Origin of the sequence: Lactobacillus crispatus (assembly GCF_018987235.1) — a bacterium.
Taxonomy (GTDB): Bacteria; Bacillota; Bacilli; order Lactobacillales; family Lactobacillaceae; genus Lactobacillus; species Lactobacillus crispatus.
Map to the genome: position 1 here is coordinate 173,014 of NZ_CP072197.1, position 461,373 is coordinate 634,386.

At 37.9% G+C, this 461,373-nt stretch carries 421 protein-coding genes, 39 tRNA genes, 6 rRNA genes, 1 other RNA gene, 14 pseudogenes, 3 riboswitches and 4 other annotated features (2 of these 488 cut by a window edge); of the genes and pseudogenes, 395 read left to right on the plus strand and 86 right to left on the minus strand.

Going from position 1 to position 461,373, the window contains the following annotated elements; genetic code table 11:
• A protein-coding gene (locus J6L97_RS00850; RefSeq protein WP_005721703.1) for a nucleoside 2-deoxyribosyltransferase crosses the window boundary here: on the minus strand, positions 1–235 show its start. 242 nt of this gene lie to the left of the window's left edge; only the first 235 of its 477 coding nucleotides appear in the window; its start codon is at positions 233–235; the stop codon falls past the left edge of the window.
• Between the two features lie 114 nt (positions 236–349).
• Here J6L97_RS00850 and J6L97_RS00855 point away from each other — a divergent pair, with 114 nt between their 5' ends.
• Positions 350–847 (plus strand): PTS sugar transporter subunit IIA, encoded by a 498-nt coding sequence (locus tag J6L97_RS00855; protein ID WP_013085693.1) that lies wholly within the window; start codon positions 350–352, stop codon positions 845–847.
• Between the two features lie 17 nt (positions 848–864).
• Here J6L97_RS00855 and J6L97_RS00860 read toward each other — a convergent pair whose 3' ends face one another.
• Positions 865–1,668, minus strand: a complete 804-nt coding sequence (locus J6L97_RS00860) for a tyrosine-protein phosphatase (protein WP_057726812.1) — start codon at positions 1,666–1,668, stop codon at positions 865–867.
• A gap of 149 nt (positions 1,669–1,817) precedes the next feature.
• Between J6L97_RS00860 and J6L97_RS00865 the strand changes: the two genes are divergently transcribed.
• The 6 genes from J6L97_RS00865 to phnE (J6L97_RS00890) all read left to right on the plus strand — a co-directional run bounded on the left by J6L97_RS00865 (position 1,818) and on the right by phnE (J6L97_RS00890) (position 6,003).
• Positions 1,818–2,312 carry a universal stress protein gene (locus J6L97_RS00865; RefSeq protein ID WP_005727469.1) on the plus strand — a complete coding sequence of 165 codons (495 nt, stop codon included), beginning with the start codon at positions 1,818–1,820 and terminating at the stop codon, positions 2,310–2,312.
• Positions 2,313–2,434: 122 nt separating this feature from the next.
• On the plus strand, positions 2,435–2,575 hold the full coding sequence (locus J6L97_RS00870; protein ID WP_164477103.1) for a hypothetical protein: 141 nt from the start codon (positions 2,435–2,437) through the stop codon (positions 2,573–2,575).
• An 87-nt stretch (positions 2,576–2,662) separates the two neighbouring features.
• Positions 2,663–3,592, plus strand: coding sequence for a phosphate/phosphite/phosphonate ABC transporter substrate-binding protein (locus J6L97_RS00875; protein WP_005727468.1), 930 nt, complete (start codon positions 2,663–2,665; stop codon positions 3,590–3,592).
• A 28-nt stretch (positions 3,593–3,620) separates the two neighbouring features.
• On the plus strand, positions 3,621–4,394 hold the full coding sequence (gene phnC / locus J6L97_RS00880) for a phosphonate ABC transporter ATP-binding protein (RefSeq protein WP_005727467.1): 774 nt from the start codon (positions 3,621–3,623) through the stop codon (positions 4,392–4,394).
• Positions 4,394–5,191, plus strand: coding sequence for a phosphonate ABC transporter, permease protein PhnE (phnE, locus tag J6L97_RS00885; protein WP_023487961.1), 798 nt, complete (start codon positions 4,394–4,396; stop codon positions 5,189–5,191). Before phnC ends, phnE (J6L97_RS00885) begins: the two co-directional genes overlap by 1 nt.
• Positions 5,191–6,003 carry a phosphonate ABC transporter, permease protein PhnE gene (phnE, locus tag J6L97_RS00890; protein ID WP_013085700.1) on the plus strand — a complete coding sequence of 271 codons (813 nt, stop codon included), beginning with the start codon at positions 5,191–5,193 and terminating at the stop codon, positions 6,001–6,003. Before phnE (J6L97_RS00885) ends, phnE (J6L97_RS00890) begins: the two co-directional genes overlap by 1 nt.
• Positions 6,004–6,057: 54 nt before the next feature.
• Here the strand turns inward: phnE (J6L97_RS00890) and J6L97_RS00895 are convergent, their stop codons facing one another.
• Positions 6,058–6,627, minus strand: a complete 570-nt coding sequence (locus J6L97_RS00895; protein ID WP_005727464.1) for a DNA-3-methyladenine glycosylase I — start codon at positions 6,625–6,627, stop codon at positions 6,058–6,060.
• 159 nt (positions 6,628–6,786) lie between these two features.
• Here J6L97_RS00895 and J6L97_RS00900 point away from each other — a divergent pair, with 159 nt between their 5' ends.
• The 8 genes from J6L97_RS00900 to J6L97_RS00935 all read left to right on the plus strand — a co-directional run bounded on the left by J6L97_RS00900 (position 6,787) and on the right by J6L97_RS00935 (position 17,021).
• Positions 6,787–7,272, plus strand: a complete 486-nt coding sequence (locus J6L97_RS00900; RefSeq protein WP_023487962.1) for a hypothetical protein — start codon at positions 6,787–6,789, stop codon at positions 7,270–7,272.
• Positions 7,273–7,328: 56 nt separating this feature from the next.
• A complete protein-coding gene (locus tag J6L97_RS00905; RefSeq protein ID WP_023487963.1) occupies positions 7,329–8,726 on the plus strand; it encodes a metallophosphoesterase family protein in 1,398 nt (465 codons plus the stop codon).
• Positions 8,727–8,853: 127 nt separating this feature from the next.
• Positions 8,854–10,803 (plus strand): asparagine synthase (glutamine-hydrolyzing), encoded by a 1,950-nt coding sequence (gene asnB, locus J6L97_RS00910; RefSeq protein WP_054832784.1) that lies wholly within the window; start codon positions 8,854–8,856, stop codon positions 10,801–10,803.
• 21 nt (positions 10,804–10,824) lie between these two features.
• On the plus strand, positions 10,825–12,108 hold the full coding sequence (locus tag J6L97_RS00915) for a carboxylate--amine ligase (protein ID WP_005718381.1): 1,284 nt from the start codon (positions 10,825–10,827) through the stop codon (positions 12,106–12,108).
• Positions 12,109–12,281: 173 nt separating this feature from the next.
• The gene (gene nrdD, locus J6L97_RS00920; protein ID WP_057726811.1) at positions 12,282–14,489 is read left to right on the plus strand and encodes an anaerobic ribonucleoside-triphosphate reductase; all 2,208 of its coding nucleotides are present in this window, start codon (positions 12,282–12,284) and stop codon (positions 14,487–14,489) included.
• Positions 14,489–15,202 (plus strand): anaerobic ribonucleoside-triphosphate reductase activating protein, encoded by a 714-nt coding sequence (gene nrdG / locus J6L97_RS00925; RefSeq protein WP_005718384.1) that lies wholly within the window; start codon positions 14,489–14,491, stop codon positions 15,200–15,202. Before nrdD ends, nrdG begins: the two co-directional genes overlap by 1 nt.
• A gap of 51 nt (positions 15,203–15,253) precedes the next feature.
• Positions 15,254–15,832 (plus strand): iron-sulfur cluster assembly protein, encoded by a 579-nt coding sequence (locus J6L97_RS00930; protein ID WP_057726810.1) that lies wholly within the window; start codon positions 15,254–15,256, stop codon positions 15,830–15,832.
• Positions 15,825–17,021: a DUF438 domain-containing protein gene (locus J6L97_RS00935; RefSeq protein ID WP_005718386.1), complete on the plus strand. Its 1,197-nt coding sequence runs from the start codon at positions 15,825–15,827 to the stop codon at positions 17,019–17,021. The genes J6L97_RS00930 and J6L97_RS00935 overlap by 8 nt, the downstream gene beginning before the upstream one ends.
• Before the next feature lie 223 nt (positions 17,022–17,244).
• Here the strand turns inward: J6L97_RS00935 and J6L97_RS00940 are convergent, their stop codons facing one another.
• Entirely contained in the window at positions 17,245–18,474 is a 1,230-nt protein-coding gene (locus J6L97_RS00940; protein ID WP_080668519.1) for an IS110 family RNA-guided transposase, read from the minus strand.
• Between the two features lie 332 nt (positions 18,475–18,806).
• On the opposite strand from J6L97_RS00940, the gene J6L97_RS00945 reads away from it, so the two are divergent.
• Together J6L97_RS00945 and J6L97_RS00950 are read left to right on the plus strand one after the other, a co-directional pair.
• Positions 18,807–20,024 carry an MDR family MFS transporter gene (locus J6L97_RS00945; protein WP_013085707.1) on the plus strand — a complete coding sequence of 406 codons (1,218 nt, stop codon included), beginning with the start codon at positions 18,807–18,809 and terminating at the stop codon, positions 20,022–20,024.
• Between the two features lie 80 nt (positions 20,025–20,104).
• Positions 20,105–22,051, plus strand: a complete 1,947-nt coding sequence (locus J6L97_RS00950; protein ID WP_054832988.1) for a M13 family metallopeptidase — start codon at positions 20,105–20,107, stop codon at positions 22,049–22,051.
• 168 nt (positions 22,052–22,219) lie between these two features.
• Here J6L97_RS00950 and J6L97_RS00955 read toward each other — a convergent pair whose 3' ends face one another.
• Both J6L97_RS00955 and J6L97_RS00960 read right to left on the minus strand, forming a co-directional pair.
• On the minus strand, positions 22,220–24,241 hold the full coding sequence (locus J6L97_RS00955) for a KUP/HAK/KT family potassium transporter (protein WP_057726953.1): 2,022 nt from the start codon (positions 24,239–24,241) through the stop codon (positions 22,220–22,222).
• Positions 24,242–24,462: 221 nt separating this feature from the next.
• Positions 24,463–24,891: a hypothetical protein gene (locus J6L97_RS00960; RefSeq protein ID WP_054832987.1), complete on the minus strand. Its 429-nt coding sequence runs from the start codon at positions 24,889–24,891 to the stop codon at positions 24,463–24,465.
• Between the two features lie 511 nt (positions 24,892–25,402).
• On the opposite strand from J6L97_RS00960, the gene J6L97_RS00965 reads away from it, so the two are divergent.
• Positions 25,403–26,284, plus strand: a complete 882-nt coding sequence (locus J6L97_RS00965; protein ID WP_054832986.1) for an Rpn family recombination-promoting nuclease/putative transposase — start codon at positions 25,403–25,405, stop codon at positions 26,282–26,284.
• Positions 26,285–26,428: 144 nt separating this feature from the next.
• On the opposite strand, the gene J6L97_RS00970 is transcribed toward J6L97_RS00965, so the two are convergent.
• The 3 genes from J6L97_RS00970 to J6L97_RS00980 all read right to left on the minus strand — a co-directional run bounded on the left by J6L97_RS00970 (position 26,429) and on the right by J6L97_RS00980 (position 27,586).
• Entirely contained in the window at positions 26,429–26,767 is a 339-nt protein-coding gene (locus tag J6L97_RS00970) for a type II toxin-antitoxin system PemK/MazF family toxin (protein WP_005721690.1), read from the minus strand.
• Between the two features lie 22 nt (positions 26,768–26,789).
• Complete coding sequence (locus J6L97_RS00975; RefSeq protein ID WP_054832985.1) at positions 26,790–27,065, minus strand: hypothetical protein; 276 nt, start codon at positions 27,063–27,065, stop codon at positions 26,790–26,792.
• A 104-nt stretch (positions 27,066–27,169) separates the two neighbouring features.
• Positions 27,170–27,586: a hypothetical protein gene (locus J6L97_RS00980; RefSeq protein WP_005718396.1), complete on the minus strand. Its 417-nt coding sequence runs from the start codon at positions 27,584–27,586 to the stop codon at positions 27,170–27,172.
• Positions 27,587–27,739: 153 nt separating this feature from the next.
• Here J6L97_RS00980 and J6L97_RS00985 point away from each other — a divergent pair, with 153 nt between their 5' ends.
• The 7 genes from J6L97_RS00985 (at position 27,740) to J6L97_RS01015 (ending at position 33,655) form a co-directional block, all read left to right on the plus strand.
• Positions 27,740–27,955: a DUF1659 domain-containing protein gene (locus J6L97_RS00985; RefSeq protein WP_005718397.1), complete on the plus strand. Its 216-nt coding sequence runs from the start codon at positions 27,740–27,742 to the stop codon at positions 27,953–27,955.
• Positions 27,956–27,989: 34 nt separating this feature from the next.
• Complete coding sequence (locus J6L97_RS00990; RefSeq protein ID WP_054832984.1) at positions 27,990–28,262, plus strand: DUF2922 domain-containing protein; 273 nt, start codon at positions 27,990–27,992, stop codon at positions 28,260–28,262.
• 526 nt (positions 28,263–28,788) lie between these two features.
• Positions 28,789–30,186, plus strand: a complete 1,398-nt coding sequence (locus tag J6L97_RS00995) for an SLAP domain-containing protein (RefSeq protein ID WP_216786110.1) — start codon at positions 28,789–28,791, stop codon at positions 30,184–30,186.
• Positions 30,187–30,371: 185 nt separating this feature from the next.
• Positions 30,372–30,638 carry an AlbA family DNA-binding domain-containing protein gene (locus tag J6L97_RS01000; RefSeq protein ID WP_057727071.1) on the plus strand — a complete coding sequence of 89 codons (267 nt, stop codon included), beginning with the start codon at positions 30,372–30,374 and terminating at the stop codon, positions 30,636–30,638.
• Between the two features lie 90 nt (positions 30,639–30,728).
• Positions 30,729–31,886: an ATP-binding protein gene (locus J6L97_RS01005; protein ID WP_216786111.1), complete on the plus strand. Its 1,158-nt coding sequence runs from the start codon at positions 30,729–30,731 to the stop codon at positions 31,884–31,886.
• A 194-nt stretch (positions 31,887–32,080) separates the two neighbouring features.
• Positions 32,081–32,950 carry a hypothetical protein gene (locus J6L97_RS01010; protein WP_057727065.1) on the plus strand — a complete coding sequence of 290 codons (870 nt, stop codon included), beginning with the start codon at positions 32,081–32,083 and terminating at the stop codon, positions 32,948–32,950.
• A gap of 186 nt (positions 32,951–33,136) precedes the next feature.
• Positions 33,137–33,655: a sigma-70 RNA polymerase sigma factor region 4 domain-containing protein gene (locus J6L97_RS01015; RefSeq protein WP_225907790.1), complete on the plus strand. Its 519-nt coding sequence runs from the start codon at positions 33,137–33,139 to the stop codon at positions 33,653–33,655.
• Between the two features lie 562 nt (positions 33,656–34,217).
• Here the strand turns inward: J6L97_RS01015 and J6L97_RS01020 are convergent.
• Positions 34,218–35,396 carry an IS256 family transposase gene (locus J6L97_RS01020; RefSeq protein ID WP_005728142.1) on the minus strand — a complete coding sequence of 393 codons (1,179 nt, stop codon included), beginning with the start codon at positions 35,394–35,396 and terminating at the stop codon, positions 34,218–34,220.
• A gap of 180 nt (positions 35,397–35,576) precedes the next feature.
• On the opposite strand from J6L97_RS01020, the gene J6L97_RS01025 reads away from it, so the two are divergent.
• Positions 35,577–35,996 (plus strand): hypothetical protein, encoded by a 420-nt coding sequence (locus tag J6L97_RS01025; RefSeq protein ID WP_013085720.1) that lies wholly within the window; start codon positions 35,577–35,579, stop codon positions 35,994–35,996.
• Between the two features lie 156 nt (positions 35,997–36,152).
• On the opposite strand, the gene J6L97_RS01030 is transcribed toward J6L97_RS01025, so the two are convergent.
• The 3 genes from J6L97_RS01030 to J6L97_RS01040 form a co-directional block, all read right to left on the minus strand.
• Positions 36,153–37,310 (minus strand): ATP-binding protein, encoded by a 1,158-nt coding sequence (locus J6L97_RS01030; RefSeq protein ID WP_216786112.1) that lies wholly within the window; start codon positions 37,308–37,310, stop codon positions 36,153–36,155.
• A gap of 90 nt (positions 37,311–37,400) precedes the next feature.
• Complete coding sequence (locus J6L97_RS01035; RefSeq protein WP_057727071.1) at positions 37,401–37,667, minus strand: AlbA family DNA-binding domain-containing protein; 267 nt, start codon at positions 37,665–37,667, stop codon at positions 37,401–37,403.
• Positions 37,668–37,852: 185 nt separating this feature from the next.
• Positions 37,853–39,196 (minus strand): SLAP domain-containing protein, encoded by a 1,344-nt coding sequence (locus tag J6L97_RS01040; RefSeq protein WP_216786113.1) that lies wholly within the window; start codon positions 39,194–39,196, stop codon positions 37,853–37,855.
• Positions 39,197–39,649: 453 nt separating this feature from the next.
• On the opposite strand from J6L97_RS01040, the gene J6L97_RS01045 reads away from it, so the two are divergent.
• From J6L97_RS01045 to J6L97_RS01060, 4 genes are all read left to right on the plus strand, one after another.
• Positions 39,650–39,952 (plus strand): hypothetical protein, encoded by a 303-nt coding sequence (locus J6L97_RS01045; protein WP_054832668.1) that lies wholly within the window; start codon positions 39,650–39,652, stop codon positions 39,950–39,952.
• A 289-nt stretch (positions 39,953–40,241) separates the two neighbouring features.
• Entirely contained in the window at positions 40,242–41,468 is a 1,227-nt protein-coding gene (locus tag J6L97_RS01050; RefSeq protein ID WP_005724055.1) for a glucosaminidase domain-containing protein, read from the plus strand.
• 19 nt (positions 41,469–41,487) lie between these two features.
• Positions 41,488–42,579, plus strand: a complete 1,092-nt coding sequence (locus tag J6L97_RS01055) for an SLAP domain-containing protein (RefSeq protein ID WP_054832669.1) — start codon at positions 41,488–41,490, stop codon at positions 42,577–42,579.
• Positions 42,580–42,666: 87 nt separating this feature from the next.
• A complete protein-coding gene (locus J6L97_RS01060) occupies positions 42,667–44,505 on the plus strand; it encodes a monovalent cation:proton antiporter family protein (protein ID WP_057726240.1) in 1,839 nt (612 codons plus the stop codon).
• 55 nt (positions 44,506–44,560) lie between these two features.
• Here J6L97_RS01060 and pcp read toward each other — a convergent pair whose 3' ends face one another.
• From pcp to J6L97_RS01080, 4 genes are all read right to left on the minus strand, one after another.
• The gene (gene pcp, locus J6L97_RS01065) at positions 44,561–45,208 is read right to left on the minus strand and encodes a pyroglutamyl-peptidase I (RefSeq protein WP_057726237.1); all 648 of its coding nucleotides are present in this window, start codon (positions 45,206–45,208) and stop codon (positions 44,561–44,563) included.
• A 17-nt stretch (positions 45,209–45,225) separates the two neighbouring features.
• On the minus strand, positions 45,226–46,191 hold the full coding sequence (locus J6L97_RS01070) for a Gfo/Idh/MocA family protein (RefSeq protein WP_057726235.1): 966 nt from the start codon (positions 46,189–46,191) through the stop codon (positions 45,226–45,228).
• An 8-nt stretch (positions 46,192–46,199) separates the two neighbouring features.
• On the minus strand, positions 46,200–47,006 hold the full coding sequence (locus J6L97_RS01075; protein WP_023488453.1) for a hypothetical protein: 807 nt from the start codon (positions 47,004–47,006) through the stop codon (positions 46,200–46,202).
• Positions 47,007–47,087: 81 nt separating this feature from the next.
• Entirely contained in the window at positions 47,088–47,843 is a 756-nt protein-coding gene (locus J6L97_RS01080; protein WP_057726234.1) for a DUF6612 family protein, read from the minus strand.
• Between the two features lie 155 nt (positions 47,844–47,998).
• Here J6L97_RS01080 and J6L97_RS01085 point away from each other — a divergent pair, with 155 nt between their 5' ends.
• The 18 genes from J6L97_RS01085 to J6L97_RS01170 all read left to right on the plus strand — a co-directional run bounded on the left by J6L97_RS01085 (position 47,999) and on the right by J6L97_RS01170 (position 69,451).
• On the plus strand, positions 47,999–48,691 hold the full coding sequence (locus J6L97_RS01085) for a 2,3-diphosphoglycerate-dependent phosphoglycerate mutase (RefSeq protein ID WP_054832670.1): 693 nt from the start codon (positions 47,999–48,001) through the stop codon (positions 48,689–48,691).
• Between the two features lie 277 nt (positions 48,692–48,968).
• Entirely contained in the window at positions 48,969–49,529 is a 561-nt protein-coding gene (locus tag J6L97_RS01090; protein WP_023488455.1) for an aldose epimerase family protein, read from the plus strand.
• A gap of 105 nt (positions 49,530–49,634) precedes the next feature.
• A complete protein-coding gene (locus J6L97_RS01095; RefSeq protein ID WP_023488456.1) occupies positions 49,635–50,735 on the plus strand; it encodes an LCP family glycopolymer transferase in 1,101 nt (366 codons plus the stop codon).
• Positions 50,735–51,349 (plus strand): glycerol-3-phosphate acyltransferase, encoded by a 615-nt coding sequence (locus tag J6L97_RS01100; RefSeq protein WP_013085739.1) that lies wholly within the window; start codon positions 50,735–50,737, stop codon positions 51,347–51,349. Before J6L97_RS01095 ends, J6L97_RS01100 begins: the two co-directional genes overlap by 1 nt.
• Before the next feature lie 37 nt (positions 51,350–51,386).
• A complete protein-coding gene (locus J6L97_RS01105; protein ID WP_057726231.1) occupies positions 51,387–54,377 on the plus strand; it encodes an LTA synthase family protein in 2,991 nt (996 codons plus the stop codon).
• 101 nt (positions 54,378–54,478) lie between these two features.
• Entirely contained in the window at positions 54,479–55,873 is a 1,395-nt protein-coding gene (locus tag J6L97_RS01110) for a fibronectin type III domain-containing protein (RefSeq protein WP_057726229.1), read from the plus strand.
• 253 nt (positions 55,874–56,126) lie between these two features.
• Entirely contained in the window at positions 56,127–57,389 is a 1,263-nt protein-coding gene (gene tyrS, locus J6L97_RS01115; RefSeq protein ID WP_057726227.1) for a tyrosine--tRNA ligase, read from the plus strand.
• Positions 57,390–57,807: 418 nt separating this feature from the next.
• Positions 57,808–58,164 (plus strand): hypothetical protein, encoded by a 357-nt coding sequence (locus tag J6L97_RS01120; protein ID WP_057726225.1) that lies wholly within the window; start codon positions 57,808–57,810, stop codon positions 58,162–58,164.
• A gap of 117 nt (positions 58,165–58,281) precedes the next feature.
• Positions 58,282–58,354, plus strand: a tRNA-Thr gene (locus J6L97_RS01125).
• Positions 58,355–58,388: 34 nt separating this feature from the next.
• Positions 58,389–59,702: a C1 family peptidase gene (locus tag J6L97_RS01130; RefSeq protein WP_013085743.1), complete on the plus strand. Its 1,314-nt coding sequence runs from the start codon at positions 58,389–58,391 to the stop codon at positions 59,700–59,702.
• Entirely contained in the window at positions 59,702–60,355 is a 654-nt protein-coding gene (locus J6L97_RS01135) for an HD domain-containing protein (protein WP_023488458.1), read from the plus strand. The genes J6L97_RS01130 and J6L97_RS01135 overlap by 1 nt, the downstream gene beginning before the upstream one ends.
• A gap of 168 nt (positions 60,356–60,523) precedes the next feature.
• Positions 60,524–62,143: a peptide ABC transporter substrate-binding protein gene (locus J6L97_RS01140; RefSeq protein WP_005724070.1), complete on the plus strand. Its 1,620-nt coding sequence runs from the start codon at positions 60,524–60,526 to the stop codon at positions 62,141–62,143.
• 188 nt (positions 62,144–62,331) lie between these two features.
• Entirely contained in the window at positions 62,332–63,960 is a 1,629-nt protein-coding gene (locus J6L97_RS01145; RefSeq protein WP_057726223.1) for a peptide ABC transporter substrate-binding protein, read from the plus strand.
• A gap of 172 nt (positions 63,961–64,132) precedes the next feature.
• On the plus strand, positions 64,133–65,275 hold the full coding sequence (guaB, locus tag J6L97_RS01150) for an IMP dehydrogenase (RefSeq protein WP_005725391.1): 1,143 nt from the start codon (positions 64,133–64,135) through the stop codon (positions 65,273–65,275).
• Positions 65,276–65,442: 167 nt separating this feature from the next.
• A complete protein-coding gene (opp3b, locus tag J6L97_RS01155; protein ID WP_005718454.1) occupies positions 65,443–66,372 on the plus strand; it encodes an oligopeptide ABC transporter permease in 930 nt (309 codons plus the stop codon).
• Between the two features lie 8 nt (positions 66,373–66,380).
• Entirely contained in the window at positions 66,381–67,412 is a 1,032-nt protein-coding gene (locus tag J6L97_RS01160; protein ID WP_005729325.1) for an ABC transporter permease, read from the plus strand.
• Positions 67,413–67,427: 15 nt separating this feature from the next.
• Positions 67,428–68,486 (plus strand): ABC transporter ATP-binding protein, encoded by a 1,059-nt coding sequence (locus J6L97_RS01165; protein ID WP_057726220.1) that lies wholly within the window; start codon positions 67,428–67,430, stop codon positions 68,484–68,486.
• A 20-nt stretch (positions 68,487–68,506) separates the two neighbouring features.
• Entirely contained in the window at positions 68,507–69,451 is a 945-nt protein-coding gene (locus J6L97_RS01170) for an ABC transporter ATP-binding protein (protein WP_005718459.1), read from the plus strand.
• A gap of 93 nt (positions 69,452–69,544) precedes the next feature.
• Here J6L97_RS01170 and J6L97_RS01175 read toward each other — a convergent pair whose 3' ends face one another.
• The gene (locus J6L97_RS01175) at positions 69,545–70,861 is read right to left on the minus strand and encodes a C1 family peptidase (protein WP_057726219.1); all 1,317 of its coding nucleotides are present in this window, start codon (positions 70,859–70,861) and stop codon (positions 69,545–69,547) included.
• 142 nt (positions 70,862–71,003) lie between these two features.
• Positions 71,004–71,429, minus strand: coding sequence for an Hsp20/alpha crystallin family protein (locus tag J6L97_RS01180; RefSeq protein ID WP_054832673.1), 426 nt, complete (start codon positions 71,427–71,429; stop codon positions 71,004–71,006).
• Positions 71,430–71,670: 241 nt separating this feature from the next.
• On the opposite strand from J6L97_RS01180, the gene greA (J6L97_RS01185) reads away from it, so the two are divergent.
• Positions 71,671–72,132 (plus strand): transcription elongation factor GreA, encoded by a 462-nt coding sequence (greA, locus tag J6L97_RS01185; RefSeq protein ID WP_057726218.1) that lies wholly within the window; start codon positions 71,671–71,673, stop codon positions 72,130–72,132.
• A 79-nt stretch (positions 72,133–72,211) separates the two neighbouring features.
• Positions 72,212–72,874, plus strand: a complete 663-nt coding sequence (locus tag J6L97_RS01190) for a CPBP family intramembrane glutamic endopeptidase (protein ID WP_005725384.1) — start codon at positions 72,212–72,214, stop codon at positions 72,872–72,874.
• Positions 72,875–72,921: 47 nt separating this feature from the next.
• On the opposite strand, the gene J6L97_RS01195 is transcribed toward J6L97_RS01190, so the two are convergent.
• A tRNA-Gly gene (locus J6L97_RS01195) sits at positions 72,922–72,992 on the minus strand.
• 9 nt (positions 72,993–73,001) lie between these two features.
• Complete coding sequence (locus tag J6L97_RS01200; protein ID WP_057726217.1) at positions 73,002–73,595, minus strand: SOS response-associated peptidase; 594 nt, start codon at positions 73,593–73,595, stop codon at positions 73,002–73,004.
• Positions 73,596–73,712: 117 nt separating this feature from the next.
• Here J6L97_RS01200 and trpS point away from each other — a divergent pair, with 117 nt between their 5' ends.
• The 15 genes from trpS to J6L97_RS01275 all read left to right on the plus strand — a co-directional run bounded on the left by trpS (position 73,713) and on the right by J6L97_RS01275 (position 90,817).
• Positions 73,713–74,735: a tryptophan--tRNA ligase gene (trpS, locus tag J6L97_RS01205; protein ID WP_057726215.1), complete on the plus strand. Its 1,023-nt coding sequence runs from the start codon at positions 73,713–73,715 to the stop codon at positions 74,733–74,735.
• A gap of 15 nt (positions 74,736–74,750) precedes the next feature.
• Positions 74,751–75,230 (plus strand): ComE operon protein 2, encoded by a 480-nt coding sequence (locus tag J6L97_RS01210; RefSeq protein ID WP_057726212.1) that lies wholly within the window; start codon positions 74,751–74,753, stop codon positions 75,228–75,230.
• A 13-nt stretch (positions 75,231–75,243) separates the two neighbouring features.
• Entirely contained in the window at positions 75,244–75,828 is a 585-nt protein-coding gene (locus tag J6L97_RS01215; RefSeq protein WP_023488465.1) for a TPM domain-containing protein, read from the plus strand.
• 51 nt (positions 75,829–75,879) lie between these two features.
• Positions 75,880–76,043: riboswitch (M-box (ykoK) riboswitch) on the plus strand.
• Positions 76,044–76,126: 83 nt separating this feature from the next.
• The gene (mgtA, locus tag J6L97_RS01220; protein WP_057726210.1) at positions 76,127–78,793 is read left to right on the plus strand and encodes a magnesium-translocating P-type ATPase; all 2,667 of its coding nucleotides are present in this window, start codon (positions 76,127–76,129) and stop codon (positions 78,791–78,793) included.
• A gap of 98 nt (positions 78,794–78,891) precedes the next feature.
• A complete protein-coding gene (metG, locus tag J6L97_RS01225; protein WP_057726208.1) occupies positions 78,892–80,868 on the plus strand; it encodes a methionine--tRNA ligase in 1,977 nt (658 codons plus the stop codon).
• Complete coding sequence (locus J6L97_RS01230; protein WP_054832674.1) at positions 80,868–81,635, plus strand: TatD family hydrolase; 768 nt, start codon at positions 80,868–80,870, stop codon at positions 81,633–81,635. The genes metG and J6L97_RS01230 overlap by 1 nt, the downstream gene beginning before the upstream one ends.
• A complete protein-coding gene (rnmV, locus tag J6L97_RS01235) occupies positions 81,622–82,188 on the plus strand; it encodes a ribonuclease M5 (protein ID WP_005718476.1) in 567 nt (188 codons plus the stop codon). Before J6L97_RS01230 ends, rnmV begins: the two co-directional genes overlap by 14 nt.
• Positions 82,178–83,062, plus strand: a complete 885-nt coding sequence (gene rsmA, locus J6L97_RS01240; protein ID WP_057726206.1) for a 16S rRNA (adenine(1518)-N(6)/adenine(1519)-N(6))-dimethyltransferase RsmA — start codon at positions 82,178–82,180, stop codon at positions 83,060–83,062. Before rnmV ends, rsmA begins: the two co-directional genes overlap by 11 nt.
• Positions 83,063–83,123: 61 nt before the next feature.
• Positions 83,124–83,381, plus strand: a complete 258-nt coding sequence (locus J6L97_RS01245) for a Veg family protein (protein WP_013085757.1) — start codon at positions 83,124–83,126, stop codon at positions 83,379–83,381.
• A gap of 108 nt (positions 83,382–83,489) precedes the next feature.
• The gene (gene purR, locus J6L97_RS01250; RefSeq protein ID WP_023488471.1) at positions 83,490–84,320 is read left to right on the plus strand and encodes a pur operon repressor; all 831 of its coding nucleotides are present in this window, start codon (positions 83,490–83,492) and stop codon (positions 84,318–84,320) included.
• A gap of 46 nt (positions 84,321–84,366) precedes the next feature.
• Positions 84,367–85,752 carry a bifunctional UDP-N-acetylglucosamine diphosphorylase/glucosamine-1-phosphate N-acetyltransferase GlmU gene (gene glmU, locus J6L97_RS01255; protein ID WP_057726204.1) on the plus strand — a complete coding sequence of 462 codons (1,386 nt, stop codon included), beginning with the start codon at positions 84,367–84,369 and terminating at the stop codon, positions 85,750–85,752.
• Between the two features lie 128 nt (positions 85,753–85,880).
• Entirely contained in the window at positions 85,881–86,633 is a 753-nt protein-coding gene (locus J6L97_RS01260; RefSeq protein WP_005718484.1) for an SLAP domain-containing protein, read from the plus strand.
• A 130-nt stretch (positions 86,634–86,763) separates the two neighbouring features.
• Positions 86,764–88,533 carry an SLAP domain-containing protein gene (locus J6L97_RS01265; RefSeq protein ID WP_057726202.1) on the plus strand — a complete coding sequence of 590 codons (1,770 nt, stop codon included), beginning with the start codon at positions 86,764–86,766 and terminating at the stop codon, positions 88,531–88,533.
• Positions 88,534–88,760: 227 nt separating this feature from the next.
• Positions 88,761–89,735 carry a ribose-phosphate diphosphokinase gene (locus tag J6L97_RS01270; RefSeq protein WP_054832675.1) on the plus strand — a complete coding sequence of 325 codons (975 nt, stop codon included), beginning with the start codon at positions 88,761–88,763 and terminating at the stop codon, positions 89,733–89,735.
• A gap of 161 nt (positions 89,736–89,896) precedes the next feature.
• The gene (locus tag J6L97_RS01275; RefSeq protein ID WP_057726199.1) at positions 89,897–90,817 is read left to right on the plus strand and encodes an ROK family protein; all 921 of its coding nucleotides are present in this window, start codon (positions 89,897–89,899) and stop codon (positions 90,815–90,817) included.
• A 60-nt stretch (positions 90,818–90,877) separates the two neighbouring features.
• Here the strand turns inward: J6L97_RS01275 and J6L97_RS01280 are convergent, their stop codons facing one another.
• Both J6L97_RS01280 and J6L97_RS01285 read right to left on the minus strand, forming a co-directional pair.
• Complete coding sequence (locus J6L97_RS01280; protein WP_054832678.1) at positions 90,878–91,153, minus strand: hypothetical protein; 276 nt, start codon at positions 91,151–91,153, stop codon at positions 90,878–90,880.
• A gap of 34 nt (positions 91,154–91,187) precedes the next feature.
• A complete protein-coding gene (locus J6L97_RS01285; RefSeq protein ID WP_057726197.1) occupies positions 91,188–92,561 on the minus strand; it encodes an HD domain-containing protein in 1,374 nt (457 codons plus the stop codon).
• A 114-nt stretch (positions 92,562–92,675) separates the two neighbouring features.
• Here J6L97_RS01285 and J6L97_RS01290 point away from each other — a divergent pair, with 114 nt between their 5' ends.
• From J6L97_RS01290 to J6L97_RS01315, 6 genes are all read left to right on the plus strand, one after another.
• Positions 92,676–93,080, plus strand: coding sequence for a YwiB family protein (locus J6L97_RS01290; protein ID WP_035443525.1), 405 nt, complete (start codon positions 92,676–92,678; stop codon positions 93,078–93,080).
• Positions 93,081–93,126: 46 nt separating this feature from the next.
• Positions 93,127–93,582, plus strand: coding sequence for a DNA-directed RNA polymerase subunit delta (gene rpoE / locus J6L97_RS01295; protein ID WP_057726194.1), 456 nt, complete (start codon positions 93,127–93,129; stop codon positions 93,580–93,582).
• Positions 93,583–93,698: 116 nt separating this feature from the next.
• On the plus strand, positions 93,699–95,318 hold the full coding sequence (locus J6L97_RS01300; protein ID WP_005725368.1) for a CTP synthase: 1,620 nt from the start codon (positions 93,699–93,701) through the stop codon (positions 95,316–95,318).
• Positions 95,319–95,449: 131 nt separating this feature from the next.
• The gene (locus J6L97_RS01305; protein ID WP_054832676.1) at positions 95,450–96,745 is read left to right on the plus strand and encodes a UDP-N-acetylglucosamine 1-carboxyvinyltransferase; all 1,296 of its coding nucleotides are present in this window, start codon (positions 95,450–95,452) and stop codon (positions 96,743–96,745) included.
• 68 nt (positions 96,746–96,813) lie between these two features.
• Positions 96,814–97,332, plus strand: coding sequence for a GNAT family N-acetyltransferase (locus J6L97_RS01310; RefSeq protein WP_057726192.1), 519 nt, complete (start codon positions 96,814–96,816; stop codon positions 97,330–97,332).
• Complete coding sequence (locus J6L97_RS01315) at positions 97,329–97,820, plus strand: P-loop NTPase family protein (RefSeq protein ID WP_005718497.1); 492 nt, start codon at positions 97,329–97,331, stop codon at positions 97,818–97,820. The genes J6L97_RS01310 and J6L97_RS01315 overlap by 4 nt, the downstream gene beginning before the upstream one ends.
• Before the next feature lie 54 nt (positions 97,821–97,874).
• On the opposite strand, the gene J6L97_RS01320 is transcribed toward J6L97_RS01315, so the two are convergent.
• The 6 genes and pseudogenes from J6L97_RS01320 to J6L97_RS11320 all read right to left on the minus strand — a co-directional run bounded on the left by J6L97_RS01320 (position 97,875) and on the right by J6L97_RS11320 (position 102,754).
• Positions 97,875–99,299, minus strand: coding sequence for a C69 family dipeptidase (locus J6L97_RS01320; protein WP_057726190.1), 1,425 nt, complete (start codon positions 99,297–99,299; stop codon positions 97,875–97,877).
• A gap of 86 nt (positions 99,300–99,385) precedes the next feature.
• A complete protein-coding gene (locus tag J6L97_RS01325; protein ID WP_057726188.1) occupies positions 99,386–100,198 on the minus strand; it encodes an AraC family transcriptional regulator in 813 nt (270 codons plus the stop codon).
• A gap of 149 nt (positions 100,199–100,347) precedes the next feature.
• Positions 100,348–101,634: a nucleobase:cation symporter-2 family protein gene (locus J6L97_RS01330; protein ID WP_057726185.1), complete on the minus strand. Its 1,287-nt coding sequence runs from the start codon at positions 101,632–101,634 to the stop codon at positions 100,348–100,350.
• Between the two features lie 6 nt (positions 101,635–101,640).
• On the minus strand, positions 101,641–102,219 hold the full coding sequence (locus J6L97_RS01335; protein ID WP_054832677.1) for a xanthine phosphoribosyltransferase: 579 nt from the start codon (positions 102,217–102,219) through the stop codon (positions 101,641–101,643).
• Positions 102,220–102,290: 71 nt separating this feature from the next.
• A riboswitch (purine riboswitch) is annotated at positions 102,291–102,388 on the minus strand.
• A gap of 64 nt (positions 102,389–102,452) precedes the next feature.
• Positions 102,453–102,638: pseudogene (locus tag J6L97_RS01340) on the minus strand (helix-turn-helix domain-containing protein); the annotation flags it as partial.
• The gene (locus tag J6L97_RS11320) at positions 102,623–102,754 is read right to left on the minus strand and encodes a hypothetical protein (protein ID WP_425256083.1); all 132 of its coding nucleotides are present in this window, start codon (positions 102,752–102,754) and stop codon (positions 102,623–102,625) included. The gene J6L97_RS11320 and the pseudogene J6L97_RS01340, both read right to left, overlap by 16 nt.
• A gap of 294 nt (positions 102,755–103,048) precedes the next feature.
• Between J6L97_RS11320 and guaA the strand changes: the two genes are divergently transcribed.
• The 7 genes and pseudogenes from guaA (at position 103,049) to J6L97_RS01375 (ending at position 113,440) form a co-directional block, all read left to right on the plus strand.
• Positions 103,049–104,602: a glutamine-hydrolyzing GMP synthase gene (gene guaA, locus J6L97_RS01350; protein ID WP_201782104.1), complete on the plus strand. Its 1,554-nt coding sequence runs from the start codon at positions 103,049–103,051 to the stop codon at positions 104,600–104,602.
• A 480-nt stretch (positions 104,603–105,082) separates the two neighbouring features.
• Positions 105,083–105,243 (plus strand): annotated as a pseudogene (locus J6L97_RS01355) (IS30 family transposase); the annotation flags it as partial.
• A gap of 195 nt (positions 105,244–105,438) precedes the next feature.
• A complete protein-coding gene (locus J6L97_RS01360; protein ID WP_083554556.1) occupies positions 105,439–105,519 on the plus strand; it encodes a YSIRK-type signal peptide-containing protein in 81 nt (26 codons plus the stop codon).
• A gap of 149 nt (positions 105,520–105,668) precedes the next feature.
• Positions 105,669–109,655 (plus strand): annotated as a pseudogene (locus J6L97_RS01365) (LEA family epithelial adhesin); the annotation flags it as partial.
• A 219-nt stretch (positions 109,656–109,874) separates the two neighbouring features.
• Positions 109,875–110,003 carry a hypothetical protein gene (locus J6L97_RS11195; RefSeq protein ID WP_005728161.1) on the plus strand — a complete coding sequence of 43 codons (129 nt, stop codon included), beginning with the start codon at positions 109,875–109,877 and terminating at the stop codon, positions 110,001–110,003.
• Between the two features lie 648 nt (positions 110,004–110,651).
• Complete coding sequence (locus tag J6L97_RS01370; protein ID WP_054833058.1) at positions 110,652–111,047, plus strand: YSIRK-type signal peptide-containing protein; 396 nt, start codon at positions 110,652–110,654, stop codon at positions 111,045–111,047.
• A 14-nt stretch (positions 111,048–111,061) separates the two neighbouring features.
• A complete protein-coding gene (locus tag J6L97_RS01375; protein ID WP_083554558.1) occupies positions 111,062–113,440 on the plus strand; it encodes a mucin-binding protein in 2,379 nt (792 codons plus the stop codon).
• A 111-nt stretch (positions 113,441–113,551) separates the two neighbouring features.
• Here J6L97_RS01375 and J6L97_RS01380 read toward each other — a convergent pair whose 3' ends face one another.
• Positions 113,552–114,952: an IS3 family transposase gene (locus tag J6L97_RS01380; protein WP_013436946.1), complete on the minus strand. Its 1,401-nt coding sequence runs from the start codon at positions 114,950–114,952 to the stop codon at positions 113,552–113,554.
• A 165-nt stretch (positions 114,953–115,117) separates the two neighbouring features.
• On the opposite strand from J6L97_RS01380, the pseudogene J6L97_RS01385 reads away from it, so the two are divergent.
• A pseudogene (locus J6L97_RS01385) lies at positions 115,118–116,104 on the plus strand (IS30 family transposase).
• Positions 116,105–117,246: 1,142 nt separating this feature from the next.
• Here J6L97_RS01385 and J6L97_RS01390 read toward each other — a convergent pair.
• Together J6L97_RS01390 and J6L97_RS01395 are read right to left on the minus strand one after the other, a co-directional pair.
• Complete coding sequence (locus tag J6L97_RS01390; protein ID WP_054832654.1) at positions 117,247–117,897, minus strand: HI_0552 family protein; 651 nt, start codon at positions 117,895–117,897, stop codon at positions 117,247–117,249.
• Between the two features lie 120 nt (positions 117,898–118,017).
• On the minus strand, positions 118,018–118,353 hold the full coding sequence (locus tag J6L97_RS01395) for a winged helix-turn-helix transcriptional regulator (protein WP_013085779.1): 336 nt from the start codon (positions 118,351–118,353) through the stop codon (positions 118,018–118,020).
• 149 nt (positions 118,354–118,502) lie between these two features.
• On the opposite strand from J6L97_RS01395, the gene J6L97_RS01400 reads away from it, so the two are divergent.
• Positions 118,503–119,525: a zinc-binding alcohol dehydrogenase family protein gene (locus J6L97_RS01400; protein WP_057726280.1), complete on the plus strand. Its 1,023-nt coding sequence runs from the start codon at positions 118,503–118,505 to the stop codon at positions 119,523–119,525.
• Between the two features lie 188 nt (positions 119,526–119,713).
• On the opposite strand, the gene J6L97_RS01405 is transcribed toward J6L97_RS01400, so the two are convergent.
• The 3 genes from J6L97_RS01405 to J6L97_RS01415 all read right to left on the minus strand — a co-directional run bounded on the left by J6L97_RS01405 (position 119,714) and on the right by J6L97_RS01415 (position 121,065).
• Positions 119,714–119,809 carry a putative holin-like toxin gene (locus J6L97_RS01405; protein ID WP_080514199.1) on the minus strand — a complete coding sequence of 32 codons (96 nt, stop codon included), beginning with the start codon at positions 119,807–119,809 and terminating at the stop codon, positions 119,714–119,716.
• A gap of 161 nt (positions 119,810–119,970) precedes the next feature.
• A complete protein-coding gene (locus J6L97_RS01410) occupies positions 119,971–120,480 on the minus strand; it encodes a methylated-DNA--[protein]-cysteine S-methyltransferase (protein WP_057726278.1) in 510 nt (169 codons plus the stop codon).
• A gap of 69 nt (positions 120,481–120,549) precedes the next feature.
• Complete coding sequence (locus tag J6L97_RS01415; RefSeq protein ID WP_005718512.1) at positions 120,550–121,065, minus strand: hypothetical protein; 516 nt, start codon at positions 121,063–121,065, stop codon at positions 120,550–120,552.
• Positions 121,066–121,210: 145 nt separating this feature from the next.
• Between J6L97_RS01415 and J6L97_RS01420 the strand changes: the two genes are divergently transcribed.
• From J6L97_RS01420 to J6L97_RS01445, 6 genes are all read left to right on the plus strand, one after another.
• Positions 121,211–122,410, plus strand: coding sequence for a chloride channel protein (locus J6L97_RS01420; protein ID WP_057726276.1), 1,200 nt, complete (start codon positions 121,211–121,213; stop codon positions 122,408–122,410).
• A 12-nt stretch (positions 122,411–122,422) separates the two neighbouring features.
• The gene (locus J6L97_RS01425) at positions 122,423–123,424 is read left to right on the plus strand and encodes an alpha-hydroxy-acid oxidizing protein (protein ID WP_057726274.1); all 1,002 of its coding nucleotides are present in this window, start codon (positions 122,423–122,425) and stop codon (positions 123,422–123,424) included.
• Between the two features lie 313 nt (positions 123,425–123,737).
• Positions 123,738–124,082 (plus strand): hypothetical protein, encoded by a 345-nt coding sequence (locus J6L97_RS01430; protein ID WP_057726272.1) that lies wholly within the window; start codon positions 123,738–123,740, stop codon positions 124,080–124,082.
• A complete protein-coding gene (locus J6L97_RS01435; protein ID WP_023488497.1) occupies positions 124,063–124,338 on the plus strand; it encodes a hypothetical protein in 276 nt (91 codons plus the stop codon). The genes J6L97_RS01430 and J6L97_RS01435 overlap by 20 nt, the downstream gene beginning before the upstream one ends.
• A 58-nt stretch (positions 124,339–124,396) precedes the next feature.
• Positions 124,397–125,632 carry a serine hydroxymethyltransferase gene (glyA, locus tag J6L97_RS01440; protein ID WP_013085793.1) on the plus strand — a complete coding sequence of 412 codons (1,236 nt, stop codon included), beginning with the start codon at positions 124,397–124,399 and terminating at the stop codon, positions 125,630–125,632.
• A gap of 103 nt (positions 125,633–125,735) precedes the next feature.
• Positions 125,736–127,328 (plus strand): APC family permease, encoded by a 1,593-nt coding sequence (locus J6L97_RS01445; protein ID WP_057726270.1) that lies wholly within the window; start codon positions 125,736–125,738, stop codon positions 127,326–127,328.
• 45 nt (positions 127,329–127,373) lie between these two features.
• On the opposite strand, the gene J6L97_RS01450 is transcribed toward J6L97_RS01445, so the two are convergent.
• A complete protein-coding gene (locus J6L97_RS01450) occupies positions 127,374–128,201 on the minus strand; it encodes a Cof-type HAD-IIB family hydrolase (RefSeq protein WP_005721088.1) in 828 nt (275 codons plus the stop codon).
• 115 nt (positions 128,202–128,316) lie between these two features.
• Here J6L97_RS01450 and J6L97_RS01455 point away from each other — a divergent pair, with 115 nt between their 5' ends.
• The 6 genes from J6L97_RS01455 (at position 128,317) to alr (ending at position 134,850) form a co-directional block, all read left to right on the plus strand.
• Positions 128,317–129,936, plus strand: a complete 1,620-nt coding sequence (locus J6L97_RS01455; protein WP_057726268.1) for a glycoside hydrolase family 13 protein — start codon at positions 128,317–128,319, stop codon at positions 129,934–129,936.
• Positions 129,937–130,045: 109 nt separating this feature from the next.
• Positions 130,046–130,291 (plus strand): type B 50S ribosomal protein L31, encoded by a 246-nt coding sequence (locus J6L97_RS01460; RefSeq protein WP_005721090.1) that lies wholly within the window; start codon positions 130,046–130,048, stop codon positions 130,289–130,291.
• Positions 130,292–130,416: 125 nt separating this feature from the next.
• Entirely contained in the window at positions 130,417–131,784 is a 1,368-nt protein-coding gene (locus tag J6L97_RS01465) for a UDP-N-acetylmuramoyl-tripeptide--D-alanyl-D-alanine ligase (protein ID WP_057726265.1), read from the plus strand.
• A 12-nt stretch (positions 131,785–131,796) separates the two neighbouring features.
• Positions 131,797–133,281, plus strand: coding sequence for a degradosome RNA helicase CshA (gene cshA / locus J6L97_RS01470; protein WP_057726263.1), 1,485 nt, complete (start codon positions 131,797–131,799; stop codon positions 133,279–133,281).
• An 80-nt stretch (positions 133,282–133,361) separates the two neighbouring features.
• On the plus strand, positions 133,362–133,718 hold the full coding sequence (gene acpS, locus J6L97_RS01475) for a holo-ACP synthase (protein ID WP_057726261.1): 357 nt from the start codon (positions 133,362–133,364) through the stop codon (positions 133,716–133,718).
• A 1-nt stretch (position 133,719) separates the two neighbouring features.
• Complete coding sequence (gene alr, locus J6L97_RS01480) at positions 133,720–134,850, plus strand: alanine racemase (RefSeq protein ID WP_057726259.1); 1,131 nt, start codon at positions 133,720–133,722, stop codon at positions 134,848–134,850.
• A 64-nt stretch (positions 134,851–134,914) separates the two neighbouring features.
• Here alr and cbpA read toward each other — a convergent pair whose 3' ends face one another.
• Entirely contained in the window at positions 134,915–135,622 is a 708-nt protein-coding gene (gene cbpA, locus J6L97_RS01485) for a cyclic di-AMP binding protein CbpA (RefSeq protein WP_005721098.1), read from the minus strand.
• Positions 135,623–135,793: 171 nt separating this feature from the next.
• Complete coding sequence (locus J6L97_RS01490; protein ID WP_005721100.1) at positions 135,794–136,765, minus strand: L-lactate dehydrogenase; 972 nt, start codon at positions 136,763–136,765, stop codon at positions 135,794–135,796.
• Between the two features lie 136 nt (positions 136,766–136,901).
• Here J6L97_RS01490 and pth point away from each other — a divergent pair, with 136 nt between their 5' ends.
• From pth to rpoC, 18 genes are all read left to right on the plus strand, one after another.
• Complete coding sequence (pth, locus tag J6L97_RS01495; RefSeq protein WP_023488504.1) at positions 136,902–137,459, plus strand: aminoacyl-tRNA hydrolase; 558 nt, start codon at positions 136,902–136,904, stop codon at positions 137,457–137,459.
• Between the two features lies 1 nt (position 137,460).
• A complete protein-coding gene (mfd, locus tag J6L97_RS01500; RefSeq protein WP_057726257.1) occupies positions 137,461–140,955 on the plus strand; it encodes a transcription-repair coupling factor in 3,495 nt (1,164 codons plus the stop codon).
• A 15-nt stretch (positions 140,956–140,970) separates the two neighbouring features.
• Entirely contained in the window at positions 140,971–141,213 is a 243-nt protein-coding gene (locus tag J6L97_RS01505; protein ID WP_005721105.1) for an RNA-binding S4 domain-containing protein, read from the plus strand.
• A gap of 67 nt (positions 141,214–141,280) precedes the next feature.
• Positions 141,281–141,658 (plus strand): septum formation initiator family protein, encoded by a 378-nt coding sequence (locus J6L97_RS11200; protein ID WP_005721106.1) that lies wholly within the window; start codon positions 141,281–141,283, stop codon positions 141,656–141,658.
• Positions 141,658–142,020, plus strand: a complete 363-nt coding sequence (locus tag J6L97_RS01515) for a S1 RNA-binding domain-containing protein (RefSeq protein WP_005724146.1) — start codon at positions 141,658–141,660, stop codon at positions 142,018–142,020. Before J6L97_RS11200 ends, J6L97_RS01515 begins: the two co-directional genes overlap by 1 nt.
• A gap of 38 nt (positions 142,021–142,058) precedes the next feature.
• Positions 142,059–143,312 (plus strand): tRNA lysidine(34) synthetase TilS, encoded by a 1,254-nt coding sequence (gene tilS / locus J6L97_RS01520; RefSeq protein ID WP_057726254.1) that lies wholly within the window; start codon positions 142,059–142,061, stop codon positions 143,310–143,312.
• 94 nt (positions 143,313–143,406) lie between these two features.
• Complete coding sequence (gene ftsH / locus J6L97_RS01525; protein WP_057726252.1) at positions 143,407–145,575, plus strand: ATP-dependent zinc metalloprotease FtsH; 2,169 nt, start codon at positions 143,407–143,409, stop codon at positions 145,573–145,575.
• A 52-nt stretch (positions 145,576–145,627) separates the two neighbouring features.
• Positions 145,628–146,518: an Hsp33 family molecular chaperone HslO gene (gene hslO, locus J6L97_RS01530; RefSeq protein WP_054832657.1), complete on the plus strand. Its 891-nt coding sequence runs from the start codon at positions 145,628–145,630 to the stop codon at positions 146,516–146,518.
• Between the two features lie 77 nt (positions 146,519–146,595).
• The gene (gene dusB / locus J6L97_RS01535) at positions 146,596–147,621 is read left to right on the plus strand and encodes a tRNA dihydrouridine synthase DusB (protein WP_057726250.1); all 1,026 of its coding nucleotides are present in this window, start codon (positions 146,596–146,598) and stop codon (positions 147,619–147,621) included.
• Positions 147,622–147,636: 15 nt separating this feature from the next.
• The gene (gene lysS, locus J6L97_RS01540; protein ID WP_054832658.1) at positions 147,637–149,187 is read left to right on the plus strand and encodes a lysine--tRNA ligase; all 1,551 of its coding nucleotides are present in this window, start codon (positions 147,637–147,639) and stop codon (positions 149,185–149,187) included.
• Between the two features lie 142 nt (positions 149,188–149,329).
• Positions 149,330–150,259 (plus strand): hypothetical protein, encoded by a 930-nt coding sequence (locus J6L97_RS01545; RefSeq protein WP_057726248.1) that lies wholly within the window; start codon positions 149,330–149,332, stop codon positions 150,257–150,259.
• A gap of 63 nt (positions 150,260–150,322) precedes the next feature.
• Positions 150,323–150,397 (plus strand) — tRNA-Gly (locus J6L97_RS01550).
• Between the two features lie 133 nt (positions 150,398–150,530).
• Positions 150,531–150,605, plus strand: a tRNA-Gly gene (locus tag J6L97_RS01555).
• Between the two features lie 36 nt (positions 150,606–150,641).
• Positions 150,642–150,715, plus strand: a tRNA-Pro gene (locus J6L97_RS01560).
• Between the two features lie 74 nt (positions 150,716–150,789).
• Positions 150,790–151,245, plus strand: coding sequence for a GAF domain-containing protein (locus J6L97_RS01565; RefSeq protein ID WP_023488511.1), 456 nt, complete (start codon positions 150,790–150,792; stop codon positions 151,243–151,245).
• A gap of 104 nt (positions 151,246–151,349) precedes the next feature.
• Positions 151,350–153,830 carry an ATP-dependent Clp protease ATP-binding subunit gene (locus J6L97_RS01570; RefSeq protein WP_057726246.1) on the plus strand — a complete coding sequence of 827 codons (2,481 nt, stop codon included), beginning with the start codon at positions 151,350–151,352 and terminating at the stop codon, positions 153,828–153,830.
• Between the two features lie 221 nt (positions 153,831–154,051).
• The gene (gene rpoB, locus J6L97_RS01575; protein WP_054832660.1) at positions 154,052–157,690 is read left to right on the plus strand and encodes a DNA-directed RNA polymerase subunit beta; all 3,639 of its coding nucleotides are present in this window, start codon (positions 154,052–154,054) and stop codon (positions 157,688–157,690) included.
• A 15-nt stretch (positions 157,691–157,705) separates the two neighbouring features.
• Positions 157,706–161,365 (plus strand): DNA-directed RNA polymerase subunit beta', encoded by a 3,660-nt coding sequence (rpoC, locus tag J6L97_RS01580; RefSeq protein WP_013085813.1) that lies wholly within the window; start codon positions 157,706–157,708, stop codon positions 161,363–161,365.
• A gap of 61 nt (positions 161,366–161,426) precedes the next feature.
• Here rpoC and J6L97_RS01585 read toward each other — a convergent pair whose 3' ends face one another.
• Positions 161,427–162,110: a prepilin peptidase gene (locus J6L97_RS01585; protein WP_005720326.1), complete on the minus strand. Its 684-nt coding sequence runs from the start codon at positions 162,108–162,110 to the stop codon at positions 161,427–161,429.
• Between the two features lie 181 nt (positions 162,111–162,291).
• Between J6L97_RS01585 and rpsL the strand changes: the two genes are divergently transcribed.
• From rpsL to rpsI, 38 genes are all read left to right on the plus strand, one after another.
• Complete coding sequence (gene rpsL, locus J6L97_RS01590; protein ID WP_005720327.1) at positions 162,292–162,699, plus strand: 30S ribosomal protein S12; 408 nt, start codon at positions 162,292–162,294, stop codon at positions 162,697–162,699.
• 15 nt (positions 162,700–162,714) lie between these two features.
• A complete protein-coding gene (gene rpsG, locus J6L97_RS01595) occupies positions 162,715–163,185 on the plus strand; it encodes a 30S ribosomal protein S7 (protein ID WP_005720329.1) in 471 nt (156 codons plus the stop codon).
• 33 nt (positions 163,186–163,218) lie between these two features.
• The gene (gene fusA / locus J6L97_RS01600) at positions 163,219–165,312 is read left to right on the plus strand and encodes an elongation factor G (protein ID WP_054832661.1); all 2,094 of its coding nucleotides are present in this window, start codon (positions 163,219–163,221) and stop codon (positions 165,310–165,312) included.
• A gap of 315 nt (positions 165,313–165,627) precedes the next feature.
• Positions 165,628–165,936 carry a 30S ribosomal protein S10 gene (rpsJ, locus tag J6L97_RS01605; RefSeq protein ID WP_003549023.1) on the plus strand — a complete coding sequence of 103 codons (309 nt, stop codon included), beginning with the start codon at positions 165,628–165,630 and terminating at the stop codon, positions 165,934–165,936.
• Between the two features lie 23 nt (positions 165,937–165,959).
• A complete protein-coding gene (gene rplC, locus J6L97_RS01610; protein WP_005720335.1) occupies positions 165,960–166,598 on the plus strand; it encodes a 50S ribosomal protein L3 in 639 nt (212 codons plus the stop codon).
• Positions 166,599–166,612: 14 nt separating this feature from the next.
• The gene (gene rplD / locus J6L97_RS01615) at positions 166,613–167,230 is read left to right on the plus strand and encodes a 50S ribosomal protein L4 (protein ID WP_005720336.1); all 618 of its coding nucleotides are present in this window, start codon (positions 166,613–166,615) and stop codon (positions 167,228–167,230) included.
• Positions 167,230–167,535 carry a 50S ribosomal protein L23 gene (gene rplW / locus J6L97_RS01620; protein WP_005720338.1) on the plus strand — a complete coding sequence of 102 codons (306 nt, stop codon included), beginning with the start codon at positions 167,230–167,232 and terminating at the stop codon, positions 167,533–167,535. Before rplD ends, rplW begins: the two co-directional genes overlap by 1 nt.
• 15 nt (positions 167,536–167,550) lie before the next feature.
• Complete coding sequence (gene rplB, locus J6L97_RS01625) at positions 167,551–168,387, plus strand: 50S ribosomal protein L2 (protein ID WP_005721628.1); 837 nt, start codon at positions 167,551–167,553, stop codon at positions 168,385–168,387.
• Between the two features lie 18 nt (positions 168,388–168,405).
• Positions 168,406–168,690 (plus strand): 30S ribosomal protein S19, encoded by a 285-nt coding sequence (gene rpsS, locus J6L97_RS01630; RefSeq protein WP_005720340.1) that lies wholly within the window; start codon positions 168,406–168,408, stop codon positions 168,688–168,690.
• 19 nt (positions 168,691–168,709) lie between these two features.
• Positions 168,710–169,063 (plus strand): 50S ribosomal protein L22, encoded by a 354-nt coding sequence (gene rplV / locus J6L97_RS01635; protein WP_003625788.1) that lies wholly within the window; start codon positions 168,710–168,712, stop codon positions 169,061–169,063.
• Between the two features lie 13 nt (positions 169,064–169,076).
• Entirely contained in the window at positions 169,077–169,751 is a 675-nt protein-coding gene (gene rpsC / locus J6L97_RS01640; protein ID WP_005720341.1) for a 30S ribosomal protein S3, read from the plus strand.
• A complete protein-coding gene (gene rplP / locus J6L97_RS01645) occupies positions 169,751–170,191 on the plus strand; it encodes a 50S ribosomal protein L16 (protein ID WP_003625792.1) in 441 nt (146 codons plus the stop codon). Before rpsC ends, rplP begins: the two co-directional genes overlap by 1 nt.
• Entirely contained in the window at positions 170,181–170,378 is a 198-nt protein-coding gene (gene rpmC / locus J6L97_RS01650) for a 50S ribosomal protein L29 (RefSeq protein ID WP_003549032.1), read from the plus strand. The genes rplP and rpmC overlap by 11 nt, the downstream gene beginning before the upstream one ends.
• Before the next feature lie 18 nt (positions 170,379–170,396).
• On the plus strand, positions 170,397–170,663 hold the full coding sequence (rpsQ, locus tag J6L97_RS01655) for a 30S ribosomal protein S17 (RefSeq protein WP_005721626.1): 267 nt from the start codon (positions 170,397–170,399) through the stop codon (positions 170,661–170,663).
• A 31-nt stretch (positions 170,664–170,694) separates the two neighbouring features.
• Positions 170,695–171,063 carry a 50S ribosomal protein L14 gene (gene rplN, locus J6L97_RS01660; protein ID WP_003549034.1) on the plus strand — a complete coding sequence of 123 codons (369 nt, stop codon included), beginning with the start codon at positions 170,695–170,697 and terminating at the stop codon, positions 171,061–171,063.
• A 19-nt stretch (positions 171,064–171,082) separates the two neighbouring features.
• On the plus strand, positions 171,083–171,319 hold the full coding sequence (gene rplX / locus J6L97_RS01665) for a 50S ribosomal protein L24 (RefSeq protein ID WP_005720345.1): 237 nt from the start codon (positions 171,083–171,085) through the stop codon (positions 171,317–171,319).
• Between the two features lie 14 nt (positions 171,320–171,333).
• The gene (gene rplE, locus J6L97_RS01670) at positions 171,334–171,876 is read left to right on the plus strand and encodes a 50S ribosomal protein L5 (RefSeq protein WP_005720346.1); all 543 of its coding nucleotides are present in this window, start codon (positions 171,334–171,336) and stop codon (positions 171,874–171,876) included.
• 12 nt (positions 171,877–171,888) lie between these two features.
• Positions 171,889–172,074: a type Z 30S ribosomal protein S14 gene (locus J6L97_RS01675; RefSeq protein ID WP_013085815.1), complete on the plus strand. Its 186-nt coding sequence runs from the start codon at positions 171,889–171,891 to the stop codon at positions 172,072–172,074.
• 24 nt (positions 172,075–172,098) lie between these two features.
• Positions 172,099–172,497 (plus strand): 30S ribosomal protein S8, encoded by a 399-nt coding sequence (gene rpsH / locus J6L97_RS01680; protein WP_005720347.1) that lies wholly within the window; start codon positions 172,099–172,101, stop codon positions 172,495–172,497.
• Between the two features lie 24 nt (positions 172,498–172,521).
• Entirely contained in the window at positions 172,522–173,052 is a 531-nt protein-coding gene (rplF, locus tag J6L97_RS01685) for a 50S ribosomal protein L6 (protein WP_005720348.1), read from the plus strand.
• 26 nt (positions 173,053–173,078) lie between these two features.
• Positions 173,079–173,435, plus strand: a complete 357-nt coding sequence (rplR, locus tag J6L97_RS01690; protein WP_005724156.1) for a 50S ribosomal protein L18 — start codon at positions 173,079–173,081, stop codon at positions 173,433–173,435.
• A gap of 17 nt (positions 173,436–173,452) precedes the next feature.
• Complete coding sequence (gene rpsE, locus J6L97_RS01695; protein WP_054832666.1) at positions 173,453–173,959, plus strand: 30S ribosomal protein S5; 507 nt, start codon at positions 173,453–173,455, stop codon at positions 173,957–173,959.
• Positions 173,960–173,976: 17 nt separating this feature from the next.
• Positions 173,977–174,162, plus strand: a complete 186-nt coding sequence (rpmD, locus tag J6L97_RS01700; protein WP_005720351.1) for a 50S ribosomal protein L30 — start codon at positions 173,977–173,979, stop codon at positions 174,160–174,162.
• Between the two features lie 23 nt (positions 174,163–174,185).
• A complete protein-coding gene (gene rplO / locus J6L97_RS01705) occupies positions 174,186–174,626 on the plus strand; it encodes a 50S ribosomal protein L15 (protein ID WP_005720352.1) in 441 nt (146 codons plus the stop codon).
• Positions 174,626–175,921 carry a preprotein translocase subunit SecY gene (gene secY, locus J6L97_RS01710; protein ID WP_005724159.1) on the plus strand — a complete coding sequence of 432 codons (1,296 nt, stop codon included), beginning with the start codon at positions 174,626–174,628 and terminating at the stop codon, positions 175,919–175,921. Before rplO ends, secY begins: the two co-directional genes overlap by 1 nt.
• Before the next feature lie 10 nt (positions 175,922–175,931).
• Positions 175,932–176,588, plus strand: coding sequence for an adenylate kinase (locus tag J6L97_RS01715; RefSeq protein WP_005720355.1), 657 nt, complete (start codon positions 175,932–175,934; stop codon positions 176,586–176,588).
• A 75-nt stretch (positions 176,589–176,663) separates the two neighbouring features.
• Complete coding sequence (infA, locus tag J6L97_RS01720) at positions 176,664–176,885, plus strand: translation initiation factor IF-1 (RefSeq protein ID WP_002878178.1); 222 nt, start codon at positions 176,664–176,666, stop codon at positions 176,883–176,885.
• Positions 176,886–176,901: 16 nt separating this feature from the next.
• Positions 176,902–177,018 (plus strand): 50S ribosomal protein L36, encoded by a 117-nt coding sequence (gene rpmJ / locus J6L97_RS01725; protein WP_005721621.1) that lies wholly within the window; start codon positions 176,902–176,904, stop codon positions 177,016–177,018.
• Positions 177,019–177,038: 20 nt separating this feature from the next.
• Positions 177,039–177,389, plus strand: a complete 351-nt coding sequence (gene rpsM / locus J6L97_RS01730; protein WP_005724162.1) for a 30S ribosomal protein S13 — start codon at positions 177,039–177,041, stop codon at positions 177,387–177,389.
• 24 nt (positions 177,390–177,413) lie between these two features.
• The gene (rpsK, locus tag J6L97_RS01735) at positions 177,414–177,803 is read left to right on the plus strand and encodes a 30S ribosomal protein S11 (protein WP_003625817.1); all 390 of its coding nucleotides are present in this window, start codon (positions 177,414–177,416) and stop codon (positions 177,801–177,803) included.
• Positions 177,804–177,848: 45 nt separating this feature from the next.
• Entirely contained in the window at positions 177,849–178,787 is a 939-nt protein-coding gene (locus tag J6L97_RS01740) for a DNA-directed RNA polymerase subunit alpha (protein WP_005720363.1), read from the plus strand.
• 27 nt (positions 178,788–178,814) lie between these two features.
• The gene (rplQ, locus tag J6L97_RS01745) at positions 178,815–179,198 is read left to right on the plus strand and encodes a 50S ribosomal protein L17 (protein ID WP_005721620.1); all 384 of its coding nucleotides are present in this window, start codon (positions 178,815–178,817) and stop codon (positions 179,196–179,198) included.
• Between the two features lie 184 nt (positions 179,199–179,382).
• Entirely contained in the window at positions 179,383–180,234 is an 852-nt protein-coding gene (locus J6L97_RS01750) for an energy-coupling factor ABC transporter ATP-binding protein (protein WP_057726244.1), read from the plus strand.
• The gene (locus J6L97_RS01755; protein ID WP_054832667.1) at positions 180,210–181,055 is read left to right on the plus strand and encodes an energy-coupling factor transporter ATPase; all 846 of its coding nucleotides are present in this window, start codon (positions 180,210–180,212) and stop codon (positions 181,053–181,055) included. Before J6L97_RS01750 ends, J6L97_RS01755 begins: the two co-directional genes overlap by 25 nt.
• Before the next feature lie 3 nt (positions 181,056–181,058).
• Positions 181,059–181,856: an energy-coupling factor transporter transmembrane component T family protein gene (locus J6L97_RS01760; RefSeq protein WP_023488520.1), complete on the plus strand. Its 798-nt coding sequence runs from the start codon at positions 181,059–181,061 to the stop codon at positions 181,854–181,856.
• Between the two features lie 4 nt (positions 181,857–181,860).
• A complete protein-coding gene (gene truA, locus J6L97_RS01765; RefSeq protein ID WP_023488521.1) occupies positions 181,861–182,649 on the plus strand; it encodes a tRNA pseudouridine(38-40) synthase TruA in 789 nt (262 codons plus the stop codon).
• Between the two features lie 104 nt (positions 182,650–182,753).
• Positions 182,754–183,197, plus strand: a complete 444-nt coding sequence (gene rplM / locus J6L97_RS01770; RefSeq protein ID WP_005720369.1) for a 50S ribosomal protein L13 — start codon at positions 182,754–182,756, stop codon at positions 183,195–183,197.
• A gap of 11 nt (positions 183,198–183,208) precedes the next feature.
• The gene (rpsI, locus tag J6L97_RS01775) at positions 183,209–183,604 is read left to right on the plus strand and encodes a 30S ribosomal protein S9 (RefSeq protein WP_005724173.1); all 396 of its coding nucleotides are present in this window, start codon (positions 183,209–183,211) and stop codon (positions 183,602–183,604) included.
• 198 nt (positions 183,605–183,802) lie between these two features.
• On the opposite strand, the gene J6L97_RS01780 is transcribed toward rpsI, so the two are convergent.
• On the minus strand, positions 183,803–184,837 hold the full coding sequence (locus J6L97_RS01780; RefSeq protein WP_123811765.1) for an IS30 family transposase: 1,035 nt from the start codon (positions 184,835–184,837) through the stop codon (positions 183,803–183,805).
• Positions 184,838–185,031: 194 nt separating this feature from the next.
• Between J6L97_RS01780 and J6L97_RS01785 the strand changes: the two genes are divergently transcribed.
• Together J6L97_RS01785 and J6L97_RS01790 are read left to right on the plus strand one after the other, a co-directional pair.
• A complete protein-coding gene (locus J6L97_RS01785) occupies positions 185,032–186,510 on the plus strand; it encodes a hypothetical protein (protein WP_223876344.1) in 1,479 nt (492 codons plus the stop codon).
• A gap of 221 nt (positions 186,511–186,731) precedes the next feature.
• Positions 186,732–187,181 (plus strand): GNAT family N-acetyltransferase, encoded by a 450-nt coding sequence (locus J6L97_RS01790; protein ID WP_057726698.1) that lies wholly within the window; start codon positions 186,732–186,734, stop codon positions 187,179–187,181.
• Positions 187,182–187,209: 28 nt separating this feature from the next.
• On the opposite strand, the gene J6L97_RS01795 is transcribed toward J6L97_RS01790, so the two are convergent.
• Both J6L97_RS01795 and J6L97_RS01800 read right to left on the minus strand, forming a co-directional pair.
• Positions 187,210–187,794, minus strand: coding sequence for a DJ-1 family glyoxalase III (locus J6L97_RS01795; RefSeq protein ID WP_054832811.1), 585 nt, complete (start codon positions 187,792–187,794; stop codon positions 187,210–187,212).
• 36 nt (positions 187,795–187,830) lie between these two features.
• On the minus strand, positions 187,831–188,490 hold the full coding sequence (locus J6L97_RS01800) for an HAD family hydrolase (RefSeq protein ID WP_057726697.1): 660 nt from the start codon (positions 188,488–188,490) through the stop codon (positions 187,831–187,833).
• Positions 188,491–188,563: 73 nt separating this feature from the next.
• Here J6L97_RS01800 and J6L97_RS01805 point away from each other — a divergent pair, with 73 nt between their 5' ends.
• From J6L97_RS01805 to J6L97_RS01830, 6 genes are all read left to right on the plus strand, one after another.
• Complete coding sequence (locus tag J6L97_RS01805) at positions 188,564–189,322, plus strand: sulfite exporter TauE/SafE family protein (protein ID WP_057726696.1); 759 nt, start codon at positions 188,564–188,566, stop codon at positions 189,320–189,322.
• Between the two features lie 43 nt (positions 189,323–189,365).
• Positions 189,366–190,046: a histidine phosphatase family protein gene (locus J6L97_RS01810; RefSeq protein WP_057726695.1), complete on the plus strand. Its 681-nt coding sequence runs from the start codon at positions 189,366–189,368 to the stop codon at positions 190,044–190,046.
• A gap of 60 nt (positions 190,047–190,106) precedes the next feature.
• Positions 190,107–191,006: a cation diffusion facilitator family transporter gene (locus tag J6L97_RS01815; protein ID WP_057726694.1), complete on the plus strand. Its 900-nt coding sequence runs from the start codon at positions 190,107–190,109 to the stop codon at positions 191,004–191,006.
• An 8-nt stretch (positions 191,007–191,014) separates the two neighbouring features.
• Positions 191,015–191,197, plus strand: a complete 183-nt coding sequence (locus tag J6L97_RS01820) for a DUF308 domain-containing protein (protein WP_005720404.1) — start codon at positions 191,015–191,017, stop codon at positions 191,195–191,197.
• Positions 191,198–191,208: 11 nt separating this feature from the next.
• Positions 191,209–191,889: a 2,3-bisphosphoglycerate-dependent phosphoglycerate mutase gene (locus J6L97_RS01825; protein ID WP_005724199.1), complete on the plus strand. Its 681-nt coding sequence runs from the start codon at positions 191,209–191,211 to the stop codon at positions 191,887–191,889.
• A 110-nt stretch (positions 191,890–191,999) separates the two neighbouring features.
• Positions 192,000–192,935, plus strand: a complete 936-nt coding sequence (locus J6L97_RS01830) for an AAA family ATPase (protein WP_023488529.1) — start codon at positions 192,000–192,002, stop codon at positions 192,933–192,935.
• 63 nt (positions 192,936–192,998) lie between these two features.
• Here the strand turns inward: J6L97_RS01830 and J6L97_RS01835 are convergent, their stop codons facing one another.
• The 3 genes from J6L97_RS01835 to J6L97_RS01845 form a co-directional block, all read right to left on the minus strand.
• A complete protein-coding gene (locus J6L97_RS01835) occupies positions 192,999–193,403 on the minus strand; it encodes a hypothetical protein (protein WP_054832812.1) in 405 nt (134 codons plus the stop codon).
• Between the two features lie 139 nt (positions 193,404–193,542).
• Complete coding sequence (gene pepC, locus J6L97_RS01840) at positions 193,543–194,892, minus strand: aminopeptidase C (RefSeq protein WP_054832813.1); 1,350 nt, start codon at positions 194,890–194,892, stop codon at positions 193,543–193,545.
• A 68-nt stretch (positions 194,893–194,960) separates the two neighbouring features.
• Positions 194,961–195,260, minus strand: coding sequence for a hypothetical protein (locus J6L97_RS01845; RefSeq protein ID WP_057726693.1), 300 nt, complete (start codon positions 195,258–195,260; stop codon positions 194,961–194,963).
• Positions 195,261–195,391: 131 nt separating this feature from the next.
• Between J6L97_RS01845 and J6L97_RS01850 the strand changes: the two genes are divergently transcribed.
• The 9 genes from J6L97_RS01850 to J6L97_RS01890 all read left to right on the plus strand — a co-directional run bounded on the left by J6L97_RS01850 (position 195,392) and on the right by J6L97_RS01890 (position 204,184).
• Positions 195,392–195,943, plus strand: coding sequence for a dCTP deaminase/dUTPase family protein (locus J6L97_RS01850; RefSeq protein WP_005720412.1), 552 nt, complete (start codon positions 195,392–195,394; stop codon positions 195,941–195,943).
• Entirely contained in the window at positions 195,943–197,319 is a 1,377-nt protein-coding gene (gene radA, locus J6L97_RS01855; RefSeq protein ID WP_057726692.1) for a DNA repair protein RadA, read from the plus strand. The genes J6L97_RS01850 and radA overlap by 1 nt, the downstream gene beginning before the upstream one ends.
• A 77-nt stretch (positions 197,320–197,396) precedes the next feature.
• Positions 197,397–198,896, plus strand: coding sequence for a glutamate--tRNA ligase (gltX, locus tag J6L97_RS01860; protein ID WP_005720415.1), 1,500 nt, complete (start codon positions 197,397–197,399; stop codon positions 198,894–198,896).
• Positions 198,897–198,995: 99 nt separating this feature from the next.
• On the plus strand, positions 198,996–200,420 hold the full coding sequence (gene cysS / locus J6L97_RS01865; protein ID WP_425255971.1) for a cysteine--tRNA ligase: 1,425 nt from the start codon (positions 198,996–198,998) through the stop codon (positions 200,418–200,420).
• Entirely contained in the window at positions 200,413–200,856 is a 444-nt protein-coding gene (locus tag J6L97_RS01870) for a mini-ribonuclease III (RefSeq protein ID WP_035443487.1), read from the plus strand. The genes cysS and J6L97_RS01870 overlap by 8 nt, the downstream gene beginning before the upstream one ends.
• Positions 200,843–201,598, plus strand: a complete 756-nt coding sequence (gene rlmB / locus J6L97_RS01875; protein WP_005720418.1) for a 23S rRNA (guanosine(2251)-2'-O)-methyltransferase RlmB — start codon at positions 200,843–200,845, stop codon at positions 201,596–201,598. Before J6L97_RS01870 ends, rlmB begins: the two co-directional genes overlap by 14 nt.
• Before the next feature lie 133 nt (positions 201,599–201,731).
• Positions 201,732–202,277 carry a DNA-directed RNA polymerase subunit sigma gene (locus J6L97_RS01880; protein WP_005720419.1) on the plus strand — a complete coding sequence of 182 codons (546 nt, stop codon included), beginning with the start codon at positions 201,732–201,734 and terminating at the stop codon, positions 202,275–202,277.
• A gap of 63 nt (positions 202,278–202,340) precedes the next feature.
• Positions 202,341–202,559 carry a P8 family protein gene (locus tag J6L97_RS01885; protein WP_005720420.1) on the plus strand — a complete coding sequence of 73 codons (219 nt, stop codon included), beginning with the start codon at positions 202,341–202,343 and terminating at the stop codon, positions 202,557–202,559.
• Between the two features lie 116 nt (positions 202,560–202,675).
• On the plus strand, positions 202,676–204,184 hold the full coding sequence (locus tag J6L97_RS01890; protein ID WP_057726690.1) for a gluconokinase: 1,509 nt from the start codon (positions 202,676–202,678) through the stop codon (positions 204,182–204,184).
• Between the two features lie 46 nt (positions 204,185–204,230).
• On the opposite strand, the gene J6L97_RS01895 is transcribed toward J6L97_RS01890, so the two are convergent.
• On the minus strand, positions 204,231–205,976 hold the full coding sequence (locus J6L97_RS01895) for a 1-deoxy-D-xylulose-5-phosphate synthase (RefSeq protein ID WP_057726689.1): 1,746 nt from the start codon (positions 205,974–205,976) through the stop codon (positions 204,231–204,233).
• A gap of 185 nt (positions 205,977–206,161) precedes the next feature.
• Between J6L97_RS01895 and rpmG the strand changes: the two genes are divergently transcribed.
• The 11 genes from rpmG to phoU all read left to right on the plus strand — a co-directional run bounded on the left by rpmG (position 206,162) and on the right by phoU (position 213,612).
• Entirely contained in the window at positions 206,162–206,311 is a 150-nt protein-coding gene (gene rpmG, locus J6L97_RS01900) for a 50S ribosomal protein L33 (protein ID WP_005720427.1), read from the plus strand.
• A 9-nt stretch (positions 206,312–206,320) separates the two neighbouring features.
• Positions 206,321–206,491, plus strand: a complete 171-nt coding sequence (gene secE / locus J6L97_RS01905; RefSeq protein WP_005720429.1) for a preprotein translocase subunit SecE — start codon at positions 206,321–206,323, stop codon at positions 206,489–206,491.
• A gap of 108 nt (positions 206,492–206,599) precedes the next feature.
• On the plus strand, positions 206,600–207,157 hold the full coding sequence (gene nusG, locus J6L97_RS01910; RefSeq protein ID WP_013085841.1) for a transcription termination/antitermination protein NusG: 558 nt from the start codon (positions 206,600–206,602) through the stop codon (positions 207,155–207,157).
• 130 nt (positions 207,158–207,287) lie between these two features.
• The gene (rplK, locus tag J6L97_RS01915) at positions 207,288–207,713 is read left to right on the plus strand and encodes a 50S ribosomal protein L11 (protein ID WP_054832817.1); all 426 of its coding nucleotides are present in this window, start codon (positions 207,288–207,290) and stop codon (positions 207,711–207,713) included.
• 77 nt (positions 207,714–207,790) lie between these two features.
• On the plus strand, positions 207,791–208,483 hold the full coding sequence (rplA, locus tag J6L97_RS01920) for a 50S ribosomal protein L1 (protein ID WP_005720434.1): 693 nt from the start codon (positions 207,791–207,793) through the stop codon (positions 208,481–208,483).
• Between the two features lie 119 nt (positions 208,484–208,602).
• Positions 208,603–209,469: a phosphate ABC transporter substrate-binding protein gene (locus J6L97_RS01925; protein WP_005720435.1), complete on the plus strand. Its 867-nt coding sequence runs from the start codon at positions 208,603–208,605 to the stop codon at positions 209,467–209,469.
• Between the two features lie 3 nt (positions 209,470–209,472).
• The gene (pstC, locus tag J6L97_RS01930) at positions 209,473–210,468 is read left to right on the plus strand and encodes a phosphate ABC transporter permease subunit PstC (protein WP_013085843.1); all 996 of its coding nucleotides are present in this window, start codon (positions 209,473–209,475) and stop codon (positions 210,466–210,468) included.
• A gap of 1 nt (position 210,469) precedes the next feature.
• Positions 210,470–211,357 (plus strand): phosphate ABC transporter permease PstA, encoded by an 888-nt coding sequence (gene pstA / locus J6L97_RS01935; RefSeq protein ID WP_013085844.1) that lies wholly within the window; start codon positions 210,470–210,472, stop codon positions 211,355–211,357.
• Positions 211,358–211,365: 8 nt separating this feature from the next.
• Positions 211,366–212,160: a phosphate ABC transporter ATP-binding protein PstB gene (pstB, locus tag J6L97_RS01940; protein WP_005720438.1), complete on the plus strand. Its 795-nt coding sequence runs from the start codon at positions 211,366–211,368 to the stop codon at positions 212,158–212,160.
• A gap of 1 nt (position 212,161) precedes the next feature.
• The gene (pstB, locus tag J6L97_RS01945; RefSeq protein ID WP_005724216.1) at positions 212,162–212,917 is read left to right on the plus strand and encodes a phosphate ABC transporter ATP-binding protein PstB; all 756 of its coding nucleotides are present in this window, start codon (positions 212,162–212,164) and stop codon (positions 212,915–212,917) included.
• Between the two features lie 17 nt (positions 212,918–212,934).
• On the plus strand, positions 212,935–213,612 hold the full coding sequence (gene phoU, locus J6L97_RS01950) for a phosphate signaling complex protein PhoU (RefSeq protein WP_013085845.1): 678 nt from the start codon (positions 212,935–212,937) through the stop codon (positions 213,610–213,612).
• Between the two features lie 60 nt (positions 213,613–213,672).
• Here the strand turns inward: phoU and J6L97_RS01955 are convergent.
• Positions 213,673–214,306 (minus strand): annotated as a pseudogene (locus tag J6L97_RS01955) (transposase).
• A gap of 81 nt (positions 214,307–214,387) precedes the next feature.
• Between J6L97_RS01955 and J6L97_RS01960 the strand changes: the two are divergent.
• The 29 genes and pseudogenes from J6L97_RS01960 to J6L97_RS02105 all read left to right on the plus strand — a co-directional run bounded on the left by J6L97_RS01960 (position 214,388) and on the right by J6L97_RS02105 (position 238,893).
• Positions 214,388–214,666: a hypothetical protein gene (locus J6L97_RS01960; RefSeq protein ID WP_054833018.1), complete on the plus strand. Its 279-nt coding sequence runs from the start codon at positions 214,388–214,390 to the stop codon at positions 214,664–214,666.
• 38 nt (positions 214,667–214,704) lie between these two features.
• Positions 214,705–214,827 (plus strand) — a sequence feature (ribosomal protein L10 leader region).
• 42 nt (positions 214,828–214,869) lie between these two features.
• Positions 214,870–215,382 carry a 50S ribosomal protein L10 gene (gene rplJ / locus J6L97_RS01965; protein ID WP_005720444.1) on the plus strand — a complete coding sequence of 171 codons (513 nt, stop codon included), beginning with the start codon at positions 214,870–214,872 and terminating at the stop codon, positions 215,380–215,382.
• Between the two features lie 52 nt (positions 215,383–215,434).
• On the plus strand, positions 215,435–215,797 hold the full coding sequence (gene rplL, locus J6L97_RS01970) for a 50S ribosomal protein L7/L12 (RefSeq protein ID WP_005720445.1): 363 nt from the start codon (positions 215,435–215,437) through the stop codon (positions 215,795–215,797).
• Between the two features lie 76 nt (positions 215,798–215,873).
• Positions 215,874–216,716, plus strand: coding sequence for an ion transporter (locus tag J6L97_RS01975; protein ID WP_035443785.1), 843 nt, complete (start codon positions 215,874–215,876; stop codon positions 216,714–216,716).
• 5 nt (positions 216,717–216,721) lie between these two features.
• Complete coding sequence (locus J6L97_RS01980; RefSeq protein WP_005720447.1) at positions 216,722–217,342, plus strand: class I SAM-dependent methyltransferase; 621 nt, start codon at positions 216,722–216,724, stop codon at positions 217,340–217,342.
• A 127-nt stretch (positions 217,343–217,469) separates the two neighbouring features.
• Complete coding sequence (locus J6L97_RS01985) at positions 217,470–217,652, plus strand: hypothetical protein (RefSeq protein ID WP_005720449.1); 183 nt, start codon at positions 217,470–217,472, stop codon at positions 217,650–217,652.
• Between the two features lie 74 nt (positions 217,653–217,726).
• A complete protein-coding gene (tadA, locus tag J6L97_RS01990) occupies positions 217,727–218,227 on the plus strand; it encodes a tRNA adenosine(34) deaminase TadA (protein WP_005728621.1) in 501 nt (166 codons plus the stop codon).
• A 51-nt stretch (positions 218,228–218,278) separates the two neighbouring features.
• An RNA gene (gene ffs, locus J6L97_RS01995) (signal recognition particle sRNA small type) lies at positions 218,279–218,376 on the plus strand.
• Between the two features lie 56 nt (positions 218,377–218,432).
• A complete protein-coding gene (gene dnaX, locus J6L97_RS02000) occupies positions 218,433–220,238 on the plus strand; it encodes a DNA polymerase III subunit gamma/tau (protein ID WP_023488833.1) in 1,806 nt (601 codons plus the stop codon).
• Between the two features lie 103 nt (positions 220,239–220,341).
• Positions 220,342–220,997 (plus strand): annotated as a pseudogene (locus J6L97_RS11000) (GT-D fold domain-containing glycosyltransferase).
• A 15-nt stretch (positions 220,998–221,012) separates the two neighbouring features.
• Positions 221,013–221,348: a YbaB/EbfC family nucleoid-associated protein gene (locus tag J6L97_RS02015; protein ID WP_054833019.1), complete on the plus strand. Its 336-nt coding sequence runs from the start codon at positions 221,013–221,015 to the stop codon at positions 221,346–221,348.
• Entirely contained in the window at positions 221,349–221,948 is a 600-nt protein-coding gene (recR, locus tag J6L97_RS02020) for a recombination mediator RecR (protein WP_005728617.1), read from the plus strand. It begins immediately after the preceding gene.
• On the plus strand, positions 221,948–222,187 hold the full coding sequence (locus J6L97_RS02025) for a YaaL family protein (RefSeq protein WP_005720594.1): 240 nt from the start codon (positions 221,948–221,950) through the stop codon (positions 222,185–222,187). The genes recR and J6L97_RS02025 overlap by 1 nt, the downstream gene beginning before the upstream one ends.
• A 59-nt stretch (positions 222,188–222,246) precedes the next feature.
• Entirely contained in the window at positions 222,247–223,647 is a 1,401-nt protein-coding gene (locus J6L97_RS02030; protein ID WP_013436946.1) for an IS3 family transposase, read from the plus strand.
• A gap of 127 nt (positions 223,648–223,774) precedes the next feature.
• Entirely contained in the window at positions 223,775–224,413 is a 639-nt protein-coding gene (gene tmk / locus J6L97_RS02035; RefSeq protein WP_005728616.1) for a dTMP kinase, read from the plus strand.
• Between the two features lie 12 nt (positions 224,414–224,425).
• Positions 224,426–224,746, plus strand: coding sequence for a cyclic-di-AMP receptor (locus J6L97_RS02040; RefSeq protein WP_005728615.1), 321 nt, complete (start codon positions 224,426–224,428; stop codon positions 224,744–224,746).
• Positions 224,746–225,603, plus strand: a complete 858-nt coding sequence (locus J6L97_RS02045; RefSeq protein WP_057726767.1) for a DNA polymerase III subunit delta — start codon at positions 224,746–224,748, stop codon at positions 225,601–225,603. The genes J6L97_RS02040 and J6L97_RS02045 overlap by 1 nt, the downstream gene beginning before the upstream one ends.
• 9 nt (positions 225,604–225,612) lie before the next feature.
• Positions 225,613–225,963 carry a DNA replication initiation control protein YabA gene (gene yabA, locus J6L97_RS02050; protein ID WP_005721578.1) on the plus strand — a complete coding sequence of 117 codons (351 nt, stop codon included), beginning with the start codon at positions 225,613–225,615 and terminating at the stop codon, positions 225,961–225,963.
• Entirely contained in the window at positions 225,963–226,814 is an 852-nt protein-coding gene (rsmI, locus tag J6L97_RS02055) for a 16S rRNA (cytidine(1402)-2'-O)-methyltransferase (RefSeq protein WP_005720587.1), read from the plus strand. Before yabA ends, rsmI begins: the two co-directional genes overlap by 1 nt.
• 2 nt (positions 226,815–226,816) lie before the next feature.
• Positions 226,817–227,551: an acyl-[acyl-carrier-protein] thioesterase gene (locus tag J6L97_RS02060; RefSeq protein ID WP_057726768.1), complete on the plus strand. Its 735-nt coding sequence runs from the start codon at positions 226,817–226,819 to the stop codon at positions 227,549–227,551.
• A 50-nt stretch (positions 227,552–227,601) separates the two neighbouring features.
• Positions 227,602–228,120: a folate family ECF transporter S component gene (locus tag J6L97_RS02065; RefSeq protein WP_057726769.1), complete on the plus strand. Its 519-nt coding sequence runs from the start codon at positions 227,602–227,604 to the stop codon at positions 228,118–228,120.
• 29 nt (positions 228,121–228,149) lie between these two features.
• Positions 228,150–228,884: a tRNA (adenosine(37)-N6)-threonylcarbamoyltransferase complex dimerization subunit type 1 TsaB gene (gene tsaB / locus J6L97_RS02070; RefSeq protein WP_054832851.1), complete on the plus strand. Its 735-nt coding sequence runs from the start codon at positions 228,150–228,152 to the stop codon at positions 228,882–228,884.
• Positions 228,868–229,440 carry a ribosomal protein S18-alanine N-acetyltransferase gene (gene rimI, locus J6L97_RS02075; RefSeq protein WP_054832852.1) on the plus strand — a complete coding sequence of 191 codons (573 nt, stop codon included), beginning with the start codon at positions 228,868–228,870 and terminating at the stop codon, positions 229,438–229,440. The genes tsaB and rimI overlap by 17 nt, the downstream gene beginning before the upstream one ends.
• Positions 229,441–230,484 (plus strand): tRNA (adenosine(37)-N6)-threonylcarbamoyltransferase complex transferase subunit TsaD, encoded by a 1,044-nt coding sequence (gene tsaD, locus J6L97_RS02080; protein ID WP_057726770.1) that lies wholly within the window; start codon positions 229,441–229,443, stop codon positions 230,482–230,484.
• 150 nt (positions 230,485–230,634) lie between these two features.
• A complete protein-coding gene (deoC, locus tag J6L97_RS02085) occupies positions 230,635–231,348 on the plus strand; it encodes a deoxyribose-phosphate aldolase (RefSeq protein ID WP_023488855.1) in 714 nt (237 codons plus the stop codon).
• Positions 231,349–231,356: 8 nt separating this feature from the next.
• Positions 231,357–232,331 carry a Gfo/Idh/MocA family protein gene (locus tag J6L97_RS02090; RefSeq protein ID WP_054832854.1) on the plus strand — a complete coding sequence of 325 codons (975 nt, stop codon included), beginning with the start codon at positions 231,357–231,359 and terminating at the stop codon, positions 232,329–232,331.
• Positions 232,324–233,034: a GntR family transcriptional regulator gene (locus J6L97_RS02095; RefSeq protein WP_023488857.1), complete on the plus strand. Its 711-nt coding sequence runs from the start codon at positions 232,324–232,326 to the stop codon at positions 233,032–233,034. The genes J6L97_RS02090 and J6L97_RS02095 overlap by 8 nt, the downstream gene beginning before the upstream one ends.
• Positions 233,035–233,377: 343 nt before the next feature.
• Positions 233,378–233,548 carry an LPXTG cell wall anchor domain-containing protein gene (locus J6L97_RS02100; RefSeq protein WP_081036416.1) on the plus strand — a complete coding sequence of 57 codons (171 nt, stop codon included), beginning with the start codon at positions 233,378–233,380 and terminating at the stop codon, positions 233,546–233,548.
• 224 nt (positions 233,549–233,772) lie between these two features.
• The gene (locus tag J6L97_RS02105; protein ID WP_057726771.1) at positions 233,773–238,893 is read left to right on the plus strand and encodes a mucin-binding protein; all 5,121 of its coding nucleotides are present in this window, start codon (positions 233,773–233,775) and stop codon (positions 238,891–238,893) included.
• 255 nt (positions 238,894–239,148) lie between these two features.
• On the opposite strand, the pseudogene J6L97_RS02110 reads toward J6L97_RS02105, so the two are convergent.
• The 4 genes and pseudogenes from J6L97_RS02110 to J6L97_RS02125 form a co-directional block, all read right to left on the minus strand.
• Positions 239,149–239,700: pseudogene (locus J6L97_RS02110) on the minus strand (CaiB/BaiF CoA transferase family protein); the annotation flags it as partial.
• A 71-nt stretch (positions 239,701–239,771) separates the two neighbouring features.
• Positions 239,772–240,665 (minus strand): annotated as a pseudogene (locus J6L97_RS02115) (CoA transferase); the annotation flags it as partial.
• Position 240,666: 1 nt separating this feature from the next.
• Positions 240,667–241,812 (minus strand): annotated as a pseudogene (locus J6L97_RS02120) (thiamine pyrophosphate-binding protein); the annotation flags it as partial.
• 172 nt (positions 241,813–241,984) lie between these two features.
• The gene (locus tag J6L97_RS02125) at positions 241,985–243,907 is read right to left on the minus strand and encodes an ABC-F family ATP-binding cassette domain-containing protein (RefSeq protein WP_023488864.1); all 1,923 of its coding nucleotides are present in this window, start codon (positions 243,905–243,907) and stop codon (positions 241,985–241,987) included.
• Between the two features lie 174 nt (positions 243,908–244,081).
• Between J6L97_RS02125 and J6L97_RS02130 the strand changes: the two genes are divergently transcribed.
• The 6 genes from J6L97_RS02130 (at position 244,082) to J6L97_RS02155 (ending at position 249,203) form a co-directional block, all read left to right on the plus strand.
• Entirely contained in the window at positions 244,082–244,726 is a 645-nt protein-coding gene (locus J6L97_RS02130) for a redox-sensing transcriptional repressor Rex (protein ID WP_023488865.1), read from the plus strand.
• Between the two features lie 91 nt (positions 244,727–244,817).
• On the plus strand, positions 244,818–245,639 hold the full coding sequence (locus J6L97_RS02135) for a helix-turn-helix domain-containing protein (RefSeq protein WP_057726772.1): 822 nt from the start codon (positions 244,818–244,820) through the stop codon (positions 245,637–245,639).
• Between the two features lie 317 nt (positions 245,640–245,956).
• Complete coding sequence (locus J6L97_RS02140; RefSeq protein WP_057726773.1) at positions 245,957–246,598, plus strand: ThiF family adenylyltransferase; 642 nt, start codon at positions 245,957–245,959, stop codon at positions 246,596–246,598.
• The gene (locus J6L97_RS02145; RefSeq protein WP_057726774.1) at positions 246,564–247,547 is read left to right on the plus strand and encodes a hypothetical protein; all 984 of its coding nucleotides are present in this window, start codon (positions 246,564–246,566) and stop codon (positions 247,545–247,547) included. Before J6L97_RS02140 ends, J6L97_RS02145 begins: the two co-directional genes overlap by 35 nt.
• Positions 247,548–247,668: 121 nt before the next feature.
• Positions 247,669–248,847 carry an IS256 family transposase gene (locus J6L97_RS02150; RefSeq protein ID WP_005728142.1) on the plus strand — a complete coding sequence of 393 codons (1,179 nt, stop codon included), beginning with the start codon at positions 247,669–247,671 and terminating at the stop codon, positions 248,845–248,847.
• A gap of 122 nt (positions 248,848–248,969) precedes the next feature.
• A complete protein-coding gene (locus J6L97_RS02155; protein ID WP_216786114.1) occupies positions 248,970–249,203 on the plus strand; it encodes a hypothetical protein in 234 nt (77 codons plus the stop codon).
• Here J6L97_RS02155 and J6L97_RS02160 read toward each other — a convergent pair.
• The gene (locus tag J6L97_RS02160) at positions 249,200–250,057 is read right to left on the minus strand and encodes an IS982 family transposase (RefSeq protein ID WP_118992340.1); all 858 of its coding nucleotides are present in this window, start codon (positions 250,055–250,057) and stop codon (positions 249,200–249,202) included. The genes J6L97_RS02155 and J6L97_RS02160 overlap by 4 nt on opposite strands.
• A gap of 227 nt (positions 250,058–250,284) precedes the next feature.
• Here J6L97_RS02160 and J6L97_RS02165 point away from each other — a divergent pair, with 227 nt between their 5' ends.
• The 3 genes and pseudogenes from J6L97_RS02165 to ltrA all read left to right on the plus strand — a co-directional run bounded on the left by J6L97_RS02165 (position 250,285) and on the right by ltrA (position 254,070).
• Positions 250,285–250,602 (plus strand): hypothetical protein, encoded by a 318-nt coding sequence (locus J6L97_RS02165; RefSeq protein WP_057726657.1) that lies wholly within the window; start codon positions 250,285–250,287, stop codon positions 250,600–250,602.
• Positions 250,592–252,166 (plus strand): ATP-binding cassette domain-containing protein, encoded by a 1,575-nt coding sequence (locus tag J6L97_RS02170; RefSeq protein ID WP_035443811.1) that lies wholly within the window; start codon positions 250,592–250,594, stop codon positions 252,164–252,166. The genes J6L97_RS02165 and J6L97_RS02170 overlap by 11 nt, the downstream gene beginning before the upstream one ends.
• A 606-nt stretch (positions 252,167–252,772) precedes the next feature.
• Positions 252,773–254,070, plus strand: a pseudogene (gene ltrA / locus J6L97_RS02175) (group II intron reverse transcriptase/maturase).
• A 71-nt stretch (positions 254,071–254,141) separates the two neighbouring features.
• On the opposite strand, the gene J6L97_RS02180 reads toward ltrA, so the two are convergent.
• Positions 254,142–255,128 carry a LacI family DNA-binding transcriptional regulator gene (locus J6L97_RS02180; protein ID WP_057726656.1) on the minus strand — a complete coding sequence of 329 codons (987 nt, stop codon included), beginning with the start codon at positions 255,126–255,128 and terminating at the stop codon, positions 254,142–254,144.
• A 15-nt stretch (positions 255,129–255,143) separates the two neighbouring features.
• Positions 255,144–256,601 carry a sucrose-6-phosphate hydrolase gene (locus J6L97_RS02185; protein ID WP_057726655.1) on the minus strand — a complete coding sequence of 486 codons (1,458 nt, stop codon included), beginning with the start codon at positions 256,599–256,601 and terminating at the stop codon, positions 255,144–255,146.
• 211 nt (positions 256,602–256,812) lie between these two features.
• On the opposite strand from J6L97_RS02185, the gene J6L97_RS02190 reads away from it, so the two are divergent.
• The 20 genes from J6L97_RS02190 to trxA all read left to right on the plus strand — a co-directional run bounded on the left by J6L97_RS02190 (position 256,813) and on the right by trxA (position 281,240).
• The gene (locus J6L97_RS02190; protein ID WP_054832806.1) at positions 256,813–258,762 is read left to right on the plus strand and encodes a sucrose-specific PTS transporter subunit IIBC; all 1,950 of its coding nucleotides are present in this window, start codon (positions 256,813–256,815) and stop codon (positions 258,760–258,762) included.
• A 155-nt stretch (positions 258,763–258,917) separates the two neighbouring features.
• Positions 258,918–259,886, plus strand: a complete 969-nt coding sequence (locus J6L97_RS02195; protein ID WP_005728606.1) for an NlpC/P60 family protein — start codon at positions 258,918–258,920, stop codon at positions 259,884–259,886.
• Between the two features lie 45 nt (positions 259,887–259,931).
• Positions 259,932–260,447 (plus strand): hypothetical protein, encoded by a 516-nt coding sequence (locus tag J6L97_RS02200; RefSeq protein ID WP_005720562.1) that lies wholly within the window; start codon positions 259,932–259,934, stop codon positions 260,445–260,447.
• A gap of 181 nt (positions 260,448–260,628) precedes the next feature.
• Entirely contained in the window at positions 260,629–260,913 is a 285-nt protein-coding gene (gene groES, locus J6L97_RS02205; RefSeq protein ID WP_005720560.1) for a co-chaperone GroES, read from the plus strand.
• Between the two features lie 53 nt (positions 260,914–260,966).
• Entirely contained in the window at positions 260,967–262,592 is a 1,626-nt protein-coding gene (gene groL, locus J6L97_RS02210) for a chaperonin GroEL (RefSeq protein WP_005720558.1), read from the plus strand.
• 258 nt (positions 262,593–262,850) lie between these two features.
• Positions 262,851–265,427: a DNA mismatch repair protein MutS gene (gene mutS / locus J6L97_RS02215; protein WP_101887311.1), complete on the plus strand. Its 2,577-nt coding sequence runs from the start codon at positions 262,851–262,853 to the stop codon at positions 265,425–265,427.
• Positions 265,427–267,352 (plus strand): DNA mismatch repair endonuclease MutL, encoded by a 1,926-nt coding sequence (mutL, locus tag J6L97_RS02220; protein ID WP_057726653.1) that lies wholly within the window; start codon positions 265,427–265,429, stop codon positions 267,350–267,352. Before mutS ends, mutL begins: the two co-directional genes overlap by 1 nt.
• Positions 267,352–267,939: a Holliday junction branch migration protein RuvA gene (ruvA, locus tag J6L97_RS02225; protein WP_013085870.1), complete on the plus strand. Its 588-nt coding sequence runs from the start codon at positions 267,352–267,354 to the stop codon at positions 267,937–267,939. Before mutL ends, ruvA begins: the two co-directional genes overlap by 1 nt.
• Positions 267,940–267,978: 39 nt before the next feature.
• Positions 267,979–268,998 carry a Holliday junction branch migration DNA helicase RuvB gene (gene ruvB, locus J6L97_RS02230; RefSeq protein ID WP_013085871.1) on the plus strand — a complete coding sequence of 340 codons (1,020 nt, stop codon included), beginning with the start codon at positions 267,979–267,981 and terminating at the stop codon, positions 268,996–268,998.
• Positions 268,999–269,057: 59 nt separating this feature from the next.
• Positions 269,058–269,450, plus strand: a complete 393-nt coding sequence (gene yajC, locus J6L97_RS02235; RefSeq protein ID WP_013085872.1) for a preprotein translocase subunit YajC — start codon at positions 269,058–269,060, stop codon at positions 269,448–269,450.
• 103 nt (positions 269,451–269,553) lie between these two features.
• Complete coding sequence (gene zwf / locus J6L97_RS02240) at positions 269,554–271,005, plus strand: glucose-6-phosphate dehydrogenase (RefSeq protein ID WP_023488879.1); 1,452 nt, start codon at positions 269,554–269,556, stop codon at positions 271,003–271,005.
• Complete coding sequence (gene dinB / locus J6L97_RS02245; RefSeq protein WP_173636644.1) at positions 270,998–272,116, plus strand: DNA polymerase IV; 1,119 nt, start codon at positions 270,998–271,000, stop codon at positions 272,114–272,116. The genes zwf and dinB overlap by 8 nt, the downstream gene beginning before the upstream one ends.
• A 63-nt stretch (positions 272,117–272,179) precedes the next feature.
• On the plus strand, positions 272,180–273,136 hold the full coding sequence (locus J6L97_RS02250; RefSeq protein ID WP_054832807.1) for a DHH family phosphoesterase: 957 nt from the start codon (positions 272,180–272,182) through the stop codon (positions 273,134–273,136).
• On the plus strand, positions 273,129–274,490 hold the full coding sequence (locus J6L97_RS02255; RefSeq protein ID WP_057726651.1) for a DEAD/DEAH box helicase: 1,362 nt from the start codon (positions 273,129–273,131) through the stop codon (positions 274,488–274,490). Before J6L97_RS02250 ends, J6L97_RS02255 begins: the two co-directional genes overlap by 8 nt.
• 242 nt (positions 274,491–274,732) lie before the next feature.
• Entirely contained in the window at positions 274,733–277,372 is a 2,640-nt protein-coding gene (alaS, locus tag J6L97_RS02260; protein ID WP_057726650.1) for an alanine--tRNA ligase, read from the plus strand.
• A 60-nt stretch (positions 277,373–277,432) separates the two neighbouring features.
• Positions 277,433–277,690 (plus strand): IreB family regulatory phosphoprotein, encoded by a 258-nt coding sequence (locus tag J6L97_RS02265; protein WP_003549189.1) that lies wholly within the window; start codon positions 277,433–277,435, stop codon positions 277,688–277,690.
• Entirely contained in the window at positions 277,690–278,118 is a 429-nt protein-coding gene (gene ruvX, locus J6L97_RS02270) for a Holliday junction resolvase RuvX (RefSeq protein WP_005720532.1), read from the plus strand. The genes J6L97_RS02265 and ruvX overlap by 1 nt, the downstream gene beginning before the upstream one ends.
• Position 278,119: 1 nt before the next feature.
• Complete coding sequence (locus J6L97_RS02275) at positions 278,120–278,431, plus strand: DUF1292 domain-containing protein (protein ID WP_005720531.1); 312 nt, start codon at positions 278,120–278,122, stop codon at positions 278,429–278,431.
• 57 nt (positions 278,432–278,488) lie between these two features.
• A complete protein-coding gene (locus J6L97_RS02280) occupies positions 278,489–280,846 on the plus strand; it encodes an endonuclease MutS2 (protein ID WP_057726649.1) in 2,358 nt (785 codons plus the stop codon).
• A gap of 82 nt (positions 280,847–280,928) precedes the next feature.
• Positions 280,929–281,240 carry a thioredoxin gene (trxA, locus tag J6L97_RS02285; RefSeq protein WP_005720529.1) on the plus strand — a complete coding sequence of 104 codons (312 nt, stop codon included), beginning with the start codon at positions 280,929–280,931 and terminating at the stop codon, positions 281,238–281,240.
• A 53-nt stretch (positions 281,241–281,293) separates the two neighbouring features.
• Here trxA and mscL read toward each other — a convergent pair whose 3' ends face one another.
• From mscL to J6L97_RS02300, 3 genes are all read right to left on the minus strand, one after another.
• The gene (gene mscL, locus J6L97_RS02290) at positions 281,294–281,668 is read right to left on the minus strand and encodes a large-conductance mechanosensitive channel protein MscL (protein WP_005720528.1); all 375 of its coding nucleotides are present in this window, start codon (positions 281,666–281,668) and stop codon (positions 281,294–281,296) included.
• A gap of 38 nt (positions 281,669–281,706) precedes the next feature.
• Positions 281,707–282,564, minus strand: coding sequence for an IS982 family transposase (locus tag J6L97_RS02295; protein ID WP_118992340.1), 858 nt, complete (start codon positions 282,562–282,564; stop codon positions 281,707–281,709).
• Positions 282,565–282,729: 165 nt separating this feature from the next.
• Positions 282,730–283,161, minus strand: a complete 432-nt coding sequence (locus tag J6L97_RS02300) for a YslB family protein (protein WP_054833039.1) — start codon at positions 283,159–283,161, stop codon at positions 282,730–282,732.
• 76 nt (positions 283,162–283,237) lie between these two features.
• On the opposite strand from J6L97_RS02300, the gene murI reads away from it, so the two are divergent.
• The 10 genes from murI to J6L97_RS02350 all read left to right on the plus strand — a co-directional run bounded on the left by murI (position 283,238) and on the right by J6L97_RS02350 (position 292,953).
• A complete protein-coding gene (gene murI, locus J6L97_RS02305; RefSeq protein ID WP_057727034.1) occupies positions 283,238–284,044 on the plus strand; it encodes a glutamate racemase in 807 nt (268 codons plus the stop codon).
• Entirely contained in the window at positions 284,044–284,664 is a 621-nt protein-coding gene (locus tag J6L97_RS02310; RefSeq protein ID WP_057727035.1) for an XTP/dITP diphosphatase, read from the plus strand. The genes murI and J6L97_RS02310 overlap by 1 nt, the downstream gene beginning before the upstream one ends.
• A 77-nt stretch (positions 284,665–284,741) precedes the next feature.
• Positions 284,742–285,557 carry a helix-turn-helix domain-containing protein gene (locus tag J6L97_RS02315; RefSeq protein ID WP_057727036.1) on the plus strand — a complete coding sequence of 272 codons (816 nt, stop codon included), beginning with the start codon at positions 284,742–284,744 and terminating at the stop codon, positions 285,555–285,557.
• Between the two features lie 141 nt (positions 285,558–285,698).
• A complete protein-coding gene (locus J6L97_RS02320; RefSeq protein WP_054833038.1) occupies positions 285,699–286,814 on the plus strand; it encodes an ABC transporter permease in 1,116 nt (371 codons plus the stop codon).
• Positions 286,811–288,052 (plus strand): ABC transporter permease subunit, encoded by a 1,242-nt coding sequence (locus J6L97_RS02325; RefSeq protein ID WP_057727037.1) that lies wholly within the window; start codon positions 286,811–286,813, stop codon positions 288,050–288,052. Before J6L97_RS02320 ends, J6L97_RS02325 begins: the two co-directional genes overlap by 4 nt.
• Before the next feature lie 8 nt (positions 288,053–288,060).
• Positions 288,061–288,927, plus strand: coding sequence for an ABC transporter ATP-binding protein (locus J6L97_RS02330; RefSeq protein WP_057727038.1), 867 nt, complete (start codon positions 288,061–288,063; stop codon positions 288,925–288,927).
• A 180-nt stretch (positions 288,928–289,107) separates the two neighbouring features.
• Entirely contained in the window at positions 289,108–290,142 is a 1,035-nt protein-coding gene (locus J6L97_RS02335; RefSeq protein ID WP_123811765.1) for an IS30 family transposase, read from the plus strand.
• Between the two features lie 142 nt (positions 290,143–290,284).
• A complete protein-coding gene (locus J6L97_RS02340; protein WP_143436835.1) occupies positions 290,285–290,968 on the plus strand; it encodes a helix-turn-helix domain-containing protein in 684 nt (227 codons plus the stop codon).
• 121 nt (positions 290,969–291,089) lie between these two features.
• Positions 291,090–292,268, plus strand: a complete 1,179-nt coding sequence (locus J6L97_RS02345; RefSeq protein ID WP_005728142.1) for an IS256 family transposase — start codon at positions 291,090–291,092, stop codon at positions 292,266–292,268.
• A 511-nt stretch (positions 292,269–292,779) separates the two neighbouring features.
• Entirely contained in the window at positions 292,780–292,953 is a 174-nt protein-coding gene (locus J6L97_RS02350) for a hypothetical protein (RefSeq protein ID WP_216786115.1), read from the plus strand.
• A 33-nt stretch (positions 292,954–292,986) separates the two neighbouring features.
• Here the strand turns inward: J6L97_RS02350 and J6L97_RS02355 are convergent, their stop codons facing one another.
• Positions 292,987–293,838 carry a mechanosensitive ion channel family protein gene (locus J6L97_RS02355; RefSeq protein ID WP_057726950.1) on the minus strand — a complete coding sequence of 284 codons (852 nt, stop codon included), beginning with the start codon at positions 293,836–293,838 and terminating at the stop codon, positions 292,987–292,989.
• A gap of 108 nt (positions 293,839–293,946) precedes the next feature.
• On the opposite strand from J6L97_RS02355, the gene J6L97_RS02360 reads away from it, so the two are divergent.
• The gene (locus J6L97_RS02360; RefSeq protein ID WP_005720512.1) at positions 293,947–294,372 is read left to right on the plus strand and encodes a DUF948 domain-containing protein; all 426 of its coding nucleotides are present in this window, start codon (positions 293,947–293,949) and stop codon (positions 294,370–294,372) included.
• Between the two features lie 17 nt (positions 294,373–294,389).
• A complete protein-coding gene (locus J6L97_RS02365) occupies positions 294,390–294,758 on the plus strand; it encodes a hypothetical protein (protein ID WP_005720511.1) in 369 nt (122 codons plus the stop codon).
• Between the two features lie 59 nt (positions 294,759–294,817).
• Here the strand turns inward: J6L97_RS02365 and J6L97_RS02370 are convergent, their stop codons facing one another.
• Positions 294,818–295,924, minus strand: a complete 1,107-nt coding sequence (locus tag J6L97_RS02370; protein WP_005725547.1) for a M24 family metallopeptidase — start codon at positions 295,922–295,924, stop codon at positions 294,818–294,820.
• Between the two features lie 150 nt (positions 295,925–296,074).
• On the opposite strand from J6L97_RS02370, the gene J6L97_RS02375 reads away from it, so the two are divergent.
• Positions 296,075–297,076, plus strand: a complete 1,002-nt coding sequence (locus J6L97_RS02375) for a substrate-binding domain-containing protein (RefSeq protein ID WP_054832976.1) — start codon at positions 296,075–296,077, stop codon at positions 297,074–297,076.
• 41 nt (positions 297,077–297,117) lie between these two features.
• Here J6L97_RS02375 and J6L97_RS02380 read toward each other — a convergent pair whose 3' ends face one another.
• Positions 297,118–298,488 carry a glycerophosphodiester phosphodiesterase gene (locus tag J6L97_RS02380; RefSeq protein WP_005720508.1) on the minus strand — a complete coding sequence of 457 codons (1,371 nt, stop codon included), beginning with the start codon at positions 298,486–298,488 and terminating at the stop codon, positions 297,118–297,120.
• Positions 298,489–298,601: 113 nt separating this feature from the next.
• Between J6L97_RS02380 and J6L97_RS02385 the strand changes: the two genes are divergently transcribed.
• From J6L97_RS02385 to J6L97_RS02405, 5 genes are read left to right on the plus strand one after another with little or no spacing between them, the layout of a single operon-like run.
• The gene (locus J6L97_RS02385) at positions 298,602–298,922 is read left to right on the plus strand and encodes a hypothetical protein (RefSeq protein ID WP_005720507.1); all 321 of its coding nucleotides are present in this window, start codon (positions 298,602–298,604) and stop codon (positions 298,920–298,922) included.
• Between the two features lie 15 nt (positions 298,923–298,937).
• Complete coding sequence (locus J6L97_RS02390; RefSeq protein WP_005726619.1) at positions 298,938–300,320, plus strand: bifunctional metallophosphatase/5'-nucleotidase; 1,383 nt, start codon at positions 298,938–298,940, stop codon at positions 300,318–300,320.
• Complete coding sequence (locus J6L97_RS02395) at positions 300,313–300,903, plus strand: YutD family protein (RefSeq protein WP_005720505.1); 591 nt, start codon at positions 300,313–300,315, stop codon at positions 300,901–300,903. Before J6L97_RS02390 ends, J6L97_RS02395 begins: the two co-directional genes overlap by 8 nt.
• The gene (locus J6L97_RS02400) at positions 300,903–301,673 is read left to right on the plus strand and encodes a TIGR01457 family HAD-type hydrolase (RefSeq protein ID WP_054832975.1); all 771 of its coding nucleotides are present in this window, start codon (positions 300,903–300,905) and stop codon (positions 301,671–301,673) included. Before J6L97_RS02395 ends, J6L97_RS02400 begins: the two co-directional genes overlap by 1 nt.
• On the plus strand, positions 301,670–302,278 hold the full coding sequence (locus tag J6L97_RS02405) for a TIGR01906 family membrane protein (protein ID WP_005721551.1): 609 nt from the start codon (positions 301,670–301,672) through the stop codon (positions 302,276–302,278). Before J6L97_RS02400 ends, J6L97_RS02405 begins: the two co-directional genes overlap by 4 nt.
• Positions 302,279–302,289: 11 nt before the next feature.
• Here J6L97_RS02405 and J6L97_RS02410 read toward each other — a convergent pair whose 3' ends face one another.
• Positions 302,290–302,940, minus strand: coding sequence for a VTT domain-containing protein (locus J6L97_RS02410; protein ID WP_005724245.1), 651 nt, complete (start codon positions 302,938–302,940; stop codon positions 302,290–302,292).
• Between the two features lie 9 nt (positions 302,941–302,949).
• Positions 302,950–303,942, minus strand: a complete 993-nt coding sequence (locus tag J6L97_RS02415; protein ID WP_013085889.1) for an NAD(P)/FAD-dependent oxidoreductase — start codon at positions 303,940–303,942, stop codon at positions 302,950–302,952.
• A gap of 520 nt (positions 303,943–304,462) precedes the next feature.
• On the opposite strand from J6L97_RS02415, the gene J6L97_RS02420 reads away from it, so the two are divergent.
• From J6L97_RS02420 to ubiE, 60 genes and pseudogenes are all read left to right on the plus strand, one after another.
• A 16S ribosomal RNA gene (locus J6L97_RS02420) occupies positions 304,463–306,026 on the plus strand.
• A 131-nt stretch (positions 306,027–306,157) separates the two neighbouring features.
• Positions 306,158–306,232, plus strand: a tRNA-Ile gene (locus tag J6L97_RS02425).
• 56 nt (positions 306,233–306,288) lie between these two features.
• Positions 306,289–306,361: transfer RNA gene (locus tag J6L97_RS02430), tRNA-Ala, on the plus strand.
• Between the two features lie 120 nt (positions 306,362–306,481).
• Positions 306,482–309,389: ribosomal RNA gene (locus J6L97_RS02435) — 23S ribosomal RNA — on the plus strand.
• Between the two features lie 70 nt (positions 309,390–309,459).
• Positions 309,460–309,576 (plus strand): 5S ribosomal RNA (rrf, locus tag J6L97_RS02440).
• Together the 16S, 23S and 5S rRNA genes with 18 tRNA genes alongside form the textbook arrangement of a ribosomal RNA operon.
• Positions 309,577–309,583: 7 nt before the next feature.
• A tRNA-Val gene (locus J6L97_RS02445) sits at positions 309,584–309,656 on the plus strand.
• Between the two features lie 4 nt (positions 309,657–309,660).
• Positions 309,661–309,733, plus strand: a tRNA-Lys gene (locus J6L97_RS02450).
• Between the two features lie 13 nt (positions 309,734–309,746).
• Positions 309,747–309,828 (plus strand) — tRNA-Leu (locus tag J6L97_RS02455).
• 24 nt (positions 309,829–309,852) lie between these two features.
• A tRNA-Thr gene (locus tag J6L97_RS02460) sits at positions 309,853–309,925 on the plus strand.
• Positions 309,926–309,935: 10 nt separating this feature from the next.
• Positions 309,936–310,007 (plus strand) — tRNA-Gly (locus J6L97_RS02465).
• Positions 310,008–310,018: 11 nt separating this feature from the next.
• A tRNA-Leu gene (locus tag J6L97_RS02470) sits at positions 310,019–310,104 on the plus strand.
• Between the two features lie 8 nt (positions 310,105–310,112).
• A tRNA-Arg gene (locus J6L97_RS02475) sits at positions 310,113–310,186 on the plus strand.
• Positions 310,187–310,191: 5 nt separating this feature from the next.
• Positions 310,192–310,265: transfer RNA gene (locus J6L97_RS02480), tRNA-Pro, on the plus strand.
• A gap of 30 nt (positions 310,266–310,295) precedes the next feature.
• Positions 310,296–310,369, plus strand: a tRNA-Met gene (locus J6L97_RS02485).
• A gap of 13 nt (positions 310,370–310,382) precedes the next feature.
• Positions 310,383–310,456: transfer RNA gene (locus tag J6L97_RS02490), tRNA-Ile, on the plus strand.
• A 23-nt stretch (positions 310,457–310,479) separates the two neighbouring features.
• Positions 310,480–310,553, plus strand: a tRNA-Met gene (locus J6L97_RS02495).
• Between the two features lie 3 nt (positions 310,554–310,556).
• A tRNA-Asp gene (locus J6L97_RS02500) sits at positions 310,557–310,630 on the plus strand.
• A 6-nt stretch (positions 310,631–310,636) separates the two neighbouring features.
• Positions 310,637–310,709, plus strand: a tRNA-Phe gene (locus tag J6L97_RS02505).
• A gap of 18 nt (positions 310,710–310,727) precedes the next feature.
• Positions 310,728–310,798, plus strand: a tRNA-Gly gene (locus J6L97_RS02510).
• Between the two features lie 6 nt (positions 310,799–310,804).
• Positions 310,805–310,879: transfer RNA gene (locus tag J6L97_RS02515), tRNA-Ile, on the plus strand.
• A gap of 2 nt (positions 310,880–310,881) precedes the next feature.
• Positions 310,882–310,971: transfer RNA gene (locus J6L97_RS02520), tRNA-Ser, on the plus strand.
• A 754-nt stretch (positions 310,972–311,725) separates the two neighbouring features.
• A tRNA-Glu gene (locus J6L97_RS02525) sits at positions 311,726–311,797 on the plus strand.
• 33 nt (positions 311,798–311,830) lie between these two features.
• Positions 311,831–311,917: transfer RNA gene (locus J6L97_RS02530), tRNA-Ser, on the plus strand.
• Positions 311,918–311,928: 11 nt separating this feature from the next.
• Positions 311,929–312,002 (plus strand) — tRNA-Met (locus J6L97_RS02535).
• A 3-nt stretch (positions 312,003–312,005) separates the two neighbouring features.
• Positions 312,006–312,079, plus strand: a tRNA-Asp gene (locus J6L97_RS02540).
• Positions 312,080–312,085: 6 nt separating this feature from the next.
• Positions 312,086–312,158 (plus strand) — tRNA-Phe (locus J6L97_RS02545).
• A 6-nt stretch (positions 312,159–312,164) separates the two neighbouring features.
• Positions 312,165–312,246: transfer RNA gene (locus J6L97_RS02550), tRNA-Tyr, on the plus strand.
• A 4-nt stretch (positions 312,247–312,250) separates the two neighbouring features.
• A tRNA-Trp gene (locus tag J6L97_RS02555) sits at positions 312,251–312,321 on the plus strand.
• 12 nt (positions 312,322–312,333) lie between these two features.
• A tRNA-His gene (locus J6L97_RS02560) sits at positions 312,334–312,406 on the plus strand.
• Positions 312,407–312,413: 7 nt separating this feature from the next.
• Positions 312,414–312,485 (plus strand) — tRNA-Gln (locus J6L97_RS02565).
• 23 nt (positions 312,486–312,508) lie between these two features.
• A tRNA-Cys gene (locus J6L97_RS02570) sits at positions 312,509–312,579 on the plus strand.
• Positions 312,580–312,620: 41 nt separating this feature from the next.
• Positions 312,621–312,705: transfer RNA gene (locus J6L97_RS02575), tRNA-Leu, on the plus strand.
• Between the two features lie 120 nt (positions 312,706–312,825).
• Positions 312,826–314,004, plus strand: coding sequence for a glycosyltransferase family 4 protein (locus J6L97_RS02580; RefSeq protein WP_057726956.1), 1,179 nt, complete (start codon positions 312,826–312,828; stop codon positions 314,002–314,004).
• On the plus strand, positions 314,005–315,048 hold the full coding sequence (locus J6L97_RS02585; RefSeq protein WP_005721128.1) for a glycosyltransferase family 4 protein: 1,044 nt from the start codon (positions 314,005–314,007) through the stop codon (positions 315,046–315,048).
• Positions 315,048–316,073, plus strand: coding sequence for a lysylphosphatidylglycerol synthase transmembrane domain-containing protein (locus tag J6L97_RS02590; RefSeq protein ID WP_057726955.1), 1,026 nt, complete (start codon positions 315,048–315,050; stop codon positions 316,071–316,073). The genes J6L97_RS02585 and J6L97_RS02590 overlap by 1 nt, the downstream gene beginning before the upstream one ends.
• A 74-nt stretch (positions 316,074–316,147) precedes the next feature.
• The gene (locus tag J6L97_RS02595; protein WP_057726954.1) at positions 316,148–318,208 is read left to right on the plus strand and encodes an LTA synthase family protein; all 2,061 of its coding nucleotides are present in this window, start codon (positions 316,148–316,150) and stop codon (positions 318,206–318,208) included.
• Positions 318,209–318,275: 67 nt separating this feature from the next.
• Positions 318,276–318,509 (plus strand): preprotein translocase subunit SecG, encoded by a 234-nt coding sequence (gene secG, locus J6L97_RS02600; RefSeq protein WP_005722499.1) that lies wholly within the window; start codon positions 318,276–318,278, stop codon positions 318,507–318,509.
• 72 nt (positions 318,510–318,581) lie between these two features.
• Positions 318,582–320,921, plus strand: a complete 2,340-nt coding sequence (gene rnr / locus J6L97_RS02605; protein WP_013085895.1) for a ribonuclease R — start codon at positions 318,582–318,584, stop codon at positions 320,919–320,921.
• A 12-nt stretch (positions 320,922–320,933) separates the two neighbouring features.
• Complete coding sequence (smpB, locus tag J6L97_RS02610) at positions 320,934–321,392, plus strand: SsrA-binding protein SmpB (protein WP_005721136.1); 459 nt, start codon at positions 320,934–320,936, stop codon at positions 321,390–321,392.
• A 616-nt stretch (positions 321,393–322,008) separates the two neighbouring features.
• A 16S ribosomal RNA gene (locus J6L97_RS02615) occupies positions 322,009–323,572 on the plus strand.
• A 206-nt stretch (positions 323,573–323,778) separates the two neighbouring features.
• Positions 323,779–326,687 (plus strand): 23S ribosomal RNA (locus J6L97_RS02620).
• 70 nt (positions 326,688–326,757) lie between these two features.
• A 5S ribosomal RNA gene (gene rrf / locus J6L97_RS02625) occupies positions 326,758–326,874 on the plus strand.
• Between the two features lie 13 nt (positions 326,875–326,887).
• Positions 326,888–326,960, plus strand: a tRNA-Asn gene (locus J6L97_RS02630).
• Between the two features lie 10 nt (positions 326,961–326,970).
• A tRNA-Ser gene (locus J6L97_RS02635) sits at positions 326,971–327,061 on the plus strand.
• A gap of 88 nt (positions 327,062–327,149) precedes the next feature.
• Positions 327,150–328,037, plus strand: a complete 888-nt coding sequence (locus tag J6L97_RS02640) for a metal ABC transporter solute-binding protein, Zn/Mn family (RefSeq protein ID WP_013086793.1) — start codon at positions 327,150–327,152, stop codon at positions 328,035–328,037.
• A 151-nt stretch (positions 328,038–328,188) separates the two neighbouring features.
• A tRNA-Glu gene (locus J6L97_RS02645) sits at positions 328,189–328,260 on the plus strand.
• 5 nt (positions 328,261–328,265) lie between these two features.
• Positions 328,266–328,338, plus strand: a tRNA-Val gene (locus tag J6L97_RS02650).
• Positions 328,339–328,409: 71 nt separating this feature from the next.
• A riboswitch (SMK box riboswitch) is annotated at positions 328,410–328,498 on the plus strand.
• Positions 328,496–329,701 (plus strand): methionine adenosyltransferase, encoded by a 1,206-nt coding sequence (metK, locus tag J6L97_RS02655; protein WP_057726968.1) that lies wholly within the window; start codon positions 328,496–328,498, stop codon positions 329,699–329,701. It overlaps the preceding riboswitch by 3 nt.
• Before the next feature lie 6 nt (positions 329,702–329,707).
• Positions 329,708–331,168: an MDR family MFS transporter gene (locus tag J6L97_RS02660; RefSeq protein ID WP_057726967.1), complete on the plus strand. Its 1,461-nt coding sequence runs from the start codon at positions 329,708–329,710 to the stop codon at positions 331,166–331,168.
• Between the two features lie 134 nt (positions 331,169–331,302).
• Positions 331,303–332,157 (plus strand): MurR/RpiR family transcriptional regulator, encoded by an 855-nt coding sequence (locus tag J6L97_RS02665; RefSeq protein WP_005725753.1) that lies wholly within the window; start codon positions 331,303–331,305, stop codon positions 332,155–332,157.
• Position 332,158: 1 nt separating this feature from the next.
• A complete protein-coding gene (gene murQ, locus J6L97_RS02670; protein ID WP_057726966.1) occupies positions 332,159–333,052 on the plus strand; it encodes an N-acetylmuramic acid 6-phosphate etherase in 894 nt (297 codons plus the stop codon).
• Positions 333,053–333,260: 208 nt separating this feature from the next.
• Positions 333,261–334,160: an alpha/beta hydrolase gene (locus tag J6L97_RS02675; RefSeq protein ID WP_057726965.1), complete on the plus strand. Its 900-nt coding sequence runs from the start codon at positions 333,261–333,263 to the stop codon at positions 334,158–334,160.
• A gap of 12 nt (positions 334,161–334,172) precedes the next feature.
• Positions 334,173–335,615, plus strand: coding sequence for a PTS transporter subunit EIIC (locus J6L97_RS02680; protein WP_005725654.1), 1,443 nt, complete (start codon positions 334,173–334,175; stop codon positions 335,613–335,615).
• A gap of 70 nt (positions 335,616–335,685) precedes the next feature.
• Positions 335,686–336,709: pseudogene (locus J6L97_RS02685) on the plus strand (MupG family TIM beta-alpha barrel fold protein).
• A gap of 140 nt (positions 336,710–336,849) precedes the next feature.
• Entirely contained in the window at positions 336,850–338,250 is a 1,401-nt protein-coding gene (locus tag J6L97_RS02690) for an IS3 family transposase (protein WP_013436946.1), read from the plus strand.
• Positions 338,251–338,515: 265 nt separating this feature from the next.
• Positions 338,516–339,946: a cytochrome ubiquinol oxidase subunit I gene (locus J6L97_RS02695; protein WP_054832933.1), complete on the plus strand. Its 1,431-nt coding sequence runs from the start codon at positions 338,516–338,518 to the stop codon at positions 339,944–339,946.
• A gap of 1 nt (position 339,947) precedes the next feature.
• A complete protein-coding gene (gene cydB, locus J6L97_RS02700) occupies positions 339,948–340,964 on the plus strand; it encodes a cytochrome d ubiquinol oxidase subunit II (RefSeq protein ID WP_013086785.1) in 1,017 nt (338 codons plus the stop codon).
• A complete protein-coding gene (cydD, locus tag J6L97_RS02705; RefSeq protein WP_057726872.1) occupies positions 340,964–342,682 on the plus strand; it encodes a thiol reductant ABC exporter subunit CydD in 1,719 nt (572 codons plus the stop codon). Before cydB ends, cydD begins: the two co-directional genes overlap by 1 nt.
• Positions 342,672–344,420: a thiol reductant ABC exporter subunit CydC gene (gene cydC / locus J6L97_RS02710; RefSeq protein ID WP_057726871.1), complete on the plus strand. Its 1,749-nt coding sequence runs from the start codon at positions 342,672–342,674 to the stop codon at positions 344,418–344,420. The genes cydD and cydC overlap by 11 nt, the downstream gene beginning before the upstream one ends.
• A 9-nt stretch (positions 344,421–344,429) precedes the next feature.
• Entirely contained in the window at positions 344,430–345,131 is a 702-nt protein-coding gene (gene ubiE, locus J6L97_RS02715; RefSeq protein WP_057726870.1) for a bifunctional demethylmenaquinone methyltransferase/2-methoxy-6-polyprenyl-1,4-benzoquinol methylase UbiE, read from the plus strand.
• Here the strand turns inward: ubiE and J6L97_RS02720 are convergent.
• The gene (locus J6L97_RS02720) at positions 345,128–346,117 is read right to left on the minus strand and encodes a polyprenyl synthetase family protein (RefSeq protein ID WP_005729410.1); all 990 of its coding nucleotides are present in this window, start codon (positions 346,115–346,117) and stop codon (positions 345,128–345,130) included. The genes ubiE and J6L97_RS02720 overlap by 4 nt on opposite strands.
• 59 nt (positions 346,118–346,176) lie before the next feature.
• On the opposite strand from J6L97_RS02720, the gene J6L97_RS02725 reads away from it, so the two are divergent.
• Together J6L97_RS02725 and J6L97_RS02730 are read left to right on the plus strand one after the other, a co-directional pair.
• The gene (locus J6L97_RS02725) at positions 346,177–347,076 is read left to right on the plus strand and encodes a prenyltransferase (RefSeq protein WP_013086780.1); all 900 of its coding nucleotides are present in this window, start codon (positions 346,177–346,179) and stop codon (positions 347,074–347,076) included.
• A 14-nt stretch (positions 347,077–347,090) separates the two neighbouring features.
• Positions 347,091–348,311 carry an NAD(P)/FAD-dependent oxidoreductase gene (locus J6L97_RS02730; RefSeq protein WP_013086779.1) on the plus strand — a complete coding sequence of 407 codons (1,221 nt, stop codon included), beginning with the start codon at positions 347,091–347,093 and terminating at the stop codon, positions 348,309–348,311.
• A 70-nt stretch (positions 348,312–348,381) separates the two neighbouring features.
• On the opposite strand, the gene J6L97_RS11325 is transcribed toward J6L97_RS02730, so the two are convergent.
• Positions 348,382–348,477, minus strand: coding sequence for an IS3 family transposase (locus J6L97_RS11325; protein ID WP_216786119.1), 96 nt, complete (start codon positions 348,475–348,477; stop codon positions 348,382–348,384).
• Positions 348,478–348,511: 34 nt separating this feature from the next.
• On the opposite strand from J6L97_RS11325, the gene J6L97_RS02740 reads away from it, so the two are divergent.
• Both J6L97_RS02740 and J6L97_RS02745 read left to right on the plus strand, forming a co-directional pair.
• Positions 348,512–349,186, plus strand: a complete 675-nt coding sequence (locus J6L97_RS02740) for an Rpn family recombination-promoting nuclease/putative transposase (protein WP_057726873.1) — start codon at positions 348,512–348,514, stop codon at positions 349,184–349,186.
• A 59-nt stretch (positions 349,187–349,245) separates the two neighbouring features.
• On the plus strand, positions 349,246–350,169 hold the full coding sequence (locus J6L97_RS02745) for a LysR family transcriptional regulator (RefSeq protein WP_057726869.1): 924 nt from the start codon (positions 349,246–349,248) through the stop codon (positions 350,167–350,169).
• A gap of 42 nt (positions 350,170–350,211) precedes the next feature.
• Here the strand turns inward: J6L97_RS02745 and J6L97_RS02750 are convergent, their stop codons facing one another.
• Positions 350,212–350,877, minus strand: a complete 666-nt coding sequence (locus tag J6L97_RS02750) for a phosphatase PAP2 family protein (protein WP_054832932.1) — start codon at positions 350,875–350,877, stop codon at positions 350,212–350,214.
• Positions 350,878–350,942: 65 nt separating this feature from the next.
• Positions 350,943–351,125, plus strand: a binding site (T-box leader).
• A 41-nt stretch (positions 351,126–351,166) separates the two neighbouring features.
• Between J6L97_RS02750 and leuS the strand changes: the two genes are divergently transcribed.
• Both leuS and J6L97_RS02760 read left to right on the plus strand, forming a co-directional pair.
• Entirely contained in the window at positions 351,167–353,581 is a 2,415-nt protein-coding gene (leuS, locus tag J6L97_RS02755; protein ID WP_057726868.1) for a leucine--tRNA ligase, read from the plus strand.
• Positions 353,582–353,674: 93 nt separating this feature from the next.
• Positions 353,675–355,321 carry a putative polysaccharide biosynthesis protein gene (locus tag J6L97_RS02760; protein WP_005723525.1) on the plus strand — a complete coding sequence of 549 codons (1,647 nt, stop codon included), beginning with the start codon at positions 353,675–353,677 and terminating at the stop codon, positions 355,319–355,321.
• A 355-nt stretch (positions 355,322–355,676) separates the two neighbouring features.
• On the opposite strand, the gene J6L97_RS02765 is transcribed toward J6L97_RS02760, so the two are convergent.
• The gene (locus tag J6L97_RS02765; RefSeq protein ID WP_123811765.1) at positions 355,677–356,711 is read right to left on the minus strand and encodes an IS30 family transposase; all 1,035 of its coding nucleotides are present in this window, start codon (positions 356,709–356,711) and stop codon (positions 355,677–355,679) included.
• A 108-nt stretch (positions 356,712–356,819) separates the two neighbouring features.
• Between J6L97_RS02765 and J6L97_RS02770 the strand changes: the two genes are divergently transcribed.
• Complete coding sequence (locus tag J6L97_RS02770; RefSeq protein WP_057726951.1) at positions 356,820–367,265, plus strand: mucin-binding protein; 10,446 nt, start codon at positions 356,820–356,822, stop codon at positions 367,263–367,265.
• A 354-nt stretch (positions 367,266–367,619) separates the two neighbouring features.
• Positions 367,620–367,742 (plus strand): hypothetical protein, encoded by a 123-nt coding sequence (locus J6L97_RS11205; protein ID WP_256121954.1) that lies wholly within the window; start codon positions 367,620–367,622, stop codon positions 367,740–367,742.
• Positions 367,743–367,976: 234 nt separating this feature from the next.
• On the opposite strand, the gene J6L97_RS02775 is transcribed toward J6L97_RS11205, so the two are convergent.
• The gene (locus J6L97_RS02775; protein WP_005728142.1) at positions 367,977–369,155 is read right to left on the minus strand and encodes an IS256 family transposase; all 1,179 of its coding nucleotides are present in this window, start codon (positions 369,153–369,155) and stop codon (positions 367,977–367,979) included.
• Positions 369,156–369,353: 198 nt separating this feature from the next.
• On the opposite strand from J6L97_RS02775, the gene J6L97_RS02780 reads away from it, so the two are divergent.
• Positions 369,354–371,054, plus strand: coding sequence for a mucin-binding protein (locus J6L97_RS02780; RefSeq protein WP_057727050.1), 1,701 nt, complete (start codon positions 369,354–369,356; stop codon positions 371,052–371,054).
• A gap of 376 nt (positions 371,055–371,430) precedes the next feature.
• On the opposite strand, the gene J6L97_RS02785 is transcribed toward J6L97_RS02780, so the two are convergent.
• Both J6L97_RS02785 and J6L97_RS02790 read right to left on the minus strand, forming a co-directional pair.
• Complete coding sequence (locus J6L97_RS02785; protein WP_005723521.1) at positions 371,431–371,751, minus strand: PspC domain-containing protein; 321 nt, start codon at positions 371,749–371,751, stop codon at positions 371,431–371,433.
• A gap of 101 nt (positions 371,752–371,852) precedes the next feature.
• Positions 371,853–371,936: transfer RNA gene (locus J6L97_RS02790), tRNA-Leu, on the minus strand.
• An 88-nt stretch (positions 371,937–372,024) separates the two neighbouring features.
• Here J6L97_RS02790 and J6L97_RS02795 point away from each other — a divergent pair.
• The 10 genes from J6L97_RS02795 to J6L97_RS02840 all read left to right on the plus strand — a co-directional run bounded on the left by J6L97_RS02795 (position 372,025) and on the right by J6L97_RS02840 (position 381,983).
• A complete protein-coding gene (locus tag J6L97_RS02795) occupies positions 372,025–373,326 on the plus strand; it encodes a serine hydrolase (protein ID WP_057727051.1) in 1,302 nt (433 codons plus the stop codon).
• Between the two features lie 2 nt (positions 373,327–373,328).
• A complete protein-coding gene (locus J6L97_RS02800; protein ID WP_054833050.1) occupies positions 373,329–374,177 on the plus strand; it encodes an NAD(P)H-hydrate dehydratase in 849 nt (282 codons plus the stop codon).
• 187 nt (positions 374,178–374,364) lie between these two features.
• Positions 374,365–375,543 (plus strand): IS256 family transposase, encoded by a 1,179-nt coding sequence (locus J6L97_RS02805; RefSeq protein ID WP_005728142.1) that lies wholly within the window; start codon positions 374,365–374,367, stop codon positions 375,541–375,543.
• Positions 375,544–375,682: 139 nt separating this feature from the next.
• Positions 375,683–376,369, plus strand: a complete 687-nt coding sequence (locus J6L97_RS02810) for a L,D-transpeptidase (RefSeq protein WP_057727033.1) — start codon at positions 375,683–375,685, stop codon at positions 376,367–376,369.
• Between the two features lie 362 nt (positions 376,370–376,731).
• Positions 376,732–378,417, plus strand: a complete 1,686-nt coding sequence (argS, locus tag J6L97_RS02815) for an arginine--tRNA ligase (protein ID WP_057727032.1) — start codon at positions 376,732–376,734, stop codon at positions 378,415–378,417.
• 110 nt (positions 378,418–378,527) lie between these two features.
• Positions 378,528–379,439, plus strand: a complete 912-nt coding sequence (locus J6L97_RS02820) for a ketose-bisphosphate aldolase (RefSeq protein WP_005720809.1) — start codon at positions 378,528–378,530, stop codon at positions 379,437–379,439.
• Between the two features lie 63 nt (positions 379,440–379,502).
• Positions 379,503–380,039 carry an NUDIX domain-containing protein gene (locus tag J6L97_RS02825; protein ID WP_054833037.1) on the plus strand — a complete coding sequence of 179 codons (537 nt, stop codon included), beginning with the start codon at positions 379,503–379,505 and terminating at the stop codon, positions 380,037–380,039.
• A 278-nt stretch (positions 380,040–380,317) separates the two neighbouring features.
• Entirely contained in the window at positions 380,318–381,229 is a 912-nt protein-coding gene (locus tag J6L97_RS02830) for a prenyltransferase (protein WP_057727031.1), read from the plus strand.
• A gap of 158 nt (positions 381,230–381,387) precedes the next feature.
• Entirely contained in the window at positions 381,388–381,663 is a 276-nt protein-coding gene (locus J6L97_RS02835) for a hypothetical protein (RefSeq protein WP_191088335.1), read from the plus strand.
• Between the two features lie 2 nt (positions 381,664–381,665).
• Positions 381,666–381,983 (plus strand): hypothetical protein, encoded by a 318-nt coding sequence (locus J6L97_RS02840; RefSeq protein ID WP_057727030.1) that lies wholly within the window; start codon positions 381,666–381,668, stop codon positions 381,981–381,983.
• Between the two features lie 38 nt (positions 381,984–382,021).
• Here the strand turns inward: J6L97_RS02840 and J6L97_RS02845 are convergent, their stop codons facing one another.
• Positions 382,022–383,200 carry an IS256 family transposase gene (locus J6L97_RS02845; protein WP_216786116.1) on the minus strand — a complete coding sequence of 393 codons (1,179 nt, stop codon included), beginning with the start codon at positions 383,198–383,200 and terminating at the stop codon, positions 382,022–382,024.
• A gap of 168 nt (positions 383,201–383,368) precedes the next feature.
• Here J6L97_RS02845 and J6L97_RS02850 point away from each other — a divergent pair, with 168 nt between their 5' ends.
• From J6L97_RS02850 to J6L97_RS02860, 3 genes are all read left to right on the plus strand, one after another.
• Positions 383,369–383,794, plus strand: a complete 426-nt coding sequence (locus tag J6L97_RS02850; protein ID WP_223876409.1) for an ATP-binding protein — start codon at positions 383,369–383,371, stop codon at positions 383,792–383,794.
• 455 nt (positions 383,795–384,249) lie between these two features.
• The gene (locus J6L97_RS02855) at positions 384,250–385,428 is read left to right on the plus strand and encodes an IS256 family transposase (RefSeq protein ID WP_005728142.1); all 1,179 of its coding nucleotides are present in this window, start codon (positions 384,250–384,252) and stop codon (positions 385,426–385,428) included.
• A 128-nt stretch (positions 385,429–385,556) separates the two neighbouring features.
• The gene (locus tag J6L97_RS02860; protein WP_225907792.1) at positions 385,557–386,438 is read left to right on the plus strand and encodes an ATP-binding protein; all 882 of its coding nucleotides are present in this window, start codon (positions 385,557–385,559) and stop codon (positions 386,436–386,438) included.
• On the opposite strand, the gene J6L97_RS02865 is transcribed toward J6L97_RS02860, so the two are convergent.
• A complete protein-coding gene (locus J6L97_RS02865) occupies positions 386,435–387,553 on the minus strand; it encodes an acyltransferase family protein (RefSeq protein ID WP_057727061.1) in 1,119 nt (372 codons plus the stop codon). The genes J6L97_RS02860 and J6L97_RS02865 overlap by 4 nt on opposite strands.
• 105 nt (positions 387,554–387,658) lie before the next feature.
• Here J6L97_RS02865 and J6L97_RS02870 point away from each other — a divergent pair, with 105 nt between their 5' ends.
• Positions 387,659–388,477, plus strand: coding sequence for a triphosphoribosyl-dephospho-CoA synthase (locus J6L97_RS02870; RefSeq protein WP_057727060.1), 819 nt, complete (start codon positions 387,659–387,661; stop codon positions 388,475–388,477).
• 225 nt (positions 388,478–388,702) lie between these two features.
• Positions 388,703–389,737, plus strand: coding sequence for an IS30 family transposase (locus tag J6L97_RS02875; protein WP_123811765.1), 1,035 nt, complete (start codon positions 388,703–388,705; stop codon positions 389,735–389,737).
• Between the two features lie 161 nt (positions 389,738–389,898).
• On the opposite strand, the gene J6L97_RS02880 is transcribed toward J6L97_RS02875, so the two are convergent.
• Entirely contained in the window at positions 389,899–390,651 is a 753-nt protein-coding gene (locus J6L97_RS02880) for an MIP/aquaporin family protein (protein WP_054832836.1), read from the minus strand.
• 431 nt (positions 390,652–391,082) lie between these two features.
• On the opposite strand from J6L97_RS02880, the gene J6L97_RS02885 reads away from it, so the two are divergent.
• Both J6L97_RS02885 and ppsA read left to right on the plus strand, forming a co-directional pair.
• Entirely contained in the window at positions 391,083–391,688 is a 606-nt protein-coding gene (locus J6L97_RS02885; RefSeq protein WP_005723483.1) for a histidine phosphatase family protein, read from the plus strand.
• A gap of 16 nt (positions 391,689–391,704) precedes the next feature.
• Positions 391,705–394,077 (plus strand): phosphoenolpyruvate synthase, encoded by a 2,373-nt coding sequence (gene ppsA / locus J6L97_RS02890; RefSeq protein WP_081036414.1) that lies wholly within the window; start codon positions 391,705–391,707, stop codon positions 394,075–394,077.
• 54 nt (positions 394,078–394,131) lie between these two features.
• Here the strand turns inward: ppsA and J6L97_RS02895 are convergent, their stop codons facing one another.
• Positions 394,132–394,989 carry an RluA family pseudouridine synthase gene (locus J6L97_RS02895; protein ID WP_005718094.1) on the minus strand — a complete coding sequence of 286 codons (858 nt, stop codon included), beginning with the start codon at positions 394,987–394,989 and terminating at the stop codon, positions 394,132–394,134.
• Positions 394,990–395,076: 87 nt separating this feature from the next.
• On the opposite strand from J6L97_RS02895, the gene J6L97_RS02900 reads away from it, so the two are divergent.
• The 7 genes from J6L97_RS02900 (at position 395,077) to J6L97_RS02930 (ending at position 404,504) form a co-directional block, all read left to right on the plus strand.
• Positions 395,077–397,134 (plus strand): PBP1A family penicillin-binding protein, encoded by a 2,058-nt coding sequence (locus J6L97_RS02900; protein ID WP_057726724.1) that lies wholly within the window; start codon positions 395,077–395,079, stop codon positions 397,132–397,134.
• A gap of 16 nt (positions 397,135–397,150) precedes the next feature.
• Positions 397,151–397,501, plus strand: a complete 351-nt coding sequence (locus tag J6L97_RS02905; RefSeq protein ID WP_005718098.1) for a YlbF/YmcA family competence regulator — start codon at positions 397,151–397,153, stop codon at positions 397,499–397,501.
• A gap of 8 nt (positions 397,502–397,509) precedes the next feature.
• Positions 397,510–398,727, plus strand: coding sequence for a metallophosphoesterase family protein (locus tag J6L97_RS02910; protein ID WP_057726725.1), 1,218 nt, complete (start codon positions 397,510–397,512; stop codon positions 398,725–398,727).
• Complete coding sequence (locus J6L97_RS02915) at positions 398,708–401,203, plus strand: ATP-binding protein (RefSeq protein ID WP_057726726.1); 2,496 nt, start codon at positions 398,708–398,710, stop codon at positions 401,201–401,203. Before J6L97_RS02910 ends, J6L97_RS02915 begins: the two co-directional genes overlap by 20 nt.
• Complete coding sequence (locus J6L97_RS02920; protein ID WP_054832835.1) at positions 401,196–402,173, plus strand: 3'-5' exoribonuclease YhaM family protein; 978 nt, start codon at positions 401,196–401,198, stop codon at positions 402,171–402,173. Before J6L97_RS02915 ends, J6L97_RS02920 begins: the two co-directional genes overlap by 8 nt.
• 282 nt (positions 402,174–402,455) lie before the next feature.
• Positions 402,456–403,934, plus strand: coding sequence for an SLAP domain-containing protein (locus tag J6L97_RS02925; RefSeq protein WP_057726727.1), 1,479 nt, complete (start codon positions 402,456–402,458; stop codon positions 403,932–403,934).
• A 108-nt stretch (positions 403,935–404,042) separates the two neighbouring features.
• Positions 404,043–404,504 carry a beta/alpha barrel domain-containing protein gene (locus tag J6L97_RS02930; protein ID WP_005718106.1) on the plus strand — a complete coding sequence of 154 codons (462 nt, stop codon included), beginning with the start codon at positions 404,043–404,045 and terminating at the stop codon, positions 404,502–404,504.
• A gap of 108 nt (positions 404,505–404,612) precedes the next feature.
• Here J6L97_RS02930 and J6L97_RS02935 read toward each other — a convergent pair whose 3' ends face one another.
• From J6L97_RS02935 to J6L97_RS02945, 3 genes are all read right to left on the minus strand, one after another.
• A complete protein-coding gene (locus tag J6L97_RS02935; protein ID WP_005718107.1) occupies positions 404,613–405,509 on the minus strand; it encodes a peptidylprolyl isomerase PrsA in 897 nt (298 codons plus the stop codon).
• A gap of 118 nt (positions 405,510–405,627) precedes the next feature.
• Positions 405,628–405,984, minus strand: coding sequence for a hypothetical protein (locus tag J6L97_RS02940; protein ID WP_005718108.1), 357 nt, complete (start codon positions 405,982–405,984; stop codon positions 405,628–405,630).
• A 9-nt stretch (positions 405,985–405,993) separates the two neighbouring features.
• Complete coding sequence (locus J6L97_RS02945) at positions 405,994–406,425, minus strand: HIT family protein (protein WP_013086704.1); 432 nt, start codon at positions 406,423–406,425, stop codon at positions 405,994–405,996.
• Positions 406,426–406,515: 90 nt separating this feature from the next.
• Between J6L97_RS02945 and J6L97_RS02950 the strand changes: the two genes are divergently transcribed.
• The 8 genes from J6L97_RS02950 to murC all read left to right on the plus strand — a co-directional run bounded on the left by J6L97_RS02950 (position 406,516) and on the right by murC (position 412,428).
• Positions 406,516–407,259, plus strand: coding sequence for an ABC transporter ATP-binding protein (locus tag J6L97_RS02950; RefSeq protein WP_013086703.1), 744 nt, complete (start codon positions 406,516–406,518; stop codon positions 407,257–407,259).
• The gene (locus tag J6L97_RS02955) at positions 407,252–408,463 is read left to right on the plus strand and encodes an ABC transporter permease (protein ID WP_041811034.1); all 1,212 of its coding nucleotides are present in this window, start codon (positions 407,252–407,254) and stop codon (positions 408,461–408,463) included. The genes J6L97_RS02950 and J6L97_RS02955 overlap by 8 nt, the downstream gene beginning before the upstream one ends.
• Before the next feature lie 9 nt (positions 408,464–408,472).
• Positions 408,473–409,129, plus strand: coding sequence for a tRNA (guanosine(46)-N7)-methyltransferase TrmB (gene trmB / locus J6L97_RS02960; RefSeq protein WP_005718114.1), 657 nt, complete (start codon positions 408,473–408,475; stop codon positions 409,127–409,129).
• Positions 409,130–409,261: 132 nt separating this feature from the next.
• Complete coding sequence (locus tag J6L97_RS11010; RefSeq protein WP_223876361.1) at positions 409,262–409,489, plus strand: hypothetical protein; 228 nt, start codon at positions 409,262–409,264, stop codon at positions 409,487–409,489.
• Positions 409,490–409,570: 81 nt separating this feature from the next.
• Positions 409,571–409,750, plus strand: a complete 180-nt coding sequence (locus J6L97_RS11015) for a DUF805 domain-containing protein (protein WP_233186504.1) — start codon at positions 409,571–409,573, stop codon at positions 409,748–409,750.
• An 89-nt stretch (positions 409,751–409,839) separates the two neighbouring features.
• Positions 409,840–410,160: a thioredoxin family protein gene (locus tag J6L97_RS02970; RefSeq protein WP_005718117.1), complete on the plus strand. Its 321-nt coding sequence runs from the start codon at positions 409,840–409,842 to the stop codon at positions 410,158–410,160.
• Between the two features lie 19 nt (positions 410,161–410,179).
• The gene (gene ytpR, locus J6L97_RS02975) at positions 410,180–410,827 is read left to right on the plus strand and encodes a YtpR family tRNA-binding protein (RefSeq protein ID WP_005723469.1); all 648 of its coding nucleotides are present in this window, start codon (positions 410,180–410,182) and stop codon (positions 410,825–410,827) included.
• 287 nt (positions 410,828–411,114) lie between these two features.
• A complete protein-coding gene (gene murC / locus J6L97_RS02980; protein ID WP_057726730.1) occupies positions 411,115–412,428 on the plus strand; it encodes a UDP-N-acetylmuramate--L-alanine ligase in 1,314 nt (437 codons plus the stop codon).
• 56 nt (positions 412,429–412,484) lie between these two features.
• Here the strand turns inward: murC and J6L97_RS02985 are convergent, their stop codons facing one another.
• The 4 genes from J6L97_RS02985 to J6L97_RS03000 all read right to left on the minus strand — a co-directional run bounded on the left by J6L97_RS02985 (position 412,485) and on the right by J6L97_RS03000 (position 417,464).
• The gene (locus tag J6L97_RS02985; RefSeq protein WP_057726731.1) at positions 412,485–413,819 is read right to left on the minus strand and encodes an MATE family efflux transporter; all 1,335 of its coding nucleotides are present in this window, start codon (positions 413,817–413,819) and stop codon (positions 412,485–412,487) included.
• 107 nt (positions 413,820–413,926) lie between these two features.
• Positions 413,927–414,904 (minus strand): SLAP domain-containing protein, encoded by a 978-nt coding sequence (locus tag J6L97_RS02990; RefSeq protein ID WP_057726732.1) that lies wholly within the window; start codon positions 414,902–414,904, stop codon positions 413,927–413,929.
• A 98-nt stretch (positions 414,905–415,002) separates the two neighbouring features.
• Positions 415,003–416,517 carry a M1 family metallopeptidase gene (locus tag J6L97_RS02995; protein ID WP_057726733.1) on the minus strand — a complete coding sequence of 505 codons (1,515 nt, stop codon included), beginning with the start codon at positions 416,515–416,517 and terminating at the stop codon, positions 415,003–415,005.
• 89 nt (positions 416,518–416,606) lie between these two features.
• Positions 416,607–417,464: an IS982 family transposase gene (locus J6L97_RS03000; protein ID WP_118992340.1), complete on the minus strand. Its 858-nt coding sequence runs from the start codon at positions 417,462–417,464 to the stop codon at positions 416,607–416,609.
• A gap of 187 nt (positions 417,465–417,651) precedes the next feature.
• Between J6L97_RS03000 and J6L97_RS03005 the strand changes: the two genes are divergently transcribed.
• Positions 417,652–418,044, plus strand: a complete 393-nt coding sequence (locus J6L97_RS03005; protein WP_057727089.1) for a hypothetical protein — start codon at positions 417,652–417,654, stop codon at positions 418,042–418,044.
• A 147-nt stretch (positions 418,045–418,191) separates the two neighbouring features.
• Here the strand turns inward: J6L97_RS03005 and J6L97_RS03010 are convergent.
• Positions 418,192–419,418, minus strand: a pseudogene (locus tag J6L97_RS03010) (IS110 family RNA-guided transposase); the annotation flags it as partial.
• 348 nt (positions 419,419–419,766) lie between these two features.
• Between J6L97_RS03010 and polA the strand changes: the two are divergent.
• From polA to rplT, 19 genes and pseudogenes are all read left to right on the plus strand, one after another.
• The gene (gene polA / locus J6L97_RS03015) at positions 419,767–422,430 is read left to right on the plus strand and encodes a DNA polymerase I (protein WP_057726957.1); all 2,664 of its coding nucleotides are present in this window, start codon (positions 419,767–419,769) and stop codon (positions 422,428–422,430) included.
• An 8-nt stretch (positions 422,431–422,438) separates the two neighbouring features.
• Positions 422,439–423,266: a bifunctional DNA-formamidopyrimidine glycosylase/DNA-(apurinic or apyrimidinic site) lyase gene (gene mutM, locus J6L97_RS03020; RefSeq protein WP_057726958.1), complete on the plus strand. Its 828-nt coding sequence runs from the start codon at positions 422,439–422,441 to the stop codon at positions 423,264–423,266.
• Positions 423,266–423,868 carry a dephospho-CoA kinase gene (gene coaE, locus J6L97_RS03025; protein WP_005721156.1) on the plus strand — a complete coding sequence of 201 codons (603 nt, stop codon included), beginning with the start codon at positions 423,266–423,268 and terminating at the stop codon, positions 423,866–423,868. Before mutM ends, coaE begins: the two co-directional genes overlap by 1 nt.
• A 2-nt stretch (positions 423,869–423,870) precedes the next feature.
• Positions 423,871–424,338 carry a transcriptional regulator NrdR gene (nrdR, locus tag J6L97_RS03030; protein WP_005728264.1) on the plus strand — a complete coding sequence of 156 codons (468 nt, stop codon included), beginning with the start codon at positions 423,871–423,873 and terminating at the stop codon, positions 424,336–424,338.
• A gap of 2 nt (positions 424,339–424,340) precedes the next feature.
• Positions 424,341–425,675, plus strand: coding sequence for a replication initiation and membrane attachment family protein (locus tag J6L97_RS03035; RefSeq protein ID WP_023488425.1), 1,335 nt, complete (start codon positions 424,341–424,343; stop codon positions 425,673–425,675).
• Between the two features lie 19 nt (positions 425,676–425,694).
• A complete protein-coding gene (gene dnaI / locus J6L97_RS03040) occupies positions 425,695–426,603 on the plus strand; it encodes a primosomal protein DnaI (protein ID WP_005728262.1) in 909 nt (302 codons plus the stop codon).
• A 286-nt stretch (positions 426,604–426,889) separates the two neighbouring features.
• Entirely contained in the window at positions 426,890–428,827 is a 1,938-nt protein-coding gene (gene thrS / locus J6L97_RS03045) for a threonine--tRNA ligase (protein ID WP_054832991.1), read from the plus strand.
• Between the two features lie 129 nt (positions 428,828–428,956).
• Positions 428,957–429,886, plus strand: a complete 930-nt coding sequence (locus J6L97_RS03050; RefSeq protein WP_013086685.1) for an Abi family protein — start codon at positions 428,957–428,959, stop codon at positions 429,884–429,886.
• Between the two features lie 231 nt (positions 429,887–430,117).
• Positions 430,118–430,975 (plus strand): IS982 family transposase, encoded by an 858-nt coding sequence (locus J6L97_RS03055; RefSeq protein ID WP_118992340.1) that lies wholly within the window; start codon positions 430,118–430,120, stop codon positions 430,973–430,975.
• Between the two features lie 42 nt (positions 430,976–431,017).
• Positions 431,018–431,637: pseudogene (locus tag J6L97_RS03060) on the plus strand (transposase family protein).
• Positions 431,638–431,728: 91 nt separating this feature from the next.
• Positions 431,729–432,250, plus strand: coding sequence for a hypothetical protein (locus tag J6L97_RS03065; RefSeq protein ID WP_013086684.1), 522 nt, complete (start codon positions 431,729–431,731; stop codon positions 432,248–432,250).
• A 163-nt stretch (positions 432,251–432,413) separates the two neighbouring features.
• Positions 432,414–432,848 carry a LytTR family DNA-binding domain-containing protein gene (locus J6L97_RS03070; RefSeq protein WP_054832913.1) on the plus strand — a complete coding sequence of 145 codons (435 nt, stop codon included), beginning with the start codon at positions 432,414–432,416 and terminating at the stop codon, positions 432,846–432,848.
• Positions 432,845–433,276: a DUF3021 domain-containing protein gene (locus tag J6L97_RS03075; RefSeq protein WP_013086682.1), complete on the plus strand. Its 432-nt coding sequence runs from the start codon at positions 432,845–432,847 to the stop codon at positions 433,274–433,276. The genes J6L97_RS03070 and J6L97_RS03075 overlap by 4 nt, the downstream gene beginning before the upstream one ends.
• Positions 433,277–433,281: 5 nt before the next feature.
• The gene (locus J6L97_RS03080) at positions 433,282–434,205 is read left to right on the plus strand and encodes an ABC transporter ATP-binding protein (protein ID WP_057726829.1); all 924 of its coding nucleotides are present in this window, start codon (positions 433,282–433,284) and stop codon (positions 434,203–434,205) included.
• On the plus strand, positions 434,205–434,969 hold the full coding sequence (locus tag J6L97_RS03085; RefSeq protein ID WP_005728254.1) for an ABC transporter permease: 765 nt from the start codon (positions 434,205–434,207) through the stop codon (positions 434,967–434,969). Before J6L97_RS03080 ends, J6L97_RS03085 begins: the two co-directional genes overlap by 1 nt.
• A 30-nt stretch (positions 434,970–434,999) precedes the next feature.
• Positions 435,000–435,335, plus strand: coding sequence for a GNAT family N-acetyltransferase (locus J6L97_RS11270; RefSeq protein WP_309550475.1), 336 nt, complete (start codon positions 435,000–435,002; stop codon positions 435,333–435,335).
• Between the two features lie 260 nt (positions 435,336–435,595).
• Positions 435,596–435,711 (plus strand) — a sequence feature (ribosomal protein L20 leader region).
• Positions 435,712–435,736: 25 nt separating this feature from the next.
• A complete protein-coding gene (infC, locus tag J6L97_RS03095; RefSeq protein ID WP_081036422.1) occupies positions 435,737–436,270 on the plus strand; it encodes a translation initiation factor IF-3 in 534 nt (177 codons plus the stop codon).
• A gap of 21 nt (positions 436,271–436,291) precedes the next feature.
• On the plus strand, positions 436,292–436,492 hold the full coding sequence (gene rpmI / locus J6L97_RS03100; RefSeq protein WP_005719899.1) for a 50S ribosomal protein L35: 201 nt from the start codon (positions 436,292–436,294) through the stop codon (positions 436,490–436,492).
• Positions 436,493–436,536: 44 nt separating this feature from the next.
• Positions 436,537–436,893: a 50S ribosomal protein L20 gene (gene rplT / locus J6L97_RS03105; RefSeq protein ID WP_005719897.1), complete on the plus strand. Its 357-nt coding sequence runs from the start codon at positions 436,537–436,539 to the stop codon at positions 436,891–436,893.
• A 47-nt stretch (positions 436,894–436,940) separates the two neighbouring features.
• Here rplT and add read toward each other — a convergent pair whose 3' ends face one another.
• Positions 436,941–437,930, minus strand: a complete 990-nt coding sequence (add, locus tag J6L97_RS03110; protein ID WP_057726821.1) for an adenosine deaminase — start codon at positions 437,928–437,930, stop codon at positions 436,941–436,943.
• 136 nt (positions 437,931–438,066) lie between these two features.
• On the opposite strand from add, the gene J6L97_RS03115 reads away from it, so the two are divergent.
• The 11 genes from J6L97_RS03115 (at position 438,067) to J6L97_RS03165 (ending at position 447,676) form a co-directional block, all read left to right on the plus strand.
• Positions 438,067–438,591 (plus strand): YqeG family HAD IIIA-type phosphatase, encoded by a 525-nt coding sequence (locus tag J6L97_RS03115; protein ID WP_057726822.1) that lies wholly within the window; start codon positions 438,067–438,069, stop codon positions 438,589–438,591.
• Entirely contained in the window at positions 438,584–439,693 is a 1,110-nt protein-coding gene (gene yqeH, locus J6L97_RS03120) for a ribosome biogenesis GTPase YqeH (RefSeq protein WP_054832914.1), read from the plus strand. The genes J6L97_RS03115 and yqeH overlap by 8 nt, the downstream gene beginning before the upstream one ends.
• Positions 439,694–439,703: 10 nt before the next feature.
• Complete coding sequence (locus J6L97_RS03125; protein WP_013086668.1) at positions 439,704–440,357, plus strand: nicotinate-nucleotide adenylyltransferase; 654 nt, start codon at positions 439,704–439,706, stop codon at positions 440,355–440,357.
• Complete coding sequence (gene yqeK, locus J6L97_RS03130; protein WP_057726823.1) at positions 440,338–440,931, plus strand: bis(5'-nucleosyl)-tetraphosphatase (symmetrical) YqeK; 594 nt, start codon at positions 440,338–440,340, stop codon at positions 440,929–440,931. Before J6L97_RS03125 ends, yqeK begins: the two co-directional genes overlap by 20 nt.
• A gap of 17 nt (positions 440,932–440,948) precedes the next feature.
• Entirely contained in the window at positions 440,949–441,296 is a 348-nt protein-coding gene (gene rsfS / locus J6L97_RS03135) for a ribosome silencing factor (protein ID WP_005719884.1), read from the plus strand.
• Between the two features lie 3 nt (positions 441,297–441,299).
• Complete coding sequence (locus tag J6L97_RS03140; protein ID WP_057726824.1) at positions 441,300–442,451, plus strand: nucleotidyltransferase; 1,152 nt, start codon at positions 441,300–441,302, stop codon at positions 442,449–442,451.
• 2 nt (positions 442,452–442,453) lie between these two features.
• Entirely contained in the window at positions 442,454–443,017 is a 564-nt protein-coding gene (locus tag J6L97_RS03145) for a DUF177 domain-containing protein (protein WP_057726825.1), read from the plus strand.
• A gap of 168 nt (positions 443,018–443,185) precedes the next feature.
• Positions 443,186–443,902, plus strand: a complete 717-nt coding sequence (locus J6L97_RS03150) for a response regulator transcription factor (RefSeq protein ID WP_054832915.1) — start codon at positions 443,186–443,188, stop codon at positions 443,900–443,902.
• Positions 443,880–445,457 carry a HAMP domain-containing sensor histidine kinase gene (locus J6L97_RS03155; RefSeq protein ID WP_143436826.1) on the plus strand — a complete coding sequence of 526 codons (1,578 nt, stop codon included), beginning with the start codon at positions 443,880–443,882 and terminating at the stop codon, positions 445,455–445,457. Before J6L97_RS03150 ends, J6L97_RS03155 begins: the two co-directional genes overlap by 23 nt.
• A 438-nt stretch (positions 445,458–445,895) precedes the next feature.
• Positions 445,896–446,426, plus strand: a complete 531-nt coding sequence (locus J6L97_RS03160) for a CPBP family intramembrane glutamic endopeptidase (RefSeq protein ID WP_223875948.1) — start codon at positions 445,896–445,898, stop codon at positions 446,424–446,426.
• A gap of 68 nt (positions 446,427–446,494) precedes the next feature.
• Positions 446,495–447,676, plus strand: coding sequence for an SLAP domain-containing protein (locus tag J6L97_RS03165; RefSeq protein ID WP_054832916.1), 1,182 nt, complete (start codon positions 446,495–446,497; stop codon positions 447,674–447,676).
• A gap of 207 nt (positions 447,677–447,883) precedes the next feature.
• Here the strand turns inward: J6L97_RS03165 and J6L97_RS03170 are convergent, their stop codons facing one another.
• Genes J6L97_RS03170 through J6L97_RS03180 form a run of 3 tightly spaced genes read right to left on the minus strand, consistent with a single transcriptional unit; the run spans position 447,884 to position 449,700 of the window.
• Positions 447,884–448,372, minus strand: coding sequence for a prolyl-tRNA synthetase associated domain-containing protein (locus J6L97_RS03170; protein WP_057726827.1), 489 nt, complete (start codon positions 448,370–448,372; stop codon positions 447,884–447,886).
• A 46-nt stretch (positions 448,373–448,418) separates the two neighbouring features.
• Positions 448,419–449,384 (minus strand): membrane protein insertase YidC, encoded by a 966-nt coding sequence (yidC, locus tag J6L97_RS03175; RefSeq protein WP_057726828.1) that lies wholly within the window; start codon positions 449,382–449,384, stop codon positions 448,419–448,421.
• A gap of 43 nt (positions 449,385–449,427) precedes the next feature.
• Positions 449,428–449,700 (minus strand): acylphosphatase, encoded by a 273-nt coding sequence (locus J6L97_RS03180; protein WP_005723409.1) that lies wholly within the window; start codon positions 449,698–449,700, stop codon positions 449,428–449,430.
• 99 nt (positions 449,701–449,799) lie between these two features.
• Between J6L97_RS03180 and J6L97_RS03185 the strand changes: the two genes are divergently transcribed.
• From J6L97_RS03185 to J6L97_RS03235, 11 genes and pseudogenes are all read left to right on the plus strand, one after another.
• Positions 449,800–450,567 carry a TrmH family RNA methyltransferase gene (locus J6L97_RS03185; protein WP_013086657.1) on the plus strand — a complete coding sequence of 256 codons (768 nt, stop codon included), beginning with the start codon at positions 449,800–449,802 and terminating at the stop codon, positions 450,565–450,567.
• Between the two features lie 107 nt (positions 450,568–450,674).
• The gene (locus tag J6L97_RS03190) at positions 450,675–451,025 is read left to right on the plus strand and encodes a winged helix-turn-helix transcriptional regulator (RefSeq protein WP_013086656.1); all 351 of its coding nucleotides are present in this window, start codon (positions 450,675–450,677) and stop codon (positions 451,023–451,025) included.
• A 221-nt stretch (positions 451,026–451,246) separates the two neighbouring features.
• Positions 451,247–452,425, plus strand: coding sequence for an IS256 family transposase (locus J6L97_RS03195; protein ID WP_005728142.1), 1,179 nt, complete (start codon positions 451,247–451,249; stop codon positions 452,423–452,425).
• 280 nt (positions 452,426–452,705) lie between these two features.
• Complete coding sequence (locus tag J6L97_RS03200) at positions 452,706–453,365, plus strand: amino acid ABC transporter permease (protein WP_023488242.1); 660 nt, start codon at positions 452,706–452,708, stop codon at positions 453,363–453,365.
• Positions 453,346–454,017, plus strand: a complete 672-nt coding sequence (locus tag J6L97_RS03205; RefSeq protein ID WP_013086654.1) for an amino acid ABC transporter permease — start codon at positions 453,346–453,348, stop codon at positions 454,015–454,017. The genes J6L97_RS03200 and J6L97_RS03205 overlap by 20 nt, the downstream gene beginning before the upstream one ends.
• A 9-nt stretch (positions 454,018–454,026) precedes the next feature.
• Positions 454,027–454,762, plus strand: a pseudogene (locus J6L97_RS03210) (amino acid ABC transporter ATP-binding protein).
• 6 nt (positions 454,763–454,768) lie between these two features.
• Positions 454,769–455,638, plus strand: a complete 870-nt coding sequence (locus J6L97_RS03215; protein WP_023488240.1) for a transporter substrate-binding domain-containing protein — start codon at positions 454,769–454,771, stop codon at positions 455,636–455,638.
• A 39-nt stretch (positions 455,639–455,677) separates the two neighbouring features.
• Positions 455,678–455,885: a binding site (T-box leader), on the plus strand.
• Positions 455,886–455,925: 40 nt separating this feature from the next.
• Positions 455,926–456,975, plus strand: a complete 1,050-nt coding sequence (gene pheS, locus J6L97_RS03220; protein WP_023488239.1) for a phenylalanine--tRNA ligase subunit alpha — start codon at positions 455,926–455,928, stop codon at positions 456,973–456,975.
• A gap of 3 nt (positions 456,976–456,978) precedes the next feature.
• Positions 456,979–459,399: a phenylalanine--tRNA ligase subunit beta gene (pheT, locus tag J6L97_RS03225; RefSeq protein WP_057726796.1), complete on the plus strand. Its 2,421-nt coding sequence runs from the start codon at positions 456,979–456,981 to the stop codon at positions 459,397–459,399.
• 78 nt (positions 459,400–459,477) lie between these two features.
• Positions 459,478–459,954, plus strand: a complete 477-nt coding sequence (greA, locus tag J6L97_RS03230) for a transcription elongation factor GreA (protein WP_005719856.1) — start codon at positions 459,478–459,480, stop codon at positions 459,952–459,954.
• A gap of 61 nt (positions 459,955–460,015) precedes the next feature.
• Complete coding sequence (locus J6L97_RS03235) at positions 460,016–460,927, plus strand: L-lactate dehydrogenase (protein ID WP_005727148.1); 912 nt, start codon at positions 460,016–460,018, stop codon at positions 460,925–460,927.
• A 64-nt stretch (positions 460,928–460,991) separates the two neighbouring features.
• On the opposite strand, the gene J6L97_RS03240 is transcribed toward J6L97_RS03235, so the two are convergent.
• Positions 460,992–461,373: the 3' portion of a lipoprotein gene (locus J6L97_RS03240; protein WP_023488236.1), read on the minus strand. It continues 470 nt past the right edge of the window; only the last 382 of its 852 coding nucleotides appear in the window; its start codon lies off the right edge, out of view; it ends in the stop codon at positions 460,992–460,994.

Sequence of the window (461,373 nt, forward strand, 5' to 3'; positions counted from 1 at the left end):
ACTTAATCCCTACTAAGTCGTTATGGTAGGTAGCTGATGCCCATTCAATGTCGTGCAAGTATTCAGGGTGTTCATCAACGCGGATACCCTTATATTGATTATCAAGAGGTACGTAGCTGTTTTCTAAGTCAACGGTAGGATTTTGCTTTAGAGCTTCCATTGCTTCTTTGTAAGCCTTATTTTGCTTTTCGTTGAACCAACCGGCACCAAAGTATAAAGTTTTTGTCTTTGCCATATTTTTCTCCCTTTAAAAATGATTTACCTTAACTTTACCATCTTTTGGGTTGAAAAAAACGTCTTGTTAACTTATGGTGAAAATGTTAATTCCACATTAGGAAGGAAAAATCCAATGACTAATCAAAATCTTTTTGCACCTGATGCAGTATTTATTTCTAATCAAACTAAGCAAGATTTGGTTTTTAAAGAAGTTTACGAGCATTTACGCGAAAGTGGCTATGTTAAGGGAAACTTTTTAAACCATATTGTCGAAAGAGAGCATAATTTTCCAACGGGATTGGATACTGCAACACTAGGTAAAAATATTCCTAATATTGCGATTCCGCACACCGAGGGCGAGTTTGTTAACACGAGACTGATTGTTCCGGTTGCGCTGAAAACGTCAGTCACTTTTCATAATATGATTAATCCTAGCCAAGCAATTGAAGTTAAATTTTTATTCATGCTTTTAGATAATGACCCAGATGGGCAAGCTACATTATTAGCTCAAGTGATGGATTTTTTGGCTAATACGCCAGCCAACGAATTGCGCGAAGTTTTTAATTTTACTGATCCTAGCGCGATTTATGCCTTTTTAGAGCAAAAATTTAGCAAGAAAAAAGAAGACTAGTTTTTAGCCTTCTTTTTCTAATCTTCAAGATAAATATTACGCAACTTCATGATGTCTGCACTTGAGAGCTTCATTACATCGCGTAGGTAGTTATTAATACCGCCATATTCATCGTTTAGTACTTTAACAGCATGGTCAAGGTATTCACTGCGGACACTCTGAATGTCACGAATTGATTGCAGCACATTTTCATTTTTACCATTTTGACGGGCATGTTCAACCATACTGTCGACGAAATCCTTGGTAGTGATGTTGGTTAAAAGATAGTCTTTCTTAATCGTATTTAGTGGTACGCCAAGAGCAGATAATGCAAGTAATGCACCGAAGCCGGTTCTATCCTTGCCTGCAGTACAGTGGAAAATAACACTTTCGCTATCCACCGTATTTTCAAGCAAGACATCGAAGAACTTGCGATATGCCTTTTGTGCAGGTTCACTTTCGATCATGTCTTCGTAAGCATAATGCATGTGATTGAAGCCAAAATCAGCGTCGTCGTGTGCTTGTGTATCTAAGTCAGTGATACTCTTGGATGAATTGGTTAAGTCCTCACTGAAGACGGGATCATAGATATATTCAACACCATCTGGCACGCGATCGGGTTGATTATCAACTTCTTCTTTACTTCTGAAGTCCACGTCATATTTAACGCCGTAATCAGTTAAAAACTGCTTATCAAATGGTGAAAGATCAGCTAAGTTACCGGTTCTGAGCAACTTGTGCATCTTGATTTTTTTACCGGATAAAGTTTCATAACCTCCAAGTTCACGGAAGTTGCGTCCACTAGTTACGCCGATTAATTGATTAGTTAATTTTTTAGTCAAAAAAATTCTCCCCTTTCTGTTAATGAATGTCATGAATATTATTTTAGCAACAAATCTTCAAGCAAACAATCAATTAAAAAGTAACGGCTTTCAAAATTATGCTAAAATAAAGAGTAAGTACTAGTGCAATTTATAGGAGATGAATTAACGTGACAGATAAAAGAAAAGAAAGCATTTTAGTTCCAGTTGATGGCTCAGAATCAGCTGAAAGAGCCTTTGACAAGGCTGTAAAAGTTGGTTTGCGTGATGGTGCTCATGTTGATGTATTGAACGTAATCGATACGCGTCAATTTATGGGTGAAATGCAAGACACTTTGATTTCAGGAGATACCATTTACCAAATGACTCAAGATTCTGAAGAATACTTGAAGAGTTTGAAGAAATGGGCTCACGATAACTTCGGTTTTGACGATGTTGATTATCACATTCGTTATGGCAGTCCTAAGCGGATTATTTCTTACGACTTCATTAAGGACCACCATAACAATTTGATCGTAATGGGTGCAACTGGTTTGAATGCCGTTGAAAGAATGCTTATGGGTTCAGTTACTGAATATGTTAACCAACATGCGTTGGCTGATGTTTTGATTGTTAAGACAGATATGGCTAACAACCCAGTAAAACCAACGATGAAGAAGAACTAATTCCTATAAGAATGGACGTTAGATGTGAATATACTCATTTAACGTTTTTTTTTATAAAAATTAGTCAAAAAGCTTGATAGAATACGAATGCTTTTGGTATCATTTTATAAAATGAACGTGGAATGACTGAAGGAGAGTGGGATAAATTGCTTGCACAAGCTGAAAGAATTGAAAACGTTTTTCTTACTGTGGCAAAGTCTTCCTCCCGTGAAGATGTTTTTTCTGTTCGTTTATTTAATAATAACGTTCTTAAAAAGGCTTAATTATTGGTCGTCTTTGAGCGACTCGTAATTAAGCCTTTTTTAGCGTCAAGTTTGTTTTTGTTTATTTTGTGTTTTATGGAGGAATCAATGAAAAGATTTCGTAAAATCTTGGTAGCCGTTGTGGCAATTCTTGTTGCAGTTGTTGCAACTGCATGTTCAAGTAAGAGCAGTAGTTCAAAGGAAAACTACACTCCTAAGTCATTAACTATTCAATTTGTACCAAGTCAAGCTGCAACTAAGTTGCAAGCTCGTGCTAAGCCTCTTGAAAAGATGCTTTCAAAGAGATTAGGTATTCCTGTTCACGTTTCAATGTCAACTGACTACAACACTGTTGTAGAAGCTATGAAGTCAAAGAAGGTTGATGTTGGTTTCCTTCCACCAGATGGTTATGTATTGGCTCACAAGCAAGGCGCTGCTGATTTGCTTTTGCAAGCTGAACGTTGGGGCGTTAAACAACCAGGCGGTAAGGCAACTAAGGATTTAGTTAAGAACTATCGTGCCGAAATCCTTGTTAAGAAGGGTTCAAAGATTAAGTCATGGAAGGACTTGAAGGGTAAGTCAATCTCAGTTCAAAACCCAACTTCATCTGCAGGTTACGTTTTCCCAGTTGCTGAACTTAAGGAAAAGGGCTTGGATGTAACCAAGGACTCTAAGTTAGTTACTGTAACTGGTCATGACCAAGCTGTTTTGAACGTATTGAACGGTGACACCGATGCAGCATTTGTCTTTGAAGATGCACGTAACACTGTTTTGAAGGACAACCCAAAGATTATGAGTCAAGTTGTTCCAATTTACTTCACTAAGCCAATTCCAAACGATACTATTTCAGTAATTCCAAGCATGTCTAAGTCATTCCGCAAGAAGCTTGCTAAGGCATTTATCGCTGTTGGTAAGTCTAAGGAAGGCCGTAAGGTTATTGAAAGTGTCTACAGCCACGAAGGCTATGATTACGCTAAGGACAGTGACTTCAACATTGTTCGTAAGTATGACAAGATGGTTGAATCCACTAAGAAATAATAATTCAAATTAAGGGAGCTGCGATTAAATGGCAGATAAGCCAATGATCCAATTAAAAGATGTTTCTAAGATCTATGACAATGGGACTGTCGGTTTAAAGGACATCAATTTAACAATTAATAAGGGCGAATTCGTTGTAGTAGTTGGTCTATCAGGTGCAGGTAAATCAACTCTGCTTCGCTCCATCAATCGTTTACACAATATCAGTTCGGGCGATATTTTGATTGACGGCAAGTCAATTACTCAGGCAAAAGGTAAGAACTTGCGTAACTTGCGCCGTGATATCGGAATGATTTTCCAGAGCTTTAACTTAGTTAAGCGTTCCAGCGTTTTACGTAATGTATTAGTTGGCCGCGTTGCTTATTACCCAACTTGGAAGACCACGTTTAATTTATTTAGCAAAGAAGATAAACAAAAGGCCTATGAGGCATTGCAAAAAGTTGACTTGGCTGACAAGGTTTATGCTCGTGCCGATGAGTTATCTGGTGGTCAACAACAACGTGTTGCGATTGCTCGTGTTTTGATGCAAAATCCTAAAATTATTTTGGCCGATGAACCAACTGCATCACTTGACCCACAAACATCAGTCAGAGTCATGAATGACTTAAAGATGTTGAACGAAAAATACGGCATGACTGTTGTTGCCAACTTGCACAGTATCGAATTGGCTCAACAATTTGGTGAACGTGTAATTGGTATTCGCGCTGGTCAAGTTGTTTATGATGGTAAGATGAAGGATACTCCTAAGTCTGTCTTCACTGATATTTATAATGGTGGCGACGGCAGCGAGGAGGCAGAATAATGCCTAAAACAAAAGATGCAATGAATTTGCCTAAGCGTAAATTCAAGATTATGAATTTGGTTTGGACCATCATCATGGTCGCTGGCTTGTTCATTTCAATTGATGTAACCAATACGCACATTTCTGTTTTATTCCAAAACTGGGATCAATTTGCGGATATTTTTGTGCAAATGTCTCACCCAGATTGGGGCTATATGAGTGTTATTTGGCCTAAGTTGATTGAAACGATTAAAATGGCTGTTTTGGGAACCGTCATTGGGTCAGTAATCGCATTTATTTATTCATTATTAATTGCACGTAATATTGTTAAAAACAAGGCAGTGACTGGTGTGCTTCGTTTTATCATGAACATCATCAGAACTATTCCTGACTTGCTTTTGGGCGCGATTTTCGTAGCTATTGTTGGTATCGGTCCTGTTGCCGGTGTCATGGCTTTGGCAGTTTTCACCTTTGGTGTGGTTGTTAAGCTGTTCTACGAAGCGATTGAAACTATTGATCCAGGTCCAATTGAAGCTTTAACTGCAGTAGGTGCTAATAAATTACAAATTATTCACCAAGCAGTTTTGCCACAAATCATGACTTACTTCATCTCATATGTTTTATATGCATTCGAAATCAATGTCAGAGCATCAACAGTCCTTGGTTATATCGGTGCCGGTGGTATTGGTTTGAACTTGCAACAGACTTTGCAGGTCTTCAACTATGCTCAAACTGGTACGATCATCATCGTTATTATCGTAGTTGTTGTCTTAATCGACTATGTTTCATCTAAGTCACGGGAGGCGTTAATGAGATAATGGATACTACTATGAAAAAATTACCTGCTAAACCCGTTGACCGTAAAAAGCAAGTAGTGCATTGGCTGATTGCGATCGTGACAATCATCATTATTGTTTGGTCATTCACTGGCATTAACTTTGGTGGGATCAAGGCAACTGCTGGCCAGATTGCAGGAGCGATTTTCTCAGGGATTTTCCATCCGGATTGGAAATACGTTTACAATGGCTCTGGTGAAGATCTGATCTCGCAATTATGGCAAACCATTTGTATCGCATTCTTAGGTACATTTATTTCTGCAATTATTTCATTGCCATTTGCCTTTTGGGCAGCACACACTAAGCATAAGCACTGGTACACTTCAAGAATTGGTAAAATTGTTTTGGCAATTATCCGTTCTTTCCCAGAAATTGTTTTAGCCTTGATGTTCATTAAAGCTGTGGGTCCAGGCTCTGCAGCCGGTGTTTTGGCATTGGGTTTCCACTCGGTGGGGATGCTTGCCAAGCTGTTTTCAGAGGCAATTGAAAACTTGGATGACGGACCAAATGAAGCTGTTGTTGCAGCCGGTGGTTCTAAGTTTCATGTGGTCATGTTCTCAACTTTGCCTAACTTGATGCCAGCACTTATTTCAAATACGCTTTATCGTTTTGATGTTTCCATTCGTTCCGCATCTATCCTTGGTTTGGTAGGTGCCGGTGGTATCGGTTATCCATTGATTATAGCTTTGCAATATCGTCAATGGGACCGTGTTGGTATCATTTTGCTAGGGATCATCATTATGGTGGTGATCATCGACTGGATTTCTGGTTGGATCAGAAAGAAGTTAGTCTAATTCCCAAAATTTGAATATTAAAGAAAGCGAAGACGAAAAGTCCCCGCTTTTTTGTTAGCCGTGAAATTTAAATTGGCATTGATTAAGATGATCATTAATTAATCCGATTCCCTGCAAGTAGGAATAAATGACTACAGGTCCCACAAAGGAAAAACCATCTTTTTTCATTTGTTTGGATATCTTCTGCGATAGGTCATTAGAAGCGGGAACGTCATCAAAGCTGGCAATATCATGCACAATTGGAGTAGGTACAAAATTTTGTAAATATTTGGCGACTGAACAATATTTTTGTTCAATTGCCAAAAATGCCCGAGCATTTTTAACAGCAGCATTAATTTTCATTCGATTACGGATAATGCCCTTGTTTTGCATTAATGACTCGATATCTTTATCGGTCATCTTTGCGACTTCAGAGATCTGCCAATTTTTGAATGCAGCTTTAAAATTGTCGCGTTTATGCAAAACTGTGGACCAGCTTAAACCTGATTGGAAAAGTTCGAGCACAAGCATTTCATACAAATGTGACTCATCTAGATTAAGTTTGCACCATTCATGATCGTGATACTCCTGTACTGCTTCGTCTTTTGTATCGCCCCATGGACAGCGAATAATTTCTTGATTCATATTTTTCTCTCTTTCTATGTAAGTAATGTTTTACCCCCTCTATTATTTATTACGCAAAAAAATGCGATTATTTTTTGAGAAATTATATTTTTATGTGCGAAATAAGGGTTTTAACAGCTTTTTTTGCTATAATTAGGTGTGAATTTCGAGGAGGATCCTATGGAAAAATTAGATACCATGATGTTGGCTGATGATTTAGCCTTATCACAAGATAAAATTTTAAATGGCGAACAAGACTTTGGCGCTGAAGCTGTTTACAAAGTAATCGATAACTTGGGCGTTTTAAATAACCCAATCAAGGATTACTTCGACATGACTGAAGAACAATATTATGAAACTGAAAGCGATCACAAACTAACTTTGATCAAGATGGACAGTAAGTTGACTGATTTGCATGATCGCATTTTAACTAACCATGTTGATGGTTTTGTTGATAAGGACGAGATCAACTTAACCTACAATCATGAGAATCCATATGAAGATGATTTATACGATCCAACTACTGATTATCGTGAAATTGTTTACAGCTTGAAAGTTATTGGTGCGGTTCAAGCAATTGCAGCTAAGGACTTGCAAGAAGTATTGTCTAAAGATGCTGTATTATCAATTGGACTTGCCGCATATGCTTTAGCACACAACGCATAAATTATTTGAGTCGGCTGGTAAGCGGCCGGCTTTTTTTGCTTTTTTGAGGCGAAAAGATGAATTTGTTTAAACACACAAAGGGAATAGTTGATCGAATCGTTGGCGCCAAAAAACGCTCTGCAATGGATAAAGATAGTGAATTGCTTGATCCGATGCAAAAATATACTACTGTTGGAGAATATCATGTTGGTGCCGTTGATGGTACGCCGCATGGTAAGGACTATGTTTTAACCGTTTATCAAGACGAAGACGGCGTGTTGCGACAAGCACTTAGTCCAGAGAGTACAACGAAATTAGCACCGGAATATTTACGCAAGTATAATGCGAAACTAGGTCATTTTCGTGCCTTTCATAATAAGAAGACAGGGCGCCGTTATTGGGTGGAAAATTACTTGGATAATTTCACTACGGAAGTGAAAAAGCATATTCGCCCAGGCACTAATTCGGTCAATATCGGTGTAATTACAGATACTCACTTTAAAGATAAAGATAGCAGCGATTTTTATGGCTTTAATGGGCTGCAACATGTGCAAGAATTTTCTTATTTAGATCAATCTGGCTTGGTAGATTTAAAAGTCCACTTAGGTGACTGGATCGATGGCTCCGATGCTGGCCTGGTCAGTGAAAGTGAATTGGTCAAGCTGAACAAGTCTTTTAAGTCGGATCAGGTGCCATATTTGAGTATCAAGGGTAATCATGATGAAAATGATAAGTTTGATGAACATCATGATTTAAAAGCCTCATTTCCAGAAAATGAATTCGAAAATATTATGTGGCCCGATATGTACCGGCAACGAGGAATTCATTATGTTTCGCGCCAGCACGGGGTGGCATACTTTGATTTAGATGACGTGCGGGTGATTTCAGTTAATACGTCAGATGTTCCATATGAATTAAATAACCGCGGGCAAAAGCGCTATGACAATAAGATTGTATTGGCTGTGCGTGAAGATCAAATTGAGGAAATTATCGAAATTTTGGCTAATTCTTCCAACAAAAAGATCATCTTCATGTCCCATGCCAACCCGATTAATCGAAAGGGGTCTAATGCACTTAAGTATAATGGCCGCTCTTTGCACGAACTGCTAGTTGCCTTTAATCAACGTGAAAAAGGTCGAATGCACGCTAGCAATGGTGTTCCAACAGAATTTCGTTTATCAAATGATTTTGATTTTACTAATATCAAGAATGCGAGAATTATTGCCTACTTCTGCGGACATCGGCATCGTGAAGACCAGTATCGGATCAACGGGATTCAATATATTTTGTTTAACTGTTCTGCCTTGATGGGGCCAAATCATTCGCTAACAACTAAATACAACAAAAACTTAGACCGAAGAATTGATCAAAATAATGAATTTGCGGGTTATATTGTGAACGTCGATTTAAAAAGACACCGCATTCAATCCTTTGGCTATGGTGCAGCTTCTAGACGCCGGGTGTATTTCATTTAGTTAAGGAATAGTAAAGGTATTTGGCTATTACAAGTGTTTAGCTTATAATAAAAAAGTTAAAGTAAAAAATAGTGAATATTATAGCAAATATTAAGATTTAGAGATTTGACTTAGGGGAATTTAAATTATGTGCGGAATTGTCGCGTTTTATGATCCAAAGATAAATGAAAAACAAGCTGTTATTGGTAAAATGATGGCTGCAATTAAACACCGTGGACCTAATTCTGACGGTTATTATACTAACGATGAAGTTGCCCTTGGCTTTAGAAGATTGTCAATTATTGACCTTCGTGGGGGCAGTCAACCTATTTATAACGAAGATAAAACTCGAGCAATTATTTTTAATGGGGAAATTTATAACTTTAAACCATTAAGAGAAGAATTAATTAAGGCAGGTCACGTCTTTTCTACTAAGGCCGATACTGAAGTATTATTGCACGGCTATGAAGAATGGGGCATGGATGGCTTACTTAAACGTGTTCGCGGGATGTTTGCCTTCCTTATTTGGGATGACAACAATAAGACCCTTTATGGTGCCCGTGACTTCTTTGGGATTAAGCCAATGTACTACAGTAACCAAAATGGGCACTTGCTTGTTGGTTCAGAACTTAAGAGTTTCTTGGAATTTCCAAAGTTTAAGCGCGAATTAAACGTTGAAGCAGTTAAGCCATACTTGATGAATCAATACAATGACCTAGAAGAAACCTTCTTTAAGGGCGTTTACCGCTTCCCAGCGGGCCACTGGTTTGAATACAAAGATGGTGAAATGAAGACCCATCAATATTGGGATGCTGAATATAAAGAAAATAGCCTTTCCTTTGAAGAAACTTTGCAAAAGATCAACGAAGATTTGAAAGAAACGGTTGATTTGTATAGAAACGCTGATGTTAAGGTTGGTGCTTTCTTATCAGAAGGAATCGACTCTTCATACTTGACTAGTTTGCTTAACCCAGATGACGTTTTCTCAGTAAGTTTTGATGATTCAACTTATGATGAAGCTTCTAAGGCTAAGGCATTAGCAGATATTAATCACTGGAAGTTCTTCAGCGATAAGGTTGATGCTGATGAAGCAATGCGTGACTTCCCAGAAATGCAATACCACATGGATGAACCAGATGCTAATCCGTCAATCATTCCACTCTGGTACTTGTGTAAACTTGCTCGTAAGCATGTTACTGTTGCTCTTTCAGGTGAAGGCGCTGATGAATTGTTTGCTGGTTATGTGAACTACGGGATGCATACGCATAACGACATTATTAAGGTCTTTACTTCAGAATTGAAAAAGTTGCCTGAGAAGAAGCGGGTTAAATTGGCACACAAGATTAAGAGAATGCCTAATTTCCCAGGTAAAGTTCACATGTACACCAATTTAGCTGAACCGAGTGAATTTTATGTCGGTCAATCGGTTATCTATGACATGGATTACCCAACTATCTTTACTTCTAAAGATGCTAATAGCATTTTACAGCCAACGTATCGCAATAAATTGACTGTTAACGGCATTTACCAAAAAGACTTTAAGAAAGTAAAGGGAGTCGATAATGTTAAGCAGATGCAATACATTGACTTGCACCACTTTATGCTTAACGATATTGAACAAAAAGCTGATAAGATTTCGATGGCCCATTCACTTGAAGTTCGTGTTCCTTACCTCGACAAGAAGATTGCGGAATTGGCTAACTCTATCCCAACTAAGTACTTGGTTAACCGTCATGATACCAAGTATGCTTTGCGTAAGGCTTCAGAAAAAGTTTTACCAGATGAGTGGGCTAAGAGACCTAAGCTTGGCTTCCCAACTCCAATTAAGCAATGGTTGAAGGAACCACGTTTTTACAAACAAGTTCATGCTCTTTTTGAAGAAGAATTTGTCAACGATATTTTTGACCAAAAGAAGATTATCAAGTTACTTGACGACAACTATGAAGGTGATGGCTCACATAGACGTCAAATCTGGACTATCTACACCTTCCTTGTTTGGTACAAGTTGTTCTTTGTTGATTACGAAAACACAGTTAAGAAATATCAACACGTGCAACCTGAAGTTGCTAAGCTAATTTCACAAGGCAAATTACTATAATTCTAGGGAGATTTTTTGAGGATGAGTAAAAAATTTACGCCGATCTTACTCGGTAGTGATATCAACGTGTATGGTATGGCACGTTCATTTAATGAAGCATATGGCATTAAAGTGAAGGCCTTAGCTGACGTTCAACTTGCTGCTACTCGTTATTCAAGCATTGTGGACGTTGAATTGCATCATGGCTTTAGTAGCGATCCTACTTTTATGGACGTGATGCACAAAAAGATGGAAGAATACAAGAATCACGAGGAGCCAGTTATCTTGATTGCTTGTGGTGATGGCTATGCTGAGTTGCTTTCTAAGCACCAAGATGAATTGAAAAAGGTCTTTATCGTTCCTTACATAAAATATGACTTACTTGAAAAATTAATCTCTAAGGAAGGCTTTTATGAAATTGCGGAAGAATATGGCTTGCCTTACCCTAAGACTAAGATCATTACGATGGATGACTACAAGTCAGGTAAGTACGAGGATGTCCCATTTGATTTCCCAGTGGAATTAAAGCCGGAAGATCCAGTTTCATGGTTGAAGTGTCAATTTGAAGGTCGGAAGAAGACTTTTGCCATTCAAGATAAGGCTGAATTTAAGGATATCGTAACTAAGATTTATACTCATGGCTACAACGCTGACCTTATTTTGCAAGACTTTATTCCTGGTGATGATTCTAACATGCGGACCTTGAATGCTTATGTTGATAAGAACCACCAAGTAAAAATGATGTGTTTAGGGCACCCATTATTGGAAGACCCAACTCCACAATCAATTGGTAATTACATGGCGATTTTGCCTGAGTACAATGAAAAATTGTACGAAGAAGTACAACAATTCCTTGAAAAGTTGAACTACACTGGTATGGCCAACTTTGATATCAAATATGATCCACGTGATGGTGAATTCAAGTTCTTCGAAATCAACTTACGTCAGGGACGTTCTAGCTTCTACGTAACTTTGAACGGTTACAACTTGGCTAAATGGTACATTGATGACTATGTTGAAGATGCCTTGAAAGATAAGGAAACAGTTTATGGTAATAAGCTTGAATCTAAATACAAGCTTTGGTTAGGCGTGCCTAAGAAGATCTTCAATAATTATGCTTATGACAACGACTATAAGACGACTGCTGACGAACTTATTCGTGAGGGCCGCTATGGTACTACTGTCTTTTATGACAAGGATAGAAACTTCAAGCGCTGGTTATTGATGAAGTACATGTTCCATAACTACTTCAAACGTTACAAGACTTACTATGAAGTTAATAAGGGTAAGATCTTTGACGAAGAAAATAAAAAATTAAACAAATAGTTTAAATTGAGAGGTAAAAAATGCCTCTCTTTTTTTCTAAAAAATTTTAGCTGAATCATTTCCCAATTTAATGGTCTTTTGGTTAATACAAGATATATTCATCTATATTTGAACATAATACAAGATGTTGTGTTTTGTGCTATGATAAAGACACGATATTTGGAGTGATTGAAATGCTAAAAGAAGAATTTAACCAACAAAATGTAACAAAATTAAATACGCCTAAAACTTTTGTTAAACGTGATGGGTCAAAGTATCCGTTCGCAATTTTTAAACTCAACATGGTTTTGCATAACCTAGATTTAGATAATGTAGCACCTGCTGTAATTGAAAAAATTGTGGCTAAACTAGATGCTGCTGATGAAGTAAATGCACAAGATGTAGCAGTTGCTTTTAGAGATAGCCTAAATGAGTTGGGTTATTTGGATGAAGCTAAAGCTTATGTGCAATACCGCAAGCACGATGAAGAGGAATGGATTAAACAAACCGATACTCGTGCACGGTTAAAGCGAATGGTTAATGGTGACCCAACGATTGTTAACGAGAATGCCAACAAAGATAGTGAGGTCTTCAGTACTCAACGTGATTTAACTGCCGGGACCGTTGGTAAAACAGTTGGTTTGACCATGATGCCTGAGCACATTGCTAAAGCCCACTTGCGCGGTGATATTCACTGGCATGACTTGGATTACACACCACTTTCACCAATGACTAACTGCTGTTTGATTGACTTTAAGGATATGCTAACTAATGGCTTCAAGATTGGAAATGCCTATATGACTAGTCCTAACTCAATCAATGTGGCTACACATCAAGTTACGCAAATTATTACTAATGTAGCTTCTAGTCAATATGGTGGCTGTTCTTTTGATCGAGCTGATGAAGTGTTGGCTCCTTTTGCAGAGAAAAACTACCAAAAGCATTTAAAGGATGCTGGCAAGTTCATTGATGATCCTGAAAAGCTGGAAGAATATGCTAAGAGTCAAACTAAGAAGGACATTTACGATGCCATGCAAGGCTTGGAATATGAGATTAATACCATGTTCTCTAGCCAAGGGCAAACGCCATTTACTACTTTAGGTTTTGGTTTAGGTACTTCTTGGATTGAAAAAGAAATTCAAAAAGATATCTTGCGTATCAGAATTAAAGGATTGGGTAGAGAACGCAGAACCGCAATTTTCCCTAAATTAGTTTTCACCATTAAGAAGGGCTTGAACTTACATCCAGGGGACCCTAACTACGATGTTAAACAACTGGCTATTCAATGTTCAACTAAGCGGATGTATCCAGACGTTTTAATGTATGATACGATCAAGAAAATTACAGGTTCTTTCAAGGCTCCAATGGGCTGTCGTTCATTCTTACAAGGCTGGAAGGATGAAAATGGTAAGGAAGTTAACTCGGGCAGAATGAACTTGGGTGTTGTAACTGTTAACTTGCCAAGAATTGCCATGGAGAGTCATGGCGATAAGAAGTTATTCTGGGAAATCTTCAATACTAGAATGCGGACTTGCCACCAAGCTTTAGCCTTTAAGGGTAGACGTGCAATTCAAGCTAAGCCCGAAAATGCGCCAATTATGTATCAATATGGCGTCTTTGGTAAACGACTTAAGCCAGGTGATGATGTTAACGAGCTTTTCAAAAATGGTCGAGCTACGATTTCGTTAGGCTACATCGGTTTGTACGAAGTAGGGACAGTCTTTTATGGTCCTGATTGGGAACACAATGAAGAAGCACATGATTTTACAATTGAGATCGTGAAGAAAATGCATGACTTGTGTGCTAAGTGGGAAAAAGAGGACCCATATCATTGGCATTACAGTTTGTACTCAACTCCTAGTGAAAGTCTAACTGATCGCTTCTGCCGGCTCGATACGGCAAAGTTTGGCAAGGTGAAGGACATCACTGATAAGGAATACTACACTAATTCGTTCCACTATGATGTTCGTAAGCACCCAACCCCATTTGAAAAGTTGACTTTTGAAGCACCATATCCATATTATGCTGCAGGTGGTTTTATCCATTATTGTGAGTACCCTAACTTGAAGCAAAATCCAGCAGCCCTTGAAGCAGTTTGGGATTGGGCTTATGACAAGGTAGGCTATCTAGGAACTAATACGCCAATTGATAAATGTTATAAGTGCGGTTTTGCTGGTGAATTCAAGTCTACTGCCAAGGGTTTTGAATGTCCTAAGTGTGGTAATCATGATCCTGCTACTTGTGATTGTGTCAAGCGAACTTGTGGCTACTTGGGCAACCCATTGAAGCGGCCAATGGTTCACGGTCGTCATGAAGAAATCGTGCACCGGGTTAAGCATATGGACTTTGGCATGGAAGATAGTTTAGCTACCGAAGAAGAAGTAAAAAACGGTGAGTACTAATGCCTGAAAAAGATAAAAACACTCAAGAAGGACCAGATATCCGGAGTAATTTGATCAAGGTTAATATGGGTGGGGATACCATGTTTGTGGATCCTGACCAATATAAGCCACAGTTAGATCACCAACGTGAGTTAAAAAGAATGCACCGCAAGCCGAAAAATCCAAAACCACAAGAGTGGAAGACGGAGGATTATTCTAAACATAAAATTGCGGATTATAAGCCATTTAACTTTGTTGATGGTGAAGGCGTTAGATGTAGTCTTTATGTTTCAGGCTGTTTGTTCGATTGCCCTGGTTGCTATAATTTAGCAGCCCAAAACTTTAATTATGGTTTTCCATATACGCAAGAATTGGAAGACCGCATTATTAAAGACTTGGGCCAGCCATACGTGCAGGGATTAACCTTACTAGGCGGAGAGCCATTTTTGAATACTTGGGTTTGTTTAAGAATTATTAACCGAATTCGAAAAGAATTTGGCCACAGTAAGGACATCTGGTCCTGGTCTGGATATACTTGGGATGAATTGCAAAAAGAAACACCTGATAAAAAGGAAATGTTGTCTAAGATAGATATTCTAGTTGATGGCCGCTTTATGAATGATTTAAAGGATTTAACCCTGCAATTCAGAGGTTCTAGTAACCAACGAATTATTGATGTGCCAAAGTCGATGAAGGCAGGCAAGGTTGTCATCTGGGATAAATTGCAAAAATAAGATAAACTAAAGTCCGGAATGATTTTCTGGACTTTTTTGCTAGGTGAAAAAATGGAAGAAAAAAATATTAAACAAATTGATCAAATCATGACGGCCTTGACCCAAGTGATTGATCCAGAATTACAAGTTGATGTAGTAAATCTTGGTCTGATTTATGGTATCGATATCGAAGGAGATAAGGCAACCATTAAGATGACTTTGACAATTATGGGTTGCCCTTTATCTGATTATTTGGAACAACATATTCAAAAAGCTGTTCTTTCAGTTGCTGGAATTAAGTCTTGTGACATTAAGTTGGTCTGGTATCCCGTCTGGACGACAGAGCGTCTTTCTAGTGCAGCTAAAAAGCAATTAGGTGTAACTAACCATGATGATCAAATTAAGCAGGAGAAAGCCACCAAAGAGAAGATTATCGACTTTTCAGTACCGATCAAGAAAATGGCAGATGAATACCCTGACTTTGTTCAAATTATGTACGATTGTGGTTTTACTAGAATTAAAATTCCTGGATTGCTTAAAACGGTGGGGCGTGTGATGACCATCCCATTGGGAGCTCAGGCAATGAAACTTGATTTGGCTAAAGTGAAAAAAGCATTTGAAGATAAAGGATACAAGGTAATCAATGACTGATAAAAAAAGACAGGACGCAATCCTGAAAATTTTGCATTATATTCAAAACGGCGGCGATTTTGCGACCGCAAAGAAGATGTTTCAAGAAGAATTCGATCAGGTTGATGTGGCCGAAATCACAGCGGCAGAGCGCGAATTAATCAAGCAGGGGTTAAACCCAGCAGAGATTCAATACCTGTGTAATGTGCATGCCGATGTCTTTAAGGGTAATATCAAGGAGAATGCGGTAAATCCTGATTTTGCTACTCCGGGGCACCCGGTGCATACGATTAAGCTGGAAAATATGGTACTGAAATCATTGGTTAATGACGCACTCTTGCCAGATTTGAAAAAGTATCAAGCAGGTCAAGATACACTGGATAAAATCAGAAAAGAATTGAGTGATTTGGCAACAATCGATAAGCATTACCGACGTAAGGAGACCTCGCTTTTTCCATTAATGAATAAATATGGCATTACAGCTCCGCCCGAAGTGATGTGGGGCGTTGATGATGATATTCGCGATTTAATTGGGGATGCAAGCAAGATTGCTGGTGAGGAGCATCCAGATAAAGATCAGTTGGCTGAGGCAATTAAAAAGGCGAGTCATGAAGTGCTTGAGATGATCTTTAAAGAGGAGAGCATTATGATTCCGATGATTGACGAGGTAGCTGATCAAGATGATTGGTACAACGTTAAACGCGAAGAGAGTCAGATTGGCTATACCCTGATTCGCAAGCCAATGAATTGGAAGCCAAAGGAAGCTAAAAAAGAAGCAGGGCCTATTTCTGTTAGCAATCTTTCATCCTTCCTCATTAATTTTGAAGAAGGAAGGTTAAATTTAGAGCAGTTAAATGCAATTTTGGATATGTTGCCATTTGCATTGACCTTTATTGATGAACACGATAAGGTAGCTTATTTTGGCGGCGGTGCTGAGATTTATCCGCACTCGCGCAATGCTATTGGCAATGATGTATTCTCGTGTCACACTGCTAAAAGTAGACCGTTAATTAAAAAGATTTTTGCGCAATTTCATTCAGGTGAAGTTGACAAGTATGAGTTTCACTTTACTCCACACAAGATGAAGCGCTGCTTATACCTACGCTATTATGCAGTACGTGATAAAAATGGAAAGTATCTGGGTTGTCTTGAGGTAGCACAAGATGTGACGGAAATTAGAAGCTGGACTGAAGAAAAGAAAAAAATTTAACTTGTTGGGCTGTGTTCTAGTAAGGGATGCAGCTTTTTTCTACCCAAAGTCAAGTATTATCAATGATTTAAGAAAATAAATTTACTTGTTTTAATGATGCGAATAAGGTTAAAGCAAATAAGAGTTTAAATTTAAGAAAAAGCGAAAGTACCACAAATAAGCCTATGAATACTTGTAGTTTTTCCATAGGTTGCTTATACTTAAGTTGATTATTTGATTTCAGCTAAAGTCTTTTATTTTCGGTGGCTATGTTGTAATCATATAATTGATCATGTTTGATAAGAGCAAACATTGTGCGTATCAGTTTATGGACTGATGCAATGGCGATTTTCTTATAGCCTTGGCTATTTGAAGATCGTTTTTTCTTGTCATAATAATCAGTTATATGGCAAGGCTGCGTAGCCTTTACCGTCTCCATTTGAGTAATAACTCGATAAAGTATTTTTCTGGCAATATGATTGCCATGCTTGGTAATGCCAAGAGAACTGTCTTTTTCACCAGATTGGTACCTTCCTGGATCAATGCCAACAAACGCATCAATTTGAGCTGAAGTGCTAAACCGTCTTAGATCACCGAGCTCTGCTACTAATCTCACTGCTGTAATTCTAGCAACCCCTGGGATACTCAAATAGATGGATAAAGCACGAGCGTTTACTGCTTTAGCCAGCTTTTCCATGTAGTTAATTACATAGTCGCGTTCTTGCTGGAGTGAAAATAAATTAGAAATGTTCCTTTGAATAGCTCTAACGATAATACTATCTTTGGAATCATAAGGATAAGCTTCTCTAGCAAAAGCGTATAATCTTGTGGTTAAGTACCGTGCCCTTTGTTGTCCTATTCCAGAAATAGAATTAAGCATTTGAGTTACCTGTGTCTCATTCTTTTCTAGAACATATCCAGCATGTGGGAAAAGACTAACAAGCGCCCAATAAATTCTGCCAGATGGATGAGACAGTATTTCTTCAATTTGTGGGAAAGTGGATTGGAGGTTGCGGTGCAATTGATTTTTAGTAGTAACTATACTCCTAGTAAGTTCTTCATAATAGCGACTGGCATTCTGAAGTTCATGATACTCTCTGGGCTGTGGATCACGCAGCTTTTGCGGGGCATTAAATTGAATTAAAGCCAGGCGATAAGCATCTACCTTATCAGTTTTATTATGGCGTAAATTATTGTCCATTAGCTTTTTCGCTTTAAGCGGATTAAGCTTCAAATACTTAATATGATAATCCTCTAAGAAAGCTTGCAGGCTTAGAGAATAAACACCAGTAGCTTCGAAAACAACTAAAGGAGTTATCAAATATTGGTTCAGTTGCTCATAAAGTTTTTGATAGCCAAAGGAATCATTAGAGATTCTAAAAGATTCGCCTTGTTTGATCCGGTCATTAACCACACAAACTGTGGAAGATTTACTGCTAACATCAATACCGAAAATAATTTGTGATTCCATAATATAACCTCCGCTGTGAAGATAAACCTCTTTATCAACCTATTAATTCTAATTTTCTAAACACGGCATCTAAGTGCCCACAGACTTCGAAGAGACTTAAGAATAGGTGGTAAAGCAGTCCGTTTCTTTTACGACATCAAGTGTCTAAAAAGCTGAAGACTTGATTTGCTTTATCTTCACTTTCTATTTTAGACAAAATAAAAAGTGCCAGATCGTGAATCCGTCGATTCATGATCCAACACTAGGTTAGTATGTTTCTTTTGCCTTCGTGCAAAAAATCACAATTCTTGCTAGACTAGATTGAGAGAATGATTAAAAAGAAGGGAAGAGAGAAAATGCGCACAGCACATGGAAAACAACCAGCTGATGAAATCAAATTGCATTGGCTTCTTCTAGGCCAATTACTAACGTGGCTGGGTTCCAGCTTCATTTGGCCATTGACTTCAGTTTACCTGCACGACCATCTTGGCGTTTCACTAGCTTTAGTGGGTGTCGTTTTGCTGTTCAACTGTGTTGCAAATATGATTGGGTCATTTATTTCAGGCTGGTGCTATGACCATATGGATCCATATGTCTTGCTGATTGTGGGGGCTGCTTTAGATGCGGCTGTCTTATTTGGCATGGCTTTGAATCATAGTTGGCCGTTATATTGGCTCTGGATGACTTTAACTGGCTTTTTGGGCGGCTGGAATGGAGCATTGATTAACTCGATTGCTACTAGTATTAAGTCTAAGCCAGGTCGTTATGTCTTCAATATGATCTACTTTGCTCAAAATGTTGGGGTCGTTTGTGGGACATTAGCAGTAGGTTATCTTTATGATTATTCAGTGACTTTATTATTTGTCATTGCTGGTCTTTTATTCGTTGGCGTTTGCGTTAACGCAATTATTAATTATCGGCCAATGATTCAGTTCCACAAGGAGCGTTTGGCTAACAAGGGCGAATCAAAGAAGCAGGCCTTTGAGCCGATGCCTAAATACAATCTGATTATGTCAATTGGCTTTTTTGTTACGATCGCTGTAATTTGGTTGATGTACATGAACTGGGAATCAAACTTGTCTGTATACATGGTTTCTTTGGGCATTCCTTTTCATCTGTATAGTTTGTTATGGACCATCAATGCCGGAATTATTGTCATCGTGCAAGCTATCTTAAGTCGTTTTACTATCTTTAAGAGCTTATTTAGACAAATTTTATTTGGCACTTTGATGTTTGCAATTTCTTTTGTTACTTTGATTTTTGCCAAAGATTTTGCACACTTTGCCTTATCCATGGTTATCTTAACTTTAGGTGAAGCAACTGCAATGCCGTCGATACCAACTTATGTCAATGATCTGTCGCCCGATTCTAGTAAGGGCAAGTATCAAGGCTTAACCTTGTCTGCATCGTCAATTGGTCGAGCTCTAGGTCCATTATTTGGTGGTTTAATCATTGAAGATTTCGGCTATATTCAATTCTTTGCTGTTGCTGCAATTGGTATCTTTTTGCTTTTAGTCATGCTTATTCCAATGCATGCGAAACTACAGAAAAAACTAAAATTATTTGTAAAATAAAAACAACATGATAGCGTTAATTTTTTTATAATGCTATCATGTCTTTATATGAAAAATTTTTCCACTAGGGAGGTAATTTAATGTATTTTAACGTACGCGGCGGTGCTGGTGACATTACTAAGGCTAATACTTCAGCGCGTCTACAAGATAATTTATATTTGGCTGTTAACTCAGAATGGTTGGAAAAGGCTAAAATTCCATCTGATCGTTCAAGAACCAGTTCATTTGATGGGATCGATCTTAATATTGAAAAGAACTTGATGCAAGATTTTGCAGATTTTGCTGCTGGTAAGAAGGAACTGCCTACTGTGCCTAACTTCAAGAAGGCAGTTGAGCTTTACAAGGTTGCTAAAAACTTTGACAAGCGAAATGCGGATGGTGCCGCACCTATTCAGGCAGATTTGCACGAAATTTTAGACTTGCGCAACTTCGCTGACTTTAACTTGAAGGCAGCAGATTTTTACAAGAATGGTTTTGCCGTTCCATTTGCTTTCAGTGTTGAAGCAGATATGAAGAATACTAAGATTCACTCATTGAATTTTGGTGGTCCAAGTACTTTCTTGCCAGATACGACTACTTACAAGACTCCAGCTGCTGAGAAGTTATTGGATGTTTTGAAAAAGCAATCTATTAAGTTGTTAACAATGGCCGGACTTGATGAAAAGGACGCAGAAGATTACGCTGGCTTGGCAATTAAGTATGACGCTAAGATTGCTAAGGTAGTTAAGTCAACTGAAGAATGGGCTGATTATCCAGCAACTTATAATCCAGTTTCATTGACTGACTTTGAAGCAAAATTCGATTCCTTCAAGATGGATTACTTCTTGGGCGGATTATTTACCAAGAAGCCAGAACGGGTAATTTCAACTGAACCACGTTACTTAGATCACGCGGAAGAATTGTTGAATGAAGAAAACTTTGCTGAAATTAAGGCTTGGATGCTGGTTAAGTTTATTAATGGCGTAGCTTACAGCTTGTCACAAGATTTCCGTGAAGCTGCCTTTCCATTTAGTCAAGCTTTGTCAGGCCAACCTGAGCTTTCAAGTGGCGTTAAGCAGGCATATCATATTACTAATGGTGACTTCGGCGAAGTAGTAGGTGTCTACTATGGTCAAACTTACTTTGGCGCAGAAGCTAAAGCAGACGTGACTGATATGATTCACAAGATGCTTGATGTTTATGAAAAGAGAATTCGTGAAAATTCATGGCTTTCTCAAGCAACTAAGGATAAGGCAATCGTTAAGTTGCGCGCTTTGATCTTAAAGATCGGTTATCCAGACAAGATTGAAGAAATCTATGACCGTTTACAAGTTGATCCAACTGCTAGCCTTTATGAAAATGAAGTGCAATTTGGTCGGGAACAAATTAAGTACAATCTTGAGAAATTGTACCAAGATGTTGACCGTACGGTATGGTTGATGCCAGGTGATATGGTTAATGCATGTTACGACCCACAAAGAAATGATTTAACTTTCCCAGCTGCAATTTTGCAAAAACCATTCTATGACTTGAAACAAAGTCGTGCTACTAATTATGGTGGAATCGGCGTTGTTATTGCACACGAAGTATCACATGCCTTTGACAATAACGGTGCTCAATTCGATGAGTTTGGTAACATGAAGAATTGGTGGACTGATGAAGATTTTGCTGAATTCAAGAAGAGAACGCAAGCTGAAATCGACTTGTTTGATGGTATTGAATATGGCCCTGTAACCTTGAACGGTAAGCAAATCGTGTCTGAAAATATTGCCGACCAAGGTGGTTTAACTGCTGCTGTTGAAGCTAATAAGGGTGAAGGTGCTGATAAGAAGGCAATGCAAGAGTTGTTTGAAAACTTTGCTCGCGTTTGGGCAACTAAACAATTGCCAGAGTCAATCAAGACACAAGTATCTATTGATGTTCATGCACCTGGTCCAGAGCGTGCCAACGTTCAATCACAATGCCAAGAAGAATTCTATAAGGCTTTTGATGTGACTGAAAATGATGGTATGTGGCTTGCTCCTGAAAAGAGAGTAGTAATTTGGTAAGTAACTTTTCTTAATATCGAGTATGAAAAATTAGCTAAATTACATATAAGCTCCTATAATAAGAATGACTACAGTGCTGCTACTACACTGCAGCCCTTTATAACTTATTACCCATTAATAAATTTTTTGCACTAAAAAAGGCTCCTGTTCGGAGTCTTTTTTTGATGGTTATTTTGTTTTAGCGTTGGAATAATCTTTTGGTTTAATCCGTTTAATATAGGATGGATTTGGTCGACCAAGGATTAATGGAATCCGCTCGATGATTGTGTCAGCGTATTCCAATCCGAACCAGGAAGCAGGATTGGAAGAAAGGTTCTGCAAACGAACACGAGCTTCGACTAACCATTTTTCATATCCTACTAATTGCGTTTGCGGACTAATTACGTCTTGAACAATTACGAAGGCAAAGTCACCAACGTCCCGTCCTGGGGTAGTGGTGTATTCCTGTGGTTGTGCCTCGATCGTTCCGTCAGCAATCAAGTCGTGAACAATCTGACGAATGTAGACGTTCACACTGGTCTGCTTCTTGAATCCAAGATAAAGCTGAATGTTAATCACGTTCTTAGTACCGTAAGTGTTAACAGCATATTCAGCGGTAAATGGCTCGTTAGTAACATTGACAGTGACAAACCAGTAAGCCTTTGCTCGTTTAGGTCTTTTATCCAAAATTGAGTACAGGATTTCACGTTTGATGAACTTATTGTACTTAACGTTGGCCATGTAAACCAAGTTGGTAGCATAAGTTGGGTAATTTTCATCGTGACTTAAGTTCGTTAACATGTCGGTATATTCATCTAAGCGAACGTAAGCATTGCGAGCTTCACGCTTGTCACGAACCTTGTTGCCGTAATACCAAACATACATTACGAAGCCGATAGCACCAGCGATGAAGAGTGAAACGTAACCACCATGAGTAAATTTAGTCAAACTTGAAATCATAAACATGATGTCAAGGACACCGAAGAAGATCAAGAAGATCCAGTTCCAAACAGTGTTGACTTTCTTCATTACTAACCATTCATAAAGCAGGATGGTAGTCATTAACATTGAAATTGTAATGGACAGACCATAAGCTGCTTCCATGTGAGCTGAAGTTTGGAAGTATAAGACGATTGCGATAGTAGCAACACAGATACCCTTGTTAATGGAAGGAATATAAATTTGTCCTTTTTCGTTAGATGGGTAGTTGATGTTCATTCTTGGCAAGAACTTCAAGCCTGAAGCTTCTGCAACTAAAGTGAATGAACCGGTAATTAGGGCCTGAGAAGCAATAACAGCAGCAATAGTAGCCAAAATGATGGCAAACAATCTGATGTTAGCTGGGATCATTTCAAAGAATGGATTGAGCACACCGCCGTCTGCAGGACGGTAAGTTGGGTTGTTCAAAATCCAAACGCCTTGACCAAAGTAGTTGAGTGACAAGCAAACAAAAACAAATGGCCAAGAACCAATAATATTGCTTTTACCAACGTGACCCACATCTGAATATAGGGCCTCAGCACCAGTAGTAGCCAGGAAGATTGATCCTAAAATAAAGAGACCTGCCTTGTTATATGGACTAACTAATAACCTAATAGCGTAGATGGGATTGATTGCTTGCAAGATTGACCAGTCACCAGCCATGTTCATTACACCCATTACGCCCAAAAAAGTGAACCAAAGGAACATGATTGGGCCGAAGGCTTTACCAATGATACTAGTTCCCATTTTTTGGATAGAAAACAGAACTAGCAGAATGACTACAGTGATGGCAATAACCATGTTTTGAGTAGAAACGGGTACATTGCCGCCAAAGTTCAGTCCTTTCAGTCCTTCAATCGCAGTTGTAACTGTAACTGCTGGAGTTAAAGTACCATCGGCCAAAATAGCGGCTCCACCAATTAGCGCTGGTAGAACTAACCATTTAGCTCGTTTTCTAACCAATGTGTATAAGGCAAAAATCCCACCTTCTCCGTGGTTAGTTGCCTTGAGGGCAATAATTACGGTTTGTAAGGTAGTTAGTAGCGTTACAGTCCAAAGAACCAATGAAATTGATCCAATGATAAAGTCACGATTTACATTACCAATGCCGCCATTGCCTTCGACAATTGATTTCATAACATAAAGCGGACTAGTACCGATATCGCCATAAACAATACCGATGGCGATCAGTAAGCCAGCCGCGCTCATGCGTTTAGCTTTATTATTCATCATCTCGTTATCTCCCACAACAAAATTGTAGTTTTACTAAAAAAAGAAAATGCCACGATGACATTTTCCCTTGTTGTACCTATTTTCGTCTATTTCGCTGGACAATGCAAGTGAGATTTGTCAGAAATTGAATCTAGAATTTGGTGATGATAAAGTTAGTGCATTATAATAAAAAATATGCAGTAAAAAAGCCCCCATACAGGGAGCCTTTTTGATATAAATTATGAAAGTGATGAAGGAATCTTAGTACGTTGGTCTTCGTCCCATTTTTCCCATGCTTCATAAGTAAGCATTTCTTCTGGCTTAACACCAGTCTTTTCTTCCATGGTCTTAAGCAAGTCCTTAAAGTTGTAGTCGTGGTATTGTAACACATGATCAACCAACTTCTTGCGTGGGAAGTGGATGTTGTTTAAAACATAGCGATTGATATCAACCATGTTGTGATTTTCATCGTAAAGGTTGATAACTTCAAGATCGTCTTCATCGAATTCAGCGATGTAGAAGTTAGCGAAGACCTTTAAGTAATCAGGTTGTTCTTTGAATTCTTCCTGTGGCATAGTAGTCCTGTTAGCTTCTGGCATTACGACTTTAAAGTCGTCGTTTTCTTCATTTTCTTTATCAGCTTGAGCTTTCTTTTCTTCTTCAGTCAAAGTTGTTACCCCTTTATTTATAAATAAATAGATACAAAGTCAATAATAATTTTACAGACTTCTACAAATAAAAGCAAATAGAAGTGGTTGAGAGATGCAAGAGGAAAAAACACCGCAAACGTCACTAGCCTATAGCCAATGCATTTAGTTTTAGCGCTATAAAATTTGGTTGAATGAAAAAATCGTTACTCATTTGTGCATTTAGAGTAGCGATTTTTTGCGTCTTATTTTCCTTGCATATGCAAAGTTGCTTTTTTATCTGTAGTTGTATGGTATCACGTTTTTCTGATTTTAGCTAGTTTAGCAAAAAAATAGAAGTGGCTGAGAGAAGCAAAAGGATGGAGTCAGTTTTAATTAGTAAAATGAAGTAATTAGAGATTTCATTCAAACAAAGTATGACGAACTTAACTGGGGCTAGAATTATTGAAAAATAAAAAAGAAAAAATGTACTTTTTTGCGTAATAAATAGTGGAGGGCTTTTGTCCTACTATTTGCTAAAGCGAGGTGCGCTATGGAAGAAACGCACGGAAAAGGACGACAATGGTATGGGTTCACTGAAGATCAAGTCGTTGGTGAAGTTATGAGTGATAGGGAGATCTGTAAGTATATCTTGCAAATGCTTTTGCCAGATCGAGTGATTGATGAAATCTATTATCCTTTGAAACAAAAGGAAATTAAAGATCCAAGTCATCGGCATGAAAAAGACGTACGATTGGATATTTTAGTTGAAGACAATCATCATAATTTGTATGACTTGGAAATGCAGACAACTGATAAGAGAGATCTAGGTAAAAGGTTGCGCTACTATGGTTCGCAATTAGACCAAAGGTATACCTTGAAGAAAGGAGATACATACAAAAATTTACAAAATCTGACGTTGATCACATTTTGTACTTTTGATCTCAAAGAACAGGACTACGGTGTAGAACCAGTAAAACGATGGTATCGATCATATGGTGTGAAGGATCGAATGGATGAGTTGAACGATGGAAAGGAAGAAATTATAATTAATTCAAAGGGTAATATAGTCACTGCAGAAGAGGCATTGGTACCGCTAGTAAATCTAATGGAAGATAGATATTACCTGTTAAATAATCTTGCTGATGATACACAGCAGAGAATCTATAACAAAATTCGGCAGAAAATCACAGAAATGAACGCAGATCCAATTTGGAGGGATACTATTATGGACTATGAGACTAAGCTAGCTGAAGAGCGTGAATACGGTGAAGAAAAAGGAATTTTAAGTGCAACAGTGAATGCAATTAAGAAGATCATTCGTCGTAACCGAAGCTATGGTGTATCAGATTCCAAAACTTTGGAGGATCTGACAGAAGACTACCATGATTCTGTTTCCCGGGATCAAATTGAACAAATGATGAAAGAAGCCTAGGTCTAATGAAAATAGCCGCTACTCAATGTGAGTAACGGCTATTTTTTACTTCTCGTCATCAGCGGAGCTAGAACTTGCGGCAGATGATTGATCGTTGCTTGAGGAAGCCGCGCTGGATTGGTTGATGGATGATAATTTAAGTAATTATTCTTTTGAAAAAATATTTCTTACTTGTTGGAGTAAATTATCGAATTCTGTTGATTCTTTTATGTGGCCGATTATTTTTCCATGACGGGCAATGAAATCATACGATAGCATTTGAAATAATAATGCATCTCCATTTGTGTGACTAGCATAATCTAGCACATAGAATCTAAATGGATCATCTGTAATATGGTTATGAGTAATTGCTAGTCCTATTACTAATCCAGACTTTTTAGTGTAAGCATGTCTGCTCACTACTAAATAGCGTCTACGAATATTTCCTTTTTCAGAATCATGTCCACCCATTTCGTGACCAGCATGTGGTTCAGCATCGATCATTATTATGTCACCTTGATGGACATCAATCCTTCTCATTTGATAGTTCCTTTCCGACAGGTTTGACTTCTCTAGGATTGTATCCTAATTCTTGGTATTCTCGTTTTATTTCAGTATCATAATCATAATCGTCATAAGCGGGGTCTGACCATAAATCATAATTGTTTTTAGCAATTCTTTTGTATACAATATCACCGTTTTTATTTACATCAACAGAGAATTCTGTATTAAGTGGAACTTTGATAGTACTTGGAATGGTAAGCACTATTGAATTTCCTTGTTTTCTAGCCTTGACTACCATAATAAGCCCTCCTTATGCTAAAAATATTTTATTATTTAAGTATATACTGTGAATACAGTGAGCACAAACAAAAGGAGCAACAAATTGGCTCCTTTTTCGTTTGCTTACTTGTTATCATCAGCAGCAGAGCTGGAACTTACGGCAGATGATTGATCGTTGCTTGAGGAAGCCGCGCTGGATTGGCTGCTGGATGATTGTTCCTGCTGGTGATCGCTTGAAGAAGATGAAGAACTTGATTGATCATCTGACTTCTTGTTTGATGAGCTGGACTTCTTGGACTGCTCTTTATCCTTATCAGATGAGGATTTTGCAGAATCATCCTGACTAGAATTATCTTTGTTAGAATCTGCATCAGAATTATTAGATTTTTGCTGGTCAGGATCAGCGTTCTTTTTATTGGAATTATTATAGGAAGTATTATTGTGCGTTTGAGTGTTGGCATGGCTAATGTAAGCACCGGCGCCACCTCCACCTAAGATGAACATCGCAGCAATAACACCCCAAAAGACTAATTTCTTCATATTAAGACAACTCTCCCTTATCTTAGAAAAAATATTAACGAATTTGAGCCAATTGGTGACTTTGAATCGTTAGTTATAGTGTAAGACATCTGGCCGGCAGGTTGATTACAAAATACTCAATTTTAACTAATTATTAAGAGGTAGAAGAAAAATATGAATTACGAATTAACTGAACAATCAATCCAATATGTATTTGGCAACAAGAAGTATAAGAATGGGCAAAAGACCCGTAACTTGAAGAACGTAAAGACTGGCGCTAAGGCAGATGAGTTGCAAAAGGTGGGTCAAGCAATTGCTAGTTTGCAAGAAGACTCACTTGATGAAGCATACTTAGTGCAGAAGTCACGTCTTGTACCAGCAGCTGAATAAATTAACGAACATATTTAGGAAATAAGGAGAAAAAATGATGGCTAAAACTACTAAGACTATGAAGTTAACTTTCTTGAACGGAGAAAAGAAGAAAATTAGTATTACGTTGGGGGATGCAATCGAAAATCTTACTGCGGACCAAGTGCGTGGTGCGATGAATACGATTGTGGAAGCCAATGCATTTGAGAAAGACGGTGTTGCATATTACCACACTCCTCAATCTGCTGCATATATTGAACGTACTGTTACTGACATCTTTAATGATTCAGCAGAATCTGCGGCTGAACCTGCAGCTGAGCAAGACTAATCTTGACTTGCTTGATCAGCTAATCAGTTTGGTCAAAAGGCTCAGGAGAAAATATCGCAAGATGTAGAGTTCACACTTAGACCTTTAACAGAAATCGTATAGTAATATTACTTTTTCAATTGATTTTGTTACATCGTTGTAAAATTTAAGAAAAAGTAAAGAAACAGTAAAGCGGGCGTATGCTCGCTTTTTCTTGTTGTGTCTAGGATTACGGCATTTTGTTATTTTAGATTTGTGTGAATGGTATTGGGATAGGGAATAGGTGAATTATTACAAAAGCAAGATTGTAGTCAATTTAACTTGCTATTTTTTCAAGAGGTTAGTACAATATGAATCGTGGTAAGTAATAGGACGTGCTTCAGGCGTGTCGCCTGTACGCATGCTGATCCTTCAGCAATGACTACTACCTCATGAGAGTTATAAACTCATGGATCTTGCTTTGAAGAATTTTGTACATTATAGGCTCCCTACATGCTGAACCTATGGCCTATTACATTTTTTTATATTTCAAGGAGGAAAAGACCACATGAAGAAAAATTTAAGAATTGTTAGCGCTGCTGCTGCTTTATTAGCTGTTGCTCCTGTCGCTGCTTCTGCTGTATCTACTGTTTCAGCTGCTGCTGCTGCAACTACTACTGCAACTACTAACAGCAATGTTACTCTTAACTTAAACGGTGCAGGTAGTACTGCAACCGATGCTGCTAACACTGTTAATGTATCATCAAACTTTAGCTTAAACGCACCAGTTAAGGCTAATAACGCTGTAACTGCTGATGCTACTCTTGGTGGTGAATTAACTGCTACTCTTAACGGTACTAGTGTATCATCAAGCTTAGCTGACGCTGCTCAAGACGTGACTGTTTCTGATGGTAAGACTAACCTTTATAGCTACAACAAGGAAACTAAGAAAGTTGAAAATAACTTGAACAACGTTGTTGCTGGTCAATCATACACTCTTACTCTTACTAACGTTGGCTTCAGCTTTGGCTCAGCAATGAAGAACAAGACTGTTACTGTTAAGCTTGCTAATGGTGAACTTTCAGGTAAGAATGTAACTAAGAATACTGATGGTTCTTACAAGTTAACTTTGGACCAATATGGTAACGCTACTGAATTGACTTACACTCAATCACTTAAGGCTTACAACCAAGGTAACACTAATTCTGTATTCTTTATTAACCAAAACAGTGGTACTACTGAAACCAAAGGTTTATACCTTACCCTTGCTAATGGCAATGGTGAATTAAATGTTGCTGATGTTTTAGCTAATATTGAAAAGCAATACACTGCTGTTCAATACAATGATTCAAAATTCATGAGTAGTACTGAAAAGGATAGCCCAGTAACTATTACTACTAACAAGGATGCTGTAATTGCTGAACTTAAGAAGCAAAACATCCCTGTTAATGCTGCTGGTAACTTCACTGCTCCTGACACCTTCACTGTGACTTTGAACGCTAAGTCAAGCATCAACGGCAAGACTGGTCAATTAGTAGTAACTGTTTCAGTTCCAAACGGTAAGAAGACTACTGTTGCTAGCCAAGAAAAGACTATTATGCACAACGCATTCTTCTATGACAAGAACGGCAAGCGTGTTGGTTCTGACAAGGTAACTCGTTACAACAAGGTAACTGTTGCAACTTCAACTACTAAGATCGGTGACAAGACTTACTACGAAGTAATCGAAAACGGCAAGGCTACTGGCAAGTACATCAACGCCGACAACATCGACGGTACTAAGCGTACTTTGAAGCACAACGCATACGTTTACGCAACTTCAAAGAAGCGTGCTAACAAGGTTGTTCTTAAGAAGGGTGAAGAAGTAACTACTTACGGTGGTACTTACACATTCAAGAACGGCAAGCAATACTACAAGATCGGCAACGATACTAAGAAGACTTACGTAAAGGCTTCAAACTTTTAATTAAGTCTATGTAGTAGATAAAGATAAAACGAGGCATTCGCCTCGTTTTTCTTTTGCTCTAGTTTTCATTATTCTTACACTTCATTTGTAGTCACACATATTAGTTAAGGCGAACAGTAAGTAGCTAATCTACTGTATTTTCCATGATATAATTAAGCAAGTATATAATACGAGGAAGTGTATTAATGAAACTAGATGACATTAAAAATATGGAAGCTACTTATCTTGATTACAAGGAATCATTAGAAACTACTAAACCTGTAAGCTGGCTTAAATCTGTTGTAGCTTTTGCAAATACAAAAGGCGGACACATTATCTTTGGCGTGACTGATGAAGAGCATAAGTTTATCGGAATAGATAATTTACAACAAACTTCTTCTAAAATCTCTGAACTTATTTCTACCCGAGTTTCACCTTGGCCTAGATTTACATTAGCTCCTATTGATAGTTAATATTCAGATAAGAAATGCATTGATCTAGAAGTCGCTCCTGGTCCAGATTATCCATATTATTATATCAATACGCAAGAACATGCTATTTTTATGCGGCATGGAGATCGTTCAGAAAAAGCAACACCGATAGAGCAAAATAATTTACTGCTAAAAGGAATGAACAAAACATTTGATGCACTTCCGACTAGCTATAAATTACCAGATGTAAGTTTCACCTTATTAGCTGCTACCTTTAAGAAAGAAACTGGTGAAGACTTTGATATTTCACGCGATTTAATTTCGATGGGATTTGTAACACAAGATAATATCGTGACTAACGCAGGGCTATTACTGTGTGATCAAGGTTATTTACGCCAGTCTAAGATTGTCTGTACTCGGTGGAAAGGAATCGAAAAAGGCAGTGTTGATGGAGATGCCTTAGATGATGAAGAATTTACAGATGCAAGTTTGATTACTCTGCTATCTAATGCAGAAGCATTTATTAGAACCAATTCTAAGAATCCTTGGACAATTCGTGGAATGCGACGAGAAGAAAATAGCGACTATCCATTCAAGGCTGTTCGAGAAGTTTTAGTTAATGCATTAATTCACCGTGATTATCAGATTCAGGGTTCTGAAGTACATGTTGATATGTTTGATGATCGGATGGAAATTGTGTCGCCTGGTGGCATGATTAATGGGAGTAGAATTCAAGATCTTAATCTAAAGCATGTTCCTTCTATGAGAAGAAATGAAATTATCTCTGACATTTTTGGTAGATTACATTACATGGATCGCCGTGGTAGTGGTATCCAACGAATCTTAAGTGCGTATACTAATTTTGTAGAGCAACCATCATTCTATTCAGATGATACAGTATTCTTAGTAACCTTGCCTAACAGAGGAATTGCTACGCCAAAGAGTCCACTTCAAAGTGAGAAGAGTCCACTTCAAAGTGAAAAGAGTCCACTTCAAAGTGAAAAGAGTCCACTTCAAAGTGAAAAGAGTCCACTTCAGGGTGAAGAAAACAATATAATTAAAAAATGGAAAGAAAAAGGCATAGATAAAATTTTTAGAGAGCAAACTATTGAGAAATTACTAGAATTTTATATGAGATATAGCTCTGAATATTCGTTTAATCGAAATTTACTTGCTAATTTTTTAGAGATAGCACCAAATTCTGCGTCAAAAATCATTCAAAAATGCAGAGAGATTGGAATTATGCGAATGGAAAAACGCGGAGTCTATTTCTTTACTGATCTAAATTAATTAGATATGAAGCAATGCCAAATCTAATTAATTTTTCTGCCCCTTTGCTGGCAACTTCAAGCTTAAGCCGATGATCTAAGTGATCATCGGCTTTTTCAGCATAATAATTTCTAGCTATACAATCAATGCTTCATCCTGTATAATACTATTCAATATTCAAAACAATATAGATATATTCAAACATAGGGAGTGTGATGGATGTGTCAGCCTACAAGCAACGTAACTTGGGGATTATTAGCTTGCCCACTGACATAGAATATCGTAATTGGTCCAAGGACTTAACTAAGCGGAGAATTGAGAATGACTCGCAATTAGCGCAATACATCAAGTATGACAATAAATATCGACTCAATAAGAACACATTGGCAGTCTATGAGTTCAAGCAAAATCCTATCTTAGGCAAATATAAGGCAGTAGCCTTCGACCTGAATCGTGGAATTGTGCTTAGTCAGAAGTCAACACATGCCATGATGCAAGGATTGATGCGGCATGCCGTACATTGCGATATGATTTGGCAAAGAATGCTAGCTCGCGAAGCTGGAGTTGATACCTATCAAGGGATTGTCATGTACAATGTGCTTTATTTTTCAATGCATGCATTTAGTGGAAATTTCTTCACGGATTGGATTTGCTTGCACTGGGTTAAAGACTTCCACGTCAAACGCCATGATCAAGCTATTTTCAACAGTATTGCACTTAATGAAAATGGCTTGGTCTATAATTTTGCCTTTGATTCGCCTAAGCCTAATCTTACTAAGATAATTGGTCAGTATCTGTTTCATAATCATTATTATTCTGACTTGTATTATCAGCATATGTTACAAGAGAATAATCTCCGCGTAACAGTCATTAATTCTGACTCAATCCTGCATAATTCCAACTATTATGTGCAACTGGACTTGTATGCTGTTGATAGTTTCAAAAAGCTAGCTGACAAATTCTATAATCATGTTTTAAACTTGCATCTACTTACAATTGTGAAAGAATTTAAGCCATTAGATTATTTGCACCGTGAACACCACTTTTTTACTAAGCAGATTATTAAGATCAGATATAATCGTTAACAGCTCTCATGAGCTGTATTTTTTTGCACTTTTTTGACTATCATCTGTTCTTCGTCAGGTACTATCTGACTTGGCTTTGCTTATCGTAGAAATTAACAAACACATGCAACACTTGGGATTAAAGCATCTCACCACTAAGTTTTTCTGCGGATTCAATCTTGCTAATCTAATAGTGCACAAGCGCTTGTGACATCACTTAAGGAGAATGTCACAATGACAAGTCAAAAATATTTCGAAGAAGCATGGAACAATCGTAAGTTAGTTGGTGGTGCCCTCAAGGCGGCGCACGTTCGACCTGACTATCACCTCTATGAGGACTTATTGCAAGATGGAGTGATTCTGTACGCCGATATGTTGCATAAGCTAGATGGACAAAAGCCGCGCACCGAGATTGATAAATTAAGTTTCAAGAAAGTACTCTGGCAAACAGTCGATGCCTTACGCCGCGAGCAACGAGTGTGCGAGCACAATACGACCATCGACGAAGTCTATAACCTTGGTGAAGCTGCAGCTTGGAACAACCTTGTTGCATTAAAGAATGAAGCTAAGAAGCTTAGTCAGCTTGAACAAGTAATTCTGTTTGAACATTTGCTTGAGAAGAAGACGATCACGCAATTAGTCGAAGAATGTGGCGTGCCACGCATTACATTGAAACGATTAAAAAAGCAGTTATTAGGTAAATTACGTGCTGTAATGGAACAATAGTAAACAATGAACCAGGTGCTAGACTATACAGAGAAAAAAATTATGTTATACTAGGTGTAGGTTATATTAAGAAAACTGCATTATATTCAAAAAAGTGCAAACAAAAACCATTACTCGAATTCCGGTTGAGCAATGGTTTTTATTTTCGCTAAATTATTGAAAGCACTACAAAAGCCTTCTCATAGCTAACTATCGGTGCCTGTGCTGTCTTCTTTTATTGCGCTTATGCTTTCGCTTCTTGCAGCGATGACTCTCTAGCCAATCGTCATAGGCTTCGTTAAGTGCATGAACGGAAACGCTCACCACAATCGGCGCAATTACAGCCGTAATAGTTATATTAAGAATGTCCCGCATTATACTCACCTCCTTTAATGGACTGGACATTAGGAGGTACAAGCACCGAATAAAATTATAACAAAATCAAAATAAAAGTAATATGCAACTTTATATAACAATTAAGAAAGAAAAGTTACTATTTTTCACGATATCACGGAACTTTTGAAACTGTCAAATCTTTTGTGTAAATAGATCTTTCTCGTAAATTGATTTTTTAATTATTTATTTAATCAAAGTAGGATTCTAAGGTGTCCTGAACCTGACCAAAGCCTTTATGAATTCGATTGAAATAACGGTCATTGTAGCTCATTGCCTGGATGCCAATAAATGCATCAAGCGACTGTTCAGTTGGAAATTCTGCCTTAGGCTTAGCTTTACGCTTGATGACGTTGTTAAAGGATTCAATCATATTGGTTGAATAAATTGAAGCTCTGATTTGTTTGGGATAATTGTAGAAGACTAGCAGATCGGGCTCAATTTCCTTCAAACCTTTGATGACATGGCTATAAGCTTTATTCCATTTGGCATAGAATTTGTGCAAGACAGCTGCAGCTTCTTTTTTGCTTGTCTGTTGATGTATCTGCTTGAATTCGTTCATGATCTTTTCACGATCGTCGACGCGTACTTTAGCGCAGATATTGCGCATGACATGAACCAGGCAGCGTTGAAAATGAGCTTTAGGATAAGTCCTGGCCAAGGCTGTTTTCATGCCAACAACACCATCAGAAAGAAAAAGCTCAACTTGCTTCAAGCCTCTGGACTTCATGTTTTGAAGCATCTCTGTCCAAACTTCAATGTTCTCACTAGGAGCAATGCAGTAGTCAATGACTTCCTTATGTCCATTAGGTTTAATGCCAATGGCAATATATACTGCTTCACGCTCAAACGTTTCTCGGCGCAAAGGAAGGTATGTCGCATCCAAATAGACACAGAAAAACTTGTCGCTTAGCTTGCGCTTGTGATAAGCCTCAATCTTGGGGAGCATCTGCTTGGAAATATTTGATACTTGAGCTGGACTATAATGACTGCCATACATTTTCTCAATCAAGTCAGCGATTTCTCTGGTAGTTACGCCTTTGGAGTATAGCTTGATAATCGTGCTTTCCAAAACATCAGAGTGCTGCTTGTAGTCAGGCAGCGTGTGCTGATGAAACTGACCGTTGCGGTCTCGAGGCACTTGCACTTCAATTGGTCCAAACTGGGTATCAACCTTGCGGAAATAAGCACCATTTCTAGAATTGCCAGTATTCCAGCCATTTCTGGCATAGGGATCATAGCCTAGAAAGGCAGTCAACTCAGCTTCTAGCAAGTTATTAACAGCCTGTTGTAGCTCTTTGCGCAATAAATCATTTATTTTGTCTGGATTGAATAGAGCTTGAGCAAAATCTTTGGTAAAATCATTCATGAAGGAGTTCTTCTTTCTGTATGTGTTTTTTTGTTCAAACCAATCATACGAGAAAGGAACTCCTTTTTCTAATGTTTAAAGAAATAAATTTAAGGAATCATTCATCCTTACACAAACTATTTTACAGTCTCGAACTTTTAGATAAATTACGTGCTGTAATGGAATCAAATGAAGTAAAATATGTTTAAACTAAAAGTCGATATCCGAGAATTCAAGACTGGTACGCACGTTAAGGTTTTCAATTCCAAGGGCAATAATCATGATCTAAACCAAAAGATGGTTGATTTCCTAGATTACATGAACGGAATCATCAACCATCCGGAAGGCTATATCGCCAGCTTGCAAAAGGATGTCGACCATTACGTGAACAGCGGAAAGTGGGTCGAAGACATGGACAAGCTAGAATACGAAATGAATGAGGTTGCTAAAAAAGCAACTAAAAAAGCAAAAGTAGAAGATGCTAAAAAGCTAGTCCTAACTATTAAGCGAATGGATGGAACTAAAGATACAGTCCTACAAGAACTCACAAATAATTATGGCGATATGCTTAGCCACGATAAAATTATCAAACTAGTACATGAAGTTTATAGTAAACAATAATCAATAGTTCACAGCAGAATTATCTTCCAAGGTGTCGCAACAGCGACGCCTTTTTTAGAGCAAAAGAAAAAACGATACTCTATTTGTTTTGATGTATCGTTTTGAAAATATAATTATAGTGATTTATTTGATATCTTTAACATTATTTTGCATTTATCAACCTAAATCAGTAAAGAAGTAAACTCCGCGTTTTTCCATTCGCATAATTCCAATCTCTCTACATTTTTGAATAATTTTCGATGCAGAATTTGGTGCTATCTCTAAAAAATTAGCAAGTAAATTTCGATTAAACGAATATTCAGAGCTATATCTCATATAAAATTCTAGTAATTTCTCAATAGTTTGCTCTCTAAAAATTTTATCTATGCCTTTTTCTTTCCATTTTTTAATTATATTGTTTTCTTCACCCTGAAGTGGACTCTTTTCACTTTGAAGTGGACTCTTTTCACTTTGAAGTGGACTCTTTTCACTTTGAAGTGGACTCTTCTCACTTTGAAGTGGACTCTTTGGCGTAGCAATTCCTCTGTTAGGCAAGGTTACTAAGAATACTGTATCATCTGAATAGAATGATGGTTGCTCTACAAAATTAGTATACGCACTTAAGATTCGTTGGATACCACTACCACGGCGATCCATGTAATGTAATCTACCAAAAATGTCAGAGATAATTTCATTTCTTCTCATAGAAGGAACATGCTTTAGATTAAGATCTTGAATTCTACTCCCATTAATCATGCCACCAGGCGACACAATTTCCATCCGATCATCAAACATATCAACATGTACTTCAGAACCCTGAATCTGATAATCACGGTGAATTAATGCATTAACTAAAACTTCTCGAACAGCCTTGAATGGATAGTCGCTATTTTCTTCTCGTCGCATTCCACGAATTGTCCAAGGATTCTTAGAATTGGTTCTAATAAATGCTTCTGCATTAGATAGCAGAGTAATCAAACTTGCATCTGTAAATTCTTCATCATCTAAGGCATCTCCATCAACACTGCCTTTTTCGATTCCTTTCCACCGAGTACAGACAATCTTAGACTGGCGTAAATAACCTTGATCACACAGTAATAGCCCTGCGTTAGTCACGATATTATCTTGTGTTACAAATCCCATCGAAATTAAATCGCGTGAAATATCAAAGTCTTCACCAGTTTCTTTCTTAAAGGTAGCAGCTAATAAGGTGAAACTTACATCTGGTAATTTATAGCTAGTCGGAAGTGCATCAAATGTTTTGTTCATTCCTTTTAGCAGTAAATTATTTTGCTCTATCGGTGTTGCTTTTTCTGAACGATCTCCATGCCGCATAAAAATAGCATGTTCTTGCGTATTGATATAATAATATGGATAATCTGGACCAGGAGCGACTTCTAGATCAATGCATTTCTTATCTGAATATTAACTATCAATAGGAGCTAATGTAAATCTAGGCCAAGGTGAAACTCGGGTAGAAATAAGTTCAGAGATTTTAGAAGAAGTTTGTTGTAAATTATCTATTCCGATAAACTTATGCTCTTCATCAGTCACGCCAAAGATAATGTGTCCGCCTTTTGTATTTGCAAAAGCTACAACAGATTTAAGCCAGCTTACAGGTTTAGTAGTTTCTAATGATTCCTTGTAATCAAGATAAGTAGCTTCCATATTTTTAATGTCATCTAGTTTCATTAATACACTTCCTCGTATTATATACTTGCTTAATTATATCATGGAAAATACAGTAGATTAGCTACTTACTGTTCGCCTTAACTAATATGTGTGACTACAAATGAAGTGTAAGAATAATGAAAACTAGAGCAAAAGAAAAACGAGGCGAATGCCTCGTTTTATCTTTATCTACTACATAGACTTAATTAAAAGTTTGAAGCCTTTACGTAAGTCTTCTTAGTATCGTTGCCGATCTTGTAGTATTGCTTGCCGTTCTTGAATGTGTAAGTACCACCGTAAGTAGTTACTTCTTCACCCTTCTTAAGAACAACCTTGTTAGCACGCTTCTTTGAAGTTGCGTAAACGTATGCGTTGTGCTTCAAAGTACGCTTAGTACCGTCGATGTTGTCGGCGTTGATGTACTTGCCAGTAGCCTTGCCGTTTTCGATTACTTCGTAGTAAGTCTTGTCACCGATCTTAGTAGTTGAAGTTGCAACAGTTACCTTGTTGTAACGAGTTACCTTGTCAGAACCAACACGCTTGCCGTTCTTGTCATAGAAGAATGCGTTGTGCATAACAGTCTTGCTTTGGCTTGGTACAGTAGTTACCTTGCCACCCTTAACGTTTACAGTTACAGTCATAGTTGTAGTAGCACCGTTAGCTGCTGAACGAGCACCAAAGCTTAAACTAAAGTTATCGTTAGGAGTGAAGTCACCATTTGCATCAACACTCATACCTTCTTTAGTCAATTGATCCTTAATGTCATTTGCAGTAGTAGTTAATGAAGCGCCACTGTTAGTGTTACCTTCAAGTTGGTGTGCTTCATACTTAGCTTTGAATGCACCAAGAATTTGGTTTACATTAAGGGTTTGGTTAGGACCAACAGTAAAGTCAAGTGAGCCTGAATTTACAACATTACCAGTTGACTTTTCAAAGAATGATACGCTTCTTGAGTTAGTCATATCAGTTGGTACAACCTTAACCATCATATCAAATGTATTGCCTAAGTTAGCATTACCTGATGCATCAGTGCGGTATACACCACCATTAATGTTAGTTGCGACATCAAGAGTATCAACTGAATCATTACCCTTAAAGAAAGTTACATCGCCATTGCTACCTAATACTTCCTTAGTAAGGTTAGCATTAGCAGTAGTCATGTTGATTGAAGCACCTACAACGTAAACGTAGTAAGGCTTGCCAGGTTCTAAGCGATAAATAGTCTTACCGTTTTCAACATCAGTTGGAGCTAACTTGTAACTGTTAGTTGCCTTATCGATGTAGTAAATACCCTTTACAGAGTCGCTACCCAAGTTAACAGTAAATGATTGGCCTTTGTAAGAAGCAGTAACATTACCACTTAAGCTACCATCCCATAAATGATTTTCAACTTGACCAGTTACATTATTAGTAGTGGTCTTTCTTGGAAAAGTAACAGCCTTAACGTTTGAGTTAAGAGTAATAGTACCCTTAGTATCCTTATTGCTGTTAGCTGGTAAAGTAATTTGGGTATTAGCAGCAGCGCTAACAATTCTTAAATTTTTCTTCATGTGGTCTTTTCCTCCTTGAAATATAAAAAAATGTAATAGGCCATAGGTTCAGCATGTAGGGAGCCTATAATGTACAAAATTCTTCAAAGCAAGATCCATGAGTTTATAACTCTCATGAGGTAGTAGTCATTGCTGAAGGATCAGCATGCGTACAGGCGACACGCCTGAAGCACGTATATTGTGTACTCGATTTTTGCCAAGCAATGAAAGGGTGGTTTTTGTCCTCTTATTTGCTTGGGGTCGGTTGGGTGGGTTTTGTCCGCTGCGCAGATACTTTTGTGAAAAAAGAGTACGATGCGATTTGATGATTTAGAGTGTCGTTTTTGGTTTTGTTAAGGGATGCTTGTAAAATAATACGGTAAAGAAAATCTAAAGAAGTAATTTTGTGAAAAAGAAATCGACATTTTTTGCGTACTTATATATTGTCAAAATTAAGATATGTAGGTGATAATTATGTTAAATAAAAAGGATAAAACTAAAATTCAAGAATTAACTGATAAAACAGTGGACTTGATCGTAGAAAATATGGGGAAATCGCGTAAAGAAGCGGAACAAGATTTTCAAAAGTCAGATACATATGCGTTCTTATTGCTAGCGAAGCGTAATATTGAAAATGAGCACCCTATTATTTTGTACAGAATGTTTAATTCTGAGTTAAAAGCTAAACCAATAGATGAAGAACAACAAAGTTTTATTGACTTTATGACTGATAACACAATCGAGTTAATTACACAGAATACTAATTGGGGAAGATAAAAGGCAACTAAAGTTTTCAAATCTACAAAGGTATATTGGATACTAGTTCACTCAGGACATAATTTAGATGAATCTTCTCCCGAAGAGCTGTTTTATATGTTTAGAAATAAACCTAGTATAGGTAATCCACTACCTTCATCTACGCTGAAGTTAACTTATTAAAAAATTTATATAAGTTAAATAATATTATTACAAATGTTACTTTTTTACAATAAATCTGTTGAAACGCTTGTCTAGACCTAATTTGCTAGATACAATGGAGGTGTTATATTAAGGAGGATAATTTTTTATGAAGAAGAGACTTTTGACCAGTTTTGCTGCTGCCGCAATGCTTACTTCTGTAGCTGTGCCAGCAGTAAATACTACGATGATGAATCAAGCCTCAAGCCAACGAGTTTCTGCCGCTACCGCTGATCAAACTGCATTTTTAAACAAGGCTGCCAAGCAAGCAGTTAAAGCAGCTAAAAAATATGGAACTTTGCCATCAGTGATGATTGCCCAGGCAATAACTGAGTCAGGCTGGGGAAAGTCAGGATTAGCCGTGAATGCTAATAACCTTTTTGGGATGAAGGCTGATGATTCTTGGACAGGTGAGACTTATACTGCCAAGACTAGAGAAGAAGATAAAAACGGTAAGAGCTACTATATTACTGCTAAGTTTAGAAAATACCCATCTTTTGAACAATCATTTGAAGATAATGGTAGTAAATTAAGAAATGGTGTTTCTTGGGATCCGTTGCGTTATAAGGGCACTTGGATTGAAAATGCATCAACTTATGCAGCTGCAACCAAGGCTTTGACCGGTACGTATGCTACAGACTCTAAGTATGATAAGGCATTAAATAGTCATATTACTAGTTCTAATTTGACTAAGTATGATCCAGTAACCGTTAATACTACTAGAACTTATACTGCTGGCAAGGATAGTTCAACTTATAATTGGCCAACTGCTCCATCTGTTGCCAGTGCTATTGGCTCTGTTAAAGCTGGTGAAAAAGTAGTAGTTACCAAGACTATTACTTTCCATGATGGTTCAAGCAGAATGTATATTGATGGTCGCGGTTGGGTTAATGGCTCAGTTTTGGACAAGAGCAGTTCTGCAACTAAGGAACCAGTAACTCAGGCACCTAAGAATGTGCCAGCTGTTTCTAAGAACTTGATGCATAATGCCTATGTTTATGACCAAAACGGTAAGAAACTAAAGGGCAAGATGTACAAGACCAGTGATGAAAACGGTGGTAAGTGGATCAATACTTATGGTACCAAGACCATCAAGGGTAAGACCTACTACCGTGTCGGTGAAAATGAATACATTGCAGCTGGTAATATTGATGGTAGCCTCAGATTCTTGAAGAAGAATGCTTATGTTTACAATCAATATGGCAATCGCGATAACAATTTGAAGCACAAGAAGAATAGCCAAATTGCTACTTACGGCAGTGCTATAACTATCAATGGTAAGAAATACTATAAGGTAGGTATTCGTCAATACGTTAAGAAATCGAACTTCATGTAATTAAGGAAAGGGCTTTGTTGTGAAGATACGCAAATTTTTAATTGCCTTAATTGCGCTTTTGGGGTTAGTCGGCGTATCATCGGTCAGTAACCAGGTCAAAGCCGCTTCGATTAATACTTTAGCGAAGAAATATCAATATAGTGGTGTCACCTATTTATACAAGATGCTCAAACTAGAGGGGATTAAGTACAATAAATTCCCTGGTATTGAGTATCAAAATGGCAAGCCAGAAGGAATTGTCGTTCATGAGACTGACGATCCCGGAGCTACTGCTCACGATGAAGCAATCTACTTTAACCGCGAGTGGAAAAATATCAACGCTTACGTCAATGCTTTTGTAGATAGTAAGCAAGTCATCCAAATGTATTCACCTAATAATGGTACTTGGGGCGCAGGACCGAATGCCAACAATCGCTTTATTCAAATTGAGCTTTGTGAAGAAGATAGTCGTGATGCCTTTGCTAAGTCAGTTAATAATGATGCAATTTATATTGCCAAGTTGCTTCATCGTTACAATTTAAAGCCAGACAATGCTTGCGATGATGGTGAAGGCACAATTTGGTCACACAAGGCGGTTAGCACCTTCTTAGGTGGAACAGACCACGTTGACCCTGATAGTTATTTTGCCAAGTGGGATTACGACATGGATCAGTTTTATTCTTTGATCGAGTATTACTATGACTTGCAAAAGAAGAATGAAAATACTGATACTAAGGATCCAAATAAGATTAAGGACGAAGTACCAGCAGAAGTTCAAGGTGCGGTAACTTTAGGTCACGATGCTTATGTTTATGACAAGAACGGCAAGAAGACCAAGACCTTGAAGTTAGCTGGTAGTCCGGTAACCGTTTTAGGCTACAAGATAATCAGTAATAAGAAGTACTATCAAATTTGCAAGAACCAATACGTAGTAGCTACTAATATTGATGCTACTGCTAGAACTGTTAAGAAGAATACATATTTGCGGACTCGTTCAGGTCAAATTGAAAAAGGCAATTTGGTCAAGAAGGGTAGTCGGGTCATGACATATGGCAGCAAGATTACAATTAAAGGTCAAAAGTATTATGCTTTAAATGCTACACAATATGTTTTAGTTAGCGATATTAATTAGAAAAATACGTCTTAAACCATAAATAATGGGAATTAAGACGTATTTTTTGTATAATTCTTGTGTTGAATGTGAAAAGAGGAGAATTTAATGGCGCAATTATCATTATTTTTGGTCGTCTTATTAGCGCTCGTAATTCCAATATTTATGGCGCGTTTCAAAATAAGCACTGTACCAACGGCGATTGCTGAAATTATCGTCGGAATTATTGTAGGTTCGAGCGGATTTAATATCGTGGTTTCGATACATGATTTAACATTTTTATCGAACCTCGGCGTAATTTTGCTGATGTTTTTATCAGGAATGGAAATTAATTTTGACCTGCTACAGCGCAAGAATAATCCTAAGGCTAAATCACAGGCGGGAAAAACTGTCGATCCGTTGCCAACAGCTTTAACAGCTTTCGCTGGAATTGTGGTAATGGCCTTTGTTTTGGCTTATATTTTAAAGCTGATAGGGCTATTTAGCAATGTTATCTTGGCAGCGATTATTTTTATGACCATTGCATTGGGTGTAGTTATTGCTACCTTGAAGGAAAAGGATATTCTTGGCCGACCGATTGGTCAGACAATTTTGTTAACTGCGGTTTTGGGCGAAGTAATACCGTTGCTCTTATTAACGATTTATGCCTCAGTTAATGGAGGGAATGCTGGCCAGCTTTGGTTGATTATCTTACTGTTTATCGCTGCGATTATTCTTTTGCGGCGGTTTAAGCAACCGTATTTATGGTTTAGCAAAGTAACTAAGGCAACGACTCAATTGGATATTCGGTTAGCCTTCTTCTTGATTTTTGCTTTAGTTACTGTAGCTGAGCGAGTTGGTGCTGAAAATATTTTGGGAGCATTCTTGGCCGGGATGGTAATGAAATTATTGGAACCAAGCGAGGCAACTAAAGATAAGCTAACTTCAATCGGTTATGGATTCTTTATCCCAATCTTTTTCATTATGACTGGCGTGGGCTTGAATCTAAAGTCACTATTTGCTCATCCATCATCATTGATGTTGTTGCCAGTTTTGGTCATTTTCTTGTTCTTAGCTAAAGCTCCTGTAGTTTTTCTTTATATGCGCTATTTTGAAAAGAAAAATGCCTTTGCTGGTGGCTTTTTAACTGCTACTACAATTACGATTGTTTTGCCAACTCTACAAGTTGCTAGAAAATTGCATGCAATTACTTCAACACAATCAGATGCCTTTATCTTAGCTGCGGTTATTGTTTGTATCGTGAGTCCGATTGTCTTTAATTCAAACTTTGTTTTATCACCTGAGGATCGGATGAAAGAAACTGTTACTATTGTGGGTGCCAATACTTTTACGGTACCAGTTGCACATGATTTGCACGATAATTGGTATACGATCAAGATGTTTACCGATCAGCAGGACCAATACGAAACTTATGATAGTAGGGTTAAAGGTTTAACATTACTTGATAATTTGGATAATCAAAGCTTAGAGCGTAGTGGTGCCTTTGATTGCGACATTTTCGTAGCTGCAGGGCATCATGATCAAGAAAATGCACGAATGGCGGAATATGCCAAAGACTTGGGAGTCAAACGAGCAATTGCCCGAATGAATGAAGTCGATAGCGATACGATGGCTCGATGCCAGGAGGCAGGAGTAGAGTTGTTCAACTTTACTAATGTACGTTCTGCTCTGATGCGAGCTTTGATTGAGTCTCCAACGGTCTACAAGATTATGACTGATACTAACAATGTGTTGTACTCAGTTAAGGTGAGAAGTACTTCCTATACTGGACGACCACTTAGGGATCTGGAATTTGTGGACAAGATTACGGTTAGTCGAATTCGGCGTGGTGATGAGTGGTTAATACCACACGGTTGGACTGTTATTGAGCCGAATGATATCTTGATCTTTTCTGGAGAATTTAAGGTTGCTGATCGAGTAAAGAAGTTACTTAGTCATCAAAATTAGAGATAAAAAGAGGCTAAATGCAAAAATCCTGCATTTAACCTCTTTTTTTAAGTAATTAATGATTTTGTCCTTCAACTGCTTCAATGTCGCCTTGTCCATCGCGTTCAACAATAGCCCCAATTGCAGCGATTAAGCCTTTAACAATATCGGCTAATGCCATTGATGGAGTGCTTGGTCTTTTGACAACTTGTTCTGGCAAAAATGGGATGTGAATGAAGCCAGCTTTAAGGCTAGGGAATTCTTTAGCTCGCATGTATTGCACTTGATAAAAGATGTGGTTGCAGACGTAAGTACCGGCAGTGTTGGAAACTGTAGCAGGTAGACCAACAGCGCGAATCGCCTTAGCAATTGCCTTGATTGGTAGTTGGGTGAAGTAAGCCGTGTCGCCATCGGCTTGGATAGGTTCACCGAGCGGTTGATAACCATCGTTATCGGGGATGCGACCATCGTTAATATTAATAGCTACTCGTTCTGGGGTTAAAGCAGCACGCCCGCCAGCTTGACCAACATTAAGTACATAATCTGGTTGTTCTTGCACGATGGCATCATGAACAACTTGGGCAGATTTATTGAAAACCGTAGGAATTTCTAATTTGATAATTTTTGCACCCTTGATTGAGTCAGGTAGTTTTTTGACTGCTTCAATGGCGGGGTTGATCTTGTCGCCACCAAAAGGATCAAAACCAGTTACTAAAATTTTCAATGGCTTTTCCTCCAAATTTAAATCATAGAATTTTTTGCTTTAGTCAAAATTTGCATAGTTTCTAAAGTATTAACAAATGCTTCATCCGCTTTTTGCGTATCGTGTTGATCAATCATCTGGGCAAAAGTATTAAATTCAGCTGCCATTCGGTGCGGATATTTATTTAAATTATAACGCTTAGGTTGTTCATTTCTCATTTCAACTGTGAAATTATCAAGTGTTCCCGTTGAGCCGTCAAAATAGATACTACCTTTTTCGCCTTCGATAAAAGAACGTGGCGTTACATAGCTATCTTTTGATGCCGTGAGGGAGGCTTGTTTGTCAGGATAAGAGAGGTGAAGAATACCAGAAGTATCAACGCCTTTTTGCATGTTGGCATAATATTGCACTTGATCAGGCAAGCCAAACAATGCCGAGACAAGATGAATGTTGTAGATATTTAAATCCATCAAAGCACCGCCATCTTTTTTAGGATCAAAAACCGGCGCAATTTTGCCTTCAAGAAAGGCGTCATAGCGGCTAGAATATTGCGTATAATTTAGGTTAACAATATGAATTGGTGCGATCTTGTTCAATTCTTTTTGGATTTGTTTGAAGTTTTCTAAATAAAGGTTAGTAATTGCTTCAACGATGATCAAACCCTTTTCGTCAGCTAACTTTTTTAATTCTTTTGCTTGAGTGGTGCTCTGAACAAATGGCTTTTCACAGATTACATTTTTATCGTATTCTAGAGCGGCTTTAGCAATCTCATAATGCAAGAAGTTTGGCACCGCTACATAAACTGTATCGACTTCAGAATCAGCCATTAATTCTTCATTGTCCGTATAAGTACGTTTGATGTTGTACTTTTTAGCTAATTCCCGGGCAATATTTTCACTGCGCTTAGTTGAGGAAATAGCCGTTACAGTCATATTCGCAACTTGATCAGCGGTTGTTAAAAAGTCATGGACGATCATGCCGCTGCCAATAATTCCTAATTTCATTTTTTTGCCTACTTCTTTTTAGTATTAGTGGTTGGTAAATCTTTAGCGTTAGTTGCAGAGTCTGGCACTCTTAAGAAGTCATGGCTGCCGAAGTTGCCATAACTTTGACCAACTTTAACGTGCATTAATTTACCTAGTTTCATATTAACAAAGACATTAAAGGTAGATAATTTATTACCTTTAATTACAGCCTTAACATTCATTGATTGGTACTTGCCTAATTTTTTGATTTGGCTGAAAATTTTAGCTTGATTTGTACTTTGAGCAGTAGTGTCAAAAATTGGTGCTGCTGCCTCTTTCATCAAAGCTTGGTCAGTACTTTTAGCAGTTAAAGTATAAGTGTAAACACCATCTTTTTTGCTTTTTTTCATTTTATAAGCAGAAACCAACTTATCACTTGGATTGGTGATCATGTGGTTATTCATGATGGCATCGGTTAAGTCGGCATAATTATGGCCGGTTAGTTTTTCAAGGTCAGCCTTGTACCAAGTATCTTGTCCATTAATGTAGACATTGTTAAGGTTGACCCATTCCTCAGTAGAACTAGTTTTACCTTTGCTAGTGGTTTGATTGGTGATGTGGTAAACAGTGGTTTTACCACCAAAGGTAGTGTTAGCTAAGGCAACTTGATTAGAAGTGTCGGTACCCAGAGTAACAGATTGAATAACCTGTCCCGACTTGAAGCTACTTTTAGCTTTTTGAACAACTTGAGTCTTAGTCAGAGCTGAAGTAGCCTTCTTTTCTTGTTTACTGCAGCCGCCTAATAAAAAGAGGGCAGCAAAGGATAAACCGATAATCGTTTTCTTAAGTTTCATTTTTTTCTCCTCTATGATTCAATAAGTCTATTATAACTAAAAAGTCCGTTGCTCGTTGGAGTTACGGACTATTCTTTTACTTTATTTTGTATTAATTTTGCCTAAATCTACGGCCGATTTCTTGATAGAAGCAGGTACCGTCAACTTTTTGACTTGATTAATTTGATCAATCTGCATGGTGAAATTCTTTTTGTGTCCTTCATCCTTATAAGTAGAAGTCACATTAACATTTTTGATGTCGTAATTCTGATCTACGTTAATTTTGATTTCGTTGCTAATTGGTTTAACATCATCAAGATCGATGCCGATTAAAGCAGTAAAGGCAGAATCAGATACAATTGCGTTCCAAATTTTTTTGTTATTTCCTTTATAAGTAAGCAGATAATCATTGCCGTTTTGCTTTACCTTAAAATATTTTGCGTTAGGAATGAAAGGCATGAGTAATGTGCCGTTCAAATTGTAGGTAATGGCACCATAGGCACTAGCCTTAGACAACTTTGTCTTAAACCAACGCTGAGAATTGGTACCTTTCATTTGGATATAGTTGCTTTTACCCTCAATCCACATTTTATAGTGATTAGAGCTGCTAGAAACATTAGCATAAATAATCGTTGGCTTTTTAGTATATTGGGCTTCGGCTTTTTGCAAAGACTTGCCATTGCTTAATTCATTCCAAGTAGCGTGCATTGAACTGAATTTCGTTTTTTCCGCACTGGTTAAAATCGTCTTGGCAGTAGGTAAATTAGCTGTCTTTTTTGAACCTGTCTTAGAGCAGGCCGTTAAAAAGAGTAATGCTAATAAAACGGTAATGATAATATTTTGATGTTTAAATTTCATACATAACTTTCTTTCATTAAATTTTTTCTTCTAGTATAGCAAGAATAACGTTACAAAATTGAAAAAACACGATTTTTTTAGTCTTAACTCTATGAAAAAATTTGTGAAATGTGTAAAATATGGATGAAACATTGAATTTTAAAAGGAGATATTTCATGTCAAAATTAGTTTTAATCCGTCACGGTCAAAGTGAATGGAACCTTTCAAACCAATTTACTGGTTGGGTTGACGTTAACCTTTCAGAAAAAGGTGTTGAAGAAGCTAAGAAGGCTGGCCGTTTAATCAAGGAACACGGTCTTGATTTTGACCAAGCTTACACTTCATTATTAACTCGTGCTATCAAGACTTTGCACTTTGCACTTGAAGAAAGTGGCCAACTTTGGATTCCAGAAACTAAGACCTGGAGACTTAACGAACGTCACTACGGTGCTTTACAAGGCTTGAACAAGAAGGCTACTGCTGAAAAGTACGGCGATGAACAAGTTCACATTTGGCGTCGTTCATACGATGTTTTGCCACCAGCTATTGATGATGACAACGAATTCAGTCAAGCACATGACCGTCGTTACGCAAACTTGGACCCACACATCGTTCCTAAGGCTGAAAACTTACACGTATGTCTTGATCGTGTAATGCCATTCTGGGAAGACCACATTGCTCCAGATTTACTTGACGGCAAGAACGTAATTATCGCAGCTCACGGTAACTCACTTCGTGCTTTGACTAAGTACATCGAAAACATTTCTGATGAAGACATTATGAACTTGGAAATGAAGACCGGTGAACCAGTTGTTTACACATTCGACGAAAACTTGGATGTTGTTAACAAGGAAAAGTTGGACGACTAATTTATTAAGTAGTTATTCACACAAATAGAACTTCGGCGTAAGTCGGAGTTTTTTTATGCACCAAAAAAGGCATCACCGTTAAGGGATGCCTTCTTTGTATCAACTTGCTCCAAAAACTATAATTATTTCTTTGATTTCATAATTTTTTTGGAACAACTTCATTATATTATAAATAAAGAAAGATCGCCATTTTTTTCTAAGAAAGTGGTGAAAATTGACAGTTGTATATGATAAGTGCTATTTTGAGTTACAGGAGTGTAGAAATTGGGAGAAAAATATGCAAACAATCGATAATTCTCTCTTTCAAGTCTCTGTCGATGAGAATGGGGCCCGGATGGCACATCTGGTGTCTTTAACAGATCAATTTAATTATCTCGGCGAGCAAGAAAGTGAAGAAGGTATGGCACTTGCTTTTCCAGTAATGGATCAAGCCGATAATTTGGCTAACAAGTTGCCTTGGACCGTTGTTGACAAAGGTGATACTCGCGTAAGTCTAACTTTAATTGATACGCCGGAGAGCTATAAGAGTTTTCCATATCATTTTGAAGTAATGACTACTTATGCTTTGGAGGGTAATCAAGTCAACATATCCTTTTATTTGAAAAATTCTTCAAATAAGGAACTGCCATTTTCTTTGGGCTTTATCTTACCAACTTCTTGGCAAAGTGAAAGCCAGGTCAATAAGATTAGTTTGACTGGCAAAGAACATGGCATTGATCTTACTTCAACTGATTTTAAGTTGAGTGCAAAAGAAGGAAGCGTTACAGCTTTTACGGATAAAATTGAATTAGAGGCAAAAAGTAGCCATAATTTTGCGTTAAGCTTGACTTTGAAGTAAAAATTAGTAACGATTTTAATAAGATATACTAAGCAAGTCAGCGATGATTTGCTTTTTTTGTTATAATACATTCAATGTGAATTTACATCATAATAGGTATATTTTATGAAAGATAGAAAACAAAGATCTAATCACCCGCATAATAGTCGGGTAGACACACACAGTTATAAAAATCGTCATATTTGGGTCTGGGTTATTAGTATCGTAGCCTTGCTTGCGGTTGCTGGAGCGGCGTACTTTGCCTCAGTTTATTTCCGTACTAAGTCAGCGGTTGATAAGACCTATGATCCTAAGACCGCAGTGAAAACTACAGGTGAATTTGATGGAAAGAAGAAGTTCGCTGTTTTACTGATGGGGACTGATACAGGTGCCCTTGATCGAACTGAAAAGCGCGGCCGGACTGATACCATGATTTTAGCTGTAGTTAACCCTGCTAGGAAGCGTTACACATTGGTCTCAATACCGCGTGATACGATGGCACAGATGGTTGGAAGCGAGAGCTTCAAGACAGAAAAGATTAACGCCGCTTATGAATTAGGCGGGGCTAAGATGTCAATGGATTCAATTTCTAAGTTAATCAATGTGCCAATCAAGTATTATGCCGTGGTTAACATGGGTGGAATCATGAAGATGATTCGCTATGTTGGCGGAATTAATATTAGACCAACGCTTAGCTTTGAATATGGCGGTTATATTTTTAAAAAGGGCAAGCTGACCCATATGGGTGGTGCAGGTGCGCTAGCATATTCTAGAATGCGTTATGATGATCCGCGTGGAGATTATGGTCGTCAAGAACGACAACGACAGGTAATTACCACTTTGATCAAGAAGGCAGTTTCAATTAGTTCATTATCAAATCTGGATTCAATTTTGACTTCTGTGTCAAGCAATGTTCGGACTAACTTGCCATTTAGTGCGATGCAGCAGATTGCGATGAATTATCGTAGTTGTGCCAATTCGTCATCTAGTGATTATCTACATGGTTACAATGCAATGATCGACGATGCGGCTTATCAAGTACAGCCAACTAGTGAATTGCAACGGATTTCTAACCTGGTGCGCAAAGAATTAGGTTTACCTAAGGAAACGATTTCAAATAATGAAACTTTCCAAAACGAAAAGAATATTGCAAATGGCTTTAGCTTTAAGAGCGAAAAAACGCAGCACTATCATATCTATGATTACACCGAAGAAGGTGATAATTAATGGCGCGCATTTGGGCTACTCTGATTGGCTACGTTTTTGGAAATTTCTTAACGGCGATGATCGTTGGCAAAATCTTTTTAAAAATAAATCCTACTGAATACGGTTCACATAATCCGGGAACGGCTAACATGGGTGCTGTTTTTGGTAAAAAATGGGGTATTTTAACCTGTTTAGGCGATTTGCTTAAAAGTTTAATTGCCTTGTTTATTGTATATTTTGCTTTTCCAGCTCATATTAATATTGCTTATACAGGGCTAGGCCTGATCTTAGGACATTGTTTTCCAATCTGGGATCATTTTCGAGGTGGCAAAGGAGTTGCGGTTGCAGCTCAGGTAGCAGTTTTTTATAATTGGAAAGTTGGCTTTGCTACTTTATTAGTGGCTTTGGTATTAACAGCAATTATGCAAAATTTGACGATTCCGCCTTTAGTGTTTATGCTTTTATTCAGTATAAATACATTCTTGCATAATCAAGAAGCAGGATTTGTTTTTATCGTGATTACTTTGATCATGTGCTTTAAGTTCTGGCATGATATCGTAGACTTTTTCACCGGTCATGGTAAAAAGGTGGATATTCTGCTTTCAATTAAAAAGAAGCTAGGGATCATTAAGTAATGACAGAAATTTTTAGTGAGGACACAGACTAGAGAAAATGAGTGAGATTAACAAGAAAAAATCACTAAATGCTCTTCAAATCATTTGTTTGATTGTCGCAGCATTCTTTATGCTAGTGCAGATGTATTCTTGGGGGAGCACTTTTGGTAGATTACCATTAAGTACCCTAATGAGATTTATTCCAGGACTACTTGGTCACAGTACGATGGTACTAGTACCAATGGTCTTTGGTGCTGTTTATAGCAAAAGAAAGGTTCATCCAACTGAAGCTTTTAAGTTTTGGATTATAGCGGTTGTTACACTAGTGCTTTTATACTTGGTGAACTTCTTTAAACGACCAGGTACCTTTAATATGTGGAAGCTCTGGGGAGTATTTTTCCCAGTTTTGACTAGTACATCAGTATTGTTGGCTGGCTTGATTTTTAGTATGCTAGTTCAACCATACTTGTATGAATTACAACATCGCATTACTACTAAGCAAAATGTATTATTGCTTAGCACATTAACTTTGACTGGTTTTGCGACTAGTGCAGGTACAATGATCTTTAACAAGTCAATTTATGGCATTTATTTGATCTTGTACTTTGCTTGGGGGATGTTTTTAGCTAACGTTAAAATTCCTAAAAAGGTCTTTGGCTGGTCAATTGCAGCTGGAGTAATGTCTTTCTTCGTAATGTTTATCGGTGTTCCCGGATTTAATGGGGTTTACTGGTACCAACGATTATCTGGTCGAAGTGGCGCTTATTCCTGGAATCCTAAATTTTTAAGTAATATTGCTTCACCATTTTTGTTCTTAATGGTTTTAGCAGCCTTCTTAATCTTTAGAAAAGTGATTGTTAGCTATAGTGCTAAGCAGATGCACTTCTTTATTCCAGTAATTATTTTTATGGACGCTCCAATTATTGGTGGTTTTGTTAAATCGTTCCGCTTTACCAATAGCGCTGGATTTAACAAGTTCTTGATGATTGTCATCATGATGCTAGCTGCCTGGGGCTTAAGCTGGCTATATGAGCGCTATTTATTCAAGGTGAAGCCGGTTAAACGGACGGTTGCTTTTTTCAAGCAACATAATAACTTAGCAGAAATTGTTGAAGATGCTTGGACTAACTTCACTGCTTGGATAGTTGAAAATCGAGTACGACTACTTACATGGGGCTGGTTCTATGTATTAAGTTTTGCTTCATTCTTAATTGAATCAGATAATCTGCGGATCCAAATTACGACTGCAACTGATATCAATGCCGTAATTTTCTTGCTCGGGACTAGATTCTTCGCTATTATTTTGACAGCAATCTTCCTTGATGCAATGTTTGCAATTTTCTACTTCATTACTACGCGTTACTGGACTTCAACATTTTTAGTAACTGTAATTACAATTGGTTGGGCTATTGCCAACAAGATTAAATTAGATCTTCGTGGGGAACCAATTTATCCAACTGAATTAGACGAAATTGTTAACTGGAAGACCTTGATGCCAATGGTCGGCCAACAAAAGATAATTATGATCGCTATTGCCTTAGTAATCATTATTGCATTGTGTGTCTTCCTTGAAATCAAGTTTCCAATTAAGAAAAAGGGTTCATGGAAACGTCGTGGTATTTGGGCACTGCTCAGCTTGCTCTTATTCATGACTCCAATACGTTTCAACCACGATGGCAGTATGATTTACCACATTAACCGTGGTTTTGACAACAAGCAATCATTCAGAAACCCTGAACGTGATATTCAAATTAACGGTCCATTATTGAACTTCTTGAACTACTTCGACTTGCAAATCATGAACAAGCCGGCCAACTATTCACAAGCTACAATTAATCATTTGAACCAAAAGTACAGCAAACTTGCTGATAAAATTAACAAGACAAGAAAGAATACTTTAAAGGATCAAACTATTGTCTACAACTTGAGTGAAAGTTTTGTTGATCCATATACTTTCCCAACAATTAAGATTGATCCAAAAACTCCAAACCCAGTTAAGTTTATCCAATCAATGAAGAAACGTGCCACATACGGTAGCATGCTTAGTGCCGGTTACGGTGGTGGTACTGCAAACATGGAATGGGAAACTTTGACCGGATTCAACATGGGTATGTTCAAGTCAACCTTGACTCCATATGTACAAATCGTACCAAACTACGACTTCTACCCAACCATTGGTATGGACTTCAACTACAAGTCAGCTGTTCACCCATTCATTGGTACTTACTACTCAAGAGTAGAAGACTACAAGAGATTTAAGTTTAACAAGTTCGTTTACCTTGGTTCTAAATACAAGATCATTGATCAAAAGAAACTTGGTAAGAGTACTTACAACTCTGACTTCACTGCTTATGCTAACGGTTTGAGACAAATCAACAGCATGAAGGGTGGTCAATTTATTAACTTGATCTCAATTCAAAACCACATGCCTTACAACAACTGGTATCCAAACAATGAATACATGGGCAAGGTATCTGGTGAACTCTTCAACACTGCCGCTGTTCGTGAGCAAATGGCAACTTACATCAAGGGTACGCAATACACCGACCAAGCTGTTAAGAAGTTTATTGGTCAAATTGATAAGATCAAGAAGCCAATTACCATTGTCTTCTACGGTGACCACTACCCAAGTATCTTGTCACAAAACTACACTGGCAAATATCCTGTTCAAATGCACTCAACTCGCTACTTCATTTACTCAAACAAGTACGCAAGACAACACGGTGCTAAGAACAAGTTGACTCACAACACTAACTTCGTCAACACTAGTGACTTCACTGCTATGATGCTTGAACAAACTAACACTAAGGTAACTCCTTACCAAGCACTTTTGACTGAAGTTCACGAGAAGCTTCCTGCAATTACCATTAACTTTAATGGTGACAAAGGCTTCCAATTGGTTGACCAAAAGGGTCACTTTGTAGATCCTAAGAAGTTGACTTCAGAACAACAAGCTATATTGAACGATTACGAAATGGTTCAATATGATATGACCGCTGGTCAAGCTTATGGCTTAAAAGCTAAGGGCTTTTACAAGATCGGTGACTAAATAAAAGAGATCGAACGTAAAGTTCGGTCTTTTTTGTATCCAATGATAAAATAAGGGCTAAGAGGAATAACTGATAATTAGCTGATTTAAAGGTGATTAGAATGAAAAAGATAATAACAATGGCACTAGCCGGTGCTGCACTATTTGGATCTTCTGCAACAACTGTTCAAGCTGGGACATATAATCCTAAGAACACTACCAGTTTTAATATTAATAGGCGTAACTATGTAGCTAAGGGAAAGATTTATAAACTCCATTTACCCGCAGCTGGTAGATTAGTTACTAATGGCAATGTTACTTTAAAAAATAGTATGGAATGGACCTGTATTCCTTATGGTAAGGACAAAAATACGTATTATCTGCGTAAAGGCACATATTATTTAACTAGTTCAAAGAATATTAGTGTGAAGACTACTTATACTCGTTTAACTAAGATCCGTAAGAATTTAGAAACTTACGTTGAAACAAAGAAGAATAATGACAACAGTAGTCTTAAAGCTAGAAAGATTGAAATTGGTCAAGATATTAAAGCAATGGGTGAAATGTACGATTACGATAGTGTCGACTACTACACCTTTACTATTGACTCACCTCAAATGGTTACGATGAGGATGATCAATAATCCGATTTATCAGCTTGGAAAAGGTAACATTTTCAGCAAGATGAATGTAATCATGTTCAGTGAAAATAATCCAGTTGGCGGTAGTACGATGCTTTACCCAGAGAGTTTCGAAATTAATGGCAATAAGATTGCTAGTCAAAGCTGGTACTTGTCTAAAGGAAATTATACTTTTAGTGTAAATACTCGTGGACTTTATAATTTTCAATTAACGGCTGTTCCTGATACGCGTGTGGTACCGGCAGATACTGAGATAGAATCTTTACAAAACACTAAGGATGGTGTGGTTGCTAACTTAAGGGATGCACGTCATGCGAAGACTTATGAACTTGCATGGCGTGAAAAAGGCTCAAAGGCAGCTCCATTCACTTCTAGTAGCAATACTACAGAAGTAAGTACTGCACCTGCTACACGTTACATAGACAAAAATGATCGTAAAATCCCAGTTTCAATTGGTAAAAAATTAGTTAATGGTCAAAGCTACTATTTTGTAGCTCGCGGTGTAAGCAATCCTGATTACATTCGTTACGGCAATCCGGAAAAAGATAATTATTTTGGTGCTTGGAGTAATTCAGTAGAACACACTTACTATGCACCTTCAGATGCAACACCAGGTGCAGTTGATTTAACCACTGCTAAAGCTGACAGTACTTATCACAACATTCATGTGGCTTGGAATAAAATTGCTAGTGCACAAAGTTATCGCATTGCCTACCGCCAAAAAGGTACAAATAAGTGGTACTATGAAGTAACTGATCAGGCTACTAACGCGATTACTGGTATTACTAGAAATAGAAATTATGAAGTGAAATTGCAAGCATTGAATGGTGAAAAAACTGGTCCATGGTCCGCAATTAAAACAATTTTTGTAAAATAGCGGTTGACTAAAACTATTTTTCTCGTTAATATCATAACTAACAAATGAGTAGCGAGTCGGCTCAGCGTTCAGAGAACTAGCGGTTGGTGTGAGCTAGACAGGCCGATTTCAGCGAAGTACTTAATAGGGTTGCTCCTTTACCGGCTTGAATAAGGCGCAGCAGCGCAAACGTGGGTGGTACCACGGCTAATAATGTAATTTAGTCGTCCCTTGGTCTTTTGACCAGGGGACGTTTTTTATTGGAGGAAAAACTATGGCAAAATTTGATATTTTGGAAGATTTAAAATGGCGTGGTGCCATTAATCAAGAAACTGATGAGGAAGGTTTGAGAAAGTACTTAGCAGAACATGACGATTTGGCATTGTACTGTGGTACTGACCCAACTGGTGATTCCCTTCACATTGGACACCTTATTCCATTCATGATCTTGAAGAGATTCCAAATGGCGGGCTACCATCCAGTAATTTTAATTGGTGGTGGTACTGGTGCGATTGGTGACCCATCAGGCCGTAAGACTGAACGTACTTTACAAACTGCAGAACAAGTTAAGCACAATGAAGAAAGCTTAACTAATCAAATGAAGAAGTTATTTGGTACTGAAAATTTTGAAATTAGAAACAATGCTGAATGGCTAAGCAAGCTTAACTTGATCGACTTCTTGCGTGATTATGGCAAGTTCTTCCAAGTTAACAATATGATTAACAAGGATGTTGTAGCTAGCCGTCTTGAAAATGGTATTTCATTTACTGAATTTACTTATCAAATTTTGCAAGCAATTGACTTCTACCACTTGAATAAAGATGATGGTGTTCAACTTCAAATTGGTGGTAGTGATCAATGGGGCAACATTACTGCTGGTATTGATTTGATCCATAAGCTTGAAGGCGCAGATCGTCCAGCCTTTGGTTTAACTATTCCATTGATGCTTAAGTCTGATGGTACTAAGTTTGGTAAATCTGCTGGTGGTGCTGTTTGGCTTGATCCAGAAAAGACTAGTCCTTATGAATTTTACCAATTCTGGATTAATCAAGATGACCGTGATGTGGTTAAATACTTGAAGTACTTCACTTTCCTTAGCCGTGAAGAAATCGAAGATTTAGCTGAAAAGACTGAGAAAGAACCTTGGAAACGTGCTGCACAAAAGAAGCTAGCTGAAGAAGTTACCAAGTTTGTTCATGGCGAAGCAGGTCTTGAAGAAGCTAAAATGATTACTGATGCCTTGTTCTCGGGCAATATCAAGAACTTATCAGTTGCTCAAATTGAACAAGGTTTGAAGAATGCTCCAAGTGCGGAAGCTGGCAATGAAAAGAAGAATATTGTTGATTTCTTAGTTGACACTAAGATTGAACCTTCTAAACGTCAAGCTCGTGAAGATGTAAAGAATGGTGCCATTTATGTTAATGGCGATCGTGAGCAAAGTACTGATTTCGAAGTTGATCCATCAAGTGACTTTGATGGTAAGTACGTTATTATTCGTAAAGGAAAGAGAAAGTATACTTTAGTTACAATTAAATAATTAAATATATAATTTTAACATTTTATATATAAAAATAGAGGGATTTTTTCCTCTATTTTTTTAGCTAATAATCGGAGATATTTACTACCAACTAATATTTGTAAAAGATAATGATTTGTGTAAAATAATATTTTACTTCTTAAATTGTTATTTTATTTTCTAAAATCAATTGCTACAATCTATTTATTAAGTTATTCACAAATTCACATTATTACTATACGATTTACTGCTTCAAGTGCAATACCAACATAAAATAGCTGCGTATACCTTTTGCAAATGCTGATGCAAAGCACCTGATTAAAAAACTGACTTTTAATAAAAATATGTGAAAAGCACCACTATCTACTTTACTTATAATCAAACAGTGTTATAGTAATAGTGTAAAGAGAAAGTAAGTAAATAGAAAGAGGTTATTAAAATGTTAGAATCTAAAAAAGCTATTAAGATTATTTCAAGTTTGGTAATCGGTTTGAGTTTAGGCTGTGTTCTTACTCCTATTGCTCAAGCTACTTCATTTGCTGCTCCTAAATTGGGTACTGCAACACAAGCTCCAACCAATCCTGCTATTAAAAAGGGTGATAAGATCTTTGTTGTTATTAAAGACACCAAAAATCAAAAAGTAGCTGTTTACAATAAAAATGCTGAAAAAACTAGCAAAAAAGTTGCAATGGGTTCTACTTATACCGTAAAAGACGTTAAGAAAGTTAATAAAAAGAAGATTGTCAGAATCAACAAGAGTCAATGGTTGAATATTAAAGACGTCGTTAAGAACTAAATAAAAGCAAATTTAATAACCGTTTTGAATACTTATTTTCTAAAAATACTTGGAGAGAATAAATAAGGACGAGGATGTTCAAATGAATGTCTTCGCCTTTTTTGGTACAATGAAGACGCCGCTTTAGCTCAATAGGTAGAGCACCGCCGTGGTAAGGAGGAGGTCCCCAGTTCAAACCTGGGAAGCGGCTTAGTTGTTGTTTTGGGCAAGAAAGGAAAAATTTTATGAAGCATGAACTTACAATGAATGAAATTGCTAAATTTCAAAAAGAATATGAGCAAAAACCACAAAATCGGGTTGCGGAATTGGCTGTTGTTAATAATGGTGTGGCTAAGGCTAGTTTGGATTCAGAAAAGGTTAGGAAATTGAACCGCACTTTTTCAATTGAAATCCCAACTGATAATGTTACTGATCAAAAGCAATCGGGTCGCTGCTGGCTATTTGCGGCCTTGAATACATTGCGTCATGGTTTTGCTAAGAAGTATAATGCTAAAAACTTTACTTTTTCACAAAATTATTTATTCTTCTGGGATCGAATTGAACGAGCAAATATTTTCTTTGATAATATTTTGAATACCGCAGATCGTCCACTTAGTGACAGAACAGTGCATACTTATATGCAGGGACCTGATACTGATGGTGGCCAATGGGCTATGGCTGTTTCTTTGATTAGGAAGTACGGCTTAGTGCCAACCTATGCTCAAGATGAAAGTTTCACTGCCAACAATACTGCTTTCTTCAATCGTATTTTGAATAATAAGTTGCGAGAAGATGGACTTGTGTTGCGTAAGTTAGCTCAAGCAGGTAAAAATGATGAAATTGAAGCTAAACGTCAAGAATTTTTGAGTGAGGTTTACCGTATGGCAGTAATTGCTTTCGGTCAACCAGTACAAAAATTTGACCTTGAGTTTAAGGATGATGAAGGTAAGTATCATTTTGATGGTGATCTTACTCCACTTGATTTCTTTCACGACTACTTTACTGATGACTTGGATGACTATATTGTTTTGTTCAATGCACCAGATCATGAATTTGATAAGCTGTATGCTTTGCCATTTGAAGACAATGTAGAGGGCGGAAGTCCAGTTCATTTCTTAAACACTAAAATTGAAAATCTTAAAGAAGCTGCGATTAAGCAACTTGAAGCAGGCGAAACTTTTTGGTTTGGTTGTGATGTAGGTAAAGATAGCGATCGTCAAAAGGGAATTTTAGCTCATAACCTCTATCAAACTGATACTATTTTTAATATTGAAACTAAGTTAAGCAAAAAAGAGAGACTGGAAACTGGTGCTTCGGGTTCAACTCATGCCATGACGATGGTTGGTGTGGATGTTGTTAATGGAAAGCCACGTCAATGGAAAATTGAAAACTCATGGGGAAGCAAGGTCGGTGAAAAAGGCTACTTTGTGATGGATGATAACTGGTTTGATGAATATCTCTTCAAAGTAGTTGTTAAAAAACAATATGTACCGGAAAAACTGGTTAAGATTTGGGAAGGCAAAGCAACGCCGGTAGAAGCATGGGACTCAATGGCATAATGGAAATTAAACAAGTTATCGATTTTACTCAAACACACTTAAAGAATGAAAAAACGGGTCATGATTTTTATCATGGCGAACGTGTAGCTAATTTGGCTAGTCAAATGTATTTAGTAGATCATGCTGATGCTCATGAAGATAGCCGGGTAGTTGCTATTATTAAAACAGCAGGTTATTTGCATGACACGATTGATGAAAAAATCTGTGCTGACCCACAAAAGGTGATTGATGAAATTGAAGAGTTATTGCCGCAAGTAGGGTTTAATGAACTAGAGGCATGGGATATTTTATTCACCATTCAACACATGTCATTTTCAGCTAATATTGAGCATCACTATCATTTGCCTTTATCTGGACAATATGTGCAAGATGCTGATCGTCTAGAAAGTTTGGGTGCGATTGGAATTGCCCGTGCCTTTACGTATGGTGGTAAACATGGCAATAAGATTTACGATCCAGAGATTAAGCCAGCCGTTTTAACTAGTCATGATCAATATCGTAACCATGTCGAAACCACAATCAACCACTTTTATGAGAAACTTTTTCATTTAGAAGATTTAATGAATACTCCTGCTGCTAAAAAAGAAGCGGAAAGACGAACTGCATACATGCGCGACTTTGTACGTGAATTTATGCAAGAATGGAATGTTTAGAATAATTTAATTTTGAATAAGCCTTGATACATCAGCATTGAGGCTTATTTTTTAAATAAATTAAAAATAATATTAAAAAAAACTTGCAAAGCAAAAAATATTTAGCTATACTTATAAACAACTTAAAGAGTTCTATTATTTTTCTCATAAATGAGAGGAGCAATATGTATGAAGTTTACCAAATTATTTGCTGCAGGAGCAACCGTTTTAATTGCCGGTTCAACGCTGGCAGCATGTGGTAGTAATTCTAATTCGTCAAGTTCATCAGCTAAGAAAACAATTAATTGGATGGATTCGGCTGAAATTCCAACGATGGACATTTCTAAGGCAACAGACGTTACCAGTTTTAACCAATTGGGTAACGTTGAAGAAGGTTTATACCGTTTAGGTAAGAATTCTAAAGTTGAGAATGCTTTGGCAACAGATACCAAGGTTTCAAAAGATGGTAAGACCTGGACTTTCACCTTGCGTGATTCTAAGTGGTCTAATGGTGATAAGTTAACGGCTAAAGACTTTGTTTACTCATGGCGCAGAACCGTTAATCCAAAGACGGCTTCACAATATGCTTACCTCTTCGAAGGAATTCATAATGCCACTCAAATTTCTGCAGGTAAGGCACCAGTTAATAGTTTGGGAGTAAAAGCTGAAGGCGATAATAAATTAGTTGTTACTTTGGACAAACGAATTCCATACTTTAAATTATTGATGGGATTCCCATTGTTCTTCCCACAAAACCAAAAGGTAGTTGAAGCTAATGGCTCTAAGTATGGTACTTCATCTAAGACTACAGCCTTCAACGGACCTTTTGTACAAAAGGGCTGGACTGGTTCTAACCTTTCTTGGAAGCTTGTGAAAAACAAGAATTACTGGGACAAGAAGAATGTTAAGCTTGATGCTATTAATTACAGCGTGCAAAAGACACCATCAACAGCTTACAACTTGTACCAATCAAATAAGCTTGATGCTACTATTTTAGATTCACAACAAACTAAGAACTTAAAACATCAAAAGGGTTACACTTTGCGTGATACTGCAGCAACCTTCTATTTGCAATTTAACCAAAAGAAGAAGATTTTCCAAAATGCTGACTTGCGTAGAGCAATCTCAATGTCAATCAATAGAAAGGCACTGGGAAGTGCTTTAGGTGGTGCTAATACCCCAGCAACCAGTTTAACTTCAAAGGGTGTAGTTAACCATGATGGTAAGGACTGGTCAGAAGTTGTTGGTGATAAGAAGAACGCCGCATATAACCCAACTGAAGCTAAGAAACTTTACAAGAAGGCTTTGAAGGAATTAGGCGTTAAGAACGTTTCATTTACAATCCTGTCTGATGATACTGATTCAGGTCAAAAGACGACTGAAACACTTCAAAGTCAATTAGAAGAAAACTTGAAGGGTATGAAGGTTTCAGTAGCTAACGTACCATTCAAGACTCGTTTGAACCGTTCAACTAGTGGTAACTTCGATGTTGTTGTTTCAGGTTGGTCAGCTGACTTTGCCGATCCAATTTCATTCGTTGACTTGTTTACTAGCAAGAATGCACAAAATAACGGTAAGTGGAGTAACTCCCAATACGACAAGTTGATCGCTGATTCTAAGACTACAGCAGATACAACTAAGCGTTGGGATGACCTTGAAAAAGCAGAAAAGATCTTACTTAGCGATGAAGGAATCGCCCCACTTTACTACAAGACTGAAGCTTGGTTAGTTCGTCCAGACATTAAGGGCATTGTCTACAATGGCGCTGGCTTGAACTACAACTTCAAGAATACTTATGTAGCAAATTAATTAAAAATTAGGAGGACATAGTAATGATTATTATTTCAGCAATTATTATTTTACAAACAAGACATAAAAATAATCTCTCTTCACTTGTAATTGCGTAATAATAGTCTAGCTATGATTTGATGAATAGATAGAAGGAGCAACCATGTGAAGGTTGCTCCTTTTTGTAATAAAAAAGAATGAGGATCAAAATGAAAAAGTGGAAAAAGTATTTTAGTGCAAGTTTATTAACCGTCGTATCAGCTGCAACTTTGGCAGCCTGTTCAAATAAAAGTTCGACATCTGGTACCAAGCAAACCTTGAATTGGATGACTAAATCAGAATTACAAACTTTAGATTTGTCCAAGGTGACTGATGCAACTAGTTTAGATCAAATTAATAATTCGATGGAAGGACTCTATCGTTTAGGTAAAAATTCTAAGGTAGAAAATGCTTTAGCAACCAAGACTGAAGTTTCAAAAGATGGTAAAGTGTGGCATTTTACTTTGAGAAAGAATGCCAATTGGTCTAACGGTGATCCAGTTACTGCTAAAGATTTCGTCTATTCATGGCGTAGGACTGTTGATCCAAAGACTGCCTCACAATATGCTTATCTTTTCTCAGGAGTAAAGAATGCAGATGATGTTGTGGCAGGAAAGAAGAAGGTTGAAACACTCGGTGTTAAAGCAGATGATAACCAACATTTAACCGTTACTTTGGATAGAAGAATTCCATACTTTAAGTTATTGATGGGCTTCGGAGTTTTCTTCCCACAAAATGAACATGCTGTTGAAAAATATGGCAAAAACTATGGTACCTCATCTAAAACAATGGTTTATAACGGACCATTTGTCTCAAAAGGCTGGACCGGTTCAAACTTGTCTTGGAAGCTAGTTAAGAATAAGGACTACTGGGACAAGAGCAAGGTAAAACTAAGCAAGATTAATTACAGCGTGCAAAAGACACCATCAACCGACTACAACTTGTATCAATCTGGAAAATTAGATGTAGCATTATTGGCACCACAAGCTACAAAACAATTGAAGAACCAGAGTGGTTATACAATTAGACCAGCTTCTTCAACACAATATTTACAATTAAACGAAAAGAACAAGCTTTTCCAAAATACTGACTTCCGCCGTGCACTTTCATTATCAGTTAATCGTAAAGCATTAGCTTCAGCTGTAGGTGGTGCTAACAAGCCAGTCACTACCTTTTCACCAAATAGTATGACTGAAGTAAATGGCAAAGATTATACTGAATTAGTCAAAACTGCTGAAACTGATAAGTTAATGACATATAACCCTACTTTAGCTAAAAGTTATTGGAAAAAGGCACAAAAAGCTTTAGGCAAGAACAAGGTTAACTTCACTTTGCTAACCTATGACGATGATGATGCCAAAAAAGCAGGTGAATACTTGCAAAGTACTATTGAGTCAAACTTGAAAGGCGTTAATGTCAGAGTAAATAGTTTACCTAAAAAGACTGCCTTAGTTCGTGGTCAAAATGGTAACTTTGATGCTTTACTGATGGGTTGGCAAGCTGACTTTACTGATCCAATCTCATTCCTTGACTTGAACACCTCAAATGCTTCATACAACTGGGGTAAGTGGGCTAATAAGGAATATGATAAGTATGTAGCAGCTTCTAAAACTACTGGAAACGAAAATACTCGTTTTGAAGATTTAGCTAAAGCTGAACGTGTTTTGCTAACTGAGCAAGGTGTAGTACCACTTTACCAGCCAGCAGAAGCTTGGATGGTTCGTCCAACTGTCAAGGGCGTTGTATATAATGGTGCTGGAGCTAACTATAACTTCAAATATGCTTATGTTGAAAAGTAGACTAAAATCCTAAATATCTAAATAATAGAACTTATAACAATAAACAACTCCTCTATGTAATTAAAAAGTAGACCGAAAAAATCGGTCTGCTTTTTGATTTTTGCTTGAAAAAAGCAAGTTAGGCTAGTAAAGTAAAACTAATAATTTTTTGAATGAGAAAAGGAGAGCTTAAATGTCAAATTGGGATACAAAATTCGCTAAAAAAGGTTTAACGTTTGATGATGTTTTATTAATTCCAGCAGAAAGTCATGTTTTGCCAAACGAAGTTGATTTGAGTACGACTTTGGCGGACAACATTAAATTAAATATTCCATTGATCAGTGCAGGGATGGATACTGTAACTGAAGGTGCAATGGCAATTGCAATGGCTCTCCAAGGTGGGCTAGGCGTTGTGCACAAGAATATGTCAATTCAAGCGCAAGCTGGTGAAGTAGCCAACGTAAAGAGCGTAGTTGTGCCAACTAGTGCTGCAAAGGCCGCAACTGATGATCAAAACCATCTGCTCTGTGCTGCAGCAGTTGGTGTAACCAGTGATACTTTTGAAAGAGCAGAAGCATTGCTTGAAGCTGGTGCTGATGCGATCGTTATCGATACTGCTCATGGTCACTCAGCTGGGGTATTGCGCAAGATCAAAGAAATCCGCGATCATTTTCCAGAAGCAACTTTGATTGCTGGTAATGTTGCGACTGGGGATGCAACTAGAGCACTGTTTGATGCTGGTGTTGATGTCGTCAAAGTTGGTATTGGCCCTGGATCAATTTGTACTACGAGAGTTGTTGCTGGTGTTGGTGTGCCACAAATCACGGCTATTTATGATGCTGCTACAGCTGCACGTGAATATCACAAGCCAATCATTGCAGATGGTGGAATTAAATATTCAGGTGATGTTGTTAAAGCTTTAGCAGCGGGTGGCAATGCTGTCATGCTTGGCTCAATGCTATCAGGTACTACTGAAGCACCTGGCGAAATTTTTGAAGATAATGGCAAGAAGTATAAGCGCTATCGCGGAATGGGGTCTGTTGGTGCGATGGCCCAAGCACACGGTTCAAGTGACCGTTACTTCCAAGGTGGCGTAAACGAAGCTAATAAACTTGTTCCAGAAGGCGTTGAAGCTCGAGTAGAATATAAGGGCGATGTTTCTGATGTAGTCTTTCAAATTGATGGCGGATTACGTTCAGGTATGGGATATTGTGGTGCTGCAAATATTCCGGAATTAATTGATAAAGCTCAATTTGTTCAAATTACTAATGCAGGTTTACGTGAGTCACATCCACATGATGTTCAAATGACCAAAGCTGCTCCAAACTATAAGTAAAGCAAAATAGATATAATAAAAGTTAAAAATAAGAGAGAAAGCAAAATTTCTCTCTTATTTTTTTAATTTTTGGACATTTTCACTAGATATATTTATTTCTTTTGGTATAATTAAAACAACATTAAAAAGTAAATGAAAGCATAAAATAAAATGAGGGAGCAATTAATATGGCTAGATACCTATTAAAACGTATATTTTATATGATCCTCACTTTGCTTATCGTGGCTACGGTAACTTTTTTCTTAATGAAATTGATGCCGGGTTCACCTTATGCTAATGAAGCAAAGATGACGCTAACTCAGCGGCAAATTATGGATCAACAGTATGGTTTAAATAAACCTATCTGGCAACAATATTTGATTTATATTGCGGGGATGCTTCACGGTGATTTTGGGACATCCTTCCAATATAGTAACCAACCGGTAGCTTCATTAATTGGGGCGCGTTTGGGTGCGTCAGTACAATTAGGTTTACAAGCATTAATTTTGGGAGTTGTCCTTGGTGTAATCGCTGGGGCAATTGCTGCTATGAGACAGGGTACTTGGGTTGACTCAACTGCTACTGTAATTTCTATTTTGGGTAAATCAGTTCCTAACTTTGTTTTAGCAGTGCTTTTGCAATACTACATCGGTTTAAAGTTAGGCTGGTTCCCAATTGCTGGTTGGGGGCAATTTTCTCAAACGATTATGCCAACGATTGCTTTGGCAGTTGGACCATTTGCGGAAACAGCTCGGTTTATCCGAACCAGTATGGTTGATACCTTAAGTAGTGACTATATTGAGTTAGGTAAGGCCAAGGGCTTAAGTAGAATGGAAGTCATTAGAAAACATGCAATGCGTAATTCAATGATTCCATTAGTAACTCTGATTGGTCCTTATGCTGTAGCCTTGATGACTGGTTCAATGGTTATTGAAAATATCTTTAACGTTCCTGGGATTGGTGAACAATTTGTTAAGTCGATTTTGACTAACGACTATCCAACAATCATGGGAATTACGATGGTTTACTGTATTGGATTAGTAGTAATTCTGTTGATTACTGATATTGTTTATGGATTAATTGATCCAAGAATTAGATTAGATGAAAGCGAGGCCTAGAAGACAATATGACTGAAGAAAAATTAAACCTTCCTGCAGATGCCTTTGAACCCTTACCAAAAGATGAAGCACAGGATAACGAAAACATTGCAGGTCCATCTTTATCGTTTGCACAAAATGTTTGGCTTCGCTTCAAGCAGAGAAAAGCAGCTATTATTTCTGCAATTATTGTTATTTTGATGATTGTAGTAGCTTTTGGTTCAACCCCATTCATCAATAAATCTACTTTAGTTAAATCGCACCCACAATATGCTAACTTACCTGCTAAAGTGCCAGGAATGAGCGCAATTAATGGTTTGAACGGTAAGATTAAACAAAATGGCAAGTGGGTTGATGCTTATGCTCAAAATGGTGTGCCTAAAGATAAGTACTTCATCGCAGGTACCGATTATTTAGGCAGATCTTTGGGGCAGAGAATCATCTATGGTACTAAAATTTCATTAATTGTTGCTTTAGTGGCTGCCTTCTTCGATTTAACTATCGGAGTCGCGTACGGAATAGTGTCCGGCTGGAAAGGCGGGGGAGTCGATAACGTGATGCAGCGGATAATCGAAATTATTTCCTCCGTACCCAATTTGATCATTGTAGTTTTGATGTTGGTGGTATTAAAACCAGGTATTAAGTCAATTATCTTGGCAATTGCTATTTCAAGTTGGACGACAATGGCGCGGCAGGTCCGGGCTGAAACGTTGAGTTTGAAGAATGAAGAATATGTTTTGGCAGCTAGATCATTAGGTGAATCACCTTGGAAAATTGCTTGGAAACACTTAGTGCCTAACCTTTCAAGTATCATCATTATTCAAACGATGTATACTATTCCAACTGCTATCTTCTTCGAAGCCTTCTTAAGTTTCATCGGAATCGGTATTTCAGCCCCAGAAACTTCACTAGGTGTACTTTTGAACGAAGGACAAAAGAATTTTCAATTCTTGCCATATCAGATGTGGTATCCAGCAATCGTATTGTGTGTGTTGATGATTGCCTTTAACTTATTAGGTGATGGTTTGCGTGATGCCTTCGATCCACGGGGACAAAGATAGAAAGGATTAACCTAAATGCCAGAAGAAAGAGTTTTAGATGTTAAAAATTTAAAAATTGATTTCCACACTTATGCTGGTGAGGTTAAAGCTATTCGTAACGTTTCCTTTCACCTAAATAAGGGAGAGACGCTCGCAATTGTAGGAGAATCAGGTTCAGGTAAGTCGGTTACTACCAGAAGTATTATCGGTCTGTTAGCACGAAATGCTCAGATTGAGGGCGGCGAGATTGATTTCCACGGCAAAAATTTGTTAGAGTTATCTGAAAAAGAAATGCAAAAAATTCGTGGGAATGAAATTTCAATGATTTTCCAAGATCCTATGACTTCGCTTGACCCAACTATGAAGATTGGGCAGCAAATTGCGGAGCCATTAATCAAACATAAGGGTGCCTCTAAGAAAGAAGCTTGGGCTAAAGCCTTGGAAATGATGAAGGCCGTGGGAATCCCAAATGCAGAAGAACGAATTAATCAATATCCTCACCAGTTTTCAGGTGGGATGAGACAAAGAATCGTAATTGCGATTGCTTTAATTTGTGAGCCAGAGATTTTGCTGGCTGATGAACCAACTACAGCTCTAGACGTGACTGTCCAAGCTGAAATCTTGGACTTGATGAAAGACTTGCAAAAGCGGGTTAAGACCTCAATTATTTTCATTACGCACGACTTGGGCGTGGTGGCCGGTATGGCAGATAGAGTAGCTGTAATGTACGCTGGTGAATTCTTAGAATTCGGTGGTGTTGATGAAATTTTTTATGATCCACGGCATCCATATACTTGGGGCTTAATCAATTCAATGCCTACTTTAAACAGTGATACTTTGGAGTCGATTCCAGGTACGCCTCCTAACTTGCTTGATCCGCCTAAGGGTGATCCTTTTGCACCAAGAAATAAGTATGCCATGAAGATTGATGTGGAAAGAAAGCCACCATTTTTCAAGGTAACTGATACTCACTATGCTGCAACCTGGCTTTTAGCACCAGATGCACCTAAAGTGGAACCACCAGCTGAAATTACACGTCGCTGGAAAAAATATAACTTGATGAAACAAGAAGATAAACTGCCAGAGGTTAACTAGTCGCGGTAAAGGAGATTTTTATGCCAGAAAAAAAGAAAATTTTGGAAGTAAAACATCTAAAACAATACTTTAAAAATGGTCGTAATGTCACCAAGGCTGTTGACGATGTAAGCTTTAATATCTATGAAGGTGAAACTTTCGGCTTGGTAGGTGAATCTGGTTCTGGTAAGACAACTACTGGGCGCTCAATTTTGCAATTGTATAAGCCAACTAGTGGCGAAGTGATTTTTGAAGGCAAAAATGTAGCAGATTTAAAAAGTCGTGCAGACAAACTAGCTTTTACACGGGATGCACAAATGATCTTTCAAGATCCTTATGCTTCACTTAATCCTAGAATGACTGTTGAGGACATTATTGCTGAAGGATTAGATATTCACCATTTGGTTAAAAATAAAGATGAACGAACTGAGAGAGTAGAGGAATTATTGGAAACTGTTGGCTTAAATGCAAGTCATGCTAGCCGTTTTCCACATGAATTCTCAGGTGGTCAGCGTCAAAGAATCGGGATTGCTCGCGCCTTAGCCGTAGAGCCCAAATTTATTGTTGCAGACGAACCTATTTCAGCTCTAGACGTATCAATTCAAGCTCAAGTAGTTAACTTGATGATTGAATTACAGAAAAAGCGTGGTTTAACTTACTTGTTCATTGCCCACGATTTATCAATGGTTAAGTTTATTTCTGACCGAATTGGTGTAATGCACTACGGTAAACTACTGGAAGTAGGTCCAGCCGATGACGTCTATGATCGACCACTTCATGATTACACGAAGAGTTTGATTTCTGCAGTGCCAATTCCTGATCCAGAAGTTGAGCGGAGCCGGACAAGGATTCCTTATGACGCTCAAAAAGAAGAAATGGACGGAAAGCAACGCTCAATGCATGAAATTCGTCCAGGACACTTCGTACGCTGCTCTGACGATGAAGTCAAGCATTACGAAGAAGTAGCGGCAAGCTACGAAAATTAGATACCAAATCTAATGCAACTCTCTATATTAATATTATATTTATGCTAAAAAGGCGATCCGATATGGATCGCCTTTTTATATGATCATTGCTCGTTAAGCTAATGAATCCCATGCTGGTAGGTCAGTGATTGGACCTTCAGCGAGCTTCTTTTGGTTTTCAGTTAAGTACTTCTTGTGGACTACAACTTCGTAAACATAGTCCTTAAACCATTCATTATTCATGACGTAGAAGCCTTTAACACCAGATTTATCGCCCCATGAGTTCTCAACTTTCCATTGACGAACTTCGCCGTTGTCTTCATCAACACCAACTAAAGTCATGGCATGTGACACTTGACCGACGCCGGTCTTTAATCTGTCTGCTTTAGACATTTTAAGGTCAACGCCGAATAAGTCATCTAACTTGTACAAATTAGTGTCAAGGTAACCAGTCTTACGGTCCATTTGACGTAAAACATCGTTACCAAACCAAACAGCTTCGCCGTCTTTTAATTGAGCGATAGCAGCGCTGGACAAATATTCCATTGGTACATTCAAAAGCTTAATTCTCAGTGAACCTTCGATGTTGTCTTCAGATGGTAGACCATAAAGCTTGTTATAGTCATGGTCTGGAGCATTGGTTAAAACAACATAGTCATCAAAATCGACATCGCCCATGTACTTATGCAAGAATTCAAGTGGAGTAAGGTTCTTTTCTAAATGATATTTCTTATCATCATCACGATATTCAAGATCGAAAGTCTTAGGTGGTTCACCTACTGCGATAGCAGTCATTTGGTAAACTTCGCTTAAAAATTTTTCGCGAACCTTTTTAATTTCATCATCTTTGCCGTATTGCTTCAAGTGGCGCAATACTAAAGCATCCTTCTTTAACTTATCGCCCAAAGCAGTAGCAAAACCAGTTGTATCGTTGGTGTTAAAAGTTTCTGGCATAGCATATGAAGGAACAACACCATATTTTTCAACTAAAGCGGCAGCCATTTGGAATTGTCCACCATCACTACCAGCAAAGTCTAAGTCAGCCTTAACTTGACGTGAATCAAGTGGCATATCAGCACTGTCTAAGATTCTGTTGTAGAACATGTTGGCACGTTCAATCTTGTCCCAGAAAAAGTTGTAAGCTTGTGAGAAGGTGAAGTCCTTAGCCTTATATTTCTTACCAAAAGCGTGGCGCAAAACGTTCAAAGTCGCAAACAACCAGCAACGACCTGAATGCTTTTGATTAGTAACGTTGTTGGTGTCAAGTTCGGTTGAGAATACTCTGGTTAATTGTCCTTGAACACGGTCGTTATAAGATGCTTCAAGCACACCACTGCGTTGAGCTGCACGAGCAACGACTTTATTTTCAGGTTTTTTATTAAATTCGGCAGAGAACTTTTCTAGTTCTTGCACAGTTAATTCATGAGCCATAAAAAATCTCCTTTTTAATTTTATAATTTTTTTCTAAACTAACTCTATTTTAAAGCAAAATACAAGCGGGTTCAATTAGAACTCGCTTGTAGAGAATTATTAATCCGTTAACTTATTAGACCTCTTGCATAAACCTAATAAATTAATCAATTTTTATAGAATTGCCATCATCGCCGGCAGTTTCCTTAGGCAAAGTGATGGTCAATACACCATTATCATACTTTGCATGAATCTCACTTGCAACTACATTTGGTAATCTATAGCTTCTAGAAATACTGCCCTCACTTCTTTCCTTATGAATGATATTTCTATTTTTATCGCTAGTGTCCTTAAATGATTTTCTTGTGCCGCTGACATTTAACGTACCGTCATTATAGTTAACGTTGATATCCTGCTTATCCATGCCAGGCATGTCAATCTTAACTAGATAGTCCTTATCAGTTTCTGCAACATCAGATTGCATAATGTTTTCAATTTCATTATCGTCAAAGAAGTTTCTTGGAAAACCAAACCAATCATTCATTGCATCCATCATGTCGTTGCGCCGATTCATCATATTGTTTGCCATAAATAAAACTTCCTTTCATTTTTGTATTTGCTTAATTAGAATATAAGGAAAAGATCAACTCATTTCTTGATCTCTTTTCTCCTTACACTGTTTATTGTAGTCGCTTTTTATAGAAATGACACAAATTAGCACTCAAAAATATATAGTGCTAATTTTAGACTGATAACGCTGCTACAATAACATTCTGAGATTGTGGATAATTATTACGTATAGAAAAATAAAGAAAGTTTGTGAAATAGAAATGGTATATTTTCAGAAAATGACTCCAGAAGGCTATCAACAAATTGAGGATGAAATTGCTCGATTAAAAAAAGATCGGCCACGTAGAATTAAAATTTTGCAGGCTGCACGAGCTTTAGGTGATCTTTCGGAAAATACTGAATATACTGAAGCAAAACGTGATCTAGGTCACTTACAAAGTCGTCTGCGTTACCTAGGCAAACAATTAAAGTATGCCGAAATTGTTAAAACTGAAGATGATGGTAAGGTTGATCTAGGAAAGACCGTTGTGCTTAAGTTTGATGACGATGATGAAACAGAAGAATACAAAGTAGTTGGGCGAATGGAAGCGGATCTTGCTGCTGGCAAGGTTTCTTTTGATTCTCCATTGGGTCAAGCAATCATGAAAAAGGAGGCTGGTACAACAGCAACGGTGGCGGCACCAGCAGGTGAATATCAAGTAACGATTGTGGAAGTTAAATAAGTTGAGAACTATAATAAACTGTCTTTTTCTGGTATAATATGGGTTTTGTAGGATACAATTCAGAGTAGGAGTGAAGAATTTGAATACGCCACAATCAAGAGAGGGTAATGTGATCCGCTATGCCGTTTATTTAGCTGGCTATGTCGCTGTGTTTGCAGTAGTAAAGCTAGTTACTAGAAAATCTCCGGTTCATATTTGGGATTTGATTTTATTCGGCTTAGTTGCAGCCATGATTCTGTTGTTTTATGTTTATCGTTTCAATCGAGAGCAACGCTTTTTTGCCCGTGATTTTAAACTTCCATGGTTGGGCAGTTTGTCAACTGTTGTTCTATTAACATTAGTGATTACAGTTACACAGATTTCGATTTCATACTTACAATCATATGGCAGGATTAGTCATTATGATTTCCAATTGATATATGCCAAAAGTGAATCAGTTAACATGTTTTGGTTTTTAATCGTTGTCCAAGGAATTGTATTACCAATCCTACAAGAATTTTTGGCGACTGGCTTTTTGTTCAATTATGCTTTTCGGCGAAATACTAAGCAAGTTGCAATTATGGGAATCATTGTTTCAGGTCTGATTTATAGCTTACTGAACTTTCAAAATTCAGTAGTACTCTTTATTATTGATGCAATTTATGGCATGGTGTTTGCTTGGAGCTATATGTACACACAAACATTATTGATGCCAATTTACTTAGCTGTAGTTAGTGGCGTACTTACAGTGATTATGATTTAAAAACAAAAGGATGAGAAAAATTCTCATCCTTATTTTTGTATAAAAAAAGCGGATAGCGTGAATCGAACCCGCATCTACAGCTTGGGAAGCTGTCGTTCTACCATTTAACTATACCCGCAATATATTTTTATTTTAGCATTTTTTCTATTTGAAGATCAACACTTTTACGATCAATTAAGCTGGTAAAATTTTGAAAAAGCCAGCGGCGTAGTTCGTTGGGCATAACAACTAGAGGCATTCTATTATGGATTGGCGCCATATCTTTGTTAGGCACGGTAGTAACCATTGAAAAATAATCCTGATCATAAATACCTGCAATTAAGGTAAGTGGTTGATTAGTGCGGAAGGCGTAGCGATCATGGTATTTACGACCGTTTTCAGCAATATGGGTAGTTTTAGCGTATTCAAAGAATTTTTCGGTTAAGATTAAGCAACGTTGCTTGGCAAAGGATTTGTCCCACATTGAAGGCGCTGAATCATAAAATCGCTCAATTCTAGCGTTAAATAAAGGCTTTTTTGGATCAACGGGACTTGGATAGCCCCATTTTTTGTTGCTTAATTGCAATTGACCATTTTGATAAAGCAAAACAGGTGCTACTTGGTTAGGAAAAATATCTTGTGCTTGAATGTCAAAATTTGGTGTAACTAAGGGCAGGTCAAGATCGCTTTTGAGATATTGTTGAATTTGTTTTAAATTAGGTAAACGAAACTGGTTGCACATACGCATTTCCTTTCTTTAGGGCTAGTTTAATCATAGCCTATTTTTTGTTAAAATTAGGTAATTAAACAATTAATATTAATAAAAAAATAAACTTAAAAATTAGAAAAGAGCAAAAAGATGGCGAAAGAAATTTTATTAACTGGTGACCGTCCTACTGGTAAGCTGCACATTGGTCACTATATCGGTTCATTAAAGAATAGAGTAAAATTACAAAATTCAGGTAAATATGATCCATATATTATGATTGCGGATACACAGGCTTTGACCGACAATGCTCGTAATCCGGAAAAAATTCGCAATAGTTTGATCCAAGTAGCTTTAGATTACTTAGCTGTTGGTATTGATCCAGCTAAATCAACTATTTATGTTCAATCACAAATTCCTGCTCTATTTGAATTGACTGCTTACTACATGGATTTAGTAACTGTGGCTCGGCTTGAAAGAAATCCAACTGTTAAGACAGAAATTAAGCAAAAAGATTTCAAAGACTCTATTCCAATTGGCTTTTTAAACTATCCAGTTTCTCAAGCTGCTGATATCACCGCTTTTAAAGCAACCGTTATTCCTGTTGGAGATGACCAGGAACCAATGTTGGAACAAACACGTGAAATCGTTAGGACTTTTAACCGTGTTTATAATTGTGATGTTTTGGTTGAACCTAAAGGTTATTTCCCACCTAAAGGTCAAGGACGTTTGCCAGGACTTGATGGTAATGCGAAGATGTCGAAGTCACTTGGCAATGCGATTTATCTTGCTGATGATGCAAAGACAGTTCAAAAGAAAGTTATGTCAATGTACACGGATCCTAACCATATTCACGTTGAAGACCCTGGTAGGGTTGAAGGTAACACTGTCTTTACATATCTTGATGTCTTCGATCCAGATAAGGACAAGGTGGCAGAACTTAAGGCAGAATACCAAAAGGGTGGCTTAGGTGACGTTAAGATTAAGCGTTACTTAAACAAGGTCCTTGAAGCAGAGCTTGCACCAATTCGTGAACGTCGCGAAAAGTTTGCTCAAGATGAAGATGCGGTTTATGAAATGCTTCTGGAAGGTTCAAAAAAGGCTAATAAAGTGGCTAATGCAACACTTGAACAAGTCCGTGACGCAATTGGTTTGAACTATTTCAAGAATAGATAAGGCTGAGGTAAAGTTATGCACGATCGAATTCCTTGGAAACAATATTTTATGATGCAGGCGCTAGTAATTGCGCAACGCTCTACTTGTAATCGCGCATTAGTTGGTAGTGTCTTAGTAAAAGATAATCGGATTATTGGCACTGGTTATAATGGTTCCGTTTCAGGACAACCGCATTGTGACGATGTGGGTCATCAAATGGTTGATGGTCACTGCGTTAGAACTATTCATTCAGAAATGAATGCGATCATTCAGTGTGCTAAGTTTGGTGTTTCTACAGAAAATACTGAGATTTATGTGACACATTTTCCTTGCTATAATTGCTGCAAATCCTTGTTGCAGGCAGGCGTGAAAAAAATTAACTATTATTTTGACTATCGCGATAATCCATTGGCGATGCAACTACTTCATGATAGCGAGGTGCCTTATGAACAGATTAAGATTAATCGCAAATACGTGGAAAGCTTGGCCCATAAACTTGAAGAAGACGAGAATTAATTTAATTTGGTTAATGGGACTAGTAACTGTATTTTTAATAACGACAGGATTTGTCCAGCCAAATATTGAAGATCATGCTCATATTTTAGATAAAGAAACTCGCACTTTGGTTACGGAAAAAAATAATCGCTATTTTCAGACTAAAGAACAACCGCAAATTGTCGTTATAACGGTTAAAAGGCTGAATAAGTTAACACCTAAGATGCTAGATCATTCTAAGCGAACGGTCTTTATTGTGGTAGGACAGAAAGGTAAAAAGCGTAATGTGCAAATTTATTCAACTAAAGATTTGCATAGTGCCTTCACCGAGGTCGCTCGGGGCAATATCTTGCGTGCTGAAGTAGATAAATTGCGTAGTCAAAATAATGCAACTTTTAACAAGGGAATTCGCTTCGTCTTTCGGGCATGTGCGACTAGAGTTGATCAACAATATCAATATGCACTTGATAAATATGATTTGACGCAAGCAGAACAAAATAAAGTCGCGCGTCCACATAGTGTAGCTTTACCAATCGCACTGGCACTGGCATTTTTAATTACGGGAATTACTTATTTCTTGCGTAGATTTAGTCATCGTGATCCAATTTCTAAGAAATAGTCGGCTTGACTTATTTGCATTTTGTCCTTACACTTTTTGTAGACATAATTAGCGAAAAACTGTTAGGTGAGACTCCTACGTGAACACACGCTATCGCCCAGAAACATCCAGAGATGCCAACGGGTTAAATAGGTGTCGTCGACTTAAGGCGAGATCCAGATAGCTAGCATGTGCTTACGTCACGTAGTGTTAAAACTGAACGACGAGTATGACAGAGCCTTGTTTGGCAAAAGTCACCTGCAGAAATTACAGGTGGCTTTTTTGTTTTGCTTGTCCCAATTAAAGAAGGGAGCAAATGATGTTAAAAGCAGCTAGCAAGAAGCGATCGAATATTGATATTCAGAGTATTCAACGTATTGCGCGTGAGTCACGTAGCGAGACGCTGGCGCGTTTACAGGCGAGTGCTGAAGGGCTTTCGACTAATAAGGCTGAAGAAAACCGTAAAGAATATGGTCAAAACGAGATTATCACTAATACCAATGCTTCTAAATGGCGTTTGCTTTGGGAATCGGTTGCGACACCATTTACGGTAGTGTTATTAGTATTAACTTTGCTAACGCTTTTTACCAGTTATATTTTGATACCACAAGGCAATAGTGACTCAATCACAATTATTGTGATGGTTATTATGTTAATTGTGTCAGTGCTGGTTAATTTTATTCAAAAGATTAAGATTGCTAGAGTAACAGATCAGTTGCTCAATCGGGTATCGGTTACTACGAATATTCGGCGTGATGGACACAATGTCGAGCTACCCACAGATGAAGTAGTGATTGGGGATGTAATTAATTTATCGGCCGGCGACATGATTCCAGCGGATATGAAATTGCTAACTAGCAAGGACCTCTTTTGTTCATCAAGTTACTTAGATGGTGACCCTGAACCAGCTGAAAAAGTAGCGAATGTAATAATTAAGCCGAGCATGAGCAATGATTATTTAAACTATCCTAACATCTTGTATGAAGGGACGACGATTGTGTCTGGCTCTGGAACCGGAATTGTTTTTGCTATCGGTAATCACACCGTTTTTGGTAAAGAAGTCCAAGCCATTTCACGTAAAAAAGTAAAAACTACATTGTTTGATCGTGAAATGAAACAACTAGCTAAGATCTTGATTGTCGCTACTGCAATTATCATCCCACTACTGTTTGTCATTAATGGCTTGACTAAAGGCGATTGGGGAGAAAGCTTAATTTTTGCTTTAGCTGCGGCTGTTGGCCTGACACCAGAGGTGCTGCCGATTATTGTTAACTCTAATTTGACTAAAGGCGCACTGGAAATGTCAAAAAGTGGTGCTGTAGTTAAGCAGATGAATGCAATTCAGAATTTAGGTTCTACCGATGTTTTTTGTATTGATAAAACAGGCACCTTAACGCAAAACCAAGTTGTGTTAGAGCGCCACTACGATTTAGATATGCAAGAAACGCCACAGATTCTGAAATTTTCATATCTGAATGCTTACTATCAAACTGGGGTCAAAGATTTAATTGACAAGGCAGTAATTGATGCCGCTGGTGATGAATTAGACGTAAATGAAATTCAACGTGACTACAACAAAATTGATGAAATTCCATTCGACTACACTAGAAAAAGAATGAGCGTTGTGGTCGTTGATAATGATGAACACCATGGACAGCACTTATTAGTAACTAAAGGCGCAGCAGAAGGGATGCTGGCTATTTCTAATAAGGTTGAACTCAACGGCAAAGTTGAAGATTTAACTTCTGAATGGAAAGAAAGAATTTTAAATCAGATCAATGAATTAAATGATGATGGCTTGCGAGTCCTGCTTGTCGGCTATAAGCTTAATCCTGCTCCAGTAGGTGAGTTTTCTGCCAAAGATGAGCATGATTTGACGATCATTGGCTATCTAGCATACTTGGATCCGCCTAAAGAGACTACCAAGGAAGCCTTAGAGGATTTAAAGAACGATAATGTCGACGTGAAAATTTTTACTGGTGATAACGAAGCAGTTACACGTGCGATCGCATTGCAGGTGGGTTTAAACGTCGATACGGTTTATGATGGAAAACAGATCGATGAAGCCAGTCCGGAAGAATTAAAAGAAATCGTGGAAAAATGTGATATTTTTGTTCATTTGACGCCAGAACTGCGGGTAAAGATTATTAACGCATTGAAGACCAACGGTCATACTGTCGGTTATATGGGCGATGGCAATAAAGACGCTTTAGCGATGAAAGTGGCGGATGTGACGGTAACTTCGAATAGCTCGGTTGATATCACTAAAGAATCTGCTGATATTGTATTTGAACAAAAAGATTTGCAGCTGCTTGAAGAAATGATCATGGTCGGCAGAAAAGTCTTTTCTAATACGATGAAGTATATTAAAACATTCTTGGTTACCAATATGGGCAGTATTATCGCAATGGCTGTTTCTTCCTTACTGTTGCCGTTTTTGCCACTTTTACCATTGCAGGTTCTAATTTTAAATTTGCTTTTTAGTCTAAGTTGTTTAGTTATCCCCTTTGACAGTGTTTCAGAAAATTATGTCAAAAAACCCCAAAAGTGGTCAATCAGGATGTGGCCAAAATTTGTCTTAAACTTTGGTCCAATTCCGGCAATTGTTGACTTTATTGCGATGGCGTTAATGTTTTACGTAATTTGTCCTTACTTGGTTGGCTCTAATTACCACCACTGGGTCTTCATTTCTTTGTTCTATTCTGGAATTTTTGTGGAATCTCTGTGGACTAGGGTAATGATTATTCATACTTTAAGAGATGAGCGTTTCCCATTTCTTAAACAACATGCAACGCCAATTGTCTTTTTGGTAACTTTTGGTTTGGCAATTTTAGGGACTATGTTGCCTTCATCTAGTATTGCTCCAAGTTTAGGGTTAACTCAATTACCATTTAGTTATTGGGCTGTAGTCCTTTTGTTAGAAGTAATTTATATTTTATTGACAACTTTGGTAAAACATTTATATTTGAGAAAAGAAAAATTTTAGTTGATATTAAAAGGAATTCGTGGTTTTAGCCCAATTCCTTTTTTTGCATGTTAAAATAAAATAGATATTTTAGACGATTAAAGGAGTTTGATTAATCAATGGCTGATAAAGATACTTTTTATATTACAACCCCAATTTATTATCCATCTGGTCGTTTAACGATCGGAAATGCTTATACTACTATCGCAGCTGATACAATGGCTCGCTATAAGCGTAGTCAAGGCTATGATACTTTCTTTTTAACTGGTACTGATGAACATGGCTTGAAGATCGAACAAAAGGCTGAAGCACAAGGAATCAAGCCACAAGAGTTTGTTGATAAGATGGCTGCTTCTTACAAAAAATTATGGAAGAGCCTTAACATTTCTTATGACAAGTTTATTAGAACTACTGATGAACAACATGTTCAAGCTGTCCAAAAGATTTTTGAAAAGCTGTTAAAGAAAGGCGACATTTATTTAGGCGAATATACTGGTTGGTATTCAGTTGAAGATGAAGAATATTTCACTGAATCACAATTAGCTGAAGTCTATAAAGATGATGATGGTAATGTGATCGGCGGTAAGGCACCTAGTGGTCATGAAGTACGCCTAGTTAAAGAACCATCTTATTTCTTCAAGATGAGTAAGTACGCAGACCGCTTAGTAGAATACTACAAGGAACATCCTGACTTCATTTTGCCTCATTCACGTGAAAAGGAAATGCTTAATAACTTCATTAAGCCAGGTTTGGAAGATTTATCAGTTACCCGGACTACTGTTAACTGGGGAATTCCTGTTCCAAGTGATCCTAAACACGTGGTTTACGTTTGGATCGATGCACTTTCAAACTATATTACCGCTTTGGGCTATGGCTCAGATGATGATTCATTGTTTAAGAAATATTGGCCAGCAGATGTTCATTTGGTAGGTAAGGAAATCGTTCGTTTCCACACTATTTATTGGCCAATTATGTTAATGGCTCTTGATTTGCCACTTCCTAAGCACATTATCGGCCATGGTTGGGTATTAATGAAAAATGGCAAGATGTCTAAGTCAAAGGGGAATGCTGTTTATCCAGAATCATTGACTAGTCGTTATGGTGTTGATCCACTTCGCTATTACTTGATGCGTGCTCTTCCATTTGGCGATGACGGTATTTTTACACCAGAAGACTTTGTTGAAAGAATTAATTATGACTTGGCCAACGATTTGGGTAACTTACTTAACAGAACCGTGTCAATGATTAATCAATATCAAGCTGGTCATGTTGATGCAGTTCCTGTTGCTCAAGCTGAATTTGGCAAAGACTTGCAAGATACAGCTGCTAGTGTCATTAATGATTACAGAGAAAATATGAATTCACTTCACTTCTCTAAGGCATTAGACAATATTTGGAAGTTGGTTTCTCGTGCTAACAAGTATATTGATGAAACTACTCCATGGGCTTTGAACAAAGAAGGTAAAAAGGAAGAACTTAGCAAGGTCATGAGCAACTTGGCTGAAAGCTTGCATTTAATTGCTATTATGATTGAACCAGTAATGACCGAAACTGCACCAATTATGTTCAAGCAACTTGGTTTAAATTGGGACAATGAAGACGCTAAGCATTTGGCCTTTGGTGACTTTGATTGGGATGTTAAAGTAATTGAAAAACCACAACCAATTTTCCCAAGACTTAAGATGGACGAAGAAGTTAAGTACATCAAGGATGAAATGGCTAAAGCTAAGCCAAAGAAGACCACTAGAAGTGAACAAAAGAAGGGTGACGAAATCACCATTGACGATTTTGACAAGGTTAAGATCCAAGTAGGCCAAATTTTGTCAGTTGAACCAGTTAAAGGCTCAAGCAAGTTGCTCATGTTCAAGCTGGACTTTGGTAATGGCAAGGAAACCCAAATTTTGAGTGGTATCCGCAAGTTTTATCCAGATGCAAGTGAGCTATTAGACAAAAAGGTTTTAGCTGTTACTAACTTAAAGCCACGTAAGATGCTGGGTCACCTTAGTGAAGGGATGCTCTTATCAAGTGAAAAGCATGGCAAAATTAAGTTAGCTCTTGTTGGTGATGAACATGCAGTTGGGGCTGAACTCGGCTAATGGAGATCATTGATAATCATACTCATTTGAATGACGAGCCGTTTCGCGGCAAGGAACAATATTATTTAGAACGAGCAAAAGCACTTGATGTAACCAAGGTTATTTGTGCGGGGCAAGATCCTGACTTTAATCAAAGAGCGGTTGACTTAGCACAAAAGTTTGATAATGTCTATGCGATGGTCGGTTACTGTCCCGATGTGGCTAAAGACTATGATCAACAGGCTGAAGATAAACTAATTGAACAATTGAAGCAGCCTAAGGTAGTTGCAATGGGCGAAATCGGGCTAGATTATTATTGGGATGAATCGCCGCGCGACGTACAGCGCAATGTTTTTGCGCGGCAAATTGAAGTAGCACATGACTTGAAGATGCCGGTTGATATCCATACTAGGGATGCATTTGGAGATTGTTATAACATCTTGAAAAATAGCAATCTGGAATATGGTGCTGTTTTGCATAGTTTTAACGGTGGTGTTGACTGGTTAAATAAGTTTTTGGATTTGAATGTTTACTTTTCATATTCAGGTGTTGTTTCTTTCACTAAGGCTACGGAAGTACACGAGAGTGCAAAAGCTGCGCCACTTGACCGAATTTTAGTTGAAACCGACGCGCCATATTTAACGCCTAAGCCATATCGTGGTCATCAAAATGAAACTGGCTACGTACGTTATGTGGCAGAAGCAATTGCTAAGTTGAAGGATATTCCACTAGAGAAAGCGGCGGATGCTACTTATAAGAACACAGTGAGAGTTTATGGGCTTAAATAAAAAGAATTTTGATGCGGTAATCGTTGTTGAGGGGAAAGACGATACCATCCGTTTAAAACAATTTTTCCCAGGAATCGAGACAATTGAGACTAATGGATCAGCCGTTTCAGATGAAGTATTGAAGCAAATCCAAAAATTAAGTGAGAGTCGGCAAATTATTGTCTTTACTGATCCTGACTTTAATGGCGAAAGAATCCGGCGCATTGTAACTAAAGCTGTTCCTGATGCAAAGCAAGCTTTTATTACCCGTAAGGAAGGCGAACCTCATAAAAAGGGGAGTCTAGGTGTAGAACATGCTTCAAAAGAAGCACTTGAGCATGCACTAAGTGATTTGCATGAGGTTGAACCGCAAAAAAGTGATTTAACTCCAGCAATTTATCGGCAATTAGGTTTAGCTGGTGGTAGCGGCTCACGAAAATTACGTGAACAAGTAGGCATTAAATTACGAGTTGGCTATGGCAATTCCAAGCAGTTTTATAATCGCTTGCATACTTTTGGCGTTTCATTAGCTGAATTAAAGGCAGCTGTCAAGGAGGTAGAAAATGACAAATAATATTCCAATTGGCTCTCCAGTTAGAACACAAGCAATTGTTAACCGTTACTTTGTCAAAGCTAAAAAGAACTTAGGGCAAAATTTCTTAGTTGATCAGACTGCTATTTTAGGTATTGTTGAAGCTGCTGGGATAAAAAAAGATGATCAAGTCATTGAAATTGGACCAGGTATTGGCTCTTTGACTGAGCAACTACTGTTGGCAGGCGCTAAAATTTTTGCTTATGAAGTTGATGATAGCTTACCTACGATTTTACAGAATGAACTGCCTAAGAAAATTGATGATCAGCCTTTGGCTAGTCGCTTTAAGATTTTGCTTAAGGATGTATTAAAGGCTAATTTTAAAGAAGATATTGGTGACTTTTTTGACTTCACTAAACCGATCAAAGTTGTAGCCAATTTACCATACTACATTACGACACCGATTATTTTTGCTTTAGCTGAATCTGACTTGCACTTTACTTCGCTGACCTTGATGATGCAAAAAGAAGTGGCAGAGCGATTAGAAGCTCAATCAGGTAGCAAGGATTATGGCCCATTAACGATTTCTGTTCAAACAGAAATGAAAGTTAAGCTTGCTTTACAAGTGGGGCGTAATTCCTTTATGCCACGACCTAAAGTTGATTCTAGTGTAGTTGTTTTGACTCCGCTAAAAGAAAAGCCTGCTATTGAAGATCGCAAGCACTTTATTTGGGTTGTGAAAATGTGCTTTTCACAAAGAAGAAAGACACTGAACAATAACTTAAAGTCATTATTGCCAGATAAAACCAAACGAGATGAATTGATTACAGAATTAGGTGTAGAACCACGAATTCGGCCTGAAGACCTAACAATTGAACAATTCATTAAGATTGCTAAATTTATTCCTGCAAAGTAATGCCTAATATTGAATTTATTATATATTTGTGATATAATTTACATAAAGGAGCTGTTGTTTAGTGCCAACATCAATTATCACAATTAAACATAAGTTGGATTCTCACTTAGGTGATGCTTTAACAGTAGTAGCTCAAGCGGGTCGTAAGAAAGTTACTAAGAGACGGGGGATTCTAAGAGAGACTTTCCCTGCAGTGTTTGTGGTTGATTTAGACCAACATCAAAATAATTTTAAACATGTTTCTTACAGTTATACCGATTTACTAACTAAGAATATTGCATTAGAGTTTGATGATGAAGCTGAAGAGGCTGAAGCTTAAACACAATTTTTGAAATTGTCACTAGCATTTATTTAAAATGTTAGTGCTTTTTTTTGCCCTTTAGAGTATATTAATTAAGTATAAACCAAACATTAGAAAGGAAATTTCATGAAACGTTCAGAAAGATTGGTGGACATGACCAAATATTTAATGGAGCGTCCCCATACTTTAATTGCACTACCATTCTTTGCTAAGCGTTACGGCGCTGCTAAGTCATCTATTTCAGAAGATTTAGCTATTTTGAAGCACACTCTTGCCAGCAATCAAGATGGTATTTTGGAGACTGTAGCCGGTGCAGCTGGTGGCGTGCGCTATATTCCATTTTTAGGTAAAAAACACGCGGAAGTATATTTGTCAGATTTATCAACTAGGATTGAGGATCCAAGTAGAATTTTAGCCGGTGGTTTTGTGTATCTGTCAGATATTTTAGGCAATACGCAAGATTTACGTAAAATTGGTGAATTAGTAGCTACTCATTATGCTTATGAAGAAATCGATGCTGTCATGACAGTTGAAACAAAAGGGATTGCTTTAGCCCAAGCAGTTGCTCGTTTTTTAGATGTACCATTTGTTACAGCTAGAAAGCGATCAAAGGTAACAGAAGGTGCTACTGTTTCTGTTAACTATATTTCTTCATCGTTGTCTCGAGTATCGAAGATGGAATTACCGACTCGTGCTCTTAAAAAAGAAGCTAAAGTTTTAATTGTCGATGATTTTATGAAGGGTGGCGGTACCCTAACCGGAATGGAAGAATTAGTTAAGGAATTCGATGGTACTATTGCCGGCGTTTGTGTACTCTGTGAAGCCGATTTTGACAAAGAAAAGCTGATTAAGAACTATCTTTCATTAGTAAAAATTAGTGAAATTGATACTGCCCAAAAGCTGATTGTAGCAGAACCTGGTAACTTCTTAACTGAAACTGATTTTGACCGTTTCTAAAATGGTATACTAGAATCAAGTTTTGATTATTAAGAGGTTAATATTAATGGAAAAATATGTAGTCGTTCTTGCCGCAGGTAAGGGCACACGAATGAAGTCAAAGTTGTACAAGGTTTTACACAAAGTTTGTGGTAAAACCATGGTTGAGCATGTTGTTGATACAGCTCAAGGCGTTAATCCTGCAGAAATCGTTACAATCGTTGGTACAGGTGCTGGCGATGTAGAAAAAGTACTGGCAGACAAGTCTAAGTTTGCTTTCCAAGAAAAGCAATTAGGTACTGGTGACGCCGTAATGACTGCGCGTGAAGAATTGTGTGACAAAGATGGTGCTACTTTAGTAGTTACTGGTGATACACCACTTTTCACAACTGATACATTTAATGAACTATTCAAGTATCATGCAGAAAAAGGCAATGCTGCAACTGTATTGACCGCGAAAGCTCCAAATCCATTTGGCTATGGTCGAATTATTCGTGATGATCAAGGCAATGTTTTACGAATTGTAGAACAAAAAGATGGTAAACCAGAAGAATTAAAAGTAAAAGAAATCAATACTGGTGTATTTTGCTTTGACAATAAAAAATTATTTGAAGCATTGAAGCACGTTAATAATGACAATGCTCAAGGTGAATATTACTTAACTGATGTTTTAGAAATCTTGCGCAATAGTGGTGAACGCGTTGGTGCTTACAAGATGCCTGACTTTAGTGAAAGCCTTGGCGTTAATGACCGTATTGCATTAGCTCAAGCTACTAAGACTATGCAAAGAAGAATTAATGAACAGCATATGCGTGATGGTGTTTCATTTATCGACCCTGATACTGCTTATATTGATGCAGATGTTAAGATTGGCAACGACACTGTAATTGAAGGTAATGTTGTGATTAAAGGAAACACAGAAATCGGTAGTGATTGCTACATTACTAGTGGTTCAAGAATCGTTGATTCTAAGATTGGTAATAATGTCACTGTTACTTCTTCAACTGTTGAAGAAGCTGAAATGGACGATAATACTGACATCGGTCCTAATTCACACCTTCGTCCTAAGGCAATTATTCGCAAAGGTGCACATATTGGTAACTTTGTGGAAATTAAGAAGGCTGAGATTGGTGAAAATACTAAAGTAGGTCACTTGACTTATGTTGGAGACGCTACCTTAGGTAAAGACATTAACATTGGCTGTGGTACGATCTTCTCTAATTACGATGGTGTAAAGAAGTTCCATACTAATGTTGGTGATCATGCCTTTATTGGCGCTGGCTCAACATTGATTGCTCCAATTAATGTTGCGGATCACGCCTTTATTGCAGCTGATACCACTGTTACTAAGGACGTTAATAAATATGACATGGCAATTGGCCGTGGCCGTCAAGTTAATAAGCCAGATTATTGGCATAAGCTTCCTCTTTCTCAAGATAAAGAATGGGATTAAGAATAAGGCACTAGTGTATCAAGCTAGTGCTTTTTTGTTAAGAATTGCTAAATACTTATTGCAAAATAATAATTGAGACCTACAATAAGGTGTACTAATAATAATTTTTACATGAGGTAGGTAATACTATGAAATTAAGTCATAAGTTAGTTATGGTTTCAGCAGCTGTTTTGATGGGTGTTAGCCCAGTATTAGGCATGGCAGAAAATACTGTATCTGTTCAAGCTGCTACTAAGAGTACTAATGGTGTACATAATACTTACGGTAAAAACAGCAAAGTTAAAGTAACTAAGACTATGAAGTTTGTCGACCGTAATGGTAAGAAAACTTCTAAGACTGCTCCTAAGGGTGGTAGCTACACTATTTGGAACGTCAAGAATATCGACGGTCAAGTTTACTACAGTATTCAAACTGATTTGAAGTACTGGATTCCTGCAACTGCAACTGAAGGTACAGTAACTTATAAGTCAGGCAATACTACTTATACTTTAAAGAGTGATGGCAAGAAGGTAACAACTTCTACTTCAACTAAGAAGGCTGTTAAGAAGACTAATTCAAATAAAAACACTAAAAAAGTAGTTAAAGAATCAACTAAGAAAACTGCCACTAAGACTACTAAAAAAAGCAACTCAGAAAAGACTACTAAGAAAACTTCATCAAAGAAGACGCCAGTGGCTAAGGCAGTTAAGATAACTACTAAGAATAAGGCTTACGTTTACGACAAGAATGGTAAGCGTGTAAAAAACTATTTAGGCACTAGTTACATTGGTAAAAAGATCACTGTTAAAGGTTTAGGTACTAAGACCATTAATGGTGTTAAGTATTATGCTTTGCAACCAAATCATTATTACATTAAAGCTTCAGATGTAACTGTTAAGTAATAATTGATAGGAAAAAGACACTTTTTCGTTATGAAAAGATGTCTTTTTCGTTTCTAAATTGGCAAAAAAATATTTTAGATCTACAATATATAAATGAACTTTAAGTTTAGTAAGAATGAGGTATTTATCGATGAAATTAAGTCATAAATTAGTTATGGTCTCAGCAGCTGCATTGATGAGTGTTGCTCCACTTTTGGGTACTGCAGAAAACGTCAACACTGTTCAAGCTGCTCCTAAGAAGACTACTTCAAAGAAGACAGCAAGCAACAAGATCACTTTGGTACGTAATGCTTATGTGTACGATAAGAATGGTAAGCGTCTTGATAAGTACATGGGCAGTGCAAAATACACTACTATTGCTAAAGGCGTAACTGTTACTTCAACTGGCACTAAGACTATCAATGGTGTAAAGTACTACGATCTTGGCGGTGGTGCTTATATCAAGGCTGTTAACGTAGATGGTAAAGCTGCGTCATCAACTTCATCACTGTCAAAGGGTACTAAGGCTAAGTTTGTTTCTAACTCATACATTTATGACAAGAACGGTAAACGTATCAGCAAGTACCAAGGCAAATCTAAGTTTGTTAAGGGTGATTCAGTCACTACTTACGGTATTCAAACCATTAACGGTAAGAAGTATTACCAACTTGACAAGAAGGGTACTGCTTTTGTACGAACTGTTAACATTGATGGTAAAACCACTTCAAACCAAGAATCATCTGTTTCAAATGATGCAGAATCAACTAAAAAATATGACTACTCATTAAAGAAGAATGCTTATATTTATGATAATAATGGTAAGCGCATCAACAAGTACCAAGGTAAGTCTAAGCTTTTAAAGGGTGCCGCAATTGATGTTTATGGCATTGAAACCATTAAGGGTAAGGATTACTACCAACTTGACAAGAAAGGCACTGCTTTTGTTAAGGCAAGTAATGTAACTAGAACCGTTAAGGCAACTTCAATTACCATGAAGAAGAATGCTTACATCTACAATGGTAACGGTGACACCAAGAAGAAGACAGTTAAGAAGGGTAAGACTGTTAAAGCTACTGAAGCAAGATACATTGGTACTAAGCTTTACTACAAGATTAGTGATAATCAATTCGTTAAGGCTGCTAATGTAGGTAAAATTTCAGGCCCAGAACTAGAACCAGTTAACGAACCAGATGGTGCTGCTACTGTTGATACTGGTGATAATACTGTAGATCCAAACGTAACCAAGGTAACTACGATTAATGTTGCTCCACTTTACAATATTAAGGGACAACCAGATAACGTTAGAGCATTTGGCGAAGGTCAAAGTCAACAAGTTTCAGAATTGAGATATATTGCAACTTCTGCAACTGCTACTCCAGAATTATTCTATAAATTATCAAGCGGTAGAGGCTATTTAAAGGATTCAGACGTTGCTGTAAGTGGTAAGACATTAACTCCTGTTAACACTCCGGAACAAGCTAGAGAAGACGTTACTGTTGCCACAGCAGCTAACAAGGCTAAGTTGCTCCAAGACATTAATGAAGCAACTAGCGTTAAGGGTTCAGAAGCTTACAAGCTCGCTTCAAGTGATGTAAAGGCTGCATATGACAAGGCAATCAGTGATGGTACAACTGTTAACAACGATGCTACAGCTACTATTGCTCAAGTTAACGAAGCAGATGCTGCTATTGTTAGTGCAAAGGCTAAACTTGATGGCAAGAGAGTTGCTGTTGCTAACATGACCAATTTAACTTCAGATGAAATGGCAGCTATTATTAAGGTTGTAGCTAATGCTAATAATGTAGCAGAAAGTTCTGTTCAATTAACTACTAACGGTAGTTTATCAATTAGTGTTAACGGAGCTGCACAAATTTTGAACTTAGGCGATTATGTAACACAAGCTGCAGTTGCAAACAACTAAAAATATATAAAATAAGACGTAGTATCTAAAATGACACTACGTCTTATTTTTTAGGATATTTTCGTTGTACTAGAAAGTACAAATATATTCTAACTTTTTTAGCGATTAATAGTTAGTGCTTTTTTATGGTTGCGGCAAAATTCTTGCTATAATTAAGGAGAATGTGGTTCTTTTTAGAGCAACTTTTGCTAAAATAGAGCTGGTTAAATATTTTTACGGAGGAAATTATGTCCTATAAAGACGATATGATGATCTTCGCCCTTAACTCAAATGTACCATTAGCACAAAAGATTGCGGATCGTGTGGGTGTTCCACTTTCCAAGTCTAGTGTTGAACGTTTCAGTGATGGCGAAATTCAAATTAATATTGATGAAACTGTGCGTGGTAAAGATGTCTACCTTGTACAATCAACCAGTAAGCCAGTTAATGACAATTTAATGGAATTGTTGATTATGATTGACGCTGTACGTCGTGCAAGTGCTCGTACAATTAACATTGTGATGCCTTACTACGGTTATGCTCGTCAAGATCGTAAGACTCGTGCTCGTGAACCAATTACTGCTAAATTGGTTGCAGACATGCTTCAAGCTGCAGGTGCTGATCGCATTCTTTCACTTGACTTACATGCACCACAAATTCAAGGTTTCTTTGATATTCCAGTTGATAACTTAATGGGTGCTCCACTTTTGGCAGACTACTTCTTGCGTAACGGCTTAGAGAAGGACGCTGTTGTAGTTTCACCAGATCACGGTGGTGTTACTCGTGCTAGAAAGCTTGCTGAATTCTTAGGTTGCCCAATTGCCATCGTTGATAAGCGTCGTCCAAAGGCTAATGTTGCTGAAGTTATGAACATTATCGGTGACGTTAAGGGTAAGCGTGCTATCATCATTGATGACATGATTGATACTGCTGGTACTATTACTTTAGCTGCTCAAGCCTTAATTGATGCAGGTGCTACTGAAGTTTATGCTAGTGCAACTCATGCTGTTCTATCTGGTCCAGCTATTAAGAGATTGAACGATTCACCAATTAAGAATTTGGTTTTGACTGATTCAATCAATCAACCAGCAGAGAAGAAGCTTGACAAGATGCTTTTGGTATCAGTTGGTCCATTGATGGGTGATGCTATTAAGTGTATCCAAAACCATGAAGCACTTAGCCCATTGTTCAACACCAGATACGAAGCTGACAAGAACAAGTAAGATAAAATTTGATAATAAAAAATGGCTAGCCGAGAGGTTAGTCATTTTATTTTTTTTGGAAAAAATCATCACCATTTATAATAAATAAGAGTGTATAAAAATACACATGAGAAACATCTATAATTAGAGATAGATGTTTTTCATTTAAAGAGGACAAAATTATGACACAATATTTATCATTCGATATTGGCGGGACTAACTTGAAATATGCATTAATTGATCAAGAAGGGCATATTCTTGAAAAAGACCGGGTAAAGACTAATACTGAAAACCTAGATGCATTCATGCAGACGATGTATGAAGTCGCCGACAAGTATCAAGGAAAGTTCGCTGGCATTGCAGTCTGTGCTCCTGGTAAGATTGATACCAAGAATAAAATTATCTATTTTGGTGGAGCCTTGCCATTCTTAGATGGCTTGAATTTAGAAGAGACTTTAGGTAAAAAATATAATGTACCAGTTGGCGTAGAAAATGATGGTAAAGCAGCTGCTTTGTCAGAGCAATGGCTAGGCGAATTGCATGACGTCAATACTGGGATCGCAATTACCTTAGGCACTGGTGTTGGCGGCGGTGTCATAGTTGATAATCGTATTTTACATGGCTGGACTTTTCAAGCTGGCGAATTGAGTTGGATGATTACGAATTCAAGTATTGGTACTAGGAATATGGCTGCTTATGCTGGCTTTAGTTGTTCTGCGGTTAATATGATCAAAAAAGTTAACCTGGCTTTGGGGAATATCGATCTTGATAACGGCTTGACCGCGTTTGAGGCAATTAACAATGGCGATTTAAGAGCACTAGCCGTTTTTAAACGCTATTGCCGCAATGTAGCAATCATGATCCTCAATATTCAGGCAGTAATCAATGGCTCTAAAGTAATTATTGGTGGCGGGATTAGTGCACAGCCAATTTTGATTGAAGAAATTAACAATCAATTTGATAAAATTTTGCAGAATAATCCAATGTTGAATAATCAAGTGATTAAGCCGGTGATTGTGGCTGCTAAGCATGGCAATGATTCTAACTTATATGGTGCACTTTATGCATTACTGTTGGAATTAAATGACGAAGAAGTTAGGTAAATATTGCAACACAAAAAAGGGATGCGTCGCATCCCTTTTTTACATGAGCTAAATAATAATTTAATCTTTGCCAGAAACAATCTTGGCAATCGCAATGCTGGCACTAGCAACGCAAGCTACCATGGCGGTTTTACAACTAATCTTGACTACGTCTTTTACCAAATCCTTATTTTCATGAATGAAGTCAAAAGACATTTTAGTATAGTCCATGCAATAACCATGAACTGTGTCCATCAAGTCTTTAACTTGAGTATAGCCGCTCTTAGGTTCTGCCTTTACTTCATCTTCTGGATTAATTTGAGTTCTTACATCTGTATTTAAATCATGTCTGTTCATCATAAATACCTCGATTCTAGGATTTACCTTAATTTTACTTCTTTTGCTCACGTTTTGGTCTTCTCAAATATCTTAAGGCACCATTCTTAATATATTTTTGAAATTGCTCATAAAGTGGATCGAAAATTTGCGGCTGATCTTCATCGTGACTGAGCATAGTTTTAGGGAAGAAGAAGCGTTCATCTCCTTGGAAAGTACCATTTAATGCGCGAACCAATGGGCTGAGTTGGGATAACTCAATCATGCTGCCGTCGTCTTGCATAATTTCAATTTGACTATTAGCATTTTTCCCCGTTGGCTTATAAGCATCATATGGTTCATCGAATGCGGAATTGGTAGCGGTATAGTAATCAGGATTAAAGCCAGCTTGCTTGATTAGGCTCTTGAGCTTAGGTAAAAGATTTTTGGTTTCTTCATCGATTCGGACACTAGCTAGCGGTTCTCTGTACAAGTAACGCTTGGCTATGTCAGATAAGATTGGATCTTGTGCCTGGGTCCACATAGAAAAATTAGTTTCCATTACTCCATCATCAAGCTTTAAATAATCGTCTAAAGTCCAATTGCCTTCAAGGAATTTAGCCAAGCTAGGTGTAACTTGCAGATTTCCCTTTTTATAAACAGCTTGAGCGCGCTCTAAAAGGTGATGCAAGATGACTTCCATTGAGCGTCCTACGCGGTGGAAGTAGACCTGTTGGTACATCTGATAGCGTGACACGATATAGTCTTCAACGGCATGCATCCCATTGTTGGTAAAACAAATACCATTTTGATAAGGACGGATTACCCGTAAAATTCTTGATAAATCGAACCTACCATAGTTAACTCCGGTGAAATAAGCATCCCGCTGCAAATAATCCATCCGGTCAGCGTCAGCTTGACTTGAGATCATTTTAACCACTTGCGGATTAGGATAAGTCTTAGCGATTACGCTGGCGACTAATTCAGGAAAGTTAGGTGCAACTTGTTTTAATGCATGGTTAATTTCTGTATTAGGGTCAGTAATGATCTTTTGTCCAATTTTTTCATGATTGGTGCCAAAAAGGTGCTCGAATGTGTGCGAATAGGGCCCGTGACCGATGTCATGAAGCAATCCGGCACATTCTACCAGTAATCGATTATCATCGTTCCAGAGACCGTCTCCTGGCGTAATTGAGGGATATTTTTTGCTAAAGATATCGCAAATTCTTCTCGTTAATTCATAAACGCCTAAGTTGTGCTCAAATCTAGTGTGAGTTGCACCTGGAAAAACATAGCTAACAGGACCTAACTGTTTAATGCGACGCATGCGTTGAAATTCTTTAGACTTCAGTATGTCCAAAACAACTTTATCTTCAATATGAATATAGCCGTGAACCGGATCACGGAGAACAACCTCTTGTTTTAATTTTTCGCTTTGAAATCTTGCCATAAAAATCCACCAAGTTTAATTTATTAATTTTTTGAACTATATATAATAAAATAGATTATATCTAACTAAAATTATATCAGAGATATAGTAATAATGTTTAAAGGGGGCGCTTGTTTGACAGCAATTACGATTGATTTGACTAGTAAAATTACTCAAGACAATGAGACAGAGACTTTTACGCGACATGCGCAAGGGCAATTGACTGAGGAAGGCGACGTCACACGAATTTCTTATGCCGAAGAAGGGCAAATTCCAGTGAAGATGCTTCTAAAGGAGAATGAATTGTTGATTCGCCGCGGCGTTGACAGCAATAATTATTCTTTAATGAAATTTATTCCGGGTGAAAAAGGCAACTGCCGCTATGTAGTTGAAGGGCGCCGCATGGACATGACCAGCGTGACTAACTTGCTTGAATATCAGAGTCAAGATGATGGTTCACGTAAACTTCGGGTTGAATATGACCTCTTTAATGGACTATACTTAATAGGTAACTATGCAGTCACGTTGATTTTTACTTAAAGGCCTAGTAGAATAGTAAAGATTGTATAAGAGAGGACGTACAGCTGTGGGATTAGACAAATTTAAAGACAAAAATCGCGATGAATTGTCAATGATCGAAGTTGCTCGTGCAATTTTGGAAGACAATGGCAAGAGAATGGCATTTGCCGATATTGTTAATGCCGTACAAAAATACTTGAATAAGAGTGACGAAGAAATTCGTGAGCGTTTACCACAATTCTATACTAATATGAACACTGATGGTGAATTTATCTCAATGGGTGAAAATGTTTGGGCACTTCGTTCATGGTTCCCATATGAATCAGTTGATGAAGAAGTTAACCACCCTGAGGATGAAGAAGAAGACGATTCACGTAAGCACCATAAGAAGGTTAATGCCTTCTTAGCTAGTGCAACTGGTGATGATGACATTATCGACTACGATAACGATGATCCAGAAGATGACGACTTAGACGCCACAGACGATGATACTGATGACGATTATGGCGACGAAGATAATTAATTTGCTTGACTTAAGAAGAAAAAGCAGATAATATTTTTGTTGGGCACCCTATGTGCGTTTAGCTCCCCGTTAGTGGGAGCTTTTTTGTTTAAAGGATAAGTTAAAAGGAGCAGAACATGACAAAATACATCTTCGTAACTGGCGGTGTCGTATCTTCACTTGGTAAAGGGATTACTGCATCAAGTTTAGGTCGACTTCTTAAGAATCGTGGCTTGAAGGTCACTATGCAAAAGTTTGACCCATATATTAATATTGACCCAGGTACAATGAATCCATACCAACACGGTGAAGTTTATGTTACCGACGATGGTACAGAAGCTGACCTTGACTTAGGTCACTATGAAAGAATCGTAGATGTTAGAACTAGCAAGTATTCTAACGTAACTACTGGTAAGATTTACCAAGAAGTTTTGGAAAAAGAACGTCGTGGTGACTACCATGGTGCTACTGTACAAGTAATTCCTCATATTACTGACATGATCAAAAAGAAGATCATGCGTGCAGCTTTGACTACTGATTCAGATGTAATTATTTCTGAAATTGGTGGTACTGTTGGGGATATCGAATCAACTCCATTCATGGAAGCTATTCGTCAAATGCGCCGTGAAGTTGGTCCAGAAAATGTAATGTACATTCACTGTACTTTGGTTCCACTTCTTCACGCTGCTCATGAAATGAAGACTAAGCCAACACAACACTCAGTTGCTGAGCTTCGTAGTATTGGTATTCAACCAAATATGTTAGTGCTTCGTGCTGAACAACCAATTGACCAAGAACACAAAGACAAGATTTCTACTTTTACAGACGTGCCTGTTGATCGAATTATTGAATCAATTGATGCTCCTTCATTATTCGATGTGCCTTTGAACTTCCAAAAGCAAGGCATGGATCAAAAAGTCTGTGATTTCTTACACTTAGAGAGTCCAAAGCCAGAAGCTGACATGGAAGCTTGGAAGAAGCTTGATGAGCGTGCTAAGACCTTGAAGCATCACACTAAGATTACCTTGGTTGGTAAGTATGTAGAGCTTGAAGACGCTTATATTTCAGTTACTGATGCTTTGCAACATGCTGGTTATCTTTACAACACTAAGATTGATGTTGATAAGGTACAAGCTGAAGACGTAACTGAAGATAATATTGCAGAAATCATGAAGGATTCAGATGGTTTGATTGTCCCTGGTGGTTTTGGTACTCGTGGTCTTGAAGGAATGATTACTGCAATTAAGTATGCTCGTGAACATGACATCCCATTCTTAGGTATTTGTTTGGGGATGCAGATGGCTAGTGTTGAATTTGCACGCGATGTATTAAACCTTGAGGATGCTAATTCTGCAGAAGCAGAGCCAAACTGCAAGAATAATATTATCGACATTATGGCTGATAAGCGTGATGAAGAAAATATTGGTGGTACTTTGCGGTTAGGTATTTACCCAGCCACTCTTAAGAAGGGAACTAAGACTCGTGCGGCTTACGATGATCAAGATGTTATTCAAGAACGTCACCGTCACCGTTTTGAATTCAATAATGAATACCGTGAAGCCTTTGAAAAGGCTGGTATGGTCTTCTCAGGCGTTTCACCAGATAACCGCTTAGTTGAAATTATCGAATTACCAAAGAAAAAATTCTTTATTGCAGCACAATATCACCCAGAATTTTTGAGTCGTCCACAACGTCCAGAAGGCTTATTTAAGTCATTTATTGGTGCAGCTAGTGGTCTTCCAGCACAAGAATTTTAAAGTGATTAAAGTTTGATTATACAAAATCTTAAGAAAACAAGAACTGAGAGACCTCAGCTCTTGTTTTTTTTGTAAATATCCTTTAACATTATTATGATTAATTGAAAGTAGAAAAGGATTTGTTTTCGCCAATGAAGCAGATGATAATTCATGGTGGAAAGCCCCTGCAGGGTGATGTTTGGATTGGTGGAGCTAAGAACTCAACAGTTGCTCTTATTCCGGCATCAATTTTATCAAGAACACCAGTGACCTTGGAAGGCGTCCCAAGAATAGCTGATGTGGTTAACTTGATGGACTTGTTAAGTGAGATGGATGTACATTGTGATTTCGGTGAAACCACTTTAAGAATAGATCCAACTGATATCAAAATGAGTCCGTTGCCAGCTGGTAAGATTAAGAGTTTGCGCGCTTCATATTACTTTATGGGTGCGCTACTTGGTCGCTTTGGCAAGGCAGTAGTGGGCTTCCCTGGTGGTGACGATATTGGGCCACGTCCGATTGACCAACATATTAAGGGCTTTGAAGCCTTAGGCGCTAGCGTAAAAAATGAAAATGATCAAATTATAATTACTGCACCAGAAGATGGTTTGCATGGAGCAAAAATCCATTTAAAGATGCCATCAGTTGGGGCAACGATGAATATTATTATGGCTAGTGTGACGGCACAGGGCCAGACTATAATCGAAAATGCCGCAAAGGAACCGGAAATTATTGATTTAGCTACCTTCTTGAACAATATGGGGGCAGTTATTCGTGGTGCTGGTACTGACTCTATTCGAATTGAAGGGGTGGAGCAGCTTAAAGCACAAATTCCTCATACGATTATTCCAGACAGAATTGAAGCAGGGACTTATGTTGCTTTAGCTGCCTGTATTGGTAATGGCATTCGCATTCATAATATTATCGAAGAACACCTTGATTCATACCTGGCTAAAGTTGAAGAAATGGGTGTAGTAATCGATTCAGATGAAGATTCTTTGTATGTTTACCCAGCGGGCGACCTAAAAATGGTCCAGGTGAAGACAGATGTTTATCCTGGTTTTGCGACAGATTTACAGCAACCAATTACACCACTTTTATTAACTGCTAAAAGCGGTGAAGGTGTAGTAATCGATAATATTTATCCTAAACGGATTGGTCATATTGCTCAGTTGCAAAAGATGGGAGCCAATATTAAAGTTGAAGATAATATTATTTTGGCCCATCCAACTAAGCAGTTTCATGGTGAGGAAGTAACTGCAGGTGAGATTCGGGCAGGTGCCTGTCTGATGATTGCAGGCCTGATGGCTGATGGTACAACAACGATCGACAAGGCTGGTAATATCTTGCGTGGTTATGATCGGGTCCAAGAAAAGCTGCGTCAACTTGGAGCTGATGTAACTATCAAGGATGATCCTGCTGTACCGGGTATTTTAGATAATATTTAGTAAATAAAAACCACATGGAAAATCTCCGTGTGGTTTTTGTAATGATATGTCGATTTGTAGGTGAACAAATGAGTTTAATTTTTACAAGACGTGCACAAAATTCAGATGTGGATAAAATTGTGCAAATTTTGCAGGATGCGATTTCTTTTTTAAAGGAAAGTGGCTCATCGCAGTGGCAAAGTGGCTATCCTAACCGAGAAACGGTGGAGGAAGACATCGAAAAGCAAGTTGCTTGGGTATTAACTGTGGATAATGAAGTGGCTGGCTATGCGGCAGTGGTGATTGGAAAAGATCCAAATTATGCCAAAATTGATGGTGAGTGGAAAAATAATGTGGATACCTATGCGACGATCCATAGAATTGCGGTTGCTAGCCAATTTAGAGGGATGCATTTGACTCAATTGTTCTTAAGTAATATTATTTCGCTGACTTATGCACAGGGGATTCACAACTTTAGAATTGATACTGGCGCAAAAAATAAGATCGTCCAGCATATTGCATTGAGTCACAGTTTTGTTCAACGAGGGATAATTCAAGTAGATGATCCGATTAATCCTGATCGTTTAGCATATGAGTTGAATTTATGATGAAACGCGTATTAATTTTAGGTTCACCAGGAGCGGGCAAAAGTACATTTGCACGGAAATTGCAATCAAAAACGAAATTGCCATTGGTGTATATGGATCAACTTTTTTGGCATGCAAATAAAACTACGGTCTCCAAGCATGAATTAGATGAAAAAGTAAAGCGCATAGTAGCTAAACCAGCATGGATTATGGATGGAAACTATCAACGTACCTTGAAATATCGTTTACCCAAATGTGATACGATTTTTTGGTTAGATTATCCAACTGAAGTTTGTCTAGCTGGCGTAAAAGCTAGAAAAGGAAAACCACGTCCTGATTTGCCATGGATTGAAGAAGATGAAGATCCGGAATTTATGAGTTATATTGCCAAGTTTCGGACAGTTCAAAGACCGATTTTAGTCAAAGAATTGCAAAAATATCCAAATAAGCAGATCATTGTATTTCATTCTCGCCAAGAAGCAAATCTGTTCTTGCACAAAATAAGGTAAACGAAAAACCACATGGTTGAAAATTCCGTGTGGTTTTTGTATGCGATTAATTTTTTAATCAAGCAAGTCGTATTTCAAAGTCATTAAACCATGACCTTCGTCAACCATTTGACCAAGCAGTTCAACAGTGTTGTTATAAACTGTATCAGACATCTTTTGGTTAGCAGCAATTAACTTGTCTTGTAATTCCTTACCTGAAAGGTTCTTTGCTTCTTTGTCAGTATCATGTTGGATCTTGTGACATTGTGCTAAACTCTTTTGTTCAAAGGCATCTTCAAGTTCACCGTAAACACGGTAGTTGGTATCGCCTAATTGAGCAGTTAACTTGTTAAGCCAGAAAATCTTGCTCAAGTTAAATTTAGGAGTGGTTTGCCAAGCTTCAGGGGTAGTAGTGACATTAGTATAGAATGGCACCATTGAGTTAAAGGTGTTAGGACCAAAGGCTAACCATTGTACACCTGCAATTTCTGCAGGAACATCATTACGAATTTGCAAAATATGGGTTTCAAAGTTTCTGTTAATACCGATAGGACGGAAGGTCTTCTTTTGTTCAGGAGTACCTTGATCGCCATAAGCATCGTAAGGAGTGTCTTGGTAGTGTGAACTTTCAGCCCACTTAATATCTTCAATTGAGATTAAACGGTTGGCATGGCAGATGAAAGGTTGATCTTGATCTGCTGGAGTGCCACCGAAGTCAGGATCGAAGTAGTTGTGGATGTACCAAGCACGTGGATTATTGTAGTGAGCATCCTTGATTGTTGATGAACCAAAGATGTGACGCATGTTGTAGCCTTCACGGTCAGGATTCAAGTGATATTCGGCAATTAAGTCCTTCAAGTCGCTTGCTGCAGCGAAGTTGTCAGTATCGTTAAAGTCAAATTCATCAATGTTCAAACGGTTTGGTGCAATGACATAAGCATCATCTGGAATACGGCGTGCGATCCAGTGGTGGCCACCGATAGTTTCGAGGTACCAAATATTGTCCTTGTCAGAAAAGGCCATACCGTTCATTTCATAAGTACCGTATTTTTCAACTAAATAGCCGACACGTTTAACGCCATCAAGGGCTGAATGCAAATATGGCAAGGTTAAGGTAACAAAGTCTTCTTCACCAAGACCACCTTCACTTGGATCAAGTAATGGGTCAACACCTTGGATACGTGAATTAGTGGTAATAGTTTCAGTAGCAGTCATAGCTACGTTTTCAGCGTTAATTCCGGCTGCGCCCCAGATACCATTTTTACCTGAAACGTCAGGTGCTGAAGTATAGCGTAATGGTGTTTCTGCTAAATCAGCGTCGTCAATCTTTTGTTTAGAAATTACACTAGTGTAGTGCTTAGGTTGGTCAGCTGGGTTAACAGCTTTAAAGCCTTCAGGGATGATGACGCGACCACCGTCTTCACTACGAGCGATCATCGTAGAGCCATCAATAGTTGCTTTTTTACCAACTAAAATAGTAGTACATTCTGTTTGTTTCATTGGATCAGTCCTTTACTTTTATTATGTTTAAATTATTTCCTAATAATATTGTATGCAAAAATAATCCGATAAGCCAAAGAATATAATTAATTTCCCCGAAAGGCATTTGGACTAACACCGCTATAGCGTTTAAATGCCTTGGAGAAGGTAAATTCATCGCCGTAGCCGACTTTTTTGGCAATTTGCTTTAGATTGTGTGTGGTATTAATTAATTCTTTCTTAGCGGCTTCCATGCGCAATTGCATGAGGTACTTTTGAGGTGATAATTTAGTGTTTTTTCTGAATAAAGCATATAGAAAGCTGCGTGATACGCCTAATCTATGACAGAGTTCGACAATATTGCAGGTAGGATCGGTATAATTTTGCTTGAGATAGTTAATGGCAATTTGATACTGATCATTTTTCGGTGTTTTGCGGACCGGTGGGTGGTTAGGAAAGTCTTTTACTAGATGATAAAAAAGTTGATAAGTTAAAGCTGAAATTTTTAAATTGTTTAATAAGGTCTTTTTCTTCGCCAAACATTGATAAAGGTCATCTAGGGTTTGATAAAAGGCAGTTTTTTGAATTTGACGCAAGAAATTTTTATTAGGTAAATTTGATGCCTTGATGCTTTCATTAACGCCGTTGCCAGCTAGGCCAATCCAGAAGTATTCCCAGGGTTCATTGTGGTCAGCTTGAAAGGAACAAGTTTGACTGCGTGGAACGTAAAAAAGATCGCCAGCTTTTAATTTAACTGCGTGGTGTCTACTAGAAGTAAAGGTACCAGTTCCGCTAATGATGTAATAAAAAATATCGTTTTTACGAAGATTGTCACCTTGAAAGAATTCATCGGGCTGACATTTTTGTCGACCATAAAACATGATGTAGCTATCAAGATTTTGGTTATTTAAGTTAGGCATAGACTTCCTCACTGTTGAAAAATTATGTTACTTCTATTATAGAAGAGATTTTGCTTAAAAGGTGAAGAATGAAAAACGACCACATTAAGCGGTCGCTCGTGAATATTTATAGAAAATTATGATATGGAATTATGAAATGAAAAGGTATTTTACTTATTGGCACCACTTCTTCCATTGAATAATAGGTTAAGCAGAGTTGCACAAATGCTGGCAACTACGATCCCGTTACCCAAGAATAATTGAATAGTTTGAGGTAAATCTTGGAAGATTTGTGGGTAAACAGTTACGCCTAAGCCCATACCGATAGAAATTGCGACAATTAAAATGTTGCGATTATTTTCAAAATCAACTTTAGTTAACATTTTGATTCCTTGAACGGCAATCATGGTAAACATGACTAACATAGCGCCGCCTAAGACTGAATCAGGAATGATAGTTACTAAAGCGCCGATTTTAGGAAGAAGGCCCATTCCCATTAATAAACCAGCAGCCCAATAGATAGGGCGCTTGGTTTTAATACCGGATAATTGAAGTAAGCCAACGTTTTGTGAGAATGTGGTGTAAGGGAAGGTGTTGAAAAGCCCACCGAAGATTTGTGCTAATCCTTCTGCACGATAACCTTTTTTTAGGTCTTCTTCGGTAATATCTTTGTGGAGCAGGTCACCAATGGCAAAGAAGACGCCAGTGGATTCGACCAAGGAAACTAAGGCAATGATGATCATGGTCAAACAAGATGACCATTCGAATTCAGGAACGCCGAAGTAGAAAAATTGAGGTAAGTGGAACCAAGAGGCTTGTGTTACGGGTGTAAGTGAAACTAATCCCATGCAACCAGCAATGATAGTCCCAGCAATTAATCCAATTAAAACAGAGATGGAGCGGAGAAATCCCTTAGCCCAGACTTCAATGACAACGATGATGAGGATGGTAATAAAGGCAGCGATTAAATTTTTCGCATCACCGAAGTCTTTGGCTTGTGCGTTTCCGCCGCCCATATTTTGGAAAGCGACCGGAATTAAAGTTAGCCCAATTACTGTAATTAAGGTCCCAGTAACTACCGGCGGGAAGAGTTTTTTGATTTTTGAAAACCAGCCAGCAATTAGAAAGACGAAGATTCCAGCAATGATAATCGCACCGTACATGGTGTTAATTGAAAATTTTTGCCCAATCATTTCTAGAGGAGCAACAGCCTGAATTGCACAGCCTAAAACGACTGGCAAGCCAATTCCGAAGTATTTGTTGCGGAATAATTGGATTAATGTGGCTAAACCACACATAAAAATATCAATGGAAACTAGATAGGTCATATGCGTGCTGTTAAAGTGCAGCGCGGTTCCGATTAACAAAGGGACGGCAACCGCACCTGAGTACATTGCAAGCAAATGTTGCAAACCTAGGACAGCAGCTTTTTTGTGACTAACTTCTTTTTGTGCCATTTTTAATTATTCTTCTCCCTCGAAGTGTACTTGATCATTTTCAAAGCTATCGATTTTTGCTAGGGCTTCAAAACGTAGACCTTCTTTTTCTACCCATTCGCTTCCGCCTTGGAAGGTTTTTGCAACAACAGCGCCAACGCCAACAATGTTACAGCCGGCTTGCTTGGCGATGTTAACCATGCCTTTGACTGCTTCACCGTGGGCAACGAAGTCATCGATGATTAAGATATGTTCGCCTGGGTGCAAAAATTTTTCTTCAACGCAGATCTTATTGTTGACCTTCTTGGTGTAAGAAAAGACGTCAGCCCAATAAACTGCATCATTCAAAGTAGATGGCTTTTTCTTTCGGGCAAAGATCATTGGCACGTGCAGTTGGTAGGCTGCCATGACACCAGGAGCAATCCCAGACGCTTCACAAGTTAAGACCTTATCGACTTTTTCATCTTTAAAAAGGCGGGCAAATTCTTCACCAACATGCATCATTAGTTGCGGATCAACTTGGTGATTCAAAAATGAATTAATTTTAAGCACATTTCCAGGTAAAACTTCACCATCTTGTTTAATTCGATCTACTAATTCCTTCAATATTATTCTCCTCAAGAAAGAAATAAGGACTTCTTCTACCTAAAACAGGTAAAAGAAGTCCTTAAGATTATTCTTAACTTTCATTCACCTATAGTCCGGTATTTACGGTACCGGGTAGAGACTGTCGACCTTATTTCGACGATATATAGATATTTGTGTTGGCTTAATCTTAACAGAATATATTGCCGAACACAAGTGGAAAATTAAGGATTAATGTTCGATTATAGTAAAAATTATTCAGCTGCGATATCGTTATGGCACAGACTGATGATCTTTTCGATAATGCCATATAAGATCCCCGCGATTGGCCAGATGATCCAGCTGCGTTCCCAATCATTGGTAATGAAGCTATATCCTAGATAAAGTAAGACTGCTATTAACCAATAGAGTGTGGCGTATTTGTTCATAATTTTGCGACCAAGTTTTTCTTAAGAGTGTAATCATCTGTTTGTAATAAAATGTTGTAGCTGTCCATAATGATATTGCTTTTGACAAAGAAGAACACACCGATTGGATACAGCTTGCCGACTGACATTCATCTTTTCAGCTAGTGCTTCTTGAAAAAGATGATTTTTCTTGTGTAATGCCGCAATTTTTGACCTAATCTCATGATTGATCGTCCTTTCGTTTTGAAATAATTTGATTTAACGAAAATTTGCGGTTGCAGACCACCACTTTTTAATTGCATTTAGCACAACTAGTAGTTGCAACTGATGGTTGCTCAAGATAAAAGCCGAACAATGAATGGCTATTTTTAACTTTTTGATTGACCTTTTTAATTTTTCCTAGTAGAGTTAGTTAAAAATGCGTAATTGAAAAGAGGGAGTAAATAGTGGCTAAGAATCTAGACGATTTTGATAAAATTATTGTGCTTGACTTCGGTAGTCAATATAACCAATTAATTACCCGCCGTATTCGTGACTTCGGCATCTATTCTGAACTTTTACCACACGATCTTTCCATGGAGAAGATTAAACAGATCAATCCTAAGGGAATCATTTTCTCAGGTGGTCCTAACAGTGTTTACGATAATGGTGCATTAAAGGTTGATCCTGCAATCTTTAAGTTGGGTATTCCAATTTTGGGTATTTGTTACGGGATGCAATTAATGTCTCATGACTTAGGCGGTAAAGTTGAACAAGCTGAAAACAAGGAATATGGCCGCGCCAACATTACGGTTGAAGATCCAGACAGTATTTTGTTCAAGGGCTTGCCTTCAAAGCAATACGTTTGGATGAGTCACGGTGATTTGGTAACTCAAGCTCCAAAGGGCTTCGAAGTAACTGCCTCAAGCAAAAACTGTCCAATTGCTGCAATTGCTAATCCAGATAAAAAGTTTTATGGCATTCAATTCCACGCAGAAGTGCGCAATTCAGAATACGGTTTAGACATCTTGAAGCACTTTGCTTTTGAGGTTTGTGGTGCTGAGGCTAACTGGACCATGAACGACTTCATCGACATGAAGGTTGATGATATTCGTAAGGAAGTTGGCGACAAGAAAGTCATCTTAGGTCTTTCGGGTGGTGTAGATTCTAGCGTTACTGCTACTCTTTTACACAAAGCAATCGGCGATCAATTAACTGCAATTTTTGTTGATCACGGAATGCTGCGTAAAGACGAAGGCAATCAAGTAATGCAAGCCTTGAACAAGGATCTTGGTGTTAACATCATTCGGGTTAATGCCCAAAAGAGATTCTTAGACAAGTTGAAAGGTGTAACTGATCCTGAAAAGAAGCGTAAGATTATCGGTAAGGAATTCATCGAGGTCTTTAACGAAGAAGCTAAGAAGTTAAAGGATGTAGATTTCTTAGCTCAAGGTACGCTTTATACTGATGTTATCGAGTCAGGTACCAACACTGCCCAAACGATTAAGTCCCATCACAACGTTGGTGGTCTTCCTAAGGACATGCATTTCAAGCTGATTGAACCACTGCGTAAGTTGTTCAAGGACGAAGTACGTGAACTTGGTGAAAAGCTGGGCATTCCACATGACTTAGTATGGCGTCAGCCATTCCCAGGCCCTGGTCTTGGTATCCGTGTTCTTGGTGAAGTGACTGAAGACAAGCTTAAGATTGTGCGTGATTCTGATGCGATTTTACGAGAAGAAATCAAGAAGGCAGGTTTACAAGAAAAGATCTGGCAATACTTCACTGTTCTTCCAGGTATTCGCTCCGTTGGAGTAATGGGCGATGGACGTACTTATGACTATACGATTGGTATTCGTGCCGTAACCTCAATTGATGGGATGACTGCAGATTTTGCCCAAATTCCATGGGATGTACTTGGTCACATTTCAGATAGAATCGTCAATGAAGTAGATAACGTTAACCGCGTAGTTTACGATGTAACCAGTAAGCCACCTTCAACGATTGAATGGGAGTAATTTAATATATTAACATGAAGAGGGAACCCCAATATGACAGCATTTGAAGAGGGTCAATATTAGTAAAAAACACGGGTTAAAAGTAAGTTGTCTACCGAAAATTGAATATTTTGCTTACTTTTGTTGAAAAGTAAGTGACTGTTGTCCTACTTATCGTCAGTGATAAGTGGGGCATTTTTTGTTTCTGTTTGTTGCCACAAAAGAAATGCTGAAATCCAAACGGAGCAGTCTGTTTGATCGTTGTTGTTACTTATGACGAAAACATAAGTAAATCAGATATGAAATCTCGAAATGACCTTGAATGAAATCTCAAGGTACTCATTCTCGAATGCAATATCTGATCGGTCGCTAGGGTAAAGGGAAGACTATCAGGCCGCCCTTTCAAGCAGTATATAATATAATCAACAAATTAGTATATACCAATTAATACTGAGCAGAAACTAACCCGACGATTCATAAATTTAGTCAGCCGTTGTCGGTCGCAACCGAGTACTACGACGCTTTATCCCAAAGGTCAACCGATTGAGAAAATCACTGATGATGAGTTAATTCAAATTAACTGGTATTTGAACTCCAGGCCACTCAAATGTTTAAACTGGCGCACACTAATTGAGATCTTTTTGCGTAATCTGCGTCACTAACTTTGTTCAAGTTATTTCTTGCAATCTGCCGTTTGAAAAGAGATTAGCCTTGGCGGTTAGTCTCTTTTACTATCTGGTAAGTTGACTGCAAACAGAAAAAAGAGCCAAGCCGTCGTCAAAGTCGCTAAACCGTGCTATAATGTTATCGGATCTAAAAATACCACTAGTTATTAAATTTGGGAGGCAAGAATAACGATGAAGCGACTTAAATTTTTAGAAACTAAACGGACACCGCGTTATAGTTTGCGTAAGTTTAGCGTTGGTGTGGCTTCGTAACCATTTTTGGAATTAACTTTACAAATCATTCTGTAAAGGCAGCAACCACAGAAAGCGTTGGAACTAATACTCAGAAAGCAACTAATGCAACAGAAAAACAAAATGGTGCAAGTAACGATGTAACAGAAAAAGTTCAACAAAATGGTGCAAGTAACGATGTAACAGAAAAAGTTCAACAAAATGGTGCAAGTAACGATGTAACAGAAAAAGTTCAACAAAATGGTGCAAGTAACGATGTAACAGAAAAAGTTCAACAAAATGGTGCAAGTAACGATGTAACAGAAAAAGTTCAACAAAATGGTGCAAGTAACGATGTAACAGAAAAAGTTCAACAAAATAGTGCAAGTAACGATGTAACAGCTAATAATTCTGCAGAAGCTGCGACAACCTCACAATCTTTACCAAAGACGAAAGGTAGCGCTCACACTTATATTAGATCATTAGCAGCTAAATCAGCAGCGAAATTAGCAACTATGAATTTAATGCAAACTAATGGTATTAATGGTACTGATACTGACGGAAATGAAGCAGGTACTCCTGGTACTGATACTGGTACTGGTACTGACAGAAATGCAGGAGATACAGTAGATCAAAATAACATTAATGATCAGCCAGCTAAAGAAAATCAAAAATTGGCCAATGAGAATAATCTAACTTCTTCAGATAACTACAGTTCTAATATCTATAAAGGTACAGATGGAAAGTATTACAAGGTTGTAACTATTTATGGTAATGACTACGTTTACCATGCTGCTGATATTCAAGCTAATGGTGGGCAGACAGCTGCAGATACTAAAAATAATATCGATATTTCTAAAGAAGATTTAGGAAATGGTCAGACCCGTTGGACTGTTACTTTCTTTCCTAATAAGGGATTACAAAATGTTGGCGGTTCATTACATGGGTTAATTTCCGCAAAATTTGGTATTGCTCTCACTAAAGACTACCAAATCGTTGGTAATGTTGATATGAAAGTAATTAATGATCCTAATCAAAAATATACATATTATAAATTTGAGGACGGTAGCAATAGCCCTACTAGCATTACAGTACAAAATCCACAAAGTGAAGTAGACTTTTCATTTAATCCTAACACAGATGTTGATCCATATACTGGTTTAATTAATAATAGTAATACCTTGCCAGCTTATAACAATAAATATTTGCAACCCTCATACTATTTCACTACTGCTACTAATGCTGGTATTCAGAACTTATGGCAGACTTACTTTAAAGATGCTGATGAACGTAATAATGCATATGATAATTCCCCTTATCTAGGTGGCAATCATGACTTTCATTTTAGTACTGGTCAAATTGCAAATGAAACTGGAGTTGACGGTGCAAAACAAGGAGACCCAATCATTTATGACACACTGGGGGCTAGGAAGTTTAACAGTGAAGCTAATTCTAAGGGCGTATTTAGCAGTGATAACTTTAACCAAGCAATGGAATTTAAGTCACAAGGTAAATCAACAGGTAGCGTTTTTTATAGTCGATCACAATATTCTTCTTATGTTATTTCCTTTACTACGCAACACACAGACTCTCATGAAACAGAATTATCTACAGGTTCGAAAAATCAACAATTCTCAGGAATCTCAGCTAATATTTATTCTTATCAGAATGGTACCACTAATATGTTTTCTAGATTATATGGTGAGCAGAGAGTACTGGATTCAGCTGGTGAAGTAGTAAAACCTAACGATGTTATTTCTGGTTGGGTTGATGCCACTAGAGCTATGGCTAAGATTAATACTGACTATTTAAATAATGCTCAAATTTATGCTTTGCGTTATAAAATTCAAAATAACGTTACAGACTCTAATGCTTTAAATAACATTATTAAAGAAGGAAATGCCTTAAACGATGCTATGAAAAAGCTTGGTAATAGTATCGGACAGTATGATTCTGATGGCAGTTTTGCTGATCATAAGGAAGATACAACAAAGGCATCTGATCGCTATAAATACGCAAATCCAGATAAAAAGGCAGCTTATGACAATGCAACTGAAGCAACTAAAGCTTTGATTAACAAAGATACAGGTGCCTATGCAGATCAAGCGACGGTAGAAAAGCTTACTGAAGCTGAAAATAAGGCTTGGAACGAACTTAAAGTTGTCCTAGCAAATAAGATCACACCAAAATTTCCAAAAACCAAAGTACCAGTAACGGATCCAAGTCACTTAACTGATGGTGAAAAGGCTCAAGTTCAGAAGAATGTGGAAGACGCTAATAAGGATAACTTCCCAGAAGGCACTACAGTTACAGTAGGTGATAGTGGTGCAGCAACGATTACCTACCCAGATCAGTCAACTGATACAATGGGATATTTGGTACGTCCAAAAACTGACGCTGAGAAGACCACACCAAATGTTCCAGCAACCCCTGTACCAGTAGCAAATACCAGCAGCTTAACTGAAACTGAAAAAGATAAAGTTAAGAAGAATGTGGAAGACGCTAACAAGGATAAGTTCCCAGCTGACACAGTTGTGACAGTAGGTGATGATGGTACAGCAACGATTACCTACCCAGATAAGACTAAGTCAACTGATACAATCCCAGGTAGCCAGTTGGTACGTCCAACGGAAGATAAAGATAGCTACGATCCACATGGACCAAAGAATCCAGATGACAGAGTTCCAGTAAAAGATCCAGATCATTTGACTGATGGTGAAAAGAACGATGTTAAGGACGAAATAGGGAAAGAAAACCCAGATCTACCAAAGGGTACAGAAGTTGACGTAGATGATAAGGGTAACGCAACAATAAAATACCCAGATGGTTCAAAGGACACCATTCCAGGTGATCAATTAGTTCAAGGCCAAAAGGGCGACACAACTGATGCTGGTAAGATCACACCAACTGTTCCAGGTGGCAAGGTTACTGTTAAGGATCCAAGTCACTTAACTGATGATGAAAAGAATCAAGTTAAGAACAACGTCGATAATGCTAACAAGGATAAGTTCCCAGATGGCACTACAGTTACAGTAGGTGATGACGGTACAGCTACAGTAACTTACCCAGATGGTTCAAAGGACACTATTCCAGGTGACCAATTAGTTCAAGGCCAAAAGGGCGACACAACTGATGCTGGTAAGATCACACCAACTGTTCCAGGCGACAAGGTAACTGTTAAGGATCCAAGTCACTTAACTGATGATGAAAAGAATCAAGTTAAGAACAACGTCGATAATGCTAACAAGGATAAGTTCCCAGATGGCACTACAGTTACAGTAGGTGATGACGGTACAGCTACAGTAACTTACCCAGATGGTTCAAAGGACACTATTCCAGGTGACCAATTAGTTCAAGGCCAAAAGGGCGACACAACTGATGCTGGTAAGATCACACCAACTGTTCCAGGCGACAAGGTAACTGTTAAGGATCCAAGTCACTTAACTGATGATGAAAAGAATCAAGTTAAGAACAACGTCGATAATGCTAACAAGGATAAGTTCCCAGATGGCACTACAGTTACAGTAGGTGATGACGGTACAGCTACAGTAACTTACCCAGATGGTTCAAAGGACACTATTCCAGGTGACCAATTAGTTCAAGGCCAAAAGGGCGACACAACTGATGCTGGTAACATTACGCCAACTGTTCCAGGCGACAAGGTAACTGTTAAAGATCCAAGTCACTTAACAGATTCTGAAAAAGATCAAGTTAAGAAGAATGTGGAAGACGCTAATAAGGATAAGTTCCCAGATGGCACTACAGTTACAGTAGGTGATGACGGTACAGCTGCAGTAACTTACCCAGATGGTTCAAAGGATGTCATTGCTGGTACTGATTTAATCATCGCTGCTAAAGGCGAAGATGTTCTTGGAAGCAAGTATCATTCACACAAGAATGGTTCAAACTCCAGTCAAGCTGATAGAGTTAAGGGAGCTTCTACTGCTAATGGCAGCATCGCAAACGCTGGTAACAACCTAGCTGTTAAGGCTGAAACTGATAATGCCATTGTAGGTGTTAAGGGTGAAAGTGATAATGCCATTGGTAATAACAAGGCTACTAGCTTAAAGACATTACCACAAACAGGCACTAAAGATACTTCAATTTTGGGTGTGCTTGGTATGCTTTTAGCTTCACTTGGTCTATTCGGATTTAAGAAGAAGCGCGATAAAGAATAATTTATAATAGTTTTTTATAAATTCTATTGGTAAAAGTATCTAGAGAAAGTTAATTCTCAGATTTAAAAAGACGATCGAAAACTTTTGAAAAATTGTTTTTGATCGCCTTTTTGTGTGAAATGAAAACAAGATTCTACGTAAGCGTAAAATAACCGAGTATCTAGATTAGTTTTAGATTTCAATTATGATTAATTTATCAATATTTTGGAGGTTATTCATATGTCAGAAAAAAAGCTAATCGTCCCTCTTGCTCGTGAGCCAAAAGCTAAAAAGTCTAAGCCAGCTCGTAATCATTTACTGCTTTCTTTAAAGAAAAATGACCTAGAATTAGACTTCCAATGTCATTAAGTTAAGCTATTGACTTTTGAAAACTGATCTTTTTAGGAATCGAATCATTTGGATTCGATTCTTTTTTTTGCAAAAATAAAGGCGAAAAGACAAACGAAATTTAAAAGCCAAGTCTGCAGTATATTACATGTATCGCGTGGCCTAATAAAAAAGAAATACAAACTACGCTTATTTGGCGTACACAAAAAAGCATCAAATTGGCTATCTAAAGCCAAATGATGCTTTAATTGTTTTTTTCTCCAATGTCAATAGCTTAACTTAATGACATTGATTAAAGACCTTGATGGGTTTTTCTGTCCACTTAAATATTCAACTTAAATTTTACAATCTGCCTTTTTAATAATTTTTTTCAAGATTTTACGGTATTCTAGAGATTAAAAATAATATTTTCAAGGTACAGTTTTATAATTTTGTCCAAAAAGCGAACCATTTCACATTCTTATTATATATAAGTCAACCGTTTTATAGATTGACACTCCTCACCTCAATTTGATAAACTTTTGCGTAAAGGAAAGTAAACAAGATTAACTTTTATATCGAAAGATTATGGGTTAATCAAGTTTATTTTTTTTTGTGTGTAAACAAAGAAAATGCGAGGTAGACGCTTAACGTCCCAAAAAATTCTATTAACATGGCGAAAATATAAAAATGGTTGGTAAAAATAATAAATTTTTGAAAGAAAACAAGAATAATCAAAGATTTTTGCGTTTTTCATTACGAAAACTTAGCGTTGGAGTTGTTTCAGTAGCAATTGCTGCTGGTTTTTACATTGGCGGAAGCCAGAGCGTACTGGCCGATACCACTTCCAACGATAATTTGGCAGAGAATACTGACAAGAACACGGTTAACCCGCAGAATTTAAGTACTTCTGCTGACCCATCAGCAGTTGCTAGTGCCGCTGACATGCCGCTGACAGCACAGCTGCGGAAGCGGAGTGCTGCCCCAGTAAAGAGTGCCGCCCCAGCTGCTGAGAAACAGAAGACGGCTCCGCTTAACGTTGCTGATGCAAAGCCAGCATCAAATACGGCCGACCTGCAGCAGTAAACGAAGATTATTTATTGAAGAACATTAAAATCAGTAATCCAACTGATCCAAATTTTGTTCAATATCAGGATTTAGTGGATAGCTATATGAGCGATTATCATGGCGAGAAAAAGCCTTCGCAGTATGTATTTAGTGTCATTAGTGACAGTCGAATTTATACTGACTTTATTTGGACAGTTGATCAAGATACTGGGGAAAAGGTATCCGCCTACTTTAACAAGTGGAATAGTGGAATTACTGGCTATCACCAATTTAGCGATGCCGATTTTGATGACAATCATAATGATTACAGATACTCAAAGCGCGGAGTCACTCTAAGCTATGACAAGCCTAAAGGATCATCTGGTTCAATCAGTGTTGTTGATGATAATCATAATATATTGGATCTAGGTGACGCTAATTTACAGGATGTTTATGAAATAAATGGGAGTACTGACAATTCTCGTTCTGACTCATTTGCTGTTACATTGCCAGAGAAGGGACAACCGATTATTAAGTTCCTGTATAGAAATCCAGACACTGGAAAACTGATGGATTTGAGAGCCCCAATTTATTATTCAAATGGATTGACCGGTCAAAAGTTTGAGCTTGATATTGGCGATTCTTATAAACAAGAACTTAAAGATATGTTCGCTGGGTTCAAGCTTGTGGGTAGTAGTAAGGCAAGTGGAACATTTACCCAATTTGCTCAAGGGAAGACCTACGTTGAACATATTGCGTCTGATGATTCCGAAGTTATTTATCAGCAGATTGATGCTGAGGGAACAATGAAGGTTTTTTACAGAGAAAAAGATGGTGAGAAACAACCTCTTTTAGATAAGCATGGCAATCCATATCAGCTTGAAGCAGGAAGTTCTGTAAATATTGATACAGGGAATGGTATTATAACGGCTTACAACCCGTTTGTTACTGGCGATCATGCTTATGAACTAATCTATGAGCCTGAAGATCAATCCGCTAATATTGTCTATGTTGACAAGGATGGCAACAAGATCAAGACAGATACGGTCAATGGTAAGACAACTCAAACTGTTGATGTTAAATCCAATGTTCCAGCTGGTTGGAAGATCATCGATGGCCAGGTTCCAGAAATGATTCACTTTACGGGTGAAGGAACCCCAGACACGACGATCACGATTGAGCATGATACGACCAGCGTTGACCACACTAAGCCAATTAAGCCGGGCGATAAGACGCCATCTGGTAAGGAAATCAAGGGGGCTCACGAGAGTGACCTGAACCAGACAATCACGCGGACAATCAACGTGACGACGCCAGATGGTCAGACGACCACGACGAAGCAAGTAGCGAAGATCTACCGTGACGCCACGATCGATGACGTTACTGGTGAAGTAACTTACGGTGACTGGTCCGAAGGTACCTGGGTGGACTTCAAGCCAGGCCAAGTCGCCGGTTACACGGCTTCCCCAGCTGATGTACCAGCGGTAACGGTTAAGGATGGTCAAAAGGATCAAACCGTCAACATTAGCTACACGGCTAATGAGGGGACGGTTCTGATCAAGTACGTCGACCGCGATGGCAACGAGATCGGCCAGCAAGTGATCACCGGCCATGTTGGCGACACGATCAAGGTAACGCCGCAATTTCCAGAAAACTGGGTACCGGTAGATCCAGATACGGTTCCAGCCGAGGTTCAGATCAAGGAAGAGAACGGCCAAATCATCATCGTGGTTGTTCGCCACGCTGAGAAGGATCCGGTTCAAACCAAGAAAGTTACCCGGACGATCAAGGTAACTACGCCTGATGGTCAGACGAAGACCATCAAGCAAGTCGTCACGATCAGCCGTCACGGTGACCTGGACCTGGTTACCGGTCAAATTGCTTGGCAGCCATGGACAACCGCGCAATGGGATGTCTTCAAGCCGGCAGCAATTGCGGGCTACACCCCAAGTCTGGCGGAAGTACCAGCGGTAACGGTTGATGGTGAAACGACTGATCAGACGGTCGACATCACTTATGCGGCAGTTGCCACGCCTGCTCAACCAGAGCACCAGGCACCGACGGTTTCAGATACGACTGACGCCCAGCAAGCAACGAACCAGAAGGCGGACAGCAATGCCCAGCCAGCGGTTACTGTTGTAACTAGCCAACAGACGGCAACTGCTCAACCAGAGCACCAAGCACCGACGGCTTCAGATACGACTGACGCCCAGCAAGCAACGAACCAGAAGGCGGACAACAATGCCCAGCCAGCGGTTACTGTTGTAACTAGCCAACAGACGGCAACTGCTCAACAGGCAGAATCCACTACTAACAACCGCCGCTTGCCACAAACTGGTAATAGCCATGATGCTAGTGCCTTGGCAGGTCTGGGTCTGGCTTCCCTGATGGGACTGTTCGGCCTGGGCGGTAAGCGCCGCAAGCGTGACTAAGCACTAAAAATTGAAGATTCTTCCATAAATGAAGAAAACTTGAAGAACTAGACTAATCAGCCTTAGGCATTAGTCTGTAGTGACCCGCATTTTTCGGACACTTTATTGATATTATGCGACTAAGGACTTATTCCGATATTCTATCGGAGTAAGTTCTTTTAGTTTATCCTTAGTTCTTTCCGTATTGTAATAGTCTATATATTTTCTGATAGCTTGCTCTAATTCGTCAAGTGAAGCATATTTCTTCTCCTGACCATAGAACATTTCACGTTTGAGAATGCCAAAGAAGCCCTCCATTAAGCCATCATCTGGAGAACAGCCTTTTCTAGACATGCTTTGTTCAATACCGCGAATAGCTAGTTCATGTTGATAAGCCTTGTGTTGGTATTGCCAGCCTCGATCTGTATGAAAGATTAAACCATTTAGTGCCTGATTAGTTTTAAAAGCATCATCCAACATTGACATCACTTGTTTCAGATTAGGATGACGAGAAATATTATAAGCAACGATATCACGTCCGCAGCCATCAATGATAGGTGATAAATAGAGTTTCTTACCCCTTAGATTGAATTCGGTAATATCGGTATACCATTTCATATTCGGTCTTAAAGCAAAGAATTTGCGTTTAATTAAGTCTGGTTTGATTCTGCCTTTAATATCTCCTTGATAGCTGCTATATGGATGTCTACGCTTCATCACATAACCGTACAAATCCATTTTGCGCATTAAACGATTAACAGTTTTACGATTAATCTGATAGCCTTCACGATGCAAAATATGTGTAATACGACGATAACCTGGGGCAACATAACGATTCTTAATCTCATCATAGATCTCCCGAATGCGCATCATCACATCACTATGATGAACTTGATCCTTATCCTCACGAGTATAAACGTCATAGTAGTTACTGCGCGAGATGTGCGGCAGATCTTCATTAGCGTTAATAATTTCAATGATCTTCTTTACTGCGAGCCCCAGTTCATGCCTCAATTCGGTAACAGCTTGTGCTATTTCTGTTTTGGTTGGCTCTTTCTTTTTTGAACCAAGGCATCCAATTTTTTTATATATGCGTTTTCGACAGTAAGCTTTAAATTCTGGCGACGCAACTTGGCGTTTTCTTGCTTGAGCCGTTCTAATTCGTTTAACTCTTTCTTGCTCATGGATTCGTCGTCCTTTCTTCTTGATAACGACATTATATCCATTTTCTTTGTAAGAGCGAATCCAATTGCTTAACATACCATTACCAGGCAAACCTAGATCAAGTGCTACTGCATTAATCGATTCATTTCCTAAAAGCACTCTTTTTATGGCATGTTCTTTATACTCTTTTGAGTAATGCGTATAAGATTTATCAAGTACTGATAAGCCATGAATTTTAATTAAATTTATTAGATAATTTACCTTTTCTCTTCTGATACCATATTTCTTACTTAAGTACGTTCCACGTTTATTTTCTAAAGTCCATTCTTCAAAAATATGAATTTTATCCTTTTTAGTTAGTTTAGACATAGTAAAACCCTCGAGATTCATGTCCGAATTTCGAGGGTCACTACAGTCTGGTTCTTTTTTGTTGGTGGCGAATTTACAATTGAAATGCAACACAAAGTAAAAAAATAAACCCATACCGGGTAGAATATGTTTAACGACCAAATCAAACAATTCGAAGTATCCGGTATGAGCTATAAACATCTTACTATAAAAGAACGTGAAATGCTTATGTTTTTACAAGCTAAGGGGTTATCTATCTGGGCTGTTGCGTTACGGCTAGGGCGAAATCCAAGCACTATTTCACGAGAATTAAAACGTTGTGCAGGTCATTATTCCCCAAGTAAAGCAGAAAATGACTATCATCAAAAGCGAAAGAATTGTCACAAGAAGCGGCTATTAGACAGCCATCCACAACTACGCCGTCAAATTATTCATTACATCTTAGATCTGCACTGGTCACCAGAGCAGATTACCGCTCGCTTTAATAAGGAACATCAATAGTGTGTTAGCTACAACACAATCTACTGTCATATCTATCAACACAATTTAGGTGAGAAGTACTCCTCACATGGCGATACCAGTATTCAGCGCCATCTCAGACATAAACATCGGACGCGGCATTCAAAGAATACTAGACGACATCGAGAAGTACAGACGGACTACATCTCAATTCATGAGCGCCCTGGTTTTATCAACCAGCGTCAACGTATTGGTGACTGGGAAATCGATACTGTGATTGGGCGAACGGGTCATTCCATCCTTTTAACGGTTGTCGATCGGCTTAGTCGGCTTACTCTTATCAAAAAGGTTGCGCGAAAGGACTCGCAGGAGATAAATAAAGGCTTAGTTGAACTGTTAGGGGCCATTCCTAAAGAATTTGTTCATTCTATTACACCAGATCATGGGACCGAATTTCTTCATCTTGATGAAATCAGCGAAAGATTAGGTGTTACTGTCTATTGGCCCGATCCATATTCCCCTGAACAGCGTGGAACAAATGAGAATACAAATGGATTAATCCGGGAATATTTTCCCAAGCGAACAGATATTGATAATTATACAGAACAGGACGTTGAACACTGCCAAAAGCAGTTAAATCAACGTCCGCGCAAAGTGTTAAATTATGAAACCCCATATGAAGTATTTTTTGATAAACCGTTGCACTTAGTTTGACAATTCGCCAAAAAGAAATATAGTACAAGTGACTACAGCCGACTAGCGGCTAAATTCAAAATGAAAGTTGCCGACATCAGAAAGTATGCTGGAAAATTAAAACTACCTAAAGTTATTATGGTTGGTTATCTGCTTGGAGACACTGTTTCTTCCTATAAGAACTGGCAATCATTTATTGAGCCAACTAGCGTGAAACATAAGAATGACGAAAAACTTGTGTCACTTTATCAAAATGCTTTAATTAGTTATCAGTTTATACCATTTAGTGTTCCAAGTCCCGACTACCAGCGACGAGCTTTTCTTCAGGTGGAATTGCGTGACAACATTGCGTTGTCTTCAGCCCAAGATGGGCTAGAAGACTTAGCTGCAATGTTCGGTACCAAGCTGAAGCAGTTTGACAGTTATGATAACTACTCTGAGTTAATTAACATTATCCAAAGCAACCCAGATAAATTACCAGTTTCCGTTGTTGTGAATTATTTATACCTGGGTTTTATAACTAATCAAGTTAGAAAGATTAAGGAAGACGGCTTAATTAGTAAATTTCAGGTGCCAGCACGTTTATCGGAGCTTGGTGATAGAATAAGTGACCACTTTTACCAGGAGTCTTATGACAAAAGATTAACTAGACGGGTAATTAAAAGTATCTTTAGCAAAAATAGTATTGAAAACTATTTGAAACCAAGAGAATATGATCAGTTGCTATCGAAGGATGAGGTTAGTAAATGGAATAAATTAATTAAAGATGTTAGCAAGAATAATCGGCAACAAGATCAACTACTACGAAAGCTAGAGAGTTACCTTGCAAGAAATGCAATACGGTATCATTCCAATAATGAGGGTGAGATTTATAGGTCCTTTAAGAGAAAGAATATATTAAAACAAATTGATTTTAATTCATTGTATCAAAATAATCCTAATTTAAAAATTGAAAAAATATTTAACGAAAATATGGTTTTATCTCGTAAACCGACATGGTTGAACCCTTTCTGCAGTATATTGACCATAGTCCTCACCTCGGGGAGGAAAAAACAACTGCCGCTCATAAAACTTTCTGCGAGAACAATTATATCGAAATCTTGTTTGCAAAAGAAGACGAACAAGATAAAAAAGCTCGCAATTAGTTTGCGGGCTTTTAGCTATCAATTTTCTAATCGTTTGTACAGGGGTAATAATTGCTTAATACCATCAAGAATGAAATCTTCCATGTTTGAAACATGGTCTCTGTCTCGAAAAGCAAACTTTCCTAGTAAGAAACTTGTTTTTCCGGCTTCTAAATTAAATAATTTTTGCTTTTCCAAATTCGTTAAATATTCTTGTAAAGGTAAATGATCAGTAAACTCCATGTCATTTTTATCCCATAGATACCAATTCTGGGTTACTCGATTCTTTGCCCAGATTGGAATATCAGTTAGTAGTTCATTATATTGATCAGGTGTGTCGCCGCGTTTTTCACTCTTATAATGTTGAAACATTAAGTAAACTTGTAACTGTTTCTTATCAAGCATCACGCCAATGCATGGACTTTTGTCAGCCAAAGTATTTAAACGATAAGAAGCCCAGTAGTGATTACGTAGGTTCCAACCATTAGTCCAGCTTTCTACATGAACTTTAGCAAATTTAGGCAATTGTTGCGAAATGTTGAGATTTACTTCTTTCCAGATTTGCCAAACATCTTTAAATTGCACTTTTATTTGCGCTATTTCTTCCTCAGAATATTGTTCTTTTAATTTCTTAAAGGAAAATTCATCGCGATCAAAGATTGTATACATATCATTGGTTAACTTCGTCATAAAAAATCTGTCCTTGTATTTGCTTAGTTGTACTATTTCATTATCCTCATGTTAGCATTGGATTTGTAGAAATGGTAATGAATGGGTTATTGAAAAAGCTCGCAATTAGTTTGCGGGCTCTTATTCATGCAATTGATTATATTTGTCGCCCCATTTTTCCATTTCTAAAATTAATGGGGTAAGGGTCTCACCTAATGCAGTTAATTGATAACTTGTTTTAGGTGGTACTGTTGGAAAAATAGTTTTATCAATAATTTGATCACTTTTTAGTTCTTTTAATTGAAGTGACAACATTCGTCTGGAACAATTAGGCATCAATTTCTGCAATTCATTAAAACGACAGTGTTTTTTCTTGATTAAATGATAGATAATAACACTTTTCCATTTACCTGAAATAATTTGAAGTGTACTTTCAACAGGACAGCCTTCAGAGCAGTTATAAATATGACGTGGCATTCTTTCACCTCGATATAATAATTCAATTCTAAATCTTTAAATTTAATCAAGCTAGGGAAAAATTTGTTACTTAGTAAGGAAAAATTCACTTCTTGTTTTTATCTATGGCTTACTTACAATTAATTAGTAAATAAGGAAGGAAGATAAAAATGAAAGCAATTGGATTCAAAAAACACTTGAAGATTGATGATCCTGAAAGTTTGATTGATTTTGATATGGAAAAACCTACTGCTAAGGGTCATGACTTGTTAGTAAAAGTTAATGCAGTTTCAGTTAACCCAGTAGATGTTGGAGTTAGAAAAAGTGGACATATGGTCTTAAAAACGCCTAAAGTGATCGGTTGGGATGCATGTGGTGTAGTAGAAGAAGTAGGGTCGAAAGTTAGGCTCTTCAAACAAGGTGACAGGGTATTTTATGCAGGTTCATTTATTAGATCAGGCAGTGATAGTGAGTACCAACTAGTTGATGAAAGAATAGTTGGTCATGCTCCAAAGACTTTAAAAGATAATGAAGCGGCTGCAATGCCTTTAACCTCACTTACAGCTTATGAAGCCTTATTTGAACAAATGGGTTTAACTTGGAATCAAGAGAATAATCAGAGTAAAACGATCTTGATTATTAATGGTGCTGGGGGAGTAGGATCAGTAGCTACACAATTGGCACATTTAGCAGGATTAACAGTAATTGCAACTGCATCCCGTCCAGATAGTATTAAATGGACACAAGATCACGGCACAGATTATGTTGTGAACCATCGTGAAGACTTGGTAAAACAAGTAAGGAAATTAGGATATAAGTATGTTGATTACATCCTAGAATTAAAGGATTTAGATGGTCATTGGAAAGAAATGTGTGAGTTAATTAAACCAGAGGGACACATTGTTTCAATTACTGAAAATCATCGTCCAATAAATTTAAGGTTGCTTACCAAAAAGAAAGCACACTTTTCGTGGGAATGGATGTATACTAAATCCTATTATCAAACTGAAGATATGATTAGTCAGCATGATATTTTAAACAAAATTGCCCAGATGTTAGATAATGGCAAACTTAAATGCACTATGACTAAGTCATTAGAACCCTTAAATGCAATAAATTTACGAAAGGCTCATAAATTAGTAGAAAGTGGTCATATGACCGGTAAAGTTGTGGTTTATGACTGGGAAAACTAAGCATTAATAGAAAGCTCGCAATTAATTTTGCAGGCTTTTAATTTAAAAAATATGCTATAATTTAGATAAAGAAAAAGGAGATCCAAAGACCTCCTTTGCAGCCCGCTTTAAGAGCGGTGGTCGATATTATAAAAACGTTGAAAACGTCGCCCTATAACTCGCCAAAGTTATTACATTGAGCGGCGTTTTTATTTTTTGTCGTGATGATGGTCGATGTAAGTTAGCAGAGCTAACACAAACGTACCGAACAAAAGCATTAAGGAAATACTCTCGTAAACCGACATGGTTGAACCCTTTCTGTAGTATATTGACCATAGGCCTCACCTCCGGGAGGAAAAACAACCGCCGCTCATAAAACTTTCTGCAGTAATATTATACCGAAACTTTGTTTGCGAAAAAAGACGAACAAGTAAAAAAGCTTGCGATATGCGGGCTTTTCTTGTATCTAAGGTTCTTTAAACTGATTAATATCAACGCCTTCAAGTTTAAGCAACTGAATTTTCTTATCAATTCCACCGCCATAACCAGTTAAATTGTGATTAGCACCAACAACGCGGTGGCAAGGTATGATAATGCAAATATGATTTCTACCAATAGCACCACCGGCTGCTCGAATAGGTAAGTGGTCCTTATCTTTTGCAGCCTGTACGGCAATGTCTTTATAAGTAGTTGTCATCCCGTAAGGAATTTTTAGTAATGCTTGCCAGACTCTTTTTTGAAAATCAGTACCGATCAAATGTAATTGAGGAGTAAAATCTGGTTCTTTGCCTTGAAAATAGATATCTAACCACTTTTTAGCAGAAGCTAAATATTTATTTCCTCCTTCTGAATATTCTTTATCAAGATTGTCACCGTAGTAGCGATCAGTATCTAGCCATAAACCAATAAGTCCTTGTTCATCACTAGCGAGCAATATTTTGCCAATAGGTGAATTATAGTAAGAAGCTGTTTGCATGTTTTTTCTCCTATGATAAAAATAAGATGCTACCATCCATTATGATTGGTAGCATCTTATTAATCTAATTTATTTTCTTAGCTTGTGCACCTTATGTGCTAGCACCATTTCTTTATTGCGATCTTCATAGATCATATCCTTGATGTAATTCCATGGGATTAACAAAGGCGTTTTGCTATTTTTACGGAAAATAAAGTCTGCGTGTCGTCTTTCCAAGTGACGCAAATATCTTTTAGCATTTTGAATCTTAGTATGGTGTTCCAAATGCAATCGTGGTTCGAAATCGACGATTTTGTGTTCAGCGTTGAAAATAGGTCTAACTTTATGGTGCCAGTTCTCAGCACTAGAGATATGATCGCTGACCTTTTTTCCGGCTTCTACGATATTCTCTTTGGTTGCTGGACTTTTCTGATCCTTAAACTCCGCATGTGGATCTAGATAGTAGTTGCCCAAACCATCTTGACGATAAAGTCGTATTTTCTTGAATGTCTTATTTTTCTTGTCCATTCTTACTTCGATAACGTCACCATTTTTGTGATTCATTAAATACATGTGATGTTTTCTAGTGTAATTTGCACTCTTCATGATCAGAAATCTCACCTCTACATTAATTATTCTGAAACGATATTATACCAGTATTTTAACTATATTTTTGCTTTACGAGTATAAAAGTTTATAATTTTTAAAAAGAAATTTCAATTCTTGAGAATTAGAGAAGGAAAAAATCCTAATGAAGAAACTTAATATATTTTATTATGCTACCATTTGGAGTTTTATTATTGGAATATGCTGTGCTACATATTTAAACTTAATTAATTTTATTATTAATTTTGTCTGGCATGTTTTGTTTGATAAATTACCTGTTCCTAGTCAGGCTTTACCGTTTTTTATTTGTATTCCTTTTGGTTTCATTATTGGTATATTAATTAAGCGTTTAGGATCATATCCATTAACTATCGAAGAAGTTTTAATGAGTGTTAAGCAGGAGGGAAAGATCAATTATCACAATTGGTGGAAATCCTTAACCTTAGGTCTTATTTCTTTAGCCGCGGGTGGCAGTATTGGACCAGAGGCTTCAACTACTGTACTAGGAAGTGGCATGGTTAATTGGCTGGGAGATAGATTACGACTAATTGCTTATTCTTCTGATTGGAAATGGAATCATTTTTGGGATACTATCGTTTCGAAAAAACAACTAAAAAAACTGCCAAAATTTAGTAGCCTTTTTAAATCAAAATTGCATCAAAAAGTTTTTTGCTTAATTATGGTTATGATCGGCGTGGTTGGTGCAGCAATAGTCTTTAAATTATTCCCTGAAGAAGGATTATTTGGTATTCATCATCGCCATATTCTCTGGCAATGGCACTATAGTATGTATGTAATTATTCCATTGATTGTAGGTTGGAGCTTCGGTATGTTTTTCTTATGGAGCGAAAAATGGAGTGATTATTTTGCTGAAAAAATTACTATTTCACCGATTATTAAAGCAACTATATGGGGAATAGTTCTTGCATTACTTACCTTAATTACTAGTTATGCCCTGTATTCTGGTGAATTTCAAATTGTTCCATTTGTACACCAGGCGTTGCAAATATCACCATTATTTTTGCTAGTTATAGCAGTCATCAAAACCTTGTCTACTAATATAGGTTTTAGTTTAGGCTGGCGTGGTGGGAAAATTTTCCCTTCGATTTTTGCTAGTGTAGCAGTTGGCGCAGCGATTGCGCAATTTTTACCAATTATGCCAGTTATGTGTGTAGCCATTACAGTTAGTGCAAGTATTGCAGTTATCTTGGGTAAACCTTTATTAACAGCTATTTTATTGATTCTGTTATTACCAATAGAATTGGCTCCTGTCATTTTAGTAAGTGCGTATTTAGCTGCCTGTTTGACAAAAGTGAGCTATAGTTTTAGACAAAAGAATAATTAGGAGGTATTTTTTATGAGCGAAAAAAACGATGCAATAACTGGTGCTTCTTTGATAGAGAATCAAGAAGAAAAAGTAAAAAGCCCATGGCCGGGTCCTAAAGGTATGATTCCTGTAACAAGTGGGCGTGCTGACGATGCTAATGTACATAATCGTGCCTACTTAGACAATATCTTGGTGGAGATGCGTTTGCTTGATTCAGTTGAGCCAGACTTAACAACTGAGGTTTTTGGTAAAAAATATGCCTCACCTTTAACTCTGGCTGCAGTCTCTCATTTGAACAAGGTTTTACCAGATAAGACACGTAAGCCAATGCAAGAAAAGGCACGTGCGGCTAAGAATACCAATACTTTAAATTGGATTGGTATGGAGTCAAACGAAGAATATGCCGAAATTGTCAAAGAGGGCGGCGATACAGTTAGAATTGTGAAGCCTTACGCAGACCATGATAAAATTATGGGCGAACTAAAACAAGCAGAAGAATTGGGTGCCGTAGCTGTTGGAATGGATATTGATCATGTGCCTGGTGATAATGGTAAATATGATGTAGTCGATGGTATTCCACTAGGACCGATTTCATTTAGCGATCTTGAAAAGTATGTTCATGCAGTTAAACTGCCGTTTGTGGCTAAGGGCGTGCTATCCGTGCGTGATGCCGTTAAGGCTAGAGATGCTGGTGCCAAGGCAATAGTTGTTTCACATCACCACGGCCGCGTTCCATTTGGCGTGCCACCACTAAAAGTTTTGCCAGCAATCAAGCAAGCACTAAATGGCAGTGGAATGACCATTTTTGTAGATAGATCATTGATGACAGGCTACGATGCATACAAGGCTTTGGCATTAGGCGCAGATGCTGTACTGATTGGTCGAGGGATTCTTTCTGAATTGTTAAAAGATGGGCAAAAAGCAACAGAAGATAAGATTAAGAAAATGAATGAGCAGCTTGCACAAATGATGTTGTATACTGGCGTTAGAGATACTAAATCATTTGATCCTAGTGTGTTACATTTTGATTAGGATAGAAAAATGAAATAGTTTATTTTTTACAGTTTACTATAATTAAGTGGCTATTAGCCTATAATAAAGGCGTTTAAAGCTATACTGAATAGTGTTATGCTTAACTCGGACGTTGTTATAAGGTAATTATTTAAAAGTAATTAGTTGTATACGAAAACATGCTTAGCTCTGGTAAAAGCTAAGCATGATGTCTCATAATATTGAGCCGCTTGTAGATTATACTACAAGCGGTTTTATTTTAGATGAAAATAACAAGTATTTCAAAAAGTGAGTATCTATGTTTTGCTATTATGGAAATGGATTGATTTAGAAAATGATGCTATTGAAATTTCATTATGAGCGGGGATGCAAAACCTTTTTTAAAAAGCATAAGAATGAGCAAAAGATAATTAAGCAGTTAATCGATCAAGCGATTACTAAGGAATTGGCAACTGGTATGACTAAAGTGAAGATCGCTGCAATGACTCGGATTGAGGAAAAATCAATTTACGAGTTTCGCCTAAATTTGAAAAAAGCGGGTTCAGCGAGAGTCGCTTTTGCAGTAAAGGATGAGCAAGTACTAGTTCTTTTGATTACCTCTAATTTACAGAAGGATAGTTTTAGTCATGAATTAGAAACTGTTCTGAAAGGAAGTCATTATGCGTTTAATTCCAATTAAGCAGGCAGAGACTTTGCTCAAAAAAATCTGTAGTAATAAAAGTAAATATGTAGAAATTAAATTATTAACGGCAAAAAAGGATCGTTCAATTAGTGTGAAAAATGATGGTAAAAAGCTAATTTTAACTGAAGATGGCTATTTGAACTTTACGCAGGAATATGAATTGACTGATCCAGCTGTTGGCCGTCATGCAGTTTTAGCGGCTTTTAAAAAGGAATTTCCGCGTAGTAATCGTGCGTATCTGATTGCTAAATAGTATACTTTAACTATAAGAAAAACTATCAGTGCTGATCAGAAAGGAAGTCTTTTTATCAATGAAATATGCAGAAAAATCTCCCGCATTATGGGATGCCATTCATCATGAAGAACAGCGCCAACAAGACACCATCGAATTAATTGCCTCTGAAAATATTGTTTCTGATGCAGTTCGTGAAGCACAAGGTTCTGTTTTAACTAACAAGTATGCTGAAGGATATCCTGGTCGGCGTTATTACGGCGGTTGTCAATATATTGATCAAGTTGAGCAACTGGCTATTGATTATGCAAAAAAATTGTTTAACGCAAAGTTTGCTAATGTACAGCCGCACTCTGGATCACAGGCTAACATGGCAGTTTATCAAGCACTTTTGAAGCCAGGTGATGTCATTTTAGGTATGGGAATGGATGCTGGCGGTCACTTGACTCATGGATCCAAGGTTAACTTCAGTGGTAAGGAATATAAGTCTTACAGTTACGGCCTAAATGTTGAGACTGAAGAACTAGATTTTGATGCCATTCGTGAAATTGCTCTTAAGGTTAAACCTAAGTTAATTGTAGCCGGTGCTTCTGCGTACAGCCGCATCATTGATTGGCAAAAGTTCCGTGAAATTGCAGATGAAGTTGGGGCATACTTAATGGTTGATATGGCTCATATTGCTGGCTTAGTAGCAACCGGTCAACATCCAAGTCCTGTTCCAGTAGCTGATGTAGTAACTACAACTACACATAAGACCTTGCGTGGCCCTCGTGGTGGGATGATTTTGTCCAACAATTTAGAAATTGGTAAGAAAATCAATTCCGCTTTGTTCCCAGGCATTCAAGGTGGGCCACTTGAGCATGTCATCGCAGGTAAAGCGCAAGCATTTTATGAGGACTTGCAACCACAATTTACAGATTATATTAAGCAAGTCATTAAAAATGCTAAGGCAATGGCAGAAACTTTTGCTGAATCGGACAATATTCGTGTCGTATCTGGTGGTACTGATAACCATTTGATGATTATCGATATTACTAAGACTGGTATTACAGGTAAAGATGCTCAAAATTTACTCGACTCTGTTCACATCACTACCAACAAAGAATCAATTCCAGGCGATCAACGTTCACCATTTGTTACTAGTGGGTTGCGGATTGGTACGCCAGCAATTACTAGTCGTGGCTTTGATGAAGCAGATGCTAAGAAGACTGCGGAAATGATTATTGAAATTTTATCTGATCCAGAAAATTCCGCAACGATTGCTCATGTTAAAGAAGAAGTTCAGGCATTAACTAAAAAACATCCAATTGAATAATTTGTATAGCAGAATTTAGCCGTCCTAGTTCTCAGCTGGGGCGGCTTTTGTTATAATAAAAAATTAAAAATAATGGAGTTAAGAGTGAAGGAAACGTGATTATTTGGAAAAGTTAAAAAGACATAAAATAGGCTTATTTTCAGCGATTATGCTGGCCTTGAATTCCTTAATTGGTTCGGGGTGGCTTTTTGGTTCAGGTTCTGCAGCACAAATTGCAGGTCCAGCCGCAATTTTATCTTGGATTTTAGGTGCAGTAATTATTATCTCAATTGCATTGACTTATGTAGAATTAGGTTCGATGTTTCCCGAAAGTGGTGGGATGAGTCGATACGCTCAATATAGTCATGGGCCGTTATTGGGCTTTGTGGCTGCTTGGGCTAACTGGATTTCACTAGTCACATTGGTACCGATGGAAGCCGTAGCTGCCGTGCAATATATGAGTTCTTGGCCCTGGAGCTGGGCTAACTGGACTAAAAATTTTATTAAAAACGGCAGTATTACTTTTGCTGGCTTAGGTGTGGTTATTATTTTTATGCTGATTTTTACAATGATCAATTTTTGGTCAGTTAAAATCATGACCCATTTTACCAATTTGATTTCTATTTTTAAGATCTTATTGCCTACTTTGACGATTACAGTTTTAATTGCTTCAGGTTTTCATGGACAAAACTTTGGCAGTAATTTACATGAATTTATGCCTTATGGTAGTCGGTCCATCTTTGAAGCAACTTCTGTTTCAGGAATTATCATGTCCTATGATGCCTTTCAGACGGTCATCAATATGGGTGGGGAATTGAAAAATCCGCGTAAGAATATTGTGCGTGGGGTATTGATCTCAATGTTAATTACTGCGGCAATCTACATTATGTTGCAAGTGACTTTTATTGGTGCAGTTGAGCCAGGTATGTTAGCTAAAGTAGGCTGGCATGGAGTTAACTTTACCTCACCATTTGCGGACATTGCTATTATTTTAGGCATTAATTGGTTAGTAATTTTGCTCTACCTAGATGCATTTGTTTCACCATTTGGGACAGGGGTAGCATTTGTAGCTACGGCCTCAAGAGCCCTAGCGGCAATGACACACACACGTCATTTGCCAAAATGGTTAGGTAGATTGAATCAAAAATACTTAATACCACGTTATGCGATGATTGCTGACTTTGTTTTGGCGATTATTTTAGTAAGCTTATTTAGAAACTGGAATTTACTAGCAACAGTAATCACGGCCTCAACTTTGATTGCATATTTAACTGGTCCAGTTACGGTAATGACTCTAAGAAAGAAAAGACCAGATCTTGATCGTCCATTTAATCCTGGTTATATGAAGTGGCTAGCTCCAGTTGCCTTTATACTAACTAGTTTGGCAATTTACTGGTCAATGTGGCCAACGACTATTCAGGTGATAATTGTTATTGCCTTGGGTTTGCCGATTTATTTTTATTATGAAATTCACTACCAACATTCAAATTTAAAAGAACAATTACATAGTAGTTGGTGGATGATCGGTTATTTGATTTTTATGTCACTCATGTCCTTTGTGGGCAGTAGCGGTTTTGGTGGTCAGAACTGGATTAAGTATCCATTTGACTTTGTAGTAATTATCATTATTTCTCTCGCCTTCTATTATTGGGGAATTAAGACAGGGTTAAAGAAAATCGATCCTTATGCTGAAAAAATTGCGCAAAATAAAGAATAAGTAAAAAAACTGTTGGGATTTTTGGTCTCAACAGTTTTTTGTTCGCTATTCTGCTTCATCAAGATACTTATTTAGCACCTTGAAAACACCGTTGTCGTTATTAGTAGGTGCAATAAATTTAGCAGTCTTTTTAACGATATCTTGACCATTAGCCATGGCATAACTTAAACCAGCAAATTTCAACATTTCAAGGTCATTTTCACCATCACCGAAGGCAATTAATTCACTTCTTGGCACGTCTAAATAAGCTAAAAATTCCTTTAGCCCTGCGGCTTTATTTACACCTTCAGGAATAATATCCATGTAGCTCCAACCACTAGTTGTGACGTGGATTTTTTCTGTACTACGGCTGTTGAAGCCATGTTCTAATTCATGTCGAATCTTGCTGGGATAGTCCATTGTGATCTTAGTGTATTGGTCATCAGCAGGAATTTTATTAAAATCATCAATTTCGATGCTATTAGGATAAAAATAATGATGGGACCGCTTGTATTCTGGTGGTGTACTTTTTAAAAAGTAGGAGTGCTTAACGCCACTAATTAAAATGTTTTGGGCTGCACCAGGATAGCGTGCGTGCAAATATTCAATAAAATTTAGGATGCATTTTTTTGAAAAGCTTGTTGTACGAATAATTTTTCCATCGCGAACTAAGACCGCACCATTGTCGGCAACAAAGTCAATAGAATCGATAAATTCGCTAAAGTCATCAGCCAAACGACCAGCTGGGCGGCCGCTAGCAATAATAAAATGTGCCCCGTGTTGATGCAGACGAGTTAAAATCTCGCTAAACATTTGATGATCGTATTGTTTTTCATCGTTAACAAAAGTACCGTCAACGTCTACAGCAACGGCCTTAAAGGGAAGAGTAGTCATCTAATTACCTCACTAAAATTTGATACCGTTAACAGTTTACCATTTCTTGCAAGTGCTTACATAAATTATTTATATTATGTTTAACAATAAATTTGAAGTTTACGAGGTAGAAAAAATGACACCATGGTGGAAAAAAGCAGTTGTTTATCAAATTTATCCTAAGTCATTTCAGGACAGCAACGGTGATGGCATAGGTGACTTACAAGGAATTATTGCTCGTTTAGATTATTTGGAAAATCTAGGAGTTGATGCAATTTGGCTTTCACCGGTTTATCAATCTCCCGGTGTGGATAATGGCTATGATATTTCAAATTATGAAGCGATTGATCCGCAATATGGCACGATGGCTGATATGGATGAGTTGATTCAGAAAGCTAAGGAGCATCATATCCGAATTGTAATGGATCTGGTGGTTAATCATACATCTGACCAGCATCAATGGTTTGTGGAGGCACGAAAAAGTAAGGATAATCCTTACCGAGACTATTATATTTGGCGTGATCCTGTTGATGGACATGAGCCCAATAGTTTGAAGTCTGCTTTTTCTGGTTCAGCTTGGAAATTTGATGAGCAAACAGGACAATATTATTTACACTTCTTTGCGGAACAACAACCTGATTTAAATTGGAAAAATCCAGAGTTGCGGCAAAAAATCTACGATATGATGAACTTTTGGCTTGATAAGGGGATCGGTGGCTTCCGAATGGATGTGATTGAATTAATTGGTAAAGATCCCGACAAAATGATCCGTGAAAATGGTCCGATGCTTCATCCATATTTGCAAGAAATGAACAAGAATACATTTGGTGATCGAGATGTGATGACGGTGGGCGAAACTTGGAATGCGACACCGAAGATTGCAGAAGAGTACTCAGATCCAGCACGTCATGAATTATCAATGGTTTTCCAATTTGAGAATCAAGCTTTAGACCAGCAGGAGGGAAAAGAAAAGTGGGATTTAAAGCCGCTAGACTTAGGCGAATTGAAAAAGGTTTTAGTAAAGTGGCAGACAGAGCTTGATTTTAATCATGCTTGGAATAGTTTGTTCTGGGAAAATCATGATATTCCGCGCGTAATTTCACGTTGGGGCAATGATAAAAAATATCGGGTGCAGTGTGCTAAGATGTTTGCGACAGTTTTACATTTGATGCACGGCACACCATATATTTTTAACGGTGAAGAAATTGGTATGACTAATTGTCCGGTAAAAAATATTGATGAAGTAGAAGATATTGAAAGTGTCAATATGTATCATGAACGTCTGGCTGAAGGTTATGACAAAGATAAACTAATTCATGCGATCAATGTTAAAGGCAGGGATAATGCTCGTCGTCCAATGCAATGGAATGATGAGAAAAATGCCGGCTTTACTAAGTCAAAGCCATGGTTGACAGTAAATCCTAACTACAAAGAAATTAATGTGAAGAAGGCCTTGGCTGATCCTAATTCGATTTTTTATACTTACCAAGAATTGATTACTTTACGTCATGAAAATGAGATTGTGGTTAATGGTGACTTTAAGTTGGTTCATGATACTGGTGATGAAGTTCTTGCATATTATCGTATTTTAGGTACTGAAAAGTGGTTGGTGGTTGCTAACCTATCTGGTGAAGAGCAACAGTTTACGTCGACCGATCGCATTAAAGAAAACTTGCTTAGTAATTATGCTGTGCGTAATGATCTGCATGATATTACGCTTAAGCCTTATGAAGCATTTGCAGTGGCAATTAGATAAGCTAAAATTAAAAAGAACTTGAATTACTAACTTGAAGATGTTATTCTAGTTATCGTTAATCGATTAATCTATGATCTGTGATATGATCATGGCAAAGGAGTAATAAATTATGAAACAAGGTATTCATCCAGAATTTCAAGAAGTAGTTTTCATGGACTCAGCAACTGGTGCTAAGTTCTTAGCTGGCTCAACTTTGAAGCCATCAGAAACTATTGACTACGAAGGCGAAACTTACCCATTAGTACGTGTTGAAGTTTCATCAGATTCACACCCATTCTACACTGGCAAGCAAAAGTTTGCTCAAGCAGATGGTCGAATCGAAAAGTTCAACAAGAAGTACGGTTTGAAGAAGTAAACCTTTTATCTGGTGGAAGCAGTCCCATTGGGGCTGCTTTTTTCGTTAGAGATTATTTGGCAGAATGCATGAAAGACAGTATAATGTTTTCTGTATAAAAATGTTTTTATGGGAGTAAATATTCAATGAAAATGCAAATGGCGGAAATTGCCAAGGCTTTAAATACTACTTGTGAAGGTGACAATCAAACTGTTATTACTTCTGTTGCCTTTGACTCCAGAAAGATCACAGATGGTGGATTATTTGTACCACTTGAAGGTGAACGTGATGGGCACGAATTCATAGCTAGTGCTATTAATAATGGTGCTTCTGCTACTTTATGGAAAAAAGGGCATCCGAACAAGCCAGAAGATATTGCGGTTATTGAAGTTGATGATCCGCTTGCTGCTATGCAAGAGCTTGCTCGCTATTATTTGCGTAAGGTTAATCCAACCGTAGTGGGAATTACTGGTTCAAATGGTAAGACTACTACCAAGGATATGATTGCTGCTGTTTTGTCTAAACGCTTTAATGTACATAAAACTCAGGCCAACTTTAACAATGAGATTGGTGTGCCAATGACCATCCTTGAGATGAAGCCAAATACTGAAATTTTGGTGCTTGAAATGGGAATGGACAGACCAGGTCAATTGCATCATTTAAGTGAATTAACCCATCCAGATGTGGCCGTAATTACAATGATTGGTGAAGCTCATATTGAATTCTTTGGCAGCCGCGACAAGATTGCAGATGCTAAGATGGAAATTACTGACTTTTTGCGTGAAGATGGCGAATTTATCTTCAATGGGGATGAACCATTATTGCAAGAACGTGCTGAGAAATTGGATCAAGCTAAAGCAACTTTTGGTTTTAGAGATGAAGATACAGTTCATGCAACTGGCTTTAAGAGTTATATGCATCATGCTACCTTTACAGTTAATGATTCAGAGCAAAAATTCTCAATCCCAATGATTGGTAAACACAATGTTTCTAACGCAATGGCCGCAATTAGTGTTGGTCGTCATTTTGGTGAAAGTGATGAGGAAATTGCCTCATCATTGTCTAACTTTACCCCAACGGCTAATCGGATGGAGTGGGAAAAAGGCGATGCTGGAGAAAGCATCATGAGTGATGTCTATAACTCAAATCCAACTGCTGTTAGAGCTGTATTGACTAGTTTTGGCCAAGTTGAAGTAAAAGATAATGGGCGCAGAATTGCTGTTTTAGGTGATATGTTGGAATTAGGTAAAAACTCCCCTGAATTGCATGCTGGCCTTGAGGATACGTTAGATCCACAAATTATTAACGAAGTTTACTTATATGGCTCTGAAATGAAGAATTTGTATGATGCTTTACAAGATAAGTATGAGCCAGAGCATTTGCATTATTATACACAAGAACAGACAGATCGAATGATTGACGATCTGAAGAATGATATTAAGTCGGATGACATTGTTGTATTGAAGGGTTCACATGGAATGCACCTGGAAAATGTCTTGGCCCGACTAAGATAGGAGAACAATTTTTTGAAGTTTTCAGAATTAGGATTAAATGACGCGCTTCTTAAGGCAATTAAACGTTCAGGCTTTGAAGAAGCAACGCCAATCCAGGAACAGACTATTCCCCTTGCTTTGCAAGGCAAAGATGTAATTGGTCAAGCCCAGACTGGTACCGGTAAGACAGCTGCGTTTGGCTTGCCAATTTTACAGATGATCGACAAAAAAGAAAAAGCAATTCAAGCGGTTATTATTGAACCAACGCGTGAACTTGCTATTCAGACGCAAGAAGAATTATTCCGTTTAGGTCGTGATGAACACGCTCATGTTCAAGTGGTCTACGGAGGAGCAGATATTGGTCGTCAAATTCGCTCATTAAAACATCATATACCATCAATTTTAGTTGGTACTCCAGGGCGATTACTTGATCACCTTAAGCGTAAGACAATCAATTTGGATCAAGTTAAAGCAGTTGTTTTAGATGAAGCAGATGAAATGCTGGATATGGGCTTTATTCAAGATATTGAAAGTATTTTGAAATATGCTAAAAACCGGCAACAAACTTTGCTCTTTAGTGCAACAATGCCTAAGCCAATTTTGCGTATTGGTGAAAAATTTATGGATCATCCAGAGATTGTCCGAATTAAGGCTAAGGAATTAACGGCTGACTTGATCGAACAATATTTTGTCCGGGCCAAAGAATCCGAAAAGTTCGATATCATGTGCCGTTTGATTGATGTACAAGGTCCAGACTTAGCTTTGGTATTTGGTCGCACTAAACGCCGTGTAGATGAGCTTACACGTGGTTTGCAAGCACGTGGCTATAATGCTGCAGGAATTCACGGCGACTTGTCACAAGCACGGAGAATGGCTGTTTTAAAGAAGTTCCGTGACGGTAAACTGGATATTTTAGTGGCAACTGATGTAGCTGCACGTGGACTTGATATTTCGGGTGTAACGCACGTTTATAATTATGATATTCCACAAGATCCAGATTCATATGTCCACCGAATTGGAAGAACCGGGCGTGCAGGACAAAATGGTATTTCAGTTACTTTTGTAACGCCAAATGAAATTGGCTATATGAGAACCATTGAGCAGTTAACTAAGAAAAAGATGTCACCACTTCGTCCACCGACAGATGATCAAGCTCTGCATGGTCAATTAAAGCAAGCAAGAGCTGAAATCGAAGATTTAATGAATGGTGATTTGGGTAAATATACTCAAGGCGCAAGTGAGTTGCTTGATAATTATTCAGCACTTGACTTAGTTGCAGCATTTTTAAAGAATTTGGCTAAAGACGAAGTTAAAGTTAAGATTACACCAGAAAAACCTTTGCCATACAAGGGCGATGGTCGGCATCGTCGTGGTAAAGGTCATGGTCGTGGCAATAATCATGGACGTGATGATTATCGCCGCCGGCGCAATAATAATTCATACCGTCATAATGGTAATCGTGGTAAACGTGGTCATGGCAATGGACATGAATTCGTAATTAAGAATAAAAAAGGCTAAAATTTTAGTCTGAGGAGAAGTTGTAATTTTTGCAACTTCTTTTTTGTATTATAATGGTGTCATTGTGTGAGGTGAAAACGATGATTAAAGGTGTAGGAATTGACTCAATTGAAGTTGAGCGGATTCAAAAAATTGTTGCTAAAGGTGATGCTTTTGCTAAAAAAGTATTAACACCCAATGAATTTAACCAATATCAAAAAATGAAAGGCAAGCGTAAGGTTGAGTATCTTGGTGGTCGCTTTTCATTAAAAGAGTCCTTCTCAAAAGCCTTAGGGACAGGACTAGGTAAGTATGTTGGCTTTCAAGATGTTGAAACCTTGTGGGATGATTTAGGGCACCCGGTCATGACTTCAACTAAGTTTGATGGAAATATCTTTCCAAGTATCACACATGATAATCACGAAATTATTACTTTTGTAGTTTTGGAGGAAAATTAATATGGTTCCAGGCTATCACCGTCCAGCCGTTGTAAAGGTAAATTTGGGCGCAATTAGAAGAAATATTAAAAATGAAATGAAACATCTTGCAACAGGGCAAAAGATGTTAGCTGTAGTTAAGGCCAATGCTTATGGTCATGGTGCAGTTGAGGTGGCTAAAATTGCGATTGAGGAAGGTGCAGCAGGCCTTTGTGTAGCTATTTTAGATGAGGCCTTGCAATTGCGTCATGCTGACATTGTTAAGCCAATTTTAGTTTTGGGAGTAGTTTCTCCAGAATACGCTCCAATTGCGGCCGCAAACAATGTTTCATTAACGATTCCTAACCTTGAATGGCTAAAGGAAGCAGAAAAGTACCTTGAAAAAGAGCAGTTACAGTTGAAAGTTCATATTGGAGTAGATTCAGGCATGGGTCGGATCGGCTTTAACGAAGATGAGGATTTTATTGCTGCTAATAAATTCTTACAAAATAACGATAATTTCTACGTAGAGGGTATGTTCGCACACTTTGCTTCCGCAGACAGTGCCGATGATACTTACTTTAAGCATCAGGTAGAAAAATTTGCTCATATGAGAAGTTTGTTGACAGTTAAGCCTAAGTGGATTCACGTAGACAATACCGCTGCCAGCATCTTTAACAAGGATGTGCCTAGTGATTGTGTTCGTTTTGGAATTGGCATTTATGGTTTGAACCCATCCTCTAATCCTAATAGTCCTGACTTGAAGTCATCAATTTCGCTTGAACCAGCATTATCATTTGAGAGTGAACTAACTCATGTAAAAACTATTCATGAAGGTGACGGAGTAGGATATGGTTCTACCTTTGTAGCTGATCAAGATACAATTATTGGAACTGTGCCTGTTGGCTATGCTGATGGCTTTATTAGAAAGTTTCAAGGCTTTAAAGTTAAAGTTGGAGACGAATACTGTCCAATTGTCGGCCGAATTTGTATGGATCAATTTATGGTCAAAATGCCAAAGAAAATGCCGTTAGGAACTAAGGTAGTCATCATTTCCAATGATCCAACAGCGCCAAATAATATTAAGGCCGCCGCAGATTATGTTGATACTATTCACTATGAAGTAGCATGTTTGTTAAACGATCGTTTACCTCGTGTTTACTATGAAAAATAAGTTAGACAATAAAAAAATGCTTCTAGAACAAAAATCTAGAAGCATTTTTTGGTAGATCAATTTTTTAATCCTTAACAGGGTGTTCAATAAAGACACCTGGATTTTCATCACTCATAATAGTCATGCCGGCTTGCAAATCTTCGATTTCAGAAACTACGAAACCTTTTCTTTGTAACTTATCAACAATCGTTCTCATGGTAATATCTGAGACACCAGCGGGGAGAGTAAAGAGTGTTCTTCTAACAAAATTACCTTCGAGTTCGCCAGCAGCTGCATCAAGTGTCATTACACTAGACATATTAGTGTGCTTAGACACAATCTTGGACATCTTGATCAAGTTACCACGTGTATTGTCAGATAAAACGGTCAAAACGTATGAACCATTTTTAACATCCCACGCATCTGACAACATATCAAGCATTCTTGAGTGAGTAAGAATACCATAAAAATGATTATCTTCATCAAGGACAGCAATATAAGGCAAGTCCTTAATGTTGAAAAATACCTTGAAGAATGGTGAATTGACCTTAATTGTCTTAGTGGCATTCTTAAGTAAGTAAGTTACTGGTAGATTCATATCGCCACCTTGTGACTTATGACGGTAGATATGCATCTTATAAATGTTACCACGGAAAATAGTACCAGTATCGTCAACGATTGGCACACATCTGTAGCCTGAATCTTCTAAAACTTTTAAAGCTTCTGCTAATGTGGCTTTTTCATTAACTGTTGTTAAATAATCTTTTTTAATAACTAAAGATTTAATAAGCATGAGTTCGCCTCCGAAAGTGAGAAATGTTTCAAGTAATTATAGCATAGTTGATGAGTTAATTAAATATTAATTAAAGTTCATCTGAAGTAACAACTATATTTTAACAATAGTTAGACAAATAAAAAAGCATCTCTAAAAAAAGAGATGCCTTTAGATGAAACAAGTTTTAGATTATTGACGAACCTTAACGCCAGTTTCCTTAAATGCCTTGTCCATAACCTTCTTCAATTGATCTGCAGAAGCAGTCATCAATTCTTGTTCCTTGTCACTTAATGGCATTTCAATGATTTGTTCAAGACCCTTACGGCCAACAACTGCAGGAGTACCAATGTGAATGTCATGTAAGCCATATTGACCGTCCATAGGAACTGAAAGTGGAAGTACACGGTGTTCATCGTTCAAGATAGCCTTAGCGATCATTGCTGAAGCAGTACCGATTCCGTAGAAAGTAGCACCCTTCTTGTTAATGATTTCGTAAGCCATGTTAGCAACTTCCTTGTGGATGTCTTCAAGCTTAGATTCATCCATACCGTGAGCCTTAACCCAGTCACTAACCTTTACGCCACCAACATTGTTGTAGCTCCATGCTGGGAATTCAGTATCACCGTGTTCACCAAGCATGTAAGCATTAACTGAACGTGGGTCAACATGTTCCATTTCACCGATAACCTTTTGAAGACGACCAGTATCAAGTGAAGTACCTGAACCGATAACACGATCCTTAGGGAAACCTGACATTTTCCAAGTTGCGTGGGTTAAAATATCAACTGGGTTAGCAACAACTAAGAAAATACCTTCAAAGCCTGATTCAACAACTGGTTCAACGATTGATGATAAAATCTTCAAGTTCTTGTTAACAAGGTCAAGACGAGTTTCGCCTGGCTTTTGTGGAGCACCAGCAGTGATAACTACTAAGTCTGCATCCTTACAGTCAGGGTAGTCAGCTGCATAGATATTCTTTGGTGAAGTCCAAGGGGTAGCATCAGCTAAGTCAATTGCGTCACCTTCAACGTGTTCCTTAGCGATATCAATAATACCCAATTCTTCGGCGATACCTTGTTGTACCATTGAGAATGCGAAGGTTGAACCTACAGCACCATCACCAACAAGAATAACTTTACGAGGTCTTTCATCTCTTGGCATAAATAAAAATCTCCTTTTTTATTAGTGATATTTTTAACAAAATGAATTATACCATGATAGCAAGCATTAATAAAATTATTATTTCCTAATTGTGCTATTATATGTAAGATTGTGTGCATAGTGAGGAGTAAAAATAATGAAGATAATTGCAGGTTTAGGTAATCCAGGACAAAAATATGATAAAACAAAGCATAATACTGGTTTCATGACAATGGATCATTATTTGAATGAAAAGGGTTTGTCACTGGATAAAGATAAATTTGAAGGTCATTGGACTAAGCAAAAAATAAATGGTGAAGATGTAATTTTGCTTGAGCCGCAAACCTTTATGAATGAATCAGGTCGTTCAGTTAGTCAAGTGGCTAACTTCTTTAAGGTTGATCCAGCAGATGTGCTAATTATTCAAGATGATATGGATATGCCAATTGGTAAAATTAGAATTAGAGCTAATGGCAAATCTGGTGGACATAATGGAATTAAAAGCATCATTCGAGATTTAGGGACGGAAAAGTTTAATCGTTTGAAGATTGGTATTCGTCATCCGAAAAATACAACGGTTGTTTCATGGGTTTTGACACCATTTAATGATGAACAACAAAAATTGATGGATGATGCATTTGCGACAAGTGTAGATATTATTGACGACTTTATCAGCGGACATGGTAGTCAATATTTAATGAATAAATATAATTAAAATGCGTTTAACAGAGATTTTAGATAAAGATCAAGATTTAAATAATTTTATTTCAAAAACAAAACAAGTAAAAAATTCACTAATCACTGGCGCTAATGCCGGTGCTTTTAGTCTATTGCTAAAACAGATAACAACTAAATTAGCAGTTCCTCTTATTTTAATTGAAGAAAACGAAAGTAAAGCACAAAACTTATATGGTGAACTCAGTGCCATTATGGCAGATGAAACTGTGCAAATTTTTCCAGTAGATGCTACAATTGCAACGCAAACGGCAGTTAGTTCGCCTGATGAACTGAGCAGCCGAATTCAGGCACTTAATTTTTTGTTAAGTGGTAAGGCAGGAATAGTGGTAACAACGCCGCAGGGGCTGCAATACAAACTGACCAATCCAACTGATTTTGCGCAGGCAAAGCGGAGTTTTGAGCCAGGTCAAGAATATGAACTAAAAGAACTCAATGAATGGTTGCTTGCTTCAGGGTATCAGCGTGATTCTTTGATAGCACGGCCAGGCGAATTCGCCATCCGTGGTGATATTTTAGATGTTTATCCACTAGATCGAGAAAATCCCGTGCGAATCGAATTCTTTGGTGACGAAATAGATACAATTAAGGAATTCGATTTAGCTAGTCAACGGAGTCAAAAAGAGTTAGACAAAGTAGAAGTTGCAGCAGCTCAAGATCGAGTTTTTACTAAGGATGCAATTGCGGCAGCGGCTAAGAAAATTGAACAAGATATGGCCAATGCACCAGCTCCCGCTAAAGCTGTCAAGGACCACTTTGCGGCAGTTCTTGATGAATTAAACGATGGCGGTTTACCTAAAAACTATGCTTTCTTAATTGACTATTTGCTTGAAATTTCTAGTAGTTTACTCGAATATTTGCCTAAAAATGGGCAGATTTTATTTGACGATTTGCCTTTAATTAATCAAGCAGTTGAAACAGTTGATAAGCAAAACGCTGCTTTTATTAATGATGAACTAAAAACTGGTGCAATGTTGCCAGGGCAAAGCTTGCGGTCAGATTATACAAAGATTCTGAGCAAAGATAAGCACCATCGTATTTATTTCTCATTGTTTCAACGAAGCATGGGACGACTGCGCTTAGGCCAGATGCTCAATTGGTCAACACGTGAGCCAGAACAATTCTTTAGTCAAATGCCGCTGATTAAGTCAGAATTAGAATCTTATCAAAAGGCGGGGCAAACCGTCATTTTACAGGCTGATAATGAAAAAAGAGCACAGCAAATTGATCAAACAATGGTTGATTTTGGCTTAAATTTACCAATTGTTGGTGCAGACGAAATTGTTGAACAACGGACACAAATTGTAGTTGATGGCTTTGTTAGTGGCTTTAGTTTACCAACAGTTAAATTGGTATATCTAACGGAGCGTGAACTATTTAATAAGCGCCCACAACGTAAAAAAAGAATTAAGACACTGGAGAATGCCCAGCGTTTGCGCAATTATACTGAACTGAAGCCAGGGGATTATGTTGTTCATGTTAACCATGGGATTGGTCGGTTTGAAGGAATCAAGACTTTAGAAAATAATGGTACCAAGCGTGACTATATTACGATTACCTACCAGCATGGTGATCAGCTTTTTGTACCAGCAGATCAATTAAGCTTAGTACAAAAATACGTTGGTTCAGAAGGTAAGACACCACATATTAATAAGCTAGGTGGTAGTGAGTGGGCTAAAACCAAGCGTAAGGTTCAATCTAAAGTTGAAGATATTGCGGATGATTTGATTGAACTTTATGCCAAACGTGAATCAGAAAAAGGCTTTGCTTTTTCACCTGATGATGATCTACAAAAACAATTTGAAGATGCCTTTCCTTATCCAGAAACACCTGATCAATTGCGATCGGTTAAAGAAATTAAGCAAGATATGGAAAGCTCGAAGCCAATGGACCGTCTTTTAGTAGGGGATGTTGGTTTTGGAAAAACTGAGGTAGCCTTACGAGCAGCTTTTAAGGCAATTCAGGATAATAAACAAGTAGCCTTTTTAGTACCCACCACTATTTTGGCGCAACAACACTATGAGACGATTCAAGATCGCTTCAAAGATTTCCCAGTCAATACTGCTATGCTATCTCGTTTTCAAACGCTAGTTGAATCAAAGGAAATTATTGAAGGGCTAAAAAATGGCAAGATAGATTTGGTTGTTGGGACTCACCGTATTTTGTCTCAAGATGTAAAATTCAAGAATCTAGGATTGTTAATTGTTGACGAGGAGCAGCGGTTTGGCGTTAAGCACAAGGAAAAGTTAAAGCAGTTGAAGGCAAATATTGATGTTTTGACATTAACAGCTACGCCAATACCGCGAACGCTTCATATGTCAATGGTAGGTGTGCGTGATCTCTCAGTAATGGAAACGCCACCTCAAAACAGATACCCTATTCAAACTTATGTGATGGAACAAATTTCTAGTGTAGTAAGGGATGCATGCTTGCGTGAAATGCAACGTGATGGACAGGTCTTTTATTTACATAATCGGATTAGTGATATCGATGAAACTGTCGAAAAACTGCAGGAATTGATGCCACAGGCGCGAATTGCAGCTGCCCATGGTCGAATGAGTCAGAATCAGTTGGAAGATATTCTTTATCGCTTCCTGAATCGCGAGTTTGATATCTTGGTTACGACTACGATTATTGAAACAGGAATTGATATGCCCAATGTCAATACAATGATCATTGAAGATGCTGACCACTATGGTCTAAGTCAGTTGTATCAATTGCGGGGTAGAATTGGCCGTAGTGCTCGTTTGGCTTATGCTTACTTCTTGTATAAGCCAAATAAAGTTTTAACTGAGGTTGGTGAAAAACGGCTTGATGCGATCCGTGACTTCACTGAACTGGGTTCTGGTTTCAAAATAGCAATGCGTGACTTATCAATTCGTGGTGCTGGAAATATGCTGGGTGCACAACAGCATGGCTTTATTGATAGCGTTGGTTATGATTTGTACTCACAAATGCTGGCTGATGCAATTAAACAGCGTAAGGGGAAGACAACAGTCAAAAAGTCAAACGCAGAAATCGACCTTGGACTTGAGGCTTATATTCCAGATTCGTATATCGGTGATCAAGAAGAAAAAATTGAATTTTACAAAAAGATTAAAGCCGTCTCAAGTCAGGAAGAATTAGGTAAAATTGAAGATGAATTAATCGATCGTTTTGGTGACTATCCAACGGCCGTCGAGAATTTATTAGCTGTTGCCGGTCTAAAGGTTGATGCTGACATGGCTCAAGTGCTCAATGTGGTTAAAACTGACGATAAGATTAAAGTGGAATTTACGAACGCAGCTTCACGCGAACTTGAGGGACCTAATATTTTTAAGGCATTGGAGCATGTAAGCTTAAAGGCTCGCATTAGTATGAATCAAGAAAAAAGAATGGTTGTCTTACTATTGTTGCCGGATAAAATGAAGAATCGTGTTTTATTCAATGAACTGGCAACCTTTTTACAGGCAGCAAGCGACATTGTACAAAGGTAACTGTAGGAGAAAAATATGAGGATTGATAAATTTTTAAAAGTTTCACGATTAGTTAAGAGAAGAACCGTAGCTAAAGAAATGGCTGATCAAGGTAGAATCAAAGTCAATGGTCGAGTTGTAAAATCAAGCTACGATGTAAAAATTGATGATATTATTGAAGTAGGTTACGGCGCCAAAACCATCAAGGCTAAGGTGTTAAATATTCGCGAGACCACGAAAAAAGCAGAAGCAAGTGAACTGTACGAGCTAGTTGATTAATGACTTTTGATTAAATCGTTGTTATACTTGACTTAGTATAGTTATTTAGTAATTAGGGGATTAAACAATGAATCATGGTCCACGTATATATAATTCGTTGAGTCCAGAAGAGCAGAGGGCGCGTCTTAGACGTAAACAGGCTAAACTAGAGAAAGAAACACACCGCAAGCGGTTGAACGTAATTATGGCAGTTTTTGCTATCATTTTCGTTGCTTTAGGTGTACAGATTGCAATCAAGATTTCTCAAACTGGACGACTGAATAATCAAGTACAAGCTGAAAAACAGACTTTAACTAAAGTAAAAAATAAGAGAAATGACTTAGAAACTGAAAAGCAGGATTTGAAGGATCCAAATTATGTTGCTAAGCTGATTCGTTATAAATTCTATTATTCTAAATCAAATGAGAAGATTTATAACGTGCATGAAAGAAATGATGATAACTAATGGAAAAGTATCAAGCTGGTAATCGGGTGACTGGTGTAATTAATAACATTACTGACTTGGGCATCTTTGTTACTTTACCTAATCGGCATTCTGGTTTGGTTCATCATAGTGACTTTGGCAATAATTGGCTACGCGAACGTCGTCGTTATCATGTTGGCGATGAAGTGCGCGTGGTTGTGGTGCACATCCATAAAGGGAGATTTAATTTATCGATCACTCGAGTGAATGATCCGGAATTAGTTGACCATGATAATCAATTTTCTAAGACAAAGCCAGCTGATTTTGATCAAGTCCTGAATCAAACAACGCGGGATGCTAAAGAAGAAATTGAAAAGCTAAAGCAAGTATTAACTGAGAATTAAGGGATGGTCCGAAAGGGCCATTTTTTGTTAGAAAAATAATGAAAATTAATGATTTTTTTGAACAACATCAGATTGACTTAAAGGATAAAAGACTATTAGTAGCCGCAAGTGCGGGACCGGATTCCATGGCTTTACTAGATATGCTAGTTAATTTGCAAAAACAACTAAGTTTTACTGTTTTTGCGGCACATTTTGATCATCAATTGCGTGCGGATAGCTCATATGAAGTAGAAGTTTTGCAAAATTATTGTGCTCAAAAGAAGATTTGCCTGTTTAATGGCAAGTGGGATAAACATGATCAGCCCCAAACGGGAATTGAGGCAGCGGCGCGAGAGGCACGATATCATTTTTTGACTAATGTTGCTCATAGCGAGCGAATGAACTATTTATTAACTGCGCATCATGGTGATGATTTGCTAGAAAATATTTTGCTCAAATTTATTCGCTCGGGAAATCCTGAAGAGATGAATAGTTTGCAAGATATCGGCTCTATGCATGGCGTTGTTTTGCTTAGACCACTATTAGCCTATAGTAAGCAAGAATTACTCGAATATGATCAAGAGCGTGAAATTGACTATGTAATAGATTCAACTAATACGGAGGATGAGACTGTTCGAAATCGACTGCGTCATCATGTGGTGCCATTATTAAAAGAGGAGAATCCTAATTTAATTAGTAATGCACTGCGTTTTAGTGAAAAAATGAGTCAATTGACGGATTTGGCGGATGAGCAGTTGAATAGTATGAGAACGGTTGAGCCATTTTTGGGTGCTTGGCGAATTAAAACGGACAACTTAAATGATTTATCTACAGAAGAAAAAAATATTTTTTGGCAAAAGATAATCTGGCAAAAATATCATCGCCGGGTAAATGAAAATTTGGGCAATTTTGAGGTGATTGATTATCAAGGTTATAGTTATTTAGTTGAAAATAAGCCACAGAAAATTGTGCAGCCATTTAGTATCGAACTGAATCAGCAATTTGAATTCAACGGAGCTTATTATTTACTAACTACTGATAGGCAAGCTGATTTGAAAGAAATAGGAAGCTTTTGGCTAGAAAGGGATGCACATTTTACTGCGGGAAGTCTAGTACCTGCTAGCAAATTATTGTTGAAAAATGGTCAACGAGTTAAGGCGAAAAAGAAATTTGCAGAAAAGGCAATTCCCTTTGCCTTGCGCTCTTGCTGCATTTCAATTTATGTTGAAAATGAACCTGTTTTTGTAGAAAAATGTTATCAAAAACAAGACTTTATCACAGATGGTAAACATTATTTCCTATACATTTATTAAGAAGTCTTCAAAATAGGTGAAAATGTTAGTGGTTGCAAGCCAATTTGTGATAGAATTTTAAACGTATAACTTAAAGACTTTGCGGAGGTTTTTTATGAAGAATAACCGGAATCGGCTGCTTTCAAACGGCCTTTTCTATATAGTTGTGTTCCTTCTGCTCCTATGGGGAATCAACTGGGCACTCGGCGGCTCTAACAATAGTGGTAGCTCAGAGAATATCAGTTACTCACAATTTGTTAAAGATTTGCGTCAAGGCAAAGTTAAAAACTTTAGTGTTCAACCTGCTAATGGTGTTTACACTGTTTCAGGTAGTTACAAGACTGCACAAACAACAAAGAATCAATCAAATAATAGTTTTGATTTCTTTAGTAATAATTCAAGTAGAAAAGTTTCGCGCTTCTCTACTACCATGTTACAGAATGATTCTACCGTTTCTAACGCGCAAAACTTGGCACAAAAAAGTAATGCTCGGATGACAACTCAAGGAGAATCACAATCTGGCAATTGGATTTCGACCATTGTCATGCTTGTGCCAACCGTTTTGTTTATCGTCATGCTTTGGATGATGATGAACCAAGGTGGCGCTGGACGTGGTGGTGGCGGCGGAATAATGAATTTCGGTCGTTCACACGTCAAGCCAGAAGATCCTTCTAAGAATAAGGTTCGTTTCTCTGACGTAGCCGGTGAAGAAGAAGAAAAGCAAGAATTAGTCGAAGTAGTTGAATTTTTGAAAGATCCATCTAAGTACACTAAGTTGGGTGCAAGAATCCCATCTGGTGTTTTACTTGAGGGTCCTCCTGGTACTGGTAAGACTTTGCTTGCTCGTGCTGTAGCTGGTGAAGCTAACGTGCCATTTTATTCAATCTCAGGTTCAGACTTCGTTGAAATGTTTGTCGGTGTTGGTGCTAGTCGTGTACGTGACCTGTTTAACAATGCCAAGAAAAATGCACCAAGTATTATCTTTATCGATGAAATTGATGCCATTGGTCGTCGTCGTGGCAATGGCACCGGCGGTGGTAATGATGAACGTGAACAGACTTTGAACCAATTATTGGTTGAAATGGATGGTTTTGAAGGCGATGAAGGTGTTATTGTCATTGCTGCTACTAACCGTTCAGACGTCTTAGACCCAGCTTTGCTTCGTCCTGGTCGTTTTGACCGTAAGGTATTGGTAGGTCGTCCTGACGTTCGTGGTCGTGAAGCTATTTTAAAGGTTCACGCTAAGAACAAGCCACTTGCACCTGATGTTGATTTGAAGGAAGTTGCCCGTCAAACTCCTGGCTTTGTAGGTGCAGATTTGGCTAACGTCTTGAATGAAGCCGCATTAGTTGCTGCTCGTCGTAATGGTACTGAGATTACTGCATCAGATATTGATGAAGCCGAAGACCGTGTGATTGCCGGTCCAGCTAAGAAGGATCGTTTGATTTCTGAAAAAGAAAGAAGACGTGTTGCTTTCCACGAAGCTGGTCACTCAATCTGTGGTTTGGTCTTAAGCGACTCACGTACTGTACGTAAAGTTACTATCGTACCTCGTGGCCGTGCTGGTGGTTATAACATCATGTTGCCTAAAGATGATCAATTCATTTTGACTAAAAAGCAATTATTTGAACAAATTGTTGGTTTGATGGGTGGTCGTGCAGGTGAAGAAGCAACCATTGGTGATAAGTCAACTGGTGCTTCTAACGACTTTGAACAAGCTACTCAAATTGCGCATAGCATGGTAGTTAACTATGGTATGACCGAATCCTTAGGTATGGTTGAGCTTGAAAAGGAAGGCGAAAGCAATCCTTACGGCTTTAAGCCATATAGTGAAGCAACTTCAGCTAAAATTGATGAAGCTGTAAAGAAGATTTTGGATGAAGCTCATGCTAAGGCCCTTGAGATCGTTAAGGACAACAAAGAAAAGCATAGAATCATTGCCGAAGCTTTGCTCAAGTATGAAACCTTGAATGAAAAGCAAATTATGGCCTTGTATAAGACTGGTAAGATGCCTGAAAAAGACGAAGATGAATATCCGAGTGAATCAAAGGCTTCAACTTATGAAGAAGCTAAGGCTGCTGCAGAGAAGCGCGAAGTTGAAAAGGCAGAAAAAAAGGATTCAGATCAAGCATTAGCTGATCAAGAAAAAGATACCTTGGAGACTCCATCTGAAAAGAATCATGAAGTTGAAGAAAATAATCCTGAGAATCCCGAAAAGGATCAATCAGAAAATGAAACTTCAACTCAAGATACTTCTGCAGATGATGAGCATAAAGACAATTAAATAAAAGTAGGGCCTGTCACAGGCTCTATTTTTTTAGAAAAGAAGGATAAAAATGAGTGATTATTTAGTAAAGTCAATTGATAAGACTAAAAACTTACGCTTGTTAACCATTACCGCTAAGGGTGTAGTGAGTGAAGCACAAAAGCGGCACGACTTGTGGTCAGCTTCAGCTGCTGTGCTTGGTCGTACTTTAGTAGGATCTCTTTTACTTGCTGGTGCAGAATTGACAGATAAGGAAGAATTGACAGTCCGTTTATTAGGCAATGGCCCTGTTGGTCCAACCATCGTGACAGCTACCTCCGATTTGAAGGTAAAGGGTTATGTTAAGAATCCACATATTGCTTTACCACCTAAGAAAAATGGTCATATTGATGTGAAAAAGGCTGTTGGACAAGGATGGTTTGAAGTAACTAAGGACCTTGGCTTGAAGGAACCATACACAGGTCAGGTACCAATTGTTTCTGGTGAAATTGCTGAAGATTTTGCTTACTATTTGACTAAGTCAGAACAAATTCCGTCAGCTGTTGGTTTGTCAGTATTTGTTAATCCAAATAATTCAATCGGTGAAGCTGGTGGCTTTATGTTGCAAGCACTTCCTGGTGCTAGTGATGCTTTGATCGATAAAACGATTAAGCGAATTGATGCATTGCCAGCACTCTCAACTTCATTTTTGGATGGAATGACGCCAGAAGACTTAGCACGTAAAATCTTAGGAACCGATTGTAAGATTCTTGAAAAAGATGATGTAGCCTTTAACTGTGATTGTTCTAAAGAAAAGTATGCTGGTATTTTGGAAACTTTGAAGAGCGATCAATTGGAAGCAATGATTAATGAAGATCATGGTGCCGAACTTACTTGCAATTTCTGCGGTAACAAGTATCATTATTCAGAAGATGAATTGAAAGATATTTTAGCTAAAAAGAACAAAGATAAAGATTATTAAGGCAAATAAAGCCCTAAGGTTTTAACCAGCGGGGCTTTTTTGATATCATAATAGTGTAATTTTGAAAGGATGATTTGGTGAATAACAGCTGGAAAATTCGCGATATCACCATTCCAAACCGAGTTGTTGTTGCGCCGATGGCGGGAGTTTCAAACTCTGCATTCCGCGTTGTCTGTAAGGAATTCGGAGCGGGGCTGGTTGTCTGCGAAATGATTTCTGATCATGGGATCATTTATGGAAATAAAAAGACATTAAGTATGATGGATGTTGATCCGCGTGAACACCCAATGAGCATTCAAATCTTTGGCGGAAGCGAGGAAACTTTGCTTCAAGCTGCTCAATATATTGATCAACATACCGATGCGGATATTATTGATATTAATATGGGTTGTCCTGTACCTAAAGTAACAAAGACTGATGCAGGTTCGAAGTGGCTACTTGATTCAAACAAGATTTATCAGATGGTTCACGCAGTAGTGCAGAACGTTAAAAAGCCGGTTTCTGTTAAAATGAGAACAGGCTGGGATAAAAAGCATATTTTTGCTGTAGAAAATGCTTTAGCTGCTCAAGAAGCAGGCGCAAGCATGATTGCGATGCATGGTAGAACACGTAAACAAATGTATCAAGGTGAAGCTGACTGGAAAGTATTACATGATGTTGCCCAGGTGCTAGATGTGCCTTTTGTGGCTAATGGTGATATTAGAACACCCGAATTAGCTAAAAAAGCATTGGATGAGATCGGTTGTACTGCAGTAATGGTCGGTCGTGCTGCCTTAGGTAATCCGTGGATTCTGAAGGATATGGTTCACTATCTTGAAACTGGTGAAAAATTACAACCGCAAACTGTTCGCGAGAAGGTTGAAACGGCCAAACACCAGTTACATGCACTCGTTAAGATTCACGGTGAAAAGCGTGCTGTACCAGAATTTCGACAACAAGCTGCATACTATTTAAAGGGAATTCCCCGTTCGGCCCGTACTCGTGCTAAAATAAATGAGGTCTGGACGCGTCAAGAAGTATATGACTTGCTCGATAATTTTGTTGATGAATATGAAAAAAGAGAAGAAGCTCGTGCTGCACGACGCGCGGTAATGAACAAATAATGGAGGAAAGATAAATTGGCAAAGAATGAAATGAACGACCAATTAATAGTCCGTCGCCAAAAGATGGAAGAATTACGTGAAAACGGAATTGAACCATTTGGCCGAAGAAAATTTGATCGTCAAGATTTGGCAAGTACTTTGGAAGAAAAGTATGGCAATGAAGATAAGGAAGAATTAAACGCTGATATGCCTAAGACCAAAATTGCAGGTCGTATGCTTGCAAAACGTGGTAAGGGTAAGGTTGGTTTTGCTGATCTTTATGACCGTACTGGTAAGATTCAAATTTATGTACGTAAGGATATTGTTGGCGAAGATAACTACAAGATCTTTAAGAAATCTGATATTGGTGATTTCTTAGGTATTGAGGGTGAAGTTATGAAGACTGATACTGGAGAGCTTACTATTAGAGCCCTTCACGTAACTTTCTTATCAAAGGCTCTTCGTCCATTACCAGATAAGTACCATGGTTTAAAGGACGTTGAGGCAATTTATCGTCAACGTTACCTTGATTTGATTACCAACCATGATAGTTACATGCGTTTTGTTCACCGTACCCAAATTATCCAAGCTATTCGTGACTACTTAAATGGTCAAAACTTCTTGGAGGTTGAAACTCCAGTACTTCACAACATTCCTGGTGGTGCTGAAGCTCGTCCATTTATTACTCACCACAACGCCTTAGATATCAATCTTTACATGAGAATTGCTTTGGAACTTCCACTTAAGCGTTTGATTGTTGGTGATATGGAACGTGTTTACGAAATCGGCCGTGTATTCAGAAACGAAGGTTTGGACACTCACCACAACCCAGAATTTACTGAACTTGAAAGTTACGCAGCATACTGGGACTACCATGATGTTATGGATGAAGCTGAAGGTATTATCCGTGCTGCAGCTAAGGTTGTTTCAGATGACGGTAAGATCACTTACCAAGGTACTGACATTGACTTAGGCAAGCCATTCCGTCGCGTTCACATGGTTGATTTGATCAAGGAAAAGACTGGCGTTGACTTCTGGAAGCCAATGACCCTTGAAGAAGCAACTAAGATTGCGGAAGACCACGACATCCACGTTGAAAAGTTCTGGAAAGTTGGTCACATTATTAACGCCTTCTTTGAAAAGTACTGTGAAGAAACTATTGTTGACCCAACCTTCGTTTACGGTCACCCAGTAGAAATCTCACCACTTGCTAAGAAGAATGCTGACGATCCAAGATTTACTGATCGTTTCGAAATTTACATCATGGGTGAAGAATACGGTAACGCCTTCTCAGAATTGAACGATCCTGACGACCAACGTGAACGTTTCGAAGCTCAAATGGAAGAACGTGAAGCAGGTAACGACGAAGCTGACATGATCGATGAAGATTACCTTCGTGCTATGGAATACGGTATGCCACCTACAGGTGGTTTGGGTATCGGTATTGACCGTTTGGTAATGCTTTTGACTGATGCTCCAGCTATTCGTGATGTTCTTTTGTTCCCAACAATGCGTCCAGAACGTGTTGAAAGCGTAGAAGCTGAAGTTAAGGCTGATATGGAAAAGAAGAATAAAGAAAACAAGTAATATCAAATTTTGATATAAAAATAAATCTCATATCTGTGTTTTGAAACATGGGTATGAGATTTTTTGTTTATTCAAGGACTGTTGACATAAAGGTGCTTTGGTTATAAACTGCAAATGATTTTATTTTTGGAGGGATAGATTTATGAAATTAAAAAAGATTGGATCTCTGTTTTTAGCGTTATTCTTTTTTAGTTTAGTGGCTATAGGATTAACTACTAATCAAGCAGTTAAAGCAGATGATGATGATGAAGATTATCATGCTTCATCTGAACAATTGATAAATAAATTTTTTAATGAGCGTGAATTGTTAAAAAACGGAGCTCGTGCAGAAATTTTAGATGAGTCACAACCTGGGACTTGGTATGAACATACATTTATTATTTACAATGATCAATATCATGATTTTGATCATATGCCTTACGGTACTTATACAATTGCAAATGAAATGTATGTAAAGAATTGGAAAAAGCCAAGTGACCAAAACCTAAGATTGACTTTCTATTCGACTATTAATAATCCTAGAACGGATGCGGCAATTCGAGATAATATTCAAGGCTCCGTTGACATTCCGGCTGGTAAAGACAGCGGATATAGTTTCTGGGTTATTAAGGTTCGTTGTGATAAAGATGGATTAAAAGTTTTATCTCACAAAGATTATGATCACGATCCAGCTTCACCATATTCAGTAAAGCAAGTTAAGAATATTTTCTTAAAGAATTTAACTTTAAAGTCAGCTAAAAAGTCTGCTTTTGTAGGTAATAAACCTAAATTTAAATTTAGCAATATTTCTTTTGTTAACCCTAATATTATTAATGAAGCACGTGGTACTAATTGGAATCGTTCAATGCTTTCACATAAGGGCAAGCTTCCAGTTCACGATTATGATTTTAAAGCACATGTAAGAGTCAATAATTTTAAGCCAAGTAAAAGGAACAGAAATTATGATCTAGTAGACAAAGATGGCGATACCATCAGTGAAATTCATGTGCCTAAGAATTCTAAGAGCGGTACCGGTAATATTAAGTTGGACTTAGAGCTGACCTTTGATAGTTACTATTTTGAAGCTAAGTAATTCAACTTTTTCTCAAAAAGTATTTGCAAAGAGAATAATCTTTGCTATAATACTTTTTGTATCGCGGAAGTAGTTCAGTGGTAGAACATCACCTTGCCATGGTGGGGGTCGCGGGTTCGAATCCCGTCTTCCGCTCCAAGACAAAAGCTCATCTTTGGATGAGCTTTTTATTTTTCCATATATGCAGTTTTAGATGTAAGAAAACTTTTTGAATTTTTTACAAAAAACTATTGCAATGTATCAGATACCTGCTATAATTATACTTGCTGTTGCGGAAGTAGTTCAGTGGTAGAACATCACCTTGCCATGGTGGGGGTCGCGGGTTCGAATCCCGTCTTCCGCTCCAAGATAGAAGGCTCACCAAGTGGTGAGTCTTTTTTTACGGGAAATAGCTCAGTTTGGTAGAGCGCTACGTTCGGGACGTAGAGGTCGCCGGTTCAAGTCCGATTTTCCCGATATACAAGCTATCCGTTTGGGTAGCTTTTTTCTTTTTGCTATAATATCTTTTAAAACTTAAAGGGAGATTAAAAATGACTGCAACTACTGAAGAAAAATACAAATTATTAGTGGAGCAAGCTAGAGCTTTGATTGAGGGAGAAGATGATTGGATTGCTAATACAGCCAATTTGTCAGCTCTTTTGTTTAATTCGTTAAACGATGTAAATTTTGCGGGTGTTTATCGCTATGAAAATGGTGAACTGATATTAGGTCCATTTCAGGGGATGCCAGCATGTGTTCATATTCAAATGGGAAAAGGTGTTTGTGGTACGGCTGCACAAGCAAAAACAACGCAGATTGTTAAGGATGTACATGAATTTGCTGGTCACATTGCTTGTGATAGTGCTTCAAATTCGGAAATCGTTGTCCCAATTTTTAATCAGGGAAAACTTTGGGGCGTCTTTGATTTTGATTCGACCAAGCTAGCTAATTTTGACGAAATTGATAAAAAGTATTTAACTGAAATAGCGAAAGCAATTTTTGCGTAATTATTAGAATTGGACATAATGAAGTTGAAGATAAGTCAAATTGTTTTACTTACTGACAAAAGAAAAGTAAAATACCATAACGTATTTTAAAGGGTGGTGTTTGTATGGAAAATTCATATAGTAAGAGCGTTAATCAAGTATTGAAAATTGCACGTGAACAAGCACAAAATTTTCATCATCGCTTGATTGGCACAGAACATGTTTTATTGGCTCTAGTAATTGAAACTGACGGTGAAGCAGGAAAAATCTTGCGTTCATGGGGATTAACACCAACTGCAGTACGTGAAGAGATTGAGCGTTATACCGGTTATGGCTCTGCCCCTAAGACAAGCTACATGGAAATGTCACCACGTTTGAGTTTAGCTTTGGATTATGCTAGAAGACGAGCTAATGACGATGGAGTTAAGGAAGTTAACACTAATCATGTTTTGCTGGGAATTACTGCAAGTGAGCAGGTTTTATCAGCAATGATTTTGAAAAACTTGAATGTTGATATTCCTCGCTTGCAGCAGGATGTTGAAGACAGTTTGAGTCAAGACCAAGACTTTGGTGATTCAGCTAATTGGCTGGGTGATGATAACACGACGACTGGTCAAAAGAAGAGCAAGAGCACTACTCCTAACTTAGATAAGGTAGCAGTTAATTTAAATCAACGTGTGCGTAATGGCGAGATTGATCCGGTGATTGGCCGTGACCAAGAAATTAAGCGTGTGATTCAAATTTTGTCTCGACGGACTAAGAATAATCCTGTCTTAGTTGGTGAACCAGGAGTTGGTAAGACTGCTGTTGCTGAAGCGATTGCAACTGAGATTGTCAACAAAAAAGTGCCACAGGATATGCTTAAGAAACGGGTAATGGCCTTAAATTTAGGTAGTTTGGTTGCTGGGACTAAGTATCGTGGTGAGTTTGAAGACAGAATGAAGAAAATCCTGAACGAAGTCACCAAGGATGGCAATGTCATTCTCTTTGTTGATGAAATGCATACTTTAATTGGTGCTGGTGGTGCTGAAGGTGCAATTGATGCTTCTAATATATTGAAGCCTTCGCTTGCTCGTGGCGATATTCAAATGATTGGTGCAACTACTTTTAATGAATATCAAAAGTACATTGAAAAAGATCAAGCTTTGGCACGTCGTTTTCAACAAGTGCGCTTAAGTGAGCCTTCAAGAGATGATACTTTGACAATTATGCGTGGCTTGAAGTCGAAATATGAAAAGTTCCATCATGTGACTATTTCTGATGAGAGCTTGAAGGATGCAGTTGATTTGTCAACGCGCTATATTTCGGATCGCTTTTTGCCAGATAAGGCGATTGACTTAGTAGATGAAGCTAGTGCCGCAGTTAAGATTCGTAATAACATTAGCAATGATGCTGAGCTAGAAAAAGTTAATGAGCAAATTAAGAAACTGATTACGCAAAAGAATATGTCTGCCGCTAGTCAAAACTTTGTTAAAGCTGCTCAATTGCAGGATGAGCAGAACAACTTAGAAATGCAACGTGAAGCAATGGTAGAGAAGTTGAAAGACAAAGTTAGTGCTAAAGCTGTGGTTGAGCCAGAAGATATTGCTAAAGTGGTTTCCGACTGGACTGGCGTCCCTGTTACTCAAATGAAGCGTAATGAGTCACGGCAATTGGCTAACTTGGAAAAGATCTTGCATCAACGCGTGATTGGACAAGATAAAGCTGTTTCTGCAGTTGCCCGTGCTATTCGTCGTAGTAGAAGTGGCATCAAGGATGAGCGACGTCCAATTGGATCATTCCTTTTCCTAGGACCAACTGGAGTTGGTAAGACAGAATTGGCTAAATCAGTTGCAGCAGCAATGTTTGGCTCGGAAGACAATTTGATTAGGCTAGATATGTCTGAATATATGGACCAAATTGCTTCAAGCAAATTAATCGGCTCAGCACCAGGTTATGTCGGTTATGAAGAAGGCGGTCAATTATCTGAAAAGGTTCGTCGTCATCCATACTCGGTTATTTTGCTTGACGAAGTAGAAAAAGCTCATCCAGATGTCTTTAACTTGCTTTTGCAGGTTTTAGATGAAGGATTTTTGACTGACTCCAAAGGTAGAAAAGTTGACTTTAGAAATACAATTATAATCATGACTTCTAATTTAGGTTCTCGTTCGCTCTTTGATAATAAGGCAGTCGGCTTCAATGCAGATAATGCAGATCCAGCCAAGGCGAGATCAGCTAAAGTTGAACAAGCAATCAAACAATTCTTCCGCCCAGAATTTTTAAACAGAATCGATGAAACTATTATTTTCGATGAACTAGATAAGAAGCAGCTGCGCAATATTGTAACTTTGTTAACGCACAAGCTGGTAGTTCGTTTGCAAAAGAAGGGTATCGAATTGAAGCTATCACGGGCAGCACTGGATCAGATTGCACAAGATGGTTATGATCCAGAAAATGGTGCTCGACCATTGAGAAGAGCAATTCAAAATGATATTGAAGACAAGATTGCCGAGATGTTGATTGTAGGCGAAGTTAAGTCAGGCGACACTTTGAAAATTGGTAGTCAGCATGGACATTTGAAATTTGAAGTAGTTAATCCGAAGAAAGAAACTGTAAAAGTCAAGTGATATTGGTGCTATACCTTGACAAAATGCTGAAAATATCATATAATTTTTGCTGATTTAAAAAGACTGAGATTCAGGATTTTGCTGATCTATTGTCCAGCAAAATGATAAGGGACAAAAACGACAATTGTTGTTTTTGTCTTTTTTATGCCTAAAATTGCAGTTTTTTGAATTTGTAACAGAAATGTAATATTTGCTTTCTTAGACAGAAAGGATGTTTTTCCTTGTTAAATGGACACGTAGTGAACTACGGTAAACATCGAACTAGACGTAGCTTCTCCCGCATTAAGGAAGTATTGAAGTTACCTAACTTAACTGATGTTCAAACCGAATCATATAAGTGGTTTCTTGATAAAGGCATTAAAGAAGTCTTTGATGACATTATGCCGATTAGCGATTTCTCAGGTAAGCTTTCATTAGAATATGTTGGCTATAAATTGCAAAAGCCAAAGTATACAGTTGATGAAGCCCGTAACCATGATGCAACTTATGCTGCACCAATGCACGTTACCTTGAAATTGACTAACCAAGAAACTGGTGAAATTAAGACTCAAGATGTTTTCTTTGGTGATTTGCCATTAATGACCGAATCAGGTTCATTTATTGTTAACGGTGCTGAAAGAGTTATCGTTTCACAATTGGTAAGATCACCTGGTGTATATTACACTGGCGATTATGACAAGAATGGTCGTCAAATCTTTGGTACTACTGTTATTCCTAACCGTGGTGCTTGGCTTGAATATGAAACCGACGCAAAGAACGTTTCATTTGTTCGTGTAGACCGTACTCGTAAATTGCCTCTTACTGTATTGATTAGAGCAATGGGTATTGGCTCTGACAGTGACATTATTGATATGTTTGGTCAAAGTGATACTTTGCAATTCACTTTGGACAAGGATGTTCATAAGAACCCAGCTGATTCACGTGTAGCTGAAGCCTTAAAGGATATCTATGAAAGACTTCGTCCAGGTGAACCAAAGACTACTGATTCTTCACGTTCACTTTTGTATGCCCGTTTCTTTGATCCACGTCGTTACGATTTAGCACCTGTAGGTCGTTACAAGATCAATAAGAAGCTTTCACTTAAGAACCGTTTATACGGTCAAACTTTAGCTGAAACTTTAGCTGATCCAGATACTGGGGAAATTGTTGCTAAGAAGGGTACTGTAGTTACCCACGAAGTAATGGATAAGTTAGCTCCATACCTTGATCGTGATGACTTTAAGATGGTAACTTACCAACCTTCAAAGGAAGGCGTATTACCAGATCCTATTACAGTTCAAGAAATTAAGGTTTACTCAAAGGTAGACCCTGAACGTGAAGTTAAATTAATGTCAAATGGTCATATTGCTGATAACGTTAAGCATTTGACTCCAGCTGATGTTTTAGCTTCAATCAATTACTTCTTTGCATTGCAAGATGAGATTGGTACTACTGATGATATCGACCACTTGGGTAACCGTCGTATTCGTCGTGTTGGTGAACTTCTTCAAAACCAATTTAGAATTGGTTTGGCACGTATGGAACGTGTTGTTCGTGAAAGAATGTCAATCCAAGATCCTTCAACAGTTACTCCACAACAATTGATCAACATTCGTCCAATTGTTGCAAGTATTAAGGAATTCTTTGGTTCATCACAACTTTCACAGTTTATGGATCAACATAACCCATTAGGTGAATTGACTCATAAACGTCGTATGTCAGCCTTAGGGCCTGGTGGTTTGACCCGTGACCGTGCTGGTTATGAAGTTCGTGACGTTCACTATACTCACTATGGTCGTTTGTGTCCTATCGAAACTCCAGAAGGTCCTAACATTGGGTTGATCAACTCACTTGCTTCATATGCGATTATTAATAAGTATGGTTTTATCGAAACCCCATACCGTCGTGTTTCTTGGAAGGACCACAAGGTTACTGATAAGATCGACTATTTGACTGCCGACGAAGAAGATAATTACATTATCGCTGGTGCCAACACTCCATTGAATGATGATGGTTCATTTAAGGAGAAGTTGATCTTGGCTCGTCAAAAGGAAGATAACGTCGAAGTTTCTCCAGATAAGATTGACTACATGGACGTTATTCCTAAGCAAGTTGTTTCTGTCGCTTCAGCATGTATTCCATTCCTTGAAAACGATGACTCTAACCGTGCTTTGATGGGTGCCAACCAGCAACGTCAGGCTGCACCATTAATTAATCCGCATGGTTCACTTGTTGGTACTGGTATGGAATACCGTGCTGCACACGATTCAGGTGCTGCTTTAATCGCTAAGGCTGCTGGTGTAGTTGAATACGTTGATGCTAATGAAATCCGTATTAGACGTGAAGATGGTACTTTGGACAAATACACACTTGAAAAGTACCGTCGTTCAAATAACTCTAAGTCATACAACCAAACTCCTAATGTTAAATTAGGTGATCATGTTGACAAGAGTGATGTAATTGCTAACGGTCCAACTATGGATCATGGCGAACTTGCTTTAGGTCAAAACCCATTGATTGCCTTCATGACTTGGAATATGTACAACTATGAAGATGCCATCATGCTTTCTGAACGATTAGTTAAGGATGATGTTTATACTTCAATCAGTATTGAAGATTATGAATCAGAAGCTCGTGACACTAAGTTAGGTCCAGAAGAAATTACTAGAGAACTTCCTAATATTGGTGAGGATGCTTTGAAGGATCTTGATGCTGATGGTATCGTTCGTGTTGGTGCAGAAGTCCACGATGGCGACATTTTGGTAGGTAAGGTAACTCCTAAGGGTGTAACTGAATTATCTGCTGAAGAAAGATTACTTCACGCTATTTTCGGTGAAAAAGCTCGTGAAGTTCGTGATACTTCACTTCGTGTACCACACGGTGGTGGCGGTATTGTTCAAGACGTTAAGGTTTATACTCGTGAAGCCGGCGATGAACTTTCACCAGGTGTTAACACAATGGTTCGTGTTTACATCGCTCAAAAGAGAAAGATTCAAGTTGGGGACAAGATGTCTGGTCGTCACGGTAACAAGGGTACTGTTGCTGCAGTTGTTCCAGAAGAAGACATGCCATACTTACCAGATGGTACTCCAGTAGATATTTGTTTAAACCCAATGGGTGTTCCATCACGTATGAACATCGGACAGCTTCTTGAATTGCACTTAGGTGCAGCTGCTCGTCAATTGGGCATTCACGTTGCAACACCAGTATTTGATGGTGCTGACGAAAATGACGTTTGGGACACAGTTCGTCAAGCAGGTGTTGATAAAGATGGTAAGACCGTTGTTTATGATGGTCGTACCGGTGAACCATTCCACAACCGTGTATCTGTAGGTGTTATGCACTACTTGAAGTTGACCCACATGGTTGACGACAAGATCCACGCACGTTCAATTGGGCCTTACTCATTGGTTACTCAACAACCACTTGGTGGTAAAGCACAATTTGGTGGTCAGCGTTTTGGTGAAATGGAAGTTTGGGCCCTTGAAGCTTATGGTGCTGCTTACACATTGCAAGAGATTTTGACTTACAAGTCAGATGACGTTGTTGGTCGTGTAAAGGCATATGAAGCTATTGTTAAGGGTGAAAAGATTCCTAAGCCAGGTGTTCCAGAATCATTCCGTGTTCTTGTTAAGGAACTTCAATCATTAGGTTTGGATATCCGTGTTCTTGATATGAACCATAATGAAATTGAACTTCGTGATATGGATGAAGACTCAAGTGAACACTTGAACATCGATACTTTGTCACGGATGGCAGAAGAGCAAGAAAAGAAGAAGTTAGCCGAAGAAACTGGAAAATCAGAAGATAAAGACAGTAAAGAAAATGCAGATAAGCCGGTAGCTCCTGCAGATAAGTCTGACGATAAAGTTTCTAAATAGTAGGAGGTTAAACTTTTGATCGACGTAAATAAGTTTGAAAGTATGCAAATTGGTCTTGCATCACCTAACAAGATCAGAAGCTGGTCATATGGTGAAGTTAAAAAGCCAGAGACCATCAACTACCGTACTTTAAAGCCTGAAAAAGATGGCTTATTTGATGAGAGAATTTTTGGACCAACAAAAGATTGGTCATGTGCTTGTGGTAAGTACAAGGGCGTTAGATACCGTGGTATCGTTTGTGACCGTTGTGGTGTTGAAGTTACTTCTTCAAAGGTAAGAAGAGAACGTATGGGTCATATTGAATTGGCTGCACCTGTAACTCACATTTGGTACTTTAAGGGTATCCCATCAAGAATGGGATTAGTTTTGGACATTTCTCCAAGATTACTTGAAGAAGTTATTTACTTTGCTGCATACATTGTAATTGATCCAGGTGATACTGACCTTGAACCTAAGCAATTATTAACTGAAGCTGAATACCGTGAACAAAAAGCTAAGTACGGTAACCGTTTTGAAGCTAAGATGGGTGCTGAAGCTGTTCGCGATTTGCTTAAGAAAGTTGACCTTGATAAAGAAGTTAAGGATTTGAAGAAAGAACTTCAAACTGCCACTGGTCAAAAACGTACGCGTGCAATTAGACGGTTAGATATCTTGGATGCCTTCAAGAATTCAGGTAACAAGCCTGAATGGATGGTAATGGATGCCGTTCCAGTAATTCCACCAGATCTTCGTCCAATGGTTCAACTTGAAGGTGGCCGTTTTGCAACTTCAGATTTGAACGATTTGTACAGACGTGTAATCAACCGTAACAACCGTTTGAAGAGATTGCTTGATTTGAACGCACCTAATATTATTGTTCAAAACGAAAAGCGTATGCTTCAAGAAGCTGTTGATGCTTTAATTGATAACGGTCGTCGTGGTCGTCCAGTTGTTGGACCAGGTAACCGTCCATTGAAGTCACTTTCACATATGCTTAAGGGTAAGCAAGGACGTTTCCGTCAAAACTTGCTTGGTAAGCGTGTTGACTACTCTGGTCGTTCAGTTATCGATGTTTCACCAAAATTGAAGTTCTATCAATGTGGTGTGCCACGTCCAATGGCTTTGGAATTGTTCAAGCCATTTGTAATGCATGAATTAGTTAAACGTGGAATTGCATCAAACATCAAGAATGCTAAGCGTAAGATTGACCGTGAAGATGACGATATCTGGGATGTACTTGAAGATGTGATTAAGGAACGTCCAGTTCTTTTAAACCGTGCACCTACTCTTCACCGTTTGAGTATTCAAGCCTTTGAGCCAATCTTGGTACCAGGTAAGTCAATTAGACTTCACCCATTAGCTTGTGAAGCCTACAATGCCGACTTCGATGGTGACCAGATGGCTATTCACGTACCACTTTCTGATGAAGCTGTTGCTGAATCAAGATTGTTAATGTTGGCTGCTCACCACATTTTGGCTCCTAAGGATGGTAAGCCAATTGTTACTCCATCACAGGATATCGTTTTGGGTAACTACTGGTTAACTCAGGCCGAACGTGGTCGTGAAGGTGAAGGTATGATCTTCAGCTCACCAGCAGAAGCTGCTGTAGCTTACGAAAATGGCGATATTCACTACCATACCATTATTGGTATGTCTGCAGATGCTATGCCTAAAAAGCCATGGCCTAAGGGACATGAACACGGCATCTTTATTACCACTTATGGTAAGATTGTCTTCAATCAATTGTTCCCAGATGATTACTTCTATATCAATGAACCAACTGAAGAGAACTTGAACAATCCGTTGGATGCTAAGTACTTCTTAGGTGAAGGCGAAGAGATTGATAAGAAGATCGATGAAGTAGGCGATGATTTAATCGCTAGTCCATTTAAGGGAAGCTTCTTGTCAGATTCTATTGCTACTATTTACAAGTATTACAAGGTTCAAAGAACTTCAGAATACTTGGATGATTTGAAGAAGTTAGGCTACACTAGCTCAACTACTTCAGGTATTACTATTGGTATGACTGACGTTCCAGAAATCCAAGATAAGGATGAAAAGGTAGCCAAGGCACGTAAACAAGTTGATGTTGTTTCTAAGCAATTTAGACGTGGTTTGATTACTGAACAAGAACGTCACGACCGAGTAATTAGTATTTGGAATGCATGTAAGGACAAGATCCAAAACGAAATTGCACAAATTCACGCACCTCGTAATCCAATTTCAATCATGGCAGACTCAGGTGCCCGTGGTAACATTTCTAACTTTACTCAGTTAGCCGGTATGCGTGGTTTGATGGCCACTCCTAACGGTGGTTTGTTCGAAATTCCTGTTACTTCAAACTTTAAGGAAGGTTTGTCAGTATTGGAATTGTTCATGTCTACTCACGGTGCTCGTAAGGGTATGACTGATACTGCATTGAAGACTGCTCAGTCAGGTTACTTGACTCGTCGTTTGGTTGATGTTGCTCAGGACGTTATTATTCGTGATGACGATTGTGGTACTGATCGTGGTATTACAGTTAGTGCCATCATGGAAGGTGACGAAATGATCGAACCATTATTTGACCGTTTGGTTGGTCGTTTCACTGCTGAGACTGTTAAAGATCCTGAAACTGGCGAAACTATTGTCGGCAGAGATGTCATGATGGATGAAAACATGGCACACAAGATTTGTGATGCAGGTGTAACTCACGTTAAGATTCGTTCAATTCTTACCTGTGATACTCCTCACGGCGTATGTCGCAAGTGTTACGGTATGAACCTTGCTACTGGTGAAGAAGTTGAAGTTGGTGAAGCAGTTGGTACTGTTGCTGCTCAATCAATTGGTGAACCAGGTACTCAGCTTACTTTGAGAACTTTCCACAACGGTGGTGTTGCCGGTGCTGAAGATATCACTCAAGGTTTGCCTCGTGTGCAAGAATTGTTTGAAGCACGTAACCCTAAGGGTCGTGCAACCATTTCTGAAGTTGATGGTGTAATTGATTCAATTCAAGAAAACCCAGCAGAACATACTCGTGAAATTACTGTTAAGGGTAAGATTGATACTAGAAGCTACAGTGTTCCTTATACAGCTTCAGTTGCTGTTAGCGAAGGTGACTACGTTCATCGTGGTGACAAGTTAACTCTTGGTTCTGTTGATCCTAAGGAATTGATTCAAGTTACTGATACATTAACTACTGAAAAGTACATCTTGGCTGAAGTTCAAAAGGCTTATAGAATGCAGGGTGTAGACATTGCCGACAAGCACGTTGAAGTGTTAACTCGTCAAATGCTGCAAAAGGTTCGTGTCCTTGATCCAGGTGAAACTGACATCTTGCCAGGTGAAGTTATGGATATTGGTCAATTTAGAGACCGCAACAAGGAAGTTATTATTTCTGGTGGTATTCCAGCAACTGCTCAAAGCGTTATCTTGGGTATTACTAAGGCTGCTTTGGAAACTAACAGTTTCTTGTCAGCTGCTTCATTCCAGGAAACCACACGTGTTCTTACTGATGCATCTATTAGAGGTAAGAATGATCCACTTCTTGGACTTAAGGAAAACGTTATTATCGGTAAAATTATTCCAGCTGGTACTGGTATGCCTGTATACCGTAGCATGGAACCTGAAGCTGACGTTAAGAAGCCAGATTCAGTATACTCAATTGCTGATATTGAAAAGCAAATGAAAGAAAAGGATAAAGCTAAGCAAGACTAAGCTTTATTGAAAATAAATAAGCATTTCCAATCTTTTAAGAGCGGGAATGCTTATTTTTTGTCTAAAAAATTAATTGGGTTAGTACTAATCCTAGGAAAATATATGGAATAAATGGATAGCGATGGTTAATAGGAGTTTTTTCAATAAGAAAAATTGCAATTACCAAGATTGAAGCAAATAGAAAAACTAAATTGGCAAATGATGGGGTGAAGTAGCAAGCGATAATTAAGTAAATTAATAAATCGCCTAGCCCCATTTTTCTTTGCATTATGCTATAGCTAAAAATTCCTAGCAATAATGTAAAAGAGATCCAGTCGATTAATGTAAAAGCTGCAAATTGGTTGAATAAAATCGCAACGCTAATGGCTGGAATTAGTAGGAGAAGATCAAATTCTTGCTTTTGATAATCAGAGATTGCAACGACTAAAAGCGAAAAAAGCAAAATAGCGGTAATAATGTCCTGTGTCTTACTAAAATCGAGTAAACAAAAGGCAAAGCCGCCAATTAATTCAAATAAAAATAATTCAACTGGAATTTGTTGATAACAATAACGACATTTTCCTTGAAGAAAAAGATAAGATAATAATGGAATTTCATCCAAAATTGATAATTCAAGGTGACAGTTGTTGCACTGAGAACGTGAGTAAATAAAATTTTTATCATTCCAGTGCTCGTAAACTACTGCTGCGTGAGAAGCCAAGCAACTTCCAATTATAAAGTTAGTAAAAATAAATAAGTATTTCAAAAAAACACCTCCACTATTTATTACGCAAAAATAGCCGATTTTTCTTTTTTTATTTTGAAAAAGTTTGCTTTCTGCTTAAAACCGAGTACAATAGTCTTTGTATGTTTTGAACAGTCTATTCGTGAGTGAAAAAGAAACTCCCGGATGTGTGAACAAAATAGTATTTTAGGAGGAAAAATTAATGCCAACCATTAATCAATTGGTAAGAAAAGGCCGTCATTCAAAGGTCACTAAGTCAAAGTCACCTGCTTTGAATTACAGCTACAACAGTATGAAGAAGGAATCAGTATTCAACCCAGCTCCACAAATGCGTGGTGTTGCAACTCGTGTTGGTACTATGACTCCAAAGAAGCCTAACTCAGCTTTACGTAAGTACGCTCGTGTTCGTCTTTCAAACTTGATCGAAGTTACTGCTTACATTCCAGGTGAAGGCCACAACTTGCAAGAACACTCAGTTGTATTAATCCGTGGTGGTCGTGTAAAGGACCTTCCTGGTGTACGTTACCACATCGTTCGTGGTGCCCTTGATACTGCTGGTGTTGATGGCAGAAAGCAAAGCCGTTCTAAGTACGGTACTAAGAAAGATTAAAGGAGGAGTTAAATAATGCCTAGAAAAGGTCACGTAACTAAGAGAGACGTTTTAGCAGATCCAGTTTACAACTCAAAGCTTGTTACTAAGTTGATCAACCACTTAATGGTCGATGGTAAGAGAGCTAAGGCATCTTCAATCCTTTACGATGCTTTCAACATTGTTCAAGACAAGACTGGTAAGGAACCACTTGATGTATTTGAAGAAGCTATGAACAACGTTATGCCAGTTTTGGAAGTTAGAGCTCGTCGTATCGGTGGTTCAAACTACCAAATCCCAGTTGAAGTACGTCCTGAAAGAAGAACTACTTTAGGTTTAAGATGGCTTGTTTCATACGCTCGTTTACGTAACGAACACACTATGGATGAACGTTTAGCTAACGAAATTATCGATGCTTCAAACAACACTGGTTCAGCAGTTAAGAAGCGTGAAGATGTTCACCGTATGGCTGAAGCTAACCGTGCATTTGCACACTACCGCTTCTAATTTGTTCGTTTTAATTTAAGGAGAGAATAATTTATGGCTAACAAGCGTGAATTTCCATTAGCAAAGACACGTAACATTGGTATTATGGCCCACATCGATGCGGGTAAGACTACTACTACTGAACGTATCCTTTACTACACTGGTAAGATCCACAAAGTTGGTGAAACTCACGAAGGTGATTCACAAATGGACTGGATGGATGAAGAAAAGGAACGTGGTATCACCATTACTTCTGCAGCTACTACTGCACAATGGAAAGACCACAGAATTAACATCATCGACACCCCAGGACACGTTGACTTCACTATCGAAGTAGAACGTTCACTTCGTGTTCTTGATGGTGCCGTAACTGTTCTTGATGCCCAAGCTGGTGTTGAACCACAAACTGAAAACGTATGGCGTCAAGCTGAAACTTACGGTGTTCCTCGTATTGTTTTCGTTAACAAGATGGATAAGATCGGTGCTGACTTCGATAAGTCAGTTAAGTCATTGCACGAACGTTTAAACGCTAATGCCCATGCTGTTCAAATGCCAATTGGTTCAGCTGACACTTTTGAAGGTGTTATCGACTTAATCAACATGGTTGCCGACATCTACGACGAAGACAAGCTTGGTTCTAAGTGGGATACTGTTCCAGTTCCTGACGAATACAAGGAAGAAGCTGAAGCACGTCGTAACGACTTAATTGAAGCCGTAGCCGATGTTGATGACGGCATCATGGAAAAATTCCTTGGCGGTGAAGAAATTTCTAACGATGAATTAAAGGCAGCTATCCGTAAAGCTACTTTGGACTTGAAGTTCTTCCCAGTTTACGCTGGCTCAGCCTTCAAGAACAAGGGTGTTCAAATGATGCTTGACGGTGTTATTGACTACTTGCCATCACCACTTGACGTTAAGCCTTACGTTGCTCACAATCCTAAGACTGGTGATGAAGTTGAACTTATGGCTGACGATAAGAAGCCATTTGCAGCTCTTGCATTCAAGATCGCTACTGACCCATTCGTAGGTCGTTTGACTTTCATCCGTGTTTACACCGGTTCTCTTGAATCAGGTTCATACGTATTGAACGCTTCAAAGAACAGTCGTGAACGTGTAGGTCGTTTGCTTCAAATGCACGCCAACTCAAGAACTGAAATTCCAGAAGTATTCTCAGGTGATATCGCTGGTGCCATCGGTTTGAAGAACACCACTACTGGTGACTCATTAACTGACCCAGATCACCCACTTATTTTGGAAAGCTTGAAAGTTCCAGATCCAGTTATCCAAGTATCAGTTGAACCTAAGTCAAAGGCTGACCGTGATAAGATGGACGTTGCTTTGCAAAAGCTTACTGAAGAAGACCCAACTTTCCGTGCTGAAACTAACCCAGAAACTGGTCAAACCTTGATTTCAGGTATGGGTGAACTTCACCTTGACATCATGGTTGAACGTATGAGACGTGAATTTAACGTTGATGCTAAGATTGGTGAACCACAAGTTGCTTACCGTGAAACCTTCACCAAGGAAGCTAAGGCACAAGGTAAGTTTGTTCGTCAATCAGGTGGTAAAGGTCAATACGGTGACGTTTGGATTGACTTTACTCCTAACGAAGAAGGTAAGGGTTACGAATTCGAAGATGCCATCGTTGGTGGTGTTGTTCCTCGTGAATTCATTCCTTCAGTTGACCAAGGTTTACAAGAAGCTATGAAGAATGGTGTTCTTGCAGGTTACCCATTGATCGACGTTAAGGCTAAGCTTTACGATGGTAGTTACCACGAAGTCGACTCATCAGAAGCTGCCTTCAAGGTTGCTGCTTCACTTGCTTTGAAGAATGCTGCTTCAAAGGCTGGCGCAGTTATCTTGGAACCAATTATGAAGGTTCAAGTAACTACTCCAGAAGAATACTTAGGTGATGTTATGGGTTCAATCACTGCTCGTCGTGGTACCATGGAAGGTATGGAAGACAGAGCCGGTGCTAAGATCATCAACTCATTTGTTCCACTTTCAGAAATGTTTGGTTACGCAACTACTTTGCGTTCATCAACTCAGGGTCGTGGTACATTTACTATGGTATTTGATCACTACTCACCAACACCTAAATCAATTCAAGCTGACATCATTAAGAAGCGCGGCGGAGATGCTGAATAGCTTCCGTTAAGAACTGATTAATGCAGTTAGCTTAATTGAAAACAATTTCATATAAAAAAGAGTTATCATTTTTATTTTGATAACTCTTTTTTTGTAAATAAATTTAAGAAAAAAGTCGTAAACCCTTGATATTTAAGGAGGGACAAAGTACAATAGTCTTTGTGCTTATGGGACAGTGTGCCCTTAAGTGTGAAAATTGTTGTAAAGCGTTGACGCAAAAGGTTGCGGCACGCCAGGCTGCATTGCCACAGTGGCGTGCGGGGAATTTTTGCCGAGCGAGTCATCTTTTAAAGAAGACGTTAAGGAGGTAATTTAATGGCAAGTCAAACAATTCGTATTAGACTTAAGTCTTACGAACATGGTATTCTCGATGAATCAGCTGCTAAGATCGTAGCTACTGCAAAGAGAACTGGTGCTGAAATTTCAGGTCCAGTTCCTCTTCCAACAGAAAGAACTTTATTCACAGTTCTTCGTTCACCACACAAGAACAAGGACTCACGTGAACAATTCGAAATGCGCACTCACAAGCGTTTAATCGATATTTTGAATCCAACACCAAAGACTGTTGATTCATTAATGAAGCTTGATCTTCCAAGCGGTGTAGACATCGAAATTAAACTGTAATTTAAATAGAAAGAGGTGTAAACATGACCAAAGGAATCTTAGGAAGAAAAGTTGGTATGACTCAAATCTTTACTAAAGATGGTGTCCTTGTTCCTGTAACTGTTGTTGAAGCAACTCCTAACGTTGTTATGCAAGTTAAGACTGTTGAATCAGACGGTTACGAAGCAGTTCAATTAGGTTACCAAGACAAGCGTGAAGTTTTGAGCAACAAACCAGAAAAAGGTCATGCTGATAAAGCAAAGACTTCGCCTAAGCGCTTCATTCGGGAAATCCGCGGTGTTGAGCTTAAGGACTATGAAGTTGGCTCAGAAGTTACTGTGGATACATTTAAGGAAGGTGACGTTGTAAACGTTACTGGTACTTCAAGAGGTCATGGATACCAAGGTAACATCAAGCGTTGGGGCCAATCAAGAGGACCAGAAACTCACGGTTCAAGATACCACAGAATTCCTGGTTCAATGGGTTCCATCATTAACCGTGTACCAAAGGGCAAGCGTTTGCCAGGTCACATGGGTGTGAAGAAAGTTACCATTGAAAACTTAGTAATTGAAAAAGTTGTTGCAGACAAGAACGTATTGATGATTAAGGGTAACGTCCCAGGTGCTAAGAACTCATTAATCGTTGTTAAGACTGCTTCTAAAGCTGTAAAGGCTGATAAATAGGAAGGAGGACTAGAATGGCTAATTTAAAAGTTATGGATCAAAACGGTAAAGACTCTGGTGAAGTTACTTTAAACGATAAGGTTTTTGGTATTGAACCAAATGAAAGTGTCGTTTTTGAAGCAATTATTAGACAAAGAGCCGGCAAGCGTCAAGGTACCTCAAAGGTTAAGAATAGATCTGCTGTTCGCGGCGGTGGTAAGAAGCCTTGGAGACAAAAGGGTACTGGTCGTGCTCGTCAAGGTTCTATCAGAGCTCCACAATGGCGCGGTGGTGGTACAGTCTTTGGCCCAACTCCACGTTCATACGCATACACTATGCCAAGAAAGCAACGTCGTTTGGCTATTAAGTCAGTTCTTTCCCAAAAGTTGATTGACAATGATTTAATTGTTTTAGATAAGTTGACTATGTCAGCTCCTAAGACTAAGGAATTAGTATCAATGTTAAACGGCTTAAATGCTGACGGTAAAGTTTTAATTGTTTCAGATGATAACAATGTACAACTTTCCGCAAGAAACTTGACTAAGGTTAAGGTTGTTCCAGTTAATGGCTTAAACGTTGAAGATGCTGTTAACTATGGCAAGTTGATCTTAGATCAAGATGCTGTTAAGAAGATCGAGGAGGTTTTGGCTTAATGGACGCACGCGATATCATTTTAAGACCTGTCATTACTGAAAAGTCCACGAACTTAATGGATGATAAGAAGTACACATTCGACGTGCTTTTAACTGCAACCAAGACACAAGTTCGCAATGCTGTTGAAGAAATCTTCGATGTTAAAGTTAAGAACGTAAACATTATGAACGTTCGCGGCAAGGACAAGCGAGTAGGTCGTTACACTGGTAAGACCGCTCGTCGTAGAAAGGCTATCGTTACTTTAACTAACGATTCAAACGACATCAAGATTTTCCAAGACGATAACACAGAAGACAACAAGTAATAGGAGGTCAGTCAATTGGCTATTAAGATTTACAAGCCAACCACGAATGGTCGTCGTCATATGACTTCTTCCGACTTTGCTGAGATCACTAAGACAAAGCCTGAAAAGACTTTGCTTGAATCTCAATCACATACTGCAGGTCGTAACTCATATGGTCATATCACTGTAAGACACCGTGGTGGTGGTCACAAACAAAAATACCGTATCATCGACTTTAAGCGTAACAAGGACAACGCAAAGGCAGTTGTAAAGGCTATCGAATACGATCCAAACAGAACTGCTAACATTGCTTTGCTTCACTACACTGATGGTATCAAAGCTTACATCTTAGCTCCTAAGGGCTTAAAAGTTGGCGATGTAGTTGAATCAGGTGATTCAGTTGACATTAAGCCAGGTAACGCTTTGGAATTAAAGAATATCCCAACTGGTACTTCAATTCACAATATCGAATTAAAGCCAGGCAAGGGTGGCCAACTCGTAAGAAGTGCTGGTGCTTCAGCTCAAGTTTTAGGTGCTGATGGTGATTACACTTTAGTAAGATTACAAAGTGGTGAAGTTCGTAAGATTTTGTCATCATGCCGTGCAACTATCGGTACTGTTGGTAATGAACAACACTCATTGATTCAATTAGGTAAAGCTGGTCGTAAGCGTTGGTTGGGCAAGCGTCCACAATCACGTGGTTCTGTAATGAACCCTAACGATCACCCACATGGTGGTGGTGAAGGTAAGGCTCCAGTTGGTCGTCCTCAACCTATGACTCCATGGGGTAAGAAGGCACGTGGTATTAAGACTAGAGATACCAAGAAGGCCAGCGAGAAGTTAATCATTCGTCACCGTAAAGGTAGCAAGTAGTAGAAGGAGGGTTAATTAATGAGCCGTAGTATTAAAAAAGGTCCTTTTGCTGATGCATCATTGTTAAAGAAGGTTGATGCACAAGCAGATGCAGATAAGAAGCAAGTTATTAAGACTTGGTCACGTCGTTCAACTATTTTCCCTTCCTTTGTAGGTTTGACTATAGCTGTTTACGATGGTAGAAAACATGTCCCAGTATATGTAACTGAAGACATGGTTGGTCATAAGTTAGGTGAATTTGTTCCAACAAGAACTTTCCACGGACACAAATCCACTGATGATAAAGCCACAACACAAGCTTAGAGGAAGGAGAAACATCTAAATGGCAGAACAAATTAGTTCAGCTAAGGCTGAAGCAAGAACTGTTCGCATCGCTCCAAGAAAAGCTCGTTTAGTCGTTGACTTAATTCGTGGCAAGAGCGTTGCTGAAGCATTAGCAATCTTGGAATTTACGCCTAGAGCTGCTTCCCCAATCGTTGAAAAAGTTTTGCGTTCAGCTATTGCTAACGCAGAACATAACTACGATCTTGAAAGTGCAAACCTTTACGTATCAGAAGCTTATGTAAATGAAGGTGCAACTTTGAAGAGATTCCGCCCACGTGCTAAGGGTATGGCTTCTCCAATTAACAAGAGAACCAGTCACGTAGTTGTAGTAGTTTCAGAAAAGAACGATTAAGGGAGGTATATTAATGGGTCAAAAGATTAACCCAAACGGTTTTCGTCTCGGTGTTATCCGTGATTGGGAATCAAAATGGTATGCTGACAAGGGATACAAAGAAACTTTAAATGAAGACCTTCAAATCAGAAAATTTATTTCAGAAAAGTTGAAGGATGCCTCAGTATCTACTGTTGAAATTGAACGTGCAGCTAACAGAATCAACATTTCAATTCATACTGCTAAGCCAGGTATGGTAATTGGTAAAGGTGGTTCTGAAGTTGAAGCTTTGAGAAAACAATTAAATGCTTTAACTGGTAAGCAAGTTCACATTAATATTGTTGAAATTAAGAAACCAGATCTTGATGCTAAGTTAGTAGCAGATAGTATTGCTCGTCAACTTGAAGCTCGTATTGCTTTCAGACGTGCTATGCGTCAAGCTACTCAAAGAGCTATGCGTGCTGGTGCCAAGGGTATTAAGGTTCAAACTTCAGGTCGTTTGAACGGTGCCGATATGGCAAGAAGAGAATGGCACACAGAAGGTCGTGTTCCATTACAAACTTTGAGAGCTGATATTGATTACGCTTGGGTAAATGCCTTCACTACTTATGGTGAAATTGGTGTTCAAGTTTGGATCAACCGTGGCGAAATCTTACCTACTCGTAAGAATAAGCCAGCTTCAAAGCCAGCGAAGGGAGGAAATAGATAATGCCTTTAGTACCAAAGCGAGTAAAACACCGTCGTGAATTCCGTGGTAAGATGCGTGGTGCTGCTAAGGGTGGTAAATATATTGCCTTTGGTGAATATGGTCTTGAAGCCCTCGAATCACATTGGATTACTAACCGTCAAATCGAAGCAGCTCGTGTTGCTATGACTCGTTACATGAAACGTGGCGGTAAGGTTTGGATCAGAATTTTCCCTCAAAAGTCATACACTGCTAAAGGTGTTGGTGTACGTATGGGTTCAGGTAAAGGTGCACCAGCAGGTTGGGTAGCTGTAGTTAAGAGAGAAAAGATTATGTTCGAAATTGGTGGTGTTGATGAAGCAACTGCTCGTGAAGCTTTACGTCTTGCTTCAACTAAGTTACCAATTAAGACTAAGTTTGTAACTAGAAGTTCGGAAGTAGGTGGCGAATCTAATGAAGGCTAAAGATATCAGAGCATTAACCACTGATGAAATGTTAGAAAAAGAAAAGCAATACAAAGAAGAACTCTTCAATTTGCGTTTCCAACAAGCAACGGGTCAATTAGAAAATACCGCTCGCTTGAGCAAAGTCCGCAAGAATATCGCCAGAATCAAGACTATTCTGAGCGAAAAAGCGTTAGAAAACAATTAATGGAAGGGAGCTATTAACTTGAGCGAAACAAACGAAAGAAATCGTCGTCACGTATACCAAGGTCGTGTAGTTTCTGATAAGATGGACAAGACTATCGTTGTAGTTGTTGACACTTACAAGAACCACCCTGTTTACAACAAGCGTATTAGATATTCAAAGAAGTACTACGCACAAGACGAAAATAACGAAGCTAAAGTTGGCGATACTGTACGTATCATGGAAACCCGTCCATTATCTCGTAAGAAGCGCTTCCGTTTAGTAAAGATTGTTAAGAAATCTGTTTAATTTGCGGATTTAGTGAGGGGAGGATTACACAGTGATTCAAAACGAATCTCGTTTAAAGGTTGCTGATAACTCTGGTGCCAGAGAACTTTTAGTTATTAGAGTCTTAGGTGGTTCAAAGCGTAAGACCGGTAACATTGGTGACATCGTAGTATGTACTGTTAAACAAGCAACACCAGGTGGCGTTGTCAAAAAAGGCGACGTTGTAAAAGCTGTTATTGTTAGAACTAAATCAGGTGCACGTCGTGAAGATGGTTCATACATCAAGTTCGACGAAAATGCTGGCGTAATTATCAACGCAGACAAGAGCCCACGTGGTACTCGTATCTTTGGGCCAGTTGCACGTGAGTTACGTGAGAACGACTTTATGAAGATCGTCTCTCTTGCTCCTGAAGTCTTATAATTGATAGTGAGGTGCACTGATGTTCGTTAAAACTGGTGACAAAGTAAAAGTTATTGCCGGAAAAGATAAAGGTAAAGAAGGTACTGTTCTTTCTGTTAACGTTAAGAAAAACCGCGTAGTGGTTAAGGGCGTTAACAAGATTAAGAAGCACCAAAAGCCTTCACAAAGCAATGCTAATGGTGGTGTAGTTGAATCAGAAGGTTCAATTCACGCATCAAACGTTAAAGTAATTAGTAGTAAAAAAGAAGATAAGTAGAAGGGAGGACACACATGGCAAGTTATTTAGCTAAGGAATACAACGAAAAGGTAGCTCCTGCATTAGAAGAAAAGTTTAACTACAAGTCATCTATGCAAGTACCTAAGATCGACAAGATTGTTTTAAACATGGGTGTTGGTGATGCAGTTTCTAACGCCAAGAACTTAGATGAAGCAGTTGAAGAATTAACTTTGATCTCAGGTCAAAAGCCATTAATCACTAAGGCCAAGAAATCAATCGCTAACTTCCGTTTACGTGAAGGTATGTCTATCGGTGCTAAGGTAACTCTTAGAGGCGACAGAATGTACGATTTCTTGTACAAGTTAATCAATGTTTCTCTTCCACGTGTTCGTGACTTCCGTGGTGTATCAACTCGTTCATTTGATGGTCGTGGTAACTACACTTTAGGTATTAAAGAACAATTGATTTTCCCAGAAATCGATTTTGATAAGGTAAACCGCACTAGAGGTTTAGATATTGTTATCGTAACTACTGCCAACACTGATGAAGAAGCTCGTGAACTTTTGACTCAATTTGGTATGCCGTTTGCAAGATAGTGGAGGACATTAATGGCTAAAACATCACAAAAAATCAAAAATCGTCGTCCTGCTAAGTTCTCTTCACGCGAATATACACGTTGCGAGAGATGTGGTCGTCCACACTCCGTATACCGTAAATTCGGGTTATGCCGTATTTGCTTAAAGGAATTAGCACACAAGGGTCAAATCCCTGGTCTTAAAAAGGCTAGTTGGTAGTATACGGTTAGGAGGATAGCTTAAATGGTCATGACAGATCCAATCGCAGATTACTTGACTAGAATCAGAAATGCCAACATGGCAAAACACGATTCAGTTGAAATTCCTGCATCAAACATTAAAAAGTCTATTTCAGAAATTTTGAAACGTGAAGGCTTCATCCGTGATTACGAAGTTGCAGATGATAACAAGCAAGGCGTTATCAAGGTATTCTTGAAATATGGTCCAAATGGAGAACGTGTTATCTCAGGTTTGAAGCGTATTTCTAAGCCAGGTCTTAGAAACTACGTTGGCGCTGAAGACTTACCTAAAGTTCTTAATGGCTTAGGCATTGCCATCGTTTCTACTTCTGCTGGTGTTATTACCGACAAGGAAGCAAGACAAAAGAACGTTGGCGGCGAAGTAATTGCCTACATTTGGTAATACTGACAGAAAGGAGAACAATCAATGAGCCGAATCGGTTTAAAGACTATTGAAGTCCCTGACAGTGTCACTGTTACCAAGGAAGGCGACAATATTACTGTTAAGGGCCCAAAGGGTGAATTAACTAGATACTTCGATCCAAAGATTAAGTTTGAACAAAAAGATGGTGAAATTAACTTTTCACGTTCAAGCGAAAGCGACAAAGCACTTCACGGTACTGAAAGAGCTAACTTAGCTTCAATGATCGAAGGTGTAGTTGACGGTTATAAGAAGACTTTGAAGTTAATCGGTGTTGGTTACCGTGCACAAGCACAAGGTAACAAGATTACTTTAAATGTTGGTTATTCACACCCAGTTGTATTGACTGCACCAGAAGGTGTTTCTGTAAAGGCAACTTCAGCAACTGATGTAGAAGTTGAAGGTGTTTCAAAGCAAGATGTTGGTCAATTTGCAGCTGAAATCCGTGCCGTACGTCCACCAGAACCTTATAAGGGTAAAGGTATTCGTTATGTTGATGAATACGTACGTCGCAAGGAAGGTAAGACTGGTAAGTAATAAGTAGTTATTTTTGAGGTGAAATTGTGATTTCTAAACCAGATAAAAACAAGTTACGCTTAAAGCGTCATAGACGTATTCGTGGAAAAATTTCTGGTACTGCTGAGCGCCCACGCTTAAGCATTTTTCGTTCAAATAAAAACATCTACGCTCAATTAATTGATGACGTAGCGGGTGTTACGCTTGCAAGCGCCTCAACTTTGGATGAAAATGTATCAGATGCAACTAAAGTAGAACAAGCTGCTGCTGTAGGTAAGGCAATTGCTGAAGCTGCAAAGGCAAAGAACATTTCTACTGTTGTATTCGACAGAAGTGGTTACTTATACCACGGCCGTGTTCAAGCATTAGCTGATGCTGCTCGTGAAAACGGATTAGATTTCTAGGAAAGGAGAATTAACACATGGCAAACCGCAATGATTCTCGTAACAATCGCAGAAACAAAGACGATATCGAAGATCAATTAGTCGCTGTCAACCGTATTACTAAGGTTGTTAAAGGTGGCCGTCGCATGAGATTTGCTGCTCTTGTTGTTGTTGGCGACAAGAAAGGCCGTGTAGGTTTTGGTACTGGTAAAGCTCAAGAAGTCCCAGAAGCAATCCGTAAGGCTGTAGAAGACGGTAAGAAGAAAATGATCAATGTACCTAAAGTTGGTACTACTATTCCTCATGAAGTTATTGGTCACTACGGTTCAGGTAACATTTTATTTAAACCTGCTGAAGCTGGTTCTGGTGTTGCTGCTGGTGGTGCCGTACGTATCGTTATGGATATGGCTGGTATCTCAGACGTAACTTCAAAGTCACTTGGTTCAAACACTCCAATTAACGTTGTTCGTGCAACTATCGATGGTTTGAAGAAGCTTAGAACTAGTGAAGAAGTTGCAAAACTTCGTCAACCTGAAAGAGCTTAAGATTAGGGAGATCATAGATGACTGATTTAAAGATTACTTTAATTAGAAGTGTTGCTCACCGTCTACCTCAACAAAGAAAGATCGTTAAAGCTCTTGGTTTAGGTAGAGTGGATAGTACTGTTGTTCTTCCAGACAACGCTGCTACTCGTGGTGCATTATTAAAGATTGCTCACTTAATCTCTGTTGAAGAGATTAACAAATAGAATATCAAGGAGGTGCCAAATTAATGAAGCTTCATGAATTACATTCTGCTGAAGGCTCACGTCGCAATAGAAAACGTGTTGGTCGTGGTACTTCAAGTGGTTACGGTAAAACTTCAGGCCGTGGTCAAAAGGGTCAATTAGCTCGTCAAGGCGGTCATACTCGTTTAGGTTTTGAAGGTGGTCAAATGCCATTATTCAGAACTATGCCTAAGCGTGGTTTTAAGAACATTAACCGCAAGGAATATGCAATTGTAAACTTAGATGATTTAAACAAGTTCGAAGACGGCAGTGAAGTAACTGTAGAATCACTTAAAGATAATGGCTTAGTAAAGAAAGAATTGTCAGGTGTTAAGTTACTTGGCAAGGGCGAATTAAAAGTTAAGTTAACTGTAAAGGTTAATAAAGTTTCCGCATCTGCTAAGCAAGCAGTTGAAGCCGCTGGCGGAACTGTTGAGGTGATCTAATGTTTTCGACCTTGAAGAACGCCTTCAAAGATAAAGAAATTAGAAATAAGCTCTATTTCACGCTCTTTATTCTTTTGCTGTATCGGATCGGTGCAAACATTACCGTTCCCGGTGTTAATGCGAAGGCGATCACGCAGGTTGCGCAAACTGGTTTAGTTCCAATGCTGGATACTGTATCTGGTGGTGGACTAGATAACTATTCAATATTTTCTTTGGGTGTTTCTCCTTATATTACGGCTCAGATTGTTATCCAGCTGCTACAGATGGATATTGTTCCTACGTTAGTAGAATGGGGAAAACAAGGTGAAGTAGGTCGACGTAAAACAAATCAAGTAACTAGATATTTAGCATTAGTTGTTGCTTTTATCCAGAGTATTGGTATTACGTTAGGCTTTAACGCTTTAACTCAAATGGGTTTGGTAAAGAATCAAACACCACAGACTTATATAGAAATTGCTATTATTATGACTGCTGGAACTATGTTATTAACATGGTTGGGTGATGAAATCACTGATAAGGGTCTAGGTAATGGTATCTCAGTAATTATTTTTGCTGGTATTATTGCAAGACTACCAAGTGGTCTATGGCAAATTTATAAGGAAGAAATTATTAATAATAGTGCTAGTGATCGTTGGCAAGGCATTTTGTTCTTCATCGCGGTTATAGTTGCAATCCTTATCGTAACTCAATTTGTTACATGGGTTGAACAAGCTGATCGTCGTATTCCAATTCAATATACGAGAAGAGCGACGATGAGTGGTTCTGAAAGTTTTCTACCATTAAAGGTTAATGTATCTGGAGTTATTCCGGTTATTTTTGCCAGTTCATTTATTGTTACACCGGCAACGATTTTAATGGCCTTTCAAAGAACCCAGGGCGATCAACAATGGTTTAAAGTAATGAACCAAATCTTTAGCTTACAAACTACTCCTGGGGTAATTATCTACACTCTTTTAATTATCTTATTTACATTCTTCTACGCTTTCGTACAGGTCAACCCTGAGAAGCTAGCAGAAAACTTACAAAAGCAGGGTGCTTATATTCCTAGTGTATGGCCAGGAAAAGATACTCAGGATTATATTTCAAAGATGTTGATGAAATTATCAACAGTAGGTTCATTATTCTTGGGCTTAGTTGCTTTACTGCCTCAATTGGCTACTAACTTTTGGAATCTCCCAAGTTCCATTGGTTTAGGAGGAACAAGTCTTTTAATTGTGATTGGGGTTGTTCTCGAGTTATCTCGTCAAATTAACGGCTTGTTAATGAAGAGAGAATATGTTGGATTCATCAGATAGGAACGGATAAATGATTAACTTAATTCTTTTAGGGTTACCAGGTGCTGGTAAAGGTACAGCATCAGAGCGAATCGTTGATAAATATCACTTAACTCATATTTCAACTGGGGATATGTTTAGGGAAGCAATGGCTAACAAGACGAAGGTTGGTCTTGAAGCTAAGAGTTATATCGATAAGGGTAATCTAGTACCCGATGAAGTTACTGCAAAGTTGGTTGAGGAACGTTTAAGTCAACCTGATATTAAAGAAGGTTTTATCTTAGATGGTTTTCCAAGAACCACTGTACAAGCAGAACTTTTAGATGGTATTACAAAACGTTTGGAGAAACCTTTAACAAATGTCATTGCGCTTGAAGTTGACGAAGACACTTTGATTAAGCGTTTATCAGCAAGATACATGTGTAAAAATTGTGGAGCTACTTACAACAAGCTTTCCAAGCAGCCAAAAGTTGAGGGCACTTGTGATCGCTGTGGTGGCCATGAATTTTATCAACGTGAAGATGATAAACCAGAAGTTGTTAAGAATCGTCTTGAAGTTAATGAAAAGATGAATGCACCTTTGAAGGACTTTTATCAGAAGAAAGGCTTGCTCACTGTAATTAATGGTGAACAAACTCCAGAAAAAGTCTTTGAAGATATTGATGCGGTATTGAGTAATAATCAATAGAAGAAAAATTTGTATAATTTTTTATCCGTGTTATAATTTCAAAGTATATGACTGTTTAATTGCGGAGGAACAACTTTGGCAAAAGATGATGTCATTGAAGTAGAAGGTAAGGTAGTTGATACCTTACCTAATGCTATGTTTAAAGTTGAATTGGAAAATGGAGCCACAATTTTAGCACACGTTTCTGGTAAAATTAGGATGCACTACATTCGTATTTTGCCGGGAGACCGTGTGACTGTGGAATTATCTCCATATGATTTAACTAAAGGTAGAATTACGTATCGGTTTATAAAGTAATATAACGGAGGGAAACATGAAGGTTAGACCATCTGTTAAACCAATGTGTGAACATTGTAAAGTTATCAAGAGACATGGCCGTGTGATGGTAATTTGCTCAGCAAATCCAAAGCACAAGCAACGTCAAGGTTAGAAATAGAGGGGGTGTAGTTTATGGCTCGTATTGCTGGTGTTGACTTACCAAGAGATAAAAGAATCGTTATCGCTTTAACTTACATTTACGGTATCGGTGAAGCAACTGCCAAGAAAATTTGTGCTGATGCTGGAGTATCTGAAGATATTCGTTCAAAGGATTTAACTCCAGAAGATCAAGAAAAGCTTCGTGCTGAAGTTGACAAGTACCGTGTTGAAGGTGACTTACGTCGTGAAGTAAGCATGAACATTAAGCGTTTAGTTGATATTGGTTCTTACCGTGGTATTCGTCACCGCCGTGGACTTCCAGTTCGTGGCCAAAATACCAAGAACAATGCTCGTACTCGTAAGGGTACTAAGAGAAATCGTTAATTTTATTTATAAGGAGGTTTATTGATGCCTGCAAAGAAAACAGCACGTAAGCGTCGTGTGAAGAAGCATGTTGAAAGCGGTGTAGCACACATTCACTCAACGTTTAATAATACTTTAGTCATGATTACTGACGTTCAAGGTAATGCAGTTGCTTGGTCTTCAGCTGGTGCATTGGGCTTTAAGGGTAGTCGTAAGTCTACTCCATTTGCAGCTCAAATGGCAGCTGAAGCAGCAGCTAAGAGTGCAATGGACCAAGGCATGAAACATGTAGAAGTTTCAGTTAAAGGTCCTGGTGCTGGTCGTGAATCTGCTATTAGATCACTTCAAGCAACTGGTCTTGAAATTACTGCAATTCGTGACGTTACGCCAGTTCCTCACAATGGTTCCAGACCACCAAAACGTCGTCGTGTTTAATTTTGTCCTTGATATAGGACGTAACGTTTTGAAAGGGGCCCAGTAATGATTGAATTTGAAAAACCAAATATTACCGTTGTTGAACAAGAAGATTCTTACGGTAAGTTTGTTGTTGAACCACTTGAGCGAGGCTTTGGTACTACTTTAGGTAATTCTTTAAGAAGAGTATTACTTACTTCTATTCCAGGTACTGGACTTGTTTATGTGCAAATTGATGGCGTTTTACACGAGTTCTCAACAGTTCCTGGCGTCAGAGAAGATGTAACCAAGATCATCTTGAACTTGAAGAAACTTGAATTAAAGTCTCTTTCAGATGAACAAAAGGTTATTGAATTGGACATTGAAGGTCCAGCCACAGTAACTGCTGATGATCTTAAAGTTGATGCAGACGTTCAAGTCTTGAATCCGGATCAATATATTTGTACCATTGCTGAAGGTGGACACTTGCATATGGAACTTGCCGTAAAGAATGGTAGAGGTTATGTTGCTGCAAGTGACAATAAGAGTGATGACATGCCAATCGGAGTTATCCCAGTTGACTCTTTATTCTCACCAATTAAGAAGGTTAACTACCAAGTTGAATCAACTCGTGTTGGTAAGAGAGATGACTTTGATAAGCTCACTTTTGAGATTTGGACTGACGGTTCAATCAAGCCTAATGACGCCCTTAGTTTTGCTGCTAAAATTTTAGTTGAACACTTTAAGGTATTTGAATCAGCAGATGCAAATGCTAAATTCAGCGAAGTAATGGTGGAAAAGGAAGACGATAAGAAGGAAAAGAAGCTTGAGATGACTATCGAAGAGCTTGACCTTTCTGTTCGTTCATATAACTGCCTGAAGCGTGCTGGCATTAATACTCTTCAAGAGTTAACTGACAAGACAGAATCAGATATGATGCGTGTACGTAACTTAGGACGTAAATCATTGGAAGAAGTTAAAAATAAATTAACCGACTTAGGTCTTTCACTTCGTCAAGAAGACTAAGCTTAGGTGAATAAAGGAGGCAAATCCATGGCATACCGTAAATTAGGTCGCGATAGTGCTCACAGAAAAGCAATGCTTAGAGAAATGACTACTCAATTAATCATGAACGAACGCATTGTTACTACTGAAACTCGTGCTAAAGAAGTTCGTAAGACTGCCGAAAAGATGATCACTTTAGGTAAGCGCGGCGATTTAGCAGCTAGAAGAAAGGCTGCTGCATTTGTACGTGACGAAGTTGCAGATGTTCACGAAGAAAAAGATGCAGTTGTTGTTAAGTCAGCATTGCAAAAGCTTTTCAGTGATGTAGCACCTCGTTACAAGGACCGTAATGGTGGTTACACCAGAATTTTGAAGTTAGCCGTTCCTCGTAAGGGTGACGCTGCTCCAATGGTTATTCTTGAATTAGTTTAATTTAGAGTAACACAACTTAATACGTATTAAGAATTATCCATGAAAGTGAGAATAAGCGTAAAGATGATGGCGCAAGCTTAGTCTAGCTTAGATGATAAAAATCATCCCTCTTCATGGGTGATTTTTTTTGCTCTTTTTTTCTGTTACAATTGCTAATAAGCGATTTAAGAAAGGAAGTGGAAAAATGCCAGTAGATAGTGCTGTTGAATTTAAGGATGTCTCATTTACCTATCCCGATACTAAAAAAGCGATTCTTGATCAGATTAGTTTTAAAATAAAAAGAGGTTCCTGGACATCTTTGATAGGTCACAACGGTAGCGGTAAGTCCACAATTTCTAAATTAATTAATGGGTTACTTTTGCCTGATTCTGCTAATAATTCTAGAATCACTGTTTTAGGAATGACGTTAAATCAAAAGACAGTCTGGGATGTTAGGGAAAAAGTCGGTATTGTATTTCAGAATCCAGATAATCAGTTTGTTGGAGCTACTGTTGGCGATGATGTTGCTTTTGGGCTTGAGAATAGAGCTGTTCCTCGGGAGCAAATGGTAAAAATAGTCAGAAAAGTTTTAGCAGACGTTGGAATGCTGGATTATATAGATGCAGAGCCAGCTAATCTTTCTGGTGGACAAAAGCAAAGAGTAGCAATTGCAGGTATTCTTGCCGTAGAACCGAAAATTATTATTTTAGATGAATCAACTTCGATGCTTGATCCTAAGGGGAGAGAGCAGGTGCTAAAAATTATTAAGTATTTAAAGAAAGAGAAGAATTTGACAGTTATTTCGATTACACATGACATTGATGAGGCTAATATGGCTGATGATGTGATCGTCTTAAATGATGGCAAGATTTTAGCTCAAGGAACTCCAACGGAAATTTTTAGTAAAACTGAAATGTTGCAAGAAATAGGGCTAGACATTCCATTTGTACAAAAATTAATAAATAAATTAAATGAAGTGGGAATTTCTGTACCTAAAAATATAAAAACGAAAGATGAGTTGAAACAATATCTATGTCAATTAAATTTGAAAAAGTAAATTATATCTATTCTCCCGGAACTTCAATGGAGAAAAAAGGATTAGATAATGTTTCATTTGAATTAACTGAAAATAGTTTTGTTGCATTGGTAGGTCATACCGGTAGTGGTAAGTCGACTTTGATGCAGCATTTTAATGCATTACTGAAGCCGAGTTCAGGAACAATTGATATTGCTGGTTATCATATTACTGCTCAAACAGGAAATAAGAATTTGAAAAAGTTACGCAAGCGGGTTAGTTTGGTTTTTCAGTTTCCTGAAGCACAGCTTTTTGAAAATACTGTGCTTGAAGACATTGAATTTGGTCCTAAAAATTTTGGAGCAACCGATGATGAAGCTAAAAGTAAAGCTTTGAAATGGTTGAAGCGAGTAGGATTGGATGAATCGCTAGCAAATAAGTCGCCATTTGAGTTATCTGGAGGACAAATGCGGCGTGTTGCAATTGCTGGGGTAATGGCTGATGAACCAGAAATTTTATGCTTAGATGAGCCAGCAGCGGGGTTAGATCCTAAGTCTCGTAAGGAAATGATGAAATTATTTGTTGATTATCAAAAAGCAGGTCATACTGTAATCTTGGTTACGCATAATATGGATGATGTGGTCGAATATGCAGATGATGTTTTAGTTATGGAACATGGTAAATTAATTAGACATGATGCGCCTAAGTCGATTTTTACTAATAAAAACTGGCTAGAAAAGCACTATTTGAGTGAACCAACGGCTAGTCTTTTTGCCTCAGATTTGACGAACTTTAACTTTAAAGATAAACCGTTAACACTGGATCAGCTTGTTAATGAAATTAAGAAAAATTTGCGAGGGTAGTTTATGAGTAAGATAATTGTAGGACGTTATATTCCGGGAGATTCTCTTATTTATAAAATGGATCCTCGGAGTAAATTATTAGTTACCATATTATTTATATTGGCTATCTTTTTAGCTAATAATTCAATAACTTATGCGATTGTGACCATTTTTTGCTTCTTAGCTGTAGTTGCTACAGGATTAAATGCAAAAGTATTTTGGGATGGCGTTAAGCCTTTGATTGGTTTAATTTTCTTTACGTCGCTTTTGCAATTGTTTTTTATGACTGGTGGTCATATTTATTGGCATTGGTGGATTTTTTCATTATCTAGCTATGGTTTGATTAATGCAATCTATATTTTTATTCGTTTTACATTAATTATTTTAATTTCAACAGTAATGACAGTTACTACAATGCCACTTGAAATTGCTGATGCGATGGAATGGCTGCTTAAGCCGCTTAAGTTGTTTAAAGTGCCGGTGGATAAAATTGCGTTAGTAATTTCAATTGCGCTTCGTTTTGTACCGACTTTGTTTGATGAGACTTTTAAAATTATGAATGCGCAAAGATCACGTGGAGCGGACTTCAATGACGGTGGTTTAATTCAACGTGCTAAGGCAATTACGCCCATTTTGGTTCCGTTGTTTATTCAGTCTTTAGAAACGGCAATTGATTTATCTACAGCAATGGAATCACGTGGTTATCGTAGTAGTGAAGGACGAACTAAATATCGCGTTTTAAGTTGGTCAAAATATGATTTAATTGCATTATTTTATTTTGTACTGTTAGTCGGATTGCTATTAATTTTTAGGACACATTAGAAATATGACAACAAGATATAAAATGACGATGGCTTATGATGGTCATCTTTTTCATGGCTTTCAACTTCAACCAGACCAGCGAACTGTTCAGGGGACAATTGAAGATGCGTTGAAGAAAATGACTAAGGGGCAGCGTGTGATTGTGCAGGGGTCAGGTAGAACTGATGCCGGTGTACATGCGGTTGGACAGGTAATTCATTTTGATTATCCTGGTAAAACTATTCCAGCCAATCGAATGATTTTGGCAATGAATTCTATGATGCCAACCGATATTATCTTTGATGATTGCCAAATTGTTGATGAGAATTTTCATGCGCGTTATTCGATTAAGGGAAAATGGTATCGCTATCGTGTTAGTTTAGATCATTTTGTTAATCCTTTTAAGCGTTTTTATACTGGTCATTTTCCGTATCCATTAGATATTGAAAAAATGCAGGTTGCAGCTCAGGACTTATTGGGTAAGCACGATTTTACCAGTTTTGCGGCCAGCGGTGGTCAAATTGAAGATAAAGTTCGGACCATTTATTATGTAAACATTACTAAAGACGAAAAAGAAAATGAAGTAATTTTTGATTTTATTGGTTCAGGGTTTTTGTATAATATGGTACGGATTATGGTAGCGGCGCTACTGGAAATTGGTAATGATCGTAGGCCAATTCATGACTTGCAACGAGTAATTGCTGCCAAGGATCGTCAAGAGGTAAGACAAACTGCTCATGCGAGTGGTTTGTACCTTTATCATGTTTTTTACGATGAAATTCCACAAAAATATCGTTTAGACCAGCATTTATAATTGACTTTTTCTCTAAAAGGACGTACTCTAGTATAGTATGTTTGTCCACGATAGGCCCCGGAAACTTATTGTTTTCAAACTGCAAATAAACGGAGGAATTTAAATTGCGTACTACACCATTAGCAAAATCTAGTGAAATCGAACGTAAGTGGTACATTATTGATGCAACTGACGTAACTCTTGGTCGTCTTTCTGCAGCTGTTGCCACTATTTTGAGAGGTAAGAACAAGCCTCAATACACACCTAATGTTGATACTGGTGATAACGTTATCGTTATCAACGCATCAAAGATTAGATTGACTGGTAAAAAGGCTTCAGACAAGTTCTACTACCACCACTCATCATGGCGTGGCGGCTTGAAGGCCGTATCTTACGGTGAATTGCTTGCTAATAACCCAGTTAAGATGGTTGAAATCTCAGTTAAGGGTATGCTTCCAAAGAACACTCTTGGTCACCATGAATTCATGAAGATGCATGTTTATGCTGGCGAAGACCACAAGCACGAAGCACAAAAGCCTGAAAAGTTAGATATTAACAAATTAATCTAGGAGGTTATACAATGGCACAACAAGCTGCATACACAGGTACTGGTCGCCGCAAGGATTCAGTTGCGCGTGTTCGTTTAGTACCAGGTAACGGTAAGATCACTGTTAACGATAAAGATGTTGATCAATACATTCCATTCCCTAACTTGGTTAAGGACTTGAAGCAACCATTAACATTAACTGAAACTGAAGGTCAATACGACATTCACGTTAATGTTAACGGTGGTGGTTTCTCAGGTCAAGCTGGGGCTATCCGTCTTGGTATCGCTCGTGCTCTTCTTGAAGTAGACCCAGACTTCCGTGGTCCACTTAAGAAGGCAGGTTTCTTAACCCGTGACCCAAGAATGAAGGAAAGAAAGAAGCCAGGTTTGAAGAAAGCCCGTAAAGCTTCACAATTCTCAAAGCGTTAATCTTTGGATTTTACGTTTATATACAAGAAAAAGCATCGCGAAAAGCGATGCTTTTTTTGTGGAGGTTACTATGCACATATAAGCATCTAGTACAAATAATATATTCTACAACTTCTAAAAAACTTAACCAATTTACATTTTAAGCAACTTTTTCTTAAATTGTTTTCCTGAATTGTCAAATTAAGTGCAACAGTTAGGCTATGAGGAAATATATTGCTTGAAGAGTTCTTCTGCTGTGTGATATTGAAGGATTCGACGATGTTTGCGGTTAATGGCATCAGTTGCCTGTTGAACATAAGCAGCTGACTTATCTTTCATGCTTTTGCCTTTAGGGAAGAATTGACGCAGAAGTCCATTGCAGTTCTCATTGGTGCCTCTTTCCCATGGAGAATATGGGTGGGCGAAGTAGATCTGGCAGCCTTTGATCTTGGTCATATCCGCAAACTCAGAGCCATTGTCAAACGTGATCGATTTAAACCAGGCAGGATGTCTGTCAATCTCATTTTGAAGCAGCCTTTGGCATGTGCTTGCCCGATAGTCAGGAATCTTGATAACTACTTCAAAGCGTGTGGTTCTTTCGGTCAAAGTCATTAAAGCAGGCTGATTCTTGCGTCTGACGCCTTTAACCAGATCTCCTTCCCAGTGCAGCGGCGTTTTTCTGTCTTCAATCTCTTTAGGACGCTGTTCAATGGAATTGCCAAGATTCTTCTTGTGCAAAGCATGACCGCTCTGGCCGTGATGACGCTTGTTCCTGCGTCTTTTGAGCTTCATAGGCAGATCAATATTGCTTATGTCCAGCAAGCCCTGATCAATATAGCGATAGACAGTTGGTGTGCTGGGACAAGGGTAGCCTGGCATAGTCCTTTTGAATTCACCAACGAATTCATCGATGCTGGTGGCATCAAATTTAGCTTTGAAGCGTCTGGAGAGCATTCTCAAAAAGACAGCATAATGCTTCAATGGATTGCGCTGATAGCAGTTTTTGCGACGCTTCTCATAATAAAGCTGTGCAGTATCAGCGTAATAGTGCTCATACAATAAATAGCTGCTGTCTCTTTGCAGGACGCTTCCGCGTTTGATTTCGCGACTGATTGTCGACTTATGGCAGCCGACTTCTTGAGCGATAACAGTACGGGAAGTTATGCCGGAATCCAGCATTGCTTGAATTTGTCCACGTTGTACGCTGGTTAATTGATGATAGTGCTTAGAAATGCTAGAATTTGAATTGGTCATGAAGATCTTCCTTTCTTGATTTTTCGTCACTTCAAGTTTAGGTCTTCATGGCCTTTTTGTTTAACACTTGGTGTTGCACTTCAATTTTAAATCCGGGCTTAAATTGTTTTTTACTTGATAACCATATTTTGTTCAAACTATTCGCGTATTCTATTACTCAATCGATAGGACGAACAAAGAAAGGAATTATCAAGATGAAGAATAAAAATAAAGTTAAACTACTAACAACAGCGACATTGCTTACTACTTTTTTAATCAATACAGGGATTCAGTCATCTAATCAAATAGAAAATAATACTGCACAAGCAGCGACAAATAAGAAAAAAACTAAACCATCGGGGCAAAAGCCTAATGGTAAGTCTGGTAAGGGTGGTCCAAATACTCAATCATATGATTATAAGGGTACTTTAAAAGCTTCGCTTAATGTAAAATCTGGTACTACTAAGGTTGGCAAGAAGACAATTACTAATAACAAGACTGATCAAAATGTAGCTCTTGTACAAAAGAATGGTAAATTGAGTTTAGATGGTACTAAACTGAAGAAAACGGTCAATTCTAAAAATGATGATAGTGCTAATTTCTATGGTTTAGACTCAATTTTATTGGCAAACGGTAAAAATGCGGTTGCGACAGTTAAAAATGCTACTTTAACTTCTAAAGCAACAGGTGCTAATGGTGTTTTTGCCACTAACAAAGGTACCGTTAATGTATCAAATACCCAGATTAAGACTACAGGAAAAGCCAATTCAAGAGGCTTAGATGCAACTTACGGTGGTAAGATCAATGCCAATAAGGTAAAGATCTCAACTAAAGGTGATCACTCGGCAGCAGTTGCAACTGATCGTGGTGGTGGTACAGTCACAGTTAAAAATGCTAAAGTAACTACTAAAGGTACGGGATCACCTCTAGCATATTCAACAGGTACTATCAATTTTAATAATGTGACCGGTACTGCAAGTGGTAGCCAAATCGCTGGGATGGAAGGCTACAATAAGATTTCATTAGTAAATTCCGACTTAACGTCAACCAATAACAAAATTTCAGGTTCTGATCCAATTAAGAATGGTGTGATTATTTATCAATCAACTTCTGGGGATGCAGAAACGTCATCAAGTAAGAGTGCAGATTTCCAAGCTAAGGACTCTACTTTAAAAACCTCGATTACTAGTGGTGCAATGTTTTACGTAACTAACACTACAGGCAAAATCACTTTAGAAAATACTAAACTGAATTTTAATAATAGCAAAGTAGATTTATTAAATGTAGCCGGTAATAATTCTAATGGTTGGGGTACTAAGGGTAAAAATGGTGGTCATGTAACTCTGACAGCTAAAAACCAAACCCTAAAAGGTAATATTGTAGTCGATAGCATTTCAAGTGCTAATGTGAAGTTGACAGATGATTCAACTTACACTGGCAAAACTAGTATTGTGGCTAACAAATATGCTACAAGTTCATCCAAGAGCAAGACACCATTGACTATCAGCGTTGGGTCAAATTCAAAATGGATAGTTACAGGTAACTCAACTGTCACAAATTTAAATTTAGCTGATGGTGGTGAGATCGTCGATTCTCGAGGAAACAAAGTAACAATTATTGCTAATGGTAAAACTGTTCAAAAGGGTACAAGTTCCTATGCAGTAACAGTAAAAGGAAGCTTTACAACTAATTAATAATAAAATCTCTAGATAATCTATTCTCACTAAACAGATTCATTTTCAAGCAGTATCAACTTGCAAAAAAACTATAACTTAAATTTTTCTTCATTAAGGCATTCAATAGAGTGCCTTTTCTTTTTGCAGAATAGTTATTTCCTGGGTAATATTTGACGAAAAATGATATTTTTTGATAAATTAGGAAATAATCAGGCAAATAAAGGAGTGGGACAATAATCATGCAAATTAGAAAATACCAAGAGTCAGACTTTTCGACATTATGTGAAATACATGATCCAGCCAGAAAACAGGAGCTTGCAGCGGCTAATTTAACCGCTGCATTTATCCCATTTAAAATTGCATCTCAAAAAGAGGGACTATTTGACGATTATCAAGTATATGTTGCTCAAAAAGATAAGACTACAGTGGGTTTTGTAGCCTTCAATGATGAAGAATTAGGCTGGCTATATGTAAAACCAGAATATCAGCATCAAGGAATTGGCAGTCAATTAATCGATTTCGCAATAAAAAATGCAGGAAGACCGTTCTATTTAGAAGTACTAGAAGGAAATCCTGCACAAAAATTATATTTAGCCAAAGGCTTTAAGACTATTCAACACGAAAGTGGTAAGATGCCAGGCAATGAGAGCTTTCATGTTGAAGTAGATTTGATGAAATATGAAAAATGATTGGGCGATCAAACCCAATCATTTTTTATTACAAACTATCTTGAATATTATCGGCTAGGTAATTGTAGAGCATACCCTTCTTTAAGGCACTAGTGTCGACCCCTAAGGCTTCGGCAATTGCATAGGCAAAGGCCCAAGCGGTAGCAGGACCACGGCTTGTTAAAACTTTATGCTCTTTATCAGTAACGGTGATTTTCTCTGAAAAATGAGCACTTGGGGCATCTTTTAAGCATTCTTCTTCAATGCCTGGATAACAAGTGAAGTCCGCATCTGCCAAAACACCATAGCGAGCAAGAGCGCGTGGAGCAGCACACATTGCGGCATCCCACTTGCCAGCTTCATGACGCTTAATCATCAGATCACGTAATTTTTCATTATCGCGTAAGTTAGCAGAACCAGTCATGCCTCCTGGAAAGGCAACCAAGTCATAATCTAATAAACTGTCATCTACAACCTTGTCACAAGTGATTTCAATATGATGGTCACCATCTACTTTTTTACTTGTTAAACCTACCATATCGCATTCAACATTAAGTCTACGCAATACGTCAACAACGCTTAAACCTTCGACTTCTTCGCAACCGTCTGCAAATACTACAGCAACTTTTGTCATAAAATCATCCTTTCTATAACTATTTTAATTATCTACTTACATTAGATCTAAGTAAAATGAAAGATCTGCTAATTTGCTTAAATGAAGAGTAGGATGAGGTGAAATTGGTATCTTGTCTTTTTTAGGTGCCAGCCATAATGATTTTAGATTGGCATTTTCTGCACCTTGAATTTCTTCATCCAGATTAGTTCCAATTACTAAAACTGTGTCTGGATCAATATCTGGATTGTCTTTCAGAATCTTAAAGAAAATATTTTTGCTTGGCAGCTTGTCCGTAAAATCATCGGCGAAATAAGCATTGTCAAATGAAGAAAGCAATTCTGTAGGTGCAAGGCGCGGTTCGATTTGAGTGCGCTTTTCTTTAGCAAACAAAATCAAATGCAGCTTGCCACTGACTTCATCAATAAAGTCGATGGCGCCCTTGACTAACCTGGTTTGATCCTTCATTGCATCATCAAAAACAGTTCGCGTTTTAGAAAGATCTTCTTTTAAAAATGTAGATAAAGCTAAATCGATTTGATCATCGCTAGATAAATTTTTAAATTCTTTTTCTAAGCTAGTGTAGCGTAGTCGCTCAGCTGGTCCCCAGTCTAATCCATAATGTTTTAAAGTTTCCCGCAGCGCAGTTTTTTCTGCTAATTTTTCATTTAATAAACTGCCTTCTGGAATGAAAATTAAGGTTTCAAATGTAGCCATGAATAAACTTCCTTTGTGTTAGTTCCTATTAGAATTATAATGAACTAGACAATTTTAGGAAAGGAATTAAAAAATGACAATCTGGACCGTAATTTTCTTATTATTAGGTGGTGTTGCAGGTGGCTTATTATCGTCAGTGGCCTCAATGGCATCACTTGCATCATACCCAGTTTTGCTAGCAGTAGGAATTCCACCAGTATTTGCTAATGTAACTAATGATGCGGCGCTAATTTGGACTAGCATCGGTTCAACTGTATCTTCTACTAAGGAGTTAAAAGGACATTGGAAGCAAGTTTGGTTCTATACCATTTTTACAGTTGTGGGATCAATTTTAGGTTGTATTTTGCTTCTATCTTTTCCTCCTAAGATTTTTGAAAAAGCAGTACCGTTCTTTATTGCTTTCTCAGGCCTAATGATTATTGTTTCTGGTAAACACCATAGTTTAAATACTAAGACACAGCCTACTTGGCTTAAAATAATTTATTTTCTCGCACTTTTAGTCATGGGGATGTATACAGGTTACTTCGGTGCAGCTGGTGGGGTTATTGTACTGGTACTTTTAACTTATATTACTAATGATCGATTTATTGTTATTAACGCTATCAAAAATGTGATTTGTGGTTTTGCTAATTTAGTAGCCTTGATTATATTTATGTTTACCTCTCATATTTATTGGCTTCAGGCAATTCCTTTGGCAATCGGGATGTTCATTGGTGGCTATATTGGGCCAGCAATTTTAAGACGAGTACCGGAAAAGCCAGTTCGAATTTTCATTGCAAGCTTGGCCTTCATTCAAGCCGGTTACTTCTTTTATACGGCATACCTGCAATAAGTTTGGTACAATATTAAGCAATGAAAAGGGGGGGCTAAGGTTGATGGCAACAGAAGTTTATTTGGTACGTCATGGTGAAACAATGTTTAACCAATTGGACAAAGTTCAGGGTTGGTGCGATTCTCCTCTAACCGTGAAGGGGATTAACGATCTAAAGAGAACCGCTAAGGCCTTGAGTCAAGTTCACTTTGATAACATGTATTCATCGGATTTGAAGAGAGCAATTGATACCGTTCACTTGATGAAGGATGCTAATGTGGTCTCGGATATTGGTAAAATTAAAAAGCTGCCTGAATTTCGTGAGGTCTTCTTTGGAACTTTTGAAGGCGATGATATTAACCAGACTTGGGAGCAAGTAGCACTAGCCGCAGGAATTGGCCATGAATATGATGTAACTAAGATCATCAATCAGGTAGGCTTGCGCAAATTTCGTGCAGCAACAAAAAAGGCTGATCCGCGTCATTTAGCGGAAAATCAGGATGAGTTAGATGAGCGGATGGTACGGGCAATTGACGTTTTGCGCGATTTAACTAAAGATGAACAAAGAGTTTTGTTAGTTAGCCATGGTGACTTTATTAAAACTTTGTCCATAAAATATTGGAATAAGAGTAATGGCAAAAACGATATTGTTTTTCCAAATAATGGGAGCGTTACTCGTGGAATTTTGCACGATGACGGTTCATTTGAAATTGTTGATTATAATGTAGATGCTGAAGAGCTATAAAAGTCCTACTGCCGAAGTAGGGCCTTTTTTGGTACACTGATAACGAAAGGAAAATATTTTATGAATAAAGATCATACAACTAAGCGTTATGTCTTCGTAACTCTACTGAATGTTGTTATTACTATTGCTGAATTTATAGGTGGTATTTTTTCAGGTTCATTAGCACTGCTTTCAGATGCAGTTCATAATCTGAGTGATGTTGGTGCAATTATTTTATCTTTTGTGGCGCACCTGATTAGTCGCAAAAGTCGTAATCAGTTTAAGACCTTTGGTTATGAAAGAGCTGAAACTTTAGCCGCTTTTACTAATGGCGTTATCTTGATCGTGATCAGTGTGGTTTTGTTTGTTGAAGCAATTCAACGTTTCTGGAAGCCGGAACATATTCACGGTGGCATTATGCTGATTGTCTCGATTATTGGGCTGGCTGCCAATATTATTTCAATGCTAGCAATGCATAGCGATTCCAAGGCTAATTTGAATGTACGGTCAACTTTTATTCATATGTTAAGTGATGCCTTGTCCAGTGTAGCGGTTGTAATTGGTGCGATCTTCATTTACTTCTGGAATGTAACTTGGCTTGACCCGGTTTTGACTATTTTAGTTTCAATCTTTGTTTTGCATGAAGCTTATGAAATTACAATGAAAGCAGCCAATGTTTTGATGGAATCTAATCCTGATATCGACTTGAATGAAGTGAACAAGATTGTTTTATCGTTCCCCATAGTTCAAAATATCCATCATGTCCATGTTTGGCGCTACAGCGATGACTTTATTATGATGGACGCGCATATTAATGTAGCCCCAGGATTAAGAGCCGATGAATTAGAGCAGCTATACCAAGATATTGGACAGGAGTTACAAAAAGAGTTAGGTATTAATCATATTACCTTACAAGCAGAGTGCGAGCGTGGCAGAAAAGACAAGATGATCGTTCCAGGCCACGGTATTAACGAAGATTAGGTGAAAGAATGTTTAATGTTAATATTTTTACAGCGATTATTGTATTGATTATGGGTATTTATGACATGTCCTATGCTTTTAATAGGCGTAAGCAACCTACCAATAAAGGCGGCATTAGAGCCTTTATGGCTTTAGGAATTATCTTCACGATCGCAGGAATTGTTATGATCGTTAGAGTATTAATGAAGTAAGGAATCTTAGAATGGCTAAATTAGTATTAGTTCGACATGGCGAAAGTGTGGCAAATGCTGCCAATGTTTATACTGGCTGGAACGATGTTCCGTTGACTAAAAAAGGTGAAGAACAAGCAGAAAAAGCTGGTGAATTGATTAAAACCATTTCGGATTTTGCTCCCACCCACATTCATACTTCAGTCTTATCCCGTGCAATTGTGACAGCAAATATAGTAGCCGATGTCTGCAATTTATTATGGCTACCGATGACTAAGACCTGGCGGCTGAATGAACGCCACTACGGTGCTTTAAGGGGCCTTAATAAGGACATTTCACGTAAAGTATTTGGTGTGGAACAAGTTCTATTGTGGCGACGTAGTTTTGATTCAGTTCCACCTAAGCAGGGGTCGCCAATGATTGATCGCCGTTATAAGCATTTTGATCAGCATTTGATGCCACGGGCAGAAAGTTTACATCAAACTCAAAAAAGACTTATGCCATATTATTATGATCATATCGCATCTCGATTGATGAATGGTGAAGACCAACTGATCGTAGCCCACGGTTCAAGTTTGCGTGCTTTGATAAAAAAGCTAGAGCAGATTAATGATCATGACATCGTAAAACTGGAAGTTCCTAATGCGGAACCGATTGTTTATACTATGGATGAGCACTTAAAGATTATTAACAAACAAATTTTACGTAAATAATGTTAAAAATGCACCTTAGTGCATTTTTTTAATGCTCTAAATGAGGTTTTACACATATCTATGGTAAAATCTATTATGATTTCTAGTATATTTAGTTTGGAGTATTAGGCATGCGTAAATTATTTTTATTACGAGGTGCACCTGGCTCCGGTAAATCTTCTTTTATTGCTCGCCATCACTTAAATCCTTATGCGATCAGTCGTGATCAAATTAGGCTACTATTGGCGGATTTGACAGTTTACTATCAAGAGGATGCGGATGTTTTACACCAAGTCATTCCGCGGCACGTAACTGTGCGTACTGAGCAAATGGTGGATCACCTTGTAGAACACAAGATGGAATATGGCGAAACTGTTATTGTGGATGGGACGCATATCGTTCCAAGTGCGATTGAACATTTTAAGCCTTGGGTAGACAAGTATCACTATGAATGCTTTGTAGTAGATCTGATGGAACATACTACCTTAGAGAGTTTGCTTAAGCGTAATCAGACTAGAATGCATTACGATTGGGTTAAGCCTGAAGTGGTTAAGCAAATGTATCGTTCTTATGAAGCACATCCAGAAGTACCATACTGGGCACATAAAGTTGTGCCAAATCAGATGGATCATGCGTTGTCACAGCGTGAGACAAATTTAGATCGTTATGCTCATGTGATTGCGGTTCCTGACATGGTAGATGAAGAAGATTTTCCACATGTGCATATCTCGAACTTTTATTTTTCATTTAATGACAAGTTTACAGAAAAGTATGGAACTTATCGAAATGTAGTTTCAATTGCTAAAACTGAAGATGAAGCAGTTAAGCAGTTCAAGTTGCCATATTTTGTCTTTAAGTTTCATCACAAGCACTTTTTGATTTCAGCTTATCCAATTCGAAATGAGATGTTGGATCCGATCAGAAAGGTTAAGGGAGTTTGGACATATTCAACTGGTTTGTATAATGTAGCGGATTTTGTGAAAGAATTTCCGGAAAATAAAAAGCAACATGTGCATCAGTTCAACTTAAGTAAGTTAGATCCAACCCGCTTATTACATATTTGGTAAAAAAGACGTAGTTAGAACATTTTATCTAACTACGTCTTTTGTGTAATTTACTTATATTTTGTTTTACTTCAATTTGCCGGCCTTAGCTAAAACTTCTTTAGCCTTTTCAAGTGAATGGTGTTCTTCACGATAACGCTTGATGTCATAGCCATCAACATCGGTTAACTTGCAAAGTCTATCATCAAGGTCTTTGAATTCTTTTTCAAGATCCTTAATGACGCCTTCTTCATCTTCAACGTAAACATACTCATTTTCATCAGCTTTGGCATCAATCTTAGCATCGTATTCGCCGACTTTTCTAGCATGTTTCAAAATAGATTTAATATCCTTAATCGTTTCATGTTGTGCAGTACGGTGACGACGATCAGGTACTGAATCTTCAATTCTAGCAAGGTGACTTTCAGCATACTCAATCTTCTTAGAAATTCTATCTAAGGCTTTCAATTGTCTTTTTGAATAATCTGTCATGTTTTATACCTCCTAGGTAAAATGATAAGCTCTACTAAATGCGCTTTCATTGTAATTAGTAACGAAGGTATAAGCAAGAATTAACACTTATGAATAAAAAGAGTTACGCCTTAAAAACGTAACTCTTAGAAGTTTTGGATTAATATTTAAAAGCTAAGGCACCCATTGGATCCCATGGCAATAATTGAATTGGGTTATCTTTGCCTTCATCGTAAGCCTTCTTAAGATCTTCTGGTAAGAATTTCTTGTTGATAACTGCTTGGTAAACAAATGAATCAAACCAAGAATCACTCATTACGAAGTAACCCTTAAAGCCAGGTTTTTCACCCCATGAGTTTTCGATCTTCCATTTAGTTGGCTTACTGTCAACGATATCAACACCGGTAATCACCATGGCATGGTCCATCATGCTTTCACCAGAATCAAGCATGTCGGCTTTAGACATAGTGAAGTCAGCATCAAATAATTGATCACGGCGGTAAAGGTTAGTATCAAGAAGTCCAGCACGGCGTTCAGAATCCTTAACTACGTTTGAACCGAACCAAACAACTTCGCCACTCTTCAATTGTTTAATGATTAAGTCCTTCATTTCATCAACTTTAAGGTTTAAGTGGCGAACTTGGCGACCGCCTTCAACGTTACCTAAGTATTCAACTGAGAATACCTTGTGGAAAGGTTTGTCGTTAGTTGGAGCATTGATAGTTGAGATATGGTTTGCTAAATCCATGCCAACGTATTTGTCAAAGAATTCCTTTGGGGTAATGTCCCTGTCAATATGGTAATTCTTGTCATCATCGCGGTATTCGAAGTTGAACTTCTTTGGTGGAACACCCAATGAAGTAGCCAAAATACGGAAGACATCGTTTAGCATTTCTTCCTTGCGAGCTTGTACTTCATCTTCTGACTTGCCATCTTGAACTAATTTACGTAACTCAAGACCATCTTTACGAAGCAAAGTATTTAAAGTGTCGTTTAATGCACTTGAATTAGTAGCATTAGCAGTTTCTGGATAAACACTCTTAGGAACGATACCATATTTTTCAATAATACCGCAAAGCATGTCCCATTGACCGCCGTCTTGTTGAGGAGTCGCAAATAAGAATGAAACTTTACGATCGCCCAAGTCCTTATCAGCAGTTGCGATCACATTTTCAAAGAACCAGTTAGACTTTTCAAATTTATCCCAGAAGTTAGTGTAATTTTGAGATAATTCGAAGTCCTTTAACTTAAATTTCTTTTGTAATGGGTGACGCATAGTGTTTAAAGCACTGAACATCCAGCAGCGACCAGACTGCTTTTGATCGGCAGGGTTACCTGTATCAATTTCGATTGAGAAGGTTGGATCTAGGTCGATCTTAGTTTGTAAGTTTTGACTAGCTTTGTAGATACCGTTTTCTTGAGCAGCGTGACTAGCCACATCAAAAACAGGGTGGTTAGCTAAGTCTTGTTCAAATTTATTAATAGTATCATTGTTGATTTCTTTTACCATAAAAAAAATCCTCCTTTATAAGTACTTAAATTAATTTTATCTTATTCAAAATGAGTCGTCTAATAATCTTATCGATTAAATGGACGATGATACCAAATTTTGTGAAATTGAGGATGCTGGGTGAAGTAGTCAATGATCATAGGATCAAGCGGCCAAATGGGTAAGTTAGTTTCTTGAGCTAATTGCCAAACTTTTTGCATTTGTTTTTCAAGCAAATCCTGACTATTAAATTGTGGATTAATAAAAAAATGGTTCATTATCCAGACATTACTGTCTTTGCGAGCGATTTTATCTAAGGTAACGCTAGATAATAGTATGTCTTCTTCATTTTTTATAGTGAAAATTTTGTGCGTATCTTGCTTATTCATAAAAAATTCCTTTTTAAAGAAATAATCTCATTTTTTTGCGTAATAAATAATAGAGAGCTATTTATTTTGTGTTGACTAAAAACATTGTAAAATAGATAACTGTCAAAATAAAAGATAAATGGAGCTTTGGAATGAAAACACGTGGATTTGAAGTAGTCAAAAAGTATCAAGATCAGGAAATTAATCTTCCTCGCAGACAGACCCTAGCCAGTGCAGGCTATGACATCGAAGCGGCTGAAGACATTACTATCCCTAGCATTTGGCGACTAAATTTTGTGCGAATTTTTAGGTTGATTAGAAATGGACACCAGCTGTATGAGCGCGACTATGAGATGGCGGATCAGATTTTAAAGCCGTTGTTAGTGCCAACTGGACTTAAAGCTTATATGCCAGAAGATGAAGTGTTGATTTTAGCTAATCGTTCATCTAATACTTTTAAGCGTAATCTAGCTTTGCCAAATGGGATCGGCGTTATCGATGCAGATTATTACAATAATCCCAACAATGAGGGCGAAATTTTTGTACAAATGATTAATTATGGCGTACGGCCCTTGCACATCAAGAAGGGAGACCGTATTGCTCAAGGCATTTTTATCAAATACTTGAAGACCGACGATGATGATCCAATTAGTCGAAAAAGAGTTAGCGGCTTTGGATCAACTAATGAAAAGAAGGGTGATTAATGGCTAGAGTAAAAACACAATATAAGTGTCGTTCTTGCGGCTATATTTCGGCAAGTTATTTAGGCCGCTGCCCTAACTGTGGTGCCTGGAATCAATTTGAAAAAGAAACTGAAGAAGTGCAAAAGCGTTCTACTAAGGCAACTGCTAGTCGTTTGATTCAGAAGACTGGATTAAATGAACCGGTAAAGCTGGATAAGATTAAAGCTGAAAAAGAAGAACGAATTGTCACTAAATCTGAGGAATTAAACCGCGTTTTAGGTGGTGGTATTGTGCCAGGCTCACTAGTTTTAATTGGTGGAGATCCCGGAATTGGTAAGTCAACCTTGATGTTACAAATTATGAGTGACTTATCTGAAAAATATAAGGTGCTTTACGTTTCGGGAGAAGAATCAGCTAACCAAATCAAATTGCGGGCTGACCGACTGGGTGTAGGTCAAAGTAATATGCTCTTATATCCAGAGACTGACATGCATGATATTCGCGAACAAATCAATGATGTTAAGCCTGACTTTGTTGTGATCGACTCCATTCAAACTATGAATGAACCAAGTCTTGATTCGATGACTGGCTCTGCCTCACAGGTTCGTGAAGTAACAAGTGAATTAATGAAAATTGCCAAGATGGATGCCATTACAGTTTTTGTTATCGGCCACGTTACAAAAGAGGGTGCGATTGCTGGGCCTAAGATCTTGGAACATATGGTGGATACCGTTCTCTATTTTGAAGGGGATGAACACCATTCTTACCGAATTTTGCATTCTGTTAAAAACCGTTTTGGAGCAGCAAACGAAATTGGAATGTTTGAAATGGTTAATGAAGGCTTAAGAGAGGTAACTAATCCATCATCAATTTTTCTGGACCAAAGATTACCTAATTCTACTGGCTCTACTGTGGTGGTATCGCTTGAAGGAACTAGGCCACTTTTAGCAGAAATTCAGGCTTTGGTTACTCCGACAGCTTTTGGCTATGCTAAAAGGACCACGTCAGGTATTAGTTTTAACAAAGCTTCATTGCTGCTAGCGGTGCTTGAAAAGCGGGGAAACTTAATGTTGCAAAATCAAGATGTCTATTTGACTGCAACTGGTGGGATTAAATTGAATGAACCAGCAATTGATTTAGCAATTGCCATGGCAGTTGCATCCAGTTATACCGATAAAGAAATTTCGCCGACAGATTGTTTTGTAGGCGAAGTGGGCTTAACTGGTGAAGTTCGCCGAGTTGATAAAATCGATGCACGAGTAAAAGAAGCGGCTAAAGTAGGGTTTAAGCGGATCTTTATTCCACGGCATAATATGTATTCTGGATTAAAAGATCATGGCATTGAGGTAATTCCCGTTTCGAGTATTCCCCAAGCTTTAAAATTAGTTTTTGGCTAGCATTAATTGAATTCTTACTATATAACGAGTAAACTAAGATTGTTTGAATTTACTATTTTTTGAAAGAGGCATGAATTTTGGCTAAAGAAAAAATCCGTGTAAGATATGCACCAAGTCCAACTGGTCACTTGCACATTGGTAACGCACGTACTGCACTTTTTAACTATTTATTCGCTCGTCATAACAAGGGTACGATGGTCTTGAGAATTGAAGACACCGACCAAAAGCGTAATGTTAAGGGCGGTTCTAAGTCTCAAATGGAAAACCTTCACTGGTTAGGAATTGACTGGGATGAAGGTCCTGATAAGGGTGGCGACTATGGTCCTTATCGTCAATCAGAAAGAAAAGAAATTTACCAAAAGTATATTGATCAATTGATCGATGAAGGTAAAGCATATTACTCATACAAGACTGAGGAAGAACTTGAAGCACAACGTGAAGAACAACGTGCTGCAGGTGTTGCACCTCACTATACTTACGAATATGAGGGTATGACTGCTGATGAAATTAAGCAAGCTCAAGATGAAGCAAAGGCTAAGGGCTTAAAGCCAGTTGTTCGTATCCACATTCCAGAAATGGAAACTTATTCATGGGATGATATTGTTAAGGGACACCTTGAGTTTGAATCAGACACTATTGGTGGGGATTTCGTTATTCAAAAGCGTGACGGAATGCCAACTTACAACTTTGCCGTAGTTATCGATGACCACTTGATGAAGATCACTCACGTACTTCGTGGTGATGATCACGTTTCTAACACACCTAAGCAATTAGTTGTTTATGAGGCACTTGGTTGGGAACCTCCTAAGTTTGGTCATATGACATTGATCATTAATTCAGAAACTGGTAAAAAACTTTCTAAGCGTGACGAATCAGTTCTTCAATTTATTGAACAATATCGTGATCTTGGTTACTTACCAGAAGCTATGTTTAACTTCATTACTCTTCTTGGTTGGTCACCAAAGGGTGAAAACGAAATCTTTAACAAGCGTGAATTCATCAAGCAATTTGACCCTGCACGTTTGTCTAAGTCACCTGCTGCTTTTGACCAAAAGAAACTTGAATGGATTAACAACCAATACATCAAGAAGGCTGATCGCGACACTTTGCTTGATTTAGCTTTGAACAACTTGCAAGAAGCAGGTCTTGTTGATGAGCATCCAACACCAGAAAAGATGGAGTGGGTTCGTCAATTGGTTAACATCTACTCAGTACAAATGTCATACACTAAGCAAATTGTAGACATGGCTAAGATTTTCTTTGAAGAAGCTAAGGATCTTTCAGACGAAGAAATCGAAGAAATCAAGAATGATGATGGCCGTGGTGTAATTGAAGAATTCAAGAAGCAATTAGACCTCATCCCAAGATTTACTTCAGTTCAAATCATGAACGCTATTCAAGCAACTCGTAAGGCTACTGGCATCAAGGGAAGAAAGCTCTTTATGCCAATTAGAATTGCTACCACGCGTTCAATGGTTGGACCTGGTATTGGCGAAGCAATGGAGCTTTTAGGTAAAGAACGTGTATTAGAACACATTGATTTAACCTTGAAGCAAATGAGTGCTAATAATCTTTAATTAGATAAATTGAAAAAGAGGCTGCAAATAAATGCAGCTTCTTTTTTCATCTGCTAAAATAAAAATTAGTTATTTTGACAGAAGGGACAAGTGTTAGCCGTGAGAGTTTATAATACACTGACGCGTAAAAAAGAAGAATTTAAGCCATTAGTTCCAGGACATATCAGCATGTATGTCTGTGGACCAACGGTGTATAACTATATTCACATTGGTAATGCCAGAAGCGCAATTGCTTTTGACACCATTAGACGCTATTTTGAATATAAGGGTTATGACGTTAAGTATGTTTCTAACTTTACTGATGTTGATGACAAGATGATCAACGAAGCGAGAGCTGAAAAAACGACTGTACCCAAATTGGCTGAAAAGTTTATCAATGCTTTTTTGGCTGATACGACAGCGCTAAACATTGAGACGGCGACTTTGCATCCCCGTGCAACTCATGAAATTAATGACATTATCACTTTTGTTAAAAGCCTAATTGACAATGGCTATGCTTATGAAGTAGACGGCGATGTTTATTATCGTGCCAAAAAGTTTAAGCATTACGGTCAGTTAAGTGATCAAAATATTGAACAGCTTGAAGAGGGTGCTTCAGAGCACATTAACGATACAGAACAAAGCCGCAAAGAAGATCCAATCGATTTTGCTTTGTGGAAGGCGCAAAAGGAACCCGATGAAATTGCTTGGGATTCACCATGGGGCAAGGGACGGCCAGGCTGGCATATTGAATGTTCTGTCATGAGTACCAAATATTTAGGCGATACGATCGATATTCATGGTGGTGGTCAAGACCTTGAATTTCCGCACCATGAGAATGAAATTGCACAAAGTGAAGCTAAGACCGGGAAAAAGTTTGTTAATTATTGGCTGCATAACGGTTTTGTAACTGTCGGTAAAGATCAGGAAAAGATGTCTAAATCACTGCACAATTTCGTAACAGTGCACGATATTTTAAGGGAAGTTGATCCGCAAGTACTGCGCTTCTTCATGGCTAGCGTACAATATCGCCGCCAAATTAACTATTCTGCTGAAAATTTAGCACAAGCAGCTACAATTTTAGATCGCTTTAAAAATACTTTGACTAATATTAATTACCGTCTAGCAGATGATACAGCTAGTGAAGAATCAGCCGAATTAGCACAGGCGATTATGGCAACTAACGAAAAATTTGAACAGGCGATGGACGATGACTTTAATGTCCAAAATGCTTTAACAGCTATCTATGATTTGTTGCCTGTAGTCAATGCCAACGCTAATGCTGCTAGAGCTGACAAGCAAGAATTGCAAAAGTTTAAAGAGAAATTAGCTAGTTGGTTATTAGTGTTTGGCGTGGATACTAATAAGCTTTGCGTTAAAAATGCTGGCTCCAATGACGATGAAATTGACGCTTTAGTTAAAAAGCGTGATGAGGCTCGAGCAAATAAAGATTGGGCAACTAGTGATCAAATTCGTGATCAATTAAAGGAAATGGGGATCACTATTCAAGATACCCCACAAGGAACTAGGTGGACTCGTGACTAAAATAAAAAAACTAACGGAAGAGGATGTTAATCCGGATACTTTAAATGGACAAACTTTAGCCTATTTAGGGGATGCAGTGTATGAAGTAATTATTCGCAGACACCTAGTTAAAGGCGGTATCGTTAAACCACAAGTATTGCAGCGTGAAGCGACTCACTATGTTTCAGCTAAAGCACAAGCTGCGTTGGTAACTAAGATGCAAGATGAAGAAATGTTAACGGATGATGAATTAGCTGCTTTTCGTCGTGGACGTAATGCTAAAAGTCATACTAAGGCTAAGAATACTAGCTTGAAAACATACCAATTATCAACAGGCTTTGAAGCAATGATTGGTTATCTTGATTTACTGGGGAAAAATGATCGAGTGGCAGACTTAAGCAAGTGGTGTATTGATACTGTAGAAGAGGACGGGCTGAAAAATTATGACTTCAAATAAAGATTTTGTCTTTGGACGCCATGCCGGACTTGATTATTTAAAAACACAAAGTGCCGACAAGATTAATAAGGTTTTTTTGCAACACGGTGTACAAGAAGAATTTGCTAATCAAGTTTATAGTTTAGCTAAAAAAAAGCGTTTAGTTGTTCAAGACGTGCCTAAAAATAAGCTTGATCGTTTGGTTGCTGGTGGCAATCACCAAGGTCTAGTTTTAGCAATTTCTAGCTTTGAATATGCAGATTTAGATCAATTGCTGGACAAGTATGATGCAGAAGGTAAAGAACCATTTTTATTAATGTTGGATTCTATTGAAGACCCTCACAATCTGGGATCAATTTTGCGTTCAGCCGATGCTACCGGCGTTGACGGGATCATTATTCCTAAGCGTCACGCGACTGGCTTAACTTCGGTAGTAGCTAAAACATCTACAGGAGCAATTGATTATGTGCCAGTAGCGCGCGTTAATAATTTAGTTCAAACTACTAAAGAACTGAAGAAACGCGGTTACTGGGTCTTTGGAACTGATATGGCAGGTACTGATTATCGTGAATGGAATGCCCAAGGCAAGACTGTACTGGTAATTGGTAACGAAGGTAAAGGCATCGCCCCATTACTTAAAAAGCAGATGGATCAAACTATTACTTTGCCAATGGTTGGTCACGTACAATCCTTAAATGCTAGTGTGGCAACCGGGGTATTGCTTTATCAAGCTTATAATAGTAGAAATCCATTAGTAAAATAAACAGAAAGTAGACAAAAGTGTGAGTTTTGTCTACTTTTTTAGATACATAAAGCTCATTTCTGTCCATTAAACATGTGTTTTCTTCTCAAACTCAGGGGATAGTCTGTATTCTTTGAGGTGGAGGATAAATTGAATGATTAATGAAGAGAAGCTGATTAAGAAAGTACGGGCAGGAGATGACCAAGCTTTAGAAAAATTGTTTCATTTATATGAGCCGTTAGTAAATTCAATCGTGAAGCAATTCTATTTGCATCATTATGATCGCAAAGATTGGGATCAAGAGGCAATGATTGTTTGTTATGAAGCAGCACTAGTTTTCTCGCCTCAAAAGGGAAAATTTAGCAGTTTATATAAAACTAAATTGTTTAATCATGCACGGACCCTGGTACGTTACAATATGGCACGTCGCAGGCAAATCTATAGTCAATCGATTCCGCTAGAAAAGGCGGACATTCAAGGAAGCGTGAATGAACCATGCCGCTCTGAATTATCGATTCCAGTTGATGAGACTTACAATAATTTTGTTAATAGCTTGTCACACGTTGAATTAATTGCATTATTAACCATAATTGGCGAGATAAGTACAGAGTATGCGATTGATCATCTAAATATTGAAGCAATGAAGCTGGTCAGAGCTCGAGCACGAACTTTACAGAAAATGCGGAAAGTGCTTTTTTGATAGCTGATCAAAAGAAAGTGCGGTATAATAAGTAATGTAGAATATTTTAGGAGGTAATTTAAGATGGCAGACGAAATTATTAAGACTGCATTGTTAGACCGTCACATGAAGGAAGCTTTTGACTGGAGTGATTCAGATATGCCAGTTAGAGATGCCCTTTGGGACTACTTTATGGAAAAGAATGGTAGAGATACCATGAAGACGGAAGAAGATATGCTTCCATTTTTGAAAGACTCAGACGATAAAATCGAAGCCTTCGTTAACGAAAATCTTAAGAAGTAAATCCGACTAAAAAACAATGTTCTACGCACCGTGGTCACGCATAGTTTTGACCACTAAGACAGCTACCTTCTCCGGTGGCTGTTTTTTTATACTAAAATTAAGAAAGAATTTTAAAGATGAAATATATAATTGGCATAGACATAGGAACTACTGCGACTAAAGGTGTGTTGTATGGCGAAGATGGAAGTGAAGTAGCTAAATTGGCAATTTCCTATCCATTGATTCAGGAAGAAGCGGGGCAGGCTGAAGAAGATCCACAGCTTATTTTTGACGCGGTACAGAAAATGATTTATCAATTAAGTCAGAAAGCATCTGGTAAAATTTTGGCAATTTCTTGGTCTAGTCAGATGCACAGCTTAATTGGCTTAGGTGAAAATAATGAGTTACTGACAAACAGCATTACTTGGGCAGATAATCGTAGTAGTGATGTAGTGCAGCGGGCAAAAAAGTCGGGCTGGGCAAGAATGATTTATCAGCAAACGGGGATGCCGCCACATCCGATGGCACCAGTGTATAAATTGCTGTGGCTTAAAGAAGAACAGCCAACACTTTTTGCACAAGTAAAAAAATGGATTAGTATCAAAGAATATATTATTTGGCGCTTAACTGGAAAAATATTAACTGATACAACTATGGCTGCTGGCAGTGGAATGATGAATTTAAAAACGCTGACCTGGGATGAAAAGATATTGGCTCAGATTGGGCTAGATCAAGCTCAATTGCCGACAATTGCTGATCAACAATCTACTGTGGGTAAAATTATTCCAGAATATCGTGCTAAATTGGGTTTAAATGATGAAACTCAAATCGTTTTGGGCGCAAGCGATGGGTATTTGTCAACGATTGGTGTCGGCGTTTTGGATGAGAAAGATTTTGCATTGAATGTTGGCACTTCTGGTGCGGTTAGAGTAATTGCACCGAAGGCAATTGTTGATCAAAAGAATCGCTTTTTCTGTTACCCTGTTGACGCCAAACATTATTTGCTTGGCGGCCCTGTAAATAATGGTGGAATTGTGTTCGATTGGGCCAGAAAAACAATTTTTGGCCCAGATGAAACGGCAGAGTACGTCTTAAATGTGGCACAAACTGCTCCGGCTGGAAGTAATGGATTGTTGTTTCATCCTTATCTTGGTGGTGAACGAGCTCCAATTTGGAATGCTCAAGCACGTGGATCTTTTGTTGGCTTGACGCGAAATCACACTAAACCGCAGATGGCTAGAAGTGTTTTGGAGGGAATTGTTTTTAACTTGCTTGGCGCCTCTCAAGGATTGCTTGATCAAGTGGGACAGCCTCAAGCTTTACGTGTTACTGGTGGCTTTGTGCAAAGTGATTTTGTTAGACAATTAATCGCGGACATTTTTAACTTACCAGTGATTGTAATTAAAAATGAGCAGTGTGGTACCCTAGCAGCTATGTTTTTAGCTAAAACTGCATTAGAAGATAAGCCAGACCTGGAAAAGATTAAAAAGCGTACTGCCGAAAGCCAAGTTTATTTTCCAAATCCCCAAAATGTAGCGATTTATCAAGAATTGATTCTCGTTTATCGAAAAATTGAGCATGAACTTGAAGCCTCTTATGAAGATTTGGCTCAGTTTCAAGATAAGCATCCACAGAAATTTGAGTAAAACAAAAAAGACGCATTGCGTCTTTTTTTCATAGATTGATTAACTATTAAGCATTTTCAATATCTTCAACAATCTGATCAACTGTCATACGATTGTCTTTCAAAATTTCTTTCAAAGGTACTTGATCAGTATAGACACGTTTTTGGCCGTAGTTGAGTACTTTAATATCCTTGTCGCCAAGGTAGGAAGCTACTTTTTCACCAAAACCGCCGTCCAAAATATTGTCTTCAATAGTAACAATAACTTTGTTTTCTTGAGTCAATTTGTCTAAAGCGGCAGTGTCTAAAATATTAGCAGAAACTGGATTTACTAAGCTAGCACCTGTCTTTTCAGCCACCTTTTTACCTAGCATATCGTACATATCACCTAACGCTAAAACAGCAACATCTTTACCTGGTTTAATGTCGTACTTGATTTCTGAATAGTCAACAGCAGTAATTTCTTTACCTTCAGGAACATCTTTGGTAGGCATCTTAATTGCTACAGGATGCTTCTTTTGCTTAATAGCCCATTCCATCATTGCCTTTTCTTCGGCTAAGTTAGTTGGAGCAAGGTAGATCCAGTTAGGCAAGTTAGAAATCATTACTTGATCAAACACACCTAGGTGAGTCTTACTTGTGCCAGAAATCCCACCACCAGCAACCATCATTACAACTGGTAAATCATTAGCGGCAACATCGTGTGATAATTGATCAAATGCACGTTGCAAGAAGGTTGAATTTTCAAATAAAACTGGAGTTGCACCTTCCTTAGCCATTCCGGCAGCGAAGGCAACGGATTCTTGTTCAGCAATTCCTACATCATGGTAGTTTTCAGGATATTTGTTTTTAATTCTGTCTAAGCCGAAAACGCCGGGAATTGCGGCATTGATAGCCATGATCTTTTCACCATTATTGATGTGATCTTCAAGAACATCGAGTGCAATAGAGCTAGCGGTCGGACCTTCAGGCATTGCTACTGTCGTCTTGTCAGTCTTTAAATCGAATGGCATTACCCAGTGGTGTGCTTCTTCGTTGTCGATTGCAGGTTGATAACCTTTGCCCTTGAGAGTGTTGATATGAAGCAAAATAGGGTGATCAACATTTTTAACTGCTTTAAAAGCATCGATCATTGATTGGATATCATTACCATCTGCGACATAACGGTAATCAAAGCCCATTGCAGTAAATGGATTTTCTTTGGTTTCACCATTAGAATCACGTAGTTTCTTTAAAGCAGTAACTAAGCCACCGACGTTATCATCAATTGACATCTGATTGTCGTTTACCACTACAACTAAGTTATGCTTTTCAATTGCAGCATTGTTTAGCCCTTCATAAGCAAGGCCACCGGTCATTGAACCATCACCAATTAAGGCCATGATGTTTTCATGTTTGCCCATTAAATCGCGTGCTTTAGCCATCCCAGTTGCTAAGGCAATTGAGGTAGATGTGTGACCGACGGCGTAATAGTCATATGGGCTTTCATCAGGGTTGCTATATGGAGTTACATCTTCATAGTGGTCTGGATCAAGCCAAGCGAGTGCACGTCCAGTTAACATTTTGTGCGGGTAAGTTTGGTGGGAAACATCCCAGACAATCTTGTCCTTTGGTGCATCAAAAACATAGTGATAAGCAATTGTAGCTTCAACGATTCCTAAGTCGGGACCTAGGTGACCACCTTCAGCGGCATCTTTTTCTAAGATTAGAGTCCTAATTTCACTGGCTAACTTTTCCATTTCTGGAAGAGATAATTTTTTTAAATCAGCAGGACCAGAAATTTTATTCAATAGATATTCAGGATGTTTATTCATTATTATGTCCTTTCTAACAAGTAGTTACACTTATTATAGATAAGCAAAAATCAAAATAAAAATATTTAGTTGTAATTGAGCTCGATTACTTTTAGTAATGTAAATCAGATTATTGACGTAGGAAGGGACAACAGTATAAAATACTGAGTAAGTATGTGTTTTTATAAAAGTTTGGAAGTGAGATTATGGCAGTGAAAAAAGCAGCCTTAGCCTGCAGTGTTTGTGGGTCACGCAACTACTCAATCACCGCAAGTAAGAATCGCACTCAGCGACTTGAACTTCAAAAGTTTTGCAAACATTGCGGTAAGAAGACATTGCATAAGGAAACGAGGTAAATAAAGCTAATGATTAAGTTTTTTAAGAGTGTTGGTCATGAAATGAAATTGGTTAAATGGCCATCCGCAAAGCAAAATAGACGTGATACAGCAACTGTTATTACTAGTTCAATTTTATTTGCGGCATATTTAGGTGCACTTGACTGGCTCTTCACTTGGTTGACTCAAAGATTAATGTAATTGCTAGCAGAATTAGAAATTATCAGCGATTCATGCTATAATATTGACAGCTAAAAGAAAACCTCTGTGGGAGGTTTTTTTGTTTACCTAAAATTTAAGGAGAAAAATATGGTCGAAACAGCACAAAAGAAATGGTACGTTTTGCATACTTATTCAGGCTATGAAGACAAGGTTAAGTCAGACTTGTTGTCACGTGCACAAAGCATGGGGATGCAAGACTACATTTTCCGTGTAATGGTTCCAGAAGAAGAAAAAGTAGAAACCGTTCGCGGCAAGAAACAAGAAATTGAAGAAAAGATTTTCCCAGGATATGTTTTAGTTGAAATGGTAATGACTGATGAAAGTTGGTTCATCGTTAGAAACACACCTAATGTAACTGGGTTCGTTGGCTCACACGGTGGTGGTTCTAAGCCATCACCACTTCTTGATGAAGAAGTAACGCGTTTGCTTAAGAATCAAGGTCAACCTGCTAAGAAACCAGTAGCTAACTTTGATATTGGCGAATCAGTAACTATTACTGAAGGTGCATTTAATGGCATGGTAGGTAAGATTACTGATATTCAACCAGATAAGTACAAATTATACGTATCAGTTGACATGTTTGGTCGTGCGACTACTGCTGAACTTGATTATGATCAAGTTAAGAAGCTTGACGAAAACGAATAATATTTAGAATTTTTAGTTGTAATTGTACCCAAACGATGTTATTCTAATACGGTACGTTTATTATTGTGGGAGGAGAAAAAAGGAAAATTCTCCATTTTAACCGCATCACGGAATCAAGGAGGTTTTGACCGTGGCAAAGAAAGTTATTAACGTAGTTAAGTTACAAATCCCAGCTGGCGCTGCTACCCCAGCACCTCCAGTTGGTCCTGCATTGGGTCAAGCTGGTATTAACATTGTTGGTTTTACTAAGGACTTCAATGCTAGAACCGCTGACCAAAAGGGCATGATTATCCCTGTAGTTATTACTGTATATGAAGATCGTTCATTCGAATTCATTACTAAGACTCCACCAGCACCAGTTCTTTTAAAGCAAGCTGCTAAGATCCAAAAGGCTTCTGGTGAACCTAATACCAAGAAGGTTGGTAAGGTAACCAAGGACCAAGTTAAGGAAATTGCCGAGACTAAGATGAAAGACCTTAACGCTGCTGATGTTGAAGCTGCTATGCGCATGGTTGAAGGTACCGCTAGAAGTATGGGTATCGAAGTCGAAGACTAATCCTGTTATTTAGGTAATAAATTAGGTGGGAGAGTTAAGAGAAGCTCGTTTGACCACATATACAAGGAGGAAATCACATGCCAAAGCATGGTAAGAAATATTTAGATGCTGCCAAGAAGGTAGACTCAAATAAATTATACTCAGTAGCAGAAGCTATGAAACTTGTTAAGGAAACTTCATACGCAAACTTTGATGCTACTGTTGATGTAGCTTACAACTTAAGCGTAGATCCTAAGCAAGCTGACCAACAAATTCGTGGTTCTATCGTTTTACCAAATGGTACCGGTAAGACCCAAACCGTTGTAGTATTTGCTGAAGGCCCACAAGCTGATCAAGCTAAGGCTGCAGGTGCTGACTTTGTTGGCTCAGATGACTTGGTAGAAAAGATCCAAGGCGGCTGGTTAGACTTTGACGTTGTAGTAGCTACTCCAATGATGATGGCTAAGGTAGGTCGTTTAGGTCGTATTCTTGGACCTAAGGGCTTAATGCCTAACCCTAAGACTGGTACTGTTACTATGGATATCGAAAAGGCTGTTAAGAATGTTAAGGCTGGTCAAGTTGAATACCGTGTTGACCGCCAAGCAGCTATTCACACTCCTATTGGTAAGGTATCATTCACTGAAGACCAATTAGTTGAAAACTTTGACGCATTACGCGACGTTATCTTACGTGCTCGTCCAGCTTCAGCTAAGGGTCAATACATTAAGAGTGTTGCTGTTTCAGCAACCTTTGGCCCAGGGATCAAGCTTGATCCATTAAACTTGGACTAATTTAAAATAGACTATTAAAAGCCTCGCTATTGCGAGGCTTTTTTCTATTCATTGACCTATTATTTTCGAACATGGTATCATAAATTGAACTTACAAATCTATATATTAAGGATAATGTCATGAAAAAGCATTCTATTGGAAAACTAGTCATTATGTTGGTGCTAATGCTAGCTTTTGTTACGGGCTGTGCTAATAATGGTTCTAAAATCACTATTGTTGGTTCAAGTGCAATGCAGCTTTTAGCAGAACAAGCGGGTAATGATTATCGCTTAAGTCATCAAGACAGCAACATTGTCGTGCAGGGTGGAGGATCAGGTACAGGATTGAGCCAGGTTCAAGCTGGTGCAGTCCAGATTGGAACCTCTGATGTTTTTGCCGAAACACAAAAGGGAATTGATGCCAAGAAACTTCGTGATTATAAAATTGCAGTAGTTGGTATTGTTCCAATTGTTAATAAGGGTGTAGGTGTGAAAAATGTTTCGCAAAAGCAATTGAAACAAATCTTCACTGGTAAATTAACGAATTGGAAGCAACTAGGTGGCAAAAATGAAGCCATAACTGTGATCAATCGTTCTAAGGGAAGTGGTACTAGATCTGCTTTCGAAGATATAATTTTACAAGGAACAAAACCAGTTAAGTCGCAAGAACAGGACTCTAACGGTGCCGTTAAAAAGATTGTTAATTCAACGCCTGGTACGATTAGTTACTTGTCCTTTCCTTATGCTCATGATACCAATATTCAAAAGTTGAGTATTAATGGGGTAAAGCCAACTAACAAAAATATTACTACTAATAAGTGGAATATTTGGTGTTATGAGCACATGTACACTAAGGGTAAGCCCAACAAACAAACTAAAGCGTTTATTAATTATATGTTAGGTGAAAAAGTACAAAAAGATCTTGTACCTAAGATTGGGTACCTTAGTATCAATGAAATGAAAGTAACTCGTAATAGCAAGAATCAAGTTACACAAATAGGAAAATAGTTCATGGATAAGAAGGATAAATTAAAGGAAGTTGTTGATCAAGCAATTGCTAGTCAACACGTTCCACACGTTAAATTAAAAAAGATGGGTCCGACTAGTGTTGATATTGATAAATTAACCAAGCCATCTAAAGAGACTCATCAAGAATATTGGGGCAAGGGTTTAACTTACTTGGCAATTGTTTTGATTATTGTCTTAGTTGTCTCAATTATCGGCTTTGTCGGCTATCACGGCTTGGCTACTTTTGTCAGCGATCATGTTAATGTCTTTCACTTTTTGACTTCAACTGATTGGGACCCGGGCGAGGGCAAGAATCATGTTGGTGCTGCGGTAATGATCGTTACTTCGTTCTTAGTAACTCTTTTAGCAGCATTGGTAGCCACCCCGTTTGCAATTGCAATAGCTCTTTATATGACTGAATATTCATCTAAAAAGGGTGCCAATTTCTTACAGTCAGTGACTGAATTATTAGTTGGAATTCCGTCTGTAGTTTATGGTTTCTTGGGATTAACTATCATCGTGCCTGTGATTAGAAAACTATTTGGTGGAACAGGTTTTGGTATTTTAGCAGCTACGTTGGTGTTGTTCGTTATGGTTTTACCAACAATCACATCATTAACGGTTGATAGCTTAAAGGCTGTACCAAGTCATTTTAGAAAAGCTTCAATGGCCTTAGGTTCTACGCATTGGCAGACTATTTATCATGTTGTTTTGCGAGTTGCTACGCCTAGAATTTTGACGGCGGTAATCTTCGGAATGGCAAGGGCCTTCGGTGAAGCTTTAGCCGTACAAATGGTTATCGGTAATGCCGTCTTGATGCCATACAATTTGGTCAGTCCATCAGCAACATTAACTAGCCAATTAACTAGTCAAATGGGAAATACGGTCATGGGAACTTTGCCAAACAATGCATTATGGTCATTAGCATTATTGCTTTTAATTATGTCTTTGGTATTTAATTTCCTAGTTAAGTTAATTGGAAAGAAGGGACAAAAGTAATATGGATGCAAAAAAGAAAGATAAATTAGCTACGGCGATTATCTATATTTTGGTAGGAATTGTTGTATTAATTTTGGCCGGTATCCTAGGTGATATCTTGATTACAGGTATTCCACATTTGTCCTGGCACTTTTTGAGTTCTGAAGCCTCATCATACCAAGCTGGTGGTGGGGTACGTGATCAACTTTTCAATTCAATTTATTTGTTAATTTTGACTACTATTATCTCCTTACCAATTGCTTTAGGAGCAGCAATTTATCTAGCAGAATATGCTAAAGATAATTGGGTGACCAATTTGATTAGAACTACAATTCAAATTCTTAGTTCATTACCATCAATTGTAGTTGGCTTATTTGGTTATTTATTGTTTGTAGTTCAATTTGGCTTTGGTTTTTCAATTATTTCTGGTGCTTTAGCTTTGACCTTCTTTAATTTGCCAATTTTAACTAGCAATATTGAAGAAGCAATAAAGGGCGTCCCACAAGATCAACGTGAAGCAGGATTGGCTTTAGGATTATCTAATTGGAAAACTATTCGCGGGATTGTTTTACCCGCTGCTCTTCCCGGAATTTTAACTGGAATTATTTTGAGTGCGGGCCGAATCTTCGGGGAAGCTGCCGCTTTGATCTATACAGCGGGACAAAGTGGATCAACAGTCAATTATGCGGACTGGAATCCATTTAGTCCAACTAGTCCACTTAATGTAATGCGGCCAGCCGAAACATTGGCGGTCCACATTTGGAAAGTAAATACTGAAGGAATTATTCCTGATGCCACGATTGTTTCAGCAGCTACTTCAGCGCTCTTGGTTATTGTGGTAATCGTATTTAATTTAGGTGCACGTTATTTAGGCAATAAATTGTACCGCAAGTTAACTGCAGCTAAGTAGGTGAAATAATGCAAGATTTAAAACCTAGCTATATTAAAACTTTTGCAAATGATGATTTGGAATTATCAACTGAAGATTTAAGTGTTCTTTATGGCGGTAAGGTACAAAAATTATTTGATGCCAGTCTTCAATTTAAAAAGAACACGATTACAGCTTTGATCGGTGCTTCGGGTTCAGGTAAATCAACATTTTTACGTTCATTAAATCGAATGAATGATCGAGTAGCAACTGTTAACGGAAAAATCTGGTTTCATGGTTTAGATGTGAATAAGCCTAATATCAATGTTTATGAATTAAGAAAAAACATTGGCATGGTTTTTCAGCGGCCTAATCCATTTCCTAAATCAATTAGAGAAAATATTGTTTATGCTTTGAAGGCAGATGGACATAAGGATCGGGCAGAACTTGATCGAGTTGTAGAAGAAAGTTTGCGTGCGGCTGCTTTATGGGATGAAGTTAAAGATAAGCTGGATAAAAGTGCATTAGCATTGTCGGGTGGTCAACAACAGCGTTTATGCATTGCTCGTGCTTTAGCTGTTAAGCCAGAAATTTTACTACTGGACGAACCTGCCAGCGCTTTGGATCCTGTTTCTACTTCTAAACTGGAAGATACCCTTAAGCAGTTGAGGAGTAAGTATACTATGATTATGGTAACTCACAACATGCAGCAAGCCTCAAGAATTAGTGATTATACTGCATTCTTCCATTTAGGACATGCAATTGAATATAATTCAACGGCAGAGATCTTTACTAATCCTAAGGGTAAGATTACTGAAAACTATATTCAGGGAAGTTTTGGATAAAATGACAACAATAATTTCAGCAAAAGATGTACATCTAAGTTATGGCAATTATGAAGCACTGCACGGGATCAGTCTTGATTTTAAGAAAAAAGAATTAACAGCTTTGATCGGTCCAAGTGGTTGTGGTAAATCTACTTTTTTACGCTGTCTTAATCGAATGAACGATGACATCGAAAACATTAAGATCACAGGTGAAATCAAGTTTGAAGGCCAAGATATCTATAATTCTAAAATGGATTTGGTCAGTCTACGTAAAGAAGTCGGCATGGTTTTTCAACAGCCAACCCCATTCCCGTTTTCCGTATATGACAATGTGGCTTATGGCTTAAAAATTGCTGGTGTTAAAGACAAAGAGCTAATTGATCAGCGGGTAGAAGAGAGTCTTAAGCAAGCTGCTATTTGGAAAGAAACAAAGGACAATTTAACTAGAAACGCTCAAGCATTTTCAGGAGGACAGCAGCAAAGAATTTGTATTGCTCGTGCGTTGGCTGTTAGACCTAAAGTTGTTTTATTAGATGAGCCCACAAGTGCGCTTGATCCAATTTCAAGTAGTGAGATTGAAGAGACACTGATGGAACTAAAGCATCAGTATACTTTTATTATGGTGACTCACAATTTGCAGCAAGCAGGACGAATTTCTGATCAGACCGCCTTTTTGATGAATGGCGATTTGATTGAAGCTGGTCCAACTGAAGAAATGTTTATTGCACCTAAGAAACAAATCACAAGTGATTATCTTAACGGTCGTTTTGGTTAAAATTTTGAGGTAAAAAGATGCACGAAATATTTTTGGATGAACTGAAAAAATTAAATACACAATTTATGGAAATGGGTGTCCTCGTCAACGATGATATTGACCATGCTACCCGTGCTTTTGTTGATCATGATAAAAAGACTGCGCAGTCAATGGTTGATGATGAAGAAAAGATTCCTACAGAATCAATTGATATTCAAAAGCAAGCCTTAAAATTAATGGCCTTGCAGCAACCGGTAGCTACTGATTTTAGAGTTGTTATCAGTATTTTAAAGGCCACTACTGACTTGGAGCGAATTGGTGAAAATGCTATGAGTATTGCTCTGGAAACAATCAGAGTAAAAGGTAATCCTCGTATTCCAGAAGTTGAAGAAATTATTTCTAATATGACACATAATGTGCGACATATGTTAATTCAAGTTTTAACTGCTTACGTGCAAGATGATGAAAAAATGGCACGTGAAGTGGCTAGTCGTGATAGCATGATTGACCACGACTATGTAAGAGCTCGTCAATTGATCGTTGATGGAATTGAAGATGATCCTTCGCGTGCAATGGCTTCATCAAGCTATTTTGTAGTTACCCGTTTACTTGAACGAATCGGTGACCACATTGTTAACTTGGCTAGCTGGGTGGTTTATAAAACTACGGGTGAACTAGAAGAACTATCTAATTCAACTGAAAGTGAAACGATTTAAATAAAGTACCGTAAAAAGCGGTGCTTTTTTTGTAATAAAAAACAGTTGATACGCGTGGTGCTAGTTAAATCGTTCTAGACAATATGCCATATTATAAGCTAAAATAGCTATTTCTAGCCGCTGTTGAAAGCCTACTGGACTTCTTGCTCGATTATTCTCAGCGTTGTAATAACTAAGCAAAGAAAAGTCGCTTTCAATGCTTCTTCTAATTGCCATCATCGCTTACTATTGCGTGGACCTTGAAGCCATAATAATAGACTTTCTTGGTTGCTTTATAACCAATATCAGCTACGCCCCGAAAGATCTTGACACGATAATTGCGAACAGGCTGGGAAACTGGCACTGGGAAACTATCAATAATCAAAAATTCTCCAGCTGTCTTTACTTCTTGATTCCAAGCCTGACGGATACAACGAATTAGAGGCAAGAGCATTCGAGCTCGACGGTTAAAGCGAGAATGAGATAAGCCAACGAAGAATTTACAGAATCTTCGTTGAGATTCAATTCCAATTTCAGTTTGCCAAATGAGCATCGCTAAGATAGAACTATCAGGAAGCTTGGTCTGATCAACATTTTTACGATGTTTAAGTCCATCAGGCGCATAAAGCTTATACAGCGAGCGACAAATCACATTTAACCGATTAAAACTAACTTGTAAATGGTGAGAAAAACGCTTAAGCTTGAGATAGTTCAATTAGATCAGACTCTTTTCTATTTAAATTACTTACAACTTTTATTAACTAAAACGATTTAACTAGCACCACGCGTATAATTAATGAATATTTCAAAAACTGTATTGGCGTTATACCAAACAATTATTGGTGAAAAACAGAAACGCTTAATTAAGACAGCAGATGCTTATTTGGACATTAACTACGGTGATAAAGTTTATCAGATAATTGATCAAGTTAAGGAACGTAATATTCCGATTTTGTCTTTTGGGGATACAGCAGATCAAAACAATACTTACTCAAACTACACTGTTTTTGGCAATGATCGAGTAGACGAGATGGTGGATAAAATTAATGAAATCATCAATAACCAAAATAAATAAAATTATCTTTTGCATTTTACAGCAAAGCTTGCTATAATAATTAACTGTAAATTCTACCTAAGACTCGGGTGGCATGACGCCTCAAAATCCCGCCGAGGCCAGAAGATGATGAAGATTTTTATGCTCCATGTCTTTCGGCATGGAGCTTTTGCTTTTTTTAGGCCTTATAGAATTTATCAATGTGATCATGGAGGTGAAATAATTTGAGTAAAGCTGCTATTGCTGAAAAAGAAAAGTTCGTTGATGCATTTGCTGAAGAACTTAAAGCTGCTAAGGCAATCTTGGTAATTAACTACCTTGGTTTGACTGTTGAAGAAGTTACTAACATGCGTAAGGAACTTCGTGATAACGATGTTAAGATGAAGGTTATCAAGAATACCTACTTAAGACGTGCTGCTGCTAAGGCTGGTATCGAAGGTCTTGATGATACTTTTGTTGGACCAACTGCTGTTATCTACACTGATAACGCTGATGACGTTACTGAACCTGCACGTATCGTTTCTAAGTACGAAGATGACTTTGACGTTATCGAAATTAAGGGTGGTATGCTTGAAGGTAAGTTGACTTCTAAGGATGAAATCAAGGAACTTGCTGCTATCCCAGGCCGCGAAGGTTTGCTTTCAATGCTTGTTTCTGTATTACAAGCTCCTGTACGCGACTTCGCATATGCTGTTAAGGCTGTTGCTGAATCTAAGGATGAAGACTCAGCTGAATAATAAAGAAATTTATATTTAATATCTAAATTCTAATTTTTCGGAGGATACTTAAATGGCTTTAGATACTGATAAGATTATTGAAGAATTGAAGGGTGCTACCATCCTTGAATTGAACGACCTTGTAAAGGCTATTGAAGACGAATTTGACGTTACTGCTGCTGCTCCAGTTGCTGCTGCAGGTGCTGCAGACGCAGGTGCTGCTAAGTCAGAATTCGACGTTGAATTGACTGAAGCAGGTCAAGAAAAGGTTAAGGTTATTAAGGCAGTTCGTGACATTACTGGTCTTGGCCTTAAGGACTCAAAGGACCTTGTTGATGGTGCTCCTAAGAACGTTAAGGAAGGCGTTTCAGAAGACGAAGCTAACGACATCAAGGCTAAGCTTGAAGAAGTTGGTGCTACTGTAACCCTTAAATAGTTACAGCCCAACTGGGCAACTATGAATAAGCTCTTTGCTATGTGCGAAGAGCTTATTTTTTTGTATAATTAAATTTATGATGAAAGATATAGAAAGAAGACTAACGCCATATCAATGGGTAATGGCCATTTTAGCTATTATTTCGATTTTTTTGATTATTTTAGATTTTGCTGCGGTTATTAATATTGATGAACCGACTAGTAAATGGTTCTGGATCAATAGTGCAATTGTAGTATATTTTGCAATTGATTACTTTCGTGGCTTACATGCAGCAGAAGACAAGAAACTATATTTCAAAACTCACATTTATGACTTGCTGAGTATTATTCCAATGGGGTTATTGTTTATCAGCTTAAATATTTTTAATTTATCTGGGCTGGTATCAGATTTGCGGCTTTTGCGTTTGATTCGATTAGCTGGTTTGATGGGAAAATTACGTAATATTTTTCATACTAATGGCCTACTCTATGTAATCTTTTTTACAATTACATTTTTGTTGGTAGGAGCGGAAGCATTCGCAATCACTGAACATGTAACGCTGGATACTGCTTTTTGGTGGGTCATTTCAACAGCTTCTACTGTCGGTTATGATGCAATTTTTGGCAAAACAATTCCACCGCATAGTATTGTAGGAAAATTCGTTACATTAGTAATGATGCTTTTAGGAATTGGAATAGTTGGTATGTTAACGTCATCGATTACTTCGTATTTGATGAGGAGAACGAATGGCGCGAATACGTTAAAAACGCATGATAATATTCAATTAATTTTGAAAAAGCTTGATAATTTAGAAAAGCAAAACAAGGATTTGGCTGATCAAAACAAAAAGATGCAAGCACAGATTAATGAATTGAAAGATGTACAGAATACAACGGAGCTGCATAAGATAAAAGAATGGTTTGAGAAAAAGAAAGGTTAGTTAAAATGAGTGAAGAAAAAAATCAAATGTATTTTGCGACTGATCCTACTGCCAAGCATGATCAACATGTTGTTGATTATCATGTGGATAATATTGATTTGAAATTCACAACAGACGCAGGTGTCTTTTCTAAAATGAGGGTTGATTATGGCTCAGGCGTATTGATCAAGGCAATGAAAGATGTTGTTTTTCCTAAGGATAATATCTTGGATGTTGGTACCGGTTATGGTCCGATTGGTTTATTTGCGGCTAAGTTTTGGCCTGATCAAACTGTAGATATGGTTGATGTAAATGAGCGTGGATTAAGCTTGGCAAAGCAGAATGCACAAGTTAATCACATAGATAATGTAAATATCTATTCCTCTGATTGTTATGAACATGTGGATAATGATAAAAAGTTTGGTCTAATATTAACAAATCCGCCTATTAGAGCAGGAAAAAAAGTGGTTAATGAGATTTTACTGGGAGCAAATGAGCATTTGGTTAATGGCGGTATCTTATTAGTAGTTATTCAGAAAAAGCAGGGAGAACCTAGTGCGCGTAAGCTGATGACCAATACATATGGTAATTGTGAAATTTTAACAAGAGATAAAGGCTATTATATCTTAAAATCAACTAAGAAATAACTAAATAAAAAATGCTTGAAAGTACTATTAAATAAGCATTAGACTTTATAAAAGTGCTTTCAAAACTGGATTTATCCTCGTATAATAATCTTGTAAATATCAAGAGTATGTGAAGAGGATAATTATTATGAAAAAGGCTTGGAAATACATTGTTGCAGTATTGATTGTAATTGTTGGTGTGTTTATGTTAGGTATGATTTCCGGTGATAACGAGACTGCTGCTCCAGCTGGAATTGCTGCATTATACTTGATCTTGTCAGGAATCTTTTTCTACCACAACTTTAGAAATCGTAACATTGAACCATTGTAAAAAGTAAGCAGCTAGTCGCAAATAGCTGCTTTTTTGATACAATAAATAAAAACGATGAATTGAGAAGTGATAAAATGCTGTCTGGCGAAGATAAAAGGAAATACATGCAATTAGCCATTGACCAGGCAAAAGAAGCTGAAAAGCAAGGAGAGGTGCCGATAGGGGCAGTTGTTGTTGATCCTGATGGCCGCGTAGTTGGTACTGGATATAACAGGCGTGAACTTGATGAAGATGCTACCCAACATGCAGAAATGATTGCGATTAAAGAAGCTTGCAGTAAGTTAGGCATGTGGCGCTTAATTGACTGCAGCTTATTCGTGACTTTGGAACCATGCCCGATGTGTGCAGGGGCAATTATTAATTCTAGAATAAAAGACGTTTATTTCGGTGCACTTGATCCAAAAGCCGGAGCTTGTGGATCAGTTGTGGATTTATTTAGCGTAGAAAAATTTAATCATCATCCGCATGCAATTCGTGGACTGTATCGTGATCAATGTGCACAAATGCTAAAAGATTTTTTCAGAGCGATTCGTGAGAAACAAAAAGCAGCTAAATTAGCTCAAAAAGAAGTATAAAATCAGTAATTTTTAAAACAAGATGCTGGTAATATTTACTGAAATACGTTAACATAGTTGTTGGGCAATGTTTGACCTCTGAATTGTGTCAGGACCGGAAGGTAGCAGCACTAAGGTTGTTCAGGCATGTGCCTTTTTTGTTAGAATATTAACAGCTCTTAGCTCTTCGAGAGCTAGGAGCTTTTTTACTTAGGAAAGAGAATTTATGGCTTATCAAGCGCTATATCGTAAGTGGCGGCCGCGGACTTTTGACAGTGTGATTGGTCAAGAAGCGATTACCGATACCTTAAAAAATGCGATTAAACGTGGTAAGGTTTCCCATGCGTTTCTTTTCGCAGGACCCCGCGGAACTGGTAAAACATCTTGTGCTAAGATTTTTGCTAAGGCATTGAATTGTACTAATTTGCAAGATGGTGAACCATGCAATGAGTGTGCTAACTGTATTGCAGCTGATCAAGGTTCAATGCCAGATATCATGGAAATTGATGCCGCTTCAAATAATGGGGTTGATGAAATTCGTGAAATTCGCGATAAGGTAAAATATGCTCCAACGGAAGGTAAATACAAGGTATATATCATCGACGAAGTTCATATGTTGTCGATGGGAGCTTTTAATGCTTTGCTGAAGACATTAGAAGAGCCACCAGAGCATGTAGTATTTATTTTAGCAACGACTGAATTGCAAAAAGTGCCTGCGACGATTATTTCTAGAACGCAGCGCTATAATTTTAAGCGAATTTCCAAAGAAGACCTTGAGAAGAGAATGAAATACATTCTTGATCAAGAAAATATTAAATATGAATATAAAGCTTTAGCAGTCATTGCTCAAGTAGCCGATGGTGGGATGCGGGATGCTCTTAGCATTTTGGATCAACTGTTGAGTTACGAGAAGGAAAGCGTCAACTATGATGATGCTTTGCAGATTACAGGCTTTGCAGATCGAGAAAATATTGAAAAAATTCTTTTAGCTTTGTTAAATCAGGATGCAGGTCAAGCCTTGCAGCTTACACAAGATGAGTTGGCTAAAGGAGCTAGTTCAAAAAACATTTTAGATGAAATCATCGATCTAACTACTAAGAGTTTATTAATCGTCAAAACCGATGAAAATAAACAGGAAACTTTTTTAACAAAAGACTTTATTGAAAAAATAAAGAGCGTTTCTACAGATAGTTATTATCGATTGATTAATTTGGCTAATAATGCTTTGAATGATTTACGCTATACTAATCAGCAACAGATACCACTGGAAGTGTTCTTAGTAGAAGCAAGTAGTCCTGCACCAGTGCAGACAAGCGCTGCCCCAGCTAAGACAACACCAGCTCAACCTGCACAAGGTAATACTGATTTGCAGGCTGAACTAGCAGCGTTGAAGAAGCAAGTCGTTGATTTAACACAAAAACTTAGTGAAGTATCCAATAAGCCAAGTTTATCAACAAATCAGGTATTTCACTTGGATACTGCGGTACCTAAAGTGGCTCCTAAGCCTGCTGTTAAACCAAAAGAGAAGCAAACTAAAAAGCCGGTTAGAAAAGTTAAAAAAACTACGGCAGAAAATCGCAAACAAGTATATCATGTTCTTGAAAATGCTACTCGAAACGATTTAGAGACAATTAAGAATGTCTGGCCTGATTTACAATCTGTTTTAGCTGTCTCTGAAAAAGCACTGCTTGATGTATTAGAACCAGTGGCTGCTAGTCCTGAACAAGTTGTCATGAAATGCAAATATACTTTATGGTTTGAAAATGCGAGCGCAGATAATGATCTGTTAGGGCGCTTAACGGACTATATTGAAAAGTTTGCTAAACATTCTTACGGCATTGTCTTGGTGCCAGATAACGATTGGCTGGCAGTTAGAAAAGAATTTGTTGAAAGCCATAAGGATGAGCTACTTGCTAAGAAAAAGCAACAGATTGAGATTCAAGAAGAAAAGTCAGATGAACCAGAAGTTGATCCAGAAGTGATTAATAAGGCAAAGGATCTTTTTGGGGATGCAGTCAATATTAAAGACTAAAGTACTATGAGCAATGATTATAATATTAAAGTTTTAAATAAAGAAACAACATTACAGATCTTACTAGAAGATCATAATTCTAGCTGGTTCGCTAAAAGAGCTCCTGTTAGAAGGCAGCAATCGCCGTTTATTAGTAGGATTATCTGATGTTTTTGAAAAGTTAGATCGCTATAATGATTATTGCCGTAATTTTTATCAAAATAGTTTCTTCCCGAATAATCATGACTTGTTAAGAGAAGTTGAATTGCAATACAATGTATACGTTTCTACTTTCTTTTCACGGCCATATATTGATTTAGTAGATAAAAGTCACGCTAAAGATTATTTTGCTAAAATGAAACAGCTTTGGCAGGATCATGATCTTTTAATTGTAGAAGGTAAATATAGTCGCTCAGGCGAAGGCATGACTTGTTTTCTAATGCTAGATCAATTAGTAGACTCATTTGTCCGCCAACTAATGCATATAGTCGCAAAAAAGTTATTGAAGATGAAATTATTAAAAATGCAGCTAATAGGTTGATTTTACTGATGTTAGGTCCTACTGCAAAAGTGATTGTGGCTGATTTGATAGCTCAGCTTAATAATCAAATGATTGATATAGGGCACATCGATTCAGAATATGAATGGATGAAAATGGGCGTAACTAATAAGGTGAAGATACCGCATAAGCATACTGCTGAGTTTAATTTTGATGATAAACAAGTTAAACTAGAGAAAGATGACAATTTTGATAAGCAGATTATTAGTATAATAGAATAATAAAGGAGAAAAATTATGAGTAGAAGACCTAATTTTGGTGGTATGGGCATGGGCGGCATGAACATGCAACAAATGATGAAGCAAGCTAAGAAGTTGCAAGCACAAATGGCAGAAGAGCAGGAAAACATTACTGCTCAAGAATTTACTGGTAAGTCTGCCGATGATTTAGTAGTAGCTACCTTTACTGGTGACCGCAAGTTGAAGGACATCAAGATTGATAAGGAAGCAATTGATCCAGACGACCCAGATATGTTACAAGATTTGGTAATTGATGTGGTTAACAAGGGCTTGGCCAAAATTGATGAGGCAACTCAGGCAAGCTTAGGTAAATACACGAAAGGTTTGATGTAATTGCAATATCCATTACCAATTGCTCATTTAATTGATGCTTATATGAAGCTACCTGGAATCGGTGAAAAAACGGCGACTCGGTTGGCTTTTTATACGATGGATATGCCTGATCAGGATGTCGATGATTTTGCTAAGTCTTTAGTTCAAGTAAAAAAAGACATTCATCAATGTCCGATCTGTGGCAATATTACCGAAAAAGATGTCTGTGATATTTGCTCTAATCCTAATCGCGATCAAACAACTATTATGGTAGTTGAACAACCAAAGGATTTGATGGCTTTTGAGGAAATGGGCGAATATGACGGACTTTATCACGTGCTTCATGGTGTTCTTTCACCAATGGATGGAATTGGACCAGAAGAGATCAATATCAAGTCTTTAATTACGCGTTTGCAAAAAAATGATGCTGTTAAAGAAGTGATTTTGGCGCTTAATTCAACTCCAGAAGGCGAATCAACTGCGATGTATATCAGCAAATTAATTAAGCCAGCTGGTATTAAGGTAACTAGATTGGCCGCTGGTTTGTCAGTTGGTAGTGACATTGAATATGCTAATTCCATTACTTTAAAGCGCGCAGTGCAAGGAAGAACGGCATTATAATGGCTAATAAAAAGCAAGCAAAGATCAAAGCAATGGGTGATCAAAAGTTGGTAGCCGAGATTGAAAAGCTACAAAATCAAATTGCATTAGAGCAAGATCTCGATCAAACAACTTTAGATTTATCCGAAGATAATTATGTGCAAAATCGAATCTTAAAGGCAAAGTATACTTTTTTGTATAATGAAGCTCGTCATCGAGGCACAAGATTTAGTGGTATTACTAATGCTATTACCCAGTAGAAAAAGACCGAATATGTAGTGACCCTCGAAATTCGGACATGAATCTCGAGGGTTTTACTATGTCTAAACTAACTAAAAAGGATAAAATTCATATTTTTGAAGAATGGACTTTAGAAAATAAACGTGGAACGTACTTAAGTAAGAAATATGGTATCAGAAGAGAAAAGGTAAATTATCTAATAAATTTAATTAAAATTCATGGCTTATCAGTACTTGATAAATCTTATACGCATTACTCAAAAGAGTATAAAGAACATGCCATAAAAAGAGTGCTTTTAGGAAATGAATCGATTAATGCAGTAGCACTTGATCTAGGTTTGCCTGGTAATGGTATGTTAAGCAATTGGATTCGCTCTTACAAAGAAAATGGATATAATGTCGTTATCAAGAAGAAAGGACGACGAATCCATGAGCAAGAAAGAGTTAAACGAATTAGAACGGCTCAAGCAAGAAAACGCCAAGTTGCGTCGCCAGAATTTAAAGCTTACTGTCGAAAACGCATATATAAAAAAATTGGATGCCTTGGTTCAAAAAAGAAAGAGCCAACCAAAACAGAAATAGCACAAGCTGTTACCGAATTGAGGCATGAACTGGGGCTCGCAGTAAAGAAGATCATTGAAATTATTAACGCTAATGAAGATCTGCCGCACATCTCGCGCAGTAACTACTATGACGTTTATACTCGTGAGGATAAGGATCAAGTTCATCATAGTGATGTGATGATGCGCATTCGGGAGATCTATGATGAGATTAAGAATCGTTATGTTGCCCCAGGTTATCGTCGTATTACACATATTTTGCATCGTGAAGGCTATCAGATTAATCGTAAAACTGTTAATCGTTTAATGCGCAAAATGGATTTGTACGGTTATGTGATGAAGCGTAGACATCCATATAGCAGCTATCAAGGAGATATTAAAGGCAGAATCAAACCAGACTTAATTAAACGCAAATTCTTTGCTTTAAGACCGAATATGAAATGGTATACCGATATTACCGAATTCAATCTAAGGGGTAAGAAACTCTATTTATCACCTATCATTGATGGCTGCGGACGTGATATCGTTGCTTATAATATTTCTCGTCATCCTAATCTGAAACAAGTGATGTCAATGTTGGATGATGCTTTTAAAACTAATCAGGCACTAAATGGTTTAATCTTTCATACAGATCGAGGCTGGCAATACCAACACAAGGCTTATCAACATGAACTAGCTATTCGCGGTATTGAACAAAGCATGTCTAGAAAAGGCTGTTCTCCAGATGATGGCTTAATGGAGGGCTTCTTTGGCATTCTCAAACGTGAAATGTTCTATGGTCAGGAGAAGAAATATGCTTCACTTGACGAATTAGAGCAAGCTATCAGAAAATATATAGACTATTACAATACGGAAAGAACTAAGGATAAACTAAAAGAACTTACTCCGATAGAATATCGGAATAAGTCCTTAGTCGCATAATATCAATAAAGTGTCCGAAAAATGCGGGTCACTACAATATTGGTCTTTTTTTATTTTGAATAAATAAAAAATAGTAGGACTGTTAATCTCTATGAAACTTCTGTAGAATAGACATATGGAGGATTTTATGAGAGGTTATTTTGTTAGTTTTGAAGGCCCTGATGGCGCCGGGAAAAGTACAGTTTTAAAAGAAGTATTGAACCAAATTGGTTCAGAGCTTAAGACACAATATCTTGTGACGCGTGAACCAGGCGGTTCAAAAATTGCAGAAAAAATTCGCGACATTATTTTAGATCCTGCTAACGACAAGATGGACAATAAGACCGAAGCGCTTTTATATGCTGCATCACGTAGTCAGCATGTGGAAGAGATTATTCGTCCAGCTTTAAAGGAAGGCAAAGTCGTATTTTCAGATCGCTATGTCGATAGTTCTTTAGCTTATCAAGGAGCGGGACGTGATTTAGGAATTCAGGAAGTTAAGCAAATTAATGATTTTGCAACGGATAAATTAGATCCTGATCTTACTTTTTTCTTAGATCTTGATCCTGAAGTAGGGTTAAAACGAATTGAAAAGCTGCGTCCGGGTCAGGAAGATCGTTTGGAACAAGAGAATCTTGCCTTTCATAAAAAGGTTTATGCCGGTTTTCTCAAGGTAAAAGAGACGTATCCTGAACGCTTCGTAACTGTTGATGCTACGCAGCCAATTGATCAGGTAGTTGCTCAAGTTATTGCAACATTAAAGCAAAGAATGCCAGAGTTATTTTAAGGATTGATTTAGATGAAGTTAGTAATTGCAATTGTGCAAAAAGAAGACTCTAATGATTTACAACGGGCCTTTGTTCAAAATGATTTTCGTGCTACTAAGTTAGCAACTTCAGGTGGTTTTTTAAGTCAAGGAAATACTACCTTTTTAGTAGGTTGTGATGACGATAAAGTAGACGATGTATTAAAGATTATTAAGGAACAGTCTCGAGCAAGAGAGGAAATTGCAACACCACATATGGTTTCAACTGGGTATGAAATTACACAGCCTTTGAAAGTGACAGTCGGTGGTGCAACTTGTTTTGTTGTTCCAGTTGATGAGTTTAAACGCTTCTGATGATTGATCTTAGTAATGTTGGGAAAAAGCAAACCCAATTTTTAAAAAGAGCATATGACCAAAAAAAGTTAGCTCATAGTTATCTTTTTGTTGATAGCGATGAGGCACGGGCATTGAATACTGCATACTGGCTAGCTTGTTTGTTTAATTGTACTGGTGAAAATAAGCCGGATGGCAGCTGTCAAAATTGTCGGCAAATTTTGTCAGGTAACCACCCAGATGTATTGCTAGTAGCGCCTGATGGAAAACAGACTCTAGGGATTGATCAAATTCGTCCCTTAAAAGAAGAATTAGCCAAAAGCCCAGTTGAAAGTACTCGCCGTTTCTTCTTTATTAATGAAGCACAAAAGTTAACTTTAGCTGCAGCAAACGGATTATTAAACTTACTAGAAGAACCAGTAGCGCCAGTAGTTACGATTTTGATTACTAACAATAGTGATCAGATTTTACCAACGGTGCGTTCACGGACCCAGATCATTAATTTTGACAATGGTGAGAGGGCTAGTGATAGGACTGCAGTCTTACTGGGGAATGGTTTTTCAAAAGCAGAGATTGAGGAACTGGGTAATCTTGATAAATGGAATCAGGCAATTAAATATTTTTATCAAGAAATGCTGGAACACAACAGCTTAGCACTTGTCAGTGCACACAAGCTAGCTGCTGATGCTAAGCTAGTGTCAGAGCAGGGTTACATCTTGCTTCAGTTAAAATTATTGGCCGAGCAAGATTTGCGTAATCCTGCTAAAAGAATAATGGCGGCGACAATGCTTAAGAATTTAATTGAAATAGACAAAATGCGTTTGAGTAACGTAAATTTACAAAATGCGTTAGATTATCTCGCCTTAAAATGGAAGTAGGTGTTTAGATTGGATCCATATTCAAAACTGAAAAAGATTGAAGAAACAACAGAAAATATGACCAAGACGATTGCCAGCTTGGAAAATGATATTTTAGAAACATTAAAAGAAAACACGGAGTTGAAGGTAGAAAACCAATTACTCCATGAGAAGCTGGACAAGTTAACGGCAAATCAGCCTGCACCTGAGACTAAAACGCAGAGTGGCTTGGAATCATTAAAGAAGATTTATGATTCAGGGTACCACATTTGCAATATGTACTATGGCTCGCATCGTGATCCAAGTGCAGATTGTATGTTTTGTCTTGATATTTTGGACAATTTTGGCGAAAAAAAGGGCAAGAAAAAGGACGGTAGATAATGAAACGTCAAAGCAGTTATGCAAAAGATGAAGGAAAGCTTTATTTAGTGCCAACTCCGATTGGTAACTTGGAAGATATTACTATTCGCGCTAAAAAAGTTTTAACCGATGCAGATTATGTAGCCGCAGAAGATACAAGAACTAGTGGGATTTTACTGGAAAAAATTGGGGTTCATAATAAAATGATCTCTTTTCATAAGTATAATTCCAAGGAGCGGGCGCCGGAATTGATCAAGTTGATGAAGGAAGGTGCTGTGATTGCCGAGATTAGTGACGCGGGGATGCCCGTGATTTCTGACCCAGGTTATGTATTAGTACAAGAATGCATTAAGCATGATATTCCGGTTGTACCACTTCCTGGTCCAAATGCTTTTTCAACTGCTTTGATTGCTTCCGGTTTTAATCAGCCATTTACTTATTATGGCTTTTTACCAAGAAAATCATCGGAACAGAAGACCTATTTTGCACAGATGCGCGATAATAGAGCAACATCAATTTTTTATGAAGCCCCGCATCGTCTAGCAAAAAACCTCAAAACATTGGCTAGTGTGCTGCCAAAAGATCGTCAAATTGTAGCTGCACGTGAACTGACCAAAATCCACGAAGAGTTTATCCGGGGTAGTGTGGAAGAAGTTACGAATTACTTCAATGAGAATGCTCCACGCGGGGAATTTGTGATTCTAGTTTCACCTAATACAGAAGCGCCTAAGCAACTATCTTGGACAGAATTAATTGACTTAGTTAATGACTTGGTTGAAAAAGGTGAATCCAAGAAAGATGCAATTAAACAGGTAGCCAAGCAGCATCATGTTTCTAAGAATGAATTGTATGATCAATATCACCAGGACTAATTATGAAATATACCGAAGAATATCAAATTGAATTTAAAGATTGTGATGAAAATCGCCGATTAAAGTTACCAGCACTAGTTGATTTGATGATGCAGGTTTCTGAGCATCAATTAAGTCAAGGTGGTGCTGGGACTGATGACTTGGTTAAGCGTGGTCTAGGCTGGGTCGTTACTCAATATCATTTTGAGATTAAAGACCTGCCTAAACCGGGTGATCAAGTTATTCTAAGTACTGAAGCTAGCGGCTATAATCGTTTTTTTGAGTATCGTGATTTTGGCGTTAGTACGCAAGACGGTAAGCCATTAGTGACTGTAAAAAGCCAGTGGGTAATGCTCGACTTGAAGAAGCGGCATATGGTGCCAGCCGATACTAAAATGATGGAAGATTGGGGTGCACCACTACTTAAAAAGATGCCACGTTTTCCAAGATTGCGTCCGCAAACCGAATACGAGCAAAAGCGTTCATACCGTGCGCGTTACGATGACTTAGATACTAATCATCATGTAACTAATAGTCATTATTTCAGTTGGTTTGTTGATATGTTGGATCGTAACTTTTTAAAAGAACATATTGTTACAGCAATTGATATTAAATTTGATAAAGAAGTTCATTATGGTGAGAGTATAAATTCTTGCATGGACTTGGTTCAATATGATATTATGACTACGTCTCATGCAATTGAAGCAGAAGATGGGACAGTTAAGGCTGTCTGTGAATTAAGTTGGCGTGTGATATAGTAACAACATGACGCTATCAGTTGTTTTTAATTATGGGAGGAATCGGTCAAATGAATACAAAGAAAATTTTACGAACGGATTTACAGCAACTAGTCTTTTTAGGTATTGTTGTTTCAATGAAAATTATTCTAAGTCAGTTTTCTTTTGGTCCAGTAATGGTTAAAGTGGGACTGGGTTTCATTGGGAGTGTGCTATTAGGATATCTCTTTGGTCCGCTCTGGGGAACAATTGGCGGTGGAATTAGTGATTTAATTTCATCTGCACTTTTTGGCAATCAAGGTGGCTTTTTCATTGGTTTTACTTTAACAGCAATGGCAGGCCCATTTATCTACGCCCTGTTTTTATATAATAAGCCAGTTAAAATTTGGCGGATTATTGCTTCTACTATTCTGGTGACTGTAATTGTCAATATTGGCATGAATACCTTATGGCTACATATTATGTATGGTATCAATTTCAATGCGGCTTTGATCCAACGTTTACCTAAGGAGACGATCGTTCCTTGGATTCAAATGGTTATCAGCTACTTTGTTTTACAAGCCGTTTCTCGTGTTAAAATAAAAAAGTGATTTAAAGCGAAAAGAGAAAAATGTATAAAATGAAAATTTTAAGTGTTTCGACAGCTACTAATCATTTGAGCGTGGCCTTGAATGATGGTCAACAAATTATTGTTGAGAAAAATGAACGAGATGAGCGTAATCATAGCGAACATCTTGATCCTTTGATTGATGAAATCTTAAAAGATAATGATTTAAGCTTAAAAGATATTGATCGTTTTGCAGTTGCTATTGGGCCAGGTTCTTATACTGGACTAAGAATTGGAATCACTACTGTTAAGATGTTTGCCAGCATTTTAGATAAAGAGGTTGTAGGAATCTCAACTTTACAAGCTTTGGCTAAAGGCGTTCAAGAAGACGCTTTGGTAATTACTGGTTTAGATGCAAGAAATGACAATTATTTTGCGGCCGGTTATTTAAGCGGTGCTGTACCAGAGAATGTCATTCCAGACGGTCATTACAATATCGACGTTTTAATTAAGGCGATTCAAGATTATGCGGCCAAGCATGAAGTTAAGAAAATTGTTTTTGTGGGCTCAGGTCTTGAAAAGCAAGATGAAAAATTTAAAGCTTTGAATATTCCATATGTTTATGGAACTGAAGAAGAGAATGTCATCCATGCTGGGCTAATTGGACAATTAGCTGAAAATGCGGTTCCAGTTGATCCAGATAAATTATTGCCAAGTTACTTGCGTCGAACTCAGGCTGAAGTAGACTGGCATAAAAAGACAGGCAAACCATTCGAGCCAGATAGTCATTATGTTGAAGAAGTTTAATCAATTTTTCCATCAACAGTTAAATCGGATTGATATGAGTTTAACCCCGTTTATTGCGAATGTAAACGGTAAGAGACTACAAATTATGCAAGCTACAGATGACAATATTCCTGACCTGCTTGTATTAGAGGAGCAAGTTTATTCAGGTCGGACACCGTGGAATAAGTTTTCATTTGAGCGAGAACTAGAGAAGCGGCATAATTGTCTTTATTTGGTAGTGTATTATGAATCGATGCTAGTTGCATTTATTGGTGCGCGTTTTACTCCAGAAGAGACGCATATTACTAATATTGCAGTAGCGCCGGCTTTTCAAAATATGCATATTGGTCGTTACTTAATGCAATTGATTATTGATCGGGCGCGTGAAAATGACAGTGATTGCGTTAGTCTAGAGGTAAGAGTAGATAATGAGATTGCCCAAAAGCTATATCGTTCCTTAGGTTTTGAAGGTACCTTCATTCGTAAAAACTATTACCATGATACTCATACCGATGCTATGAACATGGTTTTATGGTTAAAACCACATCAGATTAAAAGAAAGAAGTTTACGTTTTGAGTGAAAAAAAATGTTCGCATTTTAGCTTATGAGAGTTCTTGTGATGAAACTTCCACTGCTGTCATTAAAAATGGGCGTGAGATTGAAAGCTTAATCGTAGCAACGCAGATTAAGAGTCATCAACGCTTTGGTGGTGTAGTCCCTGAAGTTGCTAGTCGTCATCATATTGAAGTGGTTAGTCAGATTACTAAAGAAGCTTTGGCTGAAGCTAATTGTACTTGGAAAGATATCGATGCAATTGCTGTGACTTATGGCCCTGGCTTAGTTGGTGCTCTTTTAATTGGTGTAAGTGCAGCTAAGGCTGCTTCAATGGCAACGGGTATTCCTTTGATTGGTGTTGATCATATTATGGGGCACATTATGGCAGCTCAACTAAAAGATGAGATTGAATATCCAGCTCTTGCATTACAGGTTTCAGGTGGACATACTGAAATAGTTTTACTTAAGGATCCTGTTCATTTTGAAATTATCGGTGATACGCGCGATGATGCTGCTGGCGAAGCATACGATAAGATTGGTCGTGTTCTTGGGGTAAACTATCCAGCAGGTAAAACTATCGATGCCTGGGCTCATGAAGGCAAGGATACCTTTAACTTCCCACGAGCAATGATGGAAGATGATGACTATGACTTCTCATTCTCAGGTTTAAAGTCAGCTTTTATTAACACTTGTCATCATGCTGATCAGATTCATGAAAAGTTGAATAAGTATGATCTGGCTGCAAGTTTTCAAGCAGCAGTAATTGATGTTTTGGCTCATAAAACAATTCGCGCAATTAAGCAATATAAGCCCAAGACCTTTATCATGGGTGGTGGAGTTGCTGCTAACCATGGCTTACGTGATCGCATGAGTGCAGAAATTGCTAAACTACCTAAGGCAGATCAACCAAAGGTGATTTTACCAGATATCAATCTTTGTGGTGATAACGCTGCGATGATTGGTGCTGCTGCATATAATCTTTATAATGATAATCAATTTGCGGATTTGACTTTGAATGCTGATCCATCATTGGAATTGCCATATGCTAAGAGCATGTTGAATTAAATAGAATAACTTTTTAAATCAAATACCTAGAACGATTATTTCTAGGTATTTTTTATTATGTAATAACATATATGTTGACTTATGCAATTGTATTCTTTATTATCAATTGTGTAAGCAATATGTTATTACATAATAGAAGAGGCTTAAATTATGAAATACACTTTAGATGATTTTGCTAGATTAATTGATCACACCAATTTACATGCGGATGCAACGCAGGCGGACATGAAAAAGCTTTGTGATGAGGCGAAAAAGTATCACTTCAAGATGGTGGCGATTAACCAAGTGCAGTCTAAGTTCTGTGCTAAGCAATTAAAGGGCACGGATATTGATACAGGTGCTGCGATTGCTTTTCCTTTAGGACAACAGACGATTGAATCAAAAGTTTTTGATACGAGGGATGCAATCAAAAATGGCGCTAACGAAATTGATTACGTCATTAACATTACCGAATTAAAGGCTAAGAACTACGATTATATTAAGCGAGAAATGACTGAAGTGGTTGCTGTTTGTCATGAGCATCATATTCCATGCAAAGTAATTTTTGAAAACTGCTACTTAACTAAGGATGAAATTAAGAAGCTGGCTGAGATCGCTAAAGAAGTTAAGCCTGATTTTATTAAAACTTCCACTGGCTTTGGGATATCTGGCGCTAAGGTTGAAGACGTCAAGTTAATGAAGTCTGTGGTTGGCGATGATGTTAAAGTTAAGGCAGCCGGCGGCATTCGCAACAGTGATGACTTTTTAGCCATGGTTCGGGCAGGTGCCGATCGAATTGGCTGTTCTGCCGGTGTGAAGATTTACGAAGCATTAAAGCGGCGGATGGAAGATGATCATGTGGACAGTATTGAGATTGAACGTTAGGAGAAAAAATGGAGTTAGGAATCGTTGGTAGTGGCCAGATTGTTCATGATTTTTTATCTGCAAGTAATCAAATGCAGGATGTAGAACTAGTGGCAATTTCTACTTTAGCTAGGTCAAAAAGCGTGGCAGAGGGATTAGCCCAAAAGTATCAAATTAACAAAGTCTACACAGACAATGAGGCAATGTTTGCAGCTAGCAACATTGATACGGTTTATATTGGCGTGCCTAATTCACTGCATTTTTCCATTGCTAAAGAGGCTTTAGCAGCTGGTAAAAATGTTGTTTGTGAAAAGCCTTTAGTTGAAACTAGTGAGCAAGTAAAAGAGCTTAAAAAGATAGCGGATGAGCACCATGTGTTGCTGTTTGAAGCCATGACCGTTCTTTATCTTGAAAACTATTTCCACTTAAAAGAAGATCTGGAAAAGATTGGCAAGGTTCATGTTGTAGCTTTAAATTTAACGCAGATTTCTAGTCATTATTCAGAATTTTTAGCTGGTGTGCATATCCCTAAGTTTGACCGCAAAATGGGTGGCGGAGCCTTGATGGATATGAACATCTATAATATCAATTTCTGTGTCAGTCTGTTTGGTCAGCCAAAGAAGATCACATATTTGCCAACGATTCAGCACGATACCGATACGTCAGGAATTTTGAATTTAAGCTATGACGATAAGCAAGCTAGTTTAATTGCGGCTAAGGATGCTGTGGGCCCTACCCGGTCATATATTGAAGGCGAGAAGGGCTTAATTTATTTCGATGGCCCATTAAACGTGCTACCTGATTATTACGTTCAGATAGGTAAAGAAGAGGCTAAACGCTATAACTTCAATAAATATAGTCACCGCATGATTAGTGAGTTTAATTATTTTGCTCAAAAGATCAAGAATCATGATCAACAAGCAGCAGACGAAGCCTATGAGCATAGCTTGAATGCGATTATCGTTTTGGAAAAGGCACAGGAGTTTTTACCTAAGAATGACTAAGGCGAAATATCAGGAAATCGAAGAGATTTTATGTAAACAGATAACTGATGGCGGTTATCAAGTGGGTGATTTGATTCCTAAAGAAATAGAGCTTGCAGCTAAGTATCAGGTATCCCGTCCGACGATTAGTCATGCAGTCCAGGATCTGGTTAATCAGGGGTATTTAGAACGTCGCAAGCATGTGGGAACAATTGTCAGACAAACGAAAATTGCGCAAGAATTTACTCATGTGATTCAAAGCTATGATCGTGAGATGAAGCAAAAGGGGTTAACTGCTCAGACTCAAGTACTTTATTTTAAAAAAGTCAAGCCCACAGAAGATGTAAAACAAGCCTTAAAGCTAAAGGAAAACGATGAGGTTTATAAATTAACGCGTTTGCGTTCGGCTGATGGTAATCTTAATGTCGTGGTTACAACATATTTACCGGTAAAACACTTGGCTAATTTTGAAGAGATCGATTTTTCAATTCAGTCGCTTTATCAAGAATTGAGGAAAAGAAATTTGCCGGTTGTCCATGTGAAGCGAAAATTGGAAGTTAAAGCTGCTAATGAAATGACGGCGGATTTATTAGATATTAAAGAGCAAGATCCGGTATTTTATTTTCATACTTATGGCTATACCAAGAATGAAGTTCCGATTGAGTATTCGATTGCCACATATCGTGGGGATGAGAACTACTTTTTGATTGATTTAAAAAAATAAAGGGGGGGGTAGATGATCGACAATTTTATGTGAAGATCATTACCCTTTTATTTTTAGTAATTTTTATCTAAAGGATAGTCCAGAAAATCCTGAAACGCCTCAGAAACTTGAAGAGCCGCAAAAGCAAAATCCAGAAGTTCCTAACAAAGACTATAAACATTTAATTGAGCATAAGTCACGTAAAGTGGAGAATAATGATAAGAAGGAGAAAGTAAGAACAGTAGCTAAAAAACATTTGACCAGTTCAAATAGACCAGCTAAGGCCGAAACATCTAACAGAAGTAACGGGCCTAAGTCTGAATTGTTAATGAAGAGGATTAAGTAAAATAATGTTCCTAAGTCTATGGTTAATAATTCTCATAGTACAGCTATAGATAATAAGGCTAAAACTAATGAAGAAACTTTACCACAGACTGGTGAAAAGAGTAGTAAGATTGGTATTATTCTAGGGTTATTGACTATATCGCTAGCAAGTTTGTTTGGACTTGGTAAAAAGGACAGAAAAGAGGATTAAGTAATTTAATTAGAATGAAAGATTCACTTGATTAGAAGAAGCATTCCTACAGATGAGAAATCTGTAACAGGGATGCTTTTTTATTACCATCAAGTAAAAATTGTTATTTCACTCTTTTTCAGAATTCTAAGTATATTTTATTAATCTCTGGTAGTACAATGATCGTATAAGACATAAGATAAAATTGAGGACAATGCCTTTGTTATTTTTAGGGAGTGATAGAGATGCGTGAGAGGAAAAATCATTATTCTATTAGAAAATTAACAATTGGAGTTGCAAGTGTCTTAATTGGGATTAGCTTTTTCGGGATCAAAGCTGATACAGTTCAAGCGGAAACCAGCAATTCTAATGAATCAATTTCTCAAGAGAGTGAACAAACTAACGCCAATACTTCTGAGTCGGCTCAAGATATTAAACCAGCTACTACAGAAAGACAAAATGCTGATAAGTCGCACGTCGTAGAAGCCAAGGCAGAAACCACTGCTGATAGTCCGTCTAATTCTACTACCAGCAATGTGCAAGAAGATAGAACTGATCCAGCTGCTAACCGAGATAAAATTGGCAAAGAGGCTCCATCTGCGAGTGCTACTTTTGGCAAAAACAGTACATTAACTATTGATCATGGTCAGCTCGATGAAAAGCAAAAGACTGCTAAATTAACTATGAATTCAGCCAACTTTCAAGCTGGTGACACTTATACTATTACCATTCCTAAGAAGGGTGGTCTGAGTTTAGGAACAACCGATGTAGCAGTTTTGGCTCCTGTTTTTGGGAAGACTACTTTTACTGAAACTATCGATTATTACAAGATCGAAGATCATTTCATTAATGGTGGCACTATTACTCAAAACATTAATCTGCATTATGATCAGAATATAAATCCCTTAGCCTCGATGACTAATACGATTACAGTTGATACTACGGGTTCTGCAGAAAAGCATGCCAGCTTGAAGGTTATCGCAATCGGTAAAGAGCCTGAATTAAGCGCAGATTTAGTTCATGTTCCCCAACCTATCATTAACGGACAAGAATTTACGACCCGTCCTGCTTTAACCTTGGGGACACCACTGAAGGACTTTAATCAAGTTGATCTGAACTTAGCCTTGGATAAGAATTACAAGTTAACTAATATTACTTTGAACGATGAAGATCAGTCATTAGTTCTAACCCCTGATCAATTAACGATTGACGCCAATAATGTAGCTCATATCGTGTTAAATGAAGAACAGATCACTAGCTTATTAAAGGGGCAGTCAAATCACTTTAACTTTAAGATAACCGGCCACTTCGATATTCCGGCAAGTGATTTTGTTAATAAGAAGTATCATGCTAAGTTCTTAGATAAAGATAAATCAACTATTTCGGGTACGATGGTTAATGTGACTACTAAGCCTAGCCATATAGGGACCATTACCGGTACAGGCGTTGATGACTTAACGATTTATCCAACTGTGAAAGATATTGATTGGGCGGCCACGGTAAATTATTTAACGGAATATACTGCCCATGATAAAGATAATCCAGGCAAGGACACTAGTGGAGTTATGGTTGTTGATGGCAAGGCAAGTTCTACTACTGATATGCATTACTTTACGCTCAGCAATCAATCGACGGTGGATATAACAGATGCTAACCTAACCGTTGACCTGCCTGATGGATATAATGTTCCGGCAACTTTAACTTTGTCAGAGAATACAATCTATCAAGATCAAGATCCAGATAATATTAATTTTATCGTTAGCTACGTTGATGGTACTTCCGCAGTGATTACCCCTGACCAATTTGGCAATACTTTAACATTTCACGTAACTCCGAATAAGAAAATCAGATCATTGAACGTACGAATAGCCCAATGGAATCCAGATGTTGAATATGATCTGTCATCTAAGCACGGCACTTATTCTAAGACCTACGCTAATGGCCAACCAGTACTAGTTGGCGATCTTTTGACTACCAAAACGACTTTGTCTTCACCTAGTTTTAATGGTGAAGTGATGATGCCAATGACAACGGTCATTGATCGGCTGGTTAATAAAGTTAAGGAAGCCACATTTACCGCTGTATATCCATTTTTACCTAATCAGACTAGTACGGTGCCCGGCGAGAAAAATGCCGGTAGCCTGACTTATGAAACCTGTGTATCAAATAATGGGCATCCAATGTTGAAGCATCCAATTACCTATATTATGGTGCCTGATAATGCGGAAGTTGCCGATCTGTCAAAAGTTACAGTTAAATATTCAGGAGCATATGTAGACTATCAGCCACTATTGACACCAAAGTCAGTGTCTGTAATTACGGTAGATGGTCATCGCTTTGTTAAGTGTGACTGTTCTAACTATGACTTGCTAGAAGACGGACTGAATGTGACAGTTCCTTACTCAAATGCTCCAGACGTGCAGAATTCAACTAAGCCAAGTGTCTTCTTCACGGTTGCTGATAACCTTAAGAACGGTAATCTGAATGAGCCTGATCACACTGTTGCTCAGGCTCTAAAAGGCTTGGTACAAAAAGAAAAGATTGATACTAGCAAAGTTGTTTATAATGGCTCAATAGGCGTTTACTCAGGTTCTTGGATAATTAATACTGTTGAGGGAATGTCATCTGCCACTATGGTCTCAGGGAATACCTCAGGTATTTCAACTTTAGCTACGCAGGATGTACATGGAATTAATCCAGATCAAATGAAGATCTATGGTTCAATCATCAATGCCACTAATAATCAGATTGCTAATGCTTACCAGATTATCAACATTCCTGATAGGCAAGATAAGGTTAGTCAATTCACGCCAACGATGTCCGGGCAGGCTAGCTTAATCGATGCCGTCAATGGCACGGATTTATCGAGTGCTGGTGAGTTGCTGTATTCCACTGCGTTGACAGATTTGAATAACGCACAAGCTGCAGCTGCTGATGGGCACTGGCTAACGGCAGATCAGATAACTAATTGGTCCAAGGTCAAGTCAGTCATGCTCAAGTTTGATAGTAAAGCTTTACCAGGAAAGACTTCAGCCCGGGTTGAGATTCCTTTAGTAGATAAAGACATCTATCAACATGTTGGCAAGAGCATTAGCGTTTCAAGTGCTATCTTTAGTGAAAACAAGGCTTCTAGCAATAGCAATTTGCCTAACTTGACTATTTTACCGGGGAAGCCTGCTTCAGCTAAGCTGACGGTGACTGGACAAGCAAAGGTTAACGTCAAGGTGCATTACAAAGATGATCAAGGCAATAATCACTATGTTGATCTGCCAGATCAGGCTAAGACTTATCACGAAGGTCAAGATATTATGAAGCCAGAAGACTTCATGACTAAGAATAGCGACTTGACTGATGCTGATCGTATCTTGTTGCCTGCTGGCATAGTAATCAATTGGGCAGCGGGACCAACTATTCAGAACTCAGATGCTCAATATGCAGCTGGTTATCAAAATGGAACAGCTGCTTTTGATCAAACTGTTGCTCCAGATTTTGATGGCGATACATTAATCTATGAAGGCGCATTTGCTAAACCAGTAACTGATACACATAAAGTTACGCGGACGATTAAGTTTGTTGATCAAAATGGAAAACAGATTTATCCCGATGTTGCCCAACATTCTATTGAGTTCACCAGATCAGGCTTTGAAGATCCATTTACACATAAGATCGCGTGGGCTGAAATTCCTGGCAGCGATATTTTGCCTCAATACCAAGTACCGAAAATAGATGGCTATACGCCTGATGAGAGTCAGGTTGCACAAGCTACTGTTAAATTTGGCGATCCAGATAGTGCTATAACTGTAACGTATAAAGCAAATTCACAGGTAATTAAAGTTAACTTTATCGACGACACTACAGGTGAGACACTTAATAGTAAATCATTAGATGGTATAAGCGATGCAGATGCTAACTACAATACTAAGGCCGATATTAACAATTATGAAAAGCAACATTATGTTTTGGTAAGAGATAGCAGTGATGGACAAGATTTGATTTTTGATCATGATGATCAGGCAACGCAATCATATGATGTCCGCTTTACCCACGATACCAAGCCAGATAGTCGTCAAGATACTGTCACTCGTACGATTACCTACACTGGTGCTGGAAATAAGACGCCAAGTGCTGTAACGCAAAGCGTTCACTTTACTCAGGCAGGAACTAAAGACTTAGTGACTGGTAAGACGAAGTGGAACGATGTAGCTGATCAGAACTTTGTCTCGGTTGGTACGCCAGAAGTAGCAGGCTATACGCCTGATAAGAGTCAGGTTGCACAAGCTACTGTTAAATATGGCGATAAGGACACTACAGTTACTGTCACCTATGTGGCTGATAAGCAACAAGCAAAGTTGCGCTTCTATGACGATACCGCGAAGAAATTCATCGATGCCGCACCTGTTCTTGATGCTAGTGGCAAGACTGATGCCCAGGTAGGGTTCACCATTCCAAACAGCTATGACTTTAGCAAGTACAACTTTGTCAATGTGACAAAGGGCGCTGATCCTGAATCTACTGACCAATTAGCAGGCGCTGATTTATCAGCTGTTCAATACGGCAAGTACGATACGGATGACAAGAAGGATCAGGTCTTCGTTGCTCACTTTACTCATAAGATTAAGGCAATTAATGAAAAGGTAACGGTAAACGAAACCATTCATTATGTCTATGAAGACGGTAGCAAGGCTCATGATGACTATCAAGCAACGCCGTTGGTATTCACGAAGACAGGGACCAAAGACTTGGTAACCGGAGAAGAAAAGGCAACTTGGACGAAATCACAAAAGTTCGCCGAAGTTGCATCCCCAGAAATCCCAGGCTACACTCCAGATCAAGCCGTGGTACCTGCAGTAGAAGTAGCTCATGGCGACAATGATGTAGTAAGAACGGTAACTTACAGCAAGAATATTGAACCACAAGAGCCAACTACTCCAACTGACAATCCAGTAACGCCTAAGGCACCTGAAGAGCCACAACAGCCTGCGACTCCGGATGATAATTCTGACGTTGTACGCCCACACTCTGATAATTCACCTCAAAAGAAGCAGGATAGCAAGCAGACCAACAAGACTACTGAAGTTAATAAGACTGTTAAGAGATCTTCAACTGTGAAGCCTAAGGCTACAGCTATTACTAAGCGTAATGGAACTAAGGTTCAATTAGCTACAAAGGACGCTTCAAAGCAGAGTAATCCTAAAGCTGTAGTTAATAGCACTAGTACGACGGTTGTTAACAATAAAGGCGAAAAGAAAGCTGAAACTTTACCACAGACGGGTGAAAAGGACAATAAACTAGGTATCTTAGGATTATTGACTCTGTCGCTAGCAAGCTTGTTTGGATTTAGTGAGAAGAAAAAGAAAGAGGACTAGACAGTTTAGGTAAAATTTGAATATTGAAAAAGCATCCCTGCAGATGATTGCGAATAGGGATGCCAAAATAATTTGTGAAATAGCTGCACTGTCTATGTGTAGCTATTTTTGCTTCAGAAAAAATAATAGGGCTATATGAGAAAGACCGGGTACTATCAATAGCGGTAGTGCCTGGTTTTTGATTGGTAAAATGATTAAAGGCAGTGTAAGTTTTCCACCATTTTCAGACTTTTATTTTATATTAGAGTAGCACTTTGAGAGACTAACTCTAGTTGGCTTGCCGTCGGGGGTTCCAGTGGAATCCATTAAGCCTGAGAGTGCTTGAACGATAGTATCGTAAGCAGCTTGCTTAGACCAAGGACCATATTGACCAAAACCAGAAATTGAAGCAAAAATCAATTTAGGATATTTCTTAACCATTTCTTCGGGATCAAAACCTAAACGGGTCATGATACCAGGACGGAAGTTTTCTACTACTACGTCGGCTTTAGAGATCATTTTTTCTACTAAGGCATGGTCCTTAGGATCTTTTAAATCTAAGGCGATTGATTCCTTGCCTGCGTTACAAATTCTAAAGTATTCGCTAGAACCATCTGCGATATATGGCCCCATGTGACGCGTGTCATCGCCTGTTTTTCTTTCGATATGAATTACCCGGGCACCACTATCTGCGAGCATTCTGGTGCAGGTAGGGGCTGAGAGGACGTGGGTAAAGTCAATAACGAGCATCCCGCTTAAAGGATAAGGTTTGTTTTTATCTAAATGACTGTTTTTTGCTTCTAGCTCAGCATAATTAGGTTCTGTCATAGTTGTACGCTTTCTATTTTAAAAAGAAAAAGCTGTTCGAAGTGAACAGCTTTTTGATGAGAATAAATTAATTATTCACCCTTGATAACTTCAGTACGTGGATTCTTAGGACCTTGAGCCTTAGAAATTACGCCTTCTTCAGTCAATTTTTCGATTTGATCTGGATCATAACCAAGTGAAGCTAAAATTTCCTTGTTGTTTTCACCAAGATCTGGAGCACGCTTGTAGTTAGAAAGTGAGAATGGCAAACCAATAGTCTTGAACTTACCACGGTTACCACCTTGGTCGATGGTTACGATAGTACCATCCTTGTTCAAGTCCGGGCCATTTTCAATTTCGTGCCAGTCAAGAACTGGACCTACAGGAATACCAGCAGCACCAAGCTTCTTAGTTAATTCATACTTGTCGTATTGCTTAGTGTAGCTTTCAATTAATGGGTAAATTTCTTCCTTGTGTAATTGACGGTTGTGCCAGCCATCAAAGCGAGGATTAGTAATCCATTCTGGGTGACCCATAGTGTTGGCAATTGCTGCCCAGCTCTTGTCACTGTTTTGGATAACGATGTAAACATAAGCGTTAGGATTAGTTTCCCAACCTTTAGCCTTGTAAGTCCAACCGATAACTTGGCCACCTTCAGTGTTCTCAGCACGAGGAATTGCCTTGCCCCATTTCCAGTTAGGGTAAACAGCGTAGTGAGGAAGGGCACCTAAGTTGTCTAACATGATTTGGTTACGCAACTTGATACGGCAGAGGTTCAATACAGCGTCTTGCATTGACTGGTGAACAAAAGTACCTTCACCGGTGTGTTCACGTTGAAGAAGGGCAGCTAAGATACCAATAGTAAGGTGCATCCCTGGGTTTGAGTCACCTAAAGTAGCAGCTGATTGAGTAGGAACGTTGGCTTTGCCTTCGTTCCAACCAGTAGCAGAAGCAGCACCACCAGCAGATTGAGCAACTGGTTCAAAGAAGTGAGATGACTTTCTTACCAGTTTCAACAGCTGCAGCAATGGCATAACCTAAGCCGACACCCATTACGCCCCAAGTACCAGTATCAAGACGGTGACGAGGTTTTTGCATGCCGATTAAGTTACGACCGATGTCCAAAGTGTTGGCACCTTCACTTACGATGTAAGTATCTGGATGCTTTTGCATTAAGTCATTGATGGGTTCAATCGCACTGTAAAAGCCTAAAGTTGGCTTAGCTTCTGAAGCAGCAATTCTTTTAGCAAATTTTTCATTGTTAGCTTCACAGGCATTCTTAATTGAATCTAGCCAGTCTTGAGGGGCCTTAACGTCAGCTTTTTCAAGGGCTGCGTTTAGTTTTTGCAAAACAGAGGTAATGTCACCTTGTAATGGGGCATCGATCTTTCTGTTTGAGTCAAATTCAGTAGCGTCAATATCGACTTGAACAAACTTAGCGTCTTCATTAAACAATGGAGCCTCACCATTTGAAAGCATCCAATTAAGCCGAGCACCGATTAATAAGACTACATCGGCTTGACCTAAAGTAAATGGATGAGCTGAAGCAGCTGATGATGGTGAGTCATCTGGTACAACGCCTTTAGCCATTGACATCGGCAAAAATGGAATACCAGTCTTAGTAACTAATTCTCTGACTTCTGCTTCACTTCTAGCATAAGCTGAGCCCTTACCTAGGATAATAGCAGGGTGTTTAGCGTTCTTTAATAATTCAACAGCACGTTCAACACGATAAGCTGCTTTACATAAAGGTTTAGCAACATTGTATTGATCAAGTCCTTCATAGTCTCCACGGTCGAGGTCGATGATATGACGATCTGATGAACCTGAGATCATAATCATTGGGAAGCAATTCTTAGTGGCTTCTGCTAAAGCAGTTAAACCATTTAAGAAACCAGGAGCAGAAATTGTTAAGGCTACACCAGGCTTGTCGGTAAGAAAACCAGCAGCAGCGGCTGCGTCTACAGCTGCATCTTCTCTTCTAAATTCATAAAACTTCATACCCTTTAATTTAGCTAAACGTGCAAAGTCAGTAACTGGAATGCCGACAACACCATACATGTTGTTTAAACCGTTTGCTTGTAAAGCATCGATTAAAAGTGCAGCACCAGTAAGTGATACATCTTGTGTCACGAAAAAAATTCTTTCAAAAAATCACCAAATGCTTATGTTTATGCATTTCAAAACCAAGATACACCTCTTGAATTGTATATACAGGCATAATTGAATAATAAGGTACGTTATTTTAATATACGTATATAAAAATAAGCAAGTCCTAATATATTAGAACTTACTTATTATACTTTTATTCAAAATTGTCCATTTCTTCGATTGCCTTTTCCCAGGCAGAATTTGCTTCATCTAATTTCTGTTGTACATCAGAAAGCTGTTCTTGCAGTGGCCCCAATTTATCAAAGCTTGAAGCAATTTCTGGATTGGCCATTTCGGTTTGGATTTCTTGCTCTCGTTCTTCAAGCTGTTCAATTTGTTTTTCTGCATTATCAATTGCACGCTGCAACTTTCTCTTTTGAGAATCACGTTGCTTTTGCTCTTGGTAAGAAAGTTTTTGCTGGCTAATTTGTTTGCTTGGCTCGACTTCTGTCTCAGCGGCACTATTTTCAGCCATAGCTGCTTGTTTTGCCTTCTCATCAAGATAATAAGAATAATTGCCATCGTAGACTTTAGCATGCCCATCGCGAACTAAAACAATCTTATTAGCTAGTTGATTGATAAAGTAACGGTCGTGGGAAACAAAGAGCAGGGTACCATCAAAGTCTTTTAAAGCTTTTTCTAGTACTTCTTTTGCTTCGATATCTAAGTGGTTAGTTGGTTCATCCATCAGTAAGAAGTTATCATGCTCAAGTGATAAAACAGTTAAAGTTAACCGTGCTTTTTGTCCACCAGATAATTGACCTACCGTTTTATCAATGTCTTTAGCTGTGAATAAAAAGCTGGCTAAGATTGACCGTACATCGCGTTCAGGCATGGTTTTGTGACGATCCCAAACAGTATCCAATACAGTCTTAGATGGATCTAGTCCTTGTAATTCTTGGTCGTAATAACCAATCTCAAGGGATGCGCCATACTTAATTGAGCCACTCTTGGGCGTTAATTGCTTCATAATAGTCTTAAGCAGGGTAGATTTACCGATTCCATTTGGTCCAATGATCGCGACGCGATCTCCTTTATTAATCTGGAAGGAAATATCTTTAACCATGGTTTTATCGGGATAACCAATCGTCAAATCGTTGAAAATTAATACTTCCTTGCCAGAAGGATGATCGCTTGAAAAATGAATCCGTACCTTATTTTTATGTTTAGGTGGAGTAATCCGCTCAATTTTTTCTAGTTTTTTACGCCGACTTTGTGCACGCTTAGTGGTAGTTGCTCGAACCAAGTTTTTTTGGATAAATTCTTCATCTTTTTTGATTTCAGCTTGTTGCTTTTCATAAGCGGCTTCTTGGTCTTTATCACGTTGCTCGCGCTGCATGACATAGGCTGAATAGTTGCCCTTAAAAGCAGTTAATTTACCAAATTCTAGTTCAAAAATTTGGGTTGCTAAATGATCTAAGAAATATTGGTCGTGGGAAACCACGAGGATTGCACCACTGTAATTCTTTAAAAATCCTTCCAACCAATCTAGGGTATCTAAATCTAAGTAGTTAGTTGGCTCGTCCAATAACAACAGAGCAGGTTTGCGTAAAAGTAATTTAACGAAAGCTAACCGTGTTTTTTCACCACCGGATAAACTACCAATCTTTTTCTGCCAAGTACCTTCAGGAAACTTAAATCCATTTAAGATACTCTTGATATCAGATTGATAAGTATAACCGCCTTTTTGTTCAAAGTTGAATTGCTTTTGATCGTATTGCTTAAGCAATTCTTGATCTTCAGGATGATCTGCAATTTTTTCTTGTAGTTGGACTAAGCTTTTTCCTTCCCTTATTAAAGGAGCGAAAACGGTTTCCATTTCATCCCAAATGGTTTTATTTTCATCTAATGCATTTTCCTGAGCGATATAACCAACATCAATGCCTTTATTAACTGTAAATTCGCCGTGAGTTGGTTCTTGCTCACCTGTCATTATTTTTAACAGGGTAGTCTTACCAACCCCGTTAGGACCAACTAAGCCGATTCTGGCATTGGAATCGATTGAAAAATTAACATTTTTGAATAATGTGTTGGCCCCAAATTGTTGTTCTAAATCGTGTCCTTGTGCAATAATCATAATTTTTCACCTAACCACTATTCTACCATATAGCGCAAATTGTTTGTTTTTAAGTTAAATATGTGAAAAAATGATGATTTGTGAAAAAGATACTTGCATAAGTACTATCATAGCAGGTATGATAGTAGTGCTTGACTGTACATTCACAAACATTTAAGTTTGGAGGGTTCCTATATGGAAAAAATAAAAATCCCAAAAGCAACGGCAAAAAGATTACCATTATATTACCGTTATTTGATTATTTTAAATGAAGAAGGCAAAGATAAGGTTTCTTCAACTGAGCTGTCAGAGGCAGTTCAAGTAGATAGTGCTTCAATTAGAAGAGATTTTTCATACTTTGGTGCGTTGGGAAAACGTGGCTATGGATATGATGTAAAGAATTTATTGAGCTTCTTCAAGAAAATTTTGAATCAAGATACTTTAACTAATGTTGCTTTAATAGGTGTAGGTAATCTGGGACGGGCGCTGCTTAATTACAACTTTAAGCGCAGTAATAATATTCGAATTTCCTGTGCTTTTGATATCAATAAGGAGATTACTGGTCGTATCTTAAGTGGTGTCCCTGTTTATGACATGGACGACTTAAAGCAACAACTAAGTGATCAACAGATTACAATTGCAATTTTGACAGTTCCTTCAACAGCTGCTCAGAAAACTACAGATGAAATGGTTGATGCGGGTGTAAAGGGAATTATGAACTTTACTCCGATTCGTTTATCAGCTCCAGCTGATGTGCGAGTACAAAATGTAGACTTAGCAACCGAATTGCAAACGTTGATCTATTTCTTAGATAGTGATAAGGAAGATAAAGAAAATTAACAGAGGTATGAATTATCTTTGAAATCATTCATTTACGGTTGGGTCGTATTTGAATGATTTTTTTATAATGAAAATAAGAGGCAAAATTACAATGAGAATAGGTTCAGCTTTAAAAAAAGAGAGATTACGCATGGGATTGACTCAAGATGAAATGATCCAAGGAATTATTAAAAAGAGTCATTATTCAAAAGTCGAGCGAAATTTAGAAGGGATTTCTGCTGATAGTTTATTTGAAATTCTGTTTGCTCACAATATTGATATTGATAATTTCCTAGATCAAATAAAGGATGAATATAGGTCAGTTGAAGGCAAAAAAGCAATAAAGCTAAATCAAGAGGTTATAAAAGCTTTTAATGAATCTGCTACTAATAAAATGCAAGAAAAATTACATGATATTTTGCAATTAAAGGGTCAAACTATTTTTAAATATAGAGCTATTGTTTCTGTAGCTATTCTTAGTGGACAACTGAATTTATTGAGCCCTGATCTTAAAAAGCAAATTTTTTTGCAGTTTGCAAAGTATGATAACTGGTTTGAAAATGTGGATGCTTTACGCCTGCTTGCTAATTGCCTGCCTATTTTTAAGATAGAGCAATTGGACAACGTTATTAACCAACTACTTAGGCATTATTCTAAAAACAGAAGCTATTCAGAAAGAATGATCGAACGGATTGCCATTATTTGTAATAATTACCTATACTATTGCTTTTATTCCAATGTCGAGGGGAAGAATATTAGTGCTTGTCTAAAGTTTTTAAGTAATTTAGATTGTAGTTATCATTTTCTTTTTTATCATATTGCGGGAAAGTTTTATCTCAACTTATTTAAAGATGAAAAGAATGAAGCTAGAAAAATTAAAAAGCAGTTGATCTCTTATGGATATAAGAATTTAGTAAGTTCATGGAGGACGTAGTTTAGTAAGACGAAACTTTTGCAACAAATTTAATATTTGGAGTAATAATTAGATTATCGTTAAAAAAGCGAGATGATAAATTTGATTTGGGAATTACCTATTATTGTAAATTGATTTTTTATAAAAGGAAAGAAGGTGAAAAAAATGAGACTTGAAGAAGAAGTTGAATTTGGCCCGTACAATAAGCCAAATACTTGTAATTGTACTACAGCTTGTTAGACTGTGATTTACAAAAGACTGATGAAATATGTTCAATGTCTTAATTTAATGATATTGAGATGTATTATCAGTCTTTTTTACTTATAATGGAGAAAATAATGGAGAAATTAAAAACTAATCTGGGATTTTTAGGAAATAAGAAGGATAGAATTTATGTTAATATTCCAGGTATTGACAGTGATCTCTTAACTATTCGGGTAGATAATTATAAGAAAGCTTTTAAATATTTAACAGATATATCAATTAATGGCAAAAATCAAATAACAGATTCGATTTCAAAATCATATAATCAATTTTTGGCAAAGCAGAATTTACTTTATTTAGACTATGATATTCAAAAGGAAAAGAATGTTAGAGCACTAAATTTCTTTAATAATATTTCACCGCTACCTAGTCGATATTCTATACAAGATAAATTTAAAAATTATACTATTGCAATTATAGGATTAGGGACACTTGGTACTTCATTGTTACAGTACCTTATTCAATTAGGAATAAAAAATTTTGTATTAATAGATGGTGATAAAGTTGAGAAAAAGAATATTAGTCATCAAAGGTTTTATTCACTAGTAGATATTGGCAAAGCTAAGGTTAGTGTTTTAAAGGAAAAGCTTCCAACTATTTGTGAAAATATTAATGTAGTAGCTTGTAATAAATATTTATCCGAGAATAATTTATTTTCAAAAATAATTGACAAGAAACTGAATGCTGTATTTTGTGCTTTTGATAATGCATGCTAATTCAGATATTTTAAGAGACATTTTTGATTACTGCCATGAAAAAAATATTATTCCATATATTGCGGGATATAAACGAGAAAGTGTTACAGCACAATTACTTTCGACTAGATCTATTAAAAGTCTTATTACTGAGAGTGATCAATATGACATTATAAAAGAAAATTCTGGTGTAGGGTATTTAGGAGATATGGCTGCCATTTTATTAATAAGATTATGGCTACAAAGTATAGTTTCTTCTGCTGATTATGGTTGGGATTATTTAGAGTATAATTTGTTTTCTAATAAGCAGAGTTTAGTAGATAATAATGTACTGAATTATTATAAAATAGAAAGAAATACTACCTCTAATTTCTTTGATAAATATATTTTAAATCCTTATATTGATAAATTATATAGTGAATATTTGAGAACATCACAAAATCAGTATAAATTTGAAATAAGTACATTGTTGAAAAAGTTTAAAAAGAAAAATAACTTTGTAGAAAATACTGAGGAAAGACAATATGAAAAAATGTTGGACCACCTTACTATTTCATACAAAGATAAAATATATTCTATACAAGAATTTTATTATAAGGTCTTAGCAGAGAATCAGGTGCCTTTAAAAAAGTATAAAGAATTTTATCAGAAGTTATATAAGGTAAAAAGTAATGCACTAAATGTTTTAAAAGAGAAGCAGAAAAGAATTGCAAAAAAATACAGAAAATCTATTTCTAACTCTATTGAAGAAATCATTGATCCAATTGTAATCAATTTAAACGAATTATATTTTGAAAACAATAAGGTGGATTTTATTAAGTATAATCTAAATTATAAGTATAATTATAAAATGTCATTAAATGATCAAATAGAAAAAATTTGCCGTCTTGATAATTTTTTACCAGGTTACGAAATGACACAACATATTAAATATTTGTTTGATCATAATTTTATTGATATGAGACTGTAAAATAGTTTGTGTAAGGATGAATGATTCCTTAAATTTATTTCTTTAAACATTAGAAAAAGGAGTTCCTTTCTCGTATGATTGGTTTGAACAAAAAAACACATACAGAAAGAAGAACTCCTTCATGAATGATTTTACCAAAGATTTTGCTCAAGCTCTATTCAATCCAGACAAAATAAATGATTTATTGCGCAAAGAGCTACAACAGGCTGTTAATAACTTGCTAGAAGCTGAGTTGACTGCCTTTCTAGGCTATGATCCCTATGCCAGAAATGGCTGGAATACTGGCAATTCTAGAAATGGTGCTTATTTCCGCAAGGTTGATACCCAGTTTGGACCAATTGAAGTGCAAGTGCCTCGAGACCGCAACGGTCAGTTTCATCAGCACACGCTGCCTGACTACAAGCAGCACTCTGATGTTTTGGAAAGCACGATTATCAAGCTATACTCCAAAGGCGTAACTACCAGAGAAATCGCTGACTTGATTGAGAAAATGTATGGCAGTCATTATAGTCCAGCTCAAGTATCAAATATTTCCAAGCAGATGCTCCCCAAGATTGAGGCTTATCACAAGCGCAAGCTAAGCGACAAGTTTTTCTGTGTCTATTTGGATGCGACATACCTTCCTTTGCGCCGAGAAACGTTTGAGCGTGAAGCAGTATATATTGCCATTGGCATTAAACCTAATGGACATAAGGAAGTCATTGACTACTGCATTGCTCCTAGTGAGAACATTGAAGTTTGGACAGAGATGCTTCAAAACATGAAGTCCAGAGGCTTGAAGCAAGTTGAGCTTTTTCTTTCTGATGGTGTTGTTGGCATGAAAACAGCCTTGGCCAGGACTTATCCTAAAGCTCATTTTCAACGCTGCCTGGTTCATGTCATGCGCAATATCTGCGCTAAAGTACGCGTCGACGATCGTGAAAAGATCATGAACGAATTCAAGCAGATACATCAACAGACAAGCAAAAAAGAAGCTGCAGCTGTCTTGCACAAATTCTATGCCAAATGGAATAAAGCTTATAGCCATGTCATCAAAGGTTTGAAGGAAATTGAGCCCGATCTGCTAGTCTTCTACAATTATCCCAAACAAATCAGAGCTTCAATTTATTCAACCAATATGATTGAATCCTTTAACAACGTCATCAAGCGTAAAGCTAAGCCTAAGGCAGAATTTCCAACTGAACAGTCGCTTGATGCATTTATTGGCATCCAGGCAATGAGCTACAATGACCGTTATTTCAATCGAATTCATAAAGGCTTTGGTCAGGTTCAGGACACCTTAGAATCCTACTTTGATTAAATAAATAATTAAAAAATCAATTTACGAGAAAGATCTATTTACACAAAAGATTTGACAGTTTCATTGATATTTCAAGAAATAATAAAAATTCTTTTACTATATTAAATCAAAGACAATTTGATATGAATACAGTTATTTCTTTTAAAAATGATATTTCAGGGCTTCTTAATATGGCACATGAAGTTGGCTTAAATTATTTCTCTTCATTTGTGTTAGATAAAAAAATAGTCGATAATTTCTCATCCTATACAAGGGAACTTTTTTCTTTTATGAATGAGATACTTATTTTATATAGTAGTAAAAATTGGAAAAGAAAGATTAGTTATAGAGAATTATTAGAATACGCGTGGTGCTAGTTAAATCTTTCTAGACAATAAGCCAAATTATAAGCTAAAATTGCAATTTCCAACCGGCTTTGAAAGCCTATCAGACTACGTGCTCGATTGTTCTCGGCATTGTAATAGGTCAGAAGCGAAAAGTCGCTTTCAATTGTTCTGCGAATAGCCATCAATTGATGATCATTGTGCTTTTTAGCTCCTGTCATATTTTTACGATATGGTGTCCAAAGTTCATAACCCATTTGTTTTAGCTGTTGATGCAGTTCTTTGCCTAAATAGCCTTCGTCGCCAAGAAGATAGTAATTAGATGGATGTGCATTTTCCATCAGTTCAACTGTCTCCTTGGCATCATGAACTGATGCTTTTGTTACGACATAATCAAGAATGTAACCGTCATCGCTAACAATGGCATGAACTTTGAAACCATAGAAGTAAATTTTCTTGGTGGCCTTATAACCAATGTTGGCATAACCGCGAAAAATTTTAGCACGATAGTTGCGAATTGGTTGGCAAACAGGTACCGGAAAGCTGTCAATGATCAAGAAATGTCCATTCAGGTCAACCTTTTTATTCATTTCTTGCCGTATCTGATAAATCAATTGCAATAGCTGACGTGAACGCCGATTAAAACGTGAGTGTGATAAACAATTGAAACATTCACAGAATCTTCTTTGTGATTCAATTCCTGTCTTAGCTTGCCAGATAAGTAAAGCCAAAATCAGACTGTCCGTAGTTTTAATTTGATCAATATTTCGCCGATGAGTAAACTCAGCCGGTGCATACAAACGATACCAGTGCCGACAAATTATCACTAAATCTTTAAAACTAACTTGTAAATGGTGGCTAAAACGCTTAAGCTTAAGGCAGTTCAATCAGATCAGACTCTTTTCTATTATTACTATTTACAAGTCGAGTCTAACAAGATTGGACTTTTTTATTAACTAAAACGATTTAACTAGCACCACGCGTATTAGAATATTTATATAGACAGATTTCTAATCCATATTCAATTGATTTATATGAAGAAGGTATTTTTACAAGCAAAAACACCTTAGATTGGACTAGTATACTTTCTATTAGACGAAGTATCACACATAGGTTGAATCCTAATATTAAGTTTACTAATTTTGATGTAACTAACCTAAATATTGTCACAAATTTTGGAATTCTTTTTTCGGAGAGAAAATTGTATCTCTATCCAGAAATGTATTTAATAGCTTTCTTTTTAGTTCAAAAGTTTCTAGAAGAACCATTATTATATGAAAAGTTTATAAATTATTTGAGTCAATCGAATGACTTAGAATATAATACGATATTAAATAAGGTATATGGAGAAACAGTGCAAGGAGCAATCAAAAAGGGTGGAAAAGCATTACTCTCTTTTTTAAGGAACTATGGTGTAGATAATGGCAATTAAAATAGCTAAACCAATAACCACATTGATGTTTATTTTTCTTGCAATAATTCGGTCATGTCAAACGCTTTTCATTGCTTGGGTAGTAAAATTACTAATTAATTTTGCTACAGGTAAAAGTAGTGGTTTACTAAATATCGTTCTTTTAAGCACTTTTGGATTGTTCTTCTTTTTACTGTTTGATCTCTTGTATGAAAAGGTATATTCCAAGTTAATATTGGAAATAAACATGAAGATAAAATCTAGGGCAGCATTATGTTTAATCTTCAATCCAGATGTTGCAAAAGATGTTGATACTTCATTTCTAACAAATGATCTTAAGCAAATTGAAATAAATAAAATCGCTTCAGAGTTGGAAATTATCACAAATATTATTCAGTTGACTTTAGCATTGATTTTTGCGTTATACAATTCTGCTTTGCTGACTATTATATTTCTTTTTGCATCTTTTATTCCAGGAATTTCACAGCGTTTATTTGGTATTCCAATTGAAAAAAGTTCAGAAAAATGGGAGCAAAAAAACAGTAATTACACAGAAATTGTAAAAGAAACACAAAATATTTCTGAGACAGCCCGGCTATATAATTCACGACAGAATATTTGGAATAGGTTTAGATCCGCAGCTTTTCGAATGGAAGAATCATTATTTAGGTTAAACTGTTTGCGTGGCTTTTCAAATGAAACAGTAGAATTACTTGCTTATGCTTTTAGCATGCTGATTCCTACTGCAGTTGGCGTGCTTTTAGTAAAAGAAAATAGTGTTACCTTAGGAACATTAATGATGATTAGTACCTTATCTAATAGTTTTGTCAATCCATCAATTTCAATTTTCTATTCGTTAAACAATATCAAGACAACCAAGCCAATGTGGGATAAGTTTACTAAGTTAAATGTAGTAACAAGTAAAAATAATCGCTTACCGTTTGGAAAATTCTCCGGGTTGACCTTGAAAAACGTATATGTTGAATTAGGAAATCATTCAATTATTAATAATCTTAGTTTAAATATTAAACAAGGTGAAAAGGTGCTATTAATGGCACCATCTGGTTGGGGTAAAACTACATTATTAAAGACTTTATTAGGCATAATTCCAATCAAAAAAGGAAAATACTTATTAAATGGTAATGATGCCGAAAAAGAAAAAAGTGAAATTCATTTATATTTTAGTTGTATTAATCAACAACCTAAATTATTAAATGATACGATTCTATATAATATAACTTTAGGAAATAAAATTTCAGATCATCAGTTAAAAAACATAGTTAATATTTCAGGGCTCGATACTCTTATTCAAGAGAAAGGTTTGAACTATATTATAGGACAAGATGGAAAGAGGTTGTCTGGAGGTCAGAAACAAAGAATTGAGATTGCCAGAGCATTGTACTTTGATCGATCAATTATTATTGCGGATGAAGCAACTTCAGCGTTGGACAATAGGCTTTCTCAGGAAATTCATGATGCATTGACTAACATTAAAGGTAAAACTATTATTGAGGTAGCACACAAGATATCTGATAATGAAAAAAAGCAGTTCGATAGAATAATCGAACTAGATAAACTGAATTAATTGGCTATATAGAGCAAAAAGGGAGTAGGTTATGCTACTCCCTTTTTTTTATGTGTGTCGGGCATGGAATTCATCTAGTTCAATGAAAGTTTGTACCACGGGTAGTTGTCACCAAGTGTAGTGAACCACAAGCTGGTAACGGTGACGTTATGAGTGAAGAAAGTGGCTAGCGAGTTTTCCGAGCCTACGTATAGAAACCTGGTCAGGCCAAATGGCGAATAAGACTGCCATTCAAGTCGAAGTCCCAAAGACAAACGTAAAGCCAAGACGGTAAACCAGGAGGCAGTGGAAAGCAAAAGATGAATGCCTTACCCCGAGAGATCTTGCGGATAGGCAAGCCGAGCAAGCTTTAATATCAGCGATCGTAAGCCTGGTCGAAAAAGGTTAATCACGAGAAGTCAGCTGAGGTCATAGTAGCGAAGAGGGTCTTGTAATGAGACTGGATGCGAAGGACCTAATGTTTGTAAGAGCATATCCCGCTATAAGCAATGTTCAGACAGTCCGAATAAGAGGATAGCCTAGCACAAAGAGAACGTAGCTCTTTGATGGTGAAAGCAATTGGGATAATTCTGAATAAATCTACAAGTAGAATGGAGATATCACGAGATGAAATTAATTGAACAGATTCTGAGTCAAAGCAATCTCAAAGAAGCGATTCGCAGAGTCAAAATCAATAAAGGCGCCCCTGGCGTGGACCGAAAGAGTGTTGATGAGCTTGATGCCTATTTTAAGAAGCATCAAACCGAAATCAAAGCCTCAATCATGGAAATGAAGTATCGCCCACAGCCAGTCAAACGGGTTTATATTCCCAAAGCCAACGGCAAGAAGCGGCCTTTAGGAATACCCACGGTCGTAGACCGGGTAATCCAACAGGCAGTAGCTCAGGTGCTGATGAAGATCTATGATCCTCATTTTAGTGAGCATAGCTATGGCTTTAGACCTAAACGCAGTGCCCATGATGCCATTGAGCAAGTCTTGGAGTACTTGGATGAAGGTTATCAATGGATAATTGATTTAGACATTGAGAAATACTTTGACACGGTCAATCATGACAAGTTAATTTCAATAGTAAGAGAACGGGTAAATGACAAAACCACCCTCCATTTGATTCGAGCCTTCCTTAAAGCTGGAGTCATGGAAGATGGTTTGGTTAAGCCTAACAAGCTTGGCGTACCACAAGGCGAACCGCTTTCGCCAATCCTGTCCAACATCTATCTAGATAAAATGGACAAGGAATTGGAACAGCGTGGCTTGCATTTTGTCCGTTACGCGGATGACTACAATATCTTTGTCAGAAGTGGAAAATCTGCCAAACGCGTGATGAACTCAATTTCATTATGGCTGGCAAGAAAGCTGTTCTTAAAAGTCAACGCAACTAAAACCAAGGTTGTCAGACCAACTAAGAGCAACTTTCTAGGCTTTAGCTTTTGGAAAGGCGGTCAGCACTGGCAAGCAAAGCCAGGAGATGACCGCAAAACCAAGCTTTATGACAAAATCAGATTGCTTTTATGTCGTAAAAGAGCAGCGGCACAGCCTTTATCGCTAATATTTACTAAAGTAAATCAAGTGATTAGAGGCTGGATCAACTACTTTGGCATTGGCACAATGAATACTTTATGGATAAATTTGGTCAATGGCTGCGGCATAAGATACGGGTGGTAATCATTAAACAATGGAAACGTCCTAGAAGAATATATACCAACTTGATGCGAATAAACAAGGCGTTAAAGTGCAACTTTAGTGATGAAGATATTAATAAAGTAGCCAATACGCGCTTAGGCTGGTATAGAAGAATCAACGGGACTATCATTAATTTCATGCTCAGCCCTAAAGTATTAGGGATCAAGAAAGCGGATCGACCAGGACTGGTCAATCCGCTGGAATACTATTTATCTCGTAGATAATTACAAATATAGCGCCGGATATGGAACCGTACGTCCGATGCAATGAGAGGGGCGAGCTTGAAAGCTCTACTCTATGCCGTCGTGTCACTTTTAATCAATTTAACGGGTAAAACATAATTCTTCTGTTTAAATTTCTGGTCTGGTTGTGCAATTCGCTCCAGGATTAAATTAACCAATAAAGTTGCGATATCGTGAATTGGTTGAGCAATTGTAGATAAATCTGAATGGTAAGTCTGAATTTGCTTAGTTCCATCAAAGCCGATTACTTTTAATTTATTAGGCACGTCAATGCCTAATTTTTTTGCTTCTTGTAGAACTAAAATTGCAGTTAAGTCATCTGTACAAACTACGCCATCAGGCCGATCACTGACCAACATATCGTGAATTTGCATGTTTTTGATATTGGAAGAATCTGAAAAAGCAACCGAACGAATATGAGGCGTAAAATGATATTTCTTAGCCTCATCTAAATAAGCGTCTAGACGTTCATCAGTAGGATTGCCTTTTTTATGTTCATTACCTAAAAAATAAATCTTTTGGCAACCAGCTTGCATTAGATCACGCACAGCTAATTGGATTCCTTGATAATTGTCGCAACTAACGATCGGAACATTATCGGACAATTTTCGGTCGAAGGAAACAATTGGCAAACCTAATTGTTGATACTCGTCAATCCCTAAATTATGAGCCCCAGCGATGATGCCATCTACCTGATTGGCTTGCAGCATCCGTAAATATTCGCGTTCCTTATTCTTATTTTGCCCTGCATTGCATAAAATTACTTTGTAATTTTGTTTAAATAAAGTAGTTTCGATATCCTGCACTAATTCTGCGAAAAAAGGATTAGTAATTTCAGGAAAAATCAAACCTACTAATTTCATTTTCTTTCCTTGTAATGAGCGGGCAATAGAATTGGGACGATAATTTAATTCCCGCATTGCGGCAAAAACTTTATCTTTAGTTTTTTGACTTAAATAGCCATGGTTGTTGATTACCCGCGAAACGGTAGTTACAGAGCAACCGGCTTTTTTTGCAACGTCGCTTAATTTTGCTGCCATAGTATCACCTGATGTTTAAAGAATTGTTTGCATTTGCCAAAGCTTGCCAGTGTAGTCAATGTCTTGAGCAAACGCAATTTTTTTGTTGGTCTGATCGGCAAAGTAGCGTCCAGTCAATACCTTTTCACCATCATTAACGAATACTTCAATTAATGAATGATCAACAAAGATATCAAGCTTGAGGTCATGATTTGGTGAAAGCGTAATAGCTCGACTTTCGCCATAATCAACTGCTACTTTTTGCCCAGCATGAGCACGATCTAATACTAATTTACCATTTTTGGTATCGAAATTGAGCTGTAAACTGTTACTTAAGTCATTATTTGCAGCTAAATGTAAAGTGCCACTTTGGTTAGCCTTAATTGTTAATTCAAGTTCAAATTGTTGGCCGGCTTGATCGCTTACTACTTGATTAGATATGCTTGCTTCGTTTTTGCGGATACTGCTTATTGCCTTAACTGGCGTTTGAATTAACTTGTCACTCTTTAGGTGGAGTTCCTTCACTTGACTCAAGCAGTTAGCCCAGTTTTCATCATCAGTAGGGTAAGTAGTGTCAGGCAAGCCAACCCAACTGACTTCGTAGGCATTACCATCTGGGGAGTTAAAGGCCTGAGTGGCATAAACATCGAACCCGTGATCCAAATTGTGTAATTTACCTGGATTAATTAACTTATGATTTTCCCAGTCAATATCATCAGCAATAACGTACATATTTGGGTAAATGTCATCATAAGCTGCTACTTTTTTGTCTAAACCCTGAGGACAGAAAATGACCACGACTTTGCCATCAACACGGACGATGTTGGGACACTCGATCATGTAGCCCATGTCTTCGTTGGTAAAGTCTAAGAAGCCCAATTCTTCCCAGTTCTTTAGATCCTGAGACTTCCAAACGTCAATGTGACCGTGTTTTTCCTTTTTATCTTGGGCACCTAAAATTGCGTAGTAAGTGTCATTTTCTTTGATAATTTGGGGATCGCGAAAATGTTCGGTGATGTGATCTGGATTCTTAAATAGGATGGTTTTGTCTGAAACTTTATTATTTTTATCCATCCAAGCACCGATTTGATAAGGAGTACGTACCCAATTTTCATCGCGGTGGTTACCGGTATACATGATGAAAAGCTTACCATCGATTTCGCGAGCAGAGCCAGAATAAGCTCCATGTGAATCAGCCATTGTGTCTGGTTCAATACCTAAGCCTAAGTTTTCCCAGTGAACCATGTCAGTTGATTTGAAGTGCCACCATGACTTTAGACCGTGAACTGCGCCGAATGGATATGATTGATAGAAGAGGTGGTAAGCACCATCAAAGTAGGAAAATCCATTAGGGTCATTAATTAAGCCAGAAATAGGATGCAAATGATAGCGCATTTGGTAAGGTGAGTTTGCGGCTTGTGCTTGCAAATGCATTAATGTATCAGCGTCCCAATCTTGATAAGATAAGTAACGTTTTTCTCTTGTCCATTCCATAAATATGCCTCCATGAAAGCGTTGTCTTTTTACATGTATTTTAAGTTAGTCTGAAAAATATGTCAAACGTTTAACAGAAAGAAAAATACTTATTAATTCATAAGTAAATAAAAGAAATAAAGAATTTTATGTCAAACGATTGACATATTTTTTGAATGCGTTATCATAATTAGTGAATTGAGAATAAAACGTTTACATAGGAGGAATCAATATGGACCACAGAAAAGTGGCTGAACGAGTAATTAAAGACGTCGGCCGTGACAATATTATTGCCGGTGCCCACTGTGCTACTCGTCTGCGTTTAGTATTAAAAGATGATTCAAAAGTCGACCAAAAAGCATTGGATAATGATCCAGATGTTAAGGGTACTTTTAAAACCAATGGTCAATATCAAGTAATTATTGGGCCAGGGGATGTTAATGACGTTTATGATGAATTCATTAAAATCACTGGTTTGAAAGAATTATCAACCGATGATTTGAAGAAGGTTGCTGCAGAAGGTAAAAAGAAGAATCCAGTAATGGATTTCATTAAACTTTTGTCTGACATCTTTGTTCCAATCATTCCAGCCTTAGTTGCTGGTGGTTTGTTGATGGCTTTGAACAACTTCTTGACTTCACCAGGTCTGTTTGGACCAAAGTCAGTTGTTCAGATGGTACCGAATGTTGCTGGTATTTCAAGTATGATTCAAGTTATGTCAGCAGCTCCGTTTATTTTTATGCCAATTCTAGTCGGAATGTCGGCAGCTAAACGGTTCGGTGCTAACCAATTCTTGGGTGCTACAATCGGAATGATTATGACGACACCTGGACTCCTTGGTGCAAATCACTTCTGGGACATTTTTGGCTTGCATGTTGCGCAAACTAACTATCAATACCAGGTTATTCCAGTTTTAGTAGCTGTTTGGGTATTGTCAATTTTGGAAAAGTACTTCCACAAGCACTTGCCATCAGCTGTTGACTTTACCTTTACGCCACTTCTTTCAATTATGATTACTGGCTTTTTGACTTTTACAATTATTGGGCCAGTCTTCAAAGGCGTATCAGATGGTATTACCAATGCTATCGTTTGGCTATATGACACTACTGGTGCCTTTGGGATGGGTGTCTTTGGTCTTACCTATTCAGCTATTGTTACTACTGGGCTTCATCAAAGTTTTCCAGCGGTTGAAACTCAGCTTTTAGCAGCCTTTGCTAAGAATCCAGCCAGCTCTGGTGACTTTATCTTTGTTACCGCATGTATGGCTAACGTAGCTCAAGGTGCCGCAACTTTCGCTGTTTACTTCTTAACTAAGAACAAGAAGATGAAGGGCTTGGCTAGTTCATCAGGTGTTTCAGCACTTCTTGGTATTACTGAACCAGCACTTTTCGGTGTTAACTTGAAGTATAAATTCCCATTCTTCTGTGCTTTAATTGGTTCAGGTGTAGCTGCTGCTTTTGCGGGCTTGATGCATGTTACTGCAGCCGCTCTTGGTTCAGCTGGTTTCTTAGGCTTCCTTTCAATTTATCCTAAGACTATTCCAATGTGGGTTGTTTCCGTATTAATTAGTTTTGCTGTTGCCTTCATCCTTACTTATGTTTATGGTAAGGGTCATTTGAAGGAAGAAGTTGCTGAACAAGATGTTCCAGTAAACGACGCAACTGATTATGCTGAAGAAACTCAAAAGGCTGAAAAGCTTGGTAAGGAACAAATGGCATTAAAGGATGAAGTTATTGCTTCACCAGTTGATGGTACTCCTGAGAGTTTAACTAAAGTTAATGATCAAGTATTCTCTGCTAAGTTAATGGGTGATGGTGCAGCCGTTATTCCAAGTGATGGTACGATCTATTCACCAGTTACTGGTACTGTGACTATTGCTTATGAAACTAAGCATGCTTATGGCATTAAGTCAAACGATGGTGCAGAAGTATTGATTCACATTGGTCTTGATACTGTAAACCTTAAGGGCGAGCACTTCGAAAGTTTCGTTAAGCAAGGTCAAAGAGTTAACAAGGGCGATAAGCTCGGCACAGTTGACTTAGATGCTGTGAAGAAGGCAGGCTATGATACTACTGTCATGGTAGTAATTACTAATACTGCCAACTATGCAAATGTTTCAAGAATTACTGATGCGGGTGACAAGCACGGCGACAAGTTGATTGCTGTTACTGCACACAATTAGTTTCTTCTACTCCTCTAGAAAAAATTAAAACAATTAGAATAAAAGACGCTAAGAAAGATTGTTTCTTGGCGTTTTTTAGTACTAAGTGTTGCACTTCAATTTTAAGTTTGAGTAAAATGTTCTCTATAAAGAAAAACAAAGTGAGGGTATGTTTTATGAAGTTAAAAAGTGGAGTTATTGGAGTATTAGTAACTGGATTAACTGTCTTTAGCATTAATCTAACTAGCTCTAAAATAAAGGCAGCGATAACAGTGCCTAATCCTAAGACAGATTATGTAGTTAAAACTACTTCTAATGTGTATAAGAGTAATGGTAAGAGGACCAGTTTTAAGACACGTGGTCAGATACAAACCGGTAATGTTCCAGTAATTGAATCACAACTATATGAAGGCAAGTTCATTAATGTGCAAGGAACTAAGACGATTAATGGTACTGCTTATTATAAGATCGGTCCTAACGCATACATTAAACAAAATAATGTTTTAAATTATGCTCAAGAAAAAGCAAAGCTTGAGGCATATCAGGCACAAGATGATGTGAATGATGATTCAGATCAGTCAACAGAATTAAGCTCTGATGATGTGAATTTTGACATAGCTTGGTATGACAATATTAATGAGGATCCATCTCCAGCGATGTTCGATGATTCAGGATATCATAATAGAGTGATTAAGAATGCTCGTAAATTATTAGGCTATTTCACTTATGGAACAGGTGCATACCGAACTAATTTTGGCAGTTGGCGTCATCCTAATAAAAACGGTTCAACTGATTGTTCAGGATTTGTGTGGATCGTAATGAAGAGAGCAGGATATCGTGTAGGAAATGCTCCATTTTTTACTCTGCCAATGGAACGAGATGCTAAAAGTACTCATGGCTATTTGAAGAAAATTTCTGCCAAGAATATTCGCCCAGGTGATATTGTGATTGTTAATACTGGCAATGGTGTTGGTCAAAACGGACATGCAGCAATTGTTGATGGCAAATATGATGGTTGGGACACGCAAATTATTGAAGAGGGCGGCAACTTAGGTGTAGATGATGTGCACCGCTCTAGTTTAGGTAGCTCACTGAGCGATAAGCTGGCCAAAGGTCGAATCACTTATGCTCGCCCCGTTAAATAGTATGCTCTATGCTATAATTTTGCTAATCAATAAAGGATAATAAGAATGAAAAAGAACAGCACGCTTAAACATGTCTGGATTATGACGGCTGTCTATTGGGTAGTAGGTATTCTAAGTATTTTCTGGGGTAAGCTTGATCATACTTTTGCGTCTCAATTAAAAGAGATCAATAATATTTACGTGTTAGTTTTAATAATTATCTTAAGCTTGCCGCTACTTTTATCGCTGTTATTGTCGGTTAAAGTAAAAATGCCACGTTTGATCTGCAATCCACTAGTTGCTGTAATTTATCTATTAGTGGTAATTGCAGCAGGTGTAGCATATAACTTACAAAATATTATTGGCTACTTCTTCCCAATCATTCTCTTCATTATTATGGCGCTAGTTGCTGTTTTCTATGCTTTGGTTAAGACTTTTAGCAGCAGAAAAAGTGGTAAATATTTTTTTATTGATGGTAAAGATAAGAAAGAATGCCATGATTTCTGGGATGCTTATAAGAAGTACTATGTAATGGGATTAACTTACGGCATTATTGATGGTTTGATTACTGTAATTAGTTAAAAAAGTTAAGAAAAATCAAAATTAGCACTCAATTGAAAAAAGTGCTAATTTTTTCTTGCTTTTTTTCACAAAACAGTTTATTATCATATTTGTAAGTTAGCACTTAGCAAATAAGAGTGCTAATGATTAATAAAGTAATAAAAAATATAATGAAGAAAATTAAACATAAGGGGGACTAAACGTGTTACAACCAATTGGTGATCGCGTGATCGTTAAAGTTAAGAAAGAAGAAGAAGAAACTGTTGGTGGCATCGTTTTAGCATCAAATGCTAAGAAGAAGCCAACTGAAGGCGAAGTTGTAGCTGTTGGTGAAGGTGCTTACGCATCAAACGGTGAAAAGATTCCAATGGCTGTTAAGAAGGGTGACGTAGTTCTTTACGATAAATACTCAGGCACTGACGTTGAATACGAAGGTGAAAAGTACTTAGTCCTTCACGAAAAAGACATTTTAGCTATTGCTAAGTAATTTAGTTAAAATTTCCAACGATAATTAAGTAAATTAAGGAGCATAGATAATCTATGGCAAAAGATATTAAATTCTCAGAAAATGCAAGACGTTCTCTTTTAAAGGGTGTTAATAAGTTAGCTGATACTGTTAAGACTACTATTGGTCCTAAGGGTAGAAACGTTGTTTTGGAACAAAGTTACGGCAACCCTGACATCACTAACGATGGTGTTACCATTGCAAAATCCATCGAGTTAAAGGACCACTACGAAAACATGGGTGCTAAACTTGTTGCTGAAGCTGCTCAAAAGACTAATGATATTGCTGGTGACGGTACTACTACCGCAACTGTTTTGACTCAAGCAATTACTAATGAAGGTATGAAGAACGTAACTGCTGGTGCTAACCCAGTTGGCATTCGTCGTGGTATTGAAAAAGCTACTGAAGCTGCTGTTAATGAATTGCACAAGATTAGCCACAAGGTTGAATCAAGAGACCAAATTGCTAACGTAGCTGCAGTTTCATCATCTTCAAAGGAAGTTGGTAACTTAATCGCTGACGCTATGGAAAAGGTTGGTCACGATGGCGTTATCACTATTGAAGATTCACGTGGTATCAATACTGAACTTTCAGTAGTTGAAGGTATGCAATTTGATCGTGGTTACTTATCACAATACATGGTAACTGACAACGATAAGATGGAAGCAGATCTTGATAATCCTTACATTTTGATCACTGACAAGAAGATCTCAAACATTCAAGATATCTTGCCACTTCTTCAAGAAATTGTTCAACAAGGTAAGTCATTATTGATCATTGCTGATGACGTTACTGGTGAAGCTCTTCCAACACTTGTATTGAACAAGATTCGTGGTACCTTCAACGTTGTAGCTGTTAAGGCTCCTGGCTTTGGTGACCGTCGTAAGGCTCAGTTACAAGATATTGCTGCTTTGACTGGTGGTACTGTGATTACTGATGACTTAGGTCTTGAATTAAAGGACACTAAGATTGATCAATTAGGTCAAGCTCGTCGTGTAACTGTAACCAAGGACTCAACTACTATTGTTGACGGTGCTGGTTCAAAGGATGCTATTCAAGAACGTGAAGATTCAATCAGAAAGCAAATTGAAGAATCAACTTCAGACTTTGACAAGAAGAAGCTTCAAGAACGTCTTGCTAAGTTAACTGGTGGTGTAGCTGTTATCCACGTAGGTGCTGCTACTGAAACCGAATTGAAGGAACGTCGTTACAGAATTGAAGACGCTTTGAACTCAACTCGTGCCGCTGTTGATGAAGGTTACGTTGCTGGTGGTGGTACTGCTTTAGTAGACGTTGAGAAGGCTATCAATGATCTTAAGGCTGATACTGCAGATGAAAATACTGGTATCCAAATCGTATTAAGAGCTTTGTCAGCACCAGTTCGTCAAATTGCTGAAAACGCAGGTAAGAATGGTGAAGTTGTTTTGAACCACTTACTCAAGCAAGAAAACGAAATTGGCTACAATGCTGCTACTGATACTTGGGAAAACATGGTAGATGCTGGTATCATTGACCCAACCAAGGTAACCAGAACCGCTTTGCAAAATGCTGCTTCAATTGCCGCTCTTCTGCTTACTACTGAAGCTGTTGTTGCAGAAATTCCTGAAGAAAAGCCAGCTAACCCAGCTCCACAAGCTGGTGCACCAGGAATGGGTATGTAATTATATATCTTAATGCTTTAGCATTTAGATATATAATTCTTGATTACGAAGTAATCAAGTTCATTTACAGTGCTTTAGCACTAAACTTATGCACAAACTCTCACTCTAGTTCAAAAACAAATATAATTAGAATGACTTCGAAGTTAAACAATCAGTTCAGCTTCGAAGTTTTTCTTTTTGTAGCGTATAATATTGTACGTAACTCTATCTAAAATACGAAATAGGAAAGAGACATAAATGACGGAAAAAACAACTCCAATGATGGAGCAATATTACGAAATTAAAAAACAATATCCTGATGCCTTTCTTTTTTATCGCGTCGGAGACTTTTACGAACTGTTTGAAGATGACGCAGTTAAAGGTGCACAGATTCTTGAATTGACTTTAACGCACCGATCAAATAGAACTAAGAATCCAATTCCAATGGCAGGTGTGCCTCATATGGCTGTGGATACTTATGTAAATACTTTAGTTGAAAAGGGTTATAAAGTAGCACTTTGTGAACAACTTGAGGATCCTAAAAAGGCCAAAGGCATGGTTAAGCGGGGAATTATTCAATTAGTGACGCCGGGAACCATGATGAATGAAGGCCCAAATGATGCTAAAGATTCAAATTACTTAACATCAGTAATTACCACTAAGAGTGGCTTTGGTTTAGCCTACAGTGATTTATCCACTGGTGAAATTTATGCTACTCATTTAAAGAGTTTCGATGCTGTTTCCAATGAGCTCTTGTCACTTCGTACTCGTGAAGTTGTGTATAACGGGTCATTATCTGAACAAAACAAAGACTTTATGCACAAGGCCAACATTACGATTTCTCGTCCTACTCCAATTGAAGATGAACATGCTGAAATTTCTTATGTTGAACAGAATTTGACTAATGGGGCTGAAAAAGAGGCTACCCGTCAGTTAGTTGGCTATTTGCTTTCAACTCAAAAGAGAAGTTTAGCGCACTTGCAGATTGCCAAAAGCTATGAAGTAAATCAATATTTGCAGATGTCACATACTGTGCAGAATAATTTGGAATTGGTTGCTTCTGCCAAAACTGGCAAAAAAATGGGTTCACTTTTCTGGGTTTTGGATAAAACACACACTGCCATGGGTGGACGCTTGCTTAAGCAGTGGCTAGCTCGTCCATTATTAAACATGGATGAAATTAACCATCGTGAAGAAATGGTGCAGGCCTTGCTTGATGGCTACTTTACACGAGAAAATGCAGTTGATGCCTTAAAGGGTGTTTACGACTTGGAACGTTTAACTGGTCGAATTGCTTTTGGTAACGTTAATGCGCGCGAATTACTACAATTATCACGTTCTTTGCAGGCCGTTCCAGTTATTTTAGATGCTTTAGAGCAATCAGATTCAGATATCTTGGTCGATTTTGCTAAAAAAATTGATCCATTAAAGGGCGTTGCCGAAATGATTACTTCCACTATCGTGAAGGATCCACCTGTGTTGACTACTGAAGGTGGCCTGATTCAAGGTGGGGTTGATCCGCAGCTTGATCGCTATCGGGATGCCATGAACAATGGAAAAAAATGGTTGGCTGAGATGGAAGCAGATGAGCGGCAAAAGACAGGTATTGATAACTTAAAGGTCGGTTATAACAAGGTCTTTGGCTATTATATTCAGGTTTCTAACGGTAACAAGTCTAAGGTGCCACTTGATCGTTATACGCGTAAACAAACTTTGACTAACGCTGAGCGTTATATCACACCGGAACTCAAGGAACATGAGAATCTAATTCTTGAGGCACAGACACGGTCAACTGACTTGGAATATGATTTATTTGTTAAGCTGCGTGAGGACGTTAAGAAGTATATCCCTGCTTTACAAAAATTAGGTGGGCAACTAGCAGCGCTGGATGTTTATTGTGGTTTTGCGACAGTAGCTGAACAAAATAATTATTGCCGGCCAACTTTTCACGCAGATAATCAAGATATTAATGTGACTAACGGCCGTCATCCAGTTGTGGAAAAAGTAATGACGGCTGGTTCATATATTCCTAACGATGTCAAAATGGATGAAGGAACCAACATTTATTTAATTACAGGTCCTAACATGTCTGGTAAGAGTACCTATATGAGACAAATGGCTTTGATTGCGATCATGGCTCAAGTAGGTTCCTTTGTGCCAGCTGATAGTGCTGATTTGCCAATTTTTGATCAAATTTTTACAAGAATCGGAGCAGCTGATGACTTAATTTCAGGTCAAAGTACCTTTATGGTAGAGATGAGTGAAGCTAATGAAGCCTTGCAGTATGCTACTAAGCGCAGTTTGGTTCTCTTTGACGAAATTGGTCGTGGTACGGCTACTTACGATGGAATGGCTTTAGCTGGTGCAATTGTTAAGTACTTACACGACAAAGTTGGTGCTAAGGCATTATTTGCTACGCACTATCATGAATTGACAGTGATGGATGAGACTCTGGATCATCTGAAAAATATTCACGTTGGTGCTACCGAAGAAAATGGCAAGTTAATCTTCTTGCATAAAATCCTACCTGGACCTGCTGATCAAAGTTACGGAATTCATGTAGCTCAATTAGCAGGTTTGCCGCGCAACGTTTTGCGAGAGGCAACTAAATTATTAAAGCGGCTTGAAGCACAAGGCAGTGAACTAGCACCAGTTTCGCAGCAATTAGATTTATTTGCAGAGCCTGTGGAAAACAGTGTTGAAGAAACTGAAACACAAAATGACAAGCCCGCAATAACTGATGCACAACAAGATATACTTGATGATATTTCTAATCTTTATTTAGCAGATAAGACACCGTTGCAGGTTATGCAAATGGTAGCTGATTGGCAAAAAGATTTAAAGGATGACGATTAATGAGCAAAATTCATGAGTTATCGGAAACTTTAACTAATCAGATTGCAGCCGGAGAAGTAATTGAGCGCCCAGCTAGCGTAGTTAAGGAATTAGTAGAAAACTCGTTAGATGCTGGTGCTACTCGAATTCGCGTTGATTTTGTAGATGCTGGTTTGAAACAGATTGTAGTTCAAGACAATGGGACGGGGATTGCACGTGATCAAGTTGATTTAGCCTTTACCCGACATGCGACAAGCAAGATTGCCAATGAACACGATTTATTTAAAGTTTCCACTTTAGGCTTCCGCGGAGAAGCATTAGCTTCGATTTCTGCTGTTAGCCATGTGGAAATTCTGACTGCAACTGAAAACGCAATTGGTATTCGAGCTAACTATAGTGGAGGCAATAAAAAAGGCCAAGAAGATGCAGCGGCTCGTAAGGGAACAAAAATTACAGTCAAGGATTTGTTCTTTAACACGCCAGCCAGATTAAAGTATTTGCGTAGTCCAAGAACTGAAATTATGAAGATTGTGGATATTATTAATCGACTTGCGTTAGGTTATCCACATGTGTCTTTCACTTTGTCAAATACTGGCAAAATTTTATTAAGAACGCCAGGAAATAATAATTTAAAGCAAACAGTTGCTAACGTGTATGGTCGTCATATCGCAGAAAAAATGGAAAAATTTGAGGCAAAAGACAGCGATTTTAAGATTACAGGTCTGATGTCTAAACCGGAATTAACACGTTCTACACGCAATTTTATTTCGATTCTCTTAAACGGCCGCTATATTAAAAATTTTCAATTAAATACTGCGATTCTGGATGGCTATGGCTCAAAATTAGCAGCGCGGCATTATCCGATTATTGTGTTAGCAATTAAAGTAGATCCTTTGTTAGTGGATGTTAACGTGCATCCCACTAAGCAGGAAGTTCGTTTATCCAAGGAAAAAGAACTGGGTCGTTTAATCACCCGTGCAATTAGTAATACACTTGTGGAAAAAGTTGAACAAATTAGCGCTTTTGCTAATTTGGAAAATAAACGTGATACGCTAGTTGATCAGCTTAGTTTTAACTTAAATCAAGATGTTGTAAATACAGCTCGTAAAAAAGAACCGGAAATTCGCGAACAAGAAAAGCCAAAATTTTTAACGATTGAATCTGATGATTCAGAAGATAATATTCAAAATGAGGCGGTAAAGCAGGATAGTGAAAAGAAATATGTTGATCTTAATCAGCCACGTGAAGATGATCAATATATCGTTACTAAGACCTGGAAACAAAATGTTGCTCTGCAGCAAGCACTAACGCCATTTCCTACAACTAGGACTAATCAGGAAGTCATTTCAAGTGGGGATGAAACTTTAGCTAATAATCTGCCTCGCTTGGTTTATGTTGGAAAGACCGATACTTATTTACTTGCCCAACATAATGGCGACCTATTTTTAATTGATCAGGTTGCTGCTAGACGAAGGTTAAAATTTGAGCAAATTTTTCACATGATAACTGCCAAAAAAGTAGTACAACAAGGTTTGTTAACACCAATTATTTTAGAATTTGGTAATCTTGATTTTATGCAAATTAAGGATCAAGTAGAACAGATTAAGCAGGTTGGAATCTATTTGGAAGATTTTGGACAAAATAGTTTTATTGTTCGTTCGTATCCAACTTGGATTCACGATAATGTCGAAGATTCAATTCGGAAGATTTTAGATGGTTATTTGAATGTGGATAAAGGAAAGGCAAAGAACCTGTTTAGCCGGATAGCAGCAATGCAAGCTAAGCGAGAAATTACTGGCAAGATTAAATTATCTGCAGCTGAAGCTGAGCAAATTTTACTTGATTTACGCAAGTGTACTGATCCATATCATGATGCAGATGGACGGATAATTTTGGTTAGAATGAGCCAAAATGAATTGAGAAAAATGTTTAAGAAGGATGAATAATGTACGAATATTTTGAAGGTGTGATTACTGTGGTTACACCAAGCTATGTTGTAGTTGATGTCGGGGGCGTTGGCTACAAGGTCTATAGTCCTACACCTTTTGCCTATACTCAAGGCCAAAAAGCTAAGGTCTTTATTGAGCAAGTGGTGCGTGATACTGGCATTACTTTATATGGTTTTCAAAGTCAAGATGATAAGGGCTTGTTCTTAAAACTACTTAGTGTTAGCGGGATTGGTCCTAAGAGTGCAATGGCAATCATGGCAGCTGAGGATAGTAATTCTTTGGCGGAAGCGATTGAACAAGGTGAAGTTAAGTACCTAACTCGTTTTCCAGGTGTGGGTAAAAAGACGGCTTCACAAATTGTGCTTGATTTAAAGGGTAAATTAGGTGATTATGTTGCTCGGCTTGATCGTCCAGACAATGGTGAGGATGTGCCGCCAGCATTAAATGATGCACTGCTTGCTTTAATTGCTTTGGGTTATACCCAAAAAGAAGTGGATCGGATCACGCCTAAACTGGAGAAAGTTGCTGCAAATACTGCAGATCAATATATTAAAAAGGGCTTAGCATTACTGCTTAAAAAGTAGATCTTGGTATAATAGAACAGATAATTATTTTTTAAGGAAGTGAAACTGGTGGCAGAAGATCAAGTAACTTCAGGTGATATTGAGAATCCTGAAGAACAACAAATGGAACTTTCTTTGCGGCCGCAAACGCTCGACCAGTACTTAGGTCAAAAGCGGGTCAAAAAAGAAATGAGCATTTATATTAAGGCGGCGCGCCAACGTGATGAAGCATTAGATCACGTTTTGCTTTATGGACCACCGGGGTTAGGAAAGACAACTTTGGCTTTCGTAATTGCTAATGAATTGGGAGTTCATTTAAAGAGTACAAGTGGTCCGGCCATTGAAAAGTCAGGCGACTTGGTGGCACTTTTGTCCGACTTAGATCCTGGGGATGTTTTGTTCATTGATGAAATTCACCGTTTAGCTAAACCAGTAGAAGAAGTACTCTACTCTGCAATGGAAGACTACTATATCGATATTGTGATTGGCGAGGGGCAGACTACTCATGCAGTTCACGTGCCGCTGCCACCATTTACTCTAATTGGGGCAACGACTTTGGCTGGGCAATTGTCAGCACCTTTGCGTGATCGCTTTGGTATCGTAGAGCACATGCAGTATTACACTATCGATGAGCTAGAACAAATTGTTTTGCGTTCAAGTGATGTTTTTCACACTTCAATTGCGCCTGAGGCGGCCCATGAATTGGCACGACGCTCGCGTGGTACACCTCGTGTTGCTAATCGCTTACTTAAGCGGGTGCGTGATTTTGCGGAAGTTAAGGGAGAAAAAACAATTTCGCTCGAGACTACTGAAGGCGCGTTAAAACAATTGCAGGTTGACGATGAGGGACTTGATCAGACAGACCGCAGATTATTGAGAACGATGATCGAAGGATATAATGGTGGTCCTGTTGGTATTCGGACTTTGGCAGCTAATGTTGGTGAAGATATGGAAACGATTGAGTCACTATATGAGCCATATTTGTTGCAGCATGGTTTTATTTTACTCACGCCGCGTGGCAGAATGGTGACGGATAAAGCATATTTACAGTTAGGATTACCAATTCCAGGTGATAAATAGTCCCATTTTCTGTATAATGGTTATAATATCTAGAAAATAATTTTAATGAGGTGGAAATTTTGAACATTTTATTTTTAGCAAATGCCGGTGCTGCAGCAAGTAGCAACTGGATGATGATCGGTTTATTTATTATTTTGATCGCTTTCACTTACTTTGGTATGATTCGTCCTCAAAAGAAGCAACAACAACAAAGAATGCAAATGATGGACAAATTGAAGAAGGGTGACGAAGTCATCTTAGTTGATGGTTTGCATGGTAAGGTTGACAAGATCAACAGTGATAAGACTATCGTGGTTGATGCAGATGGCATTTACTTAACTTTTGAAAGAATGGCTGTCCGTCGTGTGATTCCAGTTGCTGCACCAGCAACTCCTGCAGCTGAAACTAAGGCTGAAGCTCCAGCAGAAAAGCCGGAAGAAAAAGCAGACGAAACTAAAAAAGAGGATAAGTAATCATATTACTTAAGAGCGTCATTTTAGGCGCTTTTTGTTTTGCTAAAAAAATCCTTGTTGTAAAATAGAAGTGACAATTTTAGTTCAAAGAAAGGGATCTGAAATGAAGAATATTCCCGTTGTAATGATTATTTTTGGTGGTAGTGGTGATTTGGCTCACCGCAAGCTTTATCCAGCTTTGTTTAATTTGTATGAACAAGGCTTAATTCACGATAACTTTGCAGTAATTGGAACTGCTCGTCGTCCTTGGTCACATGAGTATTTGCGTGAGCAGGTTAGTGATGCTATTCATGAAACGCACGATACTGTTGATGAAAATGAGTTGAAAGCTTTTGCAAGTCATTTTTATTATCAATCACATGATGTAACTAATGTGGAACACTATGAGATTTTGAAAAACTTGGCACAAGAGCTCGATGATCGTTATAGTGCACAAGGCAATCGTCTCTTCTACATGGCTATGGCACCAAGATTCTTTGGCACAATAGCAACGCATATTAATGACCAAGACTTGACTGGTAGTGGCTTTAATCGAATTGTAGTTGAAAAGCCATTTGGTCATGATTTGGCTTCAGCAGAGGAATTAAATAAGCAAATCACGGCTTCATTTGATGAAAATGATATTTTTAGAATTGACCACTATTTAGGTAAAGAAATGGTTCAAAATATCATGCCAATGCGTTTTACTAACCCAATGGTTCAAAATATTTGGTGCAGCAAGTATATTAAGAATATCCAAGTTACCTTGGCAGAACGTCTTGGCGTGGAAGCACGTGGAGGTTACTATGATACTTCAGGTGCTTTACGTGATATGGTACAAAACCATATTTTTCAAATTATTACTCTGCTAGCAATGCCAGAACCGAAGGATCTTTCTTCTGCTAGTGTTCACCAAGCCAAGCAAGATTTGCTTAAGAGTTTAATTATTCCTACGCCAGATGATGTCAAGAAATACTTTGTTCGTGGTCAATATTTGGGTAGTGATACTACTTTTGCTTATAAGCAAGAGCCAAATGTTGATCCAGAGTCAACTACTGAAACCTTCGTTGCAGGTAAAGTTAAGTTTAATGAGGGACCAATTGCTGGCGTACCAATTTACTTTAGAACGGGTAAGGAATTCAAAGAAAAGAAGAACCGGATTGACATTGTTTTAAAGCATATTAATAATCCATATGGGCAAGCTCATTCTAACAATATTACGATCGTGATTGACCCAACTAGTGAAATTTACTTTACTATTAATGGCAAACGAATTGACCAACCAGGAATTCGCCGTGAAAACTTAACTTATGAATTTTCAAAAGCCGAAATGGCTAAGGTACCTGATGGTTATGAAAGATTGCTTCATGATGTTTTTGTCAATGATTCAACTAACTTTACGCACTGGAGCGAATTGAAGCGTTATTGGGAATTTATCGATGCAGTTGAAGATGCTTGGCAGAAGGAAAATGAAGCAGGCAATCCAGCCATTGCACAATATTTGCCATACAGAATGGGGCCAAAGGAAGCTAATACAATCTTTGAGTCACCAACTGAACATTGGATTTATGAATAAAGAAAATTTATTACCGCAAAATGACATCCATCGTCGGATTATTCATCTGGACATGGATGCTTTTTACGCTTCGGTTGAAATGCAGGAGCATCCCGAATGGAAAAATAAGGCATTGATTGTTGGGCAAGATCCACGACAAAATGGTGGACATGGAGTAGTGGCTACTTGCAATTATGTAGCTCGTAAGTATGGCGTTCATTCAGCTATGGCCGCAATTCAAGCAGTACGTTTGGTTCCTAAGGAGCTAATAGTTTTTACTAGACCACGATTTGATAAATATCGTGCAGTGTCAGCTAAAATCCATTCTTTTATGCATGATGTGACAGATCAGGTTGAATCAGTGGCTTTAGATGAAGCTTATCTAGACGTGACACATCCAAAGATAGAGCAGGAGTCTGCAGTTCAAATTGCTTTAGATTTACAGAAAAGGATTCGGCAAGAAGTAGGCTTAAACTCGTCTTTTGGCGTTTCCTATAATAAGTTTTTAGCTAAAATGGGATCAGAATACGCCAAACCGTTTGGTCGAACCGTAATTTTGCCTAGTGAAGTGCAGAACTTTTTAGCAATGCAAAAGATTGAGAAGTTTCCTGGTATTGGACCGAAGACGCAAGAAGAGCTGCATCAGATGGGTGTTTATACTGGGGCAGATTTACAAAAAGTTGAGGTTTTAACCTTAATTAAAAAATTTAAGAAAATGGGGTATATTTTAGCCCAACATGCACGTGGAATAGATTTAAGACCTGTTGTTACAGACTCAGAGGCTAATCGAAAATCAATTGGCATGGAGCGGACTTACGAGCCTGCAATTTATACTGAGGATGAAGCCCTAACCAATATTCGTAACTATTGCAATCATTTGGAAGCAGCATTAAAAAAACGCAATTTTAAGGCAGGTACTGTTGTTATTAAAGTAAGAAATAATAATTTTGATACGGTAACCAAGAGAAAAAAGTTGAAAACACCTTCTGATAGTCACTTAGATTTTTATGATGTGGCTCGTGACTTGTTCGAAGCAACAAGTTCCTTTTTAGATGATGGAATTCGTTTATTGGGAGTCACTGTAACTGACTTTGAAAAGAAAAAATATCAATCAATCAGTTTGTTCGACTAATAAATAAAGCTATTTTTCTGGTAAACTAGATACAGATATTTTTACAAGATGAGGAGATTAAAAATGAGTAGTTTTGATGACATTTATGAAAAAATCTTGCAATATCCTACAATTATCTTGCACCGCCACACTAGTCCTGATCCAGACGCAATTGGTTCACAAGCTGGTTTAGCTAGAGCATTAATGGAAAAATTCCCGGACAAGCGCATTCTTTGTGCTGGGGAAAACGATGAAGGCGACTTAGCTTGGATTAACCACATGGATCAAGTTAAGGCAACTGATTACGAAGGTGCTTTGGTAATTACTACTGATACCGCTAATACACCAAGAATTTCTAATAAGTTGTATGATAAGGGTGACTTTTTAATTAAGATTGACCACCACCCAGATGTTGATCCATATGCTGATATGAGTTACGTAGATCCAGATGCTCCAGCAGCATGCCAAATCATTGTAGACTTCTTGAATGAAGAGGGCTTTAAGATTACCAAGGAAGTTGCTTCCCCACTTTATGCTGGAATTGTAGGCGATACCGGTCGTTTCATGTATCCAGAAACTTCAGAGCATACTTTTAAGGTGGCTGCTCAATTAGCTTCTACTGGAATTAACATTACTGAAATCGCTCGTAATATTGCTGATGTAACTTTTGATGAGGCAAAATTGCAAGCCTTGGCAATGGACAAGATGGAAATTGATCCCGTTGGTGCAGCTTATACAATTTTGATGCAGTCAGACTTGAAGAAGTTAGGTTTGACTGATGATCAAGCAAATGTTGCTGTATCTACTCCAGGACGTATTAAAGATGTGCTTGCTTGGAATGTTTTTGTTGAAAAACCAGATGGTACTTTCCGCGTACATTACCGTTCAAAGGGCCCTGTAATCAATGAATTAGCTGCTAAGCATGATGGTGGTGGTCATGCATTAGCTAGTGGTGCTAACGCTAAGGATATGGACGAAGTAAAGCAGGTATTTGCGGAAGTCGTTGAAGTAACTAAGAAGTTTAAAGAAGATCATGAATAATATTTTTATAGATTCAAGAATTAAACCAGCTATTCAGGCTGGTTTAAAGAAGATCCATTTTGAAAAGCCAACTAAGGTGCAGGAGAAAGTTATTCCTGCTATGTTGTCTGACTTGAGTGTAGTAGTGCAAGCAGCAACTGGCTCAGGAAAAACGCATGCTTATTTAGTACCAATTTTTAATGAAATTGAAGAAGATAAACGCTATGTTCAAGCAATCGTTACTTTGCCTAGTCGTGAATTAGCCGATCAGCTTTATCAAGTAGCACGGCAGCTCCGTGATGCGGCAGGGATGCATTTTTCAATTGCACATCTTGCGGGCGGAACTGATCGTGAACGTCAATTAGAAAAGTATCAAAATAATACTCCACAATTGGTGATTGCAACTCCAGGACGTTTGTTAGACTTTGTTCAAAAGAAGGTTTTTGCAGTTGATCAAGTAAAAACTTTTGTTATCGACGAAGCTGACATGACCTTGGACATGGGCTTTTTGAACGACATTGATCAAGTTGCTGCTAAATTGCCGAAGGATGTCCAAATTGCTGCCTTTTCAGCAACTATTCCAGTTAAATTGTCTAACTTTTTACGCAAATATATGGCTCATCCTGATGAGATCGTTATTGATAATCCTAGTGTTATTGCGCCAACGATTAAAAACGATTTGCTTGATATTGGCTCAAAGGATCGCAAGAATGTCTTGTACAAATTGTTAACTATGGGACAACCATATTTGGCGTTGGTTTTTGCTAACACTAAGCAAAAGGTTGATGAGTTGACTAATTATTTGCAAGATCAGGGTTTGAAGGTAGCTAAAATTCACGGTGGGGTAACTGAACGTGAAAGAAAGCGTACTCTGCGTCAGGTTGAGCAAGGACAGTATCAATATGTGGTAGCTAGTGACCTAGCTGCTCGTGGCTTAGATATTGATGGTGTTAGTCTGGTTGTCAATTATGAAATACCACGTGATATTGAGTTCGTGATTCACCGGATTGGCCGGACGGGGCGTAATGGCTTATCTGGTCATGCGATAACTTTAATTCGTGAAGAAGAAATGAACCGAATTGAAGAATTGGAAAAGATGGGTGTTCATTTTGACTTCGTTGAAATTAAAAATGGTGAATTAATGCCACGTAAACACTATCGCAGTCGTGAAAATCGTCAAAGCAAGAATCGTAAGCTTGATACCAAGCTGGTGGGTTACGTTAAAAAAGAGAAGAGAAAGCGTAAGCCAGGTTACAAGAAGAAGATTAAGCGTGCGATTCAAGAGGATAATCGTCAAAAACGTAAGTTGGAACAGCGTCATGAGGTTCGTAAGGCAAAACGTTTGAGAAAGCGCAAGCGTGAACAAGGGCTTTGACAGAAGCGGATTTTGTAGTACAATTATTTCAGCTTAAGATATGTTTTTTGATCAATTATTTCAAAGAGAGAGCCAGTTAGATGAGAATGGCTTAATAATAGTCAAAAAATGCTCCTTTAAGTTTCATAATTAAGAATATCAAGAGGTAACAAACACTGTTGCAATCAAGGTGGTACCGCGCGTGGAGCGTCCTTGAAGAAAGCAATAGTGTTTTTTATTTATTTTTAGGGAGATTTATTTTAATGAAGAAACTAAATAGTTCAGAGTTTCGCCAAATGTTTTTAGACTTCTTCAAGGATCATGGTCACATGATTATGCCAAGTGCATCATTAATCCCACAAGATGACCCAACTCTTCTTTGGATTAACTCAGGTGTTGCTACCATGAAGAAGTACTTTGATGGCTCAGTTGTACCAAAGAATCACAGAATTACTTCATCTCAAAAGTCAATCAGAACCAACGATATTGAAAATGTTGGTAAGACTGCACGTCACCAAACTTTCTTTGAAATGCTTGGTAACTTCTCAGTTGGTGACTACTTTAGAGATGAAGCTATTCCTTGGGCATGGGAATTCTTAACTAGTCCTGATTGGCTTGGCTTGCCAAAGGAAAAGCTTTACTGTACTGTTTATCCAAAAGATGAAGACTCATTTAATGTTTGGGTAAAGGCAGGGATGCCAGCTGATCATATTGTTAAGTTGGAAGATAACTTCTGGGATATTGGTGAAGGTCCATGTGGTCCTGATACCGAAATTTTCTACGATCGTGGTCAAGAAAACAACGACGTTGCTGAAGATGATCCAGAAAACTTCCCTGGTGGTGAAAATGCACGTTACCTTGAAATTTGGAACATCGTATTTTCACAATACAACCACTTGCCAAATGGCAAATATGTCGATCAACCACATAAGAACATCGATACTGGTATGGGACTAGAACGTGTTCTTTCAATTTTGCAAGATGCTCCAACAAACTTCGAAACCGACTTGTTCTTGCCAATTATTCACGCCACTGAAGAAATGACTGATGACAAGAAGTACGGCGTTAACAAGGAAGACACTACTGCTTTCAAGATTATCGCTGACCACGTTCGTGCCGTAAGTTTTGCGATTGCTGATGGTGCGCTTCCTTCAAACTCGGGCCGTGGTTATGTTCTTCGTCGTTTGATCCGTCGCGCAGACTTGAATGGTCAACGCTTAGGAATTAAGGGTGCCTTCCTTTACAAGTTGGTTCCAGTTGTTGGAAAAATCATGGAAAGTCACTACCCAGAAGTTATGGATCAACGCGGCTTTATCGAAAACGTTATCCAAAACGAAGAAGAAAGATTTCAATCAACTCTTGATACTGGTTTGACTTTGCTTGACGACTTAATCGACAAGGCAAAGAATTCTAAGGATAAGACCATTTCAGGTAAAGATGCCTTCAAGATGTTTGATACTTACGGCTTCCCATATGAATTGACTTTTGAATCAGCACAAGATGCTGGCCTTAAGGTTGACAAGAAGGGCTTTGACGCAGAAATGGCTGCTCAAAAAGAGCGTGCACGTAAAGCTCGTGGTGACCTTCAATCAATGGGACGTCAAGATGTAACTTTAATGAACATTAAGGATAAGTCAGTCTTTGAACGTGATACTTACGAAGAACCACATGCAAAGCTAGTTGACATTGTTGTTGATGATAAGTTGGTTGATAAGGCCGATGGCGAACATGCTACTTTGGTCTTTGACAAGACTCCATTTTACGCAGAACGTGGTGGTCAAGTTGCTGATCATGGTAAGATTTATAACCAAAATGGCGAATTAGTAGCTGAAGTTACTGACGTCCAACACGCACCTAACGACCAAAACTTACACTTTGTTGACCTTATTTTGCCAGTTGAAAAGGGTCAAGAATACGTATTGAAGTTAGATAAGGAACGTCGTGAAGGGTTACGTCACTCTCACTCAGCAACTCACCTTCTTCACGCTGCTCTTCGTCAAGTCTTAGGTGAACACACTCACCAAGCTGGTTCATTAGTTGATCCTGACTACTTAAGATTTGACTTTACTGCAATGGAACCAATGACCAAGCGTGAGCTTAAGACCGTTGAAGAATTGGTTAACCAAAAGATTTGGGAAGCTATTCAAGTTAAGACTACTATCACTACCCCTGAAGAGGGTGAAAAGATGGGTGCTTTAGCCCTCTTTGATAGCAAGTACGGTGATAAGGTTCGTGTTGTTCAAATGGGTGACTTCTCAAGTGAATTCTGTGGTGGTACTCACGTGGACAATACTAACCAAATTGGAATCTTCAAGATTACTTCAGAATCAGCTGTCGGTGCTGGTATGCGTAGAATTGAAGCTGTAACTTCTAAGAAGGCTTATGAATACTTGGCAAACCGTTCAGACTTACTTGATGATATTCAAGAAGAAGTTAAGGCAACCAAGCCAGATAACATTGTCGATAAGATTGATTCACTTGAAAGTGATTTGCACGATGCTCAAAAGCAAGTTGAAACTTTGAACAAGAAGATCAATGCTGCTAAGGCTGGTCAAATCTTTAATGACGTTAAACAAGCTGGTGACTTGACTGTCATTGCTGCTACTGCAGATGTTAACGGGATGAGTGACTTGCGTGAACTTGCTGATAACTGGAAGAGCGGCAACAAGTCTGATGTTTTAGTTTTAGCTGCTGAAAATGCTGGCAAGGCTAATATGATTATTGCTTTAGGCCAAAAGGCATTAGACAAGGGCCTTAAAGCAGGTAACTTAATCAAGATCGCTGCCCCAATCTTTGGAGGTGGCGGTGGCGGCCGTCCAAACATGGCTCAAGCCGGTGGTAAGAATCCAGCAGGCTTGAATGATGCTATTAAGGCAGTTATTGACGAAATTTCTAAGAACTAAGAATTAATTAATTGTGTTTAAGCTTTTTTTCAAGTAAAATTGTTGACAGGAGGAATAAATATGAGTTCGCTAGATAAGACTATGCATTTTGACTTTAATCAGAACAAAGGAAAAAATGTTTATGATACTCTGCAAGATGTTTACAATGCGCTTGAAGAAAAGGGCTATAATCCTATTAACCAGATTGTAGGTTACTTACTTTCTGGCGATCCTGCTTATATTCCACGGCATAACGATGCCCGTAATTTGATTCTTAAGCACGAACGTGACGAGATTATTGAAGAACTTGTTAAGAGTTATCTTGGTAAGAATAAATAATGCGTTTATTAGGTTTAGATGTAGGTTCTAAAACTGTGGGAGTAGCAATTAGCGATGAGCTAGGAATTACTGCCCAGAAGTTGGAGACTATCCAGATTGATGAAAGCAGATATAACTTTGGTATGCGTCCATTGAAGAAGCTAGTCAGACAATATGAAGTTGACGGTTTCGTATTAGGTTTACCTAAGAATATGGATGGTACTTCTGGTAGTTCCGTAGCTAGAAGTAAGGCATACGGCAAACGACTAGAGGAAAAGTTTGGTTTACCTGTACATTATTCTGATGAGAGATTGACAACAATTGAATCACGACGAGTACTTGTTGAGGATGCAGGGATCCATGATCGCAAGAAGCGTAAACAAGTAATTGATCAGATGGCAGCGGTGCTCATCTTGCAAAATTATTTAGATTTACACCGAAAGGATTAAAATGGCAGCACAAGTTAATGGTGACGATCAAGATCGTCAAATTACTTTGATTGATGATCAAGGTAATGAAGAATTGTATGAGATATTATTTACTTTTCATTCAGATGACTATGACAAATCTTACGTGCTTCTTTATCCAGCCGCTGTTGGCGATGATGAAGATATTGAGGTGCAAGCTTTCAGTTATGATGCCGATGATGCCGGCGATGTAACAAGTAGCGATTTGCATGAGATTGAATCTGATGATGAGTGGGACATGGTCCAGGGAGTTTTAAATACTTTCTTAGATGATGACCGCTTGAGTGGTAAATAATAAAAAGAGGACTGGCTGTGGCTGGTCCTTTTTGTTAGTTTTAGAAAAAAGATAAAAATGAACAAGAAAATATTAGAGATTTTAGAATTTGGCGAAATTACTAAGCGCTTGAGTAAATTAGCGATTACTGGTCCCGCTAAAAAAGAAGCGGAGGAATTATTACCTAGTGGTGATTTTGAACAAGTACAAAATGAGTTAAAGCAGACTTTAGCTTTGACTAATTTGCTACGAATTAAGGGACAACTTCCTTTAACGGACTTTCAGGACGTACGTCCAAGTACTAAACGTTTAAGCGTGAAAGCTAATTTAAATGCTAAGGAATTAGGTAATTTATTATTAGTATTAAGTTTAGCTCATGAAATTAATGACTTTTTGGCAGAAATAGATCCAAACAAACTGGATTTAACTGCAATTGATGAAATTTTAGATCAATTAGATGTGCCGGATCTTTTATTTAGAGAATTAAAGAAATCAGTTGATTATGATGGTGAGGTATTAGATACAGCCTCACATGAACTAGCTCGTTTGCGTCATGATATACGTTCTAATGAAGAGGAAATTAAGAATAAGATGGATGCTTATACTAAGGGCAATAGTAGTAAGTATTTATCTGAGCAAATTGTGACTATTCGTGATGACCGCTATGTTATTCCAGTTAAGCAAGAATATCGGGCAAAATTTGGTGGGGTAGTTCATGATCAAAGTGCCAGTGGTCAAACACTGTTTATAGAGCCGGAAGCCGTTTTAAACCTTAATAACCGCCAACAGAATTTAATTGCTCAAGAAAAACAAGAAATTCGTAATATTTTGAAGCACTTATCTAATTTGGCTCGTGAAGAAATTACTAGTTTGAATAATATTGCGGCTGCATTAACTGAACTAGATTTCTTGCAGGCTAAAGCCAAGTTAGCAAAAGAAATGAAGGCAAGTGAGCCTCGTCTGACACAAGACCATTCTTTGAACTTATTAAAAGCGCGTCACCCATTGATTGACCCAGAAAAGGTAGTACCTAATGACATTCGTTTAGGTGGTGAATTTGATACTATGCTGATCACGGGGCCTAACACCGGTGGTAAGACAATTACCTTAAAAACAGCAGGATTGCTTCAATTGATGGCACAGTCTGGATTATTTATCCCGGCTGAAGAAGGTAGCAAGGTTGGCGTCTTTAAGCAAGTTTATGCTGATATTGGCGATGAACAGTCAATTGAACAATCGTTAAGTACTTTTTCATCACATATCAATGATATTATTGCGATCATGAAGAATGTTGATTCTGAGACCTTAGTTTTAATTGATGAAATTGGTGCAGGGACTGATCCAGAAGAGGGTGCTAGTTTGGCAATTAGTATCTTAGACTTTTTGCGTAAAAAAGATGCTAAGATCATGGTGACAACGCACTATCCTGAATTGAAGCTTTATGGTTATAATCGGCCACGGACGACTAATGCCTCAATGGAATTTGACTTAAAGACCTTGTCGCCAACTTATCATTTGCAGATTGGTATTCCTGGTCATAGTAATGCCTTTGCCATTGCCCGCAAGCTAGGGATGCGTGAAGATGTTGTCAAAAATGCCCAGAACTTAATGTCAGATGAAGATTCTGATATTAATAAGATGATCACCAAGTTGAATACGCAAACCAAGGCAGCTGCTGTGGCTCGCAATCGTCTGCAAACCAGTTTGGATCGGAGCCAAAAATTGGAGCAAAAGTTGCAACAAGCACTTGATTGGTATAACCAACGTGTACAAAAACAGCTTGATTTTGCACAAGAGCGAGCTAATGAAGTTGTTGCCAAACGCCGTAAAAAAGCTGATGAGATTATTGCCCAACTTGAAAAACAAAAGAACATGGGCGTCAAGGAAAATAAGATTATTGAAGCTAAAGGCGAACTCAACAGTTTAGAGCGTCAGGCTAATAATTTGGCTCATAATAAGGTCTTACAGCGTGAAAAACGTCGTCACCATGTAAGTGTAGGCGATCGAGTAAAGGTCCTCTCATATGGTCAGACAGGTACGATTACTAAGAAATTATCTGAACATGAATATGAGGTTCAGATGGGAATTATCAAAGTTAAGGTTAGTGATCGCGATATTGAGAGAATTGAAAAGGGCGAAAGTACTAAGCCTAGACAAACTGTTAGAGCAACCAGTGCGGTTAGAAGAAGTAATGCTCATAGCGAGCTGGATTTGCGAGGTCAACGCTATGATGAAGCAATGACTAATTTGGATCGATATATTGATTCTGTTTTACTGGCAGGACTTGATACGGTTACGATTATTCACGGTATTGGTACTGGTGCGATTAGAAAAGGTGTTTGGCAATATCTCCGCAGCAGCAATCATGTAAAGAACTTTAATTATGCACCAGCTAATGAAGGTGGCAATGGTGCAACAATTGTACAATTAAAGTAAGCGTCTTACTTGCAAAAAGTAAGTATAATAGAATATACTTATAATATAAATAAATGAATTGAAAAAATGTGAGGTAATAATTATGGTTGAAGCAATTAATGATCAAAATTTTGAAGAAGAAACTAAGAATGGTGTAGCATTAGTAGACTTTTGGGCAACTTGGTGTGGTCCATGTAAGATGCAATCACCAGTAATTGATCAATTATCTGAAGAACGTCAAGACGTTAACTTCTACAAGATGGATGTTGACCAAAATCAAGATACAGCTAAGAATTTGGGTATTATGGCTATTCCTACTTTAATCGTAAAGAAGGATGGCAATATTGTAGACCGAATTACTGGTTACACTCCAAAAGAAAAGTTAAACCAAATTTTGGATCAATATACTGATTAATTTAAAAATCAAAAAAAGCTTGAGACGATGTTGCCTCAAGCTTTTTTGATATATCACTTATTTTGATTTACTTGCTTTTTTAGCAAGTCACGAATTTCTTCTAAATAGTCGGCCTCAGTTGGACCAGCTTCTTTTTCTTTCTTGGGCATTACTCTATTTAAAGCCTTGATCATTAAAAATACCACAAATGAAATGATCAAGAAGTTAATGACAGAATTGATGAAGCTGCCATATTTAAATGTAGCATCCCCAACCTTAAAAACGAGGTTAGAAAAATCAATTTTGCCGGCAAAGATCCCAAGTAGGGGGTTGATCAAGTTTTTTACTAAAGATTGTACGATAGCAGTGAAGGCAGCACCAATGATTACACCAACTGCCATGTCCATTACATTGCCACGTGAAATAAACTCTTTAAATTCTTTAATCATGCTCTACTCCTATATCTAATATATATATACGCGTGGTGCTAGTTAAATCGTTCTAGACAATAAGCCAAATTATAAGCTAAAATTGCAATTTCCAACCGGCTTTGAAAGCCTATCAGACTACGTGCTCGATTGTTCTCGGCATTGTAATAGGTCAGAAGCGAAAAGTCGCTTTCAATTGTTCTGCGAATAGCCATCAATTGATGATCATTGTGCTTTTTAGCTCCTGTCATATTTTTACGATATGGTGTCCAAAGTTCATAACCCATTTGTTTTAGCTGTTGATGCAGTTCTTTGCCTAAATAGCCTTCGTCGCCAAGAAGATAGTAATTAGATGGATGTGCATTTTCCATCAGTTCAACTGTCTCCTTGGCATCATGAACTGATGCTTTTGTTACGACATAATCAAGAATGTAACCGTCATCGCTAACAATGGCATGAACTTTGAAACCATAGAAGTAAATTTTCTTGGTGGCCTTATAACCAATGTTGGCATAACCGCGAAAAATTTTAGCACGATAGTTGCGAATTGGTTGGCAAACAGGTACCGGAAAGCTGTCAATGATCAAGAAATGTCCATTCAGGTCAACCTTTTTATTCATTTCTTGCCGTATCTGATAAATCAATTGCAATAGCTGACGTGAACGCCGATTAAAACGTGAGTGTGATAAACAATTGAAACATTCACAGAATCTTCTTTGTGATTCAATTCCTGTCTTAGCTTGCCAGATAAGTAAAGCCAAAATCAGACTGTCCGTAGTTTTAATTTGATCAATATTTCGCCGATGAGTAAACTCAGCCGGTGCATACAAACGATACCAGTGCCGACAAATTATCACTAAATCTTTAAAACTAACTTGTAAATGGTGGCTAAAACGCTTAAGCTTAAGGCAGTTCAATCAGATCAGACTCTTTTCTATTATTACTATTTACAAGTCGAGTCTAACAAGATTGGACTTTTTTATTAACTAAAACGATTTAACTAGCACCACGCGTATATATATATAAATGCGATTTTAACTAAAGTATATATGAGTGGTTATTTATAGTCTATCAATTTGCTTTTAACCGAAGCGAGCGATAAATTGAACTTTCTTTTCTTTATCTAAAATATTAATTTCACATTCGGTGGTTCGACCAGTTGATTTTTGAAATGCTTCCGCGATCATTCCGCCTTCAAGGGAGAATTCCTTGCTGGCGCTATTCAAACGATCAGTGACAGTTTGGCCACTTAATTCGTAAGTAGTAAATGATCGTCTTTCTTTAACTTTTTCTAGCTTACCAAATTCAGCCATGTTGAAGAATTCAACTAAATCATCATAATCACTTAAATCATATTTTCGCGCGATTCTCTTGCCAGCCCAATAAAGAATTGAGGCGTCATCATCGCCTAAAATAGTTGGCAAAAGGAAATCGCGGTAAAGTTGGTTAATAAAATATACGTGCTCGTTTGTGTTTTCTGTGTTTTCTGTGTTTTCTGTCATAAACTTGTTCATCCCTTTTATTCTTTTTTATTTTACCGTAAACTAGTATAAGTAGAAAATAAATTTTTGATTTTAAGAGGGTTTTATTATGGATAATCGTCCGATTGGATTATTGGATTCAGGGCTAGGTGGCCTATCTGTTGCAAAAAAAGTAATTGAAAAATTGCCTAATGAATCAACTGTTTTTATTGGTGATAACGCTCATATGCCGTATGGCGATCGAACTAAAGAAGAGATTATTGAACTAGTTAGAAAATCAGTCCAATTTTTGTTAGATAAAAATGTTAAGCTGATAATTTTTGCCTGCAATACTGCGACAGCAATGGCTATGAGTACGATTCAAGCAGAAATCGATCCACAAATTATCGGAGTTATTCAGTCGGGGAGTTTGGCCGCTTCACGGACAACTAAGAATAAAAAAGTTGCGGTAGTTTCAACTAAAGCAACAGCAGAATCACATGCTTATGCTAAAGAGATCCGTTTCCGTGATCCAGAAATTCAGGTAACGGAATTAGCTGCCCCTAAACTTGCACCACTTGTGGAGGCTCAAAAAGATCATGAAACCAACTTAAAAGTAGTTAAAGAGAGTTTGACCCCCTTACAAGGAAAAGACTTTGACACTTTAATTATGGGCTGTACGCATTATCCATTGATTCAGAAAGAATTTAAAGAAGCAATTAATGATAAAAATGTTACTATCTTTGATCCTGCAGATCAAGTTGCACAGTATACGTTTAATGTGATGCGGCGCGATGGTTTGTTTAGTGATGGTAATGAAAAAGTCAGTCATGAATATTATACTACAGGCGATCCAACTAGCTTTGATCGTTTAGCAAGAACATTCATGGATGATGCTACTTTAACTTCTAAGCATGTGGATACGGAGAATGAATAATGGTTAAAGAAATTTTATTTGCGACTGGTAATCAAGGTAAAGCAAAAGAACTAAAAGAAGCCTTTAAACAAGCTGGGGTAGATATCGAGATTAAGACGAATGCTGACTTAGACAATCCGCCTCATCCGATTGAAAGTGGCCATACGTTTGAAGCTAATGCCAAGATTAAGGCCCATGAATTAGCTGAGTTTAGCAAGTTGCCTACGATTGCCGATGATTCAGGTTTAATGGTTGATGCTTTGGATGGCGAACCAGGTGTTAGAAGTGCTCGCTATGCTGGCGAAGCTCATAATGATGCAAAGAATAACGCAAAGTTATTAGCTAATTTAGGCGGTGTGCCAGATGAAAAAAGAACGGCCAAGTTTTGGACTACGATTGTGGTTTCAATGCCAGGTGAATTTGATAAAGACTTGGTTGTGTCAGGTACTTGCAGTGGTCGTATTTTGGCCGCACCACGTGGTGAAGATGGTTTTGGGTATGATCCATTGTTTTATATTCCAGAAAAAGAAAAAACTTTTGCACAGATGACTACTGATGAAAAGAATGAGATTTCTCATCGTGGTAATGCAGTGCGAAAATTGCTCCAAGAATTGCCAGCTTGGTTAGAACAATTTGATTAGATAAAAATAGCTCAGTTCGGGTCATTGATGTGTGTGATTTGAACTGAGTTATTTTTAGTGAAATGAGGTGGATATATATGTCAAAAAGTATTGGGGAAGCGCTGAAAGAGGAAAGATGGTCTTTAGGATTAACACAGGAACAATTTATTAAAGGGATTATTAGTGAATCGTTTTATTCAAAAGTAGAACGAGGTAAGAATGAAATAGTAGCAGTAGATTTACTAAAGATTTTAGCTGCTAATAACATTAGTGAAGAAGAATTTTTAAGTAAACTAAATGTTAAGGAAAATAATAATTTAGAGGAAGACTTAAAAGTTCAATTACTTAATGCATATTCTATTCATGATAAAAAGAAAATCAGTATGTTAGTCCAAAAAATACAAAATGCAGCTATGGATGAAAATACTAAAATATCAGCTCGTTTGATTGATGCAGTTGTAAATAATAAGATTAATGATTTAACTCAAAGAGAAATTACACAAATTAAGAGAAAATTTTTTGAAGTTGATGATTGGACCAAAAATATTACAACCTTACAACTTTTTTGTAATTCAATGCTTTTGTTTGATTTTGATGAGCTGGTTCTTTTTGTAAAAAAACTGGAAAAAACATGTAAAGGGAAGTTGATGAAATTACCATTTAATACTCAAAAGATAATTGCATCGATTTGCATAAATTATTTTCATAATTGTTATACAAATGATTGTGGTCAAGATGCAAGCTATGGTTATGAAATAATAGGAGAATTAGCTAATATTCCAGATTTGGGAATATATGTAATAGTTACTAATTTTTATAAGGCATATTTTCAAGGGAATAAAAAGAAAAGTCAACAGATACTAGATTTCTTGAATCAGAATGGATTAAGCGAAATATCTAGCAGATTACCATAGTCATATATGAAGACTTAATTCAAATATGAAGAATATTAGATTTTTTTAATGTTTATACTATAATTTTAATAATTAATGTAACTCTTAGGATTAGCCTAAGGGTTATTTTAGTAACAAAATTATTTATGTGGAGAAAGAAAAATGAGATCGCAATATTTCCAAGCCACTTTTCGAATTGCACGTAAGTCGAAAAAGAATATGTTGCTTGCTGTTTTATTGGTACTTTGCATGATTTTTGCTGTACTGGTTGTAGAAAAGCAGAAAATCAACGATGGCTACCGTCAATGGCGAGACTACAATGAGTCAGTTCATGTTAATGCAGATTATTTTTCTAGCAATTTGCTACGAAAAAAGGATTACAAACAAACTTTTAATAATCTGAATAAACAGGCTGAGTATTTGGCCGGTGTACAAAATGGTGAAGTATTTGATTCGCCTCAAGATTATTTGCAAAATTCCAAAAAGTTAGTGCAAACGATGCTGGCGGGTTATCAAAATAATTATCGCGGTGCTTCAACGCTAAATGTTCCACCGAAGTATCAACTGCAACAAAAATTAGTAGTTTATGATTATTTGCACCAACATCACTTAGCAATTGTCATGAATTCTAAAGAATCTAGCACCTACTTAATCTATATTTTAGGATTAGTCGGCATGTTCTTATTTTTCTACGTTTTATTTATTGCTAGTGATAGCTGGATGATTAATTTATCACATCCAACTCTGCTTAAAAATATTCCTTATCAGATTAGGGATGAAGTTGAAGGCAAATTTATCATCAATCTTGCTTTGACTTTGCTTCCATTAGTGATTGGTGTGTTAGGAAGTTACTTATTTGCTGGTTTTAAGAATGGCTTTAATAGTTTGAATTATCCAGCAGTTTTGTATTTCGGTAAAATTAGCGCGGTTCCACTGTGGCTTTATTGTTTGTTGTATTTAGTCTATGCAGTTGTACTAGTGATGTTTGTGACTAGCCTGGCATTGTTGCTTAATCAATTAACTCATAGCGTTTATCTAACGATTTTTATTGCGGCATTGGTCTACAGTATTTCACTTTTACCGGGTAGCATTGCTAAATATCTTTTCTTTTTACCTTCAGCTTATCTAAATATCAGTAAGGTTTTAGATGGGACTGTCGCAAGTCAATCAATTATTCCGGCAAATTGGGCAGTTGGTATGACTATTTTACTAGTGTGGGCTGTAGTGCTGGTAATCTGGTTCAGGCATTTGGTTAACCAAGGTGGTGTTGAAAAATGAAAAGGCAATATTTTTTATTTCAATTAAAAATATTTTTGACTAATCCTAAAAATGTGGGGCTGTTTTTCATTACCGTCGTGCTTGCACTTTACTTTGGTTTAGTCAGCGCACCGCAACATCATGTGATTGAAGATGTTGATCCATATGCAATTTCGAAAGAATATCAAGATGATCAAGCCTTTTTAAAGGTGGCTGAAAAAGAATTTGCACGGGCAGATAAAGGTACTTCGGATTATGATCCCAGTGAAGGTGCTAAAGATGCTGTTACCACATATCCGACCATCATTAAGTATGACCATGAGCGTTTAAAAGCACTTAAGAATCATGATTGGCGTTTGTATACCAAATACAGTAGCAAGTGGTATCAGAAAATGGATAATTTGATTTGGGTTAAAGAAAATCAGAATTACATGTATCCCTTGGAATACTACCACAATAATAATTACAAAGAAGATGGACATTTTGGGTATCAAAGAACATTTCACTTCTATGATGGTTTACTTAAAAGTAAAGCAAAATTAGACAAAAATGTTTTAGAAGAACGGACTACTTTACAGAGATTACAGCAGTCGCTTTCTGGGTGGACGATGATTATTTTAATTGTGATTGTTGTTTTGTTTGCGGCAGATATGATAACCAATGATCAAAAATACCGTACAGTAGTGAAGAATATTCCTCTTTCTAAAAGGACAATTCTTTGGCTAAAAACTGCGGTTATTGAAGTGGGAATTTTATTTAACTTTCTAGTTGCTTTTTTAGTCGTTACGTTGTGTACTGCGCCAAGGTATGGTTTTGGCTCCTTTAATTTATTAACGCCAATTTATACTGGTCGTCTGTATTTCAAAACGCCCTTTGTTTATCAGACGCTGGGACAATATTATCTTGGTTTCTTGATCTTTGCAGTTGTAATTACCTTTATTTTCATTAGATTGACTTTATTATTGTCGCTGATTTTTAGAAATGAATATGTAGCGGCTATTATTTCAAGTGTTTTGGCAATGAGTGCTAAAGTTCTTTATTTTTCATTGGGTATGGGCTTTGTTTATCCATTTTTGAAACACTTACCAATGACATATTTTACAATCGGCGAAAGTTTGACTAGTAATTTATCGTATTTAATGGACTCACCAGGTTGGGGCTTTAATGATGGAATTATTCCGTTAGTTACATTAGCAATTGTAATTGAATTAACTATTTGGCTATTTTGTCAGTTTAGAAAAGTAGTATTAGTGAAGTAGGTGAAAACATGTTAAAAATTCATAATGTTAAATTAGCTTTTGGCGAACATGTTGTCTTAGATGAAATTAGTTTAAATTTTCAAATAGGAACTATCGTAGGTTTAGTTGCACCAAATGGTACAGGAAAATCCACACTACTAAACGTAATTTTACATAATCTTGAGCCACAAGCTGGTTATGTAGAATATGATCATTTACGTTATCGCAGCAATCGTGAGATTATTAAACTGCATCGACTGATTTGTGCTTTTCCTGATCAAAGTGATCTGTTTCCATTTATGAGCGGTAGGGATCATTTAAAGCTTTATGCGGATCTTTGGAAAAATTCGGATAAAAATGTAGATAATATTATTAATAAATTACAAATGGAAAAATATGTTGATCGCCCAACACAAACTTATTCTTTGGGGATGAAACAACGGCTTTGTTTTGCCATGGTGGTTGCAGCTGATACGCCAGTAATGCTTTTAGATGAGGTGATGAACGGACTTGATCCCCAAAACGTACAATTGATTTCAGATTACTTATTAGATCTAAAAAAAGAAAATAAATTGATTATTATGGCTTCACATTTGTTAAATAATCTACAATCTTACGCAGATCGTGTACTTTTCTTGAAGGCAGGAAAGGTAATTGAAGATCTCGATAATCAACATCAGGCTAAGCAGTATCTGAAAACTGAAGCAAATGAGCAAGTTGAAGCTCTGTTAAAAGATAAAAAGCTTACTAAGTTGCCTGACAATAAAATTATTTTGCCATTAGAAGATAATGATCCAGAATTAGATCAGCTTGTGTTGCGAATGACTAAACAAAAAATTCCGTATTCAATTGGGCGAATTGATTTGACGGAATTGTTTAGCAAGTTTTATGGATAACAAATAAGTCGCAAAGTGTATTACATTTTGCGGCTTATTTGTTTTGGAATAGAAATTAGTGTAAATTAATGAAAAATTATATTCCCGGATTTAAAATTGAAGTGCAACACCAAGTGTTAAACAAAAAGGCCATGAAGACCTAAACTTGAAGTGACGAAAAATCAAGAAAGGAAGATCTTCATGACCAATTCAAATTCTAGCATTTCTAAGCACTATCATCAATTAACCAGCGTACAACGTGGACAAATTCAAGCAATGCTGGATTCCGGCATAACTTCCCGTACTGTTATCGCTCAAGAAGTCGGCTGCCATAAGTCGACAATCAGTCGCGAAATCAAACGCGGAAGCGTCCTGCAAAGAGACAGCAGCTATTTATTGTATGAGCACTATTACGCTGATACTGCACAGCTTTATTATGAGAAGCGTCGCAAAAACTGCTATCAGCGCAATCCATTGAAGCATTATGCTGTCTTTTTGAGAATGCTCTCCAGACGCTTCAAAGCTAAATTTGATGCCACCAGCATCGATGAATTCGTTGGTGAATTCAAAAGGACTATGCCAGGCTACCCTTGTCCCAGCACACCAACTGTCTATCGCTATATTGATCAGGGCTTGCTGGACATAAGCAATATTGATCTGCCTATGAAGCTCAAAAGACGCAGGAACAAGCGTCATCACGGCCAGAGCGGTCATGCTTTGCACAAGAAGAATCTTGGCAATTCCATTGAACAGCGTCCTAAAGAGATTGAAGACAGAAAAACGCCGCTGCACTGGGAAGGAGATCTGGTTAAAGGCGTCAGACGCAAGAATCAGCCTGCTTTAATGACTTTGACCGAAAGAACCACACGCTTTGAAGTAGTTATCAAGATTCCTGACTATCGGGCAAGCACATGCCAAAGGCTGCTTCAAAATGAGATTGACAGACATCCTGCCTGGTTTAAATCGATCACGTTTGACAATGGCTCTGAGTTTGCGGATATGACCAAGATCAAAGGCTGCCAGATCTACTTCGCCCACCCATATTCTCCATGGGAAAGAGGCACCAATGAGAACTGCAATGGACTTCTGCGTCAATTCTTCCCTAAAGGCAAAAGCATGAAAGATAAGTCAGCTGCTTATGTTCAACAGGCAACTGATGCCATTAACCGCAAACATCGTCGAATCCTTCAATATCACACAGCAGAAGAACTCTTCAAGCAATATATTTCCTCATAGCCTAACTGTTGCACTTAATTTGACAATTCAGGGAAAAATTATATTAATAAAGGATGGATGGAAATTATTAGTCCGCCGCCTATGAGTATAGTAAATATAAATCTCTTAGCAAGTTTAATATTCATGATTAAGGATCCCTTTTATGATAAGAAAAGATAACATATACGGCCCAAAATTTAGAAAACTACGAGTATTACATCATATTAGTTTAGTAGATGCCGCCAAGGACATAACAAATAAATCAACATTAGCAGAATGGGAAAAGGGAAAAGATAATTTGTCTTGGTGCAAAGTAATTGAACTTCTTTTCAATATCCACATTCAACCAATAGAATTTTTGGAAGATAGTGTATCTTCACAATTATATGAAGCAATAGCCAATATTGCTGTTGCATATCAAAATAATGATGAGAAACAACTGATAAGGATTTTTAAAGAAAATTTGCAAAAATACAAAGATGATAAGACCAAAGATTATATGTTTCGAACTGCCATTGCAGCAAATTTTTATGAAGATTTGACGGGGCACAGCATGTGTCCTTTAGTTTTGAAAGAAAAAATTATTTTGTACTTTTCAAATGTAATTGATAATGAAAATTTTTGGTGTTATGAAGATATATTTTATTTTGAATTAATTACACAGTTATTAGATGCAAAGCATTTATATGGTTTTTCTCTAAAATTATTAGAATATGTCAAAAAGAATATAATTAATTCCAAAACATGGCAGGAGCTAACACTAACTGCTTTATTTAATGCTGAGTTTTCTTTAATCAAAAAAGATCTTAAAAAAGCTCAAAGCTTATTTGAAAAAATGAGACTGTAAAATAGTTTGTGTAAGGATGAATGATTCCTTAAATTTATTTCTTTAAACATTAGAAAAAGGAGTTCCTTTCTCGTATGATTGGTTTGAACAAAAAAACACATACAGAAAGAAGAACTCCTTCATGAATGATTTTACCAAAGATTTTGCTCAAGCTCTATTCAATCCAGACAAAATAAATGATTTATTGCGCAAAGAGCTACAACAGGCTGTTAATAACTTGCTAGAAGCTGAGTTGACTGCCTTTCTAGGCTATGATCCCTATGCCAGAAATGGCTGGAATACTGGCAATTCTAGAAATGGTGCTTATTTCCGCAAGGTTGATACCCAGTTTGGACCAATTGAAGTGCAAGTGCCTCGAGACCGCAACGGTCAGTTTCATCAGCACACGCTGCCTGACTACAAGCAGCACTCTGATGTTTTGGAAAGCACGATTATCAAGCTATACTCCAAAGGCGTAACTACCAGAGAAATCGCTGACTTGATTGAGAAAATGTATGGCAGTCATTATAGTCCAGCTCAAGTATCAAATATTTCCAAGCAGATGCTCCCCAAGATTGAGGCTTATCACAAGCGCAAGCTAAGCGACAAGTTTTTCTGTGTCTATTTGGATGCGACATACCTTCCTTTGCGCCGAGAAACGTTTGAGCGTGAAGCAGTATATATTGCCATTGGCATTAAACCTAATGGACATAAGGAAGTCATTGACTACTGCATTGCTCCTAGTGAGAACATTGAAGTTTGGACAGAGATGCTTCAAAACATGAAGTCCAGAGGCTTGAAGCAAGTTGAGCTTTTTCTTTCTGATGGTGTTGTTGGCATGAAAACAGCCTTGGCCAGGACTTATCCTAAAGCTCATTTTCAACGCTGCCTGGTTCATGTCATGCGCAATATCTGCGCTAAAGTACGCGTCGACGATCGTGAAAAGATCATGAACGAATTCAAGCAGATACATCAACAGACAAGCAAAAAAGAAGCTGCAGCTGTCTTGCACAAATTCTATGCCAAATGGAATAAAGCTTATAGCCATGTCATCAAAGGTTTGAAGGAAATTGAGCCCGATCTGCTAGTCTTCTACAATTATCCCAAACAAATCAGAGCTTCAATTTATTCAACCAATATGATTGAATCCTTTAACAACGTCATCAAGCGTAAAGCTAAGCCTAAGGCAGAATTTCCAACTGAACAGTCGCTTGATGCATTTATTGGCATCCAGGCAATGAGCTACAATGACCGTTATTTCAATCGAATTCATAAAGGCTTTGGTCAGGTTCAGGACACCTTAGAATCCTACTTTGATTAAATAAATAATTAAAAAATCAATTTACGAGAAAGATCTATTTACACAAAAGATTTGACAGTTTCGAAAAAATAAATGTATTAGAAATTGGTGATGATTATACTGAAGAAAGTATTCGTAAAAAATTCATGAAAGCTTTAATCCAGTATTTAAAGAATGATAATAATACTGAAATCTATTCTATGTTTAATTGTCTAGACTTCTTGGGTTTAAACAATATGAAATCAGACTTTGAAACAGCATTCCTACAGGTTAAAAGAATATATGACAAATGATCAATATTTTTTCAATTTAATAATGTCCCCTAAGATATTAAATAAATTAATTCCGAAAAATCGGAATTAATCGCATAGCAACTAAAGATAGTGGGACAATAAATTTGTGAAAACAATAAGAAATTCAGAAAGTGTGAGTAAGGATGGCACTAGTATTAATAACCATTTTGGCATTAATAGTTATGATCATAACATGTTTGCCGATCATTCGGAGAAGTTTTAACAAATACCTTGAAAAAATGGGATACTGGAGTCTTTTGATTATTTTTATTGTCTATGTTTTCTTTGATATCTGGCTTTGGTTAAAGACATCAAATATAACTACTAATTTCTGGTTGTCATTTATTATGTCTAATATTGCAGGGATAGTTGCTCTTTTTAGAACTTATCTGGATATTAAGCATCATGAATAAAATAAAATGCCCAGTTTTTGAACTGGACATTTTTTAGTTGCTATTTTTAGCTGTATCTGACTGTCGAGCCGCGCTTGCAAATTCAATCTTATTTTGATGCAAGGTTTGAATATATTGGGTCAAATACAAATTTCTCACAGCAGATTGTTTACCAGGCTTAACTTGAAAATGAATGGAATAAACAAATTTTTTCCCTGTTTGTTCGGTCACACCGACAATAGTAGGACCTGATACAATTGTCTTTTTCTCAGGCTGGATCTTACGATTGCATTCTTTGATTAACTTGTTAACTTCATCAATATCGTTTTTGGTATCAAGATCCAAATTAATGTCTAGTGCTACACCGCCATGGGCTAGGTTTTGCACAATGGTAATGTTGCGGTTAGGGATGAAAATAATTGAGCCATCTGAACCCTTGAGACGAGTAGTTCTGAGGCCTAGTTGCACGACGGTACCAACATTAGTGCCAATCTGAACTAAATCTCCAACATCAAATTGGTCTTCACTTAGAATAAAGAAACCGTTGACCAAATCACTAACAAAGCCTTGTGCGCCCATTCCTAAAGCTAGGGAAAAAATTCCAGCACTGGCTAACAAGGTGCCAACTGGTATACCTAGAATAGAGAGAATACCGAATAAATAGAAGAAGATAAGGGTATATTGAAAAACGCTGTTAATCAAAGCTGAGATAGTTCGAGTTCTTTTATTCTTAACTGTGTTATGCTTAGCTAAGTAATTATTAATTATTTTATGACCAAAATGGGATAAAAGGTAAAAAATGAGTGAAGTAATAGCTAATTGCCAAATAATTGACAATAAATTTTGGCTAATTTTACTCCAATCAATTTCAATTTTCTGTATATTTATGTGAGTAGGAATCTTCATTTGGTGTCCTTTCTATTGCTTACGGGTATAATTAAGAATAACAAGACATTAATTGAGAATAAAGGATATTCATGCTAAACTTTTTTTAGATGTTGATGGAGGTAGAAAATGACAATTTCTTATGGTGCTTTAGCAGGCTTAATTGCGGCGATTGCATTCTTAATTTTAGTATTATTTACGATTCCAATGCTAATTCGGACCGCGAAGTTGTTGAAAGAAACTAGTGCAACTATTCAAACAACTAACGAGTCAATGAAGAAAATTTCTGAAGATATGGATGGCTTGATGGATCAAACTTCGGATTTGTTAGATAAAACTAATGACCTAATGACCGATGTTAATGGTAAAATGAAGACATTAGATCCAGTTGTTAAAGCTGCTGCAGATTTAGGCGAAAGCGTATCAGAATTAAACGATTCATCTAAAAAGATCGCTAAACGCTTTAGCAGCAATCATTTAAGCCGTACGGGTCTTATTTCTTCAATAGCTGCGACGGCATTTGCAAGACGCAAGCGTCGCAGAGGTGAAAATTAATAAAGGAGGAATTCACCATGAAAAAATTCGCAAGTTTCTTATTAGGTGCCGTTGCAGGATGTGCAGCAGGTTTTCTCGCAGGTTCACTTCTTGTTAGTGATGAACAAGTTGATGACGTTAAGAACAAGATTAAAGATAATGACAAGCTTCAAGATTTGAAGAAGAAGTATGACAATGGTACTGAAATCGTTAAGAATCAATTAGCATCATTCCCTAAGAATGTTGAAGATGATTCAGAATTGAAAGATTTTGACGACATCGTAATCGATGACTCAAATAAAGATGACGATGACAGTGAAAATGCTGAAGAGTCAGTTAACGATTTGAACAATGCTGAAAAAGATGATACTGATGCAGCATCTACTTCAGAAAAACCACAAGCTTAATTAAAGTCAAAAAGAAAAGGAGCTGGTCGTGATGATCAGCTCCTTTTTTATGACTAAAATTAGTCTTTAAGTGGTAAAACTTTTAAGTCCTTGTCAGTGTGAGTAAAGGTTTCAAAGCCGTCCTTAGTAACGACACCACAATCTTCAATTCTGACACCAGCAAAGCCAGGGATGTAGATACCTGGTTCAATGGAGAAGCACATTCCTTCTTCAAGAACTAAGTCGTTACCTTGTACGATTGATGGATATTCATGAACGTTTTTACCAATGCCGTGACCTAGGCGGTGAATGAAGTATTCACCATAGCCAGCCTTAGTAATGATGTCACGAGCCACGCTATCTAATTCTTCAGCGGTGATTCCTGGCTTAGCAGCTTCGATTGCGGCTTGTTGAGCTTCACGATCAACTTCATAAATTTCGCGTTGCTTAGCAGTAGGTTCACCGTAAGCAACAGTTCGACTAGAATCTGATGCGTAACCATCGTGCATGGTACCTAAGTCGAATAAAACTAATTCATTTGGTTGAACAGTGTTCATAGTTGGACCAAGGTGAGGATTAGCGGCGTTTTTACCAGCTTGCACGATAGTTTCAAAACTTTCATGCATAACACCTTTTTGAATTTTTAGTTGGTAATCAATTTGTCCAGCGATGCTTCTTTCGGTGACGCCAGTTCTAATTGCGTCAAAGCCAATCTTAAAAGCGAAGTCTGCTTCTGCACCAGCGCCTTGCAACTTCTTGATTTCTTCAGGTGTCTTGTAAAGACGAAGTTTTTCAATAAAAGGTGAAACATCGTTAGTGAAACTAGCGTTAGGAAATTCACCACGTAAGAGCTGGTAGTGGGCAACAGACAAATCATCTTTTTCAATTGCCCAATTATGGGTATCGTGAGTTCTCTTTTTGACATTAGTTGCTATGATGTTCCAAGGATTTTCGGAATCAAGGTAGCCAATAACGTCGCCATCCCATGCGGAAGCTTTTGCTTCTTCTACATTTAAGGCAGGACAGAAGATAAAAGGTTCTGCATCCTTTAAAACAATTAAAGCAAAGATTCTTTCATGGGGCTCCATTGAGTAGCCAGTGAAGTAGGAAATGGTAATTGGATTAGAAATGTAAGCAAGATCATTATTGGAGTCTTGCAACCATTGTTGTAATTTATCTAAGTTCATATTGTCCTCTTTTCTTGCAAATTATGTTGACTGTAGTATATCATGATTTCTTAATGAAAAAATGAAAGAAAATCTGTAAACGTTTGCATTTTATGCAGCATCGTGATATCTTTAAGTGAAGAATTTTTTGGAAGGACTGAGAGATAAGAGATGCATAAACAAGAAGTTACAATCTATGACGTCGCTCGGGAAGCTAAGGTTTCAATGGCTACGGTTTCTCGTGTTGTGAATGGTAATAGTAATGTTAGAAAAGAGACACGTGACCGTGTTCTCGAAGTTATTAAAAGACTGCACTATCAACCAAACGCTGTAGCTCAAGGTTTAGCTTCTAAGCGGACTACTACAGTAGGGTTAATTGTCCCAGATTTAACTAATTTATACTTTGCAGAATTATCTAAGGGTATTGATGATATTGCACTTTTATATAAATACAACATCATTATTACTAGTATTGAAAACCGCTTGATGAAGGAAGACCAAGTTATTCAAAGTTTGCTGAATAAGCAAGTTGACGGTGTAATTTATATGTCTAACCGTTTATCAGATGAAGCAGCTGATGCCTTTAAGCGGACTGATACTCCTGTGGTTTTAGCAGGTACTAAAGATAATCGTGATGATTTTGCTTCTGTCACAATTGACTATAAGAAGGCTGATACTGAAGCATTAAATTTGATGTACCATGATGGTAAGAAGCATTTGGGAATCGTAGTTGGTGATCAAGATGCTGTAGTTAACAGCGAAAACAGAATCCCTGCTTATGAAGAATTCATGGAAGAAAATGATTTGGGCACTCCTCGAATCTATACTGATATTAAAGACTATTCAGATGGTTATAATTTATACCCACAATTAGTTAAAGATGGCGTTGATGGTGTAATTGTTACTCGCAATATTTCATCAGTTGGTATTTTGAATTCTGCGATGGATGCAGGTAAGAAAGTGCCAGAAGATTTGGAAATCGTGACCGCCAGTGCTACGCAGTTAGCTTCTGTTGTTCGTCCAGCTTTGACTACGATTAAGCAGCCACTTTATGATATGGGTGCCGTAGCAATGAGAATGTTGACTAAGTTGATGAACAATGAAGAAGTAGATGATACTCATATTGTTTTGCCATATGAATTAGTTAAAAAGCAAAGTACTTTAAATCAATAATTAAGTGAAGCAAAAAAGACCAGTTTACTGGTCTTTTTGTTTTAGTAGATAATTTTGTTAATCTGTTGAAGCTTTTGTGTAAAAGTGGTTGGCGCAATTGCTTGATTAGGATTATAGGGCAAAAGCACGAGATTAGTGTACTGACTGACCCGTGGTAAGGACTGATAATCTCTGAAATCGTCTTGACTAAAGAAGCCATAGAACAAGATATCTTTTGCCTTAACCCAACCTAGTTTGGTATAAATCCACATGTTTTTAGGACTACCATTAAAATTTTGAATTTTTAATAATTGATTTGCGGGTAATTTTTGCTGCGTTTTGGCTTGGTTATCAGGATAACGATAAATTGTAACTTTTTGGTTAGGTTTAGCGATAATTTTCTTATTTTGATAAGGAGCAATATCTCGCTTTGTTAAGTCAAAATTAACGAATTCTGCCGAAATAAAAGTTTTTTCAGCAATTTGATAAAATAAGCGATCATCTACACGGACGCCATAAGTGACATTGACTTTTTGACCTGGTTGCACGTACTTTTTTTCTTTGATGCGAACATACGGATTCATCATTGTAGCGGCTTTAGTTTTACCAAAATAAATTCCAGTTCTATTAATAGCGTACTTTTTAGTGCCACTTTTGGCTAATTTATATTTAAAACCAGTAGCGGGATAGTTGGTAACCACGCCATCAACATTCCGATTAATTAGCCAATGCCATAGGGCAGGCGATTCGTCCATTTCGGCCCAGACAAACAGTTGCTTATGTAATTTGTGAAGCCAGTGAATTAAAAAGGGATGCTCTTGCACAATATCAGAAGAAGCATTGATAGCATTAACTTGAGGTAAATTACTGAAATTAATGCGTTTCAGGCTGCCAACGATCAAAATTAGATAAGCTTCGGGCATAATTTTTCTAAAGTGAAAGAGACTAGCAGCGGAAAATGAATGAATCATGATTCTTTTCTGCATATGGTATTTTTTAACTATTTGTGCGATTTTATCCTCTAACTCATAGGACGGATTTAATCCATGATCAATTTTAGTCTCTAAGACAAATTTAGTGTTTGGTTTATTTTGATAATGCTTAAAAAGCTCACTGAGTGACATAACGTGTTCGCCATTGTCATATTGCAGTTGTTTAAGTGCTGTAAAATTATTTTGTGATACAATTGCATGTGTATGAGTAACTCGGAAGAGGTCATCATCATGTGCAATGACCGGAACTCCATCCTTTGAGAGCTGGAGATCGAGTTCAACGTAATCAGCACCAGAATTAAAGGCGGAATCGTCAGCCTGAATTGTTTCTTCAGGATATTTGATGGGATCACCACGGTGCCCTACAACTGTAAAACCACTATTTATGAAAAAGACTAAGCTAAAAAAAAGAACCCAAACGAGTCGGCTTTTAAATTTCATGTGTACACCTCTATCGCATACTTAACAATAGCATGGTTACACATTTTTTTCTATTTATAGTACTATTCTTTTATCAGTAATCGGTATGATTGAAATCTAAAGGATGAGATTTAATGGAACAATTGGACTTAATTGAAGAAGTTACCAGAAATGATGGCAGTCGATATTATGAAATCTCTAATATTGACCAAAATGGAATTGCAGAATTAGCTGCAGATCATGGCTTAATTAAAAAAGTCAAAATACTGCAGCTGAATATTCCTCGAACTAAGGCACTGATTGCTTATGAAAAATATATCAATGATACTTATGACTTGCAGACTTTGACTAATGAAAGTGATTGGAAAAATCCAAAATGGGTAGAATGGGATAAACCTAAGGGAAAAATTTTAGACGCATATAATATGATCTTAAAAGCCAATCGAATTGGTTAGAAAGTGGCATAAAAAATGGAACAACTGCGAATTTTACATACCAATGATCTTCATTCACATTTTGAACATTTCCCTAAAATTGGACGTTACTTGAAAAAAGCGCAGGCTGATCAATCGGTTGATGGTATCTACACTTTTGATGCAGGAGACTTTATGGATCGGTCTCATCCTTTAACTGATGCTACGGAAGGTCAAGCCAACATCAAATTGATGAATGGGTTTAACTATGATGCAATTACGATTGGCAATAATGAGGGAATTTCTAATCCACATTGGGTATTGGAACATTTATTTGATCATGCGGACTTTCCGACAGTTTTAGCAAATTTGCGTGAAGAAGATGAATCAATGCCTAAATGGGCAGTCGGCCATATGTTTTTAACTACTAAGAAAAAGACGCGAATTGCTTTAATTGGCCTGACTGCAGCTTATCCAATGACTTATGGTCCTAATCATTGGCATGTCAAGATGTTAGGTGACAGTATGGATCACGAATTAGCTCAAATTGAAGGAAAGTATGATGTCTTAATTTTATTGACTCATGTTGGATTAAAAATGGATCGCTGGTTAGCTAAACATTATCCTCAAATTAATTTAATTGTAGGAGGCCACAGCCATGATCTGATTGAACATGGTGAAAAAGTGGGGCATACTTGGATTACGCAAACAGGTAAATGGGGAAACTATGTGGGTGATATTCATCTAGAACTTGAAGATCATCACGTGATTAAGGTAGTACCTCGCACTATTTCTACTGCTTCGATGCCAGAAGAACCGGAAGATAAGGCAGTGATTCAGGGCTACTATGATGAAGGTAAGCGACTTTTATCAGAACGAAAAGTGGCTAATTTACCTGAAAAATTTGCGGATGATAAAGTAGCAGCCGTTCAAGTTTCTCTTGATGCGATTGCTGATTTTGCTAAAACAGATTTAGCCATTTTAAGCTCAGGCCTATTCTTGACCCCGTTTAAGAGTGGAATAATTACTCAATATGATTTACAAAATGCCTTACCGCATCCAATGCACGTTGTTCGTTCAACCTTGAAAGGTTATGATTTGTGGCGACTAGTGATGGAAATTGAAAAGAATCGGCATTACCTAGACCATTTTCCACTGCAAGGGATGAGTTTTCGAGGAAAAATTTTTGGTCAGATGTATTACAAAGGGATCAAGGTTGATATGCGTAGACGTGTAGTTTACGTCAATGGGCATGAAATTGATCCACAAAAAGAATATAAAATTGCCTGTTTGGATCATTATGTCTTAGTTCCATTTTTTCCAACTTTGGCTATTGTCGGTGAAAATGAGTTTTTATTCCCACAATTTTTACGTGAAGTTGTTGGTAAATATTTGGCTGAAAAATATCCTTTAACAGCGAGAAGTGAAAAAGATGACTGAAGAAAATAAATTTGAACAAGAGCAGCCAATTAGACACCCACTTGCTGACGTGGTGCAAGATGGTAAGAGCATTAAGATTGGTGCGCAGCTTTATAGCATCATTGTCAATGAGCGAGACGCACTTGATTTAGAATCTTTGCGTAAAAAATATGATCCTTATCTTGACCAGTATGATTATCTGGTGGGGGACGTTTCTAGTGAACATTTACGCTTGAAAGGCTTTTATAAAGACGGTGCTAGAACCGCAATTGATAAAAAAGAAATGGCGATCGTGGATTATTTAACGGAATATTGTAATCCCGGCGGACCTTATTTTATCTTGGAATTAACGCATCCAGTACATTATTATCAGCATCAACGTACTAAAATACGGCGATCACGTGAACGACGCGAGCGCGATTTTGGTAAAAATGAGCGTTATCATGCACGACGTCGAAATTATCGGAAGAATAAAAATGAAAATAATCCGTTTAAGAAGCGGCGTGTTCATCAAACTAAATTTAAGAAAAAACAATCAATTGCAGTGAAAAAAGAATTTGGACGGCATCATTCATTTATTATTAAAAAGAGAAAGGGAAACTAGTGAAAGATTACCGGGTATTTTTAATTGACTTAGACGGAACTGTTTATCGTGGTAAGGAAACAGTTGAATCAGGAGTAAAATTTGTTCATCGTTTAGTTCAAGCAGGGAAAGACTATTTGTTTTTAACCAACAATACGACCAGAACACCGCAAATGGTAGTTGATAAACTAAAGGGACACGGTATCGAAACTGATACGGACCATGTTTATACGCCAAGTATGGCCACAGCTAGCTATATTTTACAAAGAGAACACAAGGAAAAGATCGGCTTGTATATTATTGGGCAGATTGGTCTCTGGCGTGAATTATTGCAACATCCAGAGTTTGAGCTTAATGAAGAAAATCCCGATTATGTAATTGTCGGTATGGATACAGATCTGACTTATCATAAAGTACGAGTAGCTTCACGGGCGATTAGACGTGGAGCCACTTTTATTGGGACTAATGCCGATATGAATTTACCAGCAGAGGATGAGCTAATTCCAGGCAATGGTTCACAATGTGCATTCGTTGCTGCAGCAAGTGGAGTAGAGCCACTGTATATTGGTAAGCCTGAATCAATTATTGTAAAAATGGCTTTGGATAAAGTTGGCTATAGCAAAGATGAGGCACTTTTGGTAGGTGATAATTACGATACCGATATTAAAGCTGGCTTTAATAGTGGAGTAGATCAGTTGTTGACTTTGACAGGTGTGACGACCAAAGTGGATATTGCAGATAAACGTCAACCAACAATTTTAGTTAATAACCTAGATGAATTTGAATTATGATTACTAAAAACAATATTTTTTCGCTGATTTATCATTTTTTGTTTGCTGTTTCTAGCAGTGTAATTGGGGCAATTGTGGCTAGTTGGCCATTATTGTTTATTTTTATGATCGTACAAAAGACATATGAGACGGTTCACATGTCTTTGTTTAAGGTAATGCATAATTATAACCAGCTGATGTTTTATTTGCTCTGGCCCTTTAAAAAGCAGCTTAAAATGGATAATTTCCCTACATCTGCTAATGCGGCAGAACATTTTGCGGAATGTAAGCATTTATTTATTCTGACTCTATTAGTTTTTATTATCTGCATCATAGTGCACTTTGTTTTTAAACGACAAAAGAAAAAGCTACTGCTTAATTTGGATAAATCAGTAGCCCTTATTTTGCTATTATTGCCAATTATTATTTTTCCATTTGCAGTAACCAATTTCGACAGTTTCTTTGTGATTTTTCACCATATTTTGTTTAACAATAGTGATTGGCTGTTTGATCCTAATACTGACCCAATTATCAATGTGCTAACGGAAGGCTTCTTTGCTTCTTGTTTTGCCGTTGCTGGGGTTATTTATGAATTATATTTTGCTGAAAAATTATTACGTAAGTAAAAAAGAGTTCCTTAGTGGAACTCTTTTTTGAGTGATATTTTTTTCTTGATTGCGACAATTGCGATTGGCACAACTGATACTAAAATGATAGCAATTACGATCATTGAAAAATGGTCCTTTACAAATGGAATATTGCCAAAGAAGAAACCAATGATTGTGAACAATCCTGTCCAAAGCAAGCCACCCAAGATGTTGTAGGTGATAAATTTACCATAATGCATCTTACTGCCGCCGGAAATGAATGGGACAAAAGTACGAATAAATGGTATAAATCTACCTATAACGATCGTAATTGGTCCGTGGCGCTCAAAGAACTTTTCAGCGGCCAACCGATTATTTTGATTAATTAATTTATTGAACCAGCTATGTTTTTCACCAGCTCTGGTTGACCAGGCACCAATTTCATAGTTGATACTGTCACCGATTATGGCGGCGAATGCTACTATAAGATAAACTAGCCAAATATTTAAGCCATACTTAGGATTAGCAGCCATTGCACTCGCAGCAAAAATCAACGAATCGCCTGGAAGAAATGGAAAAACGACTAAGCCTGTTTCAATAAAAATGATAGCGAATAAGATTAAATAGGACCAACCACCGAATTGGTTAACAATCGTGATTAAATGGTCATCAATGTGCAAAATGAAATCGATTAAACTCATCTGGAACTCCTAAAAACTAGTTGAATGAATTGTCAAAGTTTTTTCAGGGAAAAGATCACGCATAATCGCGGTGATTGCAATCTGGGCTTCGCCAAAACCGAGAGCGATTAAAGGGACGCGTCCAGGATAGGTAACAACATCGCCAGCTGCATAAACACTGGCGATATTAGTTTGCATTGTTGAATTCACCTTAATTTGTGCGCCAGCTAAATCGATTCCCCATTTTTTGACAAAGCGATTATTAGCTTTAAAGCCATATGCAACGACTGCTTGGTCTAACTTGATATTAGTTAAACTATCTTTTCCCATTTCTTTTAAATTAACGTTCAGTTGATTATCAACCAAATTGATTTGTTTAGGAAGATAGGGAGTTAAAATTTCAACATTTTTTAAAGACTTAAGTTTTTTGACATTAGATTCAAGACCGCGAAATTGATTACGGCGATGAATGATTTTGACATTGGCATAATTAGCTAATTCTAGTGCCAGGTCTAATGCTGAATCGCCGCCACCAAAGACGCCAACTGTTTGTCCGACAAATTTTTGGGGATCTTTAATAAAGTAATGAATCCTTTTTTGAGTATCATCATCCATAGATAATGGTAAAGCTTTAGGTTTAAAGGCACCGGCACCAGTGGTAATCAATATGCTGCGGGATGCAACTATATCATCGATAATAAAGCCGTCTTTTTGTTTAGTGACATTTTCAACTTTATGGTTAGTAAAAATAGTTGTATCCGTTAAATTATGTCGTAAATTGTCGATTAGTTCAGTTCCTGTAATAGAGTCGTAAGCAGGAATATCTTTGATTTTCTTAAAAGGATAAAGCATTTGTGGCTGTCCGCCTGTTTCAGATAATGAATCAAACAGTACGGTCTTGAGTCCATGAAGATGGGCAAATCGCGCGGCAAATAGGCCAACAGGTCCGCCACCGATAATAGTTAAATCAAATTTTTTAATTTTAATGACCTCCTCAAAGTAGTGATGTATCAACTTTAACATGAATTTTGTAAATATTCATTTAAAAATAAGCTTGTCAAAAAATGAATTTTAAGGTATATTATTGAAGTCGCCTTTTTAAGAGCGAGCATAATTCTTTATTGAAAAAAATACTTGCAATTAATATTCAAGTATTATATATTAATAAAGTCGCTTCGAGAGATGCGACGAGAGCTTAAAAACAGACATGTAAGGAAAGAAAACAAATAAAAAGAAAAAAAGTACTTGCAAAGAAGTAAATAAGCTGGTAATATATTTAAATGTCGTCAGGTGAAAGCAGAAAAAGCTTGAGCAAGACGAAAAAACAAATCAAAAAGTTCTTGACAAAGAAATGATGGTTTGATAAAATATAAAAGCTGTCTGCTTTACAAAAAGCAAGACAGAGGTAGTACTTTGAAAACTGAACAAAGTTTCGCTAAAAGTGTGCGGGTGTAAAAACCCAAACAAGAAGCGAAGTCAATTCGCAAGCAATAAATTTGAGACAAAGATCTTAAATAAGGAATGAGCAATCATTCAAACTTTTTAAAATGAGAGTTTGATCCTGGCTCAGGACGAACGCTGGCGGCGTGCCTAATACATGCAAGTCGAGCGAGCGGAACTAACAGATTTACTTCGGTAATGACGTTAGGAAAGCGAGCGGCGGATGGGTGAGTAACACGTGGGGAACCTGCCCCATAGTCTGGGATACCACTTGGAAACAGGTGCTAATACCGGATAAGAAAGCAGATCGCATGATCAGCTTTTAAAAGGCGGCGTAAGCTGTCGCTATGGGATGGCCCCGCGGTGCATTAGCTAGTTGGTAAGGTAAAGGCTTACCAAGGCGATGATGCATAGCCGAGTTGAGAGACTGATCGGCCACATTGGGACTGAGACACGGCCCAAACTCCTACGGGAGGCAGCAGTAGGGAATCTTCCACAATGGACGCAAGTCTGATGGAGCAACGCCGCGTGAGTGAAGAAGGTTTTCGGATCGTAAAGCTCTGTTGTTGGTGAAGAAGGATAGAGGTAGTAACTGGCCTTTATTTGACGGTAATCAACCAGAAAGTCACGGCTAACTACGTGCCAGCAGCCGCGGTAATACGTAGGTGGCAAGCGTTGTCCGGATTTATTGGGCGTAAAGCGAGCGCAGGCGGAAGAATAAGTCTGATGTGAAAGCCCTCGGCTTAACCGAGGAACTGCATCGGAAACTGTTTTTCTTGAGTGCAGAAGAGGAGAGTGGAACTCCATGTGTAGCGGTGGAATGCGTAGATATATGGAAGAACACCAGTGGCGAAGGCGGCTCTCTGGTCTGCAACTGACGCTGAGGCTCGAAAGCATGGGTAGCGAACAGGATTAGATACCCTGGTAGTCCATGCCGTAAACGATGAGTGCTAAGTGTTGGGAGGTTTCCGCCTCTCAGTGCTGCAGCTAACGCATTAAGCACTCCGCCTGGGGAGTACGACCGCAAGGTTGAAACTCAAAGGAATTGACGGGGGCCCGCACAAGCGGTGGAGCATGTGGTTTAATTCGAAGCAACGCGAAGAACCTTACCAGGTCTTGACATCTAGTGCCATTTGTAGAGATACAAAGTTCCCTTCGGGGACGCTAAGACAGGTGGTGCATGGCTGTCGTCAGCTCGTGTCGTGAGATGTTGGGTTAAGTCCCGCAACGAGCGCAACCCTTGTTATTAGTTGCCAGCATTAAGTTGGGCACTCTAATGAGACTGCCGGTGACAAACCGGAGGAAGGTGGGGATGACGTCAAGTCATCATGCCCCTTATGACCTGGGCTACACACGTGCTACAATGGGCAGTACAACGAGAAGCGAGCCTGCGAAGGCAAGCGAATCTCTGAAAGCTGTTCTCAGTTCGGACTGCAGTCTGCAACTCGACTGCACGAAGCTGGAATCGCTAGTAATCGCGGATCAGCACGCCGCGGTGAATACGTTCCCGGGCCTTGTACACACCGCCCGTCACACCATGGGAGTCTGCAATGCCCAAAGCCGGTGGCCTAACCTTCGGGAAGGAGCCGTCTAAGGCAGGGCAGATGACTGGGGTGAAGTCGTAACAAGGTAGCCGTAGGAGAACCTGCGGCTGGATCACCTCCTTTCTAAGGAAGCGAAGGATATGGAGAGCAGGAATGCTAAGAGAAGTATCCAGAGCAAGCGGAAGCACACTGAGAAACTTTGTTTAGTTTTGAGGGTAGTACCTCAAAGATTTGAAAAACGCCAAGCGTTAGTCGGGCCTATAGCTCAGCTGGTTTAGAGCGCACGCCTGATAAGCGTGAGGTCGATGGTTCAAGTCCATTTAGGCCCATTGACATAACGAGGAAAAAGAGTTAAAGTTATGTCTGGCCGAAAATAAAATACTCTGGGGGCTTAGCTCAGTTGGGAGAGCACCTGCTTTGCACGCAGGAGGTCATCGGTTCGAACCCGTTAGCCTCCATTGATCCAGAAAAAGGATCAAAGAGCTAGTACATTGAAAACTGAATATAATCCAAGCAAAAAACCGAGACAATCAAAGAGAACAGATTGTAGAGCGACCGAGAAGAGAATTCTTGAGTAAGGTCAAGTAGAAAAGGGCGCACGGTGAATGCCTAGGCACTAACAGCCGAAGAAGGACGTGACGAACTACGAAAAGCTTCGGGGAGCGGTAAGTACGCAGTGATCCGGAGATATCCGAATGGGGGAACCCAATGCAGAGATGCATTATTGATTAGTGAATAGATAGCTAATCAAAGGAAGACGCAGTGAACTGAAACATCTAAGTAGCTGCAGGAAGAGAAAGAAAGATCGATTTCCTTAGTAGCGGCGAGCGAAGAGGAAAGAGCCCAAACCAAGTGATTTATCATTTGGGGTTGTAGGACTGCGACGTGGCAGTGTAAGAGATAGTTGAATTATCTGGGAAGGTAAGCCAGAGAGGGTGAGAGCCCCGTAAGCGAAATCTCAAGCACGCCTAGCAGAATCCTGAGTAGGCCGGGACACGAGGAATCCCGGTTGAAACCGCGAGGACCATCTCGCAAGGCTAAATACTAGTTAGTGACCGATAGTGAACCAGTACCGTGAGGGAAAGGTGAAAAGAACCCCGGAAGGGGAGTGAAAAAGAACCTGAAACCGTGTGTCTACAAGTAGTCAAAGCACATTAAAGTGCAATGGCGTGCCTTTTGTAGAATGAACCGGCGAGTTACGTTATCTAGCGAGGTTAAGTCAGAAAAGACGGAGCCGGAGCGAAAGCGAGTCTTAATAGGGCGAAAAGTTAGGTGACGTAGACCCGAAACCAAGTGACCTACCCATGACCAGGCTGAAGGTGTGGTAAAACGCACTGGAGGGCCGAACCCACGTAAGTTAAAAATTGCGGGGATGAGTTGTGGGTAGCGGTGAAATTCCAAACGAACTTGGAGATAGCTGGTTCTCTCCGAAATAGCTTTAGGGCTAGCCTCGTGGAGAGGATAATGGAGGTAGAGCTCTGTTTGGACTAGGGGCCCGTCAGGGGTTACTGAATCCAGATAAACTACGAATTCCAGATATCCATACACGGGAGTCAGACTGCGAGTGATAAGATCCGTAGTCGAAAGGGAAACAGCCCAGATCACCAGTTAAGGTCCCCAAATCTATGCTAAGTGGAAAAGGATGTGGAGTTGCGTAGACAACTAGGACGTTGGCTCAGAAGCAGCCATCATTCAAAGAGTGCGTAATAGCTCACTAGTCGAGTGGCGCTGCGCCGAAAATTTACCGGGGCTAAGCATAGTACCGAAACTGTGGATGTGTTTTAAAGAGCACGTGGTAGGAGAGCGTTCTAAGGGCGGAGAAGTTGAATCGAGAGGATCAATGGAGCGCTTAGAAGTGAGAATGCCGGTATGAGTAGCGAAAGATAGGTGAGAATCCTATCCGCCGAAAGACTAAGGTTTCCTGGGGCAGGCTCGTCCGCCCAGGGTAAGTCGGGACCTAAGGCAAGGCCGAGAGGCGTAGTCGATGGATAACAGGTAGAGATTCCTGTACTGTGTCAAATCGTTAAGAGCGAAGGAGGGACGCAGGAGGTGAAGCACGCATCGCGATGGAACGATGTTCAAGCAACAAGTGCGGTTAAGAGTCAAATGCTTCTAACCAGCAACACGAGTTGTGAAGAGGAGTGAATTAAAAGTAGCGAAGGTGTGGTAATCACACTGCCAAGAAAAGCTTCTAGCCAGAGATGACATACCCGTACCGCAAACCGACACAGGTAGTCGAGTGGAGAACACTAAGGTGAGCGAGAGAACTCTCGTTAAGGAACTCGGCAAAATGACCCCGTAACTTCGGAAGAAGGGGTGCTAGCCAAGAGATTGGTTAGCCGCAGTGAATAGGCCCAAACAACTGTTTATCAAAAACACAGGTCTCTGCAAAATCGTAAGATGACGTATAGAGGCTGACACCTGCCCGGTGCTGGAAGGTTAAGAGGAGAGCTTAGCGTAAGCGAAGGTTTGAATTGAAGCCCCAGTAAACGGCGGCCGTAACTATAACGGTCCTAAGGTAGCGAAATTCCTTGTCGGGTAAGTTCCGACCTGCACGAAAGGTGTAATGATTTGGGCACTGTCTCAACGAGAGACTCGGTGAAATTATAATACCCGTGAAGATGCGGGTTACCCGCGACAGGACGGAAAGACCCCATGGAGCTTCACTGTAGCTTGATATTGAGTATCTTTTAAACATGTACAGGATAGGTAGGAGCCAGAGAAGATAGGACGCTAGTCTTATTGGAGGCAATGTTGGGATACTACCCTTGTTTGAAGGATGCTCTAACCTCGACCTGTAAGCCAGGCCAGGGACAGTGTCAGGTGGGCAGTTTGACTGGGGCGGTCGCCTCCTAAAGTGTAACGGAGGCGCTCAAAGGTTCCCTCAGAATGGTTGGAAATCATTCGCAGAGTGTAAAGGTATAAGGGAGCTTGACTGCGAGAGAGACAACTCGAGCAGGTAGGAAACTAGGACTTAGTGATCTGGTGGTACCGTATGGAAGGGCCATCACTCAACGGATAAAAGCTACCCTGGGGATAACAGGCTTATCTCCCCCAAGAGTTCACATCGACGGGGAGGTTTGGCACCTCGATGTCGGCTCGTCGCATCCTGGGGCTGAAGTCGGTCCCAAGGGTTGGGCTGTTCGCCCATTAAAGCGGCACGCGAGCTGGGTTCAGAACGTCGTGAGACAGTTCGGTCCCTATCCGTCGTGGGCGTAGGAAATTTGAGAGGAGCTGTCCTTAGTACGAGAGGACCGGGATGGACGCACCGCTGGTGTACCAGTTGTTCCGCCAGGAGCATCGCTGGGTAGCTATGTGCGGAAGGGATAAGCGCTGAAAGCATCTAAGTGCGAAGCCCCCCTCAAGATGAGATTTCCTTTGCGTAAGCAGTAAGACACCTCAGAGACGATGAGGTAGATAGGCTGGGAGTGGAAGTCCTGTGAAGGATGGAGCGGACCAGTACTAATCAGTCGAGGACTTGACCAAAGCGAAGCAAACTGGAAGTTTTTTTGCGAGGAGGATTATGTTTAGTTTTGAGTGTAAAAGCTCAAAAGAGTACGGTGGCGAAAGCAAGAAGGATACACCTGTTCCCATGCCGAACACAGAAGTTAAGCTTCTTAACGCCGAAAGTAGTTGGTGGGCAACTGCCTGCGAGGAAAGGAAGCTGCCGTGCTCAATATGGAGGATTAGCTCAGCTGGGAGAGCATCTGCCTTACAAGCAGGAGGTCACAGGTTCGAGCCCTGTATCCTCCATATCGAGTCGTTAGCTCAGTTGGTAGAGCAACGGACTTTTAATCCGTGGGTCGAGGGTTCAAGTCCCTCACGGCTCATGACCCTATATATGCGGGTGTGGCGGAATTGGCAGACGCGCTAGATTTAGGTTCTAGTGTTTTCGGACGTGTGGGTTCAAGTCCCACCACCCGTATTGCCAACCACATATTGACAATATGCCGATTTAGCTCAGTTGGTAGAGCATCTGTCTTGTAAACAGGGGGTCGTACGTTCAAGTCGTATAATCGGCATTTATATTACGCGGAAGTAGTTCAGTGGTAGAACATCACCTTGCCATGGTGGGGGTCGCGGGTTCGAATCCCGTCTTCCGCTTTCATCAACACGCCGGAGTGGCGGAATTGGTAGACGCACGGGACTTAAAATCCCGCGGTTGGTTTCAACCGTATCGGTTCGACTCCGATCCCCGGCATTGATGATGCGCCCTTAGCGCAACTGGATAGAGTGTCTGACTACGAATCAGAAGGTTGAAGGTTCAAATCCTTCAGGGCGCATATAACGGGAAATGGCTCAGTTTGGTAGAGCACCTGGTTTGGGACCAGGGGGTCGCAGGTTCGAATCCTGTTTTCCCGATTGTAATCTAATGGTGATTGGTTACATTTTGGCGGTGTAGCTCAGCTGGCTAGAGCGTCCGGTTCATACCCGGGAGGTCGAGGGTTCGATCCCCCCCGCCGCTATAATTGTAAGCTTGGACCTTTAGCTCAGTTGGTTAGAGCAGACGGCTCATAACCGTCCTGTCGTAGGTTCGAGTCCTACAAGGTCCATAATATGGCTTTTATATTAATATCGCGGGATGGAGCAGTCTGGTAGCTCGTCGGGCTCATAACCCGAAGGTCGTTGGTTCAAATCCAGCTCCCGCAATTTGGTCCATTGGAGCAGTGGTTTATCTCGCCTCCCTGTCACGGAGGAGATCATGGGTTCAAATCCCATATGGACCGTAAGATGGCTCGGTAGCTCAGTTGGTAGAGCAAAGGATTGAAGCTCCTTGTGTCGGCGGTTCGATTCCGTCCCGCGCCATTTCATTTTATATTAGGTGCGGGTATAGTTTAGTGGTAAAACGAAAGCCTTCCAAGCTTTAGTCGCGAGTCCGATTCTCGTTACCCGCTTTATATGGGCCTATAGCTCAGCTGGTTTAGAGCGCACGCCTGATAAGCGTGAGGTCGATGGTTCAAGTCCATTTAGGCCCATTGGAGACATACTCAAGTGGCTGAAGAGGCGCCCCTGCTAAGGGTGTAGATCGGGTTATTCCGGTGCGAGGGTTCGAATCTCTCTGTCTCCGCTATATAGAAAAGTAACTGTTTTAGATTAATTTCTAGAGCAGTTTTTTTGTGTACCGAGCGGCATTCTTAGTCCGATGAAAGTGTTAGAACTAAGAGCCAGTAGCAATGATATTATGAGTATGGGACGTTTACAAAGGAGTAAATACCTGCTGAAACAGTAAGGAATTACAAATGTATCGTCTTATATGCAACCATATGTATAGTGGATGGAAGGAGATGAGTTCGTTAAGTTCTCTCTGCATTGAAAACACGTCATAAGATGTTAAAACCTTAATTTTGAGTTATTGATAAACCTAAATGCATATTATTTTGAATGACTTAATGGCAATTATTACACTTCTTTTAGGTAAAAGTCTTGGACATTGATTTAAGTCAATAATCGTGTATATAACATAGGAAGAGCCGATTGTTTTAAATTTCTTCTGTATGATCTATATTAAAAAAATAATTTTGTGGGGGATTTCATAGTGATATAAAGAAGCAGTTTAATATGGAACAATTTATAAAGATCATTTAATTAAAGATAAGAGAAGCTGTTTTGCTCTAGCTAATTTGAAGTATTAAGATAGATATAAATGTTTTACAACAAAAAAATAAAAAAGTACTTGCATTTTGACTGAATATCTATTAATATTAAATACGTTGTGATTGAAAGATCACAATAGTAGTAGCTAATTAAAAAATAAATAAAAAGTTCTTGACTTTTGAAATGTGATTAGTTATTATAATAAAGTGCTCTTGAGTGAGTTGCATGACCCGTTGGTCAAGTGGTTAAGACACGGCCCTTTCACGGCCGTAACATGGGTTCAAATCCCGTACGGGTCATTGCCACAATTTAATTTTTTGGCATTAAGCAATGGAGGATTACCCAAGTGGCTTAAGGGGACGGTTTTGAAAACCGTTAGGCGGTTCTGCCGCGCGTGGGTTCAAATCCCACATCCTCCTTAATTGAATATCGCGGGATGGAGCAGTCTGGTAGCTCGTCGGGCTCATAACCCGAAGGTCGTTGGTTCAAATCCAGCTCCCGCAATTTGGTCCATTGGAGCAGTGGTTTATCTCGCCTCCCTGTCACGGAGGAGATCATGGGTTCAAATCCCATATGGACCGTAAGATGGCTCGGTAGCTCAGTTGGTAGAGCAAAGGATTGAAGCTCCTTGTGTCGGCGGTTCGATTCCGTCCCGCGCCATCATCTGGAGGAGTAGCGAAGTGGCTAAACGCGGCGGTCTGTAAAACCGCTCTCTCTGAGTTCGGCGGTTCGAATCCACCCTCCTCCATAATAGGGATATCGTATAAAGGTAGTACATCGGTCTCCAAAACCGCTAGTGTGGGTTCAATTCCTACTATCCCTGTTTACCTTCATGGCGGAATTGGTGAAGGGGTTAACACACTGGTTTGTGGATCCAGCATGCGTGGGTTCGATTCCCACATTCCGCCCTAGTATTGGGATATAGCCAAGTGGTAAGGCATTAGACTTTGACTCTAACATGCGCTGGTTCGAATCCAGCTATCCCAATTCTAAATAATTTCATAACTTATGGCGGTGTAGCCAAGTGGTAAGGCAGAGGTCTGCAAAACCTTAATCGTCGGTTCAAATCCGACCTCCGCCTTATCAACCGAATAAGTTGATTATTTTAAAATTTAATATTATGGCGGTGTGGCGGAATTGGCAGACGCGTCAGACTCAAAATCTGGTGTCCATTACGGACGTATCGGTTCGACCCCGATCACCGCTATTATTATGAAGCGATCCAATTATTGGATCGCTTTTTTTTATTTTAAAATGTTAGCATTTTATTATATAAATTGCACATGAATACAGGAATCTTTATAATGCTACATATGGAGGTACTCAAATGAATATTGGTCTTTATACCGATACATATTTTCCCCAGATAAGTGGCGTAGCTACTTCAATTAAAACGTTAAAAGAAGCGTTGGAAAAGCAGGGACATAATGTATTTATTTTTACTACTACTGATCCGAACGTGAAAAAAGGAACTGTAGAACCGAATGTATTTCGTTTTAGCAGTATTCCTTTTGTCTCATTTACCGATCGGCGAATAGCATTTAGAGGACTATTTGAAGCAACCAAAGTAGCTAAAGAAGTCAATCTTGATATAGTTCATACTCAAACTGAATTTGCATTAGGTACTATTGGCAAATATGTAGCTCATCAATTAGATATTCCTGCTATCCACACTTACCATACGATGTATGAAGATTACTTGCACTATATTTTAAATGGGCATTTGCTTCGTCCATATCATGTTAGACAATTTGTTAAAAGCTATTTGAAAAATATGGATGGATGTATTGCTCCTAGTGGCCGAGTTGAAGAATTATTACGGCGCTATGGCGTTCAAATACCAATTAGGGTGATTCCTACTGGAGTAGATTTGCAGGGCATGAACAACGATATTCAACGTGATGTGCGGCAAGAACTTGGAATTGATCAAGATGCGCCTGTAATTTTAACCTTAAGTAGAATTGCAGCCGAAAAAAAGATTAATCATATTTTGAACGTAATGCCTGAAATTATTGATGAATTTCCTAATGTGAAATTTGTTATCGCAGGTGATGGCCCTGATGTTGATGTGTTAAAGGATCAGGTAGAGCGATTAACACTAGAGAATTACGTTATTTTTGTCGGTAATGTAGAGCATGGCGATGTTGGTAATTATTATCGAATGGCTGATCTTTTTGTTTCAGCTAGTGATACAGAAACACAGGGGTTGACTTATATTGAGGCTCTAGCTGCAGGTACGCCATGTGTGGTTTATGACACAGACTATACCGAAAACATTTTTGATCAAGATATTTTTGGGCTGACATTTACTACACAACAAGAAATGTTAGAAGAGATTATTACTTTGCTTAAGCAAGGGACGAAAAGAATCCCGCAGGAACTTTTGCAAAATAAATTACAGAAGATTTCAGCTGATCAATTTGCTAAAAATGTGTCTGATTTTTATCAGTATGCAATTGATCACTATCAAACTAAGCATGATGAGGAGACTAAAAAGAGGAACTAAATGATTAGAATTAATATGTTCTCGCAAGCTGATTCTGTTAAAGGACAGGGTGTAGGTTCAGCTTATAATGAATTGATTAAACTTCTGAGGACGCACTTAGTAGACGAATTTTATGTAACGATTAACAAATATGGCAATAGCGATTTAACGCATTATCACACGATTAATCCAACCTATTACGCAAATAGTTTTTCACCAGCACGTGGCAGGAAGATTGGCTATGTTCACTTTTTACCAGATACATTAGAAGGCTCAATTAAGTTGCCAGGCGTAGCTAAAAAAGTTTTTTATCAATATGTAATTGATTTTTATAAACGCATGGATCAAATTGTTGTAGTTAATCCAATCTTTATTGATAAGTTGGTTAACTATGGAATTGATCGGAACAAGGTTAGATATATTCCTAATTTTGTTTCAAAAACAGAATTTTATGAAGAATCATTGGCCAGCAAAAACGCATTTCGTCATGAATTAGGAATTCCACTTGATAAATTTGTTGTTTTTGGTGATGGTCAAGTACAGGAACGCAAGGGGATCGATGACTTTGTTAAGATGGCACAAGCTAATCCTGATATTCAATTTATCTGGGCAGGCGGTTTTTCGTTTGGCAAAATCACTGATGGCTATGATCATTACAAAGAAATGGTTGACAATCCACCTAAGAATATGACGTTTGCGGGAATTGTAGAGCGAGAGAAGTTAGTTAAGTATTTAAATATTGCAGACTTATTTGTTCTTCCATCATATGATGAATTGTTCCCAATGTCAGTTTTGGAAGCATTCAGTTGTGGAACACCAGTATTATTGCGTGACCTTGATCTTTATAAGGCAATTATCGATGGCTATTATCTAAGCGGGAAAGATTTTGGCGAAATGAATCAAGTATTGCAAAAAGTAGTTGCCAATCCACAAACTTTGCAGAAATACAGCGAATTATCGCGTAAGGCAAGTCAACAGTATTCAGAAGATCATTTAGCTAAAATTTGGGACGAATTTTATCATGAGCAATATGAATTAGGAAAAGAGCTAGGTCAAATACATTAATGAATAAAAAACATTTGTGGGGCATTCTGGTTGTTTTAGCAATCAGTGCCTTTGTGCTATATGCAGATTTAAAAGCTACACCGATATCGGAAATATTACGGGCAGCTCATGGCCTGAATATTTTTGCATTAATCATGGTTTTTGCTTTAATGCTTTTGTCCTATGTATGTGAAGCCGGTATCTTAGCTACTTTAGCTCATCGAAAGAAAGAGCCTAAAAGGTCAGCTTGGTCGTTTTTGCGAATTCCAATTATTCAAGCTCTATTTAATGCAATTACACCAATGTCCACGGGTGGACAACCATCACAGCTAGCCGCAATGATTCAAATGGGCATGGAAGGTGGCCGTTCCACCTCAATTTTGCTGATGAAATTTATTATTTATCAGATCGTTGTTTTGTTTGCCTATGTATTTACAATTATTTTTGGCTTTCACATGGTAATGACTAAGTTCGCTGGTTTAGCAATTTTTATTGCAATTGGCTTTTTGATTCATGTTAGTTCAATTATCTTTTTGCTGGCAATTATGTTTGCTTATCGTTTTACTAAAAAGGCAACTAATTGGTTAATGGACTTGTTGGCAAAAATGATGAAAAAGGAACGAGTTGAGAAGTGGCGTAAGGCTACTTTAGAAAAGATTGATACTTTTTATGCAGAGAGTCAGAAACTAAAAAAAGAAAAGAAGAAATTATTTGTTGCCTCGCTTTTAACAGTATTGCAGCTACTTTTCTTTTACTCCATTCCATTTATGGTATTAACAGCGCTAAATGTACCTTGTTCTTGGTATCAAGTTACGCAAATGAATATAATGATTATCATGTTTATGGCGATCATTCCTATTCCAGGTGCGTCAGGAGGGGCAGAATATAGTTTCCAAACGTTATTCTCCACCTTCATTTCTTCACATGGTGCGTTAATTTTGGCTATGTTTATTTGGCGCTTTTCAACATATTTTTTCGGTATGCTTCTCGGCATCTTAGGCTGGATTTTTAAGCCGAAAAAGATAAAAAGCACAAAAAATGATTAATTTTTATTAAAACAACGGTGTCTTACTAAATTTCGTAGTAAGATAAATTACCGTAATGAGAGGAGCAGAAGCGCGTGGAACACACTAAATCTTTTTTTAGGTGGCTGACACAGACTAAGTTAGGCTTTTTTACGATTGTTTTAGTCTTGTTTTGGCTTAAAACTTATTTTATCTATTTAACTAAGTTTAATTTAGGAGCAGTTGGTCCAATGCAGCAATTTTTATTGCTGATTAATCCGATTCCTTCAGGGATGCTTTTGCTGGGAATTGGGCTATTTTTTAAAGGACGTAAATCCTATTGGATTATTTTAGTTATCGATTTTTTGCTAACACTGTGGTTATTTGCCAATATTTTATATTATCGTGAATTTTCAAACTTTTTGTCATTTTCAATTATTAAGACATCCGGCTCGACTTCCGATAATTTGGGTAAAAGTATTGCAGGAATTACACTAGCTAGCGATTTTTTAGCTTTTGCTGATATTGCTGTAATTATCGTGTTATTGGCGACCAAAGTAATTAAGATGGATGTTCGTCCACTGAAGCTAAAAGTTAATTTGTTAATTGAGGCTTTGGCTGTCAGCTTAATGGGACTGAATTTATTGATGGCCCAAAATGATCGTTCTGGACTTTTGACGAGAACTTTTGATAATAATTACATCGTCAAATATCTGGGAATCAATGAATATGCTATTTATGATGGCTATAAGACAGCACAAACTAGTGCACAGATGGCCAAAGCTAATGTTTCTGATTTGAAGTCTGTTAGAAACTATTTAAAAGAAAATTACGTTAAACCTAATCCCGCTTACACCGGCGTGGCTAAAGGAAAAAATGTGTTAATCATCCATTTGGAAAGTTTTCAACAATTTCTGATTGGCTACAAATGGAAAGGTAAAGAGGTAACGCCAAATCTGAATAAGATTTATCATCAAAAAGACACCATTAGTTTTGATAATTTCTTTAATCAAGTAGGACAAGGCAAGACTTCTGATGCCGAAATGATGCTTGAAAATTCTTTATACGGACTACAATCAGGTAGTGCAATGTCTACGTATGGTACTTCTAATACTTTTGAAAGTGCTCCAGCCATTTTGCATCAACAAGCTGGTTATACTACTGCTGTAATGCATGGTGGTGCTGGCTCCTTCTGGAATAGAAATAATGCTTATAAGTCATTTGGCTACCAATACTTTATGCCACTGTCTTTCTATCAGAACAAACCAAGCTACTATATCGGATATGGCTTAAAAGATAAAATTTTCTTTGATCAGTCAATCAAGTACATTGAGCGTTTACCACAACCATTTTATTTAAAGATGATTACTGTAACGAACCACTATCCGTATAATATCGATAAAAAGAATCAGACGATTGATAAAACGAATACTGGGGATGAAACAGTTGATGGTTATGTGCAGACCGCGCATTATTTAGACCAAGCAATTGGTGAATTTATGCGTTGGATGAAGAAGACGGGCCTAGATAAGAAGACACTAGTAGTATTTTATGGTGATCACTATGGGATTTCAGGTAATCACCATAAGGCTAGTGCAGAATTGCTTAAGAAAGATTCGTTTAATGACTTTGATAATTTGCAGTTCCAGCGAGTTCCTTTGATGTTCCATATGAAAGGACTAAAGGGTGGCATTAATCACACCTACGGCGGTGAAATCGATGTTTTACCAACCTTACTGAACTTGCTGGGGATCAAAGACAAAGATACGATCCAATTTGGTTATGACTTGCTAAGCAAAAATGCACCGCAAATTGTAGCACAAAGAAATGGTGACTTTATCACTCCGGAATATTCTAAGGTGGGTAGCGATTATTATGACACCAAGACGGGCGAAAGGATCAAACCTAATAAGAAATTAAAAGAAAAATTAACTGCAATTTCTAACACCGTAACTACACAGCTGTCTTTGTCAGATCGTGTAATTAATGGCAATCTGCTCCGATTCTATAAACCAAAATGGTTTACTAGAGTCAAGCCGAAGGATTACGACTATAACAAGGCGCCATCTTTAAAACGTTTGTTTGATGATCCAAGCAAAACTTCACTGTGGTATCAAAATCATCGTAAAACGACGCAAAAAGATTTCAAGACAGATGCGCCTGAACTAAAAAAATAACTGCAAAAACTAGTAATTTGTGATAAACTTGGTAAGTAAATCGTATGTGTGTATTGGAGGCAGCGCATTGTATAATTTAGTTATGACGCTACTAATCATTGTTTCAATCTTAATTGTCATTGCAACAATGATGCAGCCACAAAAACAACAAGATGCATTGAACGCCTTATCTGGCGGTGCCGTTTTTAGTGGGCAAACCAAAAAACGTGGTTTTGAAGCATTTATGGAAAAAGTAACCTCAGTTTTATTGGTACTCTTTTTCGTCTTTGCTATTATCTTAGCTTATATGTCTTCAAAATAAATTTTGTACCTCCCGATCAAAATATGATGGGGAGGCTTTTTTTATTAAATTTAAAGATCGGAGAATAACTGCATGGCACAAAACGAAAAAATTTTGGCCGGCGTTTTAGAAATTTTTCGCCATAATCCACAAAAACAATTTCGTGTAGATCAAATTGAACGTGAAGCACGTCGTGATAGATTAGGTAATTTTACTGAATTAATTAAGGCTCTTTCTTTTTTAGAGCACGATAAAAAGATTATTACAGATGGCAAAGGACAATACCAATTAGCTCAAGAAAATACTGAAGTTGAAGGTGAATTCAGAGCTAATGATAAAGGCTTTGGCTTTGTTAGATTAGATGATGAAAATGCGGACGACGTCTTTGTTGCCGCAGATTATACCAAGTATGCCGTTAATGGTGACCGAGTAAAAGTAAAGATCACTGCTGGTGGTAATCCTTGGAATGGTAAAGGACCAGAAGGTCAAGTTGAAGAGATCCTTGAACATGGTTTGGAAACGTTAGTTGGTGAATTTCATCCGCTAACTGATGAGCAAAGAAAAATCAGTCATTTTATCGGCTATGCTTTGAGTAACGATAAAAAGTTGCATAAATACCGAGTTTATTTGTCTGAAAATGGCTTGATCCCTCAAATGGGCGATATGGTTAAGGTCTCAATTAAGGATTATCCAGATGAGGAAAATCCTGAGTCAATGACTGGTGCAGTAGTCAACATTATTGGTAATAAAAATGACCCTGGTGTTGACATTATGTCAATTGTGGCAGCACATGATGTAAGAACTGAATGGCCTGAAGATGCAATGGCGCAAGCTAATGCTATTCCTGATCATGTTACTGAAGAGGAAAAAAAGGGTAGAGTAGATATTACTGACCAACCTGCAGTCACTATCGATGGGGATGATTCTAAGGACTTTGACGATGCTGTAGTTTTATGGAAAAAGCCTAACGGCAATTATCACCTTGGTGTTCACATTGCGGACGTTTCTCACTATGTGACAGAAAATACGCCGTTGAACGAAGAGGCATTTGCTCGTGGCAACAGTACTTACTTAGTTGATCGGGTAATTCCAATGCTGCCATTTAGACTTTCTAATGGAATTTGTTCCTTAAATGAAGGCGTGGACCGGCTTGTTTTGTCATGTGACATGGAAATTACGCCAGAAGGTAAAAGAGTAGGTTATAAAATTTATCCTTCTGTCATGCGCTCACATGGTCGAATGACCTACAACAAGGTTAACAAAACTCTTAAGGGCGAAATGAATGGTTTAGAGGATAAGTATGTTAAACTCCGACCAATGCTTGAAGAAATGGCAGATTTGCATGCTGCTTTGTATAAACAACGTCATCAACGTGGTGCTATTGACTTTGAAGAACCAGAAGCAAAAATTATTGTTGATGATCAAGGCAAGCCAACAGATATTGTTTTGCATGAACGTGGTACTGCCGAAAAGATGATCGAATCATTTATGTTAATGGCTAATGAAACCGTGGCCGAAGATTTCTTCAAAAAGCATGTTCCATTCTTGTACCGTGTTCACGAAACACCAGATGCCGAGAGAATCAAGACTTTCTTTGAATTTTGTAGCGCATTTGGCTTGAATATTCATGCGGATCCAAATAACGTTAAGCCAATTGATTTACAAAAAGTAGTTTCTAAAACTACAGATACTCCAGAGGAAGCTGTAGTACAAATGATGATGCTACGTAGCTTAAAGCAAGCGCATTATTCAGAAGAAGCACTGGGACACTTTGGCTTAGCTGCAGAATACTATACTCACTTTACTTCACCAATTAGACGTTATTCTGACTTGATGGTGCACCGGATGATCCATGCATATCAAGACCAGGGGACTAATGAAGAAGTGCAAAAGCATTTTGCTAGTTACTTGCCAGATGTTGCAGAACAAACTTCAACGCAAGAAAGACGTTCAATTGATACTGAACGTGAAGTAAATGACTTGAAGATGACAGAATATATGGCCGATCAAGTGGGGCAACACTTTGACGCGGTAGTATCTTCGGTAACTAGTTTTGGGATGTTTATTCAATTACCAAATACGATTGAGGGATTAATCCATATTTCGAATTTGACTGATGATTTTTACAGTTTTAATGAAAAATCATTGACGCTAACTGGTCGAGGTACTCATAAGCAATATAAGGTAGGGATGCCAATTAAGGTAACCTTGATTAATGCTAACGTTGAACAACATCAGTTAGACTTTGAAATATATGATCCTAATGCGCCTAAGCATGAGCATAACGATCGCGGAATGAATAATCGTCGTCGTGGAAACCGTGGCTTCCGCAATAATCACGGACGCCGTGGTGGTCAGTTTAATAATCACAGCGATCATGGCCGTGGCCGAGGTAATGGAAACCGTGGAGGTCGGAGAAATTTTAAACATTAGGGATTGATCTTAATGAAAAAAGAAAAAGAAGATAATTTAATTGCACAAAATAAAAAAGCACGACACGACTATTTTATTAAGGAAACATTGGAAGCAGGAATTGCTTTAACTGGAACTGAAATTAAGTCTGTACGAGCTAGAAGAATCAACTTGCGGGATGGTTATGTGCAGATCGTCAACGGACAAGCCTGGCTAGAAAATGTTCATATTAGTGAATATAAGCAAGGCAATCGGTACAATCATGAACCACTACGTAGTCGGCGCCTTCTTTTGCATAAAAAAGAAATTGCACGTTTGGCCAAAGCACAATCAGAGCGTGGTATTGCAATTATTCCACTTAAAGTGTATTTAAAACATGGCTTTGCCAAGGTATTGATTGGTGTTGGCCAAGGTAAAAAGGAATATGACAAACGGCAAACAATTAAAGAAAGAGACCAGAAGCGCGATATTCGACGCAAGTATGGTGTCTAAAATGAGTCTGAGAAGAATCTCAGACTTTTTTTGTTGAAAAATTTTAAAAAAGTTTTTTTAATTTTCACAAAGTAATGTTCGAATAATTTTAAGAATGCAGAGAAAATCAAGCTGAATGTTTTTCAAATTATTATAGATACGAATAATAGTATTAAGATACGTTTGATATTGAAATATTCATATTAAAAATCCGAACGAAGAGCAAGACTTGCCAAAGCGGAGAAAATAAGGTAAATTAATAAAGTCGCTTCGAGAGATGCGACGAGAGCTTAAAAACAGACATGCAAGGAAAGAAAACAAATAAAAAGAAAAAAGTACTTGCAAAGAAGTAAATAAGCTGGTAATATATTTAAATGTCGTCAGGTGAAAGCAGAAAAAGCTTGAGCAAGACGAAAAAACAAATCAAAAAGTTCTTGACAAAGAAATGATGGTTTGATAAAATATAAAAGCTGTCTGCTTTACAAAAAGCAAGACAGAGGTAGTACTTTGAAAACTGAACAAAGTTTCGCTAAAAGTGTGCGGGTGTAAAAACCCAAACAAGAAGCGAAGTCAATTCGCAAGCAATAAATTTGAGACAAAGATCTTAAATAAGGAATGAGCAATCATTCAAACTTTTTAAAATGAGAGTTTGATCCTGGCTCAGGACGAACGCTGGCGGCGTGCCTAATACATGCAAGTCGAGCGAGCGGAACTAACAGATTTACTTCGGTAATGACGTTAGGAAAGCGAGCGGCGGATGGGTGAGTAACACGTGGGGAACCTGCCCCATAGTCTGGGATACCACTTGGAAACAGGTGCTAATACCGGATAAGAAAGCAGATCGCATGATCAGCTTTTAAAAGGCGGCGTAAGCTGTCGCTATGGGATGGCCCCGCGGTGCATTAGCTAGTTGGTAAGGTAAAGGCTTACCAAGGCGATGATGCATAGCCGAGTTGAGAGACTGATCGGCCACATTGGGACTGAGACACGGCCCAAACTCCTACGGGAGGCAGCAGTAGGGAATCTTCCACAATGGACGCAAGTCTGATGGAGCAACGCCGCGTGAGTGAAGAAGGTTTTCGGATCGTAAAGCTCTGTTGTTGGTGAAGAAGGATAGAGGTAGTAACTGGCCTTTATTTGACGGTAATCAACCAGAAAGTCACGGCTAACTACGTGCCAGCAGCCGCGGTAATACGTAGGTGGCAAGCGTTGTCCGGATTTATTGGGCGTAAAGCGAGCGCAGGCGGAAGAATAAGTCTGATGTGAAAGCCCTCGGCTTAACCGAGGAACTGCATCGGAAACTGTTTTTCTTGAGTGCAGAAGAGGAGAGTGGAACTCCATGTGTAGCGGTGGAATGCGTAGATATATGGAAGAACACCAGTGGCGAAGGCGGCTCTCTGGTCTGCAACTGACGCTGAGGCTCGAAAGCATGGGTAGCGAACAGGATTAGATACCCTGGTAGTCCATGCCGTAAACGATGAGTGCTAAGTGTTGGGAGGTTTCCGCCTCTCAGTGCTGCAGCTAACGCATTAAGCACTCCGCCTGGGGAGTACGACCGCAAGGTTGAAACTCAAAGGAATTGACGGGGGCCCGCACAAGCGGTGGAGCATGTGGTTTAATTCGAAGCAACGCGAAGAACCTTACCAGGTCTTGACATCTAGTGCCATTTGTAGAGATACAAAGTTCCCTTCGGGGACGCTAAGACAGGTGGTGCATGGCTGTCGTCAGCTCGTGTCGTGAGATGTTGGGTTAAGTCCCGCAACGAGCGCAACCCTTGTTATTAGTTGCCAGCATTAAGTTGGGCACTCTAATGAGACTGCCGGTGACAAACCGGAGGAAGGTGGGGATGACGTCAAGTCATCATGCCCCTTATGACCTGGGCTACACACGTGCTACAATGGGCAGTACAACGAGAAGCGAGCCTGCGAAGGCAAGCGAATCTCTGAAAGCTGTTCTCAGTTCGGACTGCAGTCTGCAACTCGACTGCACGAAGCTGGAATCGCTAGTAATCGCGGATCAGCACGCCGCGGTGAATACGTTCCCGGGCCTTGTACACACCGCCCGTCACACCATGGGAGTCTGCAATGCCCAAAGCCGGTGGCCTAACCTTCGGGAAGGAGCCGTCTAAGGCAGGGCAGATGACTGGGGTGAAGTCGTAACAAGGTAGCCGTAGGAGAACCTGCGGCTGGATCACCTCCTTTCTAAGGAAGCGAAGGATATGGAGAGCAGGAATGCTAAGAGAAGTATCCAGAGCAAGCGGAAGCACACTGAGAAACTTTGTTTAGTTTTGAGGGTAGTACCTCAAAAAAGAGCTAGTACATTGAAAACTGAATATAATCCAAGCAAAAAACCGAGACAATCAAAGAGAACAGATTGTAGAGCGACCGAGAAGAGAATTCTTGAGTAAGGTCAAGTAGAAAAGGGCGCACGGTGAATGCCTAGGCACTAACAGCCGAAGAAGGACGTGACGAACTACGAAAAGCTTCGGGGAGCGGTAAGTACGCAGTGATCCGGAGATATCCGAATGGGGGAACCCAATGCAGAGATGCATTATTGATTAGTGAATAGATAGCTAATCAAAGGAAGACGCAGTGAACTGAAACATCTAAGTAGCTGCAGGAAGAGAAAGAAAGATCGATTTCCTTAGTAGCGGCGAGCGAAGAGGAAAGAGCCCAAACCAAGTGATTTATCATTTGGGGTTGTAGGACTGCGACGTGGCAGTGTAAGAGATAGTTGAATTATCTGGGAAGGTAAGCCAGAGAGGGTGAGAGCCCCGTAAGCGAAATCTCAAGCACGCCTAGCAGAATCCTGAGTAGGCCGGGACACGAGGAATCCCGGTTGAAACCGCGAGGACCATCTCGCAAGGCTAAATACTAGTTAGTGACCGATAGTGAACCAGTACCGTGAGGGAAAGGTGAAAAGAACCCCCGGAAGGGGAGTGAAAAAGAACCTGAAACCGTGTGTCTACAAGTAGTCAAAGCACATTAAAGTGCAATGGCGTGCCTTTTGTAGAATGAACCGGCGAGTTACGTTATCTAGCGAGGTTAAGTCAGAAAAGACGGAGCCGGAGCGAAAGCGAGTCTTAATAGGGCGAAAAGTTAGGTGACGTAGACCCGAAACCAAGTGACCTACCCATGACCAGGCTGAAGGTGTGGTAAAACGCACTGGAGGGCCGAACCCACGTAAGTTAAAAATTGCGGGGATGAGTTGTGGGTAGCGGTGAAATTCCAAACGAACTTGGAGATAGCTGGTTCTCTCCGAAATAGCTTTAGGGCTAGCCTCGTGGAGAGGATAATGGAGGTAGAGCTCTGTTTGGACTAGGGGCCCGTCAGGGGTTACTGAATCCAGATAAACTACGAATTCCAGATATCCATACACGGGAGTCAGACTGCGAGTGATAAGATCCGTAGTCGAAAGGGAAACAGCCCAGATCACCAGTTAAGGTCCCCAAATCTATGCTAAGTGGAAAAGGATGTGGAGTTGCGTAGACAACTAGGACGTTGGCTCAGAAGCAGCCATCATTCAAAGAGTGCGTAATAGCTCACTAGTCGAGTGGCGCTGCGCCGAAAATTTACCGGGGCTAAGCATAGTACCGAAACTGTGGATGTGTTTTAAAGAGCACGTGGTAGGAGAGCGTTCTAAGGGCGGAGAAGTTGAATCGAGAGGATCAATGGAGCGCTTAGAAGTGAGAATGCCGGTATGAGTAGCGAAAGATAGGTGAGAATCCTATCCGCCGAAAGACTAAGGTTTCCTGGGGCAGGCTCGTCCGCCCAGGGTAAGTCGGGACCTAAGGCAAGGCCGAGAGGCGTAGTCGATGGATAACAGGTAGAGATTCCTGTACTGTGTCAAATCGTTAAGAGCGAAGGAGGGACGCAGGAGGTGAAGCACGCATCGCGATGGAACGATGTTCAAGCAACAAGTGCGGTTAAGAGTCAAATGCTTCTAACCAGCAACACGAGTTGTGAAGAGGAGTGAATTAAAAGTAGCGAAGGTGTGGTAATCACACTGCCAAGAAAAGCTTCTAGCCAGAGATGACATACCCGTACCGCAAACCGACACAGGTAGTCGAGTGGAGAACACTAAGGTGAGCGAGAGAACTCTCGTTAAGGAACTCGGCAAAATGACCCCGTAACTTCGGAAGAAGGGGTGCTAGCCAAGAGATTGGTTAGCCGCAGTGAATAGGCCCAAACAACTGTTTATCAAAAACACAGGTCTCTGCAAAATCGTAAGATGACGTATAGAGGCTGACACCTGCCCGGTGCTGGAAGGTTAAGAGGAGAGCTTAGCGTAAGCGAAGGTTTGAATTGAAGCCCCAGTAAACGGCGGCCGTAACTATAACGGTCCTAAGGTAGCGAAATTCCTTGTCGGGTAAGTTCCGACCTGCACGAAAGGTGTAATGATTTGGGCACTGTCTCAACGAGAGACTCGGTGAAATTATAATACCCGTGAAGATGCGGGTTACCCGCGACAGGACGGAAAGACCCCATGGAGCTTCACTGTAGCTTGATATTGAGTATCTTTTAAACATGTACAGGATAGGTAGGAGCCAGAGAAGATAGGACGCTAGTCTTATTGGAGGCAATGTTGGGATACTACCCTTGTTTGAAGGATGCTCTAACCTCGACCTGTAAGCCAGGCCAGGGACAGTGTCAGGTGGGCAGTTTGACTGGGGCGGTCGCCTCCTAAAGTGTAACGGAGGCGCTCAAAGGTTCCCTCAGAATGGTTGGAAATCATTCGCAGAGTGTAAAGGTATAAGGGAGCTTGACTGCGAGAGAGACAACTCGAGCAGGTAGGAAACTAGGACTTAGTGATCTGGTGGTACCGTATGGAAGGGCCATCACTCAACGGATAAAAGCTACCCTGGGGATAACAGGCTTATCTCCCCCAAGAGTTCACATCGACGGGGAGGTTTGGCACCTCGATGTCGGCTCGTCGCATCCTGGGGCTGAAGTCGGTCCCAAGGGTTGGGCTGTTCGCCCATTAAAGCGGCACGCGAGCTGGGTTCAGAACGTCGTGAGACAGTTCGGTCCCTATCCGTCGTGGGCGTAGGAAATTTGAGAGGAGCTGTCCTTAGTACGAGAGGACCGGGATGGACGCACCGCTGGTGTACCAGTTGTTCCGCCAGGAGCATCGCTGGGTAGCTATGTGCGGAAGGGATAAGCGCTGAAAGCATCTAAGTGCGAAGCCCCCCTCAAGATGAGATTTCCTTTGCGTAAGCAGTAAGACACCTCAGAGACGATGAGGTAGATAGGCTGGGAGTGGAAGTCCTGTGAAGGATGGAGCGGACCAGTACTAATCAGTCGAGGACTTGACCAAAGCGAAGCAAACTGGAAGTTTTTTTGCGAGGAGGATTATGTTTAGTTTTGAGTGTAAAAGCTCAAAAGAGTACGGTGGCGAAAGCAAGAAGGATACACCTGTTCCCATGCCGAACACAGAAGTTAAGCTTCTTAACGCCGAAAGTAGTTGGTGGGCAACTGCCTGCGAGGAAAGGAAGCTGCCGTGCTCTTTTTTAATATTCCGGCTTAGCTCAGTTGGTAGAGCGCTTGACTGTTAATCAAGATGTCGTCAGTTCGAGTCTGACAGCCGGAGTGCTTTGTATGGAATGTTGTCCGAGCGGCTTAAGGAGCATGATTGGAAATCATGTATACGGGCTTATACCTGTATCGAGGGTTCAAATCCCTCACATTCCGTAAATATATATGAATTGGAACTATGTTAACATAGTTCCTTTTTTTCTACCTAATTTTTCATATATAATGGAGAAAGGGAGGAAATATCGTGAAGCTACGAAAACTAATTCCATTTCTATTTTTAATATCTCTATTAGCTATAACATTTTCCGCTTGTTCGACAAAGGGAGAAGAGAATACTGCTAAGCATAGAGTTAATATTGTAACTTCTACTAATATTTATGCAGATATTGCTAAAAATATAGTTGGTAAACATGGTCATGTACAAGCTATTATAAAAAACGGCGATACAGATCCACATGATTTTGAGCCTACGACTGGCTCTGCCAAAGAAGTAGCTAATGCTAATATTGTTATTGCCAACGGTCTAGGATATGATGACTGGATGACTAATTTAGCCAATGCTAATGATATTCATGTGGTTAAAGTTGGTAATCAATTGATGGGATTAAAACAGGGGGATAATCCTCATATTTGGTATAACTTAAACATGCCTAAAAAGTATGTTGATTATCTAGTTAAAACAGCAAGTAAAATTGATCCAAAACATGCAGCATATTTTAAGTCTAATGCTGCAAGCTATTTGCAAAAGATTGATAGTATAAAGAAAATTGCTGCTAAAATTAATGGGCGTGAAGATAAAGCGGTTTATGTTAGTGAGCCCGTGTTTGATTATGCACTAGAACGGTGTCATTTTAAGATTGGCAATCAGGCATTTGAAGAAGCTGTAGAAAATGAAACGGATCCGAGTGCGCAAGTTATTCATGAGATGCAAGTCAAAATTAAAGCTAGAAAAATTGCTTTCTTTGTTAATAATATTCAAGCATCAAGTAGTACAGTTAGTGGCATGGTTAAACTAGCAGAGCAACATAATATTCCAGTTCTCGATGTAAGGGAAACAATGCCTAATGGAATTAGTTATTATTACTGGATGAAAGCGAATTATCAAAAATTATTTGAAATTTTTTTAAAATAACTATTGCATAATTAGGGACTATCAGGTAATATAATAAACGTTGTGATTGAGAGATCACGGTGGTAATAACTAATAAAAATAAATAAAAAAAGTTCTTGACTTTTAAAACATGATTAGTTATTATAATAAAGTGCTCTTGATTAAGAGATATGACCCGTTGGTCAAGTGGTTAAGACACGGCCCTTTCACGGCCGTAACATGGGTTCAAATCCCGTACGGGTCACTAATGGAGGATTAGCTCAGCTGGGAGAGCATCTGCCTTACAAGCAGGAGGTCACAGGTTCGAGCCCTGTATCCTCCATTGTTCGGGACTACCGCCGCCGCGGTAGTCTTTTTTTATGCAAAAAGAACGAACAAGCAAAATTATTATTTTATCGGTTCAAGTCCTGAGAGGATTCACTATGATTAGTGAAGATGCCTTGTAACCGAATAGCTAATGTCTATATAGGGGGACTAATATGGAAAGACGTTTGTTTACTTCAGAATCAGTTTCTGAAGGACATCCGGATAAAGTTGCTGATCAGATTTCTGATGCAATTTTAGATGCGATGTTAAAGAAGGATCCTAATTCACACGTAGCTTGTGAAACGATCGTAACTACTGGGATGGTTTTTGTCTTTGGTGAAATTTCTACCAACGCTTATGTTGATATTCAAGATGTAGTGCGGAAGACTATTTTGAAGATCGGCTATGATCGTCCAGAATTAGGTTTTGATGGCAATAACTGTGCTGTGATGGTTGACATCGATGAGCAATCACCTGATATTGCTGGTGGGGTTGATCACTCACTTGAAACTAGAGAAAACAAGTCTGATAACGATGAATTGGATCAAATTGGTGCTGGTGACCAAGGTTTGATGTTTGGCTTTGCGATTAAAGAGACACCTGAACTCATGCCATTACCAATTTCGCTTGCTCATCGTTTAATGAGACGTGTTGCTGCTTTGAGAAAAGACCATACTTTAGATTGGCTTCGTCCGGATGCTAAGGCTCAAGTCACTGTTGAATATGATGGAAACAATAAGCCATTAAGAGTGGATACTGTTGTTATCTCTACTCAAACTGATGCAGAAGTTTCTAATGAAGAAATCCATCGGGCAATGATTGATTTAGTCATTAAGGAAGTTATTCCGGCCAAGTACCTAGATGAAAAGACTAAGTTTTTGATTAATCCGTCAGGGCGTTTTGTTATTGGAGGTCCAAAGGGCGATTCTGGTTTAACTGGTCGTAAGATTATCGTTGATACCTATGGTGGTTACGCTCGCCACGGCGGTGGTGCATTTTCAGGTAAGGATCCAACAAAGGTTGACCGTTCAGCTAGTTATGCAGCTCGTTATGTCGCTAAAAATATTGTGGCTGCCGGCCTTGCTTATCGCTGTGAAGTTCAATTGGCTTATGCAATTGGTGTAGCTCACCCAGTTTCAATTATGATTGATACTGCGGGTACTGGTAAGGTTGACGATGATTTGTTAACTGAAGCAGTACGCAATGTTTTTGATCTTCGTCCAGCCGGTATCATTAAGATGCTTGACCTTCGTCGTCCAATCTATGAACAAACGGCCGCATACGGTCACTTTGGTAGAACAGACGTTGATTTGCCATGGGAAAAGACTGATAAAACACAAGATTTGCTTGATTATATTAAAAATAAAAAGAGGAAGTAAAAAAGAATGAAAAAAACAAACGTGCCTATAGTCACGCTTGCGATTTTTATGACAACTTTTATGACTGCCATTGAAGGGACAATTGTTTCTACTGCAATGCCAACCATAGTTTCTGACCTAGATGGGCTCGAGATTATGAATTGGGTTGTATCAATTTTCTTGCTAATGACGGCCGTTTCAACTCCTTTATATGGAAAACTGGCGGATAGCATTGGGCGGAAGCCAGTTTTTTTGTTTGGAATTGCGTTGTTTGTCATAGGCTCATCGCTGTGTGGACTTGCACAAAATATGGTGGAGCTTATCTTATTCAGAGTAATTCAGGGATTAGGTTCTGGCGCGGTTCAGCCAGTTGCCATCACCATTATTGCGGATTTATATGCTCTGCAAAAAAGAGCGAAAATGTTAGGTCTTAACTCTGGTTTTTGGGGAGTAGCATCAGTTATTGCACCGCTATTAGGTGGCTTTATAGTTCAGCATCTATCATGGCACTGGGTTTTCTACATCAATGTGCCAATTGGAATAATTGCCTTTTTGCTAGTAATTTTTTGTTTGCAAGAGCCTAAACATAGCTCTAAGCCTAAGTTAGATTTGCAGGGAACCATTTGGTTAGTAATTTTATTGCTAGCTTTGATGTTTTTCTTACAAGATTTAGGTTCAAACACTAATATCGCCATAATGGCCGCTCTAGCCGTTTTAGTGGTAATTAGTATAATTATGTTCTTTAGAGCAGAAAAGCGCGCAGTTGATCCAATAATGCCACTCACTATGTTAAAAGATAAGGAGTTCCTTGCAATTAACCTGATTACGTTATTGATTTCTGGCGTAGTAATCGGCTTTGAATTTTACATTCCTACCTGGATGCAAGGTATTAATGGTACTAATCCATCTCTAGCCGGTTTTGCTGTAACGCCTAGTTCATTAATGTGGATTGTGGGTTCATTCTTGATTGGTGGAATGCTCGGCCGCTGGGGGATTAAAAAGACATATGATTATATGTTATTGGTTTTAGTTGTGGCCGATTTGGTTTTGATTTTAGTGCCGATTTACACATCATTCTGGGTCTTCTGTGTTATTGCTGCCTTTAATGGGACCGCCTTTGGTGCGATTACGACAGCTTCACAGGTGAGATCGCAGGTTTTGGTTCCGAAGGATGACATAGGTGTTGCCACTTCGTTTAATACGCTGATGAAGTATCTGGGACAGACAATGATGGTTTCTATCTACGGGATTGCTTTTAACACGATGGTAGCTCATGGATTAAATAAGAGACTTGGGTTGAATCAGGAAATGATGAATAAAATTGTTTCGGCAGAAAACGCTAAAAGTTTGGCTGCTAATGTAGTGCCGCAACTGCGGCAGGTCCTGTTAGGCGGTTTAAAAGCCGTTTACGTTGTTTCGATGATTGTCATTGTAGTCTCAATTGTGTTGAATCAACTGTATCGAGATCGAAAATTGAAGAAAAATTAGGTTAATGAGCCACATGCAAAGTAGAGCATGTGGCTTTTTTACTGGAAATTTAATTTCAGCATTTTTATTATATCTACATATATTGAAATATTATTTCTATGAAAGTAAAATAGAGTTAAAAGCAAGGTGATTAAATGAATGTTAGAGATAGAATTTTAGAGAATTATACAGAGTTAAAAAAATCATCACGTATTATTGCTGATGCGGTACTTGAAAATCCAAAAATTTTGTTAAATAAAAATGCTAAAGAAATAGGGAATTATACTAATACATCTGCAGCATCAGTAATTCGTTTTTGTAAGCAATTAAATTATAAAGGGTTAAAGGACTTTCAAATCGATTTAGCTCAAAGTACTGTCAAACAGTCACAACTTAAGCCAATAGATATGATTGTAACTAAAGATGACAAAGCTGATGAAGTTATGACTAAATTAAGGGTTAGTTTGAGTCAAAACTTTGAAGATTTATCTAAGACTATTGATATCAAGGATTTACAAAAAGCTGTATCCTTAATTAAAAAAAGTCGAGCTGTGTATATAGCTGGTATTGGGGCTTCAAGCTTTTCTGCTAAGGATCTTTTTTATAAACTCATTAGAAGTGGAAAAACGGTTTTTTATAATGATGATGTCCACATTGCATTAGAGAGAATATACTATTCAACGCCAAAAGATGTCATGATATGTTTTTCTTATAGCGGATTGACTCAGGAACTATTACTTGCAGTTAAACAAGCTAAAAAAAATAAAACACCAATTGTTGCAGTGACTAGAAAATCCGAATCCCCTTTGAGTAAATTAGCAGATATAAATTTAAAATTACCGGATCATGAATCGCTGATGAGAGTTGGTGCTATAAATTCAACTTTTGCTCAAATGTTTATTTCAAATGTGCTTTATTTATGCTCAATTTCAAGTGATTTAGGTGAGGTAAAACAAGAAATGGAGGCTACAGGAAAGCTTCTCGAAAAATTAAAAGAAAGGAATGATTAATATGAATATCAAGGATTTAACTACAGAGAAAAGAAACAGTGCAACTATGCATATCGATAATATGTCAACTTTAGATATGGTTAAAACTATTAATAAAGAAGATCAGAAAGTTGCTGAAGCAGTAGGAACTCAGGAGGAGCAAATTGCTCAGGCAATTGACATGGCTTCTAAGAAATACCATGATGGTGGACGATTAATATATATTGGAGCTGGCACTAGTGGAAGATTAGGTATATTAGATGCAGTAGAGTTAGTACCAACGTATGGAATTAGCCCTGATCATGCAATAGGATTAATTGCTGGCGGTAAAACTGCAATGTATTTAGCTGTTGAAGGTGCAGAAGATTCAGAATCACTTGCTGCTGAAGACTTAGGTAAGCTAAATTTAACTAGTAAAGATGTAGTTCTAGGATTAGCTGCTAGTGGTCGAACGCCATATGTTATTGGAGGATTAGACTATGCACAAAAAATCGGTGCAGGGACAATTTCAATTGCCTGTGTTAATAATAGTTTAATTGGAAAACATGCAGAAATAGCTATTGAAGCTGTAGTAGGGCCTGAAGTAATTACTGGATCAACTAGAATGAAAGCAGGAACTGCACAAAAGATGATCTTAAATACGATTTCAACGGGCGTAATGATTAAACAAGGAAAAGTTTATCAAAATGTTATGATTGATGTCTTGCCTACTAATAAAAAGCTAGTAAATCGAGCAATTAGAATTATTACGTCAGTTACTAACGTATCAATAGAGCAGGCGAAAGATGTCTTGCTTAAAGCTGATAAAAATGTAGGATTAGCAATTGTTATGGCAAAAACAGGGTTAAATAGTGATGATGCAAGTAAACTATTAGAAAAAAATAATAACAATGTCAGCCAAGTTTTAAATAATTAGCTATACTTTGAAATTAAATTTCAAAAATCATTGATTATATGTCTTAAAAGTGATATTTTGGTATTGAAGTAAGCGCTTACTAATAAAGAATAATGAAATATTATTTCTATTTGTACAAAAATTGCATATTAGTGATTGCTTTTTCAAAAGAGTTTTGATAATACTACTTTGCTAATGAATATTAGTAATAAGTAAGGGAGGGAGAATAATGAAACATCGCAATTTTTTATTAGTTGCTCTTTCAGTTTTACTTTTAGGAGCAGGCTTAACTGGATGCAGTCAGAAAAAAGAGGCTACAGCTACTCCGGCTGTTACACCTCATAAGAGTCAAGTTGTTACAACAACTATGTATTCGAAAAAATTACATATGGATTGGAATTATGATGTATATTTACCAGCAGGTTACAATCCAAAAAGCAGTAAAAGATATCCTGTTTTATATATGTTGCATGGAATCTATGGTAATCATAGAAACTTGCTAGAAAGATTTAATTCTCAACAAATTCTTGATGGAGAAATTCATCGCTGTAATAAAAAGATGATCGTAGTTTTTGTTGATGGCTTTAATAGCTTTTATATTAATCAAAAGCAAGGTGGGATGCAGATGGAAAGTGCCATCGTTGATGACATGGTCCCTACTATTAATAAATTGTATAAGACAGAAACCAATCCTAAACATGTAGGTATTGGTGGTATCTCAATGGGTGGATATGGTGCTGCCAGATTGGCTTTGAAATATCCAGATATTTTTGGAAATGGTGTTCTAATTTCTCCTGCAGTTTGGTACCGTTTGCCAAATAACAACCCAATTAAAACTTCACAGCATGCTTTTCAAGATGGAAAAAGTAACTGGGATTGGAAATTTTATGATAGTGTATTTCCAACTAGGTACATTAATAGTAAATCAGAGAAAGATAAGTTCTTTGTAGAGACTACTTCAAGTGATACTACCGTTCCAGTAAAAAATGTCGATCGCTTTGTGAAAACTCTTAAAAACCATGACATTAGTGTTAAGTTTGTAAGAGACAACGGTGGCAACCATAATTGGGCTTATTGGACTTCAGCAGCTCCACAAGCTTATCAATGGGCATTAGATAATTTAAATTAGGAGGTGTAAAAAATGAGCAAAGATAGTGAATTAGCCAGCAGCATTTTGAATGATATTGGTGGTAAAGACAACGTTTCCGCAGTTATTTCATGTATGACTCGTCTACGGATTAGTGTTAAAGATGATTCAAAAATTAATTTAGATCAGTTAAAGCGGCTTAATGGAGTTTTAGGAGTAGTTCAGTCTGAAACTTTACAAGTTGTACTGGGACCGGGAAAGGTTACTAAAGTTGGAACTGAATTTAGTAAATTAGCCGGTGTGCCACTTGGAGAAGAAGGCGGCGATGATTCCAATGAAACATTAGATGAAGTTAAAGCTAGAGCTCAAAAAAATAAAGCGGCACAAAAAGCTAAACATGATAAGCCTTTACAACGTGGATTGCATCATATTGCTAATGTTTTTATTCCTTTACTTCCAGGAATTATTGCTGCAGGTTTAGTCAATGGTATCTGCAATGTTATTGATTATCAATCTGGTAGTGCTTTTGCCAATGATTGGTGGTATTTAACTATTAAAACAATAGGATGGGGACTATTTGCATTCTTACCAATCTTTGTAGGGATGAATGCAGCTAAAGAATTTAAAGGTAGTGCAATTCTAGGTGGAATTGGTGGTGTATTCTGTTTAAATTTAACAGGTTTTGCTGCGTACCCTTTAAATTCACTGGCAGTATCAATGCCATTCACTAATAAGCCATATGTTGCTGGTGTTGGTGGTTTGCTTACCGCACTGTTTATGGGGATCTTTATCGCATGGACAGAAAGACAGATTAGAAAGTTTATGCCTAATGCTTTAGATACATTCTTAACACCTCTTTGCACCCTGATTTTTTGTGGTTTAATTTCAGTGGTTTTCTTACAACCAGTTGGTGGTTGGCTAACCAATATTATTTACGTGGCTATGGACTTCTTATATGATAAGTTAAGCTGGTTCGGCGGTTATATTTTATCGTCAACTTTCTTAGCATTAGTATCTGTTGGTTTGCATCAAGCTTTAACGCCAATTCATGTTATGCTGAATGACCCTACTGGTCCAACTCATGGAATTAACTATTTACTTCCTATTTTAATGATGGCCGGAGGTGGTCAAGTTGGTGCTGGTTTTGCTCTTTGGCTTAAGAGCAAAAATAAGCGTTTTAAAAATATGGTTATGAGTTCAATTCCTGTAGCTATTTTAGGAGTTGGTGAACCATTAATGTATGCTGTGACCTTACCATTAGGACGTCCATTTATTACGGCTTGTCTTGGTGCTGGTTTCGGTGGTGTTGCAGCATCATTATTCCATTTAGGTACTGTCTCACAGGGGGTATCTGGATTATTTGGACTGTTAATTATGCAGCCAGGTCAACAGGTTGAATTCTTGATTGCTTTGTTAATTTCTTATGTAGGTGGCTTTGTTTTAACATGGTTCTTTGGAATAGATGAAGCAAGAATTAATGAAGTCTTTCCTGAATGATAAAATTAAAGAAATAATTGAAATCATTGTAACTATTACAATGATTTTTATTTTTAACGGAGAAGAAAAAATGCTAGGAATATCTGTATATTTCCAAGATTATGATGAAAACTATTTGAAAAAAGCAGCTCAAGCTGGTGCAAAATACGTTTTTACGTCACTTCAGATTCCAGAAGAAGATTATTCAGATCTGGATCAAAAATTACCTGAATTCTTTGAACTGTGTAATGAATTGGGGCTTGAAGTAATTCCCGATGTTTCTCCAGCAACTTTGGAAAAGCTAGGAATTAAAGAAGGCGATTTTGAAGCTCTAAAAGATAAGGGATTCAAGGCTTTAAGATTAGATTATGGTTTTGATGACTTTGATTTAATCAAAAAGCTACAAAAAAATTTCTTTATTTTACTAAATGCAAGTGTTGTGTCACTGGATTATTTAGATCGCGCTAGAAATGCAGGAGTTGATTTTAATAAATTAGCTCTAACGTATAATTTCTATCCACATACTGATACAGGTATGGGATGGTCAGATTTTAAACGGAAAAATTGGATGTTGAAGGATTATGGCTTAAGAACTCAAGCTTTTGTTCCTGGGGATGCACTTAAACGTTTTCCATTGTATGAGGGTTTGCCAACTGTAGAAAAGCATCGTGGAGTTTCACCTTACGTTGCAGCTGTTGAATTAATTCATGAGGCGAATGTAGATGATGTGTTTATTGGTGATAGCCAGGCTTCAATCAAAAATCTCCAATATATTGTAGATTACCAAAAAGATAAGACTTTAAACTTAGAATGCTCTTTATTGCCACAGTATCAACAACTGTATGATCAAGTGATTGAAGTAAGAAAAGCTGATTCGATTAAGTTTATCTAGAAAACCTGATATTCCAGTTTGCAATACTTTAAATAGGCATAGGGGCACTATTACAATGCAAAACAAATTGGCGCAAAGATATAGTGGTGAAGTTAGTTTGATTAAGTCGAATTTGCTTTTTGAAGCACGTAGTAATGTGATTGGCTTTATTTCGCCTGAGTATGTGAATTTGCTTGATTTTATTGATTCGAATACGAAAATTATTTTTAAAAAGATGTCTTAAAGAAAAATTTATAAAATAACAACTAAATAAATTTAAAAAAATCAAAAATATTTTCATGATGAAAATAATAAAAATAAAGAAAAAAAGGACCAGTTTGTAGTGACCCTCGAAATTCGGACATGAATCTCGAGGGTTTTACTATGTCTAAACTAACTAAAAAGGATAAAATTCATATTTTTGAAGAATGGACTTTAGAAAATAAACGTGGAACGTACTTAAGTAAGAAATATGGTATCAGAAGAGAAAAGGTAAATTATCTAATAAATTTAATTAAAATTCATGGCTTATCAGTACTTGATAAATCTTATACGCATTACTCAAAAGAGTATAAAGAACATGCCATAAAAAGAGTGCTTTTAGGAAATGAATCGATTAATGCAGTAGCACTTGATCTAGGTTTGCCTGGTAATGGTATGTTAAGCAATTGGATTCGCTCTTACAAAGAAAATGGATATAATGTCGTTATCAAGAAGAAAGGACGACGAATCCATGAGCAAGAAAGAGTTAAACGAATTAGAACGGCTCAAGCAAGAAAACGCCAAGTTGCGTCGCCAGAATTTAAAGCTTACTGTCGAAAACGCATATATAAAAAAATTGGATGCCTTGGTTCAAAAAAGAAAGAGCCAACCAAAACAGAAATAGCACAAGCTGTTACCGAATTGAGGCATGAACTGGGGCTCGCAGTAAAGAAGATCATTGAAATTATTAACGCTAATGAAGATCTGCCGCACATCTCGCGCAGTAACTACTATGACGTTTATACTCGTGAGGATAAGGATCAAGTTCATCATAGTGATGTGATGATGCGCATTCGGGAGATCTATGATGAGATTAAGAATCGTTATGTTGCCCCAGGTTATCGTCGTATTACACATATTTTGCATCGTGAAGGCTATCAGATTAATCGTAAAACTGTTAATCGTTTAATGCGCAAAATGGATTTGTACGGTTATGTGATGAAGCGTAGACATCCATATAGCAGCTATCAAGGAGATATTAAAGGCAGAATCAAACCAGACTTAATTAAACGCAAATTCTTTGCTTTAAGACCGAATATGAAATGGTATACCGATATTACCGAATTCAATCTAAGGGGTAAGAAACTCTATTTATCACCTATCATTGATGGCTGCGGACGTGATATCGTTGCTTATAATATTTCTCGTCATCCTAATCTGAAACAAGTGATGTCAATGTTGGATGATGCTTTTAAAACTAATCAGGCACTAAATGGTTTAATCTTTCATACAGATCGAGGCTGGCAATACCAACACAAGGCTTATCAACATGAACTAGCTATTCGCGGTATTGAACAAAGCATGTCTAGAAAAGGCTGTTCTCCAGATGATGGCTTAATGGAGGGCTTCTTTGGCATTCTCAAACGTGAAATGTTCTATGGTCAGGAGAAGAAATATGCTTCACTTGACGAATTAGAGCAAGCTATCAGAAAATATATAGACTATTACAATACGGAAAGAACTAAGGATAAACTAAAAGAACTTACTCCGATAGAATATCGGAATAAGTCCTTAGTCGCATAATATCAATAAAGTGTCCGAAAAATGCGGGTCACTACAGTTTGGTCCTTTTTTAGTACTTTTTTTGCGGTTGGAATAAATCTATATTTGACAATGCTATAATTATAAATGGAAAGTGACTTAAAAATAAGATAACACTATTGAAAGCGCATTACTTGCCTCCTTGCAAGTAAATTTAAGTAGCAGTAAACTTAAATTGGATAAAATAGTATTTGTTATTATTAATGACAGAGACTAGTAATGCAAGTCAGAATATGGGGGCGTAAAAATGGATATTACTAGTTTAGCAAGATTCCAATTTGCTATGACGACGATCTTTCACTTTTTCTTCGTGCCATTTTCAATTGGTACGATATTCGTTGTCGCAATTATGGAATCAATGTATGTTCATACAGGCAAGCCTGAATATAAAAAGATGACCAAGTTTTGGGCTAATATCTTTTTATTGAGTTTTGCCGTTGGTGTTGTAACCGGTATCATTCAAGAATTCCAATTTGGTATGAATTGGTCCGATTATTCTAGATTCATGGGGGACATCTTTGGTGCTCCACTTGCTTTTGAAGCATTGTTGTCATTCTTTATTGAATCTACCTTTATTGGTTTGTGGATGTTTACTTGGGATAAAGTGGGGAAGAAATTACACTTATTCTTTGGATGGATGATCGTCTTTGGGACAATGACTTCTGCATTATGGATTTTAACAGCAAACTCCTTCATGCAGCATCCCGTCGGCTTTGCTTTACGCAACGGTCGTGCCGAAATGGCTGACTTTGGAGCACTTCTTAAGAATCCACAATTAATGTATGAATATGGTCACGTAATTGTTGGTGCACTTTTAACTGGTACTACAATTTTGACTGGGTTAGCTGCTTTCCAACTATTGAAGAAACGTAACCTTTCAGACATTAACAAGAAGATCTATCGTAAGACAATTCGTTTAGGCTTAATCTTAATGTTAATTTTCTCAGCTGGTGAAATTGCTGTGGGTGATATGCAAATGCAATATACTTTGCATGATCAACCAATGAAGTTCGCCGCAACTGAAGCTGTTTATAAGACAACTGGAGAAAAGGCTCCATGGACGGTAGTTGCAATTGCTAATCCAAAGACCCATGAAGTTAAGGGAATTGATATTCCAGACATGTTAAGTATTCTTTCTTACCACAAGACTACTGGTTCTGTAAAAGGTATGGAAGAAATTAACAAAGAACTTGAAAAGAAGTATGGTACACATATTGATGGTCGCAAGATGGACTACTATGTACCAGTTAATACTTTATTCTGGTCCTTCAGAGTAATGTGTGGTTTTGCTGCATTATTATTCTTGATGGCAATTGTTGGTTTAATCATGACTCGTAAGAATAAAGAAACCCTTTATAACCATCGTTGGCTATTATGGATCTTCGCACTTCTTACATTCTCACCATTCCTGGTCAACACTGCTGGTTGGTTAATCACTGAACTAGGCCGTGCACCATGGACAGTTTATGGTCTATTCACTATTGATCAAAGTGTTTCACCGAATGTTTCAGTGGCTTCACTTTTGACTTCAAATATTGTTTACTTCTGCTTGTTTACTGTTTTGGCAATTATCATGATTGCATTGGTTGTTCGCTTCTTGCACAACGATCCAGATGAATATGATAAGGCTCAAGAGGCAAGCAAAGTAGTTGATCCGTTCTCAAAGGGGGCCATCTAAAATGTCATTTTTACAAATACTTTGGTTCATTTTAATTGGAGTATTGTTCTCAGGCTTCTTCTTCCTCGATGGATTTGACTTCGGGGTAGGAATGGCTGTGAAGACATTAGCTCATAATGAACCTGAAAGAGATCAAATTGTTAGCACAATTGGACCAGTTTGGGATGGTAATGAAGTTTGGTTGATTACTGCTGGTGGTGCAATGTTTGCATCATTCCCATACTGGTATGCAACCTTATTCTCAGGTTACTATTTAATTTTATTATTGATCTTAGTTGGCTTAATTATTCGTGGTGTGTCATTTGAATTTAGAGCAAAATGTGCTCCATATCAAAAGAATATTTGGGATAATGCAATGGCGATCGGTAGCGTAATGGCCACCTTTCTCTTTGGGGTAATGTTTATCTCAATGATTAAAGGGATGCCAATCGATGCTAAAGGCAATATTTCAGCTAGCTTCTTTGACTACTTTAACTGGTTCTCAATCGTTGGTGGTATTGCTTTAACACTTCTTTGCTATTTACACGGCTTAAACTATATTACTATTAAAACTAAGGGCGTTATTTCAGATAGAGCACAAAACTATGCACAAGCTTTATACTGGGTACTCTACGTCGGTGAAGTGGTCTTTGCTTTATTATTGATTTTCCAAACCGACTTCATGAGAGTACATCCAATTGCAACTTTAATATGTTTAGTATTAATTGTCGGCTTCTCTGTGGCAGCACATGTAGCTACCTTTATCAATAAGCAAGGAATGGCTTTAGCTTGCAGTGGATTAACTCTGATCTCATTGGTTGCATTAATCTTCTGTGGCTTATTCCCAAGAGTAATGATTTCATCAATCAGTAGCAAGTATGATTTGCTTATTCATAGTGCATCATCATCTAACTACACTTTGATTGTTATGACTGTTGCTACTTGCATCTTGGTACCATGTGTCTTGGCTTACACCATCTGGGCATATTGGATTTTCCGCAAGCGGATTTCAATGCCAAGAATCGGAGAGGTTAAATAATGATTGATAAACAGCTATTTAAAATTGATGGCGCTGGTTCAATCTTAAAAAAACTTGCAGGGCTTGAGATTCTGCAAGCTTTTTTTATAGTAGGACAAGCCTTGGCACTAGCGTCAGTCTTAAGCAAATTGTGGGCAGGTCAACCTCTCGATTGGCTACTACTAATTACTTTTGCAGCTTGCTTTATCGCCAGACAATTGATCAGCACACTGAGAGATTCAATGTTAGAAAAATATTCCGGTCGGGTTGCAGAAGAATTAAGACAGCAGCTCTTAAATAAAGTCTTTCGTGATGGACAGGCTTTAGTACAAAAACAAGGAACCGGTAGTTTGATTACTATGTCCCTAGATGGTGTTGATGAGGTCAGGCAATACATCAAGTTAATCTACAGCAAAGTTTTAACAATGATGATTGTGCCAGTTTTAATCTTTGTCGGCATGCTGTTTTTAAGCTGGACATCAGCTGTGATTCTGCTAGTCATGTATCCTTTAATTGTCTTATTCATGATTATCCTAGGTCATGCTGCACAGGATCGAGCAATTAAACAATTTGGTAACTTTCAGGTTTTATCTAATAACTTTATTGATTCTTTAAGGGGAATTGATACGCTGAAGTATTTAGGCCTGAGTAAAAGATATTCCAAGTCAATTTTTAACTTGAGTGAGGGTTTTAGAAAAAAGACGATGGCGGTGCTAAAAGTAGCAATGCTTTCAACTTTTGCCTTAGACTTTTTCACTACCTTGTCTATTGCAATCATTGCTGTTTTTCTTGGTTTTGACTTGATGAATGGTAAAATTGCACTTTTTCCTGCTTTAGGAATTCTGATTCTGGCGCCAGATTATTTTTTGCCAATTCGAGATTTTGCGGGGGATTTCCATGCAACCTTGAATGGTAAAAATGCCTTTAAGCGGATCAACGAATTGATTAATCTGCCAGAGGAAAAAACTAATGATTTACCTTTAAAAACTTGGTCAGCTCAAGATCAATTGAAGATCAAGAACTTGAAGTTTACTTATCAAAAGGAAACCGAAATTGGACCGGTTTCATTACAAGTCCAAGGATTCAAGAAAATTGGCATTATCGGAATGAGCGGATCTGGTAAAACTAGTTTAATTAACCTGCTCAGCGGCTTTTTGACTCCGGATCAAGCGCAAATTGAACTACAAGGGCAGAAAACTACGACCATGAATATTCCTGCTTGGCAGCGTCAAATGACCTATATTCCGCAGGAGCCATACGTTTTTACTAAGAGCTTGCGTGAAAATATTGCTTTTTATAATCCGCAGGCAAGTGATGATGAAATTAAGCAGGCGATTCATATCATGGGTCTGGATGCCTTGTTAAATGATTTGCCTAACGGACTTGATACGGTGATTGGCCGCGGTAAGCGTGTCTTGTCTGGAGGTCAGTCACAAAGAATTGCCTTAGCGAGAGCATTTTTGGATCCTAAGCGAAAAATTATGATCTTCGATGAGCCGACTGCTCACTTAGATATCGAAACAGAAATTGACTTAAAGAAGCGGATGATGCCATTAATGCAAAATAAACTGGTCTTCTTTGCGACTCACAGACTGCATTGGTTAAAAGAAATGGACTATATTCTAGTGATGGATCACGGTCAATTGGTTGAGCAAGGAAGTTATGAGCAACTGCAAAAGAATCAAGGCTACTTCTGCAAGTTAATGGCAGGAATGAGAGGTGAAAACAATGATCAATAAGATTCCGGTTTTAAGAGCATTAAAAAATGATCGTTGGGTTCGCCCATATTTGGAAAAATATCGTAAAACGTTGATTTTGGCGATTGCACTGGGCATTTTAACTTTTGTCTGTGGTGGGGGCTTGATGTTCTGTGCTGGTTATTTGATCAGTCGCTCAGCAGCCAAACCTGAAAATATTTTGTTAATCTATGTGCCAATTGTCTTAACTAGAGCATTTGGGATTACGCGGCCAGCTGTCCGTTATTTTGAGCGGCTGGTTAGTCACAATTGGGTGCTCAAAATGACCTCCAAATTTAGACAACAGCTTTATGACTCATTGGAGCGCGATGCGACTATTTTTAATAGTAAGTATCAGCTAGGAAATATTCTGGGACTTTTGTCTGATGATGTCAGCCATATTCAAAACTTTTACCTAAGAACGATCTTTCCAATGTTTGTAGCTTGGGGCTTGTATGCAATTATCGTAATTGGCTTAGGCATCATTTCCCCACTGATGGGCATTTGGATGTTGATCCTGTTTTTCCTAATTATTTTCGCTATTCCTATTTGGTCAGTTTTAATCAATGGTGCGCGGCAAAGCTATGAAAAAACGGTTCAAGACAAGCTCTACGTTGACTTGACTGATAATGTGATGGGAGTAGATGACTGGATTTTGTCTGGCCGCAGCAAAGAATACTTGGCCTTGCACGTCAATGATCAAGATAAATTTTTGCAAATCAACGCGAAGATGAAAAAATTTGATCGCTGGCGCGACTTTGTTTTACAAATCTTCTGGGTGTTGGTAATTGTGAGCCTAGTAATTTGGGGTGCTGCCAGATTTGGCGGGCGTTCAACTTATTATACTAATTGGATTGCGGCATTTGCTTTGGCATTATTCCCGACTGTTGAGGCTTTTGCCAGTTTGCCGACTGCTGCTCAAGAGACGAATATCTACAAAGATTCGCTTAAGCGTTTGAATAATTTGCCAGCTCCTGATCGGACTAAGCATAAACCAATCAAATTAACCGCACCGTTTAATTTAGTATTAACTGATGTGCATTATGCCTACCCTCAAACTAATAAAGAGGTTTTGCATGGGATCAACTTAAATATACATGATGGTGAAAAGATTGCTATTTTGGGTCGTAGTGGTGCGGGTAAAAGTACTTTAGCTGCCTTGCTCAGAGGTGATCGAGTACCTACTAAAGGCCGAGTAACTTTAAATGGAATTGATACTAGCAAGTTTGGTGATCAAATGTCCAACTATTTTAGTATCATCAATCAAACGCCGTACTTGTTCAATACCACGATTGCTAATAACTTGCGGTTAGGTAATGAAGATGCCACAGATGAACAATTATGGGATGTTTTACGCCGAGTCGGTTTGGCCGAAATGGTTCAGAAATTAACGGATGGTCTTGATACGAAGGTAGATGAGGCAGGATTACGCTTTTCAGGTGGTGAACGCCATCGTTTAGCCTTAGCGCGAATCTTACTGAAGAATACGCCAATTGTCTTACTTGATGAGCCAACAGTTGGCTTGGATCCAATTACGGAGCAAGCTGTAATTAATATGTTTATTAAGGAATTATCCGGTAAAACTTTAATTTGGATTACACACCACTTGCAAGGAATTGATCAGATGGATCAAGTAATTTTTATTGAAGATGGACAAATTAATATGCAGGGTACACCGGAAAAATTATGGCAGACAGAGCCGCGTTATCGTGAATTGAAAAAGGCTGATTTAGGATTATAGAGGTTCATTATGCTAACGAATAAAGTGCCAGAACAAGATGTGCATGACCTGTTTACTAGGGTCGCGCCTAAGTATGATTTGATGAATAATATTGTTAGTTTAGGGATTCAAAAGAGTTGGCGTAAGAAATTTTTACGGCAGTTAGATTTAAATAAAAATTCTATTTGCTTAGATTTGTGTTGTGGTAGCGCTGATTCAACTATTGATTTGGCTAAAAAAGCTAAATTAGTGACTGGTCTAGATTTTAACCAGGAGATGTTGAAGATTGCCCAAAAAAAGATTCGTCAAAAGCAGCTGCAGTCCAAGATAAAGTTGATTGCAGGGGATGCAATGAATTTACCTTTTGCAGCTAATAGTTTTGATTGTGTAACTATTTGTTTTGGTCTACGCAATGTTCCTAATGCGGCCAAAACAATACAAGAAAGCTATCGTGTACTTAAGCCAGGTGGGCAATTTGCTGTTTTAGAAATGTCTCAGCCCACTAATGCATTAGTTAAATTGGGCTGGCAAGCTTATTTTAAAATTTTTCCGTATTTTGCTAAGTTGACACACGGTAATATCAAGGACTACCAGTATTTGTCAAAAACAAGTAAAGAATTTCTCTCGGCTGAGCAATTAAAAAAGCTACTTGAGCAAAATGGTTTTACTCGAGTAGCGGTTACTAAGTTAACTTACGGTGCAGGTGCGATTCATGTAGGACGCAAAGATTAAAGCGTTCGATTGACTAATTTACGCGTCATCTTTTTGAGCAAGACGGTCGCATTAGTTTGCGGCAGTTGGGCTAAGTTAGCTAATGCCCGATTAGTATATTGTTCAGCTAAGGCATGAGTTTCTTCAATGACTGAGCTGTTTAGCAAAATCTTTTGGATTTGTTCGATATCGTTTTTGCTCATTTGTCGCTTTTTTTCAAGTAGCGGTACTAATTGCTCTCGTAATTCCTTTTTGCTAAGAGCTAGCAGAATAGGTAGAGAGTAGACGCCGGTAGTCAAATCTTCTAGCGTTGGCTTGTTCAGGTGCTTACCGCCAGTGTAATCAAGAATGTCGTCAACAATTTGAAAAGCAATGCCTAAGTTTTCACCAAAGGAGGCTAAAGCTTGAGTAGTTTGCTCATCTCCATTGCCAAAATGACTCCCTTCTTCGGCAGCTAAACGAAAAAGTGCAGCTGTCTTTCCTTTAACATTAGTTAAGTAGTCGTTGAAATCTTGGCTTAGGTTAAAACGTTCAGCCATTTGGCCTAATTCGCCAGCCAGTAAATGATGCATTGTGTGAGCATTTTTGATCATGTAATCTTGTTCGGAAATGGCGTTCAAAATTAGGTCAAAAAAGTGCGTAAAAAGCAAGTCGCCAGCGTAAACTGCGGTGTCTTTGCCAAAACGGGCTTGGATGCTAATTTTACCGCGGCGCTCGTCAGAATCGTCAATGATATCATCATGAATTAATGAGGCCATATGCAAAATTTCGATTGATGAGGCAAGTTGAATAATTTGTTTTGATACAGTTTCTTTTTTGCTAGCAATTTGAGCTGACAAAATTAGTAAACTAGGCCGTAAATATTTACCACCGTTACTAGCCATTTCAAGGAGTGCATCTTGCAAGTCTGAATATGGAGTGCGGATGGTTGCCTGAATTAATTGATTAACTTCTTCAAGCGGTTTACGAATAAGTGGATATTTTTGCCAAGGTTGAGAGTTATTCATGATAGATTTCCTTATAATAGAGTTAACAGAATAGTGATCCTTTGAAAGGATGTGGATCGATGTCATTAAGTGTATTTTTAGAATTAATTGAGATTAAAGCAAAAACCGCTAGTGTCATTCCCTTTTTCTTAGGGATGTGCTACAGCGTGTATTATTATCACCAGGTTAACTGGGGATTTGCCCTAGTCTTCTTCATTGCAATGCTACTATTTAACATGGTAGTAGATATGTTTGATAACTACTGTGATTATTATCACGCAGATAGCAAGAATTACCAAGAGAAGACTAACATTATCGGGCGAGAAAATATTTCACCTAATTTAGTTCTGGGATTAATTATTTCCTTTAGTCTTATTGCAATTTTATTAGGTTTGTATCTAGTCGCTAAAGTAGGCTTGCCTGTATTGTGGATGGGCTTGTTCTGTTTTATGGTTGGTTATTTATATTCATTTGGTCCGCATCCTATTTCTAGCTTGCCACTAGGTGAATTGTTCTCTGGTTTCACAATGGGCTTCATGATTGTCCTGCTCAGTGTTTATATCAATAGTTTTCAAGCTTTTGATTGGAACTGGATCACAATCGGTCGTATCTTCTTATTAGCTTTAGCTGATGAATTATGGATTTCTAATTTAATGCTAGCTAATAACTTATGCGATGCCCAAGAGGACGAGGATAATCACCGCACCACAATTATTCACTTTATTGGTAAAAAAGGTGGCTTGATTGCTTTTAGTGTCAAAAATATTTTAGCATTTTTGGTAATCTTCCTCCTACCGTTCTTGGGAATTGCTCCTAAGACGGTTTGGTTAACAGTAATAATTGTACCGTTCGTTTATAAGCAGAACAAGATCTTAATTGGCAAGCAAGTTAAGACAGAGACATTTATCACAGGAGTAAAAACGTTGCTAGTTGGTTCACTGACTTACTTAATAACTTACTTTTTAGGAATTCTATTTTAGAGAGGTTGAAAATTATGAAAACAGTTGTAGTTTTAGGTGCTGGTTTTGCCGGCTTGAAAACAGTTGTCGCTTTGCAAAAGAAGTTGCGTGAACAAGTTAAGATTATCTTGGTTGACCGTAATCCATACCACTACGAAACAATTCGCTTATATGAAGTGGCTACTGGCGAAATTCCCTACACTGGGATGTCATATGAAATTAATGATGTAATTAATCCGAAGATGACTACTGTGATTACGGATGAAGTTGAAAAAGTTAATATTGCTGATAAAACAGTTGAGTTAAAGGATCATGCTCCACTTAAATATGACTATTGTGTTGTTGGCTTAGGCTTTACCTTGAGCAATATGGGCATTAAAGGTGTAACCGAAAATGCTTTGCCAATGAGCAATGTAAAACAAGCTGAAGCTATTCGCGACCACCTTTATGCTGAAATGAAAGCTTATCGCCAAGACCATGATTCTAAACACCTGTCAGTAGTAATTTGTGGGGCAGGTTTTCAAGCAATTGAATTAGGAAATGCCATTGCAAAGGTTCGCCCAGAACTAGCTCAAATGGCTGGCGCCCAACCAGATGAAATTACCATCAGAATGATTGATGGTTCGCCACGTCTTTTGCCAATGTTCCAAGGTAAATTGCTTGATTACGCTTTAAACACAATTAAGAAAAATAAAGTCGAAATTATTAAGCCAGCTTATGTTAATGAAGTAACCTCTACCTCGGTTTTGTATAAAATGGCTAATGAAAAAGACAATGCTGAACTGCAAGAAATTAAGGCAGGTACTAGAATCTGGATGATGGGCTTTAGTGGCAGTCCAGTAATTGAGGCATCTGGATTTAAGAACCGTCGTGGTCGGGTCATGGTTGGTGATCATTTAACCGCGCCAGAAAGTGATGATATCTACGTCTTAGGCGATGTTTCAAGCGTCATGGTTCCTGGTAAGAAATGGCCATATCCTAACACTGGTCAATTGGCTCTTTCAATGGCTAACTACGCTGCAAAAGATATTAAAAGCAGAATTATGGGTCAAACTAGACCGGATAAATATGCTTACCATGACTTAGGTGTAGTAGTTAACTTGGGTAATTCAGAAGCCGCAGGATTGGCAATGGGGCATGCTTTTAAAGGATACTTTGCAGCAACTCTTAAGAAGATTACCATTGATAAGTCGGTTCTTGAAACTGGTGGTATTAAAGAAACAATGGCGATTGGTCAATTTGACTTCTATCACTAAAATTGAAAATAAAAGAGAATAAAAAATCACTTCAGTTTGATTTGATATGAACCCCCAAATTTGGGACATATTATTGAACTGCTTTATTTAAAACCATATTTCGATATTCTATCGGAGTATGGTTTTTTAGTACTGTTTTAATTCTATCATGATTGTAGTAATGAATGTATTAGGACTAAAGTGTGAAGTTGCGCCATTTTATGCCACACCAAGAAGATAAAGTTTCGATTCTTGATGTCCTGATTACGGATAGCAGAGGCAGGCGTTACAATGTGGAAATGCAGGTCGCGCATAAAGCAGACATGGATAAACGAGCCAGGCAATACCTGTTCAAGATGATGGAAGATGGCTTTTTACGACGAAAACAAGAATATGGCGAGCTGCACGCTGCATATGTAATTTTTATTCTGCCGTTTGATCCCAAAGGAAAAGGCTTGAAGCGATATACTTTTGTTTATACTGCTAAGGAAGACCCGTCAGTTGAATTAAATGACGATTCTGCGATAATATATTTAAACACAAAAGGAACAAAAGGCGAGATCAGACCTGAGCTTGATGACCTTTATCGCATGATTGAAGGCAAGCCAACTTCAAATGGAAAACTCGTCAGTCGAATCAAAAAGTCGATGAACAATTATCGTAGAACCGAAGAATGGAGGCAACACGTCATGAACACAGAAGAAGTAGCAGAAGCAGCAAAGCAGCTTGGCATGGAGGAAGGCATGCATGAGGCAACTGTTGCAGCAATCCATAAAACGATTAACATGCTTAGAAGGATGAAGCGCAGTCCCAAGCAAATCTTGCAAGAATTAGAACAAGATTATGGCAATGAATTTTCTGAAGAAGAACTAGCAGACTTTGTGAAAAACGCCTAGTCGATAAGATATAATGATAGCTGTGAAGCTATCATTTTTTAGATAACGGGGGCTTGATCATGAATAATCCTGAAGAATTACAACATTTTTTAGATGTTCTGCTAAAAGAGAGTAACTTTACTAGGGCAGCTAAAGAATTATATATTTCCCAGCCTTATTTAACGCAGCTAATTGGACGAATTGAGAAAAAATTAGGCACCAAGATCATCAACCGAGATGAAAGACCCTACACGTTAACTCCTGCAGGCTTAATTTACTACCAATATTTGGAGAATGTTTCATATAATAAACAGCAATTAGGGCGCAAGCTGGAGGCATATACTCATCCTGACCAACAGATAATTAAAATCGGCATTTTAGAGAGCTTAGGTACATATTTATTGCCAGAAATTTTGCCGCAATTTTTGCAAGAAAACCCCAACGTCAAGATTCAGCTATTTGAAAATTTCCCCAGAGAAAATGAAAGAAGATTGCTTAATGGCGAGCTGGATTGTTATATTGGTCAGACGCCAGAAGCACTTGACTCGAGTTTAGATGTGGTTGCGGGTGGCGGGGAACGCTATTACGTAGTGATTTCGCCAGCCTCACCATATTACCAAGCAGGAAAGTTTATCTTAAATTCGGATGAACCTGATCTAAAAGAGGTACTGCAGGAGCCTTTAGTGTTGAGTTCACCTGGTTCAGCTATCCGGCATCAAGTTAATGGCTTATTTCAGAGATTAAGACTCGAAAAAAATATTGTGATGGAGTCTAATAGTATTATTACTGCAACTAACTTAGCAATTCACGGCGTGGGTATTACCATTTCTTCGGCAAGTATTATCAGAAGAATGGAACAAACGCCAATTAACTTGTTGCCACTAGATCGAAAGTTAATGGATGTTGTCTTTTTCATTGCTAGCAAAAGCGGTGAAAAGTCGCCAGCATTAGAAAACCTAATTTCAATTTTTCAAAAGACGCGTTTACAAGCAAAAATAGGATAAAGAAAAAGGCATCATGTGATGCCTTTTAAATTGCTTTGATTTCTATTGTTTTCGTTTCATGTCGATCATCTTCGGCTCAATGTAGAAGTGATAGAGGAAGGAATAACCAAGCAGTACAAAGGTAATTCCTTCAATCCAACCGCCGAATACATCAGATGGATAATGCACGTGGACGAAAATTCTGGTGTAGCCAATCATCAGTGGGAATAAAGCCCAGATAATAATCAACAGCGTTTTCCAAAACTTGCTCTTGATTAGCAGAATAGTTAGGATAATCAAAACACCAAATAGCGCCGCGCTACCAACTGAGTGCCCCGATGGAAAACTATAACCATCCGCATAAACTAAGTGCTTGACCGTTGGACGCTGCCGCATCACCGCGTGCTTGACAATCCAATTATAGCCATTAGCACAGATCATGACACCAGCGGTAAACCAAGCGTATGCATATTGCTTAAAGACCAGTAAAACTATGAAAACAATGATTGTTTCAATTGTGATCACGCTTGTATTGCCGAGATTAGTAAAATCTTTAGCAAAAGCGACATTAGCTGGATTATTGTTGCAAACAATGCTGACCACAGCATTATCAAAATTGTGAATAAATTGTGAGCCGGATGAAACCAGTGCGGCCCAGACAGCATAAATAACCACGAAGCAGATACCAGGTATTAGGGTGTCCTTAGGTGGTCGTTTCGTATTAATCAAAAAAGTACTCCCCTCTTGTATTTTTTAGCATTTGTGGTAAATTATAATCATTATCTATAAGAAAATAAAGGTCGAGAAGTAGTAACAAGAATATTTTTTCAGAGAGAGGCTGGCTGCTGTGAAGTCTTAAAATAGGATTGTGAACTCGTCTCGTGTTGAAGAAACCTAGCGTTGCCATCCGCGTTAAGGAGCAATTAAGTGTCACAAATTGTGAAACTTAGGTGGTACCGCGATGATTCGTCCTATGATTTTTTCATAGGGCGTTTTTTAATAGTAAAGGAGAAGTATTTTGTATAACCACAAAGTAATTGAAAAGAAATGGCAAGATTATTGGGCAAAGCACGATACTTTTAAGACAGGCACTGACCCTGATAAGAAGAATTATTATGCATTGGATATGTTCCCATTCCCATCTGGCAAGGGACTTCACGTAGGTCACCCAGAAGGATATACTGCAACTGATATCGTTTCAAGAATGAAGCGTGCACAAGGCTATAATGTGCTTCACCCAATGGGCTGGGATGCATTTGGTTTACCAACTGAACAATATGCGTTAAAGACTGGCGAAGATCCAGAAGTTGTTACTAAGAACAATATTGCTAACTTTAAGCGTCAATTGAATAAATTGGGTTTCTCATATGATTGGGACCGTGAAGTAACCACCTCAGATCCAAATTACTACAAGTGGACGCAATGGGTTTTTGAACAAATGTACAAAAAGGGCTTGGCATATGAAGCTGAAGTTCCTGTTAACTGGTCACCAGATTTAGGTACTGTTGTGGCTAATGAAGAAGTTATTGATGGTAAAACCGAGCGCGGTGGCTACCCAGTATATCGTAAGAATATGCGTCAATGGATGCTTAAGATGACCGCATATGCCGATCGCTTGTTGGAAGATCTCGATGACTTAGATTGGCCAGAACCAGTTAAGGAAATGCAGCGTAACTGGATCGGTCGTTCGGAAGGTGCACAAGTTACTTTTAAGGTAAAGGATAGTGACAAGACTTTTGATGTCTTTACCACTCGTCCAGATACTTTGTTTGGTTGTTCTTACACTGTTCTTGCTCCAGAAAGTAAATTAGTGCAAGAAATTACGACCCCTGAACAAAAAGAAGCAGTTGATGCTTATATTAAGAAGATTGAATCAAAATCTGACCTTGAGAGAACTGATCTTAATAAGGATAAAACTGGTGTCTTCACTGGGGCTTATGCAATTAACCCAGTAAATGGTAAAGAAGTTCCAATTTGGATTTCTGACTATGTTTTAGCAAGTTACGGCACTGGTGCCGTAATGGCTGTTCCAGCTCATGATGATCGTGATTATGCTTTTGCAACTAAGTTTGGTTTGCCAATTAATCCAGTTATTGAAGGCGGCAATATTGAAAAGGAAGCCTTCACCGGCAATGGCAAGCACTTTAATTCTGAATTCTTAGATGACTTAGACAACGAAGAAGCCAAGAAGCGCATGATTGAATGGCTTGAGGACCATAACTGCGGTAAGAAGAAGGTCAACTACAAGTTGCGTGATTGGGACTTCTCTCGTCAACGCTACTGGGGTGAACCAATTCCAGTAATCCACTGGGAAGATGGTACGACTTCACTTGTACCAGAAGATCAATTGCCACTTCGCTTGCCACATGCAACTGACATTAAGCCATCCGGTACGCCAGAAAGTCCACTTGCTAACTTGACTGACTGGGTAGATGTTGTTGACGAAAACGGTAGAAAAGGTAAGCGTGAAACCAACACGATGCCTAACTGGGCTGGTTCTAGCTGGTACTACTTGCGTTACGTTGATCCACATAATGATAAGGAATTAGCTGACTACGATTTGCTTAAAAAGTGGCTTCCAGTTGACTTGTACATTGGTGGGGCAGAACACGCAGTACGTCACCTACTTTATGCAAGATTCTGGCACAAGGTTCTTTATGACTTGGGTGTTGTTCCAACCAAGGAACCATTCCAAAGACTGTACAATCAAGGTCTAATCTTGAAGAACCATGAAAAGATGTCTAAGTCAAAGGGTAACGTTGTTAACCCAGATGATGTGATTGACGAATACGGTGCTGACTCACTTAGAATGTACGAAATGTTCATGGGCCCACTTGATGCTTCAATCGACTGGGATGACAATGGTCCAGCTTCAACTAAGAAGTTCTTAGATCGTGTATGGCGTTTGTTTGTGAATGATCTTGATCTTAAGGCAATTCCACAAGAAAGAATCGTTGACGAAAACGATGGTACGCTTGATAAAGTTTATGCTGAGACAGTCAAGAAGGTTACCGAAGACTTCGATGCACTCCACTTTAACACTGCAATTAGTCAAATGATGGTCTTCATGAATGCGGCTCAAAAGGCTAAGACTATTCCACGGGAATACGCAGAAGGCTTTGTTAAGCTTTTGGCTCCAGTTGCACCACATATGATGGAAGAAATTTGGCAAGTCTTTGGTCATGATGAATCAATTACTTATGCTAAGTGGCCAACTTACGATCCAGCTAAGCTAGTTGAATCAACTGTAGAAATTATGGTTCAAGTTAACGGTAAGCTCCGTGGCAAGTTCCAAGCTCCTAAGGACGCCGATCGCGATGACGTGCAAAAACAAGCTATGGAAATTGAACACGTTAAGAAGTTCTTAGAAGGTAAAGACGTCAAGAAGGTTATTGTCGTTCCAAACAAGATCGTTAATATCGTTGCTAAATAAGTAAAATTTTTCCTAAAAGAACAATAGAGCTTTACTTTATTGTTCAAATTGCGTGACAATTAAATAGTTAATTCATATATTGGGAAAAATTTCATGGAAGAAGAAAATAACTTAAATAGCAAAGATACACAAAATACTTTTCTAAAAGGTTCCGCTTGGATGACCTTTGGCTCAATTGCCTCGAGAATTTTGGGTGCTTTGTATATTATTCCGTGGTATGCCTGGATGGGCTCCTACGGCAATATTGCCAATGCTTTGACTGCGCGTAGTTATAACATTTATACAATTTTTATCTTAATCTCGACAGCCGGAATTCCAGGAGCAATTGCTAAGCAGGTAGCCAAGTATAATGCACTAAACGAATATGGGATTGGCCGTAAGTTGTTTCGTAAAGGCTTAATTTTAATGTCCATCTTGGGGATCGTATCTGCTGCAATTATGTATTTTGCTTCGCCGCTATTAGCATCTAATGGTAGTCAAAGTGATCCGAGGCAGGTTGCGGTTATGCGCAGCCTATCTTATGCGATCTTGATTATTCCTATCTTAAGTATTATGCGAGGATACTTCCAAGGATATGCCGATATGATGCCGAGTGCGATGTCACAGTTTGTTGAACAATTTGCCCGGGTGGTCTGGATGCTCTTAACTGCATTTGTGATTATGCAAATTCAACATGGCTCATATGTGCATGCAGTTATTCAATCCAACTTGGCCGCTGCGATTGGGGCGCTATTTGGAATTGGTTTGCTGATATGGTTTCTATTTTCGCGCAGAAATCAATTGAATTATCTAGTTGAACATTCAAATAATAGAATCCATGTTTCTACGACTGAATTATTCATGGAAATTATTGAACAGGCTATTCCTTTTATTATTATTGATTCAGGAATTACCTTGTTCTCGTTGGTTGATCAGTATACGTTCCACCCAATGATTGCAAGCCTAGTTCACGCTAGTTCAGATACAATTGAAGATTGGTATGCCTTGTTTGGCTTGAATGCTAATAAATTGATTATGATTATTGTCTCTTTGGCAAGTGCGATGGCAGTAACGGCGATTCCGCTATTATCGGCTGCGCATACTAGGGGAGACTATAAGAGCATTTCAAAGCAGATTGCTAACACGATGGATTTGTTTTTATTTGTAATGATTCCAGCCGCTTTTGGAATGGCCGCCATTAGTAGACCCATTTATACAGTTTTCTATGGCCCAGATCTATTGGGGAGCAACGTATTATATCTGTCGTCATTTACCGCGATTAGTTTAGGATTATTTACGGTGTTGATGGCGATTTTGCAAGGTCTTTCAGAAAATGGGCTGGCTATTAAGTACTTGGTTCTAGGATTGATTTTAAAAGGGATCCTGCAATATCCAATGATTTTCCTATTTAAGGTATATGGTCCACTAGTTGCTACTAATTTAGGTTTATTAATTATTGTGGCACTTTCTTTAAAACATTTGGAAGTGCAGTATGATTTTAATTTGAATCGAACTAGTAGGAGATTAGCTGGAGTTACCGCATTTTCAATTGGTATGTTCCTTGTAGTTAAATTGTGTGAAATGGGACTAGGCAAGTTCCTTAATCCTGATCATAGATTTACTGCATTGGTGCTAGTAATTGTAGCTGTAGGTGCTGGGATTGTCTTTTATGGCTTGGTGACATTGAAGACAGGGTTAGCACAAAGTGTCTTAGGTAGTAAGGTAGAAAGTATTTTAGTTAGACTACATATGGATAAATAAAAGAAAATCAAACTGTTGTGATGGCAGTTTGATTTTCTTTTTTATTTAATTATAAAAAATTACTTATTTGATCTATGATAAAGGTGTCAAAAGAAAAGTAAGTTCTCTATTTAAATAACACAGCAATAATCAAGGACTAAGTGTATTAACGGAAATGATTTTTTGTGTTAATATAATTGATGTAGAAATAAATTGCAGATGTTATTTGAGTGATATCGAGATACGCCGCCGCAAAAAGTGTGTGTCATAGATTAATGCTTAATAAGGATGTAAATTAGGAGGATTTTGAATATGGTATCTAAGAATAACCGTATTAAGAAAATCCTGAATTGTCAAATTAAGTGCAACAGTTAGGCTATGAGGAAATATATTGCTTGAAGAGTTCTTCTGCTGTGTGATATTGAAGGATTCGACGATGTTTGCGGTTAATGGCATCAGTTGCCTGTTGAACATAAGCAGCTGACTTATCTTTCATGCTTTTGCCTTTAGGGAAGAATTGACGCAGAAGTCCATTGCAGTTCTCATTGGTGCCTCTTTCCCATGGAGAATATGGGTGGGCGAAGTAGATCTGGCAGCCTTTGATCTTGGTCATATCCGCAAACTCAGAGCCATTGTCAAACGTGATCGATTTAAACCAGGCAGGATGTCTGTCAATCTCATTTTGAAGCAGCCTTTGGCATGTGCTTGCCCGATAGTCAGGAATCTTGATAACTACTTCAAAGCGTGTGGTTCTTTCGGTCAAAGTCATTAAAGCAGGCTGATTCTTGCGTCTGACGCCTTTAACCAGATCTCCTTCCCAGTGCAGCGGCGTTTTTCTGTCTTCAATCTCTTTAGGACGCTGTTCAATGGAATTGCCAAGATTCTTCTTGTGCAAAGCATGACCGCTCTGGCCGTGATGACGCTTGTTCCTGCGTCTTTTGAGCTTCATAGGCAGATCAATATTGCTTATGTCCAGCAAGCCCTGATCAATATAGCGATAGACAGTTGGTGTGCTGGGACAAGGGTAGCCTGGCATAGTCCTTTTGAATTCACCAACGAATTCATCGATGCTGGTGGCATCAAATTTAGCTTTGAAGCGTCTGGAGAGCATTCTCAAAAAGACAGCATAATGCTTCAATGGATTGCGCTGATAGCAGTTTTTGCGACGCTTCTCATAATAAAGCTGTGCAGTATCAGCGTAATAGTGCTCATACAATAAATAGCTGCTGTCTCTTTGCAGGACGCTTCCGCGTTTGATTTCGCGACTGATTGTCGACTTATGGCAGCCGACTTCTTGAGCGATAACAGTACGGGAAGTTATGCCGGAATCCAGCATTGCTTGAATTTGTCCACGTTGTACGCTGGTTAATTGATGATAGTGCTTAGAAATGCTAGAATTTGAATTGGTCATGAAGATCTTCCTTTCTTGATTTTTCGTCACTTCAAGTTTAGGTCTTCATGGCCTTTTTGTTTAACACTTGGTGTTGCACTTCAATTTTAAATCCGGGGTATTAAGAAAATGGAAAAGGCTGCCGAGAGAAAGCCACACTTCGCTATTAGAAAGCTTACTATCGGCGCTGCTTCTGTTTTGTTAGGTACTACTCTTTGGATGAGTACTACGGCTTCAACATCACACGCGGATACAAATGATGATGCTAATAGTCCTGAATCTCATGAAAAGAGTAATACTACAGCAGATAATGGCACAGGGGATGCCAATAAGACTGTTGTAATTACTAATAATGACGCTGCTAAGGCTGCCGCAGATGCAACTACTGACAACGTTACTATCAATAACAATGAATCAACTGAAACTAAGGCTGCTCAAGATAAGAACAGCTCTAATTCTGTGTCTGAAAAGAAGTCTACAGAAACTAAGTCATCAGTTGATACTTCAAGCTTGGAAAAGAGCAATGTTTCAGCTTCAACTGTAACAACTGACAAGTCAACTCAAGCTTCAGCTGCAAATAAGGCAAGTAACAATGTAGCTACAACAACTAACAAGGTTGCAAATGCTTCAACAACTACTAATAAGTCAGCTTCAACTACAGTAAACAATACTGAAAAGGCTGCAGCAAAGTTAGCTGAAGATGCTAATGTAAATACTGGAAACATTACTAAGTCAACTGTTTCAAAGGACACTACTATTACCGATGCAGGTAAGGTTGGTAAGCAAGATCAAAATAATGTAGATACTCAAACTTTCAACTTGAACACTGCTGAACTTGGCAAGTTGACTAAGAGTAGTGATAGTCACTTTAATCCTAAACTGGCTGCTGCTTTGTTTGGTAATAGTCTTATTCAAGCTAATGCTAATAATGCTGTTAATGCAAATACTAGTGCTTTAAATAGTAGTGCTTTGACTAATGGGGATGCCAGTGCATTAGGTGCTAGTCTTAGAGCTGCTAGCGGCAATAATGATACTTCAAATTACCAAACTGTAACTAACTGGTCAGGCTTAAAGGGCGCCGTAAATAGTAGTGCTTCTGGTGTTATTATTTCCGGTACAATTAATGTTCCACAATTTACAACTGTAAATCAAAATAATGACTTAAATATTAATAAAGATTTCACTATTATTGGTGCTGATGAAAATGCAACACTTAATCTTAATAATAATGTAATTAATAACAATGGCAATCTTACTTTAAAGAATATTAATATTAAGGGTGCTGTTGCTGGTAATGGTACTGTTAATATTGAAGGCAAAGTTACCTCAACTGTTGGTTCAGATAATTCAATCATTAAAGGTAAAACTATTGATGAAGCTAATGCAGCTGTACAAGACCAAACAAGCACTGGCAAGATTGGAACGCAAGGTACAAGTTGGGTAGCTGGAAGTAATAATCGAAATGGTTGGACCGTAAAAGGTTGGAATTACGCTAACTTTAGTGGCTCAAATGTTAATATAGCTGCTGATGCTAACTTAACTATTAGTCGTTCAGCAATCGGTGATGGTATTCATTTAACAAATAATGGTACAGTTAATGTTGCTGACAATGGCCAGTTGACTATTAATATGAATACTAACAACGATTTGAATACTACTGCTCGTTATCACAATGCAGGTATTTTTGCTGTAGGTAACGGTAACTTTACTACAGGTTATAAATCTGTTGTTACATTGAATACCAGTATCGGTCAAGGTATTTCGATGACTGGTATGAGACCTTATGTGACTGATGATGATCGTTTTGGTGGCTATGGTGCTCGTGATCGTAGTGATGGCTCTGGTCAAATTAATTTAGGGCAATATTCAACTTTGAATTTCACTGGTCGTGATGGTGTTATTTTAGGTAATAACTCTCATTTTAACGTTGGTGATAGTGCAAATGTTCACTTTGAAAACAAGGGCCGTGGTGTTGCTCTTGATCTAGCTGCTAATAGTGACATTAATATTGGTGACCATGCAGTAACTTATTTCCATTCTGTAGGAAAGAATAATATCGACGCGCTTGGTAGAAATGCAGGTGTTGCTTCAGGTAGTTATGATGGTTACAACTATATTGGTGTAAACGAAGGCGGTAACATCACTGTTGGTCAGTTTGCAACCTTTAGAGTTATACTTGAAGGTCGTGGCGATAACGCTTGGGATGATGTTGTTTCGTTAGACTCACGAGATGTTAATACTAATGCTGCTTTTACTTCTAAAACCGGTGCAACTATTGACATTCGTGATGATAACACTAACTTCTATGCAGAATTGATTTCATTTCCATTAGGCGCATCTCAATCAAGAATTGATATTCATGACCCATTGTTGCTTAACTTACAACGTTATTCTAGTGGTGGTGCAACTACTGGTTGGATGGCAACTGGTGGTGACAAGATTAATACTACCTCATCACAATACACTTCTAACCTAATTTATATGTCAGGAGCTAATGGTGAATTTAGTGTTGATGGAACAAATTATGTAGTTTACCAACGTATTAAGTCTGATGGTTCTAAGCAAATTTGGTTAAACGTTAATGGCGTTAATATTCCAATGAATGGTTTCCAAACTAAGAATATTTGGGATAATAAGGCCAACCCTGATGTATCAATTAATGGTAATGGTTTAACTGGTGGTGTTAGAGCTAACCAAGTTCACAACTATTATGGTTCTCCGTTAATTGGTAAGGATGCTCCGTACTATGGTATTTCTACGCAACGTGCTAGTCACCAAATTTGGTTCCCACACCAGACCACAATGGAAGTAACTGGTACTCATACTAATACTATTAAGTATGTATATTCAGATGGTACTCCAGTTACAGATGCTAATGGTAATCCAATTGTTAAAACTCAGGATATTACATTAACCCGTAAACTTACTCTTGATATTAGCCAAGATAAGATTGAAGATATTCAAAATTACGCTTTATCACATACCTCTGATGAAACTCTTGAATATATTAAGAATGCTCAAGCTGTCACTGCAGATTCAGGTTGGACTTATACTGATGCGCAGGGTAACAAGATAACTAGTCCATATGCTGAGGTAGTTTCTCCAACCGTAAAGGGATACACCGCTACAATTCAATCATCTAATGTCCCAGGAATTAAGAAAGGCGCCGATGGTTCTTCAGTAACTGCTAAGTTGCAATTTAAGGAAGATCTTGTTCAAAACGGTGAGATATCTAGTGATTATAAGGCACAAGGTATTAGTGCGATTATTCCAGATAATTATGAAACTGTAGTTGTTTACAGTGTTCCTCAAGATGTAAAAGATACTCTTAAGTTCTATGATGATGCAACTAAGTCATACATTACTGATGCTCCTGACCAAACTGCAATTGGTAAGGAAAATGATACTGTTAACTTTAAAGATGGAGCAAGTACTGTAAAATCATTAGAAGACAAAGGATACAAGTTTGTAAATGTAACTGACGGTACTCCTGATGATACTAAGGCAACTATTTTAACTGGTAATTCATTTGATAAAGTAGACTTTGGTAAATTTGGTAAGAGTGGTAAGACGTTTGTTGTTCACTTAACTCACAAGGTAATCCCAGTAACTCCAGATACTCCAAACATTCCATCTAATAGTAAGATTACTAAGGATGATCTTACTAAGACAGCTACTCGTACTATTCACTATGTTGAAAACGGTCAAAATGGTGCTGCTTTAAAGGATCCAACTGTACAAACTGTAACTTACTCAGGTACTGCATACATCGATGAAGTTACTGGTCAAATGGTTAATGCCAAGGCAGATGGAAAAGATTCTCAAGGTAATACTACTTATGTAGTAGACCCTGACAACAAGACTACACCATCAATCACTTGGACTACTTCTAACAATGGCAAGTTTGCTCAAGTAACTCCAGATGCAACTATTAATAAAGATGGTCAAAACTGGAACACAACTGTTAAGTCAGTTAATGAAGAAAATGCACCAGAAGTCTCAAAAATCACTGGTAAGACAACTAACGAAGATGTCTACGTACCATACACTTTGCAACAAAAGACTTATACTGGTGTAGACGAAAACAAGACAGTTACTCGTACAATTAAATACCTTGATAATGAAACCAAAGAAGAAATTAAGGGTCTTGATCCTGTAACTCAAACTACAAACCTTCACCGTACACAAATTAAGGATGAAAAGGGTAATGTAGTTGGTTACGGTACTATCAGTGCAGATGGTCACAGTTATACTATTAACAATAACTGGATTATTGATAACAATGGTTGGTCAGCACAAGTTTCACCTGATGCAACTGGCTTAGGTTACAAGAAGACACCTCACTTTGATAATGGTCAAGATGCTTCAACTGTTCCAGCTGGTACTGTAAGCGTAACTGATCCACAAGATAAAACAGTTAAAGTTTACTACGATCATGATTATGAACCTGTAAACCCAGATCATCCTGAGTACACTAAGGACGTTAACGAAACTGTTCACTATGTATATAGCGATGGTACAAAAGCTGCTGATGACAATGTTCAAACTTCTAAGTGGAGCAGAACTCTTACAGTTGATAAGGTGACAGGTCAGCTTGTTCCAAATGGTCAATACACTACTGAGTGGGCAATTGCTAAGGGTCAACCAAGTGAATACTCACAAGTAAACTCTCCAGTTATTAAGGGTTACTACGCAAATCAAGCGAATGTTCCTGCAACTAAAGTAACTCAAGATGACATTGAAAAGACTGTTACCTACAAGCCACTTGGCCACATTATTCCAGTTGACCCAACTACTGGTGACCCAATTCCAAACGCACCACAACCACAATTTCCTAACAATCCAACTGATCCAACTAAGGGTAATCCAGGTGAAAAACCAACTGTTCCAGGTTACCACCCACAAGATGGCAAGCCAGGCGAACCAGTTAGCCCAGTTCCAGGCAACCCAGGCGAAGATGTTAAGGTTCCTTACGTTAAGGACCAAGGTACTGTTTCAGTTATCTTCCACGATGACACTACTAACAGCACTATTCCAAACGTTGGTTTCAACTCTGGTGATGCAGCAGCTGATACTCCTGTAACTTACAATCCTGAAAAGAACATTTCTGATCTTGAAAAACAAGGTTACGTATATGTACGTACTGAAGGTACTCTTCCTGGCAAGGTTGAAGCTAACAAGAACATTACAGTTACTGTTCACATGAAGCACGGTGTACAACCAGTAACACCAACTACACCACCAACTGATGTACCAAAGAACACACCAAAGGAAGCTCAACCAGATCAATTGACGAAGAAGGTTAACTTAACTGTTAACTATGTCAATGCTGATGGCACTACATTTAATGGTAATGTTCCAGCTAACGCTAAGCAAACTGCTACATTTACTGGTACTGCTTATGTAGATAAGATTACTGGTCAATTAGTAAACGCTAAGCAAGAAGATGGCAAGTGGGTAATTAATACTGATGACACTGCAACTCCAGAAATTACTTGGACTAGCGACAAGACTTCATTTGAAGGAGTAACTTCACCAGCTGAAAAGGGTTACCACGTATCTAATGTTTCATCACATGCTGATGGTGACAACGTTGCTGCAATCACTGGCTTAACTAAGGATAGTCAAGACATTACAGTTACTGTAACTTACGCTAAGAACGGTACTAAGATTGTAGGTGAACGGACTGTTGAAGGTTCAATGACTGTTCACTATACAGGTGCCGGGGACTTAACTCCAAAAGATAATGTTCAAAGTGGTGTAAACTTCCACTACACTGGTGATGTACATGACGCCGAAACTAATGAATTAGTTTCTAAAGGTCACTGGGAAGTAAATGGCGTTACTGGCGACAGCTACCAATTTAACGAAGTAGATTCACCAGCAGTTTCAGGTTATACTGCGGAAGTTAAGGTTGTACCAGGCTTTAAGGCTACTCCAGATAAACCAACATTTGAAACTACTGTAAACTACACTAAGAACGGTACTGAAATTCAAAATAAGAAGAATGTCCCAGCTTCTCAAACTGTTCAATATGTAGATGATCAAGGAAACGTCTTACGCCCTGAAGTAAAGCAAAATTCCGAATTCCAATACAGTGGTGATACTGTTGACAAGGTAACTGGTGAAACTATTAAGCCAGGTTCATGGAACGAAACCACTCATAACTTCACTGCTGAAAATGTTCCTGTAATTAAAGGTTATGTAGCGGTTTCTGGCTACACTAACAACAATGGTAAATACACTGCCGGTGGCTTTACTGCTACTAATACTGGTTCTAAAGAAGATAATAACAAGGTCTTCAAGGTTGTTTACAAGAAGGTCGGTAACCTTGTTCCTCAGGATCCAAATGGCAACCCAATTCCAGATCCAAAGAACCCAGGTCAAAATGTACCAAATGTTCCTTACACTAATGATCCAACAGATCCAACTAAGGTAACACCAAACGAAAAGACTCCAGATATTCCAGGTTGGCACACTGATACTCCAAACGTAACTCCAACAGATCCAACTAAGGACACTCCAGTTGTTTACACTAAGAATGTTGAAAACCAAAATGTAACTGTTAAGTACTTTGACGATACAAAAGAAACTGATTTAAGTTCATATGACAAGTCAATTTCTGCTAAGCCAGGCGAAGCACTTAACTACAGTACTCAACCTTCAATTACTGAACTTGAAAACAAGGGTTACAAGCTTGTAAGTGATAACTTCAATGTAACAACTATGCCTGAAAAGGGTGGAAATTACGAAGTTCACTTTGTTCACAAGACTACTACTATTACTCCAGGTAAGCCAGGTAAGCCAGGTGAGCCAATTAACCCTAACGATCCTAATGGTCCTAAGTGGCCAACAGGTACCGATGCTAAGGCTTTGACTAAGCAAGGTAATCAAACTGTTCACTATGTATATGCTGACGGTACTAAGGCAGCAGATGATAATGTACAAAATACTACATTTGCTCACACTTTAGTGTTTGATAACGTAACTGGTAAGCAAATTGAAGACAAGGGCTGGACTCCTGAAAGTCATACGTTCAAGGATGTAACTTCACCAGAAATTGATGGTTACCACGCTGATAAGAAGACGGTTGCCGGTGCTACTGTAACTGTTAATGATCCAACTAGTGAAACTACTGTAATTTACGCTAAGAACGATACAGAAATTAGAAATCATCAGGAAGTTACAGCTTCACAACTTGTTAAATATGTTGATGAAGACGGTAACGAATTAAGAGCTTCTAAGAATCAAAACTTCACCTTTACTTACACAGGTGATACTTATGATAAAGAAACTGGTAAGCAAATTGCTACTGGTAAGTGGAACCAAACAAGTACTGACTTTACTAGTGAGAACGTCCCTGTAATTGATGGTTACGTTGCTGTTAAGGGTTATACTCGTGATGACAATGACAAAGTTGTTGCAGGTGGATTCACTACTTCTTACGATGCAAGTGATGCAAAACGCAATAGAACATTTACTGTTGTTTACAAGAAGGTAGGAAAGATTGTTCCGGTTGATCCATCTAAGAACCCAATTCCAGATGCACCAACTCCAAGTTACGAGAACGATCCAACTGATCCAACTAAGGTAACTCCAGATGAACCAACTCCAAATGTTCCAGGTTACACTCCAAGTCAAAACACTGTAACTCCTCCAGATCCAACTAAGGATACTCCAGTTGTTTACACTAAGAACGTTGAACAAAAGGCTAAGGTTCAATATATTGACTTAGACGATAACAACAAGGTAATGTCTGAATCTCCTGTATTAACTGGTCAAGCAGGCGATAAGATTGATTACTCAACTACTAATGAAATTGCTAACTACGAAAAGCAAGGTTACGTTCTTGCAGATGATGGTTTCAGCAATAACCCAGTATTTGATAACGTTGAAGGTAATGAACAAATCTTTAAAGTAACCTTCCACCATGGTCAAATCCCAGTAAATCCAGATCATCCACACGACGGTGTAGATCCAAGCAAATACACTAAGGATGTTAAGGAAACTGTTCACTATGTAGATACTGAAGGTAATAAGGTACACGATGATAATGTTCAAACTTCTAAGTGGACTAGAACATTAACTGTTGATGCAGTAACTGGTAAGACTATCGACAATGGTCAATACACTACTGATTGGTCAATTGCTAAGGGTGAAAAGACTGTTTACGATCAAGTAAACACTCCAGTTGTTGACGGTTACCACGCAGATAAGAGAGAAGTTCCAGCAACTGCTGTAACTCAAGACAATATTGATGTCACAGTAATTTATGCTAAGAACGGTAAGATTATTCCAACCGATCCAAGTGGCAAGCCAATTCCAAACGTACCAACACCAACGTACCCAACTGATCCAACTGATCCAACCAAGGTAACTCCAGATGAGCCAGTACCTGATATCCCAGGATTGATTCCAAGCAAGCCAACAGTAACTCCAACTGATCCAGGCAAGGATACTCCAGTTCCATATAACCCAGTAATCCCAGCTAAGGATCAAGCAGCAGTTGTCAACTACATCGATTCAGATGAAGGCAATAAGGTAATTACCACTTCAGGCAACTTAAGTGGTAAGGCAGGATCAACGATTGACTACTCAACTAAGTCAACTATTGCTGATCTTGAAAATAAGGGTTACGTACTTGTAAATGATGGATTCCCAGCAGGTGCTAAGTTTGATAATGATGACAACACCACTCAAATCTTCACTGTTGTTTTGAAGCATGGTACAGTGCCAGTAACTCCAGACAAGCCAGGTAAGCCAGGTGAACCAATCAATCCAAATGATCCAGACGGTCCTAAGTGGCCAGAAGGCACTGATGAAAACAGTGTTAAGAAGACAGGTACTCAAACTATCCACTATGTAGGTGCAGGCGAGAACACTCCAAAGGATGATGTTCAAACATTCGACTTTACCAAGAAGATGGTAGTTGACAAAGTAACTGGCAAGATCATTGATTCAGGTGAATGGAATGTAACTAGTCACACATTTGGCTACAAGGATACTCCAGTTATTGATGGTTACCACGCAGACAAGCGTAACGCTGGTGGTTCAGTAGTAACTCCAGATGACTTGAACAAGACAGTAACGGTAACTTACACTCAAAACGGTAAGATTATCCCAACTGATCCAAGTGGCAAGCCAATTCCAAACGTACCAAATCCAACTTACCCAACTGATCCAACTGATCCAACCAAGGTAACTCCAGACGAGCCAGTTCCAGATATTCCAGGAATGATTCCAAGTAAGCCAACAGTAACACCAACTGATCCGGGCAAGGATACTCCAGTTCCTTACACACCTGTAACTCCAGTTGTTAATACTGTAACTGGTAAGATCACTTACATCGATGATGATGCTACTGGTAACAAGATTCTTGATGTGGATAACTTCAGTGGTAAGGTAGGAGACAAGATCGACTACACTACAGCTGGTGAAATCCAAAGTTACGTAAACAAGGGCTATGTACTTGTATCTAATAACTTCAAGGATGGCGATGAAACCTTTGCTAAGGATGGCAATGTCTTTGAAGTTCACTTCAAGCACGGAACTACAACAGTAACTCCAGAGAAGCCAGGTAAGCCAGGTGAACCAATTGACCCATCTAACCCAGAAGGACCTAAGTATCCAGCTGGTACTGATGAACACGCAGTTAAGAGAACGGGTACTCAAACAGTTCACTTCACTGGTGCAGGTGACAAGACTCCAGCTGATAAGAAGCAAAGCTTCGACTTCACTAGAAAGATCACCTTCGACAATGTAACTGGTAAGATCATCACTACTACTCCATGGAATGAAGCAAGCCACACATTTGGCTACGAAAACGTTCCTGTAGTTGATGGATTCCACACTACTGTTAAGACTGCTGGTGGTACAACGGTAACTCCTGATGACTTGGACAAGACAGTAACTGTAAACTACAGCCAAAACGGTAAGATTATCCCAGTTGATCCAAGTGGAAAGCCAATTCCAAATGCACCAACACCAACTTACCCAACTGATCCAACTGATCCAACTAAGGTAGTTCCAAATGAACCAGTACCAAATATTCCTGGTATGGTACCAAGTAAAAACACTGTAACTCCAAGTGATCCGGGCAAGGATACACCTGTGATTTACAACAACGGAAATACTCCGGTAAATCCAGATACTCCAACGACTCCAACCAACCCAACTACACCTACAACACCAACGACTCCAGATGAGCCAACTAATGTAACTCCACATGCAGAGACGCCAGAGACTCCATCTGAGCCAGAAAAGCCAAGTGATGACACCAACACTGTGAAGCCACATGCAGGTGTAGTACCAACTTCAAAAAAGAAGTCTACAACTACTACCAAGACAGTAACTCCACATGCACAAAGAGAAGTAAGAATTACCAAGAACGGTAATATCATCAACTCTAAGGGTCACACCATTGGTTATGTAGATGACAAGGGTCAAGTACACAAGACACTTCCACAAACTGGTGACAGCGCAGAATTAGCAGAGGCAGAAGCAATTCTAGGTGGAATTGCAGCAGGCTTAGGCTTGATCGGCTTAGCTGGAAGCAAGAAGCGTCGTCGTAATTAATAAGTAATTTATATAAAAGTAAAATAAGCTAGAAAGCAATATTAATGAGCTTTCTAGCTTATTTTTATTAAAAATACTGTGTTATTTTAAAAAAGAAAAAAATCTTCAAAAAACATTGATAAATCGTAAAAAAATACTCACCATTTTAGATAACACGTGTTATTATAATATGTGAAGAGAGAAAACGAGATAAAAAAGAGGCAATTAAAATGTTTGAGAATAAAGAATTAGAAGAAACAACGTCATTACACTTTAACACTAAGGACTTTACTATTAACGATATTACTTCAATGCTTGAAGTAAATGGTTGGGCTACTGAAAACTAAAAAGATAATTAATAGGGGATTATTTAAAATGTTTGAAAACGAAAAGAATGTTAAAAATTCTGAAACTAACCTGCACTTTGGGACTAAGAAAGTTAGTGTTTCAAGTATGGTTTCCATGCTTGAAGCAGATGGCTGGAATTTAGAAAAATAATTAAAGTAGAAAAGCGTTACTTAATATAATTCTTTCTCAAATATAAATTTAAAAAATAGAATTATAGTGTATCTATAGTTCTATTTTTTAATATATCGTGACTATATGTATAATAATTAGATTATAATGAATATAGTTAACTTCATGAATTAATTGTAATTACATAGCTTATGAAACTGTCAAATCTTTTGTGTAAATAGATCTTTCTCGTAAATTGATTTTTTAATTATTTATTTAATCAAAGTAGGATTCTAAGGTGTCCTGAACCTGACCAAAGCCTTTATGAATTCGATTGAAATAACGGTCATTGTAGCTCATTGCCTGGATGCCAATAAATGCATCAAGCGACTGTTCAGTTGGAAATTCTGCCTTAGGCTTAGCTTTACGCTTGATGACGTTGTTAAAGGATTCAATCATATTGGTTGAATAAATTGAAGCTCTGATTTGTTTGGGATAATTGTAGAAGACTAGCAGATCGGGCTCAATTTCCTTCAAACCTTTGATGACATGGCTATAAGCTTTATTCCATTTGGCATAGAATTTGTGCAAGACAGCTGCAGCTTCTTTTTTGCTTGTCTGTTGATGTATCTGCTTGAATTCGTTCATGATCTTTTCACGATCGTCGACGCGTACTTTAGCGCAGATATTGCGCATGACATGAACCAGGCAGCGTTGAAAATGAGCTTTAGGATAAGTCCTGGCCAAGGCTGTTTTCATGCCAACAACACCATCAGAAAGAAAAAGCTCAACTTGCTTCAAGCCTCTGGACTTCATGTTTTGAAGCATCTCTGTCCAAACTTCAATGTTCTCACTAGGAGCAATGCAGTAGTCAATGACTTCCTTATGTCCATTAGGTTTAATGCCAATGGCAATATATACTGCTTCACGCTCAAACGTTTCTCGGCGCAAAGGAAGGTATGTCGCATCCAAATAGACACAGAAAAACTTGTCGCTTAGCTTGCGCTTGTGATAAGCCTCAATCTTGGGGAGCATCTGCTTGGAAATATTTGATACTTGAGCTGGACTATAATGACTGCCATACATTTTCTCAATCAAGTCAGCGATTTCTCTGGTAGTTACGCCTTTGGAGTATAGCTTGATAATCGTGCTTTCCAAAACATCAGAGTGCTGCTTGTAGTCAGGCAGCGTGTGCTGATGAAACTGACCGTTGCGGTCTCGAGGCACTTGCACTTCAATTGGTCCAAACTGGGTATCAACCTTGCGGAAATAAGCACCATTTCTAGAATTGCCAGTATTCCAGCCATTTCTGGCATAGGGATCATAGCCTAGAAAGGCAGTCAACTCAGCTTCTAGCAAGTTATTAACAGCCTGTTGTAGCTCTTTGCGCAATAAATCATTTATTTTGTCTGGATTGAATAGAGCTTGAGCAAAATCTTTGGTAAAATCATTCATGAAGGAGTTCTTCTTTCTGTATGTGTTTTTTTGTTCAAACCAATCATACGAGAAAGGAACTCCTTTTTCTAATGTTTAAAGAAATAAATTTAAGGAATCATTCATCCTTACACAAACTATTTTACAGTCTCTAGCTTATTGTAGATCTTTATTTTGTTTTCTAAATAAGGGTAGTAGATATAGATGGAAAGGCCTAAAATGAATAAATTCACATCAATTTTTGGCAAAAATATCAAGGCTGTCGTTAAGTATGTTGATTTAGACAACGATGGTGAAGTTTTAGAAAGTACTAAAAAATTTGAGGGAAAACCAAAAACACAGGTGGAATATGATCCCTCTGATGAAATTGCAAAGTATCTAAATCAAGGTTATGTTTTGGAAAGAGATGGCTTTGATGAGAATCCTATTTTTGAAGAAGATGTGGATGAATACGTTATTTCATTTAAGCATAAGCATTTAGTTAAAGAATATGAACAAAAGAAGATTAAGCAATTGGTACACTATCAAGGTGCAGCAAGCAGAACACCGGAAGATAGTACTACTGAGATCGAGTTTGTTCATAATCAAGAAATAGACGCTGTTGATAATCATGTGATTAAGGACTTAGGTTGGAAGCCTAAAGAGCAGAGCTTTATGATCATTGGCACGCCCACATTGCCTGGATTTGTTCCGGATTTGATTGAAGCAGGTGGTGAGACCGTTACTGCTGAAGATAAGGATAAGGAATACACGGTTAACTTCACAGTTAATAATAAGCCATCTACTAGTGAACAAAGTGCAGTTGTTAAGTTTGTTGACTTAAGTGATCAAAATAAAGTTATTTTCCAAAAGAATTTAACTGGTCAGCCTAATATGCAGATTGAATATGACCCAGAAGCTGAAATTAAGCGGCTAGAAGATGAAGGCTATTCATTAGTTAAGAACGGCTTCAATGACAATGGAGATATTCAATTTTATGGTAATGCAGATGGTTACCAACCAGTGTTCATTATTACCATGAAATACAGTGCAGTTGCTGTAGATGCCAAGCATCCTAATGACGCTGTTGATCCAGATATTTACAGTAAAGAAAGTAAATTAACAGTTAAGTTTGTTGGTGTAGATGATGCGCCAAAAGACAAGGTTCAAACGATTCATTGGAACAGAACAGTTACTTTATTGCCAAGTACTAAAAAGGTAATTGAATCAGGACGCTATGATAGTGACTGGAAAGCTGATAAGCAATACCAAGATGTAAAGGTACCTCAAATTGAAGACTATCATGCAGATATGGAGGTCGTAAAGGCACCTGAATTAAGCCAGGATGATCAAGTTATTACTGTATCATATGCTAAGAATGAAGCTGTTAAAGAAGCCAAAGCTGAGCCTGTTCATGAAAATGAAAGCTACACCGATGATGATAGTATTACCGATCAACCAGTCGCTAAACAAACTGAAATAACCAAAGTTGTCAGCGACCTTGAACAAAATTCAACTGTTAAAGAACAAGTGGCAATTATTAATTTCATTGATGTTGATAATGATGGTAATTCAATTACTTCATCTGGAATTTTAAATGGTAAACCAGGTGAAAGCATTAATGATTTATACAGTACTGAAAATCCTCTTAAGATCATTGCAAGAGCAGGTTATCATGTTGTATTTAATAATTTTGATAAGAAGGGTACTGTTCAAAGATTCAATGATAATGCATTGATGCCACAAGTCTTTACAATTGGGGTAAGCAAAAAAGCAAAGGGTACTGATGTTTTAGATAAAGATGCAACTAAGAAAGAAATCGAAAAGATTAAGAATGATTTAGCTGTATCTAAAGAAGCTAACCCAGATTATTCTAAGACAATGATGGACTTAACCAACGTCGTTTCATCATTATATGATTTGGTTTCAAAATCTGAATAAAAGAAATTAAAACATTAAAAAGACACTACAGATTCAAAGTTTTGTTTCTGTAGTGCCTTTTTTATAAATATCAATAAATTTTAGGAGTGTAATAAGATTTTAGAATTAATTAGGTTCAACTGCTGTTAATGTAATGACTCCAATTAATTCAAGTGCCAAAAATGTAATTCCAAGGATAGTAATCATAGTGCCCATCTCCTTATCTAGGAGATAAATAATTAGAATATTTATCTTTTAATTCAATTATTGCTTACACTGTTACTGTACCACATAATTGCATTTTGTGAAAGCGATTACACTAAATTGGGAGAAAAAAAGTTGATCTCCGAAGAAATCAACTTGTGCCCCTGCCAAGGACCTATATTATAGCATTCATTTATTCTGACTGATCATCCTTTTTCTCAGTTGAGTCAGGATTTTGATCGTCAGACTTGGTGAAATCACCATTCATGGTATTGGGGCGACCAGTTTGATAATCAGCTGTGTGCTTTTCAGCCTTAGGTGCGCTTTGACCAGGTTCAGGCATAACCATAGCAGCTATAATATATAAAGCAACGCCAGGAAATACACCCGTGAATAATATTAATGCGGCACCGATGATTCTAACCCAAGCAGGATCTAGATCAAAGTAGTTAGCAATACCGCCCAAAACGCCAGCTAAAATTTTATTTTGTGATTTTGTAAGTCTTTTTTGCATAATAATCAACTCGTTTCTAACTGTTCTATCTCTTTTACATATATTATACAGCAAAGGCATGAAAAAAGTGTTGATTGCTCAACACTTACACATAATTATGATGCCCGCTAAAGGATTCGAACCTTCACTTAGTCACCTAAACAGCGACCTGAACGCTGCGCGTCTGCCAATTCCGCCAAGCGGGCATTTTTTATTTGTACATGAATAATAATACCAAATATTTGGTAAAATGTAAGCATAAAATACTTTAATTATTCAAAAGGATGGAATTTCATGTTTTTTAGTAAAAAAATAAAACGTGCAGTAATTACAACTATCGCTGCCGTGTCAATTTTTTCGTGTGGTGCAGTTTTTGCGACTACGCCAGTTAATGCAGATACAACTAATAGTTATCAAGCAGACCAAGTTAAGCTGAATGTAAAATCAGCGATTGCTATTGATAGCGATTCGGGTCAAATTTTATATGCGAAAAATGCAACTCAAACTTTGCCAATTGCTTCAATGACAAAGTTAGTGACGGTTTATTTAGCCTTACAAGCAATTAAGAATAATAAGCTTTCATGGGATCAAAAGGTAAAACCAACTGCCCCCATCGTTAAGGTAGCTAATAACGCGGAATATTCTAATGTGCCACTAAAAATGGGACATTCATACACTATTAAGCAGCTTTACCAAGCAACTTTAATTGAGTCTGCTAATGGTGCTGCAATGCTCTTAGGACAAACTATTGCGGGCTCTCAGAAGGCCTTTATCGATCAAATGAGAGCTCAAGTAAAGAAATGGGGCATTGAAGATGCTAAGATTTACACTGCATGTGGATTGCCTAATGGTAATTTGGGTAAAGATGCATATCCTGGTGTAAATAAGAATGCAGAAAATTCAATGTCAGCCAAGGACATGGCAATTGTAGGTCAAAATTTGATCAAAGATTTCCCAGAAGTTTTAGATACTACCAAGTTGGCCCACTTAGACTTTAAGGATGCAGGTCATACTACTAAGATGGCCAACTTTAATTGGATGCTAAAGGGTCTTTCTCAATATGATCAAGCTTACCCAGTTGATGGCTTGAAGACTGGTACTACTGACGCTGCAGGAGCTTGTTTTATTGGAACTGTACAACATAATGGTGCGCGTTTGATCACTGTGGTAATGGGTGCACGTCACCGTGATGGAACGGATCCAGCTAGATTTATGCAGACAAAGAAGTTAATGAACTATATCTTTACTAAATATCGTCCTGTAACAATGACTGCAGGTAGTCAAATGAACGGTGCCAAGACTATTAAGGTAACTGATGGTGATAATGCTACTACTAATTTGGGTCTCAAGAGTAAGACTACTATTTGGGATCCAGCAGATGGTAAGACTTTGGTTGCATCATTGAACAAAAAGACTGTCGAAGCTCCAATTAAGAAGGGACAGACAGTTGGCGACTATCAATTTAAGTCTGGTGATGAAAAGATTGTATCATTGTCCAATCCTAACGGAATGAATGTCCAAGCTAAGGCACTTTCAGCTAATAATAAAGTGAACTTTTTTGTTAGAATTTGGCGCTGGATTTTCGGAGGAAGATAAATATGACTGAAATTTCTGAAGATATCTTGAAAAAGGTAATTAAAGAAAGAGAAAGCGATACACATAAAGGCGATTACGGTCGTGTACTCTTGATCGGTGGTAGCGAGAACTATGGCGGCGCTATTATTATGTCTACCGAAGGCGCTATTAATGCTGGCACAGGTTTGACTGCTGTTGCAACACACCCTTTGAATTTAGCACCGCTACATGCACGAGTGCCTGAAGCAATGTTTATCGACTGGCGCGATGCTAAGTTAGCAGATTTAATCAAAAATATGGATGTTGTAGTTTGCGGGCCAGGATTAGGCATGAGTGATCTCGCTAAGCAAATTTTAGTTATCTTGCGAAGATGTACTTCAGAAAAACAAACCGTTGTCTTAGATGCCAGCGCTCTTGATTTAATTAGTCAGGATAAGAACTTATTGCCAACTAATGCTGGCCACTTAATCTTGACGCCGCATCAAATGGAATGGCAACGATTGAGTCAAATTCGTATTCCGTTTCAAACAGATAGTGCCAATATTGATGCTTTAAACCAATTGATTCCAGATACTAATGCGCTTTTAGTACTCAAATCGAATCATACTCATGTTTATGATGGGACTGGTCAAATTTTTGTTAATCCAATTGGCAATCCAGGCATGGCCACTGGTGGAATGGGTGATACTTTAGCAGGAATCATCGGTGGGATGGTTGCTCAATTTGGTCCAGGAGTTGAGACGATTCAAGCTGCTGTCTATCTTCATTCTTTAGCAGGTGACTTGCTTGCCAAAGATAATTATGTGGTACGACCAACGGAACTTTCTAAAGTATTGCCTAAATTGATGAAAAAGTATTCAGAATTGGCATAAACATGTTAAAATTCTAATAGTAAATAAATGCATCCCTAGTTGAGGGATGTTTTTTAGAGACTGTAAAATAGTTTGTGTAAGGATGAATGATTCCTTAAATTTATTTCTTTAAACATTAGAAAAAGGAGTTCCTTTCTCGTATGATTGGTTTGAACAAAAAAACACATACAGAAAGAAGAACTCCTTCATGAATGATTTTACCAAAGATTTTGCTCAAGCTCTATTCAATCCAGACAAAATAAATGATTTATTGCGCAAAGAGCTACAACAGGCTGTTAATAACTTGCTAGAAGCTGAGTTGACTGCCTTTCTAGGCTATGATCCCTATGCCAGAAATGGCTGGAATACTGGCAATTCTAGAAATGGTGCTTATTTCCGCAAGGTTGATACCCAGTTTGGACCAATTGAAGTGCAAGTGCCTCGAGACCGCAACGGTCAGTTTCATCAGCACACGCTGCCTGACTACAAGCAGCACTCTGATGTTTTGGAAAGCACGATTATCAAGCTATACTCCAAAGGCGTAACTACCAGAGAAATCGCTGACTTGATTGAGAAAATGTATGGCAGTCATTATAGTCCAGCTCAAGTATCAAATATTTCCAAGCAGATGCTCCCCAAGATTGAGGCTTATCACAAGCGCAAGCTAAGCGACAAGTTTTTCTGTGTCTATTTGGATGCGACATACCTTCCTTTGCGCCGAGAAACGTTTGAGCGTGAAGCAGTATATATTGCCATTGGCATTAAACCTAATGGACATAAGGAAGTCATTGACTACTGCATTGCTCCTAGTGAGAACATTGAAGTTTGGACAGAGATGCTTCAAAACATGAAGTCCAGAGGCTTGAAGCAAGTTGAGCTTTTTCTTTCTGATGGTGTTGTTGGCATGAAAACAGCCTTGGCCAGGACTTATCCTAAAGCTCATTTTCAACGCTGCCTGGTTCATGTCATGCGCAATATCTGCGCTAAAGTACGCGTCGACGATCGTGAAAAGATCATGAACGAATTCAAGCAGATACATCAACAGACAAGCAAAAAAGAAGCTGCAGCTGTCTTGCACAAATTCTATGCCAAATGGAATAAAGCTTATAGCCATGTCATCAAAGGTTTGAAGGAAATTGAGCCCGATCTGCTAGTCTTCTACAATTATCCCAAACAAATCAGAGCTTCAATTTATTCAACCAATATGATTGAATCCTTTAACAACGTCATCAAGCGTAAAGCTAAGCCTAAGGCAGAATTTCCAACTGAACAGTCGCTTGATGCATTTATTGGCATCCAGGCAATGAGCTACAATGACCGTTATTTCAATCGAATTCATAAAGGCTTTGGTCAGGTTCAGGACACCTTAGAATCCTACTTTGATTAAATAAATAATTAAAAAATCAATTTACGAGAAAGATCTATTTACACAAAAGATTTGACAGTTTCGTTTTTTAACGCTTCAAAGACGAAAAAGCATAATATAATTGAGTTAAATATTAATAAAAAAGAAGATTAACATATTTATGAAAAAAAACATTATTATCGGCGTAACTAGTATCGTTCTAGCTTTTGGTGCAATTATCGGCTTAGCTAAGGTATGCGCACCTAAGTCTGATGTCTCACAAGAAGCTGCTACAACGCAGACTAAGGCCAAAACTAAGAAAATAAATAAAACTAATAAAAAACAAGCTAAAAAAGTAGATAATGGTGCTTTATATCGACCATATAGCGATCCTAAGGACTTGCGCAAGGCAGGCACTTGGAAGAAAAAGAGTGAGCCTAAAAAATATCCTAAGATTAAGCCGTATGAAAAGGATTTGACTTTGCGGGTATCATTAAAAGGAAACCGAACCTATTTGTTAAGAAAAGGCAAGGTTTTGTATACCATGTTATCAACTGGTGGAATCTACAAGAAGGGCAAGTCATTGACCCCAACTGGAACTTTTAGGATCCAAAATGGTCGTGGAGACAGCTTTTTTAATTATAACTTAGGTGAAGGAGCTAATAATTGGACTAGTTGGAGTCCTGATAACGTGTACTTGTTCCACTCTGTGCCAACTAAAGCTGATTATAGCTATAACTTAAAAGAAGCAGCCAAATTGGGAAGAACTCAAGGTTCACATGGTTGTATCCGTTTGAGTGTACCTGATTCTAAGTGGATTATGGATCACATCCCAGATGGTACGAAGGTAGTAATTAAAAATAATTAACAAGAACGTTGCTTTTTAAGCAACGTTTTTTAAAAATTGCAGTAAAAAACTTTGTTCAAAGCGTTCAAGATTTTAATCCAACTCAAGAATGGCTTTTTTAACTAAATTAGTGGCAGAAGCCGTTTTTTCCTGCTATAATCATGTTTGCCAAGAAGTCAAAAGTAGTAGTTATTTTCTTTTTAAGCGAGTCTATGGTGGTGCAAGATAGATACTAGAAAATAATGAAGGCGTGTTTGACTGACAAAATCAAGAATTTAAATAAGCGGATACTTTGTATCAATCTGAGTGGTACCGCGGGTTTTTAACTCGTCTCTTTCTACGTTTGTAGAAAGAGACTTTTTTATTTAGAAGAGAGGAATAAGATGGACTTTAAGAATGAAGTAGTTGACTTGGTTGCTAGTCAAGTTGATTTACCTAAAGAAAAGATTGCCGCATTAATTGAACGCCCTAAAAATGCTAAGATGGGAGACTATGCTTTCCCAGCATTTATTTTGGCTAAGACTTTGCACAAAAATCCTGCAGAAATTGCTAAAAATATTGCGGACAACTTATCAAGTGATGATTTTGCTAATATTCAAGCAGTCGGTCCTTACGTTAACTTTGCGATTGACCATGAAAAATTAGTTTCATCGACTTTGAAGGATGTTTTGACTGAAAAAGAACATTATGGTGATCAAAAGATTGGTGAAGGAAATGTGCCAATTGATATGTCCAGCCCTAACATTGCTAAGCCAATGTCAATGGGCCACCTTCGTTCAACTGTAATTGGTAATTCAATTGCTAAGACAATGGAGAAGGTTGGCTATACTCCTATTAAAATCAATTACTTAGGTGACTATGGTACTCAATTTGGTAAGTTGATTGCTGCCTACAAGCACTGGGGTAATGAAGAAGACGTTAAAAAAGATCCAATTATGAATCTTTTCCACTACTATGTAAAGTTCCACCAAGAAGCTGAGAAAGATCCCGAACTTGATAATGAAGGTCGTGAATGGTTCAAGAAACTTGAAGACGGGGATCCAGAAGCAGTTAAACTATGGAAATGGTTCCGTGAGGTTTCATTAAAAGACTTCAAGCGAATTTATAAAGAACTAGGCGTAACTTTTGATTCATACAATGGTGAAGCTTTCTTTAACGATAAGATGCAACCAGTAATTGATGAATTAAAAGAAAAAGGTCTTCTTCATGAATCACGTGGTGCGCAAGTTGTTGACATGGGTGAAGGTGAAAATCCTGCTATTATCGTTAAATCTGATGGTATTTCAATTTACTTAACTCGTGACCTCGCCGCTGCTGAATGGAGAATGAAAGAATATAACTTCGTTAAGATGCTTTATGTTGTAGGTAACGAGCAAGCCCAACACTTTGTTGAATTAAAGACTGTTTTGAAAAAGATGGGTTATGATTGGGCTGATGAGATTCACCATGTACCGTTTGGTTTAATCACTCAAGGCGGTAAAAAGTTATCTACTAGAAAAGGTAACGTTGTCTTCCTCGATCAAGTATTAAAGGATGCTGTTTCACTTGCTAAAAAACAAATTCAAGAAAAGAATCCAGATTTAGCAGATCAAGATCAAGTTGCTCATGATGTTGGTGTTGGTGCTGTTGTCTTCCACGATTTGAAGAATGATCGTCTTGATAATTTTGACTTCGATTTGGAAGAAGTTGTTCGTTTTGAAGGAGACACTGGTCCTTACGTTCAATATACTAATGCTCGTGCTCAAAGTGTCTTGAGAAAGGCCGCTGCTATGGGTGAAAAGCCTAGCGAAACTGATCTAGCTCTTGATGATGACTGGGCTTTTGCCGTAGCCAAAGATTTAGCAGATTTCCCAAGAATTGTAGCTAGAAGTGCCGAAAAGTTTGAGCCTTCAGTAATTGCTAAGTTTGCCTTAGATTTGGCTAAAAAATTCAATAAGTACTATGCTAATGTGAAGATTTTAACCAAGGACGATAAAATTGATGCTCGTCTCGCCTTAGTTCAAGCAACATCAATCGTTTTAACGGAATCACTTAGATTGTTAGGTGTCAATGCTCCTAAAGAAATGTAAGAGAAAAACAATGAAAATAAGAAAATAACGCTTACATTTTGTGAAAAATTGTTCATATTTCAATTATTAGGGTACAATAGGCATGTAAGATATTTAGGAGGTATTTTTTAATGGCTTATTTTGACAACGGTAATCAAATCTTTAAAGATGCTCGTAAGAACCATTACGCTGTAGGTGCTTACAACACTAACAACTTGGAATGGACTCGTGCAGAATTACGTGCTGCTGAAGAAACTAGAACTCCATTGTTGATCCAAGTATCAACTGGTGCTGCTAAGTACATGGGTGGTTACAAGTTCGTTAAGGACATGGTAGCTGACCAAATGGATTCAATGAACATCTCAGTTCCAGTTATCTTAAACTTGGACCACGGTGACTTTGAATCAGCTAAGGAATGTATCGCTCTTGGTTACTCATCAGTTATGTTTGATGGTCACGCACTTCCAACTGACGAAAACTTGGAGAAGACTAAGGAAATCATCAAGTTAGCACATGAACGTGGTATTTCAGTTGAAGCTGAAATTGGTAAGATCGGTGAAAACCAAGGCGGCGGTGAATTAGCTTCTGTTGAAGATGCTAAGAAGTTCGTTGCAGCTGGTGTTGACAAGCTTGCTTGTGGTATTGGTAACATCCACGGTGTATACCCAGCAGACTGGAAGGGCTTAAACTTCGACCGTCTTAAGGAAATTGCTGAAGCAGTTCCTGACACTCCACTTGTACTTCACGGTGGTTCAGGTATTCCTGAGGACCAAGTTAAGAAGGCTATTAAGCTTGGTATTGCTAAGATCAACATCAACACTGAATTCCAATTAGCATTCCAAGAAGCTACTCGTAAGTACATCGAAGACGAAAAGGACCTTGACAAGAAGGCTAAGGGTTACGACCCACGTAAGTTGTTATTGCCAGGTGCAGAAGCAATTACCGCCAAGATGAAGGAAATGATTTCTTGGATGGGTACTAAGACTATCGATGACGAACTTAAGGATGCTTCATTCGACCGTTCATCATTGAACGAAGAATAATCATTTGATTATCTGTTAAATAAAGCTCAGCAATTCACTGGGCTTTATTTTTTTAGGAAAATTATGAATAAACAAGAATTAAAACTTCATTTACAAGATACCCAATGGCCATTGACCTATATTGATCATGACCGTAATATCGTTCGTGCAATTGTGATTGATGAAAAACAGAATTTTTATTTTGTGAGAGCTAAGAGAAATGATGATTTTGGTGAAGCAACTTTAATTGAAACTTCAGGCGGCGGTGTTGAAGCAGACGAGAATTTAGAAGAAGCATTAAAGCGAGAACTAAAAGAAGAACTCGGTGCGAATGTGGAAATAATTGATAGAATAGGTGTTGTTGACGATTATTATAATCTAATTCACCGCCACAATATTAATAACTATTATTTGTGTAAAGCTATTTCTTTTGGTAAAAAGCATTTAACGCCTGATGAGATAAATGAATTTCATTTATCAACGTTGAAGCTTAGTTATGATGAAGCCTTGCGAGAATATAACCGCTGTGCAAATACACGAATCGGCAAATTGATTGCGGCACGTGAATTACCAATATTAAAGCAAGCTAAAAATTTACTGGATCGGAAGAAAAATAGATGAATAAATATAATAAATTATGGCAATATATTAAAGATAATAAGGCTGGGGGTTGTCTTAGATCATTCCTTTTTGCGTTATAAAAAAGAATTACCAGCTTATGGCTTTGAAGTGAAAAAAATTTCATTGAAGAATAAAGTGGTGAAGTTTCATCAGTTGTAATGAAAGCTATTAATAACTAAAGTAGTAGTTTGCGATAATATCTTCAAAATTAGTAACTATGTTTTGTTTTAGAAAAAGACTAAGATGTAAGTAAAAAATGGGAGGATTAATAAGTTACTATGAAGAAGGTTTTATCTTGGCCAGTATATTATCAACTATCAGAGATTTATACGGCGCCATTAAATGTAATTTGGTTTGTCTTTGGCGCGGCAATGTCGTTTCAACAATATCACATGTTTAATTTGATTAACATTTTGCTGTGCTTAGTAGATGTTTTTCTGTTTGATTTAGCAGTTAATATTGCTGATAATTACTATGATTATCTTCATGGCAAAGATCGACATTTTTTGACTGATATAAATCCAATTGGACGTCTTAAGTTACCTTTAACTGATGTTAGAAACTTAGTGTGGATTAGTTACTTTATTTCGGCGATTCCGGGTATTATTTTGGTTTATCGCACCGGCTGGCCAGTACTAATAATGGGAGTTGTAGGATATTTCATTGGAATATTTTACACTGCGGGTCCTAAGCCACTGAATGCAACACCGATCTGTGAATTAGTGGTATCTTTCTTTATTTCGTATTTCATTATGCTAGTAAGTATCTATGTCACAATTTACGGCACTTATCCTTTGACCTGGAACTTAGCATTAACTACTCTAATAAGATGTTTGCCTTTAACACTCATTTTCTATGCTTTGCAGTTAGCTAATAATACTTGTGATTTGCATGAAGATTTAAACAATGGGCGCCATACTTTAGCCAGTTATACTGGTAAAAAATATGCTCTTAAAATAATTAAGACGTTGATTATTGCGGGATTATTATTTCCAATTATCGTTGTTCTTTTTGGTTTGGCAAAATGGCCATTGATCTTTAGTTGTTTTTTGTTGCCAATATTATGGCCAAAATTAAAACAATTTTTTGAGCATCCGGATAAACAAACTACCTATTTACAAATAATTAAGTATTTATCGATATTTTTCATTACATATATAGCTATTTACACAGTTTTGGTTTTAATTTAGGTGTAGGAAAATTTGGTGAGCAGGATAGGAGAGACTATCCTGTTTTTTTGAAGCAAATTTGACATCCAATGCGGGGAAATATGACGAGTTGTTAATAATGGGTGAAAATATGATATTATATCTCCGAATTATGATTATTGATGAAAGAGGTATAAACAATGAAATTGAAAAAAATTTGGACAGGTTTGTTAATGTTTGCAGGAGTTGTAGTAATGTTTGTGGCTATGCCTAAACAAGTAAATGCGGCATCTGATGGAAATGTGGTTGAACAATATGCGACTGCTGTGGTTAGTGAACAGAATATGAAGCTGGGAGAAAATGTTGTTGATAGTAGTGCTGCTATTAATCCTTTCGTAAATTTTGATAGAGTAATACCAGGAACTACAAATTGGTGGCGAGTTTTATATAATAAATGGAGACATGGAAAGAGATAATAATGTCAGATTTATCATTTAAGGTAACACTACAAACTATATTTATCATTATTTTTGTTACGTTTGACGTCTTAATATTTGATAAAATATCTTTTTCTGCACGCAATAAAAAAGATAAGATTTTTTTATGTTTATTTGCTGTTATTATAATTCTCGTAAGCATAGTAAGCTCAATCTTTTTTGATAATTTTTATTTATTCACAACAATATGTGAAATCTTAGGCTTATATATTTATTTTGGAATAATTAGAAAGAAAAATAAAAAACTTATTTTAGGGTCAGCTATAATTTTCAGTGAAACTGTCAAATCTTTTGTGTAAATAGATCTTTCTCGTAAATTGATTTTTTAATTATTTATTTAATCAAAGTAGGATTCTAAGGTGTCCTGAACTTGACCGAAGCCTTTATGAATTCGATTGAAATAACGGTCATTGTAGCTCATTGCCTGAATACCAATAAAAGCATCAAGCGACTGTTCAGTTGGAAATTCTGCCTTAGGCTTAGCTTTGCGCTTGATCACATTGTTAAATGATTCAATCATGTTAGTCGAATAAATTGAAGCTCTGATCTGCTTGGGATAGTTATAAAAGACCAGCAGATCTGGTTCTATGTCTTTCAAGCTTCTGATAACATGACTGTAAACCTTGCCCCATTTGGTATAGAAGTCATGCAGGACAGCTATGGCTTCTTCTTTGTTTGTCTGTTGATGTACCTGTTTGAATTCGTTCATGATCTTTTCACGATCGTCGACGCGTACTTTAGCGCAGATATTGCGCATGACATGAACCAAACAGCGTTGAAAATGAGCTTTAGGATAAGTTCTAGCCAAGGCTGTTTTCATGCCAACAACGCCATCTGAAAGAAAAAGCTCAACTTGCTTTAAGCCTCGGGATTTCATGTTTTGAAGCATCTCTGTCCAGACTTCAATGTTCTCGCTAGGAGCAATGCAGTAGTCAATGACTGCCTTGTGCCCATTAGGCTTGATGCCAATTGCAATATAGACTACTTCACGCTCAAACGTTTCCCGGCGCAAAGGAAGGTATGTCGCATCCAGATAAATGCAGAAGAACTTGTCGCTTAGCTTGCGTTTGTGGTAAGCCTCAACCTTTGGAATCATCTGCTTGGAAATATTTGATACTTGAGCTGGACTATAATGACTGCCATACATTTTCTCAATCAAGTCAGCGATTTCTCTGGTAGTTACGCCTTTGGAGTATAGCTTGATAATCGTGCTTTCCAAAACATCAGAGTGCTGCTTGTAGTCAGGCAGCGTGTGCTGATGAAATTGACCGTTGCGATCCCGAGGCACTTGCACTTCAATTGGGCCAAATTGCGTATCAACTTTGCGGAAATAAGCACCATTTCTAGAGTTGCCAGTATTCCAGCCATTTCTGGCATAGGGATCATAGCCCAGAAATGCAGTCAATTCAGCTTCTAACAAGTTATTAACAGCCTGTTGTAGCTCTTTGCGCAATAAATCATTTATTTTGTCCGGATTGAATAGAGCTTGAGCAAAATCTTTGGTAAAATCATTCATGAAGGAGTTCTTCTTTCTGTATGTGTTTTTTTGTTCAAACCAATCATACGAGAAAGGAACTCCTTTTTCTAATGTTTAAAGAAATAAATTTAAGGAATCATTCATCCTTACACAAACTATTTTACAGTCTCGATTATTGATTATATCGATTACGCTAAGGATGCATATTTGTTATTTTCCACCAAAAATTATTTTGCTAAATTTAGTGAGCGTGAAAGCAGCCCAAAGTATTATTTTACAGATAATGGCATTTTAAATTTGTTTTATCTGGATAAATTGCCAGCATTACTAGAAAATCTAGTTGCGATCAAGTTGCATAATAAATATCAAGAGAATTTATTTTATTTAAAATCTCAAAAGACAGGGATAGATATTGATTTTTATGTACCAGCTAGTAAAACTGCAATTCAAGTTGCATGGGAAGTGAATGATACGTCAAAAGAACGTGAAGTTGGGAACCTAATTAAATTAGCTGATAATTTTGATGAAGTTGAAAACTTAATAATCGTTACTCATGGTGAAGAGGCTGAAATTCAGCAAAAAGATAAGATAATTCAGTTAATGCCACTATATAAATTTTTATTAATGAGATAGTTTTTCGATAACTCATAAAATGGTAATGCTCAAAATTTTTTGAGCATTTTTTATAACTATAAGATCTAAAGAGATATAAAAATGGACATAAGATCTAAAGAGATATAAAATTAAAGCCAACAACTAAAATAATGAAAATAGGTGAACATCAATTATGTCTGAAATAACGAATCCATTTGACCCTAACTTTGGCAAAGTTCCCAAAATATATTTGGGGCGACAAAAAATAGTAGAAGATATAGTAAGATCACTTGAAAGTGGCACCGGACCCTATCAAACTTCAATGATCTATGGGATGCGCGGGGTTGGTAAAACTTCATTACTGAGACTGTAAAATAGTTTGTGTAAGGATGAATGATTCCTTAAATTTATTTCTTTAAACATTAGAAAAAGGAGTTCCTTTCTCGTATGATTGGTTTGAACAAAAAAACACATACAGAAAGAAGAACTCCTTCATGAATGATTTTACCAAAGATTTTGCTCAAGCTCTATTCAATCCAGACAAAATAAATGATTTATTGCGCAAAGAGCTACAACAGGCTGTTAATAACTTGCTAGAAGCTGAGTTGACTGCCTTTCTAGGCTATGATCCCTATGCCAGAAATGGCTGGAATACTGGCAATTCTAGAAATGGTGCTTATTTCCGCAAGGTTGATACCCAGTTTGGACCAATTGAAGTGCAAGTGCCTCGAGACCGCAACGGTCAGTTTCATCAGCACACGCTGCCTGACTACAAGCAGCACTCTGATGTTTTGGAAAGCACGATTATCAAGCTATACTCCAAAGGCGTAACTACCAGAGAAATCGCTGACTTGATTGAGAAAATGTATGGCAGTCATTATAGTCCAGCTCAAGTATCAAATATTTCCAAGCAGATGCTCCCCAAGATTGAGGCTTATCACAAGCGCAAGCTAAGCGACAAGTTTTTCTGTGTCTATTTGGATGCGACATACCTTCCTTTGCGCCGAGAAACGTTTGAGCGTGAAGCAGTATATATTGCCATTGGCATTAAACCTAATGGACATAAGGAAGTCATTGACTACTGCATTGCTCCTAGTGAGAACATTGAAGTTTGGACAGAGATGCTTCAAAACATGAAGTCCAGAGGCTTGAAGCAAGTTGAGCTTTTTCTTTCTGATGGTGTTGTTGGCATGAAAACAGCCTTGGCCAGGACTTATCCTAAAGCTCATTTTCAACGCTGCCTGGTTCATGTCATGCGCAATATCTGCGCTAAAGTACGCGTCGACGATCGTGAAAAGATCATGAACGAATTCAAGCAGATACATCAACAGACAAGCAAAAAAGAAGCTGCAGCTGTCTTGCACAAATTCTATGCCAAATGGAATAAAGCTTATAGCCATGTCATCAAAGGTTTGAAGGAAATTGAGCCCGATCTGCTAGTCTTCTACAATTATCCCAAACAAATCAGAGCTTCAATTTATTCAACCAATATGATTGAATCCTTTAACAACGTCATCAAGCGTAAAGCTAAGCCTAAGGCAGAATTTCCAACTGAACAGTCGCTTGATGCATTTATTGGCATCCAGGCAATGAGCTACAATGACCGTTATTTCAATCGAATTCATAAAGGCTTTGGTCAGGTTCAGGACACCTTAGAATCCTACTTTGATTAAATAAATAATTAAAAAATCAATTTACGAGAAAGATCTATTTACACAAAAGATTTGACAGTTTCTCATTACTTGCTGATATTACCTCAACTTTAGAACAAAAAGATAACTGGATTGTTATTTACTTAGCCATGACAAATGATTTGCTTGCCACGCTCATCCAAAGTATTTATCAAGAAGCAGCGAATCCAGTAAAAAAGGCGTTGAACAAAATTGATGGTGTAAAGTTTTCGGCTTTTGGCTTTGAATTGGAAGTTCATATATCAAATCCTCAATCTACTTATCAAGTGTTACTTGAAGAAATGTTAAAAGTTTTAAAAAAGCATCACCAATCTTTATTGATAGCAATAGATGAGGTTAAAGAAACTCCTGAGATTGTTAATTTGGCGTCTATCTATCAAATTATGGTGTTAAAAAAGTATTCAATTAGTATGATGATGACTGGGCTGCCTAAGAATGTTTCTGAACTCCAAAATAATGATGTATTAACATTTCTTTTAAGAAGCGGTCGTGTACCATTAGGACCACTTGATCTTTTCGATATTAAGTATCGGTATCAAAAAGCATTTGAAAGAGGTAATAAAGAGATTAATAATACTGCCTTAATGAAAATGACTAAGCTGACTAGAGGTTACGCTTATGCATTTCAAGACTTGGGATATCATGTTTGGCAACATTCTACTGATCAGGTAACAGATGAAAGTATTGAAAATTCGATCTCATCGTTTAAAAATGATCTGTTTCGTAATGCTTATATCAAGATTATCTCTGAATTATCGCCAGTCGATCGAAAATTTTTATTCATCATGGCTCATAATGATAAAAATGTTGTTAATATAAGTGATATTCGCAAGCAAATGGGAAAAAGTTCTAATTATATTTCGCAATATCGGCAGCGATTAATGGATAGTCAGGTAATCATTGATGCAGGATATGGCAAAGTGGCATTTTCTCTGCCATTCATGAAAGACTTTTTGTTAGAAGCAGAAGAATTATATGAAATTGATAATTAACGAAAAAAGCTGCTAATTAAACTCTTCGCTTTCGTCCACCAAACGTGTAAGCAATAAGCCGAAGTGAATGACAAGATCCAGGTTAACAGCCAGATTCCAAATAAAGTTAAGAATGGATGGTAAATGGCATGGTATTGCATGTTAAGACCGCGCCAAACTAATTGATTCCAGAAGACATTGGATAAATATGCGCGATAAGCATAAGTAGCCAAGAAATGGAATACTTTTAAACTGGTTTGCGAATTTTTTCTAACTTGATGCAGGCAAAAAACTGAAATCAGTGCAATTACTGCTAAACAATAGAGAGTCATTGACGGCTTGTAATATGGTGCATTATTGAAGTTGATTGGATAACCGAACTTGTGCAACTCAACATTAGTCCAAATGAAGCAAGCAATAAATAATATGGTAATTACCCACCAAAACTTAGTGACCAGCTGGTTGTAATAACCACGCAATTGCCATGCTAAGACGCCATACACACCATAGATGAAGAATGAAATAAAAATGCGGTCGAGTAAATACCAATCATGTTCATGCATGCCGTGAAAGACGTTGTAATCATAGAACCAAAGCCAGGCAAAATAGAGTACGAAAGTGATTACTGCAATCCAAATGCCTCGAGTTAGATTGTGTCCTACATAGCGGCTTAATCCCCAGAAGATTGGCATTAAAATAATAAACTGCAACATCATCGTGTTGTACCACAAGTGCGGGGCGGCATTACCATTAATGAATTGCCAACAGAATGAACCAATATTGTTAAAATGATTAACTTGTTGCAACCAGGGCATCCCTAATAGATAAATGAGCGTCCACCAAATAGTAGGTACAAAAAGATTAGACCAATTTGTCTGCATATGTTTTGCATAAGAAAAACTATTTTTTTCATTATTAGTACGGATTGTGGTATACAAAATACCAAAAATAAAGGCTGGAGCCGTATATTTGACTAAATTATAAAAAACGCCAAAAACATCTTGTGTGTGAACCGGTTGTTCTACGTCCATGACCAGCGACATAATTGGCTGTGAGATTACTGCGCTGCAGGCGAATACTTTTAAATAATCGCCAATATCAGCTATTTGATAGCTTTTAAATTGATCTGTTTTCATGAACTTGCTCTCTTCTTTTCCTAATATTATTGTGTCATTTTTTAAAATTAGGCGAAAGGATAATCATGTTAAAATTAGTTTAGCTATTTTGGAAATGGGGTCAAAATGTCAGTAGAAAAGATCACACAAAACGCACTAAAAGCATTGCTTTATGAAGTAGTTACCAATCCTAAGCCAGGTTTAGTGGATCCAGTTGACGTGGGGTCTCATCCTGATATGAATGTGTATTTGTTTATTAATAGCAGTTTGAGTTTAGAAAATTATTTTCGGCAAGCAGCTAAAATTGGAGCAGATTTTACGGGGCAGGATTTGCGGCAAATGTTTGAACAATTGCGTCAAGCTGGCATTGAGGCAGAAAAAGCAATGTTTAAGACAACGCATAATATAAATACCCATAAAGGCGCGATTTTTTCGTTAGGGTTGTTTGGCTGTGCAAGTAGCTATTGTGAAAATAATAATCAAGGTGAATTTGAAGTGATCCAGCAGATGACTAAGGGCTTAGTAAAGCACGATTTAGGCAAGAGGAATAAGACTGCTGGAGAAAAACAATTTTTGCAATATGGTAAAGGCGGAGTTAGAGCAGAAGCAGAAGCTGGTTATCCTTTGGTGAGGGATGTAGCACTGCCATTTTTAGCTCAAACCGAAGGTGATTTGAATGTTCGTTTACTCGATACGTTGATGAAAATAGTTAGTGCGATTGAAGACTCGAATTTAATAAAAAGAGCGGGAAATATTGAGGTTGTTTCTTGGGCACATAATCAAGCAAAAAAATATTTGGCATTAGGTGGCTACGGTACTCAAGCTGGTAAACAGTTTATGTTAGAACTAAATCGGATTTTTAAGGAAAAAAATTATAGCCTTGGTGGCAGTGCAGATTTATTGATTATTACAATTTTTATGGCGTTGCAGCGTGGGATTATTTAACGCAAAAATTGTCTAGTTAAGAACTAGACAGTTTTTTTGCTTTTAGATTTAAAGAGATTTAAAATGAAAAATCCTTTTAATCCGACTTTTGGAGATATACCACAAATTTTTTTAAAAGATAATTCGGACCCGGATTTAAAATTGAAGTGCAACACCAAGTGTTAAACAAAAAGGCCATGAAGACCTAAACTTGAAGTGACGAAAAATCAAGAAAGGAAGATCTTCATGACCAATTCAAATTCTAGCATTTCTAAGCACTATCATCAATTAACCAGCGTACAACGTGGACAAATTCAAGCAATGCTGGATTCCGGCATAACTTCCCGTACTGTTATCGCTCAAGAAGTCGGCTGCCATAAGTCGACAATCAGTCGCGAAATCAAACGCGGAAGCGTCCTGCAAAGAGACAGCAGCTATTTATTGTATGAGCACTATTACGCTGATACTGCACAGCTTTATTATGAGAAGCGTCGCAAAAACTGCTATCAGCGCAATCCATTGAAGCATTATGCTGTCTTTTTGAGAATGCTCTCCAGACGCTTCAAAGCTAAATTTGATGCCACCAGCATCGATGAATTCGTTGGTGAATTCAAAAGGACTATGCCAGGCTACCCTTGTCCCAGCACACCAACTGTCTATCGCTATATTGATCAGGGCTTGCTGGACATAAGCAATATTGATCTGCCTATGAAGCTCAAAAGACGCAGGAACAAGCGTCATCACGGCCAGAGCGGTCATGCTTTGCACAAGAAGAATCTTGGCAATTCCATTGAACAGCGTCCTAAAGAGATTGAAGACAGAAAAACGCCGCTGCACTGGGAAGGAGATCTGGTTAAAGGCGTCAGACGCAAGAATCAGCCTGCTTTAATGACTTTGACCGAAAGAACCACACGCTTTGAAGTAGTTATCAAGATTCCTGACTATCGGGCAAGCACATGCCAAAGGCTGCTTCAAAATGAGATTGACAGACATCCTGCCTGGTTTAAATCGATCACGTTTGACAATGGCTCTGAGTTTGCGGATATGACCAAGATCAAAGGCTGCCAGATCTACTTCGCCCACCCATATTCTCCATGGGAAAGAGGCACCAATGAGAACTGCAATGGACTTCTGCGTCAATTCTTCCCTAAAGGCAAAAGCATGAAAGATAAGTCAGCTGCTTATGTTCAACAGGCAACTGATGCCATTAACCGCAAACATCGTCGAATCCTTCAATATCACACAGCAGAAGAACTCTTCAAGCAATATATTTCCTCATAGCCTAACTGTTGCACTTAATTTGACAATTCAGGAAGATAATTCGGATAATGAAACTAAAAATGTAGATTCAATTTTCTATTTAGGTTTAGATACTGAGTATTGAAAAAGCATTAAGCTATTGCAGATAGCTTAATGCTTTTTTTACTATTTGATTAGATCTCTTATAATCCAAATGCAATTTTGTATAATAATGCACCACAGATTCCACCTGCAATTGGTGCAACCACTGGTACCCAACTGTAATCCCAGTGGGCTGAACCTTTGTGTGGCAAAGGACATAAAGCATAAACAATTCTTGGACCTAGATCTCTAGCTGGATTCAAAGCTGGTCCAGTTGGCCCACCAACTGCCATAACTAAAGCAGTAATTAGGAAACCAACCCCGATGTTAGCAATGTCTTCAGATTGCTTGAAGAACATGCCACGATATAAACCAACTGCGATGAAAAGCAAAATAGCAGTGCCAAAGAATTCGGTAATAAAACCGTTGAACTTACTGTTAGCTGAATCACCAGTCGCAAAACTGGCAAAAACAGCATCATCACTAGTGGTTCTGCCAATGTAAGGCCAGTAGATGGCTACTAAGATTAGTTGTCCCACGATGGCACCAAGCATTTGTACCAAGATGTAAGGCATTACTTGATCCCATGGGAAGACGCCTGAACAAGCCTGAGCTAAGGTAACAGCAGGGTTTAAGTGGTTCCCTGAAATTGAACCAAAGAGCATGGCTGGGAGCATTACCCCAAACCCAAAACCGAAGGCGATCAAGAGCCACCCACCATTGGCTTGACCGTCACGGCTATTACCACCGGTATCACGTAGTACAGAATTGGCAACTGATCCGTTACCTAAAACAACTAAAATAATCGTACCGAAAAATTCGGCAAAATACTTCATTAACCAAGTATGTTCCATAATAGATACTTTCTTCTCCTTTAGTAGAAAAAATAAGTGAAAAATAGTACAACCAAAAATTATACTCTTAACTCGAAAAATAGATATAGTTTTTTGTAAAAAAGCAAGAAAATAGCATTAAAAAACACTAACTTTTAAATAGTTTTAAATTAATTAAAAAGATTTACTATTTGGCTGCAATCATCACAATTTTCTAATTATCCAGCAACTCAATAAATTAGACCGTTCCAAATATGAACATTATTTAACAAGCCCTAGATAATGCCAAATCTACTTTTGACAAATAAATGCATAATCATTATATTAATTTCACAAATTTGGTATATAGCTTTATATATACTTAATATATAACTTTAAACGCTTTCAAAATATTGTGGTACTATACAGTTGTTCACAATTAATATGCATAAAAGGAAAGAGAGTAGCAGTTAATGAGAACAATATATTTGGTGCGACATGGGCAAACTTTGTTCAATGTGCATCATAAAATACAAGGTACTTGTGATTCTCCTCTGACGGAATTAGGGAGAGCGCAGGCGACAGCGGTGCGGCAGTATTTTTTGCAAAAAGAAATTAGTTTTGATGCCGCATTTTGCTCAAAGCAGGAAAGGGCAAGCGATACTTTAGAAATTATAACTGATAATCAATTGTCTTATACGCGACTGCGTGACCTGCATGAAAAATCTCATGGTGAATATGAAGGACAAGATGAATTCATGTTGCCATGGCGACGTGGCTTTAGCCGTATTAATGCCGCAATGGAGCCGGATCAACATGTTGAAGAAAGAATGGAACGAGCGATCACTAAAATCATTGATTCAACCCATGCCAACGATACAATTTTGATTGTTGGACATGGGACGGCTTTAAGGTTATTTACGCAGCGAGTAAATCCAACTTTTAAAGAATATGATAATTGCGGGATAGTAAAAATGTCTGCTGTTGATAATAACTTGAAATATTTAAGTTATGTAGCACCCGCTAAAGATGTGGTTTTAAATAAAGCAGCTAAAAATGAAATGTTAGTTGTGCGTTAACGAAAAGAGAACAAGCATGAATAGAGATAATTATATTTTGTGGTTTGATCAATTGCATCGCGATGATGTTGATTTAGTCGGTGGTAAGTCATCCTCATTAGGTGAGCTGACTTCTGAAACGAATGTCCCGGTTCCGTATGGTTTTGCGACTACTGCCATAGCTTATCGCCACTTTATGAATTATTCTGATTTAAATCAAAAAATTGATAAATTATTGGCCACTTTAACTGATCCAGAAGATTCTGAGCAATTGCATCGAATTTGCACCAAAATTAGAAAATTAATTATAGAAGCGCCGATGCCAAATGATTTAGCCTTAGAAATTAGCTGTGCTTACGATAGCTTAGCCCAAAAGATGCACCAAAATGAGCCATTCGTTGCTGTACGTTCTAGTGCAACTGCCGAAGACCTGCCTGATGCTAGTTTTGCTGGCGAACAAGATACTTATTTAAATATTCATGGTCGTGAGAATGTTTTGAAAAAGGTGCAAGAATGTTACGCTTCTCTTTTCACCGACCGGGCAACTTATTACCGAATTAAACAAAACTTTCCACAAGAAAAAGTTGCTTTATCAGCTGCGATTCAAATGATGGCCTTTTCTAAAGCAGCTGGTGTGATGTTTACAGTCAATGTAGCAACTGGTGATGACACTAAGGTTATGATTGAGGCCTCTTGGGGACTAGGCGAATACGTGGTGTCTGGAACTGTTACACCCGATAACTATGTAGTTGATAAAAATACGATGAAGATTGTACACAAAATGGTGACTAAAAAGCCAATTGAGTTGATCAGATTGCCATCGGGAGGAACAATTGAACAAAAGGTAGCACCAGATCAAGTGAATGAGCCTGCTTTGACTGATGCGCAAATCATTGAATTAGCTGGTTATGCTAAAGAAATTGAAAAACATTATGGCTGCTACATGGATATGGAGTGGTCACTTGATCAAAATGATAAGTTGTGGTTAGTTCAAGCACGCCCAGAAACTGTTTGGTCACAAAAGAAAAAGCAGGAGAAAACCGATGCACCACAAGAAGCAACTACAGAACACCGAGTATTGTTAAAAGGCTTGCCAGCTTCACCTGGTTTTGTCTCAGGCAAGGTACATATTATTGATGATCCAAAAGATATCAATGAATTTAAGCAGGGCGAGGTTTTGGTCACTCTAATGACGTCGCCTGATTGGGTGCCAGCAATGAAAAAGGCGGCCGCAATTATTACCAATAATGGTGGAATGACCTGTCATGCTGCAATTGTATCACGTGAAATGCAGATACCTTGTTTAGTTGGAACAACTAGCCGTGGACAAGCTGCAACGAAAACTTTGAAAAACGGCGAGACTGTCACCGTCGATGCTAAAAATGGTGTAGTTTATGCTGGAGTTGTTAAAGACGCGGTTAAAAAAGTCGATGAAAAGCCAGCTGAGCCTGCTGCAGTTGAATATTTCCCACCAACTGCAACCAGAGTCATGATGAACTTAGGAGATCCTGATCTTGCTGAAAAATATGCATCTTTGCCAGCTGATGGGATTGGTTTAATGCGCGAAGAATTTTTATGGACGACTTATATTCACCAGCATCCCCTTTATTTGATTGAAACTGGTCATCCAGAGAGGGTAGTTAACGAACTAGCTAATGGAATCGGTAAAGTCGCGCGGGCAATGGCACCACGGCCAGTAGTTTTACGTTTTTCAGACTTTAAGTCTGGCGAATATCGCAACTTAAAGGGCGGCGACAAATATGAGCCGCATGAACCAGCAGACCTATTAGGCTGGCGCGGTGCTTCTAGATATTATGATCCAAAATATATTAATGCTTTTAAATTGGAACTTGAAGCGGTAAAAAAGGTGCGCGATGAGTTCGGATTAAAGAATTTACATGTGATGATTCCATTTTGCCGAACAGTGGATGAAGCGCGCAAAGTGACGGAAATCATGCGGACACAAGGTTTAGTTAGAAGCGCAGACTTCAAGGTTTACATGATGGCTGAAATTCCAGCTAATATTATTTTGGCGGACCAGTTCAATCAATTTATTGATGGTTATTCAATTGGTTCAAATGACCTAACGATGCTTTTACTGGGGTGCGATCGGAATAATGATGTGATTGCTGATCTTTTTGATGAAAGAAATCTTGCCGTCAAAAGGGCGATTAGACACTTGATAAAGGTTGCTCATCAAGATGGTAAGACGGTTTCGATTTGTGGTCAAGCACCATCAGAATATCCAGAATTTACTGAATTTTTAGTCAGAAGTGGCATTGATTTTGTATCAGTTAACCCTGACATGGTGAAGGCGACTAAGCTAAATATAGCTCATTATGAGCAGAGGATCCTCCTTGATCATGCAACTGGCTTAGGTAAAAAGGATCCAAATGAATATAATTGGTAAAATTTATAATTTGATGAAAAGTCTTTGATTGCAGTATTGCAGTCAAAGGCTTTTTTAGAGTTCAATTTTGTTTTTGGGCAATTTTACATTTAATTTAGTAAAAGAGTAAGGTTGAACTAATGAAATTTCGTAAGCATCTAGGGCTAATCTCTCACTGGCAAAATCAGGGTTATATAAAGGATCGCCTACAATAGGACTTCCTAAAGAGGCAAGGTGAACGCGAATCTGGTGTGTACGACCAGTTTCAAGCGTCAATTTGACAATCGCAGTATTGTCATCATTTTTTTGTAAAACTTGATAATGAGTAACTGCTCTTAATCCAGTAGGATCGATTTTGCGTTTGCGTTGATCAAGTGGATCGTGACCAATTGGGGCATTAATCGTACCTCTTTCAGCTAAGTGATCAGCATTGATAACTTTAGCTAAATAATCGCGGTGAAAAATTTTGCTGGTTAATTCACGATTTAAAATAGGTACAACTGCAGGATTTTTAGCAATTAAAAGTAAACCACCAGTTAACATATCTAATCGATGAACAATATAGGGACTCTGACCAAGATAAGTAGTACAATCGTTCAGAGCAGTATTAGTTTCATTTAGATTAGGGTGCGTTTTTTGCCCTTTTTTCTTATTAATAATTAAAAGATTATCATCTTCATAGATAACATCGGGCATCTTACCGCTTGGTGCATAAGCCTGTTGATCACTTTCAACATGATCCAAGTTAATTTCAATTTTATCACCAGGTAAAATGTTTTGATTAAAATAGCGATAGTTGCCGTTAACTAAAATATTTTGTTCAATTCGCAAAAAATGACGCCACTTGCGAGGGATTAAAAGTTGACGTAGTACTTCATTGACAGATGCCGGAGCAAGATTTTCTGGGTAAAAAAGTGTAAAATGGAAACTCATAATAATTTCTTAAGTCTAATCTAGTTATAAACACGTGTTTTGATAGTATGGTACAATTTTCTTGTTTCTAAAAAGGAGCAATATTTAATGAATAACGACCAACCAAGAAGAGGTGGCTTTAAAGATGCTTGGCATCGATTTGATAGTCGCTTCTTTATCGGACGCTGGATTATTTTAATCCTGCTCACATTGATGCTCTTAACTTGTACCTATTATACAATTAAAGTTAAGACATCAAACATAGCTAATTTGAAGGCCTCGCTTTCAACCACAACTACAATCTATGACTACAAGGGTAAAAAAGCAGGTTCTTTATACTCGCAAAAAGGATCATTTGTGGAATATGACCAGATTTCGCCTAATATTCAAAATGCCGTAATTTCGACTGAAGATCGGACTTTTTGGAAGAACCCAGGTTTTAGTATTAAAGGCATGGCGCGAGCTGCTTTAAGTTTAGTGATTCATCACGGTCAAGTAACGGGTGGTGGTTCGACCTTAACTCAGCAGTTAGCCAAGAACTCGCTTTTGACCCAGCAGCAGACTTTTTCAAGAAAATTGGAAGAACTCTTTTTTGCAATTGAAATTAACCATGTTTACTCCAAAAAAGATATTTTAACGATGTACTTGAATAATGCTTACTTTGGTAACGGAGTTTGGGGCGTGCAAGATGCAAGTCGTCGCTATTTTGGCAAAAACGCAAGTGAACTTAATCCGAGTGAAGCCGCAACTTTAGCTGGAATTTTACGAAATCCTAGTTTTTATAATCCGGTTGATCACATGTCGAATGCTTTAGCAAGACGAAATTTAATCTTAAACTTGATGGTGGATAATAATAAGTTGACAGCGGCTCAAGCTAAAATGTATCAAAAGCAAGGATTAACTTTGCGGAATACTTTTCAAAATAAAAACGGCTATCGCTATCCTTACTTCTTTGATGCTGTAGTTGACGAGGCAATCTCTAAATATGGCTTAACTGAAGAACAAGTCATGAATAAGGGGCTTAAAATTTATACTACTTTAAATCAAAATTATCAGGGTAAATTGCAGGATACTTTTGAGCAAAGCTGGCTTTTCCCACAAAATGGTAGTGATGGAACTGAAAGCCAAGGCGCTAGCGTGGCAATGGACCCAAGTACTGGTGCTGTTCGGGCAATCATCGGTGGTCGCGGTAAGCACGTCTTCCGGGGTTACAATCGTGCAACGCAGATGAAGCGGCAGCCAGGGTCATCAATCAAGCCGTTGGCAGTATATGCCCCAGCTTTACAAAATGGCTATCACTATGACTCGCAACTATCGAACAAGTTGCAGAAATTTGGTAAAAATGGCTATGAACCGCATAATGTGGACAATGGCTATTCTAATACAATTCCAATGTATGAAGCTTTAGAGCAAAGTAAAAATGTGCCAGCTGTTTGGCTATTGGATAAGATTGGTGTAAGTAAAGGCGTGCAATCTGTTGAAAACTTTGGAATTAAGGTACCAAAGAGTGACCGTAATTTAGCGCTTGCCTTAGGTGGATTATCTTCAGGTGTTTCGCCAATTCAGATGGCACGTGCATATTCAGCTTTTGCCAACAAGGGTAATTTGCCTAATAATTCTTTCTTTATTACCAAAATTACTGATGCTTCGGGTAACGTTTTAGCCGAAAATAATAATCCAAGCAGCCACCGCGTTATTTCTGAAAATACTGCTAAAGAAATGACGACTATGATGCTCGGCGTTTTCACTAATGGTACAGGACGCTCTGCTCAGCCAAATGGCTTCCGTGTAGCTGGGAAGACTGGGTCAACTGAAGTACCTAACTCATATGGATTTGGTACCAAGGACCAGTGGATCGTCGGTTATACGCCTGACATTGTACTTGCTACCTGGGTTGGTTTTGACCACACTAACAAGCAACACTACATGCAGGGCATTTCTGAAACAGGAATTACGCGTTTATATAAGGCTGAGATGGAAGGAATTTTGCCGTACACCGCGCAAACTGAATTCACGGAGAAGGCACCTAACCAGATTGTGAAGAATAACGGTTCTAATGATGACTGGACTAATGGATTAGGTGAAAAAATTCAAGATGGACTCGGTTCTGCAGGACAGAAAATCAATGAATGGTATAATAGCCTTAAAGGCTTATTTGGCCAATAAAATTTAGGAGGACTAGATGGTTAACATTTACGATGCTGCTAACAAGTTAGCAGAAGATTTGACTCAAACTGATCAATACAAGAAGTTGCAAGAAGCAATTAAAGCTGTTGAAGATGATAAGGATGCTTCAGCTTTATTCAAAAAGATGGATGAATTGCAAAATAAGATCATGCAAGCACAACAAGCTGGTCAACCACTTTCAGCTGAAGATCAACAAGCTTACAAGGACTTAAATGATCAAGTTCAAAAGAATGATAAAATTGTTTCACTTCTTACGAATGAACAGGGTTTGTACGATTTGCTTGGTGAAGTACAAAAAGCTTACACTAAGCCAATTAATGATCTTTATGAAGATCTTAGAAATTAATATTCGCGATGAAATTTATTCACTTTGCGGATGCGCACTTAGATAGTCCATTTCGTGGGCTATCTTTTTTGCCATCTGAAGAATTTAACCATATCTATCAGGCAGCTGATCAGTCGCTAAAAAGAATTGTCGACCTAGCATTAGCTGAAAAAGTTGATTTAGTTTTAATAGCAGGGGATACCTTTGATAGCAGTCAGCCGTCACCACGGGCTCAATTGTTTTTTGCTGAGCAAGTGAAGAGATTAACTGATGCACAAATTCAGGTAGTGATGATTTTTGGTAATCATGACCACATGAAGCAAGAAGATCTGCTAGTTAGTCCCAGTCCTTACTTTAAATTGTTAGGCAATAATGAAACAGTAGAGCAAGCTACTTTTACTACGGATGCGGGTTTTAACTATGACGTAATCGGCTTTTCATATCTGAATAACCATATCACTGAGGATAAAATCCCAGAATTACCAGCAAAAGGAAAAAATTATACTTTTGGTTTAATGCATGCTCAAGAGAAATCAGCTACTGCTAGTCAGAATGTGTATGCACCGTTTACAGTTGATGAGTTGCAAAACTTGAATTATGACTATTTTGCTTTGGGTCATATTCATGCGAGAAATAATTTAAGTAGTACGCCGTGGATTGTTTATCCAGGTAACATTCAAGGTCGCCACATTAATGAGATGGGAGCCAAGGGATGCTATCTAGGTGAGATTGATGAAAATAGTGGTAAGACTACTATTGATTTTAAAGAAACAGGGCCAATTTTATGGCAAGGGACAAAAATTAATCTTGAAGGAGCTATCAGTAAAGCTGACTTACAAGCAAAAATTATTGCCAAGCTTGAATCTGGACAAAAAACGTACTTTAGTTTGACGATTGCTGGTGCTCAATATTTGAGTGCCGAAGAACGCGATTTAGTTCAGGATCCTGATTTTTGGCAAACTATTTCTCAATCGCTGCCATTTGCTTCTCAGTTAGTTGATGTGCGCTTTGTTGTGAATACTAGTTTAAAGTTAAATGACAATGACCAACAAGCCTTCCAAGCTGCCAAAGAAGAGTTATTTGCACCAGCTGAATTCAAGCAAATTGTTAGTGACTGGCAAAAAAAGGATCCAGAAGCTGCTAAATTGGCGGCTGATCCAGACTTTATTGCGGCGGTTAAGAATCTAACAGAAGTAAAACTAATGAGTAAATTGAAAGGAATTAAGGATGAGACTGAAACAAATTAAGATTATTAACTTTGGGCAGTTCTCGAATAAAACCTTCGATTTGCCTAGTGATCAAATTAATGTTTTCTTTGGTGCCAATGAAGCTGGTAAAAGTACAACGGTAGCTTTTATTAAACAGATCTTATTTGGCTTTCATTTGAGAAGTAACTCTTCACCGTTTTTTGAAGATTATACGCCGCTAGCTCATGTTAGTCCGATGGGCGGTAATTTAGTTTTTACTGCAGCTGATGGTGAATACGAACTTGAGCGACTCTATGCTAAAGGTGACAAGACTAAAAAGGGAATTTTAACCGTCAAAAAAGATGGTCAAGTTGTACCTGAGAGTGTATTTTTTGATCAGATTCAAAATATTGATGGCTCTTTTTACGCTGATAGTTTTATTTTTAACCAAGAAATGCTGGGTCAGGTTAACAGTTTAAGTCAAGAGGATTTGCTTGAGCGAATTTATTACTTGGGAGCAGCAGATTCTAGCAAGTTGCTGGAAATGCGCGACGATTTTGCCAAAGAATCAGGTAAGCTTTTTAAAAAGACAGGTAAAAAGCCCGAAGTAAACCGTCTGCTTAAGGAAATGACTGATCAACGTGATAAATTAGCGCAGACTAAAAATGAGTTTAATGATTATGAACAGCTGCACCAAGATTTTGTACAAAAAAGAGCGGCATTAAACAGACAAAAACAAGATCTGGCTGTTTTACAAAAACAAGAACAAGATTTGCATGATTTGCAAAAAGAAATGGGCAATTATCAGACGCTGCTTGATTTGCAAAAACAGGTCAAGGATGTCGACTTTAATGGTCAAAATTATCAAAAAGCCCAAGATATTATGGCTCAGGGACGTAATTTGCAAAAGACGATTCAATCGGTAGAAGCGCAGTTGCAGGACCTGGGTGAAAACGATCAATCTGATTTTACGCTAGAGAAGAAGCTAATCCAGCAGAAGCCTCAACTCTTGCAGTGGCAAGCGGAATATCGTAATTGTTTGCAAAAGGCTGACCAATTGAAGCAGGAGAAAGAGCAACTATTAGCTTTGACACCTGAGTTAAAAAATCTACTCAAGTTGACACCAGAGCAAATTGAACAAATGCAGGCAGACTATCAAGCTTTGCCAGGTGCTGTCAATGAGCCTGCTTATGTAACTACTAATGACAAGCTTTGGTATGTTATCGGTGCAGTGTTAGCGGCATTAGGTGTAGTTCTTTTGGTAGCGTTGGGTACAGTTGGTGTAATTGCATTAATTACTGGACTAATTTTCCTAGCAGCAGGATACTTAAAAAATAGTAACCAAAATAAGCAAAATGCGGCAGTATTAGAAAAGCAAAAGCTGGTTGCTCAAAAACGCCAAGCTTTCCAAACAAAATATGGATTGAATCCTGATACGCTAAACTTAAATAGCTTACTAACTAATCTGAATCAATATCAAATCAAAAAGAATGCCGCACAGACTAATAATAAGCAAGTAACTGTTTTGAATCAGAATGTGGCTCAACTGGCCTCAAGTGTCCAAAATGCATTGAAGCAACCGATTGATAATGACTTTAGTCAAGTTTTGAACGGTTTGGACGAACTTGAGACACAAATTAGTGAAAAACAAGAATTGTTTCAAAGAAAATCCAGCTTAACTGCATCACTAAAGCAGGACAAGCAAGATTTGAAAGAATTGGGTCTGAAATTACAGGCACTTTTTGCCCAAGCTAATGTGGAAAATATGGCAGGTTACGATCAGCTTTATCAAGATTCACTTAATCAGGCTAAACTGAAGACGCAGATTGCGGCCTTGAAGGAATCGTTAGGCGATGATCTTCAACAGCTGCAAACGCAGACAAATTCAACCGAATTAGCAGATAAATTAACGGCTTTGACTGAACAAATTAGTACTAAGAATGCAGAAATTAATGAACTTCAGAGTCAAGTTGCTCAGTTGCAAGTGCAGTTAGACAATTTAGCTGATTCTACTGCGGTGTTTAAGGCTAAGCAGGATCTGGCTAATACAGAAACCAATTTTGTCCAGAGCAGTAAAGAATACTTGGCTAACTTGTTTGCGGCAAGGTGGATCAGTCGCTCGCTTGACTTGGCATCTAATGAACGGTTCCCCAAGATGCTTAAGGCGGCTCAGGAATACTTAGCTTTGCTAACGGGCGGCAGATATGTTGGGATTAATTTAGATAAGAAGCTAACAGTAGTCAGAAGTGATGGTAAAAAGCGCGAAGTAAAATACTTGTCACGGGGGACTGCTGAGCAATTATACTTTGCCTTGAAGTTAGCTTTTATTGAGCAGATCAAGGATGAAATTAATTTGCCAATCTTGATTGATGATTCGTTTGTAAACTTTGATGATCAGCGAGTCAGCTATATCGATCAGTTATTGCAAAAGATTAGCGAAAACAATCAAGTTTTAATTTTCACAGCTCAAAAGAATTTAGTTGATCAGCTTGGGATTGAGCCATTAACTTTTACGAAAGGAACACAGGATGCTTAAGAGATTGTTAGATTACAACGATGGAGAAGAAATGGACATTGTTGTTTTGATTAAAAACTCACAGTTGCGTCATAATAAAAAGAATAAGTTGTTTTTAGCGATGCAATTCAGTGATGGCTCAGGCGAGATTCGCGGTAATTACTGGGATGCTAACAATCAAGATGCAGCAACTTTTTCAACTGGGACAATCGTTGAGTTGAATGGCAAAAGAGAAGAATATCAGGGTCGCCCCCAGATTAGGATCTATTCTCTGCGCGTGGTCGGTCCACAAGAAGGCTATGAATTAGATCAATTTATTAAATCAGCGCCGGAACCAGTTAATGAGATGGAAGCTGAAATTAATAAATTTGTGATGCAGATTGATAATCCGACCTGGACAAAAATTGTGAAGTATTTACTTCAAAAATGGCATGATCGTTTTTATGATCATCCTGCTGGTAAAAGCAACCACCATGCGGTCCGCGGAGGTTTGGCTTTTCATACTTTATCGATGCTTAAGGATGCCAAAGGTTTGACTGATAATTATGAGCAAGTGAATAGATCGCTACTTTATGCGGGATGCATTTTGCATGATATGGGAAAAGTACTGGAACTTTCAGGTCCTGCCGCAACTCAATACACGACTGAAGGCAATTTGGTTGGGCATCTGGTTTTAATTGATGAACAAATTATGCTGGCCGCTCAGGATATGAAGATGAATCTGGAGTCGGAAGATTTACTCTTATTGCGGCATATGGTGCTTAGTCACCATGGCCGCTTTGAATATGGTTCACCCAAATTGCCGGCATTGCTAGAAGCGGAATTATTGCACCGAATTGATGATTTAGATGCTGCAGTTTATGCAGTAACGAATGCCCTGCAGCATACGCCTAAAGGCGAGTTCACCGAGCCACTACTGAGTCAAGATGGCAAGCGATATTATCGACCGATGCACGATTCAGCGCTAGATAACGCAAAACATTTAGAATAAGAAATAAGCATCACTGCAGTTGATTTGCAGGGATGCTTATTTTGTTTTGGTGAAAAATTGTGTCAATAATTTTTTGAACAAAGTTATTGAAAAATTAGCTGAAGAATAATAACATGTTTATACAATTGAAAAGCAGAGATGTTTTTGGATAGATTAGAGACTTGTCTCCTTTCTATTTTTTTATTGATAAAAAGTTCAAGAGGTATACATTGATTTCCTCTTGGACTTTTTTGATGCATTGAATTGCTAAAGATGTTATAAAAATTAGGGGAGAGAATAAAAATGAAAGCATCAAAAAAATTAATTTTAGTATCGGCAGCTACGATAATGTTGACTGTACCTGTTTTAGCAAATAATCATTTGTCTAATCCAGTTGCTGCCGCAAGTCAAGATAATACACAAACTACTAAATTAACGTTCTATATTAACCACAATGCCTATGTTTACAATCATCAAGGTAAGCGTACCAAGAGCAAGATTAAGAAGGGAAAGTTGCTAAAGGTGACTATATTGAAGCCTAAGGCAATTACTAACCCAAATCAAAGCAAGTATTTCTTCAATAATGTATTAGCTGGCAAGTATTTTTCATTACCGACAGTAAGCATTAAGAAGACAGACTTTGTTAATATTAGCAAAAATAAATATATTAAGCCAGGCAACATTGGTAGAATCTCGCCAGGAAAATATCAATATGCGGATCTGTCAACTAAGGAAATCAAGGTAATTACCAAAAAGACTGCTCCAGTAACTAATCAAGTAGGGATGCCAATTGCCGCTCCAATTAAGAAGGGAACTAAGCTTACAGTTGATCAGAATTATTACAATAATGTTGATGGCGCTGATGACTATCTAAGTAATCTCGAGTATTATCGTATTAAAGGTACTAACAAGTGGGTCAATTTACCTGATATCAAGAAATTAACCCGAATTATGCCAAATAATTTTGTAATAGCGCCTATTATGGTTAATTATGTAACTGCTGGCAAGTCAGCATATCTTTACAATATTAATGGCGAAATCGTTGACAAGAGTTATTTATTGATTCCAGATGTTAATGTTGGCGTTGATCGAGCTCTTTATATTTGGAACAAGCAAACTAAACAAGCTGATCTATATTATCATCTTACGGCTAACAAAAAATTGGTCTGGGTTCCAGCTCTTGATGGAACAGGCAAGACTGGTACTACGATTACCAGCAACGGCTCATATGCTCACCAAACTAAAGATACAGCAAATACTTTTGTTAAAGCTAGTGATGTGACAAGTCAAAATCCAGTTGCATTAAAAGTTGATAATACACCGAGCGAAGCACAAGCAGATGCAAGTCAGGCCACTGCTAGTGACTATGGTGAGTTGCAAGCCTTAGTTGATCGAGCAGGTCAAATTAAAAAATCGACTTTATATCGTTTGACTGAAAAAGCACAGCAAGAAAGATATGATTTGGCCGTTGATAACGCACAAAAGTTATTGACTAACAAGAATACTTCTATTGCGGCAGTTAAGCAGGCTAGTTGGCAAATTAAATACGATCAAAGTAAACTAGACGGACAAAAAGTTTGGGTTAAAAACATAAATAAACTAACTAAGGCAGAAAAGTCTTGGGTAACTATATTAGCTAATCGCGACATTCATGGTGATCCACAAAAAGAATATGCTGGCTTTTATAAAGGTAAAATTGCGGTAGTAACTTATAATAAAAAGACTTTCAAGAGTGAACTTGTTCGCTATTTGAAGTTGGCTGATTATGCTACTGATAAATAAAATTAAAGAGCTCAAGAATGCTTTAATGATGAAGCATCTTGAGCCTTTTGATTTTTAGTAAAAAAATATCCAAGACCGAAATCTTGGATACTCATTGGAGCTGGAACTGTGCTTGATGAGGCAACTGCTAGAATGGCGATTGTTTCAGGAGCTAGATTCGTTGTTAGCCCATCTTTTAACGAAAATACTGCTAAGGAATGCAATCTGTATGCGGTTCCTTACATGCCCGGTTGCTTTAGTCCAACGGAAATTCAATCTGCTTTAACTTATGGTGCTGACGTAGTCAAAATCTTCCCAGGTTCAATTGCTGGTAAAGGCATTATTTCTGAAATTCATGGACCTTTTCCATATGTTAATGTAATGCCAAGTGGTGGTGTATCATTAGGAAATATGCATGAATGGTTTGCTAGTGGTGCCTATGTTGTTGGTGTAGGTGGCGGATTAGTTGGACCTGCTAAAAATGATGATTATAAAGCTGTATTGCATAATGCTCAAGCTTTTCATAATGAATTTCAAAGTATTATTTATGCCAACTCAGCTGTTACTAGGAAGGTGCCAGTGAAGGCATAGTTTTTTTGGGGGGGAATATGACACCCCTATTTAAAAAATAAATTAATGAAATAAAAAAAACGTCGAATCCATTCAGATTCGGCGTTTTTGATTAACTAAATATATTTGTTACTTAGTAGTTGAAACGTATGATGATAATACATCCTTCAAGTCGCTATCCTTGATTGAAACGTCAGCCTTCTTCAAAACAGTAGCAATAACGTCTTTCATAGTAGCTTGGTCTTGAGCCATTGATGCGTAAATTTGATCATCAATAGCCTTCTTGTGGTCAGCAAACTTACCCTTAGCTGGGTGGCTGATCATCTTGATTACGTGGTAACCGGATTGTGACTTAACTGGAGTTGAAGTAACTTCACCAGTCTTAAGCTTGAAGGCAGCGGTCTTGAATGAGCTGTCTAAAGTAGTGTCAGTTGAGTCGAATGATGGCAACTTACCAGCCTTGTTCTTAGTAGCAGTATCAAGTGAGTACTTCTTAGCTAAAACCTTGAAGCTCTTGCCATCTTTCAATTGCTTGATGATGCTTTGAGCAGTTGACTTCTTAGCAACCAAGATGTGTTGAACAGTTACCTTAGGTTGGTAGCTCTTCCAAGCTTGTTGTTCTTGCTTCTTAGTAACTTTCTTAATGTGCTTCAATGCTTGTTCAGAAAGAAGGTTAGTCTTAATGTTTTGCTTGAAGCTTGAAGCAGTCATACCGTTTTGTTGTAAAACAGCACTAAATTGTGAGCCGTATTGCTTCTTGTAGTTGTTGTATTGCTTGTCGACTTTCTTTTGAGATACGTACTTGCCGTATTGTTGTTCCAAAGCGCGGTTGATGATCATGTTAGCCAAAGTTGACTTACCGGCTTGTGACTTCTTCATCTCATCGTAGTATTGTTCTTGAGTAATCTTGCCACCCTTGTATGAAGCAACAGTAGCCTTAGTGCCGCTATTAGAACAAGCAGCAGTTGATAATGCAACGCCAGCTACAGCTACGACTGCAGCAATTTTTTTCATATAACTCTTCATAAAAATAATATCTCCACATCCTTAAATAAGTAACTGTTCATTAATATACCATAAAAAAGGGCGTTTCGTTTTTAAATTACGAATTTTCACAGAAAAATCAAATTTTCTTTATTTTTTCTTAGTTCTTTGTGTCTTGTGAGTTAGTATCTGGCACGATGTTTTCCAAATCTTGGTTCAATTTATCGCTCTTTTTTTCTATGCGGTTAACGATAGGTTGAATATGGTCGGAATAATGTTCAACACTATCATTAATATCACTAATTGTACGTTCAGCTGTTGGCATTTGTTCATTTAATTCTTGACTAGCCTTTTTAGCTTTTTGCAAGGCAGAATTAAAGCGTTGGCTTTCATGTTTAATTGCTTCGAACTCATCTTTTAATGGCTTGCCTGGGCGATTACCATTGCTATCTTTCATACAGGAAAAAACTAGCCCAGCTGTTGCACCAAAAACTGTGCCTAATAAGAAATGTTTCATTTTTAACCTCTAAAATTGTGCCTTAATTTTGTTAGCAACTTCGTTGTATTTAGCTTCGTTGTATTTGTCAGCGTTGTTGCGGGTCATCAGCTTCAAGCCGTCGCCTTCAAAACGAGGAATGAAGTGAATGTGTGAGTGCATAACTACTTGATTTGCGGCCTTACCATTATTAGTAGTAATGTTCATTGCAGTAACATTAGGGAAGGCTGCCTTAATTGCATTAGCAATTTCAGGAATATATTGTAAATAGCGTTGTGCGTCTTCCTTGGTGTAGTCAAACAAGTTAACGATGTGCTTTTTTGGCACCATTAAGGTGTGGCCTGGGTTAACTTGAGAAATATCTAAGAAGGCCTTAACATCGTCATTTTCAAAAACGGTATAGCTAGGAATTTCACCGCGGATAATTTTGCAGAATAAACAATCTTTGTCTAAATTTTCCATAATAAAACCTCATATCCTTGTACTTTAGTTTACTATTAAATCCATGCTATCATAATAAAGGTATAAATTCAGTAAAGAAAGATAGGAAAAATGACATTAAAAATTGAACATTTAACGGGAGGCTACACGGGTGTCCCGGTTATTAAAGATATTAATTTGGAAATTAAGCCGGGTGAGGCACTAGGCTTGATTGGGCTAAACGGCGCGGGGAAGTCAACTACGATTAAACATATTTTGGGTTTACTTCGCCCGCAAAAGGGTAAGATCAGCTTGAACGATGTTGTATTGACGCAGCAACCAACTAAGTTTAAGCGTGAAGTAGCTTATATTCCAGAAACACCGATTTTGTATCCGGAATTGACTTTAAAGGAACATTTGGAGCTAACCATGTTGAGTTACCACTTGGATGAAAATAAAGCATGGGAACGCGCACATGAGCTGCTTAAGATGTTCAGACTTGATGACAAGCTAGAATGGCTGCCGATTCACTTCTCCAAGGGGATGCGGCAAAAAGTAATGATCGTTTCTGCCTTTTTAGCAGATACTAGTTTGCTTGTAATTGATGAACCATTTACTGGCCTTGATCCTTTGGCAGTTGCTAACTTAATCGATTTAATAAAAAAAGCAATTGCTGACAAAAAGATGGTCTTAATGACTACTCACGTTTTAGCTGATGCACAGCAAGCGATTTCGAATTATGCTGTGTTAAACCGCGGCACGATCGAAGTTGTGGGGAGTTTGCAAGAAATTCGTCAGCACTATGGCCTTAAGCCAGATGATCCTTTTGACAAGTTATACCTTGCTTTGAATAGAGAGGATAATGGCAATGCGTGAGTTAGCGAATAGAAGGTTGAGCGAGAATCTTAAACAATCAGTAAAATATTTGACGCTGGTGTTTAATGACTTCTTTATTTTAGCGTTGATCTTTTTGTTTGGGGCGCTGATGTTCTGGTATGCCCAAGCTATGCGCGTAATTCCCAATAATCTGTGGTTCTATAAGCCACTTGTCGGCTTTATCATGTGGTTGCCATTATTAGCTGGTCGATTAGTTACCTTATTAAAAGAGGCCGACATGCAATTTCTGTTTACGCAAGATGAACAAATGGGTGAATATCTGAAGCCGATGATTCGTTACAGTATGGTGCTGCCAACAATTCTGATTGTTTTGCTTGGCGGAATTCTGTTTCCGTTTGCGACGGTAAAAGCTGGAATCCCAGTTTGGTCATATGTAATCCTGATTATCAGCACTGTTTTATTAAAATTGTGTATGTTGCTGATTGAAAAAGAGAGTTTGTACTTCTACTACAATTATCCGCAATGGATATTATTAGTGATAACTCTGGCAGCTTTGTTGATTGGCTCACTAGGATCATTTATTTATCCAATTGAAGTTGTAGTATTAATGGTAATTACACATTTTGGTACTAAAAAAGAAAAGGGCGTCTTTAACTGGCGCTATGCGATTAAAACTGAACAAGCTAGAAAAGATCGCGTTTATTCAATCTTCAGTATGTTTACCGATGTGGCAGAAAAGCAAGTTACAATCAAACGCAGAAGATACCTCGACTTTCTTTTACCAAAATCATTGGCTAAGGAAAATCCTAATTTGTTCTTGTATCGGAGATCACTTTTGCGTAATCCAGAATACTTGAACTTATTAGTCAGAATGACTGTCTTTGCAATCTTGGTATCGTGGTTAGTGCAAGATTGGCGTTGGGCACTAGGCCTTTCATGCTTGGTAATCTTTTTAACGGTCTATCAATTATTGCCAATGGCAACAGAGTTTGACCGCAACTTCATGTACCGCGTTTACCCAATTGAACGGCAAAATCGTGGCAGGGACTTGGTAAAGGTGTTGACAATGGGCTTGTTTATTCAATGGCTCTTGATTAGTGTCTGCTGGTTAATTGTGCTACCAATTAATGTTAACTTGTTTGAAGCGATGGCAATTTTACTTGGTTTCACTATGATTGTAACTGCCACTTACTTGCCAGGCAGAGTTAAAAAAATGAATCAAAAAAATTTTGGAATTAGATAGGAATAGAGAATGAGATTAAGAAATAAACCTTGGGCTGTTAAGCTTGTAAACGACCATCCAGAAAGTGTTTTGCAAAATCCTGATCCTGAAAAAAAGATCGACTGGACTGAACGATTTGGTAATGATCATCCCATCGAAATTGAAGTAGGTTCTGGTAAGGGGCATTTCATTACTACGTTAGCTGAACAAAATCCTGATAAAAATTATGTCGCATTAGAATTGCAAACTACGGCTGCGGGGATTATCTTGCGAACAAAGTTGGAAAAGGGCTTGGATAATTTACAAATCTTACGCGGAGATGCGGCTGACATCAACTGCTTCTTTCCAGCAAATAGCACCAATGTTATCTACTTGAATTTTAGCGATCCATGGCCAAAGACTCGTCATGAAAAGCGTCGTTTGACTTACAAGAGTTTTTTGAGCAAGTATGAACAAGTTCTGAAGCCAGAAGGACATATTGAATTTAAAACCGACAATGCGGGCTTGTATGCTTACTCTGTTCAGAGCTTGAATAATTATGGAATGAAGTTTGATTTTGTTTCAGTTGATCTTCATCATGAAAAGCCAGAGATTGTGGAAAAGAATATTGAAACAGAATACGAGCATAAATTTGCAGCTAAGGGTAATCCAATTTATGCTTTGCACGCTCATTTTGAGGATGAATAGTTTGAAGCGTCTAGAGTTACAGCAGATAAACTCTAGGCGTTTTTTAATGCTTTATTGGATAAAATCTTGCTACTAGCTCATCGCTTTAGTTATTTTGTTTTAGAATAGTTTCAGATTATTGGAGGGAAAATTATGGAAGATAAACCTTATTATAAACAAGAATATCACGAACCTAAAACTGATATTCCTAGACCAACTTTTGGACAAGCATTCAAACTTTTGTTTACTGCACCATTTAAGTGGAATGCACGTAGTATTCGTCGTGGATTTTGGTATGCCTATGTTTGGGCAATTATTTTGCGAGTCATTTTAGCAGCATGTTCAGCTACGGCATATTCAATTGATGGCATTGCTTATTAAAGTAATGAATTCTTCTTATTAACGCACGTTTCAACTGGTACACTTATTATTCAAATAATTATCTATCTACTGATTATTTGGATCTTATTAGGCTTACTTGGCTTTACCATAAGAAGATTGCATGATACTGACCACACCGGTTGGTGGTACTGGATCTCGGTTATTCCATTTGGGTATTTGTTTTTACTTTACTTCATGGTTTTGCCAACTGTTGAAAAACCAGTTCGTTGGGGCAGTTATCTATTTAAAGAAAAGAAATAATTGTAAGATTCAATTTCTAGCTTTTTAGTTAAAGAATGGTTATAATAATATCGACTTATAAAAAGTAAGAAATACATGAGGTATGAAAAATGGAAAAGATTAAAGAATTAACTGAAGATCAATTAAAGGAAATTACTAAAGAAGGACGTACTGTGCTTGAATTCTCAGCTGATTGGTGCCCAGACTGCAAGTTTCTTGCTCCATTTATGCCTGAAATTGAAAAAGATTTTTCTGATGCAAAATTCTACGAAATTGACCGCGACGGTTCAATTGACATAGCAAAAAAATTAATGATTATGGGAATTCCTTCATTTGTTGTCTACCAAGATGGCAAAGAAATTGGTAGACTAGTAAATAAGGACCGTAAAACTAAAGATGAAGTGGAAAACTTTTTACGATCACTTGACTAATAGAGGAGAATAAAAAAGCATGATTACTAGTACTAATAAAGAAGCTTATCCTAACACTTTGATCGTTATCTTAGGTCACGATGAAGGCCGTAGCTCATTTGAGGAAAAAGAAGACGTTACTCGCGTAACTAACGATGAAGGCAAGACCATTGGTTACAACTTCTTCAACGTTGATAAGTTAGTTGACTTTGATAAGTTACCAAATGGTCCAGTTAAGTTGTCAGACGATGAGCTTGTTGCACTGAACAAGAAGCTTGATGAAGTTGGTTTTACTGACAAGTTAGCATATGGCAAGCCAACTTTAGTTTATGGCTACGTTAAGACTTGTGAACCACACCCTGATTCAGATCACTTGCACGTAACTACTGTTGAGGTTGCTGATGGTGAAGAACACCAAATCGTTTGTGGTGCACCAAATATCGCTCAAGGTCAAAAAGTAGTTGTTGCACTTCCAGGTACTTTAATGCCAAATGGTGCACAAATTTGGCCAGGTGAATTGCGCGGTGTTGATTCATACGGCATGATTTGTTCAGCTCGTGAATTAGGTTTGCCACACGCACCACAAAAGCGCGGGATCATGGTTGTTCCTGATAGCTTCGAAGTTGGTGCAGAATTTGAACCAACTAAGTGTGATGAACTGATCGCTAGTGGTGAAATTACTTTATAATTTGAATAAAGCAAAAATAAAAAGTTGACCAGTTGGTGCAAAAAAGCTAATTGATCAACTTTTTTATTTTGTCTAAGAAAAGCCACCAGTTTCACCTTTTAAGGAGCTAGTGAACCGATTTTGTGGGAAATAGTTTTACCCGTAAGATCTTTAATGATCAAATGATCGACAGTATTAACATAATTGTCGTTTTCATCATAGATTTCTTTTGATTTTAAAAATTTTAGCATAAGAAAAATGGTAAAATAGTTAACGAATAAAAACGTTAAAAATTCGAGGGTAAATAAATGTTAGACAAGAATAAGCAAATTTGGTTCATTGGTATTAAGGGTACAGGTATGGCATCCCTTGCCTTGCTTTTACATGACTTAGGCTATGATGTAGCAGGTAGTGACATTGAAAAATATACCTTTACGCAAGTGCCACTTGAAAATGTGGGCATTGATGTTAAAAACTTTAACCCGGATAACATCAAGAGCAATGATGAACAAGTAATTGTTAAAGGGAATGCTTTTAAAGAAGACAATCCAGAAGTTAAAGCTTGCCTTGAAAAGGGTGTTAAGTGGCAATCATATCCAGATACTGTTGAAGAAATTGTGCAAATGCATACTTCAATTGGTATTTCAGGCACTCACGGCAAGACCTCAACTACCAGTCTTTTATCACACGTCTTAGGTGAAGTTGCCCCAACTTCATACTTAATCGGTGATGGTCGCGGCAAGGGCGTGGCAAATTCACGTTTCTTTGTTTATGAAGCTGATGAATATCGTCGTCACTTTTTGGCATATCACCCAGATTACCAAATCATGACTAACATTGACTTTGACCACCCAGATTACTTCAAGGATCAAGCCGATTACACTAGTGCTTTTCAATCAGCAGCTGATCAAACTAAGAAGGCGCTCTTTGTTTGGGGTGACGACAAACGTTTGCAAAGTTTGAAGACTGACATTCCTAAGTACACTTATGGCTTCAAGGATACCGATGACTTTCAAGCTGTTGACATTAAGAAGTCCACTACTGGTTCTAAGTTCCATGTTTTAGCACATGGTAAAGATTTAGGTGAATTTGAAATTCACTTATTTGGTGATCACAGCATCTTGAACTCAACTGCTGTTATTGCGGTTGCTTACACTGAAAAAGTGCCGATGGATGACATTCGTGAAGGGATGTTGACCTTTAAGGGTGCTAAGCGGAGATTTAGTGAAAAATACTTTGGCGATATTGCTGTTATCGATGATTATGCTCACCACCCAACCGAAATGCGAGCAACTATTCAAGCTGCTCGTCAAAAGTTCCCAGATAAAAAGTTAGTCGTAGTCTTCCAACCACATACTTTCTCAAGAACCAAGAAGTATCAAAAAGACTTCGAAGAAATTTTGCGCGATGTAGATAAAGCATACGTTACTCCAATTTATGCTTCAGCTCGTGAAGCTAACGGTGATATTTCAAGCGAAGACTTAGTTAAGAATATTCCTGGCTCAGAAGTAATTGACTTAGACAATATTGCTGACTTGACTAAGAATAAGAATTCAGTCATTGTCTTTATGGGTGCCGGCGATATTCCTAAGTATGAAGATGCTTTTGAAAAGTTGCTTTAATTGAAAGATAAGCATGAAAAAAACTGTTCTCAATAAGAGAGCAGTTTTTATTTTGGCTAATCTTTGATTTTATCCTTGAGATCCAGGCTCTTTTCATAAATAAAGTAACCGATGATGCAGGTGATGATATCACTGGCTGCTTGAGCCCAAACGATACCGTGGTAGCCAAATGTGACTTTTAGAATTTCTAATGCGATAAAGTAGACAACGCCTTGACGAGTAATTGCCATGATGAAGGCAGCCCAAGCATTACCAACTGATTGGAAGACGGTAGTGTAAACTAAAATGATACCAACGATTGGTGTAGTAATGATGGTCGCAATTAACATGTAACTGCCGGCATTAACGATGTCCGGTTGATTCATAAATAAAGCAGTAACTGGACGAGCAAATAAAATTAATAATCCGCCTGAAATTACAGCATAAACAACTTGCACAAGAATATCGAAGTTTAGAATTTTCTTTAATCGTTTCCAGTTTTTAGCACCATAGTTGTAACCAATTAAAGGTTGTGAACCAAAGGCAAAACCAACGATTACCAAGATAACGATACTGTAAATCTTTTGGGTGATTCCCATTGCGGCAACTTTGTTTGCACCGTATAGAGCTAAAGATGAGTTAAGAAGTGCCATACCAAAGCTTTGAGCGAAGTTGGTGATTGAACCGGGGATGCCGATTGCTACGATATCTTTGATTGTTTTGCCGCTAATTTTGCTATATTTTAGCTTTAATTTGATGTAGTCAGTTTTGTATAAAACGTAGTAAATGAGAATAGCATCAGTGACTAGATAACCTGTAACGTTGGCAATCCCAACACCGATTGCACCCATTTTGAAAACAAACAAGAAAATAGGATCAAGGATGATAGCTAAAATAGTTCCCGTCATTGTAGCAACCATTGCTTGGGTAGCTAAACCTTCTGTTCTGATTAAGTTCTGCGGAATGATTGAGAAGATAATTGGCGCAGCACCAATTGATATTACACGATAAAAATCGGCAGCATCTTGATAGGTGGCAGCTTTTGCTCCTAAAAGATGAATGATCGGATTTTCCAAAATTAGTAAAATGGCTGTTAGTATTAAACCAGTAACAAATCCACCGATCATACAAAAACTGCTTACACGTTTACTTAATTGATAATTTCTTTCACCGAATAGCCGTGAAATTAGTGAAGATCCACCGAGCCCAAAAATGTCAGAAACAGCGATTAAAAAAGTAAAAAGTGGAGCACCAATCGTAATTCCTGCTACTAGATTTGTATCACCCGTTTTGGCAACAAACATCGTGTCTGCCAAGTTGTAGATCATGGTAGTGATCATCCCTAAGACGACCGGTAATGCTAGCTTAAAGTAGACCTTTTTAATCGGCGCTTTAGCAAATAATTCATCCATAAATTTTCTCCCACATTGAAAAAAGCGACCTAGAAAGATACTTTGAGGTAAACCTCACTATTCTAGGTCGCTACGTTATATCATTTATTTAATTTTAGCATATTGTGTTAATTTGCGAGGTGATTATCTAAATTAAAGTTACCTTGAAATTCATCAGTAGTGCTTTCTTGATCCATACCATATTCGGCATCGTCGCCCCAGTAAATGTATTGTGCTTTTTTACCTTTGGTGCCAGCAATTCTGAAGTAAAGGCCAGCTTCATCACCTTCACCAGTGGTCTTGGTGGCATCTACCTTAACTTTTTGACCAATCTTGAGCAACTTGCTGGTTGACTTAAGCTTATTATTTAAAACGTGGATCTTGTTTAAAATAGTGGCGGTAGTAGTACCAGAAGCTTGGTAAAGGGTGTTGCCGTTGACAAAGCCAACATTTGAAGCATAGATATAAGCGCCATTACCTAAGGCGTAGAATGGCTTGCCCTTGATAGTGGTTGTGTTCAAACTTCTCTTTTTAGACCCGCTAAGATTTGAGAAGTAGTAAAATACGTCATTCTTAGTTGTGGCGTGGGTTTTAGCTGGTGTTTTAACTAACATATATTTAGGGATGAGTGACAAACCATTGAAAGTAGTGCGGTGACCGTTTTTATCATAAATGCGAGAGTTGGAACTCAAGATTAAAACATTTTGTCCATCCATTGAGCTAACATTCAAAGATTTGATGTAGCGTTTTTTACCGATGTTAACGTAAGAAGCGGTAGTGTAGTGGTAGTTCTTAGAAGTTTTTGCATCTACTTTTTTACCTTGGATCAGGATAGGCTTGCCATAATATTTAAAACTTGAGCCTGATTTAATCGTTGAAGCAACAGTCATCTTCTTGCCATTGACTTTTTTGGTAGTGGTAGTGGCATTGCCTTTGCTGTTGAAGACTTGAACTGTGCCGTTAAAGGATTTCTTGAGAGTAACTTTACCTTTTTGTGATTGCGTAGCTGCTTGAACTGTGTGAACAGGTTGATTGATAATAGCAGTTGCTGGTGCAACACTGATTAATAAAGCTGCTGCGATAGTTGCTAATTTTTTAGTAGTCATATTTTGTCTCCTTTGTAATAATCCCTTAAGTTGATTTTAGCACTTATGAGACTATAAAAATAACCTCGAAACTCAAACGTTTTCGGGGTTATTTGATTTTATTCACTTAAGTACTTAGGATCAATAAATTTATTGATCACATTGTTAACCTTCTTTGAATTATCGTACTTGCGGATAATGTTCAAGAAGTCTTGTGCAGTTGCTTGCTTCAAGTAGTAAGTTTGGTAGTAATCGTGTAAAGCATCAAAAAACTTATTTTCACCCATGGCTACTTTTAAAACAGCAGGGAAGTCCATCCCAAGTTCGTAAGCCATGTCTTTAGTGTTAACGCCCTTTGGTGGATTATTAACAGGGTAGTTGATGTAGTTGGTCTTTTGATTCTTATTAATGAATTGGTTAGCATTTTCTTTTAAGATCTTGTTAGCACGCTTGACGTTCTTACGAGTGTAGAACTTACTGTGCATCAGTTTAGCACAGTAGGACTTGCTCTTAGTGTAGGTCAAATCGTAAACGCCATTTTCAAGGAGGTTGGTAAGACTTTCGTCAAGCCAAGGTTCCATGTATTCGTCGCTGCCGACAGTGCCGTAGAACCATTGGTGACCAACTTCGTGAGAAACATCTTCAGTTAATTCATTATATCTATCAAGTGGGTGCTTCTTTTGTAAAAAGCCGCTGGCATCGATCATGATCAAGCCAGGATATTCCATCCCACCGGTATCTTTGCCAAGCAAGCCTTCAGTAATATCGATTTCTTTGTAAGGATATTTGCCGATCTTTTTGGTAAAAATGTGAAAACTGTCTTGGGCAGTCATCAAAGCAAGCTTGTTGTATTGCTTGCTGTTTTTGCTTGCAAGGTAGTAGTCGTTGATTCTTACGCCGTTTGCATAAGCGTGGTCAACCTTGAACTTGTTGGAAGTAGCGATTGCGAACTCACGCATGTTGTTGGCGGTAATTGTAGTTTTGCCATTTTTGGTTGTGCTTTGACCAGAAGCGGCAACTTTGTAGCTCTTTGGTGCGAAGAAGCTAACGTGGAAATTGCTTACAGCACTATTGCGGTTTTCACCAGCATCGTAGTATGGGTGATAATTCCACTTACCGTTGCGATAATCGCTTAAGTATGGGAAACAGAATGACAGGTGATAAACCTTACCGCCGTTGATATTTTGGTAGTCAAAACGATCTTGTCTCTTAGGCACGCCGGTAACTACGTTAACAGTTAAATCAGTAGATTCACCTGTATTTAGACTTTTGTTAACAAATAAATTGCTCTTGTCTTTACTGGTAGTGTAAGAAAGCTTTTGACCATCTGATGAAATGCTTTTAACTGAAGTTGTCGCATTTCTTGTAGCCTTAAAATGCTTGTGGTCGTATTTCAACACGCCGCTAGCAATATTTCTAACCAATAAATTTTTAACAGGTTCATTGCCGTTATTAACAACGTGCATGGTAACTTTTTCTGTTAATTGATTCTTGCAAGTGTTCAACTTCACGGTCATGTTGTAATTTGTTGCCTTGATCGTAGGATCAGCCGCAGCTTGAACTTTTGAGTTGAAGTTAAATAATGCCGCAATGGTTACTGCACTCGACAATAAAAGTGTTGTTCTTCTTTTAATAATTTTCCCTCCAAGAAAAATTTACTCTAATTATTGGAAATTATCGGCATAAAGTAAATCTATTTTTTGATGATAGGATACGCGTGGTGCTAGTTAAATCGTTCTAGACAATAAGCCAAATTATAAGCTAAAATTGCAATTTCCAACCGGCTTTGAAAGCCTATCAGACTACGTGCTCGATTGTTCTCGGCATTGTAATAGGTCAGAAGCGAAAAGTCGCTTTCAATTGTTCTGCGAATAGCCATCAATTGATGATCATTGTGCTTTTTAGCTCCTGTCATATTTTTACGATATGGTGTCCAAAGTTCATAACCCATTTGTTTTAGCTGTTGATGCAGTTCTTTGCCTAAATAGCCTTCGTCGCCAAGAAGATAGTAATTAGATGGATGTGCATTTTCCATCAGTTCAACTGTCTCCTTGGCATCATGAACTGATGCTTTTGTTACGACATAATCAAGAATGTAACCGTCATCGCTAACAATGGCATGAACTTTGAAACCATAGAAGTAAATTTTCTTGGTGGCCTTATAACCAATGTTGGCATAACCGCGAAAAATTTTAGCACGATAGTTGCGAATTGGTTGGCAAACAGGTACCGGAAAGCTGTCAATGATCAAGAAATGTCCATTCAGGTCAACCTTTTTATTCATTTCTTGCCGTATCTGATAAATCAATTGCAATAGCTGACGTGAACGCCGATTAAAACGTGAGTGTGATAAACAATTGAAACATTCACAGAATCTTCTTTGTGATTCAATTCCTGTCTTAGCTTGCCAGATAAGTAAAGCCAAAATCAGACTGTCCGTAGTTTTAATTTGATCAATATTTCGCCGATGAGTAAACTCAGCCGGTGCATACAAACGATACCAGTGCCGACAAATTATCACTAAATCTTTAAAACTAACTTGTAAATGGTGGCTAAAACGCTTAAGCTTAAGGCAGTTCAATCAGATCAGACTCTTTTCTATTATTACTATTTACAAGTCGAGTCTAACAAGATTGGACTTTTTTATTAACTAAAACGATTTAACTAGCACCACGCGTAATTGAAACAATATTTTAAATAGTTTATTATTGTTGATTGACAATAATGAACTATTTCCTTTTTCTAGGATATATTTTTGAGATGGCCCAATGGGTTCAGACTCTTTGAATCACACTCATCACAATACCTCGAATACTACGTCAAATACGACTAAGCGCAATGGTTCTAACACCCAACAAAGTAGTAGCACTACAAGTAATAGATCAAGCACTAACAGTAGTTCTAAGCAAAGTAACTCAAATAGCACTTCAGGCACTACTAATAGCAGCTCAACTACAAATAAATCAACTTCAGGTAACTCAACTACTGATAAAGAGGATTCAAGTAAGTCAGATACAAGCAAGAAAGATTCAAGTAAAAAGAATCAATCTAAGCCTGATTCAAAGACTCAGTCATCTAAGTCGACTGACAGTAAAAGCTCCATAAAAGTGGAGCTTTTTTTCTACCCAAAGTCAAGTATTATCAATGATTTAAGAAAATAAATTTACTTGTTTTAATGATGCGAATAAGGTTAAAGCAAATAAGAGTTTAAATTTAAGAAAAAGCGAAAGTACCACAAATAAGCCTATGAATACTTGTAGTTTTTCCATAGGTTGCTTATACTTAAGTTGATTATTTGATTTCAGCCAAAGTCTTTTATTTTCGGTGGCTATGTTGTAATCATATGATTGATCATGTTTGATAAGAGCAAACATTGTGCGTATCAGTTTATGGACTGATGCAATGGCGATTTTCTTATAGCCTTGGCTATTTGAAGATCGTTTTTTCTTGTCATAATAATCAGTTATATGGCAAGGCTGCGTAGCCTTTACCGTCTCCATTTGAGTAATAACTCGATAAAGTATTTTTCTGGCAATATGATTGCCATGCTTGGTAATGCCAAGAGAACTGTCTTTTTCACCAGATTGGTACCTTCCTGGATCAATGCCAACAAACGCATCAATTTGAGCTGAAGTGCTAAACCGTCTTAGATCACCGAGCTCTGCTACTAATCTCACTGCTGTAATTCTAGCAACCCCTGGGATACTCAAATAGATGGATAAAGCACGAGCGTTTACTGCTTTAGCCAGCTTTTCCATGTAGTTAATTACATAGTCGCGTTCTTGCTGGAGTGAAAATAAATTAGAAATGTTCCTTTGAATAGCTCTAACGATAATACTATCTTTGGAATCATAAGGATAAGCTTCTCTAGCAAAAGCGTATAATCTTGTGGTTAAGTACCGTGCCCTTTGTTGTCCTATTCCAGAAATAGAATTAAGCATTTGAGTTACCTGTGTCTCATTCTTTTCTAGAACATATCCAGCATGTGGGAAAAGACTAACAAGCGCCCAATAAATTCTGCCAGATGGATGAGACAGTATTTCTTCAATTTGTGGGAAAGTGGATTGGAGGTTGCGGTGCAATTGATTTTTAGTAGTAACTATACTCCTAGTAAGTTCTTCATAATAGCGACTGGCATTCTGAAGTTCATGATACTCTCTGGGCTGTGGATCACGCAGCTTTTGCGGGGCATTAAATTGAATTAAAGCCAGGCGATAAGCATCTACCTTATCAGTTTTATTATGGCGTAAATTATTGTCCATTAGCTTTTTCGCTTTAAGCGGATTAAGCTTCAAATACTTAATATGATAATCCTCTAAGAAAGCTTGCAGGCTTAGAGAATAAACACCAGTAGCTTCGAAAACAACTAAAGGAGTTATCAAATATTGGTTCAGTTGCTCATAAAGTTTTTGATAGCCAAAGGAATCATTAGAGATTCTAAAAGATTCGCCTTGTTTGATCCGGTCATTAACCACACAAACTGTGGAAGATTTACTGCTAACATCAATACCGAAAATAATTTGTGATTCCATAATATAACCTCCGCTGTGAAGATAAACCTCTTTATCAACCTATTAATTCTAATTTTCTAAACACGGCATCTAAGTGCCCACAGACTTCGAAGAGACTTAAGAATAGGTGGTAAAGCAGTCCGTTTCTTTTACGACATCAAGTGTCTAAAAAGCTGAAGACTTGATTTGCTTTATCTTCACTTTCTATTTTAGACAAAATAAAAAGTGCCAGATCGTGAATCCGTCGATTCATGATCCAACACTAGGTTAGTATGTTTCTTTTACATTAAACTTCCTATTAAAAGATTACCCTTGAAACTGGTAAAATAGATAAGTAAGTATAGAGAACAATTTTTATAAAAGGGGAATAAAATGGCAGATAAAAAATTACTTCTAATCGATGGTAACTCTGTAGCTTTCAGAGCCTTTTACGCTCTTTATCGTCAACTAGAATCTTTCAAGAGTCCAGACGGCCTGCACACTAATGCCATTTACGCTTTTAAGAACATGCTCGATGTCCTTTTAAAATACGTTGATCCAACCCACGTATTGGTAGCTTTTGATGCAGGAAAAGTCACTTTTAGAACAAAAATGTATGGTGAATACAAAGGCGGACGTGCGAAAACCCCAGAGGAGTTACTTGAACAAATGCCTTATATTCAAGAAATGTTGCATGACATAGGTATTAAAACCTATGAATTAAAGGACTATGAGGCTGATGATATTATTGGTACTTTTGCCACTAAGGGTGAAGAAAATGGATTTACGACTACAATTGTGACAGGGGACCGTGATTTGACTCAGCTAGCTTCAGACAAGACAACAGTTGAAGTGACTAAGTCGGGTGTATCTCAGCTTGAAGCCTATACTCCTGAACACATGAAGGAAGTTAATGGTGTAACGCCAACTGAATTCATCGATATGAAAGCTTTGATGGGCGATAATTCTGATAACTATCCTGGCGTCACTAAGGTAGGTCCAAAAACCGCTTCTCGTCTTATTCAAAAGTATGGATCAATTGAGAATCTTTATGCTCATGTGGATGAGATGAAGAAATCCAAATTAAAGGAAAACTTGATTAATGATAAAGACAAGGCCTTTTTAGCTAAAAAATTGGCTACGATTGATCGCCATTCACCAGTTACAATTGATATTGATGACGTTAAACGTGAACCAGTAGACTATGAAAAATTGCGTCAATTTTATGAAAAATTGAATTTCCGCAAGTTTTTAGCTGAACTCAATGCCTCAGGAAAAGGACAAGATGGTACTGAAGTAGAAAAAGTTGAATACACTGTTTTAGATGATAAGAATGTAGACCAAGTTAAAGCAACTGAAAACGACCAAGTAGAATTTTACTTAGCAATGCTGGGAGCTAATTACCATCTAGCTGATTTTGTTGGTTTCAGTTTAAAGGTTAACGATAAAATTTATGTTTCAAGAGATGTCGATTTACTTAATGAAAGCAATATCAAGCACCTTTTGGAAGATGAAAAAATTAAAAAGAATGTTTTTGATTTAAAGAGAACTACAGTTGGCTTGCATCGCTTAGGGATTCACGCTCACGGTTTAGATTATGATATGTTGCTTGCTTCGTACTTAGTTAATAATGAAAATAATTCAAATGATTTAGGTGAAATTGCCCATTTATATGGTGATTATTCCGTTAAAACTGATATCGAAGTTTATGGCAAAGGTAAGAGTGAACATGTGCCAGACGACGATGATGAGCTCTTTAATCATTTGGCTTCTAAAGTTAATGCAATTGAACAGCTAAAGCAGCCATTACTGGAAAAGCTAAAAGAACATGAACAAGATGACTTGTTTGATACGATTGAAATTCCAACTGCTCGAGTTCTTGCCAAGATGGAAATCAATGGTATGAAGGTTGAAGCAAGTACTTTAATTCAATTGCAAAATGAATTTGCTGTGAAGCTGCAGGATTTAGAGAAAAAGATCTATCAACAAGCCGGGGAAGAATTTAATTTAAATTCGCCTAAGCAATTAGGACATATCTTATTTGAAAAGTTAGGCTTGCCAGTTTTGAAGAAAACTAAGACTGGATACTCAACCTCTGTTGAAGTGCTTGATCAATTAAAGACGCAAAGTCCAATTGTTAAAGAAATTCTTGACTACCGTCAAATCGCTAAGATCCAATCAACTTATGTTAAGGGACTGCTTGACGTAATCCAACCTGATGGTCGTGTTCATACGCGCTACTTGCAAACTTTAACTGCAACGGGACGCTTATCTAGTGTTGATCCTAACTTGCAAAATATTCCAACTCGTACTGAAGAAGGCAAGCAGATTAGAAAGGCATTTGTACCACGTGATCCTGATGGTTATATCTTCTCTTGCGATTATTCTCAAGTTGAACTTCGTGTGTTGGCACATGTTTCTGGTGATGCTCATATGCAAGAAGCATTTAAGACGGGCTACGATATTCACTCCCATACTGCGATGAAGATCTTCCATTTAGATTCTCCAGATGAAGTAACTCCACTTCAGCGTCGTCATGCTAAGGCAGTTAACTTCGGTATTGTTTATGGTATTTCTGATTATGGCTTGTCTAAGAACCTAGGTATTTCAAGAAAACAAGCTAAAGAATTTATTGATAATTATTTTGAACAATACCCACAGATTAAGGATTATATGGATAAGGCGGTACAAGAAGCCCGTGATAAAGGCTATGCAGAAACGATCATGCACCGCCGCAGATATTTACCAGATATTCATGCTAAGAAATACACCGTTCGTGCCTTTGCAGAAAGAACTGCGATTAACTCGCCTATTCAAGGATCAGCGGCCGATATTATCAAGATTGCTATGATCAATATGCAAAAGAAGCTAGATGAACTACATTTGAAGACCAAGATGGTCGTTCAAGTACATGACGAATTGATTTTTGATGTGCCAAAAGATGAATTAGAAACGATTAAGAAGATAGTTCCAGAAGTTATGCAATCGGCAGTGAAGCTTGATGTGCCATTGATTGCAGATTCTGGTTGGGGTCATAATTGGTATGATGCAAAGTAGGTGATTTAATGCCAGAAATGCCTGAAGTCGAGACGGTGCGACGGACTTTAACTCCGCTAATCGTTGGAAAAACGATTAAAAAAGTAGTACTTTGGTATCCCAAAATTGTGGCAACAGACCATGAGAAATTTATCAAAGAATTACCAGGTAAAAAGGTCTTAAAGATTGATCGCTATGCTAAATATTTACTGATACGCCTAAGTGATAATTTAACTATTGTGTCACATTTACGCATGGAGGGAAAATATCATTTAACCACTTCCGATGCGCCTAAGGATAAGCATGACCACGTAGAGTTTATTTTTACTGATCAAACTGCCTTGCGTTATAATGACGTGCGTAAGTTTGGCCGCATGCAGCTGATTTTAACAGGTACTGAGCGCCAAGTGACGGGGATTGGCAAACTGGGCCCTGAGCCTAATAGCATAGAATTTTCGTCAGATTATTTTATCAAGGCCTTGAGCCGTAAGAAGAAAAATATTAAAAATGTCTTGCTTGATCAAACAACCGTTGCAGGTTTAGGTAATATCTATGTTGATGAGACACTGTGGCAGAGTGGAATTCATCCTTTGAGTGCCGCAAATAAAATTCCGGCAGAAAAAGCAAAAGAGCTGTGGCAGAATATTAACCAAACTATTAAAATTGCAACAAAAAAGCGTGGGACGACTGTTCATACTTATTTAGATGCCAACGGAAATGTTGGTGGCTATCAAGAAATGCTCAAGGTTTATGGTCATGCAGGTGAACCTTGTGCAAAGTGTGGCACGGAACTAGAAAAGATTAAAGTATCAGGCAGAGGGACAACCTTCTGTCCACATTGTCAGGTGGTTTATTAATGAGCTATGTTTTAGCCTTAACTGGTGGTATTGCAACTGGGAAAAGTACAGCGGACCAGTTTTTTAAAGCAAATAAAATTCCTGTGATCGATGATGATCAGATTGCTCATGATTTGATGGAGCCTGGGCAAGCTTCTTGGCAGGCGATTAAAGATTATTTTGGCTCAGAGTATTTAAATGATGACCAAACGATTAATCGAAAGAAATTAGGGCAATTGGTATTTAAGGATTCGCGGGCTTTAACTAAATTAAATGAGTTAACGCATCCGTTGATTTTTTTGCAAACAAAGAAATTGCTAAATCAATATCAAGCTCAACCAATAGTTATTCTTGATGTCCCACTTTATTTTGAGTCAGGGATGGATAAGAAAGATATAGCTGACGGTGTTTTAGTGATTACTTTGCCTGAGAAAATGCAATTACAGCGTTTGAAGGAGCGGAATCATTTAACCGATGAAGAAGCAAGAATTCGGATGCAAAGTCAGTTGCCTATGGTCAAAAAAGAGCAATTGGCTGATTTTGTGATTGAAAATACTGGTACAATAAAAGAACTAGAGAATAAACTAGCACAATTATTGGTAAAGATTAGAGAAGAGGGATAGCTATGGAATGTCCAAATTGTCATCAAAATGCTTCTCGCGTTATTGATTCGCGGCCTAGTGATGAAAACCGGGCTATTAGACGGCGCAGAGAATGTGAAAATTGTGGTTTTCGCTTTACTACTTTTGAACGAGTGGAAACTGCTCCTTTGTTGGTAGTAAAAAATGATGGTACCCGTGAACCATTCAGTCGAAAGAAAATTTTGCACGGAGTAATGGCAGCCGGACAAAAACGGCCAATCAGTAGTGAACAATTTGAGCAATTGGTTGATCGTGTCGAAAATAAGATAAGAAAACAAGGCGTTAGTGAAATTTCATCTAAGAAGATTGGTCAGTATGTCATGGATGATTTGGCTAATTTGGATGACGTAGCTTATATTCGCTTTGCTTCAATTTACCGTGAGTTCAAGGATATGTCTAGCTTTATGAAGACAATGGAAGATATGATGGCCAAAAAAGGAAAGGGTAATTAGTCATGTTTGCAACGTCTGATCCTAAGCATCTTTATTATGTAGCCAACAAGATTACCCTTTTTCCAGAGAATGAGAAAATCTTGATTAAACTGTATCAGCCTTTGGTTGGCGCGGTGGCAATTGCCTTGTATCAGACTTTGATCAATGACTATGATCCATATGGTATTGTTTCTGATGCAAAGGGAATTTATTCACTACAGGAGCAACTTGATTGTAGTTTAAAAGATATGTTTCATTCTTTGCATAAACTGGAAGCCGTAGGTTTAGTGCAAACTTTTTTAGCGGATAATGTCTTCAATAATATCATTGTTTTTAAGTTATTACAGGTTCCTAGTGCAGACAAATTTTTTGCAACACCACTGCTAGCAAGTTTGTTGAAAGAAAAAGTTGGCAGCCCAACCTTTCATGACTTGAGTCATGCTTTTGCTAAGGAAGCAAAACTGCGTGAAAAGCCAATCAAGAATGCGCGCGATGTCTCAGCCAACTTTTTTGATGTTTTTCGCTTGCCAGGGGATGAAGCAATTAATCCATCTAATGAGGTAGTAGAAGCTGCGCAGGAAAATAAAGCGCCTGAGGTAGAAACTGCTGAAATTAATGCCCAGGATCCAATTGATTGGGATCTGATTAAAGATCAATATAATGTCTATCAAATTCCAGCTCAAGAAGTAGAAATTAAAAAGAACCAAATTCGGGGCTTAATACAGACATATAATTTATCGGAACAGGAATTTGTGGATGAGACTGTTCCCTGTTTGCATGGTACACATAAATTAAACATGCATGAAATTAGTAATACCATAGCAGAAAATTATAAACGATTGCATACTAGGGAAAACATTCAAAAACAAATTGAAGAAGGCAAAAAGCGCGCTATTGCGACTATCAAAGGTTTGGATGCTAATGATAGAAAACTGTTACTCGAAGCAAATGAAAATTCCCCATCTGAATTTTTATACAAATTAAAAACTGAAAAGGGTGGAATTGTAGCTCCAGGCGAAAACTATATTATTAATCAGCTGCACACGCAGTATGGCTTGCCGGAAGATTTGATTAATATTTTGATTCATACCTGTTTGACCTACGATACTGTTGTAACTTCTAATCGTGCTTATCGAATAGCTAATGATTGGCTGCAAGGTGGTATTAGTACTGGGGTACAAGCTCTTGAATATGTGAAGAAGCGTAAAGCCGATATTCTTAAAAAGAAAAATCGACAGTCATATCGACAAAATAAGCGAGTCGAAAAAGGTACCGATTGGAGCAAGAAAAAGGCTAAAAATGAAGGTATGTCAACAGAACAGCTGAAGGATATCTTTAAGGATCTGAAAAATAAGTAAATAGAGGGTAGGTGAAATAATGGAAGCAATTGGTGATTTGCTTAAAAAAATAGTTAAAGAGCGTAATTTAGGTAATGAGAAAGAACTGTTGAAAACTGCTTTACACGATCCAGATGTGCAAGCGTTTTTGCAGGCAAATAGGGAAAAAATAGATAAGGCGATGATTCGAAATAGTATGGCCAATATCTATGAATATTATGCGCAAAAACATAGTCAGAATCAGGTGCTGGCCGGTTATGCTCCGCAATTATTTTTAAACGGCAAAGTAATTGATGTACGTTACAAACCTACCGAGGCTAAGATTGTAGCAGATCAGCAACGAGCAGCCAAGCGGCGTCTTCATTTAATTGATCTGCCTGCTAAATTGCATGATGTTAATTTAAGTGATATTGAGGTTACAAATGATCGCCAGCAAGCTTTAACCCTGATTTATGATTTTTTGAAAAAGTACAAAGCTGATCCTCACCAACAAGGCCTTTATTTGTCGGGCGACTTTGGGATCGGGAAGACCTATATGCTAGCGGGACTTGCAAACTATGTAGCAACTAATTTTGATCGGAATGTTGTATTTTTACACGTTCCAACTTTTATTGCAGGTTTATCAAGTCATTTTGGTGATAACAGCTTGCAAGATGAGATCAGGAATTTAGCTGAATGCGATATCTTAATTTTGGATGATATTGGGGCAGAAACATTAAGTCAGTGGTCACGTGATGACGTTTTAGGAGTAATTTTACAGGCAAGAATGGATAATGTTTTGCCAACCTTTTTCTCTTCTAATTTAGATATGGAAGCATTAGAGTCACACTTTGAGGAAACCCGTAATGCAACTGATCCAGTTAAAGCTAAAAGATTAATGCAACGAGTACGTTTTTTAGCTAAAGAAGTAGTAGTTTCCGGTCCTGATCGACGAAATTTTTCGCATTAATTTCAAAAAGGTCTTGCATCGTTCACTTTGATGCGTATAATTGAAGTTAATTAAACGAGACATGATGATGTTCGGCTCAGAGAGAAGGACCTAGTTCTGGAAGTTCTTCATTAGAAAATCACCCCAATCGTTTATTCCCCAAAATTGAATTTTAAGAGGCTGGATACCTTTATCAATCTATACGAGAGGTTAGACGTACGCTAACCTGAATTTTGGGTGGAACCACGCAATTAACACGTCCCAGTGCTTTTATTAGCACTGGGATTTTTTTATTGGAGGTAAAAATATGAGTTTTTCAGTTACTTTGCCAGACGGTTCAAAGAAAGATTTTGATAAGGCTGTTTCAGTTAAGGAAGTAGCTTCATCAATCGCTACATCTCTTGGAAAAGCTGCCGTTGGTGCTAAAGTAAATGGCGTTGTTAAGCCACTTGATTATGAAATTGACAATGATGTTGAAGTTGCCATTCTTACTGATAAGGATGAAGAAGGCTTGGATATTTTAAGAGCTACTGCTGCTTTTGCACTTGAAGCAGTTGCTAAGAATAAGTACCCAGAACTTCGTTTGGGTCAACATGTTGCTGATGAAGGCGGTTTTTACGTAGATACTGACAAAGATGACCAAATTAAGGTTACTGAATTGCCAGAACTTGAAAAAGCTATGGAGAAGTTGATCAAGAGTGGTCAAGCAATTGAACATGTTGTAATGGACAAGTCAGAACTTGAAGATATTTTCAAGGATGACCCTTACAAGACTGATCTTTTGAAGGAAATTGACAGTGACAAGGTTGATGCTTACAAGTTAGGTGATTTCGTTGACTTTGGCTTTGATGCTTTATTGCCAAACACTGGTAAGATTAAGCACTTCAAGCTTTTGTCAGTTGCTGGTGCTTACTGGCTTGGTAAATCATCCAACCCAATGCTTCAAAGAATCTTCGGTACTGCTTTCTTCAAGGAAGCTGCTTTAAAGGAAGATTTGAAGCGTCGTGCAGAAATTAAGGAACGCGACCACAGAACTATCGGTCGTGACCTTGACCTCTTCTTCGTTGATCCTAAGGTTGGTGCTGGTCTTCCTTACTGGATGCCAAAGGGTGCTACTATTCGTCGTGTTGTTGAACGCTATATCATCGACCGTGAAGTTGCTGACGGTTATCAACACGTTTATACTCCAGTATTAATGAACCTTGATGCTTACAAGACTTCAGGTCACTGGGCACACTACCGTGATGACATGTTCCCACCAATGGACATGGGTGATGGCGAAATGCTTGAACTTCGTCCAATGAACTGTCCTTCACATATTCAAATTTATAAGCACCACATTCGTTCATACCGTGACTTGCCACTTCGTGTTGCTGAACTTGGTATGATGCACAGATATGAAAAGTCAGGCGCTTTGTCAGGCCTTCAACGTGTACGTGAAATGACTTTGAATGATGGCCACACTTTTGTTGCCTTGGATCAAGTTCAAACTGAATTCGCTAAGATTTTGAAGTTAATCATGGACGTATACAAGGACTTCGATATTACTGATTACTACTTCAGACTTTCATACCGTGATCCAAAGAATACTGACAAGTACTTTGCAAATGACGAAATGTGGGAAAGAAGTCAAAAGATGCTTAAGGGTGCTATGGATGACCTTGGCCTTGACTATGTTGAAGCTGAAGGTGAAGCAGCATTCTACGGTCCTAAGCTTGATATTCAAACTAAGACTGCTTTGGGTAATGACGAAACTATGTCAACTATCCAACTTGACTTCATGCTTCCAGAAAGATTTGGCTTAACTTACGTTGGTCAAGATGGTGAAGAACACCGTCCAGTTATGATTCACCGTGGTATTGTTGGTACTATGGAAAGATTCATTGCTTACCTTACTGAAATTTACAAGGGTGCATTCCCAACTTGGCTTGCTCCAGTTCAAGTTGAAATTATCCCAGTTAACCTTGATGCTCATGGTGAATATGCAGAAAAGGTTCGTCAAGAACTTGCTAAGCGTGGCTTCAGAGCAGAAGTTGATACTCGTAACGAAAAGATGGGTTACAAGATTCGTGAATCACAAACTCAAAAGGTACCTTACACTTTGGTATTAGGTGATGACGAAATGAACGCTAATGGCGTAAACGTACGTCCTTACGGTACTGACCAAGAAAATTCAATGAGCCTTGATGACTTTATTAAGGAAATTGACGCTGACGTTAAGTCATACTCACGTGATGAAAAGTAATTAAATAGATAATTATTTAGAAGATACCTCATGCGATTTTGCATGGGGTATTTTTTTAAAAGTGTAGCCGTTCCTATGTTCCCTTTAGTATAATATTTTAGTAGAAACTAAAAAGATTGAGGAATACGTATGAAACAAATGATGACCGTTGATCAGTTGATTCAACATATGAACAAAAAAGGGATCAAATTTGAGCTTTGTACTGAAGAAGAAGCTAAAGTATTTTTGAAAGAAACCATGTATTATTTTAAAGTTGCAGCTTATCGGCAACTTTATCCTAAGATATTAGAAGGAAACAGAAAAGGACAGTATCAAAAATTAGATTTTGCTTACTTGAAAGAATTGTATAATATTGATGCCTCAATAAGAAATATGATAAGAGATATGTGTTTAGATATAGAGACTCAAATCAAGGTTAAGCTAATAAATAGTACCACTCAGAACGAGAATGAAGATGGATATTCTCTTGTGAAAAATTACTTAACTTCTGAGGACAAAAATTTTCATACTCTAAAGAACATACAACAGCACAAATCAGGCGAGTATTGTCGTAACTTAATAAAAAAATATTATCCATTTTTTCCAATTTGGGTTTTAGTTGAATTAATTTCTTTTGGCACCTTACTTCACATATGTCAATATTATGAAGATAGCTATAAAGAAGAGATTATTCCTAAAAATAAATTTATGAATATTATTCGCGATTTAAGGAACGCAACCTCACATAATAATTGTTTAATAAATAATATTGCTGAAAAAATGGATGAGTCTAAACATCCAGATATTGAAATCACAAATTTTATTAAAAGATTAAACATTGTATCAACACAGACTAGAAGAAAACAACTTAGAAAAAAATTCGTATACAACATTGTAGTATTACTCTTTGTATATTGTTCATTAATTCCGATAGAAGCAAAAAGAAATAGAATACGACAATTAAAAGAATTAATGGATAGTATTTCAACTAATGATGAATTTTTCAAAAGTAATCCTCAAATTACTTCTGTCAATAATTTTTTTAATAAACTTATTGATAAATTAGCAGAAGAATGTTAATCTAAACATACAATTGAAAAGCATGATGGCTTTCAGATAGAGCGGAGACTTGTCCTGCTACTATCTTTTTTTATACCCTCTTTTATGAATATCTATTCTCATACGTAATAAAGATGTAAAAATGTAACTTGATTACGCGTGGTGCTAGTTAAATCGTTTTAGTTAATAAAAAAGTCCAATCTTGTTAGACTCGACTTGTAAATAGTAATAATAGAAAAGAGTCTGATCTGATTGAACTGCCTTAAGCTTAAGCGTTTTAGCCACCATTTACAAGTTAGTTTTAAAGATTTAGTGATAATTTGTCGGCACTGGTATCGTTTGTATGCACCGGCTGAGTTTACTCATCGGCGAAATATTGATCAAATTAAAACTACGGACAGTCTGATTTTGGCTTTACTTATCTGGCAAGCTAAGACAGGAATTGAATCACAAAGAAGATTCTGTGAATGTTTCAATTGTTTATCACACTCACGTTTTAATCGGCGTTCACGTCAGCTATTGCAATTGATTTATCAGATACGGCAAGAAATGAATAAAAAGGTTGACCTGAATGGACATTTCTTGATCATTGACAGCTTTCCGGTACCTGTTTGCCAACCAATTCGCAACTATCGTGCTAAAATTTTTCGCGGTTATGCCAACATTGGTTATAAGGCCACCAAGAAAATTTACTTCTATGGTTTCAAAGTTCATGCCATTGTTAGCGATGACGGTTACATTCTTGATTATGTCGTAACAAAAGCATCAGTTCATGATGCCAAGGAGACAGTTGAACTGATGGAAAATGCACATCCATCTAATTACTATCTTCTTGGCGACGAAGGCTATTTAGGCAAAGAACTGCATCAACAGCTAAAACAAATGGGTTATGAACTTTGGACACCATATCGTAAAAATATGACAGGAGCTAAAAAGCACAATGATCATCAATTGATGGCTATTCGCAGAACAATTGAAAGCGACTTTTCGCTTCTGACCTATTACAATGCCGAGAACAATCGAGCACGTAGTCTGATAGGCTTTCAAAGCCGGTTGGAAATTGCAATTTTAGCTTATAATTTGGCTTATTGTCTAGAACGATTTAACTAGCACCACGCGTAAGTAATTTAAATAGAAAAGAGTCTGATCTAATTGAACTATCTCAAGCTTAAGCGTTTTTCTCACCATTTACAAGTTAGTTTTAATCGGTTAAATGTGATTTGTCGCTCGCTGTATAAGCTTTATGCGCCTGATGGACTTAAACATCGTAAAAATGTTGATCAGACCAAGCTTCCTGATAGTTCTATCTTAGCGATGCTCATTTGGCAAACTGAAATTGGAATTGAATCTCAACGAAGATTCTGTAAATTCTTCGTTGGCTTATCTCATTCTCGCTTTAACCGTCGAGCTCGAATGCTCTTGCCTCTAATTCGTTGTATCCGTCAGGCTTGGAATCAAGAAGTAAAGACAGCTGGAGAATTTTTGATTATTGATAGTTTCCCAGCCTGTTCGCAATTATCGTGTCAAGATCTTTCGGGGCGTAGCTGATATTGGTTATAAAGCAACCGAGAAAGTCTATTATTATGGCTTCAAGGTCCACGCAATAGTAAGCGATGATGGCAATTAGAAGAAGCATTGAAAGCGACTTTTCTTTGCTTAGTTATTACAACGCTGAGAATAATCGAGCAAGAAGTCCAGTAGGCTTTCAACAGCGGCTAGAAATAGCTATTTTAGCTTATAATATGGCATATTGTCTAGAACGATTTAACTAGCACCACGCGTAACTTGATTGTAAAATAAATGCTTTTTCTCCAATTTTTTGTAGTAAAATGATGATATAAAATTTTAAGGGAGATATTAAAGATGAAGAAAAAAGTTGTAATATTTTTCACTGCATTATTGGTTATCTTGGGTTTAGCTAGTGTTAATACACAAAAAGCAAAAGCAGCTACTAACACTTGGGGTGCAAAGGAAGTTTTCACCACACCTAAGAGTACTCGTGGTACCTGGTACTACAAAGAAAAAGGCAAAGTTAAGAAATTTAGCATTACTGCTCATACAGTCAACGGCCTTAAATTGTATAAGCGGTTGAAAGGGAAAACGGGAGACAAGATAGATTCTAAGTTCGCAGAAGAGAATGAAAAATCCGACTTTAAGTTAGAGGAAAAAGTAAGCACTTCAAAGCTTGAAGCATACACTTTCAAATATCGTGGTGTGACTGGCTTCAATGCTAATGGCTGGCTTGCTCCAACTGGCAATGGTTTTTACTATGTTTCAGTTAAAAGAACCATTAAGGGTAAAAAAGTAAATGCATTGCGCGTAGGTGAAGGTGCTGGTAATTACTTTGCATACTATGCTTACAAAAAGGCTAGTTTAGCTAAATAATTTAATTTGATTTCGATGCCTCATGATACAAATCATGGGGTATTTTTGTACTTAAAAAGCTAAATTAAGACCATTCACCTTGGAAAAACTACCATTTACCGATTTTTTATGACAAAAAAATTAGAATTATCTATACTAATAATCAAATGAAGGAGGGATCAGCTTGAAAGTAAAATTCAATATTGATGAAAATTTACCTGAAGAAAAAGCTGAGTTCTGGCTACATAAGATGACAGATAAAATCAGTCAGATTGCTAATGAGTTGACTAATAAGAAGGAGTTCATCTGGTGTTTTCATCGAGGGGATGCGTATCCAGTAAAATTTAGCGAAATCTATCTGGTACAAGTGGAAAATGAGAAAACTTACGTGTATACGGAGCAGGATACCTATTTGTATAAAGGTCGTTTATATCAAGTGCAAAAAGTTTTGCCATCAGATTTCGTGACAGTATCGAGAAGTGCACTGCTCAATTATCGTCAATTAGATCATCTGCAAATTCTGAGTAACGGTAATATTGATGCTATTTTGAATAATGATCTGCATGTGCAAATCTCACGACGAAGGATTAAAGAACTGAAAGAGAGGCTAGGATTATGAAACGTGTTCGATATATGCTGGATAGCGGTTTGATGGGAATTGGAATTGGCATGATCTGGTTTGCGGTGGACCTATTATCTTCTTCTAACTGGAGAAATTTGGAAGCGACAAAATTGTCAGCTATTAATTTCTTGTTTTGGTTAATAATATCCTTCTTTATCGGTGTCTTTTTTTATTTTGCAGGTTGGATTTTTAATAATGATTCTTGGTCTTTAAGGACACAAATTGTAGTCAATTTCTTTGTTTGTCTAGCAGCATGGTTACTTTTCAATTTAATTATCAACAATTTTAGCTATTCTTGGTCTTTGCTAATGACTACGGTTATCAGTTTTATCATTATGTACGCTATTGCTTATGGATCTTATTTCTTTCATTTATGGCATGAAGTTAATCAAATTAACAAAAAATTGAAGAAAAATGGTGAGTAAAAATGATGGCATTATTAACAGTAGACAAATTATCAAAAACTTATCAAGCCACAAGCAAGAAAGCAGTAAAAGATATTTCTTTTGCGGTAGATCATGGCGATATAGTTGCCTTTCTTGGACTAAATGGTGCGGGCAAGACGACAACTTTAAAGATGATTTTGAATTTAGTTAGTCCTGATCATGGAAAAGTATATTTTGAGGGGAAAGAGATGACCAATAGCAATTTATTGCTCCTAAAAAATACGGGAGTTCTTTTGGAAGGCTCGCGGAATATGTTTTGGTCCTTGTCACCGATTGAGAATTTTATTTATTGGGGTGGCCAACGAGGTTTATCTAGAAAAGAAGCGGAGCATAATGGCCTTCAATTGCTAAAGAAGTTTGGTCTGTTGGATAAAAAAGATACGACGATTACCAGTTTAAGTCGCGGGATGCAACAAATAGTAGGGATCTGTTGCGCAATGATTGCGCAGCCAAAATTACTGATATTAGATGAGCCGACCTTAGGGTTAGATCTTAAATCAGCTCAAATAGTAATTAATATTTTGAAAGAACTAAGTGCCGATGGCGTGGGAGTCTTGATTACTACTCATCAATTAGGTTTTTCTCAAAAAGTGGCTCAAAAAATTTTATTGATCAATCAGGGAGAGCTAGTCTTTTCAGATAATATGAAAGAAAGCCTGGTCAGATTGAATAAATGGACGATTTTGGAATTTACCTTGTCACAATCACTTACTGCTAAGGAAAAAGAAAAAATATCAACTTATTGTAATTTAACAAAAAAGCAGGCTGATCGTTATCAATTAGAAGTTAAATGCCAAAATGATTTACCAAAAGTGCTTCAGTTATTAGGAGAATTACCGATTAGTCAGGTCCAAACTAAAAAGAGAAATTTAGAAGATATATTTGAATACTACACAGGAGAAGAATAATGACGAGTTTAAAAGCTGAGTTCTGGCGACAAATGTGGCTGTATAAAAGATATTCATTTAGTTACTTTTCAGACTTTATTTTGCTAATCATGATGTTTATAGCTATCTTTCTTGGAGGTACCTTAGTAGGCGGCGGGGTAATTGGAACTTCACTGAATGCCTTGGTCATTGGCTATATTTTGTGGACTTTAATCCAGAACACAATTAGTCAAATGGGGATGACTATGACCAACCAAATGCAAAATGGTATTTTAGAGCAACAGTTTTTGATGCCAATTTCTGCTAGAAGATTATTTCTTAATAAAAGCATAGTTAATATCATTATTTCGGCGGTGCAGGCAGTGTTAGCATTAATAATCATTATGTTGCTAACTGATCATTGGATTAAATTTCCTATTGTTCTGGTTGTTCCTTTCTTGTTAGCTTTGGTGACTACTACTGGTTTAGGATACTTAGTTGTGAGTTTGATTTTGCATTTTAAGCGAATTGGCAGTACTTTAGCAATTTTTCAATATGTATATTTGGGAATTTTACTAATTAATTTTGAAAATTATTCTTTGGGAGTTAAGTGTTTATTTTGTCTTTTACCTATTTCTCCCATGGTTAGCTGGATGAGACTAGCTGTTAACCAACATCCCTACAGTCTAGGCTTTTACTTAGCTGCTTCTTTGTTTAACGCCGTGCTTTGGTTAATAATTGGACTGATCATGTTTGAAATTACTAATCGTAATGTGAGAAAAAACGGATCGTTAGCATTATACTAAGAGTTAAATTGATGAATAAGAGAAATAAATATGATTACAACAAAAATAATTGATTCACAGCACAAAGTAGATATTAATATTCTTAATGAGCCATTTAAATTATTCGGACAAATTTTGGTTTCTTATAATAACGGTAAATGGGATTATCAATTAAAAAAGTATTCATCAGAAAAAGTTACAGAAATGTGCTTTCCTGATGAAAATTATGACTATGATGCAATGAAAGAGAGTACATTCATTGGTGCATATGATGGTAAAAATTGTATTGGATTAGCAATTTTACAACCAGGATTTTTTAAATATATGTATTTATCTGATCTTAAAGTGAATAAAAACTATCGTGGCCAGCATGTGGGCAAAAGTTAATAGCTAAGGCAAAGGAAATCGCCAAAGAAAATGACTATGCTGGACTTTACACACAAGGGCAAGATAATAATCCTGGTGCATGTTTATTTTATTTACATACAGGTTTTTATGTTGGCGGATTGGATACTAATGTTTATCGCCATACCAAGCAAGAGGGGAAAGCAGATATCATTTTTTATTGTGAGGTTGATTAATGATTTTGAGAAAACTGTAATATCGTGTTGACGCAGGTTAGATAAACGGGTATAATTCTACTAGTTGAGAACAAGAAGAAGCACCCGCTTCTCGCCTAAGTTAAGTAAACCTCTAGGCTGATCGATAATTTCTGTTGATTAAAGGCGGGTATGAATCTTATAACCCGCCTTTTTCTTGTCCTCAAATTAACACGGAGGTGAACAGTTATACCAAGAAGTTTAATCCTAAACGAAAGAATTCGCGCTCGCGAAGTTCGTTTAATCGATGAAGATGGTCAGCAGGTTGGTGTGATGAGCAAGAGTGATGCTTTGCGTCGTGCAAGCGATGCGGGGCTTGATTTAGCTTTGATCTCACCTAATGCTAAGCCACCTGTAGCACGTATCATGGATTACGGGAAGTACCGCTTCGAACAACAAAAGAAGCTTAAGGAAGCCCGTAAGAATTCCAAGACAGTCAGTGTCAAAGAAATTCGTTTGAGTCCAACTATTGAAGGTAACGACTTCGAAACTAAACTTAAGCACGTTCGTAAGTTCATTTCTAAAGAAGGAGCTAAGGTTCGCGTCTCAATTCGTTTTAGAGGTCGTGCCATCACTCACAAGGAATTAGGTCAACAAGTACTTGAAAAAATGGCTGAAGCAACCTCAGACATTGCTAATGTAATTAGTAAGCCTAAGATGGAAGGTCGTTCAATGTTCTTGATGCTTGCACCTAAGAGTGATAAGGACAAAAAGAAAAAGTAGTTAATTGGAGGAAATAGAAATATGCCAAAGATGAAAACACACCGCGCTTCTGCTAAGCGTTTTAAGAGAACTGCAAATGGTGGTTTAAAGCGTCACCACGCATTTACTGGTCACCGTTTCCACGGTAAGACAAAGAAGCAACGTCGTCACTTGAGAAAAGCTGCTATGGTTTCAAAGAGTGATATGAAGCGTATCAAGCAAATGGTTGCTCAAATGCACTAATACTTGTTCTTAATTAAGACAGACTATAGTAGGAGGAATTTTAAATGCCAAGAGTTAAAGGTGGAACAGTAACACGTCAACGTCGTAAGAAGATCATGAAGCTTGCCAAGGGTTACCGTGGCGCAAAGCACATGCAATTTAAGGCTGCAAGCACTCAATTATTCGTTTCATACAAGTACGCATTCCGCGACCGTAGAAGACGTAAGAGTGAATTCAGAAAGTTATGGATTGCTCGTATTAACGCAGCTGCAAGACAAAACGACATCTCATACTCTAAGTTAATGCACGGCTTGAAGTTAGCTGGTGTTGACATGAACCGTAAGATGTTAGCTGATATTGCTTACAACGATTCAAAGACTTTTGCGCAATTAGCAGAAACTGCTAAGAAGGCTTTGAACTAATCACAAAAGAAATAAGCTGGGGAAATTTTCCTAGCTTATTTTTTTATCTATTTTTGAATTAATGCCCGTAATCTGATTTTTTCATCTGGCGTGGTAAAGGCTGCGTCAACCGCGTTGAGATAAAGAGTGGTTTCTTCTTCAGGAGTTAAGGCAGTTTTTTCTTCAAGTAGCTGGTATTCATGCGGTAAATTGGTATTGGAAACGGTCATATCGTCAGAATTTAGCGTGACTTTCATTCCCATGTGCAATAATTTTTTAATAGGGTAAGAATCGATCTGATCAAAAGCCTTAGTGTTCATATTTGAGGTGGCACAACATTCTAAGATAATTTGATGATCAATTAAATATTGGGTAAGCGCTGGATCTTCAGTGCAGCGAATGCCGTGCCCAATTCGCTTAGCGCCCATTTCTAGTGCTTGGCGAATTGAATCAGGACCGGCAGCTTCTCCAGCGTGGATAGTGTAAGGAACATCCAAGTCTTGTGCACGTTGGAAAAACTTTTGGTAGTTGATGTTAGGAATAGGTCCTTCTGCACCCGCTAAGTCCAGCCCTACAACGCCTTTCCCTAAAAATTCTTTTGCTAATTCGACGGTTTCCATATTTTCAATATTATTATGAGCAAAGCGCATTAGACATAGAATTAAACCAGCATGTAGTTCAGGATGGTCCTTGTCCTCTTTTTGCCGTTGATAAAATTTCTTAATTCCACCGATGGCGGATGCGATTACTTCTTTTTGAGTTAAACCTTTTTTTGTGTGCAGTTGCGGTGCAAAGCGAATTTCTGCATACACCAAGCCTTGGCTTTTTAATTCAGTCAGCAAGTCAAAAACAATGGTTTCTAAATCATGCTTGGTCTGCATTAATTGATTAGGAAGGGCGAACTTTTCTAAAAATTCTTCTAAGCTGCTGCAAGAATTATCGACGGACAATTCTTGATCAGTTAATTGAGGCATGCCATGTTCTTGCATTAATTTTTTTACAGTTGCAACCGGAACAGAGCCATCTAGGTGAAGGTGTAAATCGATGAATTTTCTCATGTTAATCCTTTCTGTTATCTGATGATTTTGCTTAAATTGTTTAGTATTGTACCACTTTTTAACAGAAGAAAACAAAAATTTCTAAAGCAAACCCATTTTTGATATGATATAAGGTGATAAAAAATGGAGTGTTGATATGCTTTTTAGACCAAAATATACAATTGATACAATTTATAATCTGGACCCCCGGAAATTGAATAAAATGGGTATTAAGGCAGTTTTCTCAGATTTGGATAATACATTGCTAGCTTGGAATAAATTTGAGACTGCCAAGGAAATGGATAACTTTAATCAAAAATTAGCCAAGGCTGGAATTACTCTTGTGGTGATTTCTAACAATAATGCTCAAAGAGTAGGTAAGGTGCTTGATCCATACCATATCGAATTTGTTGCAAAATCTCGCAAGCCGCTGCCGTTTGCGATCACCAAAAAGCGTGAAGCAATGCATTTGAAGAAAGATCAAGTTATGATGGTTGGTGATCAGCTAATCACTGACATGCAAGCAGGCAACTTAGCAGGCGTTGAGACCGTTTTAGTTAAGCCGTTAGTTGAAACAGATAAGTGGAATACAAGAATTAATCGTTTCTTTGAAAAAATTATCTTTTTCTTCTTGGGCTTATCACATCGAGTAACATTTAAGAAGGAGCTATCAAATGGATGAAGATATTATTTGTATCGGCTGTGGTGCAAAACTACAATCTGATGATCCTGAAAAAGCGGGTTATTTGCCAAAAAGCGCGCTAGAAAAAGCAAAACAAGAAGAAAATGCGGATGTCTATTGTCAACGCTGTTTTAGATTACGGCACTACAATGAAATCATGCCAGTTGATTTAAACAATGATGATTTTTGGGCTTTGCTTAACTCTTTAGGACAAAAGAAAGCTTTAATTGTTAATGTAGTTGACTTATTTGATTTTTCAAATTCTTTGCTATCATCATTGAAGCGTTTTGTTGGAAATAATGATTTTATTTTAGTTGGTAATAAATTTGATCTATTTCCTAAAAACTCTAAGCAAAGTAAGATTAAGGATTGGATGAGACAAGAAGCTAACCGAATGGGGCTTTATCCTAAGGAAATCTTCTTGGTTTCAGCTAAAAAGAAGTTGAACTTGGAAGATTTGATCGCTTATATTAATAAGCAATCGCAAGACAAAGATGTCTATTTTGTAGGGACAACTAATGTTGGTAAGTCAACTTTAATCAATGCCATTATTGACATGATGGGTGATATTCAAGACCTGATCACCGCTTCACGCTTTCCTGGAACTACTTTAGACAAAATTGAAATTCCTCTAGAAAATGGTCACTTTTTGATTGATACGCCCGGGATCATGACCGAGAATCAATTGGCTACGCACTTAAATGCTAAGGATTTGGAGCTGGTCTCACCTAAGAAGCCTTTAAAGCCAGCTACTTACCAATTATTGCCTGGTAATACTTTATTCTTAGCTGGTTTGGGACGGATTGATTATCTCAAGGGCGAATCGACTAGCTTTACTGTTTACGTTGCTCGTGGAATGTATATTCACCGTACTAAGACAGCTAATGCGGATGACTTTTATAAAAAGCATAAAGGTGAATTGTTATCCCCACCAGCTGCAGATGATGAAATGGCACCACTAAAGGGTCAAGAATTTAGAACGGAATATAAGAGTGACCTTTTATTTGGTGGAATTGGTTTTGTGACTGTACCCAAGGGATGCGTTGTTAAGACTTACACACCAGATGGGATTGGTTTAGGTATTCGTCGTGCATTGATTTAGAGGTTTGCATATGGTTAATCCAAAATGTATTGAAAAAATGCCAACTGCTAAAGTTGAAGCAGAATTGGAACAAGAACAAGGTAAAGGTCGTCAGATTGGGATTATGGGTGGTACCTTTAATCCGGTGCATATTGCGCACTTGGTAGCGGCAGAGCAAGCAATGACTAAGTTAAAGCTGGATGAGGTCTGGTTTATTCCGGATAATATTCCACCGCATAAAAATGCGCCGCTGACTTCTGCTAAGGATCGGGCAACGATGCTTGATTTAGCTACGCGCGATAATCCTAAGTTTAGGGTAAAACTATTGGAATTGTTTCGAGGCGGCGTTTCTTATACTGTGGATACTATGCGTTATCTCAAGGAAAAAGCACCTCAGAATGACTATTATTTGATTATGGGCAGTGATCAGGTTAACAGTTTCCATACTTGGAAGGAAGCTCCGACCCTGGCTAAGCTAGTAACATTGGTCGGAATTCGTCGTCCAGGTTATCCACAAGATCCGCAATATCCCATGATTTGGGTTGACGCACCAGATATTCGCCTAAGTTCGACTGCTATTCGTCGCAGTGTCGCAACTGGCACTTCAATTCGTTACTTGGTACCAGAAGCCGTCAGAGAATATATTGAAGAAAAGGGGCTTTACCTTGACGAAACTAATTTTTAAAAATACTTATTCACCATTCTCTAGTGAACAAATTGTTGCTAAAGAAAAGGCAAACATGAAGAAAAAACGTTTTGAACATTGTGTTCGTGTTAGTGAAACTGCACGTAAGTTGGCTAAGTTAAATGGATATGATGAAGAAAAAGCAGCCTTAGCTGGCTTTGTTCATGATTATGCCAAGCAGGTACCGGTAGAAGAGTATCGTAAGGTAATTAAGGAACAGAATTTTGATCCAGATTTGCTTAATTGGAATCGGGCCATCTGGCATGGCATTGTGGGGACTTTCTTTATTGAACGTGATTTAAAAATTAGGGATCCTGAAATTTTAACTGCCGTACGTCGTCATACGACTGGTGATACTAAGATGACTACATTAGATAAAATTATCTTTGTAGCTGATTTTATTGAACCCGGACGAGATTTTCCAGGAGTTGAAGAAGCGCGCAAAGTTGCTTATGCTAGTCTTGATGAAGGGGTAGGCTATGAATTGCAGCACACCTTAGAGTTTTTAATTGAAAATAAAAATAAAGTATATCCTCGTACTTTAGAAGCATACAATGTATGGGGAATTAAGTAATAAAAAGGAGAAAAATATTGACTAGTCAAGAAATTTTAGATTTTACTACCCAAGCAATTAGTGACCGTCATGGTGAAGATACTGAAGCTTACGATATGCGTGGAATCAGTATTTTAGCTGATTACTATGTCATTACCAGTGCAGGCTCTAATCGTCAATTACATGCGATCGTTAACTCAATTGTTGATGCGGCTCACGAAAACAACTACACTGACTACCGTATTGAAGGTACCAGAGATTCTAACTGGCTTTTGCTCGATTTAGGTGATGTTGTAGTCAACGTCTTTACTAAGGAAGCACGTGAATTTTATAACTTGGAAAAGCTATGGGCTAACGGTAAGCAAGTTGAATTGAAGGAAGATTAAGCAATGAGTGTTGTTGGGATCATTGCGGAATTTAATCCTTTCCATAGTGGACATGAGTTCTTGCTAAATCAAGCACGCTTGGTTGCTGGTAATGATCCAATTGTGGTGCTCATGTCTGGTAACTACGTGCAACGTGGTGAGATGGCGATTATGAGCAAGTGGGAGCGGGCTAAGGTGGCTTTACAATCTGGTGCCGATTTGGTATTTGAAACACCATTTTCAACGGTAGTGGAACCAGCTGATCTTTTTGCTCTCGGAAACATTGAACAACTTGCTAAATTAGGCGTAACTGATTTAGTCTTTGGTGTAGAAGATGCTAACCTGAATTTTGCTTATTTGGGCAAAAGAATTGCGGAAATTCCCCAGAATCACATGGATTTTAGAGATTATAGCCAAACTTATTCAACACAATATAACCAAATGGTAGCGCATGAAGTAGGCTATGAAGTTAATCAGCCAAATGCTATTTTGGGGTTAGCGTATTCAGTAGCTAATCATAATTTAGGTTCACCATTAAACCTGCATCCGGTCAACCGAATTGGAGCAGGACATGATGACCTTTTACAAAGAGAAAAAGTTGTCCAAAGTGCCAGTGCGATTCGCAATTTATTGCTGCATGGTGAAGATACTGAAAATTTAAAGTATTGGATGCCTAAAAAAGAAGCAGCAGTGTTAGCTAAACAAAAAGTTTATCCTAATTGGAATTTGCTTTATCCGTTTTTGAAGTATCGAATCGAATCATCTTCAGTTGAAGATTTGCAACGAATTTACCAAATGAGTGAGGGGCTTGAATACAAGATGAAGCAAGAAATTCATTTGGCACGCGACTTTACTGAATTTTTACGGCATATTAAGTCTAAGCGGTATACATATTCTCGGCTGCGTAGGTTAAGTTTGTATACATTGCTCAATGTTACTCAAGATGATATGCTTGCTAGTTTTAATCATGAATCGTTGATGCTTTTAGGTTTTAGTAAAACAGGGCGCAAGTTTTTGAAGCAACAACGTAAAGATTTTCAGACAGAAATTGTTTCAAAGGTCGATAAAAGAAGTGCTAAGAGCGGTTCTTTGGCTTTACAAGTTAGGGTAGATCGTTTATTTGAACAAATAATGGGTGTTGATCAAAACTTTGGTCGACGGCCAATCGAGGTGTAAAAATGTTAGAACTTAGTTTTTCTAGGATTCAAAATTCCAAGGAACCATTAACTCACATTGAACGTGATTTGGAAATGCGTCCAGAATTTTTTAAGCGTAGTAAAGATCTACTAATTGATGCGAAAAATGTAAAAGTGAGCGGTGACTTGTTCTATCAAGAACCATTTGTGACTGGCAGTTTTCATGTGGCCGCTGATCTGGTTGTGCCATCAAGCAGAAGCCTTAAGCCGGTAGACTATCATGAAGATTTTACTTTTACTGAAAACTACCTTGATCGTAAGCCAACCAAGGAAGAATTGGAAGAAAACGATACTATTGTACAAGTTGAGAATGACCAAATTGACTTGCAAACAGCGGTAGAAGATAATATTTTACTCCATATTCCAACTACTATTTTGACTCCTGAAGAAAAAGAAAAGAATATTTTCCCAGAGGGTCAAGGTTGGGAAGTTGTTTCTGAAGCCTCTTTTGAAGAAGGCAAGAAGAACCAAGTTAACCCAGCTTTTGCTAAATTGAAGGTCTTGCTTGATGGGCAAGATAATGATAAGGACAATAAAAATAAGTAATAAATGTAATTGAAAAATATGGTGGACAATCAAAGAAAATTTTTACTTTGATTGTTTTTTAATCTTGTGTTAGAAGCAATTTTAAAGTATCCTTTAATTATAAAAACATTTTTTAATTAATTTATTAGTATTAGAAAACCAAATTGATCTACGAGGAAATGAATTAACATGGCAAAAATTCTAATTATTGAAGATGAAAAGAACTTATCTCGCTTTGTCGAGCTTGAATTGCAACATGAAAATTACGAGACTGTTGTTGAGAATAATGGTCGTAAGGGATTAGAAGATGCATTGAGTCAAGACTTTGATGCTATCTTGCTTGACTTGATGTTACCTGATTTAAATGGGTTGGAAATTGCACGTCGTGTTCGTCAAGTTAAGACTACGCCAATTATCATGATGACTGCACGTGATTCAGTGATCGACCGTGTTTCTGGTTTGGATCATGGCGCTGACGATTATATTGTTAAACCTTTTGCAATTGAAGAACTTTTAGCTCGTCTTCGCGCAGTGTTACGTCGCGTTAAAATCGAAAAGGACGCATCAAAGGTTACTGTTGCTAAGCAAAAGATTGTAAAATTTAAGGATTTGACAATTGAAACTGCTAACCGAATTGTGCACCGTGGTGATGGCAAGGCAATCGATTTAACTAAACGCGAATACAACTTATTAATGACCTTGATTGAAAATAAGAACAACGTAGTTAGTCGTGATCAATTATTGAATAAGATCTGGGGTCCAGAATCTAATATCGAAACTAACGTAGTTGAAGTTTATGTACGTTATTTACGCAATAAGATTGACGCTCCAGGTCAACCATCTTACATTAACACGGTTCGTGGTACCGGTTATATGGTAAGAGATGAAGATGATGATCAAGAATAAAGACGAGGAAAAAGAGGCCAAGCACTCATCGCTAATTGTGCGATGGGTTAGTATCGTTGCATTAACGATTACGGTCTCTTTTGTCATATTTTCAGTTGTTGCCTATCAAATTGTTAGTCATCAATCGATGGAACAGCAACAAGAGGCATCTAATAATGTAGTTATCACGATGGACCGGACATTAAGTTCTATTCAAGATGAGCTAGAAATCTCAAATGTAATTCCTGCTCTGTCACCGTCTACCAGGCGTATTTTGAGGGGCGGTCCTGCTATTAGCAAAAAAGATACAGAGAATAAAGCATTTAGTGATAGCCTGATTTCATCGATTTCGAATCCAGATATTAATGTAGCAGTTTACAACAAACATGATGAAATTGTTTTTACTAATGGTAATTCTGCACCTAAGCTAAAAGAATTTGCCGGCAACCAACTTGAAGAAGTAGTAAACCGAAAAAAAGGCAAAATGCTTTTAACCTACCAGAAAATCTATTCTGAGGTAAATGGCAAATTAACTGGCTATGTAGTGGTTTCTAATAGTATGACTTATTACAATAGCTTGATGAGTAATTTGCTTCATTGGATGGTAATTATTTCACTGATTGCAATAATTATCTTCATTGCAATTTCTTATATTTTGGTTGTTAATGTAGTTCGGCCAATTAAGACGATGTCTAAGGTGGCTAAGGAAGTTAATGCTGATCCTAATAGTGAGGCTAGAATTAAAGAACTACATCGAGATGATGAGTTAGAAGAATTAGCTACTTCGATTAATCAAATGCTAGACCGGATGCAAGGTTACATTGAGCAACAAAAGCAATTTGTTGGTGATGTCTCACATGAATTAAGGACACCAGTGGCAGTAATTGAAGGGCATTTGAACCTGCTTGAAAGATGGGGCAAGGATGATCCGCAGATTTTGGATGAATCAATTAAGGCTTCGTTGCAAGAAGCTGATCGGATGAAACATTTAATTCAGGAAATGCTTGATTTAACTCGAGCCGAGCAAATCGATGTTCAATATCCGTATGAAGTAAGTGATGTTAATGAAATCATCCGCAGAGTGGTCGCTGATATGGCAATGGTTCATCCTGACTTCAAGATTCAGCTGGATGAGGATGATTTACCTGATGATACAGAGATTCAAATGTATCACGGTCATTTGGAACAGTTGCTAGTAATTTTGATCGATAATGGGATTAAATATTCGACTGATCGCAAGCAGATTAATGTTTCAGCTGGTGTAACTAAGAAGAATGTTAATATTATTGTGCAAGACTTTGGTGAGGGGATTTCTGAAGAAGATCAAAAGAAAATCTTCAATCGCTTCTATCGTGTGGATAAGGCTAGAACCCGTGAAAAAGGTGGCAATGGTTTAGGTCTATCGATTGCACAAAAATTAGTTGCTAGTTATAACGGAACAATTAGTGTTGAATCTGTTGAGGGTCAGGGCAGCCAGTTTAAATTGAAGTTCCCTCGGTTGACTAAGAAAAAAGCCGCTAAGTTAAGAAAATTAAATGAGAAGAAACAAATGCCTAAGAGCAATCTTGAGGCATAAACAAAATCCTATTAAATCAAGGTTTGGGTACCAAGATTTAATAGGACTTTTTTTCTCTAGAGGCTTAGGTATTAGAAAATAAGAAATAAAATGCTCCGAAAATAATTATAATTTTTATTAATTTAAGCGATATAATTAGCTAAAAATATTTAAACTTAAGGGATGTGACGTAATGAAAGAACGCATTTTTTCAAGGAAATTCTGGCAGAAAGTTTTTAACTATCAATTGATTATCTGGTTTCTCTTGATGATTAGTTATACTTTTTCTCAGCGGAACAATCATTTTTATTTTATAGGGGATTTGTTCAATCTAGCTTTTAGTACGGCGATCATGGGATTGAACTTTTACGTGCAATTTAAAAAGGATTCCAGCAAGACTAATACTCAAATTGTTCGCTGGCTGACCATAGTAATTTTTCCTTTCAATTTTTGCTAAATTTGGCATATCACTGGGAATTTTTTGCTAAAAAACCTGCCGGCTATCGAGATTCTATTAGTATTACTGCTATGGGCGGTTTATATTTTCTTGCTAGTTCCAATTGCAGTTGTACATATAGATTCCCAAAGTATCGCATCCCTGTTGCAATCTATGGTTCAGCAATTTTGTTCGGCCTTAGTCATTTAAGTAATTTTGGCTGGCATGGAGAAAGTTTTACTGCAACAATTGCACAAGTTATTGGCGTAATGGGGAGCGCCTTTATCTGGGCAGAATTGTATCTCTATACAGGAAAACTATGGTTGCCGATGATCTATCACTTTTTAATGGATTATATTTCTGATTTGCAATCTGGTTGGAATTCTGCTGGCTGGTCTTGGAATGGCGAAATCACTGATTATATTTATACTGTATTAATTGTTGGCGTTCCATTGCTATTCTCAATTTGGATGCTTTTCGGTAAAAGAAGACAAGTAATGGAAGATAATGCAGATTTGATTTTGAATCTAAACGGTAGGCAAAGCATGATTTAGCAGTGACTTATATTAAAGGGACTATAATGTATATGCAAGGGTAAAATAATTAAGAGAGGTCATAAATTATGAAACTTAAGAGAATTGTATTAAGTATTGTGGCTGGAACTGCGCTTTTTGTTCCTGCAGCTTTAGCGGGTCAAAATCAATTAACACCGGTAGTTCGGGCAAGTACTCTGAAGAATAAGATTACAACTGTTAAGAGCTATACCAATCCAACTTTGTATAATAAGAATGGTAAAGAGCTAGGTAGTCAAGATCGGATAAATTTTAAGAAACCGATCAATTTTTATGGTCAACCAATTGTTATTCAGGGACCCAGGGTCAGTGCTTTTATTAATCTTAATGGGATGCCACAAGCTATTGTTAATGGTGAAACCTATGCAGATTTAGGTGATGGTGGTTATGTCAACATGAAATCGGTTGGTAGCTATAACTGGAATAATAATGAGATCGGAATTATTAAAAACACCTATATTTACAATAGCAAGGGTAATCGTTTATCAACTTATCGCGGTGGCAAGGCTTATTTAACTAAAGGTAGCAAGATTAAATATGCTGGTAAAAGTTGGACTAATTATCCTGATTCATATTTTAATTTAGGTGATGGGACGTATTTAAAGTCTAATAACGTTAATACCATGAATGGAAAAGGCGTTTTGAAGCTGAATGCTAACACTGCTATTTATAATAAGAATGGTAAGCGTATTAGCTTTAATGGACAACAGGTTTTTCCTAAATACTCAATTATAAATTATGCTGGTAAGCGTCGCACTAAGACACAAACTGACGATTACTATTACACAAACTTAAGTGGTAGTAAATCATATGCAATTAAGAATTATAAGATTAAAGGTCAAGACTATTATTACATTGGCAGAGGTGCTTATATCAAGGCAATGAATGTTGGTCGCATCAATGGCAATCCGGTATTTCGTGATGGCGGTGCAACTACGATTGTTCCGCAGACAGATTTGTACATCTATAATTCTAAATTAAAGAAGACCAAACAATCTGTTAAGAAAGGACAAAAGATTAGAGCTTTAGATCCAGTTGTTCTTGGTAGTGGTGATATTGCCCAACTATTTTACAGAATTAAGGGAACATCTAACTATGTTTCCTGGGGTGATTATAGTGAGTATGGTTTTGAAGATGATGAGCACGTGGGCTACTTCAACTTTCGTGTTAGATTAAATCCTGTTAAAACTATTGAAAATGCCGCTACACGGGCCGCTGAAGAATCAGATTAATTGGGAGTGAAGACGTTATCCATTTGGATAGCGTTTTTATTAGATTATGAAAAATAATTAATCTGAAGTGTCTAGGAAAACTCTAAAAATTGAAAACTCCTACTAAATCTTGGCATAATAAGCCTTGATATAGTAGGAGTTTTGTTTTGATTTAAAGCCAAAAATCGATTAAAAATAGCTTTTTCTCAGATACAAACTTAATTTTTTCTATAGAGATCTTTCTTCAAACAAATGACCATAGGAACTTAAAATTCTAGCTAAATCCGTCCAAGTAAGACTGATAGTTTTGGTATTATCATTGGGATGGACGCCAACATAATTATTTTCCTCCATGGCCGCTTGGTCCACAATCAAGGGAATAGTGTTGCTAGAATCATTGAGTAAGTTAAAGGGTGAAACCGTACCAGATTTAACCTTGAGTTTTTCCTCAAGTTCATCTTCTGAAGCAAAAGTTAGACTAGGAGAAAGTAATTCACTTTGTGCTTTTTTCCAGTCAACTTTTTTATTCTCAGGCAACATGAGTAAATAATAATTTTTTCCGTTACGCGATTTAATAAAAAGATTCTTGCATTTAGCAAAATCTTTGTCTTTTAGGTATTTATCTGCTTCCTCACTTGTATAAACTGCTGGGTGAGAAAAGACTTGATAGCTAATATCATGGTCGTCTAAAAGTTGTAGTATTTCTTGAGTGTTCATTTTTACTCCTAACAAAAAATCAGGAATTTGATCCTGATTTTTTTCATTATTTACGTTTTTGTTTACCTTTGTTGCGGTTACGTAGGTTTTGGTGTAGTTCTTTCTTAGCTTCAGTTGTAGCCTTGCTTTGACCGCTATTGGAGTTAAACAAAGCATCCACTTTTTCTTTAGTAATAACAGTTTCAATTGGCTTATCTTTTAGTTCATCAGCAATATGCTTCTTAACACTAGGTGTAAGGACAAAGGTAACGATTACTTGTTGGATAATCATTACTAAGTTACCAGCAGCCCAGTAAAGAGCTAAGGCACCAGAGAAGGATAAACTGAAGAACAAAGTCATAATTGGGTTAACAATCATCATTGATTGCATGGTCTTCTTTTGTTCTTCTGGAATACCAATTAGTGAGATATAACCTTGAATAACGGTAAAGACAGTCGCAATAATGGCTAAAACAACAGATTTGGAACTTAGAGAAATACCAAAGAATTTGGATTGTGCCAATTGAGGTGAATAGAATACCGCTTGATAAATTCCCCACATAATTGGTAACTGAATAATTAATGGCAAGCAGCCCATTCCACCAGTTAATGAAACTTGGTTTTTAGAGTAAAGCTCTCTTTGCCAAGTTGATAAAGTCATTTGTTGGTCAGGGGTGATCCCCTTGTGTCTCATTGCATTTTGAATCAACTTCATTTGCGGTTGCAGACGAGCCATTTTTTCCTGTTGACGTACACTCTTGTTTTGCTGTACTAACATCAATGGCATCAAGATTACACGTACAACTACCGTAATAATCACGATTCCCCAACCAGCACCATTATCGCCGCCAATCATGTGCGCGGTTTGAATCATGATATTTTGTAAAGGTCGGCCTAACCATTGGTAAACCCAACCGTAAATACCGCTGTGCGGTGCAACGTGTGGATCAGTTGTTGCCCCACAGGCACTTAATACAAGAGTAGCTACTGCTAATAAAGCCAGTACTCCAGCGTATCTTTTAATTTTTTTCATTTAAATAAATCACCACTTAATTTCTATCTAAAAATGTATGTCTCTAATATAATACATGAAAATCATGCATTTTTTCTACACCTGGAACCGATTCTTGACTAATATTTTGAATTTGGGCAAATCCAGATGCAGTAGGTAGTTTTTCAATAAAGCGGTCGATTTTATCACTGTCTGCTTGTAAATAGATTGTAACGGTACCATCTGCATTATTTTTAACAGTGCCAGGAATACCCATCTTGTTAGCTAATGCCATGGTTGACCAACGAAAGCCAACGCCTTGAACTAAGCCTGAACAAATTAATTTTCTTGTTTCCATTTTTATCTCCCTTATTTAAATTAAGTTCAATTTTGATTTTAGCATGATCAAAACAGATTATCAGTTATAATAGGTCTTGAATGTAAAAAGGAGAAAATTATGCAACAGATTAGTTCAGTTAATAATGCAACAATTAAGAAATTAGCCAAATTAAAGCAAAAAAAATATCGTGATGATGAAGGTTTATATTTAATTGAAGGTTTTCACTTGTTTGAAGAAGCTTTAAAGGCTGGTAAAAAATATCAATATATTTTAGGAACCAAAGAAGCACTCGATCAAGCTGATAGCAATTATGAAGTTGACCTAAGTGGTAAAAATGTTTTGTTAATTAATAAAGCTATTGCGCGGCATTTAAGTTCAACTAAAAATTCACAGGAAATTTTTATGGTGTTAAAAATTGATCAACCAAAAGAATTTCCGTTTAACTATGGTAAATGGGTTTTGCTGGATAATTTAGCTGATCCAGGTAATGTCGGGACAATCATTAGAACTGCGGATGCAGCTGGCTTTGATGGAGTAATCCTTTCACCAGAGAGTGCTGACTTATACAATCCTAAGACGCAACGAGCAATGCAGGGCAGCCAATTCCACATCGATTTAATTAAACGTGATTTGGCTGACGTAATCACTGATTTTCAAGCTGCTGCTATTCCAGTTTATGCTTCAATGCTTGACCGCTCAGCTAAGCAATTACCTGATTTTGAAAAGGTACCTCAATTAGCGTTGATCATTGGTAATGAAGCACATGGTGTCAGCCCAACCATTGCTTCTTTGGCTGATGAAAAGCTCTATATTCCAATTAAAGGACAAGCTGAATCACTCAATGCCGCTGTCGCAGCCGGGATTATGATTTATCACTTTGCTTAGCACTTGTAATTAGTAAGTGAATTTACTATAATAATGTTAGTAATACTGAAAAATATTTTATATAATATTATTTTTACAGGGATTATATAATTATGGAGGGACTTACGATGCAAGAAGTTAAAGAAAAAAAGGATACAGCTCCTTGTAAACCAGAAGATTATGAGTTGTGCTGTCACTTTGTTGGTGCTTTTAAGATTATTGGCAAAAAGTGGAATGGTTTAATTATTAGTTCACTTTGTGATACCCAAGATATGCGTTTTAAAGATTTAGCACGAACGATTGAGGCATGTAGTGATCGAGTACTCGTTGAACGTTTGAAGGAACTAGAAAAAGAAGATATCGTCAAGCGTAGTGTTGATCAGAATACCGGCATCATTTTATATGGTTTAACTAAAAAAGGTGCTGAACTTAAGCCAGTTTTTGACCAAGTACATAATTGGGCTGACAAATGGGCTTAGGGTATTGACATTAAGTAAGAAAAAAAGTATATTACTTAATGTAAGTTGCTTATTTAAAATAAGACAAGATGAAAGGAGTACGAAAATGGAGAGACTGTAAAATAGTTTGTGTAAGGATGAATGATTCCTTAAATTTATTTCTTTAAACATTAGAAAAAGGAGTTCCTTTCTCGTATGATTGGTTTGAACAAAAAAACACATACAGAAAGAAGAACTCCTTCATGAATGATTTTACCAAAGATTTTGCTCAAGCTCTATTCAATCCAGACAAAATAAATGATTTATTGCGCAAAGAGCTACAACAGGCTGTTAATAACTTGCTAGAAGCTGAGTTGACTGCCTTTCTAGGCTATGATCCCTATGCCAGAAATGGCTGGAATACTGGCAATTCTAGAAATGGTGCTTATTTCCGCAAGGTTGATACCCAGTTTGGACCAATTGAAGTGCAAGTGCCTCGAGACCGCAACGGTCAGTTTCATCAGCACACGCTGCCTGACTACAAGCAGCACTCTGATGTTTTGGAAAGCACGATTATCAAGCTATACTCCAAAGGCGTAACTACCAGAGAAATCGCTGACTTGATTGAGAAAATGTATGGCAGTCATTATAGTCCAGCTCAAGTATCAAATATTTCCAAGCAGATGCTCCCCAAGATTGAGGCTTATCACAAGCGCAAGCTAAGCGACAAGTTTTTCTGTGTCTATTTGGATGCGACATACCTTCCTTTGCGCCGAGAAACGTTTGAGCGTGAAGCAGTATATATTGCCATTGGCATTAAACCTAATGGACATAAGGAAGTCATTGACTACTGCATTGCTCCTAGTGAGAACATTGAAGTTTGGACAGAGATGCTTCAAAACATGAAGTCCAGAGGCTTGAAGCAAGTTGAGCTTTTTCTTTCTGATGGTGTTGTTGGCATGAAAACAGCCTTGGCCAGGACTTATCCTAAAGCTCATTTTCAACGCTGCCTGGTTCATGTCATGCGCAATATCTGCGCTAAAGTACGCGTCGACGATCGTGAAAAGATCATGAACGAATTCAAGCAGATACATCAACAGACAAGCAAAAAAGAAGCTGCAGCTGTCTTGCACAAATTCTATGCCAAATGGAATAAAGCTTATAGCCATGTCATCAAAGGTTTGAAGGAAATTGAGCCCGATCTGCTAGTCTTCTACAATTATCCCAAACAAATCAGAGCTTCAATTTATTCAACCAATATGATTGAATCCTTTAACAACGTCATCAAGCGTAAAGCTAAGCCTAAGGCAGAATTTCCAACTGAACAGTCGCTTGATGCATTTATTGGCATCCAGGCAATGAGCTACAATGACCGTTATTTCAATCGAATTCATAAAGGCTTTGGTCAGGTTCAGGACACCTTAGAATCCTACTTTGATTAAATAAATAATTAAAAAATCAATTTACGAGAAAGATCTATTTACACAAAAGATTTGACAGTTTCAAAATGGAATTTTTAAGTATGAGAAATGTTAATACTGACTGTTGTTCTTGTGTATCTAACATTGCTTTTAATACTCAAGAATTCAGTTTGCGTATGCCTAAATAGCTTTAATTAGAAATAAGGAGATTTACGTCAACTGGAGTAGCGTAGATCTTTTTTTATTGTTTAAAGAGACCTATGAGAGTGGGTCTCTTTTTTGTGTGATTGGGGGATTTTTAATGAATTGGACAATTATCCAACAAGCCTTGCCTGTGTTTGCTCGGGGATTTGAGCTAACGTTATGGCTTTCACTAGTTGGCATTGTGGGCTCAATTATTGTGGGGATTATTGTCAGTCTGGTGCAATACTTTAAGGTGCCTGTATTAAGCCAAATTTTGACAGCATATGTTGAATTAGCTAGAAATACACCGCTTTTAATTCAACTTTTCTTTTTATATTATGCCTTTCCAGTAATTGGCTTAAAAATGTCCGCTGAGGTCTGCGGCATCATTGGCTTAATCTTTTTAGGTGGAGCATATATGGCTGAAGGCTTTACCGGTGGTTTTAATGGCGTAAGCCCTAGTCAGATTAATAGCGGTAAAGCATTAGGAATGAACAACTTACAATTAGCTCGCTATGTGGTTTTTCCACAAGGATTTAGCCTAAGCATGCCGGCTTTAACCGCCAATATTATTTTCTTAATTAAGGAAACCTCGATTTTTTCAGTAATTGCGATTCCGGAGTTAACTAATACAGCCCTTGACTTGATTGGGATGTATTACCATTCAAATGAATATTTATTGATGCTGGTAATTGCTTATGCGATTATTTTGATTCCAATTATTTTATTATTAACTTGGCTTGAGAGGAGAGTACGGTATGCTTCATTCGGGGATTAATGTTTTGTTTGAAGGAAGTAACTTTGCCCGTTTGATGGCAGGGCTATGGACCTCGATTTGGATTGCAGCTTTGTCACTAGTAATTGGCTTGGCTGTAGGAACAATTTTTGGTATTTTGAGAACTTTTAAAAATCGTCCATTGCGTTTTGTTTTGCGGTTGTACTTAGAATTCTTCAGAATTGTGCCAACCGTAGTTTTACTGTATTTGGTTTATTATATTTTGCCAAGAAGCTTGCACGTCAATTGGCCAGCTACTTGGATGGCGGTATTAGCTTTCTCAATGTGGGTAGCTGCTGAGTTTAGCGATATTGTTCGTGGTGCATTGGAATCAGTACCCAAAACGCAGCGTGAATCTGGCCTAGCACTGGGTCTAAATCGCCTGCAACTGTTCCGTTATGTCTTGTTGCCTCAAGCAGTTAAGTTAGAACTACCAGCAACAATCAACTTGGCTACTAGAGTAATTAAGACCACTTCTTTATTAATGATTATCAATATCATGGAAGTAATCAATGTCGGTCAACAAATCATTGAAGCAAATAATCAACAATATCCAGCTGGTGTGTTCTGGGTATATGGCTTTATCTTTATCTTGTATTTTATTTTGGATTATCCCTTGTCTGCATGGGCAAAACGATTAACTGCTAAGAATTAGGTGAATGAAATGACAGAAGAAGTTTTAAGAGTAGAACATTTAAATAAATTTTATGGCAAGCATCAAACTTTGTTTGATATCAACTTTAGCTTAAATAAAGGCGAGGTATTGACCTTATTGGGACCTTCTGGTTCAGGAAAAAGTACTTTGCTGAGAACGGTGAATGGGCTTGAAGAATATGAGGGTGGCGCAATTTATTTTCACGGTAAAAAAATAAATCCTAGTCCGAAGGAATGGCAATTGTTGCGCCAAAAGATTGGGATGGTCTTTCAAAGTTATGACTTATTTCCCAACTTATCCGTGATGGAAAATATTTTATTGGCACCGGTAAAAGTTCAAAAACGTGATGAAGCTGAAGTTAAACAAGAAGCAGTTAAGTTATTAGAGCAAGTCGGTTTAGCTAATTATGCAAAGGCATATCCGCGTGAATTATCAGGTGGACAAAAGCAAAGAATTGCGATTGTGCGTGCTTTGATTATGCATCCCGAAGTAATGCTCTTTGATGAGATTACTGCTTCGCTTGACCCTGAAATGGTTCGCGGCGTGCTAGATATCATGCAAAGATTATCTGATAACGAACATATGACGATGATCATTGTTACGCATGAGATGAACTTCGCTGCGAGAATTGCCGATAAGGTGCTTAGAAGACGGAAAAATTTTGGAAGAGACACCAGGCAAAGAATTCTTTACTAAACCTCAGACTAAGCGGGCACAAGAATTTTTAGAGAGTATGGATTTTTAGGTGTGAATGATGGCAAAAAAGATTTTTAATTGGATCATGGCTGTCCTCTTTGCGGTAGTTGTGGTAATTGCTGGTTATTTTGGAATTACGCGACCAGGAATTAACGGCACTGCTTCAGGCGACAGATGGAATAATGAAAATAATGTATCTTCAATTAAACGTCGTGGCTATTTAAGAGTGGCTGTCTTTGGCGATCTACCGCCTTATGGCTGGGTTAATTCACAAGGTAAGCGTGTTGGCTATGACGTGCGCCTAGCTCGCAGAGTGGCGAAAGATTTGGGCGTAAAACCTAAGTTTATTCAAGTTAATGCCAATAATCGAATTGATACCTTGAATTCTAATAAGGCTGATATTGTTTTGGCTAACTTCACTTTGACACCAGAGCGTAAAAGCGTGGCTAGTTGGACTAAGCCATATATGAAAGTATCGGTTGGGGTGATTTCCCCTAAGTCAGCTCCGATAACTAGTCCAAAACAATTGAAAGGAAAAAGCGTGATCGTTACTAAAGGGACGACAGCAGAGAACTATTTTACTAAACAAAAAGGCGTAAACTTGCTTAAGTTTGACTCGAAAACTCAGCAGTTTAACGCGATTAAAAATGGCCGTGGTGCAGCTTTGGCCGATGATAATTCTTATCTGTATGCTTGGGTTAAGCGAAATCCTAAATTTACTGTCGGCATTAAGACGATTGGACCTAACCAGTATATTTCTGGTGCGGTAAAGAAGGGCAATAAGTCCTTACAAAAATGGATGGATCGTGAGATTACCAAATTGAATCGCGAAAGCTTCTTTACTTACGATTATAATAAAGAATTGAAGCCATACTTTGGTAAGGAAATTAGACCAAGTGACATTGTTTTGCCACAAGGTAAATAAAAAGCTTGCAAGAAACAGGTAAAAGAAATATCATATTAATTAATTACTGAGATCAAGACTAGTAGCAGATATTTTTTCTGAACAGAGAGTCTTCTTTCAAAAGCTGCAAGAGAAGATAGAAAGAACGCTGTGAATTTCATCTTGGGAGTAGGATCTAATCAATTCCGGTATTTCACCGTTAACGAAAACTTAAGTGTGGGCGTATTGCGTCCAAACTAGGGTGGTACCGCGACGCTTCGTCCCTATTGAGGGGGCGGAGCTTTTTTTGTTTTGAAAGGAAAGATTTAATGGACTTATTTGATAAGTTAAAAGAGCTCCACGAAGAAGGGCTTAACCAAATCAACAAGGCTAAAGATGAAAAGACTTTAAACGATGTTAGAGTTGAACTTGTTGGTCGTAAAGGTGAATTAACTAAGATTTTGCACTCAATGCGCGAAGTTGCACCAGAAAACAGACGTGAAGTTGGACAAAAGGTTAACGAATTACGTGACCTGTTCAATGCTCAATTAGACGAAGCTAAGGAAAAGATTGTCAAGGCTGTTTTAGCTAAGAAGCTTGAAGATGAAAAAATTGATGTTACTTTGCCAGGACGTGAAGCACACCTTGGTTCTAAGCACCCAATCAACATCATCTTGGATGACCTTGAAAGCTACTTCATCGGCATGGGATACCGGGTAGTGCAAGGCCCAGAAATTGAAACCGATCACTACTGTTTTGAAATGATGAACATTCCTAAAGATCACCCAGCTCGTGACATGCAAGCTACTTTCTATATTGATAGTGAAGACTTGCTTAGAACCCAAACTTCAGGTGACCAAGCTAGAGTTTTAGAAAAGCATGACTTCTCAAAGGGTCCACTTAAGATGGTTGGTCCAGGTAAGGTATACCGCCGTGATGATGATGATGCTACTCACTCACACCAATTCATGCAAATGGAAGGTTTAGTAGTAGATAAGAACATCACGATGAGTGACTTAAAGGGTACCTTAGAAATGATTTCTAAGCATGTCTTTGGTCAAGATCGTGAAACTCGTTTGCGTCCAAGCTACTTTCCATTTACTGAGCCATCAGTTGAAATGGACGTTTCATGCTTTAACTGTGATGGTAAGGGCTGCCCAATTTGTAAGTACACTGGCTGGATCGAAGTTTTAGGTGCCGGAATGGTTCACCCTAATGTTTTGGAAAATGCTGGCATTGATTCAACTGTTTATGGTGGTTTTGCCTTCGGTGTTGGTCTTGATCGTTTCGCTATTTTGAAATACGGTATCGATGATATTCGTGACTTCTACACCAATGACGTACGTTTCTTAGAACAATTCCGTAAGGAGGAAAGATAATAGATGTTAGTTTCATATAACTGGTTAAAAGATTTTCTTGATTTAGATGGTCAAGATCCATACGAATTAGCAGAAGAAATTACTCGTAGCGGGGTTGAAATTCCTGACCGTATTCACCCAATGGATGGCTTAAAGAAATTAGTTGTCGGTCATGTCCTTGATTGTGAAGGCGTTGAAGGTACTCACTTACATTTAACTCACGTTGATGTCGGCGAAGATGAACCTTTACAAATTGTTTGTGGTGCACCTAATGTTGCTGCAGGCGAAGATGTGATTGTTGCTCTTCATGGTGCCCGCATTGCTGGCAATGAAAAGATCAAGAAGGGTAAGATCCGCGGCATGGAAAGCTACGGCATGATCTGTGGTTTACAAGAAATCGGCTTTAGCGATAGCGTGGTACCACAAGAATTTGTCGATGGTATTTACGTATTCCCAGCAGATGCCGAAGTTAAACCTGGTCAAGATGTATATGAAGCACTTGGCATGGATGATTACATTTTGAACTTCGACATTACTCCTAACCGTGCTGATACTTTAGGCATGGAAGGTGCAGCTTATGAAGTCGGTGCTATTATCGACCAAAAGCCAAAGGTTGAAGAAAAGGTGGTTTTAAAGGAAGATGGTCCAGCCTGGACAGATTCACTCGATGTTAAAGTTGATGAAAAGCTTGCACCTAAGTTTTACTTACGTAAGCTCGAGAATGTTAAGATTCAAGACTCACCACTTTGGTTGCAACGTCGTCTTTGGAATGCAGGCATTCGTCCAATTAACAATGTAGTTGACGTTACTAACTATATCATGCTGTTAACTGGTCAACCAATGCATGCTTATGACGCTAAGACTTTTGCTAACGGAAAGTTTGAAGTAAGACTTGCTAATAAGGGTGAGAAGCTTACTTTGCTTAATGAAAAAGAAGCCGAGCTTGATCCAAATGACATCATCATTACTGATGGTGAAAAGCCAGTGATGATGGCTGGTGTAATGGGTGGTCTTAACTCAGAAATTACTTCAGAAACTACTGATGTCATTCTTGAATCTGCCATTTTTGATCCAGCACTTGTAAGAAAAGCAGCTCTTCGTCACGCTAACCGTACTGAAGCATCCAGCCGCTACGAAAAGGGTGTTAACTGGGATGCGACTGAAAAGGCAATCAATATGGCTGCCCTTCTGCTTAGAAATGATGCTAACGCTACGGTTGATGAAGGCATTCTCAAGGCAACTGATCAAAAACGTGAACCAGTTGTGGTTAAGACTACTGCTTCATATATTGATAAAGTTTTAGGTACAAAATTATCAGTTGATGAAATTGTGAAGATCTTTGATCGTCTCTGCTTCAAGGTCGATGTAGATGGTGACAACTTAGCTGTTCATGTACCAAATAGAAGATGGGATATTTCAATTCCAGCTGACTTGGTTGAAGAAGTTGGTCGTTTGTACGGCTATGACAATCTTGAATCTACTCAACCTGTTTTGCCAGAAACTCACGGTGGCTACTCAGAAAAAGAAGAAATGATGCGCCGGATGAAGGCAATCGTTGAAGGACAAGGCTTGATGGAAGCTATTTCTTACTCATTGACTTCACCTGAAAAGGCAACTCGTTACACTAAAGATCCTAAAGATTTAGTTGAAGTTCAATCTCCACTTAACTCAAGCCGTTCTGCAATGCGTGAGAATTTGATGACTGGATTGGTAGATGCTGCTAGTTACAACTTTGCTAGAAAGCAAACACAATTAGCTTTATTTGAACAAGGCAGAACTTATGACCATGATGGTGGTAAATTCAACGAGCATGAACATTTAGCAGCTATTTACTCTGGCAATACTTTTGCGGAAAATTGGCAACATTTAACCCAAAAGGTAGACTTCTACTTTGTTAAGGGACAGTTAACCAATTTGTTCAATGCAATTGGTATTGATCCTGAAAAAGTGGTTTATGAGGCTAAAGGCATTAAGGGGATGCACCCAACTAGAACTGCAGGAATCTACATTGATAAGCAATATGTTGGGATGATCGGAATGATTGCTCACGCTGTAACGATTGCTGATAAGGCACTTCGTGGTAGCGAGCTTTATGGCTACGAAATTGATCTCGATACAATTATTCCAATGTTAACTAAGGGCGTAACTGCAGTGCCTGCACCTAAGTTCCCAGCAATTCAACGTGACCTTTCACTTTTAGTTGATAAGCCAGTTACTAACCAAGAAATTGAAAACGTCATTAAATCTAATGCTGGTAAGTACTTAACTGAACTTAAGGTAATCGATGTTTATGCTGGTGCTCACATTGATGTTGGTAAGAAGAGTATTGCTTACAACTTAACCTTCTTGAACAGAAAAGATACTTTAACCGACGATGTTGTCAATAACGCGATGGATAAGATTGTTGCTGCTCTTGAAAATGATCTTGCGATTAAAGTTCGTTAAAGGTTGACATTATTGACGTAAATTAATATTATTGATCAGTGCAAGATAAAGAAAATTAATTTCTGAGGAGTTAAAAATATGCCTGAAAAATCTTATCCAATGACTGCTGAAGGTAAAGAAAAACTTCAAGCAGAATTAAAGAACTTAAAATTAGTTAAGCGTCCAGAAGTTATTGAACGTATCAAGGTTGCACGTTCTTTCGGTGACTTGTCAGAAAACTCCGAATACGATGCAGCTAAGGATGAACAAAGTCACCTTGAGGATAGAATTGCTCAAGTTGAAGAAATGCTTAAGTATGCACAAGTTGTTGATGCAGAAAGCGTTGATCCTAACGAAGTTTCAGTTGGTAAAACAATTACCTATACTGAAGTTGGTACTGATGATCCAGAGACTTACACTATTGTAGGTAGTGATGAATCAGATCCATTGAATGGCAAGATTTCTAACGATTCACCAATTGCTCAAGCTTTATTGGGCAAAAAGAAGGGTGAAACCGTATCAATTACCACTCCTGGTGGCAAGTTTGACGTTGTAATTAACGAAGTTAAAGCCTAATAATAAAAAGGGAGGGTAGCTATGACTATCTTCCTTTTTGTTTTTTTGAAAGGATTTTAAAATGAGAACAGTTGGTATTATTGGCATGGGCCATGTTGGTGCAACCGTTGCCTATACTTTATTTACGCACAGTATGGTTGACGAACTGATTTTAATTGATAAAAATGAAGCTAAAGTAAATGCTGAATACAATGACTTGCATGATACTTTGGCTAGAAATGATAGCTATGTTAATGTGCGAAAGCAAGATTGGGACGGCTTAGAAGATGCTGACATTATTATTACCGCTTTTGGTGATATTGCGGCTTCAGTTAAGACAGGCGACCGCTTTGGTGAGTTTGAATTAAATGCAAGAAATGCCAAAGAAGTTGGTGCAGATATTAAAGAATCAGGCTTTCACGGCGTTTTGATCAATATTTCTAATCCATGTGATGCAATTACCCAAATTTTGCAAGAAACTTCTGGTTTAAAGAAGAATCGCGTCTTTGGTACTGGTACTTTCCTTGATACTGCAAGAGTTCAAAGAATAATTGGTGAAAAACTTGGTCAAGATCCACGTAACGTAGAAGGTTTCGTTTTAGGTGAACATGGTTCTTCACAATTTACAGCCTGGTCAACGGTAAGAGTTAACAACAAGATTGCTTTCCAATTGTTTGGTGATGAAGAACAAGAAAAGATTAGTGAACAATCAAATAAGAATTCCTTTATTGTGGCTAAGGGAAAGGGCTATACTAGCTATGCTATTGCCACTTGTGCTACTCGTTTAGTTCAAGCAGTCTTTAGCGATGCTCATCTATATTGTCCTGTTTCAGTTTATAATCCTGAATACAAGACTTATATTGGTTATCCAGCTATTATTGGTCGCGACGGCATTGAGGAAGAAATTGAATTAAAGCTTACTTCTGAAGAAAAAGAAAAGTTGCAAGCTGCTGCAGATAAGATCAAAGAACACTTGAAGCAATTGAAAAAATAAGTAATATTCATTATAAAAAATAAGACAGGAATTACATCTGCTGCAATTCTTGTCTTATTTTTGTCTACTTTAGCTTTACGTCCCAAGCTGCAATTTGCTTATTGCCATAGTAGCGTTTATAAATTTTTTTAGTCTTCTTAGTTTGATACGCCTTAACAACTTCTTGATAAATTTTCTTATTTTTGTCTTTTGTCCGGGCACAAATGATATTGATCCATTGTTCAGAATCCTTATTTAAAGGTTCTACAAAAATAGTCTGCTTATCACCTAAATGAGCGGGACCAGCAAAGTCATTGTTAACAACCGCTGCATCAACGTCATCAATGACACGGCTAGTTTGTTCTGATGCAACTTCTTTAATCTTGAAGTGGTTAGGATTGGCAGTAATATCTGCAACAGAGACCAATACTTTGCCCTTCTTCAATTTGATCAACCCGGCATTTTTC

Excerpts from the sequence above, each read along its gene's own strand:
- J6L97_RS00855 (WP_013085693.1), top strand. The coding sequence starts at position 350 with ATGACTAATCAAAATCTTTTTGCACCTGATGCAGTATTTATTTCTAAT.
- J6L97_RS00870 (WP_164477103.1), top strand. The coding sequence starts at position 2,435 with ATGACTGAAGGAGAGTGGGATAAATTGCTTGCACAAGCTGAAAGAATT.
- J6L97_RS00875 (WP_005727468.1), top strand. The coding sequence starts at position 2,663 with ATGAAAAGATTTCGTAAAATCTTGGTAGCCGTTGTGGCAATTCTTGTT.
- phnC (WP_005727467.1), top strand. The coding sequence starts at position 3,621 with ATGGCAGATAAGCCAATGATCCAATTAAAAGATGTTTCTAAGATCTAT.
- phnE (WP_023487961.1), top strand. The coding sequence starts at position 4,394 with ATGCCTAAAACAAAAGATGCAATGAATTTGCCTAAGCGTAAATTCAAG.
- phnE (WP_013085700.1), top strand. The coding sequence starts at position 5,191 with ATGGATACTACTATGAAAAAATTACCTGCTAAACCCGTTGACCGTAAA.
- J6L97_RS00895 (WP_005727464.1), bottom strand. The coding sequence starts at position 6,627 with ATGAATCAAGAAATTATTCGCTGTCCATGGGGCGATACAAAAGACGAA.
- J6L97_RS00900 (WP_023487962.1), top strand. The coding sequence starts at position 6,787 with ATGGAAAAATTAGATACCATGATGTTGGCTGATGATTTAGCCTTATCA.
- J6L97_RS00905 (WP_023487963.1), top strand. The coding sequence starts at position 7,329 with ATGAATTTGTTTAAACACACAAAGGGAATAGTTGATCGAATCGTTGGC.
- asnB (WP_054832784.1), top strand. The coding sequence starts at position 8,854 with ATGTGCGGAATTGTCGCGTTTTATGATCCAAAGATAAATGAAAAACAA.
- J6L97_RS00915 (WP_005718381.1), top strand. The coding sequence starts at position 10,825 with ATGAGTAAAAAATTTACGCCGATCTTACTCGGTAGTGATATCAACGTG.
- nrdD (WP_057726811.1), top strand. The coding sequence starts at position 12,282 with ATGCTAAAAGAAGAATTTAACCAACAAAATGTAACAAAATTAAATACG.
- nrdG (WP_005718384.1), top strand. The coding sequence starts at position 14,489 with ATGCCTGAAAAAGATAAAAACACTCAAGAAGGACCAGATATCCGGAGT.
- J6L97_RS00930 (WP_057726810.1), top strand. The coding sequence starts at position 15,254 with ATGGAAGAAAAAAATATTAAACAAATTGATCAAATCATGACGGCCTTG.
- J6L97_RS00935 (WP_005718386.1), top strand. The coding sequence starts at position 15,825 with ATGACTGATAAAAAAAGACAGGACGCAATCCTGAAAATTTTGCATTAT.
- J6L97_RS00945 (WP_013085707.1), top strand. The coding sequence starts at position 18,807 with ATGCGCACAGCACATGGAAAACAACCAGCTGATGAAATCAAATTGCAT.
- J6L97_RS00950 (WP_054832988.1), top strand. The coding sequence starts at position 20,105 with ATGTATTTTAACGTACGCGGCGGTGCTGGTGACATTACTAAGGCTAAT.
- J6L97_RS00955 (WP_057726953.1), bottom strand. The coding sequence starts at position 24,241 with ATGAATAATAAAGCTAAACGCATGAGCGCGGCTGGCTTACTGATCGCC.
- J6L97_RS00965 (WP_054832986.1), top strand. The coding sequence starts at position 25,403 with ATGGAAGAAACGCACGGAAAAGGACGACAATGGTATGGGTTCACTGAA.
- J6L97_RS00970 (WP_005721690.1), bottom strand. The coding sequence starts at position 26,767 with ATGATCGATGCTGAACCACATGCTGGTCACGAAATGGGTGGACATGAT.
- J6L97_RS00975 (WP_054832985.1), bottom strand. The coding sequence starts at position 27,065 with ATGGTAGTCAAGGCTAGAAAACAAGGAAATTCAATAGTGCTTACCATT.
- J6L97_RS00980 (WP_005718396.1), bottom strand. The coding sequence starts at position 27,586 with ATGAAGAAATTAGTCTTTTGGGGTGTTATTGCTGCGATGTTCATCTTA.
- J6L97_RS00985 (WP_005718397.1), top strand. The coding sequence starts at position 27,740 with ATGAATTACGAATTAACTGAACAATCAATCCAATATGTATTTGGCAAC.
- J6L97_RS00990 (WP_054832984.1), top strand. The coding sequence starts at position 27,990 with ATGATGGCTAAAACTACTAAGACTATGAAGTTAACTTTCTTGAACGGA.
- J6L97_RS00995 (WP_216786110.1), top strand. The coding sequence starts at position 28,789 with ATGAAGAAAAATTTAAGAATTGTTAGCGCTGCTGCTGCTTTATTAGCT.
- J6L97_RS01000 (WP_057727071.1), top strand. The coding sequence starts at position 30,372 with ATGAAACTAGATGACATTAAAAATATGGAAGCTACTTATCTTGATTAC.
- J6L97_RS01005 (WP_216786111.1), top strand. The coding sequence starts at position 30,729 with ATGCGGCATGGAGATCGTTCAGAAAAAGCAACACCGATAGAGCAAAAT.
- J6L97_RS01010 (WP_057727065.1), top strand. The coding sequence starts at position 32,081 with ATGGATGTGTCAGCCTACAAGCAACGTAACTTGGGGATTATTAGCTTG.
- J6L97_RS01020 (WP_005728142.1), bottom strand. The coding sequence starts at position 35,396 with ATGAATGATTTTACCAAAGATTTTGCTCAAGCTCTATTCAATCCAGAC.
- J6L97_RS01025 (WP_013085720.1), top strand. The coding sequence starts at position 35,577 with ATGTTTAAACTAAAAGTCGATATCCGAGAATTCAAGACTGGTACGCAC.
- J6L97_RS01030 (WP_216786112.1), bottom strand. The coding sequence starts at position 37,310 with ATGCGGCATGGAGATCGTTCAGAAAAAGCAACACCGATAGAGCAAAAT.
- J6L97_RS01035 (WP_057727071.1), bottom strand. The coding sequence starts at position 37,667 with ATGAAACTAGATGACATTAAAAATATGGAAGCTACTTATCTTGATTAC.
- J6L97_RS01040 (WP_216786113.1), bottom strand. The coding sequence starts at position 39,196 with ATGAAGAAAAATTTAAGAATTGTTAGCGCTGCTGCTAATACCCAAATT.
- J6L97_RS01045 (WP_054832668.1), top strand. The coding sequence starts at position 39,650 with ATGTTAAATAAAAAGGATAAAACTAAAATTCAAGAATTAACTGATAAA.
- J6L97_RS01050 (WP_005724055.1), top strand. The coding sequence starts at position 40,242 with ATGAAGAAGAGACTTTTGACCAGTTTTGCTGCTGCCGCAATGCTTACT.
- J6L97_RS01060 (WP_057726240.1), top strand. The coding sequence starts at position 42,667 with ATGGCGCAATTATCATTATTTTTGGTCGTCTTATTAGCGCTCGTAATT.
- J6L97_RS01070 (WP_057726235.1), bottom strand. The coding sequence starts at position 46,191 with ATGAAATTAGGAATTATTGGCAGCGGCATGATCGTCCATGACTTTTTA.
- J6L97_RS01075 (WP_023488453.1), bottom strand. The coding sequence starts at position 47,006 with ATGAAACTTAAGAAAACGATTATCGGTTTATCCTTTGCTGCCCTCTTT.
- J6L97_RS01080 (WP_057726234.1), bottom strand. The coding sequence starts at position 47,843 with ATGAAATTTAAACATCAAAATATTATCATTACCGTTTTATTAGCATTA.
- J6L97_RS01085 (WP_054832670.1), top strand. The coding sequence starts at position 47,999 with ATGTCAAAATTAGTTTTAATCCGTCACGGTCAAAGTGAATGGAACCTT.
- J6L97_RS01090 (WP_023488455.1), top strand. The coding sequence starts at position 48,969 with ATGCAAACAATCGATAATTCTCTCTTTCAAGTCTCTGTCGATGAGAAT.
- J6L97_RS01095 (WP_023488456.1), top strand. The coding sequence starts at position 49,635 with ATGAAAGATAGAAAACAAAGATCTAATCACCCGCATAATAGTCGGGTA.
- J6L97_RS01100 (WP_013085739.1), top strand. The coding sequence starts at position 50,735 with ATGGCGCGCATTTGGGCTACTCTGATTGGCTACGTTTTTGGAAATTTC.
- J6L97_RS01105 (WP_057726231.1), top strand. The coding sequence starts at position 51,387 with ATGAGTGAGATTAACAAGAAAAAATCACTAAATGCTCTTCAAATCATT.
- J6L97_RS01110 (WP_057726229.1), top strand. The coding sequence starts at position 54,479 with ATGAAAAAGATAATAACAATGGCACTAGCCGGTGCTGCACTATTTGGA.
- tyrS (WP_057726227.1), top strand. The coding sequence starts at position 56,127 with ATGGCAAAATTTGATATTTTGGAAGATTTAAAATGGCGTGGTGCCATT.
- J6L97_RS01120 (WP_057726225.1), top strand. The coding sequence starts at position 57,808 with ATGTTAGAATCTAAAAAAGCTATTAAGATTATTTCAAGTTTGGTAATC.
- J6L97_RS01130 (WP_013085743.1), top strand. The coding sequence starts at position 58,389 with ATGAAGCATGAACTTACAATGAATGAAATTGCTAAATTTCAAAAAGAA.
- J6L97_RS01135 (WP_023488458.1), top strand. The coding sequence starts at position 59,702 with ATGGAAATTAAACAAGTTATCGATTTTACTCAAACACACTTAAAGAAT.
- J6L97_RS01140 (WP_005724070.1), top strand. The coding sequence starts at position 60,524 with ATGAAGTTTACCAAATTATTTGCTGCAGGAGCAACCGTTTTAATTGCC.
- J6L97_RS01145 (WP_057726223.1), top strand. The coding sequence starts at position 62,332 with ATGAAAAAGTGGAAAAAGTATTTTAGTGCAAGTTTATTAACCGTCGTA.
- guaB (WP_005725391.1), top strand. The coding sequence starts at position 64,133 with ATGTCAAATTGGGATACAAAATTCGCTAAAAAAGGTTTAACGTTTGAT.
- opp3b (WP_005718454.1), top strand. The coding sequence starts at position 65,443 with ATGGCTAGATACCTATTAAAACGTATATTTTATATGATCCTCACTTTG.
- J6L97_RS01160 (WP_005729325.1), top strand. The coding sequence starts at position 66,381 with ATGACTGAAGAAAAATTAAACCTTCCTGCAGATGCCTTTGAACCCTTA.
- J6L97_RS01165 (WP_057726220.1), top strand. The coding sequence starts at position 67,428 with ATGCCAGAAGAAAGAGTTTTAGATGTTAAAAATTTAAAAATTGATTTC.
- J6L97_RS01170 (WP_005718459.1), top strand. The coding sequence starts at position 68,507 with ATGCCAGAAAAAAAGAAAATTTTGGAAGTAAAACATCTAAAACAATAC.
- J6L97_RS01175 (WP_057726219.1), bottom strand. The coding sequence starts at position 70,861 with ATGGCTCATGAATTAACTGTGCAAGAACTAGAAAAGTTCTCTGCCGAA.
- J6L97_RS01180 (WP_054832673.1), bottom strand. The coding sequence starts at position 71,429 with ATGGCAAACAATATGATGAATCGGCGCAACGACATGATGGATGCAATG.
- greA (WP_057726218.1), top strand. The coding sequence starts at position 71,671 with ATGGTATATTTTCAGAAAATGACTCCAGAAGGCTATCAACAAATTGAG.
- J6L97_RS01200 (WP_057726217.1), bottom strand. The coding sequence starts at position 73,595 with ATGTGCAACCAGTTTCGTTTACCTAATTTAAAACAAATTCAACAATAT.
- trpS (WP_057726215.1), top strand. The coding sequence starts at position 73,713 with ATGGCGAAAGAAATTTTATTAACTGGTGACCGTCCTACTGGTAAGCTG.
- J6L97_RS01210 (WP_057726212.1), top strand. The coding sequence starts at position 74,751 with ATGCACGATCGAATTCCTTGGAAACAATATTTTATGATGCAGGCGCTA.
- J6L97_RS01215 (WP_023488465.1), top strand. The coding sequence starts at position 75,244 with ATGGGACTAGTAACTGTATTTTTAATAACGACAGGATTTGTCCAGCCA.
- mgtA (WP_057726210.1), top strand. The coding sequence starts at position 76,127 with ATGTTAAAAGCAGCTAGCAAGAAGCGATCGAATATTGATATTCAGAGT.
- metG (WP_057726208.1), top strand. The coding sequence starts at position 78,892 with ATGGCTGATAAAGATACTTTTTATATTACAACCCCAATTTATTATCCA.
- J6L97_RS01230 (WP_054832674.1), top strand. The coding sequence starts at position 80,868 with ATGGAGATCATTGATAATCATACTCATTTGAATGACGAGCCGTTTCGC.
- rnmV (WP_005718476.1), top strand. The coding sequence starts at position 81,622 with ATGGGCTTAAATAAAAAGAATTTTGATGCGGTAATCGTTGTTGAGGGG.
- rsmA (WP_057726206.1), top strand. The coding sequence starts at position 82,178 with ATGACAAATAATATTCCAATTGGCTCTCCAGTTAGAACACAAGCAATT.
- purR (WP_023488471.1), top strand. The coding sequence starts at position 83,490 with ATGAAACGTTCAGAAAGATTGGTGGACATGACCAAATATTTAATGGAG.
- glmU (WP_057726204.1), top strand. The coding sequence starts at position 84,367 with ATGGAAAAATATGTAGTCGTTCTTGCCGCAGGTAAGGGCACACGAATG.
- J6L97_RS01260 (WP_005718484.1), top strand. The coding sequence starts at position 85,881 with ATGAAATTAAGTCATAAGTTAGTTATGGTTTCAGCAGCTGTTTTGATG.
- J6L97_RS01265 (WP_057726202.1), top strand. The coding sequence starts at position 86,764 with ATGAAATTAAGTCATAAATTAGTTATGGTCTCAGCAGCTGCATTGATG.
- J6L97_RS01270 (WP_054832675.1), top strand. The coding sequence starts at position 88,761 with ATGTCCTATAAAGACGATATGATGATCTTCGCCCTTAACTCAAATGTA.
- J6L97_RS01275 (WP_057726199.1), top strand. The coding sequence starts at position 89,897 with ATGACACAATATTTATCATTCGATATTGGCGGGACTAACTTGAAATAT.
- J6L97_RS01280 (WP_054832678.1), bottom strand. The coding sequence starts at position 91,153 with ATGAACAGACATGATTTAAATACAGATGTAAGAACTCAAATTAATCCA.
- J6L97_RS01285 (WP_057726197.1), bottom strand. The coding sequence starts at position 92,561 with ATGGCAAGATTTCAAAGCGAAAAATTAAAACAAGAGGTTGTTCTCCGT.
- J6L97_RS01300 (WP_005725368.1), top strand. The coding sequence starts at position 93,699 with ATGACAAAATACATCTTCGTAACTGGCGGTGTCGTATCTTCACTTGGT.
- J6L97_RS01305 (WP_054832676.1), top strand. The coding sequence starts at position 95,450 with ATGAAGCAGATGATAATTCATGGTGGAAAGCCCCTGCAGGGTGATGTT.
- J6L97_RS01310 (WP_057726192.1), top strand. The coding sequence starts at position 96,814 with ATGAGTTTAATTTTTACAAGACGTGCACAAAATTCAGATGTGGATAAA.
- J6L97_RS01315 (WP_005718497.1), top strand. The coding sequence starts at position 97,329 with ATGATGAAACGCGTATTAATTTTAGGTTCACCAGGAGCGGGCAAAAGT.
- J6L97_RS01320 (WP_057726190.1), bottom strand. The coding sequence starts at position 99,299 with ATGAAACAAACAGAATGTACTACTATTTTAGTTGGTAAAAAAGCAACT.
- J6L97_RS01325 (WP_057726188.1), bottom strand. The coding sequence starts at position 100,198 with ATGCCTAACTTAAATAACCAAAATCTTGATAGCTACATCATGTTTTAT.
- J6L97_RS01330 (WP_057726185.1), bottom strand. The coding sequence starts at position 101,634 with ATGGCACAAAAAGAAGTTAGTCACAAAAAAGCTGCTGTCCTAGGTTTG.
- J6L97_RS11320 (WP_425256083.1), bottom strand. The coding sequence starts at position 102,754 with ATGTCAGTCGGCAAGCTGTATCCAATCGGTGTGTTCTTCTTTGTCAAA.
- J6L97_RS01360 (WP_083554556.1), top strand. The coding sequence starts at position 105,439 with ATGAAGCGACTTAAATTTTTAGAAACTAAACGGACACCGCGTTATAGT.
- J6L97_RS11195 (WP_005728161.1), top strand. The coding sequence starts at position 109,875 with ATGTCAGAAAAAAAGCTAATCGTCCCTCTTGCTCGTGAGCCAAAAGCT.
- J6L97_RS01370 (WP_054833058.1), top strand. The coding sequence starts at position 110,652 with ATGGTTGGTAAAAATAATAAATTTTTGAAAGAAAACAAGAATAATCAA.
- J6L97_RS01380 (WP_013436946.1), bottom strand. The coding sequence starts at position 114,952 with ATGTCTAAACTAACTAAAAAGGATAAAATTCATATTTTTGAAGAATGG.
- J6L97_RS01390 (WP_054832654.1), bottom strand. The coding sequence starts at position 117,897 with ATGACGAAGTTAACCAATGATATGTATACAATCTTTGATCGCGATGAA.
- J6L97_RS01395 (WP_013085779.1), bottom strand. The coding sequence starts at position 118,353 with ATGCCACGTCATATTTATAACTGCTCTGAAGGCTGTCCTGTTGAAAGT.
- J6L97_RS01400 (WP_057726280.1), top strand. The coding sequence starts at position 118,503 with ATGAAAGCAATTGGATTCAAAAAACACTTGAAGATTGATGATCCTGAA.
- J6L97_RS01405 (WP_080514199.1), bottom strand. The coding sequence starts at position 119,809 with ATGTCGGTTTACGAGAGTATTTCCTTAATGCTTTTGTTCGGTACGTTT.
- J6L97_RS01410 (WP_057726278.1), bottom strand. The coding sequence starts at position 120,480 with ATGCAAACAGCTTCTTACTATAATTCACCTATTGGCAAAATATTGCTC.
- J6L97_RS01415 (WP_005718512.1), bottom strand. The coding sequence starts at position 121,065 with ATGAAGAGTGCAAATTACACTAGAAAACATCACATGTATTTAATGAAT.
- J6L97_RS01420 (WP_057726276.1), top strand. The coding sequence starts at position 121,211 with ATGAAGAAACTTAATATATTTTATTATGCTACCATTTGGAGTTTTATT.
- J6L97_RS01425 (WP_057726274.1), top strand. The coding sequence starts at position 122,423 with ATGAGCGAAAAAAACGATGCAATAACTGGTGCTTCTTTGATAGAGAAT.
- J6L97_RS01430 (WP_057726272.1), top strand. The coding sequence starts at position 123,738 with ATGATGCTATTGAAATTTCATTATGAGCGGGGATGCAAAACCTTTTTT.
- J6L97_RS01435 (WP_023488497.1), top strand. The coding sequence starts at position 124,063 with ATGCGTTTAATTCCAATTAAGCAGGCAGAGACTTTGCTCAAAAAAATC.
- glyA (WP_013085793.1), top strand. The coding sequence starts at position 124,397 with ATGAAATATGCAGAAAAATCTCCCGCATTATGGGATGCCATTCATCAT.
- J6L97_RS01450 (WP_005721088.1), bottom strand. The coding sequence starts at position 128,201 with ATGACTACTCTTCCCTTTAAGGCCGTTGCTGTAGACGTTGACGGTACT.
- J6L97_RS01455 (WP_057726268.1), top strand. The coding sequence starts at position 128,317 with ATGACACCATGGTGGAAAAAAGCAGTTGTTTATCAAATTTATCCTAAG.
- J6L97_RS01460 (WP_005721090.1), top strand. The coding sequence starts at position 130,046 with ATGAAACAAGGTATTCATCCAGAATTTCAAGAAGTAGTTTTCATGGAC.
- J6L97_RS01465 (WP_057726265.1), top strand. The coding sequence starts at position 130,417 with ATGAAAATGCAAATGGCGGAAATTGCCAAGGCTTTAAATACTACTTGT.
- acpS (WP_057726261.1), top strand. The coding sequence starts at position 133,362 with ATGATTAAAGGTGTAGGAATTGACTCAATTGAAGTTGAGCGGATTCAA.
- alr (WP_057726259.1), top strand. The coding sequence starts at position 133,720 with ATGGTTCCAGGCTATCACCGTCCAGCCGTTGTAAAGGTAAATTTGGGC.
- cbpA (WP_005721098.1), bottom strand. The coding sequence starts at position 135,622 with ATGCTTATTAAATCTTTAGTTATTAAAAAAGATTATTTAACAACAGTT.
- J6L97_RS01490 (WP_005721100.1), bottom strand. The coding sequence starts at position 136,765 with ATGCCAAGAGATGAAAGACCTCGTAAAGTTATTCTTGTTGGTGATGGT.
- pth (WP_023488504.1), top strand. The coding sequence starts at position 136,902 with ATGAAGATAATTGCAGGTTTAGGTAATCCAGGACAAAAATATGATAAA.
- mfd (WP_057726257.1), top strand. The coding sequence starts at position 137,461 with ATGCGTTTAACAGAGATTTTAGATAAAGATCAAGATTTAAATAATTTT.
- J6L97_RS01505 (WP_005721105.1), top strand. The coding sequence starts at position 140,971 with ATGAGGATTGATAAATTTTTAAAAGTTTCACGATTAGTTAAGAGAAGA.
- J6L97_RS11200 (WP_005721106.1), top strand. The coding sequence starts at position 141,281 with ATGAATCATGGTCCACGTATATATAATTCGTTGAGTCCAGAAGAGCAG.
- J6L97_RS01515 (WP_005724146.1), top strand. The coding sequence starts at position 141,658 with ATGGAAAAGTATCAAGCTGGTAATCGGGTGACTGGTGTAATTAATAAC.
- tilS (WP_057726254.1), top strand. The coding sequence starts at position 142,059 with ATGAAAATTAATGATTTTTTTGAACAACATCAGATTGACTTAAAGGAT.
- ftsH (WP_057726252.1), top strand. The coding sequence starts at position 143,407 with ATGAAGAATAACCGGAATCGGCTGCTTTCAAACGGCCTTTTCTATATA.
- hslO (WP_054832657.1), top strand. The coding sequence starts at position 145,628 with ATGAGTGATTATTTAGTAAAGTCAATTGATAAGACTAAAAACTTACGC.
- J6L97_RS01545 (WP_057726248.1), top strand. The coding sequence starts at position 149,330 with ATGAAATTAAAAAAGATTGGATCTCTGTTTTTAGCGTTATTCTTTTTT.
- J6L97_RS01565 (WP_023488511.1), top strand. The coding sequence starts at position 150,790 with ATGACTGCAACTACTGAAGAAAAATACAAATTATTAGTGGAGCAAGCT.
- J6L97_RS01570 (WP_057726246.1), top strand. The coding sequence starts at position 151,350 with ATGGAAAATTCATATAGTAAGAGCGTTAATCAAGTATTGAAAATTGCA.
- rpsL (WP_005720327.1), top strand. The coding sequence starts at position 162,292 with ATGCCAACCATTAATCAATTGGTAAGAAAAGGCCGTCATTCAAAGGTC.
- rpsG (WP_005720329.1), top strand. The coding sequence starts at position 162,715 with ATGCCTAGAAAAGGTCACGTAACTAAGAGAGACGTTTTAGCAGATCCA.
- fusA (WP_054832661.1), top strand. The coding sequence starts at position 163,219 with ATGGCTAACAAGCGTGAATTTCCATTAGCAAAGACACGTAACATTGGT.
- rpsJ (WP_003549023.1), top strand. The coding sequence starts at position 165,628 with ATGGCAAGTCAAACAATTCGTATTAGACTTAAGTCTTACGAACATGGT.
- rplC (WP_005720335.1), top strand. The coding sequence starts at position 165,960 with ATGACCAAAGGAATCTTAGGAAGAAAAGTTGGTATGACTCAAATCTTT.
- rplD (WP_005720336.1), top strand. The coding sequence starts at position 166,613 with ATGGCTAATTTAAAAGTTATGGATCAAAACGGTAAAGACTCTGGTGAA.
- rplW (WP_005720338.1), top strand. The coding sequence starts at position 167,230 with ATGGACGCACGCGATATCATTTTAAGACCTGTCATTACTGAAAAGTCC.
- rpsS (WP_005720340.1), top strand. The coding sequence starts at position 168,406 with ATGAGCCGTAGTATTAAAAAAGGTCCTTTTGCTGATGCATCATTGTTA.
- rplV (WP_003625788.1), top strand. The coding sequence starts at position 168,710 with ATGGCAGAACAAATTAGTTCAGCTAAGGCTGAAGCAAGAACTGTTCGC.
- rpsC (WP_005720341.1), top strand. The coding sequence starts at position 169,077 with ATGGGTCAAAAGATTAACCCAAACGGTTTTCGTCTCGGTGTTATCCGT.
- rplP (WP_003625792.1), top strand. The coding sequence starts at position 169,751 with ATGCCTTTAGTACCAAAGCGAGTAAAACACCGTCGTGAATTCCGTGGT.
- rpmC (WP_003549032.1), top strand. The coding sequence starts at position 170,181 with ATGAAGGCTAAAGATATCAGAGCATTAACCACTGATGAAATGTTAGAA.
- rplX (WP_005720345.1), top strand. The coding sequence starts at position 171,083 with ATGTTCGTTAAAACTGGTGACAAAGTAAAAGTTATTGCCGGAAAAGAT.
- rplE (WP_005720346.1), top strand. The coding sequence starts at position 171,334 with ATGGCAAGTTATTTAGCTAAGGAATACAACGAAAAGGTAGCTCCTGCA.
- J6L97_RS01675 (WP_013085815.1), top strand. The coding sequence starts at position 171,889 with ATGGCTAAAACATCACAAAAAATCAAAAATCGTCGTCCTGCTAAGTTC.
- rpsH (WP_005720347.1), top strand. The coding sequence starts at position 172,099 with ATGGTCATGACAGATCCAATCGCAGATTACTTGACTAGAATCAGAAAT.
- rplF (WP_005720348.1), top strand. The coding sequence starts at position 172,522 with ATGAGCCGAATCGGTTTAAAGACTATTGAAGTCCCTGACAGTGTCACT.
- rpsE (WP_054832666.1), top strand. The coding sequence starts at position 173,453 with ATGGCAAACCGCAATGATTCTCGTAACAATCGCAGAAACAAAGACGAT.
- rpmD (WP_005720351.1), top strand. The coding sequence starts at position 173,977 with ATGACTGATTTAAAGATTACTTTAATTAGAAGTGTTGCTCACCGTCTA.
- rplO (WP_005720352.1), top strand. The coding sequence starts at position 174,186 with ATGAAGCTTCATGAATTACATTCTGCTGAAGGCTCACGTCGCAATAGA.
- secY (WP_005724159.1), top strand. The coding sequence starts at position 174,626 with ATGTTTTCGACCTTGAAGAACGCCTTCAAAGATAAAGAAATTAGAAAT.
- J6L97_RS01715 (WP_005720355.1), top strand. The coding sequence starts at position 175,932 with ATGATTAACTTAATTCTTTTAGGGTTACCAGGTGCTGGTAAAGGTACA.
- rpmJ (WP_005721621.1), top strand. The coding sequence starts at position 176,902 with ATGAAGGTTAGACCATCTGTTAAACCAATGTGTGAACATTGTAAAGTT.
- rpsM (WP_005724162.1), top strand. The coding sequence starts at position 177,039 with ATGGCTCGTATTGCTGGTGTTGACTTACCAAGAGATAAAAGAATCGTT.
- rpsK (WP_003625817.1), top strand. The coding sequence starts at position 177,414 with ATGCCTGCAAAGAAAACAGCACGTAAGCGTCGTGTGAAGAAGCATGTT.
- J6L97_RS01740 (WP_005720363.1), top strand. The coding sequence starts at position 177,849 with ATGATTGAATTTGAAAAACCAAATATTACCGTTGTTGAACAAGAAGAT.
- rplQ (WP_005721620.1), top strand. The coding sequence starts at position 178,815 with ATGGCATACCGTAAATTAGGTCGCGATAGTGCTCACAGAAAAGCAATG.
- J6L97_RS01750 (WP_057726244.1), top strand. The coding sequence starts at position 179,383 with ATGCCAGTAGATAGTGCTGTTGAATTTAAGGATGTCTCATTTACCTAT.
- J6L97_RS01755 (WP_054832667.1), top strand. The coding sequence starts at position 180,210 with ATGTCAATTAAATTTGAAAAAGTAAATTATATCTATTCTCCCGGAACT.
- J6L97_RS01760 (WP_023488520.1), top strand. The coding sequence starts at position 181,059 with ATGAGTAAGATAATTGTAGGACGTTATATTCCGGGAGATTCTCTTATT.
- truA (WP_023488521.1), top strand. The coding sequence starts at position 181,861 with ATGACAACAAGATATAAAATGACGATGGCTTATGATGGTCATCTTTTT.
- rpsI (WP_005724173.1), top strand. The coding sequence starts at position 183,209 with ATGGCACAACAAGCTGCATACACAGGTACTGGTCGCCGCAAGGATTCA.
- J6L97_RS01780 (WP_123811765.1), bottom strand. The coding sequence starts at position 184,837 with ATGACCAATTCAAATTCTAGCATTTCTAAGCACTATCATCAATTAACC.
- J6L97_RS01785 (WP_223876344.1), top strand. The coding sequence starts at position 185,032 with ATGAAGAATAAAAATAAAGTTAAACTACTAACAACAGCGACATTGCTT.
- J6L97_RS01790 (WP_057726698.1), top strand. The coding sequence starts at position 186,732 with ATGCAAATTAGAAAATACCAAGAGTCAGACTTTTCGACATTATGTGAA.
- J6L97_RS01795 (WP_054832811.1), bottom strand. The coding sequence starts at position 187,794 with ATGACAAAAGTTGCTGTAGTATTTGCAGACGGTTGCGAAGAAGTCGAA.
- J6L97_RS01800 (WP_057726697.1), bottom strand. The coding sequence starts at position 188,490 with ATGGCTACATTTGAAACCTTAATTTTCATTCCAGAAGGCAGTTTATTA.
- J6L97_RS01805 (WP_057726696.1), top strand. The coding sequence starts at position 188,564 with ATGACAATCTGGACCGTAATTTTCTTATTATTAGGTGGTGTTGCAGGT.
- J6L97_RS01810 (WP_057726695.1), top strand. The coding sequence starts at position 189,366 with ATGGCAACAGAAGTTTATTTGGTACGTCATGGTGAAACAATGTTTAAC.
- J6L97_RS01815 (WP_057726694.1), top strand. The coding sequence starts at position 190,107 with ATGAATAAAGATCATACAACTAAGCGTTATGTCTTCGTAACTCTACTG.
- J6L97_RS01820 (WP_005720404.1), top strand. The coding sequence starts at position 191,015 with ATGTTTAATGTTAATATTTTTACAGCGATTATTGTATTGATTATGGGT.
- J6L97_RS01825 (WP_005724199.1), top strand. The coding sequence starts at position 191,209 with ATGGCTAAATTAGTATTAGTTCGACATGGCGAAAGTGTGGCAAATGCT.
- J6L97_RS01830 (WP_023488529.1), top strand. The coding sequence starts at position 192,000 with ATGCGTAAATTATTTTTATTACGAGGTGCACCTGGCTCCGGTAAATCT.
- J6L97_RS01835 (WP_054832812.1), bottom strand. The coding sequence starts at position 193,403 with ATGACAGATTATTCAAAAAGACAATTGAAAGCCTTAGATAGAATTTCT.
- pepC (WP_054832813.1), bottom strand. The coding sequence starts at position 194,892 with ATGGTAAAAGAAATCAACAATGATACTATTAATAAATTTGAACAAGAC.
- J6L97_RS01845 (WP_057726693.1), bottom strand. The coding sequence starts at position 195,260 with ATGAATAAGCAAGATACGCACAAAATTTTCACTATAAAAAATGAAGAA.
- J6L97_RS01850 (WP_005720412.1), top strand. The coding sequence starts at position 195,392 with ATGAAAACACGTGGATTTGAAGTAGTCAAAAAGTATCAAGATCAGGAA.
- radA (WP_057726692.1), top strand. The coding sequence starts at position 195,943 with ATGGCTAGAGTAAAAACACAATATAAGTGTCGTTCTTGCGGCTATATT.
- rlmB (WP_005720418.1), top strand. The coding sequence starts at position 200,843 with ATGACTTCAAATAAAGATTTTGTCTTTGGACGCCATGCCGGACTTGAT.
- J6L97_RS01880 (WP_005720419.1), top strand. The coding sequence starts at position 201,732 with ATGATTAATGAAGAGAAGCTGATTAAGAAAGTACGGGCAGGAGATGAC.
- J6L97_RS01885 (WP_005720420.1), top strand. The coding sequence starts at position 202,341 with ATGGCAGACGAAATTATTAAGACTGCATTGTTAGACCGTCACATGAAG.
- J6L97_RS01890 (WP_057726690.1), top strand. The coding sequence starts at position 202,676 with ATGAAATATATAATTGGCATAGACATAGGAACTACTGCGACTAAAGGT.
- J6L97_RS01895 (WP_057726689.1), bottom strand. The coding sequence starts at position 205,976 with ATGAATAAACATCCTGAATATCTATTGAATAAAATTTCTGGTCCTGCT.
- rpmG (WP_005720427.1), top strand. The coding sequence starts at position 206,162 with ATGGCAGTGAAAAAAGCAGCCTTAGCCTGCAGTGTTTGTGGGTCACGC.
- secE (WP_005720429.1), top strand. The coding sequence starts at position 206,321 with ATGATTAAGTTTTTTAAGAGTGTTGGTCATGAAATGAAATTGGTTAAA.
- nusG (WP_013085841.1), top strand. The coding sequence starts at position 206,600 with ATGGTCGAAACAGCACAAAAGAAATGGTACGTTTTGCATACTTATTCA.
- rplA (WP_005720434.1), top strand. The coding sequence starts at position 207,791 with ATGCCAAAGCATGGTAAGAAATATTTAGATGCTGCCAAGAAGGTAGAC.
- J6L97_RS01925 (WP_005720435.1), top strand. The coding sequence starts at position 208,603 with ATGAAAAAGCATTCTATTGGAAAACTAGTCATTATGTTGGTGCTAATG.
- pstC (WP_013085843.1), top strand. The coding sequence starts at position 209,473 with ATGGATAAGAAGGATAAATTAAAGGAAGTTGTTGATCAAGCAATTGCT.
- pstA (WP_013085844.1), top strand. The coding sequence starts at position 210,470 with ATGGATGCAAAAAAGAAAGATAAATTAGCTACGGCGATTATCTATATT.
- pstB (WP_005720438.1), top strand. The coding sequence starts at position 211,366 with ATGCAAGATTTAAAACCTAGCTATATTAAAACTTTTGCAAATGATGAT.
- pstB (WP_005724216.1), top strand. The coding sequence starts at position 212,162 with ATGACAACAATAATTTCAGCAAAAGATGTACATCTAAGTTATGGCAAT.
- phoU (WP_013085845.1), top strand. The coding sequence starts at position 212,935 with ATGCACGAAATATTTTTGGATGAACTGAAAAAATTAAATACACAATTT.
- J6L97_RS01960 (WP_054833018.1), top strand. The coding sequence starts at position 214,388 with ATGAATATTTCAAAAACTGTATTGGCGTTATACCAAACAATTATTGGT.
- rplL (WP_005720445.1), top strand. The coding sequence starts at position 215,435 with ATGGCTTTAGATACTGATAAGATTATTGAAGAATTGAAGGGTGCTACC.
- J6L97_RS01975 (WP_035443785.1), top strand. The coding sequence starts at position 215,874 with ATGATGAAAGATATAGAAAGAAGACTAACGCCATATCAATGGGTAATG.
- J6L97_RS01980 (WP_005720447.1), top strand. The coding sequence starts at position 216,722 with ATGAGTGAAGAAAAAAATCAAATGTATTTTGCGACTGATCCTACTGCC.
- J6L97_RS01985 (WP_005720449.1), top strand. The coding sequence starts at position 217,470 with ATGAAAAAGGCTTGGAAATACATTGTTGCAGTATTGATTGTAATTGTT.
- tadA (WP_005728621.1), top strand. The coding sequence starts at position 217,727 with ATGCTGTCTGGCGAAGATAAAAGGAAATACATGCAATTAGCCATTGAC.
- dnaX (WP_023488833.1), top strand. The coding sequence starts at position 218,433 with ATGGCTTATCAAGCGCTATATCGTAAGTGGCGGCCGCGGACTTTTGAC.
- J6L97_RS02015 (WP_054833019.1), top strand. The coding sequence starts at position 221,013 with ATGAGTAGAAGACCTAATTTTGGTGGTATGGGCATGGGCGGCATGAAC.
- J6L97_RS02025 (WP_005720594.1), top strand. The coding sequence starts at position 221,948 with ATGGCTAATAAAAAGCAAGCAAAGATCAAAGCAATGGGTGATCAAAAG.
- J6L97_RS02030 (WP_013436946.1), top strand. The coding sequence starts at position 222,247 with ATGTCTAAACTAACTAAAAAGGATAAAATTCATATTTTTGAAGAATGG.
- tmk (WP_005728616.1), top strand. The coding sequence starts at position 223,775 with ATGAGAGGTTATTTTGTTAGTTTTGAAGGCCCTGATGGCGCCGGGAAA.
- J6L97_RS02040 (WP_005728615.1), top strand. The coding sequence starts at position 224,426 with ATGAAGTTAGTAATTGCAATTGTGCAAAAAGAAGACTCTAATGATTTA.
- J6L97_RS02045 (WP_057726767.1), top strand. The coding sequence starts at position 224,746 with ATGATTGATCTTAGTAATGTTGGGAAAAAGCAAACCCAATTTTTAAAA.
- rsmI (WP_005720587.1), top strand. The coding sequence starts at position 225,963 with ATGAAACGTCAAAGCAGTTATGCAAAAGATGAAGGAAAGCTTTATTTA.
- J6L97_RS02060 (WP_057726768.1), top strand. The coding sequence starts at position 226,817 with ATGAAATATACCGAAGAATATCAAATTGAATTTAAAGATTGTGATGAA.
- J6L97_RS02065 (WP_057726769.1), top strand. The coding sequence starts at position 227,602 with ATGAATACAAAGAAAATTTTACGAACGGATTTACAGCAACTAGTCTTT.
- tsaB (WP_054832851.1), top strand. The coding sequence starts at position 228,150 with ATGAAAATTTTAAGTGTTTCGACAGCTACTAATCATTTGAGCGTGGCC.
- rimI (WP_054832852.1), top strand. The coding sequence starts at position 228,868 with ATGTTGAAGAAGTTTAATCAATTTTTCCATCAACAGTTAAATCGGATT.
- deoC (WP_023488855.1), top strand. The coding sequence starts at position 230,635 with ATGAAATACACTTTAGATGATTTTGCTAGATTAATTGATCACACCAAT.
- J6L97_RS02090 (WP_054832854.1), top strand. The coding sequence starts at position 231,357 with ATGGAGTTAGGAATCGTTGGTAGTGGCCAGATTGTTCATGATTTTTTA.
- J6L97_RS02095 (WP_023488857.1), top strand. The coding sequence starts at position 232,324 with ATGACTAAGGCGAAATATCAGGAAATCGAAGAGATTTTATGTAAACAG.
- J6L97_RS02100 (WP_081036416.1), top strand. The coding sequence starts at position 233,378 with ATGGTTAATAATTCTCATAGTACAGCTATAGATAATAAGGCTAAAACT.
- J6L97_RS02105 (WP_057726771.1), top strand. The coding sequence starts at position 233,773 with ATGCGTGAGAGGAAAAATCATTATTCTATTAGAAAATTAACAATTGGA.
- J6L97_RS02125 (WP_023488864.1), bottom strand. The coding sequence starts at position 243,907 with ATGATTATTGCACAAGGACACGATTTAGAACAACAATTTGGGGCCAAC.
- J6L97_RS02130 (WP_023488865.1), top strand. The coding sequence starts at position 244,082 with ATGGAAAAAATAAAAATCCCAAAAGCAACGGCAAAAAGATTACCATTA.
- J6L97_RS02135 (WP_057726772.1), top strand. The coding sequence starts at position 244,818 with ATGAGAATAGGTTCAGCTTTAAAAAAAGAGAGATTACGCATGGGATTG.
- J6L97_RS02140 (WP_057726773.1), top strand. The coding sequence starts at position 245,957 with ATGGAGAAATTAAAAACTAATCTGGGATTTTTAGGAAATAAGAAGGAT.
- J6L97_RS02145 (WP_057726774.1), top strand. The coding sequence starts at position 246,564 with ATGCTGTATTTTGTGCTTTTGATAATGCATGCTAATTCAGATATTTTA.
- J6L97_RS02150 (WP_005728142.1), top strand. The coding sequence starts at position 247,669 with ATGAATGATTTTACCAAAGATTTTGCTCAAGCTCTATTCAATCCAGAC.
- J6L97_RS02155 (WP_216786114.1), top strand. The coding sequence starts at position 248,970 with ATGAATACAGTTATTTCTTTTAAAAATGATATTTCAGGGCTTCTTAAT.
- J6L97_RS02170 (WP_035443811.1), top strand. The coding sequence starts at position 250,592 with ATGGCAATTAAAATAGCTAAACCAATAACCACATTGATGTTTATTTTT.
- J6L97_RS02180 (WP_057726656.1), bottom strand. The coding sequence starts at position 255,128 with ATGGCAGCAAAATTAAGCGACGTTGCAAAAAAAGCCGGTTGCTCTGTA.
- J6L97_RS02185 (WP_057726655.1), bottom strand. The coding sequence starts at position 256,601 with ATGGAATGGACAAGAGAAAAACGTTACTTATCTTATCAAGATTGGGAC.
- J6L97_RS02190 (WP_054832806.1), top strand. The coding sequence starts at position 256,813 with ATGGACCACAGAAAAGTGGCTGAACGAGTAATTAAAGACGTCGGCCGT.
- J6L97_RS02195 (WP_005728606.1), top strand. The coding sequence starts at position 258,918 with ATGAAGTTAAAAAGTGGAGTTATTGGAGTATTAGTAACTGGATTAACT.
- J6L97_RS02200 (WP_005720562.1), top strand. The coding sequence starts at position 259,932 with ATGAAAAAGAACAGCACGCTTAAACATGTCTGGATTATGACGGCTGTC.
- groL (WP_005720558.1), top strand. The coding sequence starts at position 260,967 with ATGGCAAAAGATATTAAATTCTCAGAAAATGCAAGACGTTCTCTTTTA.
- mutS (WP_101887311.1), top strand. The coding sequence starts at position 262,851 with ATGATGGAGCAATATTACGAAATTAAAAAACAATATCCTGATGCCTTT.
- mutL (WP_057726653.1), top strand. The coding sequence starts at position 265,427 with ATGAGCAAAATTCATGAGTTATCGGAAACTTTAACTAATCAGATTGCA.
- ruvA (WP_013085870.1), top strand. The coding sequence starts at position 267,352 with ATGTACGAATATTTTGAAGGTGTGATTACTGTGGTTACACCAAGCTAT.
- zwf (WP_023488879.1), top strand. The coding sequence starts at position 269,554 with ATGAAGAATATTCCCGTTGTAATGATTATTTTTGGTGGTAGTGGTGAT.
- dinB (WP_173636644.1), top strand. The coding sequence starts at position 270,998 with ATGAATAAAGAAAATTTATTACCGCAAAATGACATCCATCGTCGGATT.
- J6L97_RS02250 (WP_054832807.1), top strand. The coding sequence starts at position 272,180 with ATGAGTAGTTTTGATGACATTTATGAAAAAATCTTGCAATATCCTACA.
- J6L97_RS02255 (WP_057726651.1), top strand. The coding sequence starts at position 273,129 with ATGAATAATATTTTTATAGATTCAAGAATTAAACCAGCTATTCAGGCT.
- alaS (WP_057726650.1), top strand. The coding sequence starts at position 274,733 with ATGAAGAAACTAAATAGTTCAGAGTTTCGCCAAATGTTTTTAGACTTC.
- J6L97_RS02265 (WP_003549189.1), top strand. The coding sequence starts at position 277,433 with ATGAGTTCGCTAGATAAGACTATGCATTTTGACTTTAATCAGAACAAA.
- ruvX (WP_005720532.1), top strand. The coding sequence starts at position 277,690 with ATGCGTTTATTAGGTTTAGATGTAGGTTCTAAAACTGTGGGAGTAGCA.
- J6L97_RS02275 (WP_005720531.1), top strand. The coding sequence starts at position 278,120 with ATGGCAGCACAAGTTAATGGTGACGATCAAGATCGTCAAATTACTTTG.
- J6L97_RS02280 (WP_057726649.1), top strand. The coding sequence starts at position 278,489 with ATGAACAAGAAAATATTAGAGATTTTAGAATTTGGCGAAATTACTAAG.
- trxA (WP_005720529.1), top strand. The coding sequence starts at position 280,929 with ATGGTTGAAGCAATTAATGATCAAAATTTTGAAGAAGAAACTAAGAAT.
- mscL (WP_005720528.1), bottom strand. The coding sequence starts at position 281,668 with ATGATTAAAGAATTTAAAGAGTTTATTTCACGTGGCAATGTAATGGAC.
- J6L97_RS02300 (WP_054833039.1), bottom strand. The coding sequence starts at position 283,161 with ATGAACAAGTTTATGACAGAAAACACAGAAAACACAGAAAACACAAAC.
- murI (WP_057727034.1), top strand. The coding sequence starts at position 283,238 with ATGGATAATCGTCCGATTGGATTATTGGATTCAGGGCTAGGTGGCCTA.
- J6L97_RS02310 (WP_057727035.1), top strand. The coding sequence starts at position 284,044 with ATGGTTAAAGAAATTTTATTTGCGACTGGTAATCAAGGTAAAGCAAAA.
- J6L97_RS02315 (WP_057727036.1), top strand. The coding sequence starts at position 284,742 with ATGTCAAAAAGTATTGGGGAAGCGCTGAAAGAGGAAAGATGGTCTTTA.
- J6L97_RS02320 (WP_054833038.1), top strand. The coding sequence starts at position 285,699 with ATGAGATCGCAATATTTCCAAGCCACTTTTCGAATTGCACGTAAGTCG.
- J6L97_RS02325 (WP_057727037.1), top strand. The coding sequence starts at position 286,811 with ATGAAAAGGCAATATTTTTTATTTCAATTAAAAATATTTTTGACTAAT.
- J6L97_RS02330 (WP_057727038.1), top strand. The coding sequence starts at position 288,061 with ATGTTAAAAATTCATAATGTTAAATTAGCTTTTGGCGAACATGTTGTC.
- J6L97_RS02335 (WP_123811765.1), top strand. The coding sequence starts at position 289,108 with ATGACCAATTCAAATTCTAGCATTTCTAAGCACTATCATCAATTAACC.
- J6L97_RS02340 (WP_143436835.1), top strand. The coding sequence starts at position 290,285 with ATGATAAGAAAAGATAACATATACGGCCCAAAATTTAGAAAACTACGA.
- J6L97_RS02345 (WP_005728142.1), top strand. The coding sequence starts at position 291,090 with ATGAATGATTTTACCAAAGATTTTGCTCAAGCTCTATTCAATCCAGAC.
- J6L97_RS02350 (WP_216786115.1), top strand. The coding sequence starts at position 292,780 with ATGGGATACTGGAGTCTTTTGATTATTTTTATTGTCTATGTTTTCTTT.
- J6L97_RS02355 (WP_057726950.1), bottom strand. The coding sequence starts at position 293,838 with ATGAAGATTCCTACTCACATAAATATACAGAAAATTGAAATTGATTGG.
- J6L97_RS02360 (WP_005720512.1), top strand. The coding sequence starts at position 293,947 with ATGACAATTTCTTATGGTGCTTTAGCAGGCTTAATTGCGGCGATTGCA.
- J6L97_RS02365 (WP_005720511.1), top strand. The coding sequence starts at position 294,390 with ATGAAAAAATTCGCAAGTTTCTTATTAGGTGCCGTTGCAGGATGTGCA.
- J6L97_RS02370 (WP_005725547.1), bottom strand. The coding sequence starts at position 295,924 with ATGAACTTAGATAAATTACAACAATGGTTGCAAGACTCCAATAATGAT.
- J6L97_RS02375 (WP_054832976.1), top strand. The coding sequence starts at position 296,075 with ATGCATAAACAAGAAGTTACAATCTATGACGTCGCTCGGGAAGCTAAG.
- J6L97_RS02380 (WP_005720508.1), bottom strand. The coding sequence starts at position 298,488 with ATGAAATTTAAAAGCCGACTCGTTTGGGTTCTTTTTTTTAGCTTAGTC.
- J6L97_RS02385 (WP_005720507.1), top strand. The coding sequence starts at position 298,602 with ATGGAACAATTGGACTTAATTGAAGAAGTTACCAGAAATGATGGCAGT.
- J6L97_RS02390 (WP_005726619.1), top strand. The coding sequence starts at position 298,938 with ATGGAACAACTGCGAATTTTACATACCAATGATCTTCATTCACATTTT.
- J6L97_RS02395 (WP_005720505.1), top strand. The coding sequence starts at position 300,313 with ATGACTGAAGAAAATAAATTTGAACAAGAGCAGCCAATTAGACACCCA.
- J6L97_RS02405 (WP_005721551.1), top strand. The coding sequence starts at position 301,670 with ATGATTACTAAAAACAATATTTTTTCGCTGATTTATCATTTTTTGTTT.
- J6L97_RS02410 (WP_005724245.1), bottom strand. The coding sequence starts at position 302,940 with ATGAGTTTAATCGATTTCATTTTGCACATTGATGACCATTTAATCACG.
- J6L97_RS02415 (WP_013085889.1), bottom strand. The coding sequence starts at position 303,942 with ATGTTAAAGTTGATACATCACTACTTTGAGGAGGTCATTAAAATTAAA.
- J6L97_RS02580 (WP_057726956.1), top strand. The coding sequence starts at position 312,826 with ATGAATATTGGTCTTTATACCGATACATATTTTCCCCAGATAAGTGGC.
- J6L97_RS02585 (WP_005721128.1), top strand. The coding sequence starts at position 314,005 with ATGATTAGAATTAATATGTTCTCGCAAGCTGATTCTGTTAAAGGACAG.
- J6L97_RS02590 (WP_057726955.1), top strand. The coding sequence starts at position 315,048 with ATGAATAAAAAACATTTGTGGGGCATTCTGGTTGTTTTAGCAATCAGT.
- rnr (WP_013085895.1), top strand. The coding sequence starts at position 318,582 with ATGGCACAAAACGAAAAAATTTTGGCCGGCGTTTTAGAAATTTTTCGC.
- smpB (WP_005721136.1), top strand. The coding sequence starts at position 320,934 with ATGAAAAAAGAAAAAGAAGATAATTTAATTGCACAAAATAAAAAAGCA.
- metK (WP_057726968.1), top strand. The coding sequence starts at position 328,496 with ATGGAAAGACGTTTGTTTACTTCAGAATCAGTTTCTGAAGGACATCCG.
- J6L97_RS02660 (WP_057726967.1), top strand. The coding sequence starts at position 329,708 with ATGAAAAAAACAAACGTGCCTATAGTCACGCTTGCGATTTTTATGACA.
- J6L97_RS02665 (WP_005725753.1), top strand. The coding sequence starts at position 331,303 with ATGAATGTTAGAGATAGAATTTTAGAGAATTATACAGAGTTAAAAAAA.
- murQ (WP_057726966.1), top strand. The coding sequence starts at position 332,159 with ATGAATATCAAGGATTTAACTACAGAGAAAAGAAACAGTGCAACTATG.
- J6L97_RS02675 (WP_057726965.1), top strand. The coding sequence starts at position 333,261 with ATGAAACATCGCAATTTTTTATTAGTTGCTCTTTCAGTTTTACTTTTA.
- J6L97_RS02680 (WP_005725654.1), top strand. The coding sequence starts at position 334,173 with ATGAGCAAAGATAGTGAATTAGCCAGCAGCATTTTGAATGATATTGGT.
- J6L97_RS02690 (WP_013436946.1), top strand. The coding sequence starts at position 336,850 with ATGTCTAAACTAACTAAAAAGGATAAAATTCATATTTTTGAAGAATGG.
- J6L97_RS02695 (WP_054832933.1), top strand. The coding sequence starts at position 338,516 with ATGGATATTACTAGTTTAGCAAGATTCCAATTTGCTATGACGACGATC.
- cydB (WP_013086785.1), top strand. The coding sequence starts at position 339,948 with ATGTCATTTTTACAAATACTTTGGTTCATTTTAATTGGAGTATTGTTC.
- cydD (WP_057726872.1), top strand. The coding sequence starts at position 340,964 with ATGATTGATAAACAGCTATTTAAAATTGATGGCGCTGGTTCAATCTTA.
- cydC (WP_057726871.1), top strand. The coding sequence starts at position 342,672 with ATGATCAATAAGATTCCGGTTTTAAGAGCATTAAAAAATGATCGTTGG.
- ubiE (WP_057726870.1), top strand. The coding sequence starts at position 344,430 with ATGCTAACGAATAAAGTGCCAGAACAAGATGTGCATGACCTGTTTACT.
- J6L97_RS02720 (WP_005729410.1), bottom strand. The coding sequence starts at position 346,117 with ATGAATAACTCTCAACCTTGGCAAAAATATCCACTTATTCGTAAACCG.
- J6L97_RS02725 (WP_013086780.1), top strand. The coding sequence starts at position 346,177 with ATGTCATTAAGTGTATTTTTAGAATTAATTGAGATTAAAGCAAAAACC.
- J6L97_RS02730 (WP_013086779.1), top strand. The coding sequence starts at position 347,091 with ATGAAAACAGTTGTAGTTTTAGGTGCTGGTTTTGCCGGCTTGAAAACA.
- J6L97_RS02740 (WP_057726873.1), top strand. The coding sequence starts at position 348,512 with ATGCCACACCAAGAAGATAAAGTTTCGATTCTTGATGTCCTGATTACG.
- J6L97_RS02745 (WP_057726869.1), top strand. The coding sequence starts at position 349,246 with ATGAATAATCCTGAAGAATTACAACATTTTTTAGATGTTCTGCTAAAA.
- J6L97_RS02760 (WP_005723525.1), top strand. The coding sequence starts at position 353,675 with ATGGAAGAAGAAAATAACTTAAATAGCAAAGATACACAAAATACTTTT.
- J6L97_RS02765 (WP_123811765.1), bottom strand. The coding sequence starts at position 356,711 with ATGACCAATTCAAATTCTAGCATTTCTAAGCACTATCATCAATTAACC.
- J6L97_RS02770 (WP_057726951.1), top strand. The coding sequence starts at position 356,820 with ATGGAAAAGGCTGCCGAGAGAAAGCCACACTTCGCTATTAGAAAGCTT.
- J6L97_RS11205 (WP_256121954.1), top strand. The coding sequence starts at position 367,620 with ATGTTTGAAAACGAAAAGAATGTTAAAAATTCTGAAACTAACCTGCAC.
- J6L97_RS02775 (WP_005728142.1), bottom strand. The coding sequence starts at position 369,155 with ATGAATGATTTTACCAAAGATTTTGCTCAAGCTCTATTCAATCCAGAC.
- J6L97_RS02780 (WP_057727050.1), top strand. The coding sequence starts at position 369,354 with ATGAATAAATTCACATCAATTTTTGGCAAAAATATCAAGGCTGTCGTT.
- J6L97_RS02785 (WP_005723521.1), bottom strand. The coding sequence starts at position 371,751 with ATGCAAAAAAGACTTACAAAATCACAAAATAAAATTTTAGCTGGCGTT.
- J6L97_RS02795 (WP_057727051.1), top strand. The coding sequence starts at position 372,025 with ATGTTTTTTAGTAAAAAAATAAAACGTGCAGTAATTACAACTATCGCT.
- J6L97_RS02800 (WP_054833050.1), top strand. The coding sequence starts at position 373,329 with ATGACTGAAATTTCTGAAGATATCTTGAAAAAGGTAATTAAAGAAAGA.
- J6L97_RS02805 (WP_005728142.1), top strand. The coding sequence starts at position 374,365 with ATGAATGATTTTACCAAAGATTTTGCTCAAGCTCTATTCAATCCAGAC.
- J6L97_RS02810 (WP_057727033.1), top strand. The coding sequence starts at position 375,683 with ATGAAAAAAAACATTATTATCGGCGTAACTAGTATCGTTCTAGCTTTT.
- argS (WP_057727032.1), top strand. The coding sequence starts at position 376,732 with ATGGACTTTAAGAATGAAGTAGTTGACTTGGTTGCTAGTCAAGTTGAT.
- J6L97_RS02820 (WP_005720809.1), top strand. The coding sequence starts at position 378,528 with ATGGCTTATTTTGACAACGGTAATCAAATCTTTAAAGATGCTCGTAAG.
- J6L97_RS02825 (WP_054833037.1), top strand. The coding sequence starts at position 379,503 with ATGAATAAACAAGAATTAAAACTTCATTTACAAGATACCCAATGGCCA.
- J6L97_RS02830 (WP_057727031.1), top strand. The coding sequence starts at position 380,318 with ATGAAGAAGGTTTTATCTTGGCCAGTATATTATCAACTATCAGAGATT.
- J6L97_RS02835 (WP_191088335.1), top strand. The coding sequence starts at position 381,388 with ATGAAATTGAAAAAAATTTGGACAGGTTTGTTAATGTTTGCAGGAGTT.
- J6L97_RS02840 (WP_057727030.1), top strand. The coding sequence starts at position 381,666 with ATGTCAGATTTATCATTTAAGGTAACACTACAAACTATATTTATCATT.
- J6L97_RS02845 (WP_216786116.1), bottom strand. The coding sequence starts at position 383,200 with ATGAATGATTTTACCAAAGATTTTGCTCAAGCTCTATTCAATCCGGAC.
- J6L97_RS02855 (WP_005728142.1), top strand. The coding sequence starts at position 384,250 with ATGAATGATTTTACCAAAGATTTTGCTCAAGCTCTATTCAATCCAGAC.
- J6L97_RS02860 (WP_225907792.1), top strand. The coding sequence starts at position 385,557 with ATGACAAATGATTTGCTTGCCACGCTCATCCAAAGTATTTATCAAGAA.
- J6L97_RS02865 (WP_057727061.1), bottom strand. The coding sequence starts at position 387,553 with ATGAAAACAGATCAATTTAAAAGCTATCAAATAGCTGATATTGGCGAT.
- J6L97_RS02870 (WP_057727060.1), top strand. The coding sequence starts at position 387,659 with ATGTCAGTAGAAAAGATCACACAAAACGCACTAAAAGCATTGCTTTAT.
- J6L97_RS02875 (WP_123811765.1), top strand. The coding sequence starts at position 388,703 with ATGACCAATTCAAATTCTAGCATTTCTAAGCACTATCATCAATTAACC.
- J6L97_RS02880 (WP_054832836.1), bottom strand. The coding sequence starts at position 390,651 with ATGGAACATACTTGGTTAATGAAGTATTTTGCCGAATTTTTCGGTACG.
- J6L97_RS02885 (WP_005723483.1), top strand. The coding sequence starts at position 391,083 with ATGAGAACAATATATTTGGTGCGACATGGGCAAACTTTGTTCAATGTG.
- ppsA (WP_081036414.1), top strand. The coding sequence starts at position 391,705 with ATGAATAGAGATAATTATATTTTGTGGTTTGATCAATTGCATCGCGAT.
- J6L97_RS02895 (WP_005718094.1), bottom strand. The coding sequence starts at position 394,989 with ATGAGTTTCCATTTTACACTTTTTTACCCAGAAAATCTTGCTCCGGCA.
- J6L97_RS02900 (WP_057726724.1), top strand. The coding sequence starts at position 395,077 with ATGAATAACGACCAACCAAGAAGAGGTGGCTTTAAAGATGCTTGGCAT.
- J6L97_RS02905 (WP_005718098.1), top strand. The coding sequence starts at position 397,151 with ATGGTTAACATTTACGATGCTGCTAACAAGTTAGCAGAAGATTTGACT.
- J6L97_RS02910 (WP_057726725.1), top strand. The coding sequence starts at position 397,510 with ATGAAATTTATTCACTTTGCGGATGCGCACTTAGATAGTCCATTTCGT.
- J6L97_RS02915 (WP_057726726.1), top strand. The coding sequence starts at position 398,708 with ATGAGACTGAAACAAATTAAGATTATTAACTTTGGGCAGTTCTCGAAT.
- J6L97_RS02920 (WP_054832835.1), top strand. The coding sequence starts at position 401,196 with ATGCTTAAGAGATTGTTAGATTACAACGATGGAGAAGAAATGGACATT.
- J6L97_RS02925 (WP_057726727.1), top strand. The coding sequence starts at position 402,456 with ATGAAAGCATCAAAAAAATTAATTTTAGTATCGGCAGCTACGATAATG.
- J6L97_RS02935 (WP_005718107.1), bottom strand. The coding sequence starts at position 405,509 with ATGAAGAGTTATATGAAAAAAATTGCTGCAGTCGTAGCTGTAGCTGGC.
- J6L97_RS02940 (WP_005718108.1), bottom strand. The coding sequence starts at position 405,984 with ATGAAACATTTCTTATTAGGCACAGTTTTTGGTGCAACAGCTGGGCTA.
- J6L97_RS02945 (WP_013086704.1), bottom strand. The coding sequence starts at position 406,425 with ATGGAAAATTTAGACAAAGATTGTTTATTCTGCAAAATTATCCGCGGT.
- J6L97_RS02950 (WP_013086703.1), top strand. The coding sequence starts at position 406,516 with ATGACATTAAAAATTGAACATTTAACGGGAGGCTACACGGGTGTCCCG.
- J6L97_RS02955 (WP_041811034.1), top strand. The coding sequence starts at position 407,252 with ATGCGTGAGTTAGCGAATAGAAGGTTGAGCGAGAATCTTAAACAATCA.
- trmB (WP_005718114.1), top strand. The coding sequence starts at position 408,473 with ATGAGATTAAGAAATAAACCTTGGGCTGTTAAGCTTGTAAACGACCAT.
- J6L97_RS11010 (WP_223876361.1), top strand. The coding sequence starts at position 409,262 with ATGGAAGATAAACCTTATTATAAACAAGAATATCACGAACCTAAAACT.
- J6L97_RS02970 (WP_005718117.1), top strand. The coding sequence starts at position 409,840 with ATGGAAAAGATTAAAGAATTAACTGAAGATCAATTAAAGGAAATTACT.
- ytpR (WP_005723469.1), top strand. The coding sequence starts at position 410,180 with ATGATTACTAGTACTAATAAAGAAGCTTATCCTAACACTTTGATCGTT.
- murC (WP_057726730.1), top strand. The coding sequence starts at position 411,115 with ATGTTAGACAAGAATAAGCAAATTTGGTTCATTGGTATTAAGGGTACA.
- J6L97_RS02985 (WP_057726731.1), bottom strand. The coding sequence starts at position 413,819 with ATGGATGAATTATTTGCTAAAGCGCCGATTAAAAAGGTCTACTTTAAG.
- J6L97_RS02990 (WP_057726732.1), bottom strand. The coding sequence starts at position 414,904 with ATGACTACTAAAAAATTAGCAACTATCGCAGCAGCTTTATTAATCAGT.
- J6L97_RS03005 (WP_057727089.1), top strand. The coding sequence starts at position 417,652 with ATGGGTTCAGACTCTTTGAATCACACTCATCACAATACCTCGAATACT.
- polA (WP_057726957.1), top strand. The coding sequence starts at position 419,767 with ATGGCAGATAAAAAATTACTTCTAATCGATGGTAACTCTGTAGCTTTC.
- mutM (WP_057726958.1), top strand. The coding sequence starts at position 422,439 with ATGCCAGAAATGCCTGAAGTCGAGACGGTGCGACGGACTTTAACTCCG.
- coaE (WP_005721156.1), top strand. The coding sequence starts at position 423,266 with ATGAGCTATGTTTTAGCCTTAACTGGTGGTATTGCAACTGGGAAAAGT.
- nrdR (WP_005728264.1), top strand. The coding sequence starts at position 423,871 with ATGGAATGTCCAAATTGTCATCAAAATGCTTCTCGCGTTATTGATTCG.
- J6L97_RS03035 (WP_023488425.1), top strand. The coding sequence starts at position 424,341 with ATGTTTGCAACGTCTGATCCTAAGCATCTTTATTATGTAGCCAACAAG.
- dnaI (WP_005728262.1), top strand. The coding sequence starts at position 425,695 with ATGGAAGCAATTGGTGATTTGCTTAAAAAAATAGTTAAAGAGCGTAAT.
- thrS (WP_054832991.1), top strand. The coding sequence starts at position 426,890 with ATGAGTTTTTCAGTTACTTTGCCAGACGGTTCAAAGAAAGATTTTGAT.
- J6L97_RS03050 (WP_013086685.1), top strand. The coding sequence starts at position 428,957 with ATGAAACAAATGATGACCGTTGATCAGTTGATTCAACATATGAACAAA.
- J6L97_RS03065 (WP_013086684.1), top strand. The coding sequence starts at position 431,729 with ATGAAGAAAAAAGTTGTAATATTTTTCACTGCATTATTGGTTATCTTG.
- J6L97_RS03075 (WP_013086682.1), top strand. The coding sequence starts at position 432,845 with ATGAAACGTGTTCGATATATGCTGGATAGCGGTTTGATGGGAATTGGA.
- J6L97_RS03080 (WP_057726829.1), top strand. The coding sequence starts at position 433,282 with ATGGCATTATTAACAGTAGACAAATTATCAAAAACTTATCAAGCCACA.
- J6L97_RS03085 (WP_005728254.1), top strand. The coding sequence starts at position 434,205 with ATGACGAGTTTAAAAGCTGAGTTCTGGCGACAAATGTGGCTGTATAAA.
- J6L97_RS11270 (WP_309550475.1), top strand. The coding sequence starts at position 435,000 with ATGATTACAACAAAAATAATTGATTCACAGCACAAAGTAGATATTAAT.
- rpmI (WP_005719899.1), top strand. The coding sequence starts at position 436,292 with ATGCCAAAGATGAAAACACACCGCGCTTCTGCTAAGCGTTTTAAGAGA.
- rplT (WP_005719897.1), top strand. The coding sequence starts at position 436,537 with ATGCCAAGAGTTAAAGGTGGAACAGTAACACGTCAACGTCGTAAGAAG.
- add (WP_057726821.1), bottom strand. The coding sequence starts at position 437,930 with ATGAGAAAATTCATCGATTTACACCTTCACCTAGATGGCTCTGTTCCG.
- J6L97_RS03115 (WP_057726822.1), top strand. The coding sequence starts at position 438,067 with ATGCTTTTTAGACCAAAATATACAATTGATACAATTTATAATCTGGAC.
- yqeH (WP_054832914.1), top strand. The coding sequence starts at position 438,584 with ATGGATGAAGATATTATTTGTATCGGCTGTGGTGCAAAACTACAATCT.
- J6L97_RS03125 (WP_013086668.1), top strand. The coding sequence starts at position 439,704 with ATGGTTAATCCAAAATGTATTGAAAAAATGCCAACTGCTAAAGTTGAA.
- J6L97_RS03140 (WP_057726824.1), top strand. The coding sequence starts at position 441,300 with ATGAGTGTTGTTGGGATCATTGCGGAATTTAATCCTTTCCATAGTGGA.
- J6L97_RS03145 (WP_057726825.1), top strand. The coding sequence starts at position 442,454 with ATGTTAGAACTTAGTTTTTCTAGGATTCAAAATTCCAAGGAACCATTA.
- J6L97_RS03150 (WP_054832915.1), top strand. The coding sequence starts at position 443,186 with ATGGCAAAAATTCTAATTATTGAAGATGAAAAGAACTTATCTCGCTTT.
- J6L97_RS03155 (WP_143436826.1), top strand. The coding sequence starts at position 443,880 with ATGAAGATGATGATCAAGAATAAAGACGAGGAAAAAGAGGCCAAGCAC.
- J6L97_RS03165 (WP_054832916.1), top strand. The coding sequence starts at position 446,495 with ATGAAACTTAAGAGAATTGTATTAAGTATTGTGGCTGGAACTGCGCTT.
- J6L97_RS03170 (WP_057726827.1), bottom strand. The coding sequence starts at position 448,372 with ATGAACACTCAAGAAATACTACAACTTTTAGACGACCATGATATTAGC.
- yidC (WP_057726828.1), bottom strand. The coding sequence starts at position 449,384 with ATGAAAAAAATTAAAAGATACGCTGGAGTACTGGCTTTATTAGCAGTA.
- J6L97_RS03180 (WP_005723409.1), bottom strand. The coding sequence starts at position 449,700 with ATGGAAACAAGAAAATTAATTTGTTCAGGCTTAGTTCAAGGCGTTGGC.
- J6L97_RS03185 (WP_013086657.1), top strand. The coding sequence starts at position 449,800 with ATGCAACAGATTAGTTCAGTTAATAATGCAACAATTAAGAAATTAGCC.
- J6L97_RS03190 (WP_013086656.1), top strand. The coding sequence starts at position 450,675 with ATGCAAGAAGTTAAAGAAAAAAAGGATACAGCTCCTTGTAAACCAGAA.
- J6L97_RS03195 (WP_005728142.1), top strand. The coding sequence starts at position 451,247 with ATGAATGATTTTACCAAAGATTTTGCTCAAGCTCTATTCAATCCAGAC.
- J6L97_RS03200 (WP_023488242.1), top strand. The coding sequence starts at position 452,706 with ATGAATTGGACAATTATCCAACAAGCCTTGCCTGTGTTTGCTCGGGGA.
- J6L97_RS03205 (WP_013086654.1), top strand. The coding sequence starts at position 453,346 with ATGCTTCATTCGGGGATTAATGTTTTGTTTGAAGGAAGTAACTTTGCC.
- J6L97_RS03215 (WP_023488240.1), top strand. The coding sequence starts at position 454,769 with ATGATGGCAAAAAAGATTTTTAATTGGATCATGGCTGTCCTCTTTGCG.
- pheS (WP_023488239.1), top strand. The coding sequence starts at position 455,926 with ATGGACTTATTTGATAAGTTAAAAGAGCTCCACGAAGAAGGGCTTAAC.
- pheT (WP_057726796.1), top strand. The coding sequence starts at position 456,979 with ATGTTAGTTTCATATAACTGGTTAAAAGATTTTCTTGATTTAGATGGT.
- greA (WP_005719856.1), top strand. The coding sequence starts at position 459,478 with ATGCCTGAAAAATCTTATCCAATGACTGCTGAAGGTAAAGAAAAACTT.
- J6L97_RS03235 (WP_005727148.1), top strand. The coding sequence starts at position 460,016 with ATGAGAACAGTTGGTATTATTGGCATGGGCCATGTTGGTGCAACCGTT.